Below are 461,373 nucleotides of genomic sequence, written 5' to 3' on the forward strand. Positions count from 1 at the left end.
CGTGCCGTACCCGCTGGTGCTGGCCGCGCTCGTCGCCGTGCTCGACCTCGTCCCGGTGGCGGGCTCGGTGGCGGCGGGGGCCGGGACCAGCCTGGTCGCGCTGACGGTGTCCACGCCGGTCGGGCTGGCCACCGCCGGTTTCTTCGCCGGCTACCGGCTTTTGGAGGACTACGTACTGCTGCCGAAGATCGTCGGCCGCGCCGTCCGGGTGCCGGCGCTGGTCACCGTCGTCGCGGTGCTGCTCGGCTTCGAACTGCTCGGCGCGTTCGTCGCGGTCCCGGTCGCGGCCGCCGTCCTGCTGGTCGTGCGGGAAGTGGCGGTCCATCGGCTCGACCGGACGTGAAAAGCCGCCGCGCGAAGACTCCGCGCGGCGGCTCCGACCGGACCGGTCAGTTGCCCTGGGCGGTCCCGCCGTCGGCGATTTCGCCCGCCGAGCAGTTGTTCGGGGTCGCGCCTTCGGCGTCGTGCTCGCCCGGGGAGAGCACCGGGACGTCGATGCCTTCGGCGACGTCGCGGACCGGCACCTGGACGCCGAGCACGTTCACGTTGTCGTCGCAGACCCCGCCGACGACGTTGAGGTTGTGCACGGCGTCGAGGTTCTGCACGTTGCCGAGGCCGATCTGGTCGCTGTGGTCGACCGGGTGGCCGGCGACGGTGATGCCGGTCGCGGACGCGGATCCGCCGAGCACCGCCATCCCGGCGGCGAGTGCGGTGGCGACGAAGCCGAGTTGCTTGATCACGGGAAGAAAACTCCTTATCACCACCCACCGGACGGTCCGGTGGGAGCTCGGGGGGACACCCCGGGCCGGCTTCGGTTCGCCGGGCCCGGGGTTGTCGGTTAAGGTGCGGTCACGCCGGGTGGGACCGGCGCACGTCTCCAGCGTCCTGGCCGGTCCCACCCGTGCCGGCGTCGTCCGACGTCGCGGCGTGCCCGGGACGCGGAACAGGAGTGTGCAGCTCGCTCCGTGTTCCGGGCACGCGGTGCGACATCGACGCAACCGCCGGATTTCCGCGCTGGGAGCCGGCATTCGCACACACAGCGAGCGGCTCCGGCGCGGAAACTCAGTTGCCCTGGCTCGTGCCGCCGTCGACGACGCCGCCCGAGGCGCAGTTGTACGGCGACTCGCCGCTGGCCTCGGACTCGCCCGGCGACAGGATCGGCACGCCGATGCCGTTGAGCGAGTCGCGGATCGGCACCTGGACGCCGAGGACGTTGACGTCGTTGCCGCAGAGGCCGAGGGTGCCGTTGACGTTGTGCAGCACGTCGGTGTTGTTCAGGTTCACCAGACCGACCTGGCCGGTGTGGTCGTAGCTGCCGTGGTGGTGCCCGTGGTGGTGGCCGTCCGGGGTGTCGGCCGAGGCGATGCCGCCGGCCAGGAACGCGCCGGCCGCCGCGGCTGCCGTGACGAACCCGATCTTCTTCAGCATGGATTTGCTCCTCGATAGGCGATTGCGTCGGACGGGACGGCAGTGAAGGTGTGTTCTCCGGCCCGTGTGAGGGAAACGTACTGATGCGCCGGCGTCGTTTCCACTTCGCGCCACCATCGTGTGGGTGCCGCAAGTCCCTGACCACGCGGCGAGTGGTCCGATCGGGTTAGCGGGGATTCATTTTCCCGCAGTGTTTCCCTTCCCATGGTGCGGGCGGAAAGCTTGCGCGGCAACGAGATTCCGGGCACGCCGAAGAGCCCCGCACCGCCGTGGGCGCAGGGCTCTTCGGTGCGAAGGGTCGCTAGCCGGGCCAGGCCTCGGCTTCGGCGGTCAGCGCGGTGGTCACGTCGATTTCGCCGGACCGCACCCGCCACGCGAGCGAGCCCGGCCGCGGCTGCACGAGGTGCCAGCCGGTGACTTCTTCATCGGTGTAGCAAGGATTTTCGTCATCCCCGATGCCCAGCGCGGCGAAGTACTGGCGCGCGGGCCAGGTTTCGGGAACCCAGGCACGAGCCCACCGCACGACGATCCTGGCGAGGTCGTTGCGGCCGTCCGCCGGGTGGATCAGGCGGTCGCCGGTGGTGCAAATAAGACGTGGTGTGTAGGTCGCGCCCAGCGGGGCGACCACGAGATTACTGTTCATTCCTCCCCCGAGCCCACAACAGTGGACGGTGTTTCCCCGTGCGGATACGCAGCTGCGTGGAAAAGGGAAGGACGCCGGCGGTGGACGCGCGCGCACGGCACGTCCTTCCACGGCTCCGGCTTGAACCGGACCCCATGTTACAAAAGCGCGACCGGGGCCCGAAACGGGGTCGGGGAAACGAAACCGTCCCCCGTTCCCGTGACGACGGGTGTGAACGGGAACGGCGAGGGTACGCCGCCGGAGAACGACCTCACGACGGAAAGGACGACCGGCGATGAACGGAATGGCCAGGAAGTGGCTGTGCGGCCTCGCGGCGGCGGGCGCGATCGCACTGGCGGGAACTTCGCCCGCGTCGGCGGACCTCGCGCGGGCCGACGACCACGTAACCACGCAGGACGACAACGGCGACAACGGGTTGTGGGGCCTGCTGGGACTCGTGGGGCTGCTCGGCCTGGCGGGGCTGGTGAGGCGCGGGCCGAAGGCCGACGCGATGGCGGGATACCCGGCGGCTCCGCCGGCCAACGCGTACCCGCCGGCGGAGCCGCGGCGGAGTCCGCCGGGGGTTTGAGCCGTTGATTCGCGTCTCTCGGCTGCGCTATTCCCGGCCCGGTTCCCCTCGGGGGATCGGGCCGGTTTCTGTCGGGCGGACGAAACGATGGCAGGTGGCCGAGCCGCGTTCCCCACCGGCCGCCGGGCTTGTTTCCGTCGCGGGACCGGGACGATGGCAGGTGGCCGAGCCACGTTTCTCACCTGCAGCTGGACTTGCTTCCGTCGCGGGGACCGGAACGATGGCGAGTGGTCGAACCGTGTTCCCCAGCCGCAACCAGGCTTGCTTCTGCCGAAGGAACGGAACGACCGCGGGTGGTCGAGCCACGCTCCCCACCGGCAACCGGACTTGCTTCTGGCGGAGAACCGGAACGATCGCAGGTAGCAGAACCACACTCCCCACCCGCAACCAGGCTTGCTCCTGTCGAAGGGACGGAACGATCGCAAGTGGCCGAGCCACGCTCCCCACCGGCAACCGGACCTGTTTCCGTCGCGGAACAGGAACGATCGCAGGTGGCCGAGCCACGCTCCCCGCCCGCAACCAGGCCTGCTTCCGTCGCGGGGCCGGCACCATCGCCATCCGCCGAGCGGCATCCCCCACCGGCAACCGAAGTCGGTCTTGCCGCGGGACCGGCACGATCGCGGATTGCCGGGGCGCGGTGCCGCTTCCGGCCCGGTCCGCCACAGTGAGCCGTACCCACATCTCCCGCGAGCCCGTACCCACGACAGGCGGCCGGACCGCGACGGTGGCCACCACAACCTGCGCTCCCAACAGGAGCCGGTTTCGTTTCTGTCGGGCGACCGGGGGTCGAGCCGAATCTTCCATCGAGACCCGCGTCGAAACTACCGTGAGCACCGATGATAGAGCCGCGTCAGCGCCTGGCGGCCAAGTTTGCCAGGCGTCGAACGGCCCCACCCCCGCCGGCTCATCCCCGGAAAGCCGAGCGTTCGACGATTGCGCAGGCGTCCGTCTGCCCTCGATGCCCCGCACCCCGTTTCCCCTCCACCCGCGCGGAACGCCCCGGCACCAGTCACGCCGGGACGTTCCGCGTTTTCTCCGACGGGCGCCTTCGTGTCAGGTTCCCGGCACCGTGACGGCCGCGGATCCCGCCGGGAAACCCGGCACCGCGACCGGCACCCAGATTAGCGACGCACTCGCCGCGCAAGAAGTGGTTTTGCGACGTAACCTTCTTAAGAGTGGCATTCCGGCCATCGGGCAAATGCGCATGATTACCCATTGATTTCTCACTTAAACGTCACCATCGGGTGGAAGTCGCGTACCCCCCGAGAACCACTCTTCTCCTACCTTCCGTGAGGCGACCACCTACGATTCCACCATCCATCGTAATCTCGAACCTCGATCGAGTGACGCCATCACCCACGGTAATTGATCGGGAGAACCGCTTCACGACGGCTTCACGCGAACTCGATGTTTGTTCCGCGAATCCCGGACCCGCCGGGCACCGTCCGAAATCGACAGTCGACGCCGGGCCCGGAGATGCGCTCGCGCCAATGCGGATCGGCGATCACCATGATCGGAGTCGGCATCGGAATTCCGGAGGAGTAGGACATGAAAAGTGCATTGGCCCGCGCGATCACGGTTTTCGTCACCGCGGCGGCGGTGACCCTCACCGGGGTCGGCGTCGCGACCGCCGGCGGCCCCGGCGGAAGCGGCTCTTCGAGCACGACGAGCGCGGCGGCGGAGGTCCAGCAGCTGCGCGACCAGCTCTCGGCCCGCGCGGACCGCGGGGACGTCCCCGGCACGCAAGCCACGCTCGGCGACCTCGACCCGCTGCTCACGGATCTGGCCCAGGGCAAGCGGTACACGATCCAGACCGAGGCGCGCGACACCGCGGCCACGGCGCAGCAGCAGAACACCGAAGCACGCAAGGGGGTCAGCGAGCTGGCGCGGAACGCGGAGCCGCGCCAGTCGCTGCCGCCCGTGTCGGCCCTGCTCAACGCGCTGGTGCAGCGGCTGCTGATCAGCTTGTCCTCGCTGGTGAACGACCTTCTCGGCGGGCTGCCCGTCCCGGTCGGTTAACCCGGCCGGACCCCGGACGGACAAGCCGGCGAAAGCCCGGTGCGGAATCCGCACCGGGCTTTCGTCGTGGTTACGGAATCATTCGTAGACGACGTAAGCGGGCGCCGGGGTCAGCGCCAGCACCTCCGCCGGCGTCATCAGGTCCGCGCCGCGGCGGGTGTCCTCCTCGAAGAACAGCTTGAAGCCCGGCCGGACGTGGTCGGGTTTCGTCGTCATCAGCGTCTTCCACGTCGCCTTCTTGGCCGCGGCCGAGCCGATGCCGTCGACCACCTTCAGCGGCGAAACTCCCTTGTGCGCCAGCAAAAGCTCCTCTTCACGCACCACCGAGGAAGCGACCTGGTGGTACACCATGACCTTCGCGGGCAGGCGGTGCGCTTCGGCCAGCTCCCCGAGGTACCGGGCGACCTCGTCGAGCTCGGCGCCGGTCGTGCGGCCGAACTTCCGGCCCGGCACCACCCCCGGTTCCACGGCCCACTCGGGATCGAGCGCGACGCCGACGTCGGGCTCGGTCAGCCAGTGTTCGTAGGCCCGCACTTCGGGGAGGAAGTCGGCACGCCCGGGCTGGATGTTCAACAGCAGCAAGCCGTTCAGCGCCCGCGCGGCGTCGAGGTAGTTCCGCACGGTCGCGTCGTCACCGCGGCTGCGGTACATGCCGTCTTCGCCGGGCGAGCGGTGCACGGTGGTCGCGATCAGCTCGACGACGGGGGTGATCGGACGCCCGGCCGGGAACGCCTCGATCTGCTGCCGCAGCCGCCGGCTCGCCTCGGTGAGGTCGCCGGTCATCCGGCCGAGCGCCTTGGCGCCCGGCGCGCCGCAAAACCCGACGAGAAGGCTGTTCTCCACCGGGCTCGGGGGCGGCGACGGGGGTGGCGCGGGACTCGCCGTGACCGGAACAGCGAGTGCCTGTTCCCGCCGCGGTGCCCCGCACGCGCTCGTCACCAAACCCGCGAGAGCGGCGGTGAGCACCAGACGTCGGTCGAAGGTTCGTTCGGCGTCGGACGCCGTTTTCGGGACCATCGCGGGGAAATACCCGCCCGCGTTCTCCGGGAAACCCGATCGCCGATGATCACCGCATCGTGCCGGGGCCGGTTCCGGGACCGTGTCCGCTGCCTGCGTAAACGTCGTTTTCGGGACTGTGCGGCGGAAAGTCGCGCTCACCCGACCCGGTGGGCCGGCCCGCGCCCGTCAGGGGCCGGCCGCACACTTCGGGCATGCGTTGCCTTTTCCGGTTCGGTGCCGGGTTCGCCGTCCTGCTCGCCGCGGCGGCCTGCGGTGCTCCCGCGGCACCGGCACCGGCCCCACCACCCCGGCCGTCGCCCGCCGCCGCGCCCGTCCGCGTCACCGCCGCCTCGGCGCGCCAGGTGGGTGCGGACGAGCTCGGCCGGATCCCCGTGCTCATGTACCACCGGATCGCCGAGCACCCGCGGTCGGTTTACGACCGCACGCCCGCCGACTTCACCGCGGAACTCGAGCGGCTCGCGGCCGAGGACTACGTGCCGATCACGACCGCCGAGCTGGTGTCGCGCCGCCTCGACGTCCCGGCCGGCGCCCACCCGGTGGTCTTGACCTTCGACGACGGCGACCCGAGCGCGTTCACCCTGACCCCGCAGGGACAACCGGCGCCGGGCACGGCGGTCCGGATCCTGCTGGACGTCGCCGCGGCGCACCCGCGGTTCCGGCCGGTCGCCAGTTTGTACGTCAACGAGCACCCGTTCGGCGACACCGATGGGCGCACCCTGCGCTGGCTGGCGGACCACGGCTTCGAGCTGGGCAACCACACCCGGCAGCACACGAACCTGCGCTCCGCCTCCGAAAGCGAGGTGACGGCGGCGATCTCGACGGACGACGCGGCGATCCGCGAGGCGGTCCCCGGCTACCGGCCGACGACGTTGGCGCTCCCGTACGGAAGCCACCCGCGGCGCGAGGAACTGGCATTGCAAGGTCCCGGCTATTCGTACGGCGGGGCACTGCTCGTCGGGGCCGGGCCGGCGCCGTCGCCCTGCTCGACCCGATTCGTCCCCGGCTCGATCCCCCGGATCCGCTCGCAGTCGGAGGGGCGCGACGCGGAGTACGGCTCGAAGCACTGGCTCGACGAGCTCGCCGCACCGGAGGGCCACCGCTACACGTCCGATGGCGACCCGGCGACGGTGTCGTACCCAAGGTCCGAGGGTGCTCCGGCGCCGGCTTGTGCGAGCGTGGGCCTTGCCTACTGAACCGAAGGCCCGGGTCGATTGGCTGCCGCAGCCCCGTCCCCGGCCGGCTGCCGAACCGCCGCGGGTGGAGGAGGAGCTGCCGCGTCAACGGCGGGCGCGATGGCCTCGGCGCTCCGCGGAGGTTCCGCCCCGCCGGCGGCGCACCACCGAGGCACCGACCACGGAGTCCATCCGCGCGGCGTACGCTCCCAAGGCGGCCCCCAGCGGCGGCCAGAACTTGGCCGGTCCGCTCGGCGACGCTGCCGGACAATCGGCGCCTCAACGCGGCCAAGGTGAGCGGCCCGAGCCCACTTGCAGCGGCACGCGCCCGGCCACCCGGCCGCCTGCCGAGCACCGCCCGGCACCTCAACGCGACCAAGCGGACCTTCCCGAGCCGGCACCGGCGCCCACCCGAGGCGACACTCACTCGGCCGGCTTGCCTCCCGCGGAACTCTGGCCGGCCGACTTCGCCGACCCGGCACCCAAACGCGGCGGCACACACCCGGCCGACCCGACTCCCGCCGAACTCCGCACGGCCGACTTCGCCGAGCCAGCACTTGCCCGAGGCGGCACACGCCCAGCCGACCGGACTCCGATCCAAGCCTGCCCGGCTGACCTACCCGAGCCGGCAACGGCGTCCACCCGAGGCGGCACACATCCGGTCGTCCGGACTTCTGGAGAACTCCGGACGACCGACCTCCCCGGGCCGGCGACACTGCCCACCCATAGCGACGCAAGCCCGGCCGACCAGCCGCCTGCCCACCTTCACACGACCGAGCCAGCAGCGCTGCCCACCCACAGCGACACACGCCCGGCCAACCAGCCTCCCGCCCAACCCCGCACGACCGAGCCAGCAGCGCTACCCACCCACAGCGACACACGCCCGGCCAACTGGCTGCCCGCTCAACTCCGCACGGCCGACCTCCCCGGGCCAGCAACACCGCCCACCCACACCGACACACGCCCGGCCAACTGGCTACCTGCCGAACTCCGCACGATTGACTCTCCAGCACCGACACGCGCTGGCGCACACCCGGCGGGCTGGCCTCTCGCCGACCCCTCCCCGGCCGGCCTCCCCGAACCGCGACGGACTCCGCAGCCGGCCACCGCTCCCCCGACCACGGCCCAGCTCCTAGGCCTCACAACCGAAACCCCGCCGGCGGAACCCCGAGAACCGCAAACCCCCGTGGCGTGGTGGCCGCCCGCCGTTCTCGTGTTCGCCATCGCGCTCTCCGCCGCCTTGCTCCTCACCCCGCGTGCCGTCGAACCCCGTCGTGTCGCCGGCGTTGCCTGGCCGCGGCAGACGACCGCCACCACCGCTCGGCCGGCGCCCGAACCCGCCGCGCTGCCCGATGGGGTGCCGATCACCCCCACCGGCTCCGGCGACTGGCAGGTCCTCCCCGGCCCGGCCACCGCCGCCGGTACCGGAGCCCGACTCATGACCTACACCGTCGAAACCGAAGGCGGCGTCGACGTCCCCACCTTCGGCACCGACGTCGACACCGTCCTCACCGATCGGCGCGGCTGGGTCGGGCTCGGTGAAGTCTCCTTCCGGCGGCTCACCGACCCCGAGGCCCGGCCCGACGTCCGGATCAGCCTCACCAGCCCCGAAACCACCCGGCGCCTCTGCGGGTTCACCATCTCCTACGACTCCTCGTGCCATCTGGGACGCCGGCACCGGATCGTCGTCAACCTCGCCCGGTGGCTGCGGGGCGCGCACTCCTACGACGGCGACGTCGCCGGGTACCGCCGTTACGCCATCACCCACGAAATGGGGCACGCGCTGGGGCTCGGGCACGTCGGCTGCCCGGTCGACGGGGCGCCCGCGCCGGTCATGATGCAGCAGACCTTCGGGCTGTCGAACACCTACCTCGCGCAGCTCAACCGCGCCGAGCCGGGAAACGCCACGGCCGTCCGCGCGGACGGTGCCGTCTGCCGGCCCAATCCCTGGGTCATGTGACGGGCGGGTCCCACTCCCACTCGGTGAGCGCGGTCCGCATCAGGCGGGCCGCCGCCGGGAGGCGGGTGCCCGCCGCCCAGCACAGGGTGATCGTGCGGCGGCAGTCGGGGCTGTCCACCGGGATCCACACGACCGGCACTTGCGGTGCGACGCGCCGGGCCATCGCCGGGTTGAGGCCGATGCCCAGGCCCGCGCTGATGAGCTCCTGGATCGCGCCCGGTTCGTCGCCCTCGAAGACGATCTTCGGGGTGAGGTCGCGCGCGGCGAAGAGGCGGTCGAGGAGCCGGCGGTGCCAGTGGCCGCGGCGGGCGGTGATGAACTGCTCGTCCGCGAGGTCTTCGACGCGGACTGACGCACGCCCGGCCAAGCGGTGCCCGACCGGCGTGGCCACCCACACCGGCTCGTCGAGCAGCTCGACGCCGGCCAGCCCGTCGGCCAGGATCGGTTGCGACGCAACGCAAAGGTCGATTTCCTTGGTCCGCAACGCGCGCGCCATCTCGTCGGCGGGCAGCTGGTGCAGCACGACCTCGACCGCCGGGTGGGCCCGCTTGAACGCCGCGAGCGAACCGGTCAGGGTGAGGAACGACTCCGACGCCAGCCGCACCGTCCCGTAGCCCTCGCCGGTCGTCTCCGCGACCGCGCGGCGGCCCGCCTCCAGCTCACCCAGCGAACGCTCGACGTAGCCGCGGAAGAGCTTCCCGGCGTCGTTCAGCCGGAGCCGGCCCGCCCGGTCGAACAGTGGCGTGCCCAGCTCCGCCTCCAGGCGCGCGATCGTGCGGCTCAGCGACGGCTGGGCGACGCGCAGCTCCTCCGCCGCGCGGCTGAGGTGCTCCAGCCGGGCCACCACGAGGAACTGCCGCAGTGTCCCCAGGTCCACGTCATGCCTCCCCCGTCATAACGGCATAGCGATATTGATCTTAGACACGATAACCACACCGTCATAGCTTCGAACCGTGGACAGCACAGGGAAAACGCGGCCGGTCGGCTGGGCGCTGCGGACCGCGGCGAGCGTGCACGTCGTCGCGATCGCCGGCCAGCCGGTGTTCGCCGGGGTGTACCTCAGCGGCGACTACGACGCCTTGCGCCTGCACGCGACCGGCGCGGACGTCGTGACGTCGCTCGCCTACCTGCAGGTGGTCGTCGCGGTCGTGGTGTGGTTCCGGCTGCGGCGGGCGTGGCCGTTCCTCGCCACGACGGCGGTGGCGGCCGCGGAGACGGTCCAGTACTTCGCCGGGCTGGACGGGGCTTTGTGGCTGCACCTCCCGCTGGGCGTGCTGACCGTCGCGGGGCTCGTCGTGCTGGTCGCCGCCGTGTGGCGGCGGCCCTTGACGCGGGCGGCCGCCGATGCGTGAGCTGTCCCGGCGCGGGGTCCTCGGCGGCGCGTTCGGCCTGCTGGCCGCGACCGGCCTGGCCACCGCGGCCACCTTCGCCCGGCGCCCGCCGGTGACCGGCGCCGAACTCCGCAGCGCCGTCCCGCTCCCGCCGCCGTACGAAGTCCCGTTGCCCGTGCCGGAGGTGCTCGAGCCGGTCGCGCCGGGCCGCTACGAGATCACCCAGCGCGTGGCCGACCTCGAGATCCTGCCCGGGATCCGGACGCCGATGTGGACCTACGGCGGTACGTTCCCCGGCCCGACGATCGAATCCCGCCGCGGCCGGCCGGTCACCGTGACCCACCGCAACGAACTCCCGGTGCCGACCGTCGTGCACCTGCACGGCGGGCGCACGCCGGCCGCGTCCGACGGCTACCCGACCGACCTCGTGCTGCCGCCGGGCTGGCGCGACCACCACGCGATGCCCGACCCGCGGGCGGTGCGCAGCGAGGGAACGCGCGACTACACGTTCCCGCTGGACCAGCGCCCGGCGCTGCTCTGGTACCACGACCACCGGATGGACTTCACCGCGCCGGCGCTCTGGCGCGGCCTCGCCGGGCTCCACATCGTCCGCGACGACGCCGAAGAAGCGCTCGGCCTGCCCACCGGGGCGCGCGAACTCCCGCTGGTGCTCACCGATCGCGCGTTCGCCGCGGACGGCACGCTCGACTACCCGTCGGTCGACGCGACCCTGCGGGACACCCCGGGCGTGCGGGAGAGCTTCCTGGGCGGCGTGCTCGGCGACGTCGTCCTGGTCAACGGCGCGCCGTGGCCGGTGCACGAAGCCGACGCGGCCCGGTACCGGCTGCGCCTGCTCAACGCGTCGAACGCCCGGCACTACGAACTCGAAGCCGTCACCGACGACGGGCGCCGGCTCCCGCTGGTGCAGATCGGCGCCGACCAGGGCCTGCTCGCGGCGCCCGTCACCCACCTGTCGCTGCCGATCGCACCCGCCGAGCGCTACGACGTGGTCGTCGACTTCGCCGGCGTGCCGGTGGGCGGCCGCGTCCGGCTGCTCGACCGGCTGGGTACCGGGCGCACCACCGACGTCATGGCGTTCCGGATCGCGCGCCGCGCGGCCGACGACAGCCGGGTCCCGCCGGTGCTGTCGACCGACTCGCCGTCGTGGGGTTCCCCGGTGCGCGTGCGCGAGTTCTCCTTCAGCGCCGGGCAGCTGCCCGGCGGGCACGGCTGGGTGATCGGCGGGCGGCCGTTCGACCCGGCCCGGACCGACGTGACCGTGCGGCTCGGCGACGTCGAGGTGTGGCGGCTCGTCGCGGACGTCCACCACCCGGTCCACCTCCACCTCGCCGCGTTCCGCGTACGCTCCCGCGGCGGGCGGGCGCCGCTGCCGAACGACGGCGGGCTCAAGGACACCATCGCGCTGCGGCCGGGCGAGGCGGCCGAGATCGTCACCCGGTTCGACGGCTACCGCGGGCGGTACCTCTTCCACTGCCACAACGCCGAACACGAAGACATGGGCATGATGGCCAACCTCGAAATCGTCTGACACCGACGGTGGCGTGCCGTCCCTCTGACGGGGTGGACGGGGTCCCGATCGAGTGTCCGGGGCCGCGCACGCGCAACCCCGTGCAGGGTGATCGCTGGGCCAGACGGGCAACGCCCGCGTGGCCGGAGTGAAGCTCCTTGTCCTCGTGAAACTCCCGGCACTAGCGTCGATCCCGAGGGGACGAAGCCGGCGCGCCCGGCTCGGCGACGGCCGATTCCTTGTCCCCCAAGGAAACCGACCGAGGAGTTACTCGATGACCGCTATCGACCAGCCCGTGGCCCGCACCGCTTACCAGCAGTCGGTCGCCGACTACTGGAACGCGGAAAAGGACCCGGTGAACCTCCGGCTGGGCGACGTCGACGGTCTGTACCACCACCACTACGGGATCGGCGACTACGACCCGGCCGTCCTCGAGACGCCCGAGGCCACGCGCGACGAAGCGATCATCGCGGAGATGCACCGGCTCGAGACCGCGCAGGCGGAGGTGCTGCTCGACCACCTCGGCCCGATCGCGCCGTCCGACCGGCTGCTGGACGCCGGCTGCGGGCGCGGCGGCACGAGCGTGATGGCGCATCTGCGCTTCGGCTGCCAGGTCGACGGGATCTCCATTTCGGAGCAGCAGGTCGGGTTCGCGAACGAGCACGTGCGCAAGCGCGGGATCGACGGCTCGGTGCGGTACCACCTGCGCAACATGCTCGACACCGGCTTCGAAACCGGCGCGTTCCAGGGCATCTGGAACAACGAGAGCACGATGTACGTGGACCTGCACGACCTGTTCGCCGAGCACGCGCGGCAGCTCAAGCCCGGCGGGCGGTACGTGACCATCACCGGGTGCTACAACGACGTCACCGGCGGCCGGTCGCGCGCGGTGAGCCAGATCGACCAGCACTACATCTGCAACATCCACGCCCGCGGCGACTACTTCAAGGCGTTGTCCGCCAACGGGTTCGTGCCGATCAACGTCGTCGACCTGACCGCGGCGACGATCCCGTACTGGGAGCTGCGGGCGCAGTCGTCGGTCGCGACCGGGATCGAGGACCCGTTCCTGACGGCCTACCGCGAAGGCAGCTTCCACTACCTGCTCATCGCCGCCGACCGCGTCTGAGCCGGACCGGTGCCCAGGGAGACCACCATGACCGAATGTCCACAGTGGACGATCGGCGATCCCGGCTCGGCGCTGGCGGGACCGTTCGGCCTCGGGACGTCGGCGGCCCGGATCGCGACCCAGTTCGCGCCGGCGCCCGGGCAGGACCCGGCGTACGCGTACCTGCCGTGGGGTGACGGCAGCGCGTCGCCGCTGTACTGCCCGGTGGTGGGCCGCGTCGACGACGCCCTCGCCGCGGAGGTCGACCGGCGGCTGGTCGCGTGGGCCGGGGACTGCGGGTTCACCGGCAAGGGCCTGGAGCAGATCGCCGGGGCGGGGTTCGGCAGGCTGGCGATGCTGGCCCACAGCGACTGTGACGACCCGGACCGGCTGCTCGTCGCGGCGCAGCTGAACGCGGTGTGGTGGGCGGCGGACGACTACTACGCCGACGACAGCGAGCTGGGCGCGGCGCCCACCGAGCTCCCGCCGCGCCTGGCGCTGGTGATGGCGGCGATGGACCCGGTCGCGCCGGCCGGGGAGTTCACGCCGCCGCTGGAGGAAGCGCTGCAGGCGGACCCGATCCTGGTCGGGTTGCACTCGGCGATCGAGCACCTGGGCCGGCACGGCTCGCCGGTGCTCGTGCAGCGGGTCTGCTACGCGACCTTCTCGATGTTCGTCAGCTGGGACGCCTACGCGGCGTGGCGCCACACCGGCCGCTACCCACCGGCGTGGGAGTACCTCGCGGCGCGCCAGCACGACAGCTTCTACACGTCGATGACCCTCGTCGACGCCGTCGGCGGCTACGAGCTGGCCGCGCCGTTCTACTACGACCCGCGCGTGCGTGAGGCGATGATGCGGGCCGGGACGGCGTCGGTGCTGGTCAACGATCTCTTCTCGGTGGCCAAGGACGCGGCCGACGAAAAACCGGTCTGCAACATGGTCCTGCAGATCGCCGCGGACCGGGGGTGCCCGGTCGAGGAGGCGGTCGAAGCCACCGTCGCGCTGCACAACCGGATCGTGCACGAGTTCGAAGACGGCCATCGCGAGCTGATGGCCGTGCCGTCCCCGGAGCTGCAGCGCTTCCTCGTGGGGGTCCGCTCCTGGATGGGTGGCGGCTTCACCTGGCACGCCACGAATCCCCGTTACCAGTCTTGACAATCTCCGAACTGATTGGGTGGTTTTCGCTGTGACTGTCACCGACCCGGTGGAATCCGAACAGACACCACTGAGCCTCGGCCGCGCCGCCGCCCGGACACTGGCCACCACGACCAAGTCCGTACCCCAGATGCAAGGCATCTCCACCCGCTGGCTCCTCAAAGCCCTCCCCTGGGTCGAAGTCGCAGCCGGCTCCTACCGCGTCAACCGCCGCCTCTCCTACGCCGTCGGCGACGGCCGCGTCACCTTCACCACCACCGGCGCCACCGTCCGCGTCATCCCCCCCGAACTCGGCGAACTCGCCCCCCTACGCGGCTACGACGACGAAGACGTCCTCACCGAACTCGCCACCCGCTTCACCCAGCACGAATACCAACCCGGCGACACCCTCGTCGAATTCGGCTCCCCCGCCGACCAGGTCTTCCTCATCGCCCACGGCAAAATCACCAAAATCGGCACCGGCGCCTACGGCGACCACACCACCCTCGCCACCCTCGCCGACGGCGACTACTTCGGCGACACCACCCTCACCCACACCGACGGCATCTGGGAATTCACCGCCAAAGCCGTCACCACCTGCACCGTCCTCACCCTCCCCCGCACCGCCTTCGACGACGTCCTCTCCCGCGCCGACACCCTCCAGGCCCACCTGCAGGCCTACCTGTCGCAGGGCTCCACAGCACGCAACGACCACGGCGAAGCCGAAATCTCCCTCGCCTCCGGCCACGACGGCGAACCCCACCTGCCCGGCACCTTCGTCGACTACGAAGCCCAACCCCGCGAATACGAACTCTCCGTCGCCCAGACCGTCCTGCGCGTGCACTCCCGCGTCGCCGACCTCTACAACCAGCCGATGAACCAGATCGAGCAGCAGCTCCGCCTCACCATCGAAGCCCTGCGCGAACGCCAGGAACACGAACTGGTCAACAACACCGACTTCGGGCTCCTGCACAACGCCGACTTCTCCCAGCGCATCCCCACCCGCACCGGCCCACCCACCCCCGACGACCTCGACGAACTGCTCACCCTGGTCTGGAAAGACCCCGGCTTCTTCCTCGCCCACCCCACCACCATCGCCGCGTTCGGCCGCGAATGCACCAAAGCCGGCATCTACCCCGGCTCCACCGACCTCGGCGGGCACCAGGTCCCCGCCTGGCGCGGCGTCCCGATCCTGCCCTGCAACAAAATCCCCGTCTCCGACACCCGCACCAGCTCCATCCTGCTGATGCGCACCGGCGAACAAGCCCAAGGCGTCGTCGGGCTCCACCAGACCGGCCTGCCCGACGAATACCAGCCCGGGCTCAACGTGCGGTTCATGGGCATCAGCGAACAGGCCATCATCTCCTACCTCGTCTCCGCCTACTACTCCGCCGCGGTGCTGGTCCCGGACGCGCTGGCGGTGCTCGACAGCGTCGAACTCGGCCGGGAAGGCTGACCGTGACCGTCACCGACGAACCATCGGTGCAGCTCTCCCTCGGGGTCGCCGCCGCCCGGACCCTGGCCACCACCACCAAAACCCCGCCCCAGATGCGGGCCATCACCCCACGCTGGCTACTGACCCAGCTACCCTGGGTCGACGTCCCCGCCGGCAGCTACCGGGTCAACCGGCGCCTCACCTACACCCTCGGCGACGGCAAACTCACCTTCTACACCACCGGCAGCCACGTCCACGTCGTCCCCGCCGAACTCACCGAACTGGAACTCCTGCGCGGCTTCAGCGACGAAACCGCACTGACAGCACTGGCGGAGGCGTTCGAGCAACGCGAATACGACCCCGGCGCCACCCTCGTCACCGAAGGCACCCCCCTGGACACGCTCGTGCTGATCGCGCACGGCAAAGTCACCCGCCACCGCACCGGCCCCTACGGCGACGACACCACCCTCACCACCGCCACCGACGGCGACCACCTCGGCGCCGACCTCCTCGCCCGCCACGACACCACCTGGGAATACACCGCCCGCGCCGCCACCCGCGTCACCGCACTCGCCCTGCCCGCCGCGACCTACGCCCGGCTCAACGGACGCCTGCAATCCCTGCGGACCCATGTGGCCGAGGCGATCGGACGGCCCCGCAAACCCCACAACGGCAAAGGCGAAGCCGCGATCGACCTCTCCGCCGGGCACGACGGAGAACCCCTGCTGGCCGGCACCTACGTCGACTACGACCCCTCACCCCGCGAATACGACCTCGCCCTCGCCCAAACCGTCCTGCGGGTCCACAACCGCGTCACCGACCTCTACAACCAGCCGATGAACCAGCTCCACCAGCAACTGCGGCTCACCGTCGAAGCATTGCGGGAACGGCAAGAACACGACCTGATCAACAACACCGACTTCGGGCTCCTGCACAACGCCGGCCTCAAACAACGACTCACCACCCGCACCGGCCCACCCACACCACTGGACATGGACGACCTGCTCTGCCGGCGACGGAAAACGAAATTCTTCCTCGCCCACCCCCGCGCCATCGCCGCCTTCGGACGCGCCTGCACCGCACACCGGATATATCCCGACAGCACAGTCGTGGACGGGAAACGGGTCTGCACCTGGCGGGGAGTGCCGATCCTGCCCTGCGACAAAATTCCCGTCACCGACACCGGAACCACCTCGATCCTCGCCATGCGCACCGGCGAAGACGACGCCGGCGTCATCGGGTTACGCCCCAAAGAACTCCCCGACGAATACCAGCCCGGGATCAACGTCCGGCTCATGGGAACCAGCGACCGCGCGGTCACCTCATACCTCGTCTCCGCCTATCACTCCGCGGCCGTGCTGGTCCCGGACGCACTGGGAGTACTGGACGACGTCGAAGTCGCGCGCTGAATTTGCGCCTGACGCAAACACTGCTTGCCGAAGTTGCGTGGCACGGACACCGCCGCGGCTCCTAACTTCGATCTCGACAAGAGATCCCGAAGAAGGAGCAGCAGAATGCACGTGTTCGTCACCGGCGCGACCGGCTGGATCGGCTCGGCGGTCGTCGACGAGCTTCTCGGCGCCGGGCACGAGGTCACCGGCCTCGCCCGCTCGGATGCCGCCGCGCTCGCCCTCGGCAAGAAGGGCGCGCGGGTCCGGCGTGGCGACCTCGACGACCTCGACGGGCTCCGCGACGGTGCCCTCGATGCCCAGGCCGTCGTCCACCTCGCCAACAAGCACGACTGGGGCAACCCGGCGGAGAGCAACCGGGCCGAGCGGGCCGCGGTCGAGACGCTCGCCGAAGCGCTCGTGGGCTCCGGCCGGCCGTTCGCCCTCGCGGCCGGGCTCTCGGGCCTGGTCCGCGGCCGGCCCGCGACGGAGGCCGACGTCTCCCCCGAGGTGGGCCCGGACTCGCACCGCGGCGGCGCCGAGAACCTCGCCCTCGAGTACGCCGAGAAGGGGGTCCGGGTGCTGAGCGTCCGCTTCGCCCCTTCGGTGCACGGCCCCGGCGACCACGGCTTCCTGGCCGCGATCACGGCGGTCGCGCGCAAGCACGGCGTGTCGGCCTACCCCGGCGACGGCACCACCGCGTGGTCCGCGGTCGCCCGGCCCGCCGCGGCCGAGCTCGTCCGCCTCGGCATCGAAAGCGCCCCGGCCGGGTCCCGGCTGCACGCCGTCGCGGAGGAAGCCGTCACAGCCCGCGAAATCGCGGAGGCGGTCGGGCGCACGCTCGATGTCCCGGTGGTGTCGCTGGCGCCGGAACTCGTCGACGGGCACTTCGGCTTCGTCGGCCGGTTCTTCGCGCTGGACATGACGGCGTCGAGCACCCGCACGCGGGAGCTCCTCGGCTGGACGCCGTCCGGACCAGGCCTGGTCGAGGACATCGAAGCCGGCGCCTACCTCGGAAAGGGGAAGTCATGACCTTCGAAGCGGAAGTCACCGCGTTCATGCTCGTCAAGACGACGCCCGAGTGGCTGGGTCTCTCGGTGGAGCAGCGGGTGCACGCGTTCGAGACCGAGATCCTGCCGGTCGTCAAGGAAAAGGCGGCGGGGGTGCGCTCGCGGTTCTTCGACACCGAGTTCTACTCCGCGCGCGTCACCGACGTCTGGGTGTGGGAGGCCGCCGACCACCAGTCGTACCAGCTGGTGATCGAGGCCCTGCGCGAAACCCCGTTCTGGGACCGGTACTTCGAGATCACCGAAATCCTGGTCGGGGTCGAGAACGGCTACGCGAAGAACTACGGCATGAGCACCTTCGCCACCGTCGACCTCTAGCCGGCCGGGATCGCCGGGGGCAGGGGTGTGCCCCCGGCGATCGCGGTCTAGGCGGCCTCTTCGGCCTCCACCGGCTGCGGCGTGATGTCGGCGTCGGCCGGCGCGGCCTCCTCGCCGTCCATGCGGACGTTGCGGAACAGGACCAGCGCGAGCGTCGCCAGCAGCGCGATGAGAATCGCGCAGACCAGCGCCGCCACGGCGAACCCGCTGGTGAACGCCTCCCGGACCGAGGTGAGCAGCGTGGTGCCGACCTGGCCGGACAGGCTCTGCGCGGCGGCCGTGCCCTCGGCGATGCCACCGTTGGCGGCGGTGGCGACGTCCGACGGCACCCCGGCCGGGACCTCGATCTGCCCGCGGTAGGCGGCGGTGGCGATGCTGCCGAACAGCGCGATCCCGAGCGCGATGCCGAGTTCGTTGCTGGTCTGCGAAATCGCGCCGGCCGCGCCCGCCTTCTCCGGCGGGGCCGAGCCGATCACCAGGTTGATGCCCAGCACCACCATCGGGGAGAGCCCGCCGGTGGCGAGGACCGTGCCGATCACCGTGACCGGCAGCCCGTTCGTCACCGGAACCTGCGTGAGCAGCAGGAACCCGGCGGCGGAGATCGCCATCCCCACCGCGATGACGAACGCCGGGCGGAACCGCTGCGCGAGCGGCGGCGCCACCATGTACCCGACCATCATCGCGACGGTGTACGGGATCAGCCAGAGGCCGGAGTTCAGCGGCGACAAGCCGAGCACGAGCTGCAGGTACTGGTTGAACAGCAGCAGGATGCCGCTGATCGTGGAGCCGCCGAGCAGCAGGATGCCGAGCGCGCCGCTGAAGGCGGGCCGGCCGAGCAGGCGGATGTCCAGCAGCGGGTCGGCGAGCCGGCGCTGCCGCCGGACGAACGCCGTGCCGAACAGCAGCCCCACCACGAGGACGATGGTCGGCACGAGCACCGCCTCGCCGCGGGCCAGTTCCTTCAAGCCGTAGATCACCGGCAGGACCGCGGCCAGCGACAACCCGGCGCTGATCAGGTCCAGCCTGCCGCCCGTCGTCGCGGGTTCGGACCGCGGCAGCAGGATCGGCGCGGCGACGAGCAGCAGCACCATCACCGGCAGGCCGAGCAGGAACACCGAGCCCCACCAGAACGCCGACAGCATCACGCCGCCGACCAGCGGGCCGATCGCCAAGCCGACCATGAAGCAGCTCGTCCAGATGCTGAGCGCCATGCCGCGCTGCTTCGCGTCGCGGAACATGTTGCTGATCAGGGCCATCTCGGTCGGGACCAAAGTGGACCCGGCGATCCCGAGCGCGGCCCGGGCGATGATGAGCATCGTCGCGCTGGTCGAAAACGCGGCCACGGCCGACGCCGCGCTGAACAGCGTCGCGCCGATCATCAGCAGTTTCCGGTGCCCGATGCGGTCGCCGAGGTTCCCGCTCGTGACCAGGAGACCGGCGATGGTGAACCCGTAGATGTCGATGATCCACAGCATTTGCGAACTACTGGGGTGCAAATCCGCGGTCACGTGCGGAATCGCCAGGAGCAACACGCTCATGTCCAGCGCCAGCAGCAGGGTCGGAAGGGTGAGGACGGCCAGGCCGACCCACTCCCGCCTGCCCGCCCGCTCACCGGAGTGGGTCGAGCTGTTCGTTGTCATGAGAAGCCCTTCATGCGTCCGGCATATACCGTCAACCCTCGACCGGTTCGCCGGTGCGGGCATCCTCGAAAATGCGCAGTTGGGGCTTCTTTGCGGCGCGGACGCGGTTTCGACACTATGTTCGCAATTCAGTGCGCCGATGTCGAATAGGCGTGCGCCGGATTTTCGCGCAGCCGCCGGTAGTGCGTCAGGCATTCCTCGTACCGCGGCAGCAGCCCCTCTTCCCGCGCCCGGGCCAGCCGGGGTGCCGCGCGGTCCTTGTCCGAGAGCAGCGGCTCGACGCCGGCCGGCCACGGCAGGCCCAGGTCCGGGTCCAGCGGGTCGAGGCCGTGCTCGCGGCCCGCGTCGTACTCGGTCGTGCACAGGTAGGACAGCACCGTGTCGTCCTCGAGGGCCATGATCGCGTGGCCGAGGCCCTCCGGCACGTAGACCGCGCGGAATTCGTGCGGGTCCAGGCGCACCGCGTCCACCACGCCGAAGGTCGGGGAACCGACGCGGATGTCGGCCACCACGTCCAGCAGCGCCCCTCGCGAGCAGTAGACGTACTTCGCCTGGCCGGGCGGCACGTCGGCGTAGTGCAGACCCCGGATCGTGCCGCGCCGGGACCGGCTGTGGTTCAGCTGCGCCACCTTCAGCGGGTGCCCGACGGCTTTGACGAATCCCTCTTCCTGGAACGGGCACACGAACAGGCCCCGCTCGTCCGGGAACACCCGCGGGCTGAACTCGAACGCCCCGGGCACGGCCAGTTCCCTGGCTTCCACGGTGCTCGGCGGCACCGGTCGTGCACTCGTGCCGACGGCGGCCGCGACACGGCCTCTGACCTCTTCCAATGTGCCCACCCTCTTCCGGACCGGCGATGAACGCGAAGACGTGAGGCAGGATTATCGCGCACAAAACGGTCAGATCGCCATCAACGGGACCAAGAAGTCCTTCCGTGCGCAACTACGCGGAACACGGCCGGCCTGCCGGTGAACGCGGCCGGCCGGGAAGGAGTGCAGATGACAGAGTCACCGCCGCGGTTCAGCACCCCGCTGCACGTCGGCCGTCCGAACATCGGCGACCGGAGCCGGTTCCTCGACCGCCTCGGCGGCGCGCTGGACCGGCAATGGCTGGCCAACAACGGCCCGCTGGTGCGGGAATTCGAGGCGAGGGTCGCCGAACTCGCCTCGACCCGGCACTGCGTCCCGGTCGGCAACGCGACGGTCGGCATCCAGATCGCGGCGAAGGCGGCCGGGGTCGAGCCGGGCGACGAGGTCGTCGTCCCCTCGTTCACCTCGCCCGCGACGGCCCACGCGCTGCACTGGATCGGGGCCACGCCGGTGTTCTGCGACGTCGACGACACCGCCAACGCCGACCCGGCCCACGTCGCCCGCCTGATCGGGCCGCGGACGCGGGCGATCGTCGGCGTGCACGTGTTCGGCAGGCCGTGCGCCATCGACCGGCTGTCCGAACTAGCGGAGCGGCACGGCATCCCGCTCATCCTGGACGCCGCCCAGGCAGTCGGCTGCACCTACCGCGGCGCGCCGATCGGCGGGTTCGGCGTCGCCGAGGTGTTCAGCTTCCACGCGACCAAGTACCTGAACAGCTTCGAAGGCGGGGCCATCGTCACCGACGACGACGAGCTCGCCGAACGCGCCCGCGCCATGCGCAACCTGGGGATGAACGACGAGCGCGACCAGGTGGTGTGCGGCATCAACGGGCGGATGACCGAGGCGTCCGCCGCGATGGGGCTGACTTCCCTCGAAGCGATGGAGACGATCGTCTCCGCGAACCGGCGCAACCACCGGCTCTACCGGACGGGACTGGCCGGCCTCGACGGCGTGCGCCTGCACGAAATGGCGCCCGGAGAACGCGCCAACTACCAGTACGTCGTCATCGAGGTCGACGGCGACGTCAGCAGGGCCGATCGCGACACCGTGCTCGACGCGCTGGCCCGGCACAACGTGCTGGCCCGGCGCTACTTCCACCCCGGCTGCCACCAGATCCCGCCGTACCGCGACCACCCGGCGCTGCACACGCCGCTGCCGCTGCCGCGCACGGAAGCGTTGTGCGGCCGGGTGCTTTCGCTGCCGACCGGGACGGCCGTCGGCGCCGTGGAGATCGCGGGCATCTGCGAGATCATCCGGGAGACGTGCACGGAGGGGCAGGCCCGGGCCGCCTGACGGGAAGGCCGGACCTCGGGTGAGGTCCGGCCTTCCCGCGCCGCGGCGTTCAGGAATCCTTGCGCACGGCGATGAACAGGCCCGGCGCGTTGTGCGGGCGCTCGCCGAGCCGCCACGGGATGTCGGCGAACTCGACCGCGCAGCCGGCGTCTTCGAACGCGCTCACGTACTCCTCGCGGGCGAACAGCTGCATCAGGAAGATGTCGGTCCACTCGCGGATGCCGTCCGGCTGGGCGACGACGAACTTGATCTCCACGCGGGCGCTGTCGCCCTGGCGGGTGGAGTGCGTGACGCGCGAGACGATCCGCCGCTCCTCCTCCACCAGGTGCCCGCCGACGTACCCGTCGAGGAACTGCTCGGGGAACCAGCCGGGCTCGACCACGAGCACGCCACCGGGTTCCAGGTGCTTCACCAGCTGGGCGACGGCGAGCCGCATGTCGGCCAGCGTCTCCACGCAGGCGATCGCGTTGCCGAGGCAGACGACGGCGTCGAAGGTGCGGCCCAGGTCGAACGTGCGCATGTCGCCGGGGTGCACGGCGACGTCGGGCAGCCGGCGCCGCGCGACCGAGCGCATGGCTTCGGCGAGCTCGACGCCTTCGGTGTGGTCGAACGCCTTGCCGAACCGGCCCAGGTGGGCGCCCGTCCCGCAGGCGACGTCCAGCAGGCTCTCCGCCGCGGGCCGCCGCGACCGGATGATCCGGGTGATGTCGTCGGCTTCGTTCTCGTAGTTCTTGCCGCGGCTGGTGAACACCAGGTCGTACAGCTCGGCGTGCGCGTCGCCCCAGGCGCCGTGGATGTCGGCCCAGCTGCGCTCGGTTTCGTCGGTCATGCCGCCTCCTCCCCGAAACGCCAGCGCGCGGACCCGAAGGGCTCCGAGGTGCCCAGGCCGAACACGGTGCTGACGGTGACTTCGTACAGCTCGTACGGCGGCGGTCCCGCGGTGGGCGCGCCGAAGGGCGCGGTGAACGCGCCGTCCTCGACGGTGACGGGCCAGCCGTACTTGTCGATGTACGCCTCGGCGATCCGCTGGAGCTCGCCCTCGTCGGTCACCTTGGCGGCCTTGCCCTCGATGACGATGTCCAGGTCGTCGCTGGTGGCCGTGATGACGCAGTGCGGGTTCTCCGCGAGGTTCTTCGCCTTGCGCGCGCCCGGGTTGGACGTGAAGTACATCGAACCGTCGACCCAGACGCCGAACAGCGGCATGACGTGCGGCCGGCCGTCCGGGCGCACGGTCGAGAGCCAGTACGTGGAGTTGCCGTGGACCAGCCCCTTTTCCGCCAGCTCCCAGCTCGGTGCGGGTGCGTCGTACCCGCTGATCACCTTGCCTTCAGGTGCTTTCGCGTTCATCCGGCTTCCTCCTCACAGCCCGGTTCGAGGCAAGAGTCGCATTTGTCCAGCTTTCGTCAGTGATCATGACGGACCGGGCCGCGGATTGCTTCTCCGAGGGTGCTCAGTGCTCCCGGCACCGTCCGATCAGGACGGTCTCGCACTCGGGAAGAAGACCGCCGGATCGGGCGTAGCGACTATTGGGAACAAATAGGATGTAAGGAGTCGTCATGCGCGTCGCGTTCGCCTTATGGCCGAACCCCGTCCACCTGTATCCGATGGTCCCGCTCGCCTGGGCGCTGCGTGCCGCCGGGCACGAGGTCTACGTGGTGTCGCACCCGGCGCTCGCCACCATGGCCACCAACTCGGGCCTGCCGTTCGTCCCCGTGTGCGACGAGGACGCGATGCCCGTACCGATGGGGCCGGGCAACGCCTACACCGAGGAACGGGCCAAGGTCGAGCTGATCACCGAGGCGCTGGACCTGCCCGACGCGGCCCGGGAGCGGTGGAACATCTTCAGCCAGTTCCTGCTGCCGTCCATGTGGGACTTCAACCCCTACCAGGGCGACGCGACCTCCCTGCCCGCGATGGACGGGCTCGTCGAGTTCTTCCGCGGCTGGCGCCCCGACCTCGTCATCTGGGACCCGTGCTTCGCCGGCGCCGGGGTGGCCGCGCGGGCGGTGGGGGCCCGGCACGCCCGGTACACCGGGCCGGACTTCGTCGGCTGGTGCCTCGACACGTTCGAAGAAATCACCGGACGGCCGGGCGCACCGGCGATCGAGAACCCGCTGGCCGAGACCGTGCGGCCGATGGCCGAGAAGTACGGCGTCCCGGTCGACCGCGAGACGATGCTCGGGCAGTGGACGCTGAACCCGATGCCGGCGGCCATCAACTGGCCGGTCGACACGACGATGGTCCCGGTGCGCTGGATCCCGCACGCCAACGCCGAGATCATCCCGGACTGGCTCTACCCGCTCCCGGACCGGCCCCGCGTCGCGCTGTCGCTCGGGCTGTCGATGCGCAACTACATGACCACCGGCTGGGAGTACGTCGAGGTGCTGCTCGAAGCGCTGGGCGGCCTGGACGTCGAGGTCATCGCGACGCTCAACCAGAAGCAGCTGAGCGCGGTCTCGCACATCCCCGACAACGTGCGGGTGGTCGACTACGTCCCCCTCGACCAGCTGATGCCGACCTGTTCGGCGCTGATCCACCACGGCGGGTTCGGCACCACGATCGCCGCCGCGACCTCGCGCGTGCCGCAGCTCGTCGTGGACTTCCTCGAGGAGGACGTCACTGCGGTCGCCCTCGACGGCGGCATCGCGGCCACCCGGTACGTCGTCGCGCCCACCACCGTCGGGTTCGTCTCCGGCCCGGGCGCCGGCGACGTGATCGACCTGAGCCGTCCCTCGATCGAGGCGATCCGCGCCCAGGTCACCCGGGTCCTCACCGACGAATCCTTCCGGCACGGCGCGGACCGCCTCTACGGCGACCTGCTGACCGCGCCCAGCCCCACCGACGTCGTCGCCCAGCTGGAGAAGCTCGCACAGCCGTCGCGCTTCTCGAATCGTGTCACCTATCGAGCCGCCTAGGCGCGCTCCTTAAGGAGGTGCCGGGATGAGCAACGGAAGCGCAGAGCGCGCCGTGGTCCTCGGCGGAAGCATCGCGGGGCTGCTCGCGGCCCGCGTCCTCGCCGACGTCCACGGCGAGGTGCTGGTGGTGGACCGCGACCGGTTCACCGGGCCCGGGGTGCGCCAGAGCGTGCCGCAGGGCCGGCACGCCCACGGCCTGCTGGCCCGGGGGCAGCAGGCGGTGGAGGAGCTGTTCCCCGGGCTCACCGACGAGCTGCGCGGGGCCGGTGTCCCGGTCGGCGACGTCTCGGCGCGGATGCGCTGGTACGTCGACGGGCACCGGCTGCGGCCGGGCCCGACCGGCCTGCTCATCATCGGCGCCGCGCGGCCGGTGCTGGAGCACCACGTGCGGGCCCGCGTCGCCGCGTTGCCCAACGTGACGTTCGTCGAGGGCCACGACATCGCGGGCCTCGCCGCGACGGCCGACGGGAGCCGGGTCACCGGCGTCCACGTGCAGGAGCGCGTCGCAGGCAGCGAGCCGCGGCGCCTCGACGCCGCTCTCGTCGTCGACGCCACCGGCCGCGGCTCGCGGGCCCCCAAGTGGCTGCGCGACCTGGGCTACCCGGAGGTGCCCGAGGAGCGCGTCAAGGTCGACCTGGCGTACACGAGCCGCCGCTACCGGCTGCGCACCAACCCGTTCACCGAAGAGCAGTCGATCAACGTGATCGCGACCCCCGGCCACCCGCGCGGGGCGTTCTTCCACACCCTCGGCGGCGGCGAGTGCCTGCTGTCGCTCACCGGGTTGCTGGGCGACCACCCGCCGACCGACCCCGGGGAGTTCCTGGCGTACGCGAAATCCCTGCCCGTGCCGGACATCCACGACGCCATCGCGGACGCGGAGCCGCTGACCGACCCGGTGTGCTTCCGCTTCCCGGCGAGCACGCGGCGGCACTACGAGCAGCTGTCCCGCGTGCCGGACGGCTTCCTCGTCGTCGGCGACGCGTTCTGCGTGTTCAACCCGGTGTACGGCCAGGGCATGACGGTGGCGACGCTGCAGGCCCAGACGTTGCGCCGGCACCTCGGCCGCGGCCACGCACCCCGGCCGGCGGAGTTCTTCGCCGACGCGGCCCGCGTGGTCGACGCCCCGTGGGAGATCGCCGCGGGCGGCGACCTCGCCTTCCCGGGCGTGACCGGCCGTCGCACGGTGAAGACGAACATCGGCAACGCCTACGTGTCCCGCGTCCAGTCCGCGGCCACGCTCGACGCCGAGGTGACGAACGCCTTCATGCGCGTGGCCGGGCTGATCGACCCGCCGCAGGCCCTGATGCGGCCCCGGCTGGCGTTGCGCGTGCTGCGCGGCGCTCGCCGGGCCGCCCGGGACGACGACCAGCTCGCCGCTTAGAGCACGAAGCCCGCCGGGAAGGGGTCCGTCGGGTCCAGCAGGTAGGTGGCGGTGCCGGTGATCCACGCCCGGCCCGAGAACTCCGGGATCACCGCCGGCACCCCGCCCACCTCGGTCTCCGCCACCAGTTCGCCGGTGAACGTCGTGCCGATGAACGAGCTGTTCTCGAACGGCGTGTGCAGCGGGAGCTCGCCGCGGGCGTGCAGCTGCGCCATCCGGGCGGACGTGCCGGTGCCGCACGGCGAGCGGTCGAACCAGCCCGGGTGGATGGCCATCGCGTTGCGCGAAGCCTTCGCGTCCGAGCCCGGTGCGAGGAACTGGACGTGCTTGCAGCCGCCGATCAGCGGGTCTTCGGGGTGCTTCGGGGGCCGCTGCTCGTTGATCGCGGCCATGATCTCCAGGCCCGCGCCCAGGATCCGGTCCTTTTCGGCCCGGTCGAACGCGATGTCCACTTGGGACAGTTCGAGGATGGCGTAGAAGTTCCCGCCGTACGCGAGGTCGTAGCGGACGTCACCAAGGCCCGGCACGGAAACCACGGCGTCGCGCTCGGCGAGGAACGACGCGACGTTGCGCAGCTTGACCCGCTCGGCGCGCCCGTCGCGGACGGTGACCTCGGCGTGCACCAGCCCCGCCGGGGTGTCCAGGCGCACCACGGTCACCGGCTCGGTCACCTCGACCATGCCGGTCTCCACCAGCACCGTCGCGACGCCGATCGTGCCGTGGCCGCACATCGGCAGGCAGCCGGACACCTCGATGTAGACCACGCCCCAGTCGGCGTCGGCGCGGCAGGGCGGCTGCAGGATCGCGCCGCTCATCGCGGAGTGCCCGCGCGGCTCGTGCACCAGGAACTGCCGGATGTGGTCGAGGTTCGCCATGAAGTACCGGCGGCGCTCGCCCATCGTGGCGCCCGGGATCGGGGCGACGCCGCCGGTCACCACCCGCGTCGGCATGCCTTCGGTGTGCGAATCGACCGCCGTGATCGCGCGCGAGGACCGCATCACGCCACCCCCAGCGCGGCCAGCGCGCGGCCCATGTCCGCGCGGACCTGCTCGCGGTGGATGTCCGAGAGCGGCCCCCGCGGCGGGCGGCACGGGCCGCCGCGCCGCCCCACCATGTCCATCCCGAGCTTGATCGCCTGCACGAACTCGGTGCGCGAGTCCCAGCGGAACGCGGCCACCAGCGGCTCGTACAGCGCCCTGGCCTCGTCGAGCTTACCCGCCGTGGCGAGTTCGAACAGGCGCGCCGACTCGGCCGGGAAGACGTTGGGGAACCCGGCGAACCAGCCGGTGGCGCCCATCAGCAGGCTTTCCAGGACGACGTCGTCGGCACCGCTGATGACGGCCAGCCCGGGCGCGCGTTCCCGGATCTCGAGCACGCGCCGGACGTCGCCGGAGAACTCCTTGACCGCCACCACGTTGTCGATCTGCGCGATCTCGGCCAGCAGGTCCGGGGTGAGGTCGACCTTGGTGTCGAAGGGGTTGTTGTAGACCATCACCGGCAGCCCCGCCGAAGCGACGGCTTCGAAGTGGGCGAGCACCTCGCCGCGGTTGGCGCGGTAGAGCGTCGGCGGCAGGCACAGCACGCCGTGCGCGCCGTCCTCGGCCGCCGCCTCGGCCCAGTACCGGGCCTGGTGCGCGCCGGGACCGTGCACCCCGGCGACGACGATCCCGTCATCCCCCACGGCCTCGATCGCGGTGCGCGCGACGCGGCGGCGTTCCTCGTCGGTGAGCGAGGAGTACTCGCCGAGCGACCCGTTCGGGCCGACCCCGCGGCAGCCGTTTTCCACCAGCCACCGGCAGTGCTCGGCGTAGGCGTCGTAGTCGACGGCCAGCCCGGCGGGCGCGCGGTCGTCCTCCCGGTAGGGCAGGGCGGCGGCGACGACCACGCCCCCGAGGTCACGGGTGTTCATGCGCGCGCCTCGCTGACGCCCGGCGTGGCCAGAACCCCAAGCGCAGTGTTGGATGATTCGTTCGCAGGCTCACTCATGCCTCGATCTCCTTCGCGTCGGCGAGCTCGCCCAGGCGGATCGGCTGGGCGATCGGACGGTGGTGGCGCTCGGCGGTGCCGCAGAGCGCGCTGACGGCGGCGCCGCACATCCGGCCCTGGCAGGGGCCGAGGCCGGCGCGGGTGCCGAGCTTGAGCGCGTGCGGCCCGGGTGCGGCCGGGTCGCCGGCCGCGCGCGTGAGTTCGCCGGCGGTCGTTTCCTCGCACCGGCAGACGATCGTGTCCTCGCGCAGCCACCCCGGCCAGGCCGCGCCGATCGGGTGGGCGGCGGCCAGGCGGGCGGCGAACGCCCGCGTGCGGTCCCGCTCGCGCAGCAGCGCGCGGTCCGGCACGCCCCCGGCGGCGGCGCACCCGGCGACCGCGCCTTCGGCCGCCGCGGCCACCGCACCGCCGATGCCGGTGAGCTCGCCCGCGGCGAACACCCCCGCGACGCTGGTGCGCTGGTCGTCGCCGACGCGGACGAACCCGCCGTCGAGCGCGCACCCGGCCGCGACGGCCAGTTCGGGCTGGGACGCGAACCCGTGCCCGACGCAGACCGCGTCGACCTCGTAGGTCCGTTCGGTGCCGGGGACGACCGACCAGTCCGCGCGCAGGCGGGCGGTCACGGCTTCGCGGACGCGGTCGTCCCCGCGGGCTTCGACGACCGTGCGGCCCAGGTGGTAAGGCACCCGGTGCCGGGCCAGCGCGGCCGCGTACCGGGCCAGCTCCCCCGCCTTGCGCGCGTCCCGCCACGACCATCCTTTCCGGACGGTCGAGGCCGGGTTCGCTTCCAGGACAGCGAGAACGCCCGCCCCGACGGCCAGGAGGGACTCGGCGACCGGCAGCAGGAACGGCCCGGCCCCGGCGACCAGCACCCGCTTGCCGACGGCCACCCGGTCCCCCTTCGCCAGCGCCTGCGCGGCGCCCGCGGTGAAGACGCCGGGCAGCTGCCAGCCGGGGAAGGGCAGCGTGCGGTCGTGCGCGCCGGTGGCGAGGACCAGCGCGTCGGGCTCGAGGACGTGGCGCTGCCGTCCGGTGCCGTCCGCCGGGCCGCGCAGGACGTGGACGCGCTTGCCGTCGACCGCCCACACCGTGCTTTCCGGCCACCACGTGCACCGGCTCAGCACCGCCTCGAAACCGTGCGGTGCCCCCGGCGGCTGCCGGTGGTACTGCCCGCCCGGCGCGTCGGACTGGTCCAGGATCGTGACGCCGGCGCCGGCCCGCACCGCGTGCGCGGCGGCCGCGAGCCCGGCGGGCCCGGCGCCGACGACGACCACCCGCGTCACGCGTCCGCCCGGGACTGGGTGCGGATCTCGTCGCCGTCGGCGGCGCGGCGGCGGCAGGCGCGGACGTCGGGGACGCCGTTCACGGTCAGCAGGCAGTCGAAGCAGGCACCGATCCCGCAGAACACCCCGCGCGGCGCGCCGGAACGCGTGGTGCGCCACGACTTCCGCCCGGCCGCCAGCAGAACGCCCGCGACGGTCTGGCCTTCGACGCCCGGCACGGGTTCGCCGTCGACGGTGATTTCGATGCTCACGCGACCACCGCCGGGCGGTCCACGGTGAACTCCCCGACCGGCATCGACGGCTCCGCCCCGGTCAGCAGCTCCCGCAGCAGCCGCGCGGTGCCGGCGCTGAGGCCGATGCCCGCGCCCTCGTGTCCCGTTGCGTGCCAGAGGTTTCCCAGCCGCGGGTCCTCGCCGAGCACCGGCAGGTGATCGTCCACATAGGGCCGGAACCCGCCGTAGGCCCGCATCACCGCCGCGTCGGCGAGCGCCGGGAACAGCCGGACGGCCTTGGCCGCGACGGCGCCCAGGACGTCCGGCCGGATCGCGTCGTCGAACCCGACCCGGCGGCGGGACGAGCCGATCAGCACGGTGCCGCCCCGCGTCGACTCGACGACCGCGGACGTCTGGAGGTCGCCGCTGCCGGTGCCGACCGCCCCGACGTAGTCGGCGTCGTAGACCTTGTGCCGCACCACACCGGGCATCGGGGTGGTCACCAGCACCTCGCCGCGGCGCGGCCGGACGGCGATGGGCGCGCCGAGCCGCGCCGAGACCTCCCCGGCCCACGGGCCCGCCGCGTTCACGACGACGTCGGCGTCGAGGACTTCGCCGGGGACGCGGACCCCGGTGAGCCGGCCGCCTTCGACGCGGGCGCCGGTCACTTCGGTGTCGACGCGCAGCCGGGCGCCGTGAGCGAGCGCCGAGCCCAGCAGGGCCAGCGCCGCGCCGGCCGGCTGCACCTGCGCGTCCTCCGGGTAGCGGACGGCCGCAGCCACTTCGCGGGTCAGCGCGGGTTCGGCCGCCGCGACCTCGGCCGCCGACAGCTGCTCGGTGCGCACCCCGGCGGCGGTCTGCCCCTCGGCGAACGCGGTCAGCGCGCGGGCGCCGGCTTCGGTGGTGGCGACGACGATGCCGCCCTTGGCGTCGAACTCCGCCGCGGCCGCCGCACGCGGGTCTTCGGCGGCGATTTCTTCGACCAGCCGCGGCCACAGCCGGTTCGACAGCTGGGCGAGCACCAGCTCCGCGCCCGGTCCCTTGTCGGAGACGAGGAGGTTGCCTTCACCGTGGGAGGTGGTACCGCCCGCGGGCCGGCCGCGGTCGACGACGAGGACGTCGAAGCCGGCCAGGCGGAGTTCCCGGGCGCACGCCGCGCCGACGATCCCAGCGCCGATCACCACCACCCGCGTTCGGTTCATCGACCCTCCAGCGTTCGGTAAAGCGAACGGTCGGAGAGTAGATCCGCGATCGAAGGGGTGTCAATCCCGCAGCACGGGGTGCGGGCGGCCGTCGAGCCGTTCGTCCGCGCGGTACTGCAGCAGCAGCACCGAGTGCACCGGGGCCGCCAGCGCGGTGTAGCTGTGCGGCTCGCGCGCGTCGAACGCCACGTAGTCGCCCGGCCCGAGGTCGACGACCCGGCCGGCCACCTCGACCCGCAGTCCGCCGGTCTGCACGACGGTGTGCTCGACGCCGACGTGCCCCTGCGAGCGCTGCGGCGCGTCCCCCCGCACGACCTGGTCGTACACCTCGAAGACGCTGCTGTCGGCCTCGATCCGGCGCAGCGGCCGCAGGTCGACGCCTTCGCCGCTGAGCACCTCGACGTCGGCCGCCCGCACGACGGTCAGCCCGCCGCGCGGCCGGTGGTCGAGCAGGTCGGAGATCGCCACTTCGAGGGCGCGGGACAGGCTGAAGACCGTCTCGATGGTCGGGTTGCCGGTGCCGGCTTCGAGCTGCGAGAGCGTCGCCTTGCCGATTCCCGAGCGCCGGGACAGCTCGGACAGCGACAGCTCGCGCGAAACCCGGGCCGCACGCAGGTTCACCGCCAGCATGTCCCGGATCGACGGGTCACTCCGCGTTCCACCGTTCGGTAAAGCGTCCACTTGCTCAGCCTTCCGTTCGGCTCGCCGATCGGGCACGTCATGATGCCACGTCCGGCAAAATTGCCCACCACGAACCGCCGCCCGCGGTGTTTCGATGTCCGCATGGTGAAGACTCTGACCACGGGCTTGGCCGTCATCGGCGTCACCGCCGCGCTCCTGGCCACCCCGGCCCAGGCGGCGACGAGGTACTACCAGCAGACCGTCACCGGCTCGACCCAGGCGCAGTGCGAAGCGGCCGGTTCCCAGCTCGCGCAGCAGAAGATGGCCGAGGGCTACCTCGTCACCTGGATCGGCTGCGGGTACTCGAACTTCCACTGGGCGGGCCTCGTCGGCTGGTCCGACTGACCCGCCCCGGCCGGGCGGACTGGCTAACCTGGAGCCGGTGAACATCCTCGCGATGGCCGGTCTGGCCACCCCGATGGCCATCCGGGTGGCCGCGACGCTCAGCCTGGCCGAACGCGCGGGCGACGCGGGCGCGACAGCGGCGCAGCTCGCCGCGGAAACCGGTACCTCCGCACCGGCCCTGGAGTGCCTGCTCGACCACCTCGTGGCGATCGGCGTCTTCGCGGTGACGGACGGCCGTTACCGGCCCACCGAACTCGGCGCGCAGCTGCGGGAGGACGCGCCGGAGGGGGTCAAGCCGCTGCTCGACATCGGCGCCGCGGGCGGGCGCGCCGAACTCGCGTTCGCGGACCTGCTGGGGACGATCACCACCGGCGAGCCGGCCTACGTCCACCGCTACGGGCGGGAGTTCTGGGCGGACATCGACGCGCAGCCGGCCCTGCGGCGCTCGTTCGACGCCCAGATGCGCTGGCGCTTCCGGGTGCAGGCACCGCAGATCGCCGAGCGCTTCGACTGGAGCCGCTTCCCCCGGATCCTCGACGTCGGCGGTGGCGACGGGACGGTGCTCGAAGCGATCCTGCGCGCCCACCCCGACGTCCGCGGCGACGTGCTGGACCTGGCGCCCTCGGCGGCGGCCGCGGCGGAGCGGTTCGCGGCGGCCGGGCTCGGCGACCGGGCCGGCGCGGTGCCGGGCAGCTTCTTCGACCCGCTCCCGGCCGGCGCGGACGCCTACCTGCTGTCGGACATCCTGCACGACTGGGACGACACCCACGCCCGCCGCATCCTCGAGAGCTGCCGCCGGGCCGCGGCGCCGGCCGCCACCGTGGTGGTCGTCGAACCGGTGCGCGACCAGGGCGCGGACACGGCGATCGACCTGTTCATGCTGATGTGCTTCGGCGGTCGTGAACGGACGGTCGGCCGGCTCACCGCGCTGGCCGCCGAAAGCGGTCTCTCGCTGCGCGGTACGACCCCGGTGTCGGACGGCCGGACGGCGCTGGAATTCGCACCGGCCGGAGGGGACGCCCCCTCCGGCCGGGATCGCTACCGCTCGTAGGTCAGGCAGTTCGCCGTGTGCCCGCCCTCGCCGGCGCCGACGCGGACACTGGGCGCGGTGCACTCGAGGGCGGAGTTGTGCCGGCAGTCCACCCGGGAGCAGGCGCCGACCTGCGCGACGACGCGGTCGAGGCCGCCCTTGGTGTTCAGCGGGACGAACGTGCCGCAGTCGGCGGACCCGTTGTCGCCGCCGACGGTGATGGCGAACGCGTGGCAGCCGTCGTGGTTGTAGGAACAACCGCTGACGGTGCACTCGTGCACGGCGGGCATCTCGGTGGTGGTCATGCGGACTCCTGGTTCCGTGGTGGGAAAACAGTCGGTCCCCCGACGTTCCCACCCGGAACCGGGCCCCGCAATGCGCACGGCCCGGCACTACCCGGTCGGGGAACCCCGCCCGGCGGGCGCTTCCACCGCGTCGCCGTCCGTCCGAAGAGGAACACCGCGCCGGTCGCGGACGAAGAACGTCGCGATCAGCCCCAGCACCGTCATCCCCGCGAGGTACGCGCACACCGAGTAGACGGTCCCGGTACTCGACTGCAGGGCTTCGGCGATCGTGGGCGCGAACGCTCCCCCGAGGACGGCGCCGATCGCGTAGGAGATCGCGGCGCCGCTGTAGCGCACCCGCGTCGGGTACATCTCGGCGTACAGCGCGGCCTGCGGACCGTAGGTGAGGCCGAGGCCGACGGAGAACAGGACCAGCGCGAGCACGAGCAGGCCGAGGTTCGCGGTGTCGAGCAGCGCGAAGAACGGGACCATCCACAGGAGCTGGACGGCGAACCCGATGCGGTACACCTTGATCCGCCCGACGCGGTCGGCGAGGTGGCCGCCCACCAGGGTGCTGACCAGCCAGGCGACCGCGGACACCATGACCGCGGCCAGCACCGCGGACCGGTCCAGGTGCAGCGTCTTGACCGCGTAGGACTGGACGTACCCGCCGGTCGTCATGTACCCGACGGCGTTGTTGGCGGCGAACAGCAGGGCGCCGAGCAGGACGAGCACGCCGTGGTGCCGGAACAGCGGAACCAGCGGCAGGCTCGACCGGCTGCGCGTCCGGCGCACCTCTTCGAACACGGGGCTTTCCGCCACGCGGCCGCGGATCAGCAGCCCGACGACGATGAGCACGAAGCTCAGCAGGAACGGGATCCGCCAGCCCCAGGCGAGGAACTGCGCGGGCGTCGTCACGGCCGCGGCCAGCGCGAGGGCGCCGTTGGCGAGCAGCAGCCCGATCGGGACGCCGATCTGCGGGAAGGCACCGTAGAGCCCCCGCCGGTCATCCGGAGCGTGCTCGACGGCGAGCAGCGCGGCACCGCCCCACTCCCCGCCGGCCGAGAGCCCCTGCACGATCCGCAGCACGACGAGCAGAACGGGCGCGGCGACGCCGATCGAGCCGGCGCCGGGGACGAGTCCGATGAGGACGGTCGAGACCCCCATCAGCAGCAGGGTGGCGATCAGCAGCGCCCGCCGCCCGAAGCGGTCACCGAGGTGCCCGGCGACGACGGCCCCGATGGGGCGGAAGAAGAAGCTGATCCCGACGGTCGCGAAGGACAGGAGGAGCGCCTCCTTGCCGAGCGCGGAGAAGTATTGGGTGGCGAAGACGAGCCCGGCCGAGATGGCGTAGACGAAGAAGTCGTACCACTCGATGGTGGTCCCCGCCATGGCGGCGAGGACCACGCGCCGGTGCTCACGATCGATGCTGCCGAACAGTCGCATGACGGCTCCCTTGATGTCCGCTGACCGTGGGGCAGGATCGTATATAATTTTCGATATGATCCGCAAGGGGTCGTTGACATGCGAAAACCCGGCCGATGGGGTGGTCGGCCGGGCTCGCGGGGATGCGAGCGGCACCCTCAAAGCACTTTCGGCTCCGCCGGAGTGGGCGCGGCGGGTTCGCGGCCGGGAAGGACGTCATGAACGAGTCGTTCATGACGTCCGGCGAGGTGAACGGGTCGTTCACACCATGCGGCCCTGGCCTGTACGCGATGCCGACCCCGGGTCCCGCTCAGCACGGCCTCGCACTACCGGGCCACGGCTCAGCAGCGTCCCGCCGCCGGATCGCACTGCGGGACGCCCCGCGCCGCCGAACCGCCGCCGAACCAGGAGGGGCACCCCCATGGTCACGACGACCACGAGGGTGCCCCTCACGACACGAACTCAGTCCGTCAGGATCGCGGGGTCGCTCGTGCTCGGCCGCCCCGTCTCCACGTGGCCCGCCAGGCGGCGCAGGAACTTCGGGTCCCGGTCCGAAGTCACCGAGACGTCGTACCAGTTGTTGCTCCGCCGGATCCCCACCGACTCGACGACCTTCGCCCCCGGCCGCACCAGGCGGGTCACCGCGTGGTGGCCGTAAGCGTCCTTCACCGTCAGGCGTACCGGCACCGAGCCGGGGTTGCTCAGGACGAGCGTCAGGTCACCGTCCCCGCACCGGACCGAAACCTCCGGACCCGCCGCCGCGCCGCGGAACTGGCGGACGAAGCCGCCCGGGCCGTACGCCGTGTAGTCGTAGGGACCGGATACCGGCAGCGTCGCCGTGAGCGAGCGGCCCGCCCCCGCCGTGTACGTCCGCGGCTCCCCCGATGGCGTGACGACGTAGAACGCCGCTCCCGCGCGGCCGTGGCTGGCGAACGTCACCGCCAGGCCGCCGCCGGACAGCCGGGCGTCGGCCGACAAGTCGTACGGGAGTGCCCGCGATCGCCGGAGTCCGCGTTCCTGCTTCGGCAGCACGTTGTTCGCCGGGACGGCCGGGACGTAGTCCGGGTGCCGGTCGCGGTCCGGGGGCTCGTAGCCCGCCGTGTCCGGCAAGGCCGGGACGCGCACATCGGTGCGGGAGAAGTCGAACGCCGAGGTCAGGTCGCCGCACACCGAGCGGCGCCAGGCCGAGATGTTCGGCTCGTGGACGCCGAAGCGCTGCTCGATGAAGCGGATGATCGACGTGTGGTCGAACGTCTCCGAACAGACGTACCCGCCCTTGCTCCACGGCGAGACCACGAGCATCGGCACGCGCTGGCCGAGGCCGTACGGACCGGCCGGGTTCGAGGCCGACCCCGCGAAGATCTCGCCGGAGGTGTCCACAGTGGACTGGCCCGCGGTGGCGTACGGCGGGACGACGTGGTCGAAGAAGCCGTCGTTCTCGTCGTAGGTGATGAGCAGCGCCGTCTTGCTCCACACCTCCGGGTTCGAAGTGAGGGCGTCGAGCACCTGCGCGATGTACCAGGCGCCGTAGTTCACCGGCCAGTTCGGGTGCTCGCAGAACGCCTCCGGCGCCGTGATCCACGAAACCTGCGGCAGCTTCCGGGCCTTGACGTCGGCGCGCAGCCGGTCGAAGTAGCCCTCGCCCGCCTTCGCGTTCGTGCCGGTGCGCGCCTTCTCGTACAGCGCGTCGCCGGGCTTGGCGTTGCGGTAGGAATTGAAGTACAGCAGCGAGTTGTCGCCGTAGTTGCCGCGGTAGGCGTCGTCGATCCAGCCCCAGCCGCCGGCCGCGTCGAGGCCGTCGCCGATGTCCTGGTAGATCTTCCACGACACCCCGGCCTTCTCCAGCCGCTCGGGGTAGGTCGTCCAGGAGTAGCCCTTTTCGTCGTTGCCGAGGACCGGGCCCCCGCCCTGGCCGTCGTTGCCCGTGTACCCCGTCCACATGTAGTAGCGGTTCGGGTCGGTCGAGCCCATGAACGAGCAGTGGTAGGCGTCGCAGATCGTGAACGCGTCGGCCAGCGCGTAGTGGAACGGGATGTCCTCGCGCGTCAGGTACGCCATCGTGGTCGACCCCTTGGCGGGCACCCACTTGTCGTACTTGCCGCCGTTCCACGCCGCGTGCGTGTCGTTCCAGCCGTGCGGGAGGTCCTGGATGAACTGCAGGCCGAGGTTGTCCGCTTCGGGACGGAAGGGCAGGATGTCGCGCTTGCCGTCCGACTGCGCCCAGACCGACTTGCCGTTCGCCAGGGTCGCCGGCCGCGGGTCGCCGTAGCCGCGCACGCCGCGCAGCGTGCCGAAGTAGTGGTCGAACGACCGGTTTTCCTGCATCAGCACCACGATGTGCTCGATGTCCCGCACCGTGCCGCTGTGCCGGTACGCCGGGATCTCCGCCGCGCGGGCGATGCTGGTGGAAAGTGCGGAAAGGGCAGCGGTGCCGCCGGCCAGCTGCAGGAAGCGCCGACGATTGACGTCCGTCATGGGGACTCCGGGGGTGTCGTGGTGAAGAGCCGGGTCAGTATGGGTCGCTGATCGAGAACCTGTGCCGGGACAGAGGCTAACTCCGGTTGAAAGCCTGGTTAACGAGCTTCCCTTCCCAGATATGGAAGTACGTACTAATGTAGTGCTTCACTATGAACGACGTATCTGACGCAGCGTTCGACCGGGATCCCGCCGGCCACCTGTTCTCCCCCGAGGTCCGCGCCGCGCTGGCCGGGTTCGCCGTCGACGGCGACACCGCCGCGCTGGAGGCGGCCGCCGCCGTCCGCTCGGCCGCCCGCAGCCTCGACCAGCTGCGTTCCCGGGGCACCGACAGCCGCGGCCTCAGCCCCGGTGCGCTCGACATCCTCATCCGCCTCGCCGGCCGCGAAGCCGGCACGAACATCAAGGACCTGGCCACGTCCGCCGGGGTCAGCTCACGCAACGTCACCGGCCTCGTCGACACCCTGGAGCGCGCGGGCCTCGCCGCGCGGGTCCCCGATCCCCGCGACCGGCGGTCCGTGCTCGTCCGGATCACCCCGGACGGCCGGACGTGGCTCGAGGACTTCCGGCGCCCCTCCCAGGCGGCGATGGCCGCCGTGTTCCGCGGCTTCACCGCCGAAGAGACGACGGCGCTGCGGCACCTGTGCCTGCGCCTCGTCGAAAACCAGCAGCACCTCGCCCGCTACCTGGAGGACCGATGACCGAGTCGACCCGCGAGGCCGTACAGGCCTACCACCGGGCTCGTTTCGCCGGGGACGTGACCGCCGCGGCCGCCCGGCTCGCGGACACCTTTTCGTTCGAAAGCCCGCTGATCAGCTCCGGCGACGCCCGCGGCCACCTCGACGGGCTCGCCGCGTTCGTGGCGATCGTGACCGGGGTCGAGCTGATCAGCGAACTCTACGGCGATTCGGAGGCCACGCTCGTCTACGACGTGCACACCGCGACCCCGGTGGGCGTCCAGCGCACGGCCGAGCACTTCCGGTTGCGGGACGGGAAGATCGAAGCGATCACACTGATCTTCGACGCCACCCGCTGGCACCCGGTCATGGCAGCGGTGCCCGTCCGCCTGCCCGGATCCGCGGAGACCACGAGCTGAGCTCGAACAACGGACGGGCACCGCCGTGCTCGGTGTACCCGGCGTACCGGGCGGCAAACTTCACCCGCTGCGCAAGGCGTACCGGCGTTCGGCGTAGGCGAGGTCGTCGCGCCACAGCCGCGCCGCCGTGTGGCGCATCAGCGGCCGGATCGCCGGGGCGAGCTTCGCCGCCAGCGCGAACCCCGGCCGCTCGGACGCCGCGATCGTCGCTTCGATGACCGCCGTCCGGGGCTTGCCGTCGGGACCGGGCCCGAGCGGGGTCGCGTGCGTTTCGACGACGCTGCCGACGCCTTCGCCCTCGACGATCCGCATCACGACCGTCCGCGGTTCCGGGCAGAGGAACTCCGCGTGCACCGGCACGCCCGCACGCCCGGCCAGCCGGAACGTCACCTCGACGAGGAACCGGTCCGATCCCTCGGTGCCGTCCGGCGTTTCGAGCACCCGCAGGCGGCTGAACGAATAGGGGTGGAACCACGCGCCGTGCCAGGGGTCGAGCCGGTTCGCCACGACGTCTTCCGGTTCGCACGTCCCGGTCAGCGTCGCCACGGCGTCGATGCTCGGCCCGCCCGCCGGGCGCTCCGGGACCACCGGGCGGTCCGACGGCGGTTCGCCGCCGAGTGCGTCCAAGCGGGCCCAGACGAGGACGCCGTCGTCGTGCGCGGGCACCGGTGACCAGGTGCCGCAGCGCGTGCCGTCGAGCCGGAGGCCGTGCCAGCGGCAGACGAGCCCGCCGCGGTCGATCCGGGCGTCGGCCAGCGGGGCGCCCAGGTGCGGGCACGCGCCCGGGCCGATCCGGACTTCGCCGTCCTCGCCGCGCCACGCGACGAGCTCGTGGCCGCCGACGGTGCTCCCGAAGGGCCGGTCGGCGCGGACCTCGCGGCTCGCGCCGATGACGAACCAGTTGCCGGACGGACGGGCGGACGCGCGTTTCCCCGCCGCTTCGATCAGGGCGGGCGCGCACTCGCGGTACGTCGGTTCCTGTTTCGCCCAAGCGGGTTCTTTGAACAGCTGGACGGGCCATCGCCGGACGTTCACGGGGCCCATCGTCGCCGATCCGCATCGCACTCGCAACGCGACGGCGAGCGCCGCAGTGATGTTTGTGCGAGCCTATTGGGGGTAACTGCCGGAACGCATCGACTTTGCAGCGAACCTCGGAAGGAGTCCGGATGGCGGTGATCCCCGCGGCCGGCGCCACCGGGACGACGGCCTGGCTGGACGCGTTGCGCCGGCGGTGCGGGGCGGACGTCCACGCCTTCGTCACCGAGCGGGTGCGGGAGCATTTCACCGGACGGGCCGCCGAAGCCCCGGCGATCACCGCGCTGCCGGAGTTCGTCACCGGCGGGAAGTTCCTCCGCCCGATGTTCGCCTACACGGGCTGGCGCTGCGGCGGCCCGGAGAGCGCCGCGGCCCTGCGCGCCGCCGCCAGCCTCGAGCTGCTGCACTGCTTCGCGCTGATCCAGGACGACGTCATGGACGGCTCGGCGCGGCGGCGCGGGCACCCGGCGATGCACGTCCGGTTCGCGCGCTGGCACGAAAGCCAGGGCCTCGCCGGCTCCGCGCAGCGGTTCGGGGAGTCGGCCGCGGTGCTGATGGGCGACCTCTTCCTCGTCTGGTCCGGGCAGCTGCTGCACGAAAGCGGGCTCGACGCGGGCGCGCTGGCCCGCGGGCGGGCGGTCTACGACCGGATGCGGTCCGAACTGGCCGTCGGGCAGCTCGGCGACCTGGTCAACGACGCCCGCGCGCTGCCGTCCTGGGCCGACGTCCTCGACGTGATCCGCCGCAAGTCCGGCGACTACACCGTCCGCCGCCCGCTCGAGTTCGGCGCGGCGCTGGCCGGCTGCGCGGACGACGTCCTCGCCGCGCTGGGCACCTACGGCGGGCTGCTCGGCGAAGCGTTCCAGTTCCGCGACGACCTGCTGGGCGTGTTCGGCGACCCGGCGGTCACCGGCAAACCCGCGGGCGACGACCTGCGCGAACGCAAGGCCTCCAGCGTGGTCGTGCTCGCCGCCGACCTGGCGAGCCCCCGGCAGCGCGCCGAGCTCACCGGGTTGCTCGCCCTGGACGCCGTCGACGCCGCGGCCGTCGCGCGCTGGCGGGACCTGATCACCGCGACCGGCGCGCGCGACCAGCTGGAGAAGCTCATCGACGAGCGCGTCCGCCGCGCCCTCGAAGCGATCGACCTGGTGGGCCTGCCCGGCCCGGCCGCCGCGGCGCTGACGGTGCTCGCCCGCCGCTGCACCGAACGAGTCCGATGAGGACGGTCACCGGGCCGACCGGCCGGGTCGTGGTCGTCGGCGCGGGCCTGGCCGGGCTGTCCGCCGCACTGCACCTCGCCGGCCGCGGCCGCGAAGTCGTCGTGGTGGAGCGCGACGCGGGCCCGGGTGGCCGGACGGGCCGGCTCGAGCTCGGCGGCTACCACCTCGACACCGGCCCGACCGTGCTGACCATGCCGTCGATCCTCGCGGACACGTTCGCCGCGGCCGGTGCCGACCTGACGTCGGAACTGCGGCTGACCCGGCTCGATCCCGCCTACACCGCGCGGTTCGCCGACGGGTCGGTGCTGCCGGTGCACACCGGCGCCGAACCGATGACCGACGCGGTCCGCGACTTCGCCGGGCCGGCCGAGGCCGCCGGGTACCGCAGGCTCCGCGACTGGCTGACCCGGCTGTACGCGGCGGAGTTCGACCGGTTCGTCGGCAGCAACATCGATTCGCCGCTCGGCCTGGTCTCCCGCGATCTGGCCCGGCTCGTCGCGCTCGGCGGGTTCCGGCGCCTGGACCGCAAGATCGGCACCTTCCTGCGCGACGAGCGCCTCAAGCGCGTCTTCACCTTCCAGGCCCTGTACGCGGGCGAGTCGCCGATGCGGGCGCTCGCGCTGTACGCGGTGATCTCCTACATGGACACCGTCGGCGGGGTCTACTTCCCCCAGGGCGGGATGGCCGCGGTGCCGCGGGCCATGGCCCGGGTCGCCGCGGCGGCCGGGGTGGAGTTCCGGTTCGGCGCGCCGGTGACCGCCCTCGAACGCCGGGGCGCCCGGGTCACCGCCGTCCGCACGGCCGAGGGGCGGCTGCCCTGCGACGCCGTGGTGCTGACCACCGAACCGCACGAGAGCTACCGGCTGCTGGGCCGCACCCCGCGCCGCCCGGTGCCGTTGCGCCCGGCGCCGTCGGCCCTGGTGCTGCACGCGGGCGGCCCCGGCTACTGGCCGGTGGGGCACCACACGATTTCGTTCGGCCACGGCTGGGCGTCGACCTTCCGCGAGCTGATCACCGAAGGCAGCCGGATGAGCGACCCGTCGCTGCTGATCACCCGTCCGACCGCGACCGACCCCGGCCTCGCCCCGCCCGGCCGGGAGCTGTTCTCCATCCTGGCGCCGGTGCCGAACCTGCGGCGGGGCCCGGAAGACTGGGACGCCGAAGCCGAGCCGTACGCGAAGGAGATCCTGGACCGGGTCCGCGGCGGCCTGCTGCCCGGCTTCGAACCGGAGGCGTGGCACGTCCTGAGCCCGGCCGACTGGGCCCGGCGCGGGATGGTCGCGGGCACGCCGTTCAGCTACGCGCACTCGTTCGTCCAAACGGGACCGTTCCGGCCGCGGAACCTGCCACCGGGCACGGAAAACGCGGTCCTCGCCGGCGGCGGGACCGTGCCCGGCGTCGGCGTCCCGACCGTCCTGCTCTCCGGGCGGCTGGCCGCCGCCCGGATCACCGGGGAAGGAGCGCGATGACCCGCCGGGAACTCGACGCCGCCGGCATCACCGGAGCCGGGCTGCGGCTGGCCTACCAGCGGTGCCGGGAGCTCAACGCCCGCCACGGCCGGACCTACTTCCTCGCCACCCGGATGCTGGCGCCCGCGCAGCGCCCGGCGGTCCACGCGCTCTACGGGTTCGCGCGCTGGGTCGACGACGTCGTCGACGAACCGGAGCCCGGCGCCACGCCCGAGTCGATCGCCGCCGCGCTGCACGCGGTCGAGGACCGCTTCTTCGCGGAGCTTTCCACCGGGCACAGCGAAGACCCGGTGCGCGCGGCCGTGCTCGACACCGTGTCCCGCTACGCCATCGACGAAGAGCACTTCCGCGCGTTCTTCGCCTCGATGCGGATGGACCTCACCGTGACCGGCTACCCGACCCGGGCCGCGCTCGACGAGTACGTGCACGGCTCGGCCGAGGTCATCGGGCTGCAGGTGCTGCCCGTGCTCGGGACCGTCGTCCCCCGCGCGGAGGCCGCCCCGCGCGCCGCCGCGCTCGGGAAAGCCTTCCAGCTGACCAACTTCCTGCGTGACGTCGCCGAAGACCTCGAACGCGGGCGGGTCTACCTGCCCGCCGACGAGCTGGCCGCCGACGGCGTCGACCGCGACCGGCTCGGCTGGTGCGCCCGCACGCGGCGGATCGACCCGGCGGTCCGGCGCGCGCTCGCCGCGCAGATCGCGAGCACCCGCCGGACCTATGCCGAGGCCCGGCCGGGCATCGCGATGCTGCACCCGGCGTCGCGCCCGTGCGTCGAGACGGCGTTCGTCCTCTACGGCGGCATCCTCGACCGCATCGAAGCCGCCGGGTACAACGTCTTCGCCGGCCGCGCCCGCGTGCCGAAGCACCGGCGGCTGCTCGCCGCGTGCGACGCTCTCGTGCGGGCGCAGTGGGCCCGGCGGCGGCAGGCGGTGGCCTGAGGTGGGCCGGGTGGAGTACCTGCTGGTCCTCGGCGCGTGCGTGGTGGTGACGCTGCCGCTGGAGCTCGCCGGCGCCCGCGTCTACCGCAGGCCGGGCCGCCTGGTGCGCGCGGTGCTGCCGGTGGCGCTGGTGTTCCTGCTCTGGGACGCCGTGGCCATCGCGGCCGGGGTCTGGGACTTCGACCCGGCGTTCGTCACCGGTGTCCGCGCGCCGTTCGGGATCCCGCTGGAGGAAGTCCTGTTCTTCGTCGTGGTCCCGGTCTGCGGGGTGCTGACCTACGAAGCGGTCGGCCGCACCGGGCAGTTCCTGCGCCGACTGGCCCGGCCCCGTGCCGGGCGCCGGCGGGTCCGAAGCTGATGCCTTGGGGCTACTCGGTTCCCGCCGTCGCCGCCGTCCTCGCCGTCGTCGCGGCCGAGGTCTTCGTGCTGCGCACCGGGCTGTTCCGGCGGCCCGCCTACTGGGTCACGATGGCGATCGTCGTGGCCTTCCAGATCCCGGTCGACGGCTGGCTGACCAAGCTGTCGGCGCCGATCGTCCGCTACTCCCCCGGCGGGATCACCGGCTGGCGGTTCCCCTGGGACATCCCGGTCGAGGACTTCCTGTTCGGCTACGCCCTCGTCACCGCGGTCCTGCTCCTGTGGGAGCGCGGGAAGTCGCGAAAGGACAGTGCATGAAAGGCAACGGACTGCCCCGGGCCGAGGTGCCCGCGGCGTTCGACGCGGGTGCCGCGGCCTACGACCGGCTCGTCGGCATCAACCCCGGCTACCACCGCGACCTCCGGATCTCGGCGCGCCGGCTGCTCGACGGCAGCGGCGCCCGGCGGGTCCTCGACGCCGGGTGCGGCACCGGCGCGTCCACGGCGGCGCTGCTCGCCCAGGCCCCGGACGCGCGGATCACCGCGATCGACGCCTCGGCGTCGATGCTCGCGCGCGCCGGGACGAAGACCTGGCCGTCCACAGTGGACTTCCGGCACCTCCCCGTCGAGGAGCTGTCCGCGGCCGACGGCCCGTTCGACGCGATCCTCGCCGCGTACCTGCTGCGCAACGTCGCCGACCCCGACGCCACTTTGCGCGTCCTGCACGGGTTGCTGCGCCCCGGCGGGGTGCTCGCGCTGCACGAGTATTCGGTGCGCGACTCCCGCCGCTCGCGCGCGGTGTGGAACGCGGTGTGCGGCGCGATCGTCATCCCGGCCGGGCGGCTGGCCACCGGCGACGCCACGCTCTACCGGCACCTGCGCCGCAGCGTCCTGGCCTTCGACGGCGTCGGCGACCTGTGCGCGCGGCTGACCCGCGCGGGCTTCACCGACGTCCGGACCGGCACGATGCCGGGCTGGCACCGCGGCATCGTCCACACCGTACTGGGCACCGCCGCATGAGCGTGCGGCACGCGACCGGCGTCACCGGACGCGACCGGCGGGCCGAGACCCTCCCCGCGCCCGCCGGGCTCCCCGACGCGGGACAGCTGGGCCGCCGCCCGCGCACCGCCGTCGTCGGCGGCGGGATCGCCGGGCTCACCGCGGCGACCGGGCTCGCCGAACGCGGCGTCGAAGTCACGCTGTTCGAGCGCGAAGCCCACTTGGGCGGGCGCGTGGGCGGCTGGGCGGACCGGCTCACCGACGGCACGCCGGTGACGATGAGCCGCGGCTTCCACGCGTTCTTCCGCCAGTACTACAACCTGCGCGCGTTGCTGGCCCGCACCGACCCCGGTCTCGAGCGGCTCACCCCGGTGCCCGACTACCCGCTGATCGACCCGCACGGGCGCACCGACACCTTCGCCGGGCTGCCGCGGACGCCGCCGGTCAACGCGCTCGCCTTCGCGCTGCGCAGCCCGACGTTCCGCACCCGCGACCTGCTGCGCCTGGACGGCCGGCGGGCGCTGCCCCTGGCGACGGTCAGCGTCCCCCGCGTCTACCACCAGCTCGACCACCTCGACGCGGCGTCGTTCCTGGCCGCGATCAACTTCCCGGCCGCCGCGCGGCACCTCGCGTTCGAGGTGTTCTCGCGCAGCTTCTTCGCCGACCCCGGCGAGCTGTCGGCCGCCGAACTCGCCACGATGTTCCACCTGTACTTCCTCGGCTCCGCCGAAGGCCTGCTCTTCGACGTCCCGGCCGAGCCGTTCCCGCAGGCGCTGTGGGACCCGCTCGCCGGCCACCTCGCCGACCGGCGCGCCGACCTCCGGTGCGGCACCGAGGTGGCCTCGATCGAGCGCGACGGCGACGGGTTCCGCATCGGCGAGGAGCGCTTCGACGCCGTCGTGCTCGCCTGCGACGTCCCGGGACTGCGCCGGATCGTCGCCGCCTCGCCCGGGCTCGGCACGCCGTCGTGGCGGGCCGCGGTCGAGGACCTGCGCACGGCGCCGCCGTTCGTCGTCCGGCGGCTGTGGCTCGACCGGCCCGTCGACGCGGGCCGGCCGGCGTTCCTCGGCACCGGCGGCCTGCCGCCGCTGGACAACATCAGCGTCCTGGACCGCTACGAAGGCGAGGCCCGCCGCTGGGCCCGGCGCACCGGCGGCTCCGTGGTGGAGCTGCACGCCTACGCGTCCGACCGCGACGACGTCACCCGGGCCCTGGACGAGCGGCTGCACCGGCTCTACCCGGAGACCGCGGCGGCCCGCGTCCTCGGGGAGATCACGCTGGTGCGGCAGGACTGCCCGCTGTTCCCGGTCGGCGGGTTCGCCCGCCGGCCGCCGGTGCGCACCCCGGAACCGGGCCTGGTCCTGGCGGGCGACGCGATCCGCGTCGACCTGCCGGTGGCCCTGATGGAACGCGCGGCGACGACCGGCTGGGCGGCGGCGAACGAGCTCCTCGGCGGCTGGGGCCTGGCCGGGCACCCACTGCGCACGGTGCCCAACCGGGGCCGCCTGCCGGGGCTGGGCCGGCTCGCGGCCCGGCCGGTCAGCGCCGGGACACCTGGTAGTGGGCGATGAGCCAGGTCCCGTCGACGCGGCGGAGCACCACGCCGAGGGTGACCGGGAGCACTGGCCGGTCCGTGAAGCCGAAGTCGACGTTCACGTAGCCGAGCACCACGTCCTCGGCGAGCCGCCGGGTCTCCAGGACCCGGTAGTCCGCCGTGAGGCCCAGCGGCTGCGAGGCGTAGTACTCGGCGACGCCCGCCCGGCCGACGCGGTAGGGGTGCAGGCCCTGGAAAACGGCGTCTTCGGTGAAGGACCCGGCCACGCGAGCCGGCTCGTGCGCGTCGACCGCCGCCTTCCACTCGTCCAGGACGCCGGCGAGGACGTCCGCTTCGGCGGTCATCAGTGGCCCGCGCTCTGGCCGCCGTCGACGTGCAGGATCTCGCCGGTGACGAACGGCGCGCCTTCGAGGTAGGCGACCGCGTCGACGACGTCGGCGATGTCGCCCATGCGCCCGACCGGGTGCAGCGCCGAGAGGAACTCGTGGGTTTCGGCGGGGTGCATCGGCGTGCGGACGACGCCGGGCGAAACGGCGTTCACGCGGATCCCGCGCGTCGCGTACTCGATCGCCAGCGCCTTCGTGACGGCGTTGAGGCCGCCCTTCGTCAGCGACGCCAAAGCCGAGGGCACCGAACTGTTCGCGTGGTCGGTCAGGCTGGTCGTCACGTTGACGATGTGCCCGCCGCCGGTTTCGAGCATGGCGGCGATGGCGTGCTGGGTGACGTCGAAGAAGCCGCGCAGGTTGACGCCGGTGACCGTGTCGAAGTCGGCGCCGGTGTAGTCGGTGAACGGCTTCGCCACGAACAGGCCCGCGTTGTTGACCAGGGTGTCGACCCGGCCGAACGTGGCCAGTGCCTGTTCGATGACGCGGGCGCCGACGGCGGGGTCGGCGATGTCGCCGGGGACGGCGAGGATTTCGCCGTCCCCCGACGGGGTGATGGACCGCGAGTTCGCGACCACGGCGTACCCGAGCTTGCGGTACGACTCGACCAGCGCCGCGCCGATGCCCTGTGAAGCGCCGGTGACGACCGCGACCTTCCGGGTGCTCATGACTGTGGACCTCCTTGGGGTTTTTCGTCCTGAGCCGATGGTGTGCCCGCGCCCGGGTGGTCCGCCACGACCGGTTCGCTCTCAGCTGGGAGGCCCGTGCTCGCACCGCACTAAGCTGCCGATATGGAGCTACGCCAGCTTCGGTACTTCGTGGCTGTCGCCACGGAACTGAACTTCGGCCGGGCCGCGGAGCGGCTGCACATCGCGGGTCCCTCGCTGTCCCAGCAGATCAAGGCGCTGGAACGCGACCTGGGCGTCCGCCTCTTCGACCGCGACCGGCGCTCGGTGTCGCTCACCGCGTGCGGCGAGGCGCTGCTGCCCCGGATCCGCGCGCTGCTGGACCAGGCCGACGACCTGCGCCGCTCGGCGGCGGGCTTCGCCGCGACCGAACCGGTGCGGCTGGGCTACGTCAACTGGCGGCCCGCCGACCTGCTCGACCGCGTGGCCGGGGTGGCGCAGCTGCACGTCGACACGTGGGTGCTGCCTTCGCACGCCCAGCTGCGCCGCGTCGCCGACGGCAGCATCGACCTGGCCATCAGCTGGGCCCGCGCGGCCGACCTGGCCGAGCACGACCTCGAAGGCGTGCTGATCGGCGCGGACCGCCTGCACGCCATCGGCACCGGCACCGCCCCGGTCACCGCGGCGGACACGGTCGTGCTGGTCGACGCGGACACGGCGAGCTGGGCGTCCTGGAACGTCTTCGCCGAGGAGTTCGCGGGCGCGACGGGCGCGAAGGTGGTCCGCACCCACGACGGCGGCATCACCGGCCCGGCGTTCTTCGACCACGTCCGCAAGCTGGGCCGCCCGGTGCTGAACTCCCCCAAGGGCCAGACGGCCCCGGTCCCCCCGGACCTCGCCCGCCGTCCGGTGGTGGACCCGGCCCCGTTCTGGACGTGGTCCCTGGTTTCCCGCCGCGACGAGAGCAGCGCGGCGGTCCGCGGCGCGATCGCGGCCCTCACCCGGGACGTCGGCTCGCTGGGGCTGGACACCGGGAACGTCTGGCTGCCGGCGGACGACCCGCACACCGTGGCGGGTTAGGCGGCGCGAAAAACCGGTGGAGCCGCGCCGCCTGGCTCCTCGCGCGCCGCACCACGAAGCTCACCGTCCTGAAGCGGGTGCACGTCGGCGCCGGCCGGCCCGGATTGCCGGACCGGTTGCCCCGGCAGGTGCGGGCTTTCCCGCGGCGAGGCCGCGGTGAACGTGGTCCCGCTCCCGCTCAGCGGAGGTCTGAGGGGGGTCGACCTGCGAGCGGAAGCGGAAGTTTTCGGGGCAGGACGTGAGCTCCGGGGCCCACTCCGCACCTACACCCCTTACAACGCACGGCCCCGGCCGGTGTTCCGGCCGGGGCACGTGACGTCCGTCGCTCAGCCGCAGGCGACCCCGTTCACCGTGAACGCCCGCGGGTTCGCGTTGCTCCCGCTGTAGCTCCCGTTGAACCCGATCGCCACCGACCGGCCCGGGGCCACCGAACCGTTCCACGGCAACGACGTCGCACTCACGTCCGCGCCCGACTGCGACCACGTCGCCGACCAGCCCTGCGTCACCTTCTGGTTGCCGGAGAAGGGGAACTTCAGCGTCCACGACGGCCACGCCGTGGTGCCGGTGTTGGTCAGGGTGACCGTCGCCGTGAAGCCGCCGTTCCAGGTGTTGGCCGCGTAGGTGACCGCGCAGCCGCCCGCCGCGAGCGTCGTGAAGCGCGCCGACGGCGAATCCGCCGAGTTCGCGCCGGCTCCGTTGCGGGCCACGACGACCAGCGTGTACGCGGTCGACGGCGTCAGCCCGGTCAGCGTCGCGCTCGTCCCGGCGACGGTCGCGAGCACCTTGCGGGACGAGCCGGTCACGCCGACGACGTCGTAGCCCGCCACGCCGCTTTCCGGATCGGCCGCCGCCGGCCACGTCACCGTCGCGCCGGTCGCCGAAACCGCCGACACGGCAGGCGTGCCCGGTGCGCTCGGCGCGGTCGTGTCCGCGCCCGACGGCGACTTCTCCGCCGTCCAGTTGGTCAGCCACGCCAGCGCGGAGTTCCAGTTGATCGCGACCTCGTTCACCGAGTACGCCTGGATGTCGTCGACGAAGCAGCGCTGCGGCGGGCAGCCGGCGAGCAGGCGGGCCGCGGTCGGGTCCTGCAGACCGCTGTTCGGGCCCCCGGACAACGCGCCGGGCGGGGCGGTCGGCAGCGACGCGTCCAGTTCGTGCGCCCAGAACCGGTGGTGCACGTTGCGCACCGGCTGGTCGCCGTGGCCGGAGACGTAGGAGTAGTTCGCGGGGTTGCGGCCCAGCAGGTAGTCCAGCGCCGCGAACGCGCCGTCGCGGTACTTGTCCTGCTTGGTGAAGTCGTACGCCAGCGCGAGCACGACGCCGTTGTTCGCGACCAGGCCGTTGGATCCCCACTCGTAGGTGCCGTCGGCGGTGCGGTACGGCGCCGGGTAGCCCATGCCGGAGAGCTGAGCCAGGTGGCTGTCCGCGGTGGTGGTGATCGCCGTCTTGATCGCCGAGACGTCCGCCGCGGGCAGGTCGGTGGGCACCAGGGCCAGCGTGATGTCGCCGAGCGCGCCCGTGGAGGCCCAGTCGAAGCCGTGCGTGGTGAAGCTCGCGCCGCGGTAGAGCGCGGAGCCCGTGACGTCCCCGCGGTAGGCGCTCTTGCCCGTGGTGGCGAACAGTTCCGCGGCCGCCCAGTAGAACTCGTCGGTCACGGTGCTGTCGCTGTAGGTACCACCGCCGGTCCCGTCGTTCGGGTCGGCGAGCTTGTTCGGGTTCGCTTTGGCTGCCGCGTAAGCCTTTTCGGCCGCGGCGAGCAGTTTCGCCGAGTACGCCGGGTCGACGGTCCGCCACAGCCGGGACGCCTGCGCGGCGACCGCGGCCATGTTCAGCGTCGCCGCGGTGCTCGGCGGGGAGAGCCGGCGCGGCTGGCTGTCCTGGTCGGGCCGCGTCGGCAGGGACGTCCACTGCGCGTCGTGGATCTTGTGGTGCACCATGCCCGCGTCCGGGGCGCCGTCCGGCACCTGCATCTCGAGCAGGAAGTCGACCTCCCAGCGGGCCTCGTCCAGGATGTCGGGCACGCCGTTGGCGCGTTCCGGGATGGCGAGCTTGCCGTCGCCCAGCGCGCTCGCGTCACCCACGCGCAGCGCCCGCTCGTACTCGTCGAGCAGCTCCCACGCGGCGATCCCGCCGTTGACGACGTACTTGCCGTGGTCGCCCGCGTCGTACCAGCCGCCGCGGACGTCGAGGGTGTAGCCGCAGTTCAGGTCCGAGCGGCAGGGCACGCGGTCGTCGCCCTGGTTCGGCGCCACGTTGACGTGCCCCGCGGGGCGCGCGTAGCCGGCGCCGACGTACTGGGCCTCGATCGGGATCCCGCTGCGCTGGTGGTAGAAGAACGCGAGCGAGTCGTACCGCAGCTGCTTGAGCCCGTTCGCGGCGATGGCGAACGGGAAGCTGGTCTCCGCGCCGACGGTCAGGGTGTAGCCGGTGCCTTCGGTTTCGTAGGCGGAGAAGTCGATCTCGTGCACCTTTTCCCCGGACGCGGCGTCCGCGCCGCGCGGCCGGGTCTGCCCGGTGGCCACGGCGGTCCCGGCGGAGTTCTTCAGCGTCCACGTCAGCGGCGTGGTCGCGTCGCTGATCACGGTGGCCCGTTTGGGCAGGCCGGGTACGTAGCTTTCCTGGTTCACCCGGACGCCGCTGGTCGGCGGGAGGCCGCCGGGTGGGACGACGCCGCCGACGAGTGAGATGTTGTCGAGGCAGACGGTGTTGCCGGTGGCCTGGCCGCCGAACCAGAACGCCAGCTGGCCGTTGCCGGCCGCCGGGAAGTCCAAAGTGGACGTGAAGGTGACGGTGAAGTGCTGCTTCGCCGGCGTGACCGTCAGGTCTTCGCGCGAAATCTGCCGGTACGGCGAAACGGCTTCCCCGGCGACGGCGGAGATCTGCTGGGTGGTCGTCGCGTGCGCGTCGAAGTTCAGGGTGTACTGCTGCCCGGCCTCGAACGGCACGCCGTTCTGGCCGGACAGCGCGTCGTAGCCGTTGGCCGTGCCGCCGGTGACGGCGGTGCAGAACTCCCCGCCGGTGACCCGGGCGGTCGTGCCCGAGCCGGCCCACCAGGGGTCGGCGGTGCCGCTTTCGAAGGTGCCGTTGAGCAACCGCTCGTAGTCCGCGGCCGACGCGGGCACGGCGCCCGCCGTCAGCCCCAGCGTCGCGGCGGCCAGTACCGCCGTCATTACCGTCCTCGCCCGCATTCGCCCTCTCCTCGTCGTCGAGTTTGGGAGCGCTCCCAGCGGGAGGACTCTAGCCACCGCGACGCACCCTTGGCAATCACCCGGCGACCGACCGCGACGGGCCCAGTTCGAAAATTGATCACGGTCACCCCCTTTGCCTCGCGGTTCCGCTGTGGTTTCATCGGATTCGATTCATGCTGAGAGCGCTCCCAGAGCACCGTCCACCGGGAGCGCGCCACGACGAAGTGGAGGCGGCACGATGAAGCTCAAGCACGCCCTTTCCGCGGTCCTGCTGACCGCGGCCGGGCTGGTGGCACCGCTCGCCGGCGCCCCGGCCGCGCACGCGGACACGCTGATCTGCGACCAGTACGGCTCGACGACGATCGGCGGCCGGTACGTCGTCATGAACAACCGCTGGGGCAGCAGCGCGACCCAGTGCATCAACGTCACCGGCAGCGGGTTCCGGATCCAGACCCAGCAGGGTTACACCAGCGGTGGCGCGCCGCTGTCCTACCCCGCCGTCTACGCCGGGTGCCACTACGGCAACTGCTCCCCCGGCACGAACCTGCCCCGCCAGCTCAGCCGGATCGGCAGCGCGCCCTCGTCGATCTCCTACACCTACGCCGGCGGCACCTTCGACGCCTCATACGACATCTGGATGGACCCGACCGCGAAGACCAACGGGGTCAACCAGATGGAGCTGATGATCTGGTTCAACCGCACCGGCAACGTGCAGCCGGTCGGCGGGAAGGTCGGCACCACCAGCATCGGCGGCCGGGGCTGGGACGTCTGGCAGGGCAACAACGGCGGCAACGACGTGGTGTCCTACGTGGCCCAGTCCACGATCTCGAGCTGGTCGTTCAACGTCCTGGACTTCGTCAACGACGTCGACGCCCGCACGCGCGTGGACCGCTCCTGGTACCTGACCAGCATCCAGGCCGGCTTCGAGCCGTGGAGCGGCGGCGTCGGCCTCGCCGTGAACTCCTTCTCCGCGTCGGTGAACTAGCGGATCGGGTCTGCCGACCCCTCCCGGGCGGCAGACCCGACCCACCGGTGGCTCAGCCGCAGCCGGCCACCATCGGCGTTCCGGACCCCGTGGCCTGGAAGCCGAACTCCGTGCACTGCCCGGCCGCGACGTGACCGCGCCGCGTTGCGGGCGTCCAGCACGCCTGAGCGATGTCCAGCTCGGTGAGCCGCACGTCGACGCCGAGCGCGGCGAAGTTCGTGAGCGTCGTCTGGAAGCTGCCCGGCGGACCGCCGCTGCCGAAGTGGGGTTGGAAACCGACGCGGTCGATCGGGATGCCGCGGGACTTGAAGTCCTGCACCATCCGGTAGGCGCCCTGGGTCTTGGCGGCCGGCCAGTCCTCGATGTTGTGGTCGTTGGAGCAGAGTTTCGCGCTCGCGTCGGCGGCGCGGGCGGTCCGGAAGGCGACCTCGATCCCGTCGTCGCCGGTCCGTTGCAGGTTGGAGTCGCGGCGGCCGCCGGAACCGCCGTCGGCGAAGGCTTCGTGCACCACGTCCCACGCGTGGATCTCGCCGCGGTAGTGGCCGGCGATCCGGTCGGCGTCGGCGAAGCCGAACTGGGCTTGCGAGGGCTGGGTGGCGGCCGTCTTCATCTCGTTCTCCGGCGTCACCATGGAGAACTCACAGTCCAGAATAGACACGACGTAACTCGTGTCGGAGAGCTTGCGGCGGCGCCGAAGTAACGCCCGCTCTGCGCGGCGGACGCACCGAGCGTGGTGGCCGCGAGCGCGGCGCGAAGTGCGGGAAGTCTCATGGTCAGACGCTTTCGGGGGTCGGGTGCTCCGGGCGTGCTCGATCGACCGGCCCGTCCCGTCAGGAGTACCGCCGCGTACTCCTGAGAGCGCTCCCAGGCCGGCGCGCAGACAAACGGTAGCCAGGCGGACCGGCTCCGTCAATCGGCAACCAAGCCGCCGAGCACAGTCACCCGGCAGCCAGGCGGACCGGCTCCGTCAATCGGCAACCAAGCCACCGGCCACAGTCACCCGGCAGCCAGGCGGACCGGCTCCGTCAATCGGCAACCAAGCCACCGGCCACAGTCACCCGGCAGCCAGGCGGTCCAGGTCCGTCGATCGGCAACCAGCCGCCGAGCCTCAGGAGCCGGCGAGCCCGCCGATCAGCAGGTCGACGATCCGGCCGGCCAGCTCCCGGAGCTCCGCGGGGTCCTGCCCGGGGATCCGGTGGTACCAGGTGTCGATCGCGTTGAGGTTGCTGAGCAGGGTGCGGGTGGCGAGGGCGGCGTCGACCTCCCGCAAGGAGCCGTCGGCGATGCCGTCCGCGACCACGCCGCGGAAGAGCTGCTCGTACGCGCCCCGCAACCCGTTCAGCTCCTGGAGCGTGTCGCGCTGGCGGGGCTTGAGCGCGGTCGCCACCTGGCCGCGCACCGCTTGGTGCACGACGTGGTGGTACGCCAGGTCCTCCATCAGGTTCACCGCGTGCGCCACCGCCATGGCGACGAGCCGCTCGCGGCCCGTGCCGTCTCCCTCGGCGTGGTGCCCGACGCGGTCGCGGACGCGGCCCATGGCCTCCTCGTACACCGCGAGGAAGATGTCGAACTTCGAGCGGAAGTGGTAGTACACCAGGCCTTTGGTGGCGCCCACCTCGCGTGCGATGTCGTCGATCGTGGCGTTGGCGAACCCGTGCGCCATGAACGCCTCGGCCGCGGCGTCGAGGATCCTCCGCCGCGCACCGGGCTCGAGGTCCGGGCTCGCACTCACTGTCGTTCCTCCTCGCCTGCGATCGGCTCATCGTCTCACGACCGCCGGGCGGCCCTTGACGGCGACCCGACTCATCCTTACCGTGATACTCCGTAGTATTGCAGGTCAGACGCGACTGTGCACCTATCAGAGAATGCACCCGAAGGGCGTCCGATGACGAACGCACGAGACCTCCTGCACGAACTCGCCACCAAGAAGGCCGTCACCCGGCTGCTGCCGGTGCTCGGCATCGCCTACTTCATGTCGTACGTCGACCGCACGAACGTCGCGCTCGCCAAAACGGCGCTCGCGGCGGACGTCGGCATCAGCGCGGCCGCGTACGGGCTCGGCGCCGGCCTGTTCTTCGTGAGCTACGCGCTGCTCGAAGTGCCGAGCAACCTGGTCCTCTACCGCGTCGGCGCCCGCGCGTGGATCACGCGCATCGCCGTCTCGTGGGGCGCGGTGTCGGCCGCGATGGTGTTCGTGGCGAACGACGTGTCCTTCTACGTCCTGCGGCTGCTGCTCGGCGCCGCGGAGGCCGGCCTGTTCCCGGCGATGATGTTCATGGTCACGCAGTGGTTCTCGCAGAAGCACCGGGTGACGATCGTCGGGCTGATCTACACCGCGCCCTGCATCGCGGTCGTCATCGGCTCCCCCGTCGGCGGCGCGCTGATGGAGCTGCACGGCGTCGCCGGGCTGCGCGGCTGGCAGTGGATGTTCCTGGTGGAGGGCCTGGTGACGATGGTCATCGGCGCCGTCGTCTGGATCGCGCTGCCCAGCCGCCCCAGCGACGCGAAGTGGCTCACCGCGGACGAAGCCGCCGTGCTGACCGAACGCGCCGCGGGCCACGCCAAGGCGTCGCCGACCAAGCTGCGCGGCAGCCTGCGCCTCGCCTTCGGCCGCCCGACCGTGCTGCTGCTCGGCGCCATCTACCTGATCAACCAGTCGATCGGCGGCGGCATCGGCTTCAACTTCCCGGCCTACATCCAGTCCCTCGGCCTGGACAGCCCGTTCCTGATCGGGCTGGTGGCGGGCAGCGGCGGGATCTCGGCACTGGCCGGCGTGCTGTTCTTCCCGTGGTTCAAGCGCCGCCACGGCCACGAAGTCGCGCTCATCGGCGTGTGCGCGGGCGCGGTGCTGCTGGTGCTGCTGGGCTTCCTCCTCTCGCGCAATCCCGTGTGGAGCGTGAGCCTGCTGTTCATCTCGAACTTCTTCGCCTTCGGCACGCTCCCGCTGTTCTGGTCGGTCGCGATGGCGCGCCTGTCCGGGCTGGTGGCCGCGGCCGGGCTGGCGTTCATCAACACGCTCGGGATCACCGGCGGGTTCATCGGCCCGTACGTCTACGGCCTGATCGAGAGCAGCACGGACAGCCTCGTCGCCCCGTACTACGTCTTCGCCGCGGCGGCCGTGGTCGCCCTCGCGCTGGTCCCGCTGCTGGCGGCCGCGATCCGCCGCGACGCGGCCCGTGACCTGGCGCCGGTACCGAGCGCGGAACAGCCGGTCCGATGAGGATCGCGCTGGTCGTGGCGCTCCTGGCCGGGCTGATGGTGGCGCCGGCCGCGACCGCCGGGCCGCTCCGGTACGTGGCGCTCGGCGACTCCTCGGCCGCCGGCCCGGGGATCCCGGTGCAGATCGACGCGACCTGCCTGCGCTCCGACCACGACTGGCCGCACGTCCTGGCGGCCCGGCTCGGCGCGGCGCTCACGGACGTCACCTGCTCCGGCGCGACCACCGCCGACCTCACCGGGCGGCAGGCGGGGGTGGTCGCGCCGCAGTTCGCCGCGCTGCGGCGCGACACGGCCCTGGTGACGCTGGCGATCGGCGCCAACGACATCGCACTCGGGTCGGCGTTCGTGACGTGCGCGAGCCCGGACGCGCCGGTCTCGCCGTCGTGCGAGGAGCAGTACGCCACGGTGTTCCCCGCGCGGATCGCCGCCACCGCCCCGAAGATCGCGGCCGCGCTCGAGGAGATCCACCGCCGGTCCCCGGCGGCGCGCGTGGTCGTGACCGGCTACCTGACGTACTGGCGCCCGGGCGGCTGCTACCCGGCCGACCCGTTCACCGCCGCCGACGCCGGGTTCATCCAGGCGACGTTCGACCGCCTGATGACCATGCTCGCCGACCAGTCCCGGCGGCACGGTGCGTCCTATGTGGACATCCGGGAGCCGAGCGCCCGGCACGGCCTGTGCGCCGGACCCGCCGGGCGCTGGCTGGAAGGCGCGGTCCCGGCCTCGCCGGCCTACCCGTACCACCCGAACGCGGCGGGCATGGCGGCCGCCGCGGGGATCATCGGCGCCCGGCTCGGCTCGCCTTCCGGAACTCGCGGTTGAGGGCCGAGATGCTCGCGAACGGGATCCCCTTCGGGCAGGACGCCACGCACTCCCCCGTGTTGGTGCAGCCGCCGAAGCCCTCGGCGTCCATCGCGTCGACCATGTCCAGCACCCGCTGGCCGCGTTCCGGCTGTCCCTGCGGCAGCAGCGAAAGGTGCGTCACCTTGGCCGCGGTGAAGAGGGTGGCGGAGCCGTTCGGGCAGGCCGCCACGCAGGCACCGCAGCCGATGCAGGTCGCGTTGTCGAAGGCCAGGTCCGCGTCCGGCTTGGGCACCGGGGTCGCGTGGGCGTCCGGGGCGCTGCCGGTGGGAGCGCTGACGTAGCCGCCCGCCTGGACGATCCGGTCGAGCGCCGACCGGTCCACGACCAGGTCCTTGATGATCGGGAACCCCTTGGCGCGCCACGGTTCGACGTCGACGACCTCGCCGTCGGAGAACGAGCGCAGGTGCAGCTGGCACGCCGTCGTGCGCTCGGGTCCGTGGGCCTGCCCGTTGATGACGACGCCGCAGGAGCCGCAGATGCCTTCGCGGCAGTCGTGGTCGAAGGCGACCGGTTCTTCGCCGGCGGCGATCAGTTCCTGGTTGAGCACGTCCAGCAGCTCGAGGAAGGACATGTCCGGGCTGACCCCGTCGACCGGGTAGGGAACCAGCCTGCCCTCGGTCGCCGGGCCGGTCTGCCGCCAGATGCGGACGGTGAGTTTCACGTGTAGCTCCGCTGGGTCGGGTGGACGTGGTCGAAGACGAGTTCTTCGCGGTGCAGCACGGGTTTCTCGCCGTACTCCCACGCGGCGACGTACGCGAAGTTCTCGTCGTCGCGCTCCGCTTCGCCGTCCGGGGTCTGGTGTTCTTCGCGGAAGTGGCCGCCGCACGACTCTTCGCGGGCGAGCGCGTCCACCAGCAGCAGTTCGGCCAGTTCGAGGAAGTCGGCGACCCGGTTCGCCTTTTCCAGCTCCTGGTTGAGTTCCGCGCCGCGGCCGGGGATGCGGACGTCGCGCCAGAACTCGGCGCGCAGCTCCGGCACGCGGTCGAGCGCCTTGCGCAGGCCTTCCCGGGTGCGGGACATCCCGCAGTGGTCCCACATCAGCACGCCGAGCTCGCGGTGGAACGAGTCGACCGACCGCGTGCCCTTGATCGCCAGCAGCCGTTCGATCCGTTCGCGCACCTCGGTTTCCACCGGCGTGACGGCCTCCGGGAGAACGTCGTCGAGCCGGGTCGAGCCGAGGTAGTCGTTGACCGTGGCGGGCAGCACGAAGTAGCCGTCGGCGAGGCCCTGCATGAGCGCCGACGCGCCGAGCCGGTTGGCGCCGTGGTCGGAGAAGTTGGCTTCGCCGATCACGAACAGCCCGGGGATCGTGCTCTGCAGGTCGTAGTCCACCCAGAGTCCACCCATCGTGTAGTGGATGGCCGGGTAGATCCGCATCGGCACCGCGTACGGGTCTTCCGCCGTGATGCGCTGGTACATGTCGAAGAGGTTGCCGTAGCGGGCTTCGATGGCCGGGCGCCCGAGGCGCGTGATCGCGTCGGCGAAGTCGAGGTAGACGCCGAGGCCGCCGGGGCCGACGCCGAACCCGGCGTCGCAGACGTTCTTCGCCGCCCGCGAAGCGATGTCCCGCGGTACGAGGTTGCCGAAGCTCGGGTAGAGGCGTTCGAGGTAGTAGTCGCGCTCGTCCTCGGGGATCTCCGCCGGCGGCCGGGTGTCGCCCTTTTCCTTCGGCACCCAGATCCGGCCGTCGTTGCGCAGCGACTCGCTCATCAGCGTCAGCTTCGACTGGTGCTCACCCGAGCGCGGGATGCACGTCGGGTGGATCTGGGTGAAGCACGGGTTGGCGAAGTACGCCCCGCGCTTGTGCGCCCGCCAGATCGCGGTGGCGTTGGAGCCCTTCGCGTTGGTGGACAGGTAGAAGACGTTGCCGTAGCCGCCGGTCGCGAGGACGACGGCGTCCGCGAGGTGCGTTTCGATCTTCCCGGTGACGAGGTCGCGCGCGACGATGCCGCGGGCCCGGCCGTCGACGACGACCAGGTCGAGCATCTCGGTCCGCGCGTGCAGCTCGACGTTCCCGGCGTCGATCTGCCGCGACAGCGCCTGGTACGCGCCGATCAGCAGCTGCTGCCCGGTCTGGCCGCGCGCATAGAACGTGCGCTGCACCTGCACCCCGCCGAACGAGCGGGTGTCGAGCAGGCCGCCGTACTCGCGGGCGAACGGCACGCCCTGGGCCACGGCCTGGTCGATGATCTGCGCCGACACCTGCGCGAGCCGGTACACATTGGACTCCCGGGAGCGGAAGTCGCCGCCCTTGACCGTGTCGTGGAACAGCCGGTACACGGAGTCGCCGTCGTTGCGGTAGTTCTTCGCGGCGTTGATGCCGCCCTGCGCCGCGACCGAGTGCGCCCGCCGCGGCGAGTCCTGGAAGCAGAACTGCACGACGTGGTAGCCCTGTTCGGCGAGCGTCGCACCGGCCGAGCCGCCGGCCAGTCCGGTGCCCACCACGATCACGCGGTGCTTGCGCCGGTTCGCCGGGTTCACCAGCTTCGCCGCGAACTTCCGTTCGTCCCAGCGCTTTTCCAGCGGCACGGCGGGTGCCTTGGTGTCGGCGATCGGGTCGCCGGTCAGGTAGTCGGCCATCAGCGCACCAGTCCTGTCATGATCGCGACCGGGACGAGGGCGTAGCCGCCCGCGACCACGACCGCCGTCGTGCTGCCGAGGAGTTTGATCGCCCGTTCCCGCCGCGCGCTGGTGACGCCCAGCGTGCGCGCGGCGCTGGCGAAGCCGTGGTGGATGTGCAGGCCCAGCATCGCGAGCGCGACGAGGTAGATCAGGTTCACCCACCAGACCCCGAAGTCCGCGACGAGGTTGTGGTACGGGTCGCCGGGCACGAAGTCCCGGTTCACGGTGCCGACGGTGAAGTCGAGGATGTGCCAGACGATGAACAGCGCGAGCGTGGCGCCGCCCCACCGCATGGTGCGCACCGCGAAGGTGGCTCGAACTGGCTGCCGGTGGACGTAGCGCACCGGCCGCGCGCGCAGGTCGCGCCGGGCCAGCTGCACCGCCGCGGTGACGTGCAGGACCAGCGCGGCGAGCAGCACCCCGCGCTGGATCCAGAGGAACCACTCGTAGCGCAGCACCGGCTCGCCGATCGTGCGCAGCCAGTGGGCGTAGTGGTTGAGGTCGCCGGCGCCGAGGAAGGTCTTGAGGTTGCCGACCATGTGCGCGAACACGAACGCGAGCAGCAGCGCGCCGCTCACCGCCATGACGATCTTCTTGCCGATCGTCGAGGCCCAGAAGTCCCGGACGGTCCGCCGGGTTGCGAGGTCGTTCACCACCCGCTCGACGTTAGGTCGAGGAGTTCGAGAGGTCAAAGACATGAAAACTCTGCTCTCGATAGCCAGCGGCTATCATGACGTGGTGCAGTTCCAGCAGCTCGCCTACTTCGTGGCCGTCGCCGAACACCGGCACTTCACCCGCGCGGCCGAACAGGTGCGCGTCGCCCAGCCCTCGCTGTCGCAGCAGATCCGCGCGCTCGAACACGACCTGGGCGCCCCGCTGTTCCACCGGATCCGCGGCAACGTGACGCTCACCGAGGCGGGCGAGACGCTGCTGCCGATCGCCCGGCGCATCCTCGCCGAGACCGAAACCGCCCAGCGCGCCATCCGCGAACTGGACGAGCTCGACCGCGGGCGCGTCCGGCTGGGCGCCCCACCGAGCCTGTGCACGGGCCTGCTCCCGGCGATGCTGGCGGCGTTCCACCGCCGCTACCCGGGCATCCAGCTGGAACTGCACGAAAGCGGTTCGGGCGACCTGCGGCAGCGCCTGTCCGAAGGCGCTCTGGACCTGGCCCTGCTGGCCAGCGCCCCGGCGGACCCGCACCTGGCGGCGACGCCGGTGCTGCTCGAGGAACTGGTGGTCATCTCCCCACCGGACGCCCCGATCGCGGGCCCCCGCCTCGCCATCCACGCACTGGCCGACGTCCCCCTGGTGATGTTCCGCCGCGGCTACGACGTCCGCGAAGCGACGGTGAACGCTTGCCGCGCCGCGGGTTTCGAACCGGTGTTCGCCATCGAGGGCGGCGAGATGGACGCGGTCCTGGAACTGGTCCGCGCGGGCATGGGTGCAGCGGTGGTCCCGAGCACGGTGGCGGGCGACCGCTTCCCGATGACCCGCTTCGTTCCGGAGGCGGGGATGACCCGGGTGGTCCAGCTGGCGGTCCGCCGCGAGGTGGATCCGACCCGCGCGGTCCGGGCGCTGCGAGACGCGATCGTCGGCTTCGTGGCGGACCGGACGACGTTGCCCGTGGGGTTGGTGTCGCTTGTGGACGGACCAGGCCGGTAGCGCGTGCGGCGGTCAGGTCGTGGCCGCGCGGTGGCGGCCCGGGGTGGTTCCGATGATCGCGGTGAACGCGGTGATGAAGCCGCTCGGGTTGGACCAGCCGCAGGCGTGGGACACCCGGGTCGTGTCGTGGCCCTCGGCCAGCAGGACGAGCGCGTGGTGGATGCGCAGCTGGGTGCGCCACTCGTAGAAGGTCATGCCGAGTTCGTCGCGGAACAGCCGGCTCAGCGTCCGGGCGCTCGCCCCGGCCCGGCGGCCGAGCTCGGCGAGCGGGGTGGTGTCCGCGGGGTTCTCGTACAGCACCCGCGTGATGGCCCGCAGCCGGTCGTCGCGGGGTTCCGGTAGTTGCAGCGGCTGCTCCGGCGCTTCGCGGAGCTCCTCGACGAGCACCCGGCGGAGGCGGGCACTCGCGACGCGGTCGTACTCGCGGGTGCCGGTCAGCGCGAGCAGGACCTCCCGGGCGAGCCCGGACGCGGCGAACACGGCCGGGTGCGCGGGAACGAGCCGGGCCAGGCTCGCCGTCAGGAAGACGATCCGCATGTCGGTGTGGCCGTGCGCCCGGTGGTGGTGCCCGAACCCGGCAGGGATCCAGGCAACCCGGTTGGCGGGCACGACCGACGTCCCGCGCCCGGTGTGCACCGACAGCACCCCGCGAGCGGCGTACACGAGGTGCCCGCGGCGGTGGGCGTGCGCCTCGCTCATCGCCCCGGGAGCCCAGAGATGCGCCCCGCCGGACGGCCAGATCCGCGACTCCGAAGCTTGGCGGCCGATGGGCATGACCCGGCATCCTACCGGTGGTCCGCCGCCGCGGCCCGGACCGAGAGTGAGGGGCATGAAGATGAGAGCAGCGGTCTGCGTCCGGCCGGGCGGCCCGGAGGTGCTGGAGGTCCGCGAAGTACCGATCCCCGCCGTCCGGCCCGGCTGGAGCCTGGTCCACGTCCGGGGCGCGGGCCTGAACCGCGCCGAGCTGAGGACCCGCCAGGGCCACTCCCCCACCGTGACCTTCCCGCGCGTACTGGGCATCGAATGCGTGGGCACCCTGGCCGAATCGACCGACCCGGCGCTCGCGGAGGGCACCACCGTCGCCGCGGTGATGGGCGAGCTGGGCCGCCAGTTCGACGGGGGCTACGCAGAATACGCGTTGGTGCCGAACGCTTTGCTGATGCCCGTCGAGACGACGTTGCCGTGGCCGGAGCTGGCCGCGCTCCCCGAGACGTTCATGACCGCCCAAGGAGCGCTGGACACCTTGGGCCTCGAGCCCGGCCACCGCCTGCTGATCCGCGGCGGCACCTCATCGGTGGGCATGGCAGCCGCCTCACTCGCGGCCGCGTACGGCATCGAAACCGCGGCGACGACCCGGCACGAGAGCAAGCTGACGGCCCTGACCACCGACCACACCTTGGTCGACACCGGCGCATCCCTGGCGGAGACCGTCCGTGCGATCTGGCCTTCGGGCCCCGACCACATCCTCGACCTGATCGGCGCGAGCACGGCCGTGGACTCGCTGAGCCTGGTTCGCCGTGGCGGCACCGTGTGCGTGGCGGGCTCGCTCAGCGGCTGGGTGATCCCGGACCTCGAGCCGATCGCGATGATTCCGTCCGGCACGAAGCTCACCGCCTTCCACAGCGACACCTTGAAGGGGAACGCGCCTGTCCTGCAGAGGATCGTCGACGCCGTTGAGGCCGGTCGGTGCGAGTCGCATGTGGACCGTGTTTTCGCTCTGGACGACATCGTTACCGCACATCGCGCCATGGAGGCTGACGAAGGGGCCGGCAAGTTCGTCGTGGTGCCCTAGTGGACATGGGTGCAGGCCCGTAGCCGGTGGCTGCGGGCCGATCCCATCAAGCCGCGAAGGGCAGTGGCTGATGCAGGTTGTTGCGCCTGGGTTTTCGGCGTTTGTCCAAGAAACGCGGCGGCAGAAACTCGGGGTGGCCGTCGGAGGCGAGGCGGACCTGCCAACCCGAGCGGTGCATCAGCCGGTGGTGATGCGCGCAGAGCAGGACCAGGTTCGCCAGATCGGTCGGACCGCCGTCGGCCCAGTGCCGAATGTGGTGACCTTGACAGTGCCGCGGTGGGCGGTGACAGCCCGGGAAGGCGCAGCCCCGGTCACGCAGGAACAGGGCCCGGCGGAGGCCGGGTGAGATCAGGCGGCGGGCTCGGCCCAGGTCCAGAGGTTCGCTGGTGGCGCCGAGGACGGTGGGGATCAGTTTGCAGTCGCAGGCGTGGATCCGGGCCTCAACCGCGGAGATCAGGCCGGTGTCGCCGAGAGTGGCGTGGCCGAGCCCGGATCTCAGGTCGTCCAGGGACACCGCGACCATCACGTGGGCACGTTCACCGGCCTGCGTGGGCAACTCTGGGGAGTTCAACGCCAGGTCGATGGCGTCGGAGAAGGCGTCGCCGTAGCGTTCCTGCGGGGAACGGAAGTCTCCGCCGTCGTCGGCGGTGCGGCGTTCGGCCAGGGCGTCGAGCAGGGCGCTGGCTCGGGTGCCGGTCTCGTCGTCGAACCGGCCTGTGAGTTCCCAGGTTCCGGTTCTTTTGCGGCGTAACGAGAGTTCGCGAGCCGGGGTGGCGGGCTCGACATCGACCGGCTCGGCGCCGTCGGGGTCGAGGTGGGCCAGGATCCGGGCGCCGAGGGCGGCGACTTGCTTGTGGCCTGCGTCGGCGGCGAAGGCCAGCAGGTCCTGTTCGGCGGAGTCGCGGTGCTCGACGGGGATCCGAGACACAGCCTCGATGATGGTGTCGATCATCGAGGTGCTCAGGGCACCCGTCAGAGCAGCAGCGCCGGTGGCGGGGGCGACAGCGGCCGGGGAGTCGAGGGTGTGCGCAGAGGTGAGAGCCTGGGCTCGGGCGACGGTGCGCTGGGCGGCCGCGTGGGGGATGTCGGCAAGGTGTTCGAGCAACCGGGCAACAGAGCGGTACCCGAACAGTTCCATCACGCCACGCGACTCGATTTCCACCAGCAGAGTACCGATTTCCGCCTCGGCAGACCGCACCACGGTGAGCAGCCCACGGAGACGGTCGGCCAAAGCCTCCGCGTCCGTTGCCACACCGCTTCTCTGTCCACACAACAAGATTACCCGACACCCGAACGCTTGTTCATCACTCGATCAGGTGGCGATGATCGTTACCCCAACCCGAACCGAGAAGCGAACGCACCCATCTCATCCCGCCGACGCCCAACCTCAGCAGTCCCCGGACTGACCACAACCCGAGTAACCCCCTCCGAAGCCAACGCCTCGACATCCTCGACCGACATGTCGAGCGGCCCCCACCGCGTGTACTCCAGCCGCCCAGGATCCCGCCCCACCGAGACAGCCGCCGCCCGGGCAATCGACAACTGCCGGCGGCGTTCCTCGGCAGTCAGCCTCCCACCGGGAAAGAATCCATCCCCCCGCACCCCGGCCCGCCGAGCCGCGGCCGAACTCGACCCACCGACGTGGATCGGCAGCTCCGCCAACGGTTTCGGGTACACACAGACGTCGTCGAAGCGATAGAACTCCCCCTCGAAACCCACCCCGGTCTCGTCCCCCGCCCACAACGCCCGCAGGACGTCGATGGCCTCATCCGCCCGCCGCCCCCGGGTCGCGAAGTCGACGCCGACCGCGTTCGCCTCCCCGGCCAGCGCACCCACCCCCACGGTGAGCAGTCGCATGCGCCCGCCGGAGAGGACGTCGATCGTCGCCAGCCGCTTCGCCAGCGTCACGGGGTGGTGGTACGGAAGCAGGAGAACACCGGTCCCCAGCAGGATCCGCGACGTCCCGGCGGCGATGAAACTCAAGCACGCCAGCGGATCCGCGAAGGGAAGCGACGGCGGCAGCGCCACGTCCCCGATCTTCGCCCCGGGGTGCAGAGCGACGTGTTCCGGCAGGTACAACGACTCGAACCCGCACTCCTCCACGTCCCGCGCGAACCCGAGCAGCCGCTCCGGATCGACGCCGAAAAAGGGGGTGCTGTAACTGATCCCGAACTTCACCCCAGCGAAGATAAGCCTTGACGCGCACGTCAAGGCAAGTCCCTATCCGGCCAAGCGGGGGAACAGCTCGCGGACCGCGCGCCGGAAGTCGTCGAGGGCCGTGTCCCGTCCTGACAGGTGGCCCAGCAGTGCCTGCTGGAACAACCCGTCGAACAGCGCGTACGCCTGGGGCGGCGAACAGTTCGGCTCCGCGCCGGCCAGGTCGGCGTACGCGGCGACGTTGCGCCAGATCATGTCCTGCAGGCCCTCGTCGATCTCCGCGACGTCGGCGCGGAACGCTTCTTCGAACATCGACTGCGTGCGCAGGTCGTACCAGAGGCGGTGCATGAGCGGGGCCTCTTCGAGCGCCGCCGCCAGCCCGTCGGCGCACGCCGCGGCGAGGTCGGAGGGCGTGTCGGCCGAGCCGACTCCGCCTTCGTAGCGCTGCACGCACGCCTCCTTGTAGCGGCGCACGCAGTACGTGATCAGCTCGACCTTGTCGTCGAAGTAGTAGTGCAGCAGCCCGTGGGAGAACTTCGTGTGCTCCGCGATCGTGCGCAGGCTGGTGCGGGCGTAGCCGAGGTCGGCGAGGGCGAGCAGGGCCGCGTCGGCGAGTTCGCGGCGGCGGTCCTCGAACTTGTCGACCTTGGTCCGGCGCCGCACGGCGGGTGGGCTGGTCACCGGCCGAAGATACCATCGAGCAATTCTCTGACCAATCGTCCAAGAAAATCTTGACATTCGTCCAAACGGCGGCCATGGTCGTGTCCAGCGACCGACGCGGCTCGGGAGGGACGACGATGTCTCTGTACTTCTACCTGGAAAAAGGCGCCTCCCTGGACCCGGACGCGCCCTGCCTGACCCTCGACGGGAACTCCCTGTCCTACGGCCAAGTGGTCGAGTTCGCGAACGCCGTCGCCCGCGCTCTGCGACGCTGCGGCGTCCGGCCCGGCGACAAGGTCGGCATCCTCTCGGCCAACGACCCGACCGCGTTCTCCTGCGTCTTCGGCATCGCCCGCGCGGGTGCCGTCTGGTGCCCGATCAACCCCCGCAACGCCGCCGGCGAGAACGCCGAGCTCCTCGACCTGTTCGACTGCGCGACCCTGATCTTCCAGCCCGGTTTCGAAGACCTGGTCCGCCGGATCGCCCCGGAACTCCCGAAGCTGACCACGCTCGTCCGCCTCGGCGACGGCGACGACTTCGCGCCCGGCTTCGCGGACTGGCTCGACGCCGCCCGGGACGACCCGCCGGCCGAAGCCGCGCAACCCGGGGACGTCGTCGCCCTCGTCGGCACCGGCGGCACGACCGGGCGGCCCAAAGGCGTCATGCTCACCGGCCGCAACCTCGAGGCGATGTCGGCGATCACGCTGATGAGCTACCCGTTCGACGGCCGCCCGGTCTACCTGGCCCTGGCCCCGCTGACCCACGCGGCCGGCGTGCTCTGCTTCCCGATCCTCGCCCGCGGCGGCGAAGTCGTGATCATGGCCGAGCCCGACGTCGGCCGCTTCCTGGAGCTGATCGAACGCCACCGCGTCACCCACACGTTCCTGCCGCCGACGCTGATCTACATGGTGCTCGGTCACGAGGCGCTCGATCGCAGGGACCTGTCGTCCCTGCAGTGCTTCTGGTACGGCGCGGCCCCGATGTCGACGGCCCGGCTCACCGAAGCCCTCGACCGCATCGGGCCGATGGCCCAGCTCTTCGGCCAGTCCGAGGCGCCGATGATGATCTCGACGATGTCCCCCGCGGAGCACCGGCGTCCCGACGGCACCGTCCACACGGGACGTCTGTCGTCGGCGGGCCGGCCCTCGCCGCTGGTCACCGTCGCCATTCTCGACGACGACGGAGCAGCCGTCCCGCACGGGGAACGCGGGGAGATTTGCGTCCGCGGCTCGCTCGTCATGGCCGGCTACTACCGCAACCCCGAGGCGACCGCGGAGGCGTCCGCGCACGGCTGGCACCACACCGGCGACATCGGCTTCCTCGACGACGAGGGCTTCCTCCACATCGTCGACCGCGCCAAGGACATGGTCATCACCGGCGGCTTCAACGTCTACTCCGCCGAGGTCGAGCAGGCCGTGATGGCCCACGCCGCCGTCCGCGACTGCGCCGTGATCGGGCTGCCCGACGACAAGTGGGGCGAGCGCGTCACCGCCGTCGTCCAGCTCCAGCCGGGCGCCGAGCTCGACACCGGCGAGCTGATCGCCTTCGTCAAGGACCGCATCGGCAGCGTCAAGGCGCCGAAGCAGATCGAGATCTGGCCGGAGCTGCCGCGCTCCACCGTCGGCAAGGTGCTGAAAGCCGACATCCGCTCCACCTTCACCGAACGCAGCAAGGAGGCTGTCCGACCATGAAACTCGCGCTCTACCTGCCGAACTTCCGGGACAAGGTGACCGTCCGGGAGCTCGAAGACCTCACCGCACTCGCCGAAGACCTCGACTTCGACTCCGTCTGGACGCTCGACCGGATCATCGTCCCGGAAACGTCGGACAGCGAAGAGATGCAGTACGCCTTCGGCATGATCGAGGGGTTCCCCAAGGGCCTGCCGGTGAGCTCGCGGGGCGAGTTCCTCCAGGGCATGCCGCTCATCCCGTGGCTGGCGGCGAAGACGTCGAAGGTGCGGATCGGCATGAGCATCATCGACACGCCCTACCGCTCGCCCGGCGTCCTCGCCGCGGAGCTGGCCACCATCGACCACCTCGCGGGCGGCCGGCTCAACGTCGCCGTCGGCTCCGGCTGGATGCCCGAGGAGTTCGCCGCCGCGAGCGCGTCGCACATCTTCCCCAAACGGCACAAGCACGTCCGCGAGACCCTCGAGATCATGCAGGGCATCTGGACCAACGACCTGTTCGAATACCACGGCGAGTTCGCCGACTTCGACCGCAGCGGGTTCGGCGCCAAGCCGGTCCAGAAGCCGCACCCGCCGATCTTCTTCAGCGGGCTCAAGGACGCGAAGCGCTCGGCCGCGCGCATCGCTAAGTACAACCTGGCCGGCTGGATCGGCATCCAGGACTCGCCCGAAGACATCGCGCGGTGGCGCTCCGAGATCCAGCGCGAGCTCCAGGAACTCGACACCCCGCGCTCGGTCGACGACCTCGAGATCTCCAGCATGATCTGGTTCGTCATCACCGACGAGGACGTGGACCAGTCGCCGATGGGCAAGGGCACGAACCTGCTCGTCGGCTCGGCGAAGCAGATCACCGACCAGCTGAAGCGGTACCGGGAAGCCGGGCTCACCATGCCGTTCCTGTGGCCGCCCTTCCAGGACGTGCCGGTGGCGAAGACGCTGGACGACATGAAGCGCCTGAAGGAAGAAATCCTGCCCCAGATCGACGCGATGTGAAGGGAACCAGCATGTCCGAACTCGAGGGAAAGCGCGTCTTCGTGACCGGCTCCGGCGCCGGCATCGGCAAGGCGATCGCGGCGCTGTTCACCGAACGCGGCGCGAAGGTCGTGGTCAGCGACCGAGATGCGGACGCGGCCAAGCAGGCGGCCGAGGAGATCGGCGCCGCCGGCGTCGCGAACTGCGACGTCACGGACGAGGGCCAGGTCCAGTCGGCCATCCAGCAGGCGGTCGACCTCCTCGGCGGCCTCGACGTCCTCGTCAACAACGCCGGGATCGAGGTGTCGTCGCCGCTGCTGCAGCAGTCGACGGAGAGCTTCGACAAGATCTTCGCGGTCAACGTGCGCGGCACGTTCGTGGCGATGAAGGCGGCGACCCCGCACCTGGTGGAGTCGAAGGGGAACATCGTCAACATCGCGTCGATCGCCGGCATCGGCGGCAGCCCGCTGCTCGGGTCCTACTGCGCGACGAAGGCGGCGGTCATCCAGCTCACGCGCGTGGCCGCGGTGGAGATGCGCCCGGCGGGCATCCGGGTCAACGCGGTCTGCCCGGGCTTCGCCGACACCGCGATGGTCGAGCGGCTCGTCCCCGACTTCGAGGCCGCGACCCAGGTCCCCTTCCGCGACCTCGTCGCGGCGAAGCAGGGCCGGCTCGGCACCCCGCAGGACATCGCGGAGGTGGCGGCGTTCCTCGCCTCCGACCGCGCGACCTGGATCACCGGCAGCCACTACGTCCTCGACGGCGGGCTGACCGCGTCGCTCGTGTGACGCCCCGGCCGGCGGGTCCACGACCCGCCGGCCGTCGATCCGGCTGGGTCCCGGCGACGCTGTGCGCTGGACCGGCGGCCGTTCCCAGGCCGGCACTTGGCCCCCGCGTCAGGCCGGCCGCCACCGCCACGGTGCGGTGCTGTGGGCCGGCGGCAGCAGTACTCAGCGCCGACGGCACCACGTGCACGTCCTGCGCCGCCGCCGTGGAACTCCGTTCCGCGCCCGGCGCCGGGATCGTGGCGGTCACATCACTCTCCGTACCCGCGAGCACTCGTCCAGGTAATCACTCATCCGTGTCGAATCCCGTCGTGCATCGCCTCGAATGTCGCAATGCGCGCTACCGCCCGTCCACAAACCGGGAAATACCTCCGGAGAAATCCACCACGACAAGGTGGCCGCGCAGCCGGTGATCACTTTTCGCGCATTGGCGCGACTGCCAGCACTCGACGAAATCCTTGCCCCATGTAGCGATTTTGATAGCGTGGCCGGGCTTCCCCCGCGGACCGAACTCCGACCGGTGCCGCGTCCCCACGTTTTCCGTTGCGGTGAAAGGATTTCTTCATGCGCACCACCCTGCTCCGAGCCGGGAGCCTGGCCGGGGTGACGGCTGCCCTCCTCGCCGCCTCCGCCGGTGTTTCCGACGCCGACGACGCCGTCGCCGGGTCCGCTTTCGGGGCCTCCGCCACGGTTTCCGTGCTGCCCGGCGTGCTCACCGACAGCAAGGGGATCACCGTCGAAACCGGGCAGCTCGCCGCGTCGAGCAGCACCGGTCCGGCTTCGGCGAGCGTCGCCGACGTTCCGCTCAAGGGCCTCGTCACGGCGAAGGCGATCAGCAGCTCCGTCGTGGACGGCGCCGGGACCGTGGCCGCGAAGGCGAGCGTCGCCGAGGCGACCCTGCCGCTGCTCGCGCCGGTCGCCGGGCGGGTGCCGTCGATCCGGCTGATCAGCGCGCGGTGCGCGTCCGCCGACGGGCACGTCACCGGCAGCAGCGACCTCGCCGGGGTAAACCTCGGGCGGCTCGGCACGCTGCCCGCCACCACCGGGCCGAACCAGCGGCTCGGGATCCCCGGCGTGGCCGAGGTGATCGTCAACGAGCAGCTCCAGCGCTACGACGGCAGCCTCGAAGTCACCGCGCTGCACGTCAAGCTCCTCGACGGCGACGCGAAGAAGCTCGGCAGCGGCGACATCAAGCTCGCGTCGGTCACCTGCGGCCCGTCGAAGGAGCACGCGCCCCAGGCGCCGCCGCGGCCGGGGCAGGTCGTCGTCGTGCCCGCCGGTGCCCCGCAGACCGGTGACGGCAGCCTCGCCGCGGAGGGCTGAGCCGATGCCCCGCCGCGCCCTGCTGATCGGCCTCCTATCCGTGCTGCTGGCGGGATGCGGGGCCCAGGCGACCCCCGCCGCTCCCCCGGCCGCGGCCCCCGCCACCACGGTCGTGCGGTCGCTGCCGACCGCGCTCGACGTGCCGGCCATCGGCGCGAAGTCGTCGCTGGTGTCGCTCGGGCTCAACCCGGACCGGACCGTCGAGGTGCCGCCGGTCGACCAGCCGCTGCAGGCCGGCTGGTACGAATACGGCCCCACGCCGGGCGAGGCCGGGCCGGCGGTCATCCTCGGGCACATCGACGGCGGCCACCGGAAGGGCATCTTCTGGCGGCTGCACGAACTCAAGCCGGGCGAAGAGGTGCACGTCGACCGGGAAGACGGCGGACGACTGACCTTCACGGTGACGAAGGTCGAGCAGATCGCCAAGAAGGAGTTCCCGACCGAGGCCGTCTACGGCGACACGACCGACCCGGAGCTACGCCTCATCACCTGCGGCGGCCGCTACGACGCGGCGAGCCGCAACTACCTCGACAACGTCATCGTGTACGCGAAGCTCGTGCGCTGAGCGTCACGACGGCCGGTTGCCCGTCGGGATCTCGATGCTGATCGGCCGGGCCTCCGAGAGGAACAGCAGCGCCGCCTGGCGGAGGAACTCGTCGAAGGTCCAGTAGGCCGCCGGGGCCAGCGGGAACGGCAGCAGTCCTTCCCGGACGGCGATGAACGGGCCCCACGCGGTGCGCAGCAGCGGGTCCCAGACCGGCTCGCGCGGGATGCGCAGCCAACCGGCGATCTGATCGCCGAGCATGAACCGGGTCATCGCGCCGAGGACGTGCGTGCTGAGGATGCCGCCGTCGACCGACGAGCCGAGGCCGAGCAGGATGCCGGCCAGCTCGATGCCCTCGTCGGTCGGCGCGAGCACCGGCGTCAGCACCTGATCGGCCTGGGCGTCGGCCTCGGCCCAGGACGCCGGGATGTACTCGTCCTCGATGCCGAGCAGGTGCGCGGTGAGCTGCCAGGAGTGCAGGAACCCCTCGGACTCCGCCCGCGGGATCGGTACCTCCCACGACGTCAGCTTCTTCATGACGGTGGTGGGCAGGCTGTGCCAGGTGACCATCATGTCCCGCTGGCTGATCGGGATCGTCTGGTCGGATCCCTGCTGCCACTGCGGGGACTGCGGCAGGAGGTGGCGCACGGCGGCGTGCACCAGGCGCGTCTTGACGCACGTCACGATCATCTCGCCGTCGGCGTCGAAAGCGTTGCGGGTCATGACGTCGTAACCGAGCTTGGCGGTCTTGGAGATGCGGTCCTTCATGGCCGCGCCGCCCTTGGAGTGGTAGACCGCGCGGGCTTCGTGCGGGATCACCGTGCTGACCATCCCGCTCGCGAGGCCGTAGAGCAGCCCGAGGTAGAGCCCGCGCTTTTCGGTGAACCGGAACGAATTCGCGAGCTTGCCCGAGTCGGCCCAGGCCGGCAGCCGCCGGGCCCGCTCGACGAAGTCCCGCACGTCCGCGGGGAGGCCGTCGGGCAGCGGCTGGCCGTTCTTCCGCCAGGTCCGCAGCAGTTCGTTGACGCGCGGCACGTCACCGCGGTCGATGACGGCGGCGAGCAGCGGGTCGGCTTCGGTGTCCCACACCCACCGGGGATCCGCGCCCGCCCCGGTGCCGGCGACCGACGCCTCCGCCGGCCACGTCCACAACGACGGCGACGCCACCGTCACCGCGCCCAGGATGCCCAGCGTCCCCCCGCGTTTCATCGCGAGCCGCCGGCTGACTTCGTCCTTGGCCATCGCTACTCCTCCGGAGCCGAGATCGACGATGATACTCTGATACGCGACTTGCCTCCTTGTATCAGACCACGGCCTTCCCGAGGTCACAAGCCCCGGAGTGGCAGGATCGGGAGGTGGCTTCGGAACCCGCGGTATCGCCGTTCACGTCCGCACCCGGCGCGGAATCGCTGCTGGAGCGCGCCTACGTCGACGCGCTCCAGCGGGTCGACGACGCCGACGAGGTCCGCGTCCGCGTGCTCGACGCCGCCTTCGAGCAGTTCTGCCGGATGGGCGTCCAGCGCTCCACGATGGAGGACGTCGCCAAGCGCGCCGGGCTGTCCCGCATCACCGTCTACCGGCGGTTCGCCACGAAGGACACGCTCGTCGAGCACGTCGTGCGCCGCGAGTACCGCCGCTACTTCGACCGCTTCCTGACCGAGATCAAGCAGGCCGAGACCGTCGCCGACCGGGTCGTGCTCGGCTTCGTGAGCTCGCTGCGCGCGATCCGCGGCAACCCGCTGATCGGCGGGCTGATCGCGGCCGAACCAGGCATGCTGGCGTCGTCCATGATCACCGACGCCGGCCGGACGCTGGCCACCGTGCGGGAGTTCGTCGCCGGTCAGCTGCGGCGGGAGCAGCACGCCGGCACGGTGGCCGCCGGGCTCGACGTCGAGGTCGTGGCCGAGCTGATGGTCCGCGTGTCCGCCTCCTTCCTCGCCATCCCCAGCCGCGTCGTCGACCTCGACGACGACGAGCAGCTCGCGGCGCTGGCCCGGCGCTACCTCGTGCCGATGCTCGAGGCTTGAGTTCCGGCGCTCGGAGATATAAAGATACGTAGGAAGTAATCTTGTATCTCCGGCCGCCGGGAGCCTTCGTGGACTTGACCACCGAACAGCGCGACTTCGTCTCCGCCGTCGACGACTTCTGCCGGCGCGAGGTGGGCGCCCGCGACACCGCGCACGACGACGCGCTCTACCGCAAGATGGCCGCGCTGGGCTGGCTCGGCATCAACGTCCCGCAGGAGTACGGCGGCGCCGGCCAGGGGATGCTGGACCTGGTGCTGTTCCTCGAAACGATCGCCTACCGGCAGGCGCCGATCGGCGGGTTCGCCACGTCGGTGATCACGGCCGCGTCGTACGCGAAGTTCGCGAGCGAAGAGCGCAAGCGGGAGGTGCTGGGCGACTTCCTGCGGGGCGAGGTGCTGGCCGTCTCGATGTCCGAACCCGGCGCGGGCTCCGACGTCGGCGCGCTGACGTGCAAGGCCGCCCGGCAGGACGGCGGCTGGGTCGTCGACGGCCAGAAGACGTGGTGCTCCAACGCCCACCTGGCCCGGCACATCCTGCTGGTCGCGCGCACCTCGGCCGACGGCGGCAAGCACGACGGGCTGACGATGTTCTCCGTCCCGGCCGGCGTCGACGGCCTGGCGATCCACGGCATCGACACGATGGGCGGCCGCGAGGTCAACGACCTGTACTTCACCGGGTGCGCGCTGCCCGGCGACGCGGTGGTCGGCGAGGTGGGCCAGGGCTGGCGGCAGCTGATGGCGGGGCTGAACCTCGAGCGGATGATCCTGGCCGCGCTGATGCTCGGCACCGCGCGCCGCGCGTTCGAGGACACCGTTTCGTACGTGCGCGAACGCCGTCAGTTCGGCCGGCCGGTCGGGTCGTTCCAGGCGTTGCGGCACCGCCTCGCCGACCACGCGACGGAACTGGAGTGCACCCGCCTGCTGGTCCACGACGTCGCCCGCAAGATCGACGCCTCGGGCGGGGAGCCGCTGCCGCGGGAGGCGTCGATGGCGAAGCTCAAGGCGACGGAGTTCGCGAAGGCGATGGCCCTCGACGGCATGCAGATGCTCGGCGGCTACGGCTACGCCACGGAGTACGGGATGGAACGCCTGGTCCGGTCCACCGTCGTGTCCACGGTGTACGGCGGGACGAGCGAGATCCAGCGGGACGTCATCGGGAAGACGTACGGCCTCTGAGACACCGTGTTTCGGTGGGGGCCGGCCCGGGGAAGACCTGCCGCGGGCCGGCTCTCGAGGAGGTCGTCCGGGGTGCGGACGTTGATCCCGGCGCGGATCGACCGGCTGCCCTGGTCGCGGTTCCACACCCGGATGGTCGTCGCGCTCGGGGTGGCGTGGATCCTCGACGGCCTCGAGATCACGGTGGCCGGCGCGGTCGCCGACACGCTGACGAGTCCCGAGACGCTGCACATGTCGTCGACGGCGGTCGGGCTCCTGGCGACGATCTACCTGGCCGGCGAGGTGGTCGGGGCGCTGTTCTTCGGCAGTCTTTCCGACAAGCTGGGCCGCCGGAACCTGTTCATGCTCACCCTCGCCGTCTACCTGGTCGGCAGCGGCCTGACCGCGCTGACCCTCGGCAACGGCGCGGGCTGGGTGGTCTTCCTGTACGCCACCCGGTTCGTCGCCGGCATGGGGATCGGCGGCGAGTACGCGGCGATCAACTCCGCCATCGACGAACTGATCCCGGCCCGCTACCGGGGCCGGGTCGACATCGCCGTCAACGGGACGTACTGGGCCGGCGCCGTGCTCGGGACGGTCGGCACGTACAGCCTGCTCAACCAGGTGGACCTGTCCCTCGGCTGGCGGCTCGGCTTCCTGATCGGCCCGGTGCTCGGGCTGGTGATCCTGCTGGTGCGCCGCCACCTGCCGGAAAGCCCGCGCTGGCAGATCATGCACGGCCGGGCCGAGGCCGCGGAGGAGTCGATCGCGCAGATCGAGCACGAGGTCGAGCACGCGGGCAAGGACCTGCCGCCGGTCGACGAGAAGAGGGCGATCGAGGTGACGCCGGCCGAGCAGATCGGCTACGTGGCGCTGGACAGGGTGCTGTTCCGCGAGTACCCGTCCCGGGCGGTGCTGGGCGCGTCGCTGATGATCAGCCAGTCGTTCCTGTACAACGCGATCTTCTTCACCTACACCCTGGTGCTGGGCAAGTTCTACGGCGTGTCCTCGGCGGCCACGCCGATTTACCTGATCGCGTTCGCGGTGGGCAACCTGGTCGGCCCGTTCACGATCGGCCACCTGTTCGACACCCTCGGCCGGCGCCGGATGATCTCGGGGACGTACGTCGTGTCGGGCGTACTGCTGGCCGTGACGGCGGTGCTGTTCTACGCGGGGGCGTTGAACGCGATCACGCAGACGATCGCGTGGTGCGTGATCTTCTTCTTCGCCTCGGCCGGCGCGAGCGCGGGGTATTTGACGGTGAGCGAGATCTTTCCCCTGGAGGTCCGTTCGAAGGCGATCACGGTGTTCTTCGCGATCGCGCAGTGTTTCGGCGCCTTGGGCCCGGTCATTTACGGCGCGCTCATCGGTGCCGGCGACCATCCGGTCCGGTTGTTCATCGGGTACCTGCTGGGCGCCGCGGTGATGGTGGCCGGCGGGGTGATCGCGCGGTTCCTGGCGGTGGATGCGGAGGGGAAGTCGCTGGAGGACGTCGCGCAGCCGCTGGCCGTGGCTGGACGGCGGGGACGGACCCGGGCGGAGGGGGCCTCGTCGCCGTTCTCGACTTGAGCGAGGTGTGTGGGGAGCGCGAGGTGTTCGCGCGGCGGTCGGCCGCGGTCGCACGCCCCCGGCCTTCGCTGATCCTGAACTCGGCAAGGCGTCTTGCCCACGCCAGCCAAACCGTCGCGGCCGCGGTCCGCGGCCCCTTGATGCGTGTGTCGTCGCCGATCCCGACCTGCGCGAGGTGCGTCTACAACGCGAGCAATCCGCGCAGGGCCGGCCGCAGTCGGTGTGTAGCGGTTCTCGACCTGAGCGAGGCGCATTGCCCAGCGCGAGCAATTCACGCGGCGGCCGACCCCGACATCCGGCCTCGGCGCAGCGTGTCGCCCACACGAGCAATCCGCGCGGCTATCGGCTGCGGTCGCACGCCCCCGGCCCTCGCCGATCCTGAACACGGCAAGGCGTCTTGCCCACGCCAGCCAAACCGTCGCGAGCAATCCGCGCAGGGCCGGCCGCAGTCGGTGTGTAGCGGTTCTCGACCTGAGCGAGGCGCATTGCCCAGCGCGAGCAATTCACGCGGCGGCCGACCCCGACATCCGGCCTCGGCGCAGCGTGTCGCCCACACGAGCAATCCGCGCGGCTATCGGCTGCGGTCGCACGCCCCCGGCCCTCGCCGATCCTGAACACGGCAAGGCGTCTTGCCCACGCCAGCCAAACCGTCGCGAGCAATCCGCGCAGGGCCGGCCGCAGTCGGTGTGTAGCGGTTCTCGACCTGAGCGAGGCGCATTGCCCAGCGCGAGCAATTCACGCGGCGGCCGACCCCGACATCCGGCCTCGGCGCAGCGTGTCGCCCACACCGGCAATCCGCGCGGCGGCCGGTCGCGGCCTCGCCGACCCGGACCTGAGCGAGTGCCCACCCACACGGGCTCCGCGGCCGTCGAGCCCCGCCCCCGCACTCCGCGCGAAAGCGGCGTTCCCGGCTCGAACAAACGTCGCGAATGACTCATTCAGGACCACCGACGTCATTCGCGGCATCGGTCCGGTCGCCGACCCGGCCGAGCCGGTTTACGCTCGGCAGGCGCCGGGTAAACCGCGCGCAGCGCACGGCCAGGGAGGTGACATGGGACCACGGCAATGGCTCGAATCCTGGCCCGTGTACCGCCAGCTCACCGGCACCGATCCGCTCGGCCGGGGCAAGGCCGCCGAGTCCGCGCGGTCCGAAGCGCTCGCCCCGCGCACCGCGAACGCCGATCGGGTGGCCAAGTCCGTCTGTCCCTACTGCGCCGTCGGGTGCGGGCAACAGGTCTTCGTCAAGGACGAAAAAGTCGTCCAGATCGAAGGCGACCCCGACAGCCCCATCTCGCGGGGGCGGCTCTGCCCGAAGGGGTCGGCCAGCAAGCAGCTGGTCACCGGGCCGCAGCGGGAACAAAAGGTCCGATACCGCGCGCCCTACGCCACCGAGTGGACCGATCTCGACCTCGACACCGCGCTCGACATGGTCGCCGACCGGGTGCTCGATGCCCGGCGCAAGGGCTGGCAGGACACCGACGAACACGGGGCGCCGCTGCGGCGGACCATGGGCATCGCCAGTCTCGGCGGCGCCACCCTCGACAACGAAGAGAACTACCTGATCAAGAAGCTCTTCACCGCACTCGGCGCGATCCAGATCGAAAACCAGGCGCGTATTTGACACTCCGCCACCGTTCCCGGTCTGGGGACTTCCTTCGGTCGCGGTGGCGCGACGGACTACCAGCAGAACCTGCAGAACGCCGACTGCGTCGTCATCATGGGCTCGAACATGGCCGAGGCGCACCCGGTGGGGTTCCAGTGGGTGATGGAAGCGAAAGCCCGCGGTGCCCAGGTGCTGCACATCGATCCGCGCTTCACGCGGACGAGCGCGCTCGCCGACGCCCACGTGCCGTTGCGGGCGGGGACGGACATCGCCTTCCTCGGCGGCGTCATCAACCACATCCTGAGCAACGACCTGGACTTCCGCGAGTACGTCGTCGCCTACACCAACGCCTCCTTCCTGGTGCACGAGGACTACCGGGACACCGAAGACCTCGACGGCCTCTTCAGCGGCTACGACGAAGCCAAAGCCGCCTACGACCCGGCGACCTGGCGCTACGAGAGCATCCGGCCGCGGGACACCGGGCACGGGAAGGAGACGTCGGCGCCGGACCAGCACGGCTCCGGCGGGCCGGTGGTGGAAGGCGGCAGCGAGGAGATCGCCGCCGACCCGACGCTGCAGCACCCGCGGTGCGTGTTCCAGATCCTCAAGCGCCACTTCGCCCGCTACACCCCGGAAATGGTCGAAGCGACCTGCGGGACGCCGAAGGAGCTCTTCCGGCGGGTCTGCGACGCCTGGACGAGCAACTCCGGCCGCGAACGCACCGCCGCGCTCGTCTACAGCGTCGGCTGGACCCAGCACAGCGTCGGCGCGCAGTACATCCGCGCGGGCTCGATCATCCAGCTGCTGCTGGGCAACATCGGGCGGCCCGGCGGCGGCGTGTTCGCGCTGCGCGGGCACGCCAGCATCCAGGGCTCGACCGACATCCCGACGCTGTTCAACCTGCTGCCCGGCTACCTGCCGATGCCGACGCCCGAACAGCGCACGCTCGACGATTACCTCGAGAGCGTCACCGGTGACAAGCAGAAGGGCTTCTGGCGCAACGCCGACGCCTACACCGTGTCGCTGCTCAAAGAGTACTGGGGCGAAAAAGCCACCGCGGACAACGACTTCTGCTACGGCTACCTGCCGCGGATCAACGGTGACCACGGCACCTACCGCACGGTCATGGACATGGTCGACGGCAAGGTGTCCGGCTACTTCCTGCTCGGGCAGAACCCGGCCGTGGGGTCCGCGCACGGCCGGCTGCAGCGGCTCGGCATGGCCAACCTCGACTGGCTGGTCGTGCGCGACCTGACGATGATCGAGAGCGCCACCTTCTGGAAGGACGCTCCGGAGATCGAGACCGGCGAGATCACGCCGGAGACGTGCCGCACCGAGGTGTTCTTCTTCCCCGCTGCCTCGCACGTCGAGAAGGAAGGGACCTTCACCCAGACCCAGCGCATGCTGCAGTGGCGCGAAAAGGCCGTCGAACCGGCCGGGGACCAGCGTTCGGAGCTGTGGTTCTTCTACCACCTGGGCCGCAAGCTACGGGAACGGCTGGCCGGGTCCGCCGACGAGCGCGACCGGCCGCTGCTCGACCTCGCCTGGGACTACGCGGTGCACGGCGACGAGCCGTCGGCCGAGGACGTGCTGCGGCGGATCAACGGCCAGGACTTGACCACCGGCGAGGAACTCGGCGGCTACCTCGAGCTCAAGGCCGACGGCACCACCTCCAGCGGCTGCTGGATCTACTGCGGGGTCTACGCCGACGGCGTCAACCAGGCCGCGCGCCGCAAGTCCCGGTTCGAGCAGGACCACACCGCGCTCGAATGGGGCTGGGTCTGGCCGCTGAACCGGCGGGTGCTCTACAACCGCGCGTCGGCGGACCCGCAGGGCCGGCCGTGGAGCGAGCGCAAGGCGCTGGTGTGGTGGGACGCCGAGGCCGGCGAATGGACCGGGCACGACGTCCCCGACTTCGAGAAGACCAAGCCGCCCGGCCACGTCCCACCGCCCGGCGCGGTGGGCCCGGCCGCGCTGCGCGGCGACGACCCGTTCATCATGCAGGCCGACGGGAAGGCGTGGCTGTTCGCGCCGTCCGGGCTGGCCGACGGCCCGCTGCCGACGCACTACGAGCCGCACGAGTCGCCGTTCCGCAACCCCTTCTACGCCCAGCAGGGCAACCCGGCGCGGAAGGTCTACGGCCGCGGCGACAACCCGTCGAACCCGTCGCCGCCCGAGGCGCACGGCGAGGTGTTCCCGTTCGTCTTCACCGCCGCGCGGCTGACCGAGCACCACACCGCGGGCGGGATGAGCCGGACCCTGCCGTACCTGTCGGAGCTGCAGCCGGACCTGTTCGTCGAGGTCTCCCCCGAGCTGGCGGAGCTGCGCGGGCTGGTGCACCTGGGCTGGGCGCACGTCGTCACCTCGCGGGCGGCCGTCGAGGCGCGCGTCTTCGTGACCGACCGGCTGCGGCCGCTGCGGGTGCAGGACCGGGTCGTGCACCAGGTGTGGATGCCCTACCACTGGGGCGGCGCCGGCCTGGTGCCCGGCGACGTCGTGAACGACCTGTTCGGCGTCGTGCTGGACCCGAACGTGTTCATCCAGGAGAGCAAGGTCGCCACCTGCGACGTCCGGCCCGGCAAGCGGCCGCGCGGCGCCGCGCTCACCGCGTACCTCGCCGAATACCGGGAGCGCGCCGGGATCACGCCGGAAACGGGTACCCGGGTGTCGACGGCGCACGAGACCCGGCACGTCGAACCCGGCCACGAGGAGGACGCGACATGAGCATCGAGGACCGGTTGTCCGGCCCGCTGCCGGACGTCGCCGGGGAAGCCGGGCACGCCGGGCACCCGCCGCGCGTCGGGTTCTTCACCGACACGTCGGTGTGCATCGGCTGCAAGGCCTGCGAAGTGGCGTGCAAGGAGTGGAACGCCGTCCCCGAAGACGGGCTCGACCTGCTCGGGATGTCGTTCGACAACACCGGCGAGCTCGGCGCGAACACGTGGCGGCACGTGGCTTTCGTCGAGCAGCCGAGTCCGCCCAGCGCTCCCCCGCCGAACGCCCCCGAGGACCTCGGCATGCCGACGTTCGACCTGCCGGGCGCGGAGACCGGCGCCGACGGCCGGACCGACTTCCGCTGGCTGATGTCGTCGGACGTGTGCAAGCACTGCACCCACGCCGGCTGCCTCGACGTCTGCCCGACCGGCGCGCTGTTCCGCACCGAGTTCGGCACGGTCGTGGTGCAGCAGGACATCTGCAACGGCTGCGGCTACTGCGTTTCCGGCTGCCCGTACGGCGTGATCGACCGGCGGCCCGACGACGGGCGCGCGCAGAAGTGCACGCTCTGCTACGACCGGCTGCACGACGGCCTCGAACCGGCGTGCGCCAAGGCGTGCCCGACCGACTCCATCCAGTTCGGCGAGCTCGACGAGCTGCGCGAGCGGGCCGCCCACCGCGTCGAGCAGCTGCACGAACGCGGGGTCACCGAAGCCCGGCTCTACGGGCACGACCCGGCCGACGGGGTCGGCGGTGCCGGCGCGTTCTTCCTGCTGCTGGACGAACCCGAGGTCTACGGCCTGCCGCCGGACCCCGTGGTGCCGACCCGGGAACTGCCCGCGATGTGGAAGTACGCCGGGGTGGCGGCCTCGGCCCTGCTCGCCGCCGCCGTCGCCGCCTTCGGAGGACGCCGCCGATGAGTCCCCGCAAGTCCCGCCGCTCCCGCGAAGAGCTGATGGTGCCCGACGCCGAGTTCCGGTCCTACTACGGGCGGCCGGTGCTCAAACCGCCGGTGTGGGAGTGGAAGGTGCCGGCGTACCTGTTCACCGGCGGGCTCGCGGCGGGCACGTCGCTGCTGGCCGCCGGCGCCGACCTGACCGGGCGGCCGCGGCTGCGCCGGGTGGGCCGCACCGGGTCGATGGCGGCGCTGCTGGCCAGCGTCTACCTGCTGGTCGCCGACCTCGGCCGGCCCGAGCGGTTCCACCACATGCTGCGCGTCGCGAAACCGACGTCCCCGATGAGCGTGGGCACGTGGATCCTCAGCGCGTTCGGGCCCGGGATGGGGGTCGCGGCGGCCGCCGAGGTGCTGCCCGCCGGGCGGTGGCCGGGCAAGCTCGCGAGCGCGGTGGCCCGCCCGGCCGGGCTCGCGTCGGCGGTCATCGCCCCCGCCGTCGCGTCCTACACGGCGGTGCTGCTGTCCCAGACGGCGGTCCCGGCCTGGCACGAAGCCCACCCGCAGCTGCCGTTCGTCTTCACCGGCTCGGCGGCGGCGAGCTCCGGCGGCTTCGCGATGGTGCTGGTCCCGGTCGAGGAAGCGGGCCCGGCCCGCGCGCTGGCCGCGATGGGCGCGGTGACCGAGCTGGTGGCGTCGAAGGTGCTGGAACAGCGCCTCGGCCCGACAGCGGAGGCGTACACCACGGGCAAGGCGCACCGGCTGCGGAAGTGGTCCGAGCGGCTGACCGCGGCGGGCCTGCTGGGCACGCTCGTCGGCCACCGCAGCCGCGCGGTGTCGGTGGCCGCCGGCGCGGCGCTGTTCGCGGGGAGCGCGCTGCAGCGGTTCGGGGTGTTCGAGGCGGGCGTCGAGTCCACGAAGGACCCCAAGTACGTGGTCGTGCCCCAGCGCCGGCGCGCCGAAGCAGCCTCGTCCCGGCCATGACGCCGGCGATCACGGCGGCGAGGATCCCGGCGTAGCCCAACGTCCACCCGAGCCCGGCCGCGGCGATCAACCCCATCGCGGCGCCTTCCAGCCCCAGTACGCGGCCGTGGCCGGCGGCCGGGTGGTGGTCGGCGAGCAGGGCGGTCGCCGCGGTCATCACGGTCGGCGAGCACCGGAACCAGCGGCTGGGCGTGCGGTTCGGCGGCAACTCGAGGTCAACAGTCCACAGTGGAGCATGGCCGCCACGTCGCAGTGCGCGGGCCTGGGACCTTCCGGCGAACGCCGCTTGACCGGCGGTCCACCCCGCGATTATGGTCGGCGTCCCCGCTCAATGTTAGCGCTAACTCATGCGAGCCGAGAAGGTCACCGACGATGACGAATCCCCGCGGTGCGGTGACGATCACCGACGTCGCGAACGCGGCCGGGGTCTCGGCGAGCACGGTGTCGTACGTGATCACCGGCAAGCGGACGATCTCCCCGGCGACGCGGCGGCGGGTCGAGGAGACCATCCGGACCCTCGGCTACCGGCGCCGCACCGGCTCCCCCGCCCCGGTCCCGGCCCGGGCCGGCGTGCTCGCGGTCGCGGTCCCGGTGCCGGGCGAGGGCCACCTCGGCGTCGCGATGGAGTTCTTCGCCGCGGCCGCCGGTGCCGCCCGTGCGCACGGCTTCGACCTGCTCCTGGTCACCGACGACACGGGCACGGCGGGCCTGCACCGGGTGACGTCGGCCGCGCTGGCCGACGCGGTGCTCGTGCTGGACGCGGGCGACGACGACCCGCGCGTGCCCGTCCTGCTCGCCTCGGGCCGCCCGGCGGTGCTGGTCGGCCGGCAGCGCGGCCCGGCCGCCGTCCCCCTGGACTTCGCGCCGGCCGGCCGCGCCTGCGCCGCCCACCTCGCGGGCCTCGGCCACCGCTCGATCGCCCACCTCACCCCGGCGCCCCCGCACCGGATCGGCTACCTGACGGGCTTCCTCGAGGCCGCCGCCCACCGCCGGCTGGAAGCGCTTTCTCGGCCGTGCGCACCCGAAGACGTCCCCCGCTGCCTGGACGAGCTGCGCACCCACCACGGCCCGACCGCACTGGTCGTCCACGACGAAGCCGTGCTCCCGCCACTGCTGGCCGAGCTCCGGCGGCGCGGGCTGCGGGTGCCGGAAGACGTGTCGGTCGTGGCGGTCTGCTCCGCCACGACGGCTAACCACGGGTGGATCCGGCCCACGGCGGTGGTGGTCCCGGCCCGCGAACTCGGCGTGCTCGCGGTGGAACTGGCCGTGTGCCGGCTGGACGGCGTGCCCACGGCCGAGCCGGAGCCGGTGGCTCCCCCGCTCGTGCTCGGTGAAACCACCGGCCCGCCCGGGGGTTGAGGTTCAGCGGACCGGCTCGTCGAGGCCGAGCGCCGCGACCAGGTCGGCCACCCGGTGGTGGGCTTCCAGCGGGTGGCGCAGCCGGCCTTCCGGGTGGATCTTGTAGTGGTTGCGCCGGCCCACCCGCTCGCGCTCGAGGTAGCCCTCCTCGATCAGGTCGCGGAGGATGAGCTGAACCCCGCGTTCCGTGATGCCCACCCGGGTGGCGATGTCGTGCAGCGTCCGGTCGGGATCCGCGGCCACGCACAGCAGCACGTGCGCGTGGTTGCTCAGGAACGTCCACGAAGCCATACCGGCCACAGTAGACGTCCGAACTTGACAGACGAAGTGCAGTTCGTCATTCTGGAGGCACGGAGGGGAGTACCCGCCCGGTCCGGCATCGTCAGTCCGGCTGCCCGTGCGCAGTCCGGTGCCGGCGTCACACCACGTGTGACCGGGGAGACCTCTGGTTCGTCACCGAACCGGAGGAGTGTGCATGACCGTCCCCTTCTGGGCCTGGCTCGCCGTGCTCGGCGTCATCCTGGCGATGCTCGCCGTCGACCTGGCCGCCCACCGCCGCGCGCACGTGGTCGGCGTCCGCGAAGCCCTCGCCTGGTCCGGTGTCTGGGTCACGCTGGGGCTGGCGTTCGGCGCCGTCGTCTGGTGGGTCTGGGGCGCGGAGTTCGCGGGCCAGTACTTCGCCGGCTACGTCATCGAAAAGTCGCTGGCGGTCGACAACGTCTTCGTGTTCGCGATCATCTTCGGGTACTTCGCCGTCCCGCGCGAGCACCAGCACCGCATCCTGTTCTACGGCGTGCTCGGCGCGCTGGTGTTCCGCGCGGTGTTCATCGCGGCGGGCTCGGCGCTGATCGCGAGCTTCGCGTGGATCCTGTACGTCTTCGGCGCTTTCCTGGTGGTCACCGGCGTGCGGATGGCGCTGCACCGCGAGCAGGAGGTCGACTACGAACGCAACATCGTGCTGCGCGCGTTCCGCCGGATCGTCCCCACCACGGACCGGCGGCACGGCGCCCGGTTCCTGGTGCGCGAAGGCGGTCGCTGGGTGGCGACGCCGCTGCTCGCCGTCCTGGTCCTGATCGAGGTCGTCGACGTCGTCTTCGCGGTCGACTCGATCCCGGCGATCTTCGCGGTGACGCAGGAGCCGTTCCTCGTGTTCACGTCGAACGCCTTCGCGGTGCTCGGCCTGCGGGCGATGTACTTCCTGCTGGCCGACGTCATGCACCGGTTCGTGTACCTCAAGATCGGGCTGGCGCTGGTGCTGGTCTGGGTGGGCGTGAAGATGCTGCTGCTGGACGTCTGGAAGATCCCGACGGCGCTGTCGCTGGGCGTGGTGGCCGCGATCCTCGCCACGGCGGTGGGCGCCAGCCTGCTGCGGACCCGCTCTTCGGCGTAATTCGCTTGCCCCCTCCCGGGCCCGGCGATGGACTGTCCCGATGAAGATCCGCTCGACCACCGGCCAGGACCTCGACGCCTTCGTCACCACGTTCCACACCGCGCTGGGGAACTTCCCGGAAACCCCCGGCGCGGCCGGCGGGGTCTGGTGGTCGGCGCTCGAAATGGACCGCAACCTGCTGGCCGTCACGCCGGAGGGACAACCGGTCGGCACCGCCGGCGCGTACTCCTTCGAGCTCACCCTGCCCGGCGGCGGCCTCGCCCCCGCGGCCGGGGTGACCGCCGTCGGGGTGCTGCCCACGCACCGGCGGCGGGGCGTGCTCAGCGCGATGATGCGCCACCAGCTCGCCGAGCTGCGCGAGCGCGGGGAGTTCCTCGCCGTGCTGCTGGCGTCCGAAGCCGTGATCTACCGCCGGTTCGGCTACGGGCCGGCGACCTACACCCAGCAGCTGACCGTGCCGCACCACCAGGCCGGGCTGGCCCTCCCCCGGGCCCGCACCGCGGCGGCGGCGCCCGGCTCGGTGGAGGTGCTGGCGCGCGCGGACTGCGTCGAGACGATGGAAGCGGTCTACGACGCCTACCGCCGCGCCCAGCCCGGTGCGCTGTCGCGGCCGCCGCGCTGGTGGAGCTCGGGCGCGGGGAAGCCCCCGATCGCCCCGGCGCCGCGGTACGTGGCCGTCCACCGCGACGCCGGCGGGGTCGCGGACGGCTACGCCAGCTACGCGATCGGCGGGCCCCGCACCTTGACCGTCGACGAGATCATCACCGCCGACGACGCCGTGTTCACCGCGCTCGCCCGCTTCCTGCTCGGGCACGACCTGGTGTCCGACGTCGTGCTCAAGCACGTCCCGCCCGGGCACCCGCTGCGCTGGCAGCTCACCGACTTCCGCGCGGGCCAGGTCGGCGACGACACGGACTGGCTCTGGGTCCGGCTGCTGGACGTCCCCCGCGCGCTGACCGCCCGCGGCTGGTCCGCCGACGGCGAGCTGGTCCTCGACGTCACCGACCCGTTCCTCGCCGAGCGGAACCGCTACCTGCTGACCGTCCGCGACGGCAGGGCCGAGTGCGCGACGACCGGCCGCGACCCGGACCTCTCCCTCGACGTGAGCGACCTGGGCTCGATCTACCTCGGCGGCACGACCCCCGGCACGCTGGTCCGCGCCGGCCACGTCGAGGCCCACCACCCGGCGGCGGCCGGGGCCGCCGACGCCCTCTTCCGCACCGAGCGCGCGCCGCACTGCCTGCACTGGTTCTAGCGGCACCCGCCCTGGTCAGCCCGCCGGGACGGGTGACCAGGGCAGGACCTCGCCGTGGCGGACCAGCTCGCCGTAGTGGGCGGGATCGACGGGCCGGAACACGAGGTCGAGGAGCCCGGCCGCGGCCTGCGCGGGGCTGGGCGCGTCCCGCACGTCCCACCACAGGGCGGAGGTCGGGGTGTTCATCATCCCGGGGCAGACGGCGGCGAGCAGGATCCCGCGGTCCAGGTCGGCCGCCCGCCGGTGCGCGGCCAGCGTGCGCACGGCCGCGACCTGGCCGATCTTGGACGGTATGTTGACGAAGCCCGGCCAGTCGCCGCCGCGGGCGCTACCGTCGGCGACCGCGTCACGCCACGCGGCGACCTGCTTGTCCAATTCGTCCAAAGAGGACAGTCCGGTGAACCGCGGGTGCAGCGCGGGCGCGAGGTGGTTCAGCGTGCCGAACGAGCTGGCCACGACGAGGAACCGGCCGTCGTCGCGCAGCAGCGGCGCGAAGGCCCGCAGCAGCCGGGTGGTGCCGAAGTTGTTGACCTCGGCGTACTCCGCGACGATCTCGCGCGGGTCGTCGTCCGGGCCGACGCGCATGACGGCGTTGCCGATCACGACGTCGACGCCGCCGTGGCGCTCCCGCAGCCGCCGGGCGAGCCGCGCGGCCGCTTCGGGGTCGGCGACGTCGAGGACTTCGCCGCGGATTTCGGCACCGCCGGCGGGCATGGCTTCGACGGCTTGGCCGACGCGCGCGGCGTCGCGGCCGGTGAGGTAGACGGTGTCCGCGGGGGACAACCGCTGGGCGAGCCCTTCGACGAGGGCGAGGCCGAGGCCCTGGGTGGCGCCGGTGACGAGGGCGGCTTTCGCGTTCATGACTCCAAGCTAGGACCGCCGCGAGCATGCGGAAAGCGAAAGTACGGCAGACCTGGTATGCGTAGATGGCATGGCCTTCTCCGACGCTTCCCTGACCGCGCTGCGGGTGTTCCGCGAGGTCGCCGAGCGGGGCACGCTCACGGCCGCGGCCACAGCGCTCGGCTACACGCAGTCCGCGGTGTCGCGGCAGATCGCGTCGCTGGAACGCGCGGCGGGGGTGCCGCTGCTGGAACGCCGGCCCGACGGCGTGCGGCTCACCGCGGCCGGGCAGATCGTGCTGCGCCGCGCCACCGGCGTCGTCGACCAGCTCGACGCGACCGCGCGCGAGCTCGCCGGGCTGCCCGCCGAACGGGGGACCGTCCGCCTCGGCTGGTTCCCGACCGCCGGCGCCGGCCTGCTCCCCCGCGCGCTCGCGGCCCTGCGGCGCACCGACCCGGCGATCACGGTGCTCAGCCGCGAGGGCGGCACGCCGGCGTTGGTCCGCGCCCTGCGCGCCGGCACGCTGGACGTCGCCCTGCTGGCCTCGGCACCGCCGTTCCGCCCACCGGACACCGAAACGCCGGCGCTGACGGTGCACACGCTGGCCGAGCGCAGCCTGCGCATCGCGGTGCCCGCCGACGACCCGCTCGCCCGCCGCGGCTACGTCGACGTGGCCGACCTGCGTGGCCGCCGCTGGATCGCGGGTTCGGGCGACGACCGGGTGCTGGGCGTGTGGCCGGGCCTGGACGAGCGACCGGAGATCGCCCACACCGCGCGCGACTGGCTGGCCAAGCTGCACCTGGTGGCGGCCGGCTGCGGAATCACGACGGTACCGGGCGCGCTGGGACCGGCGGTGCCACCCGGGGTTCGGGTGCTCCCGGTCCGCGGCGGGCCTGGAGAGCGGCGCCGGGTGCTGCTCGCACACCTGCCACGGGAGCTGCCGGAGCCCGCGGCCCGGCTGGCAGCCGCCTTGCGCGCGGCGGCCGTGGAGGCTGAGGCGTAGACGAACCCGTCGGCTGCGGGATCGGTGCCGGGCACGCTCGGGCCGGTGATGCCGCCCAGCGTTCGCGTGCCCCATCCGCGGCGGCCCCGGGGAGCGGCGCCGCGTCCTGCCACGGGAACTGCCGCAACGCGCGGTCCGGCTCGCCGCCGCCGTGGAGGCCGAGGGCGTAAACGTTCCCGCGACGCCTCGGTGACGGCCTGCTGCCAGGCTGGGGTCTCCCGGAGCGGGAGGAGAGCCGTCCCATGCCACCGCCGCCGAAGGCTCTCGTGAAAGTCCCTTCGGTGACCACCACCGCTCAGGCGGCCGCGCCCACCGCGGTCACGATGAAAGAGCGGCCGCCGCGGCGGAAGAGCGTTCCGCTGCCGCCGTCGAACGCCGCCGCGCTGGCCGCCTTGCGGGCCGGGGGCAAGAAAGAGCTCGCCGATCCCTCGCGCAAGGAGTCGCAGGACAAGGTCGGCAACGGTGCGGTCGCCGCGAGTCTCGCGCGCGGCCCGGGTGCGGATCCGAAGTTCGCGGTGCTGAAGAAGGACATCGCGCACAAGAAGCACACGGTCGCCCGCTCGCACCCGCCGGCGAGCAAGGAAGCCGGCTCGGCGCAAGCCGCCTCGGTGCCGCCCAAGGACGACGAGGTCGCGCAGGGCAAGACGGCCAACGCCGAGAAGATGAACGAGGCCAAGCCGAAGGACTTCGACAAGGACGCGTTCGTCAAGGCCGTCGAGAAGGCCATCGCCGAAAAAGCGCCGCAGAACCTGGAGCAGGCCGACGAATTCGCCGACTCCGGCAAGCCCGCCGAGATCAAGGCGGAGGTGCAGGGCAAGGTCGGCGAGGGCAAGTCGGACTCGGCCGCGCAGATCGCCGACACCACCGCCGCTCCCCCGGACACGTCCGCGGCGGAGACCAAGCAGGTCGTGCCGATGGCGGCCGACCGCCCGCCCGGCACCCCGGCCACCCCCGACCCGGCGAAGGCGACGCCGGACAAGCTGCCGCCGTCGGCCACGGACCTCTCCGCCGGCCCGGCCAAGGTCGATCAGGTGATGGCCGACAACCACGTCACCGACAAGCAGCTGACGACGGATCCGGCTTTCACACCGGCGTTGCAGGACAAGAAGACCGCGGAGAAGCACTCCGAGGCGACCCCGCCGGAGCTCCGCAAGGACGAGACCAAGCAGCTGCGCCAGACCACCGCGCAGGCCAAGGGGTTCGGCGCCGCCGCCATGGGCACGATCGCCGAACGCCGACGGCGCACCGGCAAGCAGGTCGGCGGCGGGAAGGACGCGACCAAAACCAGCGACCAGGACAAGCGGGCGGAGGTCACGGCCCGCCTGCAAAAGGTCTTCGACACCATGAAGACCGAGGTGGAAGGCATCCTCACCGGTCTCGACAAGCTCGTCGACGACCAGTTCACCCGCGGCGAGAAGGAAGCGCGCGAGGCGTTCACCGCCGAGCACCGCCGCAAGATGGACGACTACAAGGCCAAGCGGTACGGCGGCACGTGGGGCCTGATCAAGTGGGGCCACGACAAGCTGTTCGGCCTGCCCGACGAAGCGAACCAGATCTTCGTCGAGGCGCGCGACAACTACGTCAAGCAGATGCGCGAAGTCATCTCCGCCGTCGCGGACACGATCGGCCGCGAGCTGACCCGGGCGAAGCAGCGCATCGCGAAGGGCCGCGACGAGCTGCAGGCCGAGGTCAAGGCGCTGCCGAAGGACCTCCAGGCGCTCGGCAAGGAGGCGGCCGCCGGGTTCGCCGACAAGTTCGACGAGCTCACGCAGTCGGTGGACGACAAGAGCACGGAGCTGGTCGACACCCTGGCCACGAAGTACACCGACGCCGTCAAGGCGGTCGACGACGAGATCGCCGCGGAGAAGGAGAAGAACAAGGGCCTGGTCGACAAGGCCCTCGACGGCATCAAGGGCGTCATCAAGACGATCCTCGAGCTGAAAGACATGCTGCTCGGGGTGCTCGCGAAGGCCGCGCAAGCGGTGATGGCCATCCTCAAGGACCCGATCGGCTTCCTCGGCAACCTGGTTTCCGCGGTCGGCGGCGGCCTCAAGCAGTTCATGGGCAACGCGAAGACGCACCTGCAGCAGGGCGTCCTGTCGTGGCTGCTGGGCACGGCCGCGACGGCCGGGATCGAACTGCCGAAGAGCTTCGACATCGTGAGCATCCTGCTGCTGATCGCGAGCCTGATCGGCTTGACGTGGCCCGACATCCGCGCCCGCATCGCGAAGAAGGTCCCGAAGGAGGCCATGTCCGCCATCGAGGCAGGCGAACACGCGCTCCCGATCGTCATGGAGGTCCGCGAACGCGGGGTGCGGGCCCTGTGGGACGACCTCAAGGCCAAGGTCGGCGACCTGAAGAAGAACCTGATCGACAACCTGGTGTCGTACCTGCTGCCGACGATCGTCATGGCGGGCATCACGTGGATCGTCTCGCTGTTCAACCCGGCGTCGGCGTTCATCCGCGCCTGCAAGATGATCATCGACATCATCAAGTTCATCGTGACGAACGGCCGCCGGATCATCGAGTTCGTCAACACGGTCCTGGACGCGGTGATCGCGATCGCCAAGGGCGGCACGGGCGGGGTTTCGGGCTTGGTGGAGAAGGCACTGGCCCGCTCGATCCCGGTGCTGATCGGCGCACTGGCGGCGTTGCTGGGGATCGGCGGGATCGCGGGGAAGATCAAGGAGATCTTCCAGAAACTGGCCCGCCCGGTGAACAAGGCGATCGACTGGGTGATCGACAAGATCGTCGGCCTGGCGAAGAAGGTCTGGGCGAAGGTCAAGGCGCTCGCGAAGAAGCTGAAGGACAAGGCCAAGGCCGCGGGGAAGAAGGTCAAGGACAAGCTGAAGCGGACCGGTAAGAAGGTCACGGACAAGGTCAAGGGCGCCGCCAGGCGGATTAAGGACAAGTTCAAGAGGAAGAAGAAGCCTCGCCGCGACAAGCGTTCACCCCAGGACCTGCAACGCGCGCTGGACGCCGCGCTGCTGGAGGCCACCGCGCTGCTCGACGCGAAGTCGGCGACGGTGGAGAGTGTGCGGCGCGGGCTGCCGCCGATCAAGAAACGGCACGGTCTGACCAGCATCCGGCTGGAGCACGGGCCGGAGAAGAGCTACTTCGTCGAGCTCGCCATCAATCCCCGCAAACGCACCAAGCCGAAGAAGTTCACCGAGGAGGAGTACGCGAAGAAGTTCCCCTACAAGATCGGCGAAGCCGAGCGCCCCATCGACATCGACCGCGTGCCGCCGGTGATCGACACGCTTCACCGGATCCTGATCCCGATGCGGGGCCGCGATCCGGTGACCGGCTTCGTCGTCACCATGTCGGCGACCCCGGGCGAGGTGCAGCCCAACATCGCGGCTCGGTACCTGGTCGATGCGTGGCAGGGTCCCGGCGGGGACAACCTGGCCGCGGCCCGTACCGCCGTCATCATCGGGGTCAACACCCTCGAGCGGCTCGACCCGACGAAGGCCGCGGACGGGCGGAACCAGGTCGGTGCGGCCGTGCGGAAGATCAGGGTGCCGAAGGAACTCCTCGCCGCCGCGTTCGGCTTCGTGTGGACACCGGCGTGGCGGCACGTGAAGGAGAAGCGGCGGGCCCCGATGTCCGAAGTGCGCCAAGCGTATGCGGGCCTGACGAAGGACGAGAAGGAACAAGCCGTCGCCCGCAACGAAACACGCTGGCAGGAAGACCACAAACTGCCTTACGGTGTCTTCCACGAGGTGGGGTTCCTGTCCGGCTTCACCCAGCGGGCCGTGGAACTCCTCGGCAAGGTCAACCAGCAGGTGTACGCGGTTTCGCAAGATCCGGACACCGACGTCGTCACGCACGAAGGCATGGGTTTCCTGCGCGTGTACGACCAGGTGCTCCGGGACGCGGCGAACGACCCCATCCTCGTCATCGGCGGCTACCACTTCGAGGGCTTCGACTGGGGTCCGCTGGCCGGTTCGCGCACGGCGCAACTCACCGTGCTGGCGAACCGGATCGACCACGCGATGAAGATCGCCATCGGCAAGGTGTACCCGCAGCTGCTGTACCCCGCGGAGCCGAACATGCTGATCAAGGTGTGGGAACGGGACACCTCGCGGAAGATCAAGCTCCTCTTCCAGGACACGCGGCACCTGGCTGTGCTCCGGGCCGCGGAAAACCAGGGCATGCTGTGGGGCATCGGCGCGGGCGAGGGGCGGCACATCGGGGAAGTCCTGAGAGAACGGCACGGCGTCTCAGTGCTCCACGTGCCGGCCGCCGCCCTCACCACCAGCCCGTTGCCCGAAGTCCCGACCCGTGGCCTGACGATGACTCCCGAGGACGTCCGCATCTTCGCGTCTCCCGAGGGGCACCCCGACCACCCGACCATGCCCCGGCACCCGGTGTACGGCGCCATAATGCAGTCGCAGACGGTGCTCATCGCCCGCCGGCTCGCAAAGGCGTTCGCCCAGACCCACCCGCTCGACGACGCCGCACGACGACGGCTGGAAACGCGGGTCTTCACCCACGCCGAAGCGGTCGCCAGGATGATGGCCGACAACCCGGGCCTGACCGCGCACAGCCAGGCTATCGTGAACCGTCTCGCCGAGCTCGACGCGGACGTCGAAGCATTGCTGGCGGAGACGGGCGGGAACCGGCGGGACGTCGACACCATCAAGGCGGCCAAGCTGGTCACACGGGAGATGATCACCACCATGACGGCCGAAGACCTCAAGAAGCACTGGCGTCAGCTGAGCGCGCTGCTCGGCGACATCATGCGTGACGCGCCGCCGAGCCAGGGCGGTCCACGATGACGGAACACGCGGTCGAGGAGCTGCGCGCGCAAGCATCGCGCGGGGACTACGTGTCGATGGCCCGCTTGGCGAAAGCGTTGTACGGCCAGGGCCTGACCACTGCGGAGGTCCTGTCGGAGTGTTACGGAACCGGCTTCCCGGAAGAATTCTTCGTCCTCGCCGCGGATCGGCTGACGAAACCGCGGCTGATGGTGGATCTGACCGGCCTACCGTGGCGGCTGTGCACGTCACCGGCCGAGGGCGGTCCCCCGATGGCGCCGAACGCACTGACGGGAGAAGCGGAACGGGACGTGTTCGCGCGCGACCCCGACCTGGCTCCGCTCGTGCAGCTCCTCGCCCCGCGGGAAACGCGGGAGAACGCGGTCATCGGCTACCGGATCACGGATCTGCGCGCGGGCGGAACCGCGGTCTTCCGCTGCCGGGTACCCGCCGCCCATGAGGAAGAGATCGAACGCTGCGGCGAATCCCTGCTCGGGTTCCTTCACATGCACCACCTCGAGTACCTCCGGGCGGAGGAACGGATCCGGCGCTCACCGGGCAACTGGGGGTTCGGGGCGGCCGACCGGGAATCCGTCGACGGGATCCGGTCGCTGGTCGAAGGGATCGAGGCCCTGCAACGCGAGGTCGGCCGGATCGGGCCATGACTCAGCAGCCGGAACAGGCTTCCTTCTTCGGGACCACCATCGGCACCACCCGCATCGCCGCTCCGGCCATTGCCGCGTTCCCCACCCGGTCCTGTCCCGCCGCCAACGTCGACGCCAAATGCGACGGCACCGTCTTCGAACTCCCGTCCATCGCCGTCTTCGCTGCCTGAGCGTTGCCGATCACCGCCGGGACCAGGACGACCTTCTGCTTTCCCCGGTCGGACGCGGCCGCTGTCCGGAGTTCCTGGGCTGTCACCGGGATCGCCGGTTTTGTCTGCGGGGGCATCAGTTCAGGCATGCGCACTCCCATTGTCGGTCAGTAGTCCGGCATACCGGCCCAGCTCCGCCGGGCGGAACAACCGGGCCTCGCGCTGGAACTGGCGGGACACCCCGCGGACCACGTGGCGCATGCCGATCGCGTCGCTGCCCGTGTCGGCCGCGGCCAGTGCTGCCGTGCGGGCCGCCGACGTGATGCCCGCGCCCGTCATGTCCAGGCGGCACAACGCGTCCACGTCGACGTCCGGGGCCAGCGGGGCCTCCGGGGGGAACGCCAGGTGCCACAGGCGGCGGCGCTCCGCCACGCCCGGGCGGGGGAAGTGGACCACGAAGTGGAACCGGCGGGTGAAGGCCGGGTCGATGTTCTCCTTCAGGTTGCTCGTCAGGATGATCAGGCCGTCGCTCGCTTCCAGGCGCTGCAGCAGGTAGCCGACCTCCAGGTTGGCGTAGCGGTCGGTGCCCTGCTTGACCTCGCCGCGCTTGCCGAACAGCGCGTCCGCCTCGTCGAAGAGCAGGACCGCGTGGCTGTCCTCCGCCTGGCGGAACACCACCTCCATGTTCTTCTCCGTCTCCCCCACCCACTTCGACACCACCTGCGCCAGGTCCACCTTCAGCAGCTCCAGGCCCAGGATGCCGGAGACGACCTCCGCCGACATCGTCTTGCCCGTGCCCGGCTCGCCGGTGAACATCGCCTTGACGCCGCCCGTCGTCGTCTTGCGGGCGAAGCCCCACGTCTCCGCGATGCGGGGCCACGCGCGGAACGCCGACGCGATTTCCCCGATCTGGGCCATCTGCGCGGCCGGCAGGACCAGGTCCGCCAGGCCCCGGCGCGGGACGATCGACTGCACCGCGCCGCTGGTGCGCCCGCGGGTCACCGTGGCGATCGCGGGCTCGACGTGATCGGTGAGCCGGTGGCCGTTGCCCGACAGGCGCGCGCCGGTGTCGGCGACCGCGGCCACCGCGCTGAGTTCGCCGCCGCTCATCCGGTAGCGGGCGGCCAGGTCGGCCAGGACGTCGTCGCCCAGCACCGGGAACGCCGACGACCACATCGCCCGGCGTTCCGGGAAGCCCGGCGGCGGGATCGTCACCTCCGCGTAGGTGCGGGCGGCCAGCAGCCGGGGCGGGCGCCACGGGGTCGCGCCGGTCAGGCACAGCGGCACGCCCGAATTCACCCACGGTTCGTCTGCCTGGGGGTCGCGGCCGTCCGTCGGGAGCCACAGGATCGCCTCCAGCGCGGCGGCGGTCCGCAGGTCGGCCGCCGCGTCCGCGGTCACGCGGCGCAGGGGACGCCCGGCCGCGGCCGCCAGCGCCTGCGCGACGTCGAGCTGGCTGTCGGCCGGGCAGCCCCACAGGCCGACCACGCCGACGTCGCCGCCGGCCAGCGCGCGGCCGAGCGTGGTGAGCCGCTCCGACTCCAGGTACGGGGACGCCACCTGGCGCGGCGAGCGGGTGACTTCGCCGGGGTCGTGGCCGAGGACGCCGACGTCGCCGCCCCAGCCCATCAGGTACTCGAACACGCCGCCGCCGAGGGTCAGCTCCTGGGCGAGCTCGGTCGGCGCCTCGCCGTACGCCTTCACCAGGCCGTAGCGGCGCAGCCGGCCCGCGGACCCCAGCGCGCGGCGCAGGGCCAGGCGGTCGGCCGGGGTCTGGGCGATCACCGCGACCAGCAGCTCCACGCACGGCGCCCGCCGGTTGAGGTTGTCCACGACGTAGGCGTAGACGCGCTCGTAGCCGGGGTCCAGCTCCGGCGCGGCCACCAGCAGCAGCGCGTCCTGCTCGTCCCGGGACAGGCCGTAGCGGGTCGCGAGCGCGTCCAGCGGGAGCGTCAGCCCGCGCGCGGCGGCCAGCCGCCGGAGGTGCTGCTCGGACTCCGGGTCCGGCCGGGCCGGCGACGCGGGCTCGGTCATCCCTTCGGCGAAGGCGTCGACGCGGTCGAGCAGCGCGTCCACCTGCTCGTCGGTGACGCAGAACGGCGTCAGGTCCGGGCGCGTCAGCACCGCCACGGCCTCGGCCTGCCGGGCGACGGCGCCGCGCAGCGCCTGGTGCAGTTCCGCCAGGCGCACCCGGAGGTGCTCGGCCGCCGGCCCGCTCACGTCAGCCACCGGAGAAGGTCAGGGTCCGGCCGTCCAGCCAGACCACGTCGGGTACGTCGGTGAGGGCGCCGCCCCGCCACAGGTCCGTGTGGCGGCGGCCCAGCGGGATCTTCACGCGCACCGCGTCGCGGGTGAACCGGACGGTGGCTTCCAGGTCGGCGAACGTCGTCAGGGCCCGGACCGGGGAGTCGCCCTCCCACAGCTGCCAGGCGATCATGCCCAGCGCCAGCGCCGCCGCCAGCGAGACGCTGTGCTCCAGTGCGCGGTCCGCCGCCAGCGGCACGGCCCGGTGCTCGACGAACAGCGTCCGGGCCAGTTCGTCCAGGCGCTCGGCGGAAAGACTCGTGGCCAGCCGGGGTTCCACGCCACCGGTCGTCCACAGCGGGGTGGGCCAGCGCAGGCGGGTCAGCGGGTCGTCGCGCAGCGGGCGCGCGTCGGTGATGAACCGGACGCCCGCCGCCGCCAGGTCGCGCAGGCCCGACGCCGGGAGCGGGCTGTCGCGGACCAGCACCGGCGGCCGGCCGCACGCCGCCCAGTGCGGCACCAGTTCGTCCACTGTGGACGTCCACGCGATCGGGAACAGGCCTTGCGCGTCGACCAGCAGCAGGCCGTCGTCGACGCCCGTGATCAGCAGCGGGTCGGCCCGGTCGTGGCCGCGGCACAGCGAGAGCGCCAGCACGCCGTCCAGCACCGGCAGCGCCGGGCCGGCTTCCCCGGCGAACGCGGTCAGGTCCGGGACCGACTGCAGGCCGGCGAACGTCGCCGCCGCGAGGTCGTCCGCGGGAGTCCGCCGCCAGCCCCGCTGCGGTGCGCCGAGGACCTTGTACGCCAGTGCCGCGGCGAACAGCGGAGTCGCGGCGGCCAGGTCCACTCCGGACAGTGCCGGGCCGATCGCGTCCAGGTAGCCGGTCCTGGCCAGCGGGCCGGCCAGCAGGAACGGCAGCACCGAGCCGACCCGCGTCTCCCCCGCCGGCCTCGAAGACTCCGTCACGGACGCGGTCGCGTCGACCGGCGCGGTCTCCGCACCGGCCGGCGAACCCAGCAGCAGCCCGGCGAAGTCCGCACGGGTCGAGGGCGGCCACGCGAGGGATCGCCGCCGGGCCAGCTCCGCCGCCAGCACGACGGCCGGTCCGGGCAGCTCTTCGGCCACGAATGACCCCTCGGGCTCGCCGGCCATGAAGGCCGCGCGTTCGGCGGCGGACTCGGCGAGCAGCGCGGACAGGTACCGCCGCACCGTCTCCTCGGGCAGCAACGCGAGCAGCGCGACCAGTTCTTCCCGCGCGGCCAGTTCCTCGAACAACGCCGCCACCGTCGGCGACGGCGGTTTTTCCGGTGTGCCCGGACCGAACTCCGACACCTCGCCACCTCCGTCCGATGGGGACGACCGGGCCGGGAGCACCACCGGCACCGGCAGCGGGATCGACTCGGACGGCGTCCCGCCACCCGCCGCGACGGTTTCGAGGACCAGGCCCGAGGGCACCAGCCCGCTTCCGCCGCGCCCGGCCGCGGACAGCCGGACCGACAGCCGCACCGGCTCGGTGATCTCCACGTCCGGGCCGTCGCCGTCGAGCAGGCCGTCGAACCGCGCGGCCAGCAGCTCCGGCAGGGCGTCGAGGACCCGCTGGACAAGGCCGCGGGGGTCGGGCCCCCAGCTCCACCCACCGCGCCGGACCACCCGCACCACGCACTGGCGCACGGTGACCTCGCCGCCGGTGGGTGCGCTCACTTGGCGACCTCCACCAGGCGGCCCGCCCAGCCCGCCACCAGCACCAGCACGGCGTGCGCGCCCGTGCTCACCGTCAGCGGCAGCGACACGTGGTCGTCGCCCTTCTTGACGACCCCGGCGACCGGCAGCGTGTCGGGCCCCTCGGAGACCAGCGCGAACACGGCGGTGTCCGCGTCCGCGACGCCCGGCAGCTTGACGAGCAGCCCGGTGGGGTCGAACTCGACCGGGACCTTCAGTTCCGCCAGTTCCTTCAGCGCGGGCTTCGCCGGCTGGCCGGACACCCGCGTGACGCCGTAGGCCAGCGGATCGAGGAACACCGCCGGCTGGTCGTCGGCCTCGTGCACGGCCAGTTCCCGGCCCCCCAGCGACAGGGTCACCAGGTCACCGGCCTTGAGCGAGAGCCGCACCGGCAGCGCGGCGCCGACCAGGGCGTCCGCCGCCGGCACCGGCGTGCCGATCGCCTTGACCGCACCGACCACGATGCCGGTGCTCGACTCGTACACCGCGAAAACGCTCACCCTCGGCCACCCCCGCTCGTCGCCGCGACCGTTGCCAGGACCAGGAAGTCGACCGAGCCCGACGCTTCGGTGACCGCGGGACCCACTCCGGGGTCGTAGGACCGCAGCCGGCACCGGACCCGCCGGTCACCGTCCACAGTGGCCTCCACCGGGACGGTCAGCCCCGCTTCCGACGGCGGGATCCGCGGCGTCACGTAGACGTGCAAGGACACCCGGCCGTCGGCGATCTCCGCCGCCGTGACGCCGGACGGCAGCGGCAGCACCATGCCGTCGGTCGCGCTGCCCGACGTCGCCAGCACGCTGCCCGCCGAGGTCTGGCCGGAGAAGCTGCCCGCGATGGTCAGGTTCCCGTTGGCCTCCACCGTCAGCAGCGGGTCGACGTCGCCGGATCCCTTGTAGAGCCCGTAGACCAGGGTCGGCGCGGGCGCGGCGGACAGCACCAGCGCCGGCTTGCCCTCCTGGACCTCGGGCAGGGTGCGCAGCGCCAGCGAACCCGACCGGGCCGACACGGTGTCCGCGCGCACCCCGACGTACCGCGGCCCGACCCCGCGCGCGGCCGGGACCACCGCGGTGAAGTGCACGCCGTTCCACTGGACGAAGCCCAGCAGGACCAGCCACTGCACGGGCGGGGCCGCCGGGGCGGCGGCCACCGCGGGCGGCTGCTGGTCGGCCACCAGCCGCTCGTCGCCGAGCCGCCGGAAGAGGATCTGGTAGGACTCCTCGACCCGGGTCGGCCCGCCGGAGCCGGCGCACGAGGCCGGGCCGGTCGGCGGCTGGGTCCGGTCGGCGGCGGTGAGGAACACCGGGTACGGGTCGGTCGTCTTCCCGTCGGCGCCGTTGACGGCCTCGAAGTCCGCCTCCGACAGCACGACCGGCGCCGGCACCACGATCTCCCGGCCGGTCCCGTCGACCGCGAGCCCGGCTTGCACGCTCACCTCGACGAACCGGTCGCCCGACACCGGATCGGTCCGGTTCTCGGTCGTCAGGCCGAGCCCGTCGGCGATGCCCCAGTCGTGCGAAAGGCGCGCGTGCCGGACGGCCGCCGAACGGGCGTGGGCGACGGTCGCCGCGAGGTCCGCGGCGGCGAGCACCTGCCCCTCGTGGAACTCCGGGCGCAGTGGACCGGTCACGACGTCTCACCCGACCGCGGCTTGCGAGCGGAACCGCCGCCGCGGGCCGAGGAGGACCGGCCCCGCCGCGGCGGCGGCTTCGGCTTCTCGGCCTGCTCCTCGGCAGAATCAGCGGAATCGGCAGCACCGGCCTCGGTTTCCGGTTCCGGGGCGTTCTCCAGCTCCGAGAGCCGGTCGGACAGCCGGTCCGGCAGCTCGTCCCGCACCTGCGTGACCTGCTCCCGCGCGGCGTCCAGCTGTCCGCGCAACGCCTCCACAGTCGCGACCAGGTCGCTCACCTGGCCCCGCAGCGCGTTCATCTCCTGCAGGCTGTCGGTCACCTCGGCCGGCACGGTGTACACCTGCTCCCGCACCGGCTTCGGCACGGTCTCCCCCGGAGCCGGGGTCACCAGGAGCTCCCACATCCGCTCCAGCGGGCTCCGCGACCGCCATTTTTCGAGCAGCCGCGGCACGTACGGCCGCGGGATCGGCCCGGTGGCCGGCACGGACGGCGGCCGGTGCACCGGCGTCGGCTGACAGCAGATCTGCTCGGCGAAGTGACGCAGCTGGTACAGCTTCGGCAGCCACTCGCCGTAGGCCGAACCACCCGGCAGCACCTGCTCCCGGGTCGCCGAGCAGACGCGCACGACGTCGCAGCCGTCCAGCTCCAGGTGCGCGAGCAGCACGTCGTTGTCGGCGCAGTCGGCGCACGGCGGGTTCAGCGTCGAGCAGGCCGCGTCGCTGACGAACCGGAGCACGGAGGTCGTCAGCTTCCCGGCCGCGTCCGTGAGCAGGCCCAGGTCGGCGACGGTCAGCCGCTGCATCCGGTCCGGCTCCGGGATGGGCAGCGGCTGCGGGATGGCGACCGTGCGCACCTCGTCGTGCAGCTTGCAGTCCGCGACGCCGGCCACCCGGTCCAGCCGGCCGAGCAGCCACTCCCGGATCCGCACCAGATCGGCCCGGAACTCGGCCTCCAGCACGTTGTCCAGCGGCGTGCCCTGCGCCAGCAGGCGCAGCTCGATGGGGGCGTCCGGGTCGAGGGTGACCACCCGGTTCTTCACCTCCGCCAGGAGGGCCAGCGCGATCTGCCGGTGCGCCAGCTCCGGCCAGACCTCCCGCGGGTCGGTCTCGGCCAGCCGGGCGCAGGCCGCGCCGAGCACCTCCCGGGCGGTGTCGATCGAGCCGAGTTCTTCGTGCCGGCCCCGCAGTTCCTGCTGTCCCGCCTCGTCGTAGGTGTCGTACCGGGCGACGGAAGCGGCCAGCGCCCGCACGTACTCGGTCTGCTGCCGCGCCTCCGGTGGCTGCGGGGTGTCCCCGGCGGCCTGCAGCAGGGCGAGGTTGTCGCGGTACCGGACCAGGTCGGCGTCGTCGAACCGGATCGGCCGGGTCGAGGAGCCGCCGGCGACCGCCATCGGGTCCAGGTAGCGCCCGAGCCGCGCGCTCAGCAGGCGGATGTGCTCGCAGGCGTCCTTGTCCCCGATCTGCGCGAGCAGCTTGGTGGCGGGGTTGTACCGGTGGTCGTCGGTCGTGTCGCACTTGACGACGAACCGGAAGCCCTCCTCGACGCGGGACGGCACGCACCCCGGCGACGGGCACGGCTCCTCGGTGGCGAACGGCGTGACCGCGCCGGTCATGCTCTCCTCGTACCGCACGAAGAGCCCGAAGTGGCGCTGGTCGTCGTCGCACGGGTCGCCGCAGCCGACGCCCGGCGAGGACACCCGCAGCTCGCGCACGAGCGCCTGCACGTCGACCTTCTCCTTGCAGGACAGTACGATGTCGTTGCCGCAGCAGTCCAGCGCGTGCCCGGGGTGCACGAGCACGGTCCCGCCCGTGCACGAACCGCAGGTGACCTCGAGCCCGCACACGACGCCGGGACCCGACAACATCCGGTTGTGCAGCCGGTCCTTCCCGGCCACGTAGTCGGTCAGCAGCGTGAGGTCGTCCTCGGTGAGCAGCTGCCCCGAGAAGAACCGCGGCCGGACGAACGCGGCGGGGAAGGCCGGCGCCCCGCCGCACCCGCACCCGCACCCAGACGTGCTCATGAACGCTCCTCGGTGATGAAGAACCAGCTCTCGAAGACGTCGCCGCCGGCGCCGGTGCCCGACGTCCACGGCCCGATGCCCGTCGGCGGGACGAGGCACCCGGTCGGGTCCGGCTCGGGCTTGGGGTCGTGGCCGTGGCCGGTCTCGGTCTCGACGTCGGTGTCCGCGTGGCCGGTGAAGGGGACCCGGCCGCCGACGTTGGTGCCGTCGACCGGGCGGCAGCAGTGGTCGAGGATGAACGCGGCGCGGACGGTGATCAGCACGCGATCGCCGTCCTGCAGGGTCTCGCGGGTCGTCTGCCGGTAGCGGAAGTGGTCGGTGAACTCGCCGTCCTTCGGGGTGGGTTCCTCGAACGCGCCGCCCATGTACCAGGTGTCGGCGTTGCGCCCGGCCCCGCCTTCGATCACCTGGATCTCGACCACCCCGCGGCGCAGGCTGTCGACGCGGACGCCGTCGGAGAACTCGACGACCAGGCCGCCGGAGTTCTTCTGCGTGCCGAGCAGTTCCCTGGCCTCGTTCACCGTGTAGGTGTGGCCGTGCTTCCAGTTGACGCCGGTGATCACCGTCGGGACGCGGCGGCCGAAGAACCGGCGGACGTCGAGGTGGATCCGGTCTTCGCGGACCGGCTGGGCGAAGTCGACGTCGTCGATCCGGGCCAGCCACAGGACCTTGTGCTCGCACCGGGTGCAGCAGGTCTCGCAGCGCTCGTCCTTCGGCGGCGTCTTGGTGGTGACGCGGACGCAGTAGCTCTCCTCGGTGTAGCCGAAGTCGCAGTCCGAGGTGTCCCCGCAGGCGGAGTTGAACACCGTCCGGGTCGGCTCGACCGCGCGTTCGGTGTACTCGACGCCGACCCACACGGTCGTCCCGGTGCGCTCGTCCTCGGGCAGCGCGTCCCACAGGTCGATCGCGCAGCTGCCCGGCACGAGCACCTCGTTGCCGTCGCAGTCGACGCCGAGCCCGCTGGTGATGTGCACCCTGGCGTGGTGTTCGTGCTTTTCTTCGCCGCCGGTCTTCGGCGCGGGTTCCACGAACAGCCCGCACACCACGCCGTAGCCGAGCAGGCAGCGCATGCGCAGCTTCAGCTTTTCGCGGAAGTACTCCTGCTCCCGCTGGAAGTCGCGGGCGGTGAGCAGCCTGCCGTGGAAGTACCGCAACCGGCGGAAGGCCTGTTCCTCTGTCGTTGCCTCGGTCATCTCTTCTGTCCTCTCAAGACACTCGCGTGTGGACCCCGACCGCGGACGCCACACCGACGCTCACCCCGTGGCGGGCGCCCCGTGGCCCGGACCTCAGTACTCCGTCGTGGTACAGGCGCGCGCCGCCCACCACCGGCGGCGGCAACGGGACGAACGCCGTGTCGACCCCGATCGCCGAAAGCGTGCCGACCACGAACCCCGATCCGCCGATGCGCACCGCACCCTTCGTGTGCGCCGGTGCCTGCCGGACCACCAGGCGCCGCACCGCCTCCTCGTCGGCCGCGCCGGCGGGCAGCAGGACCCGGAACCGGTGGGCGTGCTCGGTGAGGGGGTCGGTGTCCGGGTCGCCGAACGCCCGCAGCGGCGCCGCGCCCAGCGTCGAGGTGTCCAGCCGCAGCCGCGACGACGAGCGGCCGAACAGCCGCACCGAGCCGAGGCCGCGGGCGGACGGCGGCCCCGCGGTCGCGCGGACCTGCGCCCAGTGGCGGTCGCCGGCCAGCTCGTCGATGACCGGGTCGACGTCGAAGACGATCTTGATCGCTTCTTCCAGCGCGGCCGGCGTCCCGCGCCGCCGGTACAGCCCGGGCGCGGCGGTGATCAGCTTCCGGCGCGTTTCCGCGTCCCAGCCCGCTTCGAACGCCAGGCCCAGCAGCGCGGCCAGCCACGGCAGTGCGCCGTCCGGCACGCCGGCCGCGTCGAGCAGCGCCGGGTACCGCTCGAGGACCCGGTCGAGTTCGGCCGTGGTGGCGTCGAACAGGGACAGGAACCGTTCGGTGAAGTCGTCGGCCGCCGGGTCATGGCGGAACGCGGCGGGCAGCAGGTCCGCGCTGGTGGCGCGCGGGAAGTCGAGCCGGATCCGGTGCAGGACCGGCGTCGCCGACGAGTCACCGGACAGCCGCACGCGGGCGGTGAGGTGGCGCCCGGGTGGCTGGTCGACGAGGAAGTCGGTGCCGCCGGCGGGCGCGGTCTGCCAGTCGCTCTCGGCGAACTCACCGTTTTCGGACACCACGATCGACACCGACACCGCCGTGCCCGCCGGCACGTCCGCTTCCACCCGCACCCGGTGCCAGCGGCAGCGCGAGATCCCGCTGTCGATCAGGAGGGTGGTGAACTCGCCCTCGGTGACGAACTGACCGGACCCGGCCGGCGGTTCCTCGCGCGGCTCGCCCGCCCAGTCGTAGCAGGTGGTCACTTCGCCGTCAGGTCCCTGTTCGCGCAGGCAGAAGCCGTCGTCGTCCGCACCGGTCAAACTGCTCGGCGGCAGCGCGGCCGCCAGTTCGTCCAGTGTGGACTCGCAGTGATCCCGGTAGATCCGCAGGCGGCCGGCTTCTTCGGTGAGCAGCCAGATCGTGCACCCGGGTCCGGTGCGGATGCCGACGATCTGGCCGCGGACGTGCGTCCGGACGACCTCGCGCAGCCGACCGTCGGGGCCGTAGCGCCGCAACCGGTCGCTGCCCGCACGAGCGACGAGCACCTGCTCGTCCTGCGCGAGCGCGACGACCGAGGCGTCCCGGAGCTCGATCACCGCGACCAGCTGGTCGCCTTCGTTGCGCCACACGAAGACCCGGCCGGAGTCGACCACGGCGACCCGGTGCCCGCGCGCGGCGACGGCCGTCGGCGCGTGCAGCAGCCGGGGGTCGCAAGAGGGCGGCCACACCGGCAGCCAGCCACCCGCGCAGGTGTCCCGGCGCAGCAGCCGTTCGCCGGAGAGCAGGTACCACGCGCAGGGCCGGCACCCGGGCGCCAGGCGCGGGTCGGGGAACCACGGCAGCAGCCGGGCCCGCGTCGGGCCGTCCGGGGACGCGCCGGCGTGGGCGAGCCGGACGCCGGTCTCGTCCGCGAACCCGACGAGGTCCGCCACGACGTCCTGGTCCCACCCGACGACGGCGTCGAGGAGCCGGAACGTGGCGTTCTCGGGCGTGCACGTCATGGGGACTCCTCCACCGGGATCAGCAGCGGGCGCTCCGGCCACACCAGGTCGGCCGGCGGGATCGGGTGGTCGGCGCACGGCGGCAGCCGCAGCCCGTCGGCGGTGAGCACGAGCCCGGACACCGCGAGGACACCGTCGACGGCCAGGAGCCGGCGCACCAGCGCGGTGTGCCGTACCGCGCCGCCGAACGGCCAGCCGCCGCCGTTTTCCCCGCCCCGCAAGGGATCCAGGTAGGTGGTCACCGCGTCCGCCGCTCCGGCGAGGACGGCGGCCCGGTCCTGGCCGGTGTCGAGCACGACCCTGGCCTCGACGCCGATCCGCCGGAACGCGACCGGGCCGGCGACCACCGTGACGCCGGCGGGCGCCACCTCGCGGGAGAGGAAGTCGGCCACCGCGCGCAGGGTCGCGGCGGTCGGGACCGGCGGCTCGGTGCCGCCCGCCTCGAACGGCGGCACCACCAGGACACCGACGACACCGGGGATGGGCGTGCCGGCGAAGTCCGGGTGCAGGCCCGGCACGCCGTTCGCGCGGGCGATCGAGGCGCCCGGCGCGCGCAGGGCCAGCAGGCCGTAGTCGGCGGGGGCGACGGCCCGGCCGCGGGAGCGCAGTTCCTCCACCCCGCGCCGCACGACGTCGGCGTCGGGCTCGGCGTCGGAGCCGCCGGTGGCGGGGAACGGGTTGGTCACGCCGGTCACGAACGGCCGCGCGGTGCGGAGGCCGTTGACGGCACCGGCCGCCACCGCGCCCGCCGCGCCGCCGCCGACGCGGTAGCGCACCGCGCGGACGTTGCGGAAGCCCGGCGGCACGGGCGCGCCGTTGACGCCGTCGCCGAAGGTGACCACGCCGGTGTCGTAGTCGACGACGAACACGCGGTCGTCCGGGCCGTGGGCGGCGAGGCTCGGCACCTCCTGCCAGGGCGACGCGGTCCCTTCAGTGGTGCCGAACAGGTCCATGCCCGGGTCGTCATCGACTTCGATGACCACGGTGCCGGCCAGGATCGGGACCTGGCTCAGCCGCAGCCGCCGTCGTTCGGACGGGTTCGCCGGGTCCTGGATCGGTTCCAGCGGCTCGTCGAAGATCGTGCGGGCCGCGGTGGCCGCGACGGTGTTCAGCCGCAGGCCCGAAACGAGCGGCGGCGCCACCACCGCTTCTCGGGGGGTCCGGGTGGCGGAGCCCCCGGCCTGGGGCGGAGCCCCAGTTGACACCGTGAACGTGCCCTGCGCGACCTGCAAGCGCAGCCAGCGCAGCGCCGGGCCGGGGCGCGCGGCCGGCGGCTGCCCGGGTGCCCAGGTACGGGGCACCCGCAGCTCCACCGTGCCGCTGGCGCGCAGCCCCCGCGTCTCGTCGCGGACGACTTCGGCGGGCCGGAACCGGCCGCCGTCCAGCACGTCCCAGCGCAGCAGCGGCTGGGGTGCCAGGGGCAGCGGGGTGAGCCCGCCGGCGGCCGCGGGCACCGGCGGCGCGGCCGCGACCACGAAGCCCAGCGACAGCGAGGGGAACGGGCTCGCGGTGCCGTCGAGGCCCAGCCAGAGCGCGTTGCCCGGCTGGGGCTCGGTGCCGAAGGGCGCGAACGGGCGGCCGGGCCCGTTCGGGCCGAGCGGGACCGGCTCGAGCGCCCCGCCCCGCTGCACGGCGAGCACACCCAGGGTGGCGGGGGTGGCGTAGAGGTCCTGGTCGGTCTCGTAGACGACGTCGCCGTCGGTACCGGTGGCGGCGGCCTGGAACCCGGCGGGGACGAGCACCGAAGCGCCGTCCGGCGGCTTCACGGTGAACTCGAGCAACGCGGCCGCCGCGGTGGCGGGCCGGCGCCGCACGCCGGCGGTGCCCAGGTGCTCGGCGAGGATCTTCTCCGGCAGCCGGTTGACCCGCAGCAGCACGGGCTCGGCCTGGGCACCGAAGAGCCGCACGAGCGCGACCCCGGCGTCCTGCCGGTCGGGGTTGGTCCAGTCCGGGGTGTAGCCGGGGATCCGGTCCCGCACGGCGGCGCGAACCGCTTCCCGCGATGCGTCGACGAGCTCCGGCTCCACCCCGGACGGCCCGGGGCCGGGCACCATGTGCGCGTCTTCGCCCGAGTCGCGGGCCCACCAGACGTCGGTCACAGCAACCCCTCCCCCGGTTCCACGACGGGCACCACGTGCGTGCGGACTTCGCGCACGACCGGCAGGTCGCCGGCTCGCAGCGGGACGTCGTCGCACGTTTCGGCCGGGTCCGCGCCGTCGATCCCGATCGCGACCGCGGTCACCGCCGCCAGGTCGCCGAGTGCCTGCTGGGCGGCGCGCAGCAGAGCCGAGGGCCGCAGGGCGCCGCCGAACGGCCAGCCCGTTCCCTCGTCGCCGCCGGTCAGGGGATCGAGGTGGTGGCGCAGCGCGGCACTGACCACAGTGGACACTTCGGCCCGGTCGGCCGGTGTGCCGGACAGGTCCACCCGCAGCCGGACGTCGCGGTACACCGGGGGCCGCACGAAGACCTCGGCCGTGAGCAGTCTCGCCGCCGCCAGCCGCTCCTCGACGGCGCACAGCATGCCGGGGTCCGGCTCCGGCGCGGGCACGGTCCCGGCGGGCACCGACGGGACGATGTGGACGGTCACCGCGCCGGGGACCCGCGCGCACGGGAAGCCCGGGTGCTCGCCGACCGCGGCGTGGGCACGCCCGACCTGGACGCCGGGTGTCGTGGTGGCCAGCGTGACGAAGTCCGCGGCCGTGACCGCCCTGGTCACCTCGCCGAGCGCGCCCGCGGCCCGGTCTCGGGCCTGGGCGACCGTTTCCGGGTCCGCCCCGCCGTCGGCCTTCACCGGGTTCGCCGCCCGCACCGGCGCCGCGAGGTCGACCGGCAGCCAGTTGTCCGTCAGCCCGCCGTTGCCGTCGCGGCCGCCGCCGATCGTGTAGCCGACCTCGACGGTTCCGCCCGGACGCGGGATCCGCCCGGTGAGGCCGTCGCCGAACACGAGCGCGCCGTCGTGCCGGTCCAGCAGGAAGATCCGGTCGCGGCCGGAGCCGAAAGCGAAGTCGGCCGCCGGTTCCCACTCCTCGCCCGCCAGGTGCAGGACAGCGGTGAGCAGCCGGTCGGCGGCGTCGGGCAGCACGAGCCGCTGGCCGGGCAGCTTCAGCCACCGGTCCGTCTGCTCGCCCAGCCCGGTGACCGTGCGCCGCTCGGCGTGGCGGGCGCCCGAGACGTTGACCGCCAGCCGCAGCAGCCGTGGCGGGGCCGGATAGGTCGCGGCCGGGGTGGCCACCAGCAGCCCGTTGTCCATTGTGGACCATTCGGGCGGCGGCCGCAGGCGCACGACGCCGGAGCGCCGCAGCCCGCCGGTGCCGTCCTCGACTTGGGCGAACCCGCCCGAGGCGTCGCCGCTCGGGCGGAACCACGACCACGTCAGCTCGGCCGGCGGCCGGACGACCGGCAGCGGGGGCGGCGCCCACGACGGCGGCAGCGGCGAGTCGAGCTCGAACAGCACCGACAGCCAGCCGGACGTGGAGTGCGCTCCGGTGAGCGGCAGGGTGAAGCGGGCCGAGGCGGCGGACCCGTCGCTCGCCAGCAGCGGCACCCCGCGCCGGGCGAGCAGGTCGGCGGTGCGGTCGCGGTCGGTGACCACGTGGGCGTCGCCGTCCACCGGGAACGCGGTCACCTCGTCGTCGAGGGTGAAGCGGATCGCCGCGGCCGGGTCGCGGGCCAGGACGGTGCCGGCGGGCACCACCGTCGGTGTTTCCCCTCCGGTGCTCAGCGCGAGGACGGTGGCCGCCGCCCGCGCCGGGCGTGGCGGCTCGAGCCCCAGGAGCTTCAGGATCGCGACGACGAGCTCGTCCGGGGCCTGGTCCAGCCAGTAGAGCCGCTGCTCCAGCAGGTAGGCGAACAGTTCCAGCAGCGTGACGCCGGGGTCGGCGGGCGCGTGCAGCGTCCACGTCCCGTCCGACTCCGCCGGGATGCGGCGGGTGGTGGCCGCCATCAGGTCGGCCCAGGTGAGGTCGTCGAGCTTCGGCGCGGGCAGGGTCATGGCGTCCCCGTCAGGCCGAGGTAGAACGGGAACACCAGGTTGGCCTTGGTGTTGGTGCGCCGGATCCGGTACTCGACCGAGATCGTCACGCGGGACTCGTCGGCCGGGTCGGTCTCGGCGAGGACGCTCGCCAGCTCCACCCGCGGCTCGAAGGTCTTCACGGCGTCGGAGATCGAGCGCTCCAGGCCGCGCAGGTTCTGCACGCTGCCCGGCGTGAACACCGACTCCTGCACGGTGGTGCCGAGCTCCGGGCGCATCACGCGTTCGCCCGTCGCGGTGAGCAGCAGCGCACGCAGGCAGTGCTCGATGCTCGTCTCGCCGACGGCGTAGGACAGCCGGCCGGCCTCGTCGGGCAGGATCGGGAACCGCCAGCCGGTACCGAGGAAGGGTTCGGTCACGTCGCCTTCACCTTCTTCGCGAGCACGGTCGGCGGCAGCGGCGTCGCGGGCCCGGTGGCCGCGCCCGCCACCGGGTGGGTGTGCTGGACGAAGGCCTGCATCAGGGCGTTGCCGAGCACGACGGGCTCGGTGGAACCGCCGCCGAGGTCGATGCCGCTCGCCTTGACGGTCACCGTCGCGGCTTCCAAGGTGATCTCGCCGCTGTCCTTGAGCACCACCTTCGCCCCCGACGTGGTGCTGATCGTGACCTGCTTTTCCTTGTCGTCGAACAGGATCCGGTGACCGGCCTTGGTCCGGATGACCTTCTGGTCGCGGCCGCCGGCGTGCGTGACCGGCGGCTTCTTCTTGCCGTTGTAGAGCCCGCCCAGCACGTAGGGCTGCCGCATGTCCCCCTGGAAGAACGCGACCAGCACCTCGTCGCCGACCTCGGGCACGAACACCGAGCCGTAGCCGCCGCCCGCGTACAGCTGGGCGACCCGGATCCACGGACTGATCGACGAGCCGCCGTCCAGCCAGTAGTACTTGACCTTGACGCGGGCTTCGTCGTCCCCGTCGTTCTCCACGACCTCCGCCGGCGCGACGCCGTAGAAGCGCTGGTCGGTCGCCATGGCCCGTGGCATCGCCGTCATGGTTTGTCCCCCTGGAAGATCCGCCGGGCGGTGAAGGTGGTGAAGAACCCGCTCGTGTTGAGGGCGTGCTCCACGCGCTTGACGAAGTAGGTGCCGGAGAACCGGCGGCCGAGGCCGAAGATCTCCAGGTTGTCCCCCGGCTGCAGCTCCGGCAGCCCGGCCAGGCGGCCGGTCGCGGTGATGAACTCGTAAGCCCGCTCCCGCAGCAGCGAGATGGCCAGCTCCTTGGCTTCCTCCTGGCTGAGCACGGGCGCGTCGACGATCACCTCTTGGCGGCCGCCGGTCGCGGTCTCCGCCGCTTCGGGCCCGCTCTGCCCGTCGGCCGAGTTCTGGCCGCCGGGCAGGTCCTGCGAGGTCGCGACGTACTCGATCGGCTCCGCCTTGACCGGGTCCCAGCCATGCACGGTGAGCTTGCTGACCTGGTTGGACAGCGTCATGGTCGGGGTGAAGTCGAGGAGGTTGGGCACCAGGCCGGCCGGCTGCCCACCGGGCCCCGACGCCAGCCCCGGGCTGTAGGCGAGGCGGAACACCCGGATCGGGCGGCTGTCGCGGCCGTCGGTGGGCTTGACGAAGTACAGCGTCTGCACGCCGGTCTTCGGGTCCGGCAGGATGTAGCAGTCGAAGTCGATCCGCTTCGCCCGTTCCATCAGGAACTGGGCGTCGGACTGGTTCTTCTGCACCACGAGGTCGTGCCGTGGGCCCTCGTGGGTCGTCTTGACCGCCAGGTGGTTGCGCCGCGCGATCTGCTCGGCGATCTCCCAGTCGGTCTTGCGGACGAAGTTCTTGTCCTCGTCCTTCGTGGGCTTGCGGTCCTTGAGGTCGAGCATCCCGTCGACGCAGGTGATGGAGACGGTCGGCGAAGCCCCGTCCGGGAACTTGGGCGCGAGCGAGCTGATCTTCCCGGTGGCGACGGTCAGCAGCCGGTCGGCGTAGCCGAGCCGGACGGAGACTAGCCTGCCGATCTGCAGGTCCTTCGAGTCGCTGTGCTTGAACTTCAGCGCGACGTCGTCCCAGTTGTTCAGCTCGAGGTCGAAGCCGGACATCTCGTCGAGGTCGCGGTGCACCTTGATGTCGAGGACGTCGTTCTTGGTCGCCGGGTCGGTCGTCAGGCCGTCGACGACCACCTCGAACTCGGGTGCGTAGCCGTCCGGGTCGGCGATTTCGGGCTGGGTGCCGGCGGGCGCGGTCATCGGCCGTCGCCCCTCACGGCAGCCGGGGCACGGTCAGCACCAGCCCCGGCCGCAGGTCGCGTGGATCGGCGATGCCGTTGGCGCGCGCCAGTTCCCGCCAGGCGTCCGGGCGCCGGTACACGGCGGCGGAGATGCGGTCCCAGGTGTCGCCGCGGCGCACGACGTAGCTCTTCTCCACCGTCGGCGAGGACCGCGGCGGGTCCACGGCCTGGTCCTTCGCCAGGCGATACTCCTTGAGTGTGAGGTCCAGCTGGGCCCGCAGCGGGACGCCGTTCTTGGCGAACAGCACGTAGTTCACGTCCAGCTTCTCCAGCACGCCCTTGAACACCGGCCCGTTCCAGTGGAACCGGACGATCGGCGGCGCGTGCTCGGTGCTGTCGATCCGCATCAGGTCGCGGATGGCGTCCACATAGGACGTCCGGACGTCGTTCAGCGTGTCCGAGGTGTCGACCAGCGCCTGCAGCGTCAGCGATTCGGTACTGCCGCGGATGAACTGGATCGGCGGCGTCTCCAGCCCGGGGATGGTGATCTCGGCGAAGGTGTTGCTCTTGCTCAGCTTGTACTCGGTCGGGTTGAACCGCAGCGGGATCACCTGCGGCGTCCGGTTCGGCGGCCGCTCGATCTCCAGGTGCGCGTCGGCGCCCTGGCTCACCGACGAGAACGGTGTGGTGATCACCGGCTGCCTCCCGAATCCCCGATCCTGCGGTCGTTCCCGCTGCGCTCGGCCCGCGCGCACTCTTCTTCGTACAGCCGTGACCAAGCCTGGATGTGCTTGTTGAACAGGCGGGTGAACAGCGCCCCGTCGTCGCCTTCCAACTGGAACCGCACTTCGAGGTTGTGGATGATCAGGTTCTTGGGCACGCGCTTGTCTCCTAGAGGACGGCCGTCAGGCCCTCGTGGGCGATTTCCAGTGATTCGATCGCGACCGCGTTCTGCTCGGCGTGCAGGTCCGGGCCGGTCCACTTCGCGGCGAGGCCGCCGTGGAAGAGCCACGACTTCGCGGGCAGCCCGGCCTCGTCGAGCATGATCAGGGCGCCGTCGCGGCGGGCCCCGAGCGAGTCGTGCAGGCCGGTTTCGTACCAGGACCACAGCAGGCGGTCGCGGACCACGCCGCGCTTGAGCGTGATCGGGTTCCACGAGTGGCGCAGCGGCAGCTTGTGCACCGCGTCGTTGCGCCCGCCTTCGGGGTAGTTGACCACCTCCAGCTGCGCACCCAGCCCGGTCACCTCCTGGAAGGCGCCCGAGGCCACCACCTGCAGCAGCAGGGCCTGCGCCGGCGGCAGGTAGACGTCCGCCGCCGACAGCGTCACGAGGAAGCGGAACTTGGGCAGCGGCTCGTTGAGCGCGAGCAGCTGGTCGACCGGTGTCGTCATTGCTCGAGCACCTCCAGGCCGCGGTCCTGGCCGAGCACGAGCCGCAGCGCGATGAACTCCATGGGCACGGCCGGCGCGACTTCGACCTCGCACACGACCCGGCCGGGGTCCTGCTCCGGCGGGTTGTTGGTTTCGTCGCACACCACGCGGAAGGCGTCCTCGGGCCGGGAGCCGGCGAGCGCCCCGGTGCGGAACGCCTCCAGCAGCACCGACGTGATCGCGCGGACCAGCGCCAGCCGCAGCTCCGGCGCGTTCACCTCGAACACCAGCGGCGCGGCGGCCCGCCGGATGGCCCGCACCAGCAGGTGCAGCAGCCGGCGGTGGGCGACGTACACCCGGCGCGGGTCGGCCGACAGCGTCCGCCCGCCCCACACCACGAGCCCGCGGCCCCGCAGGCACCGCACCAGGTCGACGCCCGCGTCGAACAACCGGACCTGCTGCGCTTCCGGGTACTCGACCTCGAGGTCGACCGCGTCCAGCAGCGTGGCGTTGGCCGGGGTGTGCGCGGCGCCGCGCTCGGCGTCGAGCCGGGCCACCAGGCCCGCGACGTGCCCGGACGCCGGGACGGTCCGCAATCCGGTGCCGTCGGGCGCGGGCGCCCGCAACGGCGGGTGGTAGACCGCCGCCGCGGCGAGCAGCACCTCGTCGCCGAAGCTCGTCAGCGCTTCGGTCCAGGCCGTGACTTCGTCCACTGTGGACAGGTCCGGCGGCACGTCGAGCAGCACCAGCCGGTCCAGCAGCGGGGCGACCACCCGGAGCAGCTCCAGCACCAGGTCCGTGTGGTCGGTGCCGGTGAGGTCGGCACCGAGGTCCGGGAGGGCCACCAGCGCCGGCTCGGGCAGTTCGGCCTGCGCCACCACGGCGTCGGCGTACTCGTTGTGCCCCGGCGGGCTGTCCGTGCCGCCGGCGAGCGTGAGGTCCCACGCCAGCGAGATCGGCGCGTCCGCGGGGATCGGGCTCACCGGCCGGTCCGGGCCGAGCGGCACCAGCCGGATCAGCCGGGACCCGGCGAGCCGGTCGGCGACGTCCCCGGGCGCCATGCCCGCGAAGGTCTCCGCCGGTTCACCGGGCACGAGCACCCGCACGGTGACCGCCGGCGGACCCGCGACGCTGCTCCCCCGGTACCGCACGGTGACCCGGCCGCCGTTCGCCCACGCGCCGGGACTCGCGGCCACCACGCGGTAGTCGTCCGTCCACCGCGCACCGGCGAACCCGGCGGGCCCGGACACCCGCAGCACCCACGCCGCCCGGCCCTGGTTCTCGAAGAACCCGCGCAGCGCGTACGGCGTCGCCGACGTCCCGTCCGGTGGCCCGAACTCGCCGACGACGTCGTTCCAGCTTTCGACGCGCACGGGACGGCCGAGCGGGCCGCGCCGGGTGCGGCCGAGGAACACGGCCACGTCCGTGCGCAGCGGCTCGTCCCCGGCCGCCGCGCGGTCGAAGGTCAGGGAAACGCCGGGAAGCGCCGCGCTGGTCATCACGCGTCGATCACGAAGCTCTCGACGGCCAGCACGAGCGTCTCCATGGCGATCTCGTTCTTGGTCGCGTTGAACGACGGTCCGGTGTACTTCGTCGGCCAGCCCCGGTCGAAGTTCCAGCGCATGACCTCCTGGCGGTTCTCGTCGAGCATCACGATCGAGCCGGACGTGCGCCGCACGCGGCCGTCGAGCGCTTCCTTCACCCAGTTCCAGAACCCGACGTGGCCGGTGACCCCGCGCTTGAACGTCAGCGCGCTCGGGAACTTCTTGAGGCCCACGAGCTTGCGGACCGTGATGTCCTCGCTGCCGGTGCGGTACTCGATCACCGGCAGTTCCACGTCCAGCCCGCTGGCTTCGGTGAACGACCCGCTCACCGCGACGCCGTCGTCGCTGACGTTGGTCACGATGACCAGGAAGTTGTACGCGGCATACGGATCGTCGCGCGTCACAGGTGGCATTTCGGTTGCCTTTCAGCTAGACGAGCTGGGGCTCGCGGGTCTTCTGCTGGATCCGGAAGATCACGAACTCCGCCGGGAACACCGGCGCCACCCCGATCACGCAGATGAGCCGTCCGTTCGCGATGTCGTCGTCGGTCATGGTGGAGCGGTCGCAGTGGACGAAGAAGGCCTCGTCCGCGGTCGTGCCGGCGAGCGCGCCGCTGCGCCACACGGTGGTCAGGAAGTTCGCGACCGTCTGCCGCACGAGCGCCCACAGCGATTCGTCGTTCGGTTCGAACACGACCCACTGCGTGCCCTCGTCGATCGACTCCTCGAGGAACAGGAAGAGCCGGCGCACGTTGATGTACTTCCACGAGGTGTCCGAGGACAGCGTGCGCGCGCCCCACACCCGCTGGCCGAGGCCGGGGAAGAACCGCAGCGCGTTGATCCCCCGCGGGTTCAGCAGGTCCTGGTGCCGCTTGGTGACGTCCTGGGCGATGCCGTCGGTCAGCCGGATGCCGCGGATGACCGCGTTGGCCGGTGCCTTGTGCACCCCGCGCTCGACGTCGGTGCGAGCGTAGATCCCGATCATGTGCCCGGACGGCGGCACCTCGACGAACTGGTTGGTCGAGGGGTCGTTGACGACCAGCCACGGGTAGTACAGCGCGGCGTACTTGGTGTCGAACGGTTCCCGGAACTCCTGGATGCCTTCGATGTCGAGGCCGTCGCGCGGGTCGAGGACGGCGAACCGGTCCTTGAGCTGCTCGCAGTGCGTCACGAGCGCCGACTCGACGGTGCCCGCCCACACCCCGGGCACCGCGCAGATCGCGATCTCGTCGATGTCCTCCAGCGCCACGATGCCGGTGCGCTTGCCGCTCCCGCCGTCGGTGCCGACGAAGTCCCCGACGTCGAGGCCCCCGAAGGCGTCGTCGCCGTCGTCGGCGAGGCTGAGCCACGAGCCGGTGGCGGGCGTGGGGAACTCGGTGGGGTCGGTGCTCAGGTCCAGCGCGGTCGCCCGCACCAGCCGCGACTGGCTCGCCAGCGTGCCCGTCACGGTGCCCGGCGCGTCGCCGGTCAGGCGCAGGTTGCGGAAGGTCTCGGTCACCGAGCCGCCGCCGGGGTCGCCGAACCGGGTGTCCACTGTGGATTCGACCAGCAGGAGCCGGGCGGTCTCGAAGACCAGCGCGGGGGTGTCGGCACCGAACGTGACGACTTCGTCCGGCTCGATCGCCACCACGGTCAGGGTGCTCAGCTGGTCGCCCGTGTCGAGCTGGGCGAGCGCCCCCTCGTACAGCCGGCTCGAGCCGCTGATCCGCAGCTTCGGCCCGGCACCGGCGTTGGCCCGGCGCACCCGGCGCACGGTGAGGCCGGTCTTCCACGGCGCGTGGTGGGTGCCGTCGGGGAAGGTGAGCGTCACCTTGCCGGCTTCCGGCTGCGCCACGGTGACCGGGAAGCGCCGGTTGCCGATCAGGATCCAGACGTCGTCGGGCAGGTCGTCGGGGTCGAGCCCGGGGACGGCGTCCACCTGGACCGACCCGGCGTCGGCGTCGGCTTCGGCGGCGAGCGCGGTGATGAACAGCGGCCCCTCGTTCGGGTCGGGCAGCACCGGCAGCGACGCGCTCACCGACGGCGAGATCCGCACCTGGACCGCCTTGCCCCAGGAACCGGGGCTCGACGCGGAGAACCGCAGGCTCGGCGTCGCCACCCGCGGGGCCTTCTGCACGTAGTCGCCGCGGGCCGCCTTGACCTCCGCCGGCAGCCCGGTGCCGAGGGTGACCCGCCCCTTGGCGGCGTCGTAGGCGGTGATCGTCACGGTGCCGATCTCGACGTTGTCGCTCCCGCGGAAGACCTTGACCTCGTCGGACCCGGTGAAGCCGACCAGGTGGGCCAGCTCCAGCACCTTCGCCCCGGCCGCGGCGTCCCGGGTGATCGCGCTGACCAGGCCGGTGCCGAGCGTGCCGGACGCCGCCTGCGCGGTCTCGCTGGCGACCCGCTTGACGTAGAGGCGCTGGCCGCCGTTGTCGAAGAACCCCTTGACCGCCAGCGGGAACAGCCACCAGCGGCCGCCCTCGGCCGGGTTTTCCGCCCAGGCGTCCCGGATCGCCGGGTCCGGCTCGGGCAGGAAGCCGCCGAAGGTCGTCTGGAACTCCAGGAAGTTCGTGACCAGCTTCGGCTTCCCGCCGGTCGGGCCGCGCTGGGTGACCCCGACCATGCCCGCCGTGCTGGTGCTCACCCCCGCGATCGGCCGCGGCCCCGCGTCGACCTCCTCGACGTAGACGCCGGGGCTCAGGTATTCGGGCATGGTTTCAGCTCCTTCTCTACTGCTCGACGATTTCGATGACGTGCCGGAGATGCCGTTCGGTGGGCAGCCGGACGTCCAGCGACCCGGTCCGCCCGGGCCGTTCGGTGGCCGTGAGGTGGAACAGCTGCACCGGCGGGGGCCCGGTGACGAGCTCGCCCTCCCAGCGCAGCGCGAGCCGGAACGCCCCGGCCGCGTCGGTCAGCGTCCGCTCCAGCCACGCGACGCCGTCCCGGCTCGTGACCCCCCGCGCTTCGACCAGCGCGTTCGCCACCGGCACCTGGTCCTCGGCGACGACCACGCCGTAGACGGTGCGGACGCCGGACCCGTACGGGAAGGCGGTGCTCGGCAGCAGGCGGACCACGCGCGGCTCGCCGGCCGCGGCGGGCGGGGTGTCGTCGTCGTAGGGGTGGGCGGTGAACTCGACACCGGCCACGCCCGCGTCGAACGGCTCGCCGTCCGCCGGGTACAGCGGCGCGAGCCCGATGGCGGCGAAGCGGACGCGGAACCGTTCCGGCTGCGCGCCCGGGCCCCGGCGGCGGCCGAGCTCCGGGTAGGCGAGCACCGCGCTCGGGGTGCGGATGGCCGGCGTTTCCTGGAGCACCCAGGCGTTTTCGGCCGGGTCGAAGCGTTCCAGCTCGGTGCTCACGTCGGCGGCCCGCGCGCGCTGGGCGAACTCGTCGAACGGCACGAACCAGGCCGGGCTGTGCAGGACGGAGGACTCGAGCGGGTGGAAGCGGGTCATGGCACCGGTGTCCCGTTGATCGTGCGGCTGCGGACCAGCCGCAGTTCGGAGACGTCGAGCGAGTCGAGGTTGACGACCCGGACCTCGTAGTTGAGGGACAGCCGGTACGGCTTCTGGATCGCGTACCAGATCCACGACTTCTGATCGAGCGTCAGCGGCGTCAGCGTGAACTGCAGCGCCTCGGTGGTGCCGGCCATGCTGCCGGTCAGCTCCTCGCCGGTCCAGATCGCGTCGTCGTAGAAGACCTGCAGCGCGCGGCCGATCATCTGGTGCTGCGTCGCCTGGCTGCCGCCCCACGGCGTGATCAGGTACCGCAGCAGCAGCGCCATCGGCGGCTTGCGGCTCGTCGGCGCCGACGGCGGCAGCGACCGCACCGGCGGCCGGTTGCGCGAAGTCGGGTCTTCGGCGACCTCGTACAGGAAGACCGTGAGCGTGGCGCGGCTCGGCCGGTCCTCGAGGTCGCTCAGCACCGCCGTCGGCGGGTCGTGCGGATCCAGTACCCGCAGCGCCTCGTTGAGCCGGTCCACGATGATCGTCGAAACGTCCGCGACGACCCCGAAATCGCCCATGCCCGTCCTCCCCTGCTCGTGCCGCGGCAGCATCGCAGGGGTGGCGTGGCCGGCCCGCGACCCGCGCGTCGCGCGAGCGTCACGACGGCGTTCCCGCCGCGGGCGTTGACGAGGCCGCACACGCGGCGGCGACGCCGTGGTGACAGGCCTGCGCGCATCCTGCGTCCGTGGAGGTCCCCGAGGAACGGTCCGGCAGCATGGTCCTGCGGGCGTGGCTGGAAGGTGGCGACCCCGGCGCCCTGCGGGTCCGCGTCCTCTCCACGATCGGCACCGACGAGGCCCGACCGGTCGCGGTCACGTCCCGGGAGGCCGTGCAAGCGGCCGTGCAGAACTGGCTGGACGAGCTCGGAGCGGATCCGATGACGTTTTCGTGACGCCTGGTCGACGCCGCATCGACGATGATTCCCGGTAACGTTTCCCGTGCGGGTCGCGAATTGCCCCACGGTGGGGTCGATCCGATCGGTGGCGGGCGTGGGTTGGGGAACCGATGCGCATTGAAGCAACACAGATCGTGACACTGCGGCTGCTCAAGGGGTTCACGCTGCTGGTGGGCGACGACCCGGTCGCGCTGTCCTACAGCGCGCAGCGGTTGCTCGCCTTCCTCGCGCTGCAGGACCGTCCGCGGCCGCGGACGTACGTGGCGAGAACGCTGTGGCCGGAGGCGACGACGCCCCGCGCGAACGCGAACCTGCGCTCGTCGCTGTGGCGCGCGTCGCGGACCGGGTACCGCGTCATCGAGGCGTCCGTGCAGGAAATGGCCCTGGCGGGCAACATCACCGTCGACATCCACGACGCCGTCGCCCGCGCGCACTGCCTGCTGGACAAGACGTGCGGGTGCGACGAGATCCTGACCCGCCAGACCCGCGACGACCTGTCGGCCGATCTGCTGCCCGAGTGGTCGGACAACGAGTGGGTGCTGATCGAGCAGGAGCAGTACCACCAGTTGCGGCTCTACGCCTTGGAAGCCATGGCCAAGCGGCTCACCACGGCCGGGCGCCACGGCGAGGCGGTGGCCGCCGCGCTGTCCGCGGTGCGCGCGGAGCCGTTGCGGGAGAGCGCCCACCGCGTCCTGATCGACGCGCACCTCGCGGCGGGCAACCGGGCGGCGGCGCAGCACCAGTACGAGCAGTGCCGGTGCACGCTGCTCGAGGAGCTGGGACTCGAACCTTCCGATACCCTCCGTGATCTCCTGCCGCACATGAGCGCGCATTAGTTCCTACCCGAAAACAATGGCGATTGCCCTTTCGGGCAATTCCACACAGGCGTATTTCCCGATCGGGCGACGACGATTTCGGCACGTTCGCCCGTCCGAACGGGCGAAATCCGCCCGGGCGCGCCTGTCGAGGTACGGTCCCGCCGTTCGTCATCCTCTTCGAACGGGGTACGACGACCGGTTGGAGGAGCCCGTGCAGTACATGCTGCTGATCTACGACTGCGACCGTCCCGAACCCGGCGACCCGCGCTTCCCCGAGGCGCTGGCCAGGGTGAACGCCTTCGCCGACGAGTGCCCGCGGCGCGGCGCCTTCGTCTCGGGACACCCGCTGCTGGGCGAGCACACCGCGACCACGGTCGCCGTGCGCGAAGGCAAGACCCTGATCACCGACGGCCCGTACCCCGAGACCCACGAGCACCTCGGCGGCGCCTACGTCCTCGACTGCCGCGACCTCGACGAGGCTCTGGAGCTGGCCGCGCTGTGCCCGATGGCCGCGGTCGGCTCGATCGAGGTCCGGCCGATCGCCGGCGTGCCGGGTCTCGACCACCACGGATGAGCACGGCGCACCTGCTGCGGGCGACCTACCGCGAGCACCGGTCCCGGATGCTCGCGGCGCTGGTGCGCGTCCTCGGCGACTTCGAGCTCGCCGAGGACGCGCTGCAGGACGCGTGCGCGCTCGCCCTGCGCAAGTGGGACGGCGGCGGACCGGACGACCCGGTCGCCTGACTGCTGACGACGGCCCGCAACAGCGCGATCGACCGGCTCCGGCGGGCCCGCCGGGGCCGGGAGAAGCTCGCCGAACTCGGCCCGGGGCCGGCGGTGACGGCCGTGGACGCGGGGGAAAGCAGCCTGCTCGCCGTCGGCGACGAGCGGCTCAGCCTGATCTTCACCTGCTGCCACCCCGCGCTGGCCGAAGAGGCGCGCGTCGCCCTGACGCTGCACGCCGTGGCCGGGCTGACCGCCGGGCAGATCGCCCGCACGTTCCTGGTCGGGGAGGCGGCGCTGGCCCAGCGGCTGGTCCGGGGCCAAGCGCAAGATCCGCGACGCCGGGATCAGCCTCGCCGTCCCCGCCGACCACCTCCTGCCCGAACGGCTCACCGGCGTCCTCGCCGTGGTCTACCTGATCTTCACGCGGGGCTACACCGCCGAGGGCGACCGGCCGGAGTACCGCGGGCTGCAGCGGGAGGCGGTGCGGCTGGCGAAGCTCGTCGCGGCTCTGATGCCCGACGAACCGGAGGCCCTCGGCCTGGCCGCCCTGCTGCTCCTGCAGGACTCGCGCGCGGCGGCGCGCTACGACGAGCACGGCGACGTCGTCCTGCTCGAAGACCAGGACCGCTCGCGGTGGGACCGCGCCGGGATCGCCGAAGCGGTCGGCCTGCTCGACCGGGCGCTGCGCCTCGGCGAGCCCGGGCCGTACCAGCTGCAGGCCGCCATCGCCGTCCTGCACGCGCAGGCACCGTCGGCCGGCCGGACGGACTGGGCGGGCATCGCCGGGCTCTACGAGCGGTTGCTCGTGGTGCACCCCTCCCCCGTGGCCGCGCTGAACCACGCCGTCGCCGTCGCCATGGCCACCACCCCGGCCGAGGGACTCGCGCTCACCGACCGGATCGACGGCCTCGGCCACTACCACCTGCTGCACGCCGCCCGCGCGGACCTCCTGCGCCGCCTCGGCCGCACCACCGAGGCGGCGGCCGCGTACCGGCGGGCCCACGACCTGGCCACCAAGCCCGCCGACCGGCGCTTCCTCGCCGCCCGCCTGCGGGCGCTCGACCCCACGGAGTCCTGATGCGACTGTCCATTCTCGACCACGGCCACCGCCGCCGCGCGAAGCTGTTCATGGCGCTCACCGCGAAGCGGTCCGGGGTCGCCACCCCCGACATCGTCAAGCTGCTGCTCTACCGGCCCGGCGTGTTCGCCCGCCCGCTGCTGGAGCTGACCGCCCCGGCGATGCGCGGCCCGTCGTACTGGACCGCGGCGGAACGCGAATACCTCGCGATGGCCACCGCGCAGGTGCACGAGTGCCCGTTCTGCGTGGTCACGCACACCGAGCTGGTCCGCATCGCCGGCCCCGGCGAGCTCGACCCGGAAGACCCCGCCTCGGCCCGGCCCGAACTGCGAGCCGTCCGCACGTTCGTGGAAGGCGTCAGCCGGGACCGGGCCGACGCGGCCGTCGTCGCCGCGGTGCCCCCGCACGCGGTCGCCGAGGCCCTGCGGGTGAACCTGGTGTGGAACATCGTCAACCGCCTCGCCAACGCGTTCGGCTTCGTCCTGCGCGAGGGCCAGCTCGAGACGGGAACACGCTCCCTGCACCGGTTCGGCTACCGCTTCCCGGGCTTCCTGATCGCCGAGGGCCCCCGCACGGACCTGGCGGCCGCGGCAGCTCGCCTGGGTGACGACCTCCCCGAGCCGCTGCGGTCGTACGTGACGACGGTGCGGGAGGCGTCCTCCCGGGTGACGGACGCCGACGTCGAGGCGCTGAAGACCGCGGGGTACCGCGAGGACGAGATCTTCGAGGCGACCGTGGCCGCGGCGGTCGGGGCGGCGTTGCGGAGCTTCGAAGCGGCGAAGCGCGCGGTCCGAGCGGACTGAGCCGATCGGGTGGATCTCACCGACGGCTCCCGGGCCGGCCGCCCCTTCAGCCGGGGATGGCGCGGTGACCGAACAAGCCCAGCAGCCACGTGTGCCGGACCGCCTCGCGGGCCTGCTCGTACGCGTCGTCCGTGGCGAGCCAGATGGCCTGGGTCAGCAGCTCGATCGTCGCGGCGACCACCGTCCGCGCGGTGAACGGCGGCGGGGGTGCCAGTGCCGGCTCGGTGGTGCGCAACCAGGCCGCGGTCCGGTCGAACACCGCTTCTCCCGCCCGCAGCACCTCTTCGCGGGCTTCGAGCCCCGCGGGACCGAGTGCGTAGATCTCCAGCAGGACCGCGCGGGCGGCGACCGGGCGGCGGTGCGCGTAGCCGACCAGGAAGTCGCCGCACGCCGCGACCGCCGCCAGCGGGGACGGGGCCGCCATCGCCACGGCGACGCCCTGGCCGAGGAACTGCCCCGTCTCCGCGCGGTAGGCGGCGAGGAACGCGTCCTGCTTGCCGGTGAACTGCTCGTAGAACGAAGTGCGGGAAACGCCCGCGGCCGCCGTGATGTGGCCGACGGTCGTGGCCGCGTAGCCGCGTTCGCCGACGTTGGCCAGCACCGCTTCGACCAGCCGGGCGCGTTGCGCACCGGCGACCTCTTCCCGGCTCAGGCCGTGTGGCCCCTTGGGGAGCGTCCTCACCCGCGGCACCGTACCCGGCCCGACCACCGCCGGGTACGGCGAACGGGCTCAGTGCGTCAGGCGGGCTTTTCCGGGGCCAGCGAGTTCCCCGCCGGGATGTGCCCGCAGTTCGACGGCGCGGGCTTGCCGGCGAACCGGTCGGCGAGCCAGCCGATCGCCGCGGGCGCCCACGCCGCCGCGCCGCCGACGTGGCTGAGCGCGTCGTACTGCACGTACTTGATGGTGGCGTTGCCGGTGGCGCAGTACTGCCGGGCCAGCGCCCGCACGTCACCGGCGACCATCACGCCGTCCCCGGTGCCGATGCCGGGCAGGGTGCTCGTGGTGCCTTCGAGGAACCCGGCGTTGCCCTGGGCGATGAAGCCCGGGACCGACGGCGTCGGCGCCGAACCGATGTTGACCTTGTTCACCGCCGCGACGAACGGCGGCACCGAGTTCGGGTTGGCGTACTCGGGTTTCACGAGCTTCTGCCACGTCAGCCCCGGGTACCGGCCCAGCGCGGTGATGATCGACGCGTGCTCCAGCTCGTCGAGCACCTTCAGCCCGTACTCGCTCGCGTACGGCCGCAGGTCGATGCCGAAGCCGCGCGCGACGCCGACCAGCGCCATCGGGATGACCCCGGACCACACCGGGCTCCCGCCGACGTACTTGAGGTTGTGCGCGGGGTCGACGAGCACCCCGCCTTCGGTGAACCCGACGAGGTTCTTGTTCACGTCGGGCGCGTAGCCCGGCGCGAGGGCGGCCGCCCAGCCGGTCGCGATGGCCCCGCCGGAGTAGCCGAGGAGGCCGAACTTCGTGCCGCCGTCCATGCCCGTGGCGGCCGAGCTCGTCGCGGCGCGGATCGAGTCGAGCGTGGTGGTGCCGTACTCCGGCCCGGCGGCGAAGTCCGCGGTCTGCCCTTCGGTGTCCGGCACGACGACGTTGTAGCCCAGCAGCAGCGACGGGAGCAGCAGCAGCGACTCGCCGTTGGGCAGCAGACCGCCGAGGGTGACGTCGCCGGCGATCGCGCGCGACGGCGCGTCGGCGGGGTCGAGCGAGTCGTAGGCCGACTGGTAGGAAACGGCTTTCGTGCGGTCGCCGGTGATGCTGCGGACCACCGAGGTGACGTTGGCGGCCGGGCGGCCCTGCGCGTCGGTGGTGCGGTAGAGCAGCTGCACGGCTTGCACCGGCGTGGCGAGGCCGACGACGTGGTAGGCCAGGGTCCGCGTCTTGAGCACGGTCCCCGGTGCGAACGACGACAGCGGCGCGCCGCCGTCGTAGGAGTAGAAGGAATCGGACGACGCGGCGGCGGCCGGCGTCGCCGCAGCGGCGGCGGACACGAGCGCGAGCGCGGCGGCGAGGGCCGGGAGGCGAGCGGGCTTTCGGATCATGACTCCCCTTTGAATCATGAAGTGGATCACACGACGGCGGTAACCTACCAGCGAGTAGGTGTGGTGTACAGCCGCGTACACGATCCTCACCCGCCCGTGGAGGACTACCGCGGGCGACGGTCCGGACCTAACGTGGCGATACCGGGTTCTCGGCGGAGGGAGAGACGATGCACGGGACGCTCGACCTCGAAGTCGCTGCCCGGCCGCACTACACCCTCGTCACCGTGACCGGCGGCCTCCACCTCGGCAGCTACCGGCGCCTGCGCGACGGCCTGCTCCAGATCGCGGCGGACGGCCCGGACGCGGTGATCGCCGGCGTCGGCGACCTCGACTTCAGCCCGGTCGCCCCGGTCGGCGTCTTCGCGCTCGTCGCCCGCCGGATCCGGCTCTGGCCGGGCATCCCGCTCGCACTGGCCACCGGCACCCCCGACCACGCGCGCGCGTTGCGGGAGCACGGCATCCACCGCGAGGCCGCCCTCGGCGAGGACGTCCCCAGCGCCGAGCGCGCACTGGGCAAACCGGCCCGGCGCCAGGCGGAACTGGTGCTGCCGCGCAGCAGCGAAGCCCCGGCGATCGCCCGTGCCGCGGTGCGCCGGGCCTGCGCGGAGTGGGACGTCACGCACTTCGTCTACGACGGGATCCTCGTCGCCGGCGAGCTCGCGACGAACGCGGTCCAGCACACCGAGTCCCCCGCCACGCTCCGCCTGGACCTCCGCCACGGCCGGCTGACGATCGCGGTACTCGACGACGACCCCCGCCCGGCGGTGCTGCTACCACGACCACGGCCGGGCGCCGCCGGCTTGGGCATGCACCTCGTGGCGCACTCCGCGCGGCGCTGGGGCAGCAGCCCGCGGTGGTCGGGCGGGAAAGCCGTCTGGGCGGTCTTGACCACCGAACGCCACGCGCCGGGCTGAGCCCGTCAGCACGGCTGGGTCCATCGCGATCGGCTCCGCCCGCACCGAACACGGCCCGATCGCCTCGCTCCCCCCATCTTCCCGAGCACGGCGCTCCGCACGCCCCACTCCCGCGAAAGGTCTTGCACCAGAAGCAATCCGCGGGCTCTCGGATCCCTGTTCGCCCGCCCCGGGCGGCCGTCGCCGTCGTCGTGCACCTCCAGCAGCGCCGAGCACGGGGACGGCTCGGCCGTCGCGGTCACCGTGACCGGGCCGGCGCCGTGAGTCGCGCGTTCGGTCACCACCATGTGCGCCGCCCACAGGTGGTCCGCGCCCAGCCGGGGCCAGTGTCCGGGCCGTCCGCCGCCGCAGCGCGCCGAACGGTGGCACGGCGTCCGGCTCGAACACCAACGCCAGCCCCGGCGCGCTCATCCCAAGCCCGCACCGCTTCGGCCACCGTCGCGAACCCGCGGACCTGCTCGCCGGGCCAGAACAGCGTCAACGCGACCGAAACCGGGTGCGGCGGGACCACCAGGCACAGCCGGCCGCCTTCCACGCCGGCGCGGCCTGCGCCAGCGCCCGGCCGCAACTGCGCGCACCCGACCGAGAGGATCTCTCCCGCCGGAGGGCGGCGGACCCACGCCGGCGCGAGGACATGCGGCCGGCGCCGCGGTCCGCACGACAGCACCCCCGTCACGTCCCAGTCAAGCACGCCGGCGAGCGGCCCGGACCGCAAGTGTCCACAGTGGACCATCACCGGACCACCGGGATCGGTGGTCCGGGCTACGAAAGGGCAGCGTCGGGGGCCGTCAGTACCCGCGCGGCCCGCCGGGTGTTGACCAGCCCCTGACCGCATACCTACGGTCCCCTCACTCTGTCCGGCGGACGCGCGGCGGCCTGCCGCGCGATCTCCGCCCTTCCCGAGGAGGTGCCATGCTGTCGAGGCGTACCTTCGTCACCGCGGGCCTGGTGGCCGCGGCGAGCACCCCGCTGTGGTCCGCCGCCACCGCGCCGCGCGCCCGCGCCGCCGCGGCGTTGCCGTTGACGCTCAAGAACAATTCGGGCAGCGGCACCGTCTACGCCTACATCAGCGGCTCCGACACCTCGGGCCGCCCAGGCTTCGTCACCGCCGACGGCCGGTTCCAGGCGCTGCCCAACCCGTCCGCGCCGGTGACGCCGATCCCCGACTACGCCATCCCGCTCGGCGGCTCGGGTTCGCAGCTCACGGTGACGCTGACCGACTACCTGATCGGCGGCCGCGTCTGGTTTTCGGTCGACAAGAAGATCCAGTTCTTCGTCAACCCGGGCCCCGGGCTGGTGCAGCCGGGCTTCACCAGCTCGGACCCGAACTGGCAGACGAACTGGACGTTCTGCGAGTTCACCTACAACAGCGCGAACCTCTACGCCAACATCAGCTACGTCGACATGGTCGCGCTGCCGGTGTCGATGGCCACCACCGGCGCCGCGGGCTCGCAGTCGGTCAGCCCGCTGCCGAACGGCGCGCTCGGGAGCATCGCGGACGGGCTGCGCGCCCAGCACAACGCGGACGGCGCGCCGTGGGACCGGCTGGTCGTGACCGACGCGTCCGGCAAGGTGGTGCGGGTGCTCGCGCCGGGCCACTCCCCCGTCGACTTCGGCGGTTACTGGACCAACTACCTCAACGCCGTCTGGGACCACTACCGCACGACGCCGCTGACGATCAACGGGCAGGGCGGCATCGGTTCCTACACCGGGACGGTCAGCGGGGACGCGATCGTGTTCGGCGGCCTGAACACCAACGGCGTGCCGTTCACCAAGCCGAGCGCCATCGACATCTTCGGCTGCGCGAGCGGGCCGCTCTACAACTCGGGCGCGGACGCGCGCGGCGCCGTCGCCGCCCGGCTCGCCGCGGCGCTCAACCGCAGCAGCCTCCTGGTGGCCGGCGGCAACAACCAGCCCGACGGCGTCGCGCCGGCCAACTACTACAAGGACGCCACCACCAACCACTACGCCCGGCTGGTGCACCAGTACGCGACGATCGGCTACGCCTTCCCGTACGACGACGTGGGCCCGACCGGCGCCCAGCCCGTCGACGGCCACCTGCAGGACCCGGCCCCGACGTCGTGGACGGTCTCGCTGGGCCCGGGCGCGGGCGGCGGCACGACCCCACCCGCCGGTGGCGCCGTCAGCGCGTACTCGACGATCCAGGCGGAGGCCTACAACGCCCAGAGCGGCACGCAGAACGAGACCTGCGGCGACACGGGCGGCGGCGTCGACGTCGGCTGGATCGCGAACGGCGACTGGCTGAAGTACGCCCGCGTCGACTTCGGTTCGAGCTCGCCGCACCAGTTCGTCGCCCGCCTCGCCTCCGGTGCGCCCGCGGGCGTCAGCGGCGCGATCAAGGCCCGGCTGGACAGCGTGACGGGCCCGGTGCTGGCCGAGATCGACTTCGCCGGCAACGGCGGCTGGCAGAACTGGCAGACCGTGCCGGCCAACGTCGTCGCCACGGCCACCGGCGTGCACGACCTGTACCTGACGTTCTCCGGCGGCGCGTCGGACTTCGTCAACATCAACTGGTTCACGTTCACCCGCTGACGCGGGGGTCCGGCCACGGTCGCCGTGGCCGGACCCGGCGGTTCAGTCGAGGACGCCCTTGACCGCGTCCTTCACCTTCTCGCCCGCCTGCTTGAGGTTGGCCTTGCCCTGCTCGGCCCGGCCTTCGGCCTGCCACTGCTCGTTGTCCGTGGCGTTGCCGAGCGCTTCCTTGGCCTTGCCCTTGAGCTCTTCGGCCTTGTTCTCCAGCTTGTCGTTCACCGTTGCCTCCCACCGTTTGGCGTCGCGGGTTTGCTACCCAGCGACTCCGCGGCCGAATCCGTTTGAGACGCCGGTCACCGGGGTAATCAGCGCCGCGGCGGAGCACCCGACGCGTCCGCCGGAGACGGAGCAGCCCGTGGTCCCGTTAGGTGTCGCCCTCGGTGCGGGCGGGCTGGTCCTCGGGGCCGGCGTCCTCTTCCTCCTCGGTGTGCTGCTGGTCGTTTCCGGCCTGGTGCTGCGCCTGCTCGCGGCCGGCCCCGGCCCCGCCGCCTGACTCCCATCCATCGCCCGGCCGGCTCCGAATGCCGGTGACCGCGATCAGGGAGGTCCCGTGCTGCTCGACGTAGCCGCCGCTGTGCTGCCCGGCGTCCGCCGGGTCCGCGCGCAGAAGGAACCGTTCGCCCGGGCCTGGGCGGAAGCCGAACGGGCGGCCCCCGGTTCGGGCAAGCCGCTGTGGGCCGCCCTCGGCGACTCGATGACGCAGGGCATCGGCGCCGAAACGGTCACCGGCGGCTGGGTCCCGCGCTTGAACACCCGCCTCGGCGAGCCGTTCGCGGTGGTCAACTTGTCGGCCTCGGGCGCCCGCATCGCCGACGTCCTGGACACCCAGCTGCCCCGGCTGGCGGCGCTTCCGGCACCGCCGGCCTTGGTGACGGTCCTGGTGGGCGCGAACGACATGCTGACCCGGCCCCGCCGCCGAGGCACCCCGGCCCGCTTCGCCGAACTGCTCGCCCGGCTCCCGGCGGACCGTGCGGTGGTCGCGACGCTGCCACGGGGCAACGCGGAGGCCCGGGAGATCAACGCCCTCATCGAAGCGGCGGCGACCCGCGGGCGGGTCCACCTGGCCGAGCTGCGCGGCCCGGCACTGGCGCCGTTGCGCGGCAGCCTCGCGCGCGACTGGTTCCACCCGAACGACGTCGGCTACGAGCGGATCGCGGGCATCTTCGAGCCCCCGGTGCGCGCCGCCGTGGGGCTTGGATGAGTCGTTCGGGACACCGCCCGTTCACTGGGCCACTTCCACCTCCAGCCCCATCAACCGGACCGTCCGCTTGCGGCGCAGCCACCCGCGCGCCGGCACCGCGTCCGGCAGCTCGTCGAGAAACGCCCGCCGCTGCGCCGAAGTCGCCGTCCGCCAGCGCATCGCCAGCACCGGCCGGACCGGCGCGATGAACCCGCGCACCCGTTCGTGCGCACCCGCCAGCCGAGCCTCGTACTGCTGATCCGGCCGGTAAGCCAGCTGCAGGTCGATCAACGGGTCGGCGCCGCCCGCCCGGTGGCGGCAGCGGGAAAGCCGCCGGGCGAGCTCGTCGATCGCGACCTGCACCAGGCAGGGCATCTGGTCCTGCCAGCGACCGAGCCACGGGGCGTGGACCGTCGCCGCGGTCATCTCGTCCGCGAGCACGATCAGGGCCCGGACCGCCGTGCCGGCGAGCTCGACGCGGATCCGCCGCCCGTTCGCGTCGACGAAGAAGTGCAGGACCCGGCCGGCCACGACGGCACCCGAGCGCAGCCCGACCCACTCCCCGACGGCGTCGGGCGAGGGGCAGGACGACACGAAGGTGAACGCGAGGTCGTCGCCGGCGAGGCTCATCGTCACCGGGAACAGGGAACCGAGGTCGTGCATGAACGCCGAGCCGATGACGAGTGCGGCGCGGGAGCCGCCTCCGGTCATCGCCGCCTCCTCCCGTGCGTGCGCGGGCTACACCTGCAGATCGGCTTCGATCCGTTTGAGGTAGTGGCGGGCCAGCGCCAGGTTCGCCCGCTCCCGGTCCAGCACCAGGTAGAGGAACAGCGAATTCCGCGAGGAGTTCATCAACCGGATCAGGTGGTACTGGCGGTGCAACGTGATCAGGATGTCCTCGATGGTGTCGTTGAGCGCCAGCGACGACATCACCCGCAGCTTCGACCGGACGACCTCGGTGTTCCCGGCGGCGGCGACGTCGAGGTCGAGCCACTCGCCGCCACCGCTGGTGCCGAGCGACATCCCGCTTTCGTAGTCGACGAGCGCGACGCCGACGGCGCCGGCGATGGACATGGCTTCTTTGAGGGCGGTGTCGATGTTCATCATCATGCTGCAACCTTTCCGTTGAATGGCTTCTCCGCTACGGGGCCAGGATCGTGCCGATGCGTTCGATGACCGGCCGGGCCTCGAACAGCAGGCGCCCGACGTTGAGGCCCTTGTCCCCCAGCACGACCATCAGCGCCAGCCGGCCCACGGCGTAGACGGCCATGTAGCCCTCGCTGCCGAACACGACGGTCTGGCTGAGCGTGCCCTTCCCCGTGAGTTCGGCCGCCTGGCGCGCGATACCCAGATCGGCGGCGGCGAGCGCGGAGATCTTCGCCGGATCGAGGAGATCGTCCGCGTCGGCGATGATGGGTATCCCGTCGACCGCGGCGAGCACCGTTCCGGTCACCCCGGCGACGTTTTCCCGGAGTTCGCGCAGCTGGGTGGCCAATGCTTCGAAATCCAAGACAGTTCTTTCTGGTTCATCAGCCATTCGGGTTTCTTCCGCCGAGCGACCCTACCGACATCGCTACTGCGCGCCAATACGCACGGCAACGCCCGCAGCACTACTACACGATCGAGTGAACCAGGGGTGGGTTCGTAACAGAATTGAGTAACCAAGGGGAATGATGGGTCATTGATCACCGGATTCGGGAAATGGATGTTCACCATTCGCGCGCGGGCGCGTGAAATGCCGCGACGCAGTCAGTCGGGAAGGGCGGCCGATCACCGGCACGTCCGACCGGGGCCCGGCACTGCGGCCCTCCGACGGCGCGGGGCCGCACCCCCGCCACCCTGCGCGACGAAGCCCGGAGCCCTACAGGAGGCCGAAACCCAGCTTCCGGCCCCGCTCCCCGCAACTCCGCCCGCGCCTCCGGGTACGCGACCCGCTCCGGCCAGGACCGCAGCAGATCACCGGCGCCGACAGCCAAGGCCCAGCACTGCCGCCGACCGAAGGGGCACGGCCGCCACTTCGCGCGACGCGGTCCGGCGGGAACGGCCGCCGATCACCGGCGCCCACGACCCGGGCTTCGGACCGGCAAAGCCCGAAGGCGCACGGCCGCACCCTGCGAAACGAACCCCCAGGCCCTACAACAGCCCGAAACCCAGCTCCCGGCCACGCTCCCGCAACTCCGCCCGCGCCTCCGGGTACGCGATCCGCTCCGGCAGGACCGCAGCCGATCACCGGCGCCCAAGGCCGATGCCTCGTATCGGCAAAGCCCGAAGGCGCACGGCCGCACCCCTACAAAACGAACCCCAAGCCCTACAACAGCCCGAAACCCAGCTCCCAGCCCCGCTCCCGCAACTCCGCCCGCGCCTCCGGATGCGCGACCCGCTCCACGATCTGCCGCGCCTGCTCGCCGGCGTCGTGGCCCCAGATCGCCGCCACCCCGTGCTCGCTGACGAAGAAGCTGTGCTGGAACGAAGTCACCGGCCCGGCCAGCCGCGGCACCACGGTCGACACGTCCGCCTTCGGGTGCCACGACGGGAGCGCGATGATCGCCCGGCCGCCCGGGGAATGCAGGGCGCCGACCACGAAGTCCGTCTGCCCGCCGAAGCCCGAGTAGATCGCGCCGCGCACCCGGCTCGCGTTGGCCTGCGCGTACAGGTCGACCTCGAGCGCGCTGTTCACCGACACCAGCCGGCGCTGGCGGGCGATCACCGCCGGGTCGTTCGTCTTCTCCGTGCGCAGCAACCGGACCCGCGGGTTGCGGTCGATCCACCGGTACAGCTCCGCGCTGCCGAACACGAACGACGCCGTCACGAGCTCGGCCGGGTCGAGGGCGCCGGCGCGGTCGAGAGCGAGCACGCCGTCGCTGAACATCTCCGACCACACCGCCAGCCCGCGGCGGCCGGTCAGCGCGGCGAGCGTCGCGTCCGGGATGCCGCCGATGCCCAGCTGCAGCGTCGCGCCGTCGGCGACCAGCCCGGCCACCCGCTCGCCGATCTCCCGTGCGGTCGAGCGCAGCGGACGCGGCACGGGCGAGCGGAGCGGCTCCTCGGCTCCGAGCGCGTAGTCGATTTCGTCGACCGGCACCAGCCCGTCGCCGTGCGTGAACGGCATGTGCGGGTTCACCTGCGCGACCACGAGACCCCCACGGGCGCGGGCGGCCTCGATCGCCGCGGGCAGGATGTTGACCTCGGTGCCCAGCGATACCACCCCGTCGACCGGCACCGACGTGTGCACCAGCACGACGTCCGGCGGCAGCGCCTGCTTGAGCAGCTGCGGCACCAGCGACAGCCGCGACGGGAAGTACCGCAGCCCGGCCCGCCCGCGCATCCCCGGCCCCACGAACGGGGTTTCGAGCAGCACCCCCGGCCGGTCCGGCAGGCCGTCCTGGGCGTTCAGCGCGAACAGCCGGTACTCCGCCAGCGCCGCGTCGAGGACGCCCAGTGCTCGCGACGGCGTCGCGAAGTTCCCGCTGACGACGACCCGCGGCACCGGCGCCGCCACCCCCGCCAGCACCGCACCCAGCTGCTCTTCCGAGAGAACGCGCATGCCGCCATCCGATCATGGTCCGGGCCTCAGCCCGGCATCGGCACCGCCTTCTCCGCCGCGCGGCTCACCTCTTCCCAGCCCGCCCAGGTCGCCATCCGCTGCCGCGAGAGGTCGAACGCGAGGTCGTAGACCATGCTGCCCAGCAGCAGCCGCAACGGCGGGTCGTCGCTCTCGACGAGCTTCAGCACGGCTTCGGCGGCCAGCCGCGGTTCACTGTCGATCGAGCCCTCCGCCCACTGCTTCGCCAGCTCCTCCCGCAGCCCGTCGTACCGCGGTTCCGGCGTCGTGGCCGTGCTGCCGGCGTAGAGGCCGGTCCAGTAGCCGCCGGGCTGGACGATGGTGACCTTGACGCCGAACCCGGCGACCTCGGCGGCCAGCGCCTCGCTCATCCCTTCCAGCGCGAACTTGCTCGCGCTGTAGAGGCCGGTGCTGGGGAAGCCGCCGAGCGCGCCGATGCTCGAGATCTGCAGGAGGTGCCCACTCCCCTGTGCCCGCAGGTGCGGCACGACGGCCTGGCTCACCCAGAGCGCCCCGAAGAAGTTGACGTCCAGCTGCGCGCGGGCCTGGTCCTCGCTGAACTCTTCGACCATTCCGGTGTACAGCGCGTCGGCGTTGTTGACCACGACGTCGAGCCGCCCGAAGTGCGCGGCGGCGCGCTCGACGGCGGCGAAGACCGCCGCCCGGTCGGTGGCGTCGAGCGGGAACGCGAGCAGCCGGTCCGGGTGCGCGGACGCGGTTTCCGCCAGCGGCGAGACGTCGCGGGCCACACCGGCCACCCGGTCACCGGCGGCGAGCGCCGCTTCGGTGAAGGCTCGCCCGAGCCCCCGGCCGGCCCCGGTCACGAACCAGACGCGTGCGGTTTCCACCGTGCCCTCCTCCCACGAGACGAACCGTCTCGTCTCACTGGCCTCGAGAGTGCCACCTTTCCACGGCTCTCGTCAAGACGGTCCGTCTCGTCTTGCCGGGTGCTAGCTTGAGCGCGTGCCCGGCTCACCCGACCCCAGCCGCCGCAGCGAAACCGCGCGGCGCGCCATCCTCGCCGCCGCGCTGGACCTCGCCGGGAAGCTGGGCTACGCGAAACTCAGCATCGAAGGCATCGCCCAGGCCGCCGGCGTCGGCAAGCAGACGATCTACCGCTGGTGGCCGTCGAAGGGCGCGCTGCTGTTCGACGCCTTCCTGACGCTCGCGGGCGAAGGCGAGGATGCGGCCCTGCCCGACACCGGCGACCTGGCCGCCGACCTGAAACTGGTCCTGCGCGCCACGATCACCGAGCTCGGCGACCCGCGCTACGACCTCCCGATGCGCGCCCTGCACACCGAAATCGTCCACGACCCGGCCCTGGCGGCGGACTACGCGAAGCGGCTGGACGGCCCGATGCGCGACCTGAAGAAGGCCCGGCTCCGCAGCGCCCAGGAGGCGGGCGAACTGGCCGCCGACCTCGATCTCGACGTGGCCGTCGACCTGCTGTGGGGCCCGCTGCTCAACCGCTGGCTCCAGCGCACCGGCCCGCTGACCCCCGAATACACCGACCGGGTGGTGGACACCGCTTTGCGCGGCCTCCGCTAACGCGTCCGGAACCCGCCCGGCGCGACCCCGAACTGCCGCTTGAACGCGTGCGAGAACGCGAACGGCGACCCGTACCCGACCTTCGCGGCGATCGACGGCAGCGACAGCTCGGTGTCCTGCAGCAGGCGGGCCGCCGTCGTCAGGCGCCACCACGTCAGGTACGCCATCGGCGGCTGCCCGGTCAGCGCCGTGAACCGGCGCCCGAGCGTGGCGCGGGACAGCCCGACGCGGGCGGCCAGGTCTTCGGTCCGCCACGGGGCCGCCGGTTCCGCGTGCAGCGCTTCCAGCGCGGCGGCGATCTCGGGGTCGCGCAACGCCTGCGGCCAGCCGCCATCCGGGCGCCCGGCCAGCCAGGCCCGGACGAGGTAGACGAGCAGCAGGTCCAGCAGCCCGGTCAGGACCGCGGGCGAACCCGGGCGCCGCTCGGTGACCTCGGCGCCGAGCAGGTCGATCGCCGCGCGCAGTTCGGGGTGGCGGCCGGGCTCGGCGGGCAGGTGGACGACCTCCGGCAGGCTCGCGAGCACGGGGTGGCGCCGCCCGCGGGCCAGCCGGTACTTGCCGCACAGGAACTCCGTCCGGCCGCCCGGCTCGTCGACGGCCGTCTCGAACGGCACCGCGCCGGCCGCGTCCGGGGTCGCCGACAGCGTGTGCGGGCTCCCGTGCGGGACCAGCACCGCGTCACCGGCCCCGAGCGGCACAGGCGGCCCGCCGGCCGGGACGAGCCAGCCGCTGCCGCGCAGCAGCACGTGGAACCCGGCGCCGTCGTAGGGCGCGAAGCGGTAGCACCACGCCGCCCCGGCGCTGAGCCGGTTCGACGTCGGCTGCCCGATCCGCACGGCCGCGATGGCGTCACTGAGGAGGTCCACCCGCGTCAGTCTAGAGCCGATCACGCATCGAATCGAGTCATTCGAGCATGGGAACGCTCACCACAGCGTCCTAACGTCGTGTCATGCACATCGGTGAAGTCGAAGTCGTGAAGGTCGTCGAGTGGGCGGGTGAGATCGCGCCGGCGCGGACCATCGTCCCCAGCCCGCCCGAACTGTGGACGGACAACGCCGGCTGGCTCGCGCCGGACCACTGGGACCCGGCGACCGGCGGTTACCGCGGCGCGGTCCAGACGTGGGTGCTGCGCAGCGAGGGCCGCGTGATCCTGGTCGACACCGGCGTCGGCAACGGCCGGGACCGCCCGCAGATCCCGCTGTTCGACCACCTGGCGACACCGTTCCTCGACCGCCTCGCCGAAGCCGGCGTCCGGCCCGAGGACGTCGACGTCGTCGTCAACACGCACATCCACTACGACCACGTCGGCTGGAACACCGAGCGGCGCGACGGCGAGTGGGTGCCGGCGTTCCCGCGGGCGACCTACCTGATCCCCCGCCCGGACCAGGTGTACTTCGACCCGCGCAACGCCCACCGCCGTCCGGTGCCGCGCACCGCGAACGACCAGGTGCGCCGGGAAGGCAGCCTGCTCGTCTACGCCGACAGCGTCGCGCCCGTGCTCGGCCGCGCGGAACTGTGGGAGGGCAGCCACCGCATCGACCGGAACCTCACCCTGGAAGCCGCGCCCGGCCACACGCCCGGGTCGTCGGTGCTGCGCGTCTCGTCCGGCACGGACCGCGCGGTGTTCGTCGGCGACCTGCTGCACAGCCCGGTGCAGATCCTCGAACCGGAGCACAGCAGCTGCTTCTGCGAGGACCCGCGCCAGGCCGCCGCCACCCGGCAGGGCATCCTCGAACGCGCGGCCGACGCCGGCGAACTCGTCGTCCCGGCGCACTTCGCGGGCCCGGGCGCGGCCGAGGTCCGCCGCGACGGCAGCCGGTTCGCGATCCACCGCTGGGCGGGGTGAATCCTTTCGGCGGTCCGGGCCCTCTCATGGGTGTCGTCGTCGAACCGGGAGGGAGCGCCGGATGGGGTGGGTCAGCGAGCAGCTCGTCGAAGCCGCGCAAGGAGGGGACCTCGAGTCGCTCACCGCGGTGGTGCACGGGGCGCACCCGCACGTGCGGCGCTTCGCCGACCACCTCTGCGCGTCACCGCAGGACGCCGAGGACGCGGCCCAGGAGGCGCTGATCGTCCTCTACCGCAAGATCGGCTCCCTGCGCGCGACGGCGGCGCTCGCCTCCTGGATGTTCCGGATCGTCCGGAACGAGTGCCTGCGACGCACCCGGCGGCTCCTGGACACCGGCGCCGAGCCCGACCCCGGGCTCGCGGACTCGGCCGAGGACGAAGCGCTCAAACGGCTCGAAGCCGAGCGCGTCGCACGGGCGATCCAGGCGCTGCCCGACGTCCAGCGGCGGGTGCTGGTGCTGCGTGACGTCCTGGGCCACCCGGGACGGGCGGTCGCCGACTCGCTCGGCCTCAGCACGGCGGCGATGAAGTCCCACCTGCACCGGGCGCGGACCGCGGTCCGCGCCCGGTTGTGACCCGAAAGGACACTCCGTGCTCGAACCCGGAACACCCGTCCCGCACCTGGAGCTGGAAGACACGGCGGGGCGCCGCGTCGACCTCGGCGGCCACGCGGTGCTGCTCTACTTCATGCGCTCGACGACCTGCCCGGTCTGCCGGCGGCACGTCCGCGACCTCGCCGAGAACGCGGAGACCCTGGCGGCCGACGGCGTCCGTGTCCTCATCGCCGTCCCCGAAGACCGCGAGACGGCGGCCGCGTGGCGGGCGAAGCAGGACATCCCGTTCCCGGTCGTCACCGGCCGCGGCGCCCACGAGTCGGTCGGCCTGGGCCGGGCGGTCTTCGGCGCGCTGCAGCGCTCGGGCAGCGTGCTCGTCGACGCGGACGGCGTCGTCCGCCACGCCCACGGCGCCGCCCTGCCGACGGCCAGCTACGACAAGCAGGGCATCACGGCGGCCGTCGCGGCGCTGCGCACCCCGGCTTAGCGCAGCGGCTCGAGGGCCTTCGCCAGCGGCTCCAGCACCGCCGGGGTGTGCGGCGGCGGCAGGTACACGATCGCCAGGTCCAGCCCTGCCTCGCCGAGCGCCTCCGCCTCGGCGGCGACCTTCGCGTAGTCGCCGTCGGGGCCGAGCCGGACGTGCGAAGACAGCGTGATCTCGCCCGGGTCGCGCCCGATGTCCGCGCAGTGGGCGTGCAGCACGTCACGCTTGTGGGCGAATTCTTCGGGCGTCCCGCCGACGAAGTTCCAGTGCTGGGCGTACTTCGCGGTCGTGCGCAGGGTGCGCTTCTCGCCGCTGCCGCCGATGCAGATCGGCGGGTGCGGCGTCTGCACGGCCTTCGGCTCGCAGCGGGCGTCGGTGAGCTGGTAGTGCTCGCCCTGGAACGTGGTGGTCTCCCGCGTCAGCAGCCCGACGAGGACCTCGCACGCCTCCTCGAACCGGTCGCTGCGCTCCTTGACCGTGCCGAGCTGCATGCCGTACGCGCCGGACTCCTCTTCGTTCCAGCCCGCGCCGATGCCGATCTCGAGCCGGCCGCCGGAGACGATGTCGAGCGTGGCGGCCATGTTCGCCAGCAGCGCGGGGTGGCGGTAGTGGATGCCGCTGACCAGCGTGCCCACCCGGAGCCGCTTCGTGGCCTGCGCGAGCGCGGTGAGCGTCACCCAGCCCTCCAGGCACGGCCCGGAGGAGTCGGAGAAGATCGGGTAGAAGTGGTCGAACGTCCAGCCGGATTCGAACAGCTCGATCTCGTCGGCGGCCTGCCACACGGCGAGCATGTCCGCCCATTCGGTGTTCTGGGGCGAAGTCTTGATGGCGAATCGCATGATCTTCATCGTAAGCCTGGAGCTCCTCCAGCACGGTCGGAGTTTTTGTCGGTGGCCCCCGGTAACGTCCCCCCCGTGAACGCTCAGGAACGCATCCAGGAACTCGCCGACCGCATCGTGGTGCTGCGTGACGCCTACTACCGGGGCTCGCCGCTGGTGGCGGACGCGGAGTACGACGCGGTCGAGGACGAGCTCCGGAGCCTGATCGGGGCGAACCCGGAGCTCGCGCCCGATCCGAACCCGCTCGACCAGGTGGGCGCGCCGGCGGTGCTGCACGCGCCGATCCGGCACTCGCGCCCGATGCTGTCACTGGAGAAGGCGACCAAGCCCGAGCAGGTCGCCGCGTTCTTCGACCGCTTCCCCGGCCAGCCGGTGGTGGTCATGCCGAAGCTGGACGGCCTTTCGCTGGCCGTCGTGTACGAGAACGGCAGGCTGGCGCGCGCGGTCACCCGCGGCGACGGCACGACGGGTGACGACGTCACGGTGCTGGTGCGCGCGCTGACCGACGGCATTCCCGATCGGGTGGACGCGCCGGGCCGCGCCGAGGTGCGCGGCGAGGCCGTCATGCTGCGGTCGACGTTCGCGGCCTACAACACCGCGCACCCGGACAAGCCGCTGATCAACCCGCGCAACGCCGCGGCGGGCACGCTGCGCGCCAAGGATCCCGCCACGGTCGCCGAGCGGCGGCTGCGGTTCTTCGCGTTCGACCTGCACACCGACCCCGACAGCGCGGCGACCGACCTCGGGAGCGCGCTGGCGGCGCTCGGGTTCACGGCCGCCGACATGCGGCACTGCGCCGACGCCGAAGCCGCGCAGGCCGCGATCACCACCATCGAACAGCAGCGCAACGAACTGGACTACGACCTCGACGGCGCCGTGCTGCGGCTCGCCGATCGCGATGCGTACGCGGCGGCCGGCACCCGGTCGAGCTCGCCGCGTGGCGCGCTGGCGTTCAAGTTCGCCGCCGAGGAGAAGACCACCGTGCTGGCCGACGTGGTCTGGGACGTCGGCAAGACCGGCAAGATCGCCCCGGTGGCGTGGCTGGAGCCGGTGTTCGTGGGCGGCACGACGGTCACCCGCGCGACGCTGGCGAACCAGGAGGTGATCCGCGCCCGCGGCATCAAGATCGGCGACACCGTGCTGGTGCGCCGCGCGGGTGACGTCATCCCGTTCGTCGCCGGCGTGCTCGACGCCTCGAAGCGCACGGGCGCCGAGCGGGAGATCGTCCCGCCGGACGCGTGCCCGTCGTGCGGGCAGCCGCTGACCGAGCAGGGCAACAGCCGCGAACTGTTCTGCACCAACGTTTCCTGCCCGGCGCAGACGGTGCGCCGGCTGATCCACTGGGCGTCGCGCGCGGCGGCGGACATCGACGCCATCGGCGGGGTGTGGATCGAACGCCTGGCGGAGGCGGGGATCCTGGAGCACCCGTCGGACTTCTACGGGCTGACGAAGGAAAGGCTCCTGGAGTTCGACCGCGTCGGCGAGGTCTCGGCCACGCGGATGATCGAGTCGATCGACGCGAGCCGCGCGGTCGGCCTCCGCCGCGCGCTGATCGGCCTGGCGATCCCGATGGCGTCCGAGGGCACGGCGGCCCGCCTGTGCCGCGCCGGCTTCGCGTCGCTGGAAGCGGTCGCCGAAGCGGGCGAGGAAGGGCTCGTGGCGGTGGAGGACATCGGCCCGAAGGTCGCGGCCTCGCTGATCGAGCACCTCACCCGCCTGCGCCCCGAACTCGAGCGCCTGCGGAAGGCCGGCGTCTCCCTGGACGTCCGCGAAGAGGACCTGCCCCCGGTCGTCGCGGCCGGCGCGCCCCTGGCGGGCAAGACGGTGGTGGTGACGGGTTCGATCAGCGACCCGCGCTCGGGCGAGAAGGTGCCCCGCCCGACGTTCCAGCGCCTGTGCGAAAAGGCAGGCGCCACCACGGCTTCCTCGGTTTCGGCGAGCACGGACTTCCTCATCACGGGCGCCGACGTCGGAGCGAACAAGCTGACGAAGGCCGAAAAGCTCGGCGTCGAGGTGGTCGACCAGAGCACGATCTGGGCGCAGCTGATCGAGGCGGGCATCGTGTAGCCGGGGGTGGTCACCCAGTCGTGGCAGGTGTGCCGGGACGACACTGGGCGGGTACATCGCCGCGTCCGGGAGGAACCCACGATGACGACCGACCCGCTGTTCGCCCGCCAGCTAGCCGTCCACACGTTGCTGATCGCCCGCGGCTGGCACCTGGCAGGCGGCCGCGACCCGGGCCACGACCCCTTCGCCGACGACCCCACAGCAGGCTGGCACTACCCCGCCAGCTTCGGCGGCCGCCAGATGAACGAGGTGGCGACGACCACCCCGGTCCGCCTCCAGAGCTACTTCACGTTCGACGGCAGAGCCAACGAAACGTTCGCCCTGGTCCCGGCGGGCAACCTCCACACCAACGGCTGCCCCACCCACGACACGGCGGAGCAGTTCGTCCCCTTCACCCCAGCCGGGGAGGCCGACCTGGACCGCATCGCGGCGCTGCTCGACGAGCTGGAACCGCAGGCGGAATCCCTCGACCCCCGAGCAGCGATCGAGTGCCTGTACTTCGGCCCCTGCGCCCACTGACCCGGCCCCGGCAGGTCACCAGGTGCGGGCTCGCCTGAACCATTTCCAGGCACTCGCCGAGCAGACGATTCAGCGGCCGCTTGCCTCCTCACCGGTGGCGAGCTGGTCGTGCGGTCGACCCCAGTCCGCCTCGGAGGCTCGCTCGTCAATGCACATGCGTGCGAACTTGGTGAACGCAACTCGGACTGCAGCTGCACCCGAATCCGGGACAGCCGCTCCGTCATCGCCTTGGATCAGCCAGTGCGCTGCCCAAAGTGGAACGCGCTCGGCCGGAACGATGCCGAGCGCCACCCAAGCGGCGACCAGCTCCGGGGCCGGGATCTCGCCTGAGCCAGGCATGGGCCAGTCGTGCACGCCGGTCATGATCCCCGATCGCAACTCGGAGACGGCATGCAGGACCTCACGCTGTTGATCGACATTTCGATGTGGCGAAACCGTAGCCGAACGAACCGCTGGCCGGAACTCGCGTCCGTCACGGCGAAGCGCCGCGATCGCCGGCCGCACCGACCGCGCCGGTCCAGGTCGAAGTTCCCGGCGGCATCACCACACCGAAGCGTCATCACCACCGTCGTCTGCGCCAACACCATGCGCCGTTCGGGTGACCGCGATCCAGACCGCTAAACCGGACGTCACCCAGCGCGTGTCCTCGATGCGGCCGCAGTCGGAGCCGCGTACGCGACGAACCGGAAGTCGGGTTCGTACCGAGGGAGGAATCGGAAATGACAGTTTCCCGGAAACGCTGCATCGTGGGCTTGGCCGCTGCGGCGGCAAGCGCGTCGGCACTGCTGGCCACAGCCGCTCCGGCCGGGGCGGCGACGCCCGGCGCCGCACCGGGCGGGATCCAGGTCGAGGCGGTCGACAGTGCCACGCCGGTGACGGTGTCGGACCTCGTCAGCGCCCACCCGGAGAGCGTCGCCTCGACCCTCTACTGCGCCGTGCGGGACAACACCTTCGGCTGCCAGCAGGGCACGCCGGGCGACGGGCTCGTGGTCAGCATCCTGTACTACGACGCGAACTTCACCGGCTCGCAGGTCGTCATCTTCAACCCGGCCTACCAGGTCGGCTGCACGTCGGGAACGAGCGACAACGAGGGCGGCGCGAACCTCGGGACCGCGGCCAACCAGATCAGCTCGGCGCGGACCTACCACTCCTGTGACGTCAAGCTGTTCGACGGGAACAACGCGACCGGCACGGCCACCGGCTGGCTGAACGCACCCGGCAGCCTGGGGTCGATGAACGACCGCGCCAACTCCTTCAAGATCTCCTGATCGGCGCCACCGCCGAACAGCAGAGGTGACTGCCGTGGGGCGGCGTCCGCGCGGACGCCGCCCCACGGCAGCTCAGCGGAACTCGTGCACGACCTCGATCGGGCCGGCCAGGTGCGCGTTGAACTCGGCGAGCTCCTCCGCCGGCACCCACAACTCCAGGATCGTCCTGCCGCCGGCCTGCCGGACCGGATGACGCTCGAGGAACTCCGACTCGACCCGGAAGCGGGTTACGTAGCCGACCCCGTGGTGCGGCACGTTCCAATCGCGGGCGATCTTGATCGCGTACTCCTCGTCGAGCACGGGGTAGAAGATCGGTTGCTCGGGCAGCCGGGGCGGCCATGCGCGCCAGCCGGACTCCCGGAGGAGTTCCAGTTCCTCCGGACCGGTCGGCCGCCACAGCACAGTGGTCGGCACTACCTCCTCCTGAACCGCCGTGCACCCCTTCGCACTCCGTCGTTTCACCGGCGCCGGAGCCCAGCGAGACGGCCGGCCTCGCCACCAGCCGATTTCCGGCGATCTCGGGTCGCCGGATCGCCCTCGCCGGCGCGAGTCCACCGCGTCAGGTGACCGGTCCGCCCCGGATCCCTGGCTATGATCCTGCGCATGGTGACACCACACCGGGGCTGATCCCGCGTATCGTCTGGTGACCAACTGCTTAGTAGGCTCGCGGGCACGAGCCCGCTTCTCAACGACGAGGAGGTCCCCCGTGACCGATTCCCCTTCCCGTGTCGCCGTGGTCACCGGTGCCGGCCGCGGTATTGGTGCCGCTGTGGCCGCGCGGCTGGCCGAGGACGGCTTCGCCGTCGGGCTGCTGGATCTGGACGAGGCCGGTGTCAAGCAGGGCGCCGAGGCGATCGTCGCGAAGGGTGGCAAGGCCGTCGGTGTCGCGCTGGACGTCAGTGACGCCGAGCAGGTCGAGGCGGCCGTCGGGCGGGTGGCCGACGAGCTCGGGCCGCCCGTCGTGCTGGTCAACAACGCCGGCATCACCCGGGACAACCTGATCTTCAAGATGACCGAGCAGGACTGGGACTCCGTGCTCGGCGTGCACCTCAAGGGGTCGTTCCTGATGACCCGCGCGGTGCAGAAGCACATGACGCAGGAAAAGTACGGCCGGATCGTCAACCTGTCGAGCACGTCGGCGCTGGGCAACCGCGGGCAGGTCAACTACTCCGCCGCCAAGGCCGGCATGCAGGGGTTCACCAAGACCCTCGCCATCGAGCTGGGCAAGTTCAACGTCACCGCGAACGCGATCGCGCCGGGGTTCATCGCCACCGACATGACCGCCGCGACCGCCGAGCGGATCGGCATGAGCTTCGAAGACTTCAAGGCCGCCGCCGCGTCGCAGATCCCGGTGCAGCGCGTCGGCACGCCCGAGGACATCGCCAACCTGACGTCGTTCCTGGTCAGCGAGGGGGCCGGGTTCGTGTCCGGCCAGGTCATCTACGTCGCCGGCGGACCGAAGGACTGAGGCCGAGATGCGGGAGTTCCAGAACCTCGACGAGTTCGCCGCCGCGGTCGGCGAGCACCTCGGGTACAGCGAGTGGCTGACCGTCACCCAGGACCGGGTGAACCAGTTCGCCGACGCCACCGACGACCACCAGTGGATCCACGTCGACGAGCCGATGGCGGCCGCCGGCCCGTTCGGCGGCACGATCGCCCACGGCTTCCTGACGCTGTCGCTGCTCTCGGCGTTCGGCCCGAAGATCTACAAGGTCAACGGCATCAAGATGGGCATCAACTACGGCCTCAACAAGGTGCGCTTCCCGCAGCCGGTGAAGGTCGGCTCGAAGGTGCGCGCCGGTGCCGAACTGGCGGAGATCACCGACATCCCGGGCGGCAAGCAGGCGGTGTCGAAGTGGACGGTCGAGATCGACGGCGAGGCGAAGCCCGCTTGCGTCGCCGAATGGGTGACGCGGTTCCTCGCGTGACGCCCCCGGGAAGCGTCACTTTCATAGGGAAAGTGACGCTTCCCGGCGCTCTCTGTACGTCATACCGACTAGTCGGTATGCTCCCCCGCAGAACGCTTGAGGAGGCACGATGAGCCGCACCGACCCGCCGGGTCTCGACCTGGGCCGCCTGCGCGCCCACCTGGACGCGCACCGGCCGGGCCTGGTCACCGGGGAGCTGACCGCGGACGTCGTGGAGGGCGGCCGGTCGAACCTCACCTACGTGGTCGGCGACGGCCGCTCGCGCTGGGTGGTCCGCCGCCCGCCGCTCGGGCACGTGCTGCCCACCGCGCACGACATGACCCGCGAGTTCCGGGTGATCTCGGGCCTGCGCGACACCGCCGTGCCGGTGCCCGAGGCGATCCTGCTCTGCGAGGACGCGGACGTCGTCGGCGCGCAGTTCTACGTCATGAGCTTCGTCGAGGGCACGCCCTACCGGACCGCCGACGAGCTCGCGAAGCTCGGCGAGCAGCGCACGCGGGCGATCGCCGACGCGCTGGTCGACACGCTCGTCGACCTGCACGCCGTCGACCCGGCCGACGTCGGGCTCGCCGACTTCGGCCGCCCTGAGGGCTTCCTCGAGCGGCAGCTGCGGCGGTGGAAGAAGCAGCTCGACGCCTCCCGCAGCCGCGACCTGCCCGGCATCGAAGAGCTGCACGACCGGCTCGCCGCGGCGGTTCCGGTGTCCGGGAAGCCGTCGATCATCCACGGCGATTACCGGCTCGACAACGTCCTCGTCGACACCGGCGACGAGATCTCCGCGGTGCTCGACTGGGAGATGTCGACGCTGGGCGACCCGCTCACCGACCTCGCGCTGCTGGTGGCCTACGCCGAGCGCGACAAGGTGTCGCTGCAGTTCGTCTCCAACGCCAGTTCGGCGCCGGGTTACCCGACGACCGACGAGGTCGTGGTCCGCTACGCCGAGCGCTCGGGCCGGGACGTCTCGCAGCTGAACTGGTACGTCAGCTTCGCGTTCTTCAAGCTGGCCGTGATCCTGGAAGGCATCCACTACCGCCACAGCAAGGGCCAGACGGTCGGCGCGGGCTTCGAGGGCGTCGGGGCCGGTGTCCCGCTGCTCATCTCGCACGGCAACGAGATTCTCAAAGAGGAGAAGTAAATGGACTTCGCGTTCGACGAGAAGACCGAGGAGCTGCGCGGAAAGCTCCTCGAGTTCATGGATTCGCACGTCTACCCCGCCGAGCCCGTGTTCGAGCAGCAGCTCGCCGAACGCGAAGACCCCTGGGCCATCCCGCCGGTCATGGACGAGCTCAAGGCCGAGGCGCGCAAGCGCGGCCTGTGGAACTTCTTCCTGCCCGGCGACCACGGCGCCGGCCTGACGAACCTCCAGTACGCGCCGCTGGCCGAGATCACCGGCCGCAGCATCCGGCTGGCGCCGACCGCGCTCAACTGCGCCGCGCCGGACACCGGGAACATGGAAGTGCTGGCCATGTTCGGCAACGAGCAGCAGCAGAAGCAGTGGCTGGAACCGTTGCTGGCCGGGGAGATCCGCTCCGCGTTCGCGATGACCGAGCCGGACGTCGCCTCCTCCGACGCCCGCAACATCGAGACCGCGATCCGGCGCGACGGCGACGAGTACGTCGTCAACGGCCGCAAGTGGTACATCTCCGGCGCGATGAACCCCGCGTGCCAGATCTTCATCGTGATGGGCAAGACGGATCCGGAAGCCGCGCCGCACAAGCAGCAGAGCATGATCCTGATCCCCCGCGACACCCCGGGCCTGACGGTCAAGCGCGGCATGCACGTCTTCGGCTACGACGACAGCGACCACGGCGGGCACGCCGAGGTGATCTTCGAAGACGTCCGCGTGCCGGTCGAAAACCTCATCGCCGGCGAGGGCGACGGCTTCGCGATCGCCCAGGCCCGCCTCGGCCCGGGCCGGATCCACCACTGCATGCGCGCCATCGGCATGGCCGAGCGCGCGCTGGAGCTCATGTGCCGCCGCGCGATCTCGCGCGAGGCGTTCGGCAAGCCGATCGCGCAGCAGGGCGTCGTGCAGGACTGGATCGCCGAGTCGCGGGTGAAGATCGAGCAGCAGCGGCTGCTGGTGCTCAAGACCGCATGGCTGATGGACACCGTCGGCAACCAGGGCGCGCACACCGAGATCCAGGCGATCAAGATCTCCACCCCGATCACCGTCGAGTGGATCCTCGACAAGGCCGTGCAGGTGCACGGCGCGGGCGGCGTCAGCCAGGACTTCCCGCTGGCCGCGATGTGGGCGGGCAACCGCACGCTGCGGCTGGCCGACGGGCCGGACGAGGTCCACAAGCGCTCGCTGGCCCGCCGTGAACTGAAGAAGTACCTCTCGGAGGGCGCGAAGTGACTGTCACCGCCGAAGACCTGACCCGTCAGGCGACCGAGTTCCTGGCCGCGCACGACCCGGCCACGACGGACCGGATGGACTTCCTGCGGGCCCGGTTCGACGCCGGGCTCGCCTGGATCCACTTCCCCGCCGGCCTCGGCGGGCAGAACGCGCCGCGCGCGCTGCAGTCCGTTGTGGACGGTGTGTTCGCCGACGCGGGCGCGCCGGACAACAACCCGCGCCGCATCGGGATCGGCCTCGGCATGGCCGCGCCGACCATCCTCGCTTTCGGCACGCCGGAGCAGCGCGAGCGCTTCCTGCGTCCACTGTGGACCGGCGAGGAGGTGTGGTGCCAGCTGTTCTCCGAGCCGGGCGCCGGCTCCGACCTGGCCGCGCTGGGCACCCGGGCCGTCCGCGACGGCGACGACTGGATCGTCACCGGCCAGAAGGTGTGGACGTCGGGTGCGCACGAATCGCAGTGGGCGATCCTGGTCACCCGCACCGACCCGGACGTCCCGAAGCACCAGGGCATGACGTACTTCCTGTGCGACATGACCGCACCCGGCGTCGAGGTCCGGCCGCTGCGCCAGATCACCGGCGAGGCCGAGTTCAACGAGGTCTTCCTGACCGAGGTCCGGATTCCGGACACCCAGCGCCTCGGCGCGGTCGGCGAGGGCTGGAAGGTCGCGCAGACGACGCTGATGAACGAGCGCGTCGCGATCGGCGGGCACGTCCAGCCGCGCGAAGGCGGGCTCATCGGGATCGTCGCGAAGACGTGGCGCGAGCGGCCCGAGCTGCGCACGCCGGAGCTGCGTGACCGGCTCGTGCAGCGCTGGGTCGAGGCCGAAACGCTGCGGCTGGCCGGTACCCGGCTGCGCCAGCAGCTGACGGCGGGCGCGCCCGGCCCGGAGGGTTCGGCCATGAAGGTCGCGTTCTCGGAGCTGAACCAGGCGCTCACCGGCCTGGAGGTCGAGCTGCTCGGCGAAGAGGGCCTGGCCTACGACGACTGGTCGTTCCGGCGCCCGGCGATCGTCGACTTCACCGGCCGCGAAGCCGGCTACCGCTACCTGCGCGCGAAGGGGAACTCCATCGAGGGCGGCACCTCGGAGGTCCTGCGCAACATCATCGCCGAGCGCGTGCTGGGGCTGCCCTCGGAGCCGCGTGTCGACAAGGACGTCGCCTGGAAGGACCTCCCCCGATGACTGACCTGCTGTACTCGGACGTCGAGGAAGACCTGCGGGCTTCGGTCCGGGACCTGCTGAAGGACAAGGCCGGCGCCGAGGCGTTGCTGGCGCGGATCGAGACGGCCGAGGGTTACGACCTGAAGCTGTGGCGCACGCTGGCCGACGAGGTCGGCGTGGCCGGGCTGGCGGTGCCCGAGAAGCTGGGCGGGCACGGCGCGTCGGCCCGCGAGGTCGCCGTGGTGGCCGAGGAGCTGGGCCGCAGCGTGGCGCCGGTGCCGTTCCTGGGCAGCGTGGTGCTGGCGACGACGGCGCTGGTGGCCGTCGGCGCCCGCGAGTTCGTCGGCAAGCTCGCGGCAGGGCAGGCGATCGGCGCGCTGGTCGTGCCGCTGACGACGGCGCCGGGCGCGGGCTTCCCGTCGTCGGTGACCGCGTCCGCCGCCGGAACGCTGAGCGGGCGGGTCGGCACGGTGGCGGACGCGTCGGTGGCGGACCTGCTCGTCGTCCCGGCCGCCGGCCCGGACGGCCCCGCGCTGTACGTCGTCGAGGCTTCGGCGGCGACGGTGTCGGAGCTGACGTCGTTCGACCTGACCCGGCGCGTGGCCGACGTGTCGCTTGCGGACGCGCCGGCGGCGCTGGTGGCTTCGGGACCGGACGCGGCCGCGGCGCTGGAGCAGGCGCTGCTGTTCGGGGCGGGCATCCTCGCGTCGGAGCAGACGGGCGTCGCCGAGTGGGCGTTGACCGAGACGGTGGCCTACCTCAAGGGCCGCTACCAGTTCGGCCGCCCGGTCGGCGGGTTCCAGTCGCTGAAGCACCGGCTGGCGAACCTGTACACGGACCTGGTGCTGGCCCGCGCGACGGCCCGGAACGCGGCGGACGCGCTCGCCACGAGCACCGACGTGCCGATCGCGGTGGCGGTCGCCCAGGCCCGCAACGCGCCGATCGCGGTGAAGGCCGTCGAGGAGGCGATCCAGCTGCACGGCGGCATCGGGATGACGTGGGAGCACCCGGCGCACCTGTACTTGAAGCGCGCCAAGGCGGACGAGCTGGCGCTGGGCACGCCCGGCCGGCACCGCGCCCGCCTGGCGGACCTGGTGAACCTGCCCGCCTGACCCCCGTTCGTGAAGGCCACCCCGGTTCCTCGAGGTGGCCTTCACGGCGTCAGCTGGTAGAAACGGGCTGACCGATTTCCGCCGTTCCCGGGAGCGCGATGACCACCAGCCCGGCCGGCTCGGTGGAATCCCAGCTCCGCGCCTCGGTCGCCCAGTTCGCCGGCCCCGCCCGGGCCGTCGCGACCGGGATCGTCGGCGTCTTCGGCGTCGTGGCCACCCCCGGCGGCGCGCTCCCGCTCGCGTTCGCCCTGCTCGCGCTGACGTTCGGTGCGGGCGTCGCCGACGTCCTCGCCGGGCGGCGCACGTCGTTCGCGTTGTCCGTGCTGCGCGCGGGTGCGGTGTGCGCCGCCCAGCCGTGGCTCACGTCGGTGCCCGGCGAGGCGAGCCTGTGGGCGGTCAACGTCCTGACGATCACGGCGATCACGTGGCAGTGGGAGCACCCGCCGCGGCTCACCGGGCCGGCGCTGGTGGCGCTGCTCGTGGTCGGAGCCGTCGCGGGCCTCGGCGCGTGGCTGCCGGTGGTGCCGCGGGTGGTGGTGGAGACGGTGCTGGCCCGCCTCGCGTACGTCCTCCTGAGCCGAGCGGCCGCCCGCACCGACGCGGCCCGCGCGGAGCAGGCGGCGGTCGAGCAGGCGGAGGCCCTCAGCCGCGACCGGCGGCGGCGCGAGCGTGAGTACCTGGCCCTCCTGCACGACACGGCTTCGGCGACGTTCCTGGCGGTGGCTTCGGGCGCGACGACCGACCCGGCGGCGGTGGCGGGCTACGCGGCCCACGACCTGGCGATCTTGACCGGCGGGGACGGCCCGGTCGACCTCGAAGCCGGGTTGCGCATGGTGTCCTCGGGGCGCGCGCTGCGGGTGGAGACGGTGTGGGAGGAGGTCCCGCAGGTCCCGGCCGCGGCGGCGCTCGCCCTGGTGCGAGCGGCGGAGGAGGCGCTTCGCAACGCGGAGCGGCACTCGGGCGCGTCGTCGGTCGCGGTGCGCCTGGCGCCGACGCCCGGTGGCGTGGAGGTGACGGTGGCGGACGCCGGCGTCGGGTTCGACCCGGCGGAGGTCCCGTTGTCCCGCCGGGGCGTGCGGGGGTCGGTGGTGGAACGGATGCGCGCGGCCGGAGGGACGGCGGAGGTCACTTCGCGGCCGGGCGAGGGAACGACGGTGACGCTGAGGTGGTGCCGCGAGGTCGTGGCTTGGCCTGCGGATGCCGCGGCTTCGAGGCGGACCCATGACTGAACCCACCGGCCGGTTCGCCGCGACCGCCACCGGACCAGCGATCCGGCCGACCACGAGCGCCCCGGCCGAGCCCGCCCCGACCGCCGCTCGGCACCGAGGCAGCAGCCTGCCCTGGCAACATGGCGAGCCCATGCCTGAACCCGCCGAACGGCTCGCTGCGACCGCCGGACCAGCGCTTGAGCGCGCAGCACGGTGGCGGCCGGATGCCTGACACGCCCGCCGAGCCGACCGGCGCCGCCTCGGCGAAGCGGCTCCGCGCCGCAACGCCGCCCGAACCCGCCACCCGGCCGGGGAAGCTCCCAGCCGAGCCCACCGGCGCTGCCCCGCCAAAGCAGCCCGGCGACGCCACCGAACCCGCCACTCGGCCAGCCCGCACCAGGTCGGGTCAGCTTCCAGCCGAACCCACCAGCGCTACACCACCTCAGCCTGGCGCCGCCACGCCGCCCGAACCCGCCACCCAACCAAGCCCCACCCGACCAACCGAGCCGACCAGCGCCACCCCGCCAGCTCAGCCCAGCGCCACAGCACCACCCCAACCCGCCACCCGACCAACCCAACCCACCAGCCCCACACCACCTCAGCCTGGCGCCGCCACGCCGCCCCAACCCGCCACCCGGCCAAGCCCCACCCGACCAGCCAAACCCACCCCGCCAACTCAGCCCGGCGACGCAGCACCACCCGAACCCGCTGCCGCGCCCACCTCGCTGGGGCAGGTCCCAGCCGAACCCGCCGGCGCTACCCCACCGAGGCCGCCCACCCCGCCGGGGCGGCCGGCCGAACCCGCGGTCCGGCTTGCCGCTGCCATCCGGATCGTCCTGCTCGGGGTCACCGCCGTCATCCAGCCCGGTCTCGGGCTCGCTCCCCTGCTGCGTCACCAGTCCGCCTATCGGCCACCCCTCGCCGCGGATCTCGCGTTCCTCGTCCTCGCCGGCGTCACCGTGGCCTGTGCCTGGTGGGTGCTGCGCCGGAAGCCCCTCCCCCTGGTGGTTTCCGTCGTCGGCACCCTCGTCGTCCTCGCCGCCTCCTCCGTCGCGACCGCCGCGCTGCCGCCCGACTCCTTCTTCCGCGAACCGCACTGGTCGTTCGGGCTCGTCGGGTGGCACCTGCTCGTCCTGCTCGCCGACCGCCTGCCCGCGTTGCTGACCGCGCTCGCGCTGCACGTCGGGGCCAGCGTTGCCCAGTTCCTGGTCGCCGGGCCCGTTGCGCGGACCGAGTTCGGGGATGCCGCCATCGTGCTGTTCGGCGTGACCGTCTTCCAGGTCGCCGTCGCCGGGCTGTTCGGGTTGCTCGACCGGCGCTCGAACGAAGCCGCCGCCGCGGCCGCCGAACGGGATCGGCTCGCCACCCGGGCCGCCGTTGCCGCGCAGGCCGGGGAGGCGCTGCGGACCGGGTTCGCCGAGCAGCTCGGGGCGACCCTGCCGTTGCTGGCCGGGCTCGCCGACGGGACCGTCGACCCCCGCACGGCCGAGGCGCGCGCCCGGTGCGGGCTCGCCGCCGCGCAGCTGCGGCGGCTCTTCGCCGAGAACGACGACGTGCCCGATCCGCTCGTGCACGAGGTCACCGCCTGCCTCGACGTCGCCGAGCGGCGCGGGGTCGCGGTGGCGCTCGCCGTCAGTGGTGATCCCGTCGACGTGCCGGCGCCCGCGCGGCGGGAGCTGACCGGGCCCGTGCTCACCGCGCTGGCCGCCGCCCGGACGCGGGCCCGGGTGAGCGTGCTGCGGACGCCCGAACTGGTCCGCGTCGCGGTCGTCGCGGACGGCACCTCCGAATTCAGCGGATCGGCGGCGGTCCCCGTCGCGTCCCACTCGCGAGACGGACAGACCTGGATGGAGGCGCGGTGGCGACCCGAGTGACGGCCGTCGTGGTCGACGACCACCCGGCGGTGCGCGCCGGCGTGGCGTACTGGCTGGTCGCCGGCGACCCGCCGATCGACGTCGTCGCGGACGGCGAAGACGTCAAGGCCGCTTGGCTGGGCGCGGGCGCGGCCGCCGACGTGGTCATCTTCGACCTGCACCTGGGCGGCCCCGCGCCGGCGTTCGGCGACCTGCGGCGGCTCGCCGAAGCCGGGCGCCGGGTCGTCGTCTACTCGATGCGCGCGGACGACGACGTCGCCTTGCAGTGCCTCGAGCTCGGCGCGCTGTGCTACCTGACGAAGGCCGAGGGCGCCGACCACCTGGTGGAGGCGACGCGGGCGGCGGCGCAGGACCGGCCGTACACGCCGCCGTCGCTGGCCGGGGCGCTCGCCGGGGACCGGTCGGAGGCGCGGCCGGCGCTGTCGGCGCGGGAAGCCGAGGTGCTCGTCGAATGGTTCCAGTCCGAGTCGAAGGAGTTCGTCGCGCACCGGCTCGGGATCTCGGCCAGCACGGTGAACTCGCACCTCGAGCGGATCCGCGTCAAGTACGCGCGCATCGGCCGCGAGGCGCCGACCAAGGCCGCGCTCGTCGCGCGCGCCATCCAGGACGGCCTGATCGGCGTCGACGATCTGTGACCTCCGTGTGGTGCGAACAGCCCACACCGGCGGCGCGGCGCGCGGGTTAGCGTCCCGCTGACGGAGCCGCGAGGGCACCCCGCCGGGTCGCCGCGACTGTCCTGGGGGCGGCCGCGGCGCTCCGGCTCCGCCCCGCCGGAACCCGTCCGGCGGGTTGTTCGAGGAGATCCATGAAGCACGTCCGCACCACCGCCCTGCTCGCCGCCGCCTTCTTCCTTTCCGCGTGCGGTAGCGAGTCCGGCCAAGCGGTGCCCGCCACCCCGACCGAGACCCCGGCGGCCCCCACGTCGGCCTCCTCCGAGTCATCGTCGACGGCTGCCGCCGCGCCGGTGGGCGACGTCACCAAGCCGGGCACCGAACTCAAGCTCGGCGAGCGCGCGGTGGTCCCGTTCAAGTACGGCACGACCAAGTCCGGCACCATCGCGATCACCGTGACGGCGATCGACAAGGGCGCCAACGCCGACCTCGCTAAGTACGGCGACAAGGCGAAGGGGATCACGCCGTTCTACCTGCGCGCGACGGTCGAGAACGTCGACGGCGCCGACCTGTCCTACGCCTCGGTGAGCCTGCGCGCCCTCGGCGCCGACGGCCGCTCGACCGGCGTGATCATCACCGGCAGCACCGACGGCTGCAAGTCCGCCACCGCGGGCAAGGACTTCACGACGGCGGGCGCGAAGTTCGAGACCTGCACCCTGCAGGGCGCCCGCGAGGGCTCGGCGGTGGAAGCGGCGACGTTCGACAAGGGCGACGGCTACGACAAGTCCCCGGTGGTCTGGAAGAACTGACCACCCCCAGGCCACGGAATTTTCGCTCAGATGAGCGAAAATTCTGTGAGCCAGGCCACCCGGAAGGCAAAAGGGTGGCAAAAGTGCCCTTCTCCCCATGGCTCTCCCGGGCGGCCCGTTCTAGCCTGGCGCCATGGAATTCGCCGTCGCGTCGACGGGTGCGCTGGAAGAATTGACGATCGCCGTCGGGGATCGGCGGCACAGTGCGCTTGCGGCCGGGCCTGAACGCGGGGAGCTCGTGCTGTTCCTGCACGGGTGGCCCGAGTTCGCCGATGCCTGGACCGAGCAGCTGCACGCGCTCGGGGAGGCCGGTTACCGGGCCGTGGCCGTCGACCAGCGGGGGTACTCGGCCGGGGCGCGGCCGGACGGGGTCGAGCACTACACTCTCGATCAGCTGGTCGGGGACGCCCTCGCCTTCGCCGGCAGCCAGGGCGCCGAGCGGTTCCACCTGGTCGCCCGCGACTGGGGTGGCATGATCGCCTGGGCACTGGCCACCTCGCACCCGGAGCGGCTGCGGTCTCTCACCGTGCTCTCCACGCCCCACCCCGCGGCGCTGCGGCGGGCGGCCGCGACCGACGACGGGCAGTTCCACGACCTCGGGTACATCCGGTTCTTCCGGCGCGGTGCCGGCAAAGCCGAGAAATACCTCTTACGCGACGAAGCCACGCAATTACGCGCTGTTTACAGCCGTCGGATTCCGGTCGAAATCGTCGAACGCTCGATCGCGCGCCTTTCCGAACCGGGCGCGCTGACCGCGACGCTGAATTGGTACCGCGGCGCCACCGACGACGATTTCGACATCCCGGCGGGCCGGATCACCGTGCCGACGCTCTACCTCTGGGGTCGCGAGGACCCCTACCTCGGCCAGAGCGCCGCCGAGCTGACCGTGCACCACATCGACGCCGAGTACCGGTTCCAGATCCTCGAGGGCGCGAGCCAGTGGATGGCGATGGAGGCCCCGGACGAGGTCATCGCCCTGCTGCTGGACCACGTCGGGCGGCACTGACCCGCAGCGCCCCGGCGTCGTCGAGGTCGGCGAGCAAGGCGGGCAGCCCGGTGGTGAGCATCCGGCGCCGGACCGCGCCGAGCAGCCTGGCCATGGCGAACCCGCCGAGGCCGGTGAAGCCGGTGTGGTGGTAGGTGAAGCGGGTCCCCGCGGGGGTGGGTTCCAGCAGGTAGCGGACCTCGCTCGGCGGCTCCCCTTCGGCGCCGACCCAGGTGTAGCGCAGCAGTTCCCGCTCGCGGACCTCCAGCACCTCGCAGTCGACGATCCCGCGCCAGCCGGGCATCGGCTTGGCGACGAACCGGAAGTGGTTGCCGACCTCGGGCTCGAACCCGACCGCGCGGGCCCCCTTCCCGGTCGACGTCCAGTACGGGATCAGGTCCGGGTCGGTCATCGCGCGCCAGACCTTCACGGGCGGGTGCGGGTAGTCGCGGACGATGTGGATCTCGGACACTAGGGCCTCCAAGAAAGTTCAGCAGCTATAAAATTACTGTAGCAGAACTTTTCAGGTGGCTGAAGTACAGTGATCAGGTGACGACCACCGAGACCGGCGGCCTGCGTGAACGCAAGAAGCGGGCGATGCGGCAGCAGCTGTCCGACACCGCCGCGCGGATGTTCCTCGAACGCGGCTTCGACGCCGTGCGCGTGGCCGACGTCGGCGAGGCGTGCGGCGTGTCCGAGAAGACCGTCTTCAACTACTTCCCGAGCAAGGAAGCCCTGCTCCTGGACCGGCTCGAGGCGACGGCCGACGCGATGCGTGCGCGCCTCGCGGACCCGGCGATCCCGCCGGTCGAGGCGATGCTGGCGGTCCTCGACGACGAACTGGACGGCCTCGTCGAGAACCTCGCCGCCGACGCCGAACCCGATCGGGCGCTGGCGCGGTACCGGCGGTTCGGCGACCTGATCCGCGACACCCCGTCGCTGCGCGCGTACCGGAGCGACGTCGCCGACCGGTTCGCCGATCTCGCCGCCGAGGTGCTCGCCACCCGGACCGGCCGGCGCCCGGAGGACCCCGAGCCCCAGATCGTCGCGGCCACCCTCGTCGGCCTGTGGCGGGTTCAGTTCCGCGCCCTGCGGACCCACCTGCGGCCCGGCGTTCCGCTGCCGGACGCGATCGACGCCGTCACCCGGGAAGTCCGCCGCGCCGCCCGGCTCGCCGAGACCGGGCTGGCCGGGTACGGGCAGCCCTAGCCGGTCTTGCGCACCAGCCCGGTGTAGCCGACCAGCGCGAGCGTGGCCAGCGCCCAGATCGCGGCCTGGACCGCCCAGATCGCCACGGTGAACACCTGCCCCGCGTCGAGGCCGGTGTTGAGGTCGCACCGGCCGCGCACCCCCGGCGACAGCGGCAGCCCGCGGTCCAGCCCGACGCCGATGAGCTCCACGGTCGTGCACCGCGTGCCGGCCGGGGCCGCGAAGTCCGCGACGCGCTCGGCGGCGTGGTGGCCGCCCTCCTCCACCTGCCCGGCCCAGAGGCCGAGCCCGCCGGCGGCGAGCACCGCGAGCAGCAACGCCGCCGCCGTGCGCCGCGCGCGGTAGCCGTAGCCCGCGAGGGCGCCCCACAGCCAGTGGAACCGCCGGGCCGGCCAGCCGCCGATCCCCTCGGGCGCCCACCGCTGGAGGTCGCGCTGCTGCGCGATGAGGACGTGCCGGGCGTTGCCGTCGTGCCCCGACGTCCGTTCCACCGCGGCCAGCCGCTGGTACGGACCGGGCCGGTAGACGGCGGTGTGCCACCGGATCAGGTGCAGCCACTCCTGCCAGGTAGCCGCGCCGAGCGCGCCGAAGCGGAACCCGTCGAGCTCCATCGTCCCCGGGTGCGGGCCGCGGACCGGTTTCGCGCAGACGACGTCGACCGGCAGGAAGACCTTTCCCTCGACCAGTACGTCTTCGAGGCTCAGGAGAGTTTCCCCGCCGGAGTGGGCGAGCTCGGCGCCGCTGAAGTGTGCGTCGCCGGCGATGCGCGCGCCGAGCAGCCGGATCGTGGCCTCCTCCCCGGCCCCGGTGGCGCGGATCCCGCGCAGCACCAGGCTTTCCCGCACTTCGGCGCGGTCGGCGACGAGCGCCGGACCGGCGTCGTTCCTGATCTCCGCGTCGTCGAGAACGATCCGGCCGCCGATCCACATCCCGGACAGGGTCAGCGCACCCCACTCGGACGAGGCGGACGCCCTCAGGCCGGTGCCGTCGACGTAGTTGCCCACCCGGGCGTCATCCGCGTTGACGGCGGGGCCGGACGCGTTGGCCAGTTCGGCACCGTCGAGCAAGAGCTGCCCGGTGATCTCGACGGAGTGCAGCAGGATCGCCCCGTCGTCGCCGGCCCCGGTGGCCTTCACCCCCGACAAGTCGAGGCTGCCGCCGACGTGCAGGCCGTCGGCGTACAGCGCCGGGCTGGCGTCGTTGGTGAGCTTCGCGCCCTCGAGGTCCACCCGGCCGCCGATCCGGGCGCCGAGCAGCCGGATCGTGCCCGGTTCCCCGGACCCCTCCGCGGTCAGCTGGTTGGCGCGGAAATTGCCGTCGACGCCGAGCCGGTCGCCGCTCAGCGCCGCCCCGGTGTCGTTGGCCAGCTCGGCGCCGTCGAGGTAGAGGTTGCCGGCCACGTGCGCGCTGAGCAGGCAGAGCGCGCCGTACTCCCCCGACGCCCGCGCTTTCAGGCCGTCGGCGTGGAAGCTGTCGCCGACCCGGATGCCGTCGGCGCTCAGCCCCCGGCCGCGGCGGTTGACGACCACCGCGGCGCCGGCGTTGAACTGGCCCTCGATCCGCGCCCCGAGCAGGCTGATCGCCGCGTCTTCGGCGGTTGCGAGCGCGGTGACGCCGTCGAGCCGCAGGTCACCGGCGTGCAGCCGGTCGGCCTCGAGCGCGGGACCGGTCTCGTTGGTCAGCGCGGCGTCGGTGAAATCGGCTTCGCCGCCGATCCGGGCGCCGATCAGGCGGAGCGCCCCCTCTTCGCCGGCCCCGGTGATCTTCGCCGAGGTCAGCCACACGTCGCCGGCCGCCTCGAGCCCGTCGGCGTGCAGCGCGGGCCCGCCGGCGTTGGTGAGCACGGCGTCGTCGAAGACGACCTGGCCGGTGACGTTCGCGCGGAGCAGGCGGACCGCGCCCAGCTCGCCGTCGCCCGCCGCACGCAGGCCCGCGCACCGCAGGTCGGCGCACGCCAGCCCGTCGAGGTAGACCGCGGGCCCGTCTTCGCTGGTCACCTCGGCGTCGCCCAGGTACACGCGGCCGCCGACCCGGGCGTCCCGCAGGCAGATCGCGCCGAACTCCCCGGAGCCGGTCGCGCGCACGCCGGTGAGGCGCAGGTCGTGGCCGATCCGGACGCCGTCGCCGTCGAACCCGGCGATCCGGCTGCCGGACAGGTCCAGCCACGGGAGCCGGGCCCGCCGCACGCTGACCGGGTTCACGACCACGCAGCCGGTGAGGGCGAGGCCGGTCCCGGCCTCGACGAGGTCCAGGTTCAGCGTCCCGGCGATCCGGGCGCCCTCGACGCGCACGCCCAGCGGGTCCAGCGGGCCGCGGCGGCCGAGCAGCAGCTCCCGCAGCACCTCGGCCCGGACGGGCGCGTCCGGTGTCGCCACCTCGCCGCGCCGGGCGGCCTCGATCAGCTCGCGCTCGGCCGGCGTCAGCTTGCCGAGCACGGGCAGCGGCGGGAAATCGGTCACCGCACCAATCAACCAGGCGGGCGCAACGCGGCCAGCAGCAGGTCCGCGTAGTGGTCGCCGATCTGGCGGGCGGTCAGCGAACCGCCGCGCCGGTACCACGAACCCAGGTGGTGCACCGAGCCGAAGAAGAAGTCGACGACGACGTCGGCCGGCTTGTCCGCGCGAAACTCCCCCGACGCCTGGCCCTCTTCGACCAGGCCGCGGAAGCGCTCGTGGTACTTGCGGCGCTCGGCGCGCACCGCCTTGCGCTTGTCCGGGGACAGCTGGTGCATGGACTGCAGGAAGATCGTGTTGTCGTCGAGGTTGTCGATGCTGGACACGACGACGTCGGACGCGGCGGCGGCGAGCCGTTCCCGCAGCGGCGCACCGGAGTCGGCGACGCTCTCCAGCTGCCGGGTCTGCTCGCGCAGGACGCGGGCGTAGATCTCGTAGAGCAGGTCGTCCTTGGAGTCGAAGTAGTGGTACATCGCGCCCTTGGTGACGCCCGCGGCCTCGACGATCTCCTGGACGGACGTGCGGTCGAAGCCCTTCTTGGCGAACAGCTTCGTGGCGTGCTCCAGCAGCCGCCGGGGCACGGCCGCCTGGTCGTCGCCCGTCGCCTCGCCCGGCTTCCGGGTGCTTGCTCGGGTCACCGCGCACCCCCTTCTCGAATCCGACGCACCAGGATAACGGCTCAGGACTCCCGGGCCAGGAACCGCCGGGGATTGTCCACGAGCATCGTCGTGATGTCCGTTTCGGACACCCCGCGCTCCCGCAGCGCGGGCAGCACGTCCCGGGTGATGTGCAGGTAGTGCCAGTTCGGCGTGAGCGCGGGCAGCTGCTCGGCGGGCAGCCAGTCGATGTAGCAGGACGCGTCGTGCGAGAGCACCATGCTGCCCGCGTAACCGCGTTCGCACATCGCCGCGACGGTGTTCACCCGTTCCTCGAACGGCAGCAGCAGGTCCAGGCCGAACCGGTCCATCCCGAGCAGCGACCCGCGGTCGGCGAGCTCGGTCAGGTACCCGAGGTCCGTCGAGTCCCCGGAGTGCCCGATCAGCACCCGGCTCAGGTCGACGCCCTCGTCCTCGAAGATGTTCTGCTGCTCCAGCCCGCGCCGCGTGCCGGCGTGCGTGTGGGTCATGATCGGCGTGCCGGTCTCGGCGTGCGCCTTCGCCACCGCGCGCAGCACGCGTTCGACGCCGGGCGTGACACCCGGTTCGTCGGTGGCGCACTTGAGGAGCCCGGCTTTGACGCCGGTACCCGAGATCCCGTCCCGGATGTCCCCGACGAACATCCCGACGAGCGGGTCCTCGCCCTGCAGCAGCGTGCCGGGCCCGCGGAAGTGCAGGTAGTGCGGCACGTCGTTGTAGGTGTAGAGCCCGGTCGCGACGACGATGTTGACCTCGACCTCGGCGGCGACCCGCTGCACGCGCGGGATGTACCGGCCGAGCCCGATCACCGTCGGGTCGACGATCGTGTCGATCCCCGCGTCCTTCAGCTCCTTGAGCCGCCGGATCGCTTCGGGGACGTGCTCGTCTTCGCGGAACCCTTCGTGTTCCGGGTAGTTCTGGACGAATTCCGGGCTGAGCACGAAGAGGTGCTCGTGCATGAGCACCCGGCCCAGCGCTTCCGGCGCGATCGCGCCGCGGGCGGTCTCGACCATCAGCCCCTCGCTCGCAGTTCGCGGCGGAGGATCTTGCCGCTGGTGGTCTTCGGGAGTTCGTCGAGCACGACGACGGTGCGCGGGTACTTGTAGGCGGCGAGCCGTTCCTTGCACCACGCCACGAGTTCCGCCGGATCGGCGGCCGCTCCCGGCGCCGGGCTGACGTACGCCTTGACGGTTTCGCCGCGGTACTCGTCGGCGATCCCGACGACGGCGGCTTCGCGGACCGCCGGGTGCGTGTAGAGGACGTCTTCGACCTCGCGCGGCCAGACCTTGAAGCCCGACGCGTTGATCATGTCCTTCTTGCGGTCGACGACGTAGACCCAGCCGCGCTCGTCCATGAACCCGATGTCGCCGGTGAGCAGCCGCCCGCCCGGCAACGCCTCCGCGGTGGCGTCCGGCCGGTTCCAGTAGCCGGAGACGACCATCGGGCCTTCGACGGCGATCTCACCCGGCTGCCCGAACGGCAGCTCTTCGCCGTTCTCGCCGAGGATCCGGACGATCGTGTCCGGCACCGGCAGGCCGATCGAGATGGTGCCGGACGCCGGGTCGATCGGCGCTTCGAGGGTGCCGGGGACGACTACGCAGCCCGCGGTGGTCTCGGTGAGGCCGTAGCCGTTGTGGATGTAGTGCCCGGTTTTCGCGCGGAACGCCTCGACGACGGCGGGCGGCAGCGCGGCGCCGCCGGAGTACAGCAGCGCGAACGAGGCGAAGTGCTCGCGGCTGAACGACGGGTGGGCCATCAGCGCCATGTACGCCGTGGACGGCCCGACCGTGTACGACGGCCGGTGCTCCAGGAAGGCGTCGAGCACGACCCCGGCGTCGAAGCGGTAGGCCAGCGCGAGGGTGCCCTCGATGTCGATCGCGGAGCCGACTTCGCAGACCATGCCGGTGATGTGGAACAGCGGCGCGAGCCCGAACAGCGTCGAGCCGGCCGGGAGCCCGCTGAACGAGCCGAGCCCGGCGGCGTTGGTGCCGATGTTGCCGTGCGTGTTGGTGGCCCCCTTCGGCGTGCCGCTGGTGCCGGAGGTGTAGCTGATCAGCGCGGTGTCGTCGAGCGCGAAGGCGGGTTCCGGCGGCTTCGGGCCCGGGGTGTTCGCGGCTTCGAGGAGTTCGGTGGCGCCCGGCGTCTCCTCCTTCTCGACCTTCGCCAGCACGCGCTCGTCGTCGCGGGTCTGGAACTCGAGTTCGCTGGTGGTGAGCGAGATTTCGACGGCGCTGCCTTCGACGGTCTTCGCGATGTAGGCGTTCCAGCCGCGCTGCGAGCACACGATCGCCTTGACGCCGGCGTCGGTGAGCACGTGGGTGAGTTCCCGCTCGCGGTACATCGGGTTGACCGGGACGACGATCCCGCCGGCCTTCCACGCGCCCAGCAGCGCGATCACGAACTGCGGGATGTTCTGCAGCACCAGGGCGAGCCGGTCGCCGCGGGCGAAGCCGTTGCGGGTCAGGTACCGCGCGACGCCGTCGGAGAGCTCGTCCAGCTCCCGGTAGCTCAGCCGCGCGTCGAAGTACGCGATCGCCGCCCGGTCGGGGACGTGGTCCGCGGCGCGGCGGAACGTCTCGGGCAGGGTCGTCGGCTTCGCCGGACCCGCGGCCCGCACCCGCTCGTCGTAGCTCGCGAGCCAGGGCTTCGCGTCGTACCAGCTCATCCAGTGACCTCCTTTGGACACCGACCGGTCGGTATGCCGACGCTAGGAGGCGACGGCGGCCACGTCAAGACCCGGCTTTCGCGGAATCGCACAAGCCGCCTTTCACCGATTCACACGTACCCCGGTTCGGAATGGTTCAGCATCTCCCCGTTTTCCTTTTCACACTGGACAAATCCCTGCTGGAGCCGCCACGATGACCTTCGCGGCCCAGTCGGCCGCGCCATTCGGAACAACCGCGCGCTGCCCGTGTGGACCCTCTCTGTTCACGCTAACCTGGAGTGATTCATGCCTGCTACCGGTGGACGGCACCGCCTCTCGCGGCGGACGAAGATCGCGACGGCGGCCCTCGGCCTCGGCATCGCGGCGGGAGCACTGGTGATCGCGACGACCGTCGGCGACCCCGGCGCCGCCAACGCGGCCTCGGGTGGGCAGATCAGCTGCCCGGACGTCGCGAGCCGGCTCCCGGCGATCCCAGCCCAGGCGCAAGCCGAGGTCCAGCGCAACCTCCAGCTGCTGAACACGCAGCTGGGCGAAGCCAACAACCGCCTCATCACGACCGCGGGCCAGGGCGGCCCCAACTTCGTGCAGAACGCGATCCTCAGCCCGCTGCAGGACAAACGCGCGTCGACGATCGACCGGATCGCCATCGCCATCGGCCGCCAGGGCGAGAAACCCCAGAACCTGGGCGGTTTGGCGGCGTGCTCCCTGGGCGGGCAGTCCGGCGCCGCTCCGGCTTCCAGCGCGCAGGCCCCGGCACCGGCACCCGCGCCCGCGCAGAACGGCGGGAACACCGCGTCGGGCCGGATCACCTGCCCGGACGTGGAAAGCCGCCTCCCGGCGATCCCGGCCCAGGCGCAGGCCGAGGTCCAGCGCAACCTCGCCCTGCTGGACACCCAGATCGCCGAGGCCGACAACCGCTTGGTCACGAGCGCGGGCGAAGGCGGCCCGAACTTCGTCCAGAACGCGATCCTCGGCCCGCTCGAGGACAAGCGCGTCGCGACGATCAACCGCATCGCCACGGCGATCGGCCGCAACGCCGAGAAACCGCAGGGCCTCGACGCTCTCGCCCCCTGCACCCGCTGACGCGGTCGTGAGTGGGAAACAGTGTTCTAACCCTGTTTCCCACTCACGAGCGTGCTGATGCGGAGGAAGGCGGTCGCGGACATCGTCAGCCGGACTTCCGTGGTCACCACGGGGGCGAACTCGAGCGTCGTCGGGTCGTTCGAGCCGCTCCCCCACGTGATCCGCAGGTCCCGCACCGGCTCCCACCCCCGCGCGGTGCGGACGGCGACCTCGGCCGCCGACGGCAGCGCGTGCTTCGAGTCGACGACGAACCGGGCGGTGAGCGCGCTGATCCGCCGGGCCGCGGGCCAGGCCAGTGACACCCAGTCCGCCGCCCGCGGCCGGCTCACCGCGGCCAGCGTCGCGGTCGCCGGCTTGACGGAGAAGTTCGACCAGCCGGTGGCCGGGCCGCCGTCCAGCATCGCCGACGGCAGCGTGTCCGGCGCGCCCGAGTAACTCGCGTCGGCCGCCCGCACCACCACCGGAACCGATGACTCCACGGCCCGCGCCCCGGGCCCGTTGCGCTGCCCGAGACCGGTGCCCGGCAAGGTGATCCGGCCGGACGCCAGTCCTGGCGCGGACGCCGTCACCGTGATCGGGCCGCGGCCGCCCGTCGCCGCGATCACCGCCACCGCCTGACCCTTGAACGCGGGGATCGTGGGCTGCTGGTAGCCCTGGGCCAGCTCCTGCCTGCCGTTGTCCACGCCGGCCACCCGCCCCGGGCCTTGGACGGCGAACCGCAGCACCGGTTCGCCGCCGGGCACGACGACGCCGTGTGCGTCCACGACGGACGCCGTCACGAACGCCATCGCCCCGTTCTCGCCCCGATCCGGTGCGGTCAGGGTGATCGCGCGTGCCGGACCGGCTGTGACGACCCGGTCGCGGGCCACCTCACGGCCACCCTCGCGGGCGATCGCGGTCAGCGTGCCGGGCTCGAACGGCACCGCCCACGTCAGGTGCAGCTTGCCGGAACTGCCGTTGGGACTGGTGTAGCTGCCCGAGGGGTCGTTCTTGTCGTCACCGACCGGCTCGGTCGTCTCCAGGTACGGCCGTCCGTCCACAGTGGTCTTCCGGTCGAAGCGCTTGACGCCCAGCGAACGGCCGTTGAGCACCAGCTCGACGGTGTCCACAGTGGAGTAGACCCACACCGCGACCGGTTCGCCCGGCCGGTGCCCGGTCCAGTCCCCTGGGACCAGGTGCACCATCGGCGCGGCCGTCCACTGGCTGCGGAAGAGGTGGAAGGCGTCCTTCGGCAGGCCCGCGCTGTCGATCGCGCCGAAGAACGACGTCTTGACCGGGAAGACGTCGTACGGCGTCGGCTCGCCGAGGTAGTCCTGCCCGGCCCAGAGGAACTGGCCCTGGCAGAACTTCCGGTCCCGGTCCTTCTTCAGCGAGTACTCGCCGCTGAAGGTCCACGAGGCCAGGTTGTTGTCGTAGGACGACGTCGCCCGCTTGCCCGGCGTGTGGTTCTCGCCGGTGTTGAGCAGGTCCGGGTCCTGGTACACCCCGCGCGTCGAGGTCTCGGAAGACGATTCCGACTCGAAGAAGAACTTGTCCGGGTACGCCGCGTGCAGCCCGTCGATCGACTGGGCGGTGTTGTAGTTGACGCCGAGACCGTCGAGCTGCCGCAGGATCAGGTCCTGCGGCGAGCCCGGCGCGGGCACGCTCCGGTAGCGGTCGGACCCCATGATCACCGGCCGGGTCGGGTCGATCGCCCGGACCGCGGCGATCAGGCCCGCCGCGATGGCCGGGCCGCCCGCCATCGACGCGTCCGGCACCTCGTTGCCGATCGACCACAGCACGACCGACGGCGAGTTCTTGGCCGCGTGCACCATTTCCGCGATGTCGCGCCCGCTCCACGCGTCGAAGTCGCGGTGGTAGTCGAACTCGACCTTGCCGGTGCGCCAGCAGTCGAACGCCTCGACCATCATCAGGATCCCGAGCCGGTCGCAGACCGCCACCAGCCGCGGGTCGGGCGGGTTGTGCGCGGTCCGCAGCGCGTTGACGCCCATCGCCAGCACCAGCCGCAGCTGGTGCTCCAGCGCGGCCTCGTCGACCACCGCGCCGAGCGCGCCCTGCGACGCGTGCAGGTTGACCCCGCGCAGCTTCATCGGCACGCCGTTGAGCGAAAACCCGTCGTCCGGGTGGAACGCGAAGTGGCGGAAGCCGAAGCTCGTGCTCGTCGTGTCGGCCACCCGCCCGGCCAGGACGACGTCGGTGCGCACCCGGTACAGCGAAGGCCGCCCGGTCGACCACAGCCGCGGATCGGCCACGGACCCCGTCGTGACCGCCGTGACCGTCCGCCCGGCGGGCAGCGCCACGGTGGCCGAGCCGGTCGCCACCACCCGGCCCGCCGGGTCGGTGACGGTCGTGCGTACCTCGGCCGCCACCGCGGCGGCGGAGTCGTTGGCGACGTCCGTGGCCACCCGCACGGTCCCCCGCCCGGCGGCGATGTCGGGCGTGGTGACGAACGTGCCGTGCCGGGCGACGTGCACCGGCTCGGTCACGACCAGCCGGACGCGGCGGTAGACGCCGCTGCCGGAATACCAGCGGCTGCTGGGCAGCGGGTTCACCGCCCGCACGGCCAGGACGTTCGGTGTCCGGCCGTCGGTGTGCAGCTTGCCGGTGAGGTCGAAGGCGAACCCGGTGTAGGCGTACGGGTGGTTGCCGAGCAGCTCGCCGTTCAGGTACACGTGCGCGTCCGAATAGACGCCGTCGAATTCGACCGACACGCGCTTCCCGCCGAGCGACGGCGCCACGGTGAACGTCCGCCGGTACCAGCCGAGGCCGCCGCGGAAGAAGCTGGACGCGCTGCTCGTGCCGCCCCGCTCGGTCGGCGCGAGCTCGATGCTCCAGTCGTGCGGGACGTCGACGGCCTGCCACGCCGAATCGTCGAAACCGGGCTCCGCGGCGCGGGCGAAGCGGCCGTCCGGGTCGGTGACCCCGTCGGGGTTGGCCAGTGCGAACCGCCAGCCGGCGCCGAGGTCGGTGCTCCGCCCGGTGAGCGCGAGGTCCGGCCGGGTCAGCGCCTCGGCGGCCCGGGCGACCGGCGCGAACGCGGAGGTGACGACGGCGGCCCCGGCCCCGCCCAGCACCAGGCGTCGGCTCGGTCGCGGCGAGTTCGGCATGGGAGAGCCCCTTCCGGCGGCGGCACTGACGGGCGGAAAGCACTATCGCACAAGGGTTTCCGATCGATCAAAGGCTTCGATCATTTCGACCTCAGCATGTCCGCCGGACGTACCCGGCCGCGCCTTCGGGAACCACGTCCCGGTCGCGGCGGACGATGCTGAGCGAGCCGCCCCAGCGCGTGCAGGCGGTCGCGAGGCCCTCGTCGGTGTACTCGATCACGACGACGTGGTCGCCGAACGCGGCCGTGTACTCGTCGCAGTTCTCCTGCTCGCCGCATTCTTCGGCCACGGCGAAGTCGAGCCCGTTCTCCTGGCGCCGCCCGGCCAGCTCGGAGGTGTTCTTCTGCGCAATGGCCAGGCCCTTTTCGTGCGCGTGCGCGGACAGCAGGCGCACGAAGGCCTGGGCGTCGCTCTCGGAAAGGAGGCCGTGCGAGCGCGTGTAGCTGTCGTAGTTGTCGGGCTCGATCGCCTGGAAGCCCTTGGCCGCGCACTCGTCGGTCCAGGCGTTCACCTTCGCCGCGGCGCGCTCGCGCTTGTCCGGCGTGCGCAGGTCGAGCAGCGCCTCGTGCCAGTCCTCGTCGATCACCGGCTCGCCGTTCGCGTCCCGGAGCACCAGGTCGCCCCACTCCCCCTCGGCACCCGGCTGGGCCTGGAAAGCGTTGACGTAGCAGATGTCGTAGCGCCCGGCGGCCGGCGCGGCGCCGTGGTCGCGGCTGACGACCTCGACGCCGGACGGCGGGGGGTAGGCGCCGCCGAGCTGGTAGTCGAAGCCCGCCTTCACCGGCGGCAGCCGCACGGCGGACGGCGGCGCCGGGGTGACCGCGGCCGGCTCTCCGGCGGGCGAACAAGCGGTGACGGCCGCGGTCACGCTCAGCGCGACGAAGAAGGATTTCACCACCGCAACTCTAGGAGCCGCTCGCTTCCGCTCCGGCGGGTGTCGCCCGACCGGGATGTTGTCCACAGTGGACAACGGGTCAGCGGCCGCGGGACCAGGCGCCGGCGTCGGTGGTGTACCGGACGAGCAGCCGCGCGAACTGGACGCGGTCTTCCGCCGGCCAGCCTGCCGTGATGGCTTCGAACACTTCGCGCTGCTCGGCGGCGAAGCGGTCTCGCTCGGCTTCGCCGCGTTCGGTGAGCTCCAGCACGGTGCGGCGGCCGTCGGCCTGGGAAGCCGCGCGCCGCACCAAGCCGTCGGCGATGCAGGCCGCGACCGTCCGGCTGGCCACCGGCTGGGCCACGCCCATCTCGGTGGCGAGGCCACCGACGGTCATCTCGCCGGGGGCCTCGGCGACGACGTTCAGCACCAGGTTGCGGGAGAGGTCGCGGCCCGAGGCCGGGACGCGCCGGCGCAGCCGGGACAGCGCCGGGCCGATCCGGTCCAGCAGCAGGTCATCGGCGGAACGCGCGGTGCTCACCCCCGGATCGTAGTACCCCCGGCATTTGCATGCCAAGAGCTAATTGCATAGCATTGGGTATGTAACTGCGAACGAGGAAGCGAGGCCACCATGGCCACCACCGCCATCACCGGAGCCCAGGTCTTCGACGGCGAGAAGACGCTGGGAGTGCGGACCGTCGTCGTCGACGGCCGGAAGATCCGCCAGGTCGGCGGCGAAGTGCCCGAGGGCGCCGAGGTCGTCGACGGCCGGGGCGCGACCCTGCTGCCCGGGCTGATCGACGCGCACGTCCACTCCGCGCCCGGCTCCCAGGCGCTGGCCCTGCGGTTCGGCGTCACCACCGAGCTGGAGATGCAGGGCCTGAACACCCGCGAAAACCGGGCACACCTCACCGAGGACGACACGGTGGCCGACATCCGGTCGTCCGGCTTCGCCATCACCCCGCCCGGCGGGCACCCCAGTGAGCTGATGCCGGAAGGCTTCCGCCCGGCCGGCGACCTGCCCCCGGTCATGCCGCTGATGCCGTTTTCGACGACGCCGGAGCAGGCCGCCGCGTTCGTCCCGCAGCTGCTCGCGCGGGGCTCGGACTACATCAAGTTCATGATCGACGACGGCAGCGTCGAAGGGCATCCCGGGCTGCCGATGCTCGACCAGGCCACGCTGGACGCCGGCGTCGCGGAGGCCAAGAAGTACGGCGCCCTCACGGTGGCCCACACGCTGACCCTCGACGCCACCCGGATGGCCGCCGAAGCCGGCATCGACGGCGTCGTCCACTTGTTCATGGACCGGCCGCACACCGCGGAGATCGTGGACCTGGTGGCCGAGGCGGGGATGTTCGTCGTGCCGTGCGTCTGCCTCGACGCGTCGATGATGGGCATCACGGGCGCCGAGCTCGCCGACGACCCGCGGGTGGCGCACCGCCTCGACGGCAAGTGGGACGAGACCCTGCGGTCGAGCTACGACCGCTACCCGCAGGGGAAGCTCGAGGACGTGCTGGCGTCGGTCCGGGCCCTGGCCGACGCGGGCGTGGACATCCTGGCGGGCACCGACGCGTCCATGGCGGAGACCTTCTTCGGCGGCCTGGCCCACGGCGCCAGCCTGCACCAGGAACTCCAGTACCTGGTGACGGCGGGCCTGACCCCGGCCCAGGCCCTGCGCGCCGCGACGGCGACCACGGCCCGCCGCTTCGGCCTGGCCGACCGCGGCCGCATCGCGGAGGGCCTCCGCGCTGATTTGCTCCTGGTCGACGGCGACCCGACGTCGACGATCGGCGACACGCTCAACACACGCGCGATCTGGCGGCGGGGCAGCCGGTTGAAGGAGGCGTGACGGCTGGGCGCGGTCGGCAGCCGCGGTGGTGGGTCACCGCCCGCGGCTGCGGCAGTCCCGGCGCTGGTCACGGCCGGCGCCCCGGCATCGGCGAGGACCGCGGTTGACTGCCAGGCGATGCCCGGCCGCGGTCAGCGCGCGGTGATAGGCCACCGCCCGCCGCTACACCGGGCCAGGTGCTGCTCGCGGCCAACGTGCCGTCGGCGAGGACCGCGGCCGCGATGCCCAGCCGCGTGACGACAGCGCCGTCAGCAACCGCGGTCGTAGGCCACCGCCTGCCGTTGCGCCGGGCCAGGTGCTGGTCACGGCCGGCGCCTCGGCACCGGCGAGGACCGCGGTTGACTGCCAGGCGATGCTTGGGCGCGGCCACCGCCCGCCGCTACACCGGGCCAGGTGCTGGTCGCAGCCAACGTGCCGTCGGCGAGGACCGCGGGCCGCGATGCCCAGCCGCGTGACGCCAGCGCCGTCAGCAACCGCGGTCGTAGGCCACCGCGCGCGGCTGCGCCGGGCCAGGTGCCGGTCACGGCCGGCGCCCCGCCACCGGCGAGGCCGCGGTTGGCCGCCAGGCCATGCTTGGGCGCGGTCTGCGCGCGCGGTGATAGGCCACCGCCTGCCGTTGCGCCGAGCCAGGTGCTGGTCGCAACCAACGTCCCGCGCCACCGGCGAGAGCCACGGCGCGCGGCCAGGTGACGCCAGCGCCCGCGGCCCCGCCGAGCCAGGTGCTGGTCGCAACCAGCGTGCTGTCGTCGGCAAGAGCCGCGGGCCCAGCCAGGTGATGCCAGCGCCGTCAGCAGCCGCGGTGGTACGCCACCGCGGTTGCGTCGCTCCCGGCAACCTGATCGTCGCGGCCGGCGTCCCGTCGTCGGTGAGCCCCGCCGGTTGCGGTGCCGCGTTGAAGTCGGCGTTGCCGGCCAGGTCCGCAGCGGGTTCGCCGTTCTCCCAGATGCGGAGTTCGTAGTTCTCGGGGCCGAAGGTGTGGGCCACGCCCGCCATCGTCGTGCCGGCGTCGAGGAACAGGGTTCTCGGCCGCTTCGGTGGTCGTGTGCACGACGTTCCCGTCCAGGTCCGCCTCGATGGCGGCCATGGTCGACTCGGGCGTGAAGACCGAAGCGGCGATGCGGCCGCCGTGGAAGGCCTCCAGGTAGACCGCGCCGCCCGGGTACAGCGGGGGCAGCTGCCGGTAGCCGCCGTCGGTGGCTCGGACGAACACCTCGCCCGAGCGCTCGCCGATGTCGGTGTAGAGCAGGACGCGGCCCTGCTCGTCGACGTCGACCGGGTAGGTGTCGTACAGGTGCTGCGGATCCGGGTTCAGCACCTCGGCGGTCCCCGGCCGCGCGGCGGCCCACAGCACCGGGTGGACGTCGCCGAACTCGCCGTAGGCGACGCCGACGACGTCCCCGCTGTTGTTGATGTGCGTGGCCTTCGCGGACCGGAACCCTCGCGGCATGGCCAGGTTCACGGTCTGGCCGCCGCGGTTGACGACGGGCTTGGACGCCCACCACTCGCCGGTTCCGCCGTCCCCCACGACGGCTCCGGCGGAGTTGATGTCGCGCACCTCGGCCAAGGGGGACATCGCCTCGACCTGGGCACCGTGCCACCGCACGGCCGAGTACGCGTTGGGGCCGCGCAGCGAACCGACGAACCAGCCGCCTTCCGCTGCCGCGTAGACCTCGCTGCCGGTGCAGGGCGCAGGCATGGCCAGCGGCGTCATCGCCCAGGTGCACCCGCCGCCACCGCGGGCCGCGCGCCGAGCACCGCTACGAGCACGAGAGTTCGCTTGAGCATGGTTCTCCCCGGAAGTCGGCCGTCTCCCCCACCACGCCCGGCGGCCCCGGGAGGTTTGTGCGACGGCCGCGCCGCCGCCCGAACGGCGCAACGAACCGGCGTCACAGGTCGAGGGCACCCACGAACAACGCGGCCACGGCGGCGCGGTGCTCCGGGGTGTCCCGCCAGCGCAGGCGGCGCCCGGCCTCGACCACCACGCCGAACCCGGCGTGCACCAGCACCCGCGCCTGGCGGGCGTCGAGGTCCGGGCGGGCCTGGCGCAGGTGCTGCTCCCAGACGGCGATGTGCTCGCGCTGCGCGGCCACCAGCGGACGACGCAACGCGGCGGGCAGGCCGACGATCTCGGCGTCGGCCACGCTGGTGAGGGCGTGGTGCTCGAAGCTGTAGGCCACGTAGGTCGCCGTCAGCGCGAGCAGGGCGTCGGGCGCGCCGCGCAGGTTGTGTTCGACCGCCTGGGCCAGCAGGCCGGCCGCCTGCAGGCAGGCCGCCGCCAGGATGTCGGCCTTGCCGGGGAAGTACCGGTACAGCCCGGACGGCACCAGTCCCACGGCTTCGGCGATCATGCCGTTGGTGACCGCGGCGAACCCCGCCCGTTCGAACAGCGGGATGGCGGCCGCGAGGATTTCCGAACGCCGGGTGCGCGGCTGGGGCGGGGCGGGCAGCTCGACGAGGGGCGCGCCCGCGAGCGCCTGCCGCGGGTCGGTCGCGGCCACGCGCAGCGCGGAAGCCAGCAGGAGGTCTTCGACGCGCCGGCGGCCGATCGTGTTGTGGTGCATCGTGATGGACCCGATCGCGCCCAGTGCCGCCACCGCCCGCAGGTGCTCGTCGGGCGCCGGGTGCTCGCGCCGGACCGCGTCCGCCACCCGGCCGACGACGTGCGCGAACTTCGCCTTGAGCACGCGGCGGTCCTCGCGCTCGAGGTAGCGGGCTTCCCACCGGTACACGCCGCCGGCCCCGCGGTGGGCGACGGTGACTCGCGTGACGGCGGCCAGGACGTCGGCGAGAGCGCCGTCCGACGGCACCTCCGCGAGCGCCGCGACGAGCCGGTCCACCATGACGTTCGCGCACTCGGCGAACAGCGCGTACTTGTTCGGGAAGTGCCGGTAGAGGGCGGCCGCGGTGATGCCGACGGCGGCCGCGATCTCCTCCATGGACGCCGAGTGGTAGCCGCGCTCGCTGAACACGGTGGCCGCGGCCCCGACGATGAGCTGCTTGCGGTTGCGCGGCCGCGCCGCCGCGGCCGGGCCGGCCGTCACCGCGGCCGCCGGGCGGGGGTGCGCGGGAGCGGGGCCATGCGTGCCAGTCAACCACGAACCGGACCGGGTGCCGGGCGACGGACCGATTCAGGCCGGCCCGGCTCTTGCCGACCGCCGACCCGCCTCGCTATGTTAATGGAGAATCTCTCCCTGAATGCGTGGCGCGACTCGTCGATTGTCGAAGCTTTGCCCAGGTACTGCCTACCGAGGAAGCTAGGTAAGTAAATGAGTAATCTCAGCCGGAGGAACGTTCTTTCACTCGGTGTCGCACTCGGGCTGGTGAGCGCGGCGAGTGCCGTCCCGGCCTGGGCGTCGACGGGTGGCGCCCAGGCCGCGGGCACGGATCCGTGGTGGGCGTGGGACGACGAGGTCGACCGCCTGATGGCGGGCATCCTCGACACCGGCCAGGTGCCCGCGGTCAACGCCGCCCTGCGGCCGTGGGTGAACAACGGCGACGCGCTGCCGACCGGCCTGCCCGCCGACCTCGCCAGCCACCTCCAGCAGGCCAACCGGCTGCCGTCCTGGGCCGACGCGGCCAAGCTGCGCCGCGCCGCGGACTTCAACCGGCGCAAGGACACCTACCTGTTCATGCTCTACGGCCTGGGCAGCGGCATCATGAGCACGGTGATCCCGCGGGAGGCCAAGTCGGTCTACTGGTCCGCAGGCGGGGCGAACATGCAGGACCGCGCGGCGAAGACGTTCACCTTCGGCTACGACCTGAGCGACCTCGACGCGTTCCAGCCGACGGGCCAGTTCGTGGTCACGGCCAACAAGACGCGCCTGGTGCACGCCGCCGTGCGCCACCTGCTGCCGCAGTCGGCGCACTGGCGCGCGGTCGCCGACGAGCAGATCCCGATCAGCAACGGCGACATCCTGGTGACCTTCCACAGCCTCGGCACCTACGTGCACCGCAAGCTGCTCGAATGGCGCGTCCCGATGTCGGCGGCGGACGAGGAGGCCTTCCTGCACCAGTGGCAGGTCGCCATCCACCTGCTCGGCGTCCGTGACGAGTTCATCCCCAAGACGTGGGCCGAGGCCGACGCGCAGTCGACGCGCGTGCTCACCCCGCTCCTGGCCCCGACGACGGAGGGCAAGGAACTGGCGCAGGACCTGCTCGGCCTGACGGCGCAGATCGACCTGGGCGTCACCCGCGGCTTCTTGAACGAATTCGTCCGCTACGTCCTCAGCGACGCGGTCGGCGACTGGCTCGGCCTCCCCCGCGACTACGCGGCGGCCGCCCTGGTCCGCACCGGCTGGCCGGCGTACATCGCCTTCCGCGAGGGCCTGCTTCCCATCGCCCCGGCGGGGTTCTACCTGTTCGACCAGTTCATCCGGGCGATCGCGATGCTGTTCCTGAACAAGGCCAATTCACCTACGACGACGCCGATCACGATCCCGGCGGGCAACCGGCCGGGCGCCTGAGCCCGAGGCCTGGTCACCACCGAAGCGACCGCTTAGTATGGTGACCGACCCCGAGGAGGCGGCTTTGTCCACTGTGGATGGTGTCCGGTACGCGGCAGACGGCGCGGTCGCGACGCTCACGTTCGACAAACCCGAGCGCAGCAACGCGATGGACGTCCCGATGCAGGTCCGCTACGGCGCCCTGCTGCGGCAGGCCGACGCGGACGCCGCCGTCCGCGCGGTCGTCGTCACCGGGGCGGGCCAGGCGTTCTGCCCCGGCGCCGACCTGGGGTTGCTGGACGACATCGCCGCCGCTCCCCCGGCCGGCGGCGGCGGGCACGAGAACTTCCGGGACGTCCTCGCCGCGTCGTCGGTCGGGGTACCGGTGGTCGCCGCGATCAACGGCGGCTGCGCCGGCCTGGGGTTCGTCATCGCCTGCTCGGCGGACGTCCGCTTCGCCGCCGCCGGAGCGAAGTTCACCACGGCGTTCGCCCGGCGCGGGCTGATCGCCGAGTACGGCGTCGCGAAGCTGCTGCCGGAGCTCGTCGGCCAGGGCCGGGCCCGCGACCTGCTGCTTTCGGGCCGCACGTTCACCGCGGAGCAGGCGCTGGACTACGGCCTGGTCCAGGAGGTGGTCCCGGCCGAGGAGCTCCCGCTGCGCGCGCACGCCTACGCGACCGAGCTGGCGACCTACAGCGCGCCCCGCTCGATGGCCGTGATGAAGCGGCAGTTCGGGCGGGAAGCGTCGCTGTCCCTCGAAGAGGCGGCGCGCGAAGCCACGGCGCTGATGATCGAGTCGTTCGGGCGGCCCGAGCTGGCCGAGGGGCTGGCCAGCTGGAACGAGCGCCGCACCCCGAAGTTCCCGGACCGATGAGTTTCCGCGGCCCATCCGGTCAGTACTCCCGTCCGGCACCACGACGGAAGCAGGTCCCATGGCCAAGCTGCTCTACGCCTTCAGCACCTCCCTCGACGGGTTCATCGCCGGCCCGGGTGGGGACATGTCCTGGCTGACGCCCCACCTCGGGCCCGATGCCACCGTCGACGAGCTCATCCCGCGGATCGGTGCCCTGCTCGTCGGGCGCCGGACCTACGGTGGTGACGACCCGCACCGCGGCACCGAAGGCGAGGGCAAGGCGTTCGGCGGGGGCTGGGACGGGCCGCAGTTCGTGCTCACCCACCGGCCCGCGGACCCGGCGCCCGGGGTCACCTTCGTCGGTGACCTGCACGAAGCCGTCGCCAAGGCCAAGGACGCCGCCGGGGACCAGTACGTCAACGTCCTCGGGGCCGACGTCGCCCGGCAGTGCCTCGAAGCCGGGCTGCTGGACGAGATCCTCGCCCTGCCCGTCCCGGTGCTCCTCGGCGACGGCGTGCGGATGTTCGACCGGCCCGGCGGCGAGCCGGTCGCGCTCGAACTGCTCCGGCCGCATTGGTACCGCGTCCGCTAGGGCCGCATCCCGAACGACGGCGGCCCCGCCAGCCTCGGCAGCACCGCGTACGCGTCGCCGATCCAGTCGCACAGGCGGGCCCGGGTTTCGCGCGGGTCGATGACGTCCTCGACCGAGAAGTGCTCGGCCGTCCGGAACGGTGACCGCACCGCGTCCAGGCGTGCGCGGATCTCCTCGATCCGCGCCGCCCGGTCGTCGGCCGCGTCCAGTTCCGCGCGGTAGGCCGCCTCGATGCCGCCTTCGACCGGCAACGATCCCCAGTCGCCCGAGGGCCAGGCCCAGCGGCGGACCAGGCGGTGGCGGTTGACCTGGCCCGCGCCGCCGACGCCGAACACGCGCCGGAGGATCACCTCGGCCATCGGCACCCGTGCCTGGTAGACCGCCGTCACCGCGCGGGCGCCGTGGCGGATCGCCCCGGCGCGCTCGGCCGCCGCGCCGATCACCATGCCCGCCTGGTCGGTCAGCGACACCAGCGGCAGGTGGAACGTCTCGCAGAGGTCGACCAGCCGGGTCATGACGTCGGCGCCCTCGGGGGTCAGCGTCGCGCCGCGGTACGGGTCGGTGGCCAGGACGCCGACCGGGTGCCCGTCCAGCCGCGCCAATCCCGCGTACGCCGAGCCGCCCGACACCGCGTAGTCGAACACCGAGCCCGCGTCGAAGACGCCGTCCAGCAACGGCCGCAAGCGGTACGGGTGACGCCGGTTGCGCGGCACCAGCGAAAGCAGTCCCTCGTCGGCGCGGTCCACCGGGTCCGATGTGGACGTCACCGGCGGCAGGGAGTCCACAGAGGACGGCAAGTACGACAGGAACTGTTTCGCCACCGAGAAAGCCTCGGCTTCGGACGCCACGATCCGGTCGACCGCGCCGCTACGCCGGTGGACGTCGGCGCCGCCGAGCTCCTCCTTGGTGAGGTCCTCTCCCGTCGCGTGCTTCACCACCGGCGGTCCGGCGACGAACAGCTGCCCGGCGCCTTCGACCAGGACGTTCAGGTGCGACATCACCGCCCGCGCGGCCCCGAGCCCGGCCACCGGGCCGAGGCAGAGCGCGACCACCGGGACCGTCGAAAGGTTGTCCACGACCCAGTCCCAGCCCGGGTTGACCGGGACGTAGGTGAAGCCGTGCTGCTCCAGCATCTTGACGCTGCCGCCACCCCCGGTGCCCTCGATCAGCCGCACCAGCGGCAGCCGCAGCTCGTGGGCGAGGCGTTCGGCGTGGACCTGCTTCTCCATGATGGCGGCGTCGGCGGCGCCCCCGCGGACGGTGAAGTCGTCGCCGCCGAGCGCCACCCGCCTGCCGTCGAGCCGGGCGGTGCCGATGACGAAGTTGGCCGGGGTGAACGACTCCAGCTCCCCGTCCACATAGGACGCCGTGCCGGCCAGCGCGCCGATCTCGTCGAAGCTGCCGGGGTCGGCGAGCGCGGCGATCCGCTCGCGGACCGTCGAGCGCCCGGCGGCGTGCTGGCGGGCCACCTTTTCCGGCCCGCCCATGCGCTCGGCCAGCTCGCGCCGCCGGGCCAGCTCGTCGACCTCCGGCTGCCAGCTCATTCCGCCTCGAGCGCCGCTTCGACCTTGCGCTGCAGCTTGTTCATCCCGCCGAGCCAGCGGTCGGTCTGCGTCGCGCGCGCCGCGTAGTAGTCCGCGACCTCCGGGTGCGGCAAGACCAGGAACTGCTTCGACTCCATCGCCGCGAACAACGCGTCCGCGACCTGCTCGGGTTCGATCGCCGACGCGCCCATCAGCAGCTGACCGGCGGTGCCGGTGCTCTCCAGCATCGCCGTGCGCACGCCCTGCGGGCAGATCGCCTGCACGGTGATCCCGCGGTGCCGGTAGGTCGCCGACAGGTACTCGGCGAACGCGAGCGCGCCGTGCTTGGTCACCGAGTACGGCGCCGAGCCGAGGCTGGTCAGCAGGCCGGCGGCGGACACGGTCGCGATGAAGTGCCCCTCGCCGCGTTCGAGCCACGCGGGCAGCAGCTGGTTGGCCGCGCGCACGTGCGCCATGACGTTGACGTCCCAGCTGCGCGCCCAGACCTCCTCGGGGCTTTCCGCGCCGCCGAAGGGCGCGATGCCCGCGTTGGCGCAGTAGACGTCGATCTCGCCGAGCGTCTCGCGGGCGCTCTCGATCAGCTTCGCGACGCCGTCGACGCTCGCGACGTCGCCGGCGAACGCCGTGCCGCCGACCTCCTTCGCGATCTCGGCGGCCTTGTCCCCGTCGAGGTCGGCCACGACGACCTGGGCGCCGCCGGCGGCGAAGCGGCGGGCCAGCGCGGCACCGATGCCGCCGCCACCGCCGGTGACGACGACGCCGGTCACAGGCCACCGCCCAGGGTCACGCCGCCGTCGAGGACCATCGTCTGGCCGGTGATCCAGCCCGCGTCGTCGGACAGCAGGAAGGCGACCGCGCCCGCGATGTCGGCCGGCACGCCGAGCCGCTTCATCGGGTAGGCCGAGGCGACCTCCTCTTCGCGGCCCTCGTAGAGCGCGGTCGCGAACTTCGTCTTGACCACGGCCGGGGCGACGGCGTTGACGCGGATCTTCGGGCCCAGCTCGGCGCCGAGCTCGACGGTCAGCCGGATCAGGGCGGCCTTGCTGACGCCGTACATGCCGATGCCCGGCGAAGCGCCGAGGCCGGCGACGGACGCGACGTTGACGACGGCACCGCCGTGCTCGCCCATCCACGCGTCGCGGGCGCGCTTGGTCCAGCCCAGCGGCGCGAGCACGTTGACGCCGAGGATCTTGGCCGCGGCGGCGGGGTCGATGTCCAGGGTGGGCCCGTAGACCGGGTTGATGCCGGTGTTGTTGACCAGGTAGTCGAGCCGGCCGAAGGTCTCGATCGTCTTGGCGACGGCCTCGTCCTGGTGGTCGGTGTCGTCGGACTTGCCGGGCACGGACATGGCGACGTCCGGGCCGCCGAGGGAGTTCACGGCCTCTTCGAGGGCCTCCGGCTTGCGCGCGGTGATGCACACCTTGGCGCCGCGTTCGACGAGCGTCTTCGCGATCCCGAGGCCGATGCCCCGGCTGGCCCCGGTGACGATCGCGACGCGATCCTTGAACGAGTTCACGGCAGTGTGTCTCCTTCGTGTGGTGCCCGGCACATACCAAGCAGTCGGTCAGTGGCCCATTATGCGCGATGAGGGCATCGCGCACACCCTGCCCGGAATGTGACCTTCCCCCGCTACCTTCCCCCGGAACGAGACTTCGAGGGGGCCCCGTGCGCAAGTTCGCCCTGACCATCGCCGTGGCGGCACTGGCGTCGGCCGCCTGCGACCCGGCCCCGGTGCCGCCGCCGGCCCCGGCCGCACTCGCACCCCCGGCCACCGACGTCGCCGGCCTGGTGCGGACGGCCTGGACGGGGATCGGCCGCGGGCCGTCCGCCGGCTTCACGACGACCGCCGTGCTCGGGCCCGACACCAAGGAGCTCACCGGGTCGCTGCGCATCGACGGCGGGGCGACGTCCCTGTCGCTGGTCCTCGACGGCAGCGAGACGCGGGTGATCGGCAAGCGGACCTTCACGCGGGCGCCGCAGGAGGCGGTCCCCGGCAAGCCGTGGGTCGGCACCGACCCCGGCAGCGCCGACCCGGTCGCGCAGGCGCTCGGCGCCGGGGTCCCGGTGGTCGTCAAGCTGCCGGACCTCGGCCGGGCGCTGACCGAGATCGAACGGACCGGCCGCATCGTCTCGGCCGGGCAGACCAAGCTCGCCGACGTGCCGGTCAACCACTACCGGCTCGAGCTCGACCCGGCGAAGGCGCCGGAGCTGTTCCCCGAGCTCGCACCCCGGCCGGGTGCGGCCAAGCTGCCCGCCGAGCTGTGGCTCGACGCGGGGTCCCGGCCCGTCCGGTTCGCCGTCGACTTCGCCGGCGGCCCGGCGCCGGTCAAGGGCACCACCGACTACCGGGACTGGGGCAAGCCGGTCGACATCCCGGTCCCGCCCGCCGACCAGGTCGTCGACGAGGCGGAGCTGCTGAAGAAGATGGGGCGGTGACGCGGTCCACCGCACGCGCGGCACCAGCTCGCCGGCCAAGACGGCCGTGACCGTTGGAGGGCACCGCGGCCGCACGCTCGAACCCGCCGCCGGGCAGCGGCGCGACGAGGGCGGCGGCGGTCGTGACGACCTCGGCGTACCCGCGCCGAGCGCGCGGATCCGGCCGCGACCTCGATGCCGGGGACGAAGGGCAGCGGGACGTCCACGAGGCCCTGCCGGTAGCGGACTTCGGCGAAGTCCGCGCCGGCGTGCGTGACGTCGATGGAGACCTCGCCGGGGCCGGGTTCGGGGGTGGGCACGGTGGCGAGCCGCAGCACCCCCGGGTCGGGCAGGACCAGTCAGCGCGGCACCAGCGCCCGGACCGCGCCGATCAGCTCCGGGCCGTCCAGCAGGACCGGGTCGTTGTGGTCGGCGCCGGGGATCTCCACCACGCGCGCCGCCGCCGCGGCCGCCACCGCGCGGCTCTGCGACGGCGGGACGATCGAGTCCGCGCCGCCAGGACCACCGTCGTCGGCACCCGTACGCGGGCGACCTGCTCTTCGACCGGGAACCGGTCGCGCAGCAGCAGGCGCACGGGCAGGTACGGGCAGACCTCGGCGCCCACCGCCGCGAGGTCGGTGAACGGCGAACGCAGCAGCAGCCCGGCCGGCGGGTGCGCCGTGGCCAGCTCGGTCACAACGGCGCACCCGAGGTACAGCAGGCGCTCCGGCGGGACTCGCCGCTCCTCGGTCAGGAACCGGTGCGTCCCGCTGAAAACGATTCGACGGCCCGGCCCGGCGCTGACACAGTGGCGTTCCATGATCACCGAGCTGACCGTCGAAGACCTGCGGCTCATGCAGGGCCTGGCGCAGCGGGTCACCGCCGCCCGCCCGGAGCTGGTCAACGGCGACGCCGCCTACGGCGAACTGGCGTGGAACTGGGGCAAGGACCACGCCGCCTTCGGCGCGAGCTGGCGCCGGGAGCTGTGGTTCGACGGCGGCGACCTGGTGGCGTGGGCCTGGGCGCGCCTGCCCCACCGGGTGCGGCGCGGCGACGGCACGGCCAAGGACGTCACCGGCGCTTCGCTGGCGCACCAGGTCCACCCCGGCCACGCCGGGCTCGTCGACGAGGTGATCGCCTGGTACGAAGCCACGGCGGGCGAGGTCGACCGCTCGGCACTGCCGGGCGTCGCCGACGAATTCGGCTTGGCGCGCTGGAAGGCGCACGGCTACGAGACCGACCCGGACGCGCTCGGCGACACCGGCTCCTGGACCCAGCTCAACGAGCGCGACCTCGGCGACGTCGCCGACCCGGTCCTGCCCGCCGGGTTCCGCTTCCGCACCGCCGCCGAGGCCGGGCCGGCCGCCGCGGTCCAGGCCCACGTCGACGCCTGGGCGCCCACGGCGTACACCGCCCAGAGCTACGAAGGCGTCCGGCACGCGCCCGCGTACCGCGCCGACCTGCACGTCCTCGTCGAAGCCCCGGACGGGACGATGGCGTGCTCGGCGATCATGTGGCTCGACGAAGCCAACCGGACGGCCGAATTCGAGCCGGTCGGGACGCACCCGGGCTTCCGGCGCCGCGGCTTGGCCCGCGCGACGCTCTTGCACGGCATGCGGCTGGCGCGCGACGCCGGCGCCCGCCACATGACGGTCGCCTGCCTGGGAGCACCGGGGCACCCCGGGGCACGTGAGCTGTATTACAGCGTCGGCTTCCGGGAGCTGTCCCGGGACGCCCCGCTCGTCAAGGCCCGGGCCTAGCGCCGGGCTCGCACCCGAAAGTGGCGGGCCCCCGCAGCGCTTTGTGCAACGATTCAGCCGAAGGCAACATGTGCTCGAACCTCACGGCCGCCAGCCCGTTCACGCCCGCTCCCGCAGCCACGCGCGGGCGCCGGCCAGGGTCGGGTGCAGGGCGAAGGTGGTGTCCAGCTGCGTGATCTGCAGCGCGCGCAGCACCGGGCGCCGGTCGGTGACCAGCGCGAACGGCACGTCGGCGGCCGTGGTCGCCGCGACGAGCTCGGCGATGACCTGCAGGCCCGCCGAACCGCAGAAGGCGATCCCGCCGAGGTCGACGACGAGCGCCTCCGGCCGTCCGTCCAGCGCGGCGGCGGCGCGGGCGCGCAGCACCGGCGCGCTGACCAGGTCGAGGTCGCCTTCCGCCGCGACGACGACGGCTTCGGGCACGGTGCGCACGCGCACCGTCAGAGCGGGCGGCCTGTCCTCGGGCACGGAGGCGTCCTTCCTGTCGTGCCCGACCTTAGAGCGGCTGCATCGTTTTGTCATCGATTTACCGGGTAACCAGGCCTCGAGGACGACCCCGGCACACGAAAGGACACGGCCGCGATGAGCACCGTCACCGAATCCGTCGACGTCGAAACCGACGTCGCCACCGCCTACAACCAGTGGACGCAGTTCGAGTCCTTCCCGCACTTCATGGAGGGCGTCGACGAGATCCGGCAGCTCGACGAGACCCACACGCACTGGAAGATCAGCGTCGGCGGGCAGACCCGGGAGTTCGACGCGACGATCACCGAGCAGCACCCCGACGAGCGCGTCGCGTGGAAATCGGACTCCGGCCCGAACCACGCGGGCGTCGTGACGTTCCACCGCCTCGACGACCGGCACACCCGCGTGACCGCGCAGCTGGACATCGACCCGGAGGGCTTCGTCGAAAACGTCGCCGACAAGCTGGGCATCCTCGACCGCCGCGTCAAGGGTGACCTGGGTCGCTTCAAGACGTTCATCGAGGACCGCGACGGCCACGAGACCGGCGCTTGGCGCGGAGACGTCGAGCGTCCCGGGAGCTGATCCCGGTCCTGTGGCGCAGGCCGCCCCCGCCGTGTCCCGAACGGCGAGGGCGGCCTTTGTCCTTTGTAGACAGTTCGGCTGTCGGACTTTTTCCGAATGCACCCGGCCGGAGCAGCCGGCGGGTCACACGTTCACGCTGCGTCCCAGAACGCCGGTCCCGCCGGGGAAACCCGCGTCCCGGCGCGCGGCCGTTCAGGAACCGTTCAGTTCGTGGCCGCTCCGGAAAGCGCTTTCTCTCGCCGGAACCCTTTGCCCGTCCGGTGTAGGGTCTGGCGTCGAACTCGTGGGAGCGCTCCCCGACCGGCCCCGGACGAAGGAGGACAACGTGGTTCCCGGACGCAAGACCTGGTTTTCCCTGGCCGCCGCGGTACTGCTGGGCGGCGTGCTCACCGGCGTCGCCGAGGCGCACGGTTCGGCGACGGATCCGCCGTCGCGCAACTACGGCTGCTGGGCCCGCTGGGGCAGCGATTTCCAGAACCCGGCGATGGCGACGCAGGACCCGATGTGCCGGCAGGCCTGGCAGGCCGACCCGAACGCCATGTGGAACTGGAACGGGCTCTACCGCGAGGGCGTGGCGGGCAACCACCAGGGCGCGATCCCCGACGGGCAGCTCTGCAGCGGCGGCCGCACCCAGAGCCCGCGGTACAACGCGCTCGACACGGTCGGCGCGTGGCAGACGGCGAAGAAGGACAACCGGTTCACCCTGACCGTCACCGACCAGGCGCACCACGGCGCGGACTACCTGCGTGTCTACGTCACCCGCCAGGGTTTCGACCCGGCGACGCAATCACTCGGCTGGGGCAACCTCGAACTGGTCGCGCAAGCCGGCCGCCTCGCCCCCGCCGGCCAGTACCAGGTCGCGGTCGACGCGGGCACCCGGACCGGACGGCACGTCGTGTACACGATCTGGCAGGCGAGCCACCTCGACCAGTCGTACTACTTCTGCAGCGACGTCGACTTCTCCGGCCGGAGGTAAGTTACGTTACATGCACTGGTCGTAATGCAAGGCGTACTCTCGGGTCATGGAACTGTCCTTCCCCGAAGGCCCGGCCTGCACGACCGTGGCCGAAGTGGCGGCGGCGTACTCCTCGCCGTCACTGCTGAACCATGCGATGCGGGTCTACGCCTGGGCGACGGCGCTCGGCGAGGCGCACCAGGTGGAGTTCGACGCCGAGCTCCTGTTCGTCGCGGCGATGCTCCACGACGTCGGGCTGGCCCCGGAGTTCGACAGCCACACGAAGCCGTTCGAAGTCGCCGGCGGCCACGTCGCGTGGGTGTTCGCCGCCGGCGCGGGGTGGCCGGCCGCGCGGCGGGAGCGGCTCGCCGAGGTGATCGTCCGGCACATGTGGGCGGAGGTGGACCCCGCCGAAGACCCCGAGGGCTTCCTGCTGTCGAGGGCCGCCGCGGCCGACATCGCCGGGCGCGGCGTCGCGGAGCTGCCCGGCGCCTTCCGCACCGGCGTGCTGACCCGGTACCCGCGGCTGGACCTCGTCACCGAGTTCCTCCGGTGCTTCCGCGACCAGGCCGGCCGCAAACCGGACAGCTCCGCCGCGGCCGCGATCCGCAACGACCTCGCCACCCGGATGGCGGCCAACCCACTCGAACGGGGCTGATCACATGCAGGCCATCACCGTCCGGGACCGCACGGCGGAACCCGAACTCACCGAACTACCGCACCCGCACGCGGCGGAGAACGACGTCGTCGTCCGGGTGTACGCCGCCGCGTTCACGCCCGGCGAGCTCACCTGGCCGGCCACGTGGACCGACCGCGCGGGCCGCGACCGGGCGCCGAGCGTCCCCGGCCACGAACTCTCCGGCGTGGTGACGGAACTCGGCTACGGCACGACGGGCCTGACCATCGGCCAGCGCGTGTTCGGCCTGGCCGACTGGACCCGCGACGGCACCCTCGCGGAGTACGCGGCGGTGGAAGCCCGCAACCTGGCCCCGCTCCCCGCGGACATCGACCACGTGACGGCGGCGGCGTTGCCGATCTCGGGTTTGACGGCCTGGCAGGCACTCTTCGACCACGGCCGCCTGGAGTCCGGCCGGACGGTCCTGGTCCACGGCGCCGCGGGCAGCGTCGGATCCTTGGCGGTCCAGCTGGCACGCTCGGCGGGAGCCCGGGTACTGGGCACGGGCCGCCCTTCGGACCGCGAGACGGTGCTCGGCCTCGGCGCGGCGGCTTTCTTCGAGCCGGACCAGCTGGCGGAGGCCGGCGAGGTCGACGTGGTCCTCGACGTCCTGGGCGGCGAGGTCCTCGACCGCTCGGCGGCGTTGGTGCGGGCGGGCGGGACGCTGGTGACGATCGCCGAGCCGCCCCGGCTCCGCCCGGCGGACGGGCGCGCGGTCTTTTTCGTGGTGGAACCGGACCGAGCCCGGCTGACGGACTTGGCACAGCGGGTACGGGACGGCCGTCTCGAGGTGCGGGTCGGCGCGGTGCGGCCGCTCGCGGAGGTGCCGGCGGAGTTCGCCCACCGGACCCGCGGGAAGACGGTGATCCGGGTGACCGAGGAGGAGTAGCCGGCTGGCGCCCCTTCGGTCCGGGTGCCGTGGGTGGCCGGGCGCCCATCTCGCTCGCGCCTCGATAACGCCGCTCCGGTGCGCCACTCGCACCGGAGCAGGCTCATCTACGCCTGTTTCGGCGCGGCAAAGCGTCCACTCACCTCGGCGACCGCCGTGCCGGGCTCGGGCACTCGCGCAGGGTTGCCGCGCCCTGACCAACTCGCCGGTGCCGCACACCTCTCGACCGCGCCCCAGCGAACGCCGCGCCACGCTCGACCACTCACGCGGAATTGCCGCGCCCTGGCCAACCCCACGGCGCCGCACACCTCTAGACCACAAACCCAGCGACCGCCGCATCAGACTCAGCCACTCCCTCAGGATTGCCGAACCCACGCAACTCGCCGCTGCCGCACACCTCCCAGCCGCAGCCCCAGCGACCGCCGCGCCAGGCTCGCTACTCCCGCGGAGTCGCCACTCCTCGGTGCCCCACACCTCCCGGCCGCAAACCCCAGCGACCACCGCACCAAGCTCAGCCACTCCCGCGGAATTGCCGCGACCCGGGCAACTCACCGGCACCGCATAGTCACAAGCCCCAGCATCCGCCGCGCCAGGCTCAGCCACTCCCCAGGATTGCCGCGACCCGGCCAACTCACCGGCACCGCATAGTCACAAACCCCAGCATCCGCCGCACCAGGCTCAGCCACGCCCGCAGAGCTGCCGCGCCGACCTACTCAGTCCGGCCCCGTACCACACCCATCCCGGCGGGAAAGCGTTTCCCGCCTACCCAAGGCATGCCGCTGCCCCACACCCCCGATCGCGGGGGTGCGGGGCAGCGGCTACCGGGACTAGTGGCCCTTGTTCTGGCCCCGCGAAACCGGCTCGCGGCCGTTCTTCGCGCCCTCCGTCGGCTTCGCCTCAGGCTTCACCTCGGGCTTCGGCGGCACCGCAGTCGGCGTCGGCGCAGGCGCCGGGGATGCCTTGGGAGCCGCCGGCTTGTCGGCCGCCGCAGGCGGAACCGAAGCCGGCTTCGGGGCGACCGGTTTCTCCGACGGCACCGCCACCGGCTTGTCGGCCGGCAGTGTGGCCGGGTCCGCGGCCTGGTCGGCCAACGGGTTCGGCCGTCGGACCTGCACCACCGCGACGATCGCGCCCGCCACCGCGGCAGCCGCCACCACCCAGGGCCAGCGGGCTCGCTTGCCGCGCTCGCCGCGGGCCACGCCCTTCGCTTCCTGCAGGGCCACCGCCAAGTCACGCTTCGCCGTGGCCACCGCCTTGCGCCTACGCCTGCCGGACTCGTTCGCCGAGCCCACCACCGCCGCTACCGCGAGGGCGGCCTTGCGGCCCGGGTCGCGCATCTTCGCCGCGCGGGCCAGTACCTCGTCGCGGGCCGCCGTGGAGTTGGACAGCACGTCGCGGCGGGACGACCGCGTGCTCTTGTCCAGGTCCTTGGTCGCCGCGCGGCCGACCTTGGCCAGCTCGTCCTTGCTTTCGGCCAGTTTCCGGTCGGTGATTTCGACCGCTCGCACGGCCGCGGCCGCACCCACTCGCGCGGCCTCCGCGGCGAGATCCCGAACGCCGGCCGCCGCCGTCTTCACCGATCGCCCGACCGGGGCGTCGCCCTGGCTCATGTGATCACCTCTCACTCGTCGCCGCAGGCACAGCCTGCTCAGCCTCACACCTGTGGGCTACCCAGTGGAGGGCCGTCCGGAACCTCGACCACTCGACGGCGTCACGCCCGCACGTCGGGGAGGCTCGCGCCGCGCTGACCGCGCCAGGCCCCATCGGCGGATTCGGGGTCGGTGGACCGGCTCAACTCGCAGGCGTCGCTGCCGGCCGGCAGGCGCAGCGGCGGGTCGTCGAGGGCGGCGACCTTCCGCGGGTCACCGTTCGCGTGCTCTTCGAAGTCGGCCATCGCCCGCGCGGACGCGCCGACGGTCGCCTCGTACGGCTCGCTGATCGGCGGCATCGCCATCGACGCCCCCGCCCAGCCGGTGCGCATCCCCCCACGGTCACGGGCGGTCGCGACGACCCGGCGGCCGAGCCCGCGGGATGCGCCGGTGACGAAGAAGATCATGGTTCTTCCCGGCCCCGCCAGCTCGACCAGGACAGAGAGGCCCGCAAGACCGCGCTCCTGACGGCGGCGCGCGAGCTCGCGGTGGAGCGCGGTGTGCGCGAGGTCACACTGACCGAGGTGACGAAGCGGGTCGGGCTGCACCCGTCGGCGCTGCGCCGGTACTTCGAATCCCGCGAAGAACTCCTCCTCGAGCTGGCCGGACAGGGCTGGGCCGACTGGCGCGACCGGCTGAGCGCCGCCGAAGTGGCCGACGTCGTCAGCGGCTCGCCGGAGCAGGTGCCGCTGTTCTGCGACCCGCGGACGCACGTGATCCTCGGCTCTGATTTCCGTCGCCGCCGACCGCCGCGGCTCACCCGCCGTACAGCGCGAGCCGCTGGAACACCGCGAGCGCGGCGTCGATCGGGTGCGGCCGGGGCCGTCCGGTGGCGTCGAGTTCGTTCCACCGCTGCAGGTTCAGCGCGAGCGCCAGCTGCCGCCCGCCGTCGGCGCGGGTCATCGCCAGCGCGCCGCCGCCCCAGACCGTGCCGCCGTGGCCCCAGAACGTGGGCCGCCCCGGCGCCTCCGCCGGGTGCAGGCCGAGCCCGTACGGGATCACCTTGCCCTCCTGGGAAATCACCGGCACGGTCCGCTGCATCTCCGCCAGCGACGCCCGGCTGACGACTTCGCCGGCCAGCAGCCGGGCGTAGAAGCGGTTGAGGTCCGCGACGGTCGAGATCAGCGACGCCGACGGCCCGACCCACGACATGTCGTAGACGCTGTAGTCGCGCGGCGGGTCGATCATCCCGAACCAGGACTCGTAGAGCCGGGAGTGCGGGCCGTCGATGTGCGTGCCGCCGGGTAGTTCGGTGTCGCGGAGCCCGGCGCGCTCGATGACGTCGCGGGTGATGACCTTCTCGGCCGCTGTGCCGGTCACGTGCTCGAGGAGTTCGCACAGCAGCAGGTAATTGGTGTTCGAGTACAGCCCGGGCGTGCTGCCCGGCGCGCCGGCGGCCGGGGCGCCGACCCCCAGCGCGATCAGCTCGACGGGGTCGAAGTGGGTGAACCGGTGGTCGTCCAGGCTCTGCGGCGACGTCTTCGCCAGGTCGGGGAACGCCCGCAGCGACGGATAAGCGCAGGGCAGGTACTCGGCGAGCCCGCTGGTGTGGTTGATCAGCATCCGGACCGTGATCGCGTCGCCGGGCACCAGTTTCGGCAGGTAGTGCCCCACCGGCTTGTCGAGCTCGATCCGGCCCTGCTCGACTTGCGCCAGCACCGCGGCGGCGGTGAAGGTCTTGGTGATGCTGCCGACGCGGTGCCGCATTCCGGCGGTGACCGGCCGCCCGGTATCGATGTCGGCGACCCCGGTGGCGCCGCGCCAGGCCTGGTCCCCCGCACGGACTTCGGCGAACAGGCCGGGTACGCCGGCGCGGTGGACGTCTTCGAGAGCCGCGTCGAGCGCGGACGAATTCAGCACGGTGTCCTCCCAGAGCCGGGACCCGACGACCGGGCCCCTTGCGCCCTCATTATGCACGCGGTGCGTGCAACGGCAAGTGCATAGGGTATGCTGAAGACGTCGAAAGGGGCGAAATGGCGGGCCGCAGGCGTTGGACGACCGAGGAAATCCTGGACACGGCGGCGGAACTGCTGCGCACGAGTGACGCGGAGTCGTTCAGCGTGCGCAAGCTGGCCGCGGCGCTCGGGACGGACTCTTCGAGTCTCTACCGGCACTTCCGCACCAAGACGGAACTGCTGCGCGCGCTCGCCGACCGCATCCTGGTGTCCGCCGTGGACGGCTACCGGCCCGAAGGCGACTGGAAGGAACGCCTCACCGCGCTCGCCCGGCGCCTGCGGGAAGCGTTCGGCACGCAACCGCAGATCGCGGCGATCTGGGGCCGCTACGCCTCGGGCGGCCACGGGTCCCGGCTGGTCATGGAGCAGGTCCTGGCGGCGTTGCGCGAGGCGGGCCTGCCCGACGAGGAGATCCCGGTGCGCTACCACCGGCTCGCGATCCTGATCGCCGCGCTGATCTCGGCCGAAGCCGGCGTCACCACCATCACGCCGGAGGAGCGCGAGCAGGGCCTGGAGCTGTTCCGCGTCGCGGTGCTGGGCGCCGACCCGGAACGCTTCCCCGCGCTGGCCCACTTCGCCCGCGACGTCCGTCCCCTCGGCGCGGAGCGCGGCGCGGCGTTCGAAGAACTGATCGCCGCCCAGCTCGCCGACATCGAGGCCGCGATTCGCCGCTGAGCCACCGCATGGCCGTATACACCCGGCCTCGTGGTTGGTTAACCTCCGCCGGTGAGGTTCCTCAGTGTCGCGCTCACCGTGCTGTCGGCCGCCGGCTTCGTCGTTCCCCTTTCCCCGCCCGCGCAAGCCGCGGCGCCGGCGCCGTGGGTGGGACCGCTGAGCACCCGGGGGCGCTACATCGTCGACGCCAACGGCGACCGGTTCAAGCTCAAAGCCGCCAACTGGCACGGCGCGAGCGGGACGTGGACCGGTTCGGGCGACACGAACGACCCCGCCAACCACCACGCCGGCGAGATCGCCTACCAGACCCCGCTCGGGCTGGACCGCGCGCCGATCGACACCGTCATCGACGGACTCGCGCAGCTGGGCCTCAACAGTGTGCGGCTGCCGTTCTCCAACGCGATGATCCACGACCCGGACGCGGTTCCCGACCTGCCGGCCAACCCCGGCCTGCACGGCCTCACCCCGCTGCAGGTGTACGACCGCGTCGTCGACCGGCTCACCGCGCGCGGGTTCGCCGTCATCCTCAACAACCACACCACGACGGCGCGCTGGTGCTGCGGGCTCGACGGCAACGAACGCTGGAACACCGCGCAGAGCGAGCAGCAGTGGCAGGACGACTGGCTGTTCATGGCCCGCCGCTACGCCGCGAACAAGCGCGTGGTCGGCGCCGACCTGTACAACGAAGTTCGCCGCAACACCTTCGACGACCCGAACTGGGGCTGGGGCAACGGAACCGACTGGCAGCGCGCGAGCCAGCAGGTCGCCGACCGGATCCTCACCGAGGCCAACCGCGACCTGCTGATCATCGTCGAAGGCATCAACTGGACCGGCCTGCCCATCGACGGCTTCGCCCACGGCCGCCCCACGCTGGAGCCCGCGCGCACCCTGTCGCACACGCTCGTCGACTCCGGGAAACTCGTCTATTCGGCGCACTTCTACGGCTACACCGGGCCGAACCACTCCGGCGCCACCGGCGTCGGCGAGACGCACGACCCGCGCTACCGCGACCTCACGCCCCAGCAGCTGCGCGACACCCTGTACCGGCAGGCGTTCTTCGTCGAGGCCGAGACCGGCAAGCACTACACAGCACCGCTGTGGATCAGCGAGTTCGGCGAAGGCCGCGGCACCACCGACGCCGCTTCCCGCGCCTGGTTCGAGAACTTCGTGGACTACCTGGCCGAGACCGACACCGATTTCGCCTACTGGCCCGCGGTCGGCTTCCAGACCAACGGCTCCGGCGACGGCTGGTCCCTGCTGGCGTGGGACGCGGCGGGCCGGCGCATCGACGTCCTCGACGGGTCCGACTGGCGCGGCCCGGCCTGGCAGCGGCTGGTGAACGCGCCCGCGCGCACCGGGCAGGTCCCGCCGGCCGGGCACTGGTCGATGCTCGACCTGGACTACGCCGACTTCCCGGCGTCACGGACGATGCGCGCGAAGCCGGACTGGGATCCGGGCGCGCGCAAGGGTTCCTGCCCGGACGGCCAGCGCCTCACCGGCCTGGCGCACACCGGCAACCGCGGCCTCTGCACCGGCACGCTGCCCACGCCCACGGCGTACACCGCCGTCCGCGACGAGTCCTTTGTGGACACCGACTGGGCGTCCGGTTACACCAAGGCCCAGTGCCCGCCGGACCACGCGGTCGTCGGCTACAGCGTGAAGGGCGCGGCGGTTTCCGCGGTCCTGTGCGGCCGCTCCCCCACCCCGCTCGGCCGCACCGGCCGCACGGTCTGGTTCGACCGCGGCGACAACCGCCCGGCCGGCGACCCCGGCGGCGATTTCGCGTCGGGCAACTACAAGGGGCAGTGCACCCCCGGCGAGTACGTCGCCGGGGTCGCCTACACGGGCCGGATCGGGTCGAACCGGACGCCTGACGCGCTGCTCTGCCGCTCCTAGACGACGGTGAAGCTCGACGACAGCGTCGCCGCGGAGCTGTTGCCGACGTAAACCTCGATCTTGCCCGGCTCCACGCGGAACGCGGCCGTGTTGTCGTAGAACCCGACGTCGTCCGGGGTGAGTGTGAACGACACCGCGGTCGACGCGCCCGCGGCGAGGGTCACCCGCTGGAAGCCGCGCAGCCGGCGGACCGGCTGGACGATGCTCGCGACCGGGTCGCGCAAGTAGAGCTGCACGACCTCGTCGCCGGCGCGGGAACCGGTGTTGGCGACCCGGACGCTCACCTGGATCCGCCCGCCGCGGGCCGGCAGGCGCGTGTCCGAAAGCCGGAGGCCGTCGATGCGGAACGTCGTGTACGACAGGCCGTGGCCGAACTCGTAGAGCGGGCCGGACTCCAGGTCGAGGTACTTCGACGTGTACTTGTTGGCCGGATCGGCCGGGCGGCCGGTGTTCTCGTGGTTGTAGTAGATCGGGATCTGCCCGACCGCGCGCGGGAAGCTGACCGGCAGCTTGCCGCCCGGGTTGACCGTGCCGAACAGGACGTCCGCGATCGCGTGGCCGCCCTGCACGCCCGGCGCCCACGCCTCGAGCACGGCGGGTGCGTTGTCGTGCAGGTACGGGATGGTCAGCGGCCGCCCGTTGACGAGCACGACCACGAACGGCTTGCCGGTCTCCTTGATCGCGGCCACCAGCTGCTGCTGCACACCCGGGAGGTCGATGGTGCTGCGCGCAGCCGCCTCTCCGCTCATCGCGGCGGTTTCGCCGACCACCACGACGGTCACGTCGGCCGCGCGCGCCGCCTGCTGCGCCGCGGCGAACCCGCCGGTGTCGGTGCCGTCGACGGTGCAGCCGGCGGTGTAGGTCACCGTGGCTCCCGGCGCCGCGGCCTTGATCCCGTCGACCACCGTCACCGGCGGTGTCGTCGAAGCGCCGGTGCCCAGGCCCGACCAGGTGCCGTTGAGGTCGTAGGTCGCCGCGCCGAGCGGGCCGACGACCGCCACCGAGCCGACCGACTTCGCCAGCGGCAGCACCGGCCCGTCGTTCTTGAGCAGCACCATGCACCGCCCGGCGGCCTGCCGCGACGCCGCGAGCGCGGCCGGTGAAGGCGCTTTCACCTCGGTGGACTCGTCGACGTAGGGGTGGTCGAACAAGCCGAGCCGGAACTTGACCAGCAGGATCCGGCGGACGGCGTCGTCGATCTGGTCGCGGGTGATCCGGCGCTGGTCCAGCAGCCGCTGCGCGAACTCGGCGTAGTTCGTGCTGACCATCTCCATGTCGACACCGGCGGGCAGGGCGGCCGCCGCGGCGTCCGCGCCGTCGCCGGCCAGGCCGTGCAGGATCAGCTCCTGGATGCCCGTGTAGTCGCTGACGACGAAGCCGCCGAAGCCGTAGCGGCCCTTGAGGACGTCGTGCAGGACGTAACCGTTGCCGTGCGCCGGCACGCCGCTGATGGTGTTGAAGCTGGCCATCACGGTCGCCACACCGGCTTCGACGCTGGCCTTGAACGGCGGCAGGTAGAAGTTGTGCAGCCGCTGCAGCGAGACGTCGACGGTGTTGTAGTCGCGCCCGCCTTCGGCCCCGCCGTAGGCCACGAAGTGCTTGGCGCAGGCGGCGAGCCGGTCCGGCGCGGAGTAGTCGCGCCCCTGGTAGCCGCGCACCTTCGAGACGGCGAGCTGCGTGGCGAGGTAGGGGTCTTCGCCGTACCCTTCGGCGATCCGCCCCCACCGCGGCTCGTGGGTGACGTCCATCATCGGCGCGTACGTCCAGTGGATGCCGCTGCCACGGGCTTCCTTCGCCGAGACCGTCGCGTCGGCGCCGGCGACGGCGGGATCGAAGCTCGCGCCCTGGGCCAGCGGGATCGGGAAGTTGGTGGTATACCCGTGGATCACGTCGAGGCCGAAGATCAGCGGGATCTTCAGCCGCGTCCGCTCGACGGCGAGGTGCTGCAGGGCGTTGAGCTTGGCCGCGCCGACGACGGAGAAGACGCCGCCGAGCCGCCCGTCCGCGAGCGCCGCGCGAGCCGTGGTCTCGTCCCCGACGAGCTGCAGCTGACCGACCTTCTCGGCCAAGGTCATCTTCTTGAGCAGCGCTTCGACGCGTTCGTCGTGCTGCGGCCGCCCGCCGTTCTCGGCGGCGGCGGCCGTGGCGGCGGGGGCGAGCAGCCCCATCGAGGCGACGCCGCCGGCGAGCCCGGCGAGCACGCTGCGCCGGTTCACCCCGTCCGCGGCCGTGGTTTCGTGACTGACCTGCTGCGACATGGCGGGGACCTTTCGCGAGGCACACAGATGCGGGGGCGGACTCCTCGGATCGGGATCGGGCGCGAACAGCGTATGCCGCGGCGGCCGCCCGCGCAGCACTCAGCGGCGGGGGTCCCGGCGGCGGCCGCGGGAAAACAAAACCCCCCGCCTTTTCCAGCGGGGGGTGAATGCGTTCGAGCGGGACCGGCTTTCGTTTCCGGCCGGTCCCGCTCGAGCCGGACGTCGCCGGCCCGGGAAATCAGTTGCCCTGGCTCGTTCCGCCGTCGGCGATGGCGCCCGCCGCGCAGTTGTACGGGGATTCGCCACTGGCCTCGTGCGAACCCGGGGAAAGGATCGGCACGCCGATTCCGTTGAGCGCGTTGCGCACCGGGACCTGGACGCCCAGCACGTTGACGTCGTTGTCGCACACGCCGAGCGTGGCGTTGACGTTGTGCAGCGCGTCGGTGTTGTTCAGGTTCAGCAAGCCGAGCTGGTCGTTCTGGTCGTAACCGTGGTGCCCGTGGCCGTCCGGGGTGCCGGCGGCGGCGACCCCGCCGGCCAGGAACGCGCCGGCGGCCATCGTGGCCACGACGAAACCAACCTTCTTCAGCATGGGAAAACTCCTCGAATCGGCGAATTGCGGTTTCCGTCCCGCACGGCAGAACCTACTTTCGCCTTCCGGGCGCTTTCCACTTCAGGCCACCATCGTGTGGGTGCCGCGAACCACTGACCGCGCGGCCGTTGCCCCGAACGGGTCAGCGGGCCGGCCAGGGGTTCCCGGCGGTGAGCCGGGCCGTGAACCCCGTGGGGTCGCTGTGGAGCGTGACCTGGCTGCAGACCTGGTGCGTGATCCACAGGCCGCGGCCGCCGACCTCGCGCTCGGCCGGCAGCAGGCCGGCGAACGGGTCGCCGGGGCCGTCGCCGGCGTCGTGCACGGTCACCACCATGCACGCCGGGTCGGCCCAGATCCGCAGGGTGACCGGCGGGCGGCCGTGGCGCAGGGCGTTGTCGGCGATCTCGCTGACCGCGAGGACGAGGTCGTCGATCTCCGCGGCGGGCAGCTCGGTCTTGTTCACGGCCAGCACCGCCTGCCGCGCCTCGCGGGGCTGCGGGTCGGCGAGCTCGACCAGCGGCGGGGTGTGCTGGATCGGGTAAAGCACCATCGGCCGCGGACCGGCCAGGAAGGCGAGCGGGTCGACGTAGCCGTCGTTCGCGCGGCGCCCGCCGGGGGTGGCGATGAACGGGTGGGTGCGGGCGACGTCGTCGAGCACGTGGCGCGGGGTCGTGCGGGTGTCGTAGGCACAGATGCTGCGCAGCGGGAACTCGTCGTAAGCGTGGTTGACCGCGGACTCGTAGCGCGCCCACCAGTCCCAGGACGTGTCGATCGCGGCGCGCGGGATCTCGCCGAAGATGCGGATGCCCGCTGCCCCGCCGGCGACGAACCCGGCCATCAGCTCGCGGTAGGACCGGATCGCCGCGGCGGGCCGCGCGTAGAGCTCGCCGGTCGCCAGGAAGTGCGTGCCCGAGTCCGCGGGGAGCGCCGCGCGCAGCAGCTCGGCGCGGTCCGGCTCCAGCGAGACGACGGTCGGCTCGCCCGCGGTGATGCCGCCGGTCAGGAACGGCACGCCGACGGCGAGCAGTTCGTCGTCGGACGCGTAGTGGACGGCGGCGTGGTCGTAGCCCCTGGCGGCGGTTCCGGTGCTCACCACGCCGCCTCCACCCGGACGCTGGACAGGTCCAGCAGCTCCAGCAGGCGGGCGGGACCGGCCAGGCGCGTCCGCAGGGTGACCGTGGTGTCGCGCCGGTCGGCGTAGGCGGCCACGGCGAGCAGGCCGCGGTGGTCGATGAAGGTCAGGCCGGCGGCGTCGATCGCGATCGTCCCCCCGGCGGCCCGCAGGTCGGCGCGCTCCAGCGCCAGGGGCCACAACCGCCGGGCCGCCGGGTCGACGTCGCCGGCCAGCGCGGCGCTGCTCTCGGGACGGCCGTGGCCGTGCAGGTGGAACGGGGTCGCGCCCGCGTGGGCGGCGGGGTGCAGGCAGGCGAGCTGGGCCACGACGTCCTCGCCCAGCTCCTCGAGGTCGTAACCGCACAGCGCCGACATCGGGTGGGCGGCCATGAAGTGGTCGACGCGGTGCTCGTAACGGGCGAAGGCGTCCAGCTGGGCCGGGGTGCGCACCAGCGACGTCACGTCGGCGGCGACCCGCAGCCCGGTGTACCCGGCGGCCAGCGCCTCGGCCGTCGCCGCGGCGTAGCGCTCGACCTGGGTGACGGGGTCGACCGCGGTCCCCGTGCGGTAGGCCGCCTCGACCGGGACCACCTGCACCGCACCCCGCCGGAAGGCCTCGTCGAGCCGCGCGTCCACGCGCAGCTGCCCGGCCAGGGCCGTCTCGTCGCCGGACGCGACGTAGAGGATCCGCTCCCCCGCGGCGACGCCGTCGGCGAGGAAGTCCCGGGCGCCCGTCACGAACTCGCCGACGTCGCGGTAGCCCCAGCACACGTGGTCGAAGGCCGCCGGAGGAGGCCCGTGGGTCGGCATCTGCACGAGACGAGCGTACGCCGCCTCGGGCGACGCGCCGGACCTTCCGCGGTTAACCGTCCCCTTACCGGGAAAGCCCGGTCCGACCACCACCCCGGACGAAAGGGAACACCCGTGTTCCGTCACACGAAGCTGCTGCAGTTCGAAGCCAAGCCCGAAAAGCCCGACCCCGTCTACGCCCACAAGCTCCAGGAGCTCATCGGCGGCGCCTTCGGCGAGATGACCGTGACGATGCAGTACCTGTTCCAGGGCTGGAACTGCCGCATCGAAGGCAAGTACAAGGACCTGATCATGGACACCGCGACCGAGGAGATCGGGCACGTCGAAATGCTGGCCACGATGGTCGCGCGGCTGCTCGAAGGCGCCCCCTCGACCGTCACCGCCGAAGCCGTCGAGGACCCGGTGATGGCCGCGATGATCGGCGGCATGGACGTCCAGCAGGCCATCGTCGCCGGCGGCGGCGCCCTGCCCGCCGACAGCAACGGCACCCCGTGGAACGGCAAGTACATCATCGCCTCGGGCAACCTCCTGGCCGACTTCCGCGCCAACGTCGCCGCCGAAGCGCAGGGCCGGCTGCAGACCGCCCGGCTCTACAACATGACCGACGACCCCGGCGTCAAGGCGATGCTGCAGTTCAACCTCGCCCGCGACACCGTGCACCAGAAGCAGTGGCTGGCCGCGATCGAGGAGCTCAAGGCCGACGGCCTCGAGGACGAGATCGCCCCCAACGCGCTGCTCGACGAGGAGGACCAGACCCACAACCACACCATCTGGCACCTCTCCGACGGGCCCGACGGCGCCAAGGGGTCGAGCTGGACCACCGACGCCGGCATCGAGTACCTGATGGAACCCGAGCCCCTCGGCGGCCCGGGCACCGCACCCAAACCCGACCCCGCGCTCTACAGCACGTACGCGCCGCTGCAGGACGCGAAGGGCACCGTGAAGGGGAAGGCGAAGGCCGCCAAGAAGAAGATGAGCTGACCCGGGGCCCGGGACCGCCGCGCGCGACGGCGGTCCCGGGCCGGGCGGCCGTCCGGGTGAGGAGAGGCACGTCACGGATTCGAGCAGCGCCGGCCGGGTATCCGGGCGGAGTTCATTCGCGCACTGTGGAGGCCCTGTGCAGCCTTGGCCCGGTACCCCCTACCCGCTCGGCGCCGACTACGACGGCGTCGGCACCAACTTCGCGCTCTTCTCGGAGGTCGCCGACCGCGTCGACCTCTGCCTGTTCGCCCCGGACGGAACCGAGACCCGGGTCCGGCTGCCGGAGGTCGACGGCTTCGTCCACCACGGCTACCTGACCGGGATCGGTCCGGGCCAGGAGTACGGCTACCGGATCCACGGACCGCACGACCCGGCACGCGGCCTGCGGTGCAACCCCGCCAAGCTGCTGCTCGACCCGTATGCCAAGGCCGTCACCGGCCGCGTCGACTGGGACGAGTCCGTGTTCGGCTACCGCTTCGACCGCCCCGGCGAGCGCAACGACGACGACTCCGCGGCGCACACCGTCCGCGCGGTCGTCGTCAACCCGTACTTCGACTGGGCCAACGACCGGCCGCCGAACGTGCCCTACAACGAGACGGTGGTCTACGAAGCCCACGTCCGCGGGCTGACCAAGCTCCACCCGGACATCCCCGAGGAGCTGCGGGGAACCTACTCCGGGCTGGCGCACCCGGTGATGGTCGAGTACCTCAAGTCCCTCGGCGTCACGGCCGTCGAGCTGATGCCGGTCCACCACTTCCTGCACGACCACGCCCTCACCGAGCGCGGCCTCGCGAACTACTGGGGCTACAACACCATCGCCTACTTCGCGCCGCACAACGAGTACGCCGCCTCGATCATGCCCGCGACGCCGGGCAGCGAGGTGCACGAGTTCAAGGCGATGGTGCGGACGCTGCACGAAGCCGGCATCGAAGTCATCCTCGACGTCGTCTACAACCACACCGCCGAAGGCAACCACCTGGGCCCGACGCTGTCGATGCGCGGCATCGACAACCAGGCCTACTACCGGCTGGTCGAGAACGACCCGCAGTACTACATGGACTACACCGGCACCGGGAACTCGCTCAACGTCCGCCAGCCGCACACCCTGCAGCTGATCATGGACTCGCTGCGCTACTGGGTCACCGAGATGCACGTCGACGGCTTCCGCTTCGACCTCGCCGCCACGCTCGCCCGCGAGTTCTACGACGTCGACCGGCTGTCCACGTTCTTCGACCTGGTGCAGCAGGACCCGATCGTCAGCCAGGTGAAGCTGATCGCCGAGCCGTGGGACGTCGGGCCCGGTGGCTACCAGGTCGGCAACTTCCCGCCGCTGTGGACGGAGTGGAACGGCGCCTACCGTGACACCGTCCGCGACTTCTGGCGCGGCGAACCGTCGACGCTGGGCGAATTCGCCTCGCGCATCACCGGCTCGTCGGACCTCTACCAGAACGACGGCCGCCGCCCGTTCGCGTCGATCAACTTCGTCACCGCGCACGACGGCTTCACCCTCGACGACCTGGTGTCCTACAACGAGAAGCACAACGAGGCCAACGGCGAGGACGGTCGCGACGGCGCCGACGACAACCGGTCGTGGAACTGCGGCGCGGAGGGCCCGACCGACGACGAGAAGGTCCTTGACCTGCGGGCCCGCCAGCGCCGCAACATGATCGCCACGATGCTGCTGTCGCAGGGCGTGCCGATGCTGCTGCACGGCGACGAGCTCGGCCGCACCCAGCAGGGCAACAACAACGCCTACTGCCAGGACAACGAGCTCTCGTGGGTGGACTGGTCGCTGCTGGAGCACAACCGCGAGCTGTTCGAGTTCACCTCGGCGGTGATCGGCCTCCGGCGGCAGCACCCGGTGTTCCGCCGCCGCCGGTTCTTCGCCGGCCGGCCGATCCGCCGCGGCGACGAGCTGCGCGACATCGCCTGGTTCACCCCGGGCGGTGACGAGATGACCGACCAGGACTGGGAAGCCGGGTTCGGCCGCAGCATCGTGGTCTTCCTCAACGGGACCGCGATCCCCGACCTCGACGCCCGCGGCGAGCGCGTCGTGGACGACTCCTTCCTGCTCTGCTTCAACGCCCACGAGGACGACATCACGATGACCGTCCCGGGCGGCGGGTACGGCGAGGAGTGGGCGGTGGTGCTCGACTCCACCACGGGCGAGGTGTTCCACCGGTCGGTGGGCGACGTCCTCGTGGGCGGCGTGGCGGGCGACCAGCTGACGACGCCCCGCACGGTTCCGGGCGGCGGCTCGCTGGTGGTCGGCGCGCGGTCGCTCGCCGTCCTGCTGCGGACGGCGGGCCAGGAAGGCTGAACCCGTCGTGAGTGTTCAGGGCGGTGCTAGCCGCCCTGAACACTCACGACCGGGGTGACAACCGGATCCCCGCGTGTAAGCGCGAGATCCGCGGGTACGCGCGCGAGGTCCGCAATCCCGCCGGCCCCAGGTGGCGAGTCCGATGTCCGAAACGGCGACCCGCGCGACCCCGATCCCCCACCGTCCCGTGCGGCGGGGCCTGCGAGGCGCCACGCTCCTCAAGACCATCCGCACCACCGACCACAAGACGATCGGCGTGCTGTACCTGTCGACGTCGTTCGGGTTCTTCCTGATCGGCGGCTTGACGGCGCTGCTGATGCGGGCCGAGCTGGCGCGTCCCGGCCTGCAGTTCCTCTCCCCGGAGCAGTACAACCAGCTGTTCACCATGCACGGCACGATCATGCTGCTGCTCTACGCGACGCCCAACTTGTTCGGGTTCGCGAACTTCGTCCTGCCGCTGCAGATCGGCTCGCCGGACGTGGCGTTCCCGCGCCTCAACGCGTTTTCCTACTGGCTCTACCTCTTCGGCGGCCTGATCGTGCTGTCCGGCTACCTCACCCCCGGCGGCCCGCCGGACTTCGGCTGGACCGCGTACACCCCGCTGTCCAACGCCATCCACTCCCCCGGCGTCGGCGGCGGCCTGTGGATCACCGGCCTGATCGTCACCGGTCTCGGCACCATCCTCTGCGCGGTCAACATGATCACGACCATCGTCTGCCTGCGCTGCCCCGGGATGCTCACGTGGCGGATGCCGATCTTCACCTGGAACATCCTGTTCACGTCGGTGCCGATCCTGCTCGCGTTCCCGATCCTCACCGCCGCGCTGTTCGCGCTGCTGGTGTACGTGGTCGCGTTGCCGTACTTCGGGATCGTCACCGAGATCATCCCGGTGTTCAGCCGGAAGCCGTTGTTCGGCTACCAGACGATGGTGTTCGCGACGATCGGCATCACGGCGCTGTCGGCCGCGGTCTGGGCGCACCACATGTTCGCCACCGGCGCCGTGCTGCTGCCGTTCTTCACGATCATGACGTTCCTCATCGCCGTGCCGACCGGGATCAAGTTCTTCAACTGGATCGGCACGATGTGGCGGGGTCAGCTGACGTTCGAGTCGCCGATGCTGTGGTCGGTCGGCTTCCTCGTCACGTTCCTGCTCGGCGGGCTGACCGGGATCATCCTCGCGTCCCCGCCGCTGGACTTCCACATCCACGACAGTCGCCCACTTCCACTACGTGCTCTTCGGCACGATCGTGTTCGCCACCTTCGCCGGCATCTACTTCTGGTTCCCCAAGATCACCGGCCGGATGCTCGACGAACGCCTGGCGAAGTGGCACTTCTGGACCACCTTCACCGGCTTCCACACGACGTTCCTCATCCAGCACCGGCTCGGCGACGCCGGCATGCCCCGCCGCTACGCCGACTACCTCTCCAGCGACGGCTTCACCCGGATGCACACCGTCTCCACGATCGGGGCGTTCCTGCTCGGCCTTTCGGTGCTGCCGTTCCTCTGGAACGTCGTCAAGAGCTACCGCTACGGCGAACCCGTCGGCGTCGACGACCCGTGGGGCTACGGCAACTCGCTCGAGTGGGCCACCACCAGCCCGCCGCCCCGGCACAACTTCCTCGACCTGCCCCGGATCCGCTCCGAGCGCCCGGCGTTCGAGCTGCACCACCCGCACATGGTCGAGCGGATGCGCGCGGAAGCGGCGGGCGCCACACAGCCCGACGAGCAGGGCGACAGCGACGACGTCCGGGGCCGCTGACGCCGGGCGCTCCCGCCGTGGCGGGTGGTCACTCCCCGGCGGGGCGCACCGAAATCGCCGGGCCGGTCCCGGTGCCCGCCACCGGGACCGCGCCGAACCAGTCCAGGCAGACGACCATCGCGTCGTCCTCCGCCTGGCCGCCGTGCCGGCGCGAAGTCAGCTCCCGCAGCACCGCGCCCGGCACGTGCGCGGCGGGCAGGTCGGCGGTCGCGGTGACCGCCTCGGCGAGTTCGCGGTCGCCGTAGCGCTCGCCGTGCGTGCCGACCGCGTTGTAGACGCCGTCGCTGACGAACACGAACCGGTCACCCTCGGCGGCCTGGAGGCTTTCCACCTCGTAGATCGTGCCGTCGAACGTACCGAGCGGCAGCTGCTCGTCGAACAGGACCCGCTCGGCCTTCCCGTCCCGCAGCCGCCAGAGCCGGGGCGAACCGGCGTCGACGACGGCGACCGACCCGGTGGCGAGGTCGAACTCCAGCAGCAGCGCGGCCACGTGCTCGGCGCCGCGGTGGTGCGCGTAGAGCGCCTGGTCGGCGAGCTCGGCCTGCGCGTCGAGGGGGATCCCGGCGCGGCGGGCGTTGCGCAGCGCGTTGATCGCGAGGTTGGTCAGCAGGGCCGCCTCGCTGCCCTCGCCCATGCCGTTGATCAGCGTGACGGCGAGCTTGCTCGCGGACGCCGACCAGTCGAAGCAGTCGCCGTAGATGGCGTAGGCGGGCTCGAGCTGGCCGCCGAGCGCGAACTCGGCGCGGGTGCAGGCGCGGCCGGGCAGCAGCTGCCACTGCATCTCCGCGGCGAGCGTCAGCCGCGAGGAGCGCCGGGCCTGGATGTAGAGGTCGGTGTCGCGGTCGGCGACGAACAGTTCGTGGGCCACGGCTTCGGCGAACCGCTCGAGCTCGGCCCAGACGGGCGGCTCGGGTTCGGCGGGCAACGTCACGGCCAGGACGCCGAGCCGGTCCCCGCGCACGCTGACCGGGAAGTACCCGGTGACGCCGTCCGCGGCCGGCTCGAACGTCGCCGCCTGCGCGACGAAGGCCGCGCCCGGCGTGGTCCCCTCGACCGGGATCGGCTCCGACGAGTAGGGCTGTTCGCCCACCTGGCACAGTTCGGTCAGCGCGTAGTCGGCCATCAGCAGTTCGACCGCCCCGGCACCGAAGTGCTCGCGCAGCGCCGAGCGCAAAGCCCTGGTCAGGTCGTGCGGCGGTACGTCACGGAGGAGACGCTCCACCGCCAGGGATCTGTCCAACGCCTGCCTCCTGCTCACGGGTCCGCGCGCGCCGGCGCGGGCAAGTCTGTCGAGTCTGCGCCGCTCCGGCGTGCCGGGTCTACGGCGATTCGCGTGAGCTGTGCTGCCGGTTCAGCATAGGGATGTCAGAGTGGACGCCGTGGATCGATCCCGCGAGCAGGCCGTCCCGGACGGCGTGGCCGCTCTCGCGCGCCTCATCGAATCGGTCCTGGAAGGCGCGCAGGACGTGTCGCCGCGGCCGCTGTCGGTGTCGCAGCTGCGCGCGGTCGTCGCGCTCGACCGCCGTGACGGGGTCAACCTGCGGGAACTGGCCGAGCAGCTCGACTCGACCCCGCCGCTGGTGAGCAGGCTGTGCGACCGGCTGGAGGCGGTGGGCTTCCTGGAACGCCTGCCCAGCGCGCGCAGCAGGCGGGAGCTGACGCTGCGGCTGTCCGACCGCGGCCGCGCGTACCTGCAGGACCTGCGGTCCCGGCGCCGGGACCGCGTCGAGACACTGCTGGCGAAGATGACACCGGCCGGCCGGGCCGCGCTCGCCGGCGGGCTGGCGGAGTACCTGGCCCTCGCGGACCGGACCCCGGATTTGCATCGCTGACACAACTGTTGTTATATGACAACAGTCAACCGGCGTACAGCAGAGCGCGCCCCGATCACTCGAGGAGGGCTCGGTGCTGGGCACGGACGACAGCCAGGTCCGCGCGGTGCTCGCGCGCGTGCTGGAGGAAGACCGGGCCGCACTGGCCGGGGACTGGGCCGGCCAGGAACCCGACGGCGGCCGGATCGGCCAAGAGCTCCGCCGCGAAGCCGCCGGTCTGCTCGACGCGCTGCGCACCGCGATCGCCGGGACGCTGCCGGTGTCCCGGATCGTCGACCAGGACCCCGCGGTGCGGGACGCGCTGACGTCGCTTTCCGAGCGCCGGGCCCGCGCGGGTGCCGAACCGCGGGCCACGGCCATGGCGATCCACGCGCTCAAGCGCACGATGCTGGGCGCGATCGAGCGGCACACCGAGGACTCCGCGCTGCGCTACCGGGCCGCGCTGCTGGTCAACGAGCTGCTCGACAGCGCGGGCGTGCTGACCTTCGAGGTCTACGCGGCGGGCCGGGAACGGATCATCCGCGAGCAGCACAGCCAGGTGCTCGAGCTGTCCACGCCGGTCCTGCGGCTGTGGCGCCACGTCCTCGCGGTGCCCCTGATCGGCACGCTCGACAGCGCCCGGACGCAGGTCGTGATGAACAACCTCCTGGAGTCGATCCAGGCCAACGAGGCGCGGGTCGCGATCATCGACATCACCGGCGTCCCGACCGTCGACACCGCCGTGGCGCAGCACCTGCTGCAGACCGTCAGCGCCGTCCGGCTGATGGGCGCGGAGTGCGTGGTCAGCGGCATCCGCCCGTCGATCGCGCAGACCATCACGCAGCTGGGCATCGACCTCTCGCACATCGTCACCCGCGGCTCGCTCGCCGACGCGCTGGCGAGCGCGATGCAGCTCACCGGCGACACCGCCGCCCGGCCGGGCGTGACCGGGTGAACGCCGGCCTGCCCATCCTGAAACTCGGGGACATCCTGCTCGGCGGGCTGCTGAGCGACCTGGACGACAAGACCGCGCTCGCGTTCACCGACGAGCTGACCGCGCGGATCGCGGACGAGGGCATCCGCGGCGTCATCATCGACATCTCCCGGCTGGAGATCGTCGACTCCTTCGTCGCCCGCGTGCTCATGCAGCTGGCCGGCACCGGCCGGCTGCTCGGTGCCCGGATGATCGTGGCGGGGATGCGCCCGGCCGTCGCGCTGACGCTGACCGAGCTCGGCCTGCCGCTGACCGGGGTCCGGACGGCGCTGAACGCGGAACAGGCGATGGAGCTGCTGGGCTGGCGCCGTCCCGCCGAAGAGGCGCCCCATGCTTCCTGACGAGCGAACGGTCCCGCCCGCCGAGCACCCCGTCCGGGTCGAGGAAGACCTCCTCGCCGCCCGGCACGCCGTGCGGGCCGCCGCCGTCTCCGCCGGGTTCTCGATCGTCGACCAGACGAAGATCGTCACCGCGGCCAGCGAGCTGGTCCGCAACGCCTACATCCACGGCGGCGGCGGCACGATGACCGTCGACGTGGTGCGGGAACCCGCCGGGCGGACCGGGCTGCGGCTGCGGGTCCGCGACGAAGGCCCGGGGATCGCCGACGTCGAGCAGGCGATGACCGACGGGTTCAGCACCGGCGCCGGACTGGGGCACGGCCTCGGTGGCACCCGCCGTCTGGTCCACGACTTCGACCTCGACACCGAGCCCGGCCGCGGCACCACCGTCACGGTCGCGCGCTGGCAGCCGTGACCGCCACCGTCGCCGAGCAGACCAGCCGCATCCGCGTCGACCACCCCAGCGCCGCGTACGCCGCCGCCCGCGTCGCCCGCGAGACCGCGCACGCGGCCGGGCTCCCGGACGTGCTGGCCGAACGCGCCGCGGTCGTGGCCGCCGAGCTCGCGGGCAACATCGACAAGCACACCACCGGCGGCTCGGTGTTCGTGCAGCGGTCGCTGACCGGGCGCGGCGTCGACGTGCTGGCCGCCGACGACGGGCCCGGCATGGCCGACCTCGACCACTGGCTGCTGGACGGCAACACGACCACCGCCACGCTCGGCACCGGCCTCGGCGCGGTGCTCCGGATGGCGACCGGGTTCCGGATCACGTCCTCGCCCGCGACCGGGACGCTCGCCGCCGCCCGGCTGCTGGCGCCCGCGCCGCCCCCGCCCGGCGGCGCGATCGGGCACTTCCGCCTGGCGCGCGAAGGCGAACAGCACTGCGGTGACGCCGTCGCGCTGGCCGACGTCACCGGCAGCCGGACCGCCGTCGTCGCCGACGGGCTCGGCCACGGGCCTGAAGCCGCCGAAGCCGCCGAAGCCGCGCTGCGCGTGTTCGCCGAGAACCCGGACCGCCCGCTGCCGCACCAGCTCACGAACATGCACCGCGCGCTCCGCACGACCCGGGGTGCCGCGGTCGCGCTGGTGCGGATCGCGCCGCGGCGGCTCGAGTTCTGCGGCGTCGGCAACGTCAGCGGCGCGAGCGTCGGCGACGGCCCGTCCCGGCTGCTGCTCAGCACCCCCGGCATCGTCGGGTTCACGCTGCCGTCGGCGCCGGTCCGGCACCTGGAGCTGGCCGACGACGACGTCGTGGTCCTGCACACCGACGGCGTCGGCACCGGGTGGCGCGTCCCCGGCCGGGCCCCCGACCTGCTGCTGCTCGCCGCGGAACTGGCCCACCGGCACCGGAACCCGCGCGACGACGCGGCCATGCTCGCCCTGCGCGCCGGCCGGGCCGCCTGATGCGCCCCGACCTGGACCGGATCCGGGCGCGGCTGCGCACCGCCTGCGGCGAAGCCGGCGTCGACCCCGGCGACCGCGCGCGGCTGGTGCTCGCCGTGACCCTGCTCGCCGAACCCGCCCTCACCGCCGGCGAAACCGTCGACGTGGCCACGGCGGCCTCGGACCGGCGGCTGGCCGTCACCGCGCGGCTCGACCACGCGGTGAGCCAGCACAGCCGCAACGCCCTGCCCCTGCTGCCCGAAAGGGGCGACGACGAGACGCTCACCTGGCACCTCGCCGGCGGCGGGCCGGTGACGCCCGCCGACCCCGACGACGAGCGGGCGACGCGCGAGGAGATGCTCGCGCTGATCTCCCGCGCCGACACGCTCACGCAGGAACAGCGGCAGCTCAAGCACGAGCTGGCGGAAACCAACAGCGGCGTGCTCGCGATGTACGTCGACCTCGAACAGCGCGACGAGCAGCTCCGCCGCGCGCACGCGGTCATCTTCCGCGAGCTGGAGGACGCGCTGCGCCCGCGCCCGCCCGCGGTGGCGGGCCTGGAGCTGGCCGTCCACTACTCCCCGACCGACCAGGACTCCCCCACCGGCGGCGACCTCTACGACTGGTTCGTGCTGCCCGACGGCCAGGTTCACGTGACGCTGGTCGACGCGGTCGGCCACGGCGTCACCTCGACGCGGCACGCGCTCACCGTGACCCACGCGATCCGCACGCTGGCGCTGGAGGGGCACCCGTTCCCCGACCTGATCGCGCGCGCGTCCCGCACCCTGGCCGCGATCGAGCCCGACCTGATGGCCACGGTCATCCTCGCCCGCGCCGACCCGGCGACCGGCCGCACCCGCCTGGCGAACGGCGGCCACCCGGAACCCGTACTGGTCAAGGCATCCGGCCCGGCCCGCCTCCTGCCCGCCCCGGTCATCGGCCGCGGCGTCGGCTTCCCCGACCCCGGCAGCGGCCGGCTGGTCGAGGTGGATCTCGACCCGGGCGACACGCTGCTGCTCTACACCGACGGCCTGGTGGAGAGCCGCAAGGACATCGACGAAGGCCAGGTCCGGCTGCTGGCGCTGGCGGAGACCCACCGCACGCACCCGGCCGCGACGCTGCCCCGCGAGCTGGTGACCCGCATGCACGACGTGGTCCGCCACGCCGACGACACGGTGGTTCTGGTGCTGCGCCGCCCCACTGTCCATTCCGGACAGTAGGCACCGGCGGACCGGACCCGCCGAACCCGCCGGCCTGCTCCGCCGCACGGAATCCGGCGCCCCGGGAGCCCGTGGCGGGCCGCCCGCGATCCCTGCCGGACGGTAGCCGGGCCGGTTCCGCCGGCCCGCCGGTCACCTCGGCCGCAGGGATTCCGGCGTCGGCACCCGGAGCCGGGCGGGCCGCGCCCCCGGAGCCCGCGGCGGGCCGCCTCACAATCCCCTCCGGACCATAGCCGGGCCGGTTCCGCCGGCCCGCCGGTCACCTCGACCGCAAGGACTCCGGCGCCGGCACCCAAAGCCCGAGCCAGCCACCGGTCCCACGATCACCTCGACCGCAAGGACTCCGGCACCCGCACCCGGGGCCCGAGCCAGCCGCCGATCCCACGGTCACCTCGGCCGCAAGGACTCCGGCGTCGGCACCCGGAGCCGGGCGGGCCGCGCCCCAGCGATGCGGAAACCGGCCCGGCCCCCGAACCAGGCCGCGGGCTGCCAAGAGTCCACCGCCCCCGCCGTACGAACCGGCCCCGGCCGCGCCGCTACTGGGGCCCGTTGGTCAGCGAAAGGTTGAACGTGTAGCGCGAAGCCCGGTAAACGTGCCACCCATACTCGACCACCCGGCCGGTGTCGTCGTAAGTGGTCCGCTGCATCGTGAGCAGGGCCGCACCCGGCTCCTCTCGCAACAGCTCCGCATCCTCTTCGGTCGCCGTCCGGGCGCCGATGTTCTGCTCGGCGGCGTGCAGGCGGACCCCCGCCGAGCGCAGCAGCTGGTAGAGACCGCGCTCGCGCAGCTCGTCGTCGGTCGGGTCGATGATGCCCACCGGCAGGTAGTTGTTCATCAGGGCGAGGGGTTCGCCGTCGGTGGAGCGGATCCGCGTCAGCCGGCGCACGTGGGCCAGCCCCGGCGCCTCCAGCAGCTCGGCCACCTCCGCGCCGGCGTTCTCGACGCGGTTGGCCAGCACCGCCGACTCCGGCTTGCCGCCGAGGCCGGTGAGGTCGTCGAACAGGCTGCTCAGCCGCAGCGGCCGGGCGACCTTGGTGCGGACGACCTGCGTCCCGATCCCGCGCCGTCGCACGAGCAGCCCCTGGTTGACCAGCGTCTGGATCGCCTGGCGGACGGTCGGGCGCGACAGGCGCAGGTTCGCGGCCAGGTCCACCTCGTTGCCCAGCCTGGCCCCCGCCGGCAGCCTGCCGTCCTCGATCGCGGCGTGCAGCTGCCGCGAAACCTGGAAGTACAGCGGCTCGGGGCTGCCCGGGTCCAGCACGATCTCCCGCCCGGCATCCCAGGCCGGGGAGGTGATGTCCGGCTTGCTCATCCCCGGATGCTACCGCCTCGGCGGCCACTGTAGGGATGACGTGTTGTCCATATGTCTTGACAAAGTCCGCAGCCGCTGGAATCGTCGTTCTCGGGAGGGCCGGTGCGCGGTCCGGGGAGGGGAAGCGTGATCGACGTGGTGCGGCGCATCGTCGCCAAACGGGTGCACGACCCGGAAGCGATCGCCGAGGCGGCCGCGAACCGGGTGCGGGCCGCGTCGCCGTTCAACGACAAGGGCCGCACGATGATCATCGCCGCGGACCACCCCGCCCGCGGCGCGAACGCGGTGGGCGGAAACCCGACGGCGATGGCCGACCGCGGCGAGCTCCTCGAGCGGTTGTGCCTCGCGTTGGAGCGCCCGGGCGTCACCGGTGTGCTCGCGACCGCGGACGTCGTCGACGACCTGTTGCTGCTCGGGGTACTCGACGGCAAGACGGTGCTCGGGTCGATGAACCGCACCGGGCTGGCCGGGTCGAGCTTCGAGATCGACGACCGCTTCGCCTGCTACGACGCCGAATCCCTCGACCGGATGGGCTTCGACGGCGGCAAGACGCTGACCCGGATCTGCCTCGACGACCCGGCAACGCCGGCCGTCTTGGAAAACACCGCGAAAGCGGTCAACGACCTGGCCGACCGCAAGCTCATCGCGATGATCGAGCCGTTCCTGTCGGTGTGGGCGGGCGGGCGCCTCAAGAACGACCTCTCCCCCGACGCCGTGATCAAGTCCATCACCATCGCTTCCGGGCTCGGCCGCTCGTCGGCCCGCACCTGGCTCAAGCTGCCGGTGGTGGACGAAATGGAGCGCGTGCTGGCGTCTTCGACACTGCCCGCCGTCCTGCTCGGCGGCGAGGTCAAGGACGCCGACGCGGCGTTCTCGGCCTGGCAGCGAGCACTCGCCCTGCCGACAGTGCAGGGCCTGGTGGTCGGGCGGTCCCTGCTGTACCCGCACGACGGGAACGTCGCCAAGGCCGTCGACACCGCGGTGGGGCTGCTGTGAACACCACTACTTCGAGGAGCACCGTGCACACCGTCGAACACTGGATCAACGGCGCCGCCACGTCCGCGGGTTCGACCCGCACCGCGCCGGTCTACGACCCGGCCACCGGGCAGGAACAGGCCCGGGTCCTGCTGGCCGATCCGTCCACTGTGGACACCGCCGTCGCCGCCGCGAGCAAAGCCTTCGAGACGTGGGGCGACTCCTCGCTGTCCCAGCGCACCAAGGTGATGTTCGCCTTCCGCGAGCTGCTGGTGAGGCACGAAGACGAACTCGCGCGGATCATCTCCGGCGAACACGGCAAGGTGATCGAGGACGCCCGCGGCGAGGTCATCCGCGGCCGCGAGGTCGTCGAATACGCCTGCGGCATCGCCGACGCGCTCAAGGGCAGCTTCTCCGACCAGGTCTCCCGCGACGTCGACGTCCACGACTTCCGGCAGCCACTCGGCGTCGTCGCCGGCATCACCCCGTTCAACTTCCCGATCATGGTGCCGTTGTGGATGCACCCGATCGCGATCGCCACCGGCAACACGTTCGTCCTCAAGCCGAGCGAGCGCGACCCGTCGGTCTCGAACTTCGTCGCCCGCCTCTACGCCGAGGCCGGGCTGCCGGACGGCGTGTTCACCGTCGTGCACGGCGACAAGACCGCGGTCGACGCGATCCTCGACCACCCGGACATCGCCGCCGTGTCCTTCGTCGGCTCCACCCCCATCGCCAAGTACGTCCACGAGCGGGGCACCGCGGCCGGCAAGCGCGTCCAGGCCCTCGGCGGCGCGAAGAACCACGCGGTGGTCCTGCCCGACGCCGATCTGGAGTACGCGGCCGACCACCTCACCGCGGCGGCGTTCGGCTCGGCCGGGCAGCGCTGCATGGCGATCTCGGTCGGGGTGGCCGTGGGCACGGCCGGCGACGCGCTGGTCGAGGTCCTCGAGCGCAAGGCGAGCGAGGTCAAGGTGGGCCCGGGCAGCGACCCGGCGAGCGACATGGGCCCGGTCGTCACCGAAGCCGCGCGCGAGCGGGTGGTGAACGCCGTCGCCCGGGGCGCCGAGCAGGGCGCGACGGTGGTGGTCGACGGCCGCGGCCTCAAGGTCGAAGGCCACGAAGAGGGTTTCTTCGTCGGACCGTCGTTGCTGGACGGCGTGACCACGGAGATGGACGCCTACCGCGAAGAAATCTTCGGCCCGGTACTCGCGATCGTCCGCGCCGCGACGGTCGAGGAGGCCATCGCGGTCATCAACGCCAACCCGTACGGCAACGGCACGGCGATCTTCACCGGCAGCGGCGAAGCGGCGCGCAAATTCCAGCGCGAGGTGAAGGTCGGCATGATCGGCGTCAACGTCCCGATCCCGGTGCCGATGTCGTACTACTCCTTCGGCGGCTGGAAGGACTCCCTGATCGGCGACAGTCCCGTCCACGGCCCGGCAGGCGTCCGCTTCTACACCCGCGCGAAGGTCGTCACCACGCGCTGGCCCCGGACGGAGGCGGGCTTCACCTTCCCCACCTCCAGCTAACCGGAACACCCATCTCCGGTTTCCGGTACGGTGGACGTCGTCACCGACGAAGGAGGCTCCCCGTGGGATACCGAGGCCCGCTCCCGAAGACCGCCGTGGACCGCGTCAACACGTGCGTGGGCTCGCTGCGGACGTCACCCCGCTGGGGCAAGCTGGTCCGCCGCCACCTGACCCAGGTCACCTACACCGGCCGGCGGTCGGGCCGCACGTTCACCACCCCCGTCGGCTACCGGCGGGCGGGGAACGTCGTCACCATCGGCGTCCGGCTCCCGGACGCGAAGTCGTGGTGGCGCAACTTCACCGGCGAGGGCGGCCCGCTGGCCCTCGAACTCGACGACACCGGCCGCACCGGCCACGCCACCGCGCGGCGCGACGAAAAGGGCCGCGTCACCGTGACCGTCCGGCTGGACGAAACCGCCTGACGGCCCGTGCCGACGCAGCCAGGCCCCGGGCGAAACGCGCTAGCGGGCCATGCCGTGCCAGAGCAGGTCGGCGAGGCTCGCCGCCTCACCGCGCCAGTCGCCGCCCGGGTCGAGCAGCAGCAAGCCGGCCAGGCCACGCAGCACCACCACCGGGTCGAGACCCGGGCGCACCGTGCCCGCCGCCGCGTTCGCTTCGAGGAGGGCCGCCATCGCGCTGATCATGGACTCGTAGGCGCTCGCGGGCAGCTCGCCGCGGGACGCCGTCGCGCGGCGCAGCGCGTCGGCCAGTCCCTTCTTCGTCATCATGTAGTGCGCCAGGTGGTCGGTGACCCACACCCGGAACGCCTCGTCCGGCGCGTGCTTGTCCAGCAGCACCGGCACGATCTCCACGATGTGCCGCACCTCGCGCTGGTAGACCGCGAGGATCAGCGCCTCCGGGGTCGGGAAGTGCCGGTACACCGTGCCGACCCCGACCTCGGCCTGCTTCGCGATGGCGTTGAACGAGACTTCGCCGGTCCGGGCGAGCGACTCCCCCGCCACGACGAGGATGCGCTCGTGATTGCGCCGGGTGTCCGCGCGCCGGGGACTGACCGAACCCGTCGTCATCGTCCCTCCCGTTCCTCGTCCGCCGGCTTCCGTCCGCCGAATCTAACCCAGACCTGGAGCAACTCCAGCGTGACCGGTTCGTTGCGAAGCGGATTGTAATCCGCTAGCCTCGCGAACAGGTGAAGCGGATGACTATCCGCTCCCTTTGATCGCCGCCACCACCACCGTCCGGAACCGATCCGGGCGAGCTGCGGAAAGAGACCTGTGGACATCTCACTCGAAGTCAACGGCAGTACCGAACACCTGGACGTCGATCCCGGCGTGACCCTCCTGGACGCGCTGCGCGAGCGCCTCGACGTCACCGGCCCGAAGAAGGGCTGCGACCGCGGCCAGTGCGGTGCCTGCACGGTGCACGTCGGCGGGCGGCCCGTGCTGTCCTGCCTGACCCTCGCCGCCACCGTCAAGCAGCCGGTCACCACCGTCGAAGGACTGTCCACAGAGGACGAGCTGCACCCCGTGCAGCAGGCGTTCGTGGACCAGGACGCGCTGCAGTGCGGGTTCTGCACCGCCGGGCAGATCATGTCGGCGGTCGCCGCCGTCGAGCAGGACGTCGAGGACGTGCGCGAGTTCATGTCCGGCAACCTCTGCCGGTGCGCCGCGTACCCGAACATCGTCAAGGCCGTCGAGCAGGCGAGGCGGGCCGATGCGTCCCTTTGAGCTGACCGCGCCCACCACCGTCGAAGCGGCGCTCGCGACCCCCGGCACCTTCCTCGCCGGCGGGACGACGCTCGTCGACCTCATGAAGCTCGACGTCCTCACGCCCGAGCACGTCCTCGACATCAACGAAGTCCCGCTGCGCGGCATCGACACCTCCGACGGGCTGCGCTTCGGCGCGCTGGAGCGGATGAGCGCCATCGCCGCGCACCCGCAGGTGTACCCGGCGATCTCGCGGGCCCTGCTGCTCAGCGCGTCCCAGCAGCTGCGGAACATGGCCAGCATCGGCGGGAACCTGCTGCAGCGCACCCGCTGCGGCTACTTCCGCGACGTCGCCTCGCCGTGCAACAAGCGCGTGCCCGGCAGCGGCTGCCCCGCGCTCACCGGCGCGAACCGCATGCACGCGATCCTCGGCACCAGCGACTCCTGCGCGGCGACGCACGCCAGCGACGTCGCGGTCGCACTGGTCGCGCTCGACGCCCGCGTGAAGCTGGCCGGTTCCGAAGGCACCCGTGAAGTCGCTCTCGCCGACTTCTACCAGCTGCCCGGGGGCACCCCGGCGCTGGAGAACGACCTGCGGCCGGGCGAACTGATCACCGAGGTCATCGTGCCGCGGCTGGACTGGGCGGCGAACTCCACCTACGTCAAGGTGCGCGACCGGCAGTCCTACGAGTTCGCGCTGTGCTCGGCGGCCGTCGCGCTGGACGTCCGGGACGGCGTCATCGCCGATGCCCGCGTCGCGGCCGGTGGCGTCGGGACCGTGCCGTGGCGGCTGCCGTCCGTCGAAGCCGCCCTGCGGGGTGGCCCGGCGACCCAGGCCGCCTTCGAAGAAGCCGCCGCCGCGGCGGCCGAGGGCGCGGAAACGCTGTCCGACAACGGGTACAAGGTGCCACTGCTCAAGCGGACCCTCGTCCGCGCGCTGCTCGAACTGACCGAGGGGAGCTCCCGATGATCACCCGGCTGGACGCGCCGCTGAAGGTCACCGGTCAGGCCAAGTACGGCGCCGACCACCACTTCCCCGGCATGGCCTACGGCTACGTCGTGCTCAGCACGATCGCCCACGGCGAGATCGAAGCCATGGACTTCTCCGCGGCGCGGGAGGCGCCCGGCGTCGTCGGCGTGTACTCGCCGTTCGACCCGCTGGAGATGCGCACGGCCACGTCGCCGCTGTTCGGCGACACGTGGGTTCCGCTGCAGGACAAGGAAGTCACCTACTACGGCCAGCCGATCGGCTTCGTGGTCGCGGAGACGTTCGAGCAGGCCCGCGACGCGGCGTCGCTGGTGAACGTCGCCTACCGCCCGTTGCCGGCCAAGACGTCGCTGACCGAAGGCCTCGCCACGGCCGAAGACGCGCCGCCGGCCCGGGACGGCGCGCCGCCGACGCTGGAGGTCCTCGCCGACGGCATCGAATCCATCGACGACGCGTTCGCCGCGAGCCCGGTCGTCGTCGAGGCGACCTACACCACGGCGACGCAGAACCACGCCGCGATGGAGCCGCACTCCGCGGTCGCGGTGTGGGACGACGGCGAGCTGACCGTCTACAGCGGAAACCAGGCGTCGAACCTCCAGGCGATGGAGCTGGCCAGCGCCCTGGACCTGGAACTGACCGCCGTCCACTGCGTGAACCCGTTCGTCGGCGGCGCGTTCGGTGGCAAGGGCCGCACGTCGGCGCCGGCGTTCCTCGCCGCCGCGGCGTCGCGGTCCCTCGACCGCCCGGTGAAGGCCGCGCTCACCCGTGAGCAGGTCTTCACCGCGACCGCCGGCCGGGCCGCGACGGTCCAGACGATCAAGCTCGGCGCCGAACGGGACGGCTCGCTCGTCGCGCTCAGCCACGACTCGTGGTGCAGCACCGACGCCGCCCGGTCGTTCGTCGAGCCGACGTCGCACGGCACCTCGCGCGAGTGGTACGCCACGCAGAACCTGGCCATCAGCCAGAAGATCGTGCCGCTGAACATCCCGCCGACGACGTTCATGCGCGCCCCCGGCGAGGCACCCGGTTCGTTCGCGCTGGAAAGCGCGGTCGACGAACTCGCCGTCGCGCTGGGCATGGACCCGATCGAGCTGCGCATCCGCAACAACTCGACCGCCCCGCCGGGCAAGGACCTGCAGTGGTCGAGCAAGCACCTCGACGAGTGCTTCCGCATCGGCGCGCAGCGCTTCGGCTGGGCGCACCGCCCGCCCGGCACGCGCACCGAAGGCGACTGGCTCGTCGGCATGGGCGTGGCCACGGCGATGTTCCCGGCGCTGCGGTTCCCGGCCACGGTGGGCATCACACTGCACGCGGACGACACCGCCGACGTCGCCACCAGCGGCGCGGACCCGGGCACCGGCCTGCTCACGGTGCTCTCCCTGGTGGGCGCGGAATCGCTCGACATCCCGGCCGAGCGGATCACGCCGCGGCTCGGCGACTCGGCGCTCCCGCCGGGCGGCCTGTCCGGCGGCTCGACGGCGACGGCGAGCGCGGGCACCGCGATCATGATCGCGGCGGTCAAGGCCATCGACGAGCTGGTGGCGCTCGCCGCCGATCCCGGTGCGCCGTTCGAAGGCCACGAAGTCACCTACGCCGACGGCCGGGTGTTCGCGGACGGCCGCAGCATGTCCTTCGGCGAACTGCTGCGCGCGGTCGGCCGCGAGTCGCTCGAAGTGACCGGCTCGTCGGCGCCGGGCGAGGAGCTCACGAAGCACTCGTTCAGCTCGTGGGGCGCCCAGTTCTGCGAGGTCCGGGTGCACCGCCTGACCCGCGAAGCCCGCGTCTCGCGGATGCTCGGCGTGTTCGACTCGGGCCGGATCATCAACGACAAGGCGGCCCGCAGCCAGATCATGGGCGGCATGATCTGGGGTGTCTCGGCGGCGCTGCACGAGGGTCTGGAGATCGAGGCGAACGGCCGGTTCGCCAACGGCGACTTCGCCAGCTACCTGCTCCCGGTCAACGCCGACATCCCGGAGGTCGACGTCCACTTCGTCGAGTACCCGGACACGCTGCACAACGCCGTCGGCGCGCGCGGCCTCGGCGAGATCGGCACGGTCGGCATGGCGGCGGCGGTGGCCAACGCCGTGTACAACGCCACCGGCACCCGGGTCCGGCACATCCCGATCACCATCGAGGACCTCCTCGAAGACTGACGGCGGGGCGGGGCGCCCGACGGCGCCCCGCCCGGCCGTTATCCATCCGCGACAACGGCGGGGACGATCGCCCATGACGGCGACCGGTCCGCGGTCCTAGGCTGTCGGGACTCCTCCCCGGTGTGCCACGAAGGGACCCCCCGCAATGACCGACCCGGTCGTCCCCACCACTTCCGGCGCGGTCCGCGGTCAGGTCACCGCCGACGGCGTCGCGCTCTTCCGCGGTGTGCCGTACGCCGCCGCGCCCGAAGGCGACCTGCGCTTCGCAGACCCCGTCCCCGCGCCGCCGTGGGAAGAGGTCCGCGACGCGAGAAGACCGGGGCCGACCGCGCCGCAGCGCCGCCACGACGTCCCCGGCCTGGACCTCACCCCGATCGCCGGCACCGGCTGGCGACCGGGCCCGGAGTACCTGACGGTGGACGTGTGGACGCCGCAGCCGGGCGGGGCCGCGCTGCCGGTCCTGGTGTTCGTCCACGGTGGCTCGTTCCTCGGCGGTACCGGGTCGGCCGCGGCCTACGACGGCACGGCGTTCGCCCGCGCCGGCGCGGTGCTGGTGACCGTGCAGTACCGGCTCGGCGTCGACGGCTTCCTGCCGCTGGAGGGCGGCAGCACCAACCTCGGGCTGCGCGACCAGCTCGCCGCGCTGCGCTGGGTCCGGGAGAACATCGCCGGGTTCGGCGGCGACCCCGGCAACGTCACCCTCTTCGGCGCGGCCTCCGGCGCCGTCAGCGTCGCCTGCCTGCTCGGCTCGCCGCTCTCGCCGGGCCTGTTCCACCGCGCGATCGTCCAAAGCGGACACCCCGACATGGTGCGCGACGGCGTCCAGGCGCGGCGGCTGGCCCGGGTCGTCGCCGACGAGCTGAAGGTCGAGCCGACCGCGGAGTCCTTCCGGAAGGTGTCGACCGAGCAGCTGCTCGACGCCCAGGACGCCGTCCTGCGCCCCGGCGGCGCGCCCGACCTGCGCGACGCGCTGGGCTACGACCGCGGCTACGGGCTGAGCCCCTTCCTCCCGGTGATCGGCGACGACGTCCTGCCGCACCACCCGGCCAAGGCGATCCGGGCGGGCGCGGGCCGCGACGTCGACCTGATCGCCGGCAGCTGCAGCGAGGAGATGCGGCTCTACCTGGTCCCGACCGGCGCGCTGGAGGAGGTCACCGACGACCAGGCGATCGCGTCGCTGGCGGTGTCCCACCCGGACCCGGCCGGCGTGCTGCACGCCTACGGTCTCGGCTCCGGCGTCCCGGCGGGCCAGGTCCTCGTCGAAGCGCTGACCGACCTGGTCTTCCGCGACGGCGTGCGCGACCTGGCCGACCACCACACCGGCCGGACGTTCCGCTACGAGTTCGAGTGGGGCTCGCCCCTGCTCGACGGCCGGCTCGGCGCGTGCCACGGGCTCGAGCTGCCGTTCGTGTTCGACGCGCTGGCCGCGGTGCCCGGCCCCCGCGGCCTGCTCGGCGAGGCCCCGCCGCAGGACCTGGCCACCGAGCTGAACGGCGCTTGGCACCGCTTCGCCGCCACGGGTTCGCCGGGCTGGCCGGAGTACGCGGGCGAGGACACCGTGTTCCACGCGTACTGAGCGGCGTTCGCGGGCCTCAAGGTCACGAACGCGTAGCGCGCCTTGCTCCACCGGGCTGGACTCCGGCCCGGGACGGTTGACGGCTCCCCCGCGGCGCTGCCAGGCTCAGGCCCGCCCGGACGGCCGGATGATTGGGGTCCACCGATGCCCGAGGCGGGCTCTGCCGCACCGCCGCGCGCGCTCGTCCGCACGTTGCTCCGAAGCGGCACCCCCGCGGAACCCGCCGGGCCCGCCGATGACGGCGACCTCACCGCGGTCGGGGACGCGACGCTCGCACGTGCCTCGCGCTACTGGGTCCTCGTGCCGCTGGCGTACCGGATCGCGGCGTTCGTCAAGGTGTTCATCGGGTTCGCCGCGGCCAACGGCGGGGCCGGGCTCGGCCCGGTCCTGGGCGCGACCGTGTTCGCCGTCCTGACCGGCTCCGCCGCGGCGGTCTGGGTGCTGCGCTCCGGCGGCCTGCGGGCCCGGGTCACCGGCCGCGCCCTCGGCCTGGACCTGGCCGTCGGCGTCCTGCTCAACTTCTTCGTGGCCGCGACGGCGCCGGCGGCGGTCCAGCCGTTCGCGGTCGACGTGTCGTGGACGTGGCTGGTCAGCGCGGTCGCGATGTGGGCCGGCACCTCCGGGCTGCCCGCCGCGCTGTGGCTGTTCGCCGCGGCCGTGCCGCTGCGGGCCGCGCTGACCTTGGCCGGCGGCCTCCCGCTGGGCCACCAGCTCGCCCTGACGCGCTCGATCGGCTGCCTGGTCGCGCTGGCGGTGGCGATCGTGCTCGCCGTCGCGATCCTCATCATGCTCGGCGTCGGCACGCGGTTCGCGGTGGACATCGGGCTGCGGCGCGGGCGCGAGGCCGAACGCCGCCGGACCCGGCGGATCATGCACGACAGCGTGCTGCAGACGCTCGAAGCACTGGCCATTTCGGCGCCGGGCGACGACGCGCAGGCCGTCACGCGGCTCGCGGAACTCCGTTCGGTCGCCAAGGCGGAGGCGGCCGAGCTGCGCCGCCGGATCACCGAGCCGGTGCCGACCGGCCCGACGCGCAGCTTCACCATCGAACTCGCCGACGTCGCCACCGAACTGGCCCGCGACGGCCTGCGCACGCAGCTCGTCGCCGCGGACTTCGCCGACGACCACAAGGTCTCCCGCGACCGCCGCACCGCGCTGGTCGAAGCGGTCCGGGAAGCGTTGCGCAACACCGTGAAGCACTCCGGGACCAAGCAGGTCGTGCTCCGCGTGGAGGAACGCGACGGCGGCATCGCGGTGGTCGCCCGCGACCAGGGCCAGGGTTTCGACGTCCGCGACCGGCCGCCGGGCTTCGGCATCAGCCAGTCCATCGTGGCCCGGCTGGCCGAGGTCGGCGGGCACGGCACGGTCGACTCCCAGCCCGGGCGGGGCACCCGCGTGACGATGTGGGTGCCGGGCTAGGCAACGGGTCTGCGCTGCGGCACAAGACTCCCGCCACGACCGGGGCGCACCATGCCCGGACAGTCCCCCGCGGGAGGAGAAAGCCATGGCCGAGTCGGGCTCCCTGCGCCGCGACGCGCTGGGCACACCGGGCGTCGTCTTCCTCGTCCTCGCCGCCGTCGCGCCGCTCACCGGCATCGTCGTCATCGCCTCGCTGGGCATCGCGCTCGGCAACGGCGGCGGCATGCCGGGTGCGTTCCTGCTCGCGGCGCTGATCCTGGTGCTGTTCGGGGTCGGCTACGCGCAGATGAGCAAGGTGGTCACCGGCGCGGGCGGCTTCTACGTCTACGTCACCAAGGGACTCGGCCGCCCGCTGGGCCTGGTCGCCGCGCTCGTCGCGCTGCTCGGCTACAACTGCTTCGTCGCCGGCGCGGTCGGGACGAGCGGCTTCTTCACCGCGAACGTCGTCGAGCAGGTCTTCGGCTGGCACACACCGTGGCAGGTCTGGAGCCTCGTCTCCGCCCTCGCGGTGTTCGCGCTCGGCCGCCGCGGGGTCGACGTCAGTGCGAAGGTGCTCGGCGTTTCGCTCGTCCTCGAGGTGTCGATCCTGCTCGTCCTCGACGTCGCGGTGGCCGCCCGGACCGGGCTGGACGTCTCCGCGTTCGCGCCGGGCGTGGTGTTCTCGGGCTCGATCGGGATCGCGTTCCTGTTCGCCTTCAACGCTTTCGTCGGCTTCGAAGCCACCGGGCTGTTCAGCGAAGAGGCCCGCGACCCGCACCGGACGATCTCCCGCGCGACCTACACGGCGATCGTCCTGATCGGGGTGTTCGCCGCGGTGACGACGTGGGCGCTCGTCAGCGCGACGGGCGTCGCGCAGGCCGGGCGGACGGCGCAGGACCACCTCGCGACCGGCGACCTCGTCTTCTCGATCAGCCGCACCTACCTGGGCCCGTTCCTCACCGACGTGATGATGCTGCTGCTGGTCGTCAGCCTGTTCGCGGCGCTGCTCGCACTGCACAACTCGGCGACGCGGTACTTGTTCGCGCTCGGCCGGGCCCGCGTGCTGCCCGCCGTCCTCGGCCGGACGAACGCGGCGAACGGGGCGCCGTACGTCGCGAGCGGGACGCAGATCGGCCTGGCCACGCTGATCGCCGCCGGCTACGCGCTGGCCGGGCTGGACCCCCTCGCCGACCTCACCGCCAGCATGACCGGCATCGGCACCCTCGGCGTGATCGCCCTCCAGGCACTGGCCGGCATCGCGGTCGTCGCGTACTTCCGCAGGCGGCGCGACCCGCGGCTGTGGCGCACCGCGATCGCCCCCGGCCTCGGCGGCCTCGGCTTGATCGCGGTGACGGCGCTGGCGATCGTCAACTTCCCCACGCTGGCCGGCTCCGAAGCACCGGCGATCGCCCTGCTCCCGTGGCTGCTCGCGGTGGCGGCGGCCGCCGGTCTCGCCCTGGCGGCCTGGCTGCGCCGGCGACGCCCGGACGTCTACGCGGGCCTGGAGGAGCTCGGCCTCGACGCCGAACCCGCCGCTCGTTAGCCCGCGCGGCGGCGGTCAGCCTCGTCGACCGCCACGGACAGTGCGGTCCGGCGGCCGCGGCACCGGGTGACCGGGCTCACGTGCGCCGGCGACGCACTGGTGGATCCACCGGCCGTGCACGTGGGCGGGGTTGGCCGGAACTCGGTGCTTCCTGGCATTCCAGCCACTCCCGGGCCCGGATCGAGCCCAGTAGGTTCGCCGCGTGTCGAAATTCCTGCTCTCGGTCCACGTCCTGGCGGCGGTGCTGGCCGTCGGCCCGGTCGCCGTCGCGGCCAGCATGTTCCCCGCCGCCGTCCGGAAGGGCGAAGCGAAGGTGACGGCGATGCTGCACCGGATCTGCCGTGTGTACGCCTACGCCGCCATCGCCGTCCCGGTGTTCGGGTTCGGCGTCGCGGGCACCATGCACGTCATGGGCGACCCGTGGCTGCTCACGTCGATCGGCCTGACCGCCGTGGCGGCCGCGGTCCTCGCGCTCCTGGTGCTGCCGCGGCAGAAGCGGTTCCTGACCGGAGAGTCCACTTCGGACGAACTGGGCCGCCTCGCGATGGTCACGGGGGTGTTCAACCTGCTGTGGGCGGCGGTGACGGTCCTGATGATCGTGCGGCCGGGTTCCTCCACCGGCGCCTAGTGATCACACGCTCGATCAGCGCACCCCGGTTACCTCCCGGTACGGTGGGGTCACGAAACGACCCCTGACGCGCCGACCCGGAGGAATGGTCCATGCCACAGCCCGAATCGGCTTCGAAGAACCCCGACAAGGGATACCTCGCCCTGCTCGGCTGGAGCCTCAACGCGATCGAAGCCCTCGACCGGTTCGACCGCCGCTACGTCGTGGTCGCCCCGGAGTGGGCCGGGCAGTACTGCGCCGAGCACGACATCCCTTACGTGCCGTGGAATTTCGAGCGGCTCAACGAACGTTCGCTGGAGATCGCGGAGATCCTCAAGGAAAGAGGCGTCGACGTCGCGATCCCGCTGTTCGAGGAGACCGTGGAGTGGGCCGGGGCGATCAACTCGGTGCTGCTCGACAACCCGCGGCTGTTCGGGCAGGCGATGCTGTTGCGCGACAAGGCTTTGATGAAGCGCCGGGCCCAGCTCGGCGGCATCCGGGTCGGCATCTTCGAGGAGGCCCACGACCGCGACGACGTGATCCGCTTCCTCAAGCGCGTCAACCAGACACTGCTCAAGCTCGACGGCGACCCCAACGACCCGATCCACATCAAGGCCTTCGACAAGGCCGGCTGCCTCGGGCACCGCGTCATCCGCACGCCCGACGAGATCGACACGATCCCGGACGACGAGTTCCCCGTCCTCATGGAGTCCCACCTGGACGGCTGGGAGTTCGCCGTCGAGGCGTGGATCCACAACGGGAAGATCAAGTTCCTCAACATCTCCGAGTACGTCACCCTCGGGTACTCGGTGTTCGTGCCGGCGACGTCGGAGCTGGAGAAGTACCGGCCGCAGATCACCGCGCAGATCGAGAAGCTCATCAAGACCTTCGACATCGAGTTCGGCTTCGTGCACCCGGAGTACTTCGTCACCAGCGACGGCGAGATGTACTTCGGCGAGGTCGCCTACCGCCCGCCGGGCTTCAAGGTCTTCGAGCTGCTCGAACGGGCTTACGGGTTCAACGCCTACCAGGGCCTGGCGCTGGCCTTCGATCCGAAGACGACGGAGGAGGAGATCGACGCCTTCTTCCCGCGCGAGGTCGTCGACGCGTCCGGCGTCGCGGGCTGCTTCGGCGTCTACCCGCGCCGGCGGGTCGTCAGCGAGCTGCGGATCCCGGAGCAGACCCAGGACGACGACTACTACGAGTCCCACGACCTTTCGGCGCCGCTGGAGGAGACGGTCACCAAGCGGACCGCTTTCGGCACGCACTGGGGCCTGCTCTACTTCTTCGGCGACGACGCGTACCGGATGCGTGATCTGCTGAAGGAACAGGAAGAGTACGACTTCTACGTCTGATCCGTCCGATGTGGAGGCCGGCACCCGACCCCGAGGAACACCTGTGAACCCGACCCCCGCCGCGACGCTGGACAAGCGCGTGGCTTCGCTCGACGACGCCGTGCAGGCCATGGCGGAGACCCGCGACTTCGGCAAGCACACGAAGCTGCGACGCGTCCTGGAAGCACTGCGGCGGGTCCTGCTGCTACCGGGCGGGCCCGCGGCGATCCAGACCCGCGCGCAGGCCATCGAGGAAGCCGGCGTGTTCGAGGGCACCGACTGGGCCACGCCGGAGATCCTCGTCCCGGCGCTGGTCGGCCCCGGGCTGCGCAGCGAAAACGGCGACACCGTCGTCATCGAGGCGACCAGCGAGCTGCGGATGCTCGCCGTCGCCCGCGGCGACTTCGTGCACCCGACGCTGTCCGCCGAGGACGCCCGCCAGTTCCTTTCGCAGGTGCTGGCGATGAACCTCGAGCTGCTGTTCACCCCGCCCAGCGAGGCGGAACGGGTCCGCCAGGGCCGGACCGCGCAGCTGATCCGGGACCTGTTCCGGCACGTCGCCGACGAGGTCGGCTACGACACCGTCCTCGACGAGGTGGTCGACGAGATCTGGCGGATCCTGCGCCAGCGCCCGATCCAGGTCGACCAGGTGCAGTCGCTGATCACCCGGATCGCGATCTACCGCGGCGACCCGGACGTCGCACTGGGCGCGTCGTCCGGGCAGGGGCTCGACCGGCTCATCACCAGCCTCTTCGGCACCACGGAGGCGTGCCGGGAAGACCCGGGGGTCGACGTCTTCCGGGCGCGGCTGGAGTCGATGGACACCGGTGCCCTGCAGTACGAGGCCACCGGGTTCGCCCGGGCGATGCACGACACCGGGCTGGTCTCGCCGTACCACGCGGAGCTGCTGCGGTTCCTGCGGCACGAAAGCGACTACCTGCTCGGCGAGGCGCTCGGGCTGTCCGAAACCGGGCGCAACTGCCTGCTGCGCTACCGCGACCTGGTGCACCGGCTGATCGAGGTCGCCGTGCACCCGCAGACCGCGCAGTGCATCTACGGGCTGGCGCTGCTGCTCGACCGCGGCATCCTCTACGAGCCGCCGGTGGTGCCCGCGCTGTGGCGCCAGCTGGCGCTGGACCTCGCGCCGGCCGCGCGCGAGCGGCTGACGACCGTGTTCGGCGACCGGCCGGGACCGGCGGCGCGGCTCACCGCGGGTGTGCTGTCGATGCTGGGCCTGCCGCTCGGCGTCGGGCAGGGCGACAACCCGACCTGCCAGTCGGCCCGCGCGCTGTCGATGTGGGCCTACAACGACCCGGACTACCTGCTGCAGATCGTCACGTGGGCCGCGCGCGACGACGAGGTCATCATGCACTTCGAGGGGCAGCCGATCTCGTCGAAGGACAGCGCGGCCGGGCTCGCGGCCACGCCGCCGGCCGACCTCGACCCGGTGTCGCTGCTGGTGGTGCCGCACCTGGACCGGATCTACGCCGAGATGGGACGCCGCTGCGCCGACCGCCCCGGCGACCCGCACCGGTGGGTCAACCCGGAGTTCCACGGCTGGTGGACCGCGCGCGGCTTCCGGATCAACGTCGACGTGGCGACCGGGCAGCTGATCGACCTCGACGACTTCTACCGGCACTTCCACGCGAGCTACCACCCGTTCTTCAACGGCGGCCAGCCGCTGATCCACCCGCAGCCGGCCGGGATCGCGGTCACCGACAGCGCGGCCCGCTACATCGGCTGGCACGCGATCACGATCCTGCGGGTCGGCCCGGACCCCCAGGGCGTCGTGCGGGTGTACTTCTTCAACCCGAACAACGACAGCGGCCAGGACTGGGGCGACGGCGTGGTCGTCTCCACCGCGGGCAACGGCGAGCGGTTCGGCGAGGCTTCGCTGCCGTTCGACCAGTTCGCGTCGCGGCTCTACCTCTTCCACCTGGACCCGCTCGAGCGCGGCCAGCCGGAGAAGGTGCCCGCGGAAGCCGTCGCCGGGATCCTCGGGTACGTCGAACGCAGCTGGGGCGCCGACCGGCTGCCGGCCGGCCGCCTCCAGGCCGCGAAGAGCCCACCGGAGTCCTAGCCGGGCACGCGGACCGCGACGAAGTCCGGCCGGCTCCGCAGGGCGAACCCGAGCGAAAGGTACAACCGGATCGCGGAGGTGTTGCTCGCCGCCGCGTGCATCATCGGCGTCTCGCCGCGCTCGCGGATGCCCGCCGCCACGGCGAGCACGAGCCGCGTCGCCAGGCCTTCCCCGCGGTGGGCCGGGTCCGTGCAGACCGCGCTGATCTCGGTGTAGCCGGGCGGGTGCAGCCGCTCCCCGGCCATCGCGACCAGCGCGCCGCCCCGCCGGATCCCGAGGTAGGTGCCGAGCTCGACGGTCCGCTTCCGGAACGGCCCCGGCTTCGTCCGCTCCACGAGGTCGAGCATCTCCGGCACGTCGGCGAGCCCCAGCCGCACGGCCTCCGGCTCCGGCGCGGCCGCGACCCCTTCGTCCACCAGCTGGACGCCCGGGGTCTCGCCGACCACCTCCCAGCCGGACGGCGGCCGCGCGGCGGTGGCGGCGAGCACGATGGTCGTCCCCGGCCCGGCGAGCTCGGCGACGTCCAGCCAGTCCCGCGGCCCGGGATCGTCCGGCAGCGCGAGGAAGGGGGCGACGTCTTCGGGGTAGCGCACCACGCGGCCACGCCCTTCGGCGAAACGGGCGTGCGGACCGGTCAGCGACGCCAAGGCCGGGTTGTCGAGCGGAGAAGCCATACCGCCAGGATCCCCGCCCCGCCCGGCCAGGCGGCACCGGTCCCACATCCTGAGCGCCGCCGGTAGGGTGCGCTCGTGGGTTCGCAGGTCCCGGTGTGGATACCGATCGTCGTCGCGCTGCTCGGCCTGGCCGGGGTGCTCGCCACGCAGCTGCTGTCCGGCCGCCGCGAGGCGAAGCGGATGGCCGAGGAAACCGCCCGTGAAGAACGTCGCTGGCAGCGCGAGCGCGAGGCCCGCACCCACGAAACTCGCGCCGGCGCCTACGCCGAACTGCTCGGCGTCCTCGAAGCGTTCGACGCGGTCCTGTTCCGCGCGCTCCGGTCCCGTGAGCTCGGCAAACCCGTCGACGAGCACCAGGTCACCGAGCTGCGCGAGGTGCGGAGCGAGACCCAGCACGCGCTCGGCCCGGTCGTGCTGCACGCGCCGGAGTCCGTGCGGGAGCTGGTCAGCGAGGCGACGCTGCCGCGGATGCGGCTGACCTCGCGGCTGCTGGATCCGGACCACCCCGGCACGGAAAACCGCGCCCTCTGGACCGCGGGCCAGCGCGGCTACCGCCTCCTGCGCGCGAAGATGCGCCTCGACCTGGGGTTCGACGCGGAACCGCTCACCGCCATCGAGGCGATCGGCGCTCAGCCGACGGTGGTCAGCGGCTCGTCGGACAGCACCTCGGACCCGGCCGACACGACCAGCCTGCCGCCGCCCACCTTGTAGGTGTAGTCGCCGTTCACCGCGACGAAACCGTCGCCCGAGGCCTCGGCGGGCAGGACGATGTGGGTGTCGCCCGACGCCGTCTGCCCGCGGGCCTGGCCGTCGTAGAAGATCCGGCCGTCGGGCGTCCGGCAGATCGTGACCTGCGACTTCACCGTCTGCGCGGCCAGCAGCACGGTGCCCTGGCCGCCGGGCAGGTAGTGCGCGGCGTCGCCGGGGCACGGCTTCCCGGCCGGCGTGGCCGAGGTCGTGGGCGTGGACGTCGACGGCGTGACCGGCGGCGTGAGGGTGCCGGCGGTCGTGACCACGGTCCTGGTCGTGGGCAACGCGGGCGTCGTGTAGGCCGGGAACGGCCCGGACGCGGCGGGATCCGGCTTCGAGCGCCCGGTGAACAGCAGGACGCCGCCGACCGCGAGGCCCGCGACCACCATCAGGGTCAGCAGCACCCACAGCGCCCGGGCGCGGGCCCGGCCCGGCGCCAGGCTCGAGCAGGTGCCGCAGCGCCCGGCGGCGGGGTCGTTGACCGCGCCGCACTGCGCGCACATCCACGGGGTACCCGCCATCGGGCCTCCTTCGGCCCGGCGCCTCGCGGCGCCGTCACCTCATCGTCACCGACGAGGACGCCCGCTGCAACGGTCCCGCTTCGAACGGAACCGTCACGTTCGTGCCCGGGTTGTGCTCCGCCCCTTCGCCGGGTTCAGGCGAGAAGCCACGCCATCTCCTCCGATCGGACGAGAGCAGCATCCTCGCCGAACGCCGTGACCGCGCCGATCGGCGTATTTCGGCGGCACCCTCAGAGCACGAACCGGCGCTGGGCGTCGGGTTCCAGCGGCAGCGCCCCGTGCAAAGCGGCCCGCGCGCGCAGTTCCAGCGAGCGGTCGAGGGGCCGGGTGCCCGGCACCGGCGCGGTGTGGAACGTGCCGCGGTCGAACAGGTACACCAGCGCGAGCTTCCGGTCGAGGCGGCCGGTCTGCTCGCCGAACTCGACGGTCGCGAACCGCAGGCAGCCGCCGTACCCCGCCCGGGTCAGCCGGTCCGCGACGTCGACCAGGTCACCGGTCAGCACGCGCAGGTCGCGGTTGCGGCGCCAGCAGCGCACCGTCGAGCGGCCGTCGAGGTCCTGGGTCACCAGCGGGTGCACCGGCAGCCGGGCCGACGTCGCGGCCAGCAGCTCCGCTTCGGTACGGGCCAGCGCGTCCCCGGTCACCTTGAAATCGACCGTGCCCCCGCCGGTGGGCGCCAGCCCGAGCGCGGCGCGCATCCGCGGTGCCGCGGCGGCGAGGGTGTAGAGGGACTGCAGGTGCGGGCGGGACGTCCAGCACCGGACGAGCTTGCTGTCCAGCAGGGTCACGACGATGGTGTCCTATCTCCGGTCGAAAAGACCGCCGGGCCGGGCGCACTGGCAATGTCCACAATGGACGTCAGGCGCGGGGACACCGGGGTCGGAGAGGACAGCATGCTCCCGCACCGCGTGGTTCCGGACCGGAACCACGCGGTCACGCGGCGAACGGCAGCACTTCGCCGCCGAACGGTCACACCGGGTCAGGTTCGACCGATCAGCGGTACCCGCCCGCCTCACGCCACCGAAATGACGACCTTCCCGAGGTCCTGCCGGCTCCGGAACCGCTCGAAGGCCCCGTCCGCGTCGTCGAACGGGTGAACGCTGTCGACGACCGGCTCGAGCGGCCGGACGGCGAGCCACCGGAGGAGGTCCTCGGTGTCCTCGCGGCTGCCGACCCAGATCTTCCGCAGGGTCGCGCCGCTGCGGAAGAGGTCCATGAACCCGACCGGTGGCCCGTCGGCGCCGACGAACCCGACGAGTGCGATCTCGGCGTGGTGCGTCCCGGCTGCGACGAGCGACTGCGCGAACGTGCCCGGCCCGCCGACCTCGACGATCCGGTCCGCACCCCGGCCGCCGGTGGCGTCGAGGACCGCTTTGCCCCACTCCGGCGTCGCCCGGTAGTCGATGACGGTGTCGGCGCCCCATTCGGTCAGCTTGGCCGCCTTCTCCGCGCTCGACGTCGTCGCGACGACGTGCGCGCCGCGCTGCTTGGCCAGCTGCAGGGCGAACAGCGAGACGCCACCGGTGCCGAGGGTGAGCACGACGTCGCCCGGGCGCACGCCGGCGAGCGACGTCCACGCGGTGACCGCGGCGCACGGCAGCGTCGCGCCCTGTTCGAAGCCGAGCGAATCCGGGAGCGCGACGAGCGCGTGTTCCCCGACGGCGCGATACTCGGCGAGCCAGCCGTCCTGGCCGTTCCCGTAGCCGACCAGCGTGTCCGGCAGCCGGCCCGCGATCCAGTGCGAGTGGAAGCCGCCGATGACCCGATCTCCGGCCGCGAAGCGGGTGACGCCTTCGCCGACCGCGACGACCTCGCCCGCGGCGTCGGACAGCGGGATCAGGCCGCCCGGCCCGGTGCTGAAGTGGTCGCCGTCGAGGATCAGCAGGTCGCGGTAGTTCAGCGACGTCGCCCGGACGCGGACGAGCACTTCCCCGCGCTGCGGTTCGGGCATCGGCTCGTCGCGCTGAACCGGTTTTCCGGCCTCGGGACGGTAGACGCGCACCGGGAACCTCCTTCATGTTAACCAAATGACTAACATCGACCATGGCACAGCTACGCGCGCCCCGGCAACCAGGGATACTCGGGACATGGCCAGCCGCACCGCGACCCCGTTGGACCACCCGGCCCTCGACGACGTCCCGTTCGGCGCGGCCCTCGAAGCCCTCCGCGACCCGCACCGGCTGGCCATGGTCGCCGCCCTCGCCCGCGAACCCGGCCAGTCGTGCGGCGCGATCATGCCGCCGGTCAGCAAGCCCGCGGCGTCCCGGCACTTCAAGATCCTCCGCGCAGCGGGCCTGCTCAAGCAGTGGGACAGCGGCACCCAGCGACTGAACGCCCTGCGCCGCGAGGAGTTCGACGCCCGCTTCCCGGGCCTGCTCGACCTGGCCCTCGCCGAAGCCGCCCGCTGATCCGGGACCTTCCGCCCCAACCAGACATTTAGCGTTGCTAATAGATCTGAGTCAGAGCTAGTTTGGCGGTATGACCGCACTCGCCGACCGGCTGCTGGGCGCCGTCCAGGGGATCCGCCGCGTGGTGCGCCGCCGCGTGCGCGCCGAAGTTCCCGGCTCCCCGCTGCCCGGCGCGCAGGTCGAGGTCCTGCGCGTGGTCGCCGACCACCCCGGCATCGGCGTCGCCGCGGCCGCCCGCGAGCTGCACCTGGCGAACAACTCGGTCAGCACGCTGGTCAACCAGCTCGCCGACGCCGGGCTGCTACGCCGCGAACCCGACCCCGCCGACCGGCGCGCGGCCCGGCTGGAGATCACCGGCGCCGCGCGCGACCGGATGGCGTCGTGGCGGCGCGCCCGGACCGGGCTTGTCGCCGAAGCCCTCACCGCACTGTCCGAAGAGGACCGCGAAGCCATCGAGAACGCGCTGCCCGCCTTGGAAAAACTCATGGGCGTCCTGAAGGAGCAGCCATGACCGGACCCGCGGTGCGTTGCACCGGCCTGAGCCATTCGTTCGGCCCGACCCGCGCGGTGGACGGCGTCGACCTGGAGATCCGCGCGGGCGAGGTGTTCGGCCTGCTCGGCCCGAACGGCGCGGGCAAGACCACCACCCTCCGGATGATCACCACGCTGCTGCCGGCGGCGCCGGAGAAGATCACCGTCTTCGGCGTCGACGTCGCCCGCCGCCGGATGGCCGTGCGGCGGCTGATCGGCTACGTCCCGCAGCAGCTGTCCGCCGACGGCGCGCTGACCGGCCGCGAAAACGTCGCGCTGTTCGCCCGGCTCTTCGACGTCCCCCGCGCAGGGCGCTCGCAGCAGGTGCGGAACGCCCTGGAGCTGGTCGGGCTCGAGGCGGACGCCGACCGCACGGCCAAGACGTACTCCGGCGGCATGATCCGCCGCCTCGAGCTGGCCCAGGCCCTCGTCAGCTCCCCGCGGCTGCTCATCCTCGACGAACCGACGATCGGCCTCGACCCGGTCGCCCGCTCGTCGGTGTGGGAGCGGATCACGGAGATCCGCGCGGCGACCGGGATGACCGTGCTCGTCACGACCCACTACATGGACGAAGCCGAGCAGTACTGCGACCGCGTCGCACTGATGCACGCCGGCCGGATCCGCGCACTGGGCACCCCCGCCGAGCTGGAAGCGGGCCTCGGCCCGGAGTCCACTCTGGACGACGTGTTCCGCGCGGCGACCGGCGACCGCCTCGAAAGCGACGAAGGAGGGATCCGCGGTGTCCGTGCCACTCGCCGTACCGCCCGCCGTCTCGGCTGACCCGGGCCCGCTCGGCCGGCTGCGCGTGCTCGCCGCCCGCGTCGGCGCGATGTGCCTGGTGGAGCTGCAGAAGCTGCGCCGCGACCAGACCGAGCTGCTCACCCGCGCGATCCAGCCCGCGCTCTGGTTGCTGATCTTCGGGGAGACGTTCACCCGGCTGAAGGCGATCCCGACCGGCTCGACGCCGTACCTCGACTACCTGGCGCCGGGCATCCTCGCGCAGTCGGCGTTGTTCATCGCGATCTTCTACGGCATCCAGATCATCTGGGAGCGGGACGCGGGTGTGCTCGCCAAGTTGCTGGTGACCCCGACCCCGCGCGCGGCCCTCGTCGCCGGGAAGGCGTTCGCGGCGGGAGTCCGCGCGCTCGTGCAGGCGCTGATGGTGCTGGTGCTGGCCGCTATCCTCGGCGTCGGGCTGACCGTGAACCCGCTGAAGCTGCTCGCGATGGCCGTCGTCGTCGTGCTCGGGTCGGCGTTCTTCTGCTGCCTGTCCATCGTGATCGCCGGGATCGTGCTGTCCCGCGAACGGCTGATGGGCATCGGGCAGGCGATCACGATGCCGTTGTTCTTCGGCTCCAACGCCCTCTACCCGGTGGACCTGATGCCGTCGTGGTTGAAGGTGCTCAGCCACGTCAACCCGTTGAGCTACCAGGTGGACGCGCTGCGCGGCCTGCTGATCGGCACGCCCGCGCACCTGGGCCTCGACTTCGGCGTGCTGGCCGCGGCGACGGCGGTGGCGATTTCGGTCGCTTCGGCGCTGCTCGGCAGGTTGGCCCGGTGAGGCCCATCTCTCACCGAACGGAAGCTTCATTCCCGGATGGCTAATCTCGGTTCCGTGAATGGTCGCCCCAGCGTGTTCTCTTTGGTCGGATTGTGCGTTCTCGCCGGAATTCTGGTGGCGGGAACGGTGGCGCCCGCCGCCATCGGCGCGGGCCTGCTGTCGAATCAGGTGAGCGATTCGGTGGACACCATTTCCGCCCAGCTCGCGGCGGCCGATCCCCCGCTGACCACGACCGTGACCGATCGCGACGGCACCCCGATCGCGACGCTCTACGCGCAGTACCGACTCCCGGCCACCTCGGCCGGGATCGCGACGACCATGAAGGCCGCGATCATCGCGGTCGAGGACCGCCGCTTCTACTCCGAAGGCGGCGTCGACCTGCAGGGAACGCTGCGCGCGGCGCTGAACGACAGCACCGGCGGCGCGCTGCAGGGCGCGTCGACGATCTCGCAGCAGTTCGTCAAGAACTACCTGATCAACGTCGTCGACCGGACCGACCCGGTGGCCCAGCAGGCCGACCGCGAGGATTCGCTCGCCCGCAAGCTGCGGGAGGCGAAAATGGCCGTCCAGCTCAACGCGACGACGAGCAAGGACGACATCCTGGCGGATTACCTCGACGTGGTCGAATTCAGCGGAACCGTGTACGGCGTCGGCGCGGCGGCAAAAGCGTATTTCGGGACGACGGCGGACAAACTGACCGTGCCGCAGGCCGCCCTGCTCGCCGGAATGGTGAACAACCCCAGCGTCTACAACCCGTACACGCACGCCGGCAAGGCGCTGCAGCGCCGCAACCTCGTCATCGACGACATGGTCACCAACGGCTCGATCCCGGCGTCGTACGCGGCGACGGCGAAGGCGGCACCGCTCGGGCTGCTGCCGAACGGGCCCGTGACGCCGTCCGCCACCTGCATGGGCGCGGCGCCGGACGCGGGGTTCTTCTGCGCCTACGCGGAAAGCTACCTCGTGCACGCCGGCTTCACGGCGGACCAGCTGGCCACCGGCGGGTACACGGTCAAGACCACGCTCGACCCGCGCGTCTCGCAGGTGACGAAGGACGCCGTCGACGCGAACGTGCCGACGACCCAGGACGGCGTCGCGAACACCTTCGCCGTCGTCCAGCCGGGTTCGACCGGGCACCAGGTGCTCGCCATGGTCGCCAACCGCGACTACGGCACGGATCCGGCGCAGGGCGAGACGTCCACCGACATCGTCGCCGACGCGAGCAACGAGTTCGGCGCGGGCTCGTCGTTCAAGATCTTCACCTCGGCCGCGGCGCTCGTCACGGGCAAGGCGGGCCTGGAGACGCCCCTGCCGAACCCGGACAGCCAGTGCTTCCCGGTGCCGGACTCGCATGCGTCGTGCTACACCGTCCACAACGACGGCCACTACGCCGATCCGATCAGCCTCGCCGACGGGCTGGCGACGTCGCCGAACGTCGCGTTCGTCGGGCTGGAGAGCCAGGTCGGCATGCCGGCGGTGCTCGACATGGCGTACAAGCTGGGGCTGCGGAACACCCTCGCGACCAACGACGCCGGTGCCACGCCGAACCCCGCGTCGAGCAACCCGCAGTACAGCCAGCCGCAGTCGAAGTACTTCCAGAACCTGCTGTCGTTCACCCTCGGCAACAGCCCGGTGAGCCCGCTGGAGATGGCCAACGTCTCGGCGACGCTGATGAGTGGTGGCGTCTGGTGCCCGCCGGACCCGATCCTGTCGGTGACCGACCGGAACGGCAACGCCGTGCCGGTGGCGCGGCAGGCGTGCGAGCAGGTCATCCCGACGGGCGTCGCGAACACCCTGGAAGCGGGCCTGAGCAAGGACACGACCGAGGGCACGTCGGCCCAGGCCGCCCACGCGGCCGGCTGGACCCGCCCCGACATCGGCAAGACGGGCACGACCCAGCAGAGCGAATCGGTCGCGTTCGTGGGCGGCGTCGACGGCTACGCGGTTTCGTCCATGGTCTTCGCCGACGGCTCGCACCCGCGCGAGATCTGCCCCGGCACCCCGGTGCACCTGGGCGACTGCGGCCACGGCGCGTTCGGCGGCACGGTCGCCGCGCCGCCGTACTTCCACGCCATGAGCCAGCTGCTGGCCGGGGTGCCGGACCAGCCGATCCCCGGCCCGGACCCGGCGTACCTGCAGGCGCGGAACTAGCGCGGTTCGAGGAAGACGAGCGGGATCTCCCGCTCGGTCTTCGTCTGGTACTGCGCGTAGTTCTTGAAGTCACCGGCGATCTTCGGCCAGAGCTTCGCGCGCTCTTCGGCGTCGGCGATCCGCGCCCGCATCGGCCGCTTCGGCGCGCCCTTGAGCGACACCTCGACGTCCGGCCGGTCCCGCAGGTTGAGGAACCACGCGGGGTGCGTGTCGTCCCCGCCGCGCGAGGCGACGACGACGAGTACGTCCCCCTCCTGGTGCGGCGAGGTGAGCAGCACGGTCCGCGGCTGCCCGCTCTTGCGCCCGACCGTGGTGAGCTCGAGGACGGGCATGCCCGCCTGCCACCCCACCCGCCCGCCGGTGAGCTTGATCAGGCCGCGGTGCACGGCATTCATCGTCTTCAGGACGCGGTCGCTCGGCATGATCCCAATCTTGCCAGTTCCCCCAAACCGCCACGCCGCGGCACACCGGTGTGCGAGGCTGCGGCGAACACGGACCGAAAGAAGGAAGACCGATGCTGATCTGGGGCTGGCGGACACGGATCTACGTGCTGGCGATGACGACGTTCCTCTGCGGCCGCTGCGGCAACCCCGCCTCCCACGCGGTCCGCAAGGCGGTCACGAAGTTCACGCTGTTCTTCATCCCGCTCTTCCCGATCGGCGTCAAGTACAGCGCGCAGTGCACCTTCTGCGGCATCGAGAACCGCATCCCGAAGGAGGACGCGGTCCGCTTGCAGGCCCAGGAGGAGCAGCAGCCCCAGCCCCAGGCGGCGGCCGGCTACCCGCCCCACCCGTCCCAGCCGCAGCACCCGTCGCAGGGCTTCCCGACGCAGGACGCGGGTCAGCAGGGCTTCCAGTCCCCGCACCCGTCCCAGCCCCAGGGTTTCCCGGCCCCGCAGGGCTTCCAGCCCCCGCACCCGTCCCAGCCGCAGGGCTTCCCGCAGCCGGGCCGGCCGGGCCAGTTCCCCCAGCAGGGCCAGTAAGCCCTTACTCGATCGAGCAGAGCCCGGCACCCGTTCTCGGGGTGCCGGGCTCTGTTTGTCTCGCCGATCCCAGCCGAGCCGACCCGCGCACCGGCCGCCCAACCCCCGAACCCGGCCCCGGTCCGGCTTCGGCATCCGGCCCACCAGCTCGACTTCGTGACGCCGGGCAGCTCGCCGGGCCCGGCGCCACCCACCATCGCGGTGCCAGGGCCGTATCTCTCGCCCGTCCCAGCCGAGCCGACCCGCGCACCGGCCGCCCAACCCCCGAACCGAGCCGGGCGCCACCCACCATCGCGGCGCCGTACCTCTCGCCAATCCCAGCCGAAGCCAACCCGCGCACCAGCCGCCCAACCCCCGAACCGAGCCGGGCGCCACCCACCATCGCGACGCCGTACCTCTCGCCAATCCCAGCCGAGTCGACCCGCGCACCAGCCGCCCCACCCCGGGCCCGCACACCACCACACCGCCCGGCCCTCGAACCGGCCCCATCCACCGTTGCGGTGCCAGGCGCCGCCTCCTCACCGATCCCAAGCGCAGGCAACCCCGCGCCTCACCAGTCCCTCGTTAAGCCCCAACCGGCGCAAATCCGGCAGCCCGCCGAGCAACCCGCCCCGCCATCCCGGCAAACCGCGCGAACACGGCACCGAGCAGCACCACATCCACCGCCGCCCGCCGCCCGTAAACCCACTCCGGCCCACCAGCCAGCTCCCGCAACTCCCCCTCACCCGCGGCAGCCAACGCGACGACGTCACCGAGCCCGCCCCCGACCCCACCTCCGAGCAGCTCCCCCAGAACCCGGGCAGCCTCGGCCGCCTGCGCCCCCAACCGGGCCACCACGGGCCGCACCGGCGCCGGCACGACTCCCCGCGCCTCCGCGATCTCCCGCGCAAGTCCACCCATCCGAGTGACTTCGGCAGCGACGTGCACGGCGGCGAGAACCGCCTTCACCTCCTCCTCCCGCGGCGCGTGCAGGGCCAGCAGCGCCCCTGCCTGGTCCTCGCAAGCGGCCCCGAGCGCGGCCACCGCCGCGGCCTGTTCGCGGGCACGTCCGCCCAGCGTGTGGTCACTTTCGAGGGCCGCGCGCGTGGCCTCTTCGAGCGCGCTCGCGACGAGCGCGCACAGGTCCGCCAGCCGGTGGGCGAGCGTGACCAGTTCCTTCTGAAACGCCGTCGGCATGGCGGCAGGAAACCAGCCCGGCCGGGTTCCGGCACCTCGTCGCCCGGCCCGGAATTGTCGGTCCCCCGTGCTCTCCTCGACGGCGAGAGCGGTGCACCCCGCACCGGAGCGGAAGGAGAGTCCCATGGCGGGCGAAACGATGGTCACGGTGATCGGCAACCTGACGGCGGACCCGGAACTGCGGTTCACCCCGGCCGGCGCCGCGGTCGCGAACTTCACGATCGCGTCCACCCCCCGTCAGCTCGATCGCGAGTCCGGCGAATGGCGCGACGGCGACCCGATGTTCCTGCGCTGCAGCGTGTGGCGGCAGTACGCGGAAAACGCGGCGGAGTCCCTCCTGCGCGGGTCCCGCGTGATCGCGCACGGCCGGCTGAGACAGCGGTCGTACGACACCGCAGAGGGCGAGAAGCGCACGGTGACGGAACTCGACGTCGACGAACTCGGCCCCTGCCTGCGCTACGCCACGGCCAAGGTCACCAAGACCAGCCGCCCGACCGGTGTCGAAGGGAGCAGCAGCTGGACCCCGGAACCGGTGGCGGCGGCCGCGCCTCCGTTCTGACCCCATCCGTTCGCGCCCGGCACCCGAACACCCGTCGACGGGGTTTCGAGCCGTACTGGATCAACGGCGGTGACGATGGAGGAGCGCTCAGGCCGGACCGAACCCGGGTGTGCTGTCGAAATCCGCTCAGCCGGTTCGACGCACGGGTAGGACGAGGCCGAACCAGAGCGGGAGGGACCGAGATGAACGGGAACGAGAACGCCGGATCACCGGGAGCACGCCCCGAGCTCAACCACCGGATGCGCGCGATGCTGAGAGCCGTCGCCGCGGGCCGGGGCCTGGTCTCCTGCAGCAGCGAACCGGACCTCTTCATCGACGGCCTCTCGTGCGGCGACCAGTTCTCCGCCCACGCACTGGCCCACCAGGGCCTGGTCCGCCCCTCCCGCCCCGGCCGCCCCGGCGAGCTGGTCCCGGCGATCCTGACGACGGCGGGCCACGCCGTCCTGACCGAGAAGCACCGCCCGGCCGCCTGAGGGCGATCGGGTAGCTGTTTGACAACTCCACAAAGCAAAGTCCCGGCGTTCACCGGGGGACGCCCCGGCGAGCAACCGGCCACCGGCAGCCGCCTCGCGCACCCCGTCCCGGGCGGGCAGCGCCTCGGCCCGGCGCGCCCACCGCGACTACCGTGGCGGCCATGAGCAACACCGAGGCCACCCCGGCCGAGCTCGCGTGCGCCGACCGCCCGACGGCCACCGATCCCGACCGCCCCGCCGTCGAGATCCTCACCCCGCGCGAAGTCCCCCTCGGCGGCCCGCGCGCGATGCGTGTCCGGCGGACCCTCCCCCAGCGCTCCCGCTCGCTCATCGGAGCCTGGTGCTTCGCCGACCACTACGGCCCCGACGAAGTCGCCGCCCCCGGCGCGATGGACGTCGCCCCGCACCCGCACACCGGCCTCCAGACGGTGAGCTGGCTCTTCGACGGCGAGATCGAGCACCGCGACAGCCTCGGCACGCACGCGATGGTCCGCCCCGGCGAGCTCAACCTGATGACGGGCGGCAACGGGATCTGCCACTCGGAGGTCTCGACCGCGGCCACGAAAACCCTGCACGGTGTCCAGCTCTGGGTGGCGCTGCCGGAGCGGCACCGGCACACGGCCCGCGCGTTCGACCACTACGTGCCGTCGGTGAACCGGATCGAAGGCGCCGAGATCCGCGTGTTCCTCGGTTCGCTGGCCGGGCGCACGTCCCCGATCCCGACGTTCACCCCGCTGCTCGGCGCGGAGATCGTCCTCGGCCCGGACGCCCACATGTCCCTGGGCGTCGATCCCCGCTTCGAGCACGGCGTCCTCGTCGACGCCGGCGACGTCGAGGTGGCCGGCACCCGCGTCCGGGCGGCGGAGCTGGGTTACGTGGGCACCGGCGTCCGCACCTTGACGCTCAGCAACCGCGGGCCGGGCCCGGCCCGGTTCCTCCTGCTCGGCGGCACGCCGTTCGAGGAGGAAATCCTCATGTGGTGGAACTTCGTCGGCCGCACCCACGAGGAGATCGCGGCCTTCCGCGAAGCCTGGGAGGCGGAGTCCGACCAGTTCGGCAGCGTCACCGGCTACCCGGGCGAGCGGCTGCCCGCCCCGGCGCTGCCCGCGGTCCGCATCAAGCCGCGCCGCAACCCGGCGTCAGGCCAGGAAACCACCCACGGCTGAGCCGAACGCGGCCGCGTCGTCCAGCCACGGGTAGTGCGCGGCACCGGGCACCACCACCGCCCGGCCGTGTGGGAAGAGCGCGGCGAACTCGGCGGCGACGGCGGGGCTGACGATCCAGTCCAGTTCGCCGGCCAGCACCAGCACTTCGGCGGTGACACCGCCGAGCGCGGCCCGGGTCACCGGGGGCTCGAAGGCGCCGGGTGCGTTGTACGCCCGCGCGGCCGGACCGTTGCGCTGGCCGGGTTCGGTGGCCTGGTGCCGCCGGGCCGCGTCGTCCCAGCGGCCGTAGTACATCGGCGCGAAGGCGGCCCAGTCGGCACGGGTCGCCGTCCGGGCGGCGATGGCCTCGTAGGCGGCGGCCGCGGCCTCGAACCACGGCGCGCCGGCCCGCCGCGCCATGATCCGCCGCCGTTCGGACACCGGCAGCTCGAGACCGACGGCCCGCGGGCTCGGGGTGATCAGCGCGAGCCGGCGCAGGCGTTCCGGGTACCGCTCGGCGTACCGGACGGCCAGGCTCGCGCCGGCCGAGTGCCCGAGCAGGTCAAACCGGTCGAGGCCGAGGTGCTTGCGCAGCGCCTCGACGTCCTCGACCTGGCGGTCGCACCGGTAGGTGCCCGGGTCCACCGGCTCCGCGGAGTCCCCGGTGCCCCGCAGGTCCAGCACCGCCATCCGCCGGTGCGCGCCGAGCCCGCCAAGGTCCCCCAGGTAGGCCCCGGCCCGCATCGGGCCGCCGGGCAGGCAGACCACCGGCGGCTCGGCGCCGGAGCCGGCGAGGTGGACGGCGAGCCCGGTCCCGTCCGGCGCGGAGAAGATCGGCATGGCCAGACCCTGGCACCCGGCGCCGGCCGGGACAAGCGTCACCGGGTCCGGGCGAGGTAGGCCTCCAGCGTCGCGAGCCGGTGCTCGCGGGCGAACCGCTCGACCTCGTCCGGCGCGGCGCCGCCCTCGATCAGCGCGAGCAGGCGATCGTGCTCCTCGACGGACTCCGGCGCCCGCCCCGGCACGGAGGCGAAGGTGCTGTCGCGGACGGCGGCGAGCCGCGTCCAGCAGCGCTGCACCAGGTCGACCAGGTTCGGGTTCGGGCAGGCGCCGAACAGCACCTCGTGGAACTCGGCGTTCAGCGCGGTGAACGCCAGCGGGTCGAACTCGGCGAGGCTGCGGCGCATCCGGTCGTTGAGCGCGCGGGCCCGCACCAGCGCGTCCGGCGTGAGCAGCGGCGCGGCCAGTCCGGTGGCGGCGCCCTCGACGATCGCGACGGTCTGCATCGCGTACTGGTAGGCGACGGGGTCGATGGCGGTCACCCGGGCGCCGACGTTCCGTTCGAACTCGATCAGCTCCTCGGCCTCCAGCCGGCGCAGCGCCTCGCGCACGGGCACGGCGCTGACCTCGAGTTCGCGGCCGATCTGGTCCAGCACCAGCCGGTACCCCGGCCCGTAGCTGCCGTCCAGGATCCTGGCTTTGATCGTCTCGTAGGCCAGCTGGGACTTCGTGACCGGTCTTCCCGAGGACGCGCTGATCATGTAGGAAACAATATATGGTCTCCCCTGCGTCCCCGGCCCCGACCGCGGCCGACCTGATCGTCGACGGGCTGCGAGCCCACGGCGTGGACACCGTCTTCGGGCTGCCCGGCGTGCAGACCTACGACCTGTTCGACAGCCTCGCCCGCGCCGGCGGCGAGATCCGGGTGATCGGCGCCCGGCACGAGCAGACCGTGGCCTACATGGCGTTCGGGTACGCGCAGGCGACCGGCCGGACCGGCGTCTGCACCGTCGTGCCGGGTCCGGGTGTCCTCAACGCGTCGGCCGCGCTGCTCTCGGCGTACGGGGCGAGCGCGCCGGTGCTGTGCCTGACGAGCGAGATCCCGCGCGCGTACCTCGGCCGCGGACTGGGGCACCTGCACGAGATGCCCGACCAGCTGGCGACGCTGCGCACGATGACGAAGTGGTCGGCGCTGGCCGAGCACCCCTCCGCGGTCCCGGACGCGCTGGCGACCGCGTTCCGGGAGGCGGCGGGCGGGCGGCCGCGGCCGGTTTCGCTGGCGGTGCCGTGGGACGTGCTGGGGATGCGCGCCCCGGCGGAAGCCGCCGGCCCACTGCCGCTTCCCCGCCCGGTCGTCGACCCGGCCGCGGTGGAGCAGGCAGCGGAGCTGCTGGCCGGCGCGAAGCACCCGATGATCATGGTGGGCGGCGGCGCCCGGCACGCGGCCGCCGAAGTCCGGGCGCTGGCCGAGCGGCTGCAGGCACCGGTGGTCGCGTTCCGCGGCGGGCGCGGCATCGTGGGCGACGACCACCCGCTCGGCTTCACCTGCGCCGCCGGCTTCGAGCGGTGGGCCGAGACGGACGTCGTGGTCGGCATCGGGTCGCGGATGGAGCTGTCCTGGTTCCGCTGGCCGGGCAAGCCCGCCGGCCTGAAGACGATCCTGCTCGACATCGACCCGCGGCAGGCGACCCGGCTCGAAGCGGACGTCCCGGTCATCGCCGACGCGGCCGACGCGACGGCCGCCCTCACCGCGGCCGTCGGTCCACAACGGACGGACCGGACGGCGGAGTTCACCGCGCTGAAAGCCGCGGTGGCACAGCGCTTCACCGACGTCGGGCCGGAGCTGGAATACCTGCGGGCGATCCGCGACGTGCTGCCCCGCGACGGTTTCTTCGTCGAGGAGATCTGCCAGGTCGGCTTCGCGTCCTACTTCGGGTTCGAGGTCTACGCGCCGCGCACCTTCATCACGTGCGGCCACCAGGGCACGCTCGGCTTCGGCTACCCGACGGCACTGGGCGTGCAGGCGGCCTTCCCCGCCCGCCCGGTGGTGTCGGTGGCCGGCGACGGCGGCTTCATGTTCGCGGCGCAGGAGCTCTCGACCGCCGTCCAATACGGACTCAACGTGGTCGCGGTGGTGTTCGACAACGGCCACTACGGCAACGTCCACCTCGACCAGGAGCGCCTGTTCGAGGGCCGCGCACTGGGCGGGCAGCTGCGAAACCCGGACTTCGCCCGCCTCGCCGAGACGTTCGGCGCGCTCGGCCTGACCGCCCGCACCCCGGACGACCTGCGTGGCGCACTGGACAAGGCGTTCGCGTCGGGCCGCCCGGCCCTGGTGCACGTCCCGTGCGAACTGGGCGCCGGCGCCTCGCCGTGGAAGTACCTGATGCCGAAGTCCGACCGCAGCTAGCCGGCGGCGACGCGCTCCAGCGCGGCGAAGACCCGCTCGACGTCGGCCGGAGTGGTCCGCCAGTTGCTGAACGCGGCACGCAGCGCCGGGCGGCCGTCGTACACCGTCGGGGTGAGGAAGGTGGTCCCGTCCTCGGCGATGGCGCGGACGAGGGCGTCGACGCGGTCCTGGGTGCCGTCCCCGGCCGGGGCGAAGCAGACGACGTTGAGCCGCACCGGCGCGAGCAGGTGCCAGTGCGGCGAGCCGTCGACCCGCGCGCCGAGGTCGCGTGCCAGCGCGACGCAGCGCTCGACGATCTCGCGGTGCCCGTCGCGGCCGTAGGCCGTCAGCGAGAACCACGCCGGGAGGGCGCGCAGCCGCCGGGAGTTCTCCGGGGTGAGGTGCAGGAAGTCCGGCGTCTCGCCGATTTCGCCGAGGTAGGCGGCATTGTTGGCGAACACCCGCAGCTGCAGGTCGCGCCGCCGGGTGAACTGGACGGCCGAGTCGTAGGGCACGTTGAGCCACTTGTGCAGGTCGACGACGACCGAGTCGGCCAGCTCGAGCCCCGCGGTCAGCTCGGCGTGTTCCGGTACCAGCGAGGCGAACCCGCCGAACGCGGCGTCGACGTGCAGCCAGAAGTCGTGGCGCCGCTTGAGTTCGGCGATCGCACGCAGGTCGTCGAAGTCGACGGTGTTGACGGTCCCCGCGTTGGCGACGACGATGGCCGGCCCGTCAAGCGTCTCGAGCACTTCGGCGAGCTTCCCGACGTCGACGGCCTCACGTCCCGGGAGCACTGGCACCTCCCGCAGCGCCGAGCGCCCCATCCCGAGGAACGACAACGCCTTCAGCACACTCGAATGCGGCGCCCCGGACAGCACGGTCACCGGCCCGAGCGCGGCGGCACCGTCGTCGGAAACCGTCACCCCGGCCCGCTCCCCGAGCCACTCGCGGGCGATGGCCAGCCCGGTCACCGTCGACATGGTGGCCCCGGTGACGAACGCCCCGGAGAACTCGGGCCCCAGCGCGAAGAGTTCGGCCAGCCAGCCGACGGTCTCGCGCTCGAGGTCCTGGGCCGAGGAGTCCATCCCACTGGCGGGGTTCTGGTCGTGCGCCGAGGTCAGCCAGTCCCCGGCCAGCGCCGCGGGCGTCGCCCCACCGGTGACGAACCCGAGGTACCGGGGCCCCGCACTGGCGGCGAACCCGCCTTCCCACCGCCGCGAAAACTCCTCGAGCGCACCCCGCGCCCCCATCCCACCACCCGGCAGCGCCGCCGGCGTGACAACCCCGGGCGGGACGACCACCGCCCGCTCCCCCACCCCGGCCAGCGCACCGGCAGCGAGCTTGCTCGCGGCGTCAAGCAGATCGGGCAGCGCATCCAGGTCTTCGGCAAGCCTCGCGTACATCCCCCGACGCTAAGCGCCCCCGACCGCGGCTGTCGCGGGCCAATCCCGCGAAACTGGCCCGCCCACGCCCGACGCCGGCCCGCCGCGACACGCCCGGCATCGCCGCTTCGAAGGCTGCTTCCGCGACATAGGTCAAACTTGCCTCATGCGAACCACTCACGCCTTGGTGCAGCTCGCCGCTGCGCTGATGGCGGCGCCCGAAGACCGGCACTGGGGTTACCAGTTGTCGAAGGCTTCCGGCGTCCGGTCCGGTGCCATGTACCCCCGGCTCAGTTCGATGCTGGCGGAAGGCTGGCTCGAGGACGGCTGGGAAGACCGGCAGGAGGCCGGCGGCCGGCCTCCTCGGCGCTACTACACCCTCACCGAGAAGGGGAAAACCGAGCTGGGCGCCCTGCTGAGCTCGGCTGACCGGGACCAGCGGTTCCGCGGGATGAACCTGGGGTACGCGTGACCGACGACCTGCTCGCGCTCGTCACGGAGTGGGGCGTCGGCACGATGCTCACCGTCGCGACGCTCTTCGGCTTCTTCCCCAAATTCGTCGTGAACCTCATCGTGCTGGTGTACCCGCGAGACCACCCTCGCCGCCGCGAACTCCCGGCCGAACTGGACGCGGTTCCCGTTCGGGAGCGGCTGACCTGGGTGTTCGGGCAGTGCGCCACCGTCTTGTTCGACGGGGTGCCGGCTCGCATCGGCGACCTGCGTTCCCGAAACCACCCGGCCGCCGCCGAGCCCGATCCACCGGAGAGCGCCGGACCGGCCACGGCGAGCTTCCTCGCCCACGCCGCCGAAGTCACCATGGGAGCCGCCGTCTTCGGCCCCGAATCCGGCAGCTGGCCGGACGCACGGCTGACGACCACCCGGGTGTCCGGCGGCCGCTTCACCGGCGCCTACGTTTTCGAATCCGCCGACCGCATGCGCCCGCTCCTCGACGAAGCAGCTCGCCGGCGGAACAACCGCGACGCGATGGCCCTCGCGAAACAACTCGAGGCCTTCTACGCCGCCCGATGACCCCGGAGCCGGCGGACGCGGGCCTCGGCCGGGTCGAACGTCACCCTCCTCAACGGGCCCGCCAGCAGCAGCACCACCGCCATCGCCGACAGCGCCGCCAGCACCATCGCGGCCACGAACTGCGCCGCGCCGGACGTCGCCGTCCCGAGCACCGCGTAGCCGACCAGCACCAGTGCCAGCGGTGCGAACAGTCCGGACAGCACCGGCACCAGCGGGACCCGGTCACCGTCGGGGCGGCGGGCGGAGACCACCGCCGCCCCGGCGCAGGTGACCGCGGCGACCAGGAGGCAGCCGCCGACGGTGTCGCTCAACCGGTGCCAGCCCAGTGCCACGGCCGCGGCCGAGACCCAGGCGACCCCCACGCCGCCGGCCACCAGGGCGGGCAGGCGGAAGCGGCGGGGCAGGACGATCGCGAGCGCCACCAGCATGGCCATCGCCGCGCTGACGTGCCCGCTCGGGAAGCTGTTGTGGCTCGCGACGCCGAAGCGGTCGCCGGTGCTCGGGCGGTCCAGGACGTACAGCTTGAGCAGCTGCGCCACCACCAGCGGCGCCGCCAGCAGGACCAGCGCCGTGACGCCCAGCGCGAGCCGCCGTCGCAGCAGGGAGAGCACCACGATCAGCAGCGCGACGCCGCCGAGCACCACCACCTGGTCCGTCTGCCGGAGCGGGTCGGCCCACTCCACGGCGTGGCCCGCGGACTGGGCACTGCGGACGACGCCGTTCTCGACGCCGCGCCCGGCCTCGGTGCGGACGAAGAGCAGGTAGGCCGCGACGAAGGCGAGGGTGAACCCGGCCGCGCTCGCCGCGAGCACGGTCGTGCGGGACGCGGCCCGCGTCACGAGCGCGTGGCCTCCGGCGGGCGGGGTGACGGGACGGACCTCGGAACTGATCACTGCCATGTCCCCGAGTCTGCTTCCGGCGTTTCGAGATCCCGTCAGCGTGATGTCATGGTTTTGCTACAAGATCGGCCCGGGTCGCCACGACGTGCGGTTTTCCGAATAATGGCGCCGTGGCCGAGGTACTGGTGGTGGAAGACGACGCGGCGGTGCGGGAAGGACTGCAACTCGCCCTGCGCCGGCAGGGACACGTGGTGCGCACCGCGGAATCGGGCGAGCTCGGGATCGAGCTGCTCGTGCACCACCGGCCCGACATCGTGGTGCTCGACCTGATGCTGCCGGGCATGGACGGCTTCGAAACGTGCCGCCGGATGCGGGCCTCCGGGCCGGTCCCGATCATCATGCTCACCGCGCGCAGCGACGACTTCGACATCGTGGCCGGGCTCGAAGCCGGCGCGGACGACTACGTGGCCAAGCCGGTCGAGCCGCGGGTGCTGGACGCGCGGATCCGGGCGGTGCTGCGGCGGGCGGTCGCCGAGCGGCCGAGCGAGCCGTCCGAGCCCGAGGAACGCCACGGCGACCTCGTGATCGACCGGTCCTCGCTCGAGGTGACCAAGCGCGGCGCGGCGGTGTCGCTGACCCCGACCGAGCTGAAGCTGCTGCTGGAGCTTTCGCGCACGCCGGGTCAGGTCTACAGCCGCCGTCAGATCCTCTCCGCGGTGTGGGACCACGACTACCTCGGGGACTCGCGGCTGGTCGACGCGTGCGTGCAGCGGCTGCGCGCCAAGATCGAGGACGTGCCGGCGAAACCGGAGTACGTACAGACCGTCCGCGGGTTCGGCTACCGGTTCGGCCGGTCGTGAGCCGGGTCCGCTCGTGGCTCACCGGGCTGCGCTTCCGGCTGGTCGCCGCCTTCGCGGTGATCATGATCCTCGGCGCCACCGCCGCGGCCGGCGCCAGCTACGTCTCCGCGCGCACCGCCATCCTCGGCGGCATCCAGGACCAGACGATGCTGAAGCTGCGCGACCAGATCACCGCGTACCTGCCGACCGTGTCGCTGCCGCCGACGCAGGGCACGCTCGACGCCTTCGCGACGGCACTGAAGTCGAGCGGCGCCCTCGTCGTCTACCACGACCTGCACTCGACCTCGAGCATCGACTACGAGAGCGTGCCCGGCGAGCTGCGCGAGGCGGTCGCGCACAGCACGTACATCCAGTTCCAGCGCGTCGACCTCCACGGCTTCCCGTTCTTCTTCGTCGGGATCCCGGTGCAGACCGGGCAGAACGGCGGTGAGCCGAGCGGGCTCGAGGTCTACGCGATGGTTTCGCTCGGCCAGCAGCAGGAGGCGATCGACGACCTGGCCACCAAGGCGTGGACGTACTCCGTGCTGGCGCTGCCGGTCGCGGTGGCGGTGGCCTTGCTGGCGGCGAGGCAGGTGCTGCGGCCGGTGCGCGCGCTGAACACCGCGGCCAGCCAGCTGGGCCGGGGACGGCTGGACGTGCGGTTGCGCACCACGGGGTCCGACGAGCTGGCCCAGCTGGTCACCACGTTCAACAACACGGCGGCGGAGCTCCAGCGCACGGTCGGCACGCTGCAGGCGATGGAAGCGGACGCGCGCCGGTTCGTCGCCGACGTCTCGCACGAGCTGCGCACGCCGCTGGCCGCGATGAACGCGGTCACCGACGTCCTCGACGAGGACGCCGGCCAGCTGCCGGCGGACACCGCGGTCGCGGCGCGGCTGGTGTCGGCGGAGACCAAGCGGCTGACGCGGCTGGTGCAGGACCTGATCGAGATCTCGCGGTTCGACGCCGGGCGCGCCGAACTGCGGCGTGAACAGCTGGACGTCGCCTCGGCGGTCGCCGACAGCCTCGACGCGCGCGGCTGGGAAGCAGGCGAAGACCTCGTCGTCGACCTCCCGGTGGGCGTCACGGCTTCGCTCGACCGGCGGCGGCTCGACATCGTCGTGGCGAACCTGGTCGGCAACGCGGTGCGCCACGGCGCGCCGCCGGTGGAGGTGGCCCTGCGGGCCGAGCGCGGGGACGTCGTGCTGACCGTGACCGACCACGGTCCGGGCATCCCGGACGCGGTCCTGCCCGCGGTGTTCGACCGGTTCACCAAGGCCGACACCGCTCGCGCGCGGTCCGAGGGCAGCGGGCTCGGGCTGTCCATCGCGCGGGAGAACGCGCGGCTGCACGGCGGTGACATCACCGCGGCCAACACCGGTTCCGGCGCCCGATTCGAGCTGCGGCTGCCGCGGGAGGCGTGGTGAAGAAGCTCCTCGTCCTGGCGGTGCTGCTGCTGCTGGTGAGCGCGTGCGGGGTCAAGCCGACCCCGGTGATCGGCGCCGGCCCGGCGCCGACGTTGCGCAACCCGGTGGGCAGCGGGCGCGGCACCGAGGTGATCCTCTACTTCGTCCTCGACGGACGGCTCACCCCGGTGACGCGCCCGATCACCAGCACGGTGGGCCCCACCACGACGCTGTCGCTGCTGCTGGGCGGCCCGTCCTACGCCGAATCGGCCGACGGCTACGTGACGATGCTGCCGAGGGGCGGCGGGCAGGTCAGCCTGTCCCTCGAAGCACCCGCGACGATCACGGTGCCCTTCGCGGTGGAGCAGCTCAACCCGACCGCGGTCAGCCAGCTGGTCTGCACGACGTTCGCGGCGCTGGCCGCCGAGGGGCGATTCGTCCTGGCGAGCACCGTCGTCCTCGCCGGGACCGACACTAAGCTGCCGCCGCAGAGCTGCCAGGCGTTCTGACCCGGCCTCGGCTTCCTCATCCGGGGTAGGGGCGCGCCGCCCTCGCTTCGGTCAGCGACCGGGCCCACCACGCCAGCTGGTCCAGCATCGCTTTCGCCGCGACCCCCGCCGCTTCGTCCGTCGGTACCCCGTCCGGGCCGAAGCGGGCGTGGGCGCCGTGGAAGCTGACCGTCTCGCGGATCGTCACGGCGTGGAGCTCGGCGAAGACCGCGCGCAGGTGCTCGACCGCGCGCAGCCCGCCCGAAATCCCGCCGTAGGACACGAACGCGACCGGCTTGGCGCGCCATTCGTCGCGGTGCCAGTCGATCGCGTTCTTGAGTGAGGCCGGATAGCTGTGGTTGTACTCCGGGGTCACCACCACGAACGCGTCCGCCGCGGCGAGGCGCGAGGTCACCTTCCCGAGCTCCGCCACCACCGACGGTGACGGCGCCGACCCGAACGCGGGCATCGCCAGCGGCAGGTCGGGCTCGGCCAGGTCGACGACGTCGACGTCGAAGCCGCCGCTGGCCCCCGCGACGGTGGACAGCCAGTCCGCCACCACCGGGCCGAACCGTCCTTCCCGGACACTTCCCACGATCACCGCGACCTGCACGGGTGCTTCGGACACGCTTTCCTCCTTGCCACTGCGGCGTTGTCGCCGTCCGGGCCAGGATGGGACTTCAAGCTCGCTTGAAGTCAAGCGCGCGGCTGTGGTTGCATGACCGGCATGGTGAACGCGACGCTGCCCGAATTGACGGTCGGCGAACTTTCCCGGCGCAGCGGGGTACCCGCGTCGGCCTTGCGGTTCTACGAAGACGAAGGGCTGATCCGCAGCCGCCGGACCGCCGGGAACCAGCGGCGGTACTGCCGGGATGCCTTGCGGCGGGTGACGTTCATCCGGATGTCGCAGCGGGTGGGCATGCCGCTGTCCGCCATCCGGGAAGTGCTGGCGCTGCTGCCCGACGACCGCACGCCCACGCGCGCCGACTGGGCGCGGATCTCCCAGTGCTGGAAGGAAGACCTGAACGCGCGGATCCGCCAGATGGAACAGCTGCGCGACGACCTGAGCGACTGCATCGGCTGCGGCTGCATGTCACTGGCCAAGTGCCGGCTGGCCAACCCGGGCGACCGGCTCGGCGCCGACGGCCCGGGGCCGCAGCGCCTCGCCGATCACCGCGGGGACGGCTACGAAGATTGACGTTCGAGCACGCCTCGCAGGAACATCGCCTGGCCGGCGTGCTGGATGTCGTCGTCGAGGACGCTGATCAGGCGCACGCCCAGCGTGACCGGCGGGTCCCACGCCTCGTCGACGACCCGGTCGAGCGCCTCGGCGTCGAGGCCGGTCACGTACCGGATGGTCTGCTCGTGCACGGCGTCGTAGTAACCGGTGAGCAGGTCCGGCTTGTCGACGCGGACCGCCTCGACGTCGGCGGGGCGGTGACCGTAGCCGGTGTCGCCCGCCGGGAACGGGAGTCCGAAGCGCGACAGCCAGTCCTGGCCGGTCCACACCTGCTCCGTGCCCGCCACGTCGGCGACGTGGTCGTCCTGGACCCGGGTCAGGTGCCAGACCAGCCAGGCGATCGAGTTGGCCTCGTCGTCCAGCCGGGCCCCGAGCCGGTCGGCGGCGAGTCCTTCGACCGCCGCGTGCACCGTGCCCTGGACCCGGCTGAACCCGTCGACGAGCAGATCGGCCACGTTCATTCGGCTGCCTCCCGTTGCTGACGCCGTTTGCCGGCGGCTACCCGATCATGCCCGCCGGCAAACGGTTCCCGCTAGCGCGGCAGCAACTGGTCGAAGAACGAGCGGTAGCGCCGCAGCGCGATCCGCAGCTCCTCGGTGGCCGGCTCGCCCTGCTGCCACTGGCTTTCCAGCTCGCTCTTGTGCTCGGCGAACGTGGTGGCCAGCGCGCTGATCACGGCGGCGACGAGTTCGTCGGCCTGGTGGACGGCCTGCTTCGGGTCGTCGACGAAGCCGGTCTGGACGTTCTGCCAGCGGTCGCGGAAGCCGGTGACCTTCTCCTCGTCGATCAACGGCGGCGTCTCGACGTCCCCGCCCGATTCGGCGGGCTTGGGGTCCGAGGCCGGACCAGCTGTGTCGGAGCCGGCCGACGCCGAAGCCAGGTCGGCGGTGCTCAGGCTGTGGTCCTGGCCGGTGCCCGGCTCGCGGAAGTCGGCGTGCTCCCGGTCGGAGGCGTCGTCGCGGGACAAGTCGTCGCGGGACAGTTCGTCACCGGACAGTTCGTCACCGGACAGTTCGTCGTGGGACGTGCCGTCGTGCGCGAGGTCCTCGCGGCCGAGGTCGTCGTCCCGGTCGGTGCTGTGCCGCGTCAGGTGCTCGGTCATGGTCAGCGTCCTCCGTTCCACTCGGTCCGCGGCTGCGCGGACGCTTGGTGCTCGTGCTGGTCGGTGTCACGACGGCCGTCGCGGTCGCGATCGGCGTCGTCGTCGCGGTCGTGCTGGTGACCGTTCCGGCGGTCGTGGTGGTCACGGTCGTGGTCACGGCCGTGGTCGTGGTCGTGGCGCTCGTCGTCGGCGCCGTCGGTCAGCAGGTCCTCGAAGACGGTCCGGTAGCGGACCATCGCGTCGCGCAGGTCCTCTGTGGACGCTCCGTCACGCTTCTGCTGCGTGGTGTGCGCGGCCCGGTAGTGCTCCAGGGTCTTGGCGTGGCGCACGGAAAGATCGGAGACCTGCTGCTCGTACCCCTCGGTCGGGTAGCCGCGTTCGGCCATCAGCGCGACGAGAAGCCGGTCCGCCTCGGTGACCGCCGCGGACGGCTGGTCGACGAACTTTTCCTGCACCTGCGCCCATTCCCGGGCGTAGCGCTCCCGTGCCGTGGCCGACAGCGGGCGGATGTCGAGCTCCTTGTGCCGGCGTTCCCGCTCGGCGAGTTCGCGTTGTGCGGCCCGCGGGTTGTCGCTCTCCTCCACGGCGCGGTCGTACTCCGGACCGAACCGCTGCTGCAGCCGTTTTCGCTGCATCTCTTGTGTCACAAGCCAGATCACGGCGCCGAGCACGGCAAGGGCCACGACGACGATCACGACGATCAGCCAGGTGGGCATCGAACAACTCCTTCGCGAATGTCGCCCCCGATGGGACCCGTGTGCCCGGAACCCGGCTGCCGAAAACCATTGTCACGCGCGATTCGGCCGACCGGCGGCGCCAATGCCGCCGGATGCCGCGATAACGCCGATAACAACCGGGCACTAGCGTCGCTACCCACCTCGTGGTATCGTCGATAACAGTGAGACGGAACCAGTGTTACCGATCAGGAAGAGGACAGCGATGAGCACCACCGAACCCCGCGTCGCGATCGTCACCGGCGGCTCCCGCGGCATCGGCCGCCAGGTCGCCGAGCGGCTGGCCGCCGACGGCATGGCCGTCGTCGTCAACTACGCCGGCAACGAGAAGGAGGCGCGGGCCGCCGTCGACGCCATCACCGGCCGCGGCGGGCAGGCCATCGCCGTCCGGGCCGACGTCGCCGAGCCCGCCCAGGTCGCGGAGCTGTTCGACACCGCGGAACGCACCTACGGCGGCGTCGACGTCGTCGCGCACCTGGCCGGGGTGATGACCGCGCCGACGCCGATCGCGGACACCGACTTCGAGGTCCTCGACCGGGTGCACCGCACCAACATCCGCGGCACGTTCGCGGTGGCCCAGCAGGCCGCGAAGCGGGTGCGCGACGGCGGCGCCGTGATCACCACCTCGACGTCCGTGCTCGGCCTGAACCTGCCCGGTTACGGCATCTACAACGCGACCAAGGGCGCGGTCGAGGCGATCACCATGATCCTGGCCCGCGAGCTGCGCGGGCGCGACATCACCGTCAACACCGTGGCGCCGGGCCCGACCGCGACCGCGCTGTTCCTCGACGGCAAGGACGAGGAGACGGTCGAGCGGATGGCCAAGCAGCCGCCGCTGGAGCGGCTCGGCCAGCCCGAAGACATCGCCGAGGTCGTCGCGTTCCTCGCCGGCCCGGCCCGCTGGGTCAACGGCCAGGTGCTGCGCGCCAACGGCGGCATCGTCTGAGCACCCCTCCCCCTCCGAACGCGAAGGAAAGCCCATGATCATCGTCGTCACCGGCGCCTCCAGCGGGATCGGCGCCCTCTCCGCCCGGGCGCTGGCCCGCGCCGGGCACACCGTCCACGCGGGCATGCGCGACACCGGCGGCCGCAACGCGCCCCAGGCCGAAGCCGCCGCCGCTTACTCCCGGGAGCACGGCGTCGACCTGCGCACCGTCGAGCTCGACGTGGCCGGCCAGGAGTCGGCGGACGCGGCCATCGCGTCGATCGTCGCCGAGCACGGCCGGCTGGACGTGGTCGTGCACAACGCCGGGCACATGGCGCTCGGCCCGGCCGAGGCGTTCACGCCGGAGCAGCTCGCCGAGCTCTACGACACCAACGCGATCGGCACCCAGCGCGTCAACCGCGCGGCCCTGCCCCACCTGCGCGCGCAGCGGGACGGGCTCCTGGTGTGGGTGTCGAGCAGCAGCGTCCGCGGCGGCACCCCGCCCTACCTCGCGCCGTACTTCGCGGCGAAGGCGGCGATGGACAGCCTCGCGGTCAGCTACGCGGGCGAGCTCGCCCGCTTCGGCATCGACACCACGATCGTGGTGCCGGGCGCGTTCACCGCGGGCACCAACCACTTCCCGCACGCGGGCCACCCGGCCGACGCGGCCGTCGAAGCGGCCTACGAAGAGCGCTACGCCGGCCTGAGCGAGCACGTCGGCCGCAAGCTGGCCGAGATCACCCCGGCCGACGCGGACGTGGCGAAGGTGGCCGAGGAGCTGGCGCGCGTGGTGGACCTGCCGAAGGGAAAGCGGCCGTTCCGGGTCCACATCGACCCGGCCGACGACGGCGGTTGGCTGGTCGCGGAGGTCGGCGACCGCATCCGCCAGGAGTTCCTGCGGCGGATCGACCTCGCCGACCTGCTCAGCCCGTCCCCCGCGTGACCCGGCCGCGGCTCGACCTCGGCGGCCCGCTCGCCTGAGCCGGGCAGGCGGCGCCATCGCCGGCCCGCTCGCCCGGACCGGGCGCGGATCGACCTCACCGCCCCGGTCAGGCCATCGCCCGCGTGTACCGGATGCGGCGCGACCTCGGCAGCCCAGCTCGCCCGGACCTCGGCAGCCCACAGCCCACCCGCCCGGACTCCGCGAAGCAACCTCGCCGCCGGCTTGCCACACCGGGGCGCGGAGCAACCTCGCCGCCCGCTCGCCTGCACTGGGGCGCGAACCGACCTCATCAGCCCGGCCGCCCGAACCGGGGTCCGGACCGACCGCACCAGCCGGCTCGCCCGAACTCCGGGGTGCGGAGCAACCTCGCCGCCCGAACCGGGTCCGGACCGACCGCACCAGCCCGGCCGCCTGAACCGGGGCGCGAAGCGACCCCACCAGCGCGCCCGCCCGACCCAGGGTGCGGAGCAACCTCGCCGCCCGAACCGGTTCCGGACCGACCGCACCAGCCCCGCCCGAACCGGGTCCGGAGCGACCGCACCAGCCCGGCCGCCCGAACCCGGGATGCGAACCGACCTCGCCGACCCGCTCAGCTCGGCCGCGTGAAGCGGGTGACGATCACGTGGTCCTTCGCCGGCCCGCGGACCGCCCACTCCTGCCGCCAGCGCCGCTCGTCGAGCACCTCGTAACTCCCGCGGTACAGGTCGGCGCGGCAGGGGTGGTCGGTCACCCAATGTCCCGCACGCAGGTCGAGCTCGTGGAAAAACCCGCCGTGGTCGAAGTGGACGTCGGCCCGGCCGGGCGCGGTGGGCCGGTAGTGCAGGGTGCGCGTGACCGGACCGGTGTAGGTCCCGAGGCGCAGCTCGCCCACCTCGCGGTAGACGAGGTCGCCGTCTTCCTCGGTGAACGTGGCGGTCCCGGTCACCTCCCCCGCCGGCTCTCCCCCGGCGGTGAGGATTTCGCGGTCCAGCCGCCACGGGCCGGCGAAATGCGCGGTGAGATCGGGAACCGGCCAGTACTCCACGCGCCCAGTCTGCCACCCCGCGGCGGGCCGGGCCGAAACTGTCGGACCCCCGCTCTATAGTCGGCCGCGTGGCAGAGACCGACCTCGCACCCGCGTCCGACGCGCTGGAGACCCTCCGGCGCGTGTTCGGCTACGACAGCTTCCGCGGCGACCAGGCGGCGATCGTCGAGCACGTGATCGCCGGCGGCGACGCGCTCGTGCTGATGCCCACCGGCGGCGGGAAATCCTTGTGCTACCAGATTCCCGCGCTCGTGCGGCCCGGCGTCGGCGTGGTGATCTCGCCCCTGATCGCGCTGATGCAGGACCAGGTCGACGCGCTGCGCAACGCCGGCGTCCGCGCCGGGTTCCTCAACTCCACCCAGGACTACGCGGCCCGGCAAGAGGTCGAGTCGGCGTTCGTGAGCGGCGAGCTCGACCTGCTCTACCTGGCGCCGGAACGGCTTTCGGTCGAGTCCACCGTGCGGCTGCTCGACCGCGGCAAGATTTCGCTGTTCGCGATCGACGAAGCGCACTGCGTCGCCCAGTGGGGCCACGACTTCCGGCCCGACTACCTCCAGCTCTCCGCGCTGCACCAGCGCTGGCCGGACGTGCCGCGGATCGCGCTGACGGCGACCGCGACCGAGGCCACGCACCAGGAGATCTCCACGCGGCTGGGGCTCGAGGAAGCGCGGCACTTCGTCGCGAGCTTCGACCGGCCCAACATCCAGTACCGGATCGTCGGGAAGAACTCGCCGCAGCGGCAGCTGCTCGAGCTGCTGCGCACCGAACACCCGGGTGACGCCGGGATCGTCTACTGCCTGTCCCGGAACTCGGTCGAGAAGACCGCGGAATTCCTGGTGCAGAACGGGATTCCGGCGGTCCCGTACCACGCGGGGCTCGACGCGCGCACGCGGGCGAAGCACCAGTCGCGGTTCCTGCGCGAAGACGGGCTGATCGTGGTCGCGACGATCGCGTTCGGCATGGGCATCGACAAACCGGACGTCCGGTTCGTCGCCCACCTCGACCTGCCGAAGTCGGTCGAGGGCTACTACCAGGAAACCGGCCGCGCGGGCCGGGACGGCCTGCCCTCGACGGCCTGGCTCGCGTACGGGCTGCAGGACGTCGTGCAGCAGCGCAAGATGATCGACACGTCCGAGGGCGACGAGGCGCACCGCCGCCGGCTGGGCGCGCACCTGAACGCGATGCTCGCGCTGTGCGAGACGGTGGAATGCCGCCGGGTGCAGGTCCTCAACTACTTCGGCCAGCAGGCCGAGCCGTGTGGCAACTGCGACACCTGCCTGAACCCGCCCGAAAAGTGGGACGGGACGATCGCGGCGCAGAAGCTGCTGTCGACGATCGTGCGGCTGCGCAACGAGCGGCGGCAGAAGTTCGGCGCCGGGCAGGTCATCGACATCCTGCTGGGCAAGTCCACCCCGAAGGTCACGCAGTTCCAGCACGACACGCTCAAGACGTTCGGCATCGGCACCGAGCTGCGCGAGCAGGATTGGCGGGCGGTCGTGCGCCAGCTGCTCGCCCAGGGCCTGCTCGCGGTCGAGGGCGACTACGGCTCGCTCGTGCTCACCGAAGCCAGTGCCGAGGTGCTCGGCGGCGACCGCCAGGTGATGCTGCGCCGCGAGCCCGAGCGCGCGGCGGCCGCGAAGGTCCGCGGCACGCGCAAAGCCGCCGCCGCGGTGGACATGCCCGCGGAGGCGGCTCCGCTGTTCGAACGTCTGCGTGCCTGGCGGGCCGGCGTGGCGAAGGAGCAGGGCGTGCCCGCGTACGTCATCTTCCACGACACGACCCTGCGCCAGATCGCCACGCGAAAGCCGGCTTCGCTGGCGGATCTGGGCACGGTCAGCGGCGTCGGCGAGAACAAGCTCGCCAAGTACGGCGAGGGGGTCCTCGAAGTCCTGACCGCCGAGTGACTAGCGGGCGGCCGGCCCCGGCCGGCCGGGCTGTCCCGGCTCCCCGGCCACGGAGTTGACCTTGCGCACCGCGCCGGCGATCTGCTCGTGGTACTTGCCCTTGGTCTTGTCGTCGACGAACTTGGCCGCCTTGCCGACGGCCCCGTTCACCTTTTCGGGGTTTTTCTTGGCGTACGCGCGGGCGGCGCCGGCCGCGCCGGCCAGCACGGTGAGCTTGCGCAGGAAAGCCATCGTCGTCTCCCTCGTCGGTGTGCGGTCATCCTGACAACGCGGACGAACCACCCGGAGGTTCCCCGTGTGACGAGGGCCAAACAAAATTGCCACGCGAGTGGTGCCCGGCGGCCTCTAGGGTCGGGCTCATGCGCGACCTGGCGACCCTGCCCAAAGCCCACCTGCACGTCCACCTCGAGAGCACGATCCGGCCGGGCACGCTCCGCGAACTCGGCGAGGCGAACGGCGTCGCCGTCCCGGCCGAACCGCCGGAGTTCGACGGCTTTCGCGCGTTCGCCGACTACAACGCGCTCATCCGGGCCTGCCTCCGGCAGCCCGAGGACTTCGAGCGCATCGCACGCGAGTACTGCGAAGACGAGCTCGCCCAAGGCACGCGCTACGCCGAAGTCACGTTCACCGCGGCCGCGCACGGGGAACGGCTGGGCGACCCGGAAATGCCCCTGGCATCCGTCCTCAAAGGACTTTCCGGGCTCGAAACCCGGCTCGTGCTCGACCACTCCCGGCGGCGCTCGGTCGAACGCGCCGAGCGCACCCTCGACCTCGCGCTGAAGTACGACGGGGTGTTCGCGATCGGCATGGCGGGCGAAGAAAACCACTCCCTGCGTCCGTTCGCGACACTCTTCGAGAAGGCCCGGGCGGCCGGGATCCGCCTGCTGCACCACACCGGCGAGGACGCGGGGCCGGAGAGCATCCGCGAAGCGCTCGAAGTGGGCCGGACCGAACGGCTCGGGCACGGCATCCGCGTCCTCGACGACCCGGCGCTCGTCGCCGAGGTGCGCGACCGCGGCCTGGCGCTGGAAGTGTGCCCGTCGTCGAACGTGACGCTGGGGCTGGTGCCGTCGCTGCCCGAGCACCCGCTCCCCCGCCTGCGCGACGCCGGCCTGACGGTCACGCTCAACACCGATGTCCCTTCGGTGACCGGCGCGCAGCTCGCCGAGGAGTACGCCCGCGTCCGGGACGCCTTCGGCTACGACGACGCCACGATGGCGGACTTCGCCCGCGCGAGCGTCACGGCGTCCTTCGCCCCCGAAACGACGAAGCGGAAGATCCTCGACGGCATCGACGCATGGCTCACACCGGCAGCAGGCGCGTGACCAGCGTGGAAAGCTGCTGCACCGTGCGGCACTCGTGCATCTCGACGACGTCGGCGTACTCCAGCGCCGCCGAGTCGCCGGTCGACCACAGCGACCGCCGCTCGGGGTTCAGCCAGTAGACGTGGCGGGCGCGGGACTTGATCTCGCGGACCGCGTCGAGGTTGGGATCGCCGCCGTTGGTGCGGGCGTCGCCGAGGATCAGGACCGACGTCCGGGGGCCGACCGCCGCCGGCCAGTTCTCCGTGAACTGGCGCAGGGAGCCGCCGTAGTCGCTGTGGCCGTCCCAGCGGACCAGCGCCGCTTCGGAGAGCATGCGCGCGGTGAGGTGCTCGGGGTCGGCGGTGCCGGTGGTGACCAGGTGGGTGACCTCGTCGGCGCTGTCGACGAAGGCGAACACGCGGATCTTGCTGAACTGGTCGCGCAGCGCCTGCACCAGCAGCATGGTGAAGTTCGCGAACCCCGCCACCGAGCCGGACAGGTCGCACAGCAGCACGATTTCCGGCCGGCCGGGCCGCCGGTGGCGGTAGGCCGGGCGCAGCGGGACGCCGCCGGTGGACAGCGACCGCCGCAGCGTGCGGCGCAGGTCGATCTGGCCGCGCGTGGTGCGTTTGCGGCGGGCGGCCAGGCGCGTGGCCAGCTTGCGGGACAGCGGCTGGATCGTGCGACGCAGTTCGGCGAGCTGGTTGCGGCTGGCGATGAGGAAGTCGACGCGGTCGGGCGCCGGGGCGATGGCGTGCTTGGCGACGCGTTCGCGGCCGCGGACCTCGGCCGCGCGGCGGCGCGCTTCGGTCCGGATCCGCCCGCGGAACCCTTCGACGCGGCGGCGGATCTCGTCCCGGTCGAGCCGGTCGGTGAACTCACCGCGCGCGCCCCCGCCGCGCACCGCGGCCAGCACCCGCGCGATCAGCGTCTGCGGCTGGAGCCGCTCCAGGGTCTGGTGCGCCGAAAACCCGCCACCGGGTCCGGTGGACGAGCCGTACTGGCCGAGCATGTCGACCGCGAGCCCGGCCAGCTGGGCGAGCGCCTGCTGGTCGCCGTCGGCGAGCGCGGCGGCCAGCTCTTCCCGCAGCTCCTCCAGCGTCGACGGCTCGTCTTCGCGGGCGCGCTCGGGCGTCCCGATCCCGGCCGGGAAGTACAGGTCGAAAGCGGCGTCGAAGACCGCGCGCTGCCCGCCGCGCCGGACCAGCGCCGCGGCCAGCCCCTCGCGGACCAGTTCGCGGTCGTCGAAGCCGAGCACCTCCAACGCGGCCGCGGCGTCGACCGTCTCGGCCGGACCGGCCGGGATGCCCTGGGCCCGGAGTGCCTTGACGAACGACGCGAGCCGCTCCGGCACGCCGCCGGTCACGACGCGTCCAGGACCTGTTCGAGCTGCAGCCCGGCGCCGGCCTTGGCGATGTCGTCCTGGTGCTTGAGGACGACGCCGAGGCTCTCCCGCACCACCCGCTCGTCCAGCGTGGACGCGCCGAGCGCGAGCAGCGTGCGCGCCCAGTCGATGGTCTCCGCGACCGAGGGCAGCTTCCGCAGGTCCATCGCGCGCAGGGCGGCGATCACCCGGACGACGGAATCCGCGAGCGCGGCGTCGATGCCCGGGACCTTGAGCCGGACGATCTCGCGCTCGAGGTCCTCGTCCGGGAAGTCGATGTGCAGGAACAGGCACCGGCGGCGCAGCGCTTCGGACAGCTCGCGCGTGGCGTTCGAGGTCAGGACGGCGAACGGCGGGCGCGTGGCGGTGATCGTGCCGAGCTCCGGGACGGTGACCTGGAAGTCGCCGAGCACCTCCAGCAGCAGGCCCTCGACTTCCATGTCGGCCTTGTCGGTCTCGTCGATGAGCAGCACGGTCGGCTCAGCGGAGGAGATCGCGGTGAGCAGCGGCCGGCGGAGCAGGAACTCCTCGCCGAAGATGTCGGTGCGGGCGTCCTCCCACGTCTCGTCGCGGCCGGCGGTGATCCGCAGCAGCTGCTTGGCGTGGTTCCACTCGTAGAGCGCGCGGGCCTCGTCGATGCCCTCGTAGCACTGCAGGCGCACCAGGCGCGAGCCGCTGACCTGGGCGACCGCCTTGGCGAGCTCGGTCTTGCCGACGCCGGCCGGGCCCTCGACCAGCAACGGCTTGCCCAGCCGGTCGGCGAGGAACACCGTGGTCGCGACCGCGGTGGAGGCCAGGTAGCCCGCCTCGGCCAGCTTCGCCGACACGTCGTCGACGGACGTGAAGAATCCGGTGCCCACCACGTGCCTCCTAAGCGGTCGCTCACCCGGAGCGTACCCGACTACCGGACTAGCATCGGCCGTGTGACCTACCTTGCGGCATCCGGCCGATACGACTCGATTCCCTACCGGCGCTGCGGGCGTTCCGGGCTGAAGCTGCCGGCGATCTCGCTCGGGCTGTGGCACAACTTCGGCCACGACAAGCCCCTGCAGACGCAGCGGGACATCACCCGCCGCGCCTTCGACCTCGGCATCACCCACTTCGACCTGGCGAACAACTACGGCCCGCCCTACGGCTCGGCGGAGGAGAACTTCGGGCGGCTGCTGGCCACCGACTTCAAGCCCTACCGCGACGAGCTGGTGATCTCGACCAAGGCGGGCTACGACATGTGGCCCGGCCCGTACGGCGAGTGGGGCTCGCGCAAGTACCTGCTGTCCTCTCTGGACCAGTCGCTCGGCCGGCTGGGCCTGGACTACGTCGACATCTTCTACTCCCACCGCTTCGACCCCGAGACGCCGCTGGAGGAGACCGTCGGGGCGCTCGACCGCGCGGTCCGCGCCGGGAAAGCGCTCTACGTCGGCATCTCGTCGTACAGCTCGGAGCGGACCGCCGAGGCGGCTCGGATGCTGCGGGAGCTCGGCACGCCGCTGCTGATCCACCAGCCGTCGTACTCGATGCTCAACCGCTGGATCGAGGAGGACGGCCTCCTCGACACCCTGGACGAGGCGGGTGCGGGCTGCATCGCGTTCTCGCCGCTCGCCCAGGGCCTGCTGACGGACAAGTACCTCGACGGCGTCCCGGCGGACTCGCGGGCCGCGCAGGGCAAGTCGCTGAACCCGGACACCCTGGACGAGAACCGCCTGAACCGCGTCCGCGCGCTCAACGACATCGCGGGCCGGCGCGGCCAGTCCCTCGCCCAGCTGGCGCTGGCGTGGGCGCTGCGCGACCACCGGGTGACGTCGGTGCTCGTCGGCGCGAGCAGCGTCAAGCAGCTCGAGGACAACGTCGGCGCGCTCGGCAACCTCGACTTCTCCTCCGAGGAGCTGACCGAGATCGACGGCCACGCGACCGACGCGGACATCAACCTCTGGAAGCGGTCCTCCGACGCCTGATCGGTCCCGGGCGGTGGGACGCGCCCCACCGCCCGGGATCACCGGGTGCCCTGGGCTTCCGCCGAGAGGTCCTGCCACGCGGCCCACGTCTCGAGCCGGTCGGCGTAGGCCTGCTTGATCATCGGGTAGAAGCCCTGCCCGAAGAGCACCCGCAGGGGCGGGCTCGCGGCGTCGACGACCTTGAGCAGCGCCTGCGCGGCGGCGGCCGGGTCACCGGCGGGCTGCCCGCCCGCGACCTCGGCGATCCGGCGGCGGAGACCGTCGTAGGCCGGGCTCGTCGCGGCGACGTGACCGTTGGCGAGGGGGTCCGGGTTCCGGCCGTCGCGGGTGGCGAAGCCGCCGGGCTCGACCACCGTGACCTTGATGCCGAAGCCCGCGACCTCCTTGGCCAGGGTTTCGTTCAGCGCTTCGAGCGCCCACTTCGACGCCTGGTACGCGCCGCCGAGCGGCATCGCCACGAGCCCCGCGGCCGACGACAGCTGGACGAAGTGCCCGGCGCCCTGTTCGCGCAGGTACGGCAATGCGGCCTGGACGACCCACACCGCCCCGAAGACGTTGGTCTCCAGCTGGTCGCGCAGCTCCCGCTCGGTCAGCTCCTCGATCGCGCCGATCTGCGCGTACCCGGCGTTGTTCACGACGACGTCCAGGCGGCCGAAGTGCCCGACTGCCCGCTTCACCGCTTCGAACACGGCGGCTTTGCCGGTCACGTCCAGCTCCAGTGGCAGCACGGCATCGCCGTAGGCGGCGGCCAGCGCATCGAAACCCTCGGTGGACCGGGCGGTCGCGGCCACCCGGTCGCCGCGGGCGAGCGCGGCCTCGACGAAACACCGGCCGAGGCCGCGCGACGAACCGGTGACGAACCAAACCTTGCTCACGACGTTTCCCCGTTCTTCGCCCCTTGCGGGCGATCGCCATCAGGACACCGGTGGGCGGAACCCCGTGACAGCAGCCGCCGGTGACCCCGGTCACGGACCCTCCGGATTGGTTAGGGTCACGGCGTGAACAGGCTCTGGGTGGACGACCTGCGCCCCGCCCCGGAGGGGTGGACGTGGGCCAAGTCGAGCGCGGAGGCGATCGAGCTCCTCGCCGGCGGCGAGTTCACCGTGATCTCCCTCGACCACGACCTCGGCGGCGACGACACCACCCGGCCGGTGGTGCTGTGGATGTGCGAGCACGAACGCTGGCCGACCGAGGTGCGGATCCACACGGCGAACCCCGTCGGCCGGGAGTGGCTCGCCGGGATGGCCCGGCGCTACGGGCCCGGCGGCGCGTGACCCGATCGGACCACTCGCGCACCGTCGATCCGGGCCCGGCCCGTTCGTGTGGACACTGGGCGACGGGACCCGTCCGTCCGCGAGGAGGAGCCGTCATGGCCCGGGCCCTTCGCCGAAGGCAAGGAGCACCTCGGCGGGTTCTCCCTGATCGAAGCCGCCGACCTCACCGCCGCGCTGGGGTGGGCCGCCCGGGTCACCGCCGCCGTCCACCTGCCGGTCGAAGTGCGCGCGCTCGCCGGGTTCGCCGCCTGATCCCTCAGCGCGGGGCCGGCAGGTGGGTCGCCTCCGGGAAGAGGTTCAACGCTCGCAGCGCCGCGCCCAGCTCCGCGATGTCCGCCGGGTTCGTCAGGGAGCGGCCCAGCTCCTCCGTGATGCGCTTGAGGCGGTGGCGGATCGTGTTGGGGTGGCAGAACATCCGCTCCGACGTCAGCTTCGTCGAGCCCTGGCAGTCGAACCACGCGCGCAGCGTCAGCAGCAGCACGTTCCGGTCGTCGCCCGGGAGGTCGAGCACCGGCTGGAGAACGTGGTGGGCCAGCTGCACCGACGCCTCCGGGGCGCTCGCGACCAGCCCGGCCAGCGGCGACTCGGTGAACTGGACCAGGCCCGGCGTGCCCGGCGTCATACTGGACAGCGCCACCCGGGCCAGGTGCAGCGCGCGGGCCGTGTTGCCCAGGCCGGTGAACACCGGGCTGATGCCGACGCGGCCCACCGGGTGCTCGCGGACCAGCTCCACGATCGCCTTGGACGCCGCCGGGTCGCGCAGGGACACCACGCCCACCTGCAGGTCCGGCGTCAGCCGCCAGGCCGACGCGTGGTGCACCGCCCGCAGCCGGGCCTCGATCTGGGGCAGCGGTTCCTGGCCCAGGCGCGGGGTTTCCGCGGCGACGACGACGAACGTGCCGTCCAGCGACAGCTCGAGCACGCGGGCGATGTCCCACAGCGTGCCCTCGGTCGCCGTGCCGCCCGCGAACAGCGCCTCGACCAGTGCCGAGCGCCGGTTCTGGTGCGCCACCACGACTTCCGCCGTCGTGTCCCTATAGGACGTCGTGAGGGCTTCGGCGAGGTCGTCGACGAGCGCCCAGATCGCCGTCGTGGCGGCGACCAGCCCGGCCAGATCCTGCTCGCGGGCGGTCAGCTCGACGAACCGGTGCCACACCTCGGTGAGCCCGATCCGGTACGCCCGCAGCAGTTCCGGCAGCGGCGCGCCCTGCAGCGCCCGAGCTCGCGCGGTCGCGTGGGCCTGCGCCAGGTCCGGGCCGTCCGAGCCGCGCAGCGTGCGCATCACGTGTTCGAGGTTGGCGCGCACCGAGTTCCGCAGCTCGGCGTGCGTGACGAACCGGGCGTCGGCGTACACCGGCATTTCGGCGCGGATCTGCCGCACGGTGCTGTCGATCAGCTCGGGCAGCTTCCGCTCGACGTCGGCGGCGAGGACGGCGACCCGCGGGGCGAGCCCGCCGGACAGCAGCGCTGGGTGGTGCATCGTGCCCTCCGGTCCCCGGACCTCCTCGTCGAGACCCGAGATCCGCATCTAACCCGAAAGCATCAACCACGACCGGGTGAACTTTCCTCAGGCACCGCGGATGCGGAGGTTCTTCCGGAGAACCTCCGCATCCGCGTCAGGCCATCTTGGCGGCCGCGCTCTTGATCGCTTCGCGGATCCGGAAGTAGGTGCCGCACCGGCACACGTTCTGGATGGCGTCGATGTCCGCGTCCGTCGGGTTCTTCGTCTTCTTCAGCAGCGCCACGGCCGCCATGATCTGCCCCGGCTGGCAGTAGCCGCACTGCGCGACGTCCTGTTCCAGCCAGGCTTCCTGGACCGGGTGCAGCTCTTCGCCGTCCGACAGGCCCTCGATCGTGGTGACTTCACGCCCGGAGCACTCCGAAACCGGGGTGACGCAGGGGTTGAACGCCTCGCCGTCGAGGTGGCTGGTACAGGCCTTGCAGACGTTGATGCCGCAGCCGTACTTCGGCCCGCGGACCTTGAGCTTGTCGCGCAGCGCCCACAGCATCGGCAGGTCGGCGGGCGCGTCGACGGTGACGGTCTTCCCGTTCACCACGAAGGTGTAGTTGGGCATGGGGACTCTCCTCAGCGCGGGAACGGGTCGAAGTCGACCGGGAAGGTGATCGGGAAGCTGCGGGGCTTGATCCCGGTCGCCCGGGCGTAGGCGTTGGCGATCGCGCCGACCGGGGCGGGCACACCGAGTTCGCCCGCGCCGCCGATGTCCTCGCCGGCCGCCGGCATGACGTGCACCTGGACGTCCACGGGCGAGTTCTTCTGCCGCGCGTAGTGGAACTGCGAGTAGCTGCCTTCGAGCGGCAGGCCGTGGTCGATGTGCAGGCCGGCGGTGAGCGTCGTCGAAATCGCGTCGGTCAGGCCGCCGAGCATCTGCGCCTGGATCCCGCGCGGGTTCACCGGCTTGCCGACGTCGACCGCGATGGTCGCCTTCGTGACGCGCGGGTGCTTCGGGTCGCGCGCGTCGAGTTCGACCAGGCAGGCGGTGAACGACTTGTACTCGCCGTGCACCGCGACGCCCTGGGCGAAGCCGGCCGGCATCTTCTTGCCCCACTCGCCGAGTTCCGCGACCTTGTCCAGCACCGCGCGCTGGCGCTCGTCCTTGATGAACTCGCGGCGGAAGGCCACCGGGTCCTTGCCGAGCTTCTTCGCGATCTCGTCGACCATGATCTCTTCGGCACCGCGGGTGTTCGCCGAGTAGACCGACCGCCACGCCGAGGTGTGGAACTTCAGCGGGACCTCGTTGAGCAGCTGCGTGGTGACGCCGAAGTTGTACGGCGACTTCACCGTCAGCAGGAACACCGTCTGCGCGAAGCTCAGGTTGCCGCCGACGGGCAGCTTCGCCGCGAACGCGGTCAGGATCTCGCCGAGCCCGTGGCTCCAGTCGGTTTCGACGCTGGCGACGCGGTGCTCGAACGTCAGCACCTGCCCGAGCGCGAAGGTGGCGCGGATCCGGTGGTAGCTCGCCGCGCGCGCCCGGCCGTGGCGCATGTCGTCGATCCGGCTCCACATCAGCCGGACGGGCTTCTTCATCGCCTTCGAGATGTGCGCGGCTTCGAGGGCGGCGTCGAAGAACAGCCGCCGCCCGAACGACCCGCCGCCCTGCTGGACGTGCACGGTGACCTTGTTCTCGGGCAGCCCCAGCTCTTGGGCGATGGTCTGCTTCGCCACGATCGGCGACTTCAGCCCGGCCCAGATGGTCGCGCTGTCCTCGCGGACGTCGGCGACCGCGGAGTTCGACTCCATCGGCGCGTGGCTGGCGAAGGCGAAGTCGAACTCGCCGTCGACGTACTGCGTCAGCAGCGGCGGCACCACGAACGGCAGCGCGGCCCCGCGCAGCTTCTTCTTGACGCTCTCGTTGTCCTCACCGTCCACTGTGCCCGGTCCCCAGGTGACGTCGAGGGCGTTCTTGCCGTCGAGGGCCTGCCCGAACGTCTCCGCCATCACCGCGACGCCGGTGGGCACGACGGCGATGTCGATGATCCCGGGCATCGCCCGGACCGCGGCTTCGTTGGTGACCTTCTTGACCGTGCCATTGATCGACGGCGGCCGCCGCACCATCACCGGGTTCGCGCCGGGCACGTCGAGGTCGAGCGTGTAGACCTGCTTGCCGGTGACCATCGCGCGGGCGTCCTTGCGCGAGGTCGGCGTCCCCACGAGCGTGTGCGCCGACTCGGCTTTCGGCGCGATGGCCCCGGTGCTCAGGTCCGTGCGCGACGCGGGTCCGGCGAGCACGCCGTAGCCGGCGCTGCGGCCGTCGGGCGCCCACACCGCACCGTCGCGAGTGGACAGCCGCGACGCGTCGGTCCCCCACTTCGCGCCGGCCGCGGCGACCATCCGGGCGCGCGCGGTCGCGGCCGTGGCGCGGACCGGGTCGTAGAGCGAGCGCATCGTGTTGGAGCCGCCGGTGAGCTGGTTGAACAACAGCTCGGTGCGGGCGTCGGACAGCACGACGTCGACGCGGTCGAGCGGCAGGTCCAGCTCCTCGGCGACGAGCATCGCGGTCGCCGTCGAGATGCCCTGCCCGACTTCGGCGCGCGGCAGCTGCAGCCGCGCCCGCCCGTCGGCCGTCAGCTCCAGCACGAGCATCCCGGCGGTCGGCGCGCACGACAGCGTCAGCACGTCGCCGAGGTCGAGGATCTCCGCGGGCTGCGGCAGGGTCGGGACGACGGCGTCCGCGGTCGCCGGCGCCACCGCGTCCGCGGTGAGCCTCGTGGCGACGGTGAGCGTGGGGGCGGCGACCAGGTAGGTCAGGAAGCGGCGGCGGCCGACCTGCCCGGCTTCGGCGGGGTCGGCGGGTTCGGTGGTGGGACTGGCCATCGGGAATCCCTTGCAGGCGTGGTGGCGGGGTGCGCGCCACGCTAAGCAGGCGTTGTCAGGCCGTCAACGCGGCGTAGTCGTGTTCGCCCATTCCTGTGACGGGGTGACAGTCGAAGCCGCCGAATGTGTGCGCCGCCACAGTGCCGGACGGCCCAACCGGCTGGTTCAGCCGGCGTCCGAGCCGCGTTCCCGGCGGGCTTCGAGCAGGTCGTCGCGGGCGCGCGCAACCCGTGAGCGGACGGTGCCGACGGGCACGCCGCACACCTCGGCGGCCTCGGCGTAGGACAGGCCGAGCACCTGGGTCAGCACGAGCACCTCGCGCCGGTCCTGGTCGAGGCCGTCGAGCAGTACGCCGAGCTCGACGAGGTCTTCGAACCCGGCGGCGGCGCGGCCCTGGTCGACGGGGGCGTCCCAGTCGATCTTCGGCCGGGCGGAGGCGGCCCGGATCTGGTCGACGACCACCCGGCGCGCGATGGCCAGCAACCAGGTGCGCGACGACGAACGGCCGGCGAAGCGGCGGAGACTGCCGAAGGCGCGCAGGTAGGTCTCCTGCGCCAGGTCGTCGGCGGCGGCCGCGTCGGTGAGGTGCGCGAGGAAGCGCCAGATGTCGGCCTGGGTCGCGCGGACCCACTCCTCCAGCGCGCGCCGGTCGCCCCGGCCGGCGGCCAGTGCGAGAGCCGTGACGCGTTCGTCGTCCTCACCGCGGGTCATGACCCGGAACGTAGCAGTAACCGGGACCCTGGCGAACCGGCGGCGGGTCAGGCGAACTTGGTCTTCGGGCGCTCCTGCCGCACTCCGTCGACGTAGACGTCCACCTTCTCGTCGAGGAACGCCACCAGCCCTGCCGCCCGGATGCTCTCCGGCAGCGGCGTCGGGTAGCTCCACGCGAGGTCGCCGTGCCCGGCCACGTCGAAGTGGTCGGCCGCGCCCTTGTACGGGCAGTGCGTGACGACGTCGGTCTTCTCGAGCAGGTCCATCCGGACGTCGACGCGGGGCAGGTAGTAGCGGACCGGCAGGCCGGTCTCGAAGAGCAGGTGCGGGCGGACCGAGTCGGCGACCGTGACGCCGTCCACCTCGATCCGGACGTGGCGCGAGCTCGGCAGGACGTCCACGCGCACGCCGGGGTCGCGCGGGTGCGTGAAGATCTGCTCGTCCTCTTCGAACCAGTCGAACGCGGCGAAGTCGAAGCGGACGTGGTCCCGGAGCTCCTCGATGGGCGAATCCGGGTGTTCCAGCGCGCCGTCCACCGCCTCGGCCCGGCCGACCTTTATCGTCGACAGAACACCTTCTCCCCGGCTGGGCGAGTGCGTCGTCCGGCCGGAGGGGGTGAGCACGCCGCTCACGACGTCCGCGCGCGGGAAGTAGTACGTGGGGTAGTACGGGACTTCCCACACCAGAAGGGGGTGCACCGTGTCCGCGACGAGTTCCCCGCCGAGGAACACGCGTACCCGCTTCGCGCCTTGTGCCACGCGGACCCGGCCGCGTACCGGAGTGCTCATGCCCCGGTCAACGGGTTCCGGATCGGACGTATTCCGGAAAAACCGGGTTCCGGGCGGCTAGCGTGGCGGGGAGAACGAAAACGAGAGGCGGGCACGGGTGACCGGCGTAGGAGCTCCAACGGTCGGGACCCCCGCCGGGATGCGCAAGATCAACCAGCGGGCGGTGCTGGACCTGCTGCGCCGCAGCGGGCCGGCGACGCGGCCGCAGGTCGCGAAGGACACCGGGCTGTCGAAGCCGACGGTCAGCCAGGCGCTGCTGGCGCTCGAGGCCGCGGGGCTGGCGCGCCCGACGGGGCAGACGTCCACCGGCACCGGCCGGTCGGCCGTGCTGTACGAGGCCGATCCGACGGCGGGGTACGTGCTCGGGATCGACATCGGCCGCGAGCACCTGCGCGTCGCGGTGTCCGACCTCGGGCGCGTGCTGGTGGCGCGCCGCGACGAGCGCAACACGGCGCGGTCCGGGGCCGCGCTGGTGACCGCGGTCGGGAAGATCGCCGCCGACGCCGTCGCCGAAGCGGGCCTGACGGCTGCCGACATCGTTGTCCGCGTGGTCGGCTCCCCCGGCGTCGCCGATCCGGAGAAGCGCTGCTTCCGGCACGCGCCGAACCTGCCGGGCTGGGGCCGGGCCGGGCTGATCGACGACCTCGAAGCCGCGCTGGGCCCGGACCTGATGGTCGAGAACGACGCGAACCTGACCGCGGTCGGCGAGTGGGAAAGCGGTGCCGCGCGCGGTGCGTCGGTGTTCGGCTGCATCACGATCGGCACCGGCGTCGGCATGGGCATGATGGTCGACGGCCGGGTGTTCCGCGGCGCGACCGGCGCGGCGGGCGAGATCGGCTACCTGCCCTACGGCCGCACACGCGCGGCGGAGGAGCCCACGAGCCCGCCCGCGCGCGGCCACCTCGAAGAGGCGACGGCGGCGCAGTCGGTGGTCCGCGGCGCGCGCGAACTCGGCCTCGGCACGGCGAAGTCGGCCCGCGAGGTCTTCCGCCTGGCCCGCGAAGGCGACGAACTCGCCCGGCGCGCGGTGGAGACCGAAGCCGACCGCCTGGCCTACACGGTGGCCTCGGTGGCCGCGGTGATCGACCCGGAGCTGATCGTCCTGGGCGGCGGCATGGGCACGGCGGCCGACCTGCTGCTGGAGCCGATCGACCGCGCCCTGCGCGCGTTCACGCCGCTGGTGCCGAAGGTGGTCCAGGGCGAGCTGGGCGAGGACGCGGTCCTGACCGGCGCGATCAGCGTCGGCCTGCGGGCGGCGGAAGGCCTGGTCTTCGACCACCGCGTCGGCGCTTAGGGCGCGTCCTGCGGATCTTGTTCATGATCGTGTGCAGACAAGGCGCGGATCGCGGCTTTGCTACCTGCAGAGACGGGGCGGCGAGGTGGGCGGTGGCGGAGTCACCGGCAGGTGATCAACGCGATTCCGTGGCATGAGCGGACCAGTGCGCCGTGGCGTGATCTGCCTGAGCGGTACGGGCCGTGGAAGACCGCGCACGAGCGGTTGCGGAAGTGGACCGCGGACGGGACCTGGGACCGGATCCCGGAGCACGTGATCGTCGAAGACGACTCCCTGGGAACGCTGGAGGACAACGTCGAGTTCGTCATCAGTGTCGATTCCACGAGCGTCCGGGCGCATCAACACGCGGACGTTCCCGAGGAGGGCTGACGACCAAGCTTCACCTGGCCGTTGACGCCGCGGGGCTGCCCTTGGCGGTGATCCTCACCCCCGGTCGGGCCGGCGACAACCCGCAGCTGCTGCCGCTGCTGGACGAGATCCGGGATCTCGGCGTGAACGGGCAGCAGGTGCGGGGTCGGGCGGGTTCTGGCCGATAAGGCCTACACCCACCCGAGCACACGCCAGGCTCTGCGGTCGCGCCGGATCAAGGCCACCATTCCCGAACGCACGGACCAGATCGCCCGCCGCAAGGCAAAGGGGTCGGCTGGCGGCCGACCGCCGGCTTTCGACTCCGGCCTCTACAAGCTGCGCAATGTGGTCGAGCGTTGCTTCAACCGGCTCAAACAATTCCGCGGCCTGGCCACGCGATATGCCAAACGAGCGGCCGATCACCGCGCAGAGTTCGTCCTCGCCTGCATCGTGCTCCATCTCCGATGAAGATCCCCTGGACACGTCCTAGTACTGCAACGGCAGTCAGGTGAGTGGGTAGCCGCGGCGTTTGTAGTGACCGAGGCGGGCTTGGTGTTGTCGGCGGAAGTATGACCAGGCCCAGACGTGCTCGGCGGTGTCGGTGACACGCAGGACCAGCTTGGTGAGCAGGCGCCGGATCTCCTTTTGCGGCCAGGGATCGGGAGACGGCGAGCCAGGCGTGGGCGAGCATGGACAGGGTGATGTGGGCGTACCGGCTCGCCTGGAGCGAACCTGGTGGTGGTCGAATCCGGCTTCGTCCTTGGCCTGCCGGAAGCAGGCTCGAGCGGCGGGGCCCGTACCAGACGTAGTGAACGATCTTAGTCGGATCGCTGATCTTGCGGCGGGCGAGCAGCCAGTGCCCGCGCCCGGCCCGCCGGCTGGTTCCGATGGGGATCCGGGCCCCAGTCGCACTCGCGGGGTCCGGGTGCACCAGCTCCGACCGACAACCGCCGCCACGCCCGCTCGACCAGCTCGTCCGCCCTCGCCTCGGCACCGTCGGTGGTGGCCAGCACATACGCGGCGTCCGGATCTTCCAGCCACACCCGCAGGTACTTGACCTGCCCACAAGCCTCATCGGCGGTGACCCACGCGAACGGCACCCTCGCGGCGAACGCCCGCGCCGGCATCGCCATCGCCTGCCGCGGCTTCGTCTCGAACCCGGTCCCGTCCGCAATCCCCGCCCGCCGGCACCGCTCCCGGTCGGCGATCCACGACTCGGGCAGAAACGACGCCCGGTCGATCACCGCGTGCCCGCGCTCGGAAGCACAGGCCAGGAACGTCCCGATCTGACAGGGACGTCGTCGATGTCCCAGTCCGCCCAGCGCAGCAACCGCTGCATCCCGTCCGGCGAGACCTCACCGGCCTTCTCCAGCGTCCGGCCGTTCTTCCGCTCCAGGCCTGCGACCAGCCCGGACACCTACTCCCGCGCTCGGCCCCGCGGCTCCGACCGCGATCGTTGCCGGGTCGCCTCGGCGAGCAACCCGAGGACCAGCGCCGTCGATCCCCGGACCGACGTCGCGCTGCCGCGTACTGCACCCGGCTCGATCAGGACCCGCACGGACGTCGTCAACCTCTCCCGGCCCGGGTATCTTCCGTTGTGACACACCACTCCGGCGACGTGGGCACCAGGCCGAGCACACTTCAGGATGGGGTTGATGCGTGATGGAACGACGCGTGTCGGTGGCGACGCACTGGGGCAGTTTCGTCGCCGTCGTCGACTCCGGCCGATTGGTGCGCATCGAGCCGAGGCCCGACGACCCGGCGCCATCGCCCATCGGCCCCGGAATGGTGACCGCCGCCGACGACAGCGCTCGCGTGCTGCGCCCCGCCGTGCGCCGTGGCTGGCTGAACGGCGAGCCCCGCGCCCCCGGTGCCGCCAGGGGCGCGGACGCCTTCGTGGAGGTGAGCTGGGACCAGGCGATCACCCTGGTGAGCGAGGAACTCCGTCGAGTTCGTGACCGGCACGGGGACAGCGCGGTGTTCGGCGGCTCCTACGGCTGGGCGAGCGCCGGCAGGTTCCACAACGCGCAGGGACAACTCCACCGGTTCCTCGCGCTGGGCGGGGGTTACACCGATTCTCGCAACACCTACAGCACCGCGGCGTTGGAGGTCATCCTCCCCCACGTGATCGGCGGTCACCCGTGGAGCTACCAGAGCCGGATGCCGATGTGGGACGCCATAGCCGGGAATTGCGAGCTGGTGGTGGCGTTCGGCGGCCTGGCCCTCAAAAACAGCCAGATCAACCCCGGCGGGCTGGTCAAGCACCGGACGCGGGACCTGCTTCGCCAGTGCCGCGCGACCGGAGTGCGGTTCGTGAACATCAGTCCCCTCCGCAGCGACGTCGCCGGCTTCGTCGACGCCGAGTGGCTGCCCGTCATCCCCGGCACCGACACCGCCGCGATGCTCGGCATCGCCCACACAATGCTGGTCAACGGGTGGCACGACGAGGATTTCCTGCGCCGGTGCTGCACCGGGTTCGACCGCTTCGCCGCCTACCTGACCGGCGAACTCGACGGCGTCCGGAAGGACGCCGTCTGGGCGGAGAAGATCACGGGCATCGATCGCGACGTGCTCGCCGACCTCGCTCGCCGCCTCACCTCCCGGCGTTCTCTCATCATGGTCAACTACGCGGTGCAGCGTGGAGACCACGGCGAACAACCGGTCTGGATGTCGGTCGTGCTGGCCGCCATGGCCGGTTCGATGGGGCGGCCCGGGTGCGGCTGGGGCACGGGTTACGCGACGATGGACGCGACAGGCGTGGCCGAAAACCGCGCCTTCGTGGCGTCGGTACCGGAGGTGGCCAACCCGGTCCCGGATTTCATCCCCGTCGCGAGGATCGCGGACACCCTGCTGCGTCCGGGCGAGGTCATCGACTACGACGGCCGGCGCCTCACGTTACCCGAGCTCCGCCTGATCTACTGGTGCGGCGGGAACCCGTTCCACCACCACCAGGACCTCCACCGGCTGACCCGCGCCTGGCAGCTCCCGGACACGGTGGTGGTGCACGAAGCCTGGTGGAACACGACGGCCAAGTTCGCCGACATCGTCCTGCCCGTCGCCACCAGCCTGGAGCGGGACGACTTCGCCGCCGGGTTCTCCGACCCCCACCTCGTCGCGATGCCGAAAGCCCGCGAGCCGGCGGGCGAGTCGCGCACCGATCACGAGATCTTCGCGGCCTTGGCCGCCCGGCTCGGATTCGAGCGGGAATTCACGGAGTCGCGGTCGGAAATCGAATGGGTCAGGCACCTTTACGAACAGACGAGGGACAAGCTCGGCGAAGATGCCGCCTTGCCGGGCTTCGACGACTTCTGGCGAAGCTCCACCGCCGAGCTCCCGGCGTCGACCGGGCCGTACCCCGGCAGTTTCGAAGCCCTGCGCACGGATCCGCAGCGATTCCCCCTCACGACGCCGTCGGGCCGGATCGAGATCTTCTCCGAGGAGATCGACTCGTTCGGGTACGACGACTGCGCCGGGCACCCGAAGTGGTTCGAGCCGGCGGAGTGGCTGCGTGCCGATCTGTCGGACCGGTTCCCGCTGCACCTGATCTCGAACCAGCCCGCTTCGCGCCTGCACAGCCAGTACGACAACGGTGGCCACAGCCTCGGTTCGAAGATCCATGGCCGTGAGCCGATGACGCTCAATCCCTCGGACGCCGCGTCGCGCGGCATCGAAAGCGGCATGATCGTGCGCGTCTACAACGACCGGGGAAGCTGTCTCGCCGGCGTGGTCCTGTCGGACGACGTCATGCCCGGCGTCGTGCAACTGTCCACGGGGGCCTGGTGGGATCCGGTCCAACCGGGGCAGAGCGGAACATTGGACCGCCACGGCAACCCGAACGTTCTCACCGCGGACCGGCCGTGCTCGCGCCTGTCCCAAGGCCCGAGTGCCCTCAGCGCGCTGGTCGACGTCGAGCGCTACGACGGCCCCCTTCCCGATGTGCTCGCCTTCGCACCTCCACGCTTTGTAACGCCGCTGCGGTGAGTCACTCGAACGCGTGGTCCGGTTCCTCCTTCGGGTACAGCGCTGGACATCACTTATCAGCGTGAATAGTTTGCGTGGCCATGAGCGAAGTCAGAGAACTCAAGTACCGCCAGTGGTTCAAGGGCGCAGACGTCGATGGCGACGGGGTGATCACCCGTCAGGACGTCCGGTTGATGGGGGAGCGCTACATCGCGGCCCGTGGCGCCGTGCCGGAGGCCGCGACAGCCCGGCGGCTGACCGAGGGCCTGGACGCATTCTGGGCCAACGTGATCGCGCCGATGGACCAGGACGGCGACGGCAAAGTCGATCTGCGGGAGATGACCGAGGGGTTCCGGCAGGCGCTGGCCGACCCCGTCTTGTACCCGCAGCAGGTCGGCCCGGTGGCTGACTGCTACTTCGACCTGATCGACCTCGACGGTGACGACCGGGTCGACCGGACCGAGTTCGCGGAAATCTTCGGCCAGGCGGGCAATGTGTCCCCAGAGGACTGTGCCGCGGTCTTCACCGCACTGGACCTGGACAGCTCGGGCGGCCTGGATCGAGCCGAATTCCACCAGGCACTGACGGAGTTCTTCTACGGCGAAGACCCGGACGCCCCCGCGGCGCACCTGTTCGGCAAGATCCCCAGCTGACCGGGCGCCCCACGTCGCCTCTCGGACTGAAACCAAAGCCCGGTTCGGCATCGGCCTGACCGCCTCGATCGGATCGTCGCCGCCAAGGCCGGTGAGGAAGCAGAGCGCCGCGAAGCAAGGCATCACCTTCCTCCGGCGCATGCAGCACCGCTGCCGCGGTGGCGGGTGCACGGCCGGGTCGGCGTGCGATCACACCGACGAGCGCGTCGACACGCCTCGCGAAGCTGGCCATGGGCAGGTCTGCGATCAGCTCGCCGGCCCGGGTTTCGCGGCCACCGGTGGTGACCAGGGTAGCGTGACTCTGGTGGCCAGCACGTGTGCGGCGTCATGGGCTTCCAGCCATAACCGCAGGTACTTGACCTGCCCGTAGGCCTCGTCAGCAGTGACCCGAGCATCGCCAGTGCTTGCCGTGGCTTTCGCGGTCGATCAGCGCATGCCCGCGAGGCGAGGCATAGGCCAGGAACATCCCGATCTGGTAGTTCCCGATCCGGCCCGCGTGCCGGAGTACTGCCGCTGCATCCCGTCCGGCGAGATTTCACCGGCCTCCCCGGCCCGCGATCCGCTCACTAACTGCCGTTGCAGTATCAGGCCGCCCGCCAGGCTTCGCCGGCGGCCGAGAGGCGCCAGGGTGTCAAGCGCAGCACCGTGATCTTCGGGTCGAGGTGGTCCTCGCCGCCCAGGATCTTCGGGTCGTAGCCGAGTGGCTCCGGCGTCGACGCGAAGAGGTCCCAGAGGTCCTTGCGCGACGCTTCGTCGTCGGCGAACTCCGCCCGGCACTCCGCGACCGCGACTTCGTGCTGCGGGTCCCAGTACGAGCACGACACGTACGGCGACGCCGCCAGGTGCGCGAGCTTCAGCGGCGTCGGGCGGGTGAACAGCCGGCCCGTCAGGCCCTCCGGCGTCCGCTCCCAGATCGGGTGCACGACCCGGGACCGCGGCCGCCCCCGCCGGTCGACCGTCACCAGCGTGCACCAGACGACCCGGTGCGCCACGCGCACGAACGCTTCGGCCAGCTCGGCCGGCACTCTGCTAGATTCCACAACCATGGTTGTGCATCCTAGCACCCTCGACCTCTCGCTGACCGCGCTCTTCGCGGGCTGGGCGATGACCGACGAGGTCCAGCGGCGCCTGGCCGGGCAGGGCTTCGGCGACCTGCGGTTCAACGACGGCGTCGTGATCCAGCACGTCCTGGCCGCCCCGCTCTCGATCACCGCGCTGGCCGAGCGGATGGGCGTCACGCAGCAGGCGGCGTCGAAGGCCGTCGCGGACCTCGAACGCCGGGGCCTGCTCCGGCGCGAACCCGATCCCGCCGACGCGCGCACCAAGCTGCTGCACCTGACCGAACACGCGGTCGCCGCCGTCGAGGCGACCCGCGTGCTGCGGCAGGAACTCCAGGAGGAACTGGTGGCGGAGTACGGCGCCGGACGCGTCGAAGACGCCCGCGCGCTGCTGGCGTCGGTGATCGGGCGCTTCGGCGGCGACGACGCGATCCGCGGCCGCCGCGTCCGGCCGCCCCGCTGACCACCCGCGACGCCGTCGCCGGCCGGTTCGAGAACCTGTTCGCGCCCAAGGACTTCGACGCCGCGAAGGCGCCGAGGAAACGAGCGCCCCGATGTGGCGTTCGGTGCGTCAGATGCACCCAACGCCACATTGGGGTTGTTTCATCGTGATTGTAGCTGGTCACGGTGGTGAACACGCAGCGTTTCGGTGGCCTGGCAGGAAGTGCCGACCGGACCGGGGTGGCCTTGCCGGGTATGGGTGAAGCCCTCGGCAAGATCGAGATGTGAGTCAACCACCCGCCGAGGGCTTCCTTGACCGAGGTCGGCTCACGCTGGCGCAAAGCCAACCCCGCCGGACAGGCGCCGGCCGTGCTGGCCTTGCGGCGTCCCGACCCGAGCCTCTCAAAGCCTGGCGGGTCCTGGACAAACTCCGGATGGCACCGGGGCATGCCACCACGTTGCCGCGGGCCCTGCTGGTGCCGACCCGGCACGAGCAGAGCGTCCGCGACACTGCCCGGGTGGCATGTGTCCGACCGTTGCCACAGCTGGCCAACGCGGCCTGACCAGACCGAACCACGATGAAACGACCCCATTGGGGCGCATTCCCAGCCGTCACCGAACCCGACGCTTCGACGCTAGCGGGTGAGCACGCAGGTCCCCGACGCCGTCGCGAGCAGTTTGCCCTCGGCGTCGCGGATCTCCCCCTCGGCGAACGCGATCCGCGAACCCTCCTTGACCACCCGGCCGACCGCCCGGATTTCGCCGCGGCCGGCGTGGATCGCGCGCAGGTAGCTCACCTTCAGCTCCACCGACGAATAGCCGACGCCCGCGGGCAGCGTCGTGTGCACCGCGCAGCCGACCACCGAGTCCAGCATCGTGGCCGCGACGCCGCCGTGGACCATGCCGATCGGGTTGTACAGCGACTCGTCCGGCTCGGCGACCGCCTCGACCTCGCCGTGCTCGATGCGCTCCCAGCGGAGCCCGAAGTGCGCGGCGATCGGCGGGCCCGGGATGCGGCCGTCCTTGATGGCCGTCAGGTACTCCAGGCCGGACATCGTGGCGCCGAGCCGGGCGGTCGGCAGCGGGTCCTGCCAGGTGATGGTCTTCGAGCGGGTTTCCGCTTCGGCGGCCACGTCGGTCATCTGGGGCTCCTCGACTATGACAGGTGTCTTAACCGCAGCTTCGCCCGGCGCCGGGGCGGCGTCAAGCTCGGCGTGACCCAGGCCACCGGTGGTCCGCCCGCGGCGCGGGTGGAATCATCCGGGGGTGAGCACCGAGCGCAAGCTGATCGACCCGGAACGCGTCTCGGCGGCGGTCGACGGGCTCGGCGACCGCGCCGTCATCGACGAATGGGCCCGGCGCTTCTCCGTGGTCGCCGACCCGTCGCGGCTGGCCCTGCTGGTCTCCATCCACTACGCCCGCGAAATCAGCGTCACCGACCTCGCCGCGGCCACCGGCATGACGGACACCGCCGTGTCGCAGGCCCTGCGGCTGCTGCGCGCCCACGGTCTGGTCACCCCGCAGCGCACCGGCCGCGTCGTGCGCTACCGGCTCGCCGACGCGACCGTGCACGAACTCATCCACCACGTGCGGCCACACCCCGCGCCCGACGAGCCGGACCGGTAGCGTGCGGGCATGACGGGACTGCCGGAAGCCATCACCGCCTGCCTGTTCGACCTCGACGGAGTGCTGACCGGGACGGCGATTCTCCACCGCGAAGCGTGGAAACGGACATTCGACGAGTTTCTCCGGGCCCGTGACGGTGCCGGGTTCGCCGAGTTCACCGACCACGACTACGCGGCCTTCGTGGACGGCCGCCCCCGCGCCGACGGCGTGCGGGAATTCCTGCGGTCACGCGACATCGAGCTGCCCGAGGGCACTCCCGACGACCCGCCGGACGCGCCCACCGTGAACGGCGTCGGCAACCGCAAGAACGACCTGGTCCTGAAGATCATCGACGAACGCGGCGTCAGCCCCTACCCCGGCTCGATCCGCTACCTCGAAGCGGTCAAGGCCGCCGGGCTGCGGATCGCGGTCGTGACGTCGTCGGCCAACGGCGCCAAGGTCCTCGACGCCGGTGACCTGAGCAAGTACATCGAGGCCCGCATCGACGGCCTCGTCATCCGCGAGCGCAACCTCAAGGGCAAGCCCGCGCCCGATTCGTTCCTGGCCGGCGCCGAGGCGCTCGGCGTCGAACCCGCGCACGCGGCCGTCTTCGAGGACGCCCGATCCGGCGTCCAGGCCGGGAAAGCCGGCGGCTTCGGGTACGTCGTGGGCGTGAACCGGGCCGACCAGGCCGCCGAACTGAAGGCCCACGGGGCCGACATCGTCGTCGACGACCTCGCCGACCTGCTGGAGGACCGATGACCGACGAACCCCGCGGCTACGAATGCTCCCCCTGGGAGCTGCGCTGGCGCGGTATGGACGTCGACGCCCTGCAGCGCACCGAATCGGCGTTCGCGGTGTCCAACGGCCACATCGGACTGCGCGGCACCCTCGAGGAGGCCGAGCCGCGCGGGCTGCCCGGCACCTACCTCAACGGGTTCTACGAACAGCACGAACTCCCCTACGCCGAAGCGGGCTACGGCTACCCCGAAGAGGGCCAGACCGTCGTCAACGTGACCGACGGCAAGATCATCCGGCTGCTCGTCGAGGACGAGCCGCTGGACATGCGCTACGGCACGGCCACCAAGCACGACCGCGTGCTCGACTTCCGCAAGGGCACGCTCTGCCGCAGCACCGAGTGGTCGTCGCCGACCGGGCGGCGGGTGCGCGTGCGCACCGAACGGCTGGTGTCGTTCACCCAGCGCGCGATCGCGGCGATCCGCTACGAGGTCGAGCCGCTCGACGAGGACCTGCAGCTGGTCGTGCAGTCCGATCTGCTGGCCAACGAGCCGATCGAGTCCGACACCAGCGACCCGCGGGTGGCTGCCGCGCTGAACTCCCCGCTGGTCGGCGAGTTCCACCGGGCGAACGAGTACAACGCCGTGCTGGTGCACCGGACCCGCCGGTCCGGGCTGCGGATGGCCGCGGCGATGGACCACAAGATCGAGGTGGACGACGGCATCCGCGCCCGCATCCACTCCGAGGAGGACCTCGCGCGGCTCACCGTCGCCGTCGACGTCCCCAAGGGCGGCAAGCTGCGCATCACCAAGTTCCTCGCCTATGGCTGGTCGGCGCAGCGCTCGGTGCCCGCGCTGCGCTCCCAGGTGGAGGCGGCGCTGGCGGGCGCGCGCCAGACCGGCTGGAAGGGCCTCGTCGCCGAGCAGCGCGAGTTCCTCGACGACTACTGGGCCACCTCCGACATCGAGATCGAGGGCGATCCCGAGCTGCAGCAAGCCGTCCGCTTCGCCCTCTTCCACCTCCTGCAGGCCGGGGCCCGCGGCGAAAGCCGCGCGATCGCGGGCAAGGGGCTGACCGGGCCGGGCTACGACGGGCACGCCTTCTGGGACACCGAATCGTTCGTCCTGCCGGTGCTCACCTACACCATCCCGGACGCGGCGCGCGACGCGCTGCGCTGGCGGCACTCCACAATGGACAAAGCGCGGGAACGCGCGCACCAGCTGGGGTTGCGCGGCGCGGCCTTCCCGTGGCGCTCGATCAACGGCGCCGAGTGCTCGGCGTACTGGCCGGCCGGCACGGCGGCGTTCCACGTCAGCGCGGACATCGCCGACGCCGTGCTGCGCTACCTCAACGCGACCGGCGACGAGGAGTTCGAGCGCGACTACGGCACCGAGCTGCTGCTGGAAACCGCGCGGCTGTGGGCGTCGCTGGGCCACCACGACCGGCACGGGACGTTCCGCATCGACGGCGTCACCGGGCCGGACGAGTACTCGGCGGTGGCGGACAACAACGTCTACACCAACCTGATGGCGCGCCGGAACCTGCTGGCGGCGGCGGAATCCTGCGAACGGCAGCGGGACGTGGCGGCGCACTTCGGCGTCGACACCGTCGAACTGGACTCGTGGCGTGCGGCCGCCGCGGCGATGTACCTGCCCTACGACGCGGAACTCGGCGTGCACCCCCAGTCGGAGGGGTTCCTCGAGCACGACGAGTGGGACTACCAGAACACCGATCCGGCGCACTACCCGCTGCTGCTGCACTACCCGTACTTCGACCTGTACCGCAAGCAGGTCGTGAAGCAGGCGGACCTGGTGCTGGCGCTGCACCTGTGCGGCGACTCGTTCAGCCCGGAGGAGAAGGCCCGCAACTTCGCCTACTACGAGGCGAGGACAGTGCGGGATTCCTCCCTGTCGGCGGGGACGCAGGCCGTCGTCGCGGCCGAGGTCGGGCACCTGCAGCTGGCTTACGACTACCTCGCCGAAGCGGCGCTGACCGACCTGCACGACGTGCACAACAACGTGCGCAACGGCCTGCACATGGCGTCGCTGGCCGGGGCGTGGCAGGGCGCGGTGGCCGGGTTCGGGGGGCTGCGCGACCACGGCGGGACGCTGGCGTTCTCGCCCCGGCTGCCGGAGCACCTGGGGCGGATCACCTTCCGGCTGATGTTCCGCGGCACGCGGTTCCAGGTCGAGATCGACCCCGACCAGGTGACCTACCACGTGCTCGACGGCGAGCCGCTGGAAGTGCTGCACCACGGCGAGCGCATCACGCTCACCCCGGAGCCGCAGCGGTTCCCGATCCCGAAGATCGACGCGGGCGACCCGCCGAAGCAGCCCCCGGGCCGCGCCCCGATGCGGCGCGACTCGGAAAAGGTGCGTCAGTACGCGGAACCGGCCAACCCGATCACTGCGGAAGGTCGCTGACGGCGTCCCGTCCGGGCGGGGCCGGTACGTCTTCGGTCCCGCCCGGGTTCACGTCCGGGTCGGGCGCGGTCGGCACGTCGTGGGTCAGCTGCCCCGGCGTCGGGAGCTTCGGGAGCTCTTCGTCTTCCTCGTCGCGGCCGTGGCTGCGCTGCTGTTCGCTCATGGTTTCCGGAATACCCGGTTTTCCCGGTCCCGGCCAGGGGTTCAGGCGGCCCGGTTCGCCGCGGCGGCGGCTTTCGCCTTGTCCTGCAGGGTGAGGAGCAGGCCGTCGCGGGTCGACCACGGGCAGATCGCGACCTTGCCGCCGGCGACCGTCAGCAGCGCCTCGGCCACGATCGCGCCGGCCAGCGCCTGGTGGGCGCGGCTGCGCGAGATGCCCGGCAGTTCCGCCCGCTTGGCCGGCGGGAGCGCGGCGAGCCGCGGGATCCAGGCACGCAGGTCGTCGAGCCGCAGCTCCCGGCACTTCCCGGGGCGGGCGCCGGACAGCCGGGCCAGCTGCTGCAGCACCTTCGAGCAGCCGACGACCCGCGGGTCGTCGACATCGGCGGCGCCGAGGGTGGTGCTCACGACATCGAGCGCGTGCGTGCGCAGCGCCTTCACCTGCTTGTTCGACACGCGCTCGGACGGCAGCCAGTCCCGCGTCATCGACCGGGCGCCCAGCGGCAGCGACCGCGCGAACTCGGCCCGCTCGCCGCGGCCGGCGGCCAGTTCGACGGTGCCGCCGCCGATGTCGAGCACCAGCAGCGGCCCGGCGTCGGCCCCGTACCAGCGACGGGTGGCCAGGTAGGCGAGCCCGGCTTCGGCCGGCCCGGTCAGGAACCGCAGCTCGACCCCGGTTTCGCCGGCCACGTGCCGGACGACGTCCGCGGAGTTGGCCGCGTCGCGGATCGAGGAGGTCGCCAGCGGGTACACGCCGTGGACGCCGTGCCGGTAGGCCGTGCTCATCCCCGCGGCGACGGCGGCGGTGACCGCGGCGATGCCCCGGTCGGAGAGCCGGCCGCGGACGTCGAGTTCGCGGTCCAGGCGCAGCCGGGTCTGGTGGTTCAGCACCGGCTCCCGCGGGGACCCGGTGACGGGCACCACCACGAGCCGGGCACTGAACGAACCGACGTCCAGCACGCCCACCGCGGGCTCTGCGATTTTTCGCACGACTCGGCGCACCTCACTTCCGCTGGTGAATATCCCCCCGGGGGGTGTTTGAAACCAGCAATGATGTCGGATCTCACCGCGTTCTGCCGGGTGTTTCACGGGACTGCACCCTCTGGCGGTGCTTTTCTGACGCGAAGGTCACAGCGAGATAACCCGAACGAGTGAATTGGACACGATTCGGTAACGTCGAGGGCGGCGCTGCGATGTACCGGACATCAGCACCGGTGTGGAGCGGGAAAAGTGACCGAACGGCCCGAGCGGCGATCCGAGCTCGCCCGGCCGGCCGCGGCTGTGCTCGCGGTCGTGGCCGGGCTCGGCTGCGTGCTCCTGGGCGTGACGGCGGTGCTCGCTCCGGCCACGACGGTCCCCACCGGAGCCGCGGCCTCACTCCCGCTCGCCGGCGCACCGCCGGCGTCGGTCGGGATTCCCGAGCTCGGCCTGGCGCTGGACCGCGTGATCCCGTTGGGCCACGTCGGCGGGCGCCGCGAGCAGCCGGGCACGGCACTCGGGGTGGGCTGGTTCGCCGACGGCCCGGCCCCGGGCGCGGCCGGCGTCGCGGTGCTGTCCGGCCACGCGGGGTTCGGCTACTCGGCGGGCGCGTTCGCCCGGCTGTCGACGCTGCGGCCGGGCGCGTCGATCACGATCCGCGACGACACCGGCCACGAGACCCGCTTCACGGTCCGGCGCACGGCACTGTTCCCGTCGAACGAGCCGGACAGCACGCTGGTCACCCCCGAAGGCGCGGGACCCCAGCTGCGCTTGATCACCAGCGACGGGGTCTACGACGGCGCGGGCTTCAGCGGGGCGAGGGTCGCGGTCTACGCGACCCCCGCCTGACGCCGGCTAGCCGATCAGCTCGCGCAGCCGGGAAACCGCCGCCACGCGGGCGTCGCGGCCCGGGAGCATCGGGTTCACCACCAGCGTCGTCGCGCCGGCTTCCTCGAAGGCCGCCAGCCGCTCCTTCACGTAGCCGGCCGGGCCGACCAGGGAGATCGCGCGCAGCAGTTCGAGCGGGACGGCCGCTGCCGCTTCTTCCTTCTTGCCGTCGAGGTAGAGGTCCTGGATCAGCTTCGCCTCGGCCTCGTAGCCGTAGCGGCGGGCGAGGTCGTTGTAGAAGTTCTTGCCCCGCGCGCCCATGCCGCCGATGTACAGCGCGAGGATCGGGCGCAGGTGGTCCAGCAGCGGCTCGACGTCGTCGCCGATGGCCAGGGCCACCGACACGAAGGTGTCCAGCTCACCCAGCTCCGGAGCGCGCTTCGCCTTGCCCTCGGCCAGTGCGGCGCCCCAGGCGTCGGCCGCCTTCTCCGGGTGGAAGAAGATCGGCTGCCAGCCTTCGGCGATTTCCGCGGTGAGCGCGACGTTCTTCGGGCCGAGCGAAGCCAGCAGCACGGGGATGCGCTCGCGCACGGGGTGGTTGATCAGCTTCAGCGGCTTCCCGAGCCCGGTGCCCTGCTCCGCCGGCAGCGGGATCGTGTAGTGCTTGCCCTCGTGCACGACGCGCTCACGGCGCCACACCTGCCGGCAGACCTCGACGATCTCCCGCGTGCGCCCCAGCGGAGCGTCGTACTTCACGCCGTGAAAACCCTCGATGACCTGCGGCCCGGACGCCCCGAGCCCGAGGATGAACCGCCCATCGGAAACGAAGTCGAGCCCGGCGGCGGTCATCGCGGTGAGCGTCGGCGTGCGCGTGTAGATCTGGAATATCCCGGACGCCAGCTGGACGCGTTCGGTCTTGGCCGCGAGGTAGCCGAGCTGACTGACGGCGTCGAACGAATACGCCTCCGGCACGAAGGCGACGTCGAGCCCCACCTTCTCCAGTTCGACGATATCCGCGACGCTGTCGGCGAAGCCTCCGGCGTAGTTGATCGCGGTCCCGATCCGCATGTCCACCTCCGTTGCTGAGCAAGCGCTTAGTCGGATCCTACGGTGAGCGCCCGCTCCCCGCGTGGACGATGTGCGCCCCGCCACTCGGCGGTCACGGCTCAGGTCCGGTTGGCCCCGGGGTGCCGAGGTACCCACCACCCCAGCAGTCGAGGGCTGCGCCCGGGTGATGTTTACGTCCCAGGTTCCCCAGAAGCTGAAGTAGGAGTACGAACCGCGTTCCCCTTACCCGGACAGGCGCGGCCGGCCCGGCGGCCGCTGCCGAGGACAAGAACATCGCCAAGGCCAGAACGGCACCGATCTGGGTGAATCCTGGCAGCTCAGCGGCCGGAGAGGGTGCGGACCACCAGCTCCGCCGAGGCGCCCGCGCCCAGCGTCGTGCCCGCGTAGCGGACGTCCGCCGCGAGGGTGCCCGTCGGCTCGTCGCGGACCGTCAGCCAGACCGTGACCATCAGGAGCCAGCGGACGATCAGGTAGCCGAACAGCAGGAGGCCGACCAGGGTGCCGAAGGCCGCGACCGCCGGGGAACGGCCCAGCAGGTGCAAGTAGAGGCCGCCGGCCTGCTGGATCGCGCCGAGACCGACCGCGGCCGCGCCGGCCGGGCGGAGGGTCGAGCGCAGCGGGAGCGGGCGGCGGGGCAGGCGGGCCAGGCACCAGGCGATGACCAGCCAGTTCGCCGCCAGACCGAGCAGCAGCGAGCCCGCGACCAGCACGAAGTGCGCGAAGCCGCCGTCCAGGCCGGTCAGGCGGAGCAGGCCCGCGCCGGCCGCGCCGGTCAGTGAGGCCAGGCCGAACGAGACCGCCATCGCCAGCCCGATGCCGATGAGCACCAGGACGTCGGTGACGATGCCGCGCAGCAGCGGGCGCGGGGCGCGTTCCTGGCCGAGCATCGCCGTGACCGCGTCGCGGACGTTGCTGATCCAGCTCCACCCCGAGTAGACCGCGACGGCCAGCGCCAGCAGCCCGATCCGGCCGCGCTCGCCGACGACCGTGTGCACGACGTTCGTCGCCTGGCCCGAGAGTTCGGGCGGCAGCGAGCTGCCGATCACGCGGTCGAGCTCGGCGGCCAGGATCCGGTCGCCCGCCAGCACGAAGCCGGCCACCGAGACGGCGACCATGATCAGCGGGACGAGCGCGAGCAGGCTGAAGAACGTCACCGCGGCGGCGTAGTGGTCACCGTCGCGCTCCCGGTACCGGGCCAGCGTCGCCCCGGCTCGCCGGAACCCCCTCTTCACCGCTCCTCGCACCACCGCACCGACCCTCTCATCCGCACGTGTCCTCCGCAGTCCGGACACGGCGGGCGCCGGATCGTCACGCGCTAGCCGGGCACCACCGTGCCCCGCACGTCGCCGAACCCGATCCGCGTGCCGCCGGGACCGGGCGCGGTCGCGCTGATCACCACTTCGTCGCCGTCCTCCAGGAACGCGCGGGTCTGACCGCCGGGCAGCGCGAACGGTTCCCGCCCGCCCCAGGACAGCTCCAGCAGCGAACCGCGCTGATCGCGCTCCGGGCCGGTCACCGTGCCCGACGCGTAGAGGTCGCCGGTGCGCAGGCTCGCGCCGTTGACGGTCAGGTGCGCCAGCTGCTGCGGCGCCGTCCAGTACTGCGTCGCGAACGGCGGGCTCGAGACCAGGTGGCCGTTGAGCCGGATCTCCAGCGCCAGGTCCAGGCCCCACTTCTCGCCGGTCCGCAGGTACTCGAACGGCTCCGGGTCCTGCGGCGGCCCGTCGACGCGCGCGTGGTCGAGCGCGGCCAGCGGGACGATCCACGGCGACACCGACGTCGCGAACGACTTGCCGAGGAACGGGCCCAGCGGCTGCATCTCCCACGCCTGGATGTCGCGCGCCGACCAGTCGTTGACCAGGCAGACGCCGAAGACGTGGCCGGCGAAGTCCGCAGTGGACACCGGCGTGCCCGGAGTGGACGGAACGCCGACGACGAACCCCACCTCCGCCTCGATGTCCAGCCGCTGCGACGGCCCGAACGAAGGCGCATCGGCGTTGCGCGGCTTGCGTTGCCCGTGCGGCCGGACGACCGGCGTGCCGGAAGCGACGACGGTGCCGGCCCGGCCGTGGTAGGCGATCGGCAGGTGCTTCCAGTTCGGCGCCAGCTCGGTGACGTCGGGCTGGAAGATGCGGCTGGCGTTGAGGGCGTGGTGCTCGCTGGAGTAGAAGTCGACGTAGTCGGCGACGTCGAAGGCGAGGTGGGTGGTCACCTCGGTCAGCGGCACTAGGTGCGGGCGCAGGGCATCGGCGTACCGGGGTTCGGTCAGCCACTCCCGGACACTCTCGCGGACCTCCCGCCAGGTCCCCGGCCCGGCGGCCAGCAGCGGGTTGAGCACCCCGGCGGTGAGCAGGGGCGCGAAGGCGGCCGCGGTCTCGGCGGCCGCGGCGGTCAGGTCGAGGACGTGCTCGCCGATGGGGACACCGATGCGCCGCTCGGGCGCGCCGGCCACCGAGAACACGCCGTAGGGCAGGTTGGCCAAGCCGAACGGCGTGTCTTCGGCGAGTTCGAGCCAGGTCACGATCGCTCCTCGTTCCGGGCGGTCCGCACGACGGGACGGCCGCGCGTGGGTCGTTGCGGGCGGCCGCCGGGGCGGGCCGGGTGGCTTGCGAACACCGCCACGGTCCGGGCCGCCGGATGGCCGACCGCTGGTCGTTCCGGCCGGACCACGCCGCCCAGGCGAGCACCGAACGCCGCCACGGTCCGCGCGGCCGGACGGCCGCACACTGGTCGTTGCGGGCGGGCCGGGCGACTCGCGAACACCACCACGGTCCGGGCCGCCGGATGGCCGACCGCTGGTCGTTCCGGCCGGACCACGCCGCCCAGGCGAGCACCGAACGCACCCACGGTCCGCGCGACGGGACGGCCGCACACTGGTCGTTGCGGGCGGGCCGGGCGACTCGCGAACACCGCCACGGTCCGGGCCGCCGGATGGCCGACCGCTGGTCGTTCCGGCCGGACCACGCCGCCCAGGCGAGCACCGAACGCCGCCACGGTCCGCGCGGCCGGACGGCCGCACACTGGTCGTTGCGGGCGGGCCGGGCGACTCGCGAACACCACCACGGTCGGCACCGCCGGATGGCCGACCGCTGGTCGTTCCGGCCGGACCACGCCGCCCAGGCGAGCACCGAACGCACCCACGGTCCGCGCGACGGGACGGCCGCACACTGGTCGTTGCGGGCGGGCCGGGCGACTCGCGAACACCGCCACGGTCCGGGCCGCCGGATGGCCGACCGCTGGTCGTTCCGGCCGGACCACGCCGCCCAGGCGAGCACCGAACGCCGCCACGGTCCGCGCGGCCGGACGGCCGCACACTGGTCGTTGCGGGCGGGCCGGGCGACTTGCGAACACCACCACGGTCCGGGCCGCCGGATGGCCGACCGCTGGTCGTTCCGGCCGGACCACGCCGCCCGGGCGAGCACCGAGCCCCGCCGCGGTCCGGGCCAGCGGGTGAGCAGGCGCCAGTCGCGCCGGCCGGGCCCCGGTAAGGCTTGCCGGGGCCCGGTGGGGCGCAGTCGTCACTCGCTGCCTGCCGCGGAGCGGGCGGCCACCCAGTCGGCTACCACCGTGGCCAGGACCGGGAGGGGTAGCGAGCCGCTGCCCAGGACCGTGTCGTGGAACTCACGGATGTCGAAGCGGTCCCCCAGCGCCTGCTCCGCTTCCTTGCGCAAGCGCATGATCTCCAGGCGGCCCACCATGTAGCTGAGGGCCTGGGCGGGGTGGCCCGCGTAGCGGTCGATCTCCGCCTCGATCTCGATCGGGGCCATCGGGGTGTTGTCCCGCAGGAAGTCCGCCGCGCGCTGGCGGCTCCAGCCCAGTGCGTGCATGCCCGTGTCCACCACCAGGCGGGCCGCGCGCATCGAATCCTGGGTCAGCAGGCCGAAGCGCGAGACGTCGTCGGAGTACAGGCCCATCTCGTCGGCCAGCCGCTCGGCGTACAGGCCCCAGCCTTCGACGTAGGCGTTGAAGATGCAGATCCGGCGCAGCAGCGGCAGCCCCGTCAGCTGCTGGGCCAGCGTCAGCTGGAAGTGGTGCCCCGGCACGGCTTCGTGGAACGCGACCGACTCGCTCAGCGTCCGCTGCCGCTGGTCGGCCTCGTTCGTGTTGGCGTAGTAGGTGCCCGGCCGCGAACCGTCCAGTGACGGGTCGATGTAGTACGCGATCGAGCCGCTTTCGGCCTCGGCCGGCGGGACCGGCGCGACCTCGCAGCGCTGCTCCGGGACGCGCAGGAACCATTGCGGCGCCACCGCTTCCGCCCGGGCGATCGTCTGCCGGGCCGATTCCAGCAGCTCCTCGCCGTCGCGCCAGCGCAACGCCGGGTCGGTGCGGATGCGCTCGAAGATCGCGGCGAGTTCGGTGGTACCGAACACCTTTTCGCCCAGCTCGCGGTACTCCTCCGCCAGCTTCTCGATGATCGCCAGCCCGGTGTCGTGCAGCTCTTGGGCCGTGCGCTCGGTCGTCGTCTCCGCCCGGATCAGGGCCGCGTACCGCTGCGGGCCGCCCGGCAGGTCGCCGAAGCCCGGGGACGTCTCCGGGCGCGCGACCGGGACGACCTCGCCGGCCAGGAAGTCGCGGTACCGCTCGTAGGCGGGCCGCACGACTTCGGCGAGCAGCCGGTCGCGCTCGGCCTCGTGCCCGTGGACCGGGACCTTCAGCGGGTCTTCGTCCGGGGCGCCGAGGTAGCGCTCGACGTACCCGATGCCGATGCGCGCCAGGAACTCCGGCGGCGTCAGCCCCTCGGCGAGCGCCGCCCGCTGCCGCTCGATCAGCTGGTCGAGGTAGGTGCCGATGGCCGCGAGCCGGCTCAGGTAGCCGCGGGCCTTGGGCTCGTCGTCGAGCACCGTCTGCGGCAGCTCCACCAGCAGCAGCAGGGCCGGGGCGGCCAGGCCGTCGCTGACCGCGATGTCCGCCCGGCCGGAGTCGAGCAGGTCGATCTCGGTGCGCGCCTGCCAGATCACCACGTCCCGCGTCACGCGCTCGGCCTGGTCCAGCGCCGACGCGTCGAGCGCTTCGGCCCGCTCGATGATCCCGGCCAGCCCGGCGCGGTACCGCCCGGCCGCCTCGGCGGTCTGGTCGGCGAGCTTGTCGTGCGTGCCCGGCAGGCCGTAGAGCGACGGGAGCAGCGGCTGCGCCTCGAACATCAGCTCCAGGCACTCGTCCGCGAGCCGGTCGGGCGTGTTGCGGTACCCGGCCACCCAGTCGGCGACGACGCCGGCCAGCACCGGCAGCGGGAGCGTCCCGCTGCCGAGGACGACGTCGTGGAACTCGCGGATGTCGAACCGCTCGCCCAGCGCCTGCTCGGCTTCGGCCCGCAGGCGCTGGATCTCCAGGCGCCCCACCATGTACCCGAGCGCCTGGCCTGGGTTGGCGGCGTACCGGTCGATCTCCGCCTCGATCTCCAGCCGCGCCATCGGCGTGTGCTCGACGAGGTAGTCGACCGCCTGCTGCCGGCTCCAGCCGAGCGCGTGCAGCCCGGTGTCGACGACCAGGCGACCGGCCCGCATCGAGTCCTGCGTCAGCATGCCCAGCCGCGCGACGTCGTCGGAGTACAGCCCCATTTCGTCGGCCAGCCGCTCGGCGTAGAGGCCCCAGCCCTCGCCGTAGGCGTTCACGTGCGCGATCCGGCGCAGCAGCGGCAGGCCGGTGAGGTTCTGCGCGAGGCACAGCTGGAAGTGGTGCCCCGGCACGGCTTCGTGGAACGCCACGGCTTCGCTGGTGAACCGCGGCCGCTTCTCGGCTTCGTGGGTGTTCGCGTAGTAGGTGCCCGGACGCGTCCCGTCGAGCGAGGGCTGGAGGTAGTACGCGATCGTGCCGCTCGCCGCCTCCGCTTCGGGTACCGCCGCGACCTGGCACTTTTCCGCCGGGACCCGCGAGAACCACTGCGGGGCCACGGCTTCCGCGCGCGTGATGGCGGCGCGGGCCCCGGCCAGCAGCTCCTCGCCGTCACGCCAGCGCAGCGCCGGGTCGGTGCGGATCCGGTCGAAGATCTCGGCGAGTTCGGTCGTGCCGAAGATCTTCTCGCCCAGCTCGCGGTACTCCTCCCCCAGCTTCTCGATCAGCGCCAGCCCGGTCTCGTGCAGGTCCTGCGCCGTGCGCTCGGTGGTCGTTTCGGCGCGGATCAGCGCCGCGTACCGCTCCGGGCCGCCCGGCAGGTCACCGATGCCCGGGGACGTCTCCGGCCGCGCGACCGGCACGACCTCGTCGGCCAGGAACGCGCGGTACCGCCGGTACGCGGGGTGGACGACCTCCGCGAGCAGCCGGTCGCGTTCGGCCTCGAAGCCTTCGAGCGCGAACGGCGGTGTCACCCGCAGCGGGTCGCTCTCCGGGGCGGCGAGGTACCGGTCGACGTAGCCGATGCCGATGCGCACCAGGAACTCCGGCGGCGTCAGGCCCTCGGCGAGCGCGGCCCGCTGCCGGGTGATCATGGCCTCGAGGTAGCCGCCGACCCCGGCGAGCCGGCTCAGGTAGCCGCGGACCTTCGGCTCGTCGTCCAGCACCGTCTGCGGCAGGTAGAGCAGCAGCTGCAACGCGGGCGAGCCGAGGCCGTCGCTGACCGCGATGTCGCCGCGGCGTGAATCGATCTCGTCGATTTCGGTGCGCGCCTGGGAAAGCACGACCTCGCGGGTGACCCGATCGGCGGCCGGCAGCCCCGCCGGGTCGAGCGCCTCCGCCCGCGCGACGATCGCCGCGTACCCGGCCCGGAAGCGGTCTTCCGCGCCCGGGTCCGGCAGCTTGCCGTGGTCGCCGGGCAGCCCGAAGACCGACGGGTACAGCGGCTGCCGCTCGAAGTTGAGCGCCAGCAGGTCGTCGGCCAGCCGGTCGGGCGTGTCGCCCTGGTCGGCCACCCAGTCCGTGACCACCTTGGCCAGCGCGGACAGCGGCAGCATGCCGTGGCCCAGCACGACTTCGTGGAAGCCGCGGATGTCGAACCGCTCCCCCAGCGCCGCTTCGGCTTCGGTGCGCAGCCGTTGGATCTCCAGCCGCCCGACCATGTACCCGAGCGCCTGGGCGGGCCAGGCGACGTACCGGTCGATCTCGGCTTCGATCTCCAGCTGTGCCATCGGCGTGTGCTCGACCAGGAAGTCGATGGCCTGCTGCCGGCTCCAGCCCAGCGCGTGCAGCCCGGTGTCGACGACCAGCCGGCCGGCCCGCATCGAGTCCTGCGTCAGCATGCCGAAGCGCGAGACGTCGTCGGAGTACAGGCCCATCTCGTCGGCGAGGCGCTCGGCGTACAGGCCCCAGCCCTCGGCGTAGGCGTTGAACATGCCGACCCGCCGCAGCAGCGGCAGGTCACTCAGCTCCTGGGCCAGGCTGAGCTGGAAGTGGTGGCCCGGCACGGCTTCGTGGAAGGCGATGGCCTCGCTGGTGAACCGCGGTCGCTTCTCCGCTTCGTGCGTGTTCGCGTAGTAGGTGCCCGGCCGCGTGCCGTCGAGCGACGGCGGGAGGTAGTACGCGATCGTGCCGCTCGCCGCGTCGGCCTCGGGGACCGGCGCGACCTCGCACTTTTCCGCCGGGAGGTGCGAGAACCACCGCGGGGCGACGGCTTCGGCCCGGGCGATGGCGTCCCGCGCCGCGGACAGCAGCTCGTCGCCGTCGCGCCAGCGCAGGGCCGGGTCGGTGCGCAGCCGCTCGAAGATCTCCGCGAGTTCGGTGGTGCCGAACACCTTCGCGCCCAGCTCGCGGTACTCCTCCCCCAGCTTTTCGATCAGCGCCAGCCCGGTTTCGTGCAGCTCCTGCGCGGTGCGCTCGGTGGTCGTCTCCGCGCGGATCAGCGCGGCGTACCGCTCCGCACCGCCCGGGACGTGGCTGATCCCGGGCGTGGTGTCGGGGCGCCCGACCGGCTCGACCTCCGCGCGCAGGAAGTCGCGGTAGCGCGCGTACGCCGGGTGGACGATCTCGGCGAGCAACCGGTCGCGCTCGGCTTCGAAGCCTTCGACGGCGGCGGTCGTGCCGACCTTGAGCGGGTCCCGCTCCGGTGCGGCGAGGTAGCGGTCGATGTACTCGACGCCGACGCGGGCGAGGTACGCCGGCGGGACGAGCCCGTCGGCGAGGCTCTCGCGCTGCCGCTCGGTCAGCGTCGCCAGGAACGACTCGACCGCGGCGAGCCGGGCCAGGTAGCCGCGGGCCTTCTTCTCGTCGTCGAGCTTGTAGTACGGCAGGTACATCAGCAGCTCGAGCGCGGGCGCGGTGAGCCCGTCGCTGACCGCGATGTCGGCCGTGCGCGCACCCAGCCGGTCGGCCTCCACCTCGGCGGCGGCGATGACGACCTCGCGCGTGACGGCTTCTTCCCGCGACAGGCCTTCGGCGGCCAGCGCCCGCGCACGGGCCGCCAGCGCGGTGTAGGAGGCCCGGAAGCGTTCCTTCCCGGCCCGGCTCTGGTCGCCGAGCCGGTCGTGGTCGCCGGGCAGGCCCAGGATCGACGGGGTCATCGGCTCCTGCTCGAACGTCAGCTCGACGAGCTCGTTCGCCAGGCCGCCCACGGTGTCACCGTGCTCGGCCACCCACTCGTCGACGACGGAGGCCAGCACCGACAGCGGCAGCGGGCCGCCGGACAGCACGAGGTCGTGGAACGCGCGGACGTCGAACCGCGAGCCGAGCCGCTCGGCGGCACGGGCCCGGTTCCGCTGGATCTCCAGCCGTCCCACCATGTACGACAGCGCCTGGCCCGGCCACGCGATGTAGCGGTCGACCTCGGACTCGATCTCGGGGCGCGCCTCCGGCGTGTGCTCCAGCAGGTAGTCGATGGCCTGCTGCCGGCTCCAGCCCAGCGCGTGCAGCCCCGTGTCGACGACCAGCCGGCCTGCCCGCAGCGAGTCGCCGGCCAGCATGCCGAGCCGGGCGATGTCGTCGGAGTAGAGCCCCATCTCCGCGGCGAGGCGCTCGCTGTAGAGCCCCCAGCCTTCGATGTACGCGGTGAAGCCGCCGATGCGGCGCAGCAGCGGCAGCTCGGTGAGCCCTTGGGCGATGCTGAGCTGGAAGTGGTGTCCCGGCACGGCTTCGTGGAACGCGGTCGTCTCCGCCATGTGCCGGAGCCGCTCGGTGGCCTGGTGGGTGTTCGCGAAGTAGATGCCGGGCCGCGAGCCATCGGCGGCCGGGCGCAGGTAGTACGCCGCGGGCGCGCCGTGCGCGACCTCCGACGGCACCGCTTCGACCGTGCACTGCTCCTCGGGGATCCGGCCGAACCACTTCGGCGCCTCCGCGGCCGCGCGGGCGACGGCGGTGCGGGCGGTGTCCAGCAGGTCGTCGGCGCTGCCCCAGCGCAGCGAGGGGTCGGTGCGCAGGCGCTCGAAGATCTCGGCGAGGTCGTCGGTGCCGAACGCCTTCCGGCCCAGCTCGCGGTACTCGGTGGCGAGCGAATCGATGACTTCGAGCCCGATCCGGTGCAGTTCCGCCGGGGTGTGCTCGGTCGTCGTGTGCATCCGCGCCAAGCGCGCGTAAGTCGCTTCGCCGTCGGGCAGCCACGACAGGCCGGGCCGGTCTTCGGGCCGCCCGTGCGGCTTCACCTCGTCGGCGAGGAACGCCCGGTACTCCGCGAAGGCCGGGCGCACGACGTCGGCGAGCAGCTCCTCGCGCCGCCGCTCGAACTCTTCGTCCGGCGCGGGCTGGCGGCGCAGCGGGTCGGCCGCCGGGTCGGCGAGGTAGCGGTCGAGGTGGGCGATCGCGGCGTCGACCAGGTGGGCCACCGGGACCAGGCCGTCGGCGATGCCCTCGGCGTGGCGCCGGGCGGACTGGCGGAGGAACTCCGGGACGGCGGCGAGCCGCCCGAGCTGCGCCTGCGCGGCCTCGCCCGCGGTCACGGTCGTCATCGGCAGGGCCAGGAGCAGGCCGGCCGCGGGCCCGATCGAGAGGTCGGTGACGGTGAACTCGGCCATCCGGCTCTCGGCCGACGCGATGCGGTTCTCGGCCGTGGAGATCAGCACCTCGCGGGTGACGCGGTCCTCGGCCGAGAGGCCGTCGGCGGCGATCGCGCGGGCGCGCTCCCGGAACTCCGCCAGCCGCGCCCGGAACGCGCGCTCGCCTTCGGCGGACTGGTCGGGCAGACCGGGTTCCGCCGGGCGGATGCCCAGCAACGCGGGCGTCAGCGGATCGGCGGCGAACAGCGCTTCGACGAACTCGTCGGCGAGTTCGGTGACCGCGGTCATGGGCAGGACCCCCCAGCTTCGATCGGTGTCTCGCCCGCGACCCTAACGGAGATCACCGACAGAAACGGTGCGCATTACGCCGGGGGCGGACGGCCTTCGGTACGGCCGGACGGGCGAAGCGGTAGCGTTCGGGGAGTGGCCGTGACCGATCCCGTGGATGCCCGCCTGCTCGCCGCGCTCGCCGAACTCGGCAAGACCGCGGTGCACGAGCTCGCGGCCAAGGTCGGCATGGATCCCCGCGAGGTGGCCTACCGGCTGGTGGCCCTGTCCGGCAGTGGGCTCCCGCTGCTCGTCGGCGTGGAAAGCGACCCTCAGGGGCTGCGGGCGGCCATCGCCGGCGCCCCGCCGTCGTGGGCGAACCGGCCGCCGCAGCAGCAGTACCCGGCGCCGCCGTCGCAGCCGGTACCGCAGCAGCCGCCGCCGGTCCAGGGCGGTCCTCCGGGGCCGTACAACGTCCAAGGCGCGCCTTCGGGGCCGTACAACGTCCAGGGTGCGCCCTCCGGCCCGTACAACGTCCAGGGTGCGCCGTCGGGTCCCTACAACGTGCAAGGCGCGCCTTCGGGGCCGTACAACGTGCAGGGCACGCCGTCCGGGCGGTACCCGGGCCCGCCGCCGCGCCCGCCGCAGCCGCCGCGCCCGTTCACGCCGCCGCCGGTGGACCCCGCCGTGAGCACCTGGGGACTGCCGCAGACGGCGTCCTGGGCCCGCGGCGACGAACCGGTCAAACCGGCCGGAACGGGCAAGCGCGGCCGGCTCGGCGAGGTCATGGAGACCCAGGGCCTGGAGGGCGAGCAGCTGTCGGTGCAGCTCCTGGAGGTCCAGGACCCGGCGGACTACCTGTTCAGCGCGGCCGGCTACCGCCTGGAGGACGGCGAGCGCGCGGTGGTCGTGCACACCGAGATCACCAACCGCGGGGCGATCCCGTTCGCGTCACTGCCCGACAACTACCTCGAGCTGATCGCCGCCGACGGCACGGCGATCGGCAAGGCGCCGGTCTCGCTGACCTCGCGGCCCCCGCACAAGATCGGCGTCAAACCGGGCGAAACCCTCGGCGGGCACACGGTGTACGTCCTGCCGGACGCGACGCGCGTGGTTTCGGTCCGGTGGAGCCCCCGGCCGGAGCCGGACGAGCGCACGCTGACCTGGGCGATCGAGGACTAGTAGCTCTCGTCCCGCAGGGTCTCCAGCGCCTTCGCCAGGTCATCGGGGTACTCCGACTCGAACTCCACCCACCGGCCGTCCGCCGGGTGGGCGAAGGCCAGCGTCTTCGCGTGCAGCCACTGGCGGCTCAGGCCGAGGTGGCGGGCCAGCACCGGGTCCGCGCCGTAGGTCAGGTCGCCGACGCAGGGGTGCCGGAGCGCCGAGAAGTGGACGCGGATCTGGTGCGTGCGCCCGGTTTCGAGCTTGATGTGCGTCAGCGACGCGGCCCGGAAGGCCTCGACCACCTCGTAGTGCGTCACACTCGGGCGGCCGCCCTGGACCACCGCGAACTTGTAGTCGTGGCGGGGGTGGCGGTCGATCGGGGCGTCGATCGTGCCGCGCGTCGGGTCCGGGTGGCCCTGGACGATCGCGTGGTAGCCCTTGTCGACCGTGCGCTCCTTGAACGCGCGCTTCAGCACCGTGTACGCGTGCTCGCTCTTGGCCACCACCATCACGCCGGTCGTGCCCGCGTCGAGCCGGTGCACGACGCCCTGGCGCTCGGCCGCGCCCGACGTCGCGATGCGCAGGCCGGCCGCGGCGAGGCCGCCGACCACCGTCGGGCCGGTCCAGCCCGGGCTCGGGTGCACGGCGACGCCGACCGGCTTCGAGATCACCACGATGTCGTCGTCGTCGTGGAGGATCTTCATGCCCTCGACCGGCTCCGCGACGATCTCGACGGGGTTGGCCGGCTCCGGCAGGGTGATCTCCAGCAGGCCGCCGCCGGAGAGCCGGTCGGACTTGCCGGCGGGACGGCCGTCGAGCAGCACGTCGCCGGACTCGGCCAGTTCGGCGACGACCGTGCGGGACAGGCCCAGCAGCTTGGCGAGGCCGGCGTCGACCCGCATCCCGTCGAGCCCGTCGGGCACCGGGAGCATCCGCGAGCTCACGCCTGCTCCTCCTGCGTCTTCTCGATCTTCTTCTTGTCCTTGGTCGACGTGCCGTCGTAGTCCTTGCCCAGCAGGGACAGCAGCACGATCAGCGCGCCGCCGACGCAGATCGCCGAGTCGGCGATGTTGAAGATCGCGAAGCCCTTGCCGTTGGGCGCGAACGCCGAGATGAAGTCGACGACGTGGCCCTGCAGCCCGCCGGGCGCGCGGAAGATGCGGTCGGTCAGGTTGCCGGTGGCCCCGGCGAGCACCAGGCCGAGGCCGATCGCCCAGCCGATCGAGCGCAGCCGCCGCGACAGCCAGATGATCGCGATGACGACGGCGAGCGCGACCAGCGCCAGCACCCACGTCATGCCGGTGGCCATCGAGAACGCGGCGCCGGGGTTGCGGATCACCTGCAGGTAGATGAGCCCGCCGAGGATCTTGACCGGCTCCTTGCCCTCCAGGTTGGCGGTGACCAGGTTCTTCGTCACCAGGTCGATCGCCCAGAACACGACGGCGATCGCGAACACCCAGCCGACCCGCCGCTTCGGCAGCAACGGCTTCGCCGGGACCTCGGGGTTCTCCGGGGCGTCGGCAGCCGGGTCGGGCACCGCCTCTTCGGGCGCGGCGGTGTCGGGTTCGGAACGGCTGGGCTCGGTGCTCACCGGTCCATTGTCCACGGCGCTGGTCAAGCGGTGTCGCGGCGGTGCCGGAGCAGGGCGGCGAAGGCGGCGGCGAGCAGGACGAGCGCCGCCAGCAGCACGCCCACGAGGTCCGCCGAGAGCACGACGGCCACGAGCACGAACAGGGCCGCGGTGACCAGGACGAACACGCTGCGTTCGTACGCCGCGAGCACCAGCAGGCCGACGGTGGCCAGCAGCGGGCCGCGCAGCCCGTCCCCGAGCCGGAACTGCCAGGACCCGACCAGGTCGAGCAGCGGGACGGCGAGCAGCGCGCCGAGCGTGCCGAGGACGAACCACCCGGTGCGGGCGGGACGCAGCGCGAGGGCGTACCAGACGGCCGTGCCGGCCACCACCACGAGCAGCGCGACCAGCCACACCGGCCCGGCGGGCAGCTCCGCCCCCGCGGCGTAGTAGGTGTCCTGGGTGAAGAACTGCGTCGCCGGGTAGCCCGTGCCGCCGACGCCGCCGGTGCCGAGGTGCTGCTGCTCCAGCGGTCCGGAAACGAGGTTCACGGCGTCGCCCTCGGCCGGGCTCCGGCGCGACAGCAGCCGCACCACCGCCGCGCCGATCAGCGCGAACCCCAGCAACGCCAGCGGAAACCAGAAACGCGATCCTCTCCCCATCGGGCCAGGCTAACGCTCAGCAGAACGGCGGGAGCTCCCGCGGGTCGCCGACCGGCGCCCAGCGGCCGTCCACCTTCGCGTACTCCCAGTCCGCTCCGCGCGCGACGATCCGGCGCAACGCCAGCAGCACGCGGTCGACGTGCTCTTCGGTGCTGCCCAGGCCGAGGCTGACGCGGATCGCCTGCTGCCCCTCGCCACCGGCGACGGCGATCAGGCGCTTGGCCGCGATGTGGGCGCAGAAGGCGCCGTCGCGCACGCCGATGCCGTACTCCGCGGACAGGACCGCCGCGAGCCAGCCCGGGTCGAACCCCGCGACGGTGAAGCTGACCGTGCCGACACGGTCGACCGGCGCGTCGAACAGGCGCAGTTCGGCGCAGCCCGGGAGGCTCTCGAGTCCCTTGCGCAGCCGGGTGAGCAGCGCCTGTTCGTGCGCGACGACGGCGTCCCAGTCACGGGAGAGGGTCTCGCACGCGACGCCGAGCGCGTACACGCCGACAGTGTTGGGCGAACCGGCTTCGTGGCGCTCGGGACCGTCGTTCCAGACGACGGCGGCTTCGGTGACGAGCTTCGTCGCGCCGCCGCCGGCGAGGTACGGGCGCGCGGCGCGCAGCCAGTCCGCGCGGCCGATCAGCGCACCGGCGCCGAAGGGGGCGTACAGCTTGTGGCCGGAAACGGCGACGTAGTCGACGTCCAGGTCCCGGATCGAGATCCGGCGGTGCGGCGCGAGCTGCGCGGCGTCGAGGGCGATGCGGGCGCCGTGCTTCCGCGCCACGGCGGCGATTTCGGCCACCGGCAGCAGCTCACCGGTCACGTTGGACGCGCCGGTGACGACCACGAGCCGGGGCCCCTGCGGGGAACCCGCGAGCGCTTCGTCCACAGCGGACACTGCCGCGAGACGCGTGCGCGGGGCCGGGATCCGCCGGACGTTCGGGCCCTGCCACGGCAGCAGCGCGGCGTGGTGCTCGGTGTCGAAGACGACGACGGTGGTGTGCCGCGGCAGGCTGCGGGCGAGCAGGTTGAAGGAGTCGGTGGTGTTGCGGGTGAAGACGACGGTGTCGGTCCGGCGGGCGCCGACGAACCGGCGCAGGACGTCGCGGGTGCGCTCGTAGAGCTTGGTGGAGACCTGCGAGGCGAAGCCGGCGCCGCGGTGGACGCTGGCGTACCAGGGCAGGAACTCGTCGACCTTGGCGCGGACGGCGTCGAGGCAGGGGGCGCTCGCCGCGTGGTCGAGGTTGGCGTACCCGATGGTTTCGCCGGTGACGAGCGGGACGCGCAGCGACGCGCCGGCGACGGCGGGGATGCCCTGCGGGGCAAGGGTTTCGGCGCCGCGGGCGGCCGGGGCGGTGGCGAGAGCCGGTTCGGCGGCGTGCGGGGTTCCGGAAGTCGTGGCGCTGGTGCGGTCGATGGCGAGAGTCATCGGGGTGCCTCCTCGGCGGTCCGGGGGACCCCGGCGAGGGGCCCGCGCTTGCCCGTCGCGGGACGCGACCGGCCCGGTCTTCACCCGGGGCACCCCACCGCGGTAGGAGGGTTGCCGGCCAGCAAGCCGGGGCTTCGCGCTGGCACTCATGACCTGGCACAGAAGGTAACCGAGAACGCGCCGGGTGGCCAACCCCCTCCTCACATTCTGAGACGCCGTTCACAGTGCGCCCTGGTCAGGGCTTCGCGCGGAACCGGCCGGGCAGCGGGGTCACGGCGTCGTCGGCGAGGTGCGTCGGCGAGCGGCGTGGGTACCCGCCCATGAGAACGAGAGCCGGCCGCGTCAGCGACCCGACTCGCCCTTCCAGCGGGCCAGGCGCCCGGCCCGGTCGACGGCGCGCAGCCGGAGCTCGACGGCGTCGCGCACCGCCGACGTCGTGACCACCAGCAGCTGGTCGTGCTCCTGCAGCCGGCTGGTCTTCTGCGGGGTGAAGCCCGCCTCGCCGCGGACGACCAGGCTGACCGTCGCGCCGACGGGGAGCCGCAGCTCGGAGAGGTACACGCCGTGCAGCTTGGACCCGGGCTGGATGCGCACCTGCAGCAGTTCGGCGCCGAGCTCGTCCAGCGGGGCCGAGTCGACCTCGATCTCGTGCGCCTCGGACTTCTTCGCCAGCCCGAGCCAGCGCCCGAGCGGGCCGAGCGTCGCGCCCTGCAGCAGCGTCAGCACGATGACCAGCACGAACACCGCGTCGACCAGCCGTTGCGCGCCGGGCACCCCGTGCGACAGCGGGATCATGGCGAGCACGATCGGCACCGCGCCGCGCAGTCCGGCCCACGACAGGAACGCCTGTTCCCGCCACGGCAGCCGGAACGGCAGCATCGCCAGCACGACCGAGATCGGCCGCGCCAGCAGCAGCACGACGGCGCCCGCGACCAGGCCGGGCACGATCGCGTCGAGCAGCCGGCCCGGCGAGGCGAACAGGCCGAGCAGCACGAACAACCCGATCTGGGCCAGCCAGCCCAGCCCCTCGGCGAACGAGAGCGTGTCGGAGCGGTGCGGGAGCCGCGAATTGCCGAGCACCAGCGCGGCGACGTAGGTGGCGAGCAGCCCGGACGCGTGCAGCAGCTGCCCGGACGAATACGCCACGACGCACACCGCGACCGTGGCCAGCGGGTACAGGCCGGTCGCCGGCAGCGCGGCGCGGCGCAGCGCGATCCCGCCGAGCCAGCCGAACGCGAGCCCGATGGCCAGGCCCGCCGCGAGCTCGTAGACCACAAGCAGCGGCAGCGACCAGTCCACAGTGGTGCCTTCGGCCAGCACGACGACGGCGATGTAGGCCGGCGCGTCGTTGATGCCGGACTCCAGTTCGAGCGCGCCGGTGAGCCGTTTGCCGATCCCGGCCGAGCGGAGCACCGAGAACACCGCCGCCGCGTCGGTCGAGGCGAGCACCGCGCCCCACAGCAGCGCGATCCGCCAGTCCAGGCCCAGCAGCCAGTGCAGGGCCGCGCCGGTGACCGCGACGCTGACCACGACGGACACTGTGGACAGTGCGATACCGATGCCCAGCGCGGGTTTGACGGCCGACCACCGCGTGGTCAGCCCGCCTTCGGCCAGGATCATGACGAGCGCGGCGAGGCCGAGCGACTGGGTCAGCTCGGGGTTGTCGAAGCGGATGCCGAAGCCGGCTTCGCCCAGCAGCACGCCCATCGCGAGGTAGAGCAGCAGCGAGGGCAGGCCGAGCCGGATCGAGACCCGCACGGCGAGCACGGAGGCGAGCAGCACGACACCGCCGACGCCGAGCAGCACGGGAAGCTGGTCCATGCCGCCTCCCTCCCGAGTGCCGTGGGGCCCTCAGAATAGTGAGGCGGGCGGGTTAACACGTTCGTGTACCGCTGCCGCGAGTCGGACACCCGGTGTGTTAAGGACTGCCGAGCGCGTCGAGCTCGACCCCGAGCGCCGCGAACGGCCGCCGCGCCGCCGGGAGGACCTTCACCGCACGGTGCCCGTCGCGGACGACCCAGCCGGCGTCGACGGCCCGGTCCAGCAACGCCGCCGGGAGCGCGCCGGCGAGGTGGTCGCGGCGCTCCGTCCAATCCAGACAGTCGCGCAGCAGCGCCCGCCGCCCGGCGGCGACCGGCACGCCCAGACCGTCCAGGACTTCGCGGCCGTGCCCGGTCAGCGTCAGGCCGTCGGCGGTGCCGACCAGCCCGGTCGCGAGCATGCCGTCGCGGAGGGCGACCCCGAGCACGCCGGCGAGGTGGTCGTAGCAGGTGCGCGCGAAGCCGAGCCGCTTCACCCGCAGCGACGCCTTCAGCCCGGTCACCGGGCGGTGCTCGGCGTGCTGGGCCAGGTGCTCGATCAGCTCGGCCACCCGCGGGTCGGCGATCCGCACGTAGCTGGCGCGGCCCTGCTTGACGCGGGCGACGAAGCCGGCGTCGGACAGCCGCGTGACGTGCTCACTGGCGGTGGAGAGCGCGATCCCGGCCGCTTTCGCGAGCTCGCCGACGGTCCAGGCCCGCCCGTCGAGCAGGACGAGGCACATGGTGGCCCGGCTCGGGTCGGCGAGCACCGCGGCGACCTCGGCGAGGGCGATCGTCTCCATGCCCCCACGGTACGAGCCGCGCACTTCGGCCGCGGCCGAACCAAAGCGCACTTTCACGTGAAAGTGCGCACGTGGGGGCCGCACTTTCACGTGAAAGTGCGCGTGGTGGCCGGGGGTCAGAGCGCTTTCAGGAACTTCGCCGCCAGGGTGACCGCCGGGCCCGAGTCGTTCGAGTTCTCCAGCACCACCGCGAACGCCACGGTCCCCCGGTACCCGACGAACCAGCCGGTCGCGTCGGAGCCGTCGCCGAACTGGGCCGTGCCCGTCTTGCCGAACACCGTTCCCGCGCCCGCCGCGGCTCGGCCCGTTCCGCTGGTCACCACCGCGCGCATCAGCTTGCGGACCTCGCCGAGCACCGCCGCGGGCGGGGCCGAGTAGCCCTTGACCACCGTGGTCGGGAGGTCGTGCCACAGCCTCGGCGTGATCGCCTTGCCCGCCGCCACCGTCGCGGCCATCACCGCGCCGCCGAGGGCGCTGGCCTGGATGCGGCCCTGGCCGAAACCGTCCTCGACCTGCTCGTCCTTGCTCGCCGCCGGCTCGACCTTGCCCAGCTCCGTCTTGATGCCGGGGATCTCGTAGTCGGCGTTGAGGCCCAGCTCGTCGGCCGCCTTCTTCAGCCCGTCCGCCGGGAGCGCCAGCGCGAGCTGCCCGAACGTCGTGTTGCAGGACCGCGCGAACGCCGTCTGCAGGTTCGTCGCGCCCAGCTCGAAGTCCTCGTTGCGCACCGTGCGCGTGCCGATCGTGGCGACGCCGGGGCAGTCCACCGGCGAGCCCGCGGTGAGCCCGCTCTGCTGGACCGCCGCCACGGACGTCGCGATCTTGAACGACGAACCGGGTTCGTACAGCCCGCTGAGCGCCTTCGGGGAGTTCCCGGCCGCCGCGTTCTGGGCGACGGCGAGGAGGTCGCCCGAGCCGGTGTCGAGCGCGACCAGCATGGCCGATCCCGGGTAGCCGTCGACCGCGGCCTGCGCGGAGTTCTGCGCGGCCAGGCTCAAGCTCGACGTCAGGGGCTTGGACCCGGCATCGGCCGGCTTCCCGAACAGCGTCTCCAGGCTCTTCCCGCCGACGTCGACGCGCTGGACGGCGAACCCGCTGCCCGAAGCGGCCGTGACCTGGCCGGCGAGCGCCGACCGCAGCAGCGGCGCCGGGTTGCCCTCGACCGGGCGCAGGCCGCCCGACCCGGCGATGAGCAGCGGCTTGCCCTCGCGGTCGGCGACCGCGGTGGTGTCGGTCGCGACGGTGCCCACCACCAGCCGCTGGCCCGCCTCCAGCTTCGGGTGCAGCAGCGACGGCGCCCAGTGCACGAGCCACTTGCCGCCGGCCAGCCCGAGCTGGAACTGCACGTCGTAGCTCCACAGGCCGCCCTTCAGCGACCACGAGAAGGTGAACGTGCCCCCGGTCGTCTTCGCGCCGGCCGGCGTCGGCTGCAGCAGGGTCAGCTTGGCGCCGACCGACGTCGGGTTCAGCGTGTTCCGGGCGTCCCGCAGCGCCACCGCGGCCGCCGCGTTGTCGTCGGTCAGCCGGGCGGCGGCGTCGGGGTTGTTCTCGGTCAGGTCCTGCAGGTACTCGGTGATCGCCGAGTGCGGGTCGAGCGCGCCCGGGTTGTCGACCGAAGTCGCCCCGGCTTCCGCCGTCGGCGCCGTGTCCCCGCCGTTGAGCACGAAGAACGCCGCCACCACGACCGCGACGACCAGCAGCGCGCCGCCGATCAGGATCCCGCGTCTCTTGCCAGGACTCATCCCGGTTCCCTCCCCCGTGCCCGCCACGACCGTGAGTGGCAAGTCGGGTCAGCACCTTACTTGCCACTCACGATCGGCGTCAGGCTTTTGCGACCCCGGCGGTCACCTTCGTGCCGTCGCCGACCGTGCCGGCGAAGCCCTCGCCCACCGGCTCGTAGGCCACCGACGTCGCCAGCACCTCCGCGGCCAGGAACTCCTCGTACGCCCGGGCGGCCTCGACGACGTCGGCCGGGGCGTCGACGGTCAGCGCGATCCGGTCCGCGACGTCGAGCCCGGCGTCGCGGCGGGCCTGCTGCACGACCCGGACCAGGTCGCGGGCCACGCCTTCGGCCGCCAGCTCCGGCGTGACCTCGGTGTCGATCAGGACCAGCCCGGACCCGCCGGGCAGCTCGGCCGCCGCGCCGCCGCTCTTGGCGACCAGCCGGCGCTCGAACTCGCCCTCCTGCAGCGCGATCCCGGCCGCAACGACGGTGTCGCCCTGCAGCGACCAGTCGCCCGCCTTGACGGCCTTGATCACGGTCTGGACGTCCTTGCCCAGCCGCGGGCCGGCGGCGCGCGCGTTGACCGCGACCTCGAACCCGCCGTGCGCGGCGACGTCGGTGGTCAGCTCGACCGTCTTGACGTTCACCTCGTCGCGCAGGATGTCCGCGAAGGCCGTCAGCGACTCGGCGTCCTCGGCCGCCACGACCAGCGACGACAGCGGCAGCCGCACGCGCAGCTTGTTCGCCTTGCGCAGCGACAGCGCCGACGACGCCACCTGCCGCACCCGGTCCATCGCGGTGACGAGCGCCGCGTCGGCGGGCAGGTCGAGCGCGTTCGGCCAGTCGGTCAGGTGCACCGAGCGGCCGCCGGTCAGGCCGCGCCAGACGACTTCGGTGGTCAGCGGCAGCAGCGGCGCCGTGACCCGCGAAGTCACTTCGAGCACGGTGTGCAGCGTGTCGATCGCGTCCTGGTCACCGGCCCAGAAGCGGTCCCGCGAGCGGCGCACGTACCAGTTGGTCAGCACCTCCAGGAAGTCCCGCACGGTCTGGCACGCGCCCGCGACGTCGTAGCTGTCCATCGCGAACTCGACGTCGGTGACCAGCTCGTGCGTCTTCGCCAGGACGTACCGGTCGAGCACGTTCGGCGAATCCGTGCGCCACTTGCCTGCCACGCCCTCGGCGTTCGCGTACAGCGCGAGGAAGTAGTACGAGTTCCACAGCGGCAGCACGGCCTGGCGGACGGCGTCGCGGATGCCCTTGTCGGTGACGATCAGGTTGCCGCCGCGCAGGATCGGGCTCGCCATCAGGTACCAGCGCATGGCGTCGGAGCCGTCGCGCTCGAAGACCTCGTTGACGTCCGGGTAGTTGCGCAGCGACTTCGACATCTTCGCGCCGTCGGACCCCAGCACGATGCCGTGCGAGACGCAGGCGCGGAACGCCGGCCGGTCGAACAGCGCCGTCGCGAGCACGTGCAGCAGGTAGAACCAGCCGCGGGTCTGCCCGATGTACTCGACGATGAAGTCGCTCGGGTAGTGGTGCTCGAACCACTCGGCGTTCTCGAACGGGTAGTGCACCTGGGCGTACGGCATCGAGCCGGAGTCGAACCAGACGTCCAGGACGTCCTCGACGCGGCGCATGGTCGACTTGCCGGTCGGGTCGTCCGGGTTCGGCCGGGTCAGCTCGTCGATGTAGGGCCGGTGCAGGTTGTCGAGCCGCACGCCGAAGTCCGCCTCCAGCTCGTCGAGCGAGCCGTAGACGTCGGTGCGCGGGTACGCCGGGTCGTCGGACTGCCACACCGGGATCGGCGTGCCCCAGTAGCGGTTGCGCGAGACCGACCAGTCGCGCGCGTTCTCCAGCCACTTGCCGAACTGGCCGTCCTTGACGTTCTCCGGGTACCAGGTGATCTGCTGGTTCAGCTCGATCATCCGGTCCTTGAACTGCGTCACCGCGACGAACCACGACGAGACCGCGCGGTAGATCAGCGGGTTGCGGCAGCGCCAGCAGTGCGGGTACGGGTGGTCGTAGGTCTCGTGGCGCAGCAGCAGCGCGCCCTGCTCGGCCGCGGAACCCGTGCCGTTCTTCAGGTCGCGGATGATGTTCGGGTTGGCGTCGAACACCTGCTGGCCGGCGTAGTCCGGCACGGTCGCGTCGAACTTGCCCTGCGCGTCGACCGGTGTCACCGGGGTGATGCCGGCGGCGTCGGTGACGACCTTGTCCTCTTCACCGTAGGCGGGCGCGATGTGCACGATCCCGGTGCCGTCTTCGGTGGTGACGTAGTCCGCGGGGAGGACCCGGTGCGCGTTCTCGGTGCCGGTGAAGTACGGGAACGGCGGCGCGTAGCGGGTGCCGAGCAGCTGCTCGCCGGTGTAGCGCGCGACGACCGGCGGCTCTTCGCCGAGTTCCCGCGCGTACGCGGCGACGCGCGCTTCGGCGAGCAGGAACCGCTTGCCGTCGCTCTCGACGACGACGTAGTCGACGTCCGGGTGCACCGCCGTGGCGAGGTTGGACGGCAGCGTCCACGGCGTCGTCGTCCAGATCAGCAGGTAGGTGCCGTCGAGCTCGGTGCCGTTGTCCTGCAGCCGGAAGCCGACGGTGACGGCCGGGTCCTGGCGGGTGGCGTAGACGTCGTCGTCCATCCGCAGCTCGTGGTTGGACAGCGGCGTCTCGTCGCGCCAGCAGTACGGCAGGACGCGGTAGCCCTCGTAGACGAGTCCCTTGTCCCACAGGCGTTTGAACGCCCACAGCACCGACTCCATGTAGCTGACGTCGAGGGTCTTGTAGTCGTTGTCGAAGTCGACCCAGCGGGCCTGGCGGGTGACGTAGTCGCGCCACTCGTTCGTGTAGCGCAGGACGGACTCGCGCGAAACCTCGTTGAACTTCGCGATACCCATCTCGTCGATCTGGGCCTTCTCGGTGATGCCGAGCTGGCGCATGGCCTCGAGTTCGGCGGGCAGGCCGTGGGTGTCCCAGCCGAACCGGCGCTCGACCTTGCGGCCCTTCATCGTCTGGTAGCGCGGCACCAGGTCCTTGACGTACCCGGTGAGCAGGTGGCCGTAGTGCGGCAGGCCGTTGGCGAAGGGCGGGCCGTCGTAGAAGACGTACTCGTTGTCGCCGCGCTCACCGGCCGGGCGCGCGTCGATGGTCGCCTGGAACGTCCGGTCCGTCTCCCAGTAGGCGAGGACCTGCTTCTCCAGCTCGGGGAAGGACGGCTGCGACGGGACGCCCGCACCGTCGTTCAGCTGGGCCTGGGGGTACATCCGGGTGCTCCTCGGTTCGTCGCTCTCGTACGGACGACCGGCTCCCGGTCACCCACACGGGGACGAGACGCCTTGCGGCGTTCCGCGGTACCACCCCGCTTGCCCGCTCTCGCGGGCCGCTTCGTTCGACGGCTGTCACGGGCCGCACCCGTCCGGTTCTACTGAGAGCGGTGAAGCTCGGTTCTTCCGGAGGCTCCCCGGTGATGGCCGGATCGGCGCCTTGCTGATACCAGGTTAACCGCCCCGCGCAACCCGTTGCCACGAGGGGCGCACCGGAAACGAACGCGACCGCCGCCGCGATCCCCCGTTAGCATGACCGCGTGCCGCCGAAGGGTCCGCGGCCGGAAACCCACGGGGGAACTTTTCACGGTGAGCCGCACTTTTCAGGTGGATCTTCGCGGGGTCGTCGACCTCCTCAGCCGCCACCTCTACTCGAGCCCGCGCGTGTACGTGCGGGAACTGCTGCAGAACGCCGTCGACGCGGTGACCGCGCGCCGGGCGCGGGAACCCGGTGCGCCCGCGGAGATCGCGGTCGAGGCCGGTGACGGCGTCCTGCGCGTGACCGACACCGGGATCGGCCTGACCGAAGCCCAGGTGCACGAACTGCTCGCGACGATCGGCCGCAGCTCCAAAAGGGACGAACTGGGCTTCCAGCGGCACGAGTTCCTCGGCCAGTTCGGGATCGGGCTGCTGTCGGCGTTCCTCGTCGCCGACGAGGTGCGCGTCGTGACGCGGTCGGTGGACGGCGGCCCGGCCGTCGCCTGGACCGGCCGCTCCGACGGCACCTACGCCATCGGGCCGGGCGAACGGGACGAGCCGGGCACCACGGTGACCCTCGACGCGCGCCCCGGCGCCGAACAGTGGTTCGTCCCCGGGACGGTCGCCGAACTGGCCACGCTGTACGGCTCGATGCTGCCGTTCGGGATCACCGTCGACGGCCGGCCGGTCACCACGCCCGTGCCGTGGGCCGCCGACGACCGCGCGCCCAGGCAGCGGCAGGCCGATCTCGTCGGCTACGCGCAGGACACCCTGGGCTTCACGCCGTTCGACGTCGTCGAACTGGACGTGCCCGCCGCCGGGCTGACCGGCGTGGCGTACGTGCTGCCGTTCCCGGCCAGCCCGGCCGAGCACGGCGGCCACCGCGTCTACCTCAAGCGGATGCTGCTCGCGGAGAACGCGCCGGGCCTGCTGCCGGACTGGGCGTTCTTCGCCCGCTGCGTCGTCGACGCGGGCGAGCTGCGGCCGACGGCGAGCCGTGAGGCGCTCTACGACGACGGCCAGCTGGAGTCGGCGCGCGAAGCGCTCGGCGACCGGCTGCGCGGCTGGCTCGCCGGGCTGGCGCGGACCGCACCCGACCGGCTGAACCGGTTCCTCGGGATCCACCACCTCGGGGTCAAGGCGCTCGCCCTGCACGACGACGAGATGCTGCGGCTGGTCGAGCAGTGGTGGCCGCTGGAGACCAACGTCGGCCGGATGACGATGGCCGAGTTCCGCGGCCGCTACGGGCTGCTGCGCTACTGCGCCACCGCCGACGAGTTCCAGCAGCTGGCCGGGGTCGCGGCCGCGCAGGACATCGCCGTGATCAACGGCGGCTACACCTACGACAGCGAGCTGGCCGAGCGGATGCGGGCGCTCGAACCGGACCTGGTGGTGACCCGGCTCGAGCCGAGCGACCTGACCACCGCGTTCGCCGAGCTGGACAGCGCCACCGCGCTGGCCACCCGGCCGTTCGTCGCGGCCGCGCAGCGCCACCTCGACCGGCTGGGCTGCGAGGTCGTGCTGCGAGAGTTCCAGCCCTCGAGCCTGCCGGTGCTCTACCTGCTGGACCGGGCCGCGGCGTTCGCCGGCGAGCTGCGGGCCACCAAGGAGCAGGTCGACGAGCTGTGGGCGGGGGTGCTTTCGGCGTTCGAGAAGCCGGCCGACGACCGCCCGCAGCTGGTGCTCAACCACCGCAACCCGCTGGTGCGGCGGATCAGCCTGCTGCGGGACGACACGCTGCGCGGGCTGGCCGTCGAGTCGCTCTACGGGCAGGCCCTGCTCTTCGGCAGGCACCCGATCCGGCCGGCCGACGCCGCGCTGCTGAACCGCTCGTTCCTCGGCCTGCTGGAGCAGGCCGTCCCCGAAGAGGAGACCCGATGACCACCCCCACCGCCGGCGAGCAGGAGGTCTGGGACCGGCTGTGGGCCGCCGAGCGGCTGCCGCGCGGACGCGCCCAGATCGCCGCGCTCGAAGCCGGGCTCCGGGAAGCCGACGCCCACGGCTCGCCCGAGCTGCGCTTCGGCGCCCGGATCCTGATCACCAGCGCCTACCAGCAGGGCGGCGAGCCGGCGAAGGCGTTCGTGCCGTTCGCGTGGTGCCTGGCGGTGCACGACCGCGGCGAAGCCGACCCGCGCTGGACCCACGACCTGCACTGGTACTTCAAGTTCATGGCCGGGTCGATGGCGACCTTCCCGGAGGTGCCGCTCGACCGGACCCGCGCCGTGCTCGACGACATGGAACGCCGCTACCGCGCGGCCGGGTACACGATGAACCCGGTGCACCAGTACCGCGCGGTGCTCGCGCGGCACGTCGGCGACCGCGAAACGGCCGCCGAGCAATACCGGCTGTGGTCGGCCGCGCCCCGCGGCCAGATGTCCGACTGCGTCGGCTGCGAGCCGAGCGACAAGGTCGCGCACCTGAACTGGCTCGGCCGGTACGCCGAAGCCGCCCAGGTGGCCGAGCCGGTGCTGGGCGGGGAGTTCAGCTGCGTCGAGCAGCCGCAGCACATCTTGACCGAGCTGCTGCTCCCCTACGTCCACATCGGACGGTACGACGACGCCGTGCAGGCGCACCGCCGCGCGTACCGGGCGATGCGGCACGACCCGGCGCAGTTGCAGTCGATCGCCACGCACCTCGCGTTCTGCGCGCTGACCGGGAACCACGCCCGCGGGCTCGACCTCGTCGAGCGGCACCTCGGCTGGCTCGAGGCGCCGCCGACGCCGTACGCGGAGCAGGAGTTCGCCGCCGCGGCCGCGCTGAACCTGCGGCTGGTGGCCGAGGGCGGCCACGGCGACGCGCCGGTGCGCCGCGCCGGGGGCACGACCACGGTGGCCGAGCTGCGCGACGAGCTGGCCGGGCGCGCGCTGGAAATCGCGGCGCGGTTCGACGCGCGCAACGGCACGGCCGAGCAGGGCGAGCGGGTCCGCGCGGTGCTCGCCGCCGAACCGCTCGTCGAGCACCTGCCGCTGTCCGGGACCACCGCACCCGAGCCGGTTCCCGCGCCCGCCCGGGTCTGGCCGGAGTCGCCGGCGGAGCTGGCCGACCTCGGCGAGCGGGAGGCCCGGCTGGGCCGCTCGCCCGACGACGTCTGGGCCCGCTTCGACGAGGTGTGCCCGGAACCGTCGGGGACGCTGCGGGCCCGGCGGCTGACCGCGGCGGCGGACGCCGAGCTGCCCGGCGACCTCGAGGCCGCGAGCCACGGTTTCGCGCGGGCGGCCGGGGTGTTCGAGGAAGCCGGCGACGCCGTCGGGGCGGAAGCCGCGCGGGGCAAGGAAATCCTGTTCGCGGCGCTGGCCGGGGACCGACCGGGCGCGGCCGAAGAGCTCGAAGCGTCCGCCGCGCGCCTCGCGGCCATCGGCGAGCCCGCCGACCACGCCCGCGCCCTGCTGCGGGTGGCCGTGCTCCACTTCGCGCGGAACGACTTCGACGCCACCACCGACGTCCTCGACCGGGCCGCCGAACCGGTCCGCGCCACCCCCGAGCTCGCCGCGGCGTGGCTGCAGCGCCGGGCCCTGGTGCTGGCGAACCAGGGCGACCTGCCGGGCGCGATCGAGCTGGTCGTGGACGCGGCGGAGCGGTACACGGAGCTGGGTTCGCCCGAACGGGCCGCGAACTCGCGGCTGCTGGGCGTCCAGTTCCGCGCCGGCCTCGGCGACCGGGAGACGGCGTTCGCCGAGACGACGTCGATCGACCCGGGCACGGACCGGTCCGCGGCGGCGCGCTTGCACCAGCTGCGCGGGCACCTGGCCAACGACCTCGGCCGCCCCGAGGACGCCGCCGCCGGCTTCCGGGCCGCCGCCGGCGACTTCACCGCGCTCGGCGCCGACGTGGACGCGGCGGTGGCCCGCGTCGAATTCGCGGCCGCGGCCCTGGACGCCGGCCGTCCGGAAGAGGCGGCCGAAGCGATCGAGGACGCCGAAGCGGTCCTGGAGCGGGCGGGCGCGGACCACGAGCTGGCGCGCGGCCGGTACCTGCTGGCGAAGGCGTGCCAGGAGCTGGACCGCGAGGTCCAGGCGGCGGAGCTGTTCGCCGTGTCCGCCGGGCACTTCGCGGCGATGGGGAACGAGGCCGCGGCGGGGCAGGCGACGGAGTCCCGCGCCGAGGTCCTCGACCGGCTGGACCGCGACGCCGAAGCGGCGGCCGACTTCACCACCGCGGCTTCGTACTTCCACACGGCCGGGCTGCCGGCCGAGGAACTGCGCAACCGCCGTCGCGCGGCGCTGTCGTGGCTGTGGGCCGGCGAACCCGCGAGTGCGGAGGAAGCGCTGGCGGTGGCCGACGCGGTGACGGGCGAAGGACCGCAGTTCGAGTGGGAAAGCGCGCTGGCGGCTTACGACGGCGCCCGGCTGCTGGCCAACCTGGAGCGTCCGGCGGAGGCGCTTCCCCGCGCCACGGCGGCGGCGGAAGCCCTGCGGGCCATGGAAGCCGAGGGCCCGGCGGTGGCCGCGGACGTCCTCAGTGGACGGTTGTGGCGCGACCTCGGGAAGGTGGCGGAGGCCCGGGAGGTGCTGACCGCGGCGTTGTCGCGGCTGCCGGAAGAGGCGGCCGGGCAGCGCGCGGACATCGAGGCGCTGCTGGCGGAACTCGAGGGTTAAACCGGTGCGGGGGAAGGGTTCCGCACGCCCGCCAGTGTCACGCCGATCGCCGTCAGCCACAGGGCCGCCGCGATCGCGCCGACCAGGTGCAGGCCGTCGAGGAACCCCTCCCCCGGCGTCCCCGCCACCGCGCCCAGCACCGCCACCCCGAGGGCGCCGCCCGCCTGGCGGGCCGTGTTGTTGACCCCGCTGGCCACCCCCGCCCGCCCGGGCGGGAGGCTGGACACCGCGGCCGTCACCACCGCCGTCGTCAGCAGGCCCATGCCCGTGCCGAGGCCCAGCAGCGTCGGCAGGAGGGCCGGGTAGCCGCTGTTTTCCCCGAGCAGCGCCAGGTTCGCCATCCCGAGCACCCCCAGCGCGAGCCCGGCGACCATCAGCGGCCGCGGGCCGAAACGGGCGGTCAGCCGGCCTGCGATCGGGGCCAGCACCGACAGCGGGCCGAACAACGGCAGCACCTCGAGCCCCGCCGTCAGCGGGGACGCGTGCCGCACGCCCTGCAGGTACAGCGTCAGCACCAGGATCGCGCCGATCCCGACGAAGTTCATCGCCGCCGCCACGAAGGTGGCGCTGAGCGTCCGCCTGACGACGTCCAGGGGCAGCATCGGGTCCGGTGACCGGCGCTCCACGGCCACGAACGCCGCCAGCGCGACGGCCGCCACCACCGCGGCCACCGCACTCCCGCCGATCACCGCGTACACGCCGGCGCCGAGGGCGGGCGCGGCGGTGGCGGCACCCGCCGGATCGAGCCGGCCGGGCGCGCGCTCTCCCCGCGGCACGAGCCGCCAGGTGGCGAAGGCCGCCGCGAGCACGATCGGGACGTTGAGCCAGAACACCGGCCGCCAGCCCGCCGCCGTCACGACCGCGCCACCCAGCACCGGGCCCGCCGCCAGCGCGAGCGCGGACACCCCGGCCCAGACACCGAGGGCGCGGGCCCGCTCGGCGCGTCCCGGGTGGGCGTTGGTGATGACGGCGAGCGTGCCGGGCAGCAGCAGCGCCGCGCCCAGCCCCTGGCCGGCGCGGGCCGCGACGAGCTCCGGGGCCGTGGCCGCGAGCCCGCACGCCACCGACGCCACGCCGAACAGCCCGAAGCCGGTCAGGACGATCCGGCGGTGGCCGACGACGTCGCCGAGCGCACCGCCGGTGAGCAGGAACGCGGCCAGGACGACGGTGTAGCCGTCGGCCACCCACTGCCGCGCGGCGAGATCCGCATGCAGGCCGGTGCCCAGGGTGGGCAGGGCGACGTTGACGACCGTGACGTCCAGCTGCACCAGGAACATCCCGGCGCACAAGGTGAACAGGAGCATGCCTCCAGTGCACCGCGCGGACACTTCCGTCGCGGTGGAAGCGTGCCGGGGGCATCCTGGTGCCGTGGAAGGGGACGCCGACATCGCCCGCACCGCCGCGTTGTTCGCGGACCCGGCGCGGGTCCGGGTGCTGCTCGCGCTCGCCGACGGCCGGGCGCTGGCGGCGTCCGTGCTGGCCGCCGAGGCGCGGCTGTCCGCACCGGGGGTCAGCGCGCACCTGGCGAAGCTGCGGGCGGCGGGCCTGGTCGTCGCGGAGAAGTCGGGGCGCCACCGGTTCTACCGGCTGGCCGGGCCGGACCCGGCGGAGCTGCTGGAGACGCTGGCGCGGTTCTCGCCGTCCCAGCCGGTGACGTCGTTGCGCGAGGGCACGCGCGCGGCGGCGTTGCGGACGGCCCGGACGTGCTACGACCACCTGGCCGGCCGGCTCGGGGTCGCGGTGACGTCGGCGTTGCTGGCGCGGGGCGCGTTGGCGGGAGCCCCGGACACGCGACGGCGCGCGGGCGACCGGATTTCGGCTCCGCTGCGCGAACACCCGTACTCACTCGGCCCGGCGGCGGAGCCGGTGTTCGGTGAGCTGGGCATCGACCTGGCCGCGGCCTCGACCGGACGCCGGCCGCTGCTGAAGTTCTGCCTGGACTGGAGCGAGCAACGCCACCACCTGGCGGGCGCCCTGGGCGCGGCGGTGGCGACGCGGTTCACGGAAGCGGGCTGGGTCCGACGGCGTGCGGAAGCCCATAGAGCGATCCGGCTCACACCGGAAGGGGCGCGGGCGCTGGCGGTCCACTTGGGACTGGCCGGTCTGGCGGCTTAGCGGTAGGCGGCCACCAGGGTCGCGCAGCGGGGCCAGGTCCGGGGCTGGCCCGGCCTGGCGGGTTAGCGGTGGGCCACCAGGACCGCGCAGCGGGGCCAGGTCCGGCCCACCTGGCGGCCTAACGATGGGCGGCCACCAAGATCGCGCAGCACGTGCAGGCCCAGGCCCAGGCCCACAGGACCGGCCCGACTGGCGGCCTAACGGTGCGCGGCCACCAATCCGGGGCCGGCCCGGCCTGTCGGCTTAGCGGTGAGCGGCCACCAAGATCGCGCAGCGCATGCAGGCCCAGGCCCACGGGACCGCCCAACCTCGCGGCTAACGGTGAGCGGCCACCAAGATCGCGCAGCGCATGCAGGCCCAGGCCCAGGCCCACGAGACCGCCCAACCTCGCGGCCTAACGGTGCGCGGCCACCAGGGTCGCGTCCGGGGCGCAGCGGCCGCACGGGGTGAAGCCGAGCTGGCGGGCCTCGCCGATGCCGATCGGGATCAGTTCGCGCCGGCCGAGCCACGGGCAGGCCCTCAAGTGGTAGCGCGGGTGCTCGTCGACGACCACGACCTCGTCCTCGAGGTCCGCCAGGAGCGCGATGTCGGCGGCCGGGGTCTTCTCCTCGTCCGGTTCCGCGTCCTCGTCCTCCGCGGGTTCCTCCGCGGCGACGGGTTCGGGTTCAGGCGAGGGCTCGGGCGTGTCGGCCGGGTCGCCCAGCTCGCCGGCCTTCGGGATCAGCGTCGTCTGCTCCTCGGCCGGCTCGGGTTCCGGCGCCGGCTCGGGTTCCGCTTCGGGCGCGGGCTCGGCAGGCTCCGGAGCCGACGCGGCCGAAGCACGGCGACGGCGGCGCAGCCAGTCGGCCACCAGGAGCAGGCCCGCCAGTACCGACAGGCCGATGGAAACCCACGCCCACAGCGAAGAAGCGGTGATCAGCGCGGTGACGAGCAACCCCAGAGCCGCCAGTACCAGTACCAGCACGATGTAAAGCACGCTGCATTAGAGCACGAACCGGGCAAGATCGGCCTGCGACCCACCCACGTGCCGTACCGGATCGACTCCGAACCGTGGCCTACCCCGCCGGCTCGTGCCGGCGGGGTAGGTCCGGAAGGAAAATCAGCCGGCTTCGGCGCGGGGGCCGAACGAGTAGCCCTGGCCGCCGCTGGACGAGCCGGACGACTGGCCGGAGCCCGACGAGGCCGACGCGGGCGCGGCGGAACCGCGGTCGTCGAGCTCGCGCAGCTGGGACTCGAGGAACCCGCGCAGCCTCGTGCGGTACTCCCGCTCGATCGTGCGCAGCTCTTCGATCTTCTTGCCCAGCCCGCTCTTCTCCGAGTTGAGGCTGTTCATCGTCTCGGTGTACTTGCGCTGCGACTCGCGCTCGAGCGTCGTCGCCTTGTCGCGCGCCTGGCGCTCCAGCGTCTCGGCCCGGGTCCGCGCGTCGTTCAGCATCGTGTCGACGCGCGTGCGCGCCTCGTTGACCATCGAGTCGGACTTCGCCCGAGCGTCCGAGAGCAGCTGCTCGGACTTGGTGCGGGCCTCGGCCAGCATCCCGTCGGACTCGGTCTTCGCCTCGGCGGTCAGCCGGTCGGCCATCTCCTGGGCGAGGCCCAGGACCTTGGCCGCCTGCACGTTCGGCTCCGTGCTGTCGCCGACCATCGAGTGCGCCTGGGTCTGCTCCATGGCGGACTGCGGCGGCGGCACCGGCGCCAGCCGGCGCGACGGCTCTTCACGCATCGGGGGCTGTGCAGATTTGGCACTGTCGAGCTCGCTTCGAGTCGACTCGAGCTCGGAGTCGAGCTGTTCCATCTGCTGGCGCAGCTCGTTGTTGTCTTCGATCAAGCGGGCCAGCTCGGTCTCCACCAGGTCGAGGAACGCGTCCACCTCGTCCTCGTTGTAGCCCCTCTTGCCGATGGGCGGCTTGCTGAACGCAACGTTATGCACGTCAGCGGGGGTCAACGACATCAGATCACCTCACGCACTCCATGGCCTGCAGGGTCCACCCAAGTTTCCCCGATCAACTTGGAGTCGCCAGTTGCATCGCGAAGAACACAACCAACAGCAGCACCATAATCGACAAGTCCAGTCCGACGCCGCCGATCCGGACCATCGGAATGATCCTTCTGAACAACCGGACCGGCGGGTCCGTCACTGTGTAGATGGTCTCGAGCGTCACCGCAACCCCTCCGGCCGGATGCCACTCACGCGCGAACGTCCGGACGAGTTCGACCACGATCCGCGCCGTCAGCAGCAGCCAAAAGGCGAACAGCACGTACCAGACGACCAGCCACACAGCTTCCACATGCCTACTCTAACCAGGCGTCCGGCCATAAGACGCAGTCAAGGGGGTCGACGCCGCATCGAGTCGACAAAATCACGTCTGCTTGCGCTCAGCGGTCCGCGCGACTTCAGCCCCGCAAAAACAATCCCCCTTCGGCGATCCGCCGACGGTCTTCGGCGGTCACGTCCACATCGGGCGGTGAGAGAAGGAACACCTTGTTGGTGACCTTGTCCATCGACCCGCGGAGCGCGAACGCCAGCCCGGCCGCGAAGTCCACGAGGCGCTTCGCGTCCGCGTTCTCCATCTCGGTGAGGTTCATGATCACCGGGATGCCCTCGCGGTAGTGCTCCCCGATCGCCCGCGCCTCCGCGTAGCTCGTCGGGTGCAGTGTCGTGATCCGGCTCAACGGGTCACGCACCGGCTGGCGCACGACCGGCTCTGTGACCGGCCGGAGCCGTGCCACGGGTTCCGGCTGCCGGTCGATCGCGAGCGCGCCGTGGACGGCCGGCTCCGAGCTGGGCACGGAGCGTGACCTGCTGCGGCTGACGGGCTCGTCGTACGTGTCGTCGACGTCGCGGTACCGTGAGCGGGACGACCGGGGAGCCGGCTCCTCGTAGGAGTCGTACTCGTCGTCGTAACCGCGCCGGTAATCGTCCTCGGCGTCGTAGCCATCGTCGTCAGCGGGCACCATCCCGAAGTAGGCCTTCAGCTTCTGCAGCGCGCTCATGCCTCTCCCTAGCCCTAGCCGCTCCCGCACCAACGATTCTCCACGCCGTCAGTGCCCCGCGCGGACGGCCACTAAACGTGACGGCCGTGCGAGCTCCCTACGGCGAGGCTAAACCGCGTCCACCGAGCAACGCGGTTCCGACACGCACAGAGGTTGAGCCGTGCGTGATCGCCTGTTCGAGATCATGGCTCATCCCGGCGGACACCGTTGCGGCATTCGGGTGATCTTTGCGGAGCGCCTCACCCGCGCGAGCGAGACGTTCGAAGGCGGCGGCGGGGTCGGCGCCGAGCGGCGCGACGGCCATCAGCCCGCGAAGCCGCAGCTCATCCATGTGGGTGACATGCTCGGCGAGCGCACCGAGCTCGCCGAGGGGGCAGCCGCCGCGCGCGGGGTCGTCGTCGAGGCTGGCCTGGAGCAGCACGTCGAGGGGTTCGTCACGTATCTGCGCGTCCCGGGCCGCACGCACCGCCTTCGCGAGCGCGTCGGCGAGCCGCGCCGAATCGAGGGACTGCACTTCGTGCGCCCAGGCGACCACGGACCGTGCCTTGTTGCGCTGCAGCCGGCCGACCATGTGCCAGCGCAGGCGGGCCCCGGGCCGCAGCTCGGCGACTTCGAGCGTCTTCGGCCCGGCGTCCTGGTCGCGGTTCTCGCCGAGGTCGGTGACGCCGAGGTCGGCGAGCAGCGCGGCGTCCGACGCCGGGAAGGTCTTGGTGACGGCGATCAGCTTCACCTCGTCGCGGGCGCGCCCGGCGGCGCGGCAGGCGGCGGCGATCCGCGCTTCGACCTCGGCGAGGTTCCCGGCCAGCTCGGCCTTGCGGTCGGTCACGCTTCGACCCAGGTGATGCCGGCGATCCGCCCGGTCGTCCCGTCGCGGCGGTAGCTGAACAGCGTCTTGTCCTCGTTCGTGCACCGCGGGTCGACGCCGATCTTGCCGACGCCGAGGTCGGCGAGCTGGCGCCAGAGACCGGCCCGCAGGTCGAGCCCGGGCGTGCCCTTGCGGGTCTTGCAGGCGCTGCCGGGGACGTGCTTCTCGACGTCGGCGGCCATTTCCGCGGGGACCTCGTAGCAGTCGCCGCAGATGGCCGGGCCGAGCAGCGCTTCGATCCGGTGCGGCTCGGCGCCCGCTTCGCGCATCGCGGCCACGGCGGCCGGGACGACGCCGACGCGCGTGCCCACGCGGCCCGCGTGCACCGCCGAGACCACGCCGGCCTCGGCGTCGGCCAGCAGGATCGGCACGCAGTCGGCGACCAGCACCACGAGCGCGACGCCCGGCGTCGCGGTCACCAGCGCGTCGGTCGCTTCGGCGGCGCCGGTCTCGGTGCCGTCCACAGTGGTCGCCGTGCGGCCGTGGACCTGCTCCATCCAGGCCAGCTTGTCCTCGGCCAGGCCCAGCTCGGCCGCGAGGCGCTCGCGGTTGGCGTAGACGTCGCCCTCGTCGTCGCCGACGTGGTCCCCCAGGTTGAAGGTGTCGTACGGCGGCCGCGACGCGCCGCCCGCCCTGGTCGTCACCACTCGCCGTACCCGCATGTCCCCATCCTCCCAAACGCCGTGAAGGCCACCTCCAGGAACTACGAGTTCCCCGAGGTGGCCTTCACGAACAGCAGCTGACCTAGCGCCGCATGAACGGCGGGACGTCGACCTCGTCGTCCGACGGGTCGTCGTGGACCGGCATCGCGCGCCCGGGCAGGCTGCCCTGGGTCGAGTTGGAGCCGATCGGCGAGTAGCCGCGCGAGCCGCCGCCGGGCTGCGGGAGACCGCCGGACGGCTGTCCGCCGGTCGCCGACGGCAGCGGCGAGTGCGAGCGCGGCGGTGCCACCGGGTAGCCGGAGCTGCCCGTGGACGGCACCGGGGTGGCCCCCGACGACGGGGACGGCGGGTTCGACACCTGGCCGGCCGAGGCCGACGCGGTCGTCGACGACTGGCGCGAGCCGGAGCCGAAGGTCGACGGGTCGAGCTTCTTGTGCGTCGGCGCGCCGGCGTCGAACCCGGCCGCGATCACCGTGACGCGGACCTCGTCGCCGAGGGAGTCGTCGATGATCGTGCCGAAGATGATGTTGGCGTCGGGGTGCGCCGACTCCTGCACCAGCGAGGCGGCCTCGTTGATCTCGAACAGGCCCAGGTCCGAACCACCCGCGATCGAAAGCAGCGCGCCGTGCGCACCGTCCATGGAGGCCTCGAGGAGCGGCGAGTTGATCGCCTTCTCGGCCGCCTGGATGGCCCTGCCTTCACCGCGTGCGGACCCTATTCCCATCAACGCCGAGCCCGCGCCGGACATCACGCTCTTGACGTCGGCGAAGTCGAGGTTGATCAGGCCCGGGGTGGTGATCAGGTCGGTGATGCCCTGGACACCGGACAGCAGCACCTCGTCCGCGGAGCGGAACGCGTCCATCAGCGAGACACCGATGTCGCCGAGCTGCAGGAGCCGGTCGTTGGGGATCACGATGAGGGTGTCGCACTCGTTGCGCAGCGACTGGATGCCGTCCTCGGCCTGCTTGCCGCGGCGCTTGCCCTCGAAGGTGAACGGGCGGGTCACGACGCCGATGGTCAGCGCGCCCAGCTTGCGGGCGATCTGCGCCACGACCGGGGCGCCACCGGTGCCGGTGCCACCGCCTTCGCCGGCCGTCACGAACACCATGTCGGCGCCCTTGATGACCTCTTCGATCTCTTCACGGTGGTCTTCGGCGGCCTTCTGGCCGACCTCGGGGGCGGCACCCGCGCCGAGGCCCCGGGTGAGTTCGCGGCCGATGTCGAGCTTGACGTCGGCGTCGGACATGAGCAGTGCCTGGGCGTCGGTGTTCACCGCGATGAACTCGACACCCTTGAGGCCGACCTCGATCATGCGGTTCACGGCGTTCACGCCGCCACCGCCGATGCCGACCACCTTGATCACCGCAAGGTAGTTGTGCGGGGGCGTCATCGAAGTCCGCCTTCCTGATCGTTGTGCCCGTACAGCCCGCCGGCGGTGATCGACTCTCAACCTCAACCGCAGATCGAGAGTTATGTCAACTGCCGACGTTAGGCAGGACGGTAGGCACCAGGCAGGCTCTAATCCAGTAGGCACGCCGTGTGTCGCAAAGGTGTCTTGCCACAACACGTTCGAGCGCGCAAGAGCGAGGAGCCGCGTTCACCGCTCCGGCCCCGTCTGCTATGGCCCGCGATCAGGCCGGGACGGGCATGCTCATGAGCACGTCGGTGGGCGCCCCGCTGGGCGATCCGCCGGCCTGCTCGACGCTCACCGCGAGGTGGTCGGCGTTCCCGACGCCCTCGGCCACGACCAGGCCACCGTCGTCGGATGTGGCGAGCACACCCGCCGAGCGCGGCGCGCCCGCACCGGTGATCAGCCAGGCCTCGTAGACCTTCCCGCCCGCCTGCGCCGGCAGCCCGGCGTCCATCACCATCACGCGGTTCAGCGACTTCGACAGGACGACCGTCACGCCGCCGCCGGTGGGCGCCTCGCCGTGCGCTGTCTTCGCGTCCGGGGCCGCGAGCAGCGCGGCGACCGGCGCGTACCGGTCCTTCGCCTGGTCGAGCTGGGACTGCGCGGACTGCAGCTCCTGCTGCTGGGTCAGCGCGATCCCGCCGAACACGCCCCCCGCGGCGAGCCCGACGACGGCGGCCGCGGCCGCCACGAGGACCGCCCAGCGCGGGGCCCGCGCCGACCGCCGGTGCCGGTCCGGCGAGCCGGGCCGCGTCCGCGGCGGCAGCTGGCGGGTGGCGTGCATGGCGGTGAGGACGCGGTCCTTGAACTCCGGCGGCGGCTCTTCGGCCATCGCCGCGCCGAGGCGGGCCGCGGTCGCGCGCAGTTCGGCGACCTCCTGGGCGCACGACTCGCACTGTTCGAGGTGGCGGGAGAACTCCGCCCGCTCGATGTCGGACACCGCGTCGAGCGCGAACGCGCCCGCCAGGGTGTGCATCTCCGGCGTGCTCAAGCGGTCACCCCCAGGCAGTCCCGCAGGCGGATCAGTCCGTCCCGCAGCCGCGTCTTGATGGTTCCTTGCGGCGTCGACAGCACTTCGGCCACCTCGCGATACGTATAGCCCTGGTAGTAGGCGAGCAGCACGGACTCGCGCTGCAGATCGGTCAGGAAGGACAGGCACTTGCGCACCTGGGAGCGTTCGAGCCGCGCGGTGACGGACTCGGCGACCTCGTCGAAGGGACGGCCGCGGGCGGCTTCGAAGGTCGCCTTCTGCTCGCGTTCGGTGCTGGCCCGCGCGGAGCGGACCCGGTCGACCGCGCGGCGGTGCGCCAGGGTCATCGCCCAGTTCAGCGCGGACCCCTTCTCCGGCGCGTACCGCGTCGCGGTGCGCCACAGCTCGACGAGGACCTCCTGGGCGACCTCTTCGGACTGGGCCGCGTCGCGCACGATGCGGCGGACGAGCCCGAAGATGGGGCCCGCGAACTGGTCGTAGAGCAGCTCGAAGGCCCGTTCGTCGCCCTTGGCGACACGCACCATGAGCTCTTCCGCGGTCGGCCCCGCCGGGGCTTCGGCGGGCACCGGCGCCAACGGGCGCCGTCGAGCCTGCTCATCCATGCAGCTGTCCTCCGGCGTTCTGCGGGGTGCGCGCGATGACCGGCGCCTTCCGCAGCCACAGCGCGACGCCGTGGCGGCGGATGAGCGCGGACACCCGCTGCGGGAGCAGCGGCCGGGCCAGCACGAGCCGGGCCAGCCACCGCGGGTCCACCGGGCGGCGGACTCCCCGCAGCGTAGCGACCAGCGGCGTGGCACTCCCGCGGCGCAACGCCACCGTGAGGTCGAGCAACGCTTCCGGGTGCGGCAGCCGCATCCGGTACTCGCCGTCCATCTCCTGGAACGGCGAGACGTAGAACTCCTTGGCCGCGCGGGCGAGGCCGGCCTCGTCGGGACGCAGCAGGTAGGCGTGCCGCCCGCCGTAGGTGTTGTGCACCTCGGCCACGACGCACTCGAGCCGCCCGTCCGGGTCGTGGCACCAGTAGACGCTGATCGGGTTGAAGACGTACCCGAGCACGCGCGCGGCGGCCAGCATGACGACCCGGCCGCCGCGCAGGTCGACGTCGCGTTCGGCGAGCCACGCGTCGAGCTTCTCCCGGATCCCGCGGGAGTCGCTCGCGACGAAGTGGTCGCGGCGGTCGAAGCGCGCGAACGGCCGCAGCCACCACGGCAGCCGCGGCGGCGCGTCCAGGTCCACCAGCCACAGGTACACGCGGTGCGCGAAGGAGTGCGGCGGGTCGATCCGCCGCACGTGCGCGACCGTGGCGTCGTAGAGCGCGTTCGTCACCAGGTCACCCCGAGGCTTTCGGCGGCGCGGGCCCCCGACGAGCAGCCGTCCTCGTGGAAGCCCCAGCCGTGGTAGGCGCCGGCGTAGGCGAAGACGCCGTCGTTGAGCTCGGGCAGCCGGCGTTGCGCGGCAACGGATTCCGGCGTGTAGACCGGGTGCTCGTACCGCATCCGCGCGACCAGGTGCGCCGCTTCGGGGCCGTCGCCCGGGTTCAGCGTGACGACGTAGCCGGTCGGCTCGTCGAGCCGCATCAGCCGGTTCATGTCGTAGCTGACCTGGACGGCACCGGTCGGCGCGCCGCAGACGGGCGCGCGGTAGTTCCACCCGGCCCGCGCGTCGGCCAGCGACGGCAGCACGCTCGTGTCGGTGTGGAGCCAGGCTTCGTTGGCGGAGTAGCGGAACGGGCCGAGCACCTCGCGCTCGGCGGCGGTCGGGTTGGCCAGCAGGGCCAGCGCCTGGTCGGCGTGCGTGGCGACGACGACCTTGTCGACCCGGTGCGGCGTGTCGGCGTCGTCGCGGATCTCGACGCCGTTCGCGGTCCGCAGCACCGACCGCACCGGCGTCGAGAGGTGGACGGCCGTCAGCTGCTTCGCCGCGCGTTCGACGTACTCGCGGGACCCGCCGGTGACGGTCCGCCAGGACGGCGAGTCCTTGACGCTCAGCATGCCGTGGTTGCGGAGGAACTCGAACAGGTAGCGCGCCGGGTACCGGAGGGTGTCGGCGCGGTCGGCCGACCAGACCGTCGACACGACCGGCAGCATGAAGTGGTCGACGAAGTAGCGGGAGTACCCGCCGATGGCGAGGAACGCGCCGAGGGTGACGTCCCCCGCGTCCTTCGCCGCCAGCAGCCGCTTGGCGTGCCGGTGGAAGCGCTTGACCTCGGCGAGCATCCGCAGGTAGCGAGGCCGGGTGAGGTTGCCGCGCTGGGCGAACAGCCCGGCCAGCCCCTTCGCGCCGGCGTACTGCAGGCCGCAGCCGTCGCAGCGGATGCTCATCGACATCTCGGTGTCGCGGGTGTGCACCCCGAGCTCGGCGAACAGCCGCAGCAGGGTCGGGTAGGTGCGCTCGTTGTGGACGATGAAGCCGGAGTCCACGCCGATCGTGCCGCCGTGCGCGCTCGGCACGTCGTGCGTGTGCGCGTGCCCGCCCAGGCGGTCGTCGGCCTCGAACAGCAAGACCTCGTACTTGCGTTGCAGCAGGTATGCCGCGGTCAGCCCGGCCACCCCGCTGCCGATGACGGCGATGCGTTCTCCCGTGATCTCCACACCGGTACTTCGCCGCCGCTGCGGATGTGGATTGGATGGACGCGGCACCAATCCACCACGCAGGGGAGAGCGAATCCCGGACATGCCGAACAGCACCGCGCACCGCCTCGCCTCGTTCGCCGAGAAGCTCCTCGGCGGACAGCTCCCCGTCGGCCTCCGGACCTGGGACGGAACCCGGGTGGGTCCAGTGGACGCGCCCACCGTCGTCCTGCGCAACCGCCGCGCCCTGCGCCGCCTGCTCTACGCGCCGGGTGAGCTGGGTCTCGCCCGCGCCTACGTCACCGGAGACCTCGACGTCGAAGGAGATCTGGCGGACGGTTTCCGCCGGATCTGGGCCCTCACCCGCTCGGGGGAGCTCAACCGCGTGAAACTGGGTCCGGCGGACTGGGCCGAAGCCGTCAAGCTCGCCGCGCGGCTGGGTGTCGTCGGACCGCCGCCGAAGCCGCCCGCCGAGGAGGCGCGCCTGACCGGCAAGCTGCACAGCCTGCTGCGGGACAGGTCCGCCATCGCCCACCACTACGACCTGAGCAACGCGTTCTACCAGCTGCTCATGGACGAGTCGATGGCCTACTCGAGCGCGTACTTCACCTCCGACGAACCGGGCTACGGCCTGGCGGAAGCGCAGCACGACAAGCTGGAGATGATCTGCCGCAAGCTGGGCCTGCGCCCGGGCATGCGGCTGCTCGACATCGGCTGCGGCTGGGGTTCGCTGCTGGTCCACGCGGCCAAGCACCACGGCGTGCACGCCGTCGGCATCACGCTCTCGGGCGAGCAGCTGCAGCACATCCGCGCCCGGCTCGCCCAGCACGACCTCGAAGACCGCGTCGAGGTCCGGCGCCAGGACTACCGCGAGCTGCCGGACGCGCCGTTCGACGCGGTCGCGTCGATCGAGATGGGCGAGCACGTCGGCGAGGTGAACTACCCGGCGTACACGGCGACGCTGCACAAGATGGTCAAGCCCGGCGGCCGCGTGCTGATCCAGCAGATGTCCCGCGGGAACGTCGCCCCCGGCGGCGGCGCGTTCATCGAGCGGTACATCGCCCCCGACATGACGATGCGCCCGGTGGGCCGCACGGTCGAGCACCTGGAAAACGCGGGCCTCGAGGTCCGGGACGTGCACGCGATGCGCGAGCACTACGTCTGGACGGTGCGCGCCTGGGCCGACACCCTGGAGGAGAACTGGGCCGACGTCGTCGCGCTGATCGGCGAGACCGGCGCGCGGGTCTGGCGGCTTTACCTGGTGGGCGGGGCACTGGCGTTCGAGGAGAACCGGATGGGCGTGGACCAGATCCTGTCGGTGCGACCGCACCCGGACGGGACGAGCGGGATGCCGGCGACGCGGGAGTGGCTGCGATGACGCTCGGCACGACACTGCTCTTCACCGCCGGCGTCACGGTGGTGGCGGTGCTGGTGACCTTCGGGATCGCGCGGGCCCGCAAGCGCTACGACACGGTCGACACGTTCTGGGGGCTCGGCTTCGCGGTCGTCGCGCTGGCCGCGTTCCCCTTCGGCGACGGCCCGCTGTACCTGCGGCTGGTGGTGCTGGTGCTGACGGTCGTCTGGGGCGGGCGGCTTTCGCTGCACCTGCACCTGCGCAACCACAAGCTGCCCGAGGACCCGCGGTACGCGCGGATGCGGCAGGAGCCGCTGCGGATCTTCGTGCGCGTGTACCTGTTCCAGGGGCTGATCCTGTACTTCGTCTCGCTGCCGGTGCAGTTCGCGATGTACGGCACCGGGATCGGCGTGCTCGGCTGGCTCGGCGTCGCGGTGTGGCTGCTCGGGTTCGGCTTCGAGACGATCGGCGACGACCAGCTGCGCCGGTTCAAGGCCGACCCGTCGAACAAGGGCAAGGTGCTCGACACGGGGTTGTGGCGCTACACGCGGCACCCGAACTACTTCGGCGACGCGTGCGTGTGGTGGGGCCTCTACCTGCTGGCCTGCTCGACGTGGCCGGGCGCGCTGACGATCCTCTCCCCCGTGGCGATGACGTTCACCCTGGCCCGCGGCACCGGGAAACCCATGCTGGAGAAGGGCATGGCGAAGACCCGCCCGGCGTACGCGCACTACGTCGAGCGCACGAGCGGCTTCTTCCCGCTGCCGCCCAAGAAGGTCACTCCCCGGTGAGGCCGTCGGTCAGCTCGCGCAGCACGTCGAAGTGACCGGTGTGGCGCGCGGTCTCCTCGATCATGTGGGTGAGCACCCAGCGGACGTTGAACGTTTCGCCCTTGTGCGTCACCTGGTCGTCGAGATCGCGCGCCGCGACGATCTCCCGGCTGCGCTGGGACTGCTTCGCGTAGTCCGCGAGAAGCTGCGGCACCGGCGTCTGGGCGGCGAACCGGAACTCGGCGTCGGGATCGGCTTCGAGCCGCTCGTCCCAGGTGTCCTCCTCACCGTCGACGACGACGGCGAACCAGAACCACTCGTTCAGGGTGAGGTGGCCGAGCAGCCCGGCGACGGTGGTCAGCTCGCTGGGCAGGTGGACGCGCCGCGCCTGCTCGTCGGTGAGGCCTTCGGACTTCCAGGCGACGGTGGCGCGCAGGTAGTCGAGCTGGCTGGTCAGGATTTCGCGCTCGCCGCCGGTCAGCGGAACTTTCGGGCGCTCGGGTCGGGTCATGGCGGGGACTCTGCCAGAGGGGTCCGACAGTTTCGGCTATGCGGCGCGTGGCCCGGAGTCGGCTTGAGACGAGCCGCGCCGGCATCGCCCGGTCGGCGACCTGCCTTCCTCCCGCACCCCGCCCGCCACGCGAACCGAGCGTGAGCCGAGCCCGCCCCGGCCGCCCGGGGATCCGGTCCCCGAGCCCTCGAGCAAGGCGGTCTCCCGCCCGCAGGCAACCCGGATCCGCAAATACCTTGCGCACGATGTAATCGTGGGCTAGGTTTGCGGACGTGCCGGACGAGTTCCTTCTAGACGAGCAAGCCTGCTTCGCGCTCTACGCGGCGTCGCGAGCGGTGACGGACACGTACCGTCCCCTGCTGGGCGAGCTGGGTCTCACCTACCCGCAGTACCTGGTGCTGCTGGTGCTGTGGGAGTCCGACGCCCGGCCGGTCAAGGAGATCGGCGAGGCGCTGCACCTGGACTACGGCACGCTTTCCCCACTGCTCAAACGACTCGAGGCCAACGGGCTCGTCACCCGGGCGCGGCTGCCCGAAGACGAACGCACCGTGGTGGTCAGCCTGACCGAGGAAGGCCGTTCGACGCGTACGCGCGCCGCCGGTGTCCCCTCGGTCATCGGCTGTGCGCTGGGTCTCGACGACACCGAGCGGCGGCAGCTCATCGACACCCTGCGGCGGCTGACGGCGTCGGCCGCCGCCTACTCACTTGGAGGCCCTGATGCCCAGCCGTGACGCGACCACCCACTGGGTCGGCGGACTGCAGAACGGGAAGGGCGAGGTCACGCTGGACTCGTCCAACGCGGGCACGTTCTCCGTCTCGTTCCCGACCCGCGCGGGCAACCCGGACGGCCAGACCAGCCCCGAAGAGCTCATCGCCGCGGCGCACTCGTCGTGCCTGGCGATGAACCTGTCGGGCGTGCTCGAGGCGCAGAAGCTCACCGCGGACTCGATCGACGTGAGCGCGGAGGTCACGCTCGGCCCGGCGGCCGGCGGCGGCTTCGAGATCAGCGGCATCGCCATCACGCTGCGCGCGTCCATCGAGGGCGTGACGGCGGAGCAGTTCGCCGAGTACGCCGAGACCGCGGAGAAGACCTGCCCGGTGTCGAAGGCGCTGGCGGGCACGACGATCACCCTGGACGCGGCCCTCAACTGAGCCCACGCCCCGCGAACGGCCCCTCACCGGCTCGGCGAGGGGCCGTTCCCGTGTCAGCGGGTGGTCGCCTTGGCTCGATAAGTCGACTTCTTGGCTTGGTTGCCGCAGATCTCCATCGAGCACCACCGGCGCGTGCCCGGCCTCGACGTGTCCAGGAACAGCGCGCCGCACGCCGGGCCCGCGCACCGGCGAACCCGCGCGAACTCCGGGGACGTCGCCAGGTCCAGCGCGTCGCGGACCAGCAGGGCCAGCATCGCCGACGCGGGATCCTCGGCCTGCCAACGCACTCCGCCCGACGACGTCAGCGAAGGTGCCGGTACCGGCAGCGCGGCGAAACGGTTCAACCGCTGCCGCGACGACGGCCGCACCGCGCCGGTGAGCAGTTCGTGGATCGCCTCCCGCGCGCTCCGGGCGTCGTCGACATCCGCGGGGCGGACCGGCGAGGAAAACGGGCCCAGCTGGTCGATCCACGCTCCCCAGGCCGCCGCGTCCGGGAGTTCCTCCGTCTCCGCGGGCGTGCCGCGGTAGCGCAGCGTGCGGACGAAGTCGAGGCACAGCCTGCCCGCGCCCGAGCGGAAGCGTTCCGTCATAAGGGTCACAGTACGCCGGAACCGGTATGACTGGTACCGTCGGGAACCGATCAAACCGGTTCCGCCATCCTGGGGGCACGCATGACCGAGACCAAGCAGCAGGCGCCGCCCGGCTGGCTGGTGCTGCTGCTGGCCGTCTCCTGTGGACTGACGGTCGCGAACCTCTACTACGCCCAGCCGCTGCTCGCGGAGCTGCGCGGGACGTTCGGGGTCGGCGAAGCCGCGGCCGGCGGGGTCGTCACCGCCACCCAGATCGGCTACGCGGCCGGGATGCTGCTGCTCGTCCCGCTCGGGGACCGGCTGGAGAACCGCGGCCTCGTCGCGACGCTGCTCGCCGTCGCCTGCGGCGGCCTGGTCGTCACCGGCGTCGCGCCCGGGTTCGCCGTGCTGCTGCTCGCTTCCCTGCTCGTCGGCGCGACGTCGGTCGTCGTGCAGATCCTCATCCCGTTCGCCGCCGACCTCTCCCCCGACGACATCCGCGGCCGGATCGTCGGGCGGGTCGTGAGCGGGCTGCTGTTCGGCATCCTGCTCTCGCGCGTGGTCGCCAGCTTCCTGGCCGAGGTGACGAGCTGGCGGGTCGTGTTCCTGATCTCGGCGGCGGCGATGGCCGCGCTCGCCGTCGTGCTGCGGTTCACCCTGCCGCGGCGGGCGCCGAAGACCGACGTCCCCTACGGCCAGCTGATCCGCTCGACACTGGCCATGTGGCGCAAGCACCCCGCGCTGCGCCACCGCGCGCTGTACCAGTCGGCGATGTTCGGCGCCTTCAGCGCGTTCTGGACGACGATCGCCTTCGTGCTGACCGCGCCGCCGTTCGGCTACAGCCAGCTCGGCGTCGGCCTGTTCGCGCTGGCCGGGGCGGCCGGCGCCGCGGTGGCGCCGCTGGCCGGGCGGTGGGCGGACCACGGCCACGGCCGCCGGCTCACCGCGGGCGCCTTCGTGCTGTGCGCGGCCGCCTTCGCGCTCGCCGGGTTCGGCGCGCACAACGTCGTCATGCTGGCGATCGCCGCGATCGCCGTCGACATGGCCGTCCAGGCGACGCTGGTGACCGGCCAGCACGTGATCTACCAGCTCGACCCGTCGGCCCGCGCCCGCGTCAACAGCATCTACCTCGGTACGTTCTTCATCGGCGGCGCGATCGGCTCCCAGGCCGGCTCGATCGCGTTCCACCTCGGCGGCTGGACGGCGGTCGTCGTCTTCGCCGGCGTGCTCCCCCTGCTCGGCCTGGCCGGGATGGCCCGCACCCGCGTCTAGAACGTGTCCTGCGGATCTTGTTCATGATCGTGTGCAGACAATGGGTTGTGGTTGGGCGTGGTGGGCTGACAGACAAGGCGTGGGCGCGGATCGAGGCTTTGCTACCTGCAGAGACGGGGCGGCGAGGTGGGCGGCGGAGTCGCCGGCAGGTGATCAACGCGATTCTGTGGAATGAGCGGACCGGTGCACCATGGCGTGACCTGCCTGAGCGGTACGGGCCGGGGAAGACCGCGCACGAGCGTCTTCGATCCAGTCCGCACAGCCCCTTTTTCCGGGCGCCGGCCGCATCCTCGCCATCGACGGGTATGCCTCGGACGTTCCCGCGGAGGACTGACGACCAAACTTCACCTGGCCGTTGACGCCGCGGGGCTGCCCTTGGCGGTGATCCTCACCCCCAGTCAGGCCGGCGACAACCCGCAGCTGCCGCCGCCGCTGGACGAGATCCGGGATCTCGACGTGAACCGGCAGCAGGTGCGGGGTCGGGGCGGGTTCTGGCCGACAAGGCCTACACCCACCCGAGCACACGCCAGGCTCTGCGGTCGCGCAGGATCAAGGCCACCATTCCCGAACGCACGGACCAGATCGCCCGTCGCAAGGCAAAGGAGACGGCTTTCGACTCCAGCCTCCACAAGCTGCGCAAGTGCCAAACGAGCGGCCTATCACCGCGCAGAGATCGTCCTCGCCCGCATCGTGCTCCATCTCCGATGAAGATCCCCAGGACACGACCTAGGCGAAGACCTCCCGCCGCGCGGCCGCCCATTGCGCGTACGTCGTCCCGGGGCGGCCGAGCAGGTCCTCGACGACGCCGGTCGGGACCTGCGGGTGCCGCAGCGTCTCCTCGAAGCCGTCGAGCAGCCAGTCGACGGCTGCTTCCGGGACGCCGTAGCCGATCCACTGCGCGCGCTGCTCGTCGCGGGTCAGCTCGTGGAAGCGAATTTCCTTGCCCAGCACCGATCCCAGCGTCGAGACCTGTTCACGCAGGCTGATCGCCTCCGGCCCGCTGAGGACGTGCGTCGCGCCGATGTGTCGGTCCGAAGTGCACACCCGGGCGGCCACCGCCGCGATGTCGGCCAGGTCGATCGGCGTCTGCGTGGCGTCGCCGAACGCCATCCGGACCTCGCCCGCGCGGACCATGTCGGCCCAGTCGAGCGTGTTGTTCATGAACGCCCCCGGCCGCAGGAAGGTCCAGGCGAACCCGGCTTCCCGGACAGCCGCCTCGACGGCGCCGTACTCGTTGCCACTGGACCCCTCGTGGCCGTCCCCGACACTGCTGCCCGACAGCGCGACCACCCGCTCGACACCGGCGTCGGCCGCCAGTTCGCAGAACCGCCGCACGGTCCGCGCCATCGGTGCCAGGTAGACCGCCGAGACCCCCTTGAGCGCGACCGGCAGTGTCGAAGGCTTGGCCAGCGAACCCACCACCACCTCGGCTTCCGCCGGCAGCTTCGCGCGACCGGGGTCGACGGTCAGCGCCCGCACCGGCATCCCCGTGGCCAGCAGCTCGTCGACCACCAGGCGTCCCACGCTGCCGGTCGCGCCCGTCACCAGGATCGTCATCGCACCCTCCTCATTCCCGTATGCCGTACGACATCGTACGGCATACGGGAAACGGAGGGGTCAGGCGCAGCTGGCCGCGTCCACCGCGAGCAGCGGGTCGGTCGCCGGCCGGGCGGTGATCGGCGTCGACTCCTGGACGCTCAACGCGCCGTCACGCAGGGTGTAGACCGTGCGCGTGCCCGAGTAGGTGAACCGGTCGGCCGGGCGGCTGACGTCGTCGTTTTCACTGGCGACGACCGCGAACGCGCGGCCGCCCTCGAACGGCGTGCACCGGTAGCCGAGGTGCGCGGCGACGCCGCCGCCTTCGGCGAGCGAGAACGGCTGGTCGTCCGGGCCGACGACCGGGCTGAGGTTGCGGCCGTCGAAGTGCAGCGCGGAGAAGAACGTGGTGTTGGCGCCGACCGACTGGGTCACGATCAGCTCGGCGCGGCCGTCGCCGTTGAGGTCGGCCACCCGCGGGGCCTCGAGGCCGGCCTGGCTGTCCGCCGGCAGGTGGATCGAGGTGTAGGTGCCGTTCACCGTGGCCGAGATGACCTGGTCGTCCCCCACCAGCTGTGCGGTCACCGTCTCGAGTTCGCCGTCGCCGTTCAGGTCGGCGACCGTGGTGACCGGGTCGGCGGCGGGCGCGGCCAGCGCCGGCACGACGGCGGCCAGGCCCAGCGCGGCGGCGACGCCGGTGACCGTGGCGGTGCGGACGATTCCGATGCGGTTCATGAGATCTCCCTCCACCTTCCGGTGATCTTTTCACCGGAAGTGCTCTCACGAAGAAAGACGGCCACGAGTGGGTCAAGTGCACCCGGAGTGTGATGTGCCACACGAACGCAACCGCCCCACCGCGGAATGCCGGCCGGCCGGATTTAGTCATAAATCTTGACTATCTGGAACGAGCGAGGAGCCGACGATGTCCGTCATCGAAATGACCACCTTCACGGTGGCTCCGGAGAACACCCAGGCGATGCTGGACGCGCGCCCGGGCATGGTGGCGGCGTTCCGGGCCGACCGCCGCGGGTTCCTGTCCGCGCGCCTGGTCCGCGTCGACGAGACCACGTGGCTGGACTTCGTGGAGTGGACCGACGACACCGCGTGGGACGAGTCGAAGACCAAGGGCGCGAACCTGCCCGCGATCGCCGCCTTCTTCGGCACCATCGGCGGGCTGGTCGGCGCCGAGCGCGGGGTGCGCTACGACGACGCCGAGGACGGTCCGCGCCGCGTGCGCACCGTCGCCTACGGACCCGGGCCGTCGCAGGTCGGCGAGCTGTACCTGCCCGAAGGCGAGGGCCCCTTCCCGGTCGTGACCGTGTTCCACGGCGGCTTCTGGACCGCGCTCTGGGACCGCCGCCAGACCACCGGCGTCGCCGACGACCTGGTCGCCCGCGGGTACGCGGTGTGGAACGTCGAGTACCGGCGGCTCGGCGAGCCCGGCGGCGGCTGGCCCGGCACGTTCCTCGACGTCGCCGCCGCGGTCGACGCCCTCGACGGCATGGACCCGGCCCTCGACACCGGCCGCGTCGTGCTGCTCGGGCACTCGGCGGGCGGGCACCTGGCCGCGTGGGCCGCGCACCGCGGCGTGCTCCCGCCGGACGCGCCGGGCGCCGGCCCGAAGATCACGCCGGTCGGCGTGGTGACGCTGGCCGGCGCGCTCGACCTCGAAGCGGCCGCCGCGGCCGGTACCGGCGCCGTCCTCACCGACCCCGGTGCCGAGCCGCCGCAGGGCGCGCCCGAGCCGGCGCGTCCCGACCTGTGGCCCGCCCTCGCCGAGACCGTCGGCGACGGCGTCGTGCCCCTCCTGCTCGGCGGGCACCACCCCGAGCGCTACCGCTGGACGTCGCCGCTCGAACTGGCCGACGCGGGCGTCCCGGTCCTGGCCGTGCACGGCGGCTCGGACGAAGTGGTCCCCGCCGAGTGGAGCCGCCGCTACGCGGAGAAGAGCGGCGAGGCCCGCTACCTCGAGGTCGACGGCGGTGGCCACTTCGACGTGCTGCAGCCGGGAAACCCGGCCTGGCCGGCCGTCGTCGAGTGGATCGGGGTCAGGACCGGCCGCGCTGGTGCTCGGTGATGTCGGCGAGCACCCGCTTGAACTCCTGGTAGGCCCGCGGGCCGACGCGGTCGGCGTGCCGCTGCTGGATGGCGGCCATGATCGCGTCGGCCGCGCGCATCTGGGCGAGCCCGCGCCCGGTCGGGCAGATCAGCTTCGCGCGCCGGTCGCGCGGGTCGGGCCGCCGTTCGACGTAACCGAGGGCTTCCAGTTCGTCGATGAGCGTCCCGATGATCTGCTTGTGCTGCCCGGACGACCGGGACAGCTCGGTGGCCCGGACGCCGCCGTCGTCCAGGTACGCGAGCACGGCGCCGTGCCGGGGCTTCAGGTCGTCGAAGCCCTGGGCGGCGAGCGTGGCGAAGAGCTCGCGCTGGACGGCGAACAGGAGCCGGCCGGACAGGACGCCCAGATCGGGGTCCGTCGCGTTGCGCTCCGCCCGGGTCACCACGTCTTCACCTTAACGACCCGGCTCTCGTGCGGAACAGACCAACAGCACGGCCACCTTGTTGGTTGAACTTTGCCCGATTCGCCGCTAAGCTCCCCTCCGCACTGGGAGCGCTCCCACATGGATCAGCACCACTCATCGCCGAGAATGGAGGCCCATCCATGCGCAAGTGCAGCAGCTCCAGGTCCGTCACCCGACGGCGGAGCGTCCTCGCGCTGATCATCGCCACGCTCGCCGGACTCTTCATCGGGGTCCCGGCCGCGTCGGCGCACGGCACCATCGTCAGCCCCGCCACCCGCGCGTACCAGTGCTGGACGGACTGGGGCAGCCAGCACACGAACCCGGCCATGCAGCAGCAGGACCCCATGTGCTGGCAGGCCTTCCAGGCCAACGCCGACACCATGTGGAACTGGATGAGCGCGCTGCGGGACGGGCTCGGCGGCAACTTCCAGGGCCTGACCCCCGACGGGCAGCTCTGCAGCAACGCCCTGTCCCGCAACAACTCCCTCAACACCCCGGGCGCGTGGAAGGCGACCAGCCTCGGCAGCAGCTTCGCCATGCACCTGTACGACCAGGCCAGCCACGGCGCCGACTACTTCCGGGTCTACGTCAGCAAGAACGGGTTCGACCCCACCACGCAGCGCCTCGGCTGGGGCAACCTCGACTTCGTCACCCAGACCGGGAAGTACGCCCCGGCCAAGGACATCACGTTCACCGTCCAGACGTCCGGCGCCTACCGTGGCCGGCACGTGGTGTTCACGATCTGGCAGGCCTCGCACCTGGACCAGACGTACATGTGGTGCAGTGACGTGAACTTCGGCTAGCGGAGCGCGGCGAGGTAGGCCGAAACCGCCTCGCCGTCCCCCGCGTCGGAGATCAGGCCGACGTAGCCGTCGGGGCGGATCAGCACGAGCGTGCTGCCGGTCGCCCCGTAGGCGGCGGCGAGGTGACCGGCGGTGTCGGCGAGTTCGCCGGCACCGGCCGGTCGCGCCACCACGCGGTAGGTCGTCAGGTCCGGCGGAAGCTCCGCGGTCCCGAAGTCCAGCACCGTGAAGCGGCCGCCGCGGGTCAGGTCGAACAGCCGGCGATCACCGTCCACTGTCGACAGACCGGTCGCGTCCGGGGCCCGGTCGCCGGCGCGGAGCGCGGCCGTCTCGTCGCGGTCGTCGCGCGCCAGGACCGAGCCGCGGTAGTTCACGCCCAGCTGCATCGTCTTGGCGTCCCGGCGGATCGGGATGCCCTTCTGCTCGACCGCCAGCTTGAGACGCGCGTCGGACAGCGCGAGCACGTCCGCGGCGACCGGTCGTCGCTCGGCTTCGTAGCTGTCGAGCAGCACCGGCGAGGCGCCCGCCGCGAACTTCCAGCCGAGGTTGTGCGCGTCCTGGATGCCGGTGTTCATCCCCTGCCCGCCGGCCGGCGAGTGGATGTGCGCGGCGTCGCCGGCGAGGAACACGCGTCCTTCGCGGTAGCGGGCGGCGAGCCGGACGTTGGCCCGCCACAACGAAACCCACTCCGGCTCGCCCAGGCGGAGGTCGGTGCGGCCGCTCCGCCGGTCGAGGATCTCCTGCAGGTTCGCCAGACCGAGCCCGGGATCCTGCCCGGGCGCGATGCTCGCCTGGTACTGGAAAAGATCCGTCGAAGGCAGCGGGCAGAGGTTGACGAGCCCTTCGGGGTGGCGCCACATGTGCCAGGCGTCGCGGTCGAGGCCTTCGACACCGACGTCGGCGACGATCATCCGCACCTCGTCTCGGGTCTCGCCCTCGAACGGGATCCCGGCCCGCTTGCGGACGACGCTGTGGCCGCCGTCGCACCCCACCAGCCACCGCGCGGTGACCGTTTCCGGCCGGCCGTCCTTGACGAGCACCGCCGTCACGCCGTCACCGGCCTGCTCGAAGCCGTCGAGCGCGGTGCCGAACTCGACGACTCCGCCGAGTTCCGCCAGCCGTAGCCGCAGTGCTTCCTCGACCCGCCATTCGGGCGTGATCAGGCTCGCCGGGTAAGGGATGTCGGGCCGCTCCCCCGCCGGTTCGGCGCCGCTCGTCGTCACCCCGCCATCGGGGGCGGTCGACCGGATCGGCATCGCGAGCCGGCCGTGGGCGAGCACGCGGCCGACGACGCCGAGGTCGTCGAACACCTCGAGGGTGCGCGGCTGGACGCCTTTGCCGCGCGAGCCGGGGCGCGGACCGGGAGCGGCCTCGACCAGGCGGAACGGGACGCCGCCGCGAGCGAGTTCGCAGGCCAGCGTGAGCCCGGTCGGGCCCGCGCCGGCGATCAGCACTTCGGTCGGCATCTTCCTACCCCCAAGAAAGTTTTTCCTTTCTTGTCAGCGTAGCCCTATCGTGAGCGCGTGGCCACCGAACCCGTCCGCCGTCGCCGGCACGGCAAGCAGCTCGAAGCCGAGCTCCTCGCGGCGGCCTGGGACGAGCTGATCGAGACCGGGTACGCGCGCCTGACGATGGAGTCGATCGCCGTCCGCGCGCGCACCAGCGAGGCCGTGCTCTACCGCCGCTGGGCCCACAAGGACGAGGTCGTCATGGCCGCGCTCGAGCACTACCGGGCCACCCACCGGGTGGCGATCCCCGACACCGGCACCCTGCGCGGCGACCTGCTCGCCGAGCTGGCGGCGGTGAGCGAAACCCGCGCCACGTTCTTCGCCATCGCCGCGGCCACCGCGTACTCGGGCCTGCTGGCCGGCACCGGCCTGACCCCGGCGCAGGTCCGCACGCGGGTGCTGGGCGAGGCGGCACGCCCAGGCGAGCGGGCCCTGTACCGGCGCGCCCACGACCGCGGCGAGCTCGACCTGGAGCGCGTGTCCGTCACGCTGCTCGAGATGCCGTTCGACCTGGTGCGCCACGACCTGCTGATGGAACTGAAGACGCCGTCGCCCGCCCGCATCCGGGCGATCGTCGACGACCTGTTCTTGCCGTTGCTGGAGCGGCGCTAGAGGGTGAACCCGAACCGGGCGACGACCGGGCCCCAGCGCTGGTAGGTGGCGAGGTCGTCGAGCGTGCCCGGTCGGCGGCCCGCTTCGAGGCCGCGGTGCAGGCGCCCCCATTCCGCGAAATCATGCGGCGACCCGCTGGGCTCGGTGTCGTTCACCAGCTGCGCGAGGAAGCCGGCCCAGCTGTCGCCGTCGGCGTCCTGGAGGGCGAGGAGCAGCGGGTTCGCCAGCGTCGGGCGCCCGGCGACCGCCGCGAGCAGGGTGAGCACGGCCTGGAACTCGCCCGGCCGCCCGTCGCCGCCGAGGAAGCGCGAGCGCGACCCGACGTGCCTGGTGGCGCGGATCAGGCGGTAGGTGTTCATCAGCCGCTTCGCCGCCCGCGGGCTGGTGACCAGCGCGCCCAGCCGTTGGGCGAACTCCACCTCGGGCCCGGTGAGCTCGATCCGCTCCCCCGGCTCGGCGGCGGCCGCGGACCCGGGCTCGACGTCCAGCTCGGCCCGGGCCGGCGTGCGCTCTTCACCGGTGGTCACGACCGGCCGGCCGGCGTCGATCGTGTCCCGCGGGTCCGCGGCCACGACCGGCAGGGCGAGGTCCGCGACGCTGCCGATCAGCCGCGCGTAGGCCTCGGGTTCCATTTCCGGGAGGGTGAAGGGGATCTGGAAGATCTTCTCCAGGTACTCGACCGGCATGCCGCGCAGGTAGGCGTCGGTGCGGGGATCGCCGCCGACGGCGAGGTCGCGGTACTGGTGCCACAGGCTGCTGCTCAGCCAGCGCGGGTCCACGCCGACGACGACCACGAACAGCTCCAGCGCGAGCAGCAGGTGCACCGCTTCCAGCACTTCGAGGACCTTGGCCGGCGGGCAGCGGTCGAGGTCGTCGATGTAGAGCACGACCCGGGAGACGGGTTTGACGCCGGCCTCGACGCTCCGGCCGTGGTTGCGCAGCAGGGCGTCGAGGAACCGGAAGTCGCGGTGCAGCGTGCCGACGACGCCCTGGTGCTTCTGGTACCCGGAGGCGCGATCGTTGAGGAACTCGTACAGCTTCCGCCCGACGCTGAGCGCCTCGGCGGCAGCCCGGGCGGTCGCGATCTTCTCGTCGAGCGCGGTGATCGCCTGCGTGGTCTCGGCGATCGCGCGTTCGGCGTCGGCGAGTTCGAGGTCCAGGACGCGCTCCTCACGGCTTCGCTTGCTCCGCAAGGTTTCCCGCGCCTCGTTGGTGATCCGGATCGCGTCCTGGACGTGCCCGAGCGCGGTGTTGACCCGCTTCGCGGCCGGCCGGAGCTGCTGGGTGACCACGACGATCGAGGCGGCGGTAGCGCCCAGGGAGTAGAGCCACTCCACTCCCCCACGCCCGGCGAGCGCGATGGTGAGCACGGCCAGCACGGCGATCCCCGCGGCGAGCGTCCCGAACAGGGATTTGTACTTGATGCCACGCCAGAGGGCCGGCAGGTAGCCGGCGGTGGTGCGGAGGTCCTTGCCGAGCCCGGTGAGTTCGTCGACGGCGGGTTCGAAGCCGAGCTCTTTCGAAATGTCCTTCAGTTTGCCTTGTACTTCGGTGTTTTTCGCGAGTTCTTTGGCGACTTCGGTGAGCCGGACCTTCTGGATCTCCGCCTTGCGCTTCTTCGTGGCTTCGGTCCGCCGGTCCTCGAGCTGCTTCCGCTCGCCCTCCAGTTGCGTGCATTCGGCGTCCAATGTGGACTTGGCGTCGCGGTAGGTCTCGAGCTCGGACAGCAGCGCCTCACGTTCGGCGCGGTACGCGTCGCCGTGGCTGCGGTGCCACTCCTCCCGCTCGCGGGGGTCGACCGGTTCCGGGTCGGCCAGGCGCTCGAAGATCTCGATCGCGAGGCTCGCCCAGAGGCTGGTGTCCGCGTAGTGCCAGGCGTTGAAGCGGATCTGGGTGATGGAAAAGCCGTCTTCACCGGGGACGCGTCCGGCGATCCGTTCACGCATCTTCTCCATGAAGAAGCTCTTGCCGGTGCCCCACTTGCCGAAGAGGCCGATGGAGAGGGGCGGGGTGACGTCGGGATCGGTGATGACTTCGCAGACGGCGTTGACGTACCCCTGGACGTCCAGCTGGTCGGCGCCGCCGGTGCCGTCGTTGCGGTAGCCGTGCGCGAAGCGGATGCCGTTCAGGACGGGCCAGAGGGGCGAGCCGGGCGGGGCGACGGCCTCGTCGATCTCCGTGAGCAGCGCGCTCCAGGCGCCTTCGCTCTTGAGCGAGTCCAAGAGGTTGGGGGCTTCGAGACCGAGGCCGAGCAGGAACAGCCGCCCGTCGAGCACCTCGTGGCGGGTCTTCGCGACGACGTCGGCGTCGAACCAGCGCGTGACCAGCTCGTACCACTCGGCCCAGTCGCGCTGCCGGCGCGGACTCCGGCTGACGACCGACCCCAGCCGGCCGGCGGCGTATTCCGGGTGCCGCCGTCCGATCGCCCGGACGATCTCCACGGTGGTCAGCCCGGTCGCGGGAAGGCTGTCGGCCACCGCCTGCATGCTGTGCGACAACGGTACCGGACGGCGGGCGCGCGGCCCGGTGAGCCGCGAAAGGCCGGTCAAAGCCGCATCGACGTCGGCGCCCATTTGCCTCAGCCGTTCCGGCAAGGCGCCGCTTCTGTCGTCACGGACCGACCGCATGATCGCGACGGCGATGTCGGCCAGGTCGACGACCTGCTGGTCGCGGGGCAGCGACCGCAGGTGGGCGGCGAGGGCGCGGGCGAACCACTCGTGCACCGCTCCTTCTTCGCCGGCCGAGCTGAACGTGACTCTCTCGAGCGAGAGGATCGAGCCGAGCCGATCGGGTTCCACGCCGCTTTTGAGCAACGCGCGCCTGATGTCCTCGTCCATCATCATGAGCGCCAGGAGCGCGGTGGACCTGGTGACGCCGGTGGTGTCGCTCGCGCCCTGCTCGCGGCGGTACCGCTGCGCGGCCGAGACCATCGAAGCGAACTCGGCGATCCGGGGGCCCGGCGTGCGGCCCTCCTCCTCGATGATTCGCCTGACGGTGGGCGGGGTGTCGTTCACCACCGGTGAGTCGCCCTCAGCCGGTCGATTGTTTCAGCGCCCGGTCGATCGCCGGCATGTTCTCCTCCGCCCACGTGCGCAACGCGGCCAGCGGGACCTCCAGGGAGAGGCCCAGCTCGGTGAGGCGGTAGTGCACCTTGGGCGGGACCGTCGGTTCCACCCGGCGGGCGACCAGGCCGTCGTGGGTGAGGCTTTGCAGAGTGGTCGAGAGCATCTTCTGCGAGACGCCCGGCATGCGGCGTTGCAGCTCCGCGAACCGCACCTCGGCCGGGGCCGCTTCGGCCAGGACCTTGACCGCCATCGACGTCCACTTCGTGCCGATGCGGTCGAGGAGCTTGCGGGTCGGGCAGGCGGGGTCGAAGAGGTCGCCGCGCGTGCCTCGGGGTGAGGGGGTCACCTGGAGCTCACCACCTGTCGGGGAAGTGCCTTCTTGGCTCGGCCGGGCTGGTTACTTACGCTCAGCCGGTAACCAATAGTAACCCCTTTGAGGAGGTCACGTGCGCGAGCAGCGGGTCAGGGCGAACGGCATCGAGGTGAACGTGGCCGTCGCCGGGCAGGGACCGGCTTTCCTGCTGCTGCACGGCTTCCCGCACACCTGGCGGTTGTGGACGGAGGTCGTCCCGCACCTGGCCCGGCACCACCGCGTCATCGCGCCGGACCTGCGCGGCCTCGGCGCGACCACCCGCACCGACGGCGGCTACGACGCCGGAACCCTCGCCTGCGACGCCGAGGCGCTCCTCGACGCGCTGGGCGAACCCGCGGCGACGGTCGCGGGCATCGACGCGGGTGCGCCACCCGCGTTCCTGCTCGCGATGCGACGGCCGGAGCGGGTGCGGCGGCTCGTGCTGATGGAGTCGCTGCTCGGGCGGCTGCCCGGCGCCGAGGACTTCCTGGCCGGCGGGCCGCCGTGGTGGTTCGGGTTCCACGCCGTCCCCGGACTCGGGGAGACGGTGCTCGCCGGGCACGAGGCCGAGTACGTCGACTGGTTCCTCGCCGCGGGGACGCACGGGCGTGGGGTGCCGCCCGCGGTCCGTGACCACTTCACCGCGGCCTACACCGGGCGTGAGGCGCTGCGAAGCGCTTTCAGCCACTACCGGGCGATGCCGGAGAGCGCGCGGCAGATCGCGGAGGCCGCCGCGGCCGGCCGCCTCACGGTGCCCACTACGGCGATCGGCGCGCACCCGGTGGGTGCTGCGCTCGCACGCCAGCTGCGGCCGGTGGCCGACGACCTCACGGAGCACCTGCTCGAGGACTGCGGCCACATCATCCCGCTGGACCGGCCCGACGCCCTGGTGCCGTTGCTGCTCGCCGGCTGACCGGAGCTGACCGGCCAACGCCGAACGAGCGCTACGCCCGAGGCCGACTCGAACAACCGGCGCGGATGCACCACGCCTGACTGGCCCCTGCCGGTTCCACAAGTGCCGCGGAACCGGTGCGCCGCAGGCGCTGACGGCCCTCCGGCGGCGAGATTCGCAGCTGGGCGTCGGCCGCCGCGACGCCGGCGTGGGACAACCCCGCGGGCGATGCTTCCCGAGCAGATCCCAGCGTGCGAGGGGTCCCAGCAGCCACCGGCAGACGACGACCATGCCGAGCGCGCAGAAGAAGTGCACGATCCACGCCCCGAGCAGCCGAGCTGTGGCCGACCGCCGGCCGATCACGGCTCGCCGGCCGAGCAGCTGCTGGTGAGTGGGGACCCGGGCGGGCGCCCGGGTCCCCGAAGCGTCAGCCCAAGCCCTGCTGTCCCAGCCAGTCCTTCGCCACGTCCGCTGCCTTCTCACCTTCCGAGTCCACTCGCTTGTTCAGCTCCCGCATCCCCTCCGTCGTCAGCTTCGCGCTCACCGCGTTCACCGCCGTCGCGAAGTCGGCTCCTCGTTCGTCCAAGACCTTCTTGGTCACCGCCGGGACCACGTTCTCGGTCGGCACGATGTTCAGGTCGTCCTTCAGCGCCACGTACTTCGGGTCACCGGCCAGGGGGCTCACCGAGTCGACCGGGATCACCGTCACCGCGCCGGAATCGAGCTGCTGGGCGCGCGGTCCGAGCTCCTGGACCGTCTGGAACGTCGCGTTCGTCAGCTTGTACACGTCCGTGAAGCCCTTGAAGCACGTCGCGCGCTTCTCGCACTCCGGACCTCCGGCCAGGACGACCTTGTCCAGCTTCTTCAGGTCGCCGATGGTCGCCAGGCCCTTCGACCGGGCCAGGTCCGCCTTCACGATGTAGGTGTTCTTGTCTTCGGCCGCGGCGTAGTCCAGCAGCGAGACGCCGCTGGGCTCGAGCAGCTTCGCCAGCTGCTCGTGCTCGCCCTTCGCGTCCTTCACCGGCTCCTTGCCGAAGCCGGCCGCGATCGCGGAACCCTGGTACTCCGGGATGAACTGCAGCTCGCCCGACTTCAGGGACGGGTAGATCAGCTCCCGCGAGCCCAGGTTCAGCTTCTTCGTCACCGGGTAACCCTTGGCCTCCAGCGCCTGCGCGTAGATCTCGGCCAGGATCTGGCTGTCGGTGAAGTTGAAGGACGCGACGACGATCGGCGCCCCGCCCTTGCCCGCCGCGGCGGGTTTGTCGTCCCCGCCGCCGCACGCTGTCAGGCCCAGAGCGGCCACCGCCACCAGCGCGGCCACTCGGATGTTCCGGGTCCAGCCCACGTCCCACACTCCTGTCGTCAAGATCGGACGGTCTCCGACCCTAACCAGCACCACCGACAGAAACCACATGCCGGGAGTCACCCGGCCAGGTGCTCACGCAGCGTCGAGCCCTCGTATTCGGTCCGGTACCGGCCCTTGGCCTGCAGGATCGGCACGACGTGGTCGACGAACGCGGTCAGCTCGTACGGCAGCGTCGATCCCATGATGGTGAACCCGTCGACGGCGCCGGCGTCCTGCCAGGTGAGCACGTGATCGGCGAGCTGCTCCGGCGTGCCGACGAAGTGGACCTGCCCCGCTCCCCCGGTGATCCGGGCCGCGATCTCGCGCAGCGGGGCCTCCGGCCGCTCCCGCGCGGCCGCCGCGAGCTGCTGCAGCCGGGACGAGCCGCCTTCCGCTCGCAGCTCGGCGGGCAGCGGGGCGTCCGGGTCGAACGCGTCCGGGTCGAGACCCGCCGTGTACAACGCGTTCTGCCAGCGGAACTCCGGGCTGGCCAGCTCTTCGAGCCGCTCCGCGCGGGCCTTCGCCTCGGCCTCGGTGCCGCCCAGCGTCACCATCAGCGCGGGCAGCACGCGCACGCCGGCAGGGTCCCGGCCCGCCGCGACGACCTGGGCGTCCAGCTCCGCGCGGAACTTCACCGCCGCCTCCAGCGACGGCGGCCCGGAGAACACCAGCTCCGCGTACCGGGCCGCGAGCCCGATCCCGGCGGCCGACTGTCCCGCCTGGACGAGCACCGGCCACCCCTGCGGCGGCCGCGGGAACGGCAGGACGCCCTCGACGTCGTGGAACCGGCCGTGGAACCGCGGCGCGTGCAGCTTCGCGCGGTCCGCCCAGACGCCGTTCTCCCGGTCGCCGACGATCGCGTCGCCGTCCCAGCTGTCCCACACCCGGGTGACGACGTCGACGAACTCGTGCGCGCGCTCGTACCGGTCGGCGTGGTCGGGGTGGGCCTTCTCGCCGAAGTTCGCCGCCGCCAGCGAAGTGATGGTGGTGACGATGTTCCAGCCCGCGCGCCCGCCGCTGAGGTGGTCCAGCGTCGCGAACCTCCGCGCGAGCTCCCACGGCTTGTTGTAGGTCGTCGACCCGGTGCCGATCAGGCCGATCTTCTCGGTGACCGCGGCCAGCGCGGAGAGCACGGCGATCGGGTCGAACTGCGTCTGCGGCAGGTGGGTGGCGCGGTATTCGGCGATGGCGATGTTGTCGGCGAGGAAGATCGAGTCCATCAGGCCGCGCTCGGCGGTCCGCGCGATGCCGGCGTAGTACGGCAGCCCGAGCACGCCGCGGACGTCGTCGTCCACCACCCGCCACGCGGACTCGTGGTAGCCGTTCGGCCAGATGAAAGCGTTGAAGTGCAGGGACTTCACAGCGAGGCTCCTTCGACGGTCCGTGCCGCGTCGGCGGCGGTGCGCCCGTGGACGGCCGGGCGGCCGCCGTAGGGATCGTGCTCCGTCCACAGTGTCGTCGGTGCCGCGGCGCGGACCACGGGCACGACCTCGGCGGCGAAGCGTTCGAGCATCGCGAGCTGCTGCTCGTGCGGGATCATCGTCGGCAGGCTGAAGGACTGCAGGTCGTGCCCGAAGGCCTCGTGCCACCACAGGATCTTCTCGGTGATCTGCCGCGGGCTGCCGACCAGGACCGGGCCGCGCGCGATCGCGTCGTCGATCGTCGGGAACTCCATCGCGTTGCCCGGTGTGTGGTTCCCGGGCTGGTTGAAGTACTCGACGATCCGCTCGTAGGTCGGGCCGAACGCCTCCCGCGCCTCCTGCGTGGTGTCGGCCAGGTACAGGAACCCCGCCCCCGCCCCGACGTAGGCGAAACGCGGGTCGTGGCCGTGCTCGGCGTAGTGCTTCCGGTAGTGCTCGATCAGCACGGTGTAGTTGTCCCGCGGCTGGATCGCGTTGGCCGAGAAGAGCGGGTCGCCCCACCGCGCCGCCAGCTCGGCCGAGGTCGACGTCGTGGCCGAACCGTGCCAGACCCGCGGCGCGCCGGCGAACGGGCGCGGCAGGCTGGTGACCCCGTCGAGCGGACCGCGGAAGCGGCCCGTCCAGGTGACGTCCTCCTCGCGCCAGAGCCGCCGCAGCAGCGCGTACTTCTCCGCGAGCGCGTCCCACTGGTCGCCGTTCCCGATGCCGAACATCGGCAGCTGGCGCAGCTCGTTGCCCTTGCCGATCACCAGTTCCAGCCGCCCGCGGGACAGCTGGTCGACGGTGGCGTAGTCCTCGGCGACCCGCAGCGGGTCGTGCACCGGCAGCACCGAGACGCCGGTCTGGATCCGGACGCGGCTCGTCGTCGCCGCGATCGCACCCAGCAGCACGGTGACGCCGCTGCTCAGGAAGTGCCCGGCGTGGCGCTCGCCGAGCGCGACGGCGTCGAACCCGAACTCCTCGGCGTAGCGCGCTGACGTGAGCGCCTGCGCGAAGCGCTCGTCGGTGCGGATCCGGCGGCCGGTCACCGGGTTCGTCAGGTGGGGCAGGATGTCCAGGACCTGGAATCTCATCGCGTTCCTCGCTCGCGCCGGGGGTACGCGGTCATCGTGCAGAAACCGCTCCGGCCGGCGGCGGGCGTTCCACCCCTCGGACGGCTCAGGCGCGCCGGAGCCCGTTGACCAGGAGCCGCACTAGGTGACGCGGGTCGTAGGCGGCGCCCGCGCCGGCGCACAGGCTGCCGACGCCGCGCATCAGCTCGTACGGGTCCTGGCCGGGGGCGATCTCGCCGGCTTCCGCGGCCGCCTCCAGCAGCTGCGTGCACACCGGGCCGAGGCGCTCGAGGAAGTAGGCGTGCAGCGGGTCGTAGCACGGGTCGTCGGACTGCAGCACCGACGCGAGCCCCTGCTTGGTGATCACGAAGTCGACGAACCGGTCGATCCACGCCACCAGCGCCCGGTGCGGGCCTCCTCCGGCCGCGAGCAGCGCCGGGCCGGCTTCGGCCAGCGACTCGACCTGCAGCCGGTAGACCGCGAGGATCAGGTCCGCGCGGGTCGGGTAGTGGCGGTAGATGGTCGCCGTGCCCACCCCGGCCCGTGCGGCGATCTCCCGGATGGGCGCCTCGACGCCGGTGGTCACGAACACCGCGGCCGCGGCCTCCAGGACGTTCTCGGCGTTGCGCCGCGCGTCGGCACGCTTCACGTCCGCAGGCTACCGGCCCGCTCCCCGACGTCCAGCAGCAGCGCGGCGAGCCCCGCCGGCTCGGTGATCATGCAGTCGTGGCCGGTGGCCAGCTCCCGCACGTCGGCGGGCTCGCCGTTCGGCTGCACGGCGGGCACCGGGCGCCGGTCGAACCCCGCGGGCTTGACGGTGCAGTGGATGTGGGTGCGCGGGATCGCGGCGAGGGCCGGGTTGTCCATGGCCACCGGCTCTTCGAGGCAGCGCAGCGACTGGTCGGACAGCATGGTCCGCACCCAGGCCACGTCCCCGGGATCGGTCACGCCGAACAGCCCGAAGGGCGCGGGCAGCTCGGGCAGCGGCGGGACGCGCCAGCCGTTCCCGAGCATGGTGCGCGTGACCGGCATGACGTCGAGCGCGTTCTCGCCGTCGGTGGGCACCATCGCGTCGAGGTAGACCAGCCGCGCGATGCGCTCGGGCACCTGGTTGGCGACCGCGGAGATCACCAGGCCCGCGTAGCTGTGCCCGACCAGGACGACGTCGTGCAGGTCGGCCTCGACCAGCAGCCGCACGACGTCGGCGGTGTGCGTGCCGAGCCCGACGTCCGGGCCGAGCAGGTGGGTGGTCTCGCCGTAGCCCGTCAGCGTCGGGGTGAAGACCCGGCTGCCGCTCGCGGCCAGCCGGGGTACGACTCGCGCCCAGGCCTGGCCGGTGTGCCAAGCGCCGTGGACCAGCACGTACGTCGTCGTCATGAACGGTCACCCTTCAAGTGGGACGTTGTCCCGGTTAACATACGGGACACTGTCCCACTTAGTCGAGCGGGACCGAAATCTGGGCATCCCACCAGACTTCGCGCCCGGTGCTGGGCCCGGCGCGGCCGCGGGCGGTTCACTGGACTCCCCGCGTGAGCGGGCGGAGAAGGGGGAACCGGGCGCAATGCGGATGGCTGAACTCAGCGCGGAGACGGGTGTTCCGGTCGCGACCGTCAAGTACTACCTGCGCGAGGGCCTGCTGCCCGCCGGCCGCCGGGTCGGGCCGAACCAGGCGCAGTACTCCCCCGAGCACGTCAAGCGGCTGCGGCTGGTCTGCGCGCTGCGCGAGATCGGCGGGCTGTCGCTGGCCGAGGTGGCCGACGTGCTCGGGGCGCTCGACGCCGGCCGTGCGGCGCGGGTCGTGCTCGGGGTCGCGCAGGACGGGCGGGTCACCGTGAGGCCGGTTTCCGCGCCGGCGCGGGCGTGGGCGCTCGGGCGGGTCGGCGAGCTGCTCGGCGAGCCCGCGGACGACACCGATCCCGCCGTGGCGAACCTGGTCACCGTACTGGCCGTCTGCCACGGTCTCGGGCACGACGCCGTCTCCGGCAGGCTCGCCGACTACCTCGCGCTCGCCCGCGAGGTCGCCGCCGTCGACGCGGCCCTGATCGACGACGTCGGGCCGGCGCGGCGCCCGGCCGAGACCGCGCTCATCGCGACCCTGCTCGGTGAGCGGCTGTTCGCCGGGCTGCGGCACTTCGCGCTCGTCGACGCATTGGGCGCGGCACCGGCCGAAGCCTGACGCCGGGACCCGCGGGCCCCGGCGCCGGCCCGCTCAGCGCTTCCGGTTCAGCGGGGCGCGGCCCGCGTACTCCGCCGCCGCGCCCAGGTCCTCCTCGATCCGCAGCAGCTGGTTGTACTTCGCCGTGCGGTCGGCCCGCGACAGCGACCCCGTCTTGATCTGGCCGCAGTCCACGGCAACCGAAAGGTCGGCGATCGTCGTGTCCTCGGTCTCCCCCGAGCGGTGCGACAGCACGACGCCGTAGCCGGCGCGCGAAGCCACCTCGACCGCGTCGAGCGTCTCGGTCAGCGTGCCGATCTGGTTGACCTTGACCAGGATCGCGTTGGCCACGCCCTGCTCGATCCCCTCCGACAGCAGCGTCACGTTGGTGCAGAAGACGTCGTCGCCGACGAGCTGGATCTCCTCGCCCAGCGCGCGGGTCACCAGCTGCCAGCCGGCGACGTCGTCCTCCGCCATGGCGTCCTCGATGGACGCGATCGGGTACCGGGCGACCAGGTCGCGCAGGTAGCCGGCGTGCTCGGACGCCGAGCGCTTCACGCCTTCGCCGCGGTAGTGGTAGATCCCGTCCTCGTGGAACTCCGACGCGGCCAGGTCCAGCATCAGCGCCACGTCGTCGCCGGGCACGTACCCGGCCCGCTCGATCGCACGCACGACGTAGTCCAGCGCCTGCTCGGCGGTGTCGAGCTGCGGCGCGAACCCGCCCTCGTCGCCGACGTTCGTGCTGTGCCCCGCGTCGCGCAGGATCCCGCGCAGCGTGTGGAAGACCTCGGCGCCGACCCGGACCGCTTCGGCGAAGCTCGACGCGCCGACCGGCGCGATCATGAACTCCTGGAAGTCGATCCCGTTGTCGGCGTGCGCGCCGCCGTTGACGATGTTCATCATCGGCGTCGGCAGCCGGTAGGTGCCCTCCCCGCCCAGGTGCCGGTACAGCGGCAGCACGTGCGCCTGCGCGGCCGCCTTCGCCACCGCCAGCGACACCCCGAGGATCGCGTTCGCGCCCAGCCGCGCCTTGTTCGGCGTGCCGTCCAGCTCGCACAGCACCCGGTCCACCTCGACCTGCGACCGCGAATCGAGACCCACGACCGCGGCGGCGATCTCGCCGTTCACCGCGTCGACGGCCTTGCGGACCCCCTTGCCGAGGAACCGGCTCGGATCACCGTCCCGCAGCTCCACGGCCTCGCGCGTGCCCGTCGACGCACCCGACGGCACCGCCGCGCGCCCGAACGACCCGTCGGCCAGCTCGACGTCGACCTCGACCGTCGGGTTGCCGCGGCTGTCCAGGATCTCCCGGCCGGTGACTTGGACGATGGCAGTCATTTTTCTCCTCAGCGGCACGACGGGGTCGCACCTCGGGTTCAGGGGGAAGGCCGGCGGGACGAACACGGCACGGGCGGGACGACGTCGTCACCTGCCACCGGCCGGACCGGTACCACCGTTCTACCGGGCCGCCACTGGGGAAAACCCCAGCATCGCGCCGCTAGCGTTCCGGCCGAACCCATCCGAGTCCGAAGTGGAGCCCGCATGCCCATCGCCACCCCCGACGTCTACCGCGAGATGCTGGACCGGGCGAAGGCGAACGAGTTCGCCTACCCCGCCATCAACGTGACCTCGTCCGAGACCGTGAACGCCGCCATCCGCGGGTTCGCCGAGGCGGAGAGCGACGGCATCATCCAGTTCTCCACCGGCGGCGCCGAATTCGCCTCCGGCCAGAAGGTCAAGGACATGGTCGTCGGCGCCACCGCGCTGGCCGAGTTCGCGCAGGTCGTGGCCGCGCGCTACGACGTCAACGTCGCGCTGCACACCGACCACTGCCCCAAGGACAAGCTCGACGGCTTCGTCCGCCCGCTCATCGACATCTCCGCCGAGCGGGTCAAGAACGGCCAGAACCCGCTGTTCCAGTCCCACATGTGGGACGGCTCCGCCATCGACCTCGACGAAAACCTCGAGATCGCCGCGGAACTGCTCGCCAAGACCGCCGCCGCGAAGATCATCCTCGAGGTCGAGATCGGCGTCGTCGGCGGCGAAGAAGACGGCGTCGAAGCCGAGATCAACGAAAAGCTCTACACCGCCGAAGGCGACTTCCTCAAGACCATCGACGCCCTCGGCTCCGGCGACCGCGGCCGCTACCTGCTGGCGGCGACGTTCGGCAACGTCCACGGCGTCTACAAGCCGGGCAACGTCAAGCTCCGCCCCGACGTGCTCAAGGGCGGCCAGGAAGCAGCAGCGAAGAAGCTCGGCCTCGACGCGGGGTCGAAGCCGTTCGAGCTGGTCTTCCACGGCGGCTCGGGCTCACTGCCGGAGGAGATCCGCGAGGCGGTGTCCTACGGCGTGGTGAAGATGAACGTCGACACCGACACCCAGTACGCGTTCACCCGCCCGATCGTGGACCACTTCTTCAAGAACTACGACGGCGTCCTGAAGATCGACGGCGAGGTCGGCAACAAGAAGGTCTACGACCCGCGCTCGTACCTGAAGGCCGCCGAGACCGGCATGGCGGCGCGGATCGTCGAAGCCTGTGAAGCGCTCGGCTCGGCCGGCACCCGGCTGAAGTAACCGATTTTCACGCTTCCCGGAGGATCCGGGTGATTTCCCCCGGATCCTCCGACGCGCGCAGGACGTCCAGGTGCGTCGGGTGGACGAGCAGCGCGGTGATCCGGCAGAGGATTTCGACGTGCTCGGCGGCCGACGCGGCGATCGCGATGCACAGCGAAACCCGTTCGCCGTCCCACGGCACGGGAGTGGTGAACCGGGTGAACGCCAGCCCCGGGTTCACCAGCAGGTAGTCGTGGACGTGCAAACCGTGCGGAACGGCCATCCCGTGCCCGAGGTAGGTCGACGCACGGCGTTCCCGCGCGTGCAGCGAGTCCCGGTATCCCGTGTGGACGGAGCCGGAGGTTTCGAGCGTTTTCCCGATGTGCGCCAAGGCTTCCCAGCGAGTGGCGGCCCGGACCCCGAGTTCCACCGAGCGCACGGACAGGGACAGCACTTTTTCGTTCGTCACTGAGGGTTCTTTCTGGGGATGCGGAGAAAAGACGGCCGGGTCACGTCGTCGTGCGCGCTCACCGTACGCCACGCGAACGCGATCCGGCGAAAACCCGGTCGCGCGTCACACCATTCGAAAAATTACGCGAAAATACTTCGAATCCGTTATCGGACGTTCCTGTCAAGCATTTCCGCGGAAGTCCGGGGAAAACCGGGTCCGCGCGGCCGCTGCCAGGCGCGCAGGAGCCCGGTGCCGCGCGCGTCGGGCCGATGGGCCAGGCTGGGAACGCCCGCCGGGCTCCCGGCCGGGCCTGCGCGCGCGGACGGGAGAAACGTGGCTGTTCGGAGTGGGGTGCGGGGATCGGCCCGGCCGGAGCTGGCGGGCCGGGACTGGGAACTGCGGGTGCTCACCGACCGCGCTCGCGCCGCCGCCCTCGGCGAAGGGCAGGCGGTGCTGCTGCGCGGGCCCGCCGGGATCGGCAAGACCGGCCTGCTGGCCGTCGCGCTCGACGAACTGGACCGGACCGCCGCCACCGTGCTCACCGTGACCTGCGCCGACACCGGCGGCGGGGCCTACGAAGCGGTCCGGACGCTGTTCGGTCCACTGTGGCCGCGCGGGGACGCCGGCGAGGCCGGCCTGCTCAGCGGCAGCGCCCGGCTCGCGCTGCCCGCGCTCGCGCCCGACCGCGTCGACGGCTCCGCCGACACCTACTCCGTCATGCACGGCCTCTCCTGGCTGGTGGCCGGCCTGGCCGCCCGCGGCCCGGTCGTCCTCGCGGTCGACGACGTCCAGTGGTGCGACGAGACCTCCTTGCGGTGGCTGAGCTTCCTGCTGCGCCGGGCCGAGGACCTGCCGGTGCTGGTGCTGATGGCCCAGCGCACCGGGCCGGGCGAACCGGGCCCGGCGGTGCTCGCCGAGATCGGCACGGCCGTGAACTGCCTCGCCGTCGACCTCGCGCCGCTGGCCGAGGACGCGGTCGCCCGCGTGCTGGCGGCCGGGTTCGGGGTGCCGCCGGACCGGGAGTTCGTCCGCCACGCCGTCGACATCACCGGCGGCAACCCGTTCCTGCTCGACCGCGTGGTCGGCGCGCTGCGCGACCGCGTGCCCCCGGACGCCGGGCACGTCGGAGTGCTCGACGAGCTCGGCCGGGAGGCGGTGGTCCGGCCGCTGCTGGACCGGCTGTCGCCGGACGCGCTGGCCGTCGCGCGCGCGATCGCGGTGCTCGGCGGCGAAGAGCTGGAGACGATCGCCGCGCTCGCCGGCACCCGGCCCGGGCCCGCCGGTCACGCCGTGCGCGCGCTGCGCGAGGGCGAGCTGCTCGAACCCGACCGGCTGGACTACGCCCACGACCTGATCCGCACGGCCGCGCTGAACACCGCGTCGCCCGCCGACCTGGCCCGGCTGCGCGAACGCGCGGCCACGCTGCTCAACGACAGCGGCCGCTCCAGCGAGGAGGTCGCGGTCCACCTGCTGGTGCTCGACGGGCCGCCGCAGCCGTGGATGGTCGCCGTGCTGCGGGAAGCGGCCGCGGCGGCGGAAAGCCGGGGCGCCCCGGCGGCGGCCGCGCGGTACCTGACGCAGGTGCTGCGGGCCCACGAGGACGACGTCACCGTGCTCGTGCACCTGTCCCGGGTGCTCGGGCAGACCGACCCGGCGGCGTCGCTGAAGCACCTCGAACGCGCGTTGCGGCTGGTGGCCGATCCGCGGCGGCGGGTGCCGATCGTCATGCAGTACGTCATGGTGTCGCTCGGCGCCCAGAACTCCCGGCGGTCCTACGCGCTGGCGACCGAGGTGGCCGACGCGCTGGACGCCGTGGCCGGTCCCGACCCCTCCCCCGCCGACCGGGCGCTGCGCATGGTCGGCCAGTCGGCGCTGCTGCTGTCCGGATTGGACGAGAAGGCCACCGTCGCCCAGGTCGGCGCCCGGTTCCGCGACGTCGTCCCGCCGCCGGGCGACACCGCCGAGGAACGCGAACTGCTGGGCATGCTCTCGTCGCTGGGCACGCTGCAAGGCCGCCCCGCCGCGGAAGTCACCGCCCAGGCCGCGCAGGTGCTGCGCATCGGCGACGTCGCCCCGGGCGGCTGGGCCGTGCTCGGCGCCGTGCTCACCCTCTACCTCGCCGACCGGCCCGAGCCGGCGCTGGCGGCGCTCGGCGGCGTGCTCGACCACGCGCAGCGCCGCGGCCAGGGCTGGACCTACATCCTGGGCGCGACCACGCGGGCGCTCGTCCACCAGTTCTGCGGCAACCTCACCGACGCGCTGGCGGACGCGCAGTACGCGTTCGACGTCATCACGCAGGAGCGCTGGGCGCCCGGGACCGCGATGCCGCAGGCCGTGCTGGGCTCGCTGCTCGTACGCCACGGCGACCCGGCCGGCGCGGAGCGGGCGCTGGCCGCGATCGAGCGGCCCCGGCTCGAGCACTTCACGCTCGAGTACCACTGGTACCTGGTCGCGAAGGCCCGCGCCCGGGCCGCCGTGGGCGACGTCGAAGGCGCGCTCGCCGTGTTGCGGACGTGCGGGGAAAGCATGGCGGGCAACGGGATCGGCAACCCGGTGCTGGCGCCGTGGTGGTACGAATCGGCGGAGCTGCTGGCCGGGCTCGGCCGCCGGGCCGAGGGCGAGGCGATGCTCGACGACGTCGAGCCCGCGGTCCGCCGCTGGGGCACGAACCGGGCGCTGGGCATGCTCGCGACGTCGCGCGGGGTGCTCGCCGACGGCGACGCGGCGATCGAGCGGCTGCGCGACGCGGCGGAGCTCCTGGCGGCTTCGCCCGCGAAGGTCGAGCAGGCGAAGGCCGAGTACCTGCTCGGCAGGCGGCTGCTGGCGCGCGGCGACGCCGAGGGCGCGCGGGACCGGTTGCGCCGGTCGATCGACCTTTCCGTGCGCAGCCGCGACAAGCAGCAGCTCGGCCTTTCGCTGCCGGCGCTGGCCGAGGCGGGCGGCCGGATGCGCCACGGCACGGATTCGCCGTCCGACGCACTGACCGGCAGCGAGCGGCGGGTGGCCCAGCGGGCCGCGGAGGGCGCGACCAACCGGGAGATCGCGGAGTCGCTGTTCATCACCCAGCGGACGGTGGAGGTGCACCTGACGAGCGTCTACCGGAAGCTCGGCATCGGCGGCCGCGCCGAACTGGCGGCAGCGTTGCGCGACCACTGAGTCACGCAAGGTCGCGGGTTGCCCGGCCGTCCCCGCGAATTCTGGCCGGGCGGGCAGAGCTCCGGCGTGCGGTGGCCGCCCCGGTGTCGAGACCGCTATGGCGGCTTAGGCTGCCCTCGGCCCGGCTCGACGTCGACCGGCCGCGGAGGAGGTCGTCCCGTGCGCGAACCGCGTCTCGTCGGCCGGGAGCGCGCGGTGAGCGTGCTCGACGACCTGGTGGCGGGGCTGGGCCGGGGGCTCGGGGCGACGGTGGGGATCTCCGGTGCCGCGGGAGTCGGGCGGACGGCGTTGCTGCGGCGGGTTCTGGGCGCGGCTCCGGGTGCGTCGGCTTCTTGTGTGCCGGACGGGGTTCCGTTCGGGGCGGTGACCCAGCTCGCGTCGGCTTTGGTGCCGCCGGCGGATTTCGGTGACCTGGTGGGTGCGTGCTTGGCCGACCCCGAGCGTGCCGCCGGGCTGCTGTGCGACGCGTTCGTGGGGTTGGCGCGCGAGCGGGCGCTGGTGCTGGCGGTCGATGATCTGCAGTGGGCGGACGAGTGGTCGCTGCGGTGGTTCACGGAGATGGCCGGGCGGACGGCACCGGTGCTGCTGATCGCGACCGCGTACGAGCCGGTTGCGGTGGGGCAGCGGATCGAGGTGGGGCCGTTGGGGCCGGCGGAGACGACGACGTTGGTGCGGCAGCTGCTGGGTGAGCTGCCGGCGGAGGTGGAGGCGGCGGTGCTGGCGGTCGTCCGCGGACGACCGGCGGTGCTGCACGACCTGGCTGCGACGCACGGGCCCACGCCGGCGGAGTGGACCCCGGCTCGGGTGGCGGCCGCGGGGCGGGAAGTCGTGTCGGTGCGGGCGGCGCGGATCCGGCATGGGCTGCCGCCGGGGGCGCTGGCGCTCGTGCGGGCGATGTCGGTTTCGGAGCGGCTGGACGTCGTCGCGGCGGTCGGGCTGGCCGAGTTGCCGGCGGCGGACGTGCCCGGTGCGTTGAGTGCGCTGGAGGCGAGCGGCCTGGTGGCGGACGGGCGCCCGGCGGAGCCGCACCTGGCGGCCGATGTGCTGGCGGAGCTGGCCGAGCCGGAGCGGGACGGGCTGTACCGCCGCGGTGCGGAACTGGCGCACCGGAGCGGGGCGGGTGCGCTGGTCGCGGCGGAGCTGCTGCGCGCCGCGCCACCGGTCGGCGAGCCGTGGGCGCGGGCGGTGCTCGAAGAGGCGGCGGAACAGTGGTCGGCCCAGGGCAACCCGGTGGCGGCGGCCGATTCCCTGCGGCGTGCGCTGGCCGAGCCGGCCTCCGCGAGCGACCGGGCGGCGCTGCTGGTCCGGCTGGCTTCGGCGGTGGTCCGCCGCGAACCCGACCACGCCGACCGCCGGCTGGTCCAGGTCCTGGCGGAACCGGCACTGGCCACCCTCCCGGCCGCCACGACGGCCGCCGACCTCCTCCTGGCCCGCGGGGACGCGGAAACGGTGCACCGCCTGGTGGCGGAACCGGGCCGGGCGTCCACTGTGGACCCCGCATTGGTGGCGCTGGGGAGGCTCGCCCGCGAGGAAGCCGCGGCCGATCCGGAGATGCCGGTACCCCCGCTACCCGGCCCGGACGCCATCGACGGTGACGCGGGCCAGAACCCGGCCCCCACCGCACCGGCACCCGACCCGGCCACACTCGATCGCGACACGAGCGAAAACCACACCACCGCACCTGCACCCGACCCAGCAGCATTCCGCGGCAGCACACCAGTACCCGAACCGCACGCACTCCGCGGCAGCGCGGGCCAAAACCACACCACCACGCCTGCACCCGACCCGCACGCACTCGATCGCGACACGAACGAAAACCGCATCACCGCACCTGCACCCGACCCGCACGCACTCGATCGCGACACAAGCGAAAACCACACCACCGCACCCGCACCCGCACCCGACCCGCACGCATTCCGCGGTAGCGCGGGCCAAAACCACACCACCGCACCGGCACCCGACCCGCACGCCCTCAGCCGTGACGCCAGCGAAGACCGCATCCGCTTCGGCCGCCCAGCGCGGACACCATCCGCACCACCCGCCATCGGCACGCCCCCGGCCAGGGCGCTCCCACCCTTCCCTCGCGCGCAGGATCCCGCCTCCGCCGGGGTCACCGCCTTCCGGCTGGCCGTCCGGGGGGAGCAGCGGGGCGCCGTGCTCGACCTTGCCGCGCAGGCGCTCGTCGTGCGGGAGGAAGCTCCCCTCATGCCGCGGATCGCCGCCTGCCGGGCGTTGGTCTGCGCCGGAGCCCTCGCCGATGCCACCGACGCCCTGACCGTCGTCATCGCGGCCGCCCGGCGGCGGGATGCCCGGGCCGCCGCCGCGCGGGCGTTGGTGCACCGGGCCGCCGCCGTGCTGAGGGATGACCGGCCTGAGGAGGCCCTCCGGGACCTCGCCGCCGCCGATCGGGAGCTGCCCGTTCGCTGCTGGCACCCGCTCGCCATGCCCGCCCGGTCCGCCGTCGAGATCACCGCGCAACTCCGGCTCGGTCGGCTCGAGCACGCCCGGCACCTCGCCGCCGAGCCACTCCCCCGCGGCAGCGAGCACGGAGCCGCAACCGCGTTCCTCCGGCACGCCGAGGCGGAACTCGCCCTCGCCGAAGACGACCCCGGCACCGCCCTCCACGCCGCCCTGGAGTGCGGTCGGGTGCTGCGCTCGCGTGGCTGGGTCAACCCGATGGTCGCCGCCTGGCGGACGACCGCCAGTCTCGCCCTGCGCCGGCTCGGGGACCACGGGGCCGCCGCCGCGCTCGCCGCCGAAGAGCTGGCCCTCGCCGAACGCTGGGGTACCGCCGCCGCGCTCGAGCCGTTGCGCGAGCGGGCCTCCGCCGGGCTCCGGCGGACCGTGCCCGCGCCACGGCGGCCCGCCGACCCGCTGCCCGCGCCGCGGTTCCCGGCCCGGCGCCCCGACGCGCTGTCGCCCGCCGAACGGGACGTCGCCGAGCTCGCCGCCCGCGGGCTGGCCAACCGGGAGATCGCCCGGGAACTGTCGATCGCGCTGCGGACCGTCGAACTGCGGCTGACCAAGGTCTACCGCAAGCTCGGCCTCAAGGGCCGGGCCGCGCTCGCGGATCACTGGCCCACCCGGACGCCGGGGAGCTGACGCGATGCTGTTCGAACGCGAAACGCAGGAAGCCGCGCTCCGCGAAACCGGTGAAGTCGTTGCCGTGCGCGGGGAAACCGGCACTGGACGCTCGGCGCTGCTCCGGCTCTTCGGCCGCCTCGCCGCCGACGGGGGTGCGCGGGTGCTGCGGGCGGGTGGGGCGCCCGCCGAGCGGGATCTCCGCTTCGGCGTCGTGCGGCAGCTCGTCCTGCCCCTGGTCGGCGACCCGTGCGCGACCGGCCTGCCACCGATCGCCGCGAAACTGCTCCAGTCGGCGGCCGGGCCGGACTGCAGCGGCGCCGTGCCGCTGCTCCACGGGCTGCACGTCCTGCTGGTCTCGCTCGCCGCTCGCGAGCCCGTCGTCGTGCTGGTCGACGACGTGCGCTGGGCCGACGAACCTTCGGTGCGCGCCTTGGCTTTCCTCGCCGGCCGGCTGCGCGGGACGCGGGTGCGGCTCGGGGTCGTGCTGCCCGACAGCCCGCGTGCGCCGACGCTGCAGGAGATCGCCCGGATCGCCGGACCGGGCGTGCGAGCCCACGCGCTGTCGCGAAACGGCACGCGCCGGGTGGTCGACGCCCGGCTGGACGCCGACCCCGCGTTCGCGACCGCCTGCCACGAGCTCACCGGCGGCCGGCCAAAGGACCTCGACGAGCTGTTGTCCCGCGCGTTCGCCCACCGGCTCACCGGCCGGGCCGTGGACTGCGTGCCGCTGCGTCAGCTCGGAGCCTCCGTACAACGGGAACGGCTGCGGCTGCTGGTGCGGCGGGAACCGGAGGTCGGAGCGCTGGCGCGGGCCGTCGTCACGCTCGGGCGGCACGCGGAACCCGAGCTCGTCGCGCGGCTGGCCGGGCTGGACGCGGCCGCGTGCGCCGAAGCTCGCGCCCTGCTCGGTGCCGCGTGGCTGGGCACCGCCGTCGACGGGCGGCTGGTGCCCGAGCCCGCGCTGGTGCGGGTGGTCGAAGAGACGCGGAGCGCGGCGGACACCGCGGCCGCGCACCGGACCGCGGCCGCTTTGCTTGCCTCACAAGGGTTTCCGCCCGAGCACGTCGCCGCGCAGCTGCTCAGCGTCGACGCCCTGCGCGGTCCCGGAGACGTCACGACGCTGCGGACGGCGGCCGTCGCGGCCCAGCGCCGCGGCGCCCCGGACCTGGCCGCGCGCTACCTGCGGCGTGCCTTGCTGGACCTGCCGCCCGACGACCCCGGCCGCGCCCGGCTGCTGACCGAGCTGGCCGCCGCCGAACCCGATCCGCGCGCGGCCGTGCGGTACCTGGTGCAGGCCGCGCCGCTGCTGCCCGCGGGCCGCGAACGGGCCGAAGCGGTCGCCCGGATCCCGCTCACCGCAGCCGCGCGCGGGCCGCTGGTGACGGACCTGGTCCGGACGGCGACCGGCGTCGACGACCCCGACCTCGTGCCGCGCCTGGAAGCCCGGGAGTGGTTCGCCGCGCTCGAAGAGCCGGGCCGGGCGGCCGCGGCGGCGCGGCGGCTGCGGCAGCTGCCCGACCGGCCGCCCGGCCCCGGCGACCGGGAGCTGCGCGCGGTGCTGCTGCTGGCCGCCACGCTCGGCGGGCGCGTCACCGCCGCCGAAGCCGCCCGCCACGCCGGTGTCCTGCTGGACCACGAGCCGGCCCGGACCGTCCGGGCCGGCACCGCGCTGCGGATCGTCCCGCTCGTGCTGATCGCCGCGGGCCGGCCGGACGCCGTCGCGCCGTGGCTGGCGTCGGCGGGCGGGCCGCGGGCCACGACCGCGACGCGCGTGCTCGTCGACGTCCACCAGGCGCTGGCGCTGCTGTCCCGCGGCCGGTTCGCCGAGGCCGCGGACCCGGCGGAGCGAGCGTTCCGCGCGGCCGAGCCCGGTGGCTACGACGTCTTGGCGCTGCCGGCCACGACGGTGGCGCTGGTCGCGGACTCGGCACGCCGCCGCGACCTGGCCCGGCAGGTGCTCGAAGACCTCCCCGACAGCGACGACCTCGCCGTGTTCGCGGTCCGCCGCGGCCTGCAGGGGATGCTGGCCGCCCGCGAGAACCCGGACGCGGCGCTCGCGCAGTTCCTCGACCGCGGCCGCCTGCTGGACCGGGCGGGCTGGCGCAACCCGGCGATCTATGCCTGGCGCGGGTCGGCGGCGCTGCTGGCCCGGCGGCTCGGCCGGACCGAGCAGGCGCGGCAGCTCGCCGAGGAGCACCACCGCCACTCCGTCGCGTGGGGCGCGCCCGCGATCGTCGGGCGGTCGCTGCGGGTGCTCGCCGCACTCGCCGGCCGACGGCACGCGATCGAGCTGCTGCGGGAAGCGGTCGAACTGCTGGACGGCGCACCGGACGAACTCGAAGCGGCGAAGGCCTGCGCCGACCTCGGCACCTGCCTGCGCGAGACGGAACCGGAGGCGGCACGGCGGTTGCTGTCCCGCGCGCGGGAGCTGGCCGAAAGCTGCGGCGCGGGCCGGCTCGAAGCACGCGAGGACGGCACGTTCGGCCACGCGGAGCAGCCCCGGCCCACGGTGGAGCTGACCGCGGGCGAGGCGACCGTCGCGCGCCTGGCGGCCGGCGGGCGGACGAACACCGAGATCGCGGGCGAGCTGAGCATCAGCCGCCGGGCCGTCGAGAAGCACCTGACGAGCCTGTACCGCAAGCTGAAGATCGACGGCCGCGCCCAGCTCGCCTCGGTGCTCGGCGCCGGGTCGTGAGTGAGAAACAGGGTTAGAACCCTGTTTCTCACTCACGAGCTCCTTGGATCACGGACGGTCGTGGTCCTCCCGGCACTGGTGGTACGCGTCGGGGCCAGGTCCGGCGCCAGGTCGCCGAGCCGCGTGCTGCCGTCGAGCCGGGTCAGCAGCTCGTGGGTCTCCGCCGGTACCGGGCCCCCGGGTGGTCGAGGTACACCTGGTGCACGGTCTCGCCGCCGGTGCGGGTCGTCGTGCGCAGCCGCGTCACCGGGGGGAACGCGAAGACCAGCTCGGCCAGTGCCGCGGCCCGGTCGAGGCCCGGGCGGACGACGAAGTCGCCGACCACCAGGTAGTCCAGGTCGGTGGTGAGGAACGTCGTCACAGCGTCGGCGACGGTCTGCACGATCGGCTCGGCGTTGTTGTCGAACGAAGTGGTGAGCACCACCGGCGTGCCGGTCGCGCGCCCGAACCCCTCGATGAGCGCGTGGAAGCGCGGGTTCGCGTCCGCTTCGACGACCTGCACCCGCGCGGTTCCGTCGATGTGGGGGACCGCGCCGAGCTCCTCGCGGCGGTCGGGACGCACCCGCAGCGCGAACGCCATGAAGTCGAAGTTGCCGCGCGTCGCGGGGATCTCGAAGTACTCGGCGGCGGCTTCGGCGGTCACCGACGGCGCGAACGGCCGGGTCGGCGAGGATGCTGCGGTAGCCGAGCGAGCGCGGCCCGAACCCCGGCGCGCCCTGCACCCGGCCGAGCACCGAGCCTTCCGCGAGCCGCTGCGCCGACCGCGTCGATCTCCTCGGGTCTCACCTCCGCCTTCGCCAGGCACGCTCGCACCGCTCTGGCCGGGAACTTCGTGGCCTGCTTGATCCGGTTGAGCCGCTCCTCCTCGACCGCGGCGACGAGTTCGCCGCCGCGGATGCGGTCAGTCGCCGGCTCCGAGCTTCTCGTCCAGGAGCGCGAACATCTCGTCGTCGCTGGCCTCGTCGAAGTCGAAGCCGCCGTCGACGTCGTCGCGCCCGCTCCACGCCCCGCGCACCTGCTCCAGGCGCGCGGTGATCTCCTCGTGGGCGCCGGGGTCGATCGCGGTGTCCCGCAACGCCTTCTCCAGCCGGGCCAGGTCGGCGAGGATCGCCTGCTCCGGCTTCTCGTCCGGGGCGAGCAGTTCCGCCAGGTGCGCGGCGAGGTCGCGGGGGGTCGGCTGGTCGAACGCCAGTGTCGCGGGCAGGGCCAGGCCGGTCACCGCCGTGAGACGGCGGCGCAGCTCGACCGCGGTCAGCGAGTCGAAGCCCAGCTCCGTGAACGCCTGGTCCGGCCCGACGCTGTCCTGGTCGCCGTGCTCCAGCACGACCGCGACGGCGTCGGCGACCACGTCCAGCAGCAGCTCGATCCGCTCCGCCGCGCCGAGGCCGGCGAGCCGGGGCGCGAGGTCGGGCACGGCCGCCGCCGGACGGGCCGTGGCCCGCCGCGGCGGGACGAGAGCGCGCAGCACCGGCGGGAGGTCGTCGAGGGCGCGCAGCGCGGGCAGGTCGAGGTGCACCGGCACGACGAGGGGGTCGGTGCCCGCGCGCACGGCGTCGAACGCGGCCAGGCCGTCGTCGGGGGCGAGGAGCCCGACGCCGGCGCGGGCCAGCCGCCGGATTTCCGCTTCGGGCAGGGCCGCGGTCATGCCGGTCTCGGCCGTCCACGGTCCCCACGCCAGCGACACCGCGGGCAGGCCGCGGCGCTGCCGGTGGACCGCGAGCGCGTCGAGGACGGCGTTCGCGGCCGCGTAGTTCGCCTGCCCGGCCCCGCCGAACGTACCCGCCAGCGAGGAGAACAGCACGAACCCGGCGAGGTCGCGCCCGGCCGTCAGCTCGTGCAGGTGCCGGGCGCCGTCGGCCTTGGGCCGCAGCACGGTGTCGAACCGCTCCGGCGTCAGCGTGCCGACGACGCCGTCGTCGAGGACGCCGGCCGCGTGCACGACGGCGGTGAGGTCGAGGCCGTCGAGCAGCGCCGCGACCGCCGCGCGGTCCCCGACGTCGCAGGCCCGCACGTCGGCTTCGGCACCGAGCTCGGCGAGGTCGTCGAGGAGGCCGGGTTCGGCGCGGCCGGACCGGCTGACCAGGACCAGGTGCCGGTGCCCGCCGGCGGCGAGGCGGCGGGCGACCAGCGCGCCGAGACCGTTGGTGCCGCCGGTGACGAGCACCGCGCGGTCGCGGTCCCACTCGGTGCCGGGCTCGCCCGGGGTGGCCCGGCCGACGCGCGCGGCCGAGACGGCACCGTCCTTGATGGACAGTTCCGGTTCGCCGTCGCCGAGGAAGTCCCGCGCCGGCGCGGATCCGTCGGAGTCGACGAGCACGAACCGGCCCGGGTTCTCCTGCTGCGCGGAGCGCACCAGGCCCCAGACGGCGGCCGCGGCGAAGTCTTCGCCGTCGAGCGCGCCGGCGGTCCGCACGACCAGCTTCGCCGCGGCGAACCGCGGTTCGGCCAGCCACGTCTGCACGAGCGCCAGCACGTCGGCCGTGGCAGTGCGGATGTCCGCTCCCGACGGGACGGCCACCTCGACGAACTCGGGCACCACGGCCAGTCCGTCCAGCGCGTACCCGGAAACCGCGACGACTTCGGCGGGTGCGGGCGCGACCGGCGCCCAGTCCAGCCGGTAGAGGTGCGCGGCCTGCGGCTGCCCGGCTTCGCGCACGGTGAGCCCGTCGATCGACGCCACCGGTGCGCCGGACGTGTCGGCGATGGCGAGGCTGATCGTGTCCGGGCCCGCCGGGGCGAGCCGGACGCGCAGGTCGGCGGCGCCGGGGCGGTGGACGGACACGCCGCGCCAGGTGAACGGCAGCGCGGGCGGCGCGCCGGGGTCGGCCACCAGCTGGGCGTGCAGGACGGCGTCGAGCAGCGCCGGGTGCAGGCCGAAGCCCTCGGCCTCGTCGACGCGGACTTCGGCGAACAGTTCGTCGCCTCGCCGCCACAGCGCCTTCAGGCCCTGGAACGCCGGGCCGTAGGTGAACCCGCGGTCGGCCAGCGCGTCGTAGGCACCGTCCACGGTGACCGGTACCGCGTCCGCGGGCGGCCACTCCCCCACCTCGAACGCAGGCGCCGCGTCCGGGGTGACGACGCCGGTCGCGTGCCGGGTCCAGGTGCCGTCGTCGCCGCACGAGTGGATCTCCACCGGGCGGTGGCCGTTCGCGCCGGGCGCGCCGGCCGCGACCTGCACGGTGACCCCGCCGGTGAGGACCAGCGGCGCCAGCAGCGTCAGGTCGTCGACGCGCGGGCAGCCCGCCTGGGTGCCGGCGTGGCGGGCCAGTTCGAGGAACGCCGTGCCGGGCACGAGGGTCGCGCCGAAGACGGTGTGGTCGGCCAGCCACGGCTGCGCGGACGCCGACAGGCGGCCGGTACTGACGAGCGTGCCGGTCCCGGCGACCTCGACGGCCGCGCCGAGCACCGGGTGCCCGCCCCCGCGCCGGTCACCGGCCGGGCGGGCCGGCGGCCAGAACCGCCGGTGCTCGAACGGGTACGAGGGCAGGTCGGCCCGCGGCCCCTCGGTGGCCCAGCCGACGTCGAGCCCGGAGACGTGCAGCCGGGCCAGCGCGGTCAGGAACGTCCGGTCTTCGGCGCGGTCGCGGCGGGCGACCGGGACGACGACCGCGTCGGGGACGTCGACCAGGCCGGCCAGCACGGCGTCCGGCCCGACCTCGACGAACCGGGTCACCCCGGCCAGCCGCTCGAGGGCGTCGGCGAAGCGGACGGTTTCGCGCACGTGCCGGACCCAGTACGCCGGATCGGTCACGTCGCCCGAAGTGATCAGCGGGAGCTTCGGCTCGGCGAAGCTGAGCCCGGCGACGACTTCGCCGAACTCCGCCAGCATCGGGTCCATCAGCAGCGAGTGGAACGCGTGCGAGACGCGCAGCCGGCGCTGCTTGCCGAACCGGGCCGCGACGGCGGTCACCGCGTCTTCGTGGCCGGACAGCACCACCGACGCCGGCCCGTTGACCGCCGCGAGGTCGACGCCCTCGCCCAGCAGCGGGCGGATGTCGGTTTCGGCCGCCTGGACGGCGATCATCACGCCGCCTTCGGGCAGCGCGCCCATCAGCCGGGCGCGGGCCGACACCAGCGCGCAGGCGTCGTCGAGGGTCAGCACGCCGGCGATGTGCGCGGCCGCGATCTCCCCCACCGAATGCCCGGTGACGTAGTCCGGGCGCACGCCCCGCGACTCGAGCAGCCGCGCCGCGGCGACCTCGAAGGCGAACAGCGCCGGTTGCGTGTATTCGGTGCGGTGCACGCGTTCGCCGGCCAGCGCGGACCGGACGGCCGGGTCGAGCCGGTCGAGGACGTCGTCGTAGGCGGCGGCGAAGACCGGGAAGCGCGCGGCCAGCTCGCGGCCCATGCCCGGCCGCTGCGCGCCCTGCCCGGAGAACAGGAACGCGGTCGGCCCGGCGGTGGCCACGCCGTCGACGACGTCCGGCGACGGTTCGCCGGCGGCGAAGGCGGCCAGCGCTTCGGCGGGACGTTCGGAGACGACGACCGCGCGGTGCGCGAACCGTGAGCGCAGGCTCAGCGCCCGGCCGACCGCACCGGCGGGCAAATCGTCCACTGTGGACGACAGGCGGAGCGCGTGGGCCCGCAGCGCCTTGGCCGAGCGCGCGGACAGCGGCCAGATCGCCGGTCCGTGGAGCTCTTCGGCCGGGGCGGCCACCTCGGGCGCCTGCTCGATGATCACGTGCGCGTTCGTGCCGCTGATCCCGAACGACGAGATCCCGGCCCGCCGCGGCCGGGCCGCCGACGGCCAGGCCCGGCTCTCGGTGACGACCTCGACCGCGCCTGCCGCCCAGTCCACATGGGACGATGGCGTGCCCGCGTGCAGGCTCGCCGGGACGACGCCGTGCCGCATCGCCTGGATCATCTTGATGATGCCCGCGACGCCGGCCGCGGCCTGGGTGTGGCCGATGTTCGACTTCACCGAGCCCAGCAGCAGCGGGGTTTCCCGGTCCTGGCCGTAGGTCGCCAGGAGCGCCTGGGCCTCGATCGGGTCACCCAGCGCGGTCCCGGTGCCGTGCGCCTCGACGACGTCTACGTCCTGAGTGGACAGACCGGCACCCGCGAGCGCGGCGCGGATGACCCGCTGCTGCGACGGGCCGTTCGGGGCGGTGAGCCCGTTGGACGCGCCGTCCTGGTTGACCGCGGAACCCTTGACCACGGCGAGGATCCGGTGGCCGTTGCGGAGCGCGTCGGACTGCCGTTCCAGGACCAGCAGGCCGACGCCTTCGGCCCAGCCGGTGCCGTCGGCGTCGTCGGAGAACGCCTTGCAGCGCCCGTCCGGTGAAAGCCCGCGCTGGCGGGCGAATTCGACGAACGTCGCCGGGGTCGCCATCACGGTGACCCCGCCGGCGAGCGCCAGGGTGCACTCCCCCGACCGCAGGGCCTGGCTCGCCCAGTGCAGCGCCACCAGCGACGACGAGCACGCCGTGTCCACGGTGACCGCCGGGCCTTCCAGGCCGAGCGTGTAGGCGACGCGCCCGGATGCGACGCTCGGCGCGCTGCCGTTCCCTTGCTGGCCTTCGTAGTCGCTGCCGGCGAGCAGGCCGCCGTAGTCGCTGTACATCACGCCGGCGAACACGCCGGTCGCGGACCCGCGCAAGGTCGCCGGGTCGATGCCCGCGTGTTCCAGCGCCTCCCACGACGTCTCGAGCAGCAGCCGCTGCTGGACGTCGGTCGCGACGGCCTCCCGCGGGCTCATGCCGAAGAACGCGGCGTCGAAGTCCGCGGCGCCGGCCAGGAACCCGCCCGCCCGCGCGTAGGTCGTGCCCGGGTGGTCGGGGTCGGGGTCGTAGAGCGCGGACAGGTCCCAGCCGCGGTCGGCGGGGAACGGGCCGACGGCGTCGCGCCCGGCGGCGACCAGGTCCCAGAACTCGTCCGGCGACGCGGCACCGCCCGGATAGCGGCAGCCCATGCCGACCACGACGATCGGGTCGTCATCGCGGGCGCGGACCGGGCGGGTCCCGGCGGCCGGTGCGTCGGCGCCGGTCAGCTCGGCCAGCAGGAACGCGGTGAGCGCCGCGCTGTTCGGGTGGTCGAACACGAGCGTCGTGGGCAGCCGCAGGCCGGTCGCGGTGGCGAGCCGGTTGCGCAGTTCGACGCCGGTGAGCGAGTCGAAGCCCAGCGCGGAGAACGCGCGGGACGGCTCGACGGCCGTGTGGTCGGCGTGCCCGAGCACGGCCGCGACCTGCGCGGTGACGACGTCGGCGACGACGTCGTGGCGCTCGGCTTCCGGCAGTCCGCGCAACCGCTCGGCGAGCCCGCCGGTGGCGGCCCGGCGGGTGCTCGCGCGGACCAGCCCGCGCAGCGGAGCCGCGATCTCGCCGGACGCGGTCGCGGCGAGCCGGACCGGCACCAGCGCCGGCGTCCCGGCACCGACGGCCGCGTCGAACAGGGCGAGGCCGTCTTCGGCGGTCAGGGCCGTGATGCCGGCCCGGGCCATCCGCGCGACCTCGGCGCCGCTCAGCTCGGCCGTCATGCCGCCGACCCCGGCCCACGGGCCCCAGGCGAGCGACACCGCGGGCAGCCCGCGAGCCGCGCGGTGCCCGGCGAGGGCGTCGAGGTAGGCGTTGGCGGCGGCGTAGTTCGCCTGTCCCGCGCCGCCGATCGTGCCCGCGACCGAGGAGAACAGCACGAACCCGTCGAGGTCCGCGGTCAGCTCGTGCAGCAGCCACGCGGCTTCGGCCTTCGGGCGCCACACGCGGTCGAACTGTTCGCCGGTCATCGTTTCGACCGTGCCGTCGTCGAGGACGCCGGCCGCGTGCACGACGGCGGTCAGGCGGTGGCCGTCGAGGACCGCGGCGAGCGCGGCGCGATCGGTGACGTCGCAGGCGGCGACGGTCACCTCGGCCCCGGCCTCGGTCAGCTCGGCGACGTCGGCCTGTCCGCTGCGGCTGAGCAGCAGGAGGCGGCGCATGCCGTGCTCGGTGACCAGGTGCTTCGCCAGGAGGCGGCCCAGGCCGCCGGTGCCGCCGGTGATCAGGACGGTGCCGTCGGGGTCCCAGCCGAGCGGTGCCGGTTCGGCGGGCGCCTTCGCGAGCCGCGGGACTTCGACGACGCCGTCGCGCACGCGGGCCTGCGGCTCCCCCGAGACCAGGGCGACGTCGGCCGGATCGGCGCTGTCGACGAGGGCGAACCGGCCCGGGTGCTCGGCCTGCGCCGCGCGGACCAGGCCCCACACCGCGGCGGCGTCGAGGTCGGTGCCGTCGGTGGCGCCCGTGGTGTGGAAGACGAGTTCGGCGTCGCGGGGCTCGGCGAGCCAGTCGCGGACCAGGTCCAGAGCCCGCGCGGGACCCTCGGCCGTGACGACGACCCGCTCCGGCCGCTCGCCGCGGGGCGGGGTGGCCGGGACCCAGTCGAGCCGGAACAGCGCGTCCTGAGTGCGGGTTGCCGTCGCGGGCCGGAACGTCACCGCGTCGACCTCGGCGACCGGAATGCCATCCATGTCCGCAAAGGACAGCGCAACAGCGTTCTCGCCGGCGGGGGTGATGCGGACGCGCAGGACCGGCTTGCCCGTGGCGTACCGGCGCACCCCGCGCCAGCTGAACGGGACGTGCGGCCGGTCGTGCCCGGCGGTGAGCGCGACCGCGTGCAGGGCGGCGTCGAGCAGGGCCGGGTGCAGCCCGAACGCCGCGGCCGGCTCGTCCCCGAGGCTCAGCTCGGCGAAGACGTCGTCGCCGTGACGCCAAGCGCGGCGCAGGCACTGGAACGCGGGCCCGTAGCCGAGGCCGAGCGCGGCGAGGCGGTCGTAGGCGTCGGTGAGGTCCAGGACCTCGGCTGCTTCGGGAAGGGTGACGTCCCGTCGCACCGCCGGGGTTTCCGGTTCGAGGACACCGGTCGCGTGCCGGGTCCAGGCACCGTCGCCCCCTTCGGGGCGGGAGTACACGCCGAAGTCGCGCAGCTCGTCGGCGCCCGGTTCGGCCACGCGGACCTGCAGGTGCACGGCCGCGTCCGGCGGGATGACGAGCGGTTCGAGGACGGCCAGCTCACGCACGGCACCCATCGTCAGGGCCAGCTCGGTGAAGGCCGCGCCGGGCAGGACGGTCGAGCCCAGCACGGTGTGGTCGGCCAGCCACGGGTGCGCGGCCAGGGAAAGCCGGCCGGTGAACAGGCGGCCGGTGCCGTCGGCGAGATCGACCGCGCCGCCGAGCAGCGGGTGGCCGGTCGCGCCGAGCCCGAGTCCCGCGGGGTCGCCGGCGCCGTGGCGGGGCGCGGGCCAGAAGCGTTCGTGCTGGAACGCGTAGCCCGGCAACGGAACCGCGCGGCCGTCGGCGAGGCCGGGCCACTCGACCGGCAGGCCGGCCGCGAAGAGGCGGGCGAGCGCGGTGCGGAAGGTGCGGGGTTCGTCGCGGTCGCGGCGCAGCAAGGGCACGACCACGGCACCGTCGTCCGCGGCGAGCCCGGCGAGGACGGCGTCCGGGCCGACTTCGACGAACTTGTCGACGTGCCACGCCCGCAGCGCGCCCAAGGCGTCGGCGAAGCGGACCGTGTCACGGACCTGCCGCACCCAGTACGCCGGATCGGTGACGCTTCCGTTCGCCACCACGGGAATCACGGGTTCGCGGTAGGTCACGCCGGCCGCGACTTCGCCGAACTCGGCGAGCATCGGGTCCATCATGGCCGAGTGGAAGGCGTGCGAGACCGAAAGCCTTTTGGTGTCCCCGAAGTGCGCCGCGATCGCCGCGACGGCGTCCTCGGGCCCGGAGAGCACGACCGAGCGCGGGCCGTTGACGGCGGCGAGGCCGACCCCGCCGGTGAGCAGCGGCCGGACGTCGTCCTCGGCGGCCCGCACGGCGACCATCGCCCCGCCGGGCGGCAGCGCCTGCATGAGCCGGCCGCGGGCGGTGACCAGCCGGGCCGCGTCGGCCAGGGAGAACACCCCGGCGACGTGCGCGGCCGCGAGCTCGCCGATCGAGTGCCCGGCGACGTAGTCCGGGCGGACGCCCCGCGCGGTCAAGGTGTGGAACAGCGCGACTTCGACGGCGAACAACGCCGCCTGGGCGTACTCGGTCCGCTCCAGCGCGGCCGCGTCGTCACCCCACATGACGTCGCGGACCGCCGGGTCGAGTTCGGCGAGCACGGTGTCGAGCGCGGCCGCGAAATCCGGGTCCGCGGCCAGCTCGCGGCCCATGCCGAGGCGCTGGGAACCCTGACCGGAGAACAGGAACGCGGTCTTGCCGGGCGCGGGCGCGCCGGTGACGACGTCCGGGTGGTCGATGCCCTCGGCGAGCGCGGTCAGTGCGTCCTCGCCGAAGACGACGGCCCGCTCGTCGAAGCGGGCGCGGCCGCGGGCGAGGGTCCACGCGGTGTCGCGCGGGTCGTGGTGTCCGATGTGGACACCGAGTCGTTTTGCCTGCGTGCTCAGTGCTTCCGGCGTTTTGGCACTGACCAGCCACGGCACCTCGGGCGCCGGTGAGCGCTCGGGTGCCGGGCGCGGCGCGGGCTGTTCCAGGATGACGTGGGCGTTCGTGCCGCTGATCCCGAACGACGACACGCCGGCCCGGCGCGGACGTCCGGCGTCGGGCCAGGCCGTTTCCGCGGTGGCCAGCTCGACGGCGCCCGCGGTCCAGTCGACGTGCCCGGACGGTTCGGTGACGTGCAGGGTCCGCGGCACGACGCCGTGGCGCATCGCCTGGACCACCTTGATGATCCCGGCGACGCCGGACGCGGCTTGCGTGTGCCCGAGGTTCGACTTCACCGACCCCAGCAGCAACGGCGTTTCGCGGTCCTGGCCGTAGGTGGCAAGGAGAGCTTGGGCTTCGATCGGGTCGCCGAGGGTGGTGCCGGTGCCGTGCGCTTCGACGACGTCGACGTCCGCAGTGGACAGACCGGCGCCCGCGAGCGCGGCGCGGATGACCCGTTGCTGCGACGGCCCGTTGGGGGCGGTGAGGCCGTTGGACGCGCCGTCCTGGTTGACGGCGGAACCCTTGACCACGGCGAGGATCTCGTGGCCGTGGCGCTCGGCGTCGGAAAGCCGTTCCAGGACGAGGATGCCGACGCCCTCGGACCAGCCGACGCCGTCCGCGCTGTCCGAGAACGGCTTGCAGCGGCCGTCGGTCGCGAGGCCGCGCTGGCGGGAGAACTCGACGAACGCGGTCGGCGTCGACATCACCGTGACGCCGCCGGCGAGGGCGAGGTCGCAGTCCCCGGAGCGCAGGGCCTGCGCGGCCCAGTGCAGCGCGACCAGCGACGACGAGCACGCCGTGTCCACGGTCACCGCCGGGCCTTCGAGGCCGAGGGTGTAAGCGACCCGGCCGGAGGCGACGCTGCCCGCGCTGCCGCTGGTCTTGTAGCCCTCGGCGTCTTCGCCGCCGTCGAGCAGGCGGCTGTAGTCGCCGTACATGACTCCGGCGAACACGCCGGTGGCGGAGCCGCGCAGCGACGACGGGTCGACGCCCGCGCTTTCCACCGCGGCCCAGGAGGTTTCGAGCAGCAAGCGTTGCTGGACGTCGGCCGCGACGGCTTCGCGCGGGCTCATGCCGAAGAACCCGGCGTCGAAGTCGGCGGCGTCGTGCAGGAAACCGCCGTGGCGGGTGTAGGACGTGCCGGGGTGGGCCGGGTCGGGGTCGTAGAGGGCGTCGAGGTCCCAGCCGCGGTCGGCCGGGAAGCCGGTGACGGCGTCGCCGCCGGCGCGGACCAGCCGCCACAGGTCCTCGGGCGATTCGACCCCACCCGGGTAGCGGCAGGCCATGCCGACGATGACGATCGGGTCGCCGTCGACGGCCTTCGTGGTGGGTGCCGCTTCGGCCGGTGCGTCGCCGGCGAGGTGGTCGGCGAGCGCGCCGACGGTCGGGTAGTCGAAGACGAGCGTCGCGGGCAGCCGCAGCCCGGTGGCGGCGGTGAGCCGGTTGCGCAGCTCGACGGCGGTGAGCGAGTCGAACCCGAGTTCGGAGAACGACTTGGCGGGGGTGATCCGCTCGGTACCGCGGTGGCCGAGGACGCGCGCGACCTCGTTCGCGACGACGACCGCGGCCTCGGCCCGGCCACGCAGCCGCCGTTCCGCCACTCGGCGCGCGGTGGCACGCACGAGGCCGCGCAGGGGGTACGGGAGGTCTTCCCTTCGGCGCAGGACGGCCTTGTCCAGGCGGACGGGCAGCACCACGGGCGCGCCGTCGGCGAGTGCGGCGTCGAAGAGCGCGGTGCCCTGCTCGATCGTGAGCGGCGGGTAGCCGGCGCGGGCGAGCCGGTTCACGCCGCTGTCGCCGAGGTCGGCGGTCATGCCGGAGGTGGGGACCCAGGGGCCCCAGGCGAGGCTCACGGTGTGCGGGCGGTGGCGGGCGAGGGCGTCGAGGAACGCGTTGGCGGCGGCGTAGTTGCCCTGGCCGGGGAGGCCGAGGGTGCCGGAGACGGAGGAGAAGAGGACGAGGGTGGTGTGTTCGCCGACGAGTTCGTTCAGGTACCAGGCGGCTTCGGCCTTGGGCCGGTGGACGGCGGCCAGGCGCTCGGGGGTGAGGTCGGCGAGGAGGGCGTCGTCGAGAACCCCGGCGGCGTGGACGACCGCGGTGACGTCTCGGCCGTGGAGGAGTTGTCGGAGCGCGTTCCGGTCGGCGACGTCACAGGCGGCGACGGTGACCTCGGCGCCGGCTTCGGTGAGTTCGGCCGCCAGTTCGGTGGCCCCGGGGCTGTCGGTTCCGCGGCGGCTGACGAGCAGCAGACGGCGCGTCCCCCGCTCGGTGACCAGGTGCCGGGCGATGACGGCACCGAGGCCGCCGGTGCCGCCGGTGATGAGGACGGTGCCGTCGGGGTCCCAGGAGGCGGCACTTTCACGTGAAAGTGCCGGGGTCAGGCGGGCGGCGAGGAGGGTTTCGCCGCGGAGGGCGAGCTGGGGTTCTTCGCTCGCGAGGGCGGCGAGGAGGAGATCGCCGGAGACGGACGGCGGCTCGGTCGAGGGGAGGTGGCCCGCGGCAAGGTCCGTCGGCCGCGGGTCGGCCGAAGCGAGGTGGCCCGCGGCAAGGTCCGTCGGCCGCGGGTCGGCCGAAGCGAGGTGGCCCGCGGCAAGGTCCGTCGGCCGCGGGTCGGCTGCGCCGGAAACGCCCGCGGCAAGGTCTCCCGACTGTCGCTTGGCCAGCTGCGGCTCGGCCGGCCGGCGTTTGGCCTCGGCGAGGGCGCCCGGCTGCGGATCGCCAGTGGGGACCGGCAGCGGCTCGGCCGCACCGAGGTCGCCCGGCAGCAGCTCACCCGCGGAGACCGGCAGGGACTCGGCCGCACCCACGTCGCCCGGCTGCGGCTCGCCAGCGGAGACCGCCAGCGGCTCGGCCGCACCGACGTCACCCACCAGCAGCTCGCCCGCGGAAACCGGCAGCGGCTCGGCCGCGCCGACGTCGCCCGGCAGCGGCTCGACCGCGGTCGAGGCTGCCAGCTTCGGGGCCGAGACCTGCTGGCTTGGCAAGTCCACCAGGCCGAAGCGGCCCGGGTGCTCAGACTGCGCCGCGCGGATCAGGCCCCACGCCGCGGCCGCTGGGATGTCCGTTCCGTCCGTTGCGCCGCGGGTCAGGAAGACCAGCTTGCCCGTCTCCGACTCCGCGACCCAGCGCTGGGCCAGCTCCAGTGCCCGGCAAGTCAGGTCGTGCGCTGAAGCCGGGACGTCCGCCTCACCGGCGAGGCACGTCACCACCAGCGGCGCTCCGGTGAGGTCCGCGGTGGTGGGCAGCGCGAGCCCGAACGGGTTGTCGCCCCAGAGGAGCGCCGAGGGCGTCTGTGCGGGGGACGGTACGGGGGTCCAGTCCAGCGTGAACAACGCGTCCGTGCGCTGCGCCGCCGCCGGGCGGTGTTCTCGCAGGTCGAGGGCGTCGATCGTGGCCACTGGGGTGCCGTCGGGGGCCGTCAGTGACAGGGCGTCGCCGCGTACGTGGACCCGCAGCGCCACCGCGCCCGACGCGTGCAGGGACACGCCTCGCCACGAGAACGGGAGCACCCGGGTGGGTGTGCCGGGGCGCAAAGTGAGGGCGTGCAGGGCCGCGTCCAGCAGGGCCGGGTGCAGGCCGAACTCCGCCGCCTCCTCGTGGTGCTCGGCGTCCAGCGACACTTCGGCGAACACCTCGCCCCCACGGCGCCAAGCCGTGCGCAGGCCGCGGAACCGGGGGCCGTACCCGAAGCCGTCCGCCGCGAAGTCCGCGTAGAAGTCCTCCAGGGCGACCGGCTCCGTGTCCGCGGGCGGCCACTCCTCCGGGCCGGGAGCGGGAGAAGGCGACGCCGGGCTCAGGGTGCCGGTCGCGTGCTCGGTCCAGGAGTCCTCTTCGGACTGTCGCGAGTGGATGGCGACCACACGGGCACCGCCCTCCCCCGGCTCCCCGACGCGCACCTGCACCCGCGCGGGCACCACCAGCGGGACGGCCATCGTCAGCTCGTCGAGCCGCGGGCAGCCGCACTCGTCGCCCGCGCGGATCGCGAGTTCGGCCAGGGCCGTCCCCGGCAGGAGGGTCGTGCCCGCCACCACGTGCTCCGCCAGCCACGGCTGTGCGGCCACCGACAGCAGGCCCGTCAGGACGAGTTCGTCCGAGCCGGCCAGTGCGACGACGTCGTCGAGCAGCGGGTGCGCCCTCGTCCCCGGTGCGCGGACCGGCCGCGGCGCGGGCCAGAACCGCTCGCGCTGGAACGGGTACGTGGGCAGCTCCACCGGCCGGCCGGGAGCCGTCGCGGATCGCCAGTCGACGTCGACCCCGGCCACGAACAGCCGGGCCGCGGCCTCGGTGAACGCGGCTTCCTCGCCGCGGTCGCGCCGCATCAGCGGCACCGCGAGACCCTCGGGCACCAGCGCGGACAGCACGCCGTCCGGCCCCGCCTCGACGAACCTCGTCACGCCGGATCCGGTCAACGTCGTGACGGCGTCGGCGAACCGGACCGCCTCCCGGGCGTGCCGCACCCAATAGTCCACAGTGGTCGGTTTCACCTTGGAATCCACAGTGGAAACGAAGGGGATTCGCAGAGAAGAAAAAGTCAATCCACGAAGGACTTCGGCGAACTCCGCGAGCATCGGCTCCATCAACGGCGAGTGGAACGCGTGCGACACCGCAAGCCGACGCGTCTTCTCGAACCGGGAGGCCACCGCGTCGACCGCCGAGGTCGTTCCGGAAAGGACGATCGACCGGGGCCCGTTGACGGCGGCGATCGCGACGTCCGGGCCGAGCAGCGGCCGGACCTCCTCCTCGCTCGCCACCACCGCGACCATCGCACCGCCGTCGGGCAGTGCCTGCATCAGCGCGCCGCGCGCGACGACCAGGCGGCACGCGTCGGACAGGGAAAATACTCCGGCGGCGTGCGCGGCCGCGATCTCCCCGATCGAATGCCCGGCGACGACGTCGGGCGCGATGCCCCAGGACTCGGCCAGCCGCACCAATGCGACCTGCAGGGCGAACAACGCCGGTTGCGCGAATTCCGTGCGGTCCAAGCGAGTCTGGTCGTCGCCACGCACGACGGCCACGACCTCTGGGCCGAACTCCGCGAGCACGGCGTCGTACGCCGCCGCGAAGACCGGGAACCGGCGGGCCAGTTCGCGGCCCATGCCGGCGCGCTGGCCGCCTTGGCCGCTGAACACGAACGCGGTCTTCCCGGGCACGGCCGCACCCGTGACGGCGGCCGGGTGGTCGAGCGTCAAGGCCTCTCGGGTGGTCGCCGGGTCGGTGGCGAGCACCACGGCCCGGTGCGCGAACCGCGACCGGGCGGCCAGGGTGTGCCCGGTGTCGAGAGGCGCGTCCGCGAACGCGGCCAGGGCTGCCGCCTGCGCGTGCAACGCCGTCTCGGACTTCGCCGACAGCGGCCACGGCACGACCGCGGGCGTGGGCACCGGCGACCGGTCGGGGCCGGCCGGGGGTTGTTCGAGGACGACGTGGGCGTTGGTGCCGCTGATCCCGAACGACGAGACCGCCGCGCGCCGCGGCCGGCCGCTTTCGGGCCACTCGGCCGGTTCGCCGAGCAGCGTGACGCCGCCGTCCGCCCAGTCGATGCGTGACGACGGGGTGTCCGCGTGCAGGGTGCGCGGCAGCACGCCGTGCCGCATCGCGAGGACCATCTTGATCACGCTCGCGACACCCGCGGCGGCTTGCGTGTGCCCGATGTTGGACTTCACCGAACCCAGCAGCAGCGGGGTCTCCCGGTCGCGGCCGTAGGTCGCGATGAGCGCCTGCGCCTCGATCGGGTCGCCCAGCGGGGTGCCGGTGCCGTGGCCGTCCACCGCGTCGACGTCCGAAGTGGACAGCCCGGCGTCGGCCAGCGCGGCGCGGATGACGCGTTGCTGCGAGGGGCCGTTCGGTGCGGTGAGGCCGTTCGACGCGCCGTCCTGGTTGAGCGCACTGCCCCGGACCACGGCCAGGATCCGGTGCCCGTTGCGCTCGGCGTCGGAAAGCCGTTCCAGCAGGAGCATTCCGGCACCCTCGGCCCAGCCGGTGCCGTCCGCGCCGTCACCGAAGGAGCGGCAGCGGCCGTCCGCCGACAGGCCGCGCTGGCGGGAGAACTCGATGAACGTCGACGGCGTCGCCATCACCGTGACACCGCCGGCGAGCGCGAGGTCGCACTCCCCCGAGCGCAGGGCCTGCGCGGCGAGGTGCAGCGACACCAGCGACGACGAACACGCCGTGTCCACGGTGACCGCCGGGCCTTCCAGACCGAGCACATAGGACACCCGGCCGGACGCGACGCTGCCCGCGCTGCCGCTGGTCAGGTAGCCCTCGGCGTCTTCGCTGCCGCTGAGCAGACTGCTGTAGTCGTGGTACATCACGCCGGCGAAGACGCCGGTCGCGGTGCCGCGCAGGCTCGCCGGGTCGATGCCCGCGCGCTCGACGGCCTCCCACGACGTCTCGAGCAGCAGCCGCTGCTGGGCGTCGGTGGCGAGGGCTTCGCGGGGGCTCATGCCGAAGAACTCGGCGTCGAACTCCGCCGCGTCGTGCAGGAACCCGCCGTGGCGCGTGTAGGACGTGCCGGGGTGCGCCGGGTCCGGGTCGTAGAGGGCGTCGAGGTCCCAGCCGCGGTCGGCGGGGAACTCCGAGACGGCGTCGCGGCCTTCGCGGACCAGGTCCCAGAGCCCCTCCGGCGTGCGGACCCCGCCCGGGTAGCGGCAGGCCATGCCGACGATGACGACCGGGTCGCCGGTGGCCGTGGCCGGGCGGCGGACCTCGGCCGCCGGGGCGTCGGCGTCGAAGAGCTCGGCCAGCAGGTGCGTGGCGAGCGCGGTGACGGTCGGGTGGTCGAACACCAGCGTGCTCGGCAGGCGCAGCCCGGTGGCGGCGGCGAGGCGGTTGCGCAGGTCGACGCCGCTGAGCGAGTCGAAGCCGAGGTCGGAGAAGGCGCGGGCGGGGTCGATCGCGGCGGCGTCGGCGTGGCCGAGGGCGAGCGCGACGTGCGTGGCGACCAGCCCGGCGAGGGCTTCGGCGCGCTCGGCCGGGGGCAGCGGCGCGAGGGTGCGGGTCAGGTCGCCGGCCTGCGCGGACCCGGCGGCGGCACGACGGCGCCCCGGCCGGACCAGGCCACGCAGGACGTGCGGGATCTCCGGCTGCCGCCGGATCGCGGCGAGGTCGAGCGGGAGCGGGAGGAGCGCGGGCTCGCCGGCGCCGCGGGCGGCGTCGAACAGCGCGAGCCCGGCTTCCACGGCGAGCGGCGGCATCCCGGCTTCGGCGAGCCGTCGCAGGTCCGCTTCGGACAGGGTCGACGTCATGCCGCTGCCGGATTCCCACGGCCCCCAGCCGAGGGACACGGTGTGCGGGCGCCGGCGGGCGAGTGCGTCGAGGAAAGCGTTTGCGGCGGCGTAGTTCGCCTGCCCGGCACCGCCGTACGTACCGACGACCGAGGAGAAGAAGACCAGTTCGGTGCCGGGTGCGGTCAGTTCGTGGAGGTGCCAGGCGGCGTCGGCCTTGGCGCGCAGGACGTTTTCGAAGCGCTCCGGGGTGAGGGCGGCGAGGGTGCCGTCGTCGAGGACGCCGGCGGCGTGGACGACGGTGGTGATCTCGCGGCCGTCGAGGAGCCGCTCGAGGGCGTCGCGGTCGCCGACGTCGCAGGCGGCCACCTCGACGCGGTCGCCGAGCTCGGCGAGGAGGGCGGGGTCGGCGACGCCGGAGCGGCTGACGAGCAGCAGGTCACGGCCACGGGCGGCGAGGTGGCGGGCGACGGCGCTGCCCAGGCCGCCGGTGCCGCCGGTGATGAGGACGGTGCCGTCGCGCTCGGCGGGTTCGGCGGGCGGTGCGGTGACGCGGGTGAGGCGGGCGGCGTGGAGACGGCCGCCCTCGATCTTCAGGACGGGCTCGTCGCCGGCTTCGGCCGGGTCGAGGGAGCCGTCGGTTTCGACGAGCACGAACCGGCCCGGGTGCTCGGCTTGGGCGGCGCGCACGAGACCACCGGCGGCGGCCGCGACCGGGTCGGCGGCGGGGATGACGACGAGCAGGGTGCGGTCGTGGGTGACGGCCTCCTGAAGCTGGGTCAGGACGCGGGTGGTGACTTCGCGCAGGGATCGCGGGACGTCGGTGAAGTCGCCGGTGACGGTGAGGATGTCGGCCCGGGCCGGCTGGGGTGTGACGGGGATCCAGTCGAGGCGCAGGAGCGGCTGCGGGGCTTTGGTGGTGCCGGGGCGGCGCAGGACGAGACGGTCGACGTCGACGACGGGGGTGCCGGCGGGGTCGGTGGCGGTGACGCGGAGGCCGCCGTCGGCCGGGGTCAGCCGGACGCGGAGGGCCGCGGCGCCGGTGGCGTGGAGGGTGATGCCGTGCCAGGAGAACGGGACGCTGCCGGTGAGGCCGGGGTCGAGGAGGGAGACGAGCCGGAGGGTCGCGTCGAAGAGGGCGGGGTGGAGGCCGTACGCGGTGGCGTCGGCGCGTTGCGGCTCGGCGAGGGCGACTTCGGCGAAGATCTCGTGGTCGCGGCGCCAGGCGGTGGTGGGGTTGGGGAAAGCGGGACCGTAGCCGAGGCCGTCCGCGGCGAGGCGGTCGGTGAGGCCGGTGAGGTCGAGGGGTTCCGCATCGGCGGGGGGCCAGACGTCCGTCGCGGAACCGTCGACGAGCGCGATCTCCGGGACCAGGCGGCCGGTCGCGTGCCGGATCCACGGCTCGTCCGCGCCTTCCGGGCGCGACGACACCGTGAACTCGCGGGCGCCTTCGCCGTCCGCGGCGCTCACCCGGACCTGGAGCCGGTGGTCCGCGGTCAAGGCGAGGGGCGCCTCGATCGTCAGCTCCTCGACGCCCAGGTCCGGAGCCGCCGCCAGGGCCAGCTCCACGAACGCCGTGCCGGGCAGGACCGGGGTGCCGTGAACCGTGTGGTCGGCCAGCCACGGCTGGGTCGCCGTCGTCAGGAGGCCGGTCAGGACCGTGCCGCCGTCGGTCAGGTCCAACGAGGTTCCCAGCAGCGGGTGGCCCGGGGCGGACGGCCAGAAACGCCGGTGCTGGAACGGGTACGTCGGCAGTTCGACCAGCCGCGCGCCGGAACCGGCGAACCACGCCGTCCAGTCCACAGTGGACCCCGCCACGTGCAGGCGGCCCAGGGCCTCGAGGAGCGCGACCGGCTCGGGACGGTCGCGGCGCAGGACCGGCGTCACCACCGCGGCCGGGTCGTCGACCAGGCCGGACAGCACCGCGTCCGGGCCGATCTCGACGTACGTCGTCACGCCCGCTTCAGCCAGCGAGCCGAGCGCGCCGGCGAACCGGACCGTCGAGCGCACGTGGCCGACCCAGTACTCCGGGGACGTGACGTCGCCGGCCGCGATCAGCGGGATCTCCGGCGGCGCGAAGGAAAGCTGCTCCACGACCGCGCGGAAGTCGGCCAGCATCGGGTCCATCAGGTGCGAGTGGAACGCGTGCGAGACCGCCAGCCGCTTGGACTTGCCGAAGCGGGATGCCACTTCGAGGACCGCGGCCTCGGTGCCGGAAACCACCACGGACCGCGGGCCGTTCACCGCCGCCAGATCGGCGCCGTCGACCAGCGCCGCGCGGACGTCCACTTCGGACGCTTCGATCGCCACCATCCCCCCGCCGCGCGGCAGGGCCTGCATCAGGTGTCCGCGCGCGGACACCAGGGTGCACGCGTCGGCGAGGGACAGCACGCCGGCCACGTGCGCGGCCGCGATCTCCCCCACCGAGTGCCCGGCGACGAAGTCCGGGCGGACGCCCCACGACGCCAGCAGCCGGGCCAGTGCCACTTCGATCGCGAACAACGCCGGTTGCGCGACGCCCGTTTCGGCCAGCGCTTCGGCGTCGGCACCCCACACCACCGAGCGCACCGCGGGATCGAACGCCGCCAGCACCTCGTCGAAGGCGTCCGCGAACACCGGGTACTCCGCGGCCAGTTCGCGGCCCATGCCGATCCGCTGGGCGCCCTGGCCGGTGAACAGGAACGCCCGCGGTCCCGGCGCCGCGACCCCGCGAGCGACCTCGCGCACGCCGTCGGCACCGGCCACCAGCGCGGCGCGGTGCGCGAACCTGGCCCGGGCGGTCGCCAGGGTGAATCCGGTGTCGAGCGCGGAGAAATCGCTTGAGGTGACGCGCGTGATCTGCTCGGTCAGTGCCTCCTCGGACCGCGCCGAGAGCACCCACGGCACCACCGGACGCCCGGCGGCCGGCTCAGCGACGACGACGGGGGCCTCGAGGACGACGTGGGCATTGGTCCCGCTGATCCCGAACGACGAGACACCGGCCCGCCGCGGCCGGTCGAGCGCCGGCCACTCGCGCGCGTCGGCGAGCAGCTCGACGGACCCGGCCGACCAGTCCACGTGGGACGACGGCGTGCCCGCCCACAACGACTTCGGCACGACGCCGTGGCGCATGGCGAGGATCACCTTGATGATCCCGGCGACCCCGGCGGCGGCCTGGGTGTGCCCGATGTTCGACTTCACCGAACCCAGCAGCAACGGCGTCTCGCGGTCCTGTCCGTACGTCGCCAGCAGCGCCTGCGCCTCGATCGGATCGCCCAGCGTCGTCCCGGTACCGTGCGCCTCGACCACGTCGACGTCCGAAGTGGACAGACCGGCGGTGGCGAGCGCGGCGCGGATCACGCGTTGCTGCGACGGGCCGTTCGGCGCGGTGAGGCCGTTCGAAGCCCCGTCCTGGTTGACCGCGGAACCGCGCAGCACCGCCAAAACGCGGTGTCCGTTGCGGACCGCGTCGGACTGCCGTTCCAGCACGAGCAAGCCGACGCCCTCGGACCACCCGGTGCCGTCGGCGTCGTCCGAAAAGGACTTGCAGCGGCCATCGCCCGCGAGACCGCCCTGGCGCGCGAAATCGAGGAACGTCGCCGGGGTCGACATCACCGTGACCCCGCCGGCCAGCGCCAGCGAGCACTCCCCCGAGTTCAGCGCCTGTGCCGCCCAGTGCACGGCGACCAGCGACGACGAACACGCCGTGTCGACCGTGACCGCGGGGCCCTCCAAGCCGAGCGCGTAGGCGACCCGGCCGGACGCGACGCTGCCCGCGGTGCCGTTGACGTCGAAGCCGCGCGTCTCCGGATCCCGCGCGATGGCCGCGTAGTCGTGGTACATGACCCCGGCGAACACGCCGGTGTCCGAGCCCTTCAACGACGTCGGGTCGATGCCCGCCCGCTCGAACGCCTCCCACGAGACTTCCAGCAGCAGCCGCTGCTGCGGGTCGGCGCTGAGCGCGTCGCGCGGTGAGATGCCGAAGAAGTCCGCGTCGAACCCGGTGGCCTCGTGCAGGAAGCCGCCCGCGCGGGTGAAGCCGGCGTCCGGCACGTGCCAGCCGCGGTCGGCCGGGAACGGCGTGATGCCGTCGCGGCCCTCGGTCAGCAGCTCCCAGAAGTCCTCCGGCGACGCCACCCCGCCCGGGTAGCGGCAGGCCATGCCGACGACGACGATCGGGTCGTCGCCGCGCGGCGCGGCGACCCGCGTCGGGCGCAGCGAAGGGCCGTCTTCCAGGAACGCGGTGACGGCGTCCGGGGTCGGGTGGTCGAACACGAGCGTCGCGGGCAGCCGGCGCCCGGTCGCTTCGGCGAGGCGGTTGCGCAGTTCCACCGACGTCAGGGAGTCCAGGCCCAGCTCGCGGAAGGTCAGCGACGAGTCCACCGACGCCGCGGACGCGTGCCCGAGGACGTTCGCCACCGTCGCCACGACCAGCGCGCCGAAGTCGGTCGCCGCCGCGGCCGCACGGCGCGGGCGCGGCGGGGCCAGGCGGTGGAACACCGGCGGCACGACGTCGAGCGCGCGCACGGCGGCGCGGTCGACGTGCGCGGCGACGACCGCGGGTTCGGCCCCGGCGAGCGCCGCGTCGAACCAGGCCAGGCCTTCCTCCACGGTGTGCGCCGGCAGCCCGGCGCGGGCCATCCGCCGCACGGCCGCTTCGGACAGCGTGCCGGTCATCCCGCTTTCGCGCGCCCACGGACCCCACGCGATCGCGCGGGCGGGCAGCCCGGCCGCGGCACGGGTGCGGACGAGGTCGTCGAGGGCCGCGTTGGCCGCGGTGTAGGCGCCTTGGCCGCCGTTGCCGAGCACGCCGAACACCGACGTGAACACGACGAACGCGGACAGCTCCGGTGCCAGCTCGTGCAGGTGCCAGGCCGCGTCGACCTTCGGGGCGAGGACGCGGGCGAGCCGGGCGGGGGTCAAGGCGTCGAGCACGCCGTCGTCCAGCACCCCGGCCGCGTGCACCACGCCGGTGACGTCGTGCGCGGCGAGCAGGGCGGCGACGGCGTCGCGGTCGGAGACGTCGCAGGCGGCCAGCTCGACCGAAGCGCCGAGTGCGGTCAGCTCTTCGGCCAGCTCGCGGGCACCGGGGGCGTCGGCACCCCGGCGCCCGGCGAGGACCAGCCGCGTGACGCCGTGGGTCGCGACCAGGTGCCGGGCGACGTGCCCGCCGAGGCCCCCGGTGCCGCCGGTGATCAGGACGGCGCCGTCGCCCCAGCGGGCCGGGCCGGGCTCGGCGGCGGTCACCGGCGCGAGGCGCGGCACCTCGACCCGGCCGTCGCGGACGCGGACCTCGGTTTCGCCGGACGTCGGGAGCGCGGCCAGCTCCGCCGCCGTGGGCACGCCGGACAGCAGGAAGAACCGGCCCGGCCGTTCGGCCTGCGCCGAGCGGACGAGCCCCTCGACCGCCGCGGCGACCGGGCCGCCGCGGGTGAGGAACACCAGCCGCTTGTCGTCCTCGAGGTGCCCGCGCAGGTGGCTCAGCACCGTCGACGTCGCCAGGCGGACGCCCGCCGGGACGGGCACCCCCACCGGCTCCGGGACGGGGACGAGCAGCACGTCGGCCGACGACGGCACGGCGTGCCGCCCGGCCAGCAGCGCACCGAAGCCGTCTTCGTCGGCGCCGACGACGGCCCAGGTCAGCTCGGCCGGGGCGCCGAGGTCCTTGGGCGTCCACTCGACGTGCAGCAGCGGCGGCGCGGCCGGGGCGGCGTCGGCCGGCGGCCGCAGCACGAGGGAGCCGACGGTGGCGACCGGCGCGCCTTCGGGGTCGGTCACGGACAGCGTCACGGTGTCCGGGCCGAGCCGGCGGATCCGCAGCCGCAGGGCGGACGCGCCGACCGCGTGCAGGCCGACGCCGGACCAGACGAACGGCAGCCGGGCGCGCGGGCGCGGGTCGAGCCCGAGGAACGGCACCAGGTGCAGGGCGGCGTCGAACAGCGCCGGGTGCAGCAGGTAGCCCGCCGGATCGCCCGCCTCCTGGGGCAGCACGAGGTCCGCGCACAGGTCGTCGCCTTCGTGCCAGGCCGCGCGCACCCCGCGGAACGCCGGCCCGTAGGCCAGCCCGGCCGCGGCCAGCGTCGGGTACAGCTCGTCGACGTCGAGCGCTTCGCCGCGCTCGGCGGCCGGGAGCACCGGCGCCGCGACGGCCGGGACCAGGCGGCCGGTCGCGTGCTCGGTCCACGGGCCGCCGGCGGCGCGGGAGTGCACGGTGACCGGGCGGCCGCCGTCGTCGGCACCGACGCGGACCTGCACGGTGACGCCGTCGACCGGCAGGGGCAGCGGCGCGGTCAGCGTCAGTTCGGCGAGCGCGCCGCACCCGAGTTCGGCGCCCGCGCGCAACGCGAGTTCGACGAACCCGGTGCCGGGGAACAGGATCCGGTCTTCGACGACGTGATCGGCCGGCCACGGCAGCGCGTCCGGCGAAACGTGCCCGGTGAGCACGACGCCGTCCTCGCCGGGCAGTTCGACGGCCGCGCCGAGCAGCGGGTGGTCCGAGCGCTCGAACGGGCGGGCCGCGGGCCGCGCGGTGACCCAGAAGCGTTCGTGCTGGAAGGCGTAGGTGGGCAGGGCGACGCGGCGGGCGCCGGTGCCGGCGTAGAACGCCGTCCAGTCGAGGCCGGCGCCGAGGACGTGCAGGCGGCCGAGCGCGGTCGCGAAAGCGGTTTCTTCCGGGCGGTCCGAGCGCAGCAGCGGCACCGGGGACGCGTCCGGCAGCGTGCGCGCGACCAATCCGGACAGGGTGCTGTCCGGGCCGATCTCGACGAACGTCCCGATGCCGTCGTCCCGCAACGACTCCAGCGCGTCGGCGAAGCGCACGGTCGCGACGACCTGGGCGACCCAGTAGCCGGGATCGGTCAGTTCGCCGGGTCCGGCCGGGCGCCCGGTGACCGTCGAGACGACCGGCAGCGCGGGCTCGTGGAACGTCAGCCCTTCGGCCACGCGCCGGAAGTCGTCGAGCATCGGCGTCATCAGCGGTGAGTGGAACGCGTGCGACACCGAGAGCCGCCGGGCTTCCTCGAACGACGCCGCCAGCCGCAGCAGCGTGTCCTCCTCACCGGAGACCACGAGCGACTCGGGCGCGTTGACGGCGGCGATCGCGACGCCGTCGGTGAGCAGCGGCCGGACCTCGTCTTCGGTGGCCTGCAACGCGATCATCGCGCCGCCTTCGGGCAGCGCCTCCATCAGGCGGCCGCGCGCGACGACGAGCGCGCACGCGTCCGGCAGGTCCAGCACGCCGGCGACGTGCGCCGCGGCCAGCTCGCCGATCGAGTGCCCGGCGACCCGGTCGGCGCGCACGCCGAGCGACTCGGCGAGCCGGAACAGCGCGACTTCGAGGGCGAACAGCGCGGGCTGGGCGACGCCGGTGCGGTCGAGCACCGCCGGGTCACCGGTGGCGATCGCCGCCGCCACCTCGGCCGGGAAGTGCGCGCGAACGTCGTCGTACGCGGCGGCGAAGACGGGGAACCGCGCGGCCAGTTCGCGGCCCATGCCGGGCCGTTGGGTGCCCTGCCCGGCGAACACCGCGGCCACGGCCGGTTCGACCGCGGGCGCGGTGCCGCTCGCGATCTCGGCCCCGCCCAGCAGCACGGCGCGGCGGTCGAACGAAGAACGGGTGGTGAGCAGGGAGTGGCCGACGTCGACCGGGTCGGCGTCGAGCGTCCGGATGCGGTCCACGGCCGCCCGCAGCGCCGCTTCGGACTGCGCCGAGACGACCCACGGAACCGCGGTGGCGACGACTTCGCGGGCAGGCTCGGCGGCGGTTTCCGCCGGGGCCTGCTCCAGGATCAGGTGCGCGTTCGTGCCGCTGATGCCGAACGACGACACGGCCGCGCGGCGCGGACGGCCGGCCTCGGGCCACTCGCGGGCCGCGGTGACCAGGTCGATCGCGCCCGCCGTCCAGTCCACGTGGGACGATGGCGTTTCGGCGTGCAGCGTCCGCGGCACGACGCCGTGCCGCATCGCGGCGACCATCTTGATGACGCCGGCGATCCCGGCCGCGGCCTGGGTGTGCCCGATGTTCGACTTCACCGATCCCAGCAGCAGCGGCGTTTCCCGGTCCTGGCCGTACACGGCGAGCGCGGCGCGCGCTTCGATGGGGTCGCCGAGCCGGGTGCCGGTGCCGTGCGCTTCGAGGACGTCGACGTCGGCGGGCGCGAGGCCCGCGTCGCCGAGCGCCTCGCGGATCACGCGCTGCTGGGCCGGGCCACTGGGCGCGGTGAGGCCGTTGGAGGCGCCGTCGGAGTTGACCGCGGAGCCGCGAACGACCGCGAGGACGTCGTGGCCGAGTTCGCGGGCGCGCGAAAGCCGTTCGACGACGACCATGCCGACGCCCTCGGCCCAGCCGGTGCCGTCCGCGCCGTCGCCGAAAGCCTTGCAGCGGCCGTCTTCCGACAGGCCGCCCTGCTTGGCGAACTCGACGAAGATGCCCGGCTCGGCCATCACGGTGACCCCGCCGGCGATGGCCAGCGACGTCTCCCCCGAGCGCACCGAGCGGACGGCCAGGTGCAGCGCGACCAGCGACGACGAGCACGCCGTGTCCACGGTGACGGCGGGGCCGCCGGTGCCGAGCACGTAGGCGACCCGGCCGGAGACCAGGCTCGGCGAGGTGCCGGTGAGCACGTACCCCTCGGCTTCGCCGGTGCCTTCGGCCAGCCGCGGGCCGTAGTCCTGCGCGGTGGCGCCGACGAACACGCCGGTCCGGGTGCCGCGCAGCGACGACGGCGCGATGCCGGCGCTTTCCAAGGTCTCCCAGACGACTTCGAGCACCAGCCGCTGCTGGGGTTCCATCGCCTGGGCTTCCCGCGGCGAGATGCCGAACAGGCCGGCGTCGAACCCGGCGACGTCGGCGAGGAACCCGCCCGGCCGCCCGGTGCCGAGCACCGACGCGGGCCAGCCGCGGTCGCCGGGCATCGGGGTGATGGCGTCCACTTCGGACTCGACGAGCCGCCAGAGTTGTTCGGGGGAACCGGCTCCGCCCGGGTACCGGCAGCCGAGGCCGACGATGACGACGGGATCGGCGTCACCGGAGGAGACGAGCTCGGGTGCGCTCACCGGCGCGGTACCGGCGAGGTGCTCGGCGAGCGCGCGGGCGGTGGGGTGGTCGAACAGCTCCGTCGTGGCCAGCGTGCGGCCGGTGGCGGCGCCGAGGCGGACGGCCAGGTCGACGTTCATCGCCGAGTCGAAACCCAGTTCGCGGAACGACGTCCCCGGGTCGACTTCGGCGCCGAGCACGGCGGCGGCTTCGGCGCGGACGAGTTTCAGCAGGTCGCGGTCGACGGCCGGGGTCGTGACGGGGGCCGGCCGGGGGGCGTCGAACCAGTGGCGTTCGCGGTCGAAGGCGTAGGTCGGCAGGTCGAGCGCGCGGCCGCCGCCGGTGAGCTTCGTCCAGTCGACGTCGATGCCGTGGACGTGCAGCTCGGCCAGCGCCGCGACGGCGCCGAAGTCCTCCGGGCGGCGGGAGCGGGACGACCGCACGGTCACCGCGTCGCCCTCGACGCAGCCCCGCACCAGCGAAGTGAGCGTGCCGTCCGGTCCCAGCTCGAGGAACGCCGTGATCCCCTGGCGGGACAACGTGGTGACGGCGTCGGCGAAGCGGACGGTGTCGCGCACCTGGCGGACCCAGTGCTCGGGGGTGCACAGCTGCGCGCGGCGGATCTCGCGGCCGGTCACCGTCGAGACCACCGGCAGCCGCGGCGGGCGCAGGTCGAGCTGCTCGACGACCCGGCGGTACTCGGCCAGCATCGGGTCCATCAGCGGCGAGTGGAAGGCGTGCGAGACGTCGAGGCGGCTGACTTTGCGGCCGTCGGCCTCGAGCCGGGCGGCCAGCGCCAGCACCGGCTCCTCGGGCCCGGCGAGCACGACGGCGGCGGGCCCGTTGACCGCGGCGAGCACGACGTCGTCGCCCAGCAACGGCTCGACTTCGGCGGCGGCGGCGCGGACCGACACCATCGCGCCGCCCGGCGGCAGCGAGCCCATCAGCCGGCCGCGGGCGGTGACCAGCACGCAGGCGTCGTCGAGGGACAGCACGCCGGCGACGTGGGCGGCGGCGATCTCGCCGACCGAGTGCCCGGCGACGTACGCCGGCTCGACGCCCCAGGAGGCGAACAGCCGGTACAGCGCGACTTCGTAGGCGAAGAGCGCGGGCTGGGTGTGCCCGGTCTCGGCGAGCACGGCGGCGTCGGCCGACCCCGGCTCGGCGAACAGCACGTCCCGCAGCGGGCGTTCGGTGTCGCAGCGCGCGCAGATCTCGTCGAGCGCCTCGGCGAAGACCGGGAACCGCTGGTACAGCTCGCGGCCCATGCCGGGCCGCTGGGCACCCTGACCGGGGAACAGGATCGCGAGGCGGTGCTCCCCCGCCGTCCCGGCGACGACGTCGGCCGAGGGTTCGCCGGCGGCGAGCGCGGGCAGGGCGGCGGGGTCGAGCACGACGGCCCGGTGCGGGAACGCGCTGCGGGTGGTGGCCAGGGAATGCGCGACGTCGAGCGGGTCAGCGTCTCGTCCGGCGAGGGCGCCGGCCTGGCCGCGGAGGGCGCCCGGGGTGCGGGCCGACAGCACCCAGGGAGCTTCGTTTTCACTGCGTGGCGGGGGTTCCGGGGCCGGGGGCGCGGCGGAGAGGACGAGGTGGCAGTTGGTGCCGCCCATGCCGAACGAGGAGACGCCGGCGTAGGCGGCTTCGGGCCAGGGAACCGCTTCGAGGGCGACGCGCAGGCGCCAGTCGTCGAACCGGATGGCCGGGTTCGGGTGCTCGTGGTTGCGGCTGGGCGGGACTTCGCCGTGGGCCAGCGAAAGCGCGACCTTCAGCAGGCCCGCGATGCCCGCGGCGCCTTCGAGGTGCCCGATGTTGGTCTTGACCGAGCCGACCCACAGCGGGTCTTCGCCGCGGCCGGGCGCGAAGACGGCACCGAGCGCGGCGGCTTCGAGCGGATCGCCGACGCGGGTGCCGGTGCCGTGCAGTTCGACGTACCGGACGGCGTCGGCGGAGACATCCGCGCGGCGCAACGCGGCCCGGATGACCGCTTCCTGGGCCTCGGCGCTGGGTGTGGTGAGGGTTTCGCTGAAGCCGTCGTTGTTGACCGCGCCGCCTTCGATGACGCAGTGGATGCGATCGCCGTCGGCCAGTGCGGCGGCGAGGGGCTTGAGGACGACGAAGCCGCCGCCTTCGCCGCGGACGTAGCCGTTGGCGCGTGCGTCGAAGGTGTAGCAACGGCCGTCGGGCGAGAGCCCGCCGAACCGGTCGGCGGCGATCGTGCTCTCCGGGGCCAGGTTCAGCTGCACGCCGCCGGCCAGTGCCAGCTCGGCTTCGCCGCTGCGCAGGGCTTCGCAGGCGAGGTGCACGGCGACCAGCGACGACGACTGCCCGGTGTCCACCGACAGGCTCGGCCCGCGCAGGCCGAAGGCGTAGGAGATGCGGTTGGCGACGACCGCGCGGCTCTGCCCGGTGAGCGTGTGGTGCCCGATCGCGTCCGCGCCGCGCTGCTTGAGCAGGGTGGCGTAGTCGTCCGCGCTGGCGCCGACGAAGACGCCGGTCGAGGAACCTTCGAGGGTCTTCGGGACGATCCGCGCGTCTTCGAGGGCCTCCCAGCCGAGTTCGAGGGCGAGGCGCTGCTGCGGGTCCATGGTCGCGGCCTCGCGGGCCGGGATGCCGAAGAACGCGGCGTCGAAGGTGTCCACTTCGGACAGGAACCCCCCGCGCCGGGTCCCGGGCGGGACGTCGGCGCGGCGGTTCGGCGGGACGTCGCTGGTGCCGTCGGCACCGTCGCGCAGCAGGGTCCAGAAGGCACCGGGCGCGGGCGCCGCGGGCAGCCGGCAGGCCAGGCCCACGATCGCGACGGCACCTTCGCGGACAACGTGCTCGGCTCGATCCACCGCGGCGCTCCCAGTGATCCGGTTCGAGCGGCCGCCCGGCCGCCTCGCGACGCCGGAGCCACCGCCGGGGTTCAGGTCGAAGGCGACTATGCCGGGGGTGGGGCCGGTTTTTCCCCAGAGATCGAGGCGGGCCTGGTCCGGGTCCTGGTCCGGACGTCATGAACGACCCTTTCACCGCGTCCGGTGAGGTGAACGACCCGTTCATGACGTCGGTCACGCCCCCTCTGGCAGGACATGAGCCGAAGAGCCGACCGGGTCCTTCGCCCGGCCCCCGGCGAGGTCGTCGGCCGGGGCGGCGAAGGGCCGCGCAAACCGGCCGAGACGAAGTCTGCGGTTTTCCGTGGTTTACCGGCGCCATGCTCTTCGCGCCGGATGACCCGAAGGAAGGCAGGCCATGGCAAGCATCGGACGGGCGTTGAGACGCCCCTGGATCGTCCCCTTCTACTTCCTGGTGTTCGGGTTCCTCGCGTTCCGGCTGCCCAATTACCTGGGCTTCGACCCGAGCAAGTCGACCGCCGCCACGCGGCTCGACCTGCCGTTCTACTACCCGTTGCTGGTCGCGCACATCGTGTTCGGCTCGGTCGCGTTCGTGACCGCGTCGATCCAGGTGTGGCCGTGGCTGCGCAACCGGTACCCGAAGCTGCACCGGATCTCGGGGCGCGTCTACGTCCTGGGTGGCGCGCTGCCGGCCGGGCTCGCGATCCTCACCATCACGCCGTTCCTCACCCACGGCGCCGGGCAGAAGGCGGGTAACGCGCTGCTGGGCCTGCTGTGGCTGGGTACGACGATCGTCGGGTTCCGGCGGGCGCGGCAGGGGCGGATCGTCGAGCACCGGGAGTGGATGCTGCGCAGCTTCGCGCTGTGCTTCTCGATCCTGGCGTCCCGGTTCTGGCTGGGCCCGGCCATCCTGTGGCTGGAGCCCGAGGTCTTCACGATGGGCGTCGACGGCCCGGCGGCGGTGCAGGACCAGGTGTCCACGCTGACGTCGTGGATCCCGTGGGTGGTCAACCTGCTGATCGCGGAGTGGTTCAACCACCGCGCCCGCTACAAGGCACTGGGCCGCCAGGCGGCCAAGCGCGCGGCGGCGAAGGTGACAGCGGCCGCACCCGCGCCGGCCGTCGCGGTCGAGCCCGTGCACCACGCGGCCCCGGAACCCGCATTGGCGCCGAACACGAAGACCCCGGTCCTCGAGCGGCCGGCCCCCGACCCTGTCCCCTAGTCTCGCGGCTGCCTTCCCGCGGCGGGGAAACCCCGGCACTACCCCAGGTGCCGGGGTTTTCTCGCGCGCTCAGGTCAGCGGGACGTAGTTGCCGCCGGGGCGGGTCGCGTGCGTCGAGGCGCTCGTCAGGAAGCGCCCGCGCACGACGCGGACGTAGGCCCCGTCCAGCGGGAAGACCAGCACGAACTTCCGTCCGGCGTGCCCGCACAGCACAAGGCCGTCGCGCAGGTTGCCGAGGAATTCGACGATGTCGCGTTCGACTTCCGCCGCGTGGTCGCGCTGGCCGTCGAGCGAGATGTCGTAGGTGGCGTGCCGGCCGGTCGCCGGGTCGCGCGCCGAGAACTCCAGGCCGAGCCACTGCCCCGGCTCGACGACCACCGTCGCCTGCCACGTCGAGCCGCTCAGCCGCCACTTCGACGACGCGCCGTTCTCGTCGGTGACCGCCGCCCCGGGGAACTCGCGGAGGAAGTCCAGCACTTCAGTCCGCTTCGATGCCGCGCGACGTCAGTTCCGCTTGCAGCGAGCCGCTCAGGAACTCCGACCCGAGCACCCGGCGCAGGTTCGGCAGCAGCGGCAGGTCGGCCAGGGACCCGACGTCGAACAGGTCGTCCTCGCCGTCCCAGACCGGGGCGCAGTGCTGGTACACGGTCAAGCCGCCGTCCAGCACCAGTTCCTCCACCGTCGCCAGCAGGTCCGGGGCGATCTCCAGCGCCGTGAAGTACGCGCGGGCCTCCGGCAAGACCTGGTAGGCCAGCCCGCGGTCGTAGGCGTACTGCCACGGGTCGGCCGCCGGCAGCGCCTCGGCGATGTCGAACGCCGGGGTCAGCGTGCGGTCGCCGTACATCAGTTTCTCGACGACGACCAGCTTGAAGGTGAAGTCCTGGAACACACCCCGCAACCTAGCCGACCGGGGGCAGCCAGGCCTGGACCGCCGCCACCGCGTCCGCGATGTGCTCCTCCACGATCGTGAAGTGGTTGCCCGGCACGTCCGTCACCGTGTCCGCGTGGGGCCACGACGAGCGCCAGTCCACCGACTCCTGCTCCGCGACGATCGGCTCCGACGCCCGGACCAGCAGCGTCGGGCACGGCAGCGGCCCCAGCTCCCAGCCCTCCATCAGGTCGAAGCACCAGGCCATCGCCGACAGCCCCGCGCTCGTCACCTCCGTGTACTGCTGGTTGCGCTTGTACAGCCCCTGCATCAGCCCGCCACCCGCGCTCGCGACGAACTCGCTGTCCACCGCGTACGGGTCCAGCAGCGCGACGCCGGCCGGGGGTGTGCCGCGGCGGCAGAGCTCCGTCGCGATCGCGTGCACCAGCAGGCCGCCGGTGGACACGCCGAGCACGATCGCCGGTTCGCCGCCGGTGTACGCCGAGATCGCGTCGGCCTCCGCCGCGACCAGGGACTGGCGGTCGGCCGGGAGGGCTTCGCCGTCGGTGAAGCCCGGGATCGGGACCGCCGAGACGTCGTGGCGGCCGCGGCAGGACGCCGCGAACAGCGAGTACTGCTGCACCCCCGCCATCGCCACCAGCGCCGGGACACAGATCAGGTGCGGGCCGGGTGCCGCGTCCGGGTCGCGGCGGGCCAGCCGCAGCGGGCGGATCGGGCGGGTCAGCTCCGCCGGCGTGCGGAACTTCGGGCGCAACGTCGCCGCCGCGCGCAGGAACGCGATCGCGTCCGCCTGCTGCCCGGCCTTGAGCGCGTCGGTGAACAGGCCCGCGATCGTCTCCGGGGCCTGCACGGACACCGTCGTGGTGATCTCCCCGGATGTCGGTTCGGCGGCCAGCTCGGCGGCCAGGTGGCCCGCCAGCTCTTCCGGCGTCGGGTGGTCGAACACCACGCCGACCTGCAGGATCAGGTCGGTCGCGGTCTGGAGGCGGTTGCGCAGGTCCATCGCGGTCAGCGAGTCGAAGCCCAGCTCCGGGAAGCTGCCGTCGACCGGCACGGCGGCCGCGCTCGGGTGCCCGAGCACCGCGGCGGCCAGGCCGCGGACCAGCTCCAGCACCGCTTTGGGCCGGTCGCCTTCGGGCAGCTGCGCGTACGTCCGCGCGAACGAGCCCGTGTCCTGCTCGGCCGTGGCCGCCGAGCGGCGCGACGGCGGCGGGAGGAGCGCGTACATCATCCGCGGCACCTCGCCGGCCGCGCGCATCGCGGCCAGGTCGAGGCGGATGGCGGCGAGCACCGGCTCCGGGCGGGCCAGCGCGGCGTCGAACAGGGCGACCCCTTGCTCGGCCGAAAGCGCCAGCGCTCCCCCGCGTTCCTGACGGCGGCGGCCGGCCTCGTCCAGCCGCGCCGCCATCACGCTGCTGTCCCCGGCCCAGGTGCCCCACGCGATCGACGTCGCCGGCAGGCCGAGCGCCCGCCGGTGGTGGGCGAGCGCGTCGAGGAAAGCGTTTGCGGCCGCGTAGTTGGCCTGGCCCGCGTTGCCCGCCAGCCCGGCGAACGACGAGAACAGCACGAACGCCGTCAGCTCGCGGTCGCGGGTCAGTTCGTGCAGGTGCCAGGCCGCGTCGAGCTTCGGCGCGAACACCGTGTCGAGCTTCTTCGGGGTCAGCGAGCCGAGGACACCGTCCTCCAGCGCGCCCGCGGTGTGGACGACCGCCCGCACCGAAGGTTCCGCGTCGAGCAGCCGGGCGAGAGCGTCCCGATCGGACACGTCGCACGCGCGGATGTCCACAGTGGCGTCGAGCTCGAGCGCGAACTCCGCCGCACCGGGCGCGTCCGGGCCGCTGCGGCTGACCAGCAGCAGCTCGCGGACGCCGTGCTCGGCGACCAGGTGCCGGGCGACCGCCTTGGCCAGCGCCCCCGTCCCGCCGGTGACGAGCACCTTCCCCGCCGTCCAGTCCACAGTGGATTCCTCACCGCGGACCCGGGTCAGGCGGCCGACGTGTGGGACGCCGTCACGCAGCACGACCTGCGGTTCGCCCGAGGCGAGCAGGCCGGGCAGCAGCGGCAGCAGGTCGCGGATGGACTGGTCGCCTTCGCGTTCGAGGTCGGCCAGCACGATCCGGCCGGGGTTCTCCGTCTGCGCCGAGCGCAGCAGGCCCCACGCGGTCGCGCCGGCGAGCGCGTCTTCCGTCGCGCCGCGGGTGACGAACACCAGCCGCGTGGTGCGCAGCCGGTCCTCCTCGAGGAACGCCTGGACCTCGCCCAGCACCCACTTCGTCAGGTCGCGGGCCGCGTCGCGGTCGTTCTCCGGCCGCACCGGCACCAGCGGCATGAGGATCACCTGGGGTGCGGGCAGGCCGTCGTCGAGGGCCCGGGACAACGCGCCGATGCCGAGGAACGTCTCGACCGCGCGGCCGAGAGTGTAGACGGCGCCGGTCAGCCCGAACTCGTCGGCGCCGGCGACGACCCACGTGCCGTCGGCGAGCCGGCCGGGCTCGGGGGCCGGCACCGGCTGCCACTCCCAGCGGAAGAGGCTGTCGCCGTGCGCCGGAGCGGTCTCGATGGCGCCGGCCGCGCGCAGCAGCAGCGAACCGACCGAGACGATCGGGGTGCCGGTGGTGTCGGCGAGGTCGACGCGGACGCTGTCCGCCCCGGCCGGGCTGATCCGCACCCGGGCCCGGGACGCGCCGACCGCGTACAGCTCGACGTCGGTCCACGAGAACGGCAGCCGGCTGCGGCCCTCGCCGGTGAACGACGCCGCGTGCAGCGCCGCGTCGAGCAGCGCGGGGTGCAGGGCGCACGCGGCCGCCTCGGGCCGGTTGGCCTCCGGCAGCGCCACTTCGGCGTAGACGTCTTCGCCGTGCCGCCACGCCTTTTCGAGGCCGCGGAAGAGCTTGCCGTACCCGAACCCGTTCCCGGCGGCCGTTTCGTAGAAGCCGGTCAGGTCGATCGGCTCGGCACCGGCCGGCGGCCACTCGGCGGGGAACTCCCCCGCCTCCGGCACGTCGCCGGCGCGCAGGACGCCGGTGGCGTGGCACGTCCACGGCTCGTCACCGGCGTCCGGTCGCGCGTAGACCGACAGCGTGCGGCGGCCTGCCGGGGTCAGCGGGCCGAGCACGACCTGGGTCCGCACGGCCTGCCCGGGCGGGACCACCAGCGGCACGGCCAGGGTCAGCTCGTCGACGACCGGGCAGCCGGCCTCGTCGCCGGCGCGGACGGCCAGCTCCAGGAACGCGGTGCCGGGCAGCAGGACCGCGCCGCCGAAGGTGTGCTCGGCCAGCCACGGGTGGGTCGGGACCGAAAGCCTCGAGGTGAACAGGAAACCTTCGGTGTCGGGCAACGCCGTCACGGCGCCGAGCAGCGGGTGCTCGGCGGAGGCCAGACCGAGCGCGGTGATGTCGCCGGTCGCCTGCATCGTGCCGCGGGGCCAGAAGTCCGTGCGCTGGAAGGGGTACGTCGGCAGCGTGACGCGCGCACCGTCGGGAAGCTGCCAGCCGACGTCGGCGCCGCGGGCGAAGGCGGCGCCGAGCGCGGCCAGGAACCGGTCGGGGCCGCCGTGGCCGAGCAGCAGGGTCGCCGACGCCGTCGCGCCGGTGCCCGACTGCTCCAGCAGCGCCTGCAGGCCGAGGCTCAGCACCGGCTGCGGGCTGATCTCGACGAAGTGGCGGGCGCCGCGGTCGAGCGCGGCGCGGACGCCGGCGTCGAACCGCACGGTGCGTTCCAGGTTGCGGTACCAGTATTCGCCGTCCAGCTCGGGGCCGTCGAGCCAGCGCTGGTCGGCGGTGGAGTAGAACGGGATCGCCGACTCGGCCGGGTGCAGTTCGCCCAGGACGTCGAGGAGTTCGTCGTGCAGCACGCGCACCTGGGGGCTGTGCGCGGCGAAGTCGACGCCCTCGACGCGCCAGCGCATCAGCCCGGCCGCCGACAGGCGCTTTTCCAGCGTGGTCAGCGCTTCCGGTTCACCGGCGACGGTGACCGTGCGCGGCCCGTTGACCGCGGCGATCGACAACGTGCCTTCGAAGTCGCCGAGCAGCTCGCCGACTTCGGCTTCGGACGCCATCACCGACAGCAGGCCGCCGTGGCCGGCCAGCCGCTCGCCGATCAGGCGGCTGCGCAGGGTCACGATCCGCGCGGCTTCGGGCAGGGAGAGCACGCCGGCGAAGCAGGCGGCGGCGATCTCGCCCTGCGAATGCCCGAGCACGGCAGCGGGCTGGACGCCGTAGGAGCGCCAGAGGTGCGCGAGCGACACCATCACCGAGAACAGCACCGGCTGCACGACGTCGACCCGGTCGGCCGAAGGCGCGCCCTCGACGCCGGTCAGGACGTCCAGCAGCGACCACTCGACGTACGGCTTCAAGGCTTCGGCGCACTCTTCGATCCGGGCGCGGAAGGCCGGCTGGGTGGTCAGCAGCCCCATGGCCATCTCCGGCCACTGCGAACCCTGGCCGGGGAACACGAACACCGGGCCGGGCGCGGTGGTCACCGTGCCGGTGGCCACGGTCGGCGCCGGCACGCCGGCCGCGAGCGCGGACAGTCCTTCGCGGAAGGTGGCGTGATCGGTCCCGGCCACGACGGCCCGGTGGTCGAAGCGGCTGCGGGCCAGCAACGCGCGGGCGATGCCGGACAGCGGCTGGGTGGGGTGCTCGTCGAGGTGCGCCAGCAACCGGGAAGCCTGTGCGGCCAACGCTTCCGGCGACTTCGCCGACAGCACCCACGGGATCGCGGCCGGTTCCGCGCCCGCCGGGGCGGGCTCGGCGGGCGGGGCCTGTTCGAGGACGACGTGCGCGTTGGTCCCGCTGACGCCGAACGACGAGACGGCGGCCCGGCGCGGCGCCCCGGTCCGCGGCCACGGCCGGGGTTCGGTGAGCAGCTCGACGTCGCCGGCCGTCCAGTCGATCTTGGTGGACGGCTGGTCGGCGTGCAGGGTGCGCGGCAGGACGCCGTTGCGCATGGCGAGGATCATCTTCAGCACCCCGCCGACGCCGGCCGCGGCCTGGGTGTGCCCGATGTTCGACTTCAGCGAACCGAGCCACAGTGGACGGTGCTCGGGCCGGTCCTGGCCGTACACCGAGATCAGCGCCTGCGCTTCGATCGGGTCACCGAGCGACGTGCCGGTACCGTGCGCCTCGACGACGTCCACATCGGACGGTGAGAGTTTCGCGTCGGCCAGCGCGGCGCGGATCACGCGTTGCTGCGACGGGCCGTTGGGCGCGGTGAGGCCGTTGGACGCGCCGTCGGAGTTGACCGCGGACCCGCGCAGCACGGCGAGGACCTCGTGGCCGTTGCGCCGCGCGTCGGACAGCTTTTCCAGCGCCAGCATGCCGACGCCCTCGGACCAGCCGGTGCCGTCGGCGCCCTCGGCGAACGCGCGCGAGCGGCCGGTCGGCGAGAGCGCGCCCTGACGGCTGTACTCGATGAACACCATCGGCGTCGACATGATCGCGACCCCGCCGGCGAGCGCGAGCGAACATTCGCCGCGGCGCAGGGCCTGTGCGGCGAGGTGCATCGTGACCAGCGACGACGAGCAGGCCGTGTCGACGCTGACGGTCGGGCCTTCGAAGCCGAAGGTGTAGGAGATGCGTCCCGAAGCGACACTGCCGGCGCTGCCGTTGCTCTGGTAGCCCTCCAGGTCCTCGGTGACGCCCTGCAACGCGATCGCGTAGTCGTTGTACATCACGCCGACGAACACGCCGGTGTCGCTGCCGCGCAGGGAAAGCGGGTCGATGCCCGCGCTTTCGCAGGCCTCCCATGCGGTTTCGAGCAGCAGCCGCTGTTGCGGGTCGGTGGCCAGCGCCTCGCGCGGGCTCATCCCGAAGAACGCGGCGTCGAACCCGCCCGCGCCGTGCAGGAAGCCGCCCTCGGCGGTCGCCGACGTGCCCGGCCCGCCGACGTCGCCGAGCAGGTCGGCCAAGGGCCAGCCGCGGTCCTCCGGGAAGCCGGAGATCGCGTCGGTGCCGTCGTCGACCAGCCGCCACAGGGCTTCGGGGGTGTCGACGTCGCCGGGGTAGCGGCAGCTCATGCCGACCACGGCGATCGGCTCGTCACCCGCGGACTCCGCGGCGACCAGGCGCTCGCGGGTGCGCTGCAGGTCGGCGGTCACCCGGCGGAGGTAGTCGAGCAGCTCGGCTTCGGTCGCCACGGGTCACTTCACCCCCAGATCGTTGTCGATGAACGCGAGGAGCTCGTCGGCGCCCAGCGTGCCGGCGGCCGGGGTCTCCCCCGGGTCGCCGGGTCCGGTCCACTTGACGAGCAGGGCTTGCAGCCGCACGGTGATCGCGGCGCGGGCGTCGTCGTCGGCGGCGACGGCCGACAGCAGGCTTTCCAGCTTCTCGATCTCGGCCAGCGCCGGGCGGGCGGCGGCGCCGTCCCCGAGCGCGGCGGCGACGAGGAATTCGGCGACCCGGGTGATCGTCGGGTGGTCGAAGACCAGTGTCGCCGGCAGCCGCAGGCCGGTGCGGGCTTCCAGGCGGTTGCGCAGCTCGACCGAGGTCAGCGAGTCGAAGCCGAGGTCGGTGAAGCTGACGGCGGGCCCGACCGCGCCGTCGTGCCCGAGCACGGCCTCGACCTGCTTGCCGACCAGCGCGATCGTGACGGGCAGCCGCTCGTCGGACGGCAGCGGCGCCAGCCGGGCGGCCAGGTCGCCCCCGGGTTCGACGGCCGCGGCCCGCTTCGGCGCCGCGGTGACCAGGCCGCGCAGGGCGGGCAGGAGCGGGTCCTGGCCGCGCAGCACGGCGAGGTCGAGCCGCAGGGCCGCGACCGCGGGCGAGCCGGCGCCCAGCGCGGCGTCGAACAGCGCGATACCGTCCTCTGTGGACAGCGGGGGCAGGCCGGAACGGTGCATCCGGGCCAGTTCGGCGTCGGTGAGCGTGCCGGTCATGCCGCTGCCGGCGTTCCAGGCGCCCCAGGCGATCGAGACCCCGGCCTTGCCCTCGGCGGCTCGCTGGTGGGCGAGTGCGTCGAGGAAGGCGTTGGCGGCGGCGTAGTTGGCCTGGCCGGCCGCGCCGAGGGTGCCCGCGATCGAGGAGAAGAAGACCAGCCGGGTGCCGGGTGCGGTGAGTTCGTGCAGGTGCCAGGCGGCGTCGACCTTGGGCGCGAAGACGGTGTCGAGGCGTTCCGGGGTCAGGGCCCCGAGGACGCCGTCGTCGAGCACACCGGCCGCGTGCACGACGGCGGTCAGCTCGACCGGCTCCAGCACCTTGGCGAGTGCGTCGCGGTCGCTGACGTCGCAGGCGACGACCTGGGCTTCGGCGCCCAGCTCGGCCAGCTCGGCGACGAGGTCACCGACACCGGGTGTGTCCTCGCCGCGGCGCCCGAGCAGCAGCAGGTGCCGCACCCCGCGCCCGGCCAGGTGCCGGGCGAAGGTGGCACCCAGCCCCCCGGTGCCACCGGTGATGAGCACCGAATCCCCCCAGTCCGCACTTTCACGTGAAAGTGCGGGCCCCTGGTGGGCACTTTCACGTGAAAGTGCGGGGGTCAGGCGGGCGGTGTGGAGGTGGCCGGCGCGCAGGGCGACCTGGGGTTCGCCGGCTGCGAGGGCGCCCGCGACGGCCGTCTCCGGGACTTCGTCTTCGTCGGAGTCGACGAGGACGATCCGGCCCGGGTTCTCCAGCTGGGCCGCGCGGAGCAGGCCCCAGACGGCGGCGTGGGCGAGGTCGACGTGGTCGGCGGGCTCGACGGCGACGCCGTGGCGGGTGACCACGACGAGGGTGGGCTCCTCGGCGAGCCCGCGCTGGACGTCCGCCAGCACCCGGGCGGTCACCTCGCGGACGGCGGCCGGGACCGGTCCCGGCGCGGACGGCACCCGGAGGAGGGTGACCGGTGGTGCGTCCGGGATCGCGGAGGCTTCGGGCAGCGCCGGCCACGTGAGCCGGTAGCCGGTCGGGGCCGGGGCGGCCACGGTGGGCACCGCCCGCAGCGCGAGCGAGCGGACCGAGACGACCGGGGTGCCGTCCGGTGTGGTCGCGGTGACCTCGACCGCGCCGTCGACCGGGGTGAGCCGGACCCGCAGGCTCGTCGCCCCGGCGGCCAGGAACGAGGTGCCCGACCAGCTGAACGGCAGCCCGCCGCCGATTTCCAGCAGCGACGCCGCGTGCAGCGCCGCATCGAGCAGCGCGGGATGCACGACGAACTGCGCGGCGGCTTCGTGGTCGTCCTCGGCCAGTGCGACCTCGGCGTAGACGTCGTCGCCGTGCCGCCAGGCCCGGGTCAGGCCCTGGAACATCGGGCCGTACCCGAGGCCGCGGTCGGCCATCGAGTCGTAGAAGCCGTCCAGTGCAACGGCTTCCGCCCCGGCGGGCGGCCACTCAGACCAGGTGCCTGCCGGTTCGTCCACGGCGGGCACGAGCGTGCCGCTCGCGTTGCGGGTCCAGGCCGCGCCGGGTTCGCCGTCGTCGCGCGAGTAGACGCGCAGGGTCCGGGCACCGTTGTCGTCGGCGCCGCTGACGGCGACCTGGACGACGACCCGGCCGCCGTCCGGGACGACCAGCGGGGCTTCGAGGGTGAGTTCGTCGACGCGCGGGCAGCCGGCCTGGTCGCCGGCGCGCACGGCCAGCTCCAGCAGCGCGGTGCCGGGGACCACCACGGCGCCACCGACGGTGTGCCCGGCCAGCCACGGCTGCGCGGCGAGCGAAAGGCGTCCGGTGAAGAGCAGGCCACCGGAGTCCGGCAGCTCGACCGCGGCGCCGACCAGCGGGTGCCCGGCCGCCCAGAGCCCGGCCGCGGAGACGTCGCCGGCCTGGGAAAGGCCGCCGCCCGGCCAGATCCACTGGTGCTGGAAGGCGTAGGTGGGCAGCGGCACGACCCGGGCACCCGGCCCGGCCACCGCGGGCCAGTCGAGGGCGACCCCGGCCACGTGCAGCCGGCCGAGGGCTTCGACGACGGCGTCGGCTTCGGCCCGGTCGCGGCGCAGGAACGGGACGGCGACCCGGCCGGCGTCGAGGGATTCCGCCGCCATCGCGGACACCGTGGCGTCCGGGCCGATCTCGGCGAACGCGGTGACGCCCAGCTCGGCCAGCCGCCGCACGGCCGGGCCGAACAGCACGGGCCGCCAGACCTGCTCGGCCCAGTGCTCGGCCGAAGCCAGGGTTTCGGCGGTGACCAGCTCGCCGGTGACGGTCGAGACGATCGGCAGCGACGGCGCCGAGAAGGTGATCCCGGCGACGACCTTGCGGAAGTCGTCGAGCATCGGCGTCATCAGCGGCGAGTGGAAGGCGTGGCTGACGCGCAGCCGCCGGGTCTTGCGGCCGTCGGCGGCGAAGTGCGCGGCGATCTCCTCGACGCGGCCGGCGGCGCCGGACACGACGACCGAGGCCGGGCCGTTGACCGCGGCCAGCGCGACCTCGTCCTCGCGGCCCGCCAGCAGCGGCCGGACCTCGGCTTCGGTGGCCTGCACGGCGATCATCGCGCCGCCCTCGGGCAGCTGCTGCATGAGCCGGCCGCGCGCCGCGACCAGCGTGCAGGCGTCGTCCAGGGTGAGCACCCCGGCGACGTGCGCGGCGGCGATCTCACCGATCGAGTGCCCGGCCAGGTACTCCGGCGTGAGCCCCCACGACCGGACCAGGTGGTACAGCGCGACTTCGAACGCGAACAGCGCGGGCTGCGCGTACTGCGTCTCGTCGAGCGCGCCCGCCTCCTCGGCGAAGAGCAGTTCGCGCAGCGGGCGGTCCAGTTCCCGGTCGAGCCGCGCGAGCACGGTGTCGAGCGCGTCGGCGAAGACCGGGAAGCGTTCGGCGAGGTCACGGCCCATGCCGGCGCGCTGGCTGCCCTGCCCGGCGAAGAGGAACGCGGGCACCTGCTCCCCCGCCGTGCCGGTGACCAGCCCGGCGACGCTGCCACCGCGGGCCAGCACCTCCAGGCGGGTCTCGAGGTCGGTCCGGGTCCCGCCGGTGACGACCGCGCGTTCGGTGAACTGCGTCCGGGTGGTGGCCAGCGCGAACCCGATGTCGGCCGCGCTCGCGTCGCGGTGCCCGGCGAGGTGCGCGAGCAGCCGGGAAGCCTGCTCCCGCAACGCTTCCGGCGTGCGGCCGGACAGCGGCCAGGCCACCACCGACGGCGCCGGCTCCGCCCGCGGCGGCTCCGGGACGACCGGCGGCGCTTCGAGCACGGTGTGGGCGTTGGTGCCGCTGATGCCGAACGACGACACCGCGGCGCGGCGCGGGCGGCCGTGGTCGGGCCAGGCCCGCGGCTCGGTGAGCAGCTCGATCGCGCCGCCCGACCAGTCGACGTGCGTGGACGGCTCGGTGACGTGCAGCGTGCGCGGCACGGTGCCGGTCCGCATGGCCTGCACCATCTTGATGATCCCGGCGACGCCGGAGGCGGCCTGGGTGTGGCCGAGGTTCGACTTGATCGACCCGAGCAGCAGCGGGGTTTCCCGGTCGCGGCCGTAGGTGGCCAGCAGCGCCTGGGCTTCGATCGGGTCGCCGAGGGTGGTGCCGGTGCCGTGCGCCTCGACGACGTCGATGTCCTCGGTGGACAGTCCGGACGCGGCGAGCGCCTGGCGGATCACGCGTTGCTGGGCCGGCCCGTTCGGTGCCGTGAGGCCGTTGGACGCGCCGTCGGAGTTCACCGCGCTGCCGCGGACCACGGCGAGGATCTCGTGGCCGTTGCGCTTCGCGTCGGACATCCTTTCCAGCACGAGGATCCCGGCGCCTTCGGACCAGCCGACGCCGTCGGCGGTGTCCGAAAAGGACTTGCAACGGCCGTCGGCGGACAGGCCGCGCTGGCGGCTGAAGCCGATGAACGTGCTGGGCGTGGACATCACCGTGACGCCGCCGGCGAGGGCGAGCGAGCACTCCCCGTTCTGCAGGGCACGGGCCGCGAGGTGCAGGGCGACGAGCGAGGACGAGCACGCCGTGTCGACGGTCAGCGTCGGGCCTTCCAGCCCGAACGCGTAGGCGACGCGGCCGGAGGCGACGCTCGGGGCGCTGCCGTTGCCCTGGTAGCCCTCGGTGTCCGGGCTGCCCTGCAGCAGCAGGCCGTAGTCGGAGTACATGACGCCGACGAACACGCCGGTGCGGGAGCCGCGCAGCGAGCGCGGGTCGACGCCGGTCCGCTCGACGGCTTCCCAGGAGACCTCCAGCAGCAGCCGCTGCTGGGAGTCGGTCGCGAGGGCCTCGCGCGGGCTCATCCCGAAGAACGCCGGGTCGAACTCGCCCGCCTCGTGCAGGAAACCGCCGCTGCGCGTGTACGACGTGCCCGGGTGGTCGGGGTCCGGGTGGTAGAGGCCGTCGACGTCCCAGCCGCGGTTGGCCGGGAAGTCGGTGACCGCGTCCACACCCTGCTCGACGAGGGTCCAGAGGTCTTCCGGCGAGCCGACGCCACCGGGGTAGCGGCAGCCCATGCCGACGATGACGATCGGGTCGCCGTCCACCGCGGCCGCCGGGGTGACCGGCTCGGGGACGTCGACCTCGCCGAGCAGGAACGCGGCCAGCTCGGCCGGGGTCGGGTAGTCGAACGTGAGGGTGGCGGGCAGCCGCAGCCCGGTCGCCGCGTCGAGCCGGTTGCGCAGCTCGACCGCGGTGAGCGAGTCGAAGCCCAGCTCGCGGAACGGCCGGTCGGCGGCGACCCCCGCGGTGCCGGTGTGCCCGAGCACCGCGGCGACCTGCGCGCGGACGAGGTCGAGCACGGCACGGGACCGCTCGGCCCCGGTGAGGCCGAGGAGCGGGCCGTCCAGGCGCGGCAGGTGGGCCGCCGCCTGCCGGACGGGGGTGCGGACCAGGCCGCGCAGCAGGTGTGTGACCTCGGGCTGCGTGCTGAGCGCGGCGAAGTCGAGGCGGACCGGCAGGACGGTGTCGAGGCCGGCCGCGCAGGCCGCGTCGAACAGTGCGAGGGCGTGCTCCGGTTCGAGTGCGGGCATGCCGGTGGCGGCCATCCGCCGCAGGTCGGCGTCGGTGAGGGTGGCGGTCATGCCGCCGGCCCGCGACCACGCGCCCCACCCGAGCGAAAGCGCCTGCTGCCCGCGGGCCCGGCGGCGCCGGACGAGCGCGTCGGCGGCCGCGTTGGCCGCGGAGTAGTTGGCCTGCCCGGCCGCGCCGAAGGTGCCCGCGACCGAGGAGTAGACGACGAACGCGCTCAGGTCGAGGTGGCGGGTCAGCTCGTCGAGGTGCCAGGCGGCGTCGAACTTGGGCGCCAGCACGGTGTCGAGCCGCTCGGGGGTGAGCGAGCCGAGGACGCCGTCGTCGAGGACACCGGCGGTGTGCACGACGGCGGACAGGTCGGCGCCGTCCAGCACGCGGGCCAGTTCGGCGCGGTCGGCGACGTCGGCCGCCACGACGCCGACCTCGGCACCGGCCGCGGTCAGGTCGGCGACCAGCTCGTCCGCGCCGGGGGCGTCGGGACCGCGGCGGCTGACCAGCAGGAGCCGCCGGGCGCCGTGGGTGGTCACGAGGTGGCGGGCGAGCGTGGCGCCGAGCCCGCCGGTACCGCCGGTGATCAGCACGGTGCCCTCGTCCCACCTCGGCGGGACGACGTCTTCGGTGTAGGGCACGCGGGCGATCCGGGCGACGCTGATCTCGCCGCCGCGCACGATCGTCTGCGGTTCGCCGGACGCCACGACGGCGGGCAGCGCGGCGAGGGACTCGGGGTGATCGTCCACATCGGACAGGAAGAACCGGCCCGGGTGTTCGCGCTGCGCCGAGCGCACGAGTCCCCAGACGGCCGCGGCGGCGGGATCGTCCATTCCGGACGTGACGAACACCAGCCGTGAGTCCTCCGCGGACTGCAGCACGGCGAGCGCGTCGGTGGTCGCGGCGCGCACCCCGCCGAGATCGGGGTTGCCCGTCGTGACGTGGTGGACGACGAACTCGGCTTCCCCGGCCGGCCGCGGGACCGGGACCCAGTCCAGGTGGTAGAGCGAGTCGACGGGCTGGGTCCGGGCCGGGGCCGCGGGGCGCAGCACGAGCGAACCGACCGACGCGACCGGGTCGCCGGCCGCGTCGCGCAGCTCGATGGCGACGGAGTCCTCGCTGAGGCGGGTCAGCTTGGCCCGCACGACCGCCGCGCCACCCGCGTGCAGCGTGACGCCGCTCCAGGCGAACGGGAGCCGTCCCCCGTCCACCTCGGTCAGCCCGGCGTGTTCGGCGGCGTGCAGGACCGCGTCCAGCAGCGCCGGGTGCAGCCCGAACGCGGCCGCGTCCCGCTCGGCCTCTTCCGGCAGTACGACGTCGGCGTACACCGCCTCGGGGGTGCGCCAGACAGCCTTGAGCCCGCGGAACAGCGGCCCGTAACCGAACCCGCCCGAGGCGAGCCGCTCGTAGAACCCCTCCAGGGCAACGGCTTCGGCTTCCGGCGGCGGCCAGGCGGCCGAGTCGTCCGGAGTGGCCGCGCCGGTGCCGAGACGGCCGCTCGCGTGCCGCGTCCACGGCTGCTCGCCGCCCCCGGCCGGGCTGGAGTACACGGCCAGGGCACGCTCGCCCGCGGGACCGGCCGGGCCGACGACGACCTGCAGCCGGACCGCGCTCCCGGGCGGCAGGACCAGCGGGACTTCGAGGGTCAGCTCGTCGACGCGGTCGCAGCCCGCCCGGTCGGCGGCGCGGATCGCGAGGTCGAGGTAGGCGGTGCCGGGCAGCAGGGCCGCGCCGAGCACGAAGTGGTCGGCCAGCCACGGCTGCGTGCGCAGCGAAAGCTGGGCGGTGAACAGGAACCCACCGGAGTCCGGGAGTTCGACGCCCGCGCCGAGCAGCGGGTGCCGGGCGGCGTCGAGACCCACGGAACCGAGGTCGCCGGGGACCGCGCCGGAGGTGCGCGGCCAGTGGCGTTCGCGCTGGAACGGGTAGGTCGGCAGGTCCGGGCCGGGGCCGCCGGCCGGGCCGAAGAACGCGGGCCAGCCGACCCGCACCCCGGCGACGTGCAGGCGGCCCAGCGCCGTCACGAACGCGGTCTCCTCGGCCTGGTCGCGGCGCAGCAGCGGGACGCAGGCGACGTCGGAACCGAGGACTTCGCTCGCGGCGGCGGACAAGGACCCGTCCGGGCCCAGTTCGACGACGGCGGCGGCACCCTGCTCGCCGAGCACGCGCACGGCGTCGGCGAAGCGGACCGGCTCGCGGACGTGCGCGACCCAGTACTCCGGCGTGTTCAGGCCGGCGAGCTCACCGGTCACGGTGGACACGATGGGCAGCCGGGCTTCGCCGAACTCCAGGCCCGCCAGGACTTCGGCGAAGTCGTCGAGCATCGGGTCCATCAGCGGCGAGTGGAACGCGTGGCTGACCGCGAGGCGCCGGACGTGGTGCCCGGCCGCGGCCAGCGCGTCGGTGGTCCGGGTGACGGCGGCTTCGGGGCCGGCGACCACGACCGCGGCGGGCCCGTTGACCGCGGCGATCGTCACGCCGTCCACGAGGAAGCCGCGGACTTCGGCTTCGGGGGCGCGGACCGCGGCCATCGCGCCGCCGGCCGGGAGCGCGGCCATCAGGCGGCCACGGGCCGCGACGAGCGTGCACGCGTCCTCGAGGGACAGCACTCCGGCGACGTGCGCGGCGGCGATCTCCCCGACCGAGTGCCCGGCGAGCCAGGACGGCTTGACCCCGAAGGACTCCAGCAGCCGGTACTGCGCGACACCCAGTGCGAAGGTCGCCGGTTGCGTCCGGTCGGTGCGGTCCAGCAGCGTGCCGGACTCGGCGAAGACGACGTCCCGCAGCTCCTCGCCGAGGTGCGCGCACACGGCGTCGAAAGCTTCGGCGAAGACGGGGAAGCGCCGGTACAGCCCGGCGCCCATGCCCGGCCGTTGCGCGCCCTGCCCGGCGAAGACGAACGCGCTCTTGGCGCGGGTCCGCGCCGGGGTCGCGACGGGTGTTTCGGCGAGCGCGGCGAGTTGTTCGAGGGGGTCGCCGACGAGGGCCGCGCGGTACGGGAACGCCGTGCGCGTGGTGGCGAGCGCCCGGGCGACGCCGGCGGGCGCGCGGTCGGACAGCAGCGCGTGCAGCTGAGCGGCCTGCGCCGACAGCGCCTGCGGGGTGCGCGCGGACAGCAGCAGCGGCACGACCGGCGGCTCGTCGGCGACGACGTCGTCGAAAACCGGGGCCTGCTCGAGGATCGCGTGCGCGTTGGTGCCGGACAGGCCGAACGACGAGACACCGGCTCGGCGCGGCCGCCCGGACTCCGGCCAGGCGCGGTGCTCGGTGACGACGCGGACGTCGCCCGTGGTCCAGTCGACGCGGCTCGACGGCTCGTCGACGTGCAGGGTCTTCGGCAGCTCGCCGTGGCGCAGGGCGAGGACCATCTTGATGATCCCGGCGACGCCGGCGGCGGCCTGGGTGTGCCCGAGGTTGGACTTGACGGCGCCGAGCCACAGCGGCTCTTCGCGGTCGCGGCCGTAGGTGGCCAGCAGGGCCTGGGCTTCGATCGGGTCGCCGAGCACGGTGCCGGTGCCGTGCGCCTCCACGGCGTCGACGTCCGTTGTGGACAGTCCGGCGTCCGCGAGTGCCTGGCGGATCACGCGTTGCTGGGCGGGGCCGTTGGGAGCGGTGAGGCCGTTGGACGCGCCGTCGGAGTTGACGGCGGTGCCGCGGACCACGGCGAGCACCGGGTGACCCTGCTCGCGGGCGGTCGAAAGCCGTTCGACGACGAGGACGCCGGCGCCTTCGGACCAGCCGGTGCCGTCGGCACCGTCGGCGAAGGGCTTGCAGCGGCCGTCGGCGGCGAGGCCGCCCTGGCGGGCGAACTCGGCGAAGGAGCTGGGCGTGGTCATGATCGTGACGCCGCCGGCGAGCGCGGTCGTGCACTCGCCGCGGCGCAGGGCCTGCGCGGCCCAGTGCAGTGCGACCATCGACGACGAGCACGCGGTGTCGACGGTGACCGACGGGCCTTCGAGCCCGAGCGTGTAGGACAACCGTCCGGAAAGGACACTGGCGGTGGTGCCGGTGGCCAGGTGGCCCTGGACGTCCTCGCCGGAGGTGGCGAGGAGGTTCACGTAGTCCTGGCCGTTGGTGCCGACGAAGACGCCGGTGTCGCCGCCGTGCAGCGTCGCCGGGTCGATCCCCGCGCGTTCGAGGGCTTCCCAGGACACTTCGAGCAGCAGGCGCTGCTGCGGGTCCATGGCCATCGCCTCGCGGGGCGAGATGCCGAAGAAGTCGGCGTCGAAGTCGGTGACGCCGTCGAGGAAACCGCCGGTGAGCGCGTATTCGTAGCCCGAGGCGAGGGTCGCGAGGTCCCAGCCGCGGTCTTCGGGGAAGCCGGTGATGCCGTCCTCGCCGCCCGCGAGCAGGCGCCAGAAGTCTTCGGGGCCGCGGACGCCGCCGGGGAACCGGCAGCCGATGCCGACGATGACGATCGGGTCGTCGTCGGCGGCCGCGCGGGCCGGCGCGGTGGTCTCGGCCAGGGTGCCGGCGAGTTCGCCGAGCAGGTGGCGGGTGAGGATCTCCGGCGTCGGGTGGTCGAACACCAGCGACGGCGGCAGGTCGAGCCCGGTCGCCAGCGCGACGACGTTGCGCAGTTCGACGGCGGTGAGCGAGTCGAAGCCGAGGTCGCGGAACGCGCGGTCGGGAGCGACTCCCCCGGTGCCGCTGTGGCCGAGGACGAGGGCGACCTGCTCCAGCAGCAGCCCGAGCAGGAAGTCGAACCGGTCGTCCTCGGGGACGGCGGCGAGCCGGGCGCGCAGTTCCTCGTCGCCGCGCGGGGCCTCGGTGCGCGCGGCGGCGGGGATGCCGCTGAGCAGCGGGCTCGGGCGCAGGACGTGCGGGTAGCGGGTCCAGTCGATGTCGGCGACGACGACGGTCGTGTCGGCCAGTGCCCGCTCCAGCGCGGCACTCGCCCGCTCGGGGTCGAGGGGGTTCAGGCCGCCGCGGCGAGCCCGGTCGGCGACGGTGGCGTCGGCGGCGAGCATGCCGCCGCCCGCCCACGGGCCCCAGGCGATGGACGTCGCGGGCAGGCCGAGCCCGCGGCGGTGCTCGGCGAGGGCGTCGAGGGTGGCGTTCGCCGCCGCGTAGGCGGCTTGACCGGCGGAGCCGAAGGTGCCCGCGACGGAGGAGAAGAGGACGAAGTTCCGCAGGTCGGCGGTCAGTTCGTGCAGGTTCCACGCGGCTTCGGCCTTGGCGCGGTAGCCGGCTTCGAAGCGGTCGGGGGTCAGGCTGTCGAGGACGCCGTCGTCGAGGACGCCGGCGGTGTGCACGACCTCGGTGAGGTCGGGGATCCCGGCCAGCACGGCGGCGAGGGCGTCCCGGTCGGCGACGTCGCACGCGGTGATCGTGACGTCGGCACCGAGGGCGATGAGTTCTTCGCGGAGTTCGGGCGCGCCGGGGGCGTCGGGACCGCGGCGGCTGACGAGCACCAGGCTGCGCCCGGTCTTCGCGAGCCGGCGGGCGATTTCGGCACCGAGGGCGCCGGTGCCGCCGGTGATGAGGGTGGTTCCGTCGCCGGGTTCGGGGGCGCGGGTCCGCGTCGGGGACGCGGCGATGATCCGGCGGCCGAACAGCCCCGCCGCGCGGATCGCCAGCTGGTCTTCTCCGTCGGCGCCGGTGAGCGCGGCGGCGAGCCGTCGCGGCACTTCGGCGTCCAGGTCGGCGGGCAGGTCGACGAGACCGCCCCAGCGCTGCGGCTGTTCCAGCGCGGCGGCGCGGCCGAGGCCCCACACGGCGGCCTGCGCGGGCCGCGCTACCGGGTCGCCCGGGGCGACCGCCACGGCTTCCCGGGTCACGCACCACAGCGGCGTGTCGCCGAGGGTCTGCAGCAGGGTGGCCGTGGCGGTGAGCCCGGCCGGGACGCCCGGGAAGCCGGTTTCGTCCAGGGCCAGCAGGGAAAGCACGTGGTCGAACTCGCGTTCGCGCAGGCGGTCGGCGATGGTGTCGTCGAAGACCACGGGCTCACGGTCGAAGTACCCGGCGACCGTGGTGACCCACGGGTCGCCGGCGAGAGCGGCCGGGACGACCACGAGCCAGGAGCCGGTGCCGGGGCGGGCCGCGGTGACCGGGACCCAGGTCGCCTTGTAGCGCCATCTGTCCACAACGGACTCTTCGTGGCGCGAACGGCGGTACGACGACAGCGCGGGCAAGAGCGCCCCGAGGGTTGCGTCGTCGACGTCGAGGCGGGCGGCCAGGCCGGCGGCGTCCCCCCGGTCGACGGCGGCCCAGAACTCCGCGTCGGCCGTGTTCACGGCGGGGGCCGCGGCGGAGGGCCAGAACCACTCGTGCTGGAAGGCGTACGTGGGCAAGGCGACCCGGCGGGCGCCGGTCCCGGCGAAGAACGCGGACCAGTCGATCCGGACGCCGGACACGTGCAGCTGCCCGAGGGCGCCGACCAGGGTCTCGACGTCGTCGCGGCCGCGGCGGGCCAGCGGGATGCCGTCGGTCATCGCGGACAGGACCGCGTCCGGGCCGATCTCGACGACCAGGCCGGCTTCCCGCAGCTGCTCGGCGGTGCCGGCGAACCGGACCGGTTCCCGGACGTGGGCGACCCAGCGGTCCGGGTCGGTGACGTCGCCCTCGGCGATCATCGGCACGGCGGGCGCTTCGAAGGCGAGCCCGGCGATGGCGTCCCGGAACGCGGGCAGCATCGGGTCCATCAGCGGCGAGTGGAACGCGTGCGACACCGTGAGCCGCTTGGTGTCGGCGAAGTGGCCCGCCGCGGCGAGCACCGCGGACTCCACCCCGGACAGCACGACCGACGCCGGGCCGTTGACCGCGGCGAGCGCCACTTCGTCGCTCAGGTAGGGCGCGACCTCGGCTTCGGTGGCGCGGACGGCGACCATCGCGCCGCCCGGCTCGAGGTCCTGCATCAGCGACGCGCGGGCCGTGACCAGCGCGCACGCGTCGTCCAGGGACAGCACCCCGGCGACGTGCGCGGCGGCGATCTCGCCGACCGAGTGGCCGCCGACGAAGTCCGGCCGGACGCCCCACGCGGACAGCAGCCGCACGAGCGCGACCTCGACCGCGAACAACGCCGGCTGCGCGAACCCGGTGCGGGACAACGCTTCGGCGTCGTCACCCCACAGGACCTCGCGCACCTGCGGGTCGAGGCGGTCGAGCACGGCGTCGAGCGCGGTGGCGAACGCCGGGAAGCTGTCGTAGAGGCCGCGGGTCATCCCGGGCCGCTGCGCACCCTGGCCGGTGAAGACGAACGCGACCTTCGGTACGCCCTTCGCCTCGCCGGTGGTGACCAGCGGCGACGGACGGCCCTCGGCGAGCGCGGCCAGCCCTTCGGTGGTGCGGACGACGGCGCGGTGGTCGAACGTCGAGCGCGTCGTGGCCAGGGAATATCCGAGGTCGAGCAGGTCCGCGGTGGTGTCCCGGAGCCGGGCGGCCTGGTCGCGCAGGGCCTCCGGCGTGCGGCCGCTGAGCACCAGCGGGACGCACGGCAGCTCGCGCTCGGCCTCGTCCCGGGCCGGGATGACGACGGGCGGTTCCTCGATGATCGCGTGGGCGTTGGTGCCGCTGATGCCGAACGACGACACACCCGCGCGGCGCGGGCGGCCGGCGTCGGCGGGCCACGGCCGCGCGTCGGTGAGCAGCTCGACGTTCCCGGCGGCCCACTCGACGTGCGTCGACGGCTCGGTGACGTGCAGCGTGCGCGGCAGCGTGCCGTTGCGCATCGCCTGGACGACCTTGATGATCCCGGCGACCCCGGCCGCGGCCTGCGCGTGCCCGATGTTCGACTTGATCGACCCGAGCAGCAACGGCGTCGTGCGGTCCTGGCCGTAGGTGGCGAGCAGCGCCTGGGCTTCGATCGGGTCCCCGAGGGTGGTCCCGGTGCCGTGCGCCTCGACGACGTCGACGTCCGAAGTGGACAGCCCGGACGCGGCGAGGGCCTGGCGGATCACGCGTTGCTGCGACGGACCGTTCGGGGCGGTGAGGCCGTTCGACGCGCCGTCGGAGTTGACGGCGGACCCGCGCAGCACGGCGAGGATCTCGTGGCCGTTACGACGGGCGTCCGACATCCTTTCCAGGACCAGGATCCCGGCGCCTTCGGACCAGCCGACGCCGTCGGCGGTGTCCGAAAAGGACTTGCAGCGGCCGTCGGCGGCGATCCCGCGCTGGCGGCTGGAGGCGACGAACGAGCCGGGCGTCGACATGACCGTGACACCGCCGGCCAGCGCCAGCGAGCACTCCCCCTGCCGCAGCGCCTGCGCCGCCCAGTGCAACGCGACCAGCGAAGACGAGCACGCCGTGTCGACGGTGACGGTCGGGCCTTCGAGGCCCATCGTGTAGGCGATCCGTCCGGAAGCGACACTCGGCGCGCTGCCGTTGCCCTGGTAGGCCTCGGCTTCCGGGCTGCCCTGCAGCAGCATCCCGTAGTCGGAGTACATCACGCCGACGAACACGCCGGTCCGGGAACCGCGCAGCGACACCGGGTCGACGCCCGCGCGCTCCACCGCTTCCCACGACACTTCGAGCAGCAGCCGCTGCTGGGAGTCGGTGGCCAGGGCTTCGCGCGGGCTCATCCCGAAGAACGCCGGGTCGAACTCGCCCGCCTCGTGCAGGAACCCGCCGTGGCGCGTGTACGACGTGCCGGGGTGGTCGGGGTCCGGGTGGTACAGGTTCTCGACGTCCCAGCCGCGGTTGACCGGGAAGCCGGACACCGCGTCGACGCCGGAATCGACCAGGTTCCACAGGTCTTCGGGCGAGCCGACGCCGCCCGGGTAGCGGCAGCCCATGCCGACGATGACGATCGGGTCGTCGGACACCGGGCGCGCGGTCACCGGGGTCTCGTCGGCGGCCGCGCCGGACAGCTCGCGGCCGAGGTGCGCGGCGAGCGCTTCCGGGGTCGGGTAGTCGAAGACGAGCGTGGCGGGCAGGCGCAGGCCGGTCGTCGCGTCGAGCCGGTTGCGCAGTTCGACGGCGGTCAGCGAGTCGAAGCCGAGGTCCTTGAACGCGCTCCGGCCGTCGACGGTGTCGGTGGCCGCGTAGCCGAGCACGAGCCCGGCCTCGGTGCGCACCAGGTCCTCGAGCGCCCGGGCGCGGTCGGCCTCGGTGAGCCCGCCGAGCCGGTCGGCCAGCGCGGACGCGGGGCGGCTCGTGCCCGGCGCGGCACCCCCGGGCACGAGCGAGCGCAGCAGCGCGGGCACGCCCGGGCGGCCGCGCAGCGCGCCGGCGTCCAGGCGCATCGGCAGGACAGCCGGTTCGGCCTCGGCCAGCGCGGCGTCGAACAGCGCCAGGCCTTCGGCCGGGTCGAGCGGGGGCAATCCGGCCGCGGCGAGCCGGCGGTGGTCGGCGTCGGACAGCCGGGCCGCCATCCCGGCGTCACCGGCCCAGGCACCCCAGGCCAGGGACTGGCCGGGCAGGCCCTCGGCCCGCCGGCGCTGGGCGAGCGCGTCGAGGAAGGCGTTGGCGGCGGCGTAGTTGGCCTGCCCGGGGCTGCCGAGCACGCCGGCGGCCGAGGAGAACAGGACGAACGCACCGAGGTCGCCGGTCAGCTCGTGCAGGTTCCAGGCCGCGTCGGCCTTCGCGCGGAACACGGTCGCGATGCGGTCGGGGGTCAGAGTTTCGACGACGCCGTCGTCGAGGACACCGGCGGCGTGCACGACGGCACCGACCGGGTGCTCGGCCAGCAGCGCGGCGAGGGCGTCGCGGTCGGCGGCGTCGCACGCGGCGATGGTGACGTCGGCGCCGAGCGCGGCCAGCTCCTCGCGGAGTTCGGGCGCGCCGGGGGCGCCGGGACCGCGGCGGCCGGCCAGCAGCAGCTTCCGGACGCCGTGCGTGGTGACCAGGTGCTTCGCGACCAGGCCGCCGAGCCCGCCGGTGCCGCCGGTGACCAGGACGGTCGCGCCGTCGGGGAAGTGCGCGGCCGGGCCGTCGCCGACCGGGAGGCGCGCCAGCCGCGGCAGGACGATCCCGCCGTCGCGCACGGCGGCCTGGGCTTCCCCGGCGTCGAGGACGCGCTGCAGTGGCGCGGTGAGGCTCTCGGGCTCGTCGACGTCGACGAGCACGAACCGATCGGGGTGCTCGGCCTGCGCGGAGCGGACGAGACCCCAGACCGCGGCGGCGGCCGGGTCGACGAGGTCGCCCTCGGCGGCCGGGACGGCGTGCGAGGTGACGAAGACCAGGCGCGACCGGGCGAACTCCGGCTCGGCGACCCAGGTCTGCAGCAGTTCGAGCGCCCACGAGGTGGCCGTGTGCGCGGCTGCCGCGTCGCCCGCGCCCGGCGGCACCGGGGCGAGGACGACGGAGGGGACCCCGCCGATCCGGACGGTCGCGAGGTCGGGGAAGACCGCCGGGGTGGCGAACCCGAGCCCGGTGCCGAGGACGACCCAGTCCGCGTCGTCGGCGGGCTGCGTGACGGAAACCGCGGGTGCGGGTGTCCACACGGGACGGAACAGCGACTCGTGCCTGCTCGCGCGCAGGTCCCCGGCGGCGACCGGGCGGAACGTCAGCGCGTCGGCGGCCAGCACCGGCGTGCCCGCGGGGTCGGTGACGGCGAGGGCGACGGCGTTGTCCCCCACCGGGCTGAGCCGGGCGCGCAGGGTCGTCGCGTGCGTGGGCTGGACGCCGACGCCGGCCCACGAGAACGGCAGGCCCTCGCGGCCCTCGACGTGCGCCGAGGCGTGCAGGACGGCGTCGAGCAGCGCCGGGTGCAGGCCGAACGACGCGGCTTCGGTCTCGTGCTCGGGCGGCAGCGCGACTTCGGCCAGCACCTCGTCGCCGAGCCGCCAGGCCGCGCGCAGCCCCTGGAACGCCGGGCCGTAGCCGAGTCCTTGCCCGGCCAGGCCCTCGTAGAAACCGTCCAGGTCCAGGGGTTCGGCGCCGGCGGGCGGCCACTCCCCCGGCAGGACGGCGGCGGGTGCGCCGCCGACGGCGAGGCGGCCGAAGGCGTGCCGCACCCAGGTGTCGTCCTGCTGGGAGTAGACGCTGACCGAGCGGCTGCCGTCTTCGGCGGCCGGACCGGCGACGACCTGCACGCGCACGCCACCGGAGGCGGGCAGCACGAGCGGTGCGGCGAACGTCAGTTCGTCGACGCGGGCGCAGCCGACCTGCGCCCCCGCGCGGCCGGCCAGTTCGAGGAACGCCGTGCCGGGCAGGAGTTTGGTGCCGAGGATCTCGTGCTGGCCGAGCCAGGCCTGCCGGCGCACGGACAGCTCGCCGGCGAACAGGAAGCCGCCGGATTCGGGCAGTTCGACGGCCGCGCCGAGCAGCGGGTGCCCGGCCGGGTCGAGGCCGACCTGGCCGAGGTCGCCGCCGGTGCCGCCTTCGAGCCAGTAGGTGCGGCGCTGGAAGGCGTAGGTGGGCAGGTCGACGACGCGGGCGCCGGTGCCCTCGTGCCAGGCCGTCCAGTCGAAGCCGCCGCCGCGGACCTGCCAGCGGGCGAGCGCCGAGAGCAGGGTCGTGGTCTCGTCGCGGCCGCGGCGGGCGGTGGGGATGCAGTCGCTGTCCGGGCCGGTCAGCTCGGCGGTCATCGCCGAGAGCGTGGCGTCCGGGCCGACTTCGAGGAACGTGGTGACCCCGCGGGAAACCAGGTCGGCGACGGTGTCGGCGTACCGGACGGCGTCGCGCACGTGCCGCACCCAGTAGTCCACAGTGGACACGTCACCGGCCGCGACGACCGGGATCGAGGGCTCGGCGAAGGTCAGGGTGTCCAGCACCGCGCGGAAGTCGTCGAGCATCGGGTCCATCAGCGGCGAGTGGAACGCGTGGCTCACGGTGAGCCGCTTGGTCTTCTCGAACCGCGCGGCGATGGCGAGCACCGCGTCTTCGGCGCCGGACACGACGACGGCGGCCGGGCCGTTGACGGCGGCGATCGAGACGTCTTCGGTGAGCAGCGGGAGGAGCTCGGCCTCGGTCGCCTGGATCGCGACCATCGCGCCCCCGGCGGGCAGCGCCTGCATCAGGCGGCCGCGGGCCTCGACGAGCTTGACCGCGTCCGCCAGCGACAGCACCCCGGCCACGTGGGCCGCGGCGATCTCGCCGACGGAGTGCCCGGCGACGAAGTCCGGGCGCACGCCCAGGGATTCGAGGAGGCGGAAGAGCGCGACTTCGAAGGCGAACAACGCGGGCTGCGCGACGCCGGTTTCGTCCACAGTGGCGTCTTCGGGCAGGTCGAGCAGCGCGAGGATCTCGTCCCGGGCCCGCACGAAAGCCGGGAAGGCCAGTGTCCGCCCCATGTCGGCGCGCTGGGAACCCTGGCCGGTGAACAGGAACGCCGACGCGCCGGGGTGCCCGGCCGAGCCGGTGTGCACGCCGGGTGCGGCGGCCGAGGTGGCGAGCGCGTGCAGGGCGGCCAGCAGCTCGTCGCGGCCGGCGCCGGTGACGACGGCCCGGTGCGGGAAGGCGACGCGCGTGCTCGCGAGGGAGTGCGCGACGTCGAGCGGGGTGTGCTCCGGGCGGGCGTCGAGGTGGGCGAGCAGGCGGGCGGCCTGCTCGCGCAGCGCGTCCGGGGTGCGGCCGGACACCGGCCAGAGGTACCCGGCGGGCTCACGGCGCCCGGCGGCTTCGACCGGTTCGGGGACCGGCTGTTCGAGGATCAGGTGCGCGTTGGTGCCGCTGATGCCGAACGACGAAACGGCGGCGCGGCGCGGTTTCCCGGTGTCCGGCCACGGGCGCGGCTCGGTCAGCAGCGAGACGCGGCCGGCGGTCCAGTCCACGTGGGACGTCGGCGCGTCGACGTGCAGGGTCCGCGGGAGGACGCCGTGGCGCATGGCCTGGATGGTCTTGATGACGCCGCCGACGCCGGCGGCGGACTGCGTGTGCCCGACGTTCGACTTGAACGACCCGAGCCACAGCGGGTCGCCCGCGCGCTCGCGGCCGTAGGTGGCCAGCAGCGCCTGGGCTTCAATGGGGTCGCCCAGCACGGTGCCGGTGCCGTGGGCCTCGACGGTGTCGATGTCGTCGGTGGTCAGCCCGGCGTTCTCGAGGGCCTGGCGGATCACGCGCTGCTGGGACGGCCCGTTGGGCGCGGTGAGGCCGTTGGAGGCGCCGTCGGAGTTGACCGCGGAGCCGCGGATGACGGCGAGCACCTCGTGGCCGTTGCGGCGCGCGTCGGAGAGCCGTTCCAGCAGCAGGAGCCCGGCGCCTTCGGAGAACCCGGCACCGTCGGCGGCCTCGGCGAAGGACTTGCAGCGGCCGTCGGAGGCGAGGCCGCCTTGGCGGTCGAACTCGCCGTAGAGGCCGGGGGTGGCCATCACGGCGACGCCGCCGGCGAGGGCGAAGGAGCACTCGCGGGCCCGCAGCGAGCGGGCGGCCCAGTGCAGCGCGACCAGCGACGACGAGCACGCCGTGTCGACGGTGACGGCGGGCCCTTCCAGGCCGTAGAAGTAGGCGATCCGGCCGGAGATGACCGAGGATTCGGTGCCGGTGACGAGGTAGCCCTCGACGCCGTCGGGCAGCGCGGCGAGCCCGCGGCCGTACCCCATGGACCCGGCCCCGACGAAGACCCCGCCGGTGCCGCCCTCGACCTCGCGCGGGTCGATGCCCGCGCGTTCGAAGGCCTCCCAGGCCAGCTCGAGGACGATCCGCTGCTGCGGGTCCATGGCCAGCGCTTCGCGCGGCGAGATCCCGAAGAAGGCGGGGTCGAAGTCCCCGGCGCGGTGCAGGAACCCGCCCTGGTGCCGCGATTCCGGCCAGCCGCGGCCCTCGGGGAACCCGGTGACCGCGTCCACCCCGTCGGCGACGAGCCGCCAGAGGTCCTCGGGCGACTGCACGCCACCCGGGTACCGGCAGCTCATGGCGACGACCGCGACGGGCTCGGCCGCCGCGGCGAGCAGCGTGGTGTTCTGCCGCCGCAGCTGCTTGTTCTCCTGCACGGCGACGCGCAGTGCTTCGACGACTCGATCCGACCCGGCCGGCATAGACATCTCCAGGGTGAGCGTTTTCTTACCCGGGTGACGCCACCGCGACGGCGTTCGGCGCCGAGCGACGTCCACTTGCCGGGGAGTCAACCGCACGCCCAGCCCGGAAACACCCAGACTTGGGCCCCGGCCTGCTGGCGGCCCCGGGCATGCCGGAGGCGGCACTTCCGAGGGGAAGTGCCGCCTCCGGTGCCGGGGTCAGTCCTGGTCGCCGCCCAGGACGAAGCGGACCAGGTCGTCCGCGTCCATGTCGCCCACGTCGCCGTCCTCATCCGCGTGGGACTCCTCCGGGCGCTCCGGGCGCTCCGAACGTTCCGCCGCCTCCGAGAGCAGGTCCATCAGGCCCAGGGAACGCAGCTGGTCGAACGACACCGACGCCAGGAACTTCCGGACCCTGGCCTCCTCCGCCGACGCCGGGACGTCGTCCTCGGCGCCGAACAGCTCGCGGTGCAGGTGGGCCGCCACCGCCTGGGACGTCGGGTGGTCGAACACCAGGGTCGACGGCAGCCGCAGGCCCGTGCGCTCGCCCAGGACGTTGCGGACCTCCACCGCGGCCAGGGAGTCCACGCCCATCTCGCGGAACGCCTGGGACGGCTCGATGTCGCCCGGTTCGCCGTAGCCGAGGAGCTCGGCCGCGACCGTGCGGACCAGCTCGAGCAGCGCGTCCCGCCGCTGCGCCGGGTCCAGGCCGGCCAGTTCCTCGTGCAGGGTCGCCTCGGCCACCACCGCGTCGCGTTCGGTGTCCGCCGCCGACAGCGCTTGGCGGACCTCCGGCAGCTCGCTGAGCAACGGGCTTTCGCGGGGCAGTGTGAACGTCTGCGCGAAGCGGTTCCAGTCGAAGTCCGCCGCGAGCACCGAGCCGCGGACGCCGAGGGCGCGCCCGAACGCCACCATCGCCTCTTCCGGGACCAGCGGCACCAAGCCGTGGCGCTGCATGTGTTCGAGCATGTCGCCCTGCAGGGCCATGCCGGCCTCGCCCCACACGCCCCAGCCGATCGACACGCCCACCAGGCCGCGGCGTTCGCGGTCCTCGGCCAGCGCGTTCAGGTAGGCGTTCGCGGCCGCGTACGCGCTGAGCTTGCCGCTGCCGAGCATGCCCGACACCGACGAATACAGCACGAAGAAGTCCAGCTCCCGGTCGCCGACGAGCTCGTCCAGGTGCCGCGCACCCTCCACTTTGGACCGCAGGACGCCTTCGACCTCCTCCAGGGTCAGTGCGACGACGTCGGCGCCGTCCTGGGCGACGCCCGCGGCGTGGACGACCCCGCGCAGCGGATCCGACGCCGGGATGGCCGCCAGCACCGCGGCCAGCTGGGCACGGTCGGCGACGTCGCACGCCACCACCGACACCTCGGCCCCGCGCCCGGTCAGTTCCTCGGCCAGCTCGGCCGCGCCCGGCGCGTCGGGGCCGCGGCGGCTGGTCAGCACCAGCCGCCGGACGCCGGCGTCGGCCAGCCAGCGGGCCGTCTCGACGCCGAGCGCGCCCGTGCCGCCGGTGATGAGCACCGTGCCCGGCCCGGCCAGCGCCGGGGTGACCGACGGCGTCTCCGCGGCCGTGGTGCGCCGCAGGCGGCGGCCCAGCAGGCGGCCGTCGCGCAGGGCGATCTGGTCTTCGCCGCCGAGCCCGGCCAGCACGTGCGGCAGGTTCCGCAGGTCGGCTTCGCCGGGTTCGGCGGGCAGCTCGACCAGGCCACCCCAGGCCGCCGCGCGTTCCAGCGCCACCGTGCGGCCGAAGCCCCAGACCGCCGCCTGGCCGATCGTGTCCACGGCCGCGTGCTTGCCCTCGACCGGCAGCGCTTCGCGGGTCAGGCACCACAGCTTGGCTTCGACCTCGGCCCGGGCGAGGGCCTGGACCAGCACCGCGGTGAGCACGACGCCCGGCGGCGCGGTCGGGGCCGCGGCGATCGGCCGCGTGCTCAGCGCGAGCAGCGAGACGACGGCGTCGAACGTCCCCGGCAGCTCGCCGAGCCGGGTGGCGAGGGCGGCCGGGTCGGGGTCGGTCACCGTGACGACGGTGACGTCGCCGGGCAGCGCGCCCAGCACCCGGGCGCCCCAGTCGCCGGTGTCCTCGGGGACGACGGCCAGCCAGCGGCCCGGCCCGGCGGCCCCCGCCGGGGGCTTCAGCGGCGTCCAGTCGATGCGGTACCACCAGCGATCGACGGCGGCCTCGGTGCGCAGCTTCTCCCGCCACGACGTCAGCGCGGGCAGGACGGCGTCCAGCGCGGCCCGGTCGACTTCCAGCGCCGAGGCCAGTACCCCGCCGTCGGTCGCCGCGACCATGCCCCACAGCCGCGCGTCCGCCGTGCTCTCGCCGCCCGCGGAGACGGCCTGCGGGGCCGGCTCGGGCCAGTAGTTCTTGCGCTGGAAGGCGTAGGTCGGCAGCGGCACCCGCGCCGTGACGCCGGCCCGCTCGTAGAAGGCGGTCCAGTCGATCGTGACGCCCTGGGCGTGCGCCCCGGCGACCGCGGTGACCACCCGGCGCCAGTCGCCTTCGCCGGTGTGCAGCGTTTCCTGGAACACCAGGGGTTCGCCGGTGCGGTCCATGGTCTGTTCGAGGGCCATCTTCAGCACCGGGTTCGGGCTGGGTTCGACGAACGCGGTCGCGCCGCCGGCCACCATCGCGTCGGCCGCTTCGCCGAACAGCACGGTCTGGCGCAGGTTCCGGTACCAGTACGCGGCGTCCAGCTCCGCGGTGTCGAGCAGCCCGCCGGTCACCGACGAGTAGAACGGCACCGCCGAACTGCGCGGGGACACCGGGGCGAGCAGTTCCAGGAGGTCGTCCTCGAGGAGCTCGACCTGCGGCGAGTGCGCGGCGAAGTTCACCCCGGCCAGGCGCCAGCGCATCATGCCTGCCGCCGAGAGCCGCTTTTCCAGCTTCGCCATGGCGGTTTCGTCGGCGGAGACGGTGACCAGCTTGGGCCCGTTCACCGCGGCGATCGAGACGTCGTCGCCGACGAGCGCGCGGACGTCGGCGACCGGCGCCACCACCGAGAGCATCACGCCGGTGCGGGCCAGCTTCTGCCGGATCAGGCGGCTGCGCAACGCGACCACGCGGGCACCGTCCTGAAGGGACAGTCCACCCGCGACGCACGCGGCGGCGATCTCGCCCTGCGAATGCCCGGCGACCGCGACCGGTTCGACGCCGAACTCACGCCACAGCGCGGCGAGCGACACCATCACCGCCCACAGCGCGGGCTGGACGACGTCGACCTCTTCGAGGGCTTCGGCGTCGTCGAGGACGTCGAAGAGGGACCAGTCGACGAACTCGCTCAGCGCGGCGGCGCACTCGGCCATCGTCGCGGCGAACACCGGGGACGCGGCCAGGAGGTCCTTGGCCATCCCGGCCCACTGCGAACCCTGGCCGGGGAAGACGAACGCCGGGGTGCGCGTGCCGAACGCCCGGCCGGTCACGACGTCCGGGGCGGCCTCGCCCGCCGCGACCGCGGTGAGTGCGGCGGTGAGCCCGGCCCGGTCCTCGCCGACGACGACGGCCCGGTGCGCGAACGAGGTCCGGCCCGCCAGCGCGCGGCCGACGGCGGGAACGTCCTGGCCGTCGAGGTGCGTCAGCAGCCGTTCGGCCTGGCCGCGCAGGGCGCCGGCGGTCCGGCCGGACAGCACCCACGGCACGATCGACGGCGGCTGCGCCGGTTCGGGCGCGGGCACCGGTGCCGGGCCGGCTTCGAGCACGGCGTGGGCGTTGGTGCCGCTGATGCCGAACGACGACACCGCGGCACGCCGCACGCGACCGGTTTCCGGCCACGGGCGGGCGTTCGCCAGCACCTCGACGCCGCTGTCGTCCCAGTCCACGTGGGACGATCGCGTTTCCGTGTGCAGCGACCGGGGCAGCACGCCGTGGCGCATCGCGAGGACCATCTTGATGATCCCGGCGACGCCCGCGGCGGCCTGGGTGTGCCCGATGTTGGACTTGACCGAGCCGATCGGCAGCGGGGCGCCGCGGTCGCGGCCGTAGGTGGCGATGAGGGCTTGCGCTTCGATCGGGTCGCCGAGCGCGGTGCCGGTGCCGTGCGCCTCGACCGCGTCGATGTCCTTCGTGGACAGTCCGGACGCGGCGAGGGCCTGGCGGATCACGCGTTGCTGCGACGGGCCGTTCGGCGCGGTCAGGCCGTTGGACGCGCCGTCGGAGTTGACCGCGGAACCGCGCACGACGGCGAGGATCTCGTGGCCGTTGCGGATCGCGTCGGACTGCCGTTCCAGCACCAGCATGCCGACGCCCTCGGCGAAGCCCAGCCCGTCGGCGTCGTCGGAGAACGCCTTGCAGCGCCCGTCCGCGGCGAGCCCGCGCTGGCGGCTGAAGCCGATGAAGGTGCCCGGCGTGGCCATCACGGTCGCGCCGCCGGCCAGTGCCAGCTCGCATTCCCCGCTGCGCAGCGCCTGCGCGGCCAGGTGCAGGGTGACCAGCGACGACGAGCACGCCGTGTCGACGGTCAGCGTCGGGCCTTCGAAGCCGAAGGTGTAGGCGACGCGGCCCGAGGCGACGCTCGGGGAGCTGCCGTTGCTCTCGTAGCCGTCGGTGTCGGCGAGGTGGTTGAGCGTCAGGCCGTAGTCGTTGTACATCACGCCCACGTACACGCCGGTGCGGCTGCCGCGCAGGCTCACCGGGTCGATCCCGGCGCGCTCGACGGCCTCCCAGCCGGTCTCCAGCAGGAGGCGCTGCTGGGCGTCGGTGGCGAGGGCTTCGCGCGGGTTCATCCCGAAGAACTCGGGGTCGAACTCGCCCGCGTCGTGCAGGAAACCGCCTTCGCGGGTGTAGGTCGTGCCCGGGTGGTCCGGGTCCGGGTGGTAGAGCGAGGCGACGTCCCAGCCGCGGTTGGCCGGGAACGCCGTGATGGCGTCGCGTTCCTCGGTGAGCAGCCGCCAGAGGTCCTCGGGCGAGGAGACGCCGCCAGGGAAGCGGCAGCTCATGCCGACGATGACGATCGGGTCACCGGCCACCGCGGCCGGCGTCGGGGCCGCGTCGGCGACCGCGCCGGAGCCGAGCAGCGCCTCCAGGAGGTGCTCGCCCAGCGCGGCGACGGTCGGGTAGTCGAACACGGCGGTGGCGCCGAGCCGGACGCCGGTCGCGCCGTCGAGCCGGTTGCGCAGTTCGAGGGCGGTCAGGGAGTCGAACCCGAGCTGCTGGAACGTCTGGCCGGCGTCGATCGCGCCGCCGTCGGCGTGCCCGAGCACCTGCGCGACCTGGGCGGTGACCAGCTCGCGGACGGCGCGGGTGCGCCCGGCGGCGTCGAGCGCGCCGAGCCGCTGAACCAGCCCGACGGCCGCTTCGGCACCGGCCGCGGACCGCTTGAGCGGGACGCGGATGAGGCCGCGCAGCACCGGCGGGACGTCGCCCATCGCCCGCAGGACCGGCAGGTCGAGCCGGACCGGCGCGACGTCGGGGACGCCCGCGGCGAGCGCGGCGTCGAACAGGCTCGTACCCAGTTCGGCGGGGATGGCCGGGGTGCCGGCGCGGGCCATCCGGGCGAGGTCGGCGTCGGACAGGTCGCTGGTCATGCCGCTGCCGGTCGCCCACGGACCCCAGCCGAGCGAGGTGGCGGGCAGGCCCCGTTCGTGGCGGTGCCGCGCCAGGGCGTCGAGGAACGCGTTGGCGGCGGCGTAGTTGGCCTGGCCCGCGGTGCCGACGGTGCCGGCGACCGAGGAGAACACGACGAACGACCGGAGGTCGCGGGTCAGCTCGTGCAGGTTCCAGGCGCCGGCGGCCTTCGGGGTGAGGACGCGGCCGAGGCTGTCCGGCGTCTGGGAAGCCAGGACGCCGTCGTCGAGGACACCGGCGCTGTGCACGACGGCGGTCAGCGGGTGCTCGAGCCCGTCGATGAGGGCCCGCAGCGCGTCCCGGTCGGCGACGTCGCAGGCGGCGGTGGTGACTTCGGTGCCGTGTGCGGCGAGCTCGGCGACGAGGGTGGCGACTTCGGCGGGGTCTCCCCCGCTGCGGCTGACCAGCAGCAGCCGCCGCATCCCGTGCTCGGCGGCGAGGTGGCGGGCGAAGACCGCGCCGAGGCCGCCGGTGCCGCCGGTGATGAGGACGGTGCCCTCGGGGTCGCCGAATTCCCGTGCTTCGGGCTGGACCGCAACGCGGGCGAGGCGGCCGCCGTGCACCTGGCCGTTCTTGATCGCGACCTGGGGTTCCCCGGCCGCCAGGGCGGCTTCGAGGTGGTCGCCGGTGTCGTCGAGGTCGACGAGCGCGAGCCGGCCGGGGTGTTCGGCCTGTGCGGAGCGGACCAGGCCCCAGACAGCCGCCGCGACGGGATTGCCGTCGGTGGCCCCGCGGGTGACGACGGCCAGGCGGGTTTCGCGGAGGCGGTCGTCGGCGAGCCAGCGCTGGAGGAGGTCCAGGACACGGGTGGTGACGTCGAGGGCGGCGGCCGCGGGGTCGTCGCCGGGCGGGTCGAGCAGCGGCAGGACGACGAGGCCGGGCGCGGCGGTGGCGGCGGCTTCGAGGTCGGCGAAGGTCGCCGCGCCGGGAAGCACCTCGTTCGCCCCGAGGACTCCGGCGTCGGCCGGATCCTTCGGCTCGACGGCCAGCGGGGTCCACGTGAGGCGGTACAGGTTCTCCTGGCTCACCTGCCGCACTTCCGCCGGCTCGCGCAGGCGCAGCGTGGCCACCTCGGCGACCACCGCTCCCGACGAGTCCGCGATCGCGAGCGAAATCCCCGGCCCGGCACGGGAAATCCGCACCCGGACCGAAGCCGCGCCGGTGGCGTGCAGCTGCACACCCTCCCACGCGAAGGGCAAGCCGGCCTCGCCACCGAGCAGGCCGATCGCGTGCAGGCACGCGTCGAACAGCGCCGGGTGCAGGCCGAACGCGCCCGCCTCCCCCGCGTCGCCGGTGGGCAGGGCCACCTCGGCGAACACCTCGTCGCCCGCTTGCCACGCCGCCCGCAGGCCGCGGAACGTGCCGTCGTAGGACAAGCCGCCGTCGGCCAAGCGCTCGTAGTGACCCGAAAGATCCACCGGCTCGGCGGCGGGCGGCCACGGGAAAGCGGCCGCCGCCGCCCGCTGGGGCCCGAGCACGCCGGTCGCGTGCCGGACCCACGTCAGGTCGTCGCCGTCCTCCGGTCGCGAGTGGACGGTCAGCGTCCGGCGCCCGTCCTCGCGCGGCGCGGACACGCGCAGCTGCAGCTGCACCCCGCCCCGCTCGGGCAGCACCAGCGGTGCCTCCAGCGTGAGGTCGTCCAGGCACGGCGTCCCGGCTTCGTCACCGGCCCGCAGCGCCAGCTCCGCGAACACCGTGCCGGGCAGCACCACCGCGCCCCCGACGACGTGGCCGCGCAGCCACGGGTGCCCGGACACCGACAGCCGGCTCGTCAGCAGCACCTCGCCCGACCCGGCCGGGCGCACCACGGCGCCGACCATCGGGTGGCCGCCGACGCCCAGGCCGGCCGCCGTCGCGTCGCCGCGCGGGGTCGCGCCGCCGCGCGGCCAGAACCGTTCGCGCTGGAACGCGTACGTCGGCAGCTCCACGCGCCGGCCACCCGGCAGCACCGCGGGCCAGTCGACCCGGGCGCCCACCACGTGCAGGCCGGCGAGCCCGGCCAGCGCGGCCCGCGGCTCGGGGGTTTCCTTGCGCAGCAAGGGGACCGTGACCGCGTCGGCGAGGGTGCCGGCGGTCATGGCGGAGAGGACGCCGTCCGGGCCGAACTCGGCGAACACGCGCACGCCGTGCTCGTGCAGCGCCGTCACGCCGTCGGCGAAGCGGACCGTCCGGCGGACGTTGGCCACCCAGTGGTCCGCGGTGAAGTCCGTGACGAGCGCGCCGGTGACCGTCGACACCACCGGGATCCGCGGCGCCGAATACGTCAACCCCGCTGCGACCGCACGGAATTCGTCGAGCATCGGGTCCATCAGCGGCGAGTGGAACGCGTGGGACACCGTGAGCCGCTGGGACTTCTCGAACCGCTCGGCCACGGCGAGCACCGCTTCTTCGGCGCCGGCGAGCACGACGGCGTCCGGCCCGTTGACCGCGGCGACGGCGACGTCGTCACCCAGCAGCGGCTCGACTTCCGCGGCGGTGGCGCGCACGGACACCATCGTTCCGCCGGAGGGCAGCGCGCCCATCAGCTCGGCGCGTGCCCGCACCAGCGTGCACGCGTCGGCCAGGGTCAGCACGCCGGCGACGTGCGCGGCCGCGACCTCGCCGACCGAGTGCCCGAGCACGTAGTCGGGCCGCACGCCCCACGACTCGAAGAGCCGGTACAGCGCGACTTCGAGGGCGAACAGCGCGGGTTGCGCCGCGGCCGTGTCCGCGAGCCGGCGGGAGTTCTCGCCCCAGACGATCCCGGCCCACTCGCCGGGCAGCTGCTCGGCGACCGCGTCCCAGGCCTGCGCGAACACGGGGTAGCGCGCGTACAACCGGCGTCCCATGCCGAGCCGTTGCGCGCCCTGACCGGCGAACAGGGCGGCGAGCTTGGCCGATTCGGCCACGCGCCCGGTGACGACGGCCGGGTGCGGTTCGCCGGCCGCCAGCGCGTCCAGCGCCGCGGACAGTTCCGCGCGGTGCTCCGAAAGCACCACCGCGCGGTGGTCGAACGCGGTCCGGCCGGTGGCGAGGGTGTACCCGGCGTCGACGCGGTTGAGGTCGTACCCGGCCAGCCGCGCGGCCTGCTCGCGCAGGGCGCGTTCCGTCGTCGCCGACACCGGCCACGGCACGACCCCGGCGTCCGGCGGCGCGTCCGCGAGCACCGGCTCCGGCGCCTGTTCGATGATCGTGTGCGCGTTGGTGCCGCTGATGCCGAACGACGACACCGCGGCGCGGCGCACGCGGCCGGTCTCGGGCCACGGCCGGTTCTCGGTGACGACCTCGACGTCCCCGGCCGCCCAGTCGACGTGCGAGGACACCTCCCCGGCGTGCAGCGACGGCGGGACGACACCCTGCCGCAGCGCGGCCACCACCTTGATCACGCCGGCGACGCCCGCCGCGGCCTGGGTGTGGCCGATGTTCGACTTCACCGAACCGAGCAGCAGCGGGGTTTCGCGGTCCTGGCCGTAGGTCGCGAGCAGCGCCTGCGCCTCGATCGGGTCGCCTAGCGTCGTCCCGGTGCCGTGACCTTCGACGACGTCGACATCCGAAGTGGACAGTCCGGCGACGGAGAGGGCCTGTCGGATCACGCGTTGCTGCGACGGGCCGTTCGGCGCGGTCAGGCCGTTGGACGCACCGTCGGAGTTGACCGCGGACCCGCGCACCACCGCCAGGATCGGGTGCCCGTTGCGCTTCGCGTCGGAAACCCGCTCCAGCAGGAGCATTCCGGCGCCTTCGGACCAGCCGACACCGTCGGCACCGTCACCGAAGGACTTGCAGCGGCCGTCCGGGGAAAGCCCGCGCTGGCGCGAGAACCCGACGAACGTGCCCGGCGTCGACATCACCGTGACACCGCCGGCCAGCGCCAGGGAGCACTCCCCCGAGCGCAGCGCCTGCGCGGCCCAGTGCAGCGCCACCAGCGACGACGAACACGCCGTGTCGACGGTGACCGCCGGGCCTTCCAGCCCCAGCACGTAGGCGACGCGCCCGGAGGCGACGCTGCCCGCGCTGCCGTTGCCCTGGTAGGCCTCCAGGTCCGCACCCGCGACGAGGCTGTTGTAGTCGTTGTACATCACGCCGGCGAACACGCCGGTGCGGCTGCCGCGCAGGCTGCGCGGGTCGATGCCGGCCCGCTCGAACGCCTCCCACGAGACTTCCAGCAGGAGCCGCTGCTGGGTGTCCGTGGCGACGGCCTCGCGCGGGCTCATCCCGAAGAAGGCGGCGTCGAACTCGGCGGCGTCGTGCAGGAAGCCGCCGTGGCGGGTGTAGGACGTGCCCGGGTGGTCCGGGTCGGGGTCGTAGAGCGCGTCGACGTCCCAGCCGCGGTCGGCCGGGAACTCGGTGATGGCGTCGGCGCCGCCGGTGACCAGCTCCCAGAGCTGCTCGGGGGTGGTGACGCCACCCGGGTAGCGGCAGCTCATCGCGACGATCGCGATCGGCTCGTCGGCCACCGCGGCGGTGACCGGCGTGACGTCGACGCGGTCGCCGTCGCCTTCGCCCAGCTGCTCGGCGAGGTGGCGGGCCAGCGCGGTCACCGTCGGGTAGTCGAACACCGTGGTGGCGGGCAGCGCGACCCCGGACGCGGCGGTCAGCTTGTTGCGCAGGTCGACCGCGGTGAGCGAGTCGAAACCCAGCTCCTGGAACGTCTTCGCGGCCGGGACGGCGGCGGCGTCGGTGTGCCCGAGCACCAGCGCGACCTGCTCGCGCACCAGCGTCAGCAGCGCTTCGGCACGCTCTTCCGGTGTCAGCCCGGCCAGGCGGCGGAGCAACCCGGCGGACCCGCGGCCCGCCTGCTTGCGGCCGGTGACGCGGACGAGGCCGCGCAGCAGCGGCGGGATCTCCGGCTGCGACCGCAGCACCGGGAGGTCGAGGCGGACCGGCAGCAGCACCGCGCGGTCGGTGGTGAGCGCCCGGTCGAACAGGCGGATGCTCTGCTCGGGCTGGAGCACGGGCATGCCGAGCCGGGCCATCCGCTCGAAGTCGGCGTCGCTGAGCGTGCGGGTCATCCCGGTCGCCGCGGCCCACGGGCCCCAGCCCAGCGACTGCGCCGGGAGCCCGTCGGCGGTGCGGTGCAGGGCGAGCGCGTCGAGGAAGGCGTTGGCGGCCGCGTAGTTCGCCTGCCCGGCGCCGCCGAAGGTGCCGGCGACCGAGGAGAACGAGACGAACGCGGCCAGGGGGAGGTCGCGGGTCAGCTCGTGCAGGTTCCAGGCCGCGTCGACCTTGGGCCGCAGCACGGTCGCCAGCCGTTCGGGCGTGAGGGAGCCGAGGACGCCGTCGTCGAGGACGCCGGCGGTCTGCACGACCGCGGTCAGCGGGTGCTCGGGCGGGACGTCGTCGAGCAGGGCCCGCAGCGCGTCGCGGTCGGCGATGTCGCACGCCTTCACGGCGACCTCGGCACCGGCCGCGCCGAGGTCGGCGGCCAGCTCGGCCGCGCCCTCGGCGGCCGGCCCGCGGCGGCTGACCAGCACCAGGTGCCGGACGCCGTGCTCGCCGACCAGGTGCCGGGCCAGCAACCCCCCGAGCCCCCCGGTCCCACCGGTGATGAGCACGGTCCCGTCCGGATCCCAAGCCGCACTTTCACGTGAAAGTGCGGCTCCCTGGTGCGCACTTTCACGTGAAAGTGCGGGGTCGGGGCGGGTGAGGCGGGCGGCGCGGGGTTCGCCGTTGACGAGCGTGAGCTGCGGTTCGCCGGTGGTGAGCGCGTTCGGCAGCGCGGCCAGGGAGGCTTCGGTGCCGTCGAGGTCGATGAGCGCGACGCGGCCCGGGTGCTCGACCTGCGCGGTGCGGACCAGGCCCCAGACGGCGGCCGCGGGCAGGTCGGCCCCGGTCGTCGCGCCCCGGGTGACGAGCACCAGCCGCGCGGGCCGCTCGGCGGCCAGCCAGTCCTGCAGCAGGCCCAGCACGTGCGTGGTCAGTTCGTGCGTCTCCTGGACGACGTCGGCGCTCTCGCCGGCGGCGATCGGCCACAGGACGACGCCCTCGTCGGCGGCGAGCGGTCCGGAAAGCCGGGTGGCGGCGGGGAAAACGGTGGCCACGCCGAACGGATCGACGCCCGCGACCGACACCGCGGCGGTTTCGGGCGCACCGACGGCGACCGGGGTCCAGTCGAGCTGGAACAGCGAGTCGCGGTCGACGGCCGGGGTCGCGGACTGGGGCCGCAGCACCAGCGAACGCACGGTCGCGACCGGCTCGCCGTCGAGGTCGGTCAGGTGCAGGGACACCGCGTCGTCGCCGGCGGGCGAGACGCGCAGCCGCACCGCGGTCGCGCCCGAGGCGTGCACGGTGACGCCCGCCCACGAGAACGGCAGGGCACCCGGCCGGACGGTGGTGCCGAACGAGGTGGCGTGCAGGCACGCGTCGAGCAGCGCCGGGTGCAGGCCGTACGTCTCGGCGGGTTCGTCCTCGGGCAGTTCGACTTCGGCGTAGACGTCCTCGCCGTGGCGCCAGGCGGCGGTCAGGCCGCGGAACGCCGGGCCGTACTCGAAGCCCTGGTCGGCGAACCGGTCGTAGAGGCCGTCGAGGTCGATCCTGGTCGCGTCGGCGGGGCGGGTGACCGGTGCCGCGGGCTCGCCGGACGTGCTCAGCGTGCCCCCGGCGTGGCGGGTCCACAGCTCGTCGGGCGCGTCTTCCCGGCGGGAGTAGATCGAGATCGGCCGCTCGCCGTCCTCACCCGGGGCACCGACGGCGATCTGGACGTGCGTGCCGGTCTCTTCGCCCAGCACCAGCGGCGCTTCGAGGGTCAGCTCGCCGACGACCGGGCAGCCGGCCTGCTCGCCGGCCGCGGCCGCGAGCTCCAGCAGCGCGGTCCCGGGCAGCAGCAGCGAACCGGCGATCCGGTGCCCGGCCAGCCACGGGTGCGCGGCGAGGGAAAGCCGTGCGGTGTAGAGGAAGCCGCCGGACTCCGGCAGCTCGATGCCGCCGCCGAGCAGCGGGTGGGCGACGGCGTCGAGGCCGGTGCCGCCGGTCAGCAGGGCCACGCGCGGCCAGAACCGCTCGTGCTGGAACGGGTAGGTCGGCAGCTCGACCGCGCGACCACCGTCCAGGTAGGACTCCCAGCTCACGTCGGCCCCGTGCAGGTGCAACGCGGTCAGCGCGTCGAGCACCGAGTCGTCCTCGGCGCGGTCGCGGCGCAGGCACGGGACCGCGATCGCTTCCGGCGACAGGGTTTCCGCGGCCAGCGCGCTGAGCACCCCGGCCGGGCCGAGCTCCAGGAACGCCGTGACGCCGTCGGCGAGCAGGGTCGTGATCCCGTCGGCGAACCGGACGGCGGCGCGGACGTGCCGCACCCAGTAGTCCGCCGTGGACAGTTCCGCCCCGGCGACCGCGCCGGTCAGGTTCGACACCACCGGCAGGTCCGCGGGCGCGTACTCGATCGTCTCGGCGACCGCGCGGAAGTCGTCGAGCATCGGGTCCATCAGCGGCGAGTGGAAGGCGTGGCTCACGTCGAGCCGGCGGGTGCGGTGCCCGGCCGCGGCGAACCTGGCGGCGATCTCGGTGACCGCGGCCTCGTCGCCCGAGATGACGACGGACTCCGGCCCGTTGACCGCGGCGATCGACACCCGGTCGTCCAGCGCTTCCGCCACGACGGCTTCGGGCGCGTTGACGGCGACCATCGCGCCACCGGCGGGCAGCGCGGCCATCAGCCGGCCGCGCGCGGCGACCAGCCGGCAGGCGTCCTCGAGCGAGAACACCCCGGCGACGTGCGCGGCCGCCAGCTCGCCGATCGAATGCCCGAGCAGCAGGTCCGGGGTGACGCCCCACGAGCGCACGAGCCGGTACAGCGCGACCTCGATCGCGAACAGCGCGGGCTGGGCGATGTCGGTCGGCGCCAGGGACGCGCCGGCGTCGAACATCCGCTCCCGCAGCGACGGGTCGAAGTGCTCGCAGACCTCGTCGAGCGCGGCGGCGAACACCGGGAACCGCTCGGCCAGCTCACGGCCCGCCCCGGCGCGCTGGGCGCCCTGGCCGGTGAACAGGAACGCCGTCCGGACGCCGGACACCGCTTCGCCGACCGCGAGCCCGGGTGCGTCGGTGCCGTCCGCGAGGGCGGCGAGGGCCGCCAGGGTGTCGCCGGTCAGGACCGCGCGGTGCTCGAACGTGGTGCGCGTCGTGGCCAGGGACCAGGCGACGTCACCCGGATCGGACGCCAGCAGCCGGCTCGCCTGCTCCCGCAGGGCTTCCGCGGTGCGGGCCGACAGCAGCCACGGCGCGGGCCGCCCGGCGGAAGCGGGTTCCGGCTCGGCGGCCGGGGGCTGCTCCAGCACGACGTGGGCGTTGGTGCCGCTGATGCCGAACGACGAGACCGCCGCGCGGCGCGGGCGCCCGGTTTCCGGCCACGGCCGGGTCGCGGTGACGAGCTCGATGTCACCGGCCGTCCAGTCCACATGGGACGACGGCGCGTCGACGTGCAGGGTCTTCGGCACGACGCCGGACCGCAGCGCGTAGACGGACTTGATCACGCCGGCGACCCCGGCCGCCGCCTGGGTGTGGCCCAGGTTCGACTTGATCGAGCCGAGCAGCAGCGGCCGGAACTCGTCGCGGTCCTGGCCGTAGGTCGCCAGCAGCGCCTGCGCTTCGATCGGGTCACCCAGAGTGGTCCCGGTGCCGTGGCCTTCGACGACGTCGACGTCCGAAGTGGACAGTCCGGCCGCGGTGAGGGCCTGGCGGATCACGCGTTGCTGCGACGGGCCGTTCGGCGCGGTCAGGCCGTTGGACGCGCCGTCGGAGTTGACCGCGGAGCCGCGGACCACCGCCAGGACCGGGTGGCCGTTGCGGCGGGCGTCGGAAAGCCGTTCCAGGACGAGGACACCGACGCCTTCGGACCAGCCGACGCCGTCGGCGGCGTCCGCGTAGGACTTGCAGCGGCCGTCGGCGGCGAGGCCGCGCTGGCGGCTGAAGTCGATGAACGTCCCCGGGGTCGCCATCACGGTGACCCCGCCGGCCAGCGCCAGCTCGCACTCGCCGCGCTGCAGCGCGGTCGCGGCCATGTGCAGCGCGACCAGCGACGACGAGCACGCCGTGTCGACGGTGACCGACGGCCCTTCGAGGCCGAAGACGTAGGACAGGCGCCCGGACAGCACGCTGCCCGCGTTGCCGGTGCCGAGGTAGCCGAGCGAGTCGGCCGGGAACTCGACGTTCGCGCCGAGGTAGTCGTGGTACATGATGCCGGCGTAGACACCGGTGCGGCTGCCGCGCAGGGTTTCCGGCCGGATCCCGGCGCGTTCCAGGGCTTCCCACGAAGTCTCGAGCAGCTGGCGCTGCTGCGGGTCCATGGCCAGCGCCTCGCGCGGGGAGATGCCGAAGAAGCCGGGGTCGAAGCCGGCGACGTCGTCGAGGAAGCCGCCTTCGCGGGTGTAGCTGGTGCCCGCGTGGTCGGGGTCCGGGTGGTAGAGGGCGTCGACGGGCCAGCCGCGGTCGCCCGGGAAGCGGGAGACGCCGTCGCCGTCGCCGAGCACGAAGTCCCACAGCTCGTCGGGCGAAGTGATCCCGCCCGGGTAGCGGCAGCCCATGGACACGATGACGACCGGGTCGGCCTCGACCGGGGTCGTCCGCGTAGGAGTTTGCACCGCTTCCAGCGTGCCGACCAGTTCGTCGTGCAGGTGGCGGGCGAGGGCGAGGACGGTCGGGTAGTCGAAGACGAGCGTCGCGGGCAGGCGCAGGCCGGTGTCGGCCTGGACGGCGTTGCGCAGCTCGACCGCCGAGAGCGAGTCGAAGCCGAGGTCCGCAAAGGACTGCCCGGGCTCGACCTGGCCGATCGAGCTGTAGCCGAGCAGGCCGACGACGTGCGTGCGCACGAGGTCGACGAGCGCGCGCTGCCGGTCGGCCGGGGCCAGCGCGGCGAGCCGGGCGGTGAGCCCGGAGTCGGCGCGGTTCCGGCGGCGGGTGCTGCCGCGGACCAGCCGGCGCAGCAGCGGCGGCACCTCGGGTGCGGCGGACAGCGTGTCGAGGTCGAGCCGGACGGGCGCGAGGAGGGCGTCGTCCGCGCCGAGGGCGGCGTCGAACAGGCTCAGGCCCTGGTCGAGGGCCAGCGGCGGGGTGCCGGACCGGGTCATCCGGTCGAGGTCGGCGTCGGTGAGGGTGCCGGCCATGCCGGTCTCCCACGCGCCCCAGGCGAGGCTGACCGCGGGCAAGCCGCTCGCGCGCCGGTGGGCGGCGAGGGCGTCGAGGAAGGCGTTGCCGGCGGCGTAGTTGGCCTGCCCGGCCGCGCCGAAGACCCCGGCCACGGAGGAGAACAGCACGAAGGTCTCGACGTGCGCGGCCAGTTCGTGCAGGTGCCAGGCGGCATCGACCTTCGGGCGCAGGACGGCGTCGAGCTGGTCTTCGGTCAGCGCACCGAAAGTGGCGTCGTCGAGGACGCCGGCGGTGTGCACGACGGCGGTGACGTCGTGCTCGGCGAAGACCGCGGCCAGTGCTTCGCGATCGGTGACGTCGCAGGCGATCGCGGTGGCGTCGACCCCCAGCTCGGCGATCAGCTCGGCCGCGCCCGGGGTGTCCGGGCCGCGGCGGCCGAGCAGCAGCAGGCGGCGGGCGCCGTGCTCGGCGACCAGGTGCCGGGCGAGGTGCGTGCCCAGGCCGCCGAGGCCGCCGGTGATGAGGACGGTGCCGTCGAAGCGGCCTTCCGACGCGGGCGCGACGGCGGCCCGGCCGAGCCGCGGGACGTGCAGCCGTCCCTCGCGGACGACCACCTTCGGCTCCCCCAGCGCGACGGCCGCGGCGAGGAGGTCGTCGTCGTCGAGGTCGACGAGCGTGATGCGGCCGGGTTGTTCGGCCTGCGCCGAGCCGAGGAGCCCCCAGATCGGGGCGGTGGCGAGGTCGGTGGAACCGGCGACGACGACCAGGTGGGAGTCGGCGAAACGGTCGTCGTCGAGCCAGGTCTGAACGGTGTGGAGGACTTCGCGCAGGGTCTCGCGGACGGCTTCGGGGGTGTCCCCGCCGGCCGGCCGGTAGACGACGTGGGAGGGCGTCCCGGTCGCGTCCCCGAGCGCCGGCCAGTCCACCGGACCGGCCGCCGCGCTCGCCGGGACCGGGACCCAGTCCACGGTGAACAGCGACTCGTGCCGCGCCTTCCGGCCCGCGCCGGTGCCCGCGGCGACCGGGCGCAGGGCGAGCGCTTCCACCGACGCCACCGGCTCGCCCGCGGTGCCGGTGACCTCGATCGCCACCGACACCGGGTCGGCCGCGTCGATCCGGACCCGCAGCACCGAGGCACCCGGGGCGTGCAGCGTCACGCCGGTCCACGCGAACGGCAGCAGCCGGTCCGCGTCCTCGCCGCGGTCCGCCGCGCCCAAGGCGTGCAGCGCCGCGTCGAGGACCGCCGGGTGCAGGCCGTACGCGTCCGTCGCGCCGGCCTTGCGCGGGGCCGTCACCTCGGCGAACACCTCGGTGCCGCGGCGCCAGACCCGTTCCAGGCCCTGGAACGCCGGGCCGTAGCCGAACCCGGCCGAGGCCAGGCCGTCGTAGAAGCCGGCGAGGTCGACCTCCTCGGCGTCCGCGGGCGGCCAGGCCACCGGCGCCGGCACCGCCGCACCCGGGGCGAGCACGCCGCCGGCGTGCCGTTCCCAGGCCGTGTCCTCGGGTTCGTCTTCGAGTCGCGAGTGGACGGTGAACGGACGCCGCCCGGTGTGGTCCGGGGCACCGACGAGCAGCTGCAGCCGGACGCCGCCGCGCTCGGGCAGGACCAGCGGCGCCTCCAGCGTCAGCTCGGCGACGCGCGGGCAGCCGACGCTGTCGCCCGCGCGCATCGCCAGTTCGAGGAAAGCCGTGCCGGGCAACAGGATCGCGCCCATGATGACGTGGTCGGCGAGCCACGGCGTCGCCGCCGCGGAGAGCCGGCCGGTGAACAGGTGGCCCTCGCCGTCGGCCAGGCCGGTGGCCGCGCCGAGCAGCGGGTGCCCGGCCGCGGTCAGGCCGAGCCCGCCCGGGTCGGTCGCCACCGCGCCCGGCGGGGTCGCGGCCGGCCAGTAGCGCTCGTGCTGGAAGGCGTACGTCGGCAGGTCGATCAGCCGCGCGCCGGTGCCGGCGTAGAACCCGGCCCAGTCCACCGGCACCCCGGCGACGTGCAGCGCGCCGACCGCCGCCGTGACGGTTTGCTCCTCCGGCCGTCCGGCCCGCAGCAGCGGCACGCACTTGACGTCGTCGCCGGCGCCGCTCGCCATCGCGGACAGCACGCCGTCGGGACCCAGTTCGACGAACCGGGTGACGTCCCGCTCGGCCAGCCACCGCACGCCGTCACCGAAGCGGACGGTGTCCCGCACGTGGGAAACCCAGTACGCCGGGTCCTGCAGCTCGCCCGGTGCCGCGACGCGGCCGGTGCGGTTCGAGACGACCGGCAACGTCGCCTCGCCGTAGGAAATCCGGCGCGCGACGGCGGCGAACTCGCCGAGCATCGGCTCCATCCGCGCCGAGTGGAAGGCGTGGCTGACGCGCAGCCGCTTGGTCCGGCGCTCGCGCAGCGCGGCTTCGAGGGCGTCGATGGCCGCCGCCTCCCCGGAGAACACTACGGAGCCCGGCCCGTTGACCGCGGCCAGTGAGACCTCGGGGCCGGTGATCAGGGCGAGGGCTTCGGCTTCGGTGAGCTCGGCGGCGAGCATCGCACCGCCGGCCGGCAGCTCCTGCATGAGCCGGCCGCGGGCGGTGACCAGCGCGCAGGCGTCTTCCAGCGAGAACACGCCGGCGACGTGCGCCGCGGCCAGCTCGCCGACGGAGTGCCCGAGCAGGTAGTCCGGCCGCAGCCCCCACGACTCGGCGAGCCGGAAGAGCGCGACCTCCAGCGCGAACAGCGCGGCTTGGGCGTTCTTCGTGTCGTCGAGCCCGGTCCCGGTGCGCACGACCTCGGCGAGCGCCGGGTCGAGGTGGGCGCACACGGCGTCCCACGCCTCGGCGAACACCGGGAACGCTTCCCGCAGTTCGAGGCCCATCCCGGCGCGCTGCGAGCCCTGCCCGGTGAACAGGAACGCGACCGCGCCCGAAGCCGCGGCCTCGGAAGTCCCGTCCGCCAGCGCCGCGAGCCCCGCTCGCAGATCGTCCACAGTGGACCCGGTCACGACGGCGCGGTGCGGCAGCGCGGCCCGCGAAACACCCAGCGAGTAGGCCAGGTCCAGCGGCGCGGGTTCCGTGTCCACAAAGGACAGCAGGCGGGCGGCCTGCCCGCGCAGCCCGGCGGCGTTCTTGCCGGACAGCGGCCAGTTCAGCACCCCGGGCACCCGCGGCGCCGGCTCGGCCGCGGCCTCGACCGCGGGCGCCTGCTCCAGGATGACGTGCGCGTTGGTGCCGCTCAGCCCGAACGACGAGACACCGGCGCGCCGCAGCCGCCCGGTCGACGGCCACGGCCGCGTCCCGGTGACCAGCGCGAGCCCGCTGCCGTCCCAGTCCAGTGCCGACGTCGGCGCGTCGACGCCCAGCGTCTCCGGCAGGACGCCGTGCTGCAGTGCGAGGACCATCTTCAGCACCCCGGCCACGCCGGCGGCGGCCTGCGTGTGCCCCAGGTTCGACTTGACCGAGCCGAGCCACAGCGGTTCGCCGTCGCGGTCCCGGCCGTAGGTGGCGGCCAGCGCGCGGGCCTCGATCGGGTCGCCGAGCGTGGTGCCGGTCCCGTGCGCCTCGACGGCGTCGACATCGGCCGGGGTGAGCCCGGCGCCCGCGAGCGCCGCGCGGATGACGCGTTCCTGCGCCGGCCCGCTCGGTGCGGTCAGGCCGTTGGACGCGCCGTCCTGGTTGACCGCGCTGCCGCGCAGGACGGCGAGCACCCGGTGGCCGTTGCGTTCGGCGTCGGACAGCTTTTCCAGCACGAGCACGCCCGCGCCTTCACCCCAGCCGGTGCCCGCGGCGCCCTCGGCGAACGAGCGGCAGCGGCCGTCGGGGGCGAGCCCGCGCTGGCGGCTGAACGCGATGAACAACGTCGGGGTGGCCATCACGGTCGCGCCGCCGGCCAGGGCCAGCGAGCAGTCGCCGCGGCGCAGGGCGTGCGCGGCCAGGTGCATCGCGACCAGCGACGCCGAACACGCGGTGTCGACGGTGATCGCGGGCCCCTCCAGGCCGAGCGCGTAGGCGACCCGGCCCGACAGCACGCTGGACGCGTTGGCCGTCGAGAGGTAGTCCTCGGCGCCTTCGGCCGCGCTCGCGGCGAGGTGGATGTAGTCCTGGAAGTTCGTACCGGTGAAGACGCCGGTCGACGAGCCGCGCAGCGACGCCGGGTCGATGCCCGCGCGCTCGATCGCCTCCCACGAGATCTCCAGCATCAGCCGCTGCTGCGGGTCCATGACCAGCGCTTCCCGCGGCGAGATGCCGAAGAACGCCGGGTCGAAGTCGCCCGCGTCGTGCAGGAACCCGCCGTGGCGCACGTAGGACGTGCCGCGGGAGGCGCCGTCCGGGTCGTGCAGCCGGTCGACGTCCCAGCCGCGGTCGGAGGGGAACTCCGTGATCGCGTCGCGCCCCTCGGAAAGCAGCTCCCAGAGCGCTTCCGGCGTCGACGCCCCTCCCGGGAAGCGGCAGCCGAGACCGACGATCGCGATCGGTTCCTGGTCGGCCGTCTCGGCCTCCCGCAGCTTCGCGCGCGTCTCCTGCAACTCCACGGTGACGCGCTTGAGGAAGTGCCGGAGCTTCTCTTCGTTGTCCATCAGCGCTCGCCCATCCTGCGTGCTCACGAGATCCCGAACTCCTTGCCGAGCAGGTCGAACATTTCGTCGTCCGAAGCCGCCAAGACGTCTTCGCCGTCCGTGCGCTCCGGCCGCAGCCCGTCGAGCAGCCGGTGCAGCCGCCGGGACACGGCGTCCCGGCGGGTTTCGTCGAGGCCGCCGGCCGCCATCGCCCGTTCCAGGCCGGCCAGCTCGGCGTCCAGTGGATCGGCCGCGGGCCGGTCGGCCGGCACCAGCTCGGCCCGCAGGTACTGCGCGAGCGCGAGTGGCGTCGGGTGGTCGAAGACCAGGCCCTGCGGCAGGTTCAGCCCGGTCCGCCGGGCCAGCAGGTTGCGGAACTCGACCGCGCTCAGCGAGTCGAAGCCGAGCAGCCCGAACTTCGCCTCGGGCTCGATCGCGTCCCCCGAGGCGTGCCCGAGGATCATCGCGGCGGCCGACCGCACCGCCTTCGACAGCGTGCTGACGCGCTCGGGTTCCGGCATCCCGGCCAGCTGTTCGGCCAGCGGTTCCTCGGCGGTCTCCGGTGCTCTCCCGGCGGCTTCGATGGCCGCGCGGGCGGTGGGGACACCGTCGAGGAGGTGGGTGGTCCGCATGAGCGCCATGCCGGGCGCGTACCGCGTCCAGTCGATGTCGGCGACGGTGACGGAGGTGTCCCCGCGGCGGAGTGCCTCCCCGAGGGCGAGGAGCGCCCGTCGGGGTGCGAGAGCGGCGGCCCCGCTGCGGCGCATGCGTTCCTGGATGGCCGGGTCGGCCGCCATGCCGACCTCGCCCCAGGCACCCCAGGCGACCGACAGCGCGGGCAGCCCGGCGGCGGCCCGCTGTTCGGCGAGGGCGTCGAGCACGGCGTTCGCGGCGGCGTAGCTGCCCTGACCCGGTCCGCCGACGGTGCCGGCGATGGAGGCGAAGAGCACGAAGAGGCTGAGGTCCTTCGTCAATTCGTGCAGGTTCACGGCGGCGGTGGTCTTGGGCCGCAGGACCGTTTCGAACCGGCTCGGGTCGACGGCGTCGACCACGCAGTCGTCGAGCACGCCCGCGGCGTGGACGACCCCGCGCAGCGGGAACTCCGCGGGCAGGCTTTCGATGAGAGCTCGCACCGCGTCCCGGTCGGAGACGTCGCAGGCGGCGACGGTCACGCGGGCGCCCGCAGCGGTCAGCTCGTCCGCCAGTTCGCGGGCACCGGGCGCGTCGGGCCCGCGGCGGCTGGTCAGCACGATGTGGCCTGCACCGGACTCGGCGAGCCAGTGCGCGAGCTTGCCCCCGAGAGCGCCGGTACCGCCGGTCACGAGCACCGTGCCGTCGGCGGGCACCTCGCCCAGGCGCCCGGTGGAGGCTCCGGTCGGGTCGGGCACCAGCCGCCGGACCAGCGCGCCGTTCGCGCGCACGGCGATCTGGTCCTCCTCCCCCGCCGCCGCGAGCGTGGCCGGCAGGCGGGTCAGCGCGCGGGGCTCGAAGTCCGCGGGCACGTCGATGAGCCCGCCCCATCGGCCGGGGTACTCCATCGCCGCCACCCGGCCGAGGCCCCAGACCGCGGCCTGCGCGAGGCTGCCCGCCGCGTCCCCGGGACCGGTCCGGACCGCGCCGGTGGTCAGGCACCACAGCGGCGCGTCGACCCCGGCGTCGCCGAGGGCCTGCACCAAAGCCGCCGTCGTGGCGAGCCCGCCCGGTACCGATGGCGTGTCCGGCGCCGGTGTCTCGTCCAGCGCCAGCAACGACAACACGCCCGCCGGGCTCGGGAAAGTCTCCAGCAGCGCCGTGATCCGCTCCGCCAGCTTCGCGCGGTCGGGGCCGTCGACGACGAGCCGGACCGTGTCCGCGCCCAGCACGTCGACCAGCACCTCGACGCGCTCGTCGCCGTCGAGCGACGCGGGTACCGCGATCAGCCAGTCCTCGCGGCGCGGCGCGGCCGTCCCCGCGAACGGCTGCCAGTCGACGCGGTAGCGCCAGCCGTCCGTCGTGGTCCGGTCCACGTGTCCCTTGCGGTGCGCGGAAAGCGCGGGCAGGACCCGGGCCAGCTCGTCGGCGTCGGCACCGAGTTCCGCGGCCAGCGCCGGGATGTCCGTGCCTTCCAGCGCCGCCCAGAAACCGTCCGCGGGCTCGACCGGCGTGGCCGGGACCGAGGCCTCCGGCCAGAACCGCTCGCCGTCGAACGGGTACGCCGGCAGCCGGACGCCGCGCGCGTCCACCCCGGCGAAGAACCGGGACCAGTCGATCGCGAGGCCGTCGACGTGCAGCCGGCCCAGCGCGGTGACGATCGTCGTCTCCTCGTCGCGGCCCGCCCGCAGCAGCGGCACGAACGTGGCGTCGACGGTCTCGGCGGCCATCCCGCACAGCACGGCGTCCGGGCCGACCTCGACGAACCGCGTCACCCCGCGCCCGGCCAGGTCCGCGACGACGTCGCCGAAGCGGACGGTCCGGCGCACGTGGTCCACCCAGTACTCGGCCGTGGCGAACAGCTCGCGTTCCGGCCGCCCGGTGACCGCGGAGATCAGCGACCGCTTCGGCACCCGCAGGTCGAGGCCGGCGACGACCTTGGCGAAGTCCTCCAGCATCGGCTCCATCAGCGGCGAGTGGAAGGCGTGGCTGACGGTGAGCCGCCGGGCCTTCTCGAACCGCTCGGCCACCGCGAGCGCGGCGGCTTCGGTCCCGGCGACCACCACCGACGACGGCCCGTTGACGGCGGCGAGCGCAACATCCGGGCCGAGCAGCGGCTCGACGTCGGCGGCGCTCGCGCGCAGGGCGAACATCGCCCCGCCGCCGGGCAGGTCCTGCATCAGCCGGGCCCGCGCCGCGACGAGCGTGCACGCGTCCGTCAGCGAGAGCACCCCGGCCGCGTGGGCGGCGGCGATCTCACCGATCGAGTGCCCGGCCAGGTGGTCCGCCCGGACTCCCCACTCGTCCAGCAGCCGCAGCAGCGCGACTTCGACGGCGAAGATCGCCGGCTGCGCCCAGCCGGTGGTGTCCAGCAGAGCGGCGTCCTCGCCGAAGACGACGTCGCGCAGCTCGTCGCCGAATTCGGCGCGGACCTCGTCGAACGCCGCCCGGAACACCGGGTAGCGGTCGTACAGCCCGCGGCCCATGCCGGGCCGCTGTGAACCCTGGCCGGTGCACAGCAGCGCCGTGCCACCGTCCTGCGCGAGGCCTTCGACGAGGTTTCCGGCCAGCGCCGAGCGCATCTCCTCGACGTCGGCCCCGACGACGACCGCGCGGTGCTCCAGCGCGGCCCGGCGGGTGGCGAGGACGAGCCCGGTGGCGGCGAGCGGAGACCCGGCCCCGGCCAGGCGGGCCGCCTGGGCGTGCAGCGCGGTCCGGCTGCGGGCCGAGAGCACCCACGGCACCACGGCGGCCGGGGGTTCCGGGGCGGGTGCGGGCGCTTCGGGAGCCTGTTCGAGCACGACGTGCGCGTTGGTCCCGCTGACGCCGAACGCCGACACGCCCGCGCGGCGCGGCCGGGCCACCTCGGGCCACGGCGTCGCCTCGGTGACCAGGTCGATCGACCCGGCTGTCCAGTCCACGTGGGACGAGGGCGCGTCGACGTGCAGGGTCGGCGGCACCAGGCCGTGCCGCATCGCCTGCACGACCTTGATCACCCCGCCCACCCCGGCGGCGGCCTGCGTGTGGCCGATGTTGGACTTGAACGAGCCCAGCAGCAACGGTGTTTCGCGGTCCTGCCCGTAAGTTGCCAGCAGCGCTTGCGCTTCGATCGGGTCGCCCAGCGTCGTCCCGGTGCCGTGTGCCTCGACGACGTCGACGTCCGAAGTGGACAGTCCGGCGTCGGCGAGCGCGGCCCGGATCACCCGGCGCTGCGACGGGCCGTTGGGGGCGGTGATGCCGTTGGACGCGCCGTCGGAGTTGACCGCGGAACCGCGCACCACGGCCAGGACCTCGTGCCCGTTGCGGCGCGCGTCGGAAAGCCGTTCCACGACGAGCATCCCGACGCCTTCGGCCCAGCCGGTGCCGTCGGCGGCTTCGGCGAACGCCTTGCAGCGCCCGTCCGGCGCGAGGCCGCCCTGCTGGCTGGTGCCGAGGAAGTAGTTGGCGCTGGACATCACGAGCACGCCGCCGACGAGCGCCAGCTCGCACTCCCCCGCCCGCAGGGCCTGTGCCGCCAGGTGCAACGCGACAAGCGACGAGGAGCACGCGGTGTCGACGGTCATCGACGGGCCTTCGAGACCGAGCACATAGGACACCCGCCCGGACACCGCGCTGGCGGCGTTGCCGAGCCCGGCGTGCGCGCCGACGTCGGCGTCGCTGCCCGCGAGCACACTCGCGTAGTCCTGGCCGTTGGTCCCGACGAACACGCCGGTCGGGGTGGCGCGCAGGCCGAGCGGGTCGATCCCGGCGTCCTCCAGCGCTTCCCACGACGTCTCCAGGACCTGCCGCTGCTGCGGATCCATCGCGAGGGCTTCGCGCGGGGAGATGCCGAAGAACGCGGCGTCGAAGCGGTCGATGCCGTCGAGGAAGCCGCCGTAGGTGGTGGCGGACGCGCCCGCGGCGAGCGTCGCGAGGTCCCAGCCGCGGTCGCGCGGGAACGGGCCGACCGCGTCGTGGCCGTTCGCGACCATCGTCCAGAGGTCATCGGGCGAACGGACGCCGCCCGGGTACCGGCAGCTCATCCCGACGATGACGACGGGATCGTCGGTGCGCGCCCGGGTCCGGCGGGCCGGGCCGGCGCGTTCGTCGTCGCCGAAGAGCCCGGCCAGCAGCAGGCGCGCGACGGCGGCCGGGGTCGGGTGGTCGAACACGAGCGTGGCCGGCAGCTCGAGGGCGGTGGCGGTGGTGAGCCGGTTGCGCAGCTCGACCGACATCATCGAGTCGAAGCCGAGGTCGGTGAACGGGTCGCCGGTGCCGACCGCGCCGGTGTCGCCGTGACCGAGCACGGCGGCGACGGTGGTCCGGACCAGGTCTTCGGCCGCGCGGACGCGGTCGGCCTCGCCGAGCGCGGCCCAGTCGCCGGCCACCGGGCTCGCCGGGACGCGCACGGGGGTGGCCGGCGCGGCTTCGATCTCGGTGACGGCGCTGCCGAACCCGACCTCGGCGGCGACGAACACCGGCCGGTCCGCGGAGTCGAGCAGGGCGAGGCTGACGGTCGTGTCCCCGAGCGGGGCGACGCGCAGCCGCAGCCGGGTCAGCCCCCGCGCGTGCAGCGAGACCCCGCGCCAAGAAACGGCTTCCGCGCCGCAGGCTCGGAGGGCTTCGGCGAGCAGGAGCGGGTGGAGGTCGAACGCACCCGCGTCGCCGTCAAGGGTGACATCGGTCAGGTACGCACCTTCGGCCAGGACAGCGGGTTCCGGACCGGCGACCGCAGCCAGAACGCCACTGGCGTGGTGCGTCCAGCCCGCCCCGGAGTCCGCACTTTCACGTGAAAGTGCGGCCCCCTGGTGCGCACTTTCACGTGAAAGTGCGGCGTTCGCGGAGTGCACGTCGACCGGGCGGCGGCCGTCGGTGTCCGGGGGGCCGACGCGGACCTGCAGCGCGACGACGTCCTTCGGGGCCAGGGCGAGCGGTGCGGTGAGGGTGAACTCGGCGAGCTCCGGGCAGCCGAGGTTGCGGGCCGCGCGCAGGGCGAGTTCGAGGAAGCCCGTGCCGGGGAACGAGGTCCGGCCGGCGAGCCACGGCTGGGTGGCCGGGGACACGGTGCCGGTGAGCACGGTCTCGGTGCTCGCGGCGACGTCGAGGGCGGCGCCGAGCAGCGGGTGCCGCACCGGGGTGAGACCGAGGCCGGCCGCGTCGCCGGTGCGCGGGGTGAGCGTGGGCCAGTAGCGCTCGCGCTGGAAGGCGTAGGTGGGCAAGTCGACCGGACGGGCACCGGGGTGCACGGCCGCCCAGTCGACGGTCCCACCAGCGACGTGCAGCGCGGCGAGCCCGGCGATCAGGGCGGCGTCCTCGTCCTGGTCCTTGCGCGCGAGGGGGATCGCGCCGGTGACCAGTCCGGAAAGGACAGCTGACGGGCCCAGCTCGGCGAACCGCGTCACGCCGGACTCGCTGAGCCGGGTGACCGCGTCGCCGAAGCGGACGGTGTCGCGGACCTGCCGGACCCAGTACTCGGGATCGGTGACGTCCCCGCCTGCGATCACCGGGATCCGCGGCGCGGCGAAGGAGAGTTTCGCGACCACCGCGCGGAAGTCGTCGAGCATCGGGTCCATCAGGCGCGAGTGGAACGCGTGGGACACCTTGAGCCGCCGGGCGCCGGGGAATCGCGCCGCGACGGCGGTGACGGCGTCTTCGGGGCCGGAAAGCACCACCGACTCCGGGCCGTTCACGGCGGCGATGTCGACGTCGCCGGCGTCGATGTCCGTTTCGGACGCCCGGACCGAGATCATCGCGCCGCCTTCGGGCAGCGCGCCCATCAGCTTCGCGCGGGCGGAGACGAGGGTGCAGGCGTCGTCGAGCGAGAGCACCCCGGCGACGTGCGCGGCCGCGATCTCCCCGACCGAGTGCCCGGCCAGGAACGCCGGGTGCGCACCCCACGATTCCAGCAGCCGGAACAGGGCGACTTCGTAGGCGAACAACGCGGGCTGGGCGTGCTCGGTCCGATCGAGACGGTCGTCGGTGACCACGCCCAGGCGTCCGGCGATCTCCGCGAACGCCTCGGCGAAGACCGGGTACGCCTCGGCGAGCCGCGTGCCCATCCCGATCCGCTGCGCGCCTTGGCCGGAGAAGAGGAACGCGGTCTCGCCGCGCGACGCGGTCCCGGTGGTCACGTTCGCGGCGGCGCCCTGCTCGAGCCAGGAACGCAGACCGTCGCGCAGGGACGCGGTGTCCGGCCCGGTGACCGCGAGGCGGTGTTCGAAGGCCGTGCGGGTGACCGCTGTCGACCAGGCGACGTCGGCCGCGCCGGCGTCGTCGGTGGTGGCGGCCAGCAGTGCTTCGGCCTGGGCGCGCAGCGCGGGTTCCGAGCGGGCGGAGACGAACCACGGCACCGGCCCGGCGGCGCGCGGCCCGCGGCCGGCCGGTTCGGGTTCGGGGGCCTGCTCGATGATCGTGTGCGCGTTGGTGCCGCTGACCCCGAACGACGACACGGCGGCGCGACGCGGGCGGCCGGTCTCCGGCCAGGCTGCCGCTTCGGTCACCGGCCGGACGGCGCCGGCTTGCCAGTCCACTTCGGACGAAAGCCGGTCGGCGTGCAGGGTGCGCGGTACCTCGCCGTGCTGGATGGCCAGGACGGCCTTGATGATCCCGGCGACGCCGGCTGCGGCCTGCGTATGCCCGAAGTTCGACTTGACCGAGCCGATCAGCAGGTCGTGCTCGCGGTCGCGGCCGTAGGTGGCCAGCAGGGCCTGCGCTTCGATCGGGTCGCCGAGCCGGGTGCCGGTGCCGTGCGCCTCGACGACGTCGATGTCGTCGGTGGACAGTCCGGACGCGGCGAGCGCGGCGTGGATCACCCGCTGCTGCGAAGGTCCATGGGGGACGGTCAGGCCGCTGCTGGCGCCGTCGGAGTTCACCGCCGTACCGCGGAGGAGGGCGAGGACGGGGTGGCCGTGGCGGCGGGCGTCGGAAAGCCTTTCCAGGACGAGGATCCCGGCGCCTTCGGCCCAGCCGACGCCGTCCGCGCCGTCGGCGAACGCCTTGCAGCGCCCGTCCGGCGCGAGGCCGCCCTGCTTGCTGAACTCGGCGAACGCCTCGGGGGTCGCCATGACCGTGACGCCGCCGGCGAGCGCGAGGGAGCACTCGCCGGAGCGCAGGGCCTGCGTGGCCCAGTGCGCGGCGACCAAAGAGGACGAACACGCGGTGTCGACGGTGGCCGACGGGCCCTCGAAGCCGAAGGAGTAGGCGATGCGGCCGGAGAGCACGGCCGCGGTGGTGCCGGTGCCGGCGTGGCCCTCGACGGTCTCGCCGGACGCGGCGAGGAGCTTGCCGTAGCTCTGGCCGTTGGTGCCGACGAACACGCCGGTGCGGCTGCCGCGCAGGCTCGCGGGCACGATCCGGGCGCGTTCGAGGGCTTCCCAGCTCACTTCGAGCAGGAGCCGCTGCTGCGGGTCCATCGCGAGGGCCTCGCGCGGCGAGACGCGGAAGAAGCCGGCGTCGAACCGGTCCGCGCCGTCGACGAAGCCGCCGCGCCACGCGTCGACGTCCCCGAGGCTGATCGTGCTGCGGTCCACCCCGGCCAGCAGCGCGGACCACCCGCGGTCGGCGGGCAGCGGGCCGATCGCGTCGGTGCCGCCGTCGAGCAGGTCCCACAGCTGGTCCGGCGTCGCGACCCCGCCGGGGAACCGGCACCCGATCCCGACGACGGCCACCGGCTCCACGGCGGCGGCTTCCATCTCCCGCACGCGCTGACGCGACCGGTGCAGGTCGGCGGTGACGCGCTTGAGGTAGTCACGCAGCTGGCTCTCGCTGGCCATCCTCGCCTCTCGGTGTCGTCCGGCCGGGACTCGCGGCACCGCGGGTCCGGTTTCCGCATCGGCCGAGTCAACCGCGTCCGGCGCCCGCAAACCCTTAGTCTTCGCACCCGCTCGCCGGCCCCCGGAACTCCCGCGGAATGTAGGTGATTCACGGAAAAGCCGTTGTTACGGTCGCGGCGGCCGTGTGCTCCCGCCGAGGAAAGGTGCTTCTCCATGAGCCGAGAACGGCGTCCGATCCTGTTCGTCAGCTCACCCGACAGCGGGCTGGTCAACTCCCTGCTCGTGCTGGCGGCGGAACTCTCCCGGCGCGGGGTCCCCGACGTCTACTTCGCCACCTTCGACAACCGCCGCGCCGAGGTCGAGGCCATCGGGGCCGACGGCTCCGGCAGCCGGATCGCATTCCGGTCGCTCGGGGCGCCGATCCCGGAGCTGTCTTCCGGGGAGTGGGACGACGAGACCTACCACGCGGTCACCCAGAAGTCCCGCTGGAAAGCGCACAAAGCGCTGATGCGCCACACCTTCGACACCCGCTTCCGCGACCAGGCCTACCGCGCGCTCACCGAGATCGTGCGTGAGGTCGAGCCGGCCGCGATGGTGATCGACTCGCTGCTGCACGCCGGGTTCGAGCTGGCCGTGACGCAGCAGATCCCGCACGTCGTGAGCGTGCCGTTCTCGGTGAGCAACCACCTGACGAAGCTGCCGCCGGGCTTCCCCGTCCCGCACTCCGGGCTGCCGCTGGAAATGACCGCCGGGCAGCGCCTGGCGAACGCGTGGTTCGGGTTCCGCCGCAAGGCGCTGTACTTCACCGATTCCCTGCTGCGCAAGCGGGTCGTCGAGTACGTCAAGTCCAACAAGGAGCTCGGCGTCTCGCGGCTCGCCGCCAAGTACACGTCCCGGATCGACGAAGCCGCGCTCGTGCTGGTCTACTCGCTCGCCGAACTCGAGTACCCGGTCGACATCCCGGCGCACTTCCGGATGCTCGGCGCGATCGTGCCGCCGCTGCCGGAACTGCCGGACGAGCAGGACGTCAAGGGCTGGCTCGACCGGCACGAATCGGTCGTCTACATCGGGTTCGGCACGGTCGTGCGGATGAGCGAGGCCGAGATCAAGGGCCTGGTCGAGGTCGCGCGGCGCCTGGAGGGCAAGCACGCCGTGCTCTGGCGGCTGCCGGCCCAGTCGTGGCACCTGCTGCCGCCGTCCGACGAACTGCCGTCGAACCTGCGGGCCGAGAAGTGGCTGCCCTCGCAGCTCGACGTCCTCGCCCACCCGCACGTGCGCGCGCACTTCACCCACGGCGGCGGCAACGGCTACATCGAGAGCCTCTACTTCGGCAAGCCGCTGCTGCTGCGCCCGCTGTTCGTCGACGGCTACGACCAGGCCGTCCGCGCGCGGGACACCGGCGTCGGCCTCGTCGTCGAGTCCTCGCACGGCATCGACGTCGACGACGTCGCCGCGAAGCTGACCGAAGTCCTGGAGAACCCGTCCTTCACCCAGCGGGCGCGGGAAATGGGACGGCTGCAGCACGAGCCGGGCCGCGGGCGCGAGGGTGCCGTCGACGCGGTGCTCGCGCTCGCCGCCGGGACGCCGGCCGCGACCGAGCCGGCCCGGTGATCGAGGCCGCGGGCCTGGCCCGCACCTTCACCGCCGACGGCCGGGAGGTCGCCGCGGTCCGCGGGGTCGACCTGCGGGTCGAGGCCGGCGAGATCGTCGCGTTCCTCGGCCCGAACGGCGCCGGCAAGACCACGACCATGCGCATGCTCACGACGTTGCTCCGCCCGACCGCCGGGACCGCCCGGATCGCCGGCGCCGACCTGCTCACCGAGCAGAAGCGCGTGCGGCGGCACATCGGGTACGTCGCCCAGGGCGGCGGCACGGTCGACGAGCGCAAGGTCCGCGAAGAGCTCATGCTGCAGGCCCGGCTCTACGGGCTCAACAAGACCGACGCCGCCGAGCGCGTCCGCGAGGTCTCGGGGCAGCTCGGCCTGACCGGCCTGGAAGACCGGCTGACGTCGGCGATGTCGGGCGGCCAGCGGCGGCGGCTCGACCTGGCGCTGGGCATGGTGCACCTGCCGGTGGTGCTGTTCCTCGACGAGCCGACCACCGGCCTCGACCCGCAGAGCCGCGCCCACCTGTGGAGCCACATCCGGCGGCTGCGCGACGAGCAGGGCGTGACGGTGTTCCTCTCGACGCACTACCTCGACGAGGCCGACGCGCTGGCCGACCGGATCCAGGTGATCGACGACGGCGTGATCGTCGCCGAGGACACCCCGGAGGCGCTCAAGTCCCGCCTGCTCGGCGACGGCGTCGAGGTGACGGTGCCGCCGGAACGCGCGGACCACGCGGAACTGCTGCTCGGCGGCCTGCCCGGGATCCGCGGCCTGCGCCGCGAGGACGCGACCCTGCGGTTCCAGGTCGCGCAGAGCGAAGAGGTGCTCTCGCCGCTGGTGCGGGCCCTCGACCAGCACGACATCACGCTGGTGGCGCTGCGCGTCCAGCGCCCGACGCTCGACGACGTGTTCTTCGCCCTGACCGGCCGGGGCCTGCGCGAGCCCGTCAAGGAGGCGACCGATGCTGCGTGAAGCGATCCTGGTGTACCGCAGCGAAATCGCGGTGCTGCTGCGCAACAAGCCGTACCTGGTGATGGGCATGATCCAGCCGGTGCTGTACCTGGTGCTGTGCGGGCCGCTGCTGGCGGTGCTGGTCAGCAAGACACCGGGCGTCGCGGCCCAGACGTCCTGGGTGGACCTGACCCCGGCGCTGATCATCCAGATCGCGGCGACCAACGGCGTCTACTGCGGTTTCGTCCTGCTGTCGGGCATCAAGGCGGGCGCGGTCGACCGGCTGCGCGTGACCCCGGTGAGCCGCACGGCGCTGAGCCTCGGCCAGGCCCTGCCGTCGGTGACGCTGTCGCTGCTGCAGGGTGTGATCATCCTGCTGCTGGCGAGCCTGGTGTTCGGCGTGGCGGTGAGCGCGGTGGGCGTGGTCCTGGTCCTGGTGATCACGGCGCTGACGGCGTTGACGATCGCGTGCTGCGCGAACGCGATCGTGCTGAAGCTGCGCAACGAGGACACGTTCTCGTCGATCGTCAACATCGTGATCCTGCCGCTGACGCTGCTGTCGGGCATCCTGCTGCCGATCACCCCGGACCGCGCCCCGATGTGGCTGTACGTGCTGTCGCGGTTCAACCCGCTGGCGTACGTGGTGGACATCAGCCGGGCGAGCTTCCGGGAGACGCTGCCGGTGGTGCCGACCCTGGTGGGCGCGGTGGTGATCATCGGGCTGACCGCGCTGGCGGTGCGGTGGAACTCACGCACCTTCCAGGCCGTGGCTGCCTGAATTCCGCTCGAACCGGGCCGGGGATCCTTTCCCCCGGCCCGGTTTTTCGTGCCCGGCCGGGGTCAGTGCGCGCCACCGGGTGAGGTCGCGGATGACACCTCTAGCACGACCGACCGCCGGCGGACGTCATGAGGCGGTGGTGATCATCGGGCTGACCGCGCTGACGGTGCAGTGGAACTCGCGCACCTTCCAGGCCGTGGCTGCCTGAATTCCACTCGAACCGGGCCGGGGATCCTTTCCCCCGGCCCGGTTTTTCGTGCCCGGCCGGGGTTCAGAGCGCGCCACCGGGTGAGGCCGCGGATGACACCTCTGGCACGACCGACCGCCGGCGGACGTCATGAAGCGGTGGCGATCATCGGGCTGACCGCGCTGGCGGTGCAGTGGAACTCGCGCACCTTCCAGGCCGTGGCTGCCTGATTTCCACTCGAACCGGGCCGGGGATCCCCTCCCCGACCCGGTTTTTCGTGCCCGGCCGGGGTTCAGCGCGCGCCACCGGGCGGACGTCATGAAAGGGTCGTTCACGTCGTCTGGTGACGTGAACGACCCTTTCATGGCTTCACAGGGCCGGCGGCGACCTCAGTCCGCGCCCAGCTCCGAGTCGATCAGGCGGAACAGCTCCCCGTCACTCGCCGAGTCCAGGGACTCCAGGAACTCGGTGTCCCCGCCGAGCCGGTCCAGCAGCGAACGCAAGCGGGTCGTCACGAAACCCACCGTCTCCGGGGCTAGCGACGGGTCCCCCACCAGCGCCTCGAAGCTGCTCAGCGACGACAGCACCTGCGCGGACGCGTCCACCGGCTCCGGGCTCAGCAGCGACAGCAGGTGCGTGCTCAGCACCCGCGGGTTCGGGTGGTCGAACAGGACCGTCGCCGGCAGCGTCAGGCCCGTCGCGTAACCGAGGCGGTTGCGCAGCTCCACCACCGTCAGGGAATCGAAGCCGATCTCCGTGAAGCCCGTGTCCGGGTCGATCGCCGCCGGGGAGCCGTGGCCCAGGACGCTTGCCGCCAGCTCGCGGACCAGGGTCAGCAGCTCGCGGGACTGCGCGTCCGGGGCCAGCTCGCCGAGCCGCGGCACGAACGAACGGACGCCGTCGGCGTCGATGCGGGCCGTGCGGCGGGTCTTCGGGACCAGGTCGCCCAGGACCGGTGGGACGATGTGGCCGCGCAGCACCGTCAGGTCGAGGCCCACCGGGACGACCATCGCGGCCGGGGAAGCGACCGCCGTGTCGAACAGCGCCAGGCCCTCCTCCGGGGTGAAGCGGCGCATGCCGGACTTCGCCAGGCGCTGGGCGTCGACGTCGGCGAGCGTGCCCGCCATGCCGTCCGCCTGCGCCCACGGGCCCCACGCCAGCGACACCGCCGGCAGGCCCTCCGCCCGCCTCGACGCCGCCAAGGCGTCCAGGAACGAGTTCGCCGCCGCGTAGTTGCCCTGGCCGACGCCGCCGAGCAGGCCGCTCGCCGACGAGTACAGGACGAACGCCCTCAGGTCGAGGCCGCGGGTCAGCTCGTGCAGGTGCCAGGCGCCGTCCACCTTGGGGCGCAGCACCTTCTTCAGCCGCGCTCGCGTCAGCGAGCCCACGACGCCGTCGTCGAGGACGCCCGCCGCGTGCACCACCGCGGTCAGCGGGTGGCCTTCGGGGACGCCGGAGAGCAGGTCGGCGACGTCTTCGCGGTCGGCGGTGTCGCACGCCGCGACGCGGACGTCCGCGCCCAGGCCCTTCAGCTCGTTCACCAGGTCCGCGGCGCCGGCGGAGCCGAGGCCACGCCGGCCGGCCAGCAGCAGGTGCCGGACGCCGTGGTGGGTCACCAGGTGCCGGGCCAGCAGCCGGCCCAGCCCGCCCGTGCCGCCGGTGACGAGCACCGTGCCGTCCGGGTCGCCGAAGCCGGGCTCCGGCCGGTCCGCCGCCGGGGCCCGGACCAGCCGGGCGCGGTGCGGGACGCCGTCGCGCACCGAAACCTGCGGTTCGCCGGAAGCCAGTGCCACGTCGGCCGCGTCCCCGTCGACCAGCACGAACCGGCCCGGGTTCTCCGACTGCGCCGCCCGGACCAGGCCCTGCACGGCCGCGGCCGCCGGACCGCCACCGGTGCGGAACACCACCTGGACGTCGTCGGCGGCCAGGAAGAACTGCAGCTGGTCCAGCACCTGCGCGGTCGCGCGATGAGTCGCGGCGACCGGGTCGCCGCTCGTGTCCACTCCGACGACGGCCACGCCGTCGTCCTTCGCCGCGGCCACCAGACCGGCCAGGTCGGTCGCGTCCTCGCCCAGCACGACGAGCCGCCGTCCCGACGGCGAAACCTCCGGCAGCGGCGTCCACTCGAGGTGGAACAGCGAGTCGTGCCCCTGCGCCGTCGCGACGGCGGCTTCCCCGAACGACACGGACGCCGCGGACGCGATCGGCGCCCCGGCCGGGTCGGTCAGGGTGAGCGCGATCGTGTCGCCGTCCCGGCGGAGGTGGACGCGCGCGGCCGCCGCGCCACCGGCGTGGAGCGCGAACCGCGTCCAGCCGGTCGCCGGGCGGAGTGGGACGTCCAGCAGGGTCACCGCCTGCAGGGCCGCGTCGAGCAGCGCCGGGTGCAGGCCGAACGCGGCCGCGTCGTCCTGGCGGGAGGCCGGCAGCGCCACCTCCGCGAAGACGTCGTCACCCGAGCGCCACGCCGACCGCAGGCCCCGGAAGGCCGCGCCGACCTCGGCGAAGTCCTCGTAGAAGCCGTCGAGTTCGATCTCCACGCCCGCGGGCGGCCACGCCGGGTCGACCGCGGGCTCGGGCGCGCCGGGGGCGAGCCGGCCGGCCGCGGTCCGCGTCCACGGGTGCTCCCCCGCGCCTTCGGGCCGGGTCCAGACGGTCACCTCGCGCGTTCCCGCGGTCCCTTCCGGGCCGACGACGACCTGCGCGTGCACGCCGCCGACCGGCGGCAGCGTCAGCGGGACCTCGACGGTCAGCTCCTCGACGAGGTCGCAGCCGACCTCGTCGCCCGCGCGCACGGCCAGTTCGACGAACCCGGCCTCGGGGAACACGATCACGCCGTCCACGGTGTGGTCGGCCAGCCACGGCTGCAGCTGCGGCGAGAGCGCCCCGGTGAACAGGAACCCGCCCGACTCCGGCAGCGCGACACCGGCGCCGAGCAGCGGGTGCTCGGCGGAGTGCAGGCCGGACAGGCGCAGGTCGCCGTTCGCGCCGTGGAAGCCCTCGGGCCAGTAGCGGTCCGGGGCGAACGGGTACGTCGGCAGCGCGACGGGGCGGCCGCCGCCGAAGAACTTCGCCCAGTCGACGCGCACCCGCGCGTGGTGCAGGCGGGTGAGCGCGGTGACCAGCGTCCGGGGCTCGGCACGCACGGCCGCGACGGTCTCCCCACCGGTGAGGCTCTCGGCCGCCATCGCGGCGGCGACGCCGTCCGGGCCGACGTCGAGGAACGTCGTGACGCCCGCGCCGGCCAAGGTCGTCACGGCGTCGGCGAACCGCACCGCTTCCCGCGCCTGCCGCACCCAGTACTCCGGCGAGGTGAAGTCGGCGTCGCCGGTGACGGTCGAGACGATCGGGATCGACGGCGCCGCGAGTTCGAGCCCGGCCACCACCCGGCCGAACTCGGCCAGCGCGGGTTCGATGAGCGGCGAGTGGAAGGCGTGCGAGACGGCGAGCCGCCGGGTCTTGGCGAAGTGCTCCCCCACCGCGAGCACGGCGGCTTCGGTGCCGGACACGACGACCGAGCGCGGGCCGTTGACGGCGGCGATCACGACGTCGTCGCCGAGCAGCGGGACGACCTCTTCTTCGCTCGCCACCACGGAAAGCATCGCGCCACCCGGCGGGAGCGCCTGCATGAGCCGGCCGCGCGCGGCGACCAGCCGGCACGCCCCGGCCAGGCTGAACACCCCGGCGACGTGCGCGGCCGCGATCTCGCCGACCGAGTGCCCGGCCAGCTGGTCCGGGGTGATCCCCCACGACTCCAGCAGCCGGAACAGCGCGACTTCGAACGCGAAGATCGCGGCCTGCGCGTACTGCGTCTGGTTGAGCAGCTCGGCGTCGTCGCCGTGCACGACCTCGCGCAACGGGCGGTCGAGTTCGACGTCGAGGTGCGCGAGCACGGCGTCGAGCGCGTCGGCGAACACCGGGTAGGTGGCCGCCAGCTCGCGGCCCATGCCGAGGCGCTGGCTGCCCTGCCCGGCGAACAGGATCGCGAGCTTGCCCTCCGGCGCGGCCAGGGTCGGGCCGTCGAGCGCGCGCAGCCCGGCGAGCAGCTCGTCCCGGTCGGTGGCGACGACCGCGGCCCGGTGGTCGAAGTGCGTGCGGGTCGTGGCCAGCGCGGCGGCGAGGTCGGTCAGCTCCGGTTCCGTGGCGAGGAAATCGGCGATCCGCGCGGCCTGAGCGGCGAGCCGCTCGGGGGTGCGGGCGGAGAGGAGCACGGGCACCGGGCCGGTCACCGCGGCCGGGAGCACCTCGGTGCCGCCGGCCTGTTCGAGGATCACGTGCGCGTTGGTGCCGCTGACCCCGAACGACGACACGGCACCGCGGCGGGCGCGGCCGGTCTCGGGCCAGGCGCGTTGCTCGGTCAGCAGCGAGATCGACCCCGCCGTCCAGTCCACTTGGGACGTCGGCTCGTCGAGGTGCAGCGTCTTCGGCAGCACGCCGCGGCGGATCGCTTCGATCATCTTGATCACGCCCGCGACGCCCGCGGCGGACTGGGCGTGCCCGAGGTTCGACTTGATCGAGCCCAGCAGCAGGGGCTCGTCGCGGTCGCGGCCGTAGGTGGCGAGGAGTGCCTGGGCTTCGATCGGGTCGCCGAGGGACGTCCCCGTGCCGTGCGCCTCGACCGCGTCGACGTCCGATGTGGACAGTCCGGCGCCGGCGAGTGCCTGGCGGATCACGCGTTGCTGCGAGGGGCCGTTGGGGGCGGTGAGGCCGTTGGACGCGCCGTCGGAGTTGACGGCGGTGCCGCGCAGCACCGCCAGCGGGGTGTGGCCGTTGCGGCGGGCGTCGGACAGCCGCTCCAGCAGGAGCAGGCCGGTGCCCTCGGCCCAGCCGGTGCCGCCCGCGGACTCGGCGAACGACCGGCAGCGCCCGTCGGCGGCGAGGCCGCCCTGGTAGCTGAACTCGACGAACGCGCTCGGCGTTGCCATCACCGTCACGCCGCCCGCGACGGCCAGCGAGCATTCGCCCGAAGCCAGCGCCCGCGCGGCCATGTGCAGCGCGACCAGCGACGACGAGCACGCGGTGTCGACGGTGACCGAGGGGCCTTCCAGCCCGAACAGATAGGAGATCCGGCCGGACAGGACACTGGTGGCGGCGCCGGTGAGCAGGTGCCCGGCGAGTTCCGGCGGCGGCGAATAGCCGTTGCCGGACCCGCCGACGTAGACGCCGGTGGTGCTGCCGCGCAGGCCTTCGGGGTCGACGCCGGCGCGTTCGAACAGCTCCCACGCCACTTCCAGGAGCTGGCGCTGCTGCGGGTCCATCGCGAGGGCTTCGCGCGGGGAGATGCCGAAGAACCCGGCGTCGAAGTTCGCGACGCCGTCGACGAAACCGCCCTCGTGGACGTAGGACGCGCCGCCCTGCAGGCCCAGCAGGTCCCAGCCGCGGTCGCCGGGGAACTCCGTGATCGCGTCCGTGCCGTCGGCGACCAGGCGCCACAGGTCCTCGGGCGAGCGGACGCCGCCCGGGTAGCGGCAGCTCATGCCGACCACGACGATCGGGTCGCCGTCGACCACGCCGGCCGCGGCCGGTGCCGCGGCCTGGTCGTCGTCGCCGAGCAGTTCGGCGGCCAGGAGCCGGGCGACGGCGTCCGGGCGCGGGTGGTCGAAGACCAGGGTGGACGGCAGGGTGAGGCCGGTGGCCGCGTTGATCCGGTTGCGCAGTTCGACCGAGGTGAGCGAGTCGAAACCCAGTTCCTTGAACGGGCGGCGGGGCTCGACCGCGGCCGCGCCGGCGTAGCCGAGCAGGCCGGCGACCTGCTCACGGACCAGGTCGAGCAGCAGCGTCTCGCGCTCGCGCGGGTCGATCTCGCGCAGGCGGGCCGGCAGACCCGACGCCGCCGTGACATCGCCCGGACCGGCGTCGGCGAGCGCGCGGACTTCGGGCAGCTCGTCGAGCAGCGTCCCGTCGCGGCGGGAAGTGAGTGCCGGGACGAATCGGTCCCACCGGACGTCGGCGAGCACGACGGCGGTGTCGTCGTGGGCGACGGCCTGGCCGAGCGCGAGCAGCGCCTGCTCGACCGGCAGCGGCGGGAGGCCGCGGGCGCGCAGGAACCCGGCCGTCTCCTCGTCTTCGGCGACGCCGGTGTCCGCCCAGGCGCTCCACGCGACGGCGGTCGCCACCTGGCCGCGGTCGCGGCGGTGCCGGGCGAGGGCTTCGAGGCCGGTGTCGACGGCGGCGCGGTCGCGCTGGCCTTCGGCACCCCACACCGCGCTCACCGACGTGAACAGCACGAACGCTTCGAGGTCGGTGCCGGCGAGGGCTTCGTCGAGCTGGACGGCGGTGGTCCACGCGCCGGGGTCGCCGGTCATCCCGGCGGTGTGCAGGACGGCGGTGAGCTGCCGGTCCTCGGGCACCGCGGTCACGACGCGGGCACCGCACCCGGTGACCCACCCGGCCACCCGCGCGCCGAAGCCTTCCTCGGCGCCGGTGACCAGCACCGTGCCGTGCGGGCGCCACGGTTCGGCGGCGCCCCCGGCCGCGGCGTGCACGAGCCGGCGGCCGAAGAGCCCGGACGCGCGCACGGCGACCTGGTCTTCCACGCCGCCGAGGGCGGCGGCGAACCGGGCCACGGCCCGCTCGTCGAGGGTTTCGGGCAGGTCGATCAGGCCGCCCCAGGCCCGCGGGTACTCCAGCGCGAGCACTCGCCCGGCACCCCACAGCGCGGCGCGGGCGGGGTCGGCGGGCGGGTCCGAGCGGCCTACGGACACTGCGCCGCGGGTGACCGCCCACAGCGGGACCACCGGGTCGGCTTCGGCGAGGAATTCGACGAGTGCGGCGGTCTTCGTGAACGTCGTCCCGTCGAGTTCCAGGAAGGAAACGACCCCCGCGTACTCTCCGAGTCCCGCACGCAGGACCTCGACCGGGTCGGCGTCCGGTGCCACCACGAGCCGGTCGGCGTCGAAGGGCAGGTCGAAGTCTTCGGGCACCAGCGCGAGCCAGCGTCCGGTCGGGGCTGTCCCGGCGGGCAACGGCTTCCACGTGACGCGGTAGCGCCAGCCGTCCACAGCGGACTGTTCGCCACGGCGGCGGCGCCACGAAGACAGCGCGGGCAGCACGCGGGTGAGCGCGTCCTCTTCGACGTCGAGGGTGCTGCTGAGCGACGCGAAGTCGGCGTCGTCGACCGCGGTCCAGAACTCGGCCTCCGCCGGGTCCGCGGTGGCCGCCGGAGCGGGTTCGGGCCAGTAGTTCTCGTGCTGGAAGGCGTACGTCGGCAGCGGGACGACCTTCGCGCCCTCGGCCAGGAAGCTCGCCCAGTCCGGGCTGACGCCGCGGACGTGCGCCTTCGCCACCGAGGTCAGGAACCGGTCGAGGCCGCCGTCGGTGCGGCGCAGCGTGCCGGTGACGACCGCGCGGGCGCCCGCGTCCTCGGCGATCTCCTGCAGCGGGACGTTGAGCACCGGGTGCGAGCTGATTTCCAGGAAAGCCTGATACTGCAGGGAAAGCAGCTCGCGGATGGCCTCCTCGAACCGGACGCGCTGCCGCAGGTTGCGGTACCAGTAACCGGCGTCCAGCCGGGTCGTGTCGAGCCACTCACCGTCCACTGTGGAGAAGAACGGGATCTCCGACGGCCGCGGCTTCAGCCCGGCCAGCGCGGTCGCCAGCTCGCCGGAGATCAGCTCGACGTGCGCGGAGTGCGAGGCGTAATCGACGTCGATGCGACGGGCCCGCAAGCCGGCTTCGGCCAGTTCGGCGAGCAACTCCTCCCCCGCGGCCGGGTCGCCGGCGACGACGACGGACGACGGGCTGTTGGCCACGGCGACCGACAGCCTGCCCTCGAACCGGGCGAGGCGGGCTTCGACGTCGGCGGCGGGCACCGACACCGACAGCATCATCCCGGCGCCGGCGAGCCGACGGGCGATGGCCTGGCTACGCAGGGCGACGACCCGTGCGGCGTCGGCGAGGTCGAGCGCGCCGGACACGCAGGCCGCGGCGATCTCGCCCTGGGAGTGGCCGACGACGGCGTCCGGGGTGATCCCGTGGGCCTGCCACAGCGCGGCGAGGGCGACCATCACGGCGAACGACGCGGGCTGCACGACGTCGACGCGGTCCAGCGGGGCGGTCCCGCGCAGGACGTCGGTCAGCGACCAGTCGAGGTACGGCGACAACGCGGCTTCGCAGTCGGCGATGCGGGCGGCGAAGACCGGTGACTCGTCGAGCAGCCGGGCGCCCATGCCCGCCCACTGCGCGCCCTGGCCGGGGAAGACGAACACGACCCGGCCGTCGATGTCGGCGACGCCGGTGGTCACCGCCGGGCCGGGCGTGCCGGCGGCCAGCGCGGCGAGGTCGTCGCGCGGGTCCTCGGCGACGATGACGGCCCGGTGTTCGAGGGCGGCCCGCGACTTCGCCAGGGACCACGCCAGGTCCGCGGAAGTGATCTCCCCGGCGTCGAGGTGCTCACGCAGGCGGGCGGCCTGCGCGGCGAGCGCGGCTTCGGTGCGCCCGGCCACGACGAACGCGCGGACACCGGGTCGCGCCTCGGTTTCGGTCTGCTCGACCGGTTCCGGCTGTTCGAGGATCACGTGGGCGTTGGTGCCGCTGATCCCGAACGAAGACACCGCGGCCCGGCGGACGCGCTCGACTGCGGGCCAGGGCGTGTGCTCGGTGACGACCTCGACCGCGCCCGCCGTCCAGTCCACGTGGGACGACGGCTCGTCGAGGTGCACCGACTTCGGCACGACGCCGTGGCGCATGGCCTGGACCATCTTGATCACGCCCGCGACCCCCGCGGCCGCCTGGGTGTGCCCGATGTTGGACTTGACCGACCCCAGCAGCAGCGGCGTCGTGCGGCCCTTGCCGTAGGTCGCCAGGAGGCTCTGCGCCTCGATCGGGTCGCCCAGCGGCGTGCCGGTGCCGTGGCCCTCGACGACGTCCACATCGGACACCGTGAGCCCGGAACCCGTGAGCGCCTGCCGGATCACCCGCTGCTGCGAAGGTCCGTTGGGGGCGGTGAGGCCGTTGGACGCGCCGTCCTGGTTGACCGCCGAACCCCGCAGCACGGCGAGGACTTCGTGGCCGTGGCGGCGCGCGTCCGCCAGCCGCTCCAGCAGGACGAGGCCGACACCTTCGGCCCAGCCGACGCCGTCGGCGGACTCCGCGTAGGACTTGCACCGCCCGTCGCGGGCGAGGCCACCCTGCGCCGAGAAGTCCACGAAGGACCCCGGGGTGGCCATGATCGTGACACCGCCGGCGATCGCCAGCTCGCAGTCGCCGGCCCGCAGTGCCTGCGCGGCCCAGTGCATCGCCACCAGCGACGACGAGCACGCCGTGTCGACGGTGACCGCCGGGCCTTCCAGCCCGAGGGTGTAGGAGACGCGGCCGGACAGCACGCTGCCCGCGGTGCCGACGCCGAGGAAGCCCAGCGCCTCTTCGGGGAACTGCGCGCCCTGGCCGTAGTCGTGGTACATCACGCCGGCGAACACGCCCGTCTTGCTGCCGCGCAGCGAAAGCGGGTTGATTCCGGCGCGTTCGATCACCTCCCAGGAGACCTCGAGGAGGTGGCGCTGCTGCGGGTCCATGGCCAGCGCCTCGCGCGGGGAGATGCCGAAGAGGCCAGGATCGAAGCGGCCCGCGTGGTCGAGAAAACCGCCTTCACGAACGTACGAACGTCCTCTTTCATCGCCGAACAGACCTCCCAGGTCCCAGCCCCGGTCTTCGGGGAACGCTCCGATGCCGTCACCGCCGTCGAGCACGAGGTCCCACAGCCCCTCGGGCGAGGTGACCCCGCCCGGGTAGCGGCAGGCCATCGACACGATCGCCACGGGTTCCGGTTCCGCCGTTTCGAGCTCCTCGACGCGTTTGCGTGTCTTGGCGAGGTCGGCGGTGACCCACTTCAGGTACTCGACGAGCTTCTTGTCCTCGGTCATGGCGGCCTCAGCCCTCCCGCTCGAGTCCGGACCCGTCGCCGAGCCGGCCCAGTTCGTGGTCGATGAAGGCGAACACCTCGTCCGTGCTGGCCGCGTCGAGCCGCTCGGAGACGTCTTCGCCGGCGGGCTCCGCGTCGGCGATCTTCGCCAGGAGCCGGCGCAGCCGGGCCGCGACGTCCGCCTCGGCGAACTCGCCCGCCGTGCCCGCGGCGACCAGCTCTTCGAGCCGGTCGAGCTCCGCCGGCAGCGAAGCCGCGGCGGCCGGGGCCGGGGCCAGCTCGGCCCGCAGGTGCGCGGCGAGCCCGGCCGGGGTCGGGTAGTCGAAGACGACGGTCGCCGACAGGGTCAGCCCGGTCGCGGCGGTGAGCCGGTTGCGGAATTCGACCGCGGTCAGCGAGTCGAAGCCCAGTTCGCGGAATTCCAGCCCGGCCCCGACCTGCTCGGCCGGGTGGCCGAGCACCGCCGAAACCTGGGTGCGCACCAGGGAAAGCAACGTGCGCTCCTGCTCGCTCTCCCGCATCGAGGCCAGCTGCACCCGCAGGTCCGCCGCGGCGGCCCGGTCTCCCGCCGCGACCGCGCTGCGGCGGCCGGGCCGGCCCACCGGGCGCAGCAGCCACGGCAGCTCGCCGCGGGTGCGCAGGGTCGGGAGGTCGACGCGCACCGGGACGACGTGCGCGAGGTCGCCGGCCACCGCGCGGTCGAACAGCTCGGTGCCCTGCTCGGCGCCCAGGGGCGGCATCCCGCCGCGGACCATCCGCTCGCGGTCGGCGTCGGTCAGGTCGCCGGTCATGCCGGTGTCCCAGGCACCCCAGGCCAGGCTCACGGCGTGGTGGCCGTGCGCGCGCCGGTGGGCGGCGAGGGCGTCGAGGAACGCGTTCGCGGCCGCGTAGTTGGCCTGCCCCGGCGTGCCGATGGTGCCGGCCACCGAGGAGAACAGCACGAAGGTGACGTCGCCGGCGAGCTCGTGCAGGTGCCAAGCGGCGTCGAGCTTCGGCGCGAACACCGTCGCCAGCCGTGCCGGGGACTGCGACGCCAGCACGCCGTCGTCGACGACACCCGCGGTGTGCACGACGGCGGTCAGGTCGGGCACGTCGGCGAGCACAGCCGCGAGCGCGTCCCGGTTGCTGACATCGCAGGCCACCACCCGCACGTCGGCCGCCAGCTCCGCCACCAGCGCATCGACCCCCTCGGCGGCCGGCCCCCTCCTGCTGAGCAGCAGCAACTTCCGCGCCCCCCGGGCCACGAGGTGCCGGGCGAACACGCGCCCCAGCCCACCGGTCCCACCCGTGATCAGGACGGTCCCCTCCCGGTCCCAGCCCGCACTTTCACGTGAAAGTGCGGGGCCCAGGTCGGCACTTTCACGTGAAAGTGCGGCTCGGGTGAGGCGGGCGACGCTCAGGGTGCCGTCGCGCAGGAGGAGCTGCGGTTCGCCGGTGGCCAGGGCCGCTTTGATGCCGGTGCCGTCGGGTTCGTCGGCGTCCAGCAGGACGAACCGGCCGGGTTCCTCGGACTGCGCCGAGCGCACCAGGCCCCAGACCGCGGCCGCGGCGATGTCGTCCCCGGCGACCGCACCGCGGGTGACGAACACCAGCCGCGGTGCCGGGCTTTGCAGGTATTCCAGGACTTCCGCGGTGAGCGCGTGGGCCGAAGCCGCCGCGTCCGGGCCGCCGGTGACCGGGATGGCGAGGACGTCGGCGCCGGCCGCCAGCGCGGTCGCGAAGTCCGGGTGGGCCTCGACGCCGAGCGCGGTGGCGAGGTCGCCCCCTACGGCCGCCCAGGTCTCGGCGCCCGGCTCGGGGATCGGGACCGGCGTCCAGCGCAGCTCGAACAGCGCGTCAGCCTCGGCGGGGGCTTCGGCCGCGCGGAGGGTGACGCCGGTGGCCGTCAGGACCGGCTTCCCGGCGTCGTCGGCCAGCGCCAGGGTCACCGAGTCGCCGCCCGCGGGGGTGATCCGGACGCGGGCGCGGGTCGCGCCGGACGCGTGCAGGGTGACGCCGGTCCAGGCGAACGGCAGCCCGGCCGGGGCGCCCTCGCCGAAGCCGATGGCCTGCAGGGCCGCGTCGAGCAACGCCGGGTGCAGCCCGAACCGGCCGGCGTCGGCGCTTTCGGGCAGGGCCAGTTCGGCGTAGACCTCGGCACCGGAGCGCCAGACGCGGTGCAGGCCCTGGAACGCGGGCCCGTAGGCGAACCCGGCTTCGGCCGCCTGGGCGTAGAAGTCCGTGAGGTCGGCCTCGACGGCCCCGTCCGGCGGCCACGTGCCGGGCACCGCCTCGGCGGGCACGGCGCGCGGGACCAGCGTGCCGGTCGCGTGCCGGGTCCAGTCTTCGTCGGCCCGCGAGGAGATCGTCAGCTCGCGGCGGCCGCTTTCGCCGGGCTCGCCCACGGCCAGCTGCAGCACGACGGCGCCGTCCGGGTCGAGCACGAGGGGCACGGCCAGGGTCAGGTCTTCGACCGCCGCGCAGCCGACCTCGTCGGCCGCGCGGACCGCGAGTTCGAGGAAAGCCGCGCCGGGGAACAGGATCGTGCCGCCGACGACGTGGTCGCGCAGCCACGGCTGGGTGGCCGCGGACAGCCGTCCCGAGAAGACCACGCCCGGCGAGTCGGCCAGTGCGAGGGTCGCGCCGAGCAGCGGGTGCCCGGTCGGGGTGAGGCCGAGGCCGGTGGCGTCGCCGCCGGCGGCCGGCAGCGGCCAGAACCACTCGTGCTGGAAGGCGTACGTCGGCAGCGCCACCCGCCGGGCCTTCGGGAAACGGGCGGCCCAGTCGACGGCGACCCCGGCGACGTGCAGCCGCGCGAGGGCCTCGGCGACCGCGGCGGCTTCGTCGCGGTCCTTGCGCTGCACCGGGATCACGTGCGCGGCCGGCTCGTCGACGACGGCGGTGAGCGTGGCGTCCGGGCCCAGCTCGGCGAACACCGTGACGCCGGCCTCGGTGAGCCGCTCGATCGCGTCGCCGAAGCGGACGGTGTCGCGGATCTGGCTGACCCAGTACGCCGGAGAAGTCACGTCACCCGCAGACACGACCGGCACCCGCGGCTCGGCGAAGTCCAGTTTCGCGACGACGTCGCCGAACTCGGCGAGCATCGGTTCCATCAGCACGGAGTGGAAGGCGTGCGAGACGCGCAGGCGCCGGTGCTTGGCGAACTTCGCCGCGACCGCGACGACGGCGTCCTCGTGTCCGGAAAGGACGACCGAGCCGCGGCTGTTCACGGCGGCGACGTCGACGCCTTCGCCGACGAACGGGAGCACGTCCTCTTCGGACGCCCGCACCGCGATCATCACCCCGCCGGACGGCAGCGCGCCCATCAGCCGGGCCCGTGCCGAAACGAGTGCGCACGCGTCCGGCAGGGACAGCACGCCGGCCACGTGGGCGGCGGCGATCTCGCCGACCGAGTGCCCGGTGACGAAGTCGGGGTGCACGCCCCAGGACTCCAGGAGCCGGAACAGCGCGACCTCGAAGGCGAACAGCGCGGGCTGCGCGAACTCCGTGCGGTCGATGCGGGTCTCGTCGTCGAGGGCGGCTCGCACGTCCGGGTCGAGCAGCGCCAGCACCTCGTCGAACGCGGCCGCGAACACCGGGTGCGCGACGTACAGGCCGCGTCCCATGTGGATTCGCTGCGAACCCTGGCCGGAGAAGAGGAACGCGACCGGCGGAGCGACGCGCGCCTCGCCCTGCACGGCGGCGTCCCCGGCGGCGATGGCCCGCAGTCCGGCGACGACCTCGGTGAGTTCGCTGCCGACGACCGCGGCGCGGTGGGTGAACGCCGCCCGGGTCACCGCGGCCGAGTGCGCCAGGTCGCTCAGCGGGGTCTCGGTCGTTTCGAGGTGCTCGGCCAGGCGGGCGGCCTGGGCACGCAGGGCTTCGGGCGTCCGGCCGGAGACCACGACCGGCACCGGACCGGTGTCCGAAGTGGTCGCCCGGGGTGCGGGCTGCTCGGCCGGCTGCTCGAGGATGACGTGGGCGTTGGTGCCGCTGATCCCGAACGACGACACCGCCGAGCGGCGGACGCGGTCCACGTCGGGCCACGCCGTGGTGTCGGGGACCAGGTCGACCGCGCCCTCGGACCAGTCCACATGGGACGACGGTTCGGCCGAGTAGCGCGACTTCGGGACGATGCCGTGACGCATGGCCTGGACCATCTTGATCACGCCCGCGACCCCGGCGGCGGCCTGGGTGTGGCCGATGTTGGCCTTCACCGAACCCAGCAGCAGCGGCGTTTCGCGGTCCCGGCCGTAGGTGGCCAGCAGGCTCTGCGCCTCGATCGGGTCGCCGAGCGGGGTACCGGTGCCGTGGCCTTCGACGACGTCCACATCGGACGTCGTGAGCCCGGAGACCGTCAGCGCCTGGCGGATCACGCGTTGCTGCGAAGGGCCGTTGGGGGCGGTGAGGCCGTTGGACGCGCCGTCCTGGTTGACCGCCGAACCGCGCACCACCGCAAGGACTTCGTGGCCGTTGCGGCGGGCATCCGACAGCCGCTCCAGCAGGACCACGCCGGCGCCTTCGGCCCAGCCGACACCGTCGGCGGAGTCGGAGAACGACTTGCACCGGCCGTCCTGCGCGAGGCCGCCCTGAGCCGAGAAATCGACAAAGGCACCCGGCGTCGCCATCACCGTGACACCACCGGCGATCGCGAGTTCGCAGTCCCCGGCCCGCAGGGCCTGGGCCGCCCAGTGCATCGCGACCAGCGACGACGAACACGCCGTGTCGATGGTGACCGCCGGGCCTTCGAGACCGAGCGCGTAGGCGACACGCCCGGACATGACACTGCCCGCGGTGCCGATGCCGAGGAAGCCGAGAGCCTCCTCCGGGAACTGCACGCCCTGGCCGTAGTCGTGGTACATCACGCCGGCGAACACGCCGGTTTTGCTGCCGCGCAGGGAAAGCGGGTCGACGCCGGCGCGTTCGACGACCTCCCAAGACGTTTCCAGCAACAGCCGCTGCTGCGGGTCCATCGCGAGGGCCTCGCGCGGCGAGATGCCGAACAGGCCGGGGTCGAACATCCCGGCCTCGCCGAGGAAACCGCCTTCGCGGACGTACGAGCGGCCGCGGTCGGCGCCGAAGAGCCCGGCGAGGTCCCAGCCGCGGTCGGCCGGGAACGGCCCGACGCCGTCGCCGCCGTCGAGGACCAGCTGCCACAGCTGCTCGGGCGAGGTGACCCCGCCCGGGTAGCGGCAGGCCATCGACACGATGGCGATCGGGTCGTCGGACACCGGCGCCTTGACCGTGGTGCGGGTGACCGGGACGTCCTCGCCGGCCAGTTCGCCGCGCAGGAAGCCGGCCAGCACGACCGGGGTGGGGTGGTCGAACACCAGGGTCGCCGGCAGCCGCAGGCCGGTCGCCGTGGCGAGCTGGTTGCGGAACTCGACGGCGGTGAGCGAGTCGAAGCCGAGGCCGCGGAACTCGCGCTCGACGTCGACGCTCGCGGCGTCGAACCCGAGCACGGCGGCGACCTGGGTGCGGATGACCTCCAGCAGGGCCTTGCGCTGTTCGCTCTCGCGGAGGCCGGACAGCCGCTCGCGCAGGGCGTTCGCGGCCGGAGTCGCCCGGCCCGCACCGCGACGGCTGCGGCGGCCGACCGGGCGCAGCAGCCACGGCGGTTCGGCCAGGCCGCGCAGCCGCGGCAGGTCGATCAGCACCGGCACGAGCGCGGGTTCGGTGAGCGCGACGGCCCGGTCGAAGAGCGCGCAGCCCTGCTCGACCGGCAGCGGCGGCATGCCCGCGCGGACCATCCGCTCGCGGTCGGCGTCGGTGAGGGTGCCGACCATGCCGGTCTCCCACGCGCCCCACGCCAGCGACGTCGCGGCGAGCCCGCGGGCGTGCCGGTGGGCGGCGAGGGCGTCGAGGAAGGCGTTGGCGGCGGCGTAGTTCGCCTGCCCCGGCGAGCCGATGGTGCCGGCGACCGAGGAGAACAGGACGAACGCGTCGACGTCGCCGGCCAGCTCGTGCAGGTTCCAGGCGGCGTCGGCCTTCGGGCGCAGCACGGTCTCGAGGCGGCCGGGGTCGAGGGAGCCGAGGACGCCGTCGTCGAGGACCCCGGCGGCGTGCAGGATCGCGGTCAGCGGGCGGTCGGCCGGGATGTTCTCCAGCAGGTTCGCCGTGGCGGCGCGGTCGGCGAGGTCGCAGGCGGCGACGGTGACTTCGGTGCCGTGCGCGGCGAGTTCGGCGACCAGTTCGACGACCCCGTCGGCGTCCCCGCCACGACGGCTGGCGAGCAGGACGTGCTTGACGCCGTACTCGGCGGCCAGGTGCCGGGCGAAGACACGGCCGAGCCCACCGGTACCCCCGGTGATCAGGACGGTCCCTTCCGGGTCCCAGCCCGCACTTTCACGTGAAAGTGCGGGGCCCAGGCCGGCACTTTCACGTGAAAGTGCGGCTCGGGTCAGGCGGGCGGCCCGGGCGGTGCCGTCGCGCAGCAGCAGCTGCGGTTCGCCGGTCGCGATGGCGGCGGGCAGTCCGGCCAGGGAGGCGTCGTCGACGTCGGCGAGCACGAAGCGGCCCGGGTTCTCGGTCTGCGCGGAGCGGACCAGGCCCCAGACGGCGGCCGCGGCGAGGTCTTCCCCGGCGACGGCGCCCTCCGTGACGAAGACGATCCGCGTGCTCTCGTTCGGGGTCTGCAGGATGACGAGGACATCGGCGGTGACCCGGCGGACGTCGGCGAGCACGTCGGTGCCGCCGTGCACCGGGACCAGCAGCACGTCCGGCTCCGCGGCCAGCGCCGTGGCGACGTCCGGGTACTCCGTGCCCAGGTCCGCGAGCCTGGCGCCCAGCACGGCGTAGCTTCCCTCGGGCTCGGCACCGGGCAACGGCAGCCAGTCGACGCGGAACAGCGACTCGGGCCCGGACTCGACCGGCGTCGCCGCGCGCAGGGTCAGCGCGTCCACCGACAGCACCGGCGCACCGGTCTCGTCGGCGAGGTCGAGGGTGACCGAGTCGTCGCCGGCCCGCGCGATCCTCGCCCGGACCCGGCGGGCGCCCGTGGCGTGCAGTTCCGCGCCCGCCCACGAGAACGGAAGCCCGCCCGGCACTGAATCAGCGAAAGAGATCGCGTGCAGCACCGAGTCGAGCAGGGCCGGGTGCAGGCCGTAGTCCTCGTGGTCGTCGCCCGGCAGCTCGGCTTCGGCGAAGACCTCGCCGTCACGCAGCCACACCCGGCGCAGGCCGCGGAACTGGGGCCCGTAGGCGAATCCGGCCTCGGCGAAGTTCTCGTAGAACCCGTCCAGGTCCACTTCGGACGCTCCGGCGGGCGGCCACTCCCCCGCGTCGAAGCCGGCTGGGAGCGTGCCCGGGGCCAGGACGCCGGTGCCGTGGCGGACCCACTCGGCGTCGGCGCGCGAGGACACGCTGACCTCGCGGCGGCCGTCCGCGTCCGGGGCGCCGGCCACGACCTGCACGAGCGTCGCGGCGGACAGCACCAGCGGCGCCGCCACCGTAAAGTCCTCCACGCGGCCGCAGCCGACGTGGTCGCCGGCGCGCACCACCAGTTCGAGGAACCCGGCGCCGGGGAACAGGACCTGGCCGCCGATGACGTGCTCGTCGACCCACGACGGCGAGAGCCGGCCGGAGAAGACGACCTCGCCGGAGCCGGCCAGTTCGGTGACCGCGCCGAGCAGCGGGTGCCCGGCCGCGGTGATGCCGAGCTGCCCCGGGCCCGGGATGAGCCGCGGCCAGTAGCGCTGCCGCTGGAACGCGTACGTCGGGAGCGGGACGCGCCGGGCGCCGGTGCCGTCGAAGAGCGCGGTCCAGTCCACCGGCACGCCGTTGACGTGCAACGCGGCCAGCGCGGTGACGGCGGTCGTCTCCTCGTCGCGCCCGGCACGCAGCACCGGGGCGAGGACTTCGCCGTCGACGAGCGCGGTGAGCACGGCGTCCGGGCCCAGTTCGGCGAACGCCGTGACTCCGGCCTCGAGCAGGCGCGCGGTCGTGTCGGCGAAGCGGACGGTGTCGCGGACCTGCCGCACCCAGTACTCCGGCGAGGTGAAGTCGCCGATGACCGGGATTTCCGGTGCGGCGAAAGCCAACCCGGCCACGACCGCGCGGAAGTCGTCGAGCATCGGGTCCATCGCCGCCGAGTGGAAGGCGTGCGACACGGCGAGCCGCTTGGTCTGCTCGAAGCCCGCCGCCGCGGCCAGCACGGCGTCCTCGGCGCCGGAGAGCACGACCGACGACGGCCCGTTCACCGCGGCGAGCGAGACGCCGCCGGTCAGCAGCGGCCGGACCTCGTCCTCGGTGGCGCGGACGGCGACCATCGCGCCGCCGGACGGGAGCGCCTGCATGAGCCGGGCGCGGGCCGCGACGAGCGTGCACGCGTCGGCCAGCGACAGCACCCCGGCGGCGTGGGCCGCGGCGATCTCGCCGACCGAGTGCCCGGCGAGGAACGCGGGCCGCACGCCCCACGAGCGCACCAGCCGGAACAGCGCGACTTCGAGCGCGAAGAGCGCGGGCTGGGCCCAGCCGGTCTCGTCGAGCAGCGCGGGGTCGTCGCCGAAGACGACTTCGCGCAGCGGACGCGGCAGGACGGTGTCGAGGTGCGCGCAGACCGCGTCGAAGGCGTCGGCGAAGACCGGGAATCGCGCGTAGAGCCCGCGGCCCATGCCGAGCCGCTGGGAACCCTGGCCGGTGAACAGGAACGCGACCGTCCGCTCCCGCGCGATCCCGCGGGCGACCGGCGTGCCGTCGACCAGCACGGCCCGGTGTTCGAACGCCGAGCGCGTGGTGGCGAGCGAGAACCCGGCGTCGAGCGGGTCGAGGTCGCGGGGCAGGGCGGCGAGCTGCGCGTCGAGGGCGGCTTCGGACCGGCCGGCGACCGGCCACGGCACCACGCCCGGCGTGACCTCCCGCTCCGGCGAAGCCGGGGAGAAAGCCGGGGCCTGCTCGATGATCACGTGCGCGTTGGTGCCGGACAGGCCGAACGACGAGACGCCGGCCCGGCGCGGGTGCCCGTTCTCGCGCCACTCGACGGGCTCGGTGAGCAGCTCGACGCCACCCGAAGTCCAGTCGACGTGGGTGGAGGGCTCGGTGACGTGCAGGGACGCCGGGATCCGTTCCCGTTGCAGGGCCAGGATCATCTTGATGACGCCGGCGACGCCCGCCGCGGCCTGGGTGTGGCCGAGGTTGGACTTCACCGACCCCAGCAGCAGCGGCGCCGGGCGGTCCTGCCCGTACGCGGCCAGCAGCGCCTGCGCCTCGATCGGGTCGCCGAGGGTCGTGCCGGTGCCGTGGCCCTCGACGACGTCCACATCGGACGGACGCAGTCCCGCACTGGCCAGGGCCTGCCGGATCACGCGCTGCTGCGAGGGGCCGTTGGGCGCGGTGAGGCCGTTGGACGCGCCGTCGGAGTTGATCGCCGAACCGGCGACCACCGCGAGGACGTCGTGGCCGTGCCGGCGTGCGTCGGACAACCGCTCGACGACGAGCACACCGGCGCCTTCGGACCAGCTCGTGCCGTCGGCCGAGTCGGAGTACGCCTTGCACAGCCCGTCCGGCGCGAGGCCGTTCTGGCGGCTGAAGCCGACGAAGCTGACCGGGGTGGCCATGACCGTGACGCCGCCGGCGAGCGCGAGGTCGCACTCCCCCGCGCGCAGGGCCTGCGCCGCGAGGTGCAGCGCGACCAGCGAAGACGAGCACGCGGTGTCGATGGTCATCGCCGGGCCTTCGAGCCCGAGCACGTAGGACAGGCGGCCGGACACGACACTGGCCGCGACGCCGGTGCCCGCGTGGGCCTCGACGTCGGTGGCGGAGCGGACGATCACGCCGGCGTAGTCCTGGCCGTTGGTGCCGACGAAGACGCCGGTGCGGCTGCCGCGCAGGCCGGTCGGGTCGATGCCGGTGCGCTCCACGGCCTCCCACGACGTCTCCAGCAGCACTCGCTGCTGCGGGTCCATCGCCAGTGCTTCGCGCGGGGAGATGCCGAAGAACTCGGGGTCGAAGTCGGCGGCGTCGGGCAGGAACCCGCCGCGGTCGACGTAGCTGCTGCCGCGCCCCTCGCCCGCCAGCGCGGACATGTCCCAGCCGCGGTCGGCGGGGAACCCGGTGATCGCGTCGCGGCCTTCCGACAGCAGCGTCCACAGGTCCTCGGGGGTGCGGACGCCGCCGGGGAAGCGGCAGCTCATGCCGACCACGACGATCGGGTCGTCGGTGGCGTTCGCCGGGCCCGCCACGGCGGTCGCCGGGACGTCGCCGCCGAGCACTTCGACGAGGAGGAATTCGGCCAGGGCAAGGGGGTTCGGGTGGTCGAACACCAGGGTCGCGGGCAGGCTCAGGCCGGTGGCGGCGTCGAGCCGGTTGCGCAGCTCGATCGCGGTGAGCGAGTCGAACCCGAGGTCCGAAAACGCCCGCGTGGCCCCGATTTCCGCGGTGCCCGCGTGCCCGAGCACGGTGGCGACGTGCTCGCGGACCAGGTCCAGCAGCACGCTCGCGCGTTCGGCCGCGGGGGCCGCGAGCAGGCGCGTGGCCAGTGCTCCCCCGGTGGCCGGTTCGGTGGCCAGGTCGGCGAGGACCCGGCGGACGACCGGCAGGTCGGCCAGCAGCGGGCTGCGGCGGATGCTCAGCAGCGACCGCAGGACGTCGGCGTTCTGGATGTCGGCGACGACGAGCTGCGCGGCCGGGCCGCCCGCGTCGGCGAGCACGGTGACGGCGAGGTCGGGGTCCAGGCCACCGCCGAGACCGGCGGCCATGCCGTCACCGGCCCAGGCGCCCCACGCGATCGAGGTCGCGGCCTGGCTGCGGGCGCGCCGGGCTTCGGCGAGCGCGTCCAGCACGGCGTTGGCGGCGGCGTAGTTGGCCTGGCCGGGGTTGCCGACGGCGCCGGCGACCGAGGAGAACAGGATGAACGCGTCGAGGTCGCCGGTCAGCTCGTCGAGCAGCACGGCCGAGTCGACCTTCGCGCGGAAGACGGCGTCGAAGCGGTCCGGGGTGAGGCTGCCGAGGACGCAGTCGTCGAGGACGCCGGCGGCGTGCACGACGGCGTCGGGCCGGTGAGCTTCGAGGAGTCCGGTGAGCTGGGCACGGTCCGCGACGTCGCAGCGCGCGACGACGACCCGCTCGTCGGGGCCCGGTTCGCCGCCGGAGCGGCTGGCCAGCACGACCCGGTCGGCGCCCTGGCCGAGCAGCCACTTCGTGACGTGGCAGCCGAGCGCGCCGGTGCCGCCGGTGACGAGGACGGTGCCGCGGGGCCGCCACGGCGTGGGCGCGGCGGTCGCCGGGACGAGGCGGCGGCCGTAGACACCCGAGGCGCGGACGGCGATCTGGTCGTCGTCGCCGTCGAGGGCCCCGGCGAGGCGGCCGAGGAGCCGGGCGTCGAGGTCGGCCGGGAGGTCGGCGAGGCCGCCCCAGCGGCGGGGGTACTCCAGCGCGGCGACGCGGCCGAGGCCCCAGATCGCCGCCTGGGCGGGCGCGGTGACCGGGTCGGCCGGGCCGGTGGACACCGCGCCGCGGGTGACGCACCACAGCGCCGTGTCGGCACCGAGGTCGTCCAGGGCCTGGACGAGTGCGGTGGTCTCGGCGAGCCCGAGCAGCGAGACGACCGTCGGGGCGAGGTGCGGGCGCAGGAGGCCGGCCAGCTCTTCCCGGTCCACAGTGGACACGGTCAGGGAAGTGCCCAGCGCGGCCGCGACCTCGCGGACCCACGGGTCGTCCGTGGGCGGGACGAGGACCAGCCGTTCGCCGGCCGTCGCGGCCGACGTGGTGAGGGGGCGCCATTCGACGCGGTAGCGCCAGCCGTCCACAACGGACTGGCGCTGCCGTCGCGCGCGCAGGGCCGACAGGGCGGGGACGACCGACTCCAGCGCCGGGGCGTCGACCTGGAGGTCCGCCGCCAGCGACGCGAGGTCGCCGTTCTCCACCACCGACCAGAAGGAGTCGTCCGCGGCGGTCCGGACAGCGGGTTCCGGCCAGTAGCGGCGGTGCTGGAAGGCGTAGGTGGGCAGGTCCGTGGCCCGGGCGCCGGTGCCGGCGAACCAGGCGGCCCAGTCGATCCGGGTGCCGGCGACGTGCAGGGCGGCCACCGCGGCGGCCACGGCAGCGCGGTCGCCGCGGTCGCGGCGCAGCACCGGGACGACCGCCGCGCCCGGGACGTCGACCAGCGCGGTGAGCACGGCGTCCGGCCCGACCTCGACGAACGCCGTCACGCCACGCTCGGTGAGCCCGGCGACGGCGTCGGCGAACCGGACGGTGCCGCGGACGTGCCCGACCCAGTACTCCGGGTCGGTGACGTCCCCGGCGGAGACGACCGGGATCTCCGGCTCGGCGAACGTCAGCCCGGCGACGACCGTGCGGAAGTCGTCGAGCATCGGGTCCATCAGGTGCGAGTGGAATGCGTGGCTGACGGCGAGCCGCTTGGTCTTCTCGAACCGCGCCGCCACTTCCAGCACCGCGTCTTCGGCGCCGGAAAGCACGACCGAAC

332 protein-coding genes, 8 pseudogenes and 1 riboswitch (2 of these 341 only partly in view) are annotated in these 461,373 nt (G+C 73.0%); of the genes and pseudogenes, 169 read left to right on the plus strand and 171 right to left on the minus strand.

Going from position 1 to position 461,373, the window contains the following annotated elements:
• On the plus strand, nt 1–343 hold the final stretch of the coding sequence (locus tag MUY14_RS19155; protein ID WP_247024375.1) for an AI-2E family transporter. 623 nt of this gene lie to the left of the window's left edge; the window shows 343 of its 966 coding nt (coding positions 624–966); the start codon falls outside the window, past its left edge; its stop codon occupies nt 341–343.
• A 46-nt stretch (nt 344–389) separates the two neighbouring features.
• Here MUY14_RS19155 and MUY14_RS19160 read toward each other — a convergent pair whose 3' ends face one another.
• The 3 genes from MUY14_RS19160 to MUY14_RS19170 form a co-directional block, all read right to left on the minus strand.
• Nucleotides 390–740, minus strand: a complete 351-nt coding sequence (locus MUY14_RS19160; protein WP_247024376.1) for a hypothetical protein — start codon at nt 738–740, stop codon at nt 390–392.
• A 322-nt stretch (nt 741–1,062) separates the two neighbouring features.
• A complete protein-coding gene (locus MUY14_RS19165; RefSeq protein WP_247024377.1) occupies nt 1,063–1,428 on the minus strand; it encodes a hypothetical protein in 366 nt (121 codons plus the stop codon).
• A 301-nt stretch (nt 1,429–1,729) separates the two neighbouring features.
• A complete protein-coding gene (locus MUY14_RS19170; RefSeq protein WP_247024378.1) occupies nt 1,730–2,071 on the minus strand; it encodes a hypothetical protein in 342 nt (113 codons plus the stop codon).
• 274 nt (nt 2,072–2,345) lie between these two features.
• Between MUY14_RS19170 and MUY14_RS19175 the strand changes: the two genes are divergently transcribed.
• Both MUY14_RS19175 and MUY14_RS19180 read left to right on the plus strand, forming a co-directional pair.
• The gene (locus MUY14_RS19175) at nt 2,346–2,639 is read left to right on the plus strand and encodes a WGxxGxxG family protein (protein WP_247024379.1); all 294 of its coding nucleotides are present in this window, start codon (nt 2,346–2,348) and stop codon (nt 2,637–2,639) included.
• Between the two features lie 1,548 nt (nt 2,640–4,187).
• The gene (locus MUY14_RS19180; RefSeq protein WP_247024380.1) at nt 4,188–4,658 is read left to right on the plus strand and encodes a hypothetical protein; all 471 of its coding nucleotides are present in this window, start codon (nt 4,188–4,190) and stop codon (nt 4,656–4,658) included.
• A gap of 78 nt (nt 4,659–4,736) precedes the next feature.
• Here the strand turns inward: MUY14_RS19180 and MUY14_RS19185 are convergent, their stop codons facing one another.
• A complete protein-coding gene (locus MUY14_RS19185) occupies nt 4,737–5,501 on the minus strand; it encodes a hypothetical protein (protein ID WP_247024381.1) in 765 nt (254 codons plus the stop codon).
• A 368-nt stretch (nt 5,502–5,869) separates the two neighbouring features.
• On the opposite strand from MUY14_RS19185, the gene MUY14_RS19190 reads away from it, so the two are divergent.
• Complete coding sequence (locus tag MUY14_RS19190; protein ID WP_247024382.1) at nt 5,870–6,871, plus strand: polysaccharide deacetylase family protein; 1,002 nt, start codon at nt 5,870–5,872, stop codon at nt 6,869–6,871.
• Nucleotides 6,872–8,036: 1,165 nt separating this feature from the next.
• Nucleotides 8,037–8,810, plus strand: coding sequence for a DUF3152 domain-containing protein (locus MUY14_RS19195; protein WP_247024383.1), 774 nt, complete (start codon nt 8,037–8,039; stop codon nt 8,808–8,810).
• On the opposite strand, the gene MUY14_RS19200 is transcribed toward MUY14_RS19195, so the two are convergent.
• A complete protein-coding gene (locus MUY14_RS19200) occupies nt 8,803–9,687 on the minus strand; it encodes a LysR family transcriptional regulator (protein WP_247024384.1) in 885 nt (294 codons plus the stop codon). The two genes, MUY14_RS19195 and MUY14_RS19200, sit on opposite strands and share 8 nt — an antisense overlap.
• A gap of 76 nt (nt 9,688–9,763) precedes the next feature.
• On the opposite strand from MUY14_RS19200, the gene MUY14_RS19205 reads away from it, so the two are divergent.
• The 8 genes from MUY14_RS19205 (at nt 9,764) to MUY14_RS19240 (ending at nt 18,116) form a co-directional block, all read left to right on the plus strand.
• Nucleotides 9,764–10,162: a hypothetical protein gene (locus MUY14_RS19205; RefSeq protein ID WP_247024385.1), complete on the plus strand. Its 399-nt coding sequence runs from the start codon at nt 9,764–9,766 to the stop codon at nt 10,160–10,162.
• Entirely contained in the window at nt 10,155–11,690 is a 1,536-nt protein-coding gene (locus tag MUY14_RS19210) for a multicopper oxidase family protein (protein ID WP_247024386.1), read from the plus strand. Before MUY14_RS19205 ends, MUY14_RS19210 begins: the two co-directional genes overlap by 8 nt.
• 253 nt (nt 11,691–11,943) lie before the next feature.
• Entirely contained in the window at nt 11,944–12,795 is an 852-nt protein-coding gene (locus MUY14_RS19215) for a geranyl diphosphate 2-C-methyltransferase (protein ID WP_247024387.1), read from the plus strand.
• A gap of 27 nt (nt 12,796–12,822) precedes the next feature.
• A complete protein-coding gene (locus MUY14_RS19220) occupies nt 12,823–13,929 on the plus strand; it encodes a family 2 encapsulin nanocompartment cargo protein terpene cyclase (protein WP_247024388.1) in 1,107 nt (368 codons plus the stop codon).
• 31 nt (nt 13,930–13,960) lie between these two features.
• A complete protein-coding gene (locus MUY14_RS19225) occupies nt 13,961–15,364 on the plus strand; it encodes a family 2B encapsulin nanocompartment shell protein (protein WP_247013828.1) in 1,404 nt (467 codons plus the stop codon).
• Nucleotides 15,365–15,366: 2 nt separating this feature from the next.
• Entirely contained in the window at nt 15,367–16,752 is a 1,386-nt protein-coding gene (locus MUY14_RS19230) for a family 2B encapsulin nanocompartment shell protein (RefSeq protein ID WP_247024389.1), read from the plus strand.
• A gap of 105 nt (nt 16,753–16,857) precedes the next feature.
• Nucleotides 16,858–17,763: an SDR family oxidoreductase gene (locus tag MUY14_RS19235; RefSeq protein WP_247024390.1), complete on the plus strand. Its 906-nt coding sequence runs from the start codon at nt 16,858–16,860 to the stop codon at nt 17,761–17,763.
• Nucleotides 17,760–18,116 (plus strand): darcynin family protein, encoded by a 357-nt coding sequence (locus tag MUY14_RS19240; protein WP_247024391.1) that lies wholly within the window; start codon nt 17,760–17,762, stop codon nt 18,114–18,116. Before MUY14_RS19235 ends, MUY14_RS19240 begins: the two co-directional genes overlap by 4 nt.
• 47 nt (nt 18,117–18,163) lie before the next feature.
• Here MUY14_RS19240 and MUY14_RS19245 read toward each other — a convergent pair whose 3' ends face one another.
• Nucleotides 18,164–19,756: an MFS transporter gene (locus MUY14_RS19245; RefSeq protein ID WP_247024392.1), complete on the minus strand. Its 1,593-nt coding sequence runs from the start codon at nt 19,754–19,756 to the stop codon at nt 18,164–18,166.
• 128 nt (nt 19,757–19,884) lie between these two features.
• Nucleotides 19,885–20,517, minus strand: coding sequence for a dTDP-4-dehydrorhamnose 3,5-epimerase family protein (locus tag MUY14_RS19250; protein WP_247025172.1), 633 nt, complete (start codon nt 20,515–20,517; stop codon nt 19,885–19,887).
• 237 nt (nt 20,518–20,754) lie between these two features.
• On the opposite strand from MUY14_RS19250, the gene MUY14_RS19255 reads away from it, so the two are divergent.
• Nucleotides 20,755–21,918, plus strand: a complete 1,164-nt coding sequence (locus MUY14_RS19255) for an aminotransferase class I/II-fold pyridoxal phosphate-dependent enzyme (protein WP_247024393.1) — start codon at nt 20,755–20,757, stop codon at nt 21,916–21,918.
• Between the two features lie 49 nt (nt 21,919–21,967).
• On the opposite strand, the gene MUY14_RS19260 is transcribed toward MUY14_RS19255, so the two are convergent.
• Entirely contained in the window at nt 21,968–22,747 is a 780-nt protein-coding gene (locus MUY14_RS19260) for a bifunctional 2-polyprenyl-6-hydroxyphenol methylase/3-demethylubiquinol 3-O-methyltransferase UbiG (protein ID WP_247024394.1), read from the minus strand.
• A complete protein-coding gene (locus MUY14_RS19265; protein ID WP_247024395.1) occupies nt 22,744–23,265 on the minus strand; it encodes a pyridoxamine 5'-phosphate oxidase family protein in 522 nt (173 codons plus the stop codon). The genes MUY14_RS19260 and MUY14_RS19265 overlap by 4 nt, the downstream gene beginning before the upstream one ends.
• A 209-nt stretch (nt 23,266–23,474) precedes the next feature.
• On the opposite strand from MUY14_RS19265, the gene MUY14_RS19270 reads away from it, so the two are divergent.
• Nucleotides 23,475–24,833, plus strand: a complete 1,359-nt coding sequence (locus tag MUY14_RS19270) for a nucleotide disphospho-sugar-binding domain-containing protein (protein WP_247024396.1) — start codon at nt 23,475–23,477, stop codon at nt 24,831–24,833.
• A gap of 25 nt (nt 24,834–24,858) precedes the next feature.
• Nucleotides 24,859–26,214: an NAD(P)/FAD-dependent oxidoreductase gene (locus MUY14_RS19275; protein WP_247024397.1), complete on the plus strand. Its 1,356-nt coding sequence runs from the start codon at nt 24,859–24,861 to the stop codon at nt 26,212–26,214.
• On the opposite strand, the gene MUY14_RS19280 is transcribed toward MUY14_RS19275, so the two are convergent.
• From MUY14_RS19280 to MUY14_RS19305, 6 genes are all read right to left on the minus strand, one after another.
• On the minus strand, nt 26,211–27,212 hold the full coding sequence (locus tag MUY14_RS19280) for a proline racemase family protein (protein WP_247024398.1): 1,002 nt from the start codon (nt 27,210–27,212) through the stop codon (nt 26,211–26,213). The genes MUY14_RS19275 and MUY14_RS19280 overlap by 4 nt on opposite strands.
• A complete protein-coding gene (locus tag MUY14_RS19285; protein ID WP_247024399.1) occupies nt 27,212–28,123 on the minus strand; it encodes a dihydrodipicolinate synthase family protein in 912 nt (303 codons plus the stop codon). Before MUY14_RS19285 ends, MUY14_RS19280 begins: the two co-directional genes overlap by 1 nt.
• 73 nt (nt 28,124–28,196) lie before the next feature.
• On the minus strand, nt 28,197–29,483 hold the full coding sequence (locus tag MUY14_RS19290) for an NAD(P)/FAD-dependent oxidoreductase (protein ID WP_247024400.1): 1,287 nt from the start codon (nt 29,481–29,483) through the stop codon (nt 28,197–28,199).
• Complete coding sequence (locus MUY14_RS19295; RefSeq protein WP_247025173.1) at nt 29,480–29,728, minus strand: (2Fe-2S)-binding protein; 249 nt, start codon at nt 29,726–29,728, stop codon at nt 29,480–29,482. Before MUY14_RS19295 ends, MUY14_RS19290 begins: the two co-directional genes overlap by 4 nt.
• 2 nt (nt 29,729–29,730) lie before the next feature.
• The gene (locus MUY14_RS19300) at nt 29,731–30,897 is read right to left on the minus strand and encodes an FAD-binding oxidoreductase (RefSeq protein WP_247024401.1); all 1,167 of its coding nucleotides are present in this window, start codon (nt 30,895–30,897) and stop codon (nt 29,731–29,733) included.
• A gap of 60 nt (nt 30,898–30,957) precedes the next feature.
• Nucleotides 30,958–31,527, minus strand: a complete 570-nt coding sequence (locus MUY14_RS19305; protein WP_247024402.1) for a helix-turn-helix domain-containing protein — start codon at nt 31,525–31,527, stop codon at nt 30,958–30,960.
• A gap of 153 nt (nt 31,528–31,680) precedes the next feature.
• Here MUY14_RS19305 and MUY14_RS19310 point away from each other — a divergent pair, with 153 nt between their 5' ends.
• Both MUY14_RS19310 and MUY14_RS19315 read left to right on the plus strand, forming a co-directional pair.
• Nucleotides 31,681–31,923 (plus strand): hypothetical protein, encoded by a 243-nt coding sequence (locus MUY14_RS19310; RefSeq protein ID WP_247024403.1) that lies wholly within the window; start codon nt 31,681–31,683, stop codon nt 31,921–31,923.
• A gap of 52 nt (nt 31,924–31,975) precedes the next feature.
• Nucleotides 31,976–32,974, plus strand: a complete 999-nt coding sequence (locus MUY14_RS19315) for a methyltransferase (protein WP_396126859.1) — start codon at nt 31,976–31,978, stop codon at nt 32,972–32,974.
• On the opposite strand, the gene MUY14_RS19320 is transcribed toward MUY14_RS19315, so the two are convergent.
• From MUY14_RS19320 to MUY14_RS19330, 3 genes are all read right to left on the minus strand, one after another.
• Entirely contained in the window at nt 32,962–33,258 is a 297-nt protein-coding gene (locus tag MUY14_RS19320) for a DUF1540 domain-containing protein (protein WP_247024404.1), read from the minus strand. The two genes, MUY14_RS19315 and MUY14_RS19320, sit on opposite strands and share 13 nt — an antisense overlap.
• A gap of 87 nt (nt 33,259–33,345) precedes the next feature.
• Nucleotides 33,346–34,683, minus strand: a complete 1,338-nt coding sequence (locus MUY14_RS19325; protein WP_247024405.1) for an MFS transporter — start codon at nt 34,681–34,683, stop codon at nt 33,346–33,348.
• 441 nt (nt 34,684–35,124) lie between these two features.
• Nucleotides 35,125–37,137: a phosphocholine-specific phospholipase C gene (locus MUY14_RS19330; protein WP_247024406.1), complete on the minus strand. Its 2,013-nt coding sequence runs from the start codon at nt 37,135–37,137 to the stop codon at nt 35,125–35,127.
• A gap of 152 nt (nt 37,138–37,289) precedes the next feature.
• Between MUY14_RS19330 and MUY14_RS19335 the strand changes: the two genes are divergently transcribed.
• Nucleotides 37,290–37,838 carry a MarR family winged helix-turn-helix transcriptional regulator gene (locus tag MUY14_RS19335; RefSeq protein ID WP_247024407.1) on the plus strand — a complete coding sequence of 183 codons (549 nt, stop codon included), beginning with the start codon at nt 37,290–37,292 and terminating at the stop codon, nt 37,836–37,838.
• On the plus strand, nt 37,835–38,233 hold the full coding sequence (locus MUY14_RS19340; RefSeq protein ID WP_247024408.1) for a hypothetical protein: 399 nt from the start codon (nt 37,835–37,837) through the stop codon (nt 38,231–38,233). Before MUY14_RS19335 ends, MUY14_RS19340 begins: the two co-directional genes overlap by 4 nt.
• 60 nt (nt 38,234–38,293) lie before the next feature.
• Here MUY14_RS19340 and MUY14_RS19345 read toward each other — a convergent pair whose 3' ends face one another.
• Nucleotides 38,294–39,277, minus strand: coding sequence for a DUF5914 domain-containing protein (locus MUY14_RS19345; protein WP_247024409.1), 984 nt, complete (start codon nt 39,275–39,277; stop codon nt 38,294–38,296).
• Nucleotides 39,278–39,399: 122 nt separating this feature from the next.
• Here MUY14_RS19345 and MUY14_RS19350 point away from each other — a divergent pair, with 122 nt between their 5' ends.
• The 7 genes from MUY14_RS19350 to MUY14_RS19380 are packed head-to-tail and all read left to right on the plus strand — an operon-like array spanning nt 39,400 to nt 45,821.
• Nucleotides 39,400–40,488: a polyprenyl synthetase family protein gene (locus MUY14_RS19350; RefSeq protein ID WP_247024410.1), complete on the plus strand. Its 1,089-nt coding sequence runs from the start codon at nt 39,400–39,402 to the stop codon at nt 40,486–40,488.
• A complete protein-coding gene (gene crtI / locus MUY14_RS19355; RefSeq protein WP_247024411.1) occupies nt 40,485–41,957 on the plus strand; it encodes a phytoene desaturase family protein in 1,473 nt (490 codons plus the stop codon). Before MUY14_RS19350 ends, crtI begins: the two co-directional genes overlap by 4 nt.
• Entirely contained in the window at nt 41,954–42,895 is a 942-nt protein-coding gene (locus tag MUY14_RS19360) for a phytoene/squalene synthase family protein (protein ID WP_247024412.1), read from the plus strand. Before crtI ends, MUY14_RS19360 begins: the two co-directional genes overlap by 4 nt.
• Before the next feature lies 1 nt (nt 42,896).
• Complete coding sequence (locus tag MUY14_RS19365) at nt 42,897–43,253, plus strand: lycopene cyclase domain-containing protein (protein ID WP_247024413.1); 357 nt, start codon at nt 42,897–42,899, stop codon at nt 43,251–43,253.
• Entirely contained in the window at nt 43,253–43,570 is a 318-nt protein-coding gene (locus MUY14_RS19370; protein ID WP_396126821.1) for a lycopene cyclase domain-containing protein, read from the plus strand. Before MUY14_RS19365 ends, MUY14_RS19370 begins: the two co-directional genes overlap by 1 nt.
• Entirely contained in the window at nt 43,567–44,271 is a 705-nt protein-coding gene (locus tag MUY14_RS19375) for a methyltransferase domain-containing protein (protein ID WP_247024414.1), read from the plus strand. Before MUY14_RS19370 ends, MUY14_RS19375 begins: the two co-directional genes overlap by 4 nt.
• Entirely contained in the window at nt 44,268–45,821 is a 1,554-nt protein-coding gene (locus tag MUY14_RS19380) for an FAD-dependent oxidoreductase (RefSeq protein ID WP_247024415.1), read from the plus strand. The genes MUY14_RS19375 and MUY14_RS19380 overlap by 4 nt, the downstream gene beginning before the upstream one ends.
• Here MUY14_RS19380 and MUY14_RS19385 read toward each other — a convergent pair.
• Both MUY14_RS19385 and MUY14_RS19390 read right to left on the minus strand, forming a co-directional pair.
• Nucleotides 45,790–46,149, minus strand: a complete 360-nt coding sequence (locus tag MUY14_RS19385) for an SgcJ/EcaC family oxidoreductase (protein ID WP_247024416.1) — start codon at nt 46,147–46,149, stop codon at nt 45,790–45,792. The genes MUY14_RS19380 and MUY14_RS19385 overlap by 32 nt on opposite strands.
• Nucleotides 46,149–46,856 carry an SDR family NAD(P)-dependent oxidoreductase gene (locus tag MUY14_RS19390; RefSeq protein ID WP_247024417.1) on the minus strand — a complete coding sequence of 236 codons (708 nt, stop codon included), beginning with the start codon at nt 46,854–46,856 and terminating at the stop codon, nt 46,149–46,151. The genes MUY14_RS19385 and MUY14_RS19390 overlap by 1 nt, the downstream gene beginning before the upstream one ends.
• A 123-nt stretch (nt 46,857–46,979) precedes the next feature.
• On the opposite strand from MUY14_RS19390, the gene MUY14_RS19395 reads away from it, so the two are divergent.
• Nucleotides 46,980–47,894: a LysR family transcriptional regulator gene (locus MUY14_RS19395; protein ID WP_247024418.1), complete on the plus strand. Its 915-nt coding sequence runs from the start codon at nt 46,980–46,982 to the stop codon at nt 47,892–47,894.
• Nucleotides 47,895–48,220: 326 nt separating this feature from the next.
• Here the strand turns inward: MUY14_RS19395 and MUY14_RS19400 are convergent, their stop codons facing one another.
• The gene (locus MUY14_RS19400; protein ID WP_247024419.1) at nt 48,221–51,064 is read right to left on the minus strand and encodes a glycoside hydrolase family 9 protein; all 2,844 of its coding nucleotides are present in this window, start codon (nt 51,062–51,064) and stop codon (nt 48,221–48,223) included.
• 256 nt (nt 51,065–51,320) lie between these two features.
• On the opposite strand from MUY14_RS19400, the gene MUY14_RS19405 reads away from it, so the two are divergent.
• Complete coding sequence (locus MUY14_RS19405) at nt 51,321–52,067, plus strand: GH12 family glycosyl hydrolase domain-containing protein (RefSeq protein ID WP_247024420.1); 747 nt, start codon at nt 51,321–51,323, stop codon at nt 52,065–52,067.
• A 52-nt stretch (nt 52,068–52,119) separates the two neighbouring features.
• Here the strand turns inward: MUY14_RS19405 and MUY14_RS19410 are convergent, their stop codons facing one another.
• Entirely contained in the window at nt 52,120–52,725 is a 606-nt protein-coding gene (locus tag MUY14_RS19410; RefSeq protein ID WP_396126822.1) for an endo-1,4-beta-xylanase, read from the minus strand.
• Nucleotides 52,726–53,175: 450 nt separating this feature from the next.
• A complete protein-coding gene (locus MUY14_RS19415; RefSeq protein ID WP_247024421.1) occupies nt 53,176–53,799 on the minus strand; it encodes a TetR family transcriptional regulator in 624 nt (207 codons plus the stop codon).
• A 153-nt stretch (nt 53,800–53,952) separates the two neighbouring features.
• Between MUY14_RS19415 and MUY14_RS19420 the strand changes: the two genes are divergently transcribed.
• On the plus strand, nt 53,953–55,287 hold the full coding sequence (locus tag MUY14_RS19420) for an MFS transporter (RefSeq protein ID WP_247024422.1): 1,335 nt from the start codon (nt 53,953–53,955) through the stop codon (nt 55,285–55,287).
• Complete coding sequence (locus MUY14_RS19425; protein WP_247024423.1) at nt 55,284–56,108, plus strand: SGNH/GDSL hydrolase family protein; 825 nt, start codon at nt 55,284–55,286, stop codon at nt 56,106–56,108. The genes MUY14_RS19420 and MUY14_RS19425 overlap by 4 nt, the downstream gene beginning before the upstream one ends.
• On the opposite strand, the gene MUY14_RS19430 is transcribed toward MUY14_RS19425, so the two are convergent.
• The 3 genes from MUY14_RS19430 to MUY14_RS19440 are packed head-to-tail and all read right to left on the minus strand — an operon-like array spanning nt 56,065 to nt 59,428.
• Nucleotides 56,065–56,811, minus strand: a complete 747-nt coding sequence (locus MUY14_RS19430) for a succinate dehydrogenase/fumarate reductase iron-sulfur subunit (protein ID WP_247024424.1) — start codon at nt 56,809–56,811, stop codon at nt 56,065–56,067. The genes MUY14_RS19425 and MUY14_RS19430 overlap by 44 nt on opposite strands.
• Nucleotides 56,808–58,730 carry a fumarate reductase/succinate dehydrogenase flavoprotein subunit gene (locus tag MUY14_RS19435; RefSeq protein ID WP_247024425.1) on the minus strand — a complete coding sequence of 641 codons (1,923 nt, stop codon included), beginning with the start codon at nt 58,728–58,730 and terminating at the stop codon, nt 56,808–56,810. The genes MUY14_RS19430 and MUY14_RS19435 overlap by 4 nt, the downstream gene beginning before the upstream one ends.
• Nucleotides 58,730–59,428: a succinate dehydrogenase cytochrome b subunit gene (locus MUY14_RS19440; protein ID WP_247024426.1), complete on the minus strand. Its 699-nt coding sequence runs from the start codon at nt 59,426–59,428 to the stop codon at nt 58,730–58,732. Before MUY14_RS19440 ends, MUY14_RS19435 begins: the two co-directional genes overlap by 1 nt.
• An 82-nt stretch (nt 59,429–59,510) precedes the next feature.
• Between MUY14_RS19440 and MUY14_RS19445 the strand changes: the two genes are divergently transcribed.
• Nucleotides 59,511–60,434 carry a LysR family transcriptional regulator gene (locus MUY14_RS19445; RefSeq protein ID WP_247025176.1) on the plus strand — a complete coding sequence of 308 codons (924 nt, stop codon included), beginning with the start codon at nt 59,511–59,513 and terminating at the stop codon, nt 60,432–60,434.
• Between the two features lie 12 nt (nt 60,435–60,446).
• Here the strand turns inward: MUY14_RS19445 and MUY14_RS19450 are convergent, their stop codons facing one another.
• Complete coding sequence (locus tag MUY14_RS19450) at nt 60,447–61,208, minus strand: helix-turn-helix transcriptional regulator (RefSeq protein WP_247024427.1); 762 nt, start codon at nt 61,206–61,208, stop codon at nt 60,447–60,449.
• A 55-nt stretch (nt 61,209–61,263) separates the two neighbouring features.
• Here MUY14_RS19450 and MUY14_RS19455 point away from each other — a divergent pair, with 55 nt between their 5' ends.
• Nucleotides 61,264–62,226, plus strand: coding sequence for a zinc-binding dehydrogenase (locus tag MUY14_RS19455; protein ID WP_396126823.1), 963 nt, complete (start codon nt 61,264–61,266; stop codon nt 62,224–62,226).
• Between the two features lie 46 nt (nt 62,227–62,272).
• On the opposite strand, the gene MUY14_RS19460 is transcribed toward MUY14_RS19455, so the two are convergent.
• The 3 genes from MUY14_RS19460 to MUY14_RS19470 form a co-directional block, all read right to left on the minus strand.
• A complete protein-coding gene (locus MUY14_RS19460; RefSeq protein ID WP_247024429.1) occupies nt 62,273–63,478 on the minus strand; it encodes an HNH endonuclease signature motif containing protein in 1,206 nt (401 codons plus the stop codon).
• A 77-nt stretch (nt 63,479–63,555) separates the two neighbouring features.
• Nucleotides 63,556–64,404, minus strand: a complete 849-nt coding sequence (locus tag MUY14_RS19465; RefSeq protein ID WP_247024430.1) for an LLM class F420-dependent oxidoreductase — start codon at nt 64,402–64,404, stop codon at nt 63,556–63,558.
• A 42-nt stretch (nt 64,405–64,446) separates the two neighbouring features.
• Nucleotides 64,447–65,064 carry a TetR/AcrR family transcriptional regulator gene (locus tag MUY14_RS19470; protein WP_247024431.1) on the minus strand — a complete coding sequence of 206 codons (618 nt, stop codon included), beginning with the start codon at nt 65,062–65,064 and terminating at the stop codon, nt 64,447–64,449.
• Nucleotides 65,065–65,180: 116 nt separating this feature from the next.
• Between MUY14_RS19470 and MUY14_RS19475 the strand changes: the two genes are divergently transcribed.
• From MUY14_RS19475 to MUY14_RS19495, 5 genes are all read left to right on the plus strand, one after another.
• Complete coding sequence (locus MUY14_RS19475) at nt 65,181–66,734, plus strand: long-chain fatty acid--CoA ligase (RefSeq protein WP_247024432.1); 1,554 nt, start codon at nt 65,181–65,183, stop codon at nt 66,732–66,734.
• Entirely contained in the window at nt 66,731–67,723 is a 993-nt protein-coding gene (locus MUY14_RS19480) for an LLM class flavin-dependent oxidoreductase (protein WP_247024433.1), read from the plus strand. The genes MUY14_RS19475 and MUY14_RS19480 overlap by 4 nt, the downstream gene beginning before the upstream one ends.
• An 11-nt stretch (nt 67,724–67,734) precedes the next feature.
• Nucleotides 67,735–68,490: an SDR family NAD(P)-dependent oxidoreductase gene (locus MUY14_RS19485; RefSeq protein ID WP_247024434.1), complete on the plus strand. Its 756-nt coding sequence runs from the start codon at nt 67,735–67,737 to the stop codon at nt 68,488–68,490.
• A gap of 561 nt (nt 68,491–69,051) precedes the next feature.
• On the plus strand, nt 69,052–69,810 hold the full coding sequence (locus MUY14_RS19490; RefSeq protein ID WP_247024435.1) for a choice-of-anchor P family protein: 759 nt from the start codon (nt 69,052–69,054) through the stop codon (nt 69,808–69,810).
• Between the two features lie 4 nt (nt 69,811–69,814).
• Entirely contained in the window at nt 69,815–70,375 is a 561-nt protein-coding gene (locus MUY14_RS19495; RefSeq protein ID WP_247024436.1) for a class F sortase, read from the plus strand.
• A gap of 3 nt (nt 70,376–70,378) precedes the next feature.
• Here MUY14_RS19495 and MUY14_RS19500 read toward each other — a convergent pair whose 3' ends face one another.
• Complete coding sequence (locus MUY14_RS19500; RefSeq protein WP_247024437.1) at nt 70,379–71,596, minus strand: oxygenase MpaB family protein; 1,218 nt, start codon at nt 71,594–71,596, stop codon at nt 70,379–70,381.
• Between the two features lie 113 nt (nt 71,597–71,709).
• Between MUY14_RS19500 and MUY14_RS19505 the strand changes: the two genes are divergently transcribed.
• The 7 genes from MUY14_RS19505 (at nt 71,710) to MUY14_RS19535 (ending at nt 82,657) form a co-directional block, all read left to right on the plus strand.
• On the plus strand, nt 71,710–72,381 hold the full coding sequence (locus tag MUY14_RS19505) for a TetR/AcrR family transcriptional regulator (RefSeq protein WP_247024438.1): 672 nt from the start codon (nt 71,710–71,712) through the stop codon (nt 72,379–72,381).
• Between the two features lie 68 nt (nt 72,382–72,449).
• On the plus strand, nt 72,450–73,556 hold the full coding sequence (locus tag MUY14_RS19510; RefSeq protein ID WP_247024439.1) for an acyl-CoA dehydrogenase family protein: 1,107 nt from the start codon (nt 72,450–72,452) through the stop codon (nt 73,554–73,556).
• A gap of 132 nt (nt 73,557–73,688) precedes the next feature.
• A complete protein-coding gene (locus MUY14_RS19515; RefSeq protein ID WP_315863289.1) occupies nt 73,689–75,104 on the plus strand; it encodes an MFS transporter in 1,416 nt (471 codons plus the stop codon).
• Between the two features lie 1,051 nt (nt 75,105–76,155).
• Entirely contained in the window at nt 76,156–79,431 is a 3,276-nt protein-coding gene (gene fdh / locus MUY14_RS19520; RefSeq protein WP_247024441.1) for a formate dehydrogenase, read from the plus strand.
• On the plus strand, nt 79,428–80,342 hold the full coding sequence (locus MUY14_RS19525; protein ID WP_247024442.1) for a 4Fe-4S dicluster domain-containing protein: 915 nt from the start codon (nt 79,428–79,430) through the stop codon (nt 80,340–80,342). The genes fdh and MUY14_RS19525 overlap by 4 nt, the downstream gene beginning before the upstream one ends.
• Entirely contained in the window at nt 80,339–81,298 is a 960-nt protein-coding gene (gene nrfD, locus MUY14_RS19530; protein WP_247024443.1) for an NrfD/PsrC family molybdoenzyme membrane anchor subunit, read from the plus strand. The genes MUY14_RS19525 and nrfD overlap by 4 nt, the downstream gene beginning before the upstream one ends.
• 372 nt (nt 81,299–81,670) lie before the next feature.
• On the plus strand, nt 81,671–82,657 hold the full coding sequence (locus MUY14_RS19535) for a LacI family DNA-binding transcriptional regulator (RefSeq protein ID WP_247024444.1): 987 nt from the start codon (nt 81,671–81,673) through the stop codon (nt 82,655–82,657).
• Between the two features lie 3 nt (nt 82,658–82,660).
• Here MUY14_RS19535 and MUY14_RS19540 read toward each other — a convergent pair whose 3' ends face one another.
• Nucleotides 82,661–82,948 (minus strand): winged helix-turn-helix domain-containing protein, encoded by a 288-nt coding sequence (locus MUY14_RS19540; RefSeq protein ID WP_247024445.1) that lies wholly within the window; start codon nt 82,946–82,948, stop codon nt 82,661–82,663.
• Nucleotides 82,949–83,132: 184 nt separating this feature from the next.
• On the opposite strand from MUY14_RS19540, the gene MUY14_RS19545 reads away from it, so the two are divergent.
• Together MUY14_RS19545 and MUY14_RS19550 are read left to right on the plus strand one after the other, a co-directional pair.
• On the plus strand, nt 83,133–84,047 hold the full coding sequence (locus MUY14_RS19545; protein ID WP_247024446.1) for a TerC family protein: 915 nt from the start codon (nt 83,133–83,135) through the stop codon (nt 84,045–84,047).
• 40 nt (nt 84,048–84,087) lie between these two features.
• Nucleotides 84,088–85,302: a GNAT family N-acetyltransferase gene (locus MUY14_RS19550; protein ID WP_247024447.1), complete on the plus strand. Its 1,215-nt coding sequence runs from the start codon at nt 84,088–84,090 to the stop codon at nt 85,300–85,302.
• Between the two features lie 15 nt (nt 85,303–85,317).
• Here MUY14_RS19550 and MUY14_RS19555 read toward each other — a convergent pair whose 3' ends face one another.
• Entirely contained in the window at nt 85,318–86,163 is an 846-nt protein-coding gene (locus MUY14_RS19555; protein WP_247024448.1) for an SDR family NAD(P)-dependent oxidoreductase, read from the minus strand.
• 70 nt (nt 86,164–86,233) lie between these two features.
• Here MUY14_RS19555 and MUY14_RS19560 point away from each other — a divergent pair, with 70 nt between their 5' ends.
• From MUY14_RS19560 to MUY14_RS19570, 3 genes are all read left to right on the plus strand, one after another.
• Nucleotides 86,234–87,145 (plus strand): LysR family transcriptional regulator, encoded by a 912-nt coding sequence (locus tag MUY14_RS19560; RefSeq protein ID WP_247024449.1) that lies wholly within the window; start codon nt 86,234–86,236, stop codon nt 87,143–87,145.
• A gap of 281 nt (nt 87,146–87,426) precedes the next feature.
• On the plus strand, nt 87,427–91,926 hold the full coding sequence (locus tag MUY14_RS19565) for a hypothetical protein (protein WP_247024450.1): 4,500 nt from the start codon (nt 87,427–87,429) through the stop codon (nt 91,924–91,926).
• On the plus strand, nt 91,923–92,570 hold the full coding sequence (locus tag MUY14_RS19570; RefSeq protein WP_247024451.1) for a hypothetical protein: 648 nt from the start codon (nt 91,923–91,925) through the stop codon (nt 92,568–92,570). The genes MUY14_RS19565 and MUY14_RS19570 overlap by 4 nt, the downstream gene beginning before the upstream one ends.
• A 1-nt stretch (nt 92,571) precedes the next feature.
• Here the strand turns inward: MUY14_RS19570 and MUY14_RS19575 are convergent, their stop codons facing one another.
• Genes MUY14_RS19575 through MUY14_RS19675 form a run of 21 tightly spaced genes read right to left on the minus strand, consistent with a single transcriptional unit; the run spans nt 92,572 to nt 116,566 of the window.
• Nucleotides 92,572–92,868, minus strand: a complete 297-nt coding sequence (locus MUY14_RS19575; protein WP_247024452.1) for a hypothetical protein — start codon at nt 92,866–92,868, stop codon at nt 92,572–92,574.
• Complete coding sequence (locus tag MUY14_RS19580; protein ID WP_247024453.1) at nt 92,861–94,948, minus strand: ATP-binding protein; 2,088 nt, start codon at nt 94,946–94,948, stop codon at nt 92,861–92,863. The genes MUY14_RS19575 and MUY14_RS19580 overlap by 8 nt, the downstream gene beginning before the upstream one ends.
• Entirely contained in the window at nt 94,941–96,665 is a 1,725-nt protein-coding gene (locus tag MUY14_RS19585; RefSeq protein ID WP_247024454.1) for a hypothetical protein, read from the minus strand. Before MUY14_RS19585 ends, MUY14_RS19580 begins: the two co-directional genes overlap by 8 nt.
• Nucleotides 96,662–97,183, minus strand: coding sequence for a hypothetical protein (locus tag MUY14_RS19590; RefSeq protein WP_247024455.1), 522 nt, complete (start codon nt 97,181–97,183; stop codon nt 96,662–96,664). The genes MUY14_RS19585 and MUY14_RS19590 overlap by 4 nt, the downstream gene beginning before the upstream one ends.
• Nucleotides 97,180–98,313 (minus strand): hypothetical protein, encoded by a 1,134-nt coding sequence (locus MUY14_RS19595; protein WP_247024456.1) that lies wholly within the window; start codon nt 98,311–98,313, stop codon nt 97,180–97,182. Before MUY14_RS19595 ends, MUY14_RS19590 begins: the two co-directional genes overlap by 4 nt.
• Nucleotides 98,310–100,334 (minus strand): hypothetical protein, encoded by a 2,025-nt coding sequence (locus MUY14_RS19600; protein ID WP_247024457.1) that lies wholly within the window; start codon nt 100,332–100,334, stop codon nt 98,310–98,312. The genes MUY14_RS19595 and MUY14_RS19600 overlap by 4 nt, the downstream gene beginning before the upstream one ends.
• Nucleotides 100,331–101,527, minus strand: coding sequence for a hypothetical protein (locus MUY14_RS19605; RefSeq protein WP_247024458.1), 1,197 nt, complete (start codon nt 101,525–101,527; stop codon nt 100,331–100,333). The genes MUY14_RS19600 and MUY14_RS19605 overlap by 4 nt, the downstream gene beginning before the upstream one ends.
• Nucleotides 101,528–101,540: 13 nt before the next feature.
• The gene (locus MUY14_RS19610) at nt 101,541–103,457 is read right to left on the minus strand and encodes a phage tail protein (RefSeq protein ID WP_247024459.1); all 1,917 of its coding nucleotides are present in this window, start codon (nt 103,455–103,457) and stop codon (nt 101,541–101,543) included.
• Nucleotides 103,454–105,556 carry a putative baseplate assembly protein gene (locus MUY14_RS19615; protein WP_247024460.1) on the minus strand — a complete coding sequence of 701 codons (2,103 nt, stop codon included), beginning with the start codon at nt 105,554–105,556 and terminating at the stop codon, nt 103,454–103,456. Before MUY14_RS19615 ends, MUY14_RS19610 begins: the two co-directional genes overlap by 4 nt.
• Nucleotides 105,553–107,448: a putative baseplate assembly protein gene (locus MUY14_RS19620; RefSeq protein WP_247024461.1), complete on the minus strand. Its 1,896-nt coding sequence runs from the start codon at nt 107,446–107,448 to the stop codon at nt 105,553–105,555. The genes MUY14_RS19615 and MUY14_RS19620 overlap by 4 nt, the downstream gene beginning before the upstream one ends.
• A complete protein-coding gene (locus MUY14_RS19625; RefSeq protein ID WP_247024462.1) occupies nt 107,445–107,846 on the minus strand; it encodes a GPW/gp25 family protein in 402 nt (133 codons plus the stop codon). The genes MUY14_RS19620 and MUY14_RS19625 overlap by 4 nt, the downstream gene beginning before the upstream one ends.
• Entirely contained in the window at nt 107,843–108,475 is a 633-nt protein-coding gene (locus tag MUY14_RS19630) for a phage baseplate assembly protein V (protein ID WP_247024463.1), read from the minus strand. The genes MUY14_RS19625 and MUY14_RS19630 overlap by 4 nt, the downstream gene beginning before the upstream one ends.
• Complete coding sequence (locus MUY14_RS19635) at nt 108,472–109,665, minus strand: phage late control D family protein (protein WP_247024464.1); 1,194 nt, start codon at nt 109,663–109,665, stop codon at nt 108,472–108,474. The genes MUY14_RS19630 and MUY14_RS19635 overlap by 4 nt, the downstream gene beginning before the upstream one ends.
• Nucleotides 109,666–109,678: 13 nt before the next feature.
• Nucleotides 109,679–110,341 (minus strand): LysM peptidoglycan-binding domain-containing protein, encoded by a 663-nt coding sequence (locus MUY14_RS19640; RefSeq protein WP_247024465.1) that lies wholly within the window; start codon nt 110,339–110,341, stop codon nt 109,679–109,681.
• Nucleotides 110,338–110,526: a putative phage tail protein gene (locus MUY14_RS19645; RefSeq protein ID WP_247024466.1), complete on the minus strand. Its 189-nt coding sequence runs from the start codon at nt 110,524–110,526 to the stop codon at nt 110,338–110,340. Before MUY14_RS19645 ends, MUY14_RS19640 begins: the two co-directional genes overlap by 4 nt.
• 11 nt (nt 110,527–110,537) lie before the next feature.
• Nucleotides 110,538–111,038, minus strand: coding sequence for a phage tail protein (locus MUY14_RS19650; RefSeq protein ID WP_247024467.1), 501 nt, complete (start codon nt 111,036–111,038; stop codon nt 110,538–110,540).
• Entirely contained in the window at nt 111,035–112,516 is a 1,482-nt protein-coding gene (locus MUY14_RS19655; protein WP_247024468.1) for a phage tail sheath subtilisin-like domain-containing protein, read from the minus strand. The genes MUY14_RS19650 and MUY14_RS19655 overlap by 4 nt, the downstream gene beginning before the upstream one ends.
• The gene (locus MUY14_RS19660) at nt 112,516–112,974 is read right to left on the minus strand and encodes a phage tail protein (RefSeq protein ID WP_247024469.1); all 459 of its coding nucleotides are present in this window, start codon (nt 112,972–112,974) and stop codon (nt 112,516–112,518) included. The genes MUY14_RS19655 and MUY14_RS19660 overlap by 1 nt, the downstream gene beginning before the upstream one ends.
• A gap of 16 nt (nt 112,975–112,990) precedes the next feature.
• Nucleotides 112,991–115,255: a phage tail sheath C-terminal domain-containing protein gene (locus tag MUY14_RS19665; protein ID WP_247024470.1), complete on the minus strand. Its 2,265-nt coding sequence runs from the start codon at nt 115,253–115,255 to the stop codon at nt 112,991–112,993.
• A gap of 16 nt (nt 115,256–115,271) precedes the next feature.
• Nucleotides 115,272–115,997 carry a carboxypeptidase regulatory-like domain-containing protein gene (locus tag MUY14_RS19670; RefSeq protein WP_247024471.1) on the minus strand — a complete coding sequence of 242 codons (726 nt, stop codon included), beginning with the start codon at nt 115,995–115,997 and terminating at the stop codon, nt 115,272–115,274.
• Nucleotides 115,994–116,566, minus strand: coding sequence for a DUF4255 domain-containing protein (locus tag MUY14_RS19675; protein ID WP_247024472.1), 573 nt, complete (start codon nt 116,564–116,566; stop codon nt 115,994–115,996). Before MUY14_RS19675 ends, MUY14_RS19670 begins: the two co-directional genes overlap by 4 nt.
• Before the next feature lie 167 nt (nt 116,567–116,733).
• Between MUY14_RS19675 and MUY14_RS19680 the strand changes: the two genes are divergently transcribed.
• The 5 genes and pseudogenes from MUY14_RS19680 (at nt 116,734) to MUY14_RS19700 (ending at nt 120,368) form a co-directional block, all read left to right on the plus strand.
• A complete protein-coding gene (locus MUY14_RS19680) occupies nt 116,734–116,940 on the plus strand; it encodes a hypothetical protein (protein ID WP_247024473.1) in 207 nt (68 codons plus the stop codon).
• 137 nt (nt 116,941–117,077) lie between these two features.
• A complete protein-coding gene (locus tag MUY14_RS19685; protein WP_247024474.1) occupies nt 117,078–117,779 on the plus strand; it encodes a BTAD domain-containing putative transcriptional regulator in 702 nt (233 codons plus the stop codon).
• A 193-nt stretch (nt 117,780–117,972) separates the two neighbouring features.
• Nucleotides 117,973–118,335, plus strand: coding sequence for a YciI family protein (locus MUY14_RS19690; RefSeq protein ID WP_247024475.1), 363 nt, complete (start codon nt 117,973–117,975; stop codon nt 118,333–118,335).
• Nucleotides 118,332–119,565 (plus strand): annotated as a pseudogene (locus MUY14_RS19695) (RNA polymerase sigma factor). Before MUY14_RS19690 ends, MUY14_RS19695 begins: the two are co-directional and overlap by 4 nt.
• Nucleotides 119,565–120,368, plus strand: a complete 804-nt coding sequence (locus MUY14_RS19700; protein WP_247024476.1) for a hypothetical protein — start codon at nt 119,565–119,567, stop codon at nt 120,366–120,368. The pseudogene MUY14_RS19695 and the gene MUY14_RS19700 overlap by 1 nt, the downstream one beginning before the upstream one ends.
• Before the next feature lie 46 nt (nt 120,369–120,414).
• On the opposite strand, the gene MUY14_RS19705 is transcribed toward MUY14_RS19700, so the two are convergent.
• Both MUY14_RS19705 and MUY14_RS19710 read right to left on the minus strand, forming a co-directional pair.
• Nucleotides 120,415–121,050 (minus strand): TetR/AcrR family transcriptional regulator, encoded by a 636-nt coding sequence (locus MUY14_RS19705; protein ID WP_247024477.1) that lies wholly within the window; start codon nt 121,048–121,050, stop codon nt 120,415–120,417.
• Nucleotides 121,051–121,106: 56 nt separating this feature from the next.
• The gene (locus MUY14_RS19710; protein WP_247024478.1) at nt 121,107–122,417 is read right to left on the minus strand and encodes a lipase family protein; all 1,311 of its coding nucleotides are present in this window, start codon (nt 122,415–122,417) and stop codon (nt 121,107–121,109) included.
• Between the two features lie 167 nt (nt 122,418–122,584).
• Here MUY14_RS19710 and MUY14_RS19715 point away from each other — a divergent pair, with 167 nt between their 5' ends.
• Nucleotides 122,585–123,331 (plus strand): ATP-binding protein, encoded by a 747-nt coding sequence (locus tag MUY14_RS19715; RefSeq protein WP_247024479.1) that lies wholly within the window; start codon nt 122,585–122,587, stop codon nt 123,329–123,331.
• A 912-nt stretch (nt 123,332–124,243) separates the two neighbouring features.
• Nucleotides 124,244–125,884 (plus strand): beta-1,3-glucanase family protein, encoded by a 1,641-nt coding sequence (locus MUY14_RS19720; RefSeq protein ID WP_247024480.1) that lies wholly within the window; start codon nt 124,244–124,246, stop codon nt 125,882–125,884.
• Nucleotides 125,885–125,926: 42 nt separating this feature from the next.
• Here the strand turns inward: MUY14_RS19720 and MUY14_RS19725 are convergent, their stop codons facing one another.
• Nucleotides 125,927–126,103: a CsbD family protein gene (locus MUY14_RS19725; protein ID WP_247024481.1), complete on the minus strand. Its 177-nt coding sequence runs from the start codon at nt 126,101–126,103 to the stop codon at nt 125,927–125,929.
• 136 nt (nt 126,104–126,239) lie between these two features.
• On the opposite strand from MUY14_RS19725, the gene MUY14_RS19730 reads away from it, so the two are divergent.
• Together MUY14_RS19730 and MUY14_RS19735 are read left to right on the plus strand one after the other, a co-directional pair.
• Nucleotides 126,240–126,377: a hypothetical protein gene (locus tag MUY14_RS19730; protein WP_247024482.1), complete on the plus strand. Its 138-nt coding sequence runs from the start codon at nt 126,240–126,242 to the stop codon at nt 126,375–126,377.
• A gap of 57 nt (nt 126,378–126,434) precedes the next feature.
• Entirely contained in the window at nt 126,435–127,085 is a 651-nt protein-coding gene (locus MUY14_RS19735) for an SGNH/GDSL hydrolase family protein (protein ID WP_247024483.1), read from the plus strand.
• A gap of 21 nt (nt 127,086–127,106) precedes the next feature.
• Here the strand turns inward: MUY14_RS19735 and MUY14_RS19740 are convergent, their stop codons facing one another.
• The 5 genes from MUY14_RS19740 to MUY14_RS19760 form a co-directional block, all read right to left on the minus strand.
• On the minus strand, nt 127,107–127,775 hold the full coding sequence (locus MUY14_RS19740; protein ID WP_247024484.1) for an ABC transporter substrate-binding protein: 669 nt from the start codon (nt 127,773–127,775) through the stop codon (nt 127,107–127,109).
• Nucleotides 127,776–127,802: 27 nt separating this feature from the next.
• Nucleotides 127,803–128,168 carry a hypothetical protein gene (locus tag MUY14_RS19745; RefSeq protein ID WP_247025177.1) on the minus strand — a complete coding sequence of 122 codons (366 nt, stop codon included), beginning with the start codon at nt 128,166–128,168 and terminating at the stop codon, nt 127,803–127,805.
• A 37-nt stretch (nt 128,169–128,205) separates the two neighbouring features.
• Entirely contained in the window at nt 128,206–128,574 is a 369-nt protein-coding gene (locus MUY14_RS19750; RefSeq protein ID WP_247024485.1) for a roadblock/LC7 domain-containing protein, read from the minus strand.
• 798 nt (nt 128,575–129,372) lie between these two features.
• Entirely contained in the window at nt 129,373–130,608 is a 1,236-nt protein-coding gene (locus MUY14_RS19755) for an acetyl-CoA hydrolase/transferase family protein (protein ID WP_247024486.1), read from the minus strand.
• 26 nt (nt 130,609–130,634) lie between these two features.
• Nucleotides 130,635–131,474 carry an SDR family oxidoreductase gene (locus tag MUY14_RS19760; protein WP_247024487.1) on the minus strand — a complete coding sequence of 280 codons (840 nt, stop codon included), beginning with the start codon at nt 131,472–131,474 and terminating at the stop codon, nt 130,635–130,637.
• 115 nt (nt 131,475–131,589) lie between these two features.
• On the opposite strand from MUY14_RS19760, the gene MUY14_RS19765 reads away from it, so the two are divergent.
• The gene (locus tag MUY14_RS19765; protein WP_247024488.1) at nt 131,590–132,174 is read left to right on the plus strand and encodes a TetR/AcrR family transcriptional regulator; all 585 of its coding nucleotides are present in this window, start codon (nt 131,590–131,592) and stop codon (nt 132,172–132,174) included.
• On the opposite strand, the gene MUY14_RS19770 is transcribed toward MUY14_RS19765, so the two are convergent.
• Nucleotides 132,171–133,040: an AraC family transcriptional regulator gene (locus MUY14_RS19770; protein ID WP_247024489.1), complete on the minus strand. Its 870-nt coding sequence runs from the start codon at nt 133,038–133,040 to the stop codon at nt 132,171–132,173. The two genes, MUY14_RS19765 and MUY14_RS19770, sit on opposite strands and share 4 nt — an antisense overlap.
• 83 nt (nt 133,041–133,123) lie before the next feature.
• Between MUY14_RS19770 and MUY14_RS19775 the strand changes: the two genes are divergently transcribed.
• The 3 genes from MUY14_RS19775 to MUY14_RS19785 all read left to right on the plus strand — a co-directional run bounded on the left by MUY14_RS19775 (nt 133,124) and on the right by MUY14_RS19785 (nt 135,060).
• Nucleotides 133,124–134,020, plus strand: a complete 897-nt coding sequence (locus MUY14_RS19775; protein ID WP_247024490.1) for an MBL fold metallo-hydrolase — start codon at nt 133,124–133,126, stop codon at nt 134,018–134,020.
• Nucleotides 134,021–134,081: 61 nt separating this feature from the next.
• Complete coding sequence (locus MUY14_RS19780; protein WP_247024491.1) at nt 134,082–134,594, plus strand: RNA polymerase sigma factor; 513 nt, start codon at nt 134,082–134,084, stop codon at nt 134,592–134,594.
• A gap of 16 nt (nt 134,595–134,610) precedes the next feature.
• Nucleotides 134,611–135,060 carry a peroxiredoxin family protein gene (locus MUY14_RS19785; RefSeq protein WP_247024492.1) on the plus strand — a complete coding sequence of 150 codons (450 nt, stop codon included), beginning with the start codon at nt 134,611–134,613 and terminating at the stop codon, nt 135,058–135,060.
• Here MUY14_RS19785 and MUY14_RS19790 read toward each other — a convergent pair.
• On the minus strand, nt 135,057–135,896 hold the full coding sequence (locus MUY14_RS19790) for an LLM class F420-dependent oxidoreductase (protein ID WP_247024493.1): 840 nt from the start codon (nt 135,894–135,896) through the stop codon (nt 135,057–135,059). The genes MUY14_RS19785 and MUY14_RS19790 overlap by 4 nt on opposite strands.
• A gap of 75 nt (nt 135,897–135,971) precedes the next feature.
• Between MUY14_RS19790 and ligA the strand changes: the two genes are divergently transcribed.
• Together ligA and MUY14_RS19800 are read left to right on the plus strand one after the other, a co-directional pair.
• Nucleotides 135,972–137,963: an NAD-dependent DNA ligase LigA gene (gene ligA, locus MUY14_RS19795; protein WP_247024494.1), complete on the plus strand. Its 1,992-nt coding sequence runs from the start codon at nt 135,972–135,974 to the stop codon at nt 137,961–137,963.
• Between the two features lie 81 nt (nt 137,964–138,044).
• Nucleotides 138,045–138,482 carry a hypothetical protein gene (locus tag MUY14_RS19800; protein ID WP_247024495.1) on the plus strand — a complete coding sequence of 146 codons (438 nt, stop codon included), beginning with the start codon at nt 138,045–138,047 and terminating at the stop codon, nt 138,480–138,482.
• Nucleotides 138,483–138,551: 69 nt separating this feature from the next.
• Here MUY14_RS19800 and MUY14_RS19805 read toward each other — a convergent pair whose 3' ends face one another.
• Nucleotides 138,552–138,845 (minus strand): hypothetical protein, encoded by a 294-nt coding sequence (locus MUY14_RS19805; RefSeq protein ID WP_247024496.1) that lies wholly within the window; start codon nt 138,843–138,845, stop codon nt 138,552–138,554.
• 356 nt (nt 138,846–139,201) lie between these two features.
• On the opposite strand from MUY14_RS19805, the gene MUY14_RS19810 reads away from it, so the two are divergent.
• Nucleotides 139,202–139,750, plus strand: coding sequence for a hypothetical protein (locus MUY14_RS19810; protein WP_247024497.1), 549 nt, complete (start codon nt 139,202–139,204; stop codon nt 139,748–139,750).
• 72 nt (nt 139,751–139,822) lie between these two features.
• Here MUY14_RS19810 and MUY14_RS19815 read toward each other — a convergent pair whose 3' ends face one another.
• The gene (locus tag MUY14_RS19815) at nt 139,823–140,164 is read right to left on the minus strand and encodes a hypothetical protein (protein WP_247024498.1); all 342 of its coding nucleotides are present in this window, start codon (nt 140,162–140,164) and stop codon (nt 139,823–139,825) included.
• 292 nt (nt 140,165–140,456) lie between these two features.
• Between MUY14_RS19815 and fabG the strand changes: the two genes are divergently transcribed.
• The 11 genes from fabG (at nt 140,457) to MUY14_RS19870 (ending at nt 151,817) form a co-directional block, all read left to right on the plus strand.
• Complete coding sequence (gene fabG / locus MUY14_RS19820) at nt 140,457–141,218, plus strand: 3-oxoacyl-ACP reductase FabG (RefSeq protein WP_247024499.1); 762 nt, start codon at nt 140,457–140,459, stop codon at nt 141,216–141,218.
• A gap of 7 nt (nt 141,219–141,225) precedes the next feature.
• On the plus strand, nt 141,226–141,678 hold the full coding sequence (locus tag MUY14_RS19825; RefSeq protein WP_247024500.1) for a MaoC family dehydratase: 453 nt from the start codon (nt 141,226–141,228) through the stop codon (nt 141,676–141,678).
• A gap of 109 nt (nt 141,679–141,787) precedes the next feature.
• Nucleotides 141,788–142,813 (plus strand): phosphotransferase family protein, encoded by a 1,026-nt coding sequence (locus MUY14_RS19830; RefSeq protein WP_247024501.1) that lies wholly within the window; start codon nt 141,788–141,790, stop codon nt 142,811–142,813.
• The gene (locus MUY14_RS19835) at nt 142,814–144,037 is read left to right on the plus strand and encodes an acyl-CoA dehydrogenase family protein (protein WP_247024502.1); all 1,224 of its coding nucleotides are present in this window, start codon (nt 142,814–142,816) and stop codon (nt 144,035–144,037) included. It begins immediately after the preceding gene.
• Nucleotides 144,034–145,218 (plus strand): acyl-CoA dehydrogenase family protein, encoded by a 1,185-nt coding sequence (locus MUY14_RS19840; protein WP_247024503.1) that lies wholly within the window; start codon nt 144,034–144,036, stop codon nt 145,216–145,218. The genes MUY14_RS19835 and MUY14_RS19840 overlap by 4 nt, the downstream gene beginning before the upstream one ends.
• Nucleotides 145,215–146,309, plus strand: coding sequence for an acyl-CoA dehydrogenase family protein (locus tag MUY14_RS19845; protein ID WP_247024504.1), 1,095 nt, complete (start codon nt 145,215–145,217; stop codon nt 146,307–146,309). Before MUY14_RS19840 ends, MUY14_RS19845 begins: the two co-directional genes overlap by 4 nt.
• A 98-nt stretch (nt 146,310–146,407) precedes the next feature.
• Complete coding sequence (locus MUY14_RS19850) at nt 146,408–147,538, plus strand: sensor histidine kinase (protein WP_247024505.1); 1,131 nt, start codon at nt 146,408–146,410, stop codon at nt 147,536–147,538.
• A 983-nt stretch (nt 147,539–148,521) separates the two neighbouring features.
• Nucleotides 148,522–149,391 (plus strand): hypothetical protein, encoded by an 870-nt coding sequence (locus MUY14_RS19855; RefSeq protein WP_247024506.1) that lies wholly within the window; start codon nt 148,522–148,524, stop codon nt 149,389–149,391.
• Entirely contained in the window at nt 149,376–150,026 is a 651-nt protein-coding gene (locus tag MUY14_RS19860; protein ID WP_247024507.1) for a response regulator transcription factor, read from the plus strand. Before MUY14_RS19855 ends, MUY14_RS19860 begins: the two co-directional genes overlap by 16 nt.
• Before the next feature lie 170 nt (nt 150,027–150,196).
• A complete protein-coding gene (locus MUY14_RS19865) occupies nt 150,197–150,811 on the plus strand; it encodes a hypothetical protein (RefSeq protein ID WP_247024508.1) in 615 nt (204 codons plus the stop codon).
• Nucleotides 150,812–150,944: 133 nt separating this feature from the next.
• A complete protein-coding gene (locus tag MUY14_RS19870) occupies nt 150,945–151,817 on the plus strand; it encodes an alpha/beta fold hydrolase (RefSeq protein ID WP_247024509.1) in 873 nt (290 codons plus the stop codon).
• Here the strand turns inward: MUY14_RS19870 and MUY14_RS19875 are convergent.
• Nucleotides 151,780–152,268, minus strand: a complete 489-nt coding sequence (locus tag MUY14_RS19875; RefSeq protein WP_247024510.1) for an SRPBCC domain-containing protein — start codon at nt 152,266–152,268, stop codon at nt 151,780–151,782. The genes MUY14_RS19870 and MUY14_RS19875 overlap by 38 nt on opposite strands.
• A 125-nt stretch (nt 152,269–152,393) precedes the next feature.
• On the opposite strand from MUY14_RS19875, the gene MUY14_RS19880 reads away from it, so the two are divergent.
• Nucleotides 152,394–153,005, plus strand: a complete 612-nt coding sequence (locus MUY14_RS19880) for a TetR family transcriptional regulator (protein ID WP_247025178.1) — start codon at nt 152,394–152,396, stop codon at nt 153,003–153,005.
• On the opposite strand, the gene MUY14_RS19885 is transcribed toward MUY14_RS19880, so the two are convergent.
• Genes MUY14_RS19885 through MUY14_RS19900 form a run of 4 tightly spaced genes read right to left on the minus strand, consistent with a single transcriptional unit; the run spans nt 153,002 to nt 158,758 of the window.
• A complete protein-coding gene (locus MUY14_RS19885; protein WP_247024511.1) occupies nt 153,002–155,464 on the minus strand; it encodes a hypothetical protein in 2,463 nt (820 codons plus the stop codon). The two genes, MUY14_RS19880 and MUY14_RS19885, sit on opposite strands and share 4 nt — an antisense overlap.
• A gap of 8 nt (nt 155,465–155,472) precedes the next feature.
• On the minus strand, nt 155,473–156,096 hold the full coding sequence (locus MUY14_RS19890) for a TetR/AcrR family transcriptional regulator (protein WP_247024512.1): 624 nt from the start codon (nt 156,094–156,096) through the stop codon (nt 155,473–155,475).
• Nucleotides 156,097–156,137: 41 nt separating this feature from the next.
• A complete protein-coding gene (locus tag MUY14_RS19895) occupies nt 156,138–157,106 on the minus strand; it encodes a phosphotriesterase (RefSeq protein WP_247024513.1) in 969 nt (322 codons plus the stop codon).
• Nucleotides 157,106–158,758 (minus strand): AMP-binding protein, encoded by a 1,653-nt coding sequence (locus MUY14_RS19900; RefSeq protein ID WP_247024514.1) that lies wholly within the window; start codon nt 158,756–158,758, stop codon nt 157,106–157,108. The genes MUY14_RS19895 and MUY14_RS19900 overlap by 1 nt, the downstream gene beginning before the upstream one ends.
• A gap of 285 nt (nt 158,759–159,043) precedes the next feature.
• On the opposite strand from MUY14_RS19900, the gene MUY14_RS19905 reads away from it, so the two are divergent.
• Nucleotides 159,044–159,841 (plus strand): hypothetical protein, encoded by a 798-nt coding sequence (locus MUY14_RS19905; protein WP_247024515.1) that lies wholly within the window; start codon nt 159,044–159,046, stop codon nt 159,839–159,841.
• 26 nt (nt 159,842–159,867) lie between these two features.
• On the opposite strand, the gene MUY14_RS19910 is transcribed toward MUY14_RS19905, so the two are convergent.
• The 3 genes from MUY14_RS19910 to MUY14_RS19920 all read right to left on the minus strand — a co-directional run bounded on the left by MUY14_RS19910 (nt 159,868) and on the right by MUY14_RS19920 (nt 164,363).
• Nucleotides 159,868–162,948 carry a glycoside hydrolase family 2 TIM barrel-domain containing protein gene (locus tag MUY14_RS19910; protein WP_247024516.1) on the minus strand — a complete coding sequence of 1,027 codons (3,081 nt, stop codon included), beginning with the start codon at nt 162,946–162,948 and terminating at the stop codon, nt 159,868–159,870.
• A gap of 91 nt (nt 162,949–163,039) precedes the next feature.
• Nucleotides 163,040–163,843 carry an endo alpha-1,4 polygalactosaminidase gene (locus MUY14_RS19915; protein ID WP_247024517.1) on the minus strand — a complete coding sequence of 268 codons (804 nt, stop codon included), beginning with the start codon at nt 163,841–163,843 and terminating at the stop codon, nt 163,040–163,042.
• Nucleotides 163,844–163,922: 79 nt separating this feature from the next.
• The gene (locus MUY14_RS19920) at nt 163,923–164,363 is read right to left on the minus strand and encodes a MarR family winged helix-turn-helix transcriptional regulator (protein WP_247024518.1); all 441 of its coding nucleotides are present in this window, start codon (nt 164,361–164,363) and stop codon (nt 163,923–163,925) included.
• A 90-nt stretch (nt 164,364–164,453) separates the two neighbouring features.
• Between MUY14_RS19920 and MUY14_RS19925 the strand changes: the two genes are divergently transcribed.
• Nucleotides 164,454–165,671: an amidohydrolase family protein gene (locus MUY14_RS19925; protein ID WP_247024519.1), complete on the plus strand. Its 1,218-nt coding sequence runs from the start codon at nt 164,454–164,456 to the stop codon at nt 165,669–165,671.
• 787 nt (nt 165,672–166,458) lie between these two features.
• On the opposite strand, the gene MUY14_RS19930 is transcribed toward MUY14_RS19925, so the two are convergent.
• Nucleotides 166,459–167,367 carry a hypothetical protein gene (locus tag MUY14_RS19930; protein WP_247024520.1) on the minus strand — a complete coding sequence of 303 codons (909 nt, stop codon included), beginning with the start codon at nt 167,365–167,367 and terminating at the stop codon, nt 166,459–166,461.
• Between the two features lie 190 nt (nt 167,368–167,557).
• Entirely contained in the window at nt 167,558–168,712 is a 1,155-nt protein-coding gene (locus MUY14_RS19935) for a TetR/AcrR family transcriptional regulator (RefSeq protein WP_247025179.1), read from the minus strand.
• A gap of 225 nt (nt 168,713–168,937) precedes the next feature.
• Here MUY14_RS19935 and MUY14_RS19940 point away from each other — a divergent pair, with 225 nt between their 5' ends.
• Genes MUY14_RS19940 through MUY14_RS19950 form a run of 3 tightly spaced genes read left to right on the plus strand, consistent with a single transcriptional unit; the run spans nt 168,938 to nt 171,558 of the window.
• Nucleotides 168,938–170,134, plus strand: coding sequence for an oxygenase MpaB family protein (locus MUY14_RS19940; protein WP_247024521.1), 1,197 nt, complete (start codon nt 168,938–168,940; stop codon nt 170,132–170,134).
• A gap of 37 nt (nt 170,135–170,171) precedes the next feature.
• Complete coding sequence (locus MUY14_RS19945; protein ID WP_247024522.1) at nt 170,172–170,987, plus strand: enoyl-CoA hydratase-related protein; 816 nt, start codon at nt 170,172–170,174, stop codon at nt 170,985–170,987.
• A gap of 58 nt (nt 170,988–171,045) precedes the next feature.
• Nucleotides 171,046–171,558 (plus strand): dihydrofolate reductase family protein, encoded by a 513-nt coding sequence (locus MUY14_RS19950; RefSeq protein WP_247024523.1) that lies wholly within the window; start codon nt 171,046–171,048, stop codon nt 171,556–171,558.
• Here the strand turns inward: MUY14_RS19950 and MUY14_RS19955 are convergent.
• The 3 genes from MUY14_RS19955 to MUY14_RS19965 are packed head-to-tail and all read right to left on the minus strand — an operon-like array spanning nt 171,555 to nt 174,618.
• Nucleotides 171,555–173,102, minus strand: a complete 1,548-nt coding sequence (locus MUY14_RS19955) for an acyl-CoA carboxylase subunit beta (RefSeq protein ID WP_247024524.1) — start codon at nt 173,100–173,102, stop codon at nt 171,555–171,557. The two genes, MUY14_RS19950 and MUY14_RS19955, sit on opposite strands and share 4 nt — an antisense overlap.
• Nucleotides 173,099–173,869 (minus strand): SDR family oxidoreductase, encoded by a 771-nt coding sequence (locus MUY14_RS19960; protein ID WP_247024525.1) that lies wholly within the window; start codon nt 173,867–173,869, stop codon nt 173,099–173,101. Before MUY14_RS19960 ends, MUY14_RS19955 begins: the two co-directional genes overlap by 4 nt.
• The gene (locus MUY14_RS19965) at nt 173,866–174,618 is read right to left on the minus strand and encodes an SDR family oxidoreductase (protein WP_247024526.1); all 753 of its coding nucleotides are present in this window, start codon (nt 174,616–174,618) and stop codon (nt 173,866–173,868) included. Before MUY14_RS19965 ends, MUY14_RS19960 begins: the two co-directional genes overlap by 4 nt.
• Before the next feature lie 149 nt (nt 174,619–174,767).
• On the opposite strand from MUY14_RS19965, the gene MUY14_RS19970 reads away from it, so the two are divergent.
• Entirely contained in the window at nt 174,768–175,538 is a 771-nt protein-coding gene (locus MUY14_RS19970; protein WP_247024527.1) for a hypothetical protein, read from the plus strand.
• A gap of 370 nt (nt 175,539–175,908) precedes the next feature.
• On the opposite strand, the gene MUY14_RS19975 is transcribed toward MUY14_RS19970, so the two are convergent.
• Entirely contained in the window at nt 175,909–176,337 is a 429-nt protein-coding gene (locus tag MUY14_RS19975) for a hypothetical protein (protein WP_247024528.1), read from the minus strand.
• On the opposite strand from MUY14_RS19975, the gene MUY14_RS19980 reads away from it, so the two are divergent.
• Complete coding sequence (locus MUY14_RS19980; protein ID WP_247024529.1) at nt 176,336–177,277, plus strand: N-acetyltransferase; 942 nt, start codon at nt 176,336–176,338, stop codon at nt 177,275–177,277. The two genes, MUY14_RS19975 and MUY14_RS19980, sit on opposite strands and share 2 nt — an antisense overlap.
• A 99-nt stretch (nt 177,278–177,376) precedes the next feature.
• Here MUY14_RS19980 and MUY14_RS19985 read toward each other — a convergent pair whose 3' ends face one another.
• On the minus strand, nt 177,377–177,745 hold the full coding sequence (locus tag MUY14_RS19985; protein ID WP_247024530.1) for an STAS domain-containing protein: 369 nt from the start codon (nt 177,743–177,745) through the stop codon (nt 177,377–177,379).
• Between the two features lie 114 nt (nt 177,746–177,859).
• Here MUY14_RS19985 and MUY14_RS19990 point away from each other — a divergent pair, with 114 nt between their 5' ends.
• The 4 genes from MUY14_RS19990 to MUY14_RS20005 all read left to right on the plus strand — a co-directional run bounded on the left by MUY14_RS19990 (nt 177,860) and on the right by MUY14_RS20005 (nt 180,844).
• Nucleotides 177,860–178,324, plus strand: a complete 465-nt coding sequence (locus tag MUY14_RS19990) for an SRPBCC family protein (RefSeq protein ID WP_247024531.1) — start codon at nt 177,860–177,862, stop codon at nt 178,322–178,324.
• Nucleotides 178,325–178,649: 325 nt separating this feature from the next.
• The gene (locus MUY14_RS19995; RefSeq protein ID WP_247024532.1) at nt 178,650–179,300 is read left to right on the plus strand and encodes a lytic polysaccharide monooxygenase; all 651 of its coding nucleotides are present in this window, start codon (nt 178,650–178,652) and stop codon (nt 179,298–179,300) included.
• Nucleotides 179,301–179,346: 46 nt separating this feature from the next.
• Nucleotides 179,347–179,937: an HD domain-containing protein gene (locus MUY14_RS20000; RefSeq protein WP_247024533.1), complete on the plus strand. Its 591-nt coding sequence runs from the start codon at nt 179,347–179,349 to the stop codon at nt 179,935–179,937.
• Between the two features lie 4 nt (nt 179,938–179,941).
• The gene (locus MUY14_RS20005) at nt 179,942–180,844 is read left to right on the plus strand and encodes an NADP-dependent oxidoreductase (RefSeq protein ID WP_247024534.1); all 903 of its coding nucleotides are present in this window, start codon (nt 179,942–179,944) and stop codon (nt 180,842–180,844) included.
• An 827-nt stretch (nt 180,845–181,671) separates the two neighbouring features.
• Here MUY14_RS20005 and MUY14_RS20010 read toward each other — a convergent pair.
• Together MUY14_RS20010 and MUY14_RS20015 are read right to left on the minus strand one after the other, a co-directional pair.
• Nucleotides 181,672–182,454 (minus strand): hypothetical protein, encoded by a 783-nt coding sequence (locus MUY14_RS20010; protein WP_247024535.1) that lies wholly within the window; start codon nt 182,452–182,454, stop codon nt 181,672–181,674.
• A 101-nt stretch (nt 182,455–182,555) separates the two neighbouring features.
• Nucleotides 182,556–182,900, minus strand: a complete 345-nt coding sequence (locus MUY14_RS20015) for a hypothetical protein (RefSeq protein WP_247024536.1) — start codon at nt 182,898–182,900, stop codon at nt 182,556–182,558.
• Nucleotides 182,901–182,957: 57 nt separating this feature from the next.
• Here MUY14_RS20015 and MUY14_RS47330 point away from each other — a divergent pair.
• Nucleotides 182,958–183,083: pseudogene (locus MUY14_RS47330) on the plus strand (helix-turn-helix domain-containing protein); the annotation flags it as partial.
• Between the two features lie 166 nt (nt 183,084–183,249).
• On the opposite strand, the gene MUY14_RS20020 reads toward MUY14_RS47330, so the two are convergent.
• Nucleotides 183,250–184,353 carry a serine hydrolase gene (locus MUY14_RS20020; RefSeq protein WP_247024538.1) on the minus strand — a complete coding sequence of 368 codons (1,104 nt, stop codon included), beginning with the start codon at nt 184,351–184,353 and terminating at the stop codon, nt 183,250–183,252.
• 113 nt (nt 184,354–184,466) lie between these two features.
• On the opposite strand from MUY14_RS20020, the gene MUY14_RS20025 reads away from it, so the two are divergent.
• A complete protein-coding gene (locus MUY14_RS20025) occupies nt 184,467–185,123 on the plus strand; it encodes a TetR/AcrR family transcriptional regulator (RefSeq protein ID WP_247024540.1) in 657 nt (218 codons plus the stop codon).
• A gap of 51 nt (nt 185,124–185,174) precedes the next feature.
• Complete coding sequence (locus MUY14_RS20030; RefSeq protein WP_396126825.1) at nt 185,175–187,019, plus strand: glycoside hydrolase family 5 protein; 1,845 nt, start codon at nt 185,175–185,177, stop codon at nt 187,017–187,019.
• On the opposite strand, the gene MUY14_RS20035 is transcribed toward MUY14_RS20030, so the two are convergent.
• The 4 genes from MUY14_RS20035 to MUY14_RS20050 all read right to left on the minus strand — a co-directional run bounded on the left by MUY14_RS20035 (nt 187,016) and on the right by MUY14_RS20050 (nt 191,792).
• Nucleotides 187,016–189,277 carry a glycoside hydrolase family 3 N-terminal domain-containing protein gene (locus MUY14_RS20035; protein ID WP_247024542.1) on the minus strand — a complete coding sequence of 754 codons (2,262 nt, stop codon included), beginning with the start codon at nt 189,275–189,277 and terminating at the stop codon, nt 187,016–187,018. The genes MUY14_RS20030 and MUY14_RS20035 overlap by 4 nt on opposite strands.
• Before the next feature lie 238 nt (nt 189,278–189,515).
• Entirely contained in the window at nt 189,516–189,869 is a 354-nt protein-coding gene (locus MUY14_RS20040; protein ID WP_247024544.1) for a hypothetical protein, read from the minus strand.
• A 142-nt stretch (nt 189,870–190,011) separates the two neighbouring features.
• Nucleotides 190,012–190,962: a sensor histidine kinase gene (locus MUY14_RS20045; RefSeq protein ID WP_247024546.1), complete on the minus strand. Its 951-nt coding sequence runs from the start codon at nt 190,960–190,962 to the stop codon at nt 190,012–190,014.
• A complete protein-coding gene (locus MUY14_RS20050; protein WP_247025181.1) occupies nt 190,959–191,792 on the minus strand; it encodes an MEDS domain-containing protein in 834 nt (277 codons plus the stop codon). Before MUY14_RS20050 ends, MUY14_RS20045 begins: the two co-directional genes overlap by 4 nt.
• A 114-nt stretch (nt 191,793–191,906) precedes the next feature.
• Here MUY14_RS20050 and MUY14_RS20055 point away from each other — a divergent pair, with 114 nt between their 5' ends.
• The 3 genes and pseudogenes from MUY14_RS20055 (at nt 191,907) to MUY14_RS20065 (ending at nt 196,853) form a co-directional block, all read left to right on the plus strand.
• A complete protein-coding gene (locus MUY14_RS20055) occupies nt 191,907–192,773 on the plus strand; it encodes a manganese catalase family protein (RefSeq protein ID WP_247024548.1) in 867 nt (288 codons plus the stop codon).
• A 136-nt stretch (nt 192,774–192,909) separates the two neighbouring features.
• The gene (gene glgX / locus MUY14_RS20060) at nt 192,910–195,093 is read left to right on the plus strand and encodes a glycogen debranching protein GlgX (protein WP_247024550.1); all 2,184 of its coding nucleotides are present in this window, start codon (nt 192,910–192,912) and stop codon (nt 195,091–195,093) included.
• A 142-nt stretch (nt 195,094–195,235) separates the two neighbouring features.
• Nucleotides 195,236–196,853, plus strand: a pseudogene (locus tag MUY14_RS20065) (cbb3-type cytochrome c oxidase subunit I).
• 28 nt (nt 196,854–196,881) lie between these two features.
• Here MUY14_RS20065 and MUY14_RS20070 read toward each other — a convergent pair.
• On the minus strand, nt 196,882–198,093 hold the full coding sequence (locus MUY14_RS20070; protein WP_247024551.1) for a PP2C family protein-serine/threonine phosphatase: 1,212 nt from the start codon (nt 198,091–198,093) through the stop codon (nt 196,882–196,884).
• A 130-nt stretch (nt 198,094–198,223) separates the two neighbouring features.
• On the opposite strand from MUY14_RS20070, the gene MUY14_RS20075 reads away from it, so the two are divergent.
• The 6 genes from MUY14_RS20075 to MUY14_RS20100 all read left to right on the plus strand — a co-directional run bounded on the left by MUY14_RS20075 (nt 198,224) and on the right by MUY14_RS20100 (nt 202,599).
• Complete coding sequence (locus MUY14_RS20075) at nt 198,224–198,685, plus strand: MarR family winged helix-turn-helix transcriptional regulator (protein ID WP_396126826.1); 462 nt, start codon at nt 198,224–198,226, stop codon at nt 198,683–198,685.
• A 73-nt stretch (nt 198,686–198,758) separates the two neighbouring features.
• Nucleotides 198,759–199,619 (plus strand): STAS domain-containing protein, encoded by an 861-nt coding sequence (locus MUY14_RS20080; RefSeq protein WP_247024553.1) that lies wholly within the window; start codon nt 198,759–198,761, stop codon nt 199,617–199,619.
• Nucleotides 199,616–199,999, plus strand: a complete 384-nt coding sequence (locus MUY14_RS20085) for an STAS domain-containing protein (protein ID WP_247024555.1) — start codon at nt 199,616–199,618, stop codon at nt 199,997–199,999. The genes MUY14_RS20080 and MUY14_RS20085 overlap by 4 nt, the downstream gene beginning before the upstream one ends.
• The gene (locus MUY14_RS20090; protein ID WP_247024557.1) at nt 199,989–200,411 is read left to right on the plus strand and encodes an ATP-binding protein; all 423 of its coding nucleotides are present in this window, start codon (nt 199,989–199,991) and stop codon (nt 200,409–200,411) included. Before MUY14_RS20085 ends, MUY14_RS20090 begins: the two co-directional genes overlap by 11 nt.
• On the plus strand, nt 200,408–201,400 hold the full coding sequence (locus MUY14_RS20095) for a SpoIIE family protein phosphatase (protein ID WP_247024559.1): 993 nt from the start codon (nt 200,408–200,410) through the stop codon (nt 201,398–201,400). Before MUY14_RS20090 ends, MUY14_RS20095 begins: the two co-directional genes overlap by 4 nt.
• A complete protein-coding gene (locus MUY14_RS20100) occupies nt 201,400–202,599 on the plus strand; it encodes a PP2C family protein-serine/threonine phosphatase (protein ID WP_247024560.1) in 1,200 nt (399 codons plus the stop codon). Before MUY14_RS20095 ends, MUY14_RS20100 begins: the two co-directional genes overlap by 1 nt.
• 536 nt (nt 202,600–203,135) lie before the next feature.
• Here the strand turns inward: MUY14_RS20100 and MUY14_RS20105 are convergent.
• Entirely contained in the window at nt 203,136–203,912 is a 777-nt protein-coding gene (locus MUY14_RS20105; RefSeq protein ID WP_247024562.1) for a GntR family transcriptional regulator, read from the minus strand.
• 126 nt (nt 203,913–204,038) lie between these two features.
• On the opposite strand from MUY14_RS20105, the gene MUY14_RS20110 reads away from it, so the two are divergent.
• The 3 genes from MUY14_RS20110 to MUY14_RS20120 all read left to right on the plus strand — a co-directional run bounded on the left by MUY14_RS20110 (nt 204,039) and on the right by MUY14_RS20120 (nt 206,838).
• Nucleotides 204,039–204,908, plus strand: a complete 870-nt coding sequence (locus MUY14_RS20110) for an aldolase (RefSeq protein WP_247024564.1) — start codon at nt 204,039–204,041, stop codon at nt 204,906–204,908.
• Between the two features lie 23 nt (nt 204,909–204,931).
• The gene (locus MUY14_RS20115; protein ID WP_247024566.1) at nt 204,932–206,416 is read left to right on the plus strand and encodes a CoA-acylating methylmalonate-semialdehyde dehydrogenase; all 1,485 of its coding nucleotides are present in this window, start codon (nt 204,932–204,934) and stop codon (nt 206,414–206,416) included.
• Nucleotides 206,417–206,478: 62 nt separating this feature from the next.
• Nucleotides 206,479–206,838: a hypothetical protein gene (locus MUY14_RS20120; RefSeq protein WP_247024568.1), complete on the plus strand. Its 360-nt coding sequence runs from the start codon at nt 206,479–206,481 to the stop codon at nt 206,836–206,838.
• Between the two features lie 39 nt (nt 206,839–206,877).
• Here MUY14_RS20120 and MUY14_RS20125 read toward each other — a convergent pair whose 3' ends face one another.
• Nucleotides 206,878–207,444, minus strand: a complete 567-nt coding sequence (locus MUY14_RS20125; protein WP_247024570.1) for a TetR/AcrR family transcriptional regulator — start codon at nt 207,442–207,444, stop codon at nt 206,878–206,880.
• A gap of 204 nt (nt 207,445–207,648) precedes the next feature.
• Here MUY14_RS20125 and MUY14_RS20130 point away from each other — a divergent pair, with 204 nt between their 5' ends.
• The 9 genes from MUY14_RS20130 to MUY14_RS20170 all read left to right on the plus strand — a co-directional run bounded on the left by MUY14_RS20130 (nt 207,649) and on the right by MUY14_RS20170 (nt 219,759).
• Nucleotides 207,649–208,101, plus strand: a complete 453-nt coding sequence (locus tag MUY14_RS20130) for a (2Fe-2S)-binding protein (RefSeq protein WP_247024572.1) — start codon at nt 207,649–207,651, stop codon at nt 208,099–208,101.
• Complete coding sequence (locus tag MUY14_RS20135; protein ID WP_247024574.1) at nt 208,088–209,050, plus strand: xanthine dehydrogenase family protein subunit M; 963 nt, start codon at nt 208,088–208,090, stop codon at nt 209,048–209,050. Before MUY14_RS20130 ends, MUY14_RS20135 begins: the two co-directional genes overlap by 14 nt.
• On the plus strand, nt 209,047–211,221 hold the full coding sequence (locus MUY14_RS20140; protein WP_247024576.1) for a xanthine dehydrogenase family protein molybdopterin-binding subunit: 2,175 nt from the start codon (nt 209,047–209,049) through the stop codon (nt 211,219–211,221). Before MUY14_RS20135 ends, MUY14_RS20140 begins: the two co-directional genes overlap by 4 nt.
• Nucleotides 211,222–211,366: 145 nt before the next feature.
• Entirely contained in the window at nt 211,367–212,797 is a 1,431-nt protein-coding gene (locus tag MUY14_RS20145) for a carboxylesterase/lipase family protein (RefSeq protein ID WP_247024578.1), read from the plus strand.
• 144 nt (nt 212,798–212,941) lie between these two features.
• A complete protein-coding gene (locus MUY14_RS20150; protein ID WP_247024579.1) occupies nt 212,942–214,216 on the plus strand; it encodes a sensor histidine kinase in 1,275 nt (424 codons plus the stop codon).
• Nucleotides 214,217–214,301: 85 nt separating this feature from the next.
• Nucleotides 214,302–215,738, plus strand: a complete 1,437-nt coding sequence (locus MUY14_RS20155) for an APC family permease (protein WP_247024581.1) — start codon at nt 214,302–214,304, stop codon at nt 215,736–215,738.
• 202 nt (nt 215,739–215,940) lie between these two features.
• The gene (locus MUY14_RS20160; protein ID WP_247024583.1) at nt 215,941–216,366 is read left to right on the plus strand and encodes a hypothetical protein; all 426 of its coding nucleotides are present in this window, start codon (nt 215,941–215,943) and stop codon (nt 216,364–216,366) included.
• Between the two features lie 92 nt (nt 216,367–216,458).
• The gene (locus MUY14_RS20165; RefSeq protein WP_247024584.1) at nt 216,459–217,700 is read left to right on the plus strand and encodes an acetyl-CoA carboxylase biotin carboxylase subunit family protein; all 1,242 of its coding nucleotides are present in this window, start codon (nt 216,459–216,461) and stop codon (nt 217,698–217,700) included.
• A gap of 43 nt (nt 217,701–217,743) precedes the next feature.
• The gene (locus MUY14_RS20170) at nt 217,744–219,759 is read left to right on the plus strand and encodes a hypothetical protein (protein ID WP_247024586.1); all 2,016 of its coding nucleotides are present in this window, start codon (nt 217,744–217,746) and stop codon (nt 219,757–219,759) included.
• Here the strand turns inward: MUY14_RS20170 and MUY14_RS20175 are convergent.
• Nucleotides 219,756–220,433: a GNAT family N-acetyltransferase gene (locus MUY14_RS20175; protein ID WP_247024588.1), complete on the minus strand. Its 678-nt coding sequence runs from the start codon at nt 220,431–220,433 to the stop codon at nt 219,756–219,758. The two genes, MUY14_RS20170 and MUY14_RS20175, sit on opposite strands and share 4 nt — an antisense overlap.
• Before the next feature lie 75 nt (nt 220,434–220,508).
• On the opposite strand from MUY14_RS20175, the gene MUY14_RS20180 reads away from it, so the two are divergent.
• Nucleotides 220,509–221,144: a hypothetical protein gene (locus MUY14_RS20180; RefSeq protein WP_247024589.1), complete on the plus strand. Its 636-nt coding sequence runs from the start codon at nt 220,509–220,511 to the stop codon at nt 221,142–221,144.
• On the opposite strand, the gene MUY14_RS20185 is transcribed toward MUY14_RS20180, so the two are convergent.
• From MUY14_RS20185 to MUY14_RS20195, 3 genes are all read right to left on the minus strand, one after another.
• A complete protein-coding gene (locus MUY14_RS20185) occupies nt 221,063–221,704 on the minus strand; it encodes a hypothetical protein (protein ID WP_247024591.1) in 642 nt (213 codons plus the stop codon). The two genes, MUY14_RS20180 and MUY14_RS20185, sit on opposite strands and share 82 nt — an antisense overlap.
• 230 nt (nt 221,705–221,934) lie before the next feature.
• Complete coding sequence (locus MUY14_RS20190) at nt 221,935–222,492, minus strand: PspA-associated protein PspAB (RefSeq protein WP_247024593.1); 558 nt, start codon at nt 222,490–222,492, stop codon at nt 221,935–221,937.
• Between the two features lie 224 nt (nt 222,493–222,716).
• Nucleotides 222,717–223,706, minus strand: coding sequence for an NAD(P)-dependent alcohol dehydrogenase (locus MUY14_RS20195; protein WP_247024595.1), 990 nt, complete (start codon nt 223,704–223,706; stop codon nt 222,717–222,719).
• 85 nt (nt 223,707–223,791) lie between these two features.
• Between MUY14_RS20195 and MUY14_RS20200 the strand changes: the two genes are divergently transcribed.
• The 5 genes from MUY14_RS20200 to MUY14_RS20220 all read left to right on the plus strand — a co-directional run bounded on the left by MUY14_RS20200 (nt 223,792) and on the right by MUY14_RS20220 (nt 228,355).
• Nucleotides 223,792–224,112, plus strand: a complete 321-nt coding sequence (locus MUY14_RS20200; RefSeq protein ID WP_247024597.1) for a helix-turn-helix transcriptional regulator — start codon at nt 223,792–223,794, stop codon at nt 224,110–224,112.
• A gap of 70 nt (nt 224,113–224,182) precedes the next feature.
• Nucleotides 224,183–224,623, plus strand: coding sequence for a MarR family winged helix-turn-helix transcriptional regulator (locus tag MUY14_RS20205; RefSeq protein ID WP_247024599.1), 441 nt, complete (start codon nt 224,183–224,185; stop codon nt 224,621–224,623).
• Nucleotides 224,620–225,423 carry an ABC transporter ATP-binding protein gene (locus MUY14_RS20210; protein ID WP_247024601.1) on the plus strand — a complete coding sequence of 268 codons (804 nt, stop codon included), beginning with the start codon at nt 224,620–224,622 and terminating at the stop codon, nt 225,421–225,423. Before MUY14_RS20205 ends, MUY14_RS20210 begins: the two co-directional genes overlap by 4 nt.
• Nucleotides 225,383–226,204: an ABC transporter permease gene (locus MUY14_RS20215; RefSeq protein WP_247024603.1), complete on the plus strand. Its 822-nt coding sequence runs from the start codon at nt 225,383–225,385 to the stop codon at nt 226,202–226,204. The genes MUY14_RS20210 and MUY14_RS20215 overlap by 41 nt, the downstream gene beginning before the upstream one ends.
• Nucleotides 226,205–226,240: 36 nt before the next feature.
• Nucleotides 226,241–228,355, plus strand: a complete 2,115-nt coding sequence (locus MUY14_RS20220; RefSeq protein WP_247024605.1) for a transglycosylase domain-containing protein — start codon at nt 226,241–226,243, stop codon at nt 228,353–228,355.
• Here the strand turns inward: MUY14_RS20220 and MUY14_RS20225 are convergent.
• Nucleotides 228,352–228,777, minus strand: coding sequence for a nitroreductase/quinone reductase family protein (locus tag MUY14_RS20225; protein ID WP_247024607.1), 426 nt, complete (start codon nt 228,775–228,777; stop codon nt 228,352–228,354). The two genes, MUY14_RS20220 and MUY14_RS20225, sit on opposite strands and share 4 nt — an antisense overlap.
• A 92-nt stretch (nt 228,778–228,869) precedes the next feature.
• On the opposite strand from MUY14_RS20225, the gene MUY14_RS20230 reads away from it, so the two are divergent.
• Nucleotides 228,870–229,337: a zinc-ribbon domain-containing protein gene (locus tag MUY14_RS20230; RefSeq protein WP_247024609.1), complete on the plus strand. Its 468-nt coding sequence runs from the start codon at nt 228,870–228,872 to the stop codon at nt 229,335–229,337.
• 564 nt (nt 229,338–229,901) lie between these two features.
• Here MUY14_RS20230 and MUY14_RS20235 read toward each other — a convergent pair.
• Nucleotides 229,902–230,513, minus strand: coding sequence for a PhoU domain-containing protein (locus tag MUY14_RS20235; protein ID WP_247024611.1), 612 nt, complete (start codon nt 230,511–230,513; stop codon nt 229,902–229,904).
• Nucleotides 230,514–230,637: 124 nt separating this feature from the next.
• On the opposite strand from MUY14_RS20235, the gene MUY14_RS20240 reads away from it, so the two are divergent.
• The 3 genes from MUY14_RS20240 to MUY14_RS20250 all read left to right on the plus strand — a co-directional run bounded on the left by MUY14_RS20240 (nt 230,638) and on the right by MUY14_RS20250 (nt 232,711).
• Nucleotides 230,638–231,072: a single-stranded DNA-binding protein gene (locus MUY14_RS20240; protein ID WP_247024613.1), complete on the plus strand. Its 435-nt coding sequence runs from the start codon at nt 230,638–230,640 to the stop codon at nt 231,070–231,072.
• A 182-nt stretch (nt 231,073–231,254) separates the two neighbouring features.
• Entirely contained in the window at nt 231,255–231,545 is a 291-nt protein-coding gene (locus MUY14_RS20245) for a hypothetical protein (RefSeq protein ID WP_247024615.1), read from the plus strand.
• Between the two features lie 161 nt (nt 231,546–231,706).
• On the plus strand, nt 231,707–232,711 hold the full coding sequence (locus tag MUY14_RS20250; RefSeq protein ID WP_247024616.1) for a pirin family protein: 1,005 nt from the start codon (nt 231,707–231,709) through the stop codon (nt 232,709–232,711).
• Here the strand turns inward: MUY14_RS20250 and MUY14_RS20255 are convergent.
• Together MUY14_RS20255 and MUY14_RS20260 are read right to left on the minus strand one after the other, a co-directional pair.
• On the minus strand, nt 232,685–233,530 hold the full coding sequence (locus MUY14_RS20255; RefSeq protein ID WP_247024618.1) for an alpha/beta fold hydrolase: 846 nt from the start codon (nt 233,528–233,530) through the stop codon (nt 232,685–232,687). The two genes, MUY14_RS20250 and MUY14_RS20255, sit on opposite strands and share 27 nt — an antisense overlap.
• Before the next feature lie 38 nt (nt 233,531–233,568).
• The gene (locus tag MUY14_RS20260; protein WP_247024620.1) at nt 233,569–234,231 is read right to left on the minus strand and encodes a GntR family transcriptional regulator; all 663 of its coding nucleotides are present in this window, start codon (nt 234,229–234,231) and stop codon (nt 233,569–233,571) included.
• 14 nt (nt 234,232–234,245) lie between these two features.
• Between MUY14_RS20260 and MUY14_RS20265 the strand changes: the two genes are divergently transcribed.
• The gene (locus MUY14_RS20265) at nt 234,246–235,880 is read left to right on the plus strand and encodes a thiamine pyrophosphate-dependent enzyme (protein ID WP_247024621.1); all 1,635 of its coding nucleotides are present in this window, start codon (nt 234,246–234,248) and stop codon (nt 235,878–235,880) included.
• On the opposite strand, the gene MUY14_RS20270 is transcribed toward MUY14_RS20265, so the two are convergent.
• On the minus strand, nt 235,877–237,262 hold the full coding sequence (locus MUY14_RS20270) for a pyridoxal-dependent decarboxylase (protein ID WP_247024623.1): 1,386 nt from the start codon (nt 237,260–237,262) through the stop codon (nt 235,877–235,879). The genes MUY14_RS20265 and MUY14_RS20270 overlap by 4 nt on opposite strands.
• Nucleotides 237,263–237,407: 145 nt before the next feature.
• On the opposite strand from MUY14_RS20270, the gene MUY14_RS20275 reads away from it, so the two are divergent.
• A complete protein-coding gene (locus MUY14_RS20275; RefSeq protein ID WP_247024624.1) occupies nt 237,408–237,713 on the plus strand; it encodes a PadR family transcriptional regulator in 306 nt (101 codons plus the stop codon).
• The gene (locus tag MUY14_RS20280) at nt 237,710–238,270 is read left to right on the plus strand and encodes a hypothetical protein (RefSeq protein WP_247024626.1); all 561 of its coding nucleotides are present in this window, start codon (nt 237,710–237,712) and stop codon (nt 238,268–238,270) included. The genes MUY14_RS20275 and MUY14_RS20280 overlap by 4 nt, the downstream gene beginning before the upstream one ends.
• Here the strand turns inward: MUY14_RS20280 and MUY14_RS20285 are convergent.
• Nucleotides 238,255–239,169, minus strand: coding sequence for a phosphatase PAP2 family protein (locus MUY14_RS20285; protein WP_247024628.1), 915 nt, complete (start codon nt 239,167–239,169; stop codon nt 238,255–238,257). The genes MUY14_RS20280 and MUY14_RS20285 overlap by 16 nt on opposite strands.
• A 110-nt stretch (nt 239,170–239,279) precedes the next feature.
• Between MUY14_RS20285 and MUY14_RS20290 the strand changes: the two genes are divergently transcribed.
• From MUY14_RS20290 to MUY14_RS20300, 3 genes are all read left to right on the plus strand, one after another.
• Nucleotides 239,280–239,969 (plus strand): response regulator transcription factor, encoded by a 690-nt coding sequence (locus MUY14_RS20290; RefSeq protein WP_247024630.1) that lies wholly within the window; start codon nt 239,280–239,282, stop codon nt 239,967–239,969.
• Between the two features lie 62 nt (nt 239,970–240,031).
• On the plus strand, nt 240,032–241,375 hold the full coding sequence (locus MUY14_RS20295; RefSeq protein ID WP_247025183.1) for a HAMP domain-containing sensor histidine kinase: 1,344 nt from the start codon (nt 240,032–240,034) through the stop codon (nt 241,373–241,375).
• Complete coding sequence (locus MUY14_RS20300; RefSeq protein ID WP_247024632.1) at nt 241,372–241,863, plus strand: hypothetical protein; 492 nt, start codon at nt 241,372–241,374, stop codon at nt 241,861–241,863. Before MUY14_RS20295 ends, MUY14_RS20300 begins: the two co-directional genes overlap by 4 nt.
• A 16-nt stretch (nt 241,864–241,879) precedes the next feature.
• Here the strand turns inward: MUY14_RS20300 and MUY14_RS20305 are convergent, their stop codons facing one another.
• Complete coding sequence (locus tag MUY14_RS20305; RefSeq protein WP_247024634.1) at nt 241,880–242,470, minus strand: NADPH-dependent FMN reductase; 591 nt, start codon at nt 242,468–242,470, stop codon at nt 241,880–241,882.
• A 90-nt stretch (nt 242,471–242,560) separates the two neighbouring features.
• Here MUY14_RS20305 and soxR point away from each other — a divergent pair, with 90 nt between their 5' ends.
• Complete coding sequence (gene soxR, locus MUY14_RS20310) at nt 242,561–243,040, plus strand: redox-sensitive transcriptional activator SoxR (protein ID WP_247024636.1); 480 nt, start codon at nt 242,561–242,563, stop codon at nt 243,038–243,040.
• Here soxR and MUY14_RS20315 read toward each other — a convergent pair.
• From MUY14_RS20315 to MUY14_RS20325, 3 genes are all read right to left on the minus strand, one after another.
• Nucleotides 243,028–243,543 carry a mycothiol transferase gene (locus MUY14_RS20315; RefSeq protein ID WP_247024638.1) on the minus strand — a complete coding sequence of 172 codons (516 nt, stop codon included), beginning with the start codon at nt 243,541–243,543 and terminating at the stop codon, nt 243,028–243,030. The genes soxR and MUY14_RS20315 overlap by 13 nt on opposite strands.
• A gap of 71 nt (nt 243,544–243,614) precedes the next feature.
• Complete coding sequence (locus MUY14_RS20320; protein WP_247024640.1) at nt 243,615–244,184, minus strand: hypothetical protein; 570 nt, start codon at nt 244,182–244,184, stop codon at nt 243,615–243,617.
• 2 nt (nt 244,185–244,186) lie between these two features.
• Nucleotides 244,187–244,900: a hypothetical protein gene (locus tag MUY14_RS20325; RefSeq protein ID WP_247024642.1), complete on the minus strand. Its 714-nt coding sequence runs from the start codon at nt 244,898–244,900 to the stop codon at nt 244,187–244,189.
• 223 nt (nt 244,901–245,123) lie between these two features.
• Here MUY14_RS20325 and MUY14_RS20330 point away from each other — a divergent pair, with 223 nt between their 5' ends.
• Both MUY14_RS20330 and MUY14_RS20335 read left to right on the plus strand, forming a co-directional pair.
• On the plus strand, nt 245,124–245,864 hold the full coding sequence (locus MUY14_RS20330; RefSeq protein ID WP_247024643.1) for an SDR family oxidoreductase: 741 nt from the start codon (nt 245,124–245,126) through the stop codon (nt 245,862–245,864).
• Nucleotides 245,865–245,898: 34 nt separating this feature from the next.
• Nucleotides 245,899–246,786 carry an SDR family oxidoreductase gene (locus tag MUY14_RS20335; RefSeq protein WP_247024645.1) on the plus strand — a complete coding sequence of 296 codons (888 nt, stop codon included), beginning with the start codon at nt 245,899–245,901 and terminating at the stop codon, nt 246,784–246,786.
• Between the two features lie 589 nt (nt 246,787–247,375).
• Here the strand turns inward: MUY14_RS20335 and MUY14_RS20340 are convergent.
• Nucleotides 247,376–247,810: a DUF6314 family protein gene (locus MUY14_RS20340; RefSeq protein ID WP_247024647.1), complete on the minus strand. Its 435-nt coding sequence runs from the start codon at nt 247,808–247,810 to the stop codon at nt 247,376–247,378.
• Nucleotides 247,811–247,878: 68 nt separating this feature from the next.
• On the opposite strand from MUY14_RS20340, the gene recQ reads away from it, so the two are divergent.
• The gene (gene recQ, locus MUY14_RS20345) at nt 247,879–249,714 is read left to right on the plus strand and encodes a DNA helicase RecQ (protein ID WP_247024649.1); all 1,836 of its coding nucleotides are present in this window, start codon (nt 247,879–247,881) and stop codon (nt 249,712–249,714) included.
• Here recQ and MUY14_RS20350 read toward each other — a convergent pair whose 3' ends face one another.
• A complete protein-coding gene (locus MUY14_RS20350) occupies nt 249,715–249,945 on the minus strand; it encodes an antitoxin (protein ID WP_247024651.1) in 231 nt (76 codons plus the stop codon).
• 128 nt (nt 249,946–250,073) lie between these two features.
• Here MUY14_RS20350 and add point away from each other — a divergent pair, with 128 nt between their 5' ends.
• Complete coding sequence (gene add / locus MUY14_RS20355; RefSeq protein ID WP_247024653.1) at nt 250,074–251,039, plus strand: adenosine deaminase; 966 nt, start codon at nt 250,074–250,076, stop codon at nt 251,037–251,039.
• Here add and MUY14_RS20360 read toward each other — a convergent pair.
• Together MUY14_RS20360 and MUY14_RS20365 are read right to left on the minus strand one after the other, a co-directional pair.
• A complete protein-coding gene (locus MUY14_RS20360) occupies nt 251,017–252,384 on the minus strand; it encodes a VWA domain-containing protein (RefSeq protein WP_247024655.1) in 1,368 nt (455 codons plus the stop codon). The genes add and MUY14_RS20360 overlap by 23 nt on opposite strands.
• Nucleotides 252,381–253,262 (minus strand): MoxR family ATPase, encoded by an 882-nt coding sequence (locus MUY14_RS20365; protein ID WP_247024657.1) that lies wholly within the window; start codon nt 253,260–253,262, stop codon nt 252,381–252,383. Before MUY14_RS20365 ends, MUY14_RS20360 begins: the two co-directional genes overlap by 4 nt.
• 63 nt (nt 253,263–253,325) lie before the next feature.
• Between MUY14_RS20365 and mgrA the strand changes: the two genes are divergently transcribed.
• Nucleotides 253,326–254,354, plus strand: coding sequence for an L-glyceraldehyde 3-phosphate reductase (mgrA, locus tag MUY14_RS20370; protein WP_247024658.1), 1,029 nt, complete (start codon nt 253,326–253,328; stop codon nt 254,352–254,354).
• Nucleotides 254,355–254,392: 38 nt separating this feature from the next.
• Here the strand turns inward: mgrA and MUY14_RS20375 are convergent, their stop codons facing one another.
• On the minus strand, nt 254,393–255,229 hold the full coding sequence (locus MUY14_RS20375) for an SDR family NAD(P)-dependent oxidoreductase (protein WP_247024659.1): 837 nt from the start codon (nt 255,227–255,229) through the stop codon (nt 254,393–254,395).
• 123 nt (nt 255,230–255,352) lie between these two features.
• On the opposite strand from MUY14_RS20375, the gene MUY14_RS20380 reads away from it, so the two are divergent.
• Nucleotides 255,353–255,628, plus strand: coding sequence for a cyclic-phosphate processing receiver domain-containing protein (locus tag MUY14_RS20380; protein WP_247024661.1), 276 nt, complete (start codon nt 255,353–255,355; stop codon nt 255,626–255,628).
• 48 nt (nt 255,629–255,676) lie between these two features.
• Complete coding sequence (locus tag MUY14_RS20385; RefSeq protein ID WP_247024663.1) at nt 255,677–255,880, plus strand: YciI family protein; 204 nt, start codon at nt 255,677–255,679, stop codon at nt 255,878–255,880.
• Nucleotides 255,881–255,884: 4 nt separating this feature from the next.
• Here the strand turns inward: MUY14_RS20385 and MUY14_RS20390 are convergent, their stop codons facing one another.
• The 5 genes from MUY14_RS20390 to MUY14_RS20410 form a co-directional block, all read right to left on the minus strand.
• Nucleotides 255,885–257,108 (minus strand): CdaR family transcriptional regulator, encoded by a 1,224-nt coding sequence (locus MUY14_RS20390; protein ID WP_247025184.1) that lies wholly within the window; start codon nt 257,106–257,108, stop codon nt 255,885–255,887.
• 136 nt (nt 257,109–257,244) lie between these two features.
• Nucleotides 257,245–257,703 carry a (2Fe-2S)-binding protein gene (locus MUY14_RS20395; protein WP_247024665.1) on the minus strand — a complete coding sequence of 153 codons (459 nt, stop codon included), beginning with the start codon at nt 257,701–257,703 and terminating at the stop codon, nt 257,245–257,247.
• Between the two features lie 11 nt (nt 257,704–257,714).
• On the minus strand, nt 257,715–259,961 hold the full coding sequence (locus MUY14_RS20400) for a xanthine dehydrogenase family protein molybdopterin-binding subunit (RefSeq protein WP_247024667.1): 2,247 nt from the start codon (nt 259,959–259,961) through the stop codon (nt 257,715–257,717).
• A 165-nt stretch (nt 259,962–260,126) separates the two neighbouring features.
• Nucleotides 260,127–260,672, minus strand: coding sequence for an RNA polymerase sigma factor SigC (gene sigC, locus MUY14_RS20405; RefSeq protein ID WP_247024669.1), 546 nt, complete (start codon nt 260,670–260,672; stop codon nt 260,127–260,129).
• A gap of 47 nt (nt 260,673–260,719) precedes the next feature.
• Nucleotides 260,720–261,460, minus strand: a complete 741-nt coding sequence (locus MUY14_RS20410; RefSeq protein ID WP_247024671.1) for a DUF427 domain-containing protein — start codon at nt 261,458–261,460, stop codon at nt 260,720–260,722.
• A 139-nt stretch (nt 261,461–261,599) separates the two neighbouring features.
• Between MUY14_RS20410 and MUY14_RS20415 the strand changes: the two genes are divergently transcribed.
• Nucleotides 261,600–262,754, plus strand: coding sequence for an ROK family protein (locus MUY14_RS20415; RefSeq protein ID WP_396126828.1), 1,155 nt, complete (start codon nt 261,600–261,602; stop codon nt 262,752–262,754).
• A 48-nt stretch (nt 262,755–262,802) separates the two neighbouring features.
• Nucleotides 262,803–263,570, plus strand: a pseudogene (locus MUY14_RS20420) (IS5 family transposase).
• 148 nt (nt 263,571–263,718) lie between these two features.
• Here the strand turns inward: MUY14_RS20420 and MUY14_RS20425 are convergent.
• Nucleotides 263,719–264,594 (minus strand): annotated as a pseudogene (locus tag MUY14_RS20425) (IS701 family transposase); the annotation flags it as partial.
• Between the two features lie 170 nt (nt 264,595–264,764).
• On the opposite strand from MUY14_RS20425, the gene MUY14_RS20430 reads away from it, so the two are divergent.
• Both MUY14_RS20430 and MUY14_RS20435 read left to right on the plus strand, forming a co-directional pair.
• Nucleotides 264,765–267,083: a molybdopterin-dependent oxidoreductase gene (locus tag MUY14_RS20430; protein WP_247025185.1), complete on the plus strand. Its 2,319-nt coding sequence runs from the start codon at nt 264,765–264,767 to the stop codon at nt 267,081–267,083.
• An 80-nt stretch (nt 267,084–267,163) separates the two neighbouring features.
• Nucleotides 267,164–267,715, plus strand: coding sequence for an EF-hand domain-containing protein (locus tag MUY14_RS20435; protein ID WP_247024675.1), 552 nt, complete (start codon nt 267,164–267,166; stop codon nt 267,713–267,715).
• A gap of 214 nt (nt 267,716–267,929) precedes the next feature.
• On the opposite strand, the pseudogene MUY14_RS20440 reads toward MUY14_RS20435, so the two are convergent.
• A pseudogene (locus tag MUY14_RS20440) lies at nt 267,930–268,237 on the minus strand (IS701 family transposase); the annotation flags it as partial.
• A 62-nt stretch (nt 268,238–268,299) separates the two neighbouring features.
• Nucleotides 268,300–268,761 (minus strand): pyridoxamine 5'-phosphate oxidase family protein, encoded by a 462-nt coding sequence (locus MUY14_RS20445; protein WP_247024677.1) that lies wholly within the window; start codon nt 268,759–268,761, stop codon nt 268,300–268,302.
• On the opposite strand from MUY14_RS20445, the gene MUY14_RS20450 reads away from it, so the two are divergent.
• Complete coding sequence (locus MUY14_RS20450) at nt 268,760–269,236, plus strand: MarR family winged helix-turn-helix transcriptional regulator (RefSeq protein ID WP_247024678.1); 477 nt, start codon at nt 268,760–268,762, stop codon at nt 269,234–269,236. The two genes, MUY14_RS20445 and MUY14_RS20450, sit on opposite strands and share 2 nt — an antisense overlap.
• A 613-nt stretch (nt 269,237–269,849) precedes the next feature.
• Here MUY14_RS20450 and MUY14_RS20455 read toward each other — a convergent pair.
• Nucleotides 269,850–270,356, minus strand: a complete 507-nt coding sequence (locus tag MUY14_RS20455) for a PaaI family thioesterase (RefSeq protein ID WP_247024680.1) — start codon at nt 270,354–270,356, stop codon at nt 269,850–269,852.
• A gap of 124 nt (nt 270,357–270,480) precedes the next feature.
• On the opposite strand from MUY14_RS20455, the gene MUY14_RS20460 reads away from it, so the two are divergent.
• Genes MUY14_RS20460 through MUY14_RS20470 form a run of 3 tightly spaced genes read left to right on the plus strand, consistent with a single transcriptional unit; the run spans nt 270,481 to nt 273,980 of the window.
• The gene (locus tag MUY14_RS20460) at nt 270,481–270,840 is read left to right on the plus strand and encodes a helix-turn-helix transcriptional regulator (RefSeq protein WP_247024682.1); all 360 of its coding nucleotides are present in this window, start codon (nt 270,481–270,483) and stop codon (nt 270,838–270,840) included.
• Between the two features lie 9 nt (nt 270,841–270,849).
• Nucleotides 270,850–271,581 carry an HAD family phosphatase gene (locus MUY14_RS20465; protein WP_247024684.1) on the plus strand — a complete coding sequence of 244 codons (732 nt, stop codon included), beginning with the start codon at nt 270,850–270,852 and terminating at the stop codon, nt 271,579–271,581.
• A complete protein-coding gene (locus MUY14_RS20470) occupies nt 271,578–273,980 on the plus strand; it encodes a glycoside hydrolase family 65 protein (RefSeq protein ID WP_247024686.1) in 2,403 nt (800 codons plus the stop codon). The genes MUY14_RS20465 and MUY14_RS20470 overlap by 4 nt, the downstream gene beginning before the upstream one ends.
• On the opposite strand, the gene MUY14_RS20475 is transcribed toward MUY14_RS20470, so the two are convergent.
• Both MUY14_RS20475 and MUY14_RS20480 read right to left on the minus strand, forming a co-directional pair.
• Complete coding sequence (locus tag MUY14_RS20475) at nt 273,961–274,143, minus strand: hypothetical protein (RefSeq protein ID WP_247024688.1); 183 nt, start codon at nt 274,141–274,143, stop codon at nt 273,961–273,963. The two genes, MUY14_RS20470 and MUY14_RS20475, sit on opposite strands and share 20 nt — an antisense overlap.
• 41 nt (nt 274,144–274,184) lie before the next feature.
• Nucleotides 274,185–275,129 (minus strand): Ppx/GppA phosphatase family protein, encoded by a 945-nt coding sequence (locus tag MUY14_RS20480; protein ID WP_247024690.1) that lies wholly within the window; start codon nt 275,127–275,129, stop codon nt 274,185–274,187.
• Nucleotides 275,130–275,369: 240 nt separating this feature from the next.
• Here MUY14_RS20480 and MUY14_RS20485 point away from each other — a divergent pair, with 240 nt between their 5' ends.
• Entirely contained in the window at nt 275,370–275,966 is a 597-nt protein-coding gene (locus MUY14_RS20485; protein WP_247024692.1) for a class F sortase, read from the plus strand.
• Nucleotides 275,967–275,972: 6 nt separating this feature from the next.
• Here the strand turns inward: MUY14_RS20485 and MUY14_RS20490 are convergent, their stop codons facing one another.
• The 4 genes from MUY14_RS20490 to MUY14_RS20505 form a co-directional block, all read right to left on the minus strand.
• Nucleotides 275,973–277,013, minus strand: coding sequence for an LLM class F420-dependent oxidoreductase (locus MUY14_RS20490; protein ID WP_247024694.1), 1,041 nt, complete (start codon nt 277,011–277,013; stop codon nt 275,973–275,975).
• 317 nt (nt 277,014–277,330) lie between these two features.
• Nucleotides 277,331–278,245 (minus strand): YhjD/YihY/BrkB family envelope integrity protein, encoded by a 915-nt coding sequence (locus MUY14_RS20495; protein ID WP_247024696.1) that lies wholly within the window; start codon nt 278,243–278,245, stop codon nt 277,331–277,333.
• 83 nt (nt 278,246–278,328) lie between these two features.
• On the minus strand, nt 278,329–279,534 hold the full coding sequence (fahA, locus tag MUY14_RS20500; RefSeq protein WP_247024698.1) for a fumarylacetoacetase: 1,206 nt from the start codon (nt 279,532–279,534) through the stop codon (nt 278,329–278,331).
• A 997-nt stretch (nt 279,535–280,531) separates the two neighbouring features.
• A complete protein-coding gene (locus MUY14_RS20505) occupies nt 280,532–287,155 on the minus strand; it encodes a DUF885 family protein (RefSeq protein WP_247024700.1) in 6,624 nt (2,207 codons plus the stop codon).
• 135 nt (nt 287,156–287,290) lie between these two features.
• On the opposite strand from MUY14_RS20505, the gene MUY14_RS20510 reads away from it, so the two are divergent.
• Nucleotides 287,291–288,316 carry an AsnC family transcriptional regulator gene (locus MUY14_RS20510; RefSeq protein ID WP_247024701.1) on the plus strand — a complete coding sequence of 342 codons (1,026 nt, stop codon included), beginning with the start codon at nt 287,291–287,293 and terminating at the stop codon, nt 288,314–288,316.
• Here the strand turns inward: MUY14_RS20510 and MUY14_RS20515 are convergent.
• The 8 genes from MUY14_RS20515 to ileS form a co-directional block, all read right to left on the minus strand.
• The gene (locus tag MUY14_RS20515) at nt 288,313–289,242 is read right to left on the minus strand and encodes an RluA family pseudouridine synthase (protein WP_247024703.1); all 930 of its coding nucleotides are present in this window, start codon (nt 289,240–289,242) and stop codon (nt 288,313–288,315) included. The genes MUY14_RS20510 and MUY14_RS20515 overlap by 4 nt on opposite strands.
• Nucleotides 289,239–289,889, minus strand: a complete 651-nt coding sequence (gene lspA / locus MUY14_RS20520) for a signal peptidase II (RefSeq protein ID WP_396126829.1) — start codon at nt 289,887–289,889, stop codon at nt 289,239–289,241. Before lspA ends, MUY14_RS20515 begins: the two co-directional genes overlap by 4 nt.
• A 23-nt stretch (nt 289,890–289,912) precedes the next feature.
• Nucleotides 289,913–290,530, minus strand: a complete 618-nt coding sequence (locus MUY14_RS20525) for a hypothetical protein (protein WP_247024705.1) — start codon at nt 290,528–290,530, stop codon at nt 289,913–289,915.
• Between the two features lie 16 nt (nt 290,531–290,546).
• Complete coding sequence (locus MUY14_RS20530; RefSeq protein WP_247024706.1) at nt 290,547–291,947, minus strand: aminotransferase class V-fold PLP-dependent enzyme; 1,401 nt, start codon at nt 291,945–291,947, stop codon at nt 290,547–290,549.
• Nucleotides 291,948–291,986: 39 nt separating this feature from the next.
• Nucleotides 291,987–292,101, minus strand: a riboswitch (SAM riboswitch).
• A gap of 188 nt (nt 292,102–292,289) precedes the next feature.
• On the minus strand, nt 292,290–293,768 hold the full coding sequence (locus tag MUY14_RS20535; RefSeq protein WP_247024708.1) for a potassium/proton antiporter: 1,479 nt from the start codon (nt 293,766–293,768) through the stop codon (nt 292,290–292,292).
• A gap of 97 nt (nt 293,769–293,865) precedes the next feature.
• Nucleotides 293,866–294,549 carry a helix-turn-helix transcriptional regulator gene (locus tag MUY14_RS20540; protein WP_247024710.1) on the minus strand — a complete coding sequence of 228 codons (684 nt, stop codon included), beginning with the start codon at nt 294,547–294,549 and terminating at the stop codon, nt 293,866–293,868.
• A gap of 116 nt (nt 294,550–294,665) precedes the next feature.
• A complete protein-coding gene (locus MUY14_RS20545) occupies nt 294,666–296,288 on the minus strand; it encodes a penicillin-binding transpeptidase domain-containing protein (RefSeq protein WP_247024712.1) in 1,623 nt (540 codons plus the stop codon).
• Nucleotides 296,289–296,367: 79 nt separating this feature from the next.
• Nucleotides 296,368–299,526, minus strand: a complete 3,159-nt coding sequence (gene ileS / locus MUY14_RS20550) for an isoleucine--tRNA ligase (RefSeq protein ID WP_247024714.1) — start codon at nt 299,524–299,526, stop codon at nt 296,368–296,370.
• Nucleotides 299,527–299,895: 369 nt separating this feature from the next.
• On the opposite strand from ileS, the gene MUY14_RS20555 reads away from it, so the two are divergent.
• Both MUY14_RS20555 and MUY14_RS20560 read left to right on the plus strand, forming a co-directional pair.
• Nucleotides 299,896–301,665, plus strand: a complete 1,770-nt coding sequence (locus MUY14_RS20555) for an HSP90 family protein (RefSeq protein WP_247024715.1) — start codon at nt 299,896–299,898, stop codon at nt 301,663–301,665.
• A complete protein-coding gene (locus MUY14_RS20560) occupies nt 301,662–304,379 on the plus strand; it encodes a hypothetical protein (RefSeq protein WP_247024717.1) in 2,718 nt (905 codons plus the stop codon). The genes MUY14_RS20555 and MUY14_RS20560 overlap by 4 nt, the downstream gene beginning before the upstream one ends.
• Here MUY14_RS20560 and MUY14_RS20565 read toward each other — a convergent pair.
• Nucleotides 304,376–305,683, minus strand: a complete 1,308-nt coding sequence (locus MUY14_RS20565) for an MFS transporter (protein ID WP_247024719.1) — start codon at nt 305,681–305,683, stop codon at nt 304,376–304,378. The genes MUY14_RS20560 and MUY14_RS20565 overlap by 4 nt on opposite strands.
• Before the next feature lie 64 nt (nt 305,684–305,747).
• Here MUY14_RS20565 and MUY14_RS20570 point away from each other — a divergent pair, with 64 nt between their 5' ends.
• Entirely contained in the window at nt 305,748–306,494 is a 747-nt protein-coding gene (locus MUY14_RS20570) for a helix-turn-helix transcriptional regulator (RefSeq protein ID WP_247024720.1), read from the plus strand.
• Nucleotides 306,495–306,888: 394 nt separating this feature from the next.
• On the opposite strand, the gene MUY14_RS20575 is transcribed toward MUY14_RS20570, so the two are convergent.
• The 11 genes from MUY14_RS20575 to MUY14_RS20625 all read right to left on the minus strand — a co-directional run bounded on the left by MUY14_RS20575 (nt 306,889) and on the right by MUY14_RS20625 (nt 316,005).
• On the minus strand, nt 306,889–307,470 hold the full coding sequence (locus tag MUY14_RS20575; protein WP_247024722.1) for a hypothetical protein: 582 nt from the start codon (nt 307,468–307,470) through the stop codon (nt 306,889–306,891).
• A 123-nt stretch (nt 307,471–307,593) separates the two neighbouring features.
• Entirely contained in the window at nt 307,594–308,442 is an 849-nt protein-coding gene (locus MUY14_RS20580) for a DivIVA domain-containing protein (protein ID WP_247024724.1), read from the minus strand.
• 52 nt (nt 308,443–308,494) lie between these two features.
• Entirely contained in the window at nt 308,495–308,770 is a 276-nt protein-coding gene (locus tag MUY14_RS20585) for a YggT family protein (RefSeq protein WP_013224824.1), read from the minus strand.
• 115 nt (nt 308,771–308,885) lie between these two features.
• On the minus strand, nt 308,886–309,485 hold the full coding sequence (locus MUY14_RS20590) for a cell division protein SepF (RefSeq protein WP_247024725.1): 600 nt from the start codon (nt 309,483–309,485) through the stop codon (nt 308,886–308,888).
• Nucleotides 309,486–309,582: 97 nt separating this feature from the next.
• Nucleotides 309,583–310,311 (minus strand): YggS family pyridoxal phosphate-dependent enzyme, encoded by a 729-nt coding sequence (locus MUY14_RS20595; protein WP_247024727.1) that lies wholly within the window; start codon nt 310,309–310,311, stop codon nt 309,583–309,585.
• On the minus strand, nt 310,308–311,012 hold the full coding sequence (pgeF, locus tag MUY14_RS20600; RefSeq protein ID WP_247024728.1) for a peptidoglycan editing factor PgeF: 705 nt from the start codon (nt 311,010–311,012) through the stop codon (nt 310,308–310,310). Before pgeF ends, MUY14_RS20595 begins: the two co-directional genes overlap by 4 nt.
• A gap of 82 nt (nt 311,013–311,094) precedes the next feature.
• The gene (ftsZ, locus tag MUY14_RS20605; RefSeq protein WP_247024730.1) at nt 311,095–312,402 is read right to left on the minus strand and encodes a cell division protein FtsZ; all 1,308 of its coding nucleotides are present in this window, start codon (nt 312,400–312,402) and stop codon (nt 311,095–311,097) included.
• 241 nt (nt 312,403–312,643) lie between these two features.
• On the minus strand, nt 312,644–313,399 hold the full coding sequence (locus tag MUY14_RS20610; protein WP_247025187.1) for an anti-sigma factor domain-containing protein: 756 nt from the start codon (nt 313,397–313,399) through the stop codon (nt 312,644–312,646).
• A gap of 11 nt (nt 313,400–313,410) precedes the next feature.
• Nucleotides 313,411–314,016, minus strand: coding sequence for an ECF RNA polymerase sigma factor SigK (sigK, locus tag MUY14_RS20615; protein WP_247024732.1), 606 nt, complete (start codon nt 314,014–314,016; stop codon nt 313,411–313,413).
• The gene (locus MUY14_RS20620; RefSeq protein WP_247025188.1) at nt 314,009–314,743 is read right to left on the minus strand and encodes a DUF1365 domain-containing protein; all 735 of its coding nucleotides are present in this window, start codon (nt 314,741–314,743) and stop codon (nt 314,009–314,011) included. The genes sigK and MUY14_RS20620 overlap by 8 nt, the downstream gene beginning before the upstream one ends.
• A complete protein-coding gene (locus MUY14_RS20625; protein ID WP_247024734.1) occupies nt 314,737–316,005 on the minus strand; it encodes an NAD(P)/FAD-dependent oxidoreductase in 1,269 nt (422 codons plus the stop codon). Before MUY14_RS20625 ends, MUY14_RS20620 begins: the two co-directional genes overlap by 7 nt.
• Nucleotides 316,006–316,087: 82 nt before the next feature.
• Here MUY14_RS20625 and MUY14_RS20630 point away from each other — a divergent pair, with 82 nt between their 5' ends.
• Together MUY14_RS20630 and MUY14_RS20635 are read left to right on the plus strand one after the other, a co-directional pair.
• A complete protein-coding gene (locus MUY14_RS20630; protein WP_247024736.1) occupies nt 316,088–317,362 on the plus strand; it encodes a cyclopropane-fatty-acyl-phospholipid synthase family protein in 1,275 nt (424 codons plus the stop codon).
• Nucleotides 317,359–318,129, plus strand: coding sequence for a DUF1295 domain-containing protein (locus MUY14_RS20635; RefSeq protein WP_247024738.1), 771 nt, complete (start codon nt 317,359–317,361; stop codon nt 318,127–318,129). The genes MUY14_RS20630 and MUY14_RS20635 overlap by 4 nt, the downstream gene beginning before the upstream one ends.
• Here MUY14_RS20635 and MUY14_RS20640 read toward each other — a convergent pair.
• A complete protein-coding gene (locus MUY14_RS20640; RefSeq protein WP_247024739.1) occupies nt 318,116–318,619 on the minus strand; it encodes a DinB family protein in 504 nt (167 codons plus the stop codon). The genes MUY14_RS20635 and MUY14_RS20640 overlap by 14 nt on opposite strands.
• Nucleotides 318,620–318,891: 272 nt before the next feature.
• Between MUY14_RS20640 and MUY14_RS20645 the strand changes: the two genes are divergently transcribed.
• Complete coding sequence (locus MUY14_RS20645) at nt 318,892–319,350, plus strand: MarR family winged helix-turn-helix transcriptional regulator (protein WP_247024741.1); 459 nt, start codon at nt 318,892–318,894, stop codon at nt 319,348–319,350.
• Nucleotides 319,337–319,771 (plus strand): OsmC family peroxiredoxin, encoded by a 435-nt coding sequence (locus MUY14_RS20650; RefSeq protein WP_247024743.1) that lies wholly within the window; start codon nt 319,337–319,339, stop codon nt 319,769–319,771. Before MUY14_RS20645 ends, MUY14_RS20650 begins: the two co-directional genes overlap by 14 nt.
• A 53-nt stretch (nt 319,772–319,824) precedes the next feature.
• Here MUY14_RS20650 and MUY14_RS20655 read toward each other — a convergent pair whose 3' ends face one another.
• Nucleotides 319,825–320,361, minus strand: a complete 537-nt coding sequence (locus tag MUY14_RS20655) for an ABATE domain-containing protein (RefSeq protein WP_247024745.1) — start codon at nt 320,359–320,361, stop codon at nt 319,825–319,827.
• A gap of 81 nt (nt 320,362–320,442) precedes the next feature.
• Here MUY14_RS20655 and MUY14_RS20660 point away from each other — a divergent pair, with 81 nt between their 5' ends.
• Together MUY14_RS20660 and MUY14_RS47335 are read left to right on the plus strand one after the other, a co-directional pair.
• Nucleotides 320,443–321,612 carry an MFS transporter gene (locus MUY14_RS20660; protein WP_247024747.1) on the plus strand — a complete coding sequence of 390 codons (1,170 nt, stop codon included), beginning with the start codon at nt 320,443–320,445 and terminating at the stop codon, nt 321,610–321,612.
• A 23-nt stretch (nt 321,613–321,635) separates the two neighbouring features.
• The gene (locus MUY14_RS47335; RefSeq protein WP_396126860.1) at nt 321,636–321,971 is read left to right on the plus strand and encodes a transposase; all 336 of its coding nucleotides are present in this window, start codon (nt 321,636–321,638) and stop codon (nt 321,969–321,971) included.
• A gap of 367 nt (nt 321,972–322,338) precedes the next feature.
• Here MUY14_RS47335 and MUY14_RS20665 read toward each other — a convergent pair whose 3' ends face one another.
• Nucleotides 322,339–323,169 carry an NAD(P)H-binding protein gene (locus MUY14_RS20665; RefSeq protein ID WP_247024749.1) on the minus strand — a complete coding sequence of 277 codons (831 nt, stop codon included), beginning with the start codon at nt 323,167–323,169 and terminating at the stop codon, nt 322,339–322,341.
• A gap of 60 nt (nt 323,170–323,229) precedes the next feature.
• Complete coding sequence (locus tag MUY14_RS20670; protein WP_247024751.1) at nt 323,230–323,883, minus strand: VCBS repeat-containing protein; 654 nt, start codon at nt 323,881–323,883, stop codon at nt 323,230–323,232.
• A 187-nt stretch (nt 323,884–324,070) separates the two neighbouring features.
• Between MUY14_RS20670 and MUY14_RS20675 the strand changes: the two genes are divergently transcribed.
• Entirely contained in the window at nt 324,071–325,225 is a 1,155-nt protein-coding gene (locus MUY14_RS20675) for an alpha/beta fold hydrolase (protein ID WP_247024753.1), read from the plus strand.
• On the opposite strand, the gene MUY14_RS20680 is transcribed toward MUY14_RS20675, so the two are convergent.
• Nucleotides 325,197–325,652 (minus strand): MarR family winged helix-turn-helix transcriptional regulator, encoded by a 456-nt coding sequence (locus MUY14_RS20680; protein WP_247024755.1) that lies wholly within the window; start codon nt 325,650–325,652, stop codon nt 325,197–325,199. The two genes, MUY14_RS20675 and MUY14_RS20680, sit on opposite strands and share 29 nt — an antisense overlap.
• A 158-nt stretch (nt 325,653–325,810) precedes the next feature.
• On the opposite strand from MUY14_RS20680, the gene MUY14_RS20685 reads away from it, so the two are divergent.
• On the plus strand, nt 325,811–326,473 hold the full coding sequence (locus MUY14_RS20685) for a lytic polysaccharide monooxygenase (RefSeq protein ID WP_247024757.1): 663 nt from the start codon (nt 325,811–325,813) through the stop codon (nt 326,471–326,473).
• On the opposite strand, the gene MUY14_RS20690 is transcribed toward MUY14_RS20685, so the two are convergent.
• Complete coding sequence (locus tag MUY14_RS20690; RefSeq protein WP_247024759.1) at nt 326,470–327,939, minus strand: FAD-dependent oxidoreductase; 1,470 nt, start codon at nt 327,937–327,939, stop codon at nt 326,470–326,472. The genes MUY14_RS20685 and MUY14_RS20690 overlap by 4 nt on opposite strands.
• 57 nt (nt 327,940–327,996) lie before the next feature.
• On the opposite strand from MUY14_RS20690, the gene MUY14_RS20695 reads away from it, so the two are divergent.
• On the plus strand, nt 327,997–328,593 hold the full coding sequence (locus tag MUY14_RS20695; protein ID WP_247024761.1) for a TetR/AcrR family transcriptional regulator: 597 nt from the start codon (nt 327,997–327,999) through the stop codon (nt 328,591–328,593).
• On the opposite strand, the gene MUY14_RS20700 is transcribed toward MUY14_RS20695, so the two are convergent.
• Together MUY14_RS20700 and MUY14_RS20705 are read right to left on the minus strand one after the other, a co-directional pair.
• Nucleotides 328,590–331,607, minus strand: a complete 3,018-nt coding sequence (locus MUY14_RS20700; protein ID WP_247024763.1) for a P-loop NTPase fold protein — start codon at nt 331,605–331,607, stop codon at nt 328,590–328,592. The two genes, MUY14_RS20695 and MUY14_RS20700, sit on opposite strands and share 4 nt — an antisense overlap.
• A 16-nt stretch (nt 331,608–331,623) precedes the next feature.
• Nucleotides 331,624–332,004 carry a helix-turn-helix domain-containing protein gene (locus tag MUY14_RS20705; RefSeq protein WP_247024765.1) on the minus strand — a complete coding sequence of 127 codons (381 nt, stop codon included), beginning with the start codon at nt 332,002–332,004 and terminating at the stop codon, nt 331,624–331,626.
• 100 nt (nt 332,005–332,104) lie between these two features.
• On the opposite strand from MUY14_RS20705, the gene MUY14_RS20710 reads away from it, so the two are divergent.
• Entirely contained in the window at nt 332,105–332,923 is an 819-nt protein-coding gene (locus tag MUY14_RS20710; protein ID WP_247024767.1) for an alpha/beta fold hydrolase, read from the plus strand.
• A gap of 406 nt (nt 332,924–333,329) precedes the next feature.
• Here the strand turns inward: MUY14_RS20710 and MUY14_RS20715 are convergent, their stop codons facing one another.
• The 5 genes from MUY14_RS20715 to MUY14_RS20735 all read right to left on the minus strand — a co-directional run bounded on the left by MUY14_RS20715 (nt 333,330) and on the right by MUY14_RS20735 (nt 338,097).
• A complete protein-coding gene (locus tag MUY14_RS20715; protein ID WP_396126861.1) occupies nt 333,330–334,247 on the minus strand; it encodes an ABC transporter substrate-binding protein in 918 nt (305 codons plus the stop codon).
• Between the two features lie 77 nt (nt 334,248–334,324).
• Nucleotides 334,325–335,608, minus strand: a complete 1,284-nt coding sequence (locus MUY14_RS20720) for an NtaA/DmoA family FMN-dependent monooxygenase (RefSeq protein WP_247024769.1) — start codon at nt 335,606–335,608, stop codon at nt 334,325–334,327.
• Nucleotides 335,605–336,741, minus strand: a complete 1,137-nt coding sequence (locus tag MUY14_RS20725) for an LLM class flavin-dependent oxidoreductase (RefSeq protein WP_247024771.1) — start codon at nt 336,739–336,741, stop codon at nt 335,605–335,607. Before MUY14_RS20725 ends, MUY14_RS20720 begins: the two co-directional genes overlap by 4 nt.
• A gap of 85 nt (nt 336,742–336,826) precedes the next feature.
• A complete protein-coding gene (locus MUY14_RS20730) occupies nt 336,827–337,369 on the minus strand; it encodes a TetR/AcrR family transcriptional regulator (RefSeq protein ID WP_247024773.1) in 543 nt (180 codons plus the stop codon).
• Nucleotides 337,366–338,097, minus strand: coding sequence for an alpha/beta hydrolase (locus MUY14_RS20735; protein ID WP_247024774.1), 732 nt, complete (start codon nt 338,095–338,097; stop codon nt 337,366–337,368). The genes MUY14_RS20730 and MUY14_RS20735 overlap by 4 nt, the downstream gene beginning before the upstream one ends.
• Before the next feature lie 190 nt (nt 338,098–338,287).
• On the opposite strand from MUY14_RS20735, the gene MUY14_RS20740 reads away from it, so the two are divergent.
• Entirely contained in the window at nt 338,288–338,896 is a 609-nt protein-coding gene (locus tag MUY14_RS20740; protein ID WP_247024776.1) for a MerR family transcriptional regulator, read from the plus strand.
• 33 nt (nt 338,897–338,929) lie between these two features.
• Here MUY14_RS20740 and eno read toward each other — a convergent pair whose 3' ends face one another.
• A complete protein-coding gene (gene eno / locus MUY14_RS20745) occupies nt 338,930–340,213 on the minus strand; it encodes a phosphopyruvate hydratase (protein ID WP_247024778.1) in 1,284 nt (427 codons plus the stop codon).
• A gap of 204 nt (nt 340,214–340,417) precedes the next feature.
• Here eno and fbaA point away from each other — a divergent pair, with 204 nt between their 5' ends.
• The gene (gene fbaA, locus MUY14_RS20750) at nt 340,418–341,449 is read left to right on the plus strand and encodes a class II fructose-bisphosphate aldolase (protein WP_247024780.1); all 1,032 of its coding nucleotides are present in this window, start codon (nt 340,418–340,420) and stop codon (nt 341,447–341,449) included.
• Nucleotides 341,450–341,456: 7 nt separating this feature from the next.
• On the opposite strand, the gene MUY14_RS20755 is transcribed toward fbaA, so the two are convergent.
• Entirely contained in the window at nt 341,457–341,897 is a 441-nt protein-coding gene (locus tag MUY14_RS20755; RefSeq protein WP_247024781.1) for a PTS sugar transporter subunit IIA, read from the minus strand.
• A 315-nt stretch (nt 341,898–342,212) separates the two neighbouring features.
• Between MUY14_RS20755 and MUY14_RS20760 the strand changes: the two genes are divergently transcribed.
• From MUY14_RS20760 to MUY14_RS20770, 3 genes are all read left to right on the plus strand, one after another.
• On the plus strand, nt 342,213–345,035 hold the full coding sequence (locus tag MUY14_RS20760; RefSeq protein ID WP_247024783.1) for an AAA family ATPase: 2,823 nt from the start codon (nt 342,213–342,215) through the stop codon (nt 345,033–345,035).
• A gap of 159 nt (nt 345,036–345,194) precedes the next feature.
• The gene (locus tag MUY14_RS20765; protein WP_247024785.1) at nt 345,195–348,137 is read left to right on the plus strand and encodes a LuxR family transcriptional regulator; all 2,943 of its coding nucleotides are present in this window, start codon (nt 345,195–345,197) and stop codon (nt 348,135–348,137) included.
• Nucleotides 348,138–348,141: 4 nt separating this feature from the next.
• On the plus strand, nt 348,142–350,814 hold the full coding sequence (locus tag MUY14_RS20770; RefSeq protein ID WP_247024787.1) for a LuxR C-terminal-related transcriptional regulator: 2,673 nt from the start codon (nt 348,142–348,144) through the stop codon (nt 350,812–350,814).
• A 142-nt stretch (nt 350,815–350,956) separates the two neighbouring features.
• Here the strand turns inward: MUY14_RS20770 and MUY14_RS20775 are convergent.
• Together MUY14_RS20775 and MUY14_RS20780 are read right to left on the minus strand one after the other, a co-directional pair.
• Nucleotides 350,957–351,548: pseudogene (locus MUY14_RS20775) on the minus strand (carbamoyltransferase C-terminal domain-containing protein).
• A 167-nt stretch (nt 351,549–351,715) separates the two neighbouring features.
• Entirely contained in the window at nt 351,716–379,282 is a 27,567-nt protein-coding gene (locus MUY14_RS20780) for a type I polyketide synthase (protein ID WP_247024791.1), read from the minus strand.
• A 394-nt stretch (nt 379,283–379,676) separates the two neighbouring features.
• On the opposite strand from MUY14_RS20780, the gene MUY14_RS20785 reads away from it, so the two are divergent.
• Nucleotides 379,677–380,501, plus strand: coding sequence for a DUF2306 domain-containing protein (locus MUY14_RS20785; protein WP_247024792.1), 825 nt, complete (start codon nt 379,677–379,679; stop codon nt 380,499–380,501).
• Nucleotides 380,502–380,570: 69 nt separating this feature from the next.
• Here the strand turns inward: MUY14_RS20785 and MUY14_RS20790 are convergent, their stop codons facing one another.
• The 6 genes and pseudogenes from MUY14_RS20790 to MUY14_RS20815 all read right to left on the minus strand — a co-directional run bounded on the left by MUY14_RS20790 (nt 380,571) and on the right by MUY14_RS20815 (nt 435,594).
• Entirely contained in the window at nt 380,571–380,978 is a 408-nt protein-coding gene (locus MUY14_RS20790; RefSeq protein ID WP_247024794.1) for a hypothetical protein, read from the minus strand.
• A gap of 1 nt (nt 380,979) precedes the next feature.
• Nucleotides 380,980–381,390 (minus strand): DUF6892 domain-containing protein, encoded by a 411-nt coding sequence (locus MUY14_RS20795; RefSeq protein WP_247024796.1) that lies wholly within the window; start codon nt 381,388–381,390, stop codon nt 380,980–380,982.
• A 10-nt stretch (nt 381,391–381,400) separates the two neighbouring features.
• Nucleotides 381,401–387,514: pseudogene (locus MUY14_RS20800) on the minus strand (type I polyketide synthase); the annotation flags it as partial.
• A gap of 15 nt (nt 387,515–387,529) precedes the next feature.
• Nucleotides 387,530–407,086, minus strand: coding sequence for a type I polyketide synthase (locus MUY14_RS20805; RefSeq protein ID WP_247024800.1), 19,557 nt, complete (start codon nt 407,084–407,086; stop codon nt 387,530–387,532).
• Between the two features lie 198 nt (nt 407,087–407,284).
• Nucleotides 407,285–427,261, minus strand: coding sequence for a type I polyketide synthase (locus MUY14_RS20810; protein ID WP_396126830.1), 19,977 nt, complete (start codon nt 427,259–427,261; stop codon nt 407,285–407,287).
• Nucleotides 427,258–435,594: a type I polyketide synthase gene (locus MUY14_RS20815; protein WP_247024802.1), complete on the minus strand. Its 8,337-nt coding sequence runs from the start codon at nt 435,592–435,594 to the stop codon at nt 427,258–427,260. The genes MUY14_RS20810 and MUY14_RS20815 overlap by 4 nt, the downstream gene beginning before the upstream one ends.
• Nucleotides 435,595–435,807: 213 nt before the next feature.
• Here MUY14_RS20815 and MUY14_RS20820 point away from each other — a divergent pair, with 213 nt between their 5' ends.
• The 3 genes from MUY14_RS20820 to MUY14_RS20830 are packed head-to-tail and all read left to right on the plus strand — an operon-like array spanning nt 435,808 to nt 438,930.
• On the plus strand, nt 435,808–437,205 hold the full coding sequence (locus MUY14_RS20820) for a glycosyltransferase (RefSeq protein WP_247024804.1): 1,398 nt from the start codon (nt 435,808–435,810) through the stop codon (nt 437,203–437,205).
• The gene (locus MUY14_RS20825; protein ID WP_247024806.1) at nt 437,202–438,173 is read left to right on the plus strand and encodes an ATP-binding cassette domain-containing protein; all 972 of its coding nucleotides are present in this window, start codon (nt 437,202–437,204) and stop codon (nt 438,171–438,173) included. Before MUY14_RS20820 ends, MUY14_RS20825 begins: the two co-directional genes overlap by 4 nt.
• Nucleotides 438,163–438,930: an ABC transporter permease gene (locus MUY14_RS20830; RefSeq protein WP_247024808.1), complete on the plus strand. Its 768-nt coding sequence runs from the start codon at nt 438,163–438,165 to the stop codon at nt 438,928–438,930. The genes MUY14_RS20825 and MUY14_RS20830 overlap by 11 nt, the downstream gene beginning before the upstream one ends.
• 576 nt (nt 438,931–439,506) lie before the next feature.
• On the opposite strand, the gene MUY14_RS46950 is transcribed toward MUY14_RS20830, so the two are convergent.
• Together MUY14_RS46950 and MUY14_RS20855 are read right to left on the minus strand one after the other, a co-directional pair.
• On the minus strand, nt 439,507–448,944 hold the full coding sequence (locus tag MUY14_RS46950; RefSeq protein WP_396126862.1) for an SDR family NAD(P)-dependent oxidoreductase: 9,438 nt from the start codon (nt 448,942–448,944) through the stop codon (nt 439,507–439,509).
• A 37-nt stretch (nt 448,945–448,981) separates the two neighbouring features.
• Nucleotides 448,982–461,373 carry the 3' portion of a type I polyketide synthase gene (locus MUY14_RS20855; RefSeq protein ID WP_247024810.1) on the minus strand. It continues 12,802 nt past the right edge of the window, so the window shows 12,392 of its 25,194 coding nt (coding positions 12,803–25,194); the start codon falls outside the window, past its right edge; the stop codon is at nt 448,982–448,984.

The sequence above is a fragment of the Amycolatopsis sp. FBCC-B4732 genome, from assembly GCF_023008405.1.
Classification (GTDB): domain Bacteria; phylum Actinomycetota; class Actinomycetes; order Mycobacteriales; family Pseudonocardiaceae; genus Amycolatopsis; species Amycolatopsis pretoriensis_A.

What these genes read in the sequence shown, in the direction of transcription:
- MUY14_RS19165 (WP_247024377.1), bottom strand. Translation starts at nt 1,428, where the DNA reads ATGCTGAAGAAGATCGGGTTCGTCACGGCAGCCGCGGCGGCCGGCGCG.
- MUY14_RS19170 (WP_247024378.1), bottom strand. Translation starts at nt 2,071, where the DNA reads ATGAACAGTAATCTCGTGGTCGCCCCGCTGGGCGCGACCTACACACCA.
- MUY14_RS19175 (WP_247024379.1), top strand. Translation starts at nt 2,346, where the DNA reads ATGAACGGAATGGCCAGGAAGTGGCTGTGCGGCCTCGCGGCGGCGGGC.
- MUY14_RS19180 (WP_247024380.1), top strand. Translation starts at nt 4,188, where the DNA reads ATGAAAAGTGCATTGGCCCGCGCGATCACGGTTTTCGTCACCGCGGCG.
- MUY14_RS19190 (WP_247024382.1), top strand. Translation starts at nt 5,870, where the DNA reads ATGCGTTGCCTTTTCCGGTTCGGTGCCGGGTTCGCCGTCCTGCTCGCC.
- MUY14_RS19210 (WP_247024386.1), top strand. Translation starts at nt 10,155, where the DNA reads ATGCGTGAGCTGTCCCGGCGCGGGGTCCTCGGCGGCGCGTTCGGCCTG.
- MUY14_RS19215 (WP_247024387.1), top strand. Translation starts at nt 11,944, where the DNA reads ATGACCGCTATCGACCAGCCCGTGGCCCGCACCGCTTACCAGCAGTCG.
- MUY14_RS19220 (WP_247024388.1), top strand. Translation starts at nt 12,823, where the DNA reads ATGACCGAATGTCCACAGTGGACGATCGGCGATCCCGGCTCGGCGCTG.
- MUY14_RS19235 (WP_247024390.1), top strand. Translation starts at nt 16,858, where the DNA reads ATGCACGTGTTCGTCACCGGCGCGACCGGCTGGATCGGCTCGGCGGTC.
- MUY14_RS19240 (WP_247024391.1), top strand. Translation starts at nt 17,760, where the DNA reads ATGACCTTCGAAGCGGAAGTCACCGCGTTCATGCTCGTCAAGACGACG.
- MUY14_RS19245 (WP_247024392.1), bottom strand. Translation starts at nt 19,756, where the DNA reads ATGACAACGAACAGCTCGACCCACTCCGGTGAGCGGGCGGGCAGGCGG.
- MUY14_RS19255 (WP_247024393.1), top strand. Translation starts at nt 20,755, where the DNA reads ATGACAGAGTCACCGCCGCGGTTCAGCACCCCGCTGCACGTCGGCCGT.
- MUY14_RS19260 (WP_247024394.1), bottom strand. Translation starts at nt 22,747, where the DNA reads ATGACCGACGAAACCGAGCGCAGCTGGGCCGACATCCACGGCGCCTGG.
- MUY14_RS19265 (WP_247024395.1), bottom strand. Translation starts at nt 23,265, where the DNA reads ATGAACGCGAAAGCACCTGAAGGCAAGGTGATCAGCGGGTACGACGCA.
- MUY14_RS19270 (WP_247024396.1), top strand. Translation starts at nt 23,475, where the DNA reads ATGCGCGTCGCGTTCGCCTTATGGCCGAACCCCGTCCACCTGTATCCG.
- MUY14_RS19275 (WP_247024397.1), top strand. Translation starts at nt 24,859, where the DNA reads ATGAGCAACGGAAGCGCAGAGCGCGCCGTGGTCCTCGGCGGAAGCATC.
- MUY14_RS19280 (WP_247024398.1), bottom strand. Translation starts at nt 27,212, where the DNA reads ATGCGGTCCTCGCGCGCGATCACGGCGGTCGATTCGCACACCGAAGGC.
- MUY14_RS19285 (WP_247024399.1), bottom strand. Translation starts at nt 28,123, where the DNA reads ATGAACACCCGTGACCTCGGGGGCGTGGTCGTCGCCGCCGCCCTGCCC.
- MUY14_RS19300 (WP_247024401.1), bottom strand. Translation starts at nt 30,897, where the DNA reads ATGAACCGAACGCGGGTGGTGGTGATCGGCGCTGGGATCGTCGGCGCG.
- MUY14_RS19305 (WP_247024402.1), bottom strand. Translation starts at nt 31,527, where the DNA reads ATGCTGGCGGTGAACCTGCGTGCGGCCCGGGTTTCGCGCGAGCTGTCG.
- MUY14_RS19310 (WP_247024403.1), top strand. Translation starts at nt 31,681, where the DNA reads ATGGTGAAGACTCTGACCACGGGCTTGGCCGTCATCGGCGTCACCGCC.
- MUY14_RS19315 (WP_396126859.1), top strand. Translation starts at nt 31,976, where the DNA reads ATGGCCGGTCTGGCCACCCCGATGGCCATCCGGGTGGCCGCGACGCTC.
- MUY14_RS19320 (WP_247024404.1), bottom strand. Translation starts at nt 33,258, where the DNA reads ATGACCACCACCGAGATGCCCGCCGTGCACGAGTGCACCGTCAGCGGT.
- MUY14_RS19325 (WP_247024405.1), bottom strand. Translation starts at nt 34,683, where the DNA reads ATGCGACTGTTCGGCAGCATCGATCGTGAGCACCGGCGCGTGGTCCTC.
- MUY14_RS19330 (WP_247024406.1), bottom strand. Translation starts at nt 37,137, where the DNA reads ATGACGGACGTCAATCGTCGGCGCTTCCTGCAGCTGGCCGGCGGCACC.
- MUY14_RS19335 (WP_247024407.1), top strand. Translation starts at nt 37,290, where the DNA reads ATGAACGACGTATCTGACGCAGCGTTCGACCGGGATCCCGCCGGCCAC.
- MUY14_RS19340 (WP_247024408.1), top strand. Translation starts at nt 37,835, where the DNA reads ATGACCGAGTCGACCCGCGAGGCCGTACAGGCCTACCACCGGGCTCGT.
- MUY14_RS19345 (WP_247024409.1), bottom strand. Translation starts at nt 39,277, where the DNA reads ATGGGCCCCGTGAACGTCCGGCGATGGCCCGTCCAGCTGTTCAAAGAA.
- MUY14_RS19350 (WP_247024410.1), top strand. Translation starts at nt 39,400, where the DNA reads ATGGCGGTGATCCCCGCGGCCGGCGCCACCGGGACGACGGCCTGGCTG.
- crtI (WP_247024411.1), top strand. Translation starts at nt 40,485, where the DNA reads ATGAGGACGGTCACCGGGCCGACCGGCCGGGTCGTGGTCGTCGGCGCG.
- MUY14_RS19360 (WP_247024412.1), top strand. Translation starts at nt 41,954, where the DNA reads ATGACCCGCCGGGAACTCGACGCCGCCGGCATCACCGGAGCCGGGCTG.
- MUY14_RS19370 (WP_396126821.1), top strand. Translation starts at nt 43,253, where the DNA reads ATGCCTTGGGGCTACTCGGTTCCCGCCGTCGCCGCCGTCCTCGCCGTC.
- MUY14_RS19375 (WP_247024414.1), top strand. Translation starts at nt 43,567, where the DNA reads ATGAAAGGCAACGGACTGCCCCGGGCCGAGGTGCCCGCGGCGTTCGAC.
- MUY14_RS19380 (WP_247024415.1), top strand. Translation starts at nt 44,268, where the DNA reads ATGAGCGTGCGGCACGCGACCGGCGTCACCGGACGCGACCGGCGGGCC.
- MUY14_RS19385 (WP_247024416.1), bottom strand. Translation starts at nt 46,149, where the DNA reads ATGACCGCCGAAGCGGACGTCCTCGCCGGCGTCCTGGACGAGTGGAAG.
- MUY14_RS19390 (WP_247024417.1), bottom strand. Translation starts at nt 46,856, where the DNA reads ATGAGCACCCGGAAGGTCGCGGTCGTCACCGGCGCTTCACAGGGCATC.
- MUY14_RS19395 (WP_247024418.1), top strand. Translation starts at nt 46,980, where the DNA reads ATGGAGCTACGCCAGCTTCGGTACTTCGTGGCTGTCGCCACGGAACTG.
- MUY14_RS19400 (WP_247024419.1), bottom strand. Translation starts at nt 51,064, where the DNA reads ATGACGGCGGTACTGGCCGCCGCGACGCTGGGGCTGACGGCGGGCGCC.
- MUY14_RS19405 (WP_247024420.1), top strand. Translation starts at nt 51,321, where the DNA reads ATGAAGCTCAAGCACGCCCTTTCCGCGGTCCTGCTGACCGCGGCCGGG.
- MUY14_RS19420 (WP_247024422.1), top strand. Translation starts at nt 53,953, where the DNA reads ATGACGAACGCACGAGACCTCCTGCACGAACTCGCCACCAAGAAGGCC.
- MUY14_RS19425 (WP_247024423.1), top strand. Translation starts at nt 55,284, where the DNA reads ATGAGGATCGCGCTGGTCGTGGCGCTCCTGGCCGGGCTGATGGTGGCG.
- MUY14_RS19435 (WP_247024425.1), bottom strand. Translation starts at nt 58,730, where the DNA reads ATGGCCGACTACCTGACCGGCGACCCGATCGCCGACACCAAGGCACCC.
- MUY14_RS19450 (WP_247024427.1), bottom strand. Translation starts at nt 61,208, where the DNA reads ATGCCCATCGGCCGCCAAGCTTCGGAGTCGCGGATCTGGCCGTCCGGC.
- MUY14_RS19455 (WP_396126823.1), top strand. Translation starts at nt 61,264, where the DNA reads ATGAAGATGAGAGCAGCGGTCTGCGTCCGGCCGGGCGGCCCGGAGGTG.
- MUY14_RS19475 (WP_247024432.1), top strand. Translation starts at nt 65,181, where the DNA reads ATGTCTCTGTACTTCTACCTGGAAAAAGGCGCCTCCCTGGACCCGGAC.
- MUY14_RS19480 (WP_247024433.1), top strand. Translation starts at nt 66,731, where the DNA reads ATGAAACTCGCGCTCTACCTGCCGAACTTCCGGGACAAGGTGACCGTC.
- MUY14_RS19485 (WP_247024434.1), top strand. Translation starts at nt 67,735, where the DNA reads ATGTCCGAACTCGAGGGAAAGCGCGTCTTCGTGACCGGCTCCGGCGCC.
- MUY14_RS19490 (WP_247024435.1), top strand. Translation starts at nt 69,052, where the DNA reads ATGCGCACCACCCTGCTCCGAGCCGGGAGCCTGGCCGGGGTGACGGCT.
- MUY14_RS19495 (WP_247024436.1), top strand. Translation starts at nt 69,815, where the DNA reads ATGCCCCGCCGCGCCCTGCTGATCGGCCTCCTATCCGTGCTGCTGGCG.
- MUY14_RS19500 (WP_247024437.1), bottom strand. Translation starts at nt 71,596, where the DNA reads ATGGCCAAGGACGAAGTCAGCCGGCGGCTCGCGATGAAACGCGGGGGG.
- MUY14_RS19515 (WP_315863289.1), top strand. Translation starts at nt 73,689, where the DNA reads ATGGTCGTCGCGCTCGGGGTGGCGTGGATCCTCGACGGCCTCGAGATC.
- MUY14_RS19525 (WP_247024442.1), top strand. Translation starts at nt 79,428, where the DNA reads ATGAGCATCGAGGACCGGTTGTCCGGCCCGCTGCCGGACGTCGCCGGG.
- nrfD (WP_247024443.1), top strand. Translation starts at nt 80,339, where the DNA reads ATGAGTCCCCGCAAGTCCCGCCGCTCCCGCGAAGAGCTGATGGTGCCC.
- MUY14_RS19535 (WP_247024444.1), top strand. Translation starts at nt 81,671, where the DNA reads ATGACGAATCCCCGCGGTGCGGTGACGATCACCGACGTCGCGAACGCG.
- MUY14_RS19540 (WP_247024445.1), bottom strand. Translation starts at nt 82,948, where the DNA reads ATGGCTTCGTGGACGTTCCTGAGCAACCACGCGCACGTGCTGCTGTGC.
- MUY14_RS19545 (WP_247024446.1), top strand. Translation starts at nt 83,133, where the DNA reads ATGACCGTCCCCTTCTGGGCCTGGCTCGCCGTGCTCGGCGTCATCCTG.
- MUY14_RS19550 (WP_247024447.1), top strand. Translation starts at nt 84,088, where the DNA reads ATGAAGATCCGCTCGACCACCGGCCAGGACCTCGACGCCTTCGTCACC.
- MUY14_RS19555 (WP_247024448.1), bottom strand. Translation starts at nt 86,163, where the DNA reads ATGAACGCGAAAGCCGCCCTCGTCACCGGCGCCACCCAGGGCCTCGGC.
- MUY14_RS19560 (WP_247024449.1), top strand. Translation starts at nt 86,234, where the DNA reads ATGGCCTTCTCCGACGCTTCCCTGACCGCGCTGCGGGTGTTCCGCGAG.
- MUY14_RS19570 (WP_247024451.1), top strand. Translation starts at nt 91,923, where the DNA reads ATGACGGAACACGCGGTCGAGGAGCTGCGCGCGCAAGCATCGCGCGGG.
- MUY14_RS19575 (WP_247024452.1), bottom strand. Translation starts at nt 92,868, where the DNA reads ATGCCTGAACTGATGCCCCCGCAGACAAAACCGGCGATCCCGGTGACA.
- MUY14_RS19600 (WP_247024457.1), bottom strand. Translation starts at nt 100,334, where the DNA reads ATGAGCACGTCTGGGTGCGGGTGCGGGTGCGGCGGGGCGCCGGCCTTC.
- MUY14_RS19605 (WP_247024458.1), bottom strand. Translation starts at nt 101,527, where the DNA reads ATGACCGAGGCAACGACAGAGGAACAGGCCTTCCGCCGGTTGCGGTAC.
- MUY14_RS19610 (WP_247024459.1), bottom strand. Translation starts at nt 103,457, where the DNA reads ATGACGTGCACGCCCGAGAACGCCACGTTCCGGCTCCTCGACGCCGTC.
- MUY14_RS19620 (WP_247024461.1), bottom strand. Translation starts at nt 107,448, where the DNA reads ATGACCCTGCCCGCGCCGAAGCTCGACGACCTCACCTGGGCCGACCTG.
- MUY14_RS19630 (WP_247024463.1), bottom strand. Translation starts at nt 108,475, where the DNA reads ATGACGGCGATGCCACGGGCCATGGCGACCGACCAGCGCTTCTACGGC.
- MUY14_RS19635 (WP_247024464.1), bottom strand. Translation starts at nt 109,665, where the DNA reads ATGACCGCGCCCGCCGGCACCCAGCCCGAAATCGCCGACCCGGACGGC.
- MUY14_RS19650 (WP_247024467.1), bottom strand. Translation starts at nt 111,038, where the DNA reads ATGACGACACCGGTCGACCAGCTGCTCGCGCTCAACGAGCCGCTGCCC.
- MUY14_RS19655 (WP_247024468.1), bottom strand. Translation starts at nt 112,516, where the DNA reads ATGACCAGCGCGGCGCTTCCCGGCGTTTCCCTGACCTTCGACCGCGCG.
- MUY14_RS19660 (WP_247024469.1), bottom strand. Translation starts at nt 112,974, where the DNA reads ATGCCACCTGTGACGCGCGACGATCCGTATGCCGCGTACAACTTCCTG.
- MUY14_RS19665 (WP_247024470.1), bottom strand. Translation starts at nt 115,255, where the DNA reads ATGCCCGAATACCTGAGCCCCGGCGTCTACGTCGAGGAGGTCGACGCG.
- MUY14_RS19670 (WP_247024471.1), bottom strand. Translation starts at nt 115,997, where the DNA reads ATGACCCGCTTCCACCCGCTCGAGTCCTCCGTCCTGCACAGCCCGGCC.
- MUY14_RS19675 (WP_247024472.1), bottom strand. Translation starts at nt 116,566, where the DNA reads ATGGGCGATTTCGGGGTCGTCGCGGACGTTTCGACGATCATCGTGGAC.
- MUY14_RS19700 (WP_247024476.1), top strand. Translation starts at nt 119,565, where the DNA reads ATGCGACTGTCCATTCTCGACCACGGCCACCGCCGCCGCGCGAAGCTG.
- MUY14_RS19710 (WP_247024478.1), bottom strand. Translation starts at nt 122,417, where the DNA reads ATGATCCGAAAGCCCGCTCGCCTCCCGGCCCTCGCCGCCGCGCTCGCG.
- MUY14_RS19715 (WP_247024479.1), top strand. Translation starts at nt 122,585, where the DNA reads ATGCACGGGACGCTCGACCTCGAAGTCGCTGCCCGGCCGCACTACACC.
- MUY14_RS19720 (WP_247024480.1), top strand. Translation starts at nt 124,244, where the DNA reads ATGCTGTCGAGGCGTACCTTCGTCACCGCGGGCCTGGTGGCCGCGGCG.
- MUY14_RS19740 (WP_247024484.1), bottom strand. Translation starts at nt 127,775, where the DNA reads ATGACCGGAGGCGGCTCCCGCGCCGCACTCGTCATCGGCTCGGCGTTC.
- MUY14_RS19745 (WP_247025177.1), bottom strand. Translation starts at nt 128,168, where the DNA reads ATGAACATCGACACCGCCCTCAAAGAAGCCATGTCCATCGCCGGCGCC.
- MUY14_RS19755 (WP_247024486.1), bottom strand. Translation starts at nt 130,608, where the DNA reads ATGCGCGTTCTCTCGGAAGAGCAGCTGGGTGCGGTGCTGGCGGGGGTG.
- MUY14_RS19775 (WP_247024490.1), top strand. Translation starts at nt 133,124, where the DNA reads ATGCACATCGGTGAAGTCGAAGTCGTGAAGGTCGTCGAGTGGGCGGGT.
- MUY14_RS19780 (WP_247024491.1), top strand. Translation starts at nt 134,082, where the DNA reads ATGGGGTGGGTCAGCGAGCAGCTCGTCGAAGCCGCGCAAGGAGGGGAC.
- MUY14_RS19790 (WP_247024493.1), bottom strand. Translation starts at nt 135,896, where the DNA reads ATGCGATTCGCCATCAAGACTTCGCCCCAGAACACCGAATGGGCGGAC.
- MUY14_RS19800 (WP_247024495.1), top strand. Translation starts at nt 138,045, where the DNA reads ATGACGACCGACCCGCTGTTCGCCCGCCAGCTAGCCGTCCACACGTTG.
- MUY14_RS19805 (WP_247024496.1), bottom strand. Translation starts at nt 138,845, where the DNA reads ATGACCGGCGTGCACGACTGGCCCATGCCTGGCTCAGGCGAGATCCCG.
- MUY14_RS19810 (WP_247024497.1), top strand. Translation starts at nt 139,202, where the DNA reads ATGACAGTTTCCCGGAAACGCTGCATCGTGGGCTTGGCCGCTGCGGCG.
- MUY14_RS19825 (WP_247024500.1), top strand. Translation starts at nt 141,226, where the DNA reads ATGCGGGAGTTCCAGAACCTCGACGAGTTCGCCGCCGCGGTCGGCGAG.
- MUY14_RS19830 (WP_247024501.1), top strand. Translation starts at nt 141,788, where the DNA reads ATGAGCCGCACCGACCCGCCGGGTCTCGACCTGGGCCGCCTGCGCGCC.
- MUY14_RS19835 (WP_247024502.1), top strand. Translation starts at nt 142,814, where the DNA reads ATGGACTTCGCGTTCGACGAGAAGACCGAGGAGCTGCGCGGAAAGCTC.
- MUY14_RS19845 (WP_247024504.1), top strand. Translation starts at nt 145,215, where the DNA reads ATGACTGACCTGCTGTACTCGGACGTCGAGGAAGACCTGCGGGCTTCG.
- MUY14_RS19850 (WP_247024505.1), top strand. Translation starts at nt 146,408, where the DNA reads ATGACCACCAGCCCGGCCGGCTCGGTGGAATCCCAGCTCCGCGCCTCG.
- MUY14_RS19865 (WP_247024508.1), top strand. Translation starts at nt 150,197, where the DNA reads ATGAAGCACGTCCGCACCACCGCCCTGCTCGCCGCCGCCTTCTTCCTT.
- MUY14_RS19870 (WP_247024509.1), top strand. Translation starts at nt 150,945, where the DNA reads ATGGAATTCGCCGTCGCGTCGACGGGTGCGCTGGAAGAATTGACGATC.
- MUY14_RS19880 (WP_247025178.1), top strand. Translation starts at nt 152,394, where the DNA reads ATGCGGCAGCAGCTGTCCGACACCGCCGCGCGGATGTTCCTCGAACGC.
- MUY14_RS19895 (WP_247024513.1), bottom strand. Translation starts at nt 157,106, where the DNA reads ATGGTCGAGACCGCCCGCGGCGCGATCGCGCCGGAAGCGCTGGGCCGG.
- MUY14_RS19900 (WP_247024514.1), bottom strand. Translation starts at nt 158,758, where the DNA reads ATGAGCTGGTACGACGCGAAGCCCTGGCTCGCGAGCTACGACGAGCGG.
- MUY14_RS19905 (WP_247024515.1), top strand. Translation starts at nt 159,044, where the DNA reads ATGCCTGCTACCGGTGGACGGCACCGCCTCTCGCGGCGGACGAAGATC.
- MUY14_RS19910 (WP_247024516.1), bottom strand. Translation starts at nt 162,948, where the DNA reads ATGCCGAACTCGCCGCGACCGAGCCGACGCCTGGTGCTGGGCGGGGCC.
- MUY14_RS19925 (WP_247024519.1), top strand. Translation starts at nt 164,454, where the DNA reads ATGGCCACCACCGCCATCACCGGAGCCCAGGTCTTCGACGGCGAGAAG.
- MUY14_RS19930 (WP_247024520.1), bottom strand. Translation starts at nt 167,367, where the DNA reads ATGCCTGCGCCCTGCACCGGCAGCGAGGTCTACGCGGCAGCGGAAGGC.
- MUY14_RS19940 (WP_247024521.1), top strand. Translation starts at nt 168,938, where the DNA reads ATGAGTAATCTCAGCCGGAGGAACGTTCTTTCACTCGGTGTCGCACTC.
- MUY14_RS19945 (WP_247024522.1), top strand. Translation starts at nt 170,172, where the DNA reads ATGGTGACCGACCCCGAGGAGGCGGCTTTGTCCACTGTGGATGGTGTC.
- MUY14_RS19950 (WP_247024523.1), top strand. Translation starts at nt 171,046, where the DNA reads ATGGCCAAGCTGCTCTACGCCTTCAGCACCTCCCTCGACGGGTTCATC.
- MUY14_RS19955 (WP_247024524.1), bottom strand. Translation starts at nt 173,102, where the DNA reads ATGAGCTGGCAGCCGGAGGTCGACGAGCTGGCCCGGCGGCGCGAGCTG.
- MUY14_RS19980 (WP_247024529.1), top strand. Translation starts at nt 176,336, where the DNA reads ATGATCACCGAGCTGACCGTCGAAGACCTGCGGCTCATGCAGGGCCTG.
- MUY14_RS19975 (WP_247024528.1), bottom strand. Translation starts at nt 176,337, where the DNA reads ATGGAACGCCACTGTGTCAGCGCCGGGCCGGGCCGTCGAATCGTTTTC.
- MUY14_RS19990 (WP_247024531.1), top strand. Translation starts at nt 177,860, where the DNA reads ATGAGCACCGTCACCGAATCCGTCGACGTCGAAACCGACGTCGCCACC.
- MUY14_RS20000 (WP_247024533.1), top strand. Translation starts at nt 179,347, where the DNA reads ATGGAACTGTCCTTCCCCGAAGGCCCGGCCTGCACGACCGTGGCCGAA.
- MUY14_RS20005 (WP_247024534.1), top strand. Translation starts at nt 179,942, where the DNA reads ATGCAGGCCATCACCGTCCGGGACCGCACGGCGGAACCCGAACTCACC.
- MUY14_RS20010 (WP_247024535.1), bottom strand. Translation starts at nt 182,454, where the DNA reads ATGAGCCAGGGCGACGCCCCGGTCGGGCGATCGGTGAAGACGGCGGCG.
- MUY14_RS20015 (WP_247024536.1), bottom strand. Translation starts at nt 182,900, where the DNA reads ATGATCTTCTTCGTCACCGGCGCATCCCGCGGGCTCGGCCGCCGGGTC.
- MUY14_RS20025 (WP_247024540.1), top strand. Translation starts at nt 184,467, where the DNA reads ATGGCGGGCCGCAGGCGTTGGACGACCGAGGAAATCCTGGACACGGCG.
- MUY14_RS20035 (WP_247024542.1), bottom strand. Translation starts at nt 189,277, where the DNA reads ATGTCGCAGCAGGTCAGTCACGAAACCACGGCCGCGGACGGGGTGAAC.
- MUY14_RS20040 (WP_247024544.1), bottom strand. Translation starts at nt 189,869, where the DNA reads ATGCTGAAGAAGGTTGGTTTCGTCGTGGCCACGATGGCCGCCGGCGCG.
- MUY14_RS20050 (WP_247025181.1), bottom strand. Translation starts at nt 191,792, where the DNA reads ATGCCGACCCACGGGCCTCCTCCGGCGGCCTTCGACCACGTGTGCTGG.
- MUY14_RS20090 (WP_247024557.1), top strand. Translation starts at nt 199,989, where the DNA reads ATGCTTCCTGACGAGCGAACGGTCCCGCCCGCCGAGCACCCCGTCCGG.
- MUY14_RS20100 (WP_247024560.1), top strand. Translation starts at nt 201,400, where the DNA reads ATGCGCCCCGACCTGGACCGGATCCGGGCGCGGCTGCGCACCGCCTGC.
- MUY14_RS20105 (WP_247024562.1), bottom strand. Translation starts at nt 203,912, where the DNA reads ATGAGCAAGCCGGACATCACCTCCCCGGCCTGGGATGCCGGGCGGGAG.
- MUY14_RS20125 (WP_247024570.1), bottom strand. Translation starts at nt 207,444, where the DNA reads ATGACGACGGGTTCGGTCAGTCCCCGGCGCGCGGACACCCGGCGCAAT.
- MUY14_RS20135 (WP_247024574.1), top strand. Translation starts at nt 208,088, where the DNA reads ATGCGTCCCTTTGAGCTGACCGCGCCCACCACCGTCGAAGCGGCGCTC.
- MUY14_RS20140 (WP_247024576.1), top strand. Translation starts at nt 209,047, where the DNA reads ATGATCACCCGGCTGGACGCGCCGCTGAAGGTCACCGGTCAGGCCAAG.
- MUY14_RS20145 (WP_247024578.1), top strand. Translation starts at nt 211,367, where the DNA reads ATGACCGACCCGGTCGTCCCCACCACTTCCGGCGCGGTCCGCGGTCAG.
- MUY14_RS20150 (WP_247024579.1), top strand. Translation starts at nt 212,942, where the DNA reads ATGCCCGAGGCGGGCTCTGCCGCACCGCCGCGCGCGCTCGTCCGCACG.
- MUY14_RS20155 (WP_247024581.1), top strand. Translation starts at nt 214,302, where the DNA reads ATGGCCGAGTCGGGCTCCCTGCGCCGCGACGCGCTGGGCACACCGGGC.
- MUY14_RS20165 (WP_247024584.1), top strand. Translation starts at nt 216,459, where the DNA reads ATGCCACAGCCCGAATCGGCTTCGAAGAACCCCGACAAGGGATACCTC.
- MUY14_RS20175 (WP_247024588.1), bottom strand. Translation starts at nt 220,433, where the DNA reads ATGGCTTCTCCGCTCGACAACCCGGCCTTGGCGTCGCTGACCGGTCCG.
- MUY14_RS20185 (WP_247024591.1), bottom strand. Translation starts at nt 221,704, where the DNA reads ATGGCGGGTACCCCGTGGATGTGCGCGCAGTGCGGCGCGGTCAACGAC.
- MUY14_RS20200 (WP_247024597.1), top strand. Translation starts at nt 223,792, where the DNA reads ATGGCCAGCCGCACCGCGACCCCGTTGGACCACCCGGCCCTCGACGAC.
- MUY14_RS20205 (WP_247024599.1), top strand. Translation starts at nt 224,183, where the DNA reads ATGACCGCACTCGCCGACCGGCTGCTGGGCGCCGTCCAGGGGATCCGC.
- MUY14_RS20210 (WP_247024601.1), top strand. Translation starts at nt 224,620, where the DNA reads ATGACCGGACCCGCGGTGCGTTGCACCGGCCTGAGCCATTCGTTCGGC.
- MUY14_RS20220 (WP_247024605.1), top strand. Translation starts at nt 226,241, where the DNA reads ATGGCTAATCTCGGTTCCGTGAATGGTCGCCCCAGCGTGTTCTCTTTG.
- MUY14_RS20225 (WP_247024607.1), bottom strand. Translation starts at nt 228,777, where the DNA reads ATGCCGAGCGACCGCGTCCTGAAGACGATGAATGCCGTGCACCGCGGC.
- MUY14_RS20230 (WP_247024609.1), top strand. Translation starts at nt 228,870, where the DNA reads ATGCTGATCTGGGGCTGGCGGACACGGATCTACGTGCTGGCGATGACG.
- MUY14_RS20235 (WP_247024611.1), bottom strand. Translation starts at nt 230,513, where the DNA reads ATGCCGACGGCGTTTCAGAAGGAACTGGTCACGCTCGCCCACCGGCTG.
- MUY14_RS20240 (WP_247024613.1), top strand. Translation starts at nt 230,638, where the DNA reads ATGGCGGGCGAAACGATGGTCACGGTGATCGGCAACCTGACGGCGGAC.
- MUY14_RS20245 (WP_247024615.1), top strand. Translation starts at nt 231,255, where the DNA reads ATGAACGGGAACGAGAACGCCGGATCACCGGGAGCACGCCCCGAGCTC.
- MUY14_RS20250 (WP_247024616.1), top strand. Translation starts at nt 231,707, where the DNA reads ATGAGCAACACCGAGGCCACCCCGGCCGAGCTCGCGTGCGCCGACCGC.
- MUY14_RS20255 (WP_247024618.1), bottom strand. Translation starts at nt 233,530, where the DNA reads ATGCCGATCTTCTCCGCGCCGGACGGGACCGGGCTCGCCGTCCACCTC.
- MUY14_RS20260 (WP_247024620.1), bottom strand. Translation starts at nt 234,231, where the DNA reads ATGATCAGCGCGTCCTCGGGAAGACCGGTCACGAAGTCCCAGCTGGCC.
- MUY14_RS20265 (WP_247024621.1), top strand. Translation starts at nt 234,246, where the DNA reads ATGGTCTCCCCTGCGTCCCCGGCCCCGACCGCGGCCGACCTGATCGTC.
- MUY14_RS20270 (WP_247024623.1), bottom strand. Translation starts at nt 237,262, where the DNA reads ATGTACGCGAGGCTTGCCGAAGACCTGGATGCGCTGCCCGATCTGCTT.
- MUY14_RS20275 (WP_247024624.1), top strand. Translation starts at nt 237,408, where the DNA reads ATGCGAACCACTCACGCCTTGGTGCAGCTCGCCGCTGCGCTGATGGCG.
- MUY14_RS20285 (WP_247024628.1), bottom strand. Translation starts at nt 239,169, where the DNA reads ATGGCAGTGATCAGTTCCGAGGTCCGTCCCGTCACCCCGCCCGCCGGA.
- MUY14_RS20295 (WP_247025183.1), top strand. Translation starts at nt 240,032, where the DNA reads ATGATCCTCGGCGCCACCGCCGCGGCCGGCGCCAGCTACGTCTCCGCG.
- soxR (WP_247024636.1), top strand. Translation starts at nt 242,561, where the DNA reads ATGACCGGCATGGTGAACGCGACGCTGCCCGAATTGACGGTCGGCGAA.
- MUY14_RS20315 (WP_247024638.1), bottom strand. Translation starts at nt 243,543, where the DNA reads ATGAACGTGGCCGATCTGCTCGTCGACGGGTTCAGCCGGGTCCAGGGC.
- MUY14_RS20320 (WP_247024640.1), bottom strand. Translation starts at nt 244,184, where the DNA reads ATGACCGAGCACCTGACGCGGCACAGCACCGACCGGGACGACGACCTC.
- MUY14_RS20325 (WP_247024642.1), bottom strand. Translation starts at nt 244,900, where the DNA reads ATGCCCACCTGGCTGATCGTCGTGATCGTCGTCGTGGCCCTTGCCGTG.
- MUY14_RS20330 (WP_247024643.1), top strand. Translation starts at nt 245,124, where the DNA reads ATGAGCACCACCGAACCCCGCGTCGCGATCGTCACCGGCGGCTCCCGC.
- MUY14_RS20335 (WP_247024645.1), top strand. Translation starts at nt 245,899, where the DNA reads ATGATCATCGTCGTCACCGGCGCCTCCAGCGGGATCGGCGCCCTCTCC.
- MUY14_RS20350 (WP_247024651.1), bottom strand. Translation starts at nt 249,945, where the DNA reads ATGGCTTTCCTGCGCAAGCTCACCGTGCTGGCCGGCGCGGCCGGCGCC.
- add (WP_247024653.1), top strand. Translation starts at nt 250,074, where the DNA reads ATGCGCGACCTGGCGACCCTGCCCAAAGCCCACCTGCACGTCCACCTC.
- MUY14_RS20390 (WP_247025184.1), bottom strand. Translation starts at nt 257,108, where the DNA reads ATGCACCACCCAGCGCTGCTGTCCGGCGGGCTCGCCCCGCGGGTCGCC.
- MUY14_RS20395 (WP_247024665.1), bottom strand. Translation starts at nt 257,703, where the DNA reads ATGCCCAACTACACCTTCGTGGTGAACGGGAAGACCGTCACCGTCGAC.
- MUY14_RS20400 (WP_247024667.1), bottom strand. Translation starts at nt 259,961, where the DNA reads ATGGCCAGTCCCACCACCGAACCCGCCGACCCCGCCGAAGCCGGGCAG.
- sigC (WP_247024669.1), bottom strand. Translation starts at nt 260,672, where the DNA reads ATGACCCGCGGTGAGGACGACGAACGCGTCACGGCTCTCGCACTGGCC.
- MUY14_RS20410 (WP_247024671.1), bottom strand. Translation starts at nt 261,460, where the DNA reads ATGAGCACTCCGGTACGCGGCCGGGTCCGCGTGGCACAAGGCGCGAAG.
- MUY14_RS20415 (WP_396126828.1), top strand. Translation starts at nt 261,600, where the DNA reads ATGCGCAAGATCAACCAGCGGGCGGTGCTGGACCTGCTGCGCCGCAGC.
- MUY14_RS20430 (WP_247025185.1), top strand. Translation starts at nt 264,765, where the DNA reads ATGGAACGACGCGTGTCGGTGGCGACGCACTGGGGCAGTTTCGTCGCC.
- MUY14_RS20435 (WP_247024675.1), top strand. Translation starts at nt 267,164, where the DNA reads ATGAGCGAAGTCAGAGAACTCAAGTACCGCCAGTGGTTCAAGGGCGCA.
- MUY14_RS20450 (WP_247024678.1), top strand. Translation starts at nt 268,760, where the DNA reads ATGGTTGTGCATCCTAGCACCCTCGACCTCTCGCTGACCGCGCTCTTC.
- MUY14_RS20445 (WP_247024677.1), bottom strand. Translation starts at nt 268,761, where the DNA reads ATGGTTGTGGAATCTAGCAGAGTGCCGGCCGAGCTGGCCGAAGCGTTC.
- MUY14_RS20455 (WP_247024680.1), bottom strand. Translation starts at nt 270,356, where the DNA reads ATGACCGACGTGGCCGCCGAAGCGGAAACCCGCTCGAAGACCATCACC.
- MUY14_RS20465 (WP_247024684.1), top strand. Translation starts at nt 270,850, where the DNA reads ATGACGGGACTGCCGGAAGCCATCACCGCCTGCCTGTTCGACCTCGAC.
- MUY14_RS20470 (WP_247024686.1), top strand. Translation starts at nt 271,578, where the DNA reads ATGACCGACGAACCCCGCGGCTACGAATGCTCCCCCTGGGAGCTGCGC.
- MUY14_RS20475 (WP_247024688.1), bottom strand. Translation starts at nt 274,143, where the DNA reads ATGAGCGAACAGCAGCGCAGCCACGGCCGCGACGAGGAAGACGAAGAG.
- MUY14_RS20490 (WP_247024694.1), bottom strand. Translation starts at nt 277,013, where the DNA reads ATGCGGATCGGGACCGCGATCAACTACGCCGGAGGCTTCGCCGACAGC.
- MUY14_RS20505 (WP_247024700.1), bottom strand. Translation starts at nt 287,155, where the DNA reads ATGACCGCGGTCACCGAACTCGCCGACGAGTTCGTCGAAGCGCTGTTC.
- MUY14_RS20525 (WP_247024705.1), bottom strand. Translation starts at nt 290,530, where the DNA reads ATGGGGAGAGGATCGCGTTTCTGGTTTCCGCTGGCGTTGCTGGGGTTC.
- MUY14_RS20530 (WP_247024706.1), bottom strand. Translation starts at nt 291,947, where the DNA reads ATGACTCTCGCCATCGACCGCACCAGCGCCACGACTTCCGGAACCCCG.
- MUY14_RS20535 (WP_247024708.1), bottom strand. Translation starts at nt 293,768, where the DNA reads ATGGACCAGCTTCCCGTGCTGCTCGGCGTCGGCGGTGTCGTGCTGCTC.
- MUY14_RS20540 (WP_247024710.1), bottom strand. Translation starts at nt 294,549, where the DNA reads ATGGAGACGATCGCCCTCGCCGAGGTCGCCGCGGTGCTCGCCGACCCG.
- MUY14_RS20545 (WP_247024712.1), bottom strand. Translation starts at nt 296,288, where the DNA reads ATGAGTCCTGGCAAGAGACGCGGGATCCTGATCGGCGGCGCGCTGCTG.
- ileS (WP_247024714.1), bottom strand. Translation starts at nt 299,526, where the DNA reads ATGTACCCCCAGGCCCAGCTGAACGACGGTGCGGGCGTCCCGTCGCAG.
- MUY14_RS20560 (WP_247024717.1), top strand. Translation starts at nt 301,662, where the DNA reads ATGACCACCCCCACCGCCGGCGAGCAGGAGGTCTGGGACCGGCTGTGG.
- MUY14_RS20565 (WP_247024719.1), bottom strand. Translation starts at nt 305,683, where the DNA reads ATGCTCCTGTTCACCTTGTGCGCCGGGATGTTCCTGGTGCAGCTGGAC.
- MUY14_RS20580 (WP_247024724.1), bottom strand. Translation starts at nt 308,442, where the DNA reads ATGTCGTTGACCCCCGCTGACGTGCATAACGTTGCGTTCAGCAAGCCG.
- MUY14_RS20590 (WP_247024725.1), bottom strand. Translation starts at nt 309,485, where the DNA reads ATGAGCGCGCTGCAGAAGCTGAAGGCCTACTTCGGGATGGTGCCCGCT.
- pgeF (WP_247024728.1), bottom strand. Translation starts at nt 311,012, where the DNA reads ATGCGGGTACGGCGAGTGGTGACGACCAGGGCGGGCGGCGCGTCGCGG.
- ftsZ (WP_247024730.1), bottom strand. Translation starts at nt 312,402, where the DNA reads ATGACGCCCCCGCACAACTACCTTGCGGTGATCAAGGTGGTCGGCATC.
- MUY14_RS20610 (WP_247025187.1), bottom strand. Translation starts at nt 313,399, where the DNA reads ATGCACACCCTGGCGGGCGCGTTCGCGCTCGACGCGGTGTCCGACATC.
- sigK (WP_247024732.1), bottom strand. Translation starts at nt 314,016, where the DNA reads ATGGATGAGCAGGCTCGACGGCGCCCGTTGGCGCCGGTGCCCGCCGAA.
- MUY14_RS20630 (WP_247024736.1), top strand. Translation starts at nt 316,088, where the DNA reads ATGCCGAACAGCACCGCGCACCGCCTCGCCTCGTTCGCCGAGAAGCTC.
- MUY14_RS20635 (WP_247024738.1), top strand. Translation starts at nt 317,359, where the DNA reads ATGACGCTCGGCACGACACTGCTCTTCACCGCCGGCGTCACGGTGGTG.
- MUY14_RS20640 (WP_247024739.1), bottom strand. Translation starts at nt 318,619, where the DNA reads ATGACCCGACCCGAGCGCCCGAAAGTTCCGCTGACCGGCGGCGAGCGC.
- MUY14_RS20650 (WP_247024743.1), top strand. Translation starts at nt 319,337, where the DNA reads ATGCCCAGCCGTGACGCGACCACCCACTGGGTCGGCGGACTGCAGAAC.
- MUY14_RS20655 (WP_247024745.1), bottom strand. Translation starts at nt 320,361, where the DNA reads ATGACGGAACGCTTCCGCTCGGGCGCGGGCAGGCTGTGCCTCGACTTC.
- MUY14_RS20660 (WP_247024747.1), top strand. Translation starts at nt 320,443, where the DNA reads ATGACCGAGACCAAGCAGCAGGCGCCGCCCGGCTGGCTGGTGCTGCTG.
- MUY14_RS47335 (WP_396126860.1), top strand. Translation starts at nt 321,636, where the DNA reads ATGATCGTGTGCAGACAATGGGTTGTGGTTGGGCGTGGTGGGCTGACA.
- MUY14_RS20665 (WP_247024749.1), bottom strand. Translation starts at nt 323,169, where the DNA reads ATGACGATCCTGGTGACGGGCGCGACCGGCAGCGTGGGACGCCTGGTG.
- MUY14_RS20670 (WP_247024751.1), bottom strand. Translation starts at nt 323,883, where the DNA reads ATGAACCGCATCGGAATCGTCCGCACCGCCACGGTCACCGGCGTCGCC.
- MUY14_RS20675 (WP_247024753.1), top strand. Translation starts at nt 324,071, where the DNA reads ATGTCCGTCATCGAAATGACCACCTTCACGGTGGCTCCGGAGAACACC.
- MUY14_RS20685 (WP_247024757.1), top strand. Translation starts at nt 325,811, where the DNA reads ATGCGCAAGTGCAGCAGCTCCAGGTCCGTCACCCGACGGCGGAGCGTC.
- MUY14_RS20690 (WP_247024759.1), bottom strand. Translation starts at nt 327,939, where the DNA reads ATGCCGACCGAAGTGCTGATCGCCGGCGCGGGCCCGACCGGGCTCACG.
- MUY14_RS20725 (WP_247024771.1), bottom strand. Translation starts at nt 336,741, where the DNA reads ATGAGATTCCAGGTCCTGGACATCCTGCCCCACCTGACGAACCCGGTG.
- MUY14_RS20735 (WP_247024774.1), bottom strand. Translation starts at nt 338,097, where the DNA reads ATGACGACGACGTACGTGCTGGTCCACGGCGCTTGGCACACCGGCCAG.
- MUY14_RS20740 (WP_247024776.1), top strand. Translation starts at nt 338,288, where the DNA reads ATGGCTGAACTCAGCGCGGAGACGGGTGTTCCGGTCGCGACCGTCAAG.
- eno (WP_247024778.1), bottom strand. Translation starts at nt 340,213, where the DNA reads ATGACTGCCATCGTCCAAGTCACCGGCCGGGAGATCCTGGACAGCCGC.
- fbaA (WP_247024780.1), top strand. Translation starts at nt 340,418, where the DNA reads ATGCCCATCGCCACCCCCGACGTCTACCGCGAGATGCTGGACCGGGCG.
- MUY14_RS20770 (WP_247024787.1), top strand. Translation starts at nt 348,142, where the DNA reads ATGCTGTTCGAACGCGAAACGCAGGAAGCCGCGCTCCGCGAAACCGGT.
- MUY14_RS20785 (WP_247024792.1), top strand. Translation starts at nt 379,677, where the DNA reads ATGGCAAGCATCGGACGGGCGTTGAGACGCCCCTGGATCGTCCCCTTC.
- MUY14_RS20805 (WP_247024800.1), bottom strand. Translation starts at nt 407,086, where the DNA reads ATGCCGGCCGGGTCGGATCGAGTCGTCGAAGCACTGCGCGTCGCCGTG.
- MUY14_RS20815 (WP_247024802.1), bottom strand. Translation starts at nt 435,594, where the DNA reads ATGGCCAGCGAGAGCCAGCTGCGTGACTACCTCAAGCGCGTCACCGCC.
- MUY14_RS20820 (WP_247024804.1), top strand. Translation starts at nt 435,808, where the DNA reads ATGAGCCGAGAACGGCGTCCGATCCTGTTCGTCAGCTCACCCGACAGC.
- MUY14_RS20830 (WP_247024808.1), top strand. Translation starts at nt 438,163, where the DNA reads ATGCTGCGTGAAGCGATCCTGGTGTACCGCAGCGAAATCGCGGTGCTG.